This is a genomic window from Bacillus altitudinis (assembly GCF_001191605.1).
Taxonomy (GTDB): domain Bacteria; phylum Bacillota; class Bacilli; order Bacillales; family Bacillaceae; genus Bacillus; species Bacillus altitudinis.
Genome location: NZ_CP009108.1, coordinates 2,824,480 through 3,285,852 on the forward strand (window position 1 = coordinate 2,824,480; position 461,373 = coordinate 3,285,852).

A 461,373-nucleotide genomic window follows, 5' to 3' on the forward strand; every position below is an offset into this window, starting at 1 on the left:
TCTCTTCAAAAGGAAATGAATCCATTGTGGCTGTTTGGATTCCGTAGCGTTTCGTTAGTTCGTTTAATCGCTGCTTATTTTGCTTGTTTGTTGCGTAAATTTGGCTGAGCGGCATCTGACCTGATCGCACAATACCTGCAATCATTCCTTCCGCCATAGAACCTGCTCCAATGAAAGCAACTTTCTTTTGATCAATGATATTGATCCTCTCCCTTGTTCGCTTTTTGTTCGTGTTTTTCGCACGTTAGTTATCGTAACATGATGAGAAATCGTGTCAAGAAAGAGCCAGCGCTTTTCAAAAGTCCCGAATGCGCGCTGAACAGCTTGCGGTATGTATGTTAGCCGTGTTTTTTTAAATCATCAATTTAGATCAAAAGAACTATACAGATTTGAATCATAGTACCCTTTCGTTCGACTGAATTCACCATTTTATTTTTGGTTTCGGTGACTTCAATTCTAGTTTTTAGAAAGCGCTATCATTTTTGATGACTTTCTATTTTCCTATAGGATGAATGTGTTTGAATCTTTCGATTAGACTATTGACATATTTTAGAAAACATGTCCGTTGAAATGCGTTTTTCGTGGTGATACCGTGAAAGGGAAATCAAGTGAAAAAGGAGCGTTCATAATGAAAGTAAAAGAAAATTACGTCAATGTCATCCCAATGAAAGAAATCCGATCTACTGATGACCTTCTTTTCCCATTCCCTATCTACAATGAATTACGATCGCAGGGTGATATTCGATACGATGAAACGAGAAAGTGCTGGGATCTCTTTCGATATGCTGATATTCAGTCTGTTCTGAAGCAGCCAAAAGTGTTTTCATCACAGCGAGGAAGAAGCACATCTAAAACGAGTATTTTAACAATGGACCCTCCAAAACATACCAAAATGAGAGCACTCGTCAATAAAGCCTTCACGCCAAAAGCGATCAAACAAATAGAAGAAAAGATCAAAGACTTGACCCATGATCTATTACATCAAGTAAAGGATCAACGGACCTTCGATATTGTGCAAGATCTGGCCGCTCCCCTACCTGTCATGATCATCGCCGAGCTTCTTGGTGCAGAAATGAAAGACAGAGAGCTGATCAAAAAACATTCAGATGCTCTAGTTGCAGGAGCCAAAGATGATTCAAAAGAAGCTGTTCAAGCCGTTGTCGACATGCAAAAACAAGCAGAAAAAGAGCTGTCAGCGTACTTTGCTCATTTGATCCAAAAACGAAAAGAAACGCCAGCCGATGATTTAATCTCCCTACTCATCCAAGCGGAAATTGACGGTGAGCGTTTATCAGAAAATGAACTACTTGGCTTTTGTATACTCTTACTCGTTGCTGGTAATGAAACAACAACGAATTTAATCACAAATGCCGTACGTCTTTTAACAGAGCAGCAGCATATCGCCGAATCAGTGCGGCAAGACCTGTCTCTCATTCCTCAATTGACGGAGGAAACGCTGCGCTATTATCCGCCTGTTCAAGCGATTGGGCGAGTTGCAGCAGAGGATGTTCAGATTGCCGGTTCTCACATTGAAAAAGGAGACTATATCATCAGCTGGGTGGCATCTGCGAATCGTGATGAACGAAAATTTGAAGATCCAGATACGTTTCGTCTTGACAGAAAATCAAATCCACATTTGAGCTTTGGCTTCGGCATCCATTTTTGTCTTGGTGCCCCTCTCGCCCGGCTTGAGGCTCATCTAGCACTTGAGATTTTACTTCGTACGTTTCGAGAAATCACCTGTGCGGCAGATCAGCTGAAACCAATTCAAAGCACGTTTGTGTTTGGGGTCAAAGAATTCCCTGTGCAGGTCACCCGTTTTTAAAGTCCCTTTCATTAGGGGCTTTTTTTCATATGCTTATCCTTACCTTCCTCGTCTGAACATGCTAAAATAAAGTCCATATGTACAGTGATCACGGAATTCGGAAAGGAAGCTAAACGTATGACCGATTACACAGCAATGAAAGACGGAATATTCAAATCAGTTTGTTCGTTAGATTGCCCTGACCAGTGCGGTCTTTTAATCCATAAAGAGAACGGAAAGATCGTTAAAGTTCAAGGAGACCCAGATCATCCAGTCACTCAAGGAAACATTTGCAATAAAGTGCGGAATGTCACAGCTCGTTTATATGATGAAAAACGTCTGACAACGCCATTAAAACGTGTAGGTCAAAAAGGTGACCGGCAGTTTGCACCAATTACGTGGGAAGAAGCGATTGAAACCATTCGTCAAAAATGGACAAAGCTGATCGAAGAAAAAGGACCAGAAAGCATTTTGCCTTACAGCTTCTATGGGAATATGGGGAATCTTAATGCAGAAGGAATGGACCGCCGCTTTTTCTATCGACTTGGCTCAAGTCAGCTAGACCGAACCATTTGTCAGTCAGCCGGAACAACAGGCTATAAATATACAATGGGCGCAAGCATCGGGACAGACCCAGAAGAGACCATTCACACGAAACTATTTATCTTTTGGGGCATCAATGCGGTTTCAACCAATATGCATCAAATCACGTTGGCACAAAAAGCTCGAAAGCAAGGGGCTAAAATTGTCGTCATTGATGTGCACAAAAACCAAACGGGCCGGATGGCAGATTGGTTCATTCCGCTTCGCCCTGGCACTGACAGTGCGCTAGCTCTTGGGATCATGCATGTCCTTTTTAAAGAAGACCGCACAGATGCGTCATTTTTAGAGACTTACACGGTCGGTCACAATGAACTTCGCGAGCATGTGAAGCAGTATGATCCAGAAACGGTTGAACAAATCACGGGTGTCCCGAAAGAAGACATCATCACACTTGCGAGAATGTACGCAGAGACAACGCCGTCTCTCATTCGTATTGGCAACGGGCTACAGCATCACGATAATGGCGGCATGAGTATTCGAACCATCTCCTGTCTCCCTGCCCTCACCGGTCAATGGCTGCACAAAGGCGGCGGTGCGATGAAATCGAACTCTTCTTTTCTTAGTTATAATGAAATCGCTCTTCAGCGACCGGAATTATTAAAGGAACGCGAACCTAGAACATTTAATATGAATCAGCTGGGCAGCGTGCTAACGAACGCAGAACCTTCTATTGATTCTCTTTTTGTCTACTCTTGCAACCCGGCTGTTGTGACACCTGAAGCAAATAAAGTAAGAGACGGTTTGATGCGGGAAGACTTATTTACGGTTGTCCATGACTTGTTCATGACAGAGACAGCCTCTTATGCGGATATTGTTCTGCCAGCGACCTCTGCCTTTGAAAACGAGGATTTTTATACTTCTTACTGGCATCATTACATTCAAATTCAAGAACCTGTTATAGAACGTTATGGAGAAAGCAAATCAAACACAGAAGTGTTTCGTCTTTTGGCTCATGCGATGGGCTTTGAAGATGAAACCTTTAAAGACACAGATGCGGAACTAATGGAACAAGCTCTTCATCATCCTGAAAATCCGCATTATGAAAACATTTCATATCAAGCGTTAAAAGAGAAAAAGTGGATCAAAGCAAAACGAGGGCCTTTCGAAGATTTAAAGCTCCCTACCCCAAGCGGGAAAATTGAGCTTTACTCTGAACAAATGAAAAAAGATGGATATCCAGCCCTTCCAACCTATGTACCTTTATTCAAGGAAAGTGATTATCCACTAACGTTTATACCGGGACCAAACCATAATTTTCTTAATTCCACCTTCTCTCTTCATGAGAAGCATCAAAAGCTAGAGAAATTTCCGAAGCTTCATATGAATGAACAAGATGCAAAAGAAAGACAGATTGAAGATGGGGACATGGTTCGTGTGCTGAATCATCGAGGAGAATGCGAGCTGATCGTGTCAGTCGGACAAAATGTGTTATCTGGTGTTGTTGTCAGCCAGGGATTATGGGCAGACCAAAAAGGCAAAAAACATTTGGTGAATGGCCTCACACCTGATCGCTTGGCAGATATGGGCGGCGGTGCGACGTTCTTTTCCGGCAGAGTCGAAGTTGAAAAATTATGATAGAAAAAGCCAGGAGTTTTGCTCCCGGCTCTTTTCTTTGACTTTTTTAGTTGCCAATAAACAGCTGATTGGTCATCACATTTGCACTTCCGCTGCTTTGGTAGCCTTCTACAGTAAATGCCGTTTCATACATTTTCCCCATTGGCATCCCTAAGCTTTCCCATTTTCTAAAATGCGCACTGACGGAGACCGTTCCGCTTGTACGTTTCGTTTGACGTACACTCCAATATTGCTTGAAGGTTGCGATCCCGATAATGGAAGGCTGATTGACACGGGTTGTTTCATAAATGTCATATGTGCCTCCATCAGCATAAAATGATCCTTTATACGCTCCTGTTGGACGATATGTGCCCCATGAATCAACAATGTAGTATTCTGCTAATGGAGATTGTGTCCAGCCATAGACACATAGATAGGAATTCCCGCCTGGGTTAAAACTTGCGTTGTAATTGATGGAGATGTTGCCAAGCTGATGGTGAGTTCTAGTGGAATCAAACTTTTTCCCTTTTCTAAATAAAGCATTTCCGATATTGTTCCAGCCTGCACTAAATGCCCCGCCGTTATTGAGTGTCATCGAGGTGTTTCCATAATCCTTCCATAATTCATAATCGTACCCGCTATGGTTACCCATTTCATTATTCGTAATGGTTCTCGCATGGGCTGGTACAGCCGTCAGTATAAGCGTCAGTCCAATACACATCACAAACAACAGTCTTAATTTTCTCAAATTCATCGTCCATTCCTCTCCTTTTTCATCCTTTTAATTCTGTCATCTCTAAGATGAAATGAATTCATCACCTCCTTTCATGCCCCTACTCACTACTAGATTATCGATACTGTGCTAGACCCGCATGAATGTCTCTTGTGTTTGTATAAATGCTTTGATACAAACGAAAGAGATGATCATATACATCGACATGCTGTTGATTTGGTGTCAATACGGCCGCTTGATGGATAAACTGATCCGCGCACGCCTCAAGTGACTCGTACCAGCCGCATCCAACTGCTGCAAGCATCGCTGCACCTAATGCGGGCCCTTGCTCATTTTCAAGCTGTATCACCTCAGCTTGAAAAATGTCTGCCTGCATTTGAAGCCATGTATGACTTCTCGCACCTCCACCAATAGACACGATGGAATCAATGCTTTTTCCCGCGTGCCTGAATAAAGCGATCGATTCATTTAATGAAAAAGTGATTCCTTCAAGCACAGCTCTAACCATATGCGCTTTTTCATGCCGGCTGTCTAATCCAATGAAGCTTCCACGAATGACTGAATCTGCATGAGGCGTTCTTTCCCCAACTAAATATGGCGTAAATAGCAATCCATTTGCGCCAGGCGCTATATCCTTTGCTCCGGCTAAAAGGTCTTTAAACGAATCATTTGGAGCAAGTAAAGATTTAATCCAATCGAGGCTATAACCTGCTGACAAAGTGACTCCCATTGTATAAAAAGCGTCTTTTTTTGCATGATGGAACAAATGCAAGTTTCCATTCAGCTCTCTGTTATGATTTTCTTCATAGGAAAGAATGACACCTGATGTGCCAATGCTGCATAGTGTGTGACCTGATGATAAAATGCCGGCACCAATGGCACCGCAAGCATTATCCGCTCCACCCGCAAAAACCTTCACATCTTCTGTCATCCCGGTTGCCTTTGCGATCTGTGGCAAGAGTGTTCCAACCTCCGCCTCCGACGAAACGAGCGGCGGGCAAATACGAAGCGGAATATCAAAGGTTTTGCAAATCTCCTCACTCCATGTTTGTTCTCCAATATCCAACAGTAACGTACCAGCCGCATCAGAATAGTCCATATGAATAGCGCCGGTTAATCGATATCTGACATAATCTTTTGGAAGTAAAAACAAATGGATTCGTTGATCAATTTCTGGTTCGTGTTCCTTTACCCATAACAACTTTGGCAGTGTAAATCCTTCTAACGCCTGGTTTTTTGTGATCGCTTGCAGCCTGCCTCCTAGCTTTTCTGTCATGCGCACGCATTGCGGTGTTGTTCTTGTGTCATTCCACAAGATGGCAGGCCTGAGCACTTGAAGGAATTCATCTAATAAAACAAGTCCGTGCATTTGTCCAGAAAAACTGATGCCTTCTACTTGCCTTGACTGAACAGGCTTTCTCTCCATAAGTTCTGTCATCGCGGCAATCGTCTGCTCTACCCAGTCTTCAGGATTTTGCTCACAATAACCTGGTTTGCTTTGAATGAGGCGGTAAGATTTAGTCGTCTCGCAGCATACCTTCCCGCTCTCATCTACTAATATCGCTTTAACTCCGCTCGTTCCAAGATCAATTCCCATCACATACTTCATGTGTTCACTCCTTCAAAACATCAGCCCGCTCCATTAATCTTCTAACAAATATTGATTCAATCTGGCTTTCAGCTGTTCCTCTCTGCCAGATTCGTTTCTGATGAGCGGATGTTTCAGTGCATATTCTTCTAATGTATGAAAGTTTGCCTTTCCTTCTGAAATCTCCCGTCCAATTCCTTCAGAAAAACTGCGGTACCGGTGCTTGATCACATCTTCAAACACACGGTCTTCTATGAGTCTATGAGCCACCCGCAGCCCTTTTGCGAATGCATCCATCCCCGCAATATGGGCATACAGAAGATCTTCCAGTTCAAAGGAGGCTCTTCTGACTTTTGCATCAAAATTGAGACCGCCTGTTCCAAGTCCGCCATTTTGCAAAATTTCATACATGGCGAGTGTTGTGGCATATAAATCCGTTGGGAATTCATCTGTGTCCCATCCTAGAAGGGAGTTTCCTTGGTTGGCATCAACGGAACCGAGCAGTCCATGAATTCTTGCTACACGCAGCTCATGCTCAAACGTATGACCCGCTAATGTCGCATGATTGGCCTCGATATTTAATTTAAAGTGTATATCCAATCCATATTGTTTTAAAAAGGCGATCGATGTCGCTGCATCCGTATCATATTGATGAGTTGTCGGTTCCTTCGGCTTTGGCTCAATTAAAAATTGACCTGTAAATCCAATTTCTTTTGCATAATCGACCGCCATATGCAAAAAGGTCGCCAAATGGTCAAGCTCTCTTTTCATATCTGTATTCAGCAGTGTGTCGTAACCTTCTCGTCCTCCCCAGAAAACATAATTTTCTGCGCCGAGTTCCTTTGCTGTTTCGATGCCCTTTTTCACTTGTGCTGCTGCATAGGCAAATACATCTGCATGACAGGATGTCGCTGCACCGTGAACAAATCTTGGATGCTTAAACATATTAGCCGTGTTCCATAGAAGACGAACCCCGCTTTGCTGCATGTAATCTTTCATTCTTTCTATGATGATGTCTAACTGTTGATTGGTCTCTTGAAGCGTGTCGCCCTCTGGTGCAATATCACGGTCATGGAATGAAAAATACGGGACATCCAATAGATCAAAGAGCTGAAAAGCCACTTCCAATCTAGCCTTCGCCAAATCCATTCCACTATAAGAATCCCATGCCCTTTTCATCGTGCCAGTTCCAAACATGTCTGTTCCATCGGCAGTCAATGTATGCCAATAAGCGACGGAGAATCGCAGGTGATCTTTCATTGATTTTCCGCCAATCATTTCGCTCGGATTATAATATTTAAATGCGAATGGGTTCTTTGAATGTTTTCCTTCATATTGAATGTTGCCAATCCCTTGTAAACTACTTAACGAAGTCATATTTGATTTGACCATAAGTGATTCCCCCTATATATTCACTTAGTAAGTTGATTCAACAAACAAATGAACGAGTTGACCAACTAATCTCTTTGAATTTTCCATATTTTTTAGTTTTTTAGAAATATTTTCGTTATAATAAAGTGAAAAGCATGTTTTATAGAGAATGAACTCGACAAAAAATGGCTTTTCTTCACTTAATCTAAAGACGAAACAAATGGAGTGGATACAATGGATATTGCGGATCAAAACTTTGTGAAAAAAATAAATCAAAAGCTATTGCTAAACGAAATTCTGCACCATGCACCAATTTCCAGAGCAAAATTATCTGAACGCACTGGGTTAAATAAATCGACCGTTTCTTCTCAAGTGAGTACATTAATGAAAGAACATCTTGTTTATGAAATCGGTCAAGGCGAATCTAGCGGCGGAAGAAGACCCGTGCTTCTCATGTTTAATAAACGTGCAGGTTACTCTATCGGCATTGATGTCGGTGTTGATTATGTCAACGGCATTTTAACAGACCTTGAAGGGTCGATGATTCATAATGAGCAGCTCAAGCTCCCATCCAGCACACCTGATGTGACCGTCCGTATTTTAATTGAATTGATTCAGCAGTTACGTTCACACATTCCTTCTTCTCCATACGGGCTGATTGGTATAGGGATTTGTATACCTGGTCTGGTCGATGCAGATGAACAAATTGTGTTTACGCCTCATTCAAAATGGAAAAATGTCGATCTAAAAACAAGTCTCCAAGACACATTCCAAGTACCGGTTTTTATCGAGAATGAAGCAAATGCCGGTGCATACGGTGAAAAAATCTTTGGTGCTGCTAAACATTATGACCATCTGATCTATGCAAGTATCGGCACTGGTATTGGAATAGGCATCATTATCAATCATCATTTATATAGAGGTACAAACGGTTTTTCTGGTGAAATGGGACATATGACGATCGACTTTAATGGACCGACATGTAGCTGCGGAAATCGTGGTTGCTGGGAACTGTATGCATCTGAGAAAGCACTGTTCCAATCGCTCCAAACAGATGATCAGCCATTCACCTATCAAGATATTGAGCGGCTGGCGAAGTTAAATGATATGAAAACACTCAATGCCTTGCGTAACTTTGGCTTTTACATTGGGGTAGGTCTCACAAACGTTCTGCATACCTTCAACCCACAAGCCGTTATTTTACGAAACAAGGTCATTGAATCTGAGCAGGCCGTTCTAAGTGTCATTCAAGATGAAGTATCCTCTAGAATGGATGCACAATTCAGCTCACGGGTGGAGCTGCTTCCTTCATCATTAGGACAAAACGCACCAGCCTTAGGGATGACATCTCTTGTCACTGAAGCTTTTTTGCGTGATGTCACGCCTTCACCATAATGGAATACATGTTAAAGAGAGACAGCCTTTAGAGTGTTGTCTTTTTTTATTCAGTTGTTTCTTCGTATCGAAAATACTTAAAATCGGCAGGCAGACGTTCGCCGCTTGTGTCTTGGCACTGCATTCCGACAAAAGCCCCTGTAAAGAACCCCCCTCCTCGAATAAAATCATCTGATAAATGAGTCGATTCAAGCGGTACATCTATTTTTTCCCACTCTTGTTGATCAAAAGAATAAGAATACGTGTACGTCTCTTTCTGAACGGTCACTTTTAAATACACATACGGAATCTCGTCTGGGATGATGATTTTTTTAATTAGCGGCTGAGAAAAGGCCAGATTTTCACACACAGATAATTCAAGGATACGGCCAAGCGCCTCGTCATAAGTCACCTGAAGTGCAGTCCAATTTTCCGTATTATAATAATTCACAAGTCCTGCCGCTTGCTGAAAGTTTTTCGGAAAGAAGGAAACCGCTGTCTCTGCTTCAAAATAAAAGCTTTGCCAGCGCCTCGCAACAAATGCTTGGGTAAATTTAGACGTTAAAGATTCCTGCCCATACAGCCTTAAATGATGAGGATTTTCCGTCACTGAACCAATCTGATCCGTAAATGGGATTCTTAATGTTTGAAAATGTCTATTTAACGATGAATCTTTAAATTCATCGACTATGTGATAGGTTGGAGAGAACTCTTTTACGCTCATCGCAGGCGCTTCAACCTCTAGGAGCCCCTCTTTTCCGCCTACCACATACGGCCAGCCATCTTTCCATTCAAGCTTTTGTATGGCTGTCTCTCTTCCTAAAGGACACCAGCCTCTTTGCTGAAAAATGGATTCCTTACTTGAATGAATTGGGCGGCCAGTCAGATGAGCCAAATACCATTCATTTGTATGCGTTTGTACAATGGAAGCATGCCCGCATTTTTGTAGTGGATGGCTAGGCGCATGAAAAGCCGTTAAAATTGGGTTGTCAGGATGAACCTCGTACGGCCCATCAATACGCGAGGAACGGGCGATTGTGGCTGCATGTTCGTAACGTGTTCCCCCTTCAGCTGTTAATAAATAATAGACATCATTGATGTAATAAAGATGCGGGGCTTCTGTCAGTTTGATTGGCGTGCCTTTAAAAATGACCTTCCGCTCACCGACCAGTTTTTTTTCAGATACACTATATTCCTGCAAGGCTATACCTGCAAAGGAGTGATGTTTTTCTCGATGGTCCCACAGCATATTCAACACGTATTTCTTTCCGCTTGGATCATGGAACAAGGAAGGATCAAACCCAGAACTATTGAGTCGAATCGGATCGCTCCACTCGCCATCTACTGCATCAGCTGTGACCAAATAATTATGACCATCCTTAAACGGACCATCTACTACTTTAATATCTGAATAGATGAGCCAAAACTGACCATCCGCATAACTTAAACACGGCGCCCAAACCCCGCCGGAATCAGGATTTCCTTTCATATCAAGTTGAGAAATTTTTTGCAAGGGACGCGCGGCGAGCCGCCAGTGGACGAGATCCTTTGAGTGATAAATTTGCACCCCCGGGAACCATTCAAATGTAGAAACCGCCATGTAATAGTCCTCTCCCGCACGGCAAATACTTGGGTCAGGGTTAAACCCTTTGAGCACTGGATTGGTAATGTTCATTGAATTTCCTCCTCTTTCAGAGAGCTACATTTTAAAGTCGTCCATATGATCGATATACACCTTGTCTCTATTCTCAAGCTCTCGTATGACTTTTTTATGTTTTTCTTCATCTAGGTTATAAAAATTAATATCAACCATCGCTAAAATGAGTAAGCATACAGGAATCACCGTTGTCGTGATTAAAATGCCCAGTAAAGCTTCTGGTGTTTGCACTTGATTTGCAATATAACCAAATCGGTCAAGGACAAGCCCTGGAACGATGCCGCCTAAGGCCATCCCAAATTTAAAGAAGAAGCCAATCACTGCGTAGATCAGTCCACCCATTCTTTTCCCTGTTTTATATTCGCCATATTCAACGGTTTCAGGAATGAGTGCCCACATGTAAGCACCTGCTGTAATACTCCCTGCAGCCGCAACGAGCCTGAAAATAAGTATTAAAGTGATTTGACTCGGCGGGATCACAAGTAAGGCAAGAAGGCCTACAATATTCAGCAATAATGAATAATTCAGCAGCTTTTTCTTTCCTAACAACTTGTGTAGCTTAGGGATAAACGGCAACACCATTAAAGCTGGCAGACTGCCAATCAGGCCGTACCACTTCACTAAATCCTCTCTGCCGAGGTTATACGTCACATAATAGATCCCGACTGAGTTGCTGATCGAGTTCACACCAAAGATAATGATAAAGAAAATGCTTAACACAACAAGCGGACGATTCACTCGTAACTGGACAAAGAGATCACTGAACTTGATCTTTTCCTCTGGCTTTTGAAGCGTGACGCGCTCATTCGTACTTTTAAAACAGAAAATCAGTAATCCGCCCCCAAGTACGCCGAGAAATGCCATCGTGATCTGCCAGCCAAGTGCTGTATTTCCTGTTGTATCACTCAAAAACGTCGCAAGAAACGGAACAAAAAAAGCAACAACTAAACCACCGAGATTTGCAAAAAGCATACGAACAGACGTAATACTGACGACCTCTTGGTTATTTCTTGTCATTGCGGAAGTTAAAGCACCATAAGGAACATTGATGAACGTGTATGTAAGCGATAAACCAACATACGTGATGTACGCATAAATGAGTTTTCCCATTTCGGAAAAATCCGGTGTCGTAAAACAAAGAATGGCAAGAACGGCAAAAGGTAACGCACCAAATAACAAATAAGGTCTAAACCGGCCAAAACGGCTGTTCGTTCGGTCAACCATCGCCCCAATAAACGGATCTGCAAGCGCATCGATGGCCCGAACCACCAAAAACATCGTCCCTGCTGCTGCTGCTGATAATCCATACACATCCGTATAAAAAAATAATAGATACGTAGAGACAGTTGCATAAATTAAATTACATGCGAAATCTCCTGAAGCATACCCCACTTTTTCAGACATACGAATCTTCTTTAAATTCTCACTCACCATGAGTTTTCTCCCTTCTTCACTTAGCCTCTTCTAACGGACAGATGGTGCAGGGCAGCAGCAATCAATAGGTCGAAAATAAAGCGCTTTCAATTCGTTGTAAAAATGAAGCTGAACAGCTCTTTCTTTCAGCTTAGCCCACATAGCAGCAAATCATGTGCTTTAAACAATAGATCAATAGATGATCGCCATCTTAGTTTATCGATTAAACAAACTAAGATGAATTCATTTTATAAAATATGATCTGACTTTTCAATATTTTTCGAAAAAATAATCCAAATAATTGATTTCTTGTCATTTTTTCTATGATATGAGGAGATGAACCTTCTTTTTATCTTCCAAAAACAAAGAGAACTCAAATAATGGTTGCATTCATACCAATCCCATGCTATATTAATCAAGCGATGAGCTGAATTGTGTAAGTCGGGTAACACGTCTCTTTGAGACACACACGAATGTGGCGTGTGGTTATTCCGCCTCAATACGCAAAAGACATCTTCTGATGAAGATGTCTTTTTTCTTACCCTATTTTGGTGCCATTTTCAACCGGCTCATCTGTGGCAAGCAAAACAACGTCTTCTTTTGACGGCATGCCTCCTAAGACAAGCACCTCTGATTTAAACCCGGCAATTCTTCTTGGCGGGAAATTGACCACTGCAATAATTTGTTTCCCAGTGAGATTCTCAGCCTGATATCGTTTTGTCAGCTGTGCACTAGATTGTTTTATGCCAATCTCATCCCCAAAGTCAATCTTCAGCTTGAAAGCAGGCACTCTCGCTTCTGCAAAGAACTCTGCTTCTACTATCGTCCCAACACGAATGTCTAACGCTAAAAACTGTTCAATATCTGCCATTAGAATCTCTCTCCCTTTCAATCTTTCATAAAAAAGGTCACATTTTTCTTCTGCTAGATGACCACTTGTTTTCCACTAATTTCTTAATTGTAGCACACCCTACTCTTCTAAAAGAAAGGGTTAAAAAGCCTATTGATTGAAAATCCTTTTTAGTTTACATAATCATTTTATAGTAGTCTATTAAATGTTTGCATCATGAAAATGAATTCGGTAAAATGGCAAATAATCCTACTGCTTCCTCTCGAATATTTCAGGGAGGGTTAACACTTGTTTACATTATCAGATATGTGGACGTTTTGCTGGTCGTTTTTCGTCATTCTTCCTATCGTTGCCATCTTGCATCAGCTGGGCCATATTGTAGTCGCCTGGCTGTTTGGAGCAAAGGTTTCGTTTGCGCTTGGCCGAGGCAAAAAAGTATTGAAAATAGGCGTCGTTGAAATTAGAAGAATCTATTTTCTTGATGCATTTTGCCACTATGAAGAAATGAGGAGAAATAACCGTTTCTCACACATTCTTGTCTACTTAGGCGGATCATTATGCAACCTGCTCAGTGTTCTTATATTGAACACAATGATCGCCAACGATTTCCTGCCAGAACATCAATTTTTCTATCAATTTGCTTACTTCTCAGTCTACTATGTATTTTTTGCTTTACTGCCAGTACAGTATGCAGATCATCATCCGAGTGATGGGCAAGCGATTGTGAACATCATTCGTCACGGTGAACCATGCGACATCATTGATTAAGATGAGTGGCTTTCACTGTCGATTTGATACTGAATCGTTAAAAAAGGAATACCGAATAGCTTCATTTGATGAATTGCTGTGAGACTTTTTTCCGTCTCCGGTTTCATATGAAAGCTTTCTTCCATTGGCAGTTTCATGGTGATGAAAGACGTATGCAAATACAATCCTTCATCACCCGTACTGCCATTTGGACTTTTACTTTTTAATAGAAAATCTTCCTTTTCATTCAAAGGTTTTAAAATAGCCGTAAGCTGTGAAAAAGGAAGCGGCAAAGCAATATTCATATAGACTGTCTCTTCATCATGGTGCTGGGCATAGAGCGCATAAAAGACTTGCTCGCCTTTCTCATTGCGCCTGATCCACACACGTACATTCTTCCTTTCTTCAAGAGGATGTTGAAATCTTGAAAGACTCCCCGGCATTTCATATGGCATTCGTGATGACCCTAAATAGAGCTGTCCTATTTGTCTAAAAACAGGTTGAAGCAAAAAGACAAACGGCCTTACCCACCAATGAAAACAGACGGCTGCTTTTAACGTAAAGGACATCGGGTCCTCATAAAATCTGCGAATAACAGGTGACACACTCTCTGCTGAAAATGCCTTTCCATTTAATTGGTCAAGAGAATCGACTAAACCAATCTTCTCATCATGCTGCATGTGGTCATGTTGAAAAGACATGACCTGAAAACGACCGTGAACTCTCGATACCGGAAAATCCTTCTGTTTCAATCGATCAGCTGGTCTTTCAATCAACCACCCAATGAGACCTGGTAAAATAACCAAACTTGCATTGATACTGCCATGAAACCAAATCATTTGATCCATGCTGATGTAGGTAACATGTAAAAGCATTCCGGCAGAATAAAGGAATGATAGGACGATGGTTCCCATTAACATGATGCTAGAAAACACAACGAACCCTTTTGCGACAGTTGAACGAAAAGAAGTTTTCATACACAAAATTCCATACAAATAAAGTGCGATCACATAAAGAACGACGCTGAACGTATCAAACAGGCGAGAATAGCTGATTCCCACAGCAATCATCACTGGCGACAGTAAAATAACCCAGCCACCCACTTTGTATAGCGTCGTCTCTTTTTTCCGCTGCCTCCCCAATAATCCATAAAAGATAGGGATAAAAAAAGCCGAATAATGAAAATGAATAGCGGTCAAAAGTACAATCATCGGTGAAAATGTCATCACTTGTATATCTGCTATGTACAGCCAGAACCAAAGTCCACCTAGAGCGATATACATACATGCGCCATCGATCATCAGCTCATGAAGCGGATGGGCCCCTCTTTTCAGCAAACGGGTGAAACCAAATAAAGCCAGAATCATTGTAAAGAAAAGCCATCCCAATGCAAGCCAAAGAGAGTGAAAGATGAATGCGCCTGTTGCACATAGAGCTGCTACTGGAAAGGCTTTCATTATGAAGCCGATCAGCCCCTTCTGCTGCCGTTTCTTCTCTTCCTGATAAAAAAAGTGTAAGAAAGCGGGAAGAAAAAATAACATCGCAATCAAAACAAAAAATTCTGGTATGGGAGCTGTCGTCAAACGTGTAAGGAGAAAGCAAGCCATCAACACGATGCTACACATCAAATGCCATTTATTCATGAGATGACACCCTTTCCGTAAACCGGCCCTTATACGTAAAAAGAGTGCCAAAAAGGCGATTTTTCACTTGAACATCAATCGTATACTCACCTGCACGCTCATCGTACCCTTCTGTTACATCAGATTCACCATAAAGCCAAGAAGGGAGCGGCCACTCCCGCCCAAACAGCAAAAACTTTTGCTTACCTGATTGAATGTGCAAGAACCCTTTTTCCGTGACTGTAAAATGAAGCTCTGACACAAGAAGCCTAGGTTTTCCAAAGTAGTCTAGTACTTGATGGCTCTTCTGATCAATGATCATATCTGCATCAAAATGTCTTTCCTTGTCAGGAAAATAGAACGTTCGAAACCAGTGCATCCCTTCTTCTCCCTTACTTGTCGTAAAAGGCTTGTTCACAATTTGGAAGGGAATATTTCGCCCTCTTTCAGGAAAAAAACAGCGAAACAATGGACCGATTTTGAATAACAATCGGATGAGCTTTGTCCCGCCTCCTATTTCCTCCATGATGCCTTCGGCCGTAAACGCGCGGTTATAACGTTCTTTTAATGTTGGATGCAGCTTATCGTAGTCCTTTACTTGATGATGATGAACGACCATGTCTACCTCCCCTTTTTCGTTTGATCGAAAACACATCTACACAATCTTTTAAATTAATCATTCCTGCAACGGATAAAATGAAAAATGCACTCAGCACCAGCGGCTCGTGCAGAGTCGTTTCTGGCGATAAAATCCCTATACCAAGCATCAGTAGCAGAAAAATGCTTTGAAGGATAAATATATATTTTTTTGGCAGTTTAGGCATGAGCCATGATACACCTAATAGCGCATAAAACAATCGAAATCCGGTGCTATGATCAAAAGCAGAAGGTGAAAAAGGAATGATCGCTTGACATAACCAGACGATGGCAAACAACAAACAAATGCCATAATGGGCAAGTGTTCTCTCTAGCAGCAAACGGGGATGCGTTCCCTTTTCAAGCCACGTCTTTAATGCGCCAAAGCTAAAGGCAGTCATAAACCCCATCATTGGCCGAAAAAAGAACCGGTCTGCCCATTTCCACCCTTTTCCTTCCTTTGTTTCATAATCAAATTGCGTTTGAAACACAATGTGATCATTCGTTTTCATGTATTTCCAATACCCTCCGCCTTCTTTGATGAAAGACAAAGGGTGTGATGATTTAAATTGAAGTGAGGATGCTCTTTCATGACGCTCATCCTTCACGCTCGTTCGATACGCTCCTGTCCCAGTTACACTAATGCCAAATCCAAGGTGTTTCTCATACAAAAAGGATTGGGGCTGTTCATCACTAGGTCCATTTAATGAAATGGTCGAAAATCGCAAATCCCATTGTTCATGAAGCTTTGGATTTTGCGTATACTCCCATACTTTTTCAATAGGTGCTTGAATGGTTGTTTCCACATAAACAGGCTTTCTTTTCATCTGCCTCTACTCCTCTATGTGAATTATTTCACATAATAAGCATACCATGTTTCACAAAACTGTCAAATCTTTATTGGTTTTTTGCCCAAAAAATGTTTTGATTCGTTTACATCTCCTTCATCATATCAGTTCGATACATAAAAAAGACCTGTCAATGAGACAGATCTTCTTGCTCTTTGATGCCTGCAATATAAAGACGGACCGCATAGCTCACACTATCTTCAAGCTGTTCTTTCCGTTGAAATCCTTTTTTGTTTGAAATATCTCCAAAGCCGTGCAGTAAGCTTCTGAGACCTCTGACGACATGCGTCATGTCCTCTTCTTTTACACCAAAACGAGACATGATGGATTGGACAAAATCAGCAAGATTCTCTGCAGCCACACTGACTTCTTTTTCATTCATATGTGAAAAAGCAGCCTCATAAAGACCGGGATGCTGACGAACAAATTGAACATATTGTCTTGCAAATGCTAAAACAGCGTCTTCTTTTTCCAGCCCCACTGTTACTTGTTTGCCGGCCTCACAAAGCATTGTCAGCCCCTTGACAGCAAGAGCTGCCTGTATTTCATGAAGACCAGATATATGGTTGTAAAGAGATGGTGGTCTGATGTTAAGCCGTTTGGACAATGTAGCAATGGTCAAAGCGGAAAAGCCCTCCTCATCGACAAATTCGATGGCAGATTCAACAATTTTTTCTTGTGTGATACCCATTCTTGGAGACATGGCTTACTGTCCTCCCTTTTGTAGCTGATGCTTCCTTTTTTCGATAGCGGCTCTGAGCTTTGCCTCAGGCTCTATGATGAGATCACCATGTCCTGCTGCGAGACAAGACAAGCGAAGTGCCAGTAATTTTTCAGCGCTTTTTAGTGCTGTTTCTGCATCCCAAGTGGCAAAAGCCGGGAATGGGAAGGTCAAGCGAAACTCACCCGTTACAAATAAACCGCCTTTTGTCACAACTGCATCACCCGCAATGACAACCCCTGACTTTTCATCGTATAAAGAGATGCTTCCTGGTGTATGTCCTGGTGTGGCAATGACTTTAAGTGACCCAATCTCGTCCCCTTCTTCAACAAGCACGTCTGGTTTTGTGAGAATGTCTTTTGAAAAACTGCCTTTGACTTTTTTCTCTGGTTCACCAGGAAGTAAAGAGAAATCGCCAGCAAACAGGCGAGCATCTCGTTTCGATAAATAAACAACTGCCTCTGGAAAAGCCTTTTTCACTTCATCTAGTGCGCCAATATGATCCATATGACTATGAGTCAGAATAATTTTGTTAATGGGTTTGTTTAATTGATGTGCAAATTCAATTATCGAGCTTGCTGCCATTTTCAAAGCTGCATCAATTAAGATGAGTTCATTCTCTTCCTCAAATACATAACAATTTACCGGAAAGATACGCGGCATGAGTGTGAGCTGGTGCAAACGGTCAAATGTTGTCAATCTCATCTTGTTTTCCCCCTAAAACTAATGTCTTTAGTTTTATATTAACTAATAACATTAGTTTTAGCAACTTTTTTTTCATCGACTGCTATATAAATATCAATTTGTGCTTCTTTTGGATCAATCGATCGTTCGTCGTACCATTCAAAATCGCCAGTATATGTTCGCAAGTGACGCTGATCCCAGCTCCAAATCTGCTGCCATGTTTCAAACACAACCTCTTCAATCGGGCCCTTTCTCGTTTGAAATCTTGCGTAGGTGGAGCCTGGAATCTCTTTTGCATCTTGTGCTAGCTGCTGGTCAACCAATTGCCCCGCTGTGAACAAATAAGCGCCATTTTCATCCTTTTCATAATCTGAATACAGCCCTATGACTGGCGCATGTCCTCCGCGAAGCTGCTGCGTGAAAAATTGCTGCCAAAGCGGAGCAATCTTCCGCTCGTTTGTTTGCTCCATTTCATTTGTTGTTCGAACAGATAATCCCTTGATCCATTGTTTCTGTAAAATCACGATATCGTACATACATTCTCATCTCCTTTTTTTCCATCATATAAAAAGAAACCTGACAACATTGTGTCAAGTTCCTTTTGGTTTTTGAAATTGTTTCAACTTGAGATCAAATGCTTCCCGAACGGATAGCGGAGAGACAATGTCGACATCTGGCCCTAAATAAAAAAGAAAGCTATATAACCAATCATCCTGAGGCAACGTGATTGTGGCAAGATACGTACCATCTGCACATACGGTGAATTCATTTTCATCTATCCATTCCTTCACTTTACCAACAGAATCTTCAGTCAACCTGAGCGTTAGTGTACTGACGGAAGGTTCTTCGTGCCAAGAATCATTCCAAGGCTTGTCTTCATTTTTTATTCGTTTAGGAAGAAAAGATACTGAATGCGTGATAAGGTCTGACATTCTTTTGAGTTTAAACAGACGAAACGCTTTTTTCACGCAGCAATACGCATACAAATACCAGTGTCTTCCTTTTAAGACAAGTGTATAAGGCTCTACTTTTCTAGGAAGTGTTTCGCCTTTTGCATTGCGATAGGTGAACTGGATATATTGATGCGCTGAGGCAGCGGTATGAATGAGCTGGAGCTTCTTTTCTAAATAGCTGTCTTTCCCCCAAGAGCTTAAATCAATAAAGACATGTTGCTGTTTCTCATTTTGAGGCGGAATCAGGGATTTCATTTTCTTTAGAACATGTTCACTTTCTTTAAAGGTGTATGCACTCGTAATGCTTTCAAGAGCTGTTAAAATCAGTTCAATATCATCATCGGTGAATAATTTTTTCTCTAGACGATAGTCGTCAACGAGTGAAATTCCACCCCCTGCACCTTGTTTTGTGACAACTGGAATCCCCGCTTGATTAATCGTATCAATGTCACGGTATATGGTTCTTACGCTCACTTCATGTAGTTCAGCGAGGTCTTTCGCCTGTACTTGCCGTTTGCTAATTAGTATCATCACAATGGACAAAATGCGATCGATTTTCATGACTTTTCCTCTTTTTCATAAATATAGGTTTTGATTTGATAAAAAAAGAAAGAATGGTAATGATAAGTAACAGCCAGCATTCGTTTACATCCCTGCCTGTGCAGGAGGAGGTTGCATCATGACACATCACGTATGGCAGTTGTTCATGATCGGGATCGTCATGCTCGTCTGGATCATCATTCGAATGAATCGAATGAGACGCTATCAGCTTGTGCGCCCGGTAAATCTTTTCATGAGAATGTATGTATTTAGTCTCACTGCCCTTATTCTCTTATCAGAAGGATGGCAAAATCACAGTATTTTTATCTATGCCGTCATTGGCATGATCTTCGGGAGCAGTCTCGCCGTTCACGCCTATCAGACGATTCAGATGAAATTAGAAAATGGCCGGCTGTATATGAAAACAAGTAAATGGATTGAAAGCTTTATTTTATGTTTGTTTTTATCTAGGCTTGCATTTAAATCGGTCAATCTGACAACACATGCGATCACCAAAATGGATATCGTTGAATTGTATCAGCATATTGTCAGCGATGATGCGTTGACAATACTCAGCTTTTTCCTTCTAGCGGCTTACTATATTGTGTTTTCTTATCAAATGATGAAAGCAAATAAACGATCAACCCAAGTACATCATGCATAAAAAACCTTCCTATATAAAAGTAGGAAGGTTTTTTCTCAATCATGCTGTGCATGGTGTATCATTTGTTCAAGCACTTCCATCACATGCTGATCTTCAGGACTGTAAAAAATCGAGGTCCCTGCTCGTCTAGATTTCACGAGACGAAGATTTTTTAAAAAGCGCAGCTGATGAGATACGGTTGATTGCATAAGGTTTAGTGTTTCTGCTATATCATTTACTGAATGTTCACCTTGAGACAGCAAATGCAGAATACGAATACGCGTCGGATCAGATAAGGCTTTAAATGTTTGGGAGACAAGAAATAGACTTTCTTCGTCCAGCTCCATCCGTTCCTGTTCTTGATTTGTATTCAGTTCTTCCTTCATTTCGCTTCACCTTTCTTGTCAGTCAACTCACGACTTATTCTATGTATCATCATATACCAAAACGTGTAGCATGCAAAGCTTCCACACCTTTTGAAAAAAGATTTATTCAAATAGCATTGACACGTGGTAGCATTCTTTTTAAAATGAGCATTATTTATACATTTTTTTAGAGGAGCTGATAGGCAAATTGACTGAAGAGCCAAGACTAAAACGCAGCCTGACTGTTTTTCCGCTTGTTGTGATCGGGCTTGCTTATATGGACCCACTTGTCGTATTTGATTCATACGGCATTGTTGCTCAGCTGACGAAAGGACACGTTGCTGCAGCTTATATCTTTACTTTACTGGCATTACTATTGACAGCGCTTAGCTATGGGAATATGGTGAAGGCTTTTCCAAAAGCAGGATCTGCATATACATACGCGCAAAAAAGTATTCATCCTCACGTCGGCTTCCTTGTAGGCTGGACACTATTGCTGGACTATTTATTTTTGCCTATGGTGAATTTTGCAATCGGAAGTGCATATTTAACCGCAGCCTTTCCTGATGTACCTCATTACATTTGGATCATCATACTTGCTATCGCCATAACGACTGTCAATGTAATCGGTATACGTCTTACAGCCAACATTACAGCGCTATTTGTGACCTTTCAGGTGATTGTCGCTGTGACATTTGTTGGGTTTATTATTTATGGGCTCACGCAGCATGCAGGCACGGGAGAGATACTGTCAACCCGCCCGTTTTATTCAGCAAGCTTAGATCCCGCCCTTATTTTTTCCGGCGCGACGATTTTATGTTTTTCTTTTCTAGGATTTGATGCGATTTCGACTATGTCTGAGGAAACAATTAAGCCAAAAAGAACGATTCCTCTCGCCATATTTTTAACGGTCGCCATTGGAGGTGTGCTGTTTACCCTCACCTCTTATTTTTTACAGCAGGTGTTTCCAAATTTTCAACAGTTCAAGCATCCAGATGCGGCATCACTTGAAATTGCGGAATTTGTGGGCGGCGCGTTTCTCCACTCATTCTTTTTAGCCGGCACCATGGTCGCTGTCATCTCTTCCTCCCTATCATCACATGCGAGTGCCGCAAGACTCTTGTATGCGATGGGAAGAGATCAATCATTACCAAAGCGTTTCTTCGGTTATATTCACCCAACATTGAAAACGCCTGTATTTAATATTTTATTAATTGGTGTTTTCTCGTTAACCGCAGTTGTTGGTGAGCTTGAGGTCATTTACTCGTTTATCAGCTTCGGGGCATTAATTGGATTTACGTTTGTTAACTTGTCTGTTTTCGCTTACTATTTCATCAAACAAAAACAAAGAGGTGTATTAAACACACTGAGGTATGCCATCATCCCTCTTTGCGGAACGGCTTTTTGTATTTGGCTCTTAACAAGCATCAGTACAAATGCATTAATCATCGGCATGGTGTGGCTCATGATCGGTTTTGTTTATTTCTGCTATAGACTGAAAACAAGAACAGAATTTACGTTTGGCTATGATTGAATATAAGGTTTTCACTTGGTATCCTGTGCAGGATATGGCATAATATAAAGGCTGTACTTCCCTTTTAAAAGCGGGGCAAAACAGGGGTGAACTGACCTTGAAAAAGAAAAAAACAGGATGTTTTGCCATTTCAGGCTGTTTCACGATTTTTCTGTTTGTTTGCGTATTAGCGGCCATTGTCATTTCCTTTAATCAAAAGGAGTTAAAAAAGCTGCCGATTGATACGGAATCAATTGTTTTGTCGAGATTGGATGATTACAAACCGCTTGTAGAAACAGAGTTAAGAGATCAAGATTTAGATCAATATACCGCGTTAATTCTCGGTATGATGTATCAAGAATCAAAAGGCAGAGGCGGAGATCCAATGCAGTCCTCTGAATCTCTTGGTTTGAAACGAAATGAAATCAATGACCCTCAGAAAAGCATTAAACAAGGAGTCCATCATTTTTCAACCATGTACAAGCATGGGAAGAAAAAAGGCGTTGATTTGGAAACCATTATTCAAAGCTATAACATGGGAATCGGCTATATTGATTTTGTTGCAAAAAACGGGGGAAAACATTCCGAAAAATTGGCAAAGCAATACTCCAAAAAGCAAGTGAAGCGAAACCCTGAAGTCTATACATGCGGGGGCGACAAAGATAACTTCCGCTATCCGTATTGCTACGGTGATTTCACTTATGCTGAAAAAGTAAAAGAAAAAACGAAAACAGTTGAAGAAAAGATGAAATTGGCTTCATCATCCACACCATCATCGTAAAAAAAAAGCACTTCCTAAACGGAAGTGCTTTTCATTTTATGAATGCTCTTTCCCGATTTCCGGCAGGATCGTTTTGGCTAAATGCTGATCCATTTCTTCATATTCATCATAATGAATCGTTTCATATAGTTCTTTTCTCGTTTGCATGTCCTCCAGCATTCCCTGCTGCGTCCCTTTTTCCTTAATCTCTGTAAATAAACGCTCATATGCTTTTGCAGCAACTCTCAAGGATGACACTGGATAAATCACCATTTGAAAGCCAAACATAGAAAATTCGTCTGCATGATAATAAGGTGTTTTTCCAAACTCCGTCATGTTTGCAAGAAGCGGCCCTTTTATATTGTTTGAAGCATACGTGAAATCTTCTGCTGTAATCAGCGCCTCGGGGAAAATGGCATCTGCTCCTGCTTCTAGATAGAGATTAGCCCGGTGAATCACATCCTCCACCCCGTTTACTGACTTCGCATCCGTTCTTGCGATGACAAGAAGTGTAGGTGCCGCTTGTTTGATCGCTTTGATTTTCGCCATCATTTCTTCTACAGAAACAAGTAATTTTCCGTTTAAATGTCCGCATTTCTTCGGCATTTGCTGATCTTCAATTTGAACAGCCGCTACCTTGCTCTCAACCATCTCTTTTGCTGCTCTGGCTGCATTTAATACACCGCCATAGCCAGTATCCATATCAACCAAAAGAGGCAGCTGAGAAGCTCGAATGATTTCCTTTGCCTTTTCCGCCATTTCAGTGGAATGAATCATACCAAGGTCAGGAAGCCCTTTGCTTGCGCAAAAAGCGGCACCCGATAAATAAAGCCCTTGAAATCCCATTTTCCTCGCATAGAGCGCAGACATTCCATCGTGAACGCCTGGAATTTGAAATAAAGCGGATTTGTGCATTTGCTCTTTAAAAGCTGCGGCTAAGTCAGCTTGACTTACTTCATCATTCACGATCCACACACTAGCTCCCCCTTATATGACAAATAAGTCCATAAATGCTGGTACTGTCGTTGTTTTTAATTGATTGGGATTTTGACAAAGTGAAACAATTTGATCGACTTGTTTTTGTGGAAATCTCGTTTTCAAATGATATACCCATTTCTTTTCAAGCAGCGGGATCCCTTCCTGCCTTCTTCTGCGATGACCAAGCGGATATTCAATTTCGATTCGATCTGTCATCGTTCCGTCTTTAAAGAAGATTTGAACACAGTTTGCAATTGATCTCTTTTTCGGATCTAAATAGTCTTCTGTATACCTTTTATCTTCTTTCACGATCATTTGATCACGCAAACGGTCAATGAGCGGATTCTGCGCCGTTTCTTCTTCATAATGATCAGCGGTCAGCTCACCATAGATTAACCCAATGGCTGTAATATACTGCAAGCAATGGTCACGGTCTGCCGGGTTGTAAAGCGGTCCTTTTTTATCAATAATTCGAATGGCTGATTCATGTGTCGTAATCTCTATCCTGTCAATCTCATCTAAACGGTCTTTTACCGCGTCATGTAGAATGACAGCGGCCTCAGCGGCAGTTTGCGCATGAAATTCTGCTGGATAAGCAATTTTAAAGAGTACATTTTCGATCACATATGACCCAAGCGGCTGGGCAAGTGTGAGTGGTTTTCCTTTCATTAACACATCTTCAAACCCCCACTTTTCTGCACTGAGGGGCGTTTGATAGCCCATTTCTCCTTTCAATGTCATCATCGCTAGTCTCACTGCACGGCTTGTTGCATCCCCTGCTGCCCATGATTTCCTCGATCCTGTGTTTGGGGCGTGGCGGTACGTTCTAAGCGGTGAATTGTCCACAAATGCTTGTGATAATACATGCTGCACATCTTCTTTCGTTCCGCCAAGCATTGCACAAACGACTGCACTTGATGCCACCTTGACAAAAAGAACATGATCCAAGCCATTTCGATTCAAACAATTTTCTAAAGCAAGCACACCTTGTATTTCATGTGCCTTTACAATCGCATGCAGTACGTCATTCATCGAAAGCGGTTCTTCTCCGTTTGCAAGCCTCGTTCTGCTGATATAATCGCTTACAGCCAATATCCCGCCCAGGTTATCTGAGGGATGCCCCCACTCCTGTGCAAGCCACGTGTCATTATAATCTAACCAGCGAATCATACAGCCAATATCAAAAGCCGCTTGAACAGGATCTAATACAAATGAAGTGCCGGGCACTCTTGCTCCGTTAGGGACAACAGTTCCAGGTACGATGGGTCCAAGATGCTTCGTGCATTCTGGAAAGTTGAGCGCCAGCATTCCGCAGCCGAGTGTATCCATGAGTACATACCGAGCTGTTTCAATGGCCTCTTTGCTCGTAATTTCTCCATCCACGGCATAAGCTGCGATATCTTCTAATAGTTGATCTGTTTGATTGGCTACTGCTGTTTTATTCATATTCATTCCCCCGTTTTTCCATCATCATTTGAGACTTTTAATCCTCTTGGTCCTAAATACCTTACTCTCGGTCTAAAAATCCGATTGTGTGAATGCTGCTCGATGACATGCGCTGCTAATCCGCTTGCTCTCGCAGCAAAAAAAATCGGTGTATAAAGTGAAATAGGAATACCGAGCACGTAATAAATAGGTGCTGCGTAATAATCAAGGTTTGGATAGAGGTTTTTCTTTTCTTTCATGTATGCCTCGCCTGCGACGCACATGTCATAAAGCGTCGTGTCTCCTTTTGATTCGGTAAGCGTTTTCAACGATCGTTTTAAAAGTGCCGCTCTTGGGTCCATTTTTCTCATGTATACCCGGTGTCCAAAGCCCATCATTTTTTCTTTTGCGGCTAATTTACGTTCGATGAGCGAAAGGAAACCTTCTGTTGTTTTGCCTTCGAGCAGCATGTGCATGACTGCTTCGTTTGCGCCTCCGTGTAAGTCACCTTTTAATGAAGAAATCGCTCCAGTAAAAGCACCATACATGTCAGAATGAGTAGATGCAATGACTCTTGCTGCAAATGTTGAATTCGGCAGCTCATGCTCACTATAAAGCGTGAGTGTTTGGTCAAATGCTTTGATTTCGTCTTGTGCCGGAGTGCGGCCTGTTAACATCGCTAGAAAGTTTTCAGTGTAGGATTTGGTCTGGTCTGGAGTAGGTGTGGTGTCTTGTGTGAGAATATGATAGCTTCCCGCAACAATCGCTGGTAGCTGGCCAAGTAATCGAACAGCACGCGCTTGTTGGCATGCTTCTGATCGATCATTCAGTTGTTCATCGTACCCTGCAAGAGCAGATAAACACGTTCTCATGGCATCCATTGGGTGAGTGGTTTTTGGCAGTTTTGTCAAAATGGTTTGAATGGTTGGATGTAAGCTTGTTTGTGAGGAAATATCTTGCTGAAATTGGTGATATTCCATTGCATCTGGTAATCTTCCATAAATGAGCAAATAGGCTGTTTCTAAGTACGTCTTGTTTTGTGCCAGCTCGATGAGGTCATAACCGCGAATCACAATTTCTTCTTGCTGGACATCTAGGAACGAAATTGACGTTTCGCTTGCCACAATGTCTTCAAGCCCCGGTTTGTACTGCAATTGTTCAGTCATCATATAACCCCCGTTTCGTTCAATTGTGTTCTCCAAACGAGCAAACGGCCAGACATGATGTGATTCTATAGGTGGGAAGATACCGTGCAAGTCGGATACCCAATTCCCATTTTATCCAAAGCACTTCATCTTGTAAATAAAAGAACGTATGTCCAGATGGACATACGTTAGCTGTAGTATGGAGAAATCATAATATATACGATGACACCTGTTAGACTGACATAGAGCCAAAGAGGCATGGTCCATCTGGCAATTTTACGATGACGTTCGACTTGCATTTGTGCGCCTCTAAAGAGAGTGATCAGTGCAAGCGGTACAATGACGGCAGATAAGACGATATGTGTGATGAGAATAAAGAAGTAAATCGGACGAATGATTCCTTCTCCCCCGAAGTGTGTATCAGCTGCCATTGAATGATACGTCACATACGAAATTAAAAAGACAAGTGTTGTTGAAAAAGCCGCAAAGATAAATCGTCTATGGGCTTTAATGTTCTTTTGTTTAATCATAATGAGCGCTGAAAGTAAAAAGATAAACGTAAAACTGTTCATCACGGCATTCAGTAACGGCAGAAATGTAATATCCAGATGACTAAATTTATCTGTTTTTGGCATGAAAAATAATAAAGCAATTAAGCCGTTTATGGCAATTGTTAAAAAGACAACAATGCCGGTGAAATTTTTCGGTTTTTGATTCTGTTCGTTCATGTTTGAAAACCTCTCTTTATTAGTTCCGACTAAGAGTATGTTATTTAACTTTCTCTCTAAAGTCAATGAATTCGCTGTCTTCGTCGAATTTTAGACAAACTTGCCGATTGCCTGCCTTCTAGCGGCTTGAAAGATCCACTCACTTCCTTTAGAATGGGAATTTGTGTGGTTTTTATCAACTCTTCTATGAAAGGAGCAATAGACTTGTCAATCTTACAGGAAACAACAAAAGATGTGAAGACATTAGAGCAAGAATTACAGCAGTTGCAGTTCCAAATGTATCGAATGCAAGAAAATATAAAAGATATTTCAAAAAAAGCAAAGATTATTGGCATTGATCAAGCGAAGGAAGATGAATGGATGATCGTCTCTGCAATTGAGAATGCAGATACGTGCAAAATCATGTTAAGCGATTGTGAAAAAGCTTTTCGCGGACAATCTGATTTTTCCTTGATCGCGGAATATCCTGAAGAAGGAAAGATTCACATTGCCGATATTAAAGGCCCGCCTGATAATGGCTATGGATCCATCTGTATGAAGCATTTAAAAGAAATCGCAAGAGAGCAAAACATTCCAGTCATTACTGGGGATCTCGTCAAAAGAGATTGGAACCATGTGGACCGCCTGATTCATTTTTATGAAAAACACCATTTTGATGTCCAAATTAATTGGAAAGAGCAAAGCGGAGAAATTTATTGGGTGGACAGCTAACGACACAAAAACCAGCGTTGAGATGGGCTTATACGCTGGTTTTTGTCGAAAATGCGAATTTTTCAGAAAAATATGTGTATTTCCGGCCAAAAAAAGGTATAATAAAAGCATCAGGCCGCCACCTGATGCTTTCTTCCAAAAACAATAGACTACTAGTTAAGTACTTTCACTTTGACTGATTTTACGCCCCAATTTTTAGCTTGGGATTTGCTTGGTACGTGTACATCAATTTTGTTACCTTTAATTGCGCCGCCAGTATCTGCTGCGATGGCTTCACCGTAGCCTTCAACATAAACCTTACTTCCTAATGGAATGACATTAGGATCTACTGCGATTACTTTTGCATTTGGGTTTTTGTTTAAGTTTACCCCTGTTGCAGTGATACCTGAGATGCCACCATCATTTGCTGTATAAGCCGTAGCCGTTACAGTCATTTCTTTTTGAACACTTTGACTAGCAGAAGATGATTCTGCTTTAGCTGTTTCCTTTTTAGGAGCAGCTTTTTTCGTTGTTTGCTCTTTTTGGACAGGTGCCTGTTTTTGAACAGGTTCTGAGCTTACCGGAGCTGAGCTTTGACCAGCAACACTTAATGTTGAACCAATCATAATTATATCTGAGTTTAAGTTATTCCAAGACTTAATATCGCTAATTGACACATTGAATTTTTGAGCGATTTTCCAGAGGCTGTCCCCCTTCTGGACTTTGTACTGCTCCTGAGTTTTCTCTTTTGAAGAGATTGTCAATTTATCTCCTACATAGATCATGTCTGTAGATAAATTGTTCCAACCCTTTAGGTCCTTTAGAGACACATCATTTTTTTGAGAGATTCCCCAAAGTGTATCACCTTTCTGTACAGTGATTTCCTTTGCAGAAGCTTGCTGTGCTCCTAATGCTGTTGTTGAGATTGCTGCAACAGCAACCAAGGACATAATAGTCTTCTTCATAAAGTAAATCCTCCCTTGTTAGCTTTTTATGGCGGCTAACGAGTGCTATCGTAACATATGTAAATGTCATTTCAATAACAAAACGATATGTTTTAGATTACAGTTCCTTTACATGAAACATCTCTCTCCATTGGTAAATCAGCCCACTAAATGGCTCAATTCCGCACCATATCAAGGTTTTGTAGGGATGGAAATCATCATGATGAAAACGCGTCCAAGTGAAACGAAAAAAATTTATTTTCCTTCTTCAAACTCTTTATTTTTTCTCTTTTTCTATAAATAAACGAATTTCTTCTAAAAAAACATCTCCATATTTCTCTCTTTTTTGTGCACCGACACCCTTAATATTTAAAAGTTCTTCTTCTGTTTTAGGCTCTACTGCTGACATTTCTTTCAATGTTTGATCAGAAAAGACAACAAATGGCGGAACGCCCTGCTCTCTTGCCAACTTCATTCTGACCATTCTTAACTGCTCAAATAATGCATCATTTTCTTGAATAGCCTCTGCCTTTATCGCCTGCTTTTTATAGACGGTCTCCTGCCCCACTAGCACTTTCTTTCCTTTTTGTGTCACTTTTAGTGTTGGAAAAGCTCCTTCAGACATGTGTAAATACTCTTCTGTAATTAAAAATTCAATGAAATCACTGATATGTTGGGCTGAATGCTGTTTCATTAAAGCATAAGTAGGTAGCCGGTCGAAACCAAAATCAAGCACTTTTTTGTTTTTAGAGCCGGCTAATACTTGAGCTATCATCATTTTTCCAAATCGTTCGTTCATTCTAACGGTACACGACAAAACCATTTGTGCTTCTCTCGTGACGTCTTCACGCTCTCTCTCGTCTAGACAGTTGCTACATTTTTGACAAGGGGCACTTGATGATTGGTCAAAGTAATCCATCACAAATTGCTGAAGGCACTGTTCCGTATGACAGTAGTCTACCATTTGTCTCAGCTTGAGCAATTCATGCTGATACCGCAATTCATCTTCTGTTGATTGTTCAATGAGAAAGCGCTGCACGCGTACGCCTTGCGGTGAAAACAGCAAAATGCATTCACTTTCAAGCCCGTCTCTCCCGGCACGTCCTGCTTCTTGGTAGTAACTTTCAATATCTCTTGGAATTTGATGATGAATGACAAAACGTACATTAGACTTATTAATCCCCATACCAAATGCAGATGTAGCTACCATTACTTGAATATCATCATTTAAAAAAAGATTTTGCTGTTCTTCTCTGACTTCATCATCTAATCCTCCGTGATAAACACCCGCTTTGATTTTTTGCTTTTTTAGACGATGATAAATTTGATCTGCTTCTTTTCGTGTGGCTGTATAAATAATGCCTGACTCAAGACTGTTTTTCTTCATATATTGTGTGATGAATTGGTCGCTGTTTTGCCCTTTCACCACTTGAAAAGACAAATTTTCTCTAGCAAAACCAGTAAAGATTGTTTCTTCTTCGTCCATGCCAAGTTGCTCACATATATCCTGTTGGACCTTCTTTGTAGCAGTGGCTGTTAATGCTACAATAACAGGCCTTTTTGAAAGCTTGTTTACACATTCTTGTATAAAGCGATAGCTCGGTCTAAAATCATGTCCCCACTCAGATATACAGTGCGCTTCATCAATAGCCATTAAAGAAATCGTCAATCGATCAAGCAGCTGAAAAAAACGTTCATTTTGTAAGCGTTCAGGGGTGATATAAAGCAAATCATACTCCCCCTGTTCACATTTTTTCAGCCTTGTATTCATTTCACCTGCTGAAAGTGTACTATTTAAAAAGGACGATCGTATTCCCATCTCATTTAACGCATCAACCTGATCTTTCATTAAAGAAATAAGCGGAGATACAACGATTGTCGTTCCTTCCATCATAAGAGCAGGAATCTGGTAGCAAACCGATTTCCCTCCGCCTGTCGGCATAATGCAGACCGTATCCTTCCGTTTATTCACAATCGATTCAATGGCTTGTTTTTGTCCTTGTCTAAAAGCATCAAAGCCATAATATTGTTTAAGAAGTGCTTCTGCTTGTTGTAACATCCAATTCCCTCTCCGTCGTTTGTTTTGTCTATTTTAACATACATTTGTACATGCACATTCGGTCTGTTCAAAATCGTATTTTGTCCAAAATAAAAAGCCATTTTCCAAAAATGGAAAATGGCTTGAATCATCCTAGGAAAAGCTGCGGATGCCGTAATCTAAGTAAGAAAGTTTTAAACCACCACTCCTCAAAGTGGGTGTTTGCAGAAACGTTCCTGTCTTCCTCTCGAAGGAGGCGTGACATTCCGGCTTCAATATAAAACTCCCTATTACAGCTTAAAGGTTAAAACTTAATTAACATTACGCGCATCGCAGCCTTTAAACTATACTACACGAAAGTTTATTAAATTTCAAGATATGTTTTTTCTAAAAAAATACTCATGTATACAAGATATTTGTCCATGTAGACGGGGAAAAACATTATGTTGAGAAAACATAAATTCCTCTCATCATGTTATTTTTCCTCATCTACATCAACATCTTGCTCTTCTTCTAGCCTTTCATACGTATCTGAATGTAATTGATCCATTGTTTCTCTATTTGTTAAATCACGCATTTGCTCAGAGAACGAACGGTCAAATTCATTTGGATCTTGATTGGTTTCTTCATTTTTCTTTGCATCAATTGAATAACGAGTATAGGGTACTGCTTTCAAACGTTCATATGGAATGTCTTTTCCTGTTTTTTCACAAATTCCATATGTTCCGTCTTCCATCCGCTTAAACGCCGCATCAATTTCACCTTCGAGCTGATCGTCGACTTGATCCAGCGTCTGTTCGGTCATGCGATCTAAATAGATGCTTCCGTGATCTGCGATATGGTTTCCAACACCATTTGAAATCTCATTCGATTCGACCAGCATGGATTCTTCTTTCTTTTTTGATCCTTTCACATCTTCTTTTAATTGAATAAGTCTTTCATATAAATCAGTTTTTTGCTCTTTCGTTAAGCTCACGGTCAATCACTCCTTTCTCTTTACCTTCCCGCTCCATGCGAAATGAAAACATCAAAAAAGCCGCCGCCTTTGGCAGCAGCTTTCTTCATTTAAAGATTGCGAAGTGCTTCTTCTACTGGTGTATCACCTTTGATTAAGTCAAAGGCTTTATTTTTCACATTGGATTCCGTTAAGCTTTCCACTAAGACAGTGGCTACATCTTCTCTTGAAATCTCAATGTCACGATCGTCTGGAACATGAGCCGCCGCTTCTATTTTCCCTGTCTTTTCCTCATGCAGCAGTGCTCCTGGCCGCACAATGGTGTAAGAAAGACCAGACTGTTTTAAATGTTCATCGGCTTTTCTTTTCGCTTCATAATAAATTTCCATACTGCCTTGTCCTTTTCCTTGATGAGGATCGTCGGCATTATAAGAACTCAGCATCACAAAATGCTGAATATTTTCTTTTTTGGCTGTATCAACGAGGCGTTTTGCCCCCTCTTGATCAACAGCGATGGTTTTATCTGCACCTGTTTTTGAGCCTGAACCAGCTGCAAAGATGACAGCTTCTGCTTGCTTCACAGCATCTGTCACATCCTTTTCAAGATCACCGATGACAGGCGCTGCACCAAGTTCTTTTAGCGCATCTGCTTGTTTTTCATCTCGAATGAGAGCAAGTGGCTCATGTCCTTTTTCTTTTAAATATCGAATGACAAGTCTCCCTGTATGTCCGTTTGCTCCAGCAACCAATACTTTCATTGTTCATTCTCCTTTCTGTATCTGTTTCATCTTTATCCTTTTTTGATGTGATTCAAACACACGAATAGAAAAAAGCCTTTCCCACTGTAATGGGAAAAGCTTAAGGGATATGCGATAGATAAAAATAAGAACAAAGAATGAGAAAAGTGCATGTGATCTATGTAATCGCATCGTTGATCAGCAAAGATGTTTTGTTAAAATGGCCTGCACGTCACTCAAATCTGTATCTTTAGAAAAATCGAGTTCAAATACTTTTGAGCTTGTAACAAGCAGCATACCAGTGTCCTGATCAAACACGCCAGCTTCTTGAATGGCAAAACTTTCAATTGATCGATACGGCAAGGAGACCCTGACTTTCTTTTTAGAAAATACGCGGTTATCGCCAAAGATCAGTCGTTTATTAGTGAAACAAATTTGGTCGTGACGCAGTCTGTAAACAGCCTCAATTCTTTCTCCTTCAATTAATAAGGATTCGAATTTTTTATGATCATTTTGTTTACTGACAGAAAAAATACCCACGTAAACCCCCTCTTCCTGCATCAAATTCCTTTATGACAAAACGGCCACACGGCTCTGTGGGTACGTTTTATTCTCACTTATAGAATACGCTATAAATCGTCGTTATTCCATTACGAATAGATTAAATTTCATTTAACTTTTTCTTTTTGATCCGATGCTCTTTCCTCTACTTATTTAGACTGTTAAAGCAGGAAAAAAGTTTCATTTTTTTTCAAGAAATCATTCGTTATGAGACCATAAAAAAACAGTGATTATGTAAAATCACTGTTCAGCGTGTAGACAAACCCTCGCATTCTTTGTCAGTCCTGCGCTCTGGTGCTCACGAATGGCAAATTCGCTCCGCAAAAGTAGCTGTCCTTCCTAGACTGCAAAGGTTTTCTATCACGCTGAAAAGAAGACAAAGGGCTAAAATAAAGTTCATTTTAGCCCTTTGTCAACAATCTGAACAGTGATTATGTAAAACCACTGTTTTAAATGACTATTCATCTTTCGGGGTATCAATCGTTCCTTCGGCATACACATCAGAAATTTGCTCAAGTGTAATCGCCATATCAGCATCTTCATTGTCATGCCAAGCATTTTGATGTTTCTGCTCTTCTTGCTGCTGCTTTTTCATCATCATCACCCTTTACTGTTTTTCTTAGTATGAGTGATGACCATCAAAATCATTCAGCAGAATTGTCTTCGAAATACTCTTTGTAGTACCCGCCTACTTTACCCGTATTATCAACGACAAAGAGAAATTCCTCAGTTTCATTTTTCACATCATATGTGTGCCCAACCGTTAATGCCCGGTCAACCATATATTTTTTCGCATTTGTATGTACACATTTTACTTGTTTTATCGTTTCAGCCGTTTGCCAGTTTTGATGGATCATGATTTAAAAACTCCTTTTTTCATCTATACATTTATTGTAGCCAATTTTTCGTGAAATGCAATGAGTGTTATCGATTGCTTTCAAAGATGTCGTGTAATATGATAAATGTATACGTTTACATATGTGTGCGTATACAAAATGCTTCATGTCCACTTTTTCCACCTAGAACTCGCAGAACAACCCATATCTTTAAGGAGGTTTGTTTATTTATGAGCTCTACAACACTTCAAATCAGTTCAAAACTCGAATCTTTTCTCCAAGGGACGAAAAAACTCTACATTAACGGTCAGTTTGTCACAAGTCATGATAACAAAACATTCTCTACACCTAACCCTGCCACAGGAGAAACCCTTATTGATGTATATGAAGCAGGTGCAGCCGACATTGATGAGGCAGTAAAAGCTGCTAAAAAGGCGTTCCATGGACCTTGGCGTTCTATGTCTGCAGCCGAACGTGCCCGCTTGATGTTTAAGCTGGCAGATTTAATGGAAGAACACCAAGAAGAACTGGCCCAGCTGGAAACACTTGACAATGGAAAACCAATTAATGAAACAACCAATGCGGATATCCCTCTTGCCATTGAGCACATGCGCTATTATGCAGGGTGGACCACGAAAATGACTGGACAAACCCTTCCTGTCAGCCAGGGATATTTTAATTATACTCGCCATGAGCCTGTTGGCGTTGTGGGACAAATCATTCCTTGGAACTTCCCGCTCCTCATGGCCATGTGGAAAATGGGTGCTGCACTGGCAACAGGCTGCACCATCGTTTTAAAGCCAGCTGAACAAACACCGCTATCTGCTTTATATTTAGCTGAATTAGTGGATAAAGCCGGATTCCCAGAAGGCGTGATTAACATCGTTCCTGGATTTGGTGAAACAGCCGGTGAAGCATTAACCGATCACCCTGATGTCAATAAGCTGGCTTTCACTGGATCAACAAGTGTTGGGAAATTGATCATGGAGAAAGCAGCCAAATCCATCAAGCGTGTTACTTTAGAGCTTGGCGGAAAATCGCCGAATATTATTTTACCAGATGCCGATTTAAAGAAAGCCATTCCAGGTGCATTAAACGGCGTGATGTTTAACCAAGGTCAAGTGTGCTGTGCAGGATCAAGGGTCTTTGTGCACCGGAGCCAATATGATGAAGTCGTCGATCAAATGGCTAAATATGCGACATCATTAAAACAAGGAGCTGGTCTTCATCATGATACCCAGATTGGGCCTCTAGTGAGTAAAGAGCAGCATGAACGTGTGTTAGGTTATATCGAAAAAGGGAAGTCAGAAGGTGCAACAGCCGTAGTCGGTGGTGACTGCCCTTATGAAGCAGGCTATTTCGTCTCCCCTACTGTCTTTAGAGATGTAGAAGATGAAATGACAATCGCAAAAGAAGAGATCTTCGGTCCAGTTCTATCTGCAATTCCTTACGATTCCATTGATGAAGTGGTCGAACGGGCCAATCAATCTGACTATGGGTTAGCGGCAGGACTTTGGACAGAAAACTTAAAGCATGCTCACGATATCGCTGCACGCCTAGAAGCAGGGACCATTTGGGTCAACTGCTATAATGTCTTTGATGCCGCCTCCCCGTTTGGCGGATATAAACAGTCAGGCCTTGGCAGAGAAATGGGATCATATGCCCTAAACAACTATACAGAAGTCAAAAGCGTGTGGATTAATCTGCAAGATTAATCATTTAAGAAAGCCGGTGACGATGTCATCGGCTTTTTTTGAGCTGTCATGTGACAGGCCGACTCCTGAATATAGTGATAAAGGAAAGGAGCATGGCCGAATGCAAGATTTTAAAACGAGAGTCAACGAATATATCGATGAACTGCACATGCAGGTAGAACGCAGACAAAGAGAAGATGGCGCATTTATTTTCTGCTTTGAAGGACCTATGATGACAAATGCTTTTTTCATTATGCTGTTAAAAGCCGTTGGTGACCCCGATCAGCAATTGATCCATCAATTGGCCGAAGCAATACATGCCAAACAAAATGAAGATGGTTCCTTTTCTTTGTATCATGACCAGTCAGGACATCTCACAGCTACAGTACAAGGTTATTGCGGAATGCTCGCATCTGGCAGATTTCAAAAAGACGAGCCCCATATGGAAAAAGCAGCACAATATATTCGCTCAAAAGGTGGCCTAAAGAACGTTCATTTTATGACAAAGTGGATGCTTGCCGTAAATGGCATGCACCCTTGGCCCTACTTCTATGCACCTCTTTCCTTTTTACTCATCCCTACGTCTTTTCCGCTACACTTCTACCACCTTAGTGCCTATGCAAGGATTCATTTTGTACCCATGATGATCGCACTGAACAAACGGTATACCTCTCATGCTGCGTTTCCATCATTAGCCCATCTTGATGAAAACATGTCTAAAAATCCATTTGACTGGTTTATGGCAAGAGAAGAACGTTCGACTGATGACTTCCTCATGTATATGCGGTCATATACAGCCCTCGACAGCCGGCTCGACTTTTTCGGATATGAAGCGGCAAAGCGATACATGTTTGACCGTCTTGAAAAAGATGGGACGCTGTACAGTTACTTAAGTGCAACCATCTTTATGGTCTATGCCCTCATGAGCCTTGGGTACTCCCCTGGACATCATCTCATCCAAAAAGCAGTCAGGGGTATGAAAAAGCTCGTCACCTCCTGTCAAGGCAAGATATATGCTGAGAATTCCACCTCGACTGTGTGGGATACAGCGCTTGTCAGTTACGCTTCTCAAAGAGCAGGAAGAAAACGAGAAGATCCCATGATCATGAATTCCTTCACCTATTTGCTGGACCGCCAGCAAATGAAGAAAGCGGATTGGGCAGTTCATAACCGTCTTGCTACTCCCGGGGGCTTTGGTTTCTCACATATCAATACGAATAATCCTGATTGTGATGACACGCAAATTGTGTTAAAAGCGATCCCAAAAGAATACGCTCCACTTCAGTGGAAACGAGGATATGACTGGCTTCTCTCCATGCAAAACCGTGATGGCGGCTTTTCTGCTTTTGAAAAAAATCAAGATCACTTTCTACTTCGTCACCTTCCGCTTGAATCTGCGGAGGATGCGGCGATTGATCCGTCAACTCCTGATATTACTGGTCGTGTGCTCCATTTGATTGGTTTAGAAGAAAAAGAGACTGCTTCACCCACGATTCTCAGGCAAAAAGATCGATGTGTAAAATGGCTCATTGACCACCAGGAGAAAAACGGATCATGGTTTGGCAGATGGGGTGTTTGTTATATTTATGGAACTTGGGCAGCGTTAACAGGACTGAAAGCGGCCGGCATTCCCTCCTCACACCCTGCTGTGCAAAAAGCGTGCCGTTTCCTAAAGCAGATTCAGCTTGAAGATGGCAGTTTCGGAGAATCGTGTAAAAGTGCAGAACTGAAAACCTATGTCCCGCTTTCCTTTGGCACAGTGGTTCAAACCGCATGGGCGACAGAGGCGCTCCTCCAATATGAGAAAGCAAATAACGCAGCCATTTTGAAAGCTGTCTACTTTTTAGTGAACCATCACCATACTGAAGAAGCCATGTACTATCCGGTCGGCATTGGACTGCCAAAACAATTTTACATCACCTATCATAGCTACCCATTTGTGTTTCCGATGATGGCTTGTTCTACATTTTTAGAGGAAATGAGGCGTATACATGAATAAAGAAGAATATCGCTCACAGCTCAAAGAGTGGCTTAGCACGATTCAACATGTGTGGCAAGATGATAATATCCATCGAAAAGTGGAACATTTACGACTCAAAATGGAGGATGATGATTCCAGTGAACAAGAATGGTACGAACTAGCCGAAAGGATTGCAGAAGACATGCAGCATCCACACGAAGAAGTGCGCGATGTAGCAGCTGGAAATCATCAGTTACCACCACTGCCTTATCGGTATGACGCGCTCGAACCTTATATTTCAAAAGAAATTATGTACTTGCACCATCAAAAGCATCATCAAACTTATGTTGATGGTCTAAATCAAGCTGAACTTGCGCTAAAAAAAGCAAGAAGAACCAACGACTTTACCATGATCAAGCATTGGGAACGTGAGCTTGCCTTTCATGGGGCAGGACATTATTTACATTGTATCTTTTGGTTTTCCATGAGTCCTTCAGGGAAAAGAAAACCTACTGGTCAAATGCTTCGTCTCATTGATCAATCATTTGGCAGCTATGAGGCGTTCAAGTCACATTTTTCAGCTGCTGCCAAACAAGTAGAAGGTGTCGGATGGGCGATTCTTGTATGGTCCCCTCGATCTCAGCGTTTAGACATTTTACAAGCAGAACGCCATCAGTTCCTCTCACAATGGGACATCATCCCCCTTCTTGCTCTTGATGTGTGGGAGCATGCCTATTACCTCCAATATCGAAATGAAAAGGCGCAATATGTAGACCGGTGGTGGAATGTCGTTGACTGGCGTGAGCCAGAAGCAAGACTAAAACAGGCTCAACAAGTGAAATGGACACCTTTTTGATCGCATACTCCACATAGTTCATTTACTATGTGGGTTTTATTAGTTAACATAATAATATTATGAACACCCATTACAAAATCATAGGTTGTTTTTTCAGAAAATTCATTTAAAATAGAAAAGATATGAAAAGAAAGAGAGTTGAAAGATAGTATGAACACCCTTTTACACATTAGTCACTTTGCAGGAAGAACATTCGCTATATGGGTCATTGTCTTTGCTTGTCTAGGTTTTACTTTTCCTGCGGCATTTTCTTTGATTGGACCTTATATCCCTTTTTTACTGGGCATTATTATGTTTGGCATGGGGCTGACGCTGTCTTCTGAAGATTTTAAAGAGCTTTTTAGAAAGCCTCTTTATGTATTGATCGGGGTTTTAGCGCAGTATACACTGATGCCACTCATAGCATTTTTATTGGCCTATGGGTTACATTTGCCTTCTGAAATCGCTGTTGGTGTCATTCTCGTCGGCTGCTGTCCAGGCGGGACTGCATCCAATGTAATGACCTTTTTGGCGAAAGGAAATACGGCCTTATCCCTTGCCGTGACAACGATCTCGACACTACTTGCTCCCATTTTGACCCCTGTTTTTATTTATATTTTTGCAAAATCTTGGTTATCTGTATCACCGGGTGCTTTGTTTTTGTCGATTGTCCAAGTTGTCTTAATTCCGATTATTTTAGGTGTCATCGTCAAATTGTTTTTTAAAAAACAAGTGACGTATGCTGTACAAGCACTTCCACTTGTATCTGTTACTGGCATTGTCGCCATCATTGCAGCTGTTGTCAGCGCAAATAAAGAACAGATTCTGCAATCTGGACTGCTTATTTTTGCCGTTGTTGTTTTACATAATGCTCTTGGTCTATTATTGGGTTACCTCATTGCAAAATGGTGTAAAATGGACATTCCTTCTCAACGAGCAATTTCAATAGAAGTAGGGATGCAAAATTCTGGACTTGGCGCAGCCCTTGCAACCGCACATTTTTCTCCACTTGCCGCCGTTCCCAGTGCCATTTTTAGCGTATGGCATAATTTATCTGGCTCTTGGCTGGCAACATTTTGGTCAAAAAGAGGCTACTCAGAAAATAAAGACCAAAAAAGCTAGTACCCTCATCGGTACTAGCTTTTTCTTTCGATTATCCTTCAAGCAATAGCTGTTCAGGATCTTCAAGTAGATTTTTAATCGTGACAAGGAACCCAACAGCTTCTTTACCATCGACAATACGGTGGTCGTATGAAAGAGCTAAATACATCATTGGACGGTTTTCAAAGCGTTCTTCATCAATTGCAACAGGACGAAGCTGAATTTTATGCATACCTAAAATTCCAACTTGAGGACTGTTTAAAATTGGTGTTGAAAGCAGAGAACCAAATGTTCCTCCGTTTGTGATCGTGAATGATCCACCTTGTAATTCATTGAGCGATAATTTGTTATCTCTTGCTTTTTTCGCAAGATGACCGATTTCTTTTTCAATTCCTGCAAATGATAGTCTATCTGCATCACGGACAACTGGTACCACAAGCCCTTCATTGGCGGCTACAGCAATACCGATGTCATAGAATTTTTTAATGACAAGCTCATCACCTTGAATTTCTGCGTTGAGAAGTGGATATTTTTTAAGTGCTGCTACCACTGCTTTTGTGAAGAAGGACATGAAGCCCAGTTTCACATCGTTTTGTTCAAGGAAGGCATCTTTGCGACGCTTTCTTAGATCCATGACAGCTGTCATATCGACTTCATTAAATGTTGTCAGCATCGCTGCCGTTTGTTGAACTTCAACTAAACGTTTTGCAATGGTTTGTCTGCGGCGTGACATTTTTTCACGCTCAACTGGTTTCCCTGCTTGATCATTTTGCACCGCAGCATTTGCTTTTGGCGCGGCTTTCGGTGCACTTGCAGGAGCTTCATTCTTTTGGTAAGAAGCTACATCCTGCTTTCGTACCCTGCCCAGCGGATCTGCGGTTGGAATCTCAGATAAGTCTAACCCCTTCTCTCTTGCTAGTTTTCTAGCTGCTGGAGAAGCGATCGTTCTGCCATTACCAGATTTCGGCTCTTCTTTTGCTGCCTCTTCTTTTTGTTCAGCTGCTGGTTCTTCTTTCGAAGCTGGTGCAGAATCTTGCTCAGGTGCTGGAGCTGCGGACTCGCTTCCGCCAGCTTCACCTGCTGCAATCGTTCCGATGACTTCTCCAACTTGGACAGTGTCACCAGAATCTTTCAGTACTTCTTTTAGAACACCAGATTCTTCAGCTGTCAATTCGACATTGACTTTATCTGTTTCAAGTTCTAACAGGTATTCCCCCTGCTCAACATAATCGCCCGGCTGTTTTAGCCACTGAGCAATTGTTCCTTCCGAGATTGATTCCGCTAGTTCAGGTACTTTAATTTCCGCCATTTTTCATTTCCCCCTTAGTTTTTGCGAGTCAAGCTATCAGATACAATTCGTTCTTGTTCTTTTTTATGAACAGTTGGATCACCCTCAGCCGTACTTGAACGTCTTCTGCGGCCGATGTAACGTACTTTTACTTTTTCAGATGCAATTTCACGTAAATATGGCTCAATATATCCCCAAGCGCCCATATTTTGCGGTTCTTCTTGCACCCATACGATTTCTTCTAAGTTCGTCAGTTTTGATAAAATGGCTTTAATATCTTTGGCTGGGAATGGATATAATTGTTCCACTCTCGCAATATGAAGCCAATCTTTTGAGTCTTCCATTTGAGTAAAACGATCACTAATATCGATCGATACCTTCCCGCTCGATAGCACAAGGCGTGTTACTTTTTCATGATCATGCACAAGGCCCGGCTGTTCAAGAACTGGACGGAACTGTCCATCTGTTAGTTCTTGGACTTCGGATAATGTGTTCGGGTTTCGAAGCAGACTCTTCGGTGTCATGATGACAAGAGGACGAATCTCTTCACGAAGCAGCATTTTCGCCTGTCTTCTAAGAATATGGAAGTATTGAGCTGCACTTGTCAGGTTCGCAACTGTCCAGTTATTCTCAGCAGCTGATTGCAAGAAGCGTTCTGTTCTTCCACTAGAATGTTCTGGACCTTGTCCTTCATATCCATGTGGCAAGAGCATCACAAGCCCTGACTTTTGTCCCCACTTGGCGCGGCCTGCTGAAATAAATTGATCAAAATACACTTGAGCCGCATTTGCGAAGTCTCCAAATTGAGCTTCCCAAATCACTAATGTTTCAGGAGAATAGACATTATAACCATATTCAAACCCGATGACAGAGCCTTCTGACAGTGGACTATTATGGACTGTAAATGATGCATTTGCATCACTCAGTTCATGAAGAGCAATGAATTCATCACCCGTTTGACTGTCGTGAAGAACAAGGTTTCTTTGAGCAAATGTGCCTCGCTCAGAATCCTGTCCGGTCATTCGAATCGGCGTACCGTCTTTTAATATAGATGCAAATGCCAGTGCTTCACCAAGTGACCATTCCACTTTGCGATCATCTGTAAACACTTTTGCACGTTTTTCAAGGATCCGCTTTAGCTTACCGAATACTTGGAAGTCTTTCGGCCAGCTAATTAATTCTTCATTCAGCTTTCTTAATACATCAAACTCTACAGATGTATCAACTGCAGGGAAGCCGTTAGATACAGGCTCTGGCAGTTCGATTTCTTGAATCGTATGTTCTTTCTTTGAAGGTACTTTTTTATAAGCTTCTTCAATTTTTGCCGTGACAGCCTGCTCAATTTCTTCTCTTTGTTCTTTTGACAGAAGGCCCTCAGTGACAAGCTTATCTGCGAAGATATTCTTGACCGTTTTGTGCTTTCTGACCGCATCGTACAGCATTGGCTGAGTAGTAGAAGGCTCATCCATTTCGTTATGGCCATATCTGCGGTAGCCAATCAAGTCAATTAAGAAATCCTTTTTAAACCGTTTACGGTATTCTACCGCCAGCTGAACAGCTGCTAAACAAGCTTCTGGATCGTCTGCATTGACGTGAACAATTGGAATCTCGAAACCTTTTGCAAGGTCACTAGCGTATTTCGTTGAACGAGATTCATTGCTTTCTGTGGTAAATCCAATCATATTGTTGGCAATGATATGGATCGTTCCCCCCACTTGATAGCCGACTAATTGACTTAAATTTAATGTTTCTGCGACAATTCCCTCTCCAGGAAATGCAGCATCCCCATGAATTAAGATGGCTAACGCTTTTTCAACGTCTTGAACTGGATAGCCTTTTTGAGTACGCGATTCTTGAGCAGCACGAGTGCTTCCTTCAATAATCGGATCAATAAATTCCAAGTGACTTGGGTTATTGGCAAGTGTGACTCTTGCACTCTTTGTATCTTCATCTTTGATTTGGCGGTCAGCACCGAGATGATATTTTACATCCCCTGTCCATCCGTAGCTGATGCCGATAGAGCCTTCTGATGGTACAAGCTCTTTATTAGGCGCATGCTGGAATTCTGAGAAAATGATCTCATATGGCTTTCCTAACACATGTGCTAATACATTTAAACGGCCTCTATGTGCCATTCCAATGTTAATATTTGAAGTCCCTTGTGTAACAGACTCGGATATAATTTCATCAAGTACTGGAACAAGTGCGTCTAATCCTTCTATAGAAAAACGCTTTTGTCCAACAAATGTTTTATGAAGGAACTGCTCAAATTGCTCGACTTCTGTTAATCTTTTGAGTACAGAAACTAGTTTATCTGCTGGTTTTTTCTTAAATAATTCACCAGACTCAATAGATTTAGAGAGCCAGTTGCGCTCTTCGAAGTCATGTACATGATCAAACTCAAATGAAATGGTACGCTTATACGTATTTCTCAAATGGTTAATGGCTTCTATGCCGTTTGAAATGTGTTTAGGTGCATCTGGACTAATAATTGATATTGGAATATTCTTAACGTCTTCTTCAGTTAAACCGTATTCCTTTAATGGAAACAGCTCTTGTAATTCCTTTTCTTTGCGAAGAGGATTGACGGAAGCATTTAAATGGCCATACGTTCTGATGTCTTCTGCCAGTTTAACGACTGATGCTATCTTTTGGATTTGTTCAGAAGTAACTACGCTATTTTCTTTTTTCCCAATTTCCTCCTTCATTTCACTCGGTGGTGCACCAAGTTCATCAAATATGCCTCTTATGTCTTCATCAACACTAGTAGGATCCTGGACATATTGATCGTAGAGCTCGAGCACGTAGCCGAGGTTCGGACCATGAAATTCTTCCCAACTCAACGGTTGTTTCACATCATTTTGAAACATTTTGAACACTACCCCCAACTTTGATCATCAAGTGATTGAACACTATCTCGATATAACTTCCAGAACACAATGACCAAATTTATGTAATAAAACGCTTCCAATCATATTCTACCACTGTTTCGGATTACTTTCTACATTCTTTGTTCAATTAAAGATAAAAAATTCAAAGAAAAACAAAAAATTTAAATCATTCCGAAAAATATTTTAAAGAAAGGGGCAAAACCTTATGCCCCAATGCTTTTATGCAGCAATTTCTTGAGTAATGGATATAGCACATCTGGCAATGTATCGACATCCGGTACAAAAATGCTGAACTTGCCATACATATCTTGGATCGTTTTCATCTGCGCCTCTTCAATCGGAGAATTGGATAAAAACACATTGATGACTTCAATTCCCTTTTTTCTCGCTTCGAGAACCGCTTCATGTGTATCCACGATCCCATTTTGTTCGTAGCTGAATGCAGCCGGCTCTCCGTCTGAGAAAACAATGAGGAACTTTTGCTCTTCTCTTCGTTTTAAAATCATTTTTGTCATTTGGCGAATCGCATAGCCGTCCCGGTTATCCTCTTCTGGCTCAAGTGACATGATGGATGGTCCTGCGTCAAATAAGGAATCTTTGAACGATACGACGGTGTTAAAGTAGTTCGGCTGACTTGTTTCAGTTGCGTCATTTGTATCTTCCCAGAACCCTACAATTTGATGAGGTACCTGCACTGATTTTAAAGCTTCATGAAACAGAACAATCCCTTTTTTTGTCTCATCCATTTTGTCAAACATACTCGCAGAACAGTCAACTAATAAAGTGAACACAGCATCAATTTGAGAAGATGGCGCTTGTTTTTTATAAAATAGTCGAGGATTGGACTCTGTAAAATAACGAATGAGCTTTTTACTGAGACGTCCTGCATGAAGATCTGTTTTTGGCCATGATTTTTTATGCTCAAGTGTTTTTTGAATCATTTGTTTTAAGCGTTTCTGATAAGGCTCGATTGCCTTTGCGTGCTGCCTGTACACATCTACTTGCTCTGGTGAAGGAGATTCTGGTGAAATCATGACTGGAAATGCATATTTGTTTTCTTTTCCATTCTCATGCGAATCTGCCCCGCTTTCTTCTCCTTCTGCCTCTTCTAGTGCTTCAAGCTTTGAATAGTCTTTTCGATGGGTTTGTTTGGCTGAACCTTGAACCGTTCCAAGCGCCTGATCTCCATCGTCACCTTCTCTTGCCGCATCTTTACCGAGATCGCTTTTACCACCGTGTTCTAAATCAAATTGAAGGAAACTTTTAGATGGTGCTTCCGTTTCTCTATGCCATACTTCCATATATTCATTATGGATGTCTTCATCCCCCTCTTTTTCCCGATCGACTTTTATATCCTCACTTAATTTTGGCTTTCTTTTGAGGTCATGGAAAAGCGGTTCTTTTGCCGCTTTTTCATAGTCCAATTCTGGGAAGAAAAAGTATGTGTTCAGCATATCCTTTTCAAGGAGCTCATCGAAGCCTTCTGTCAATTCCTTCACAATGATGGCGATATCAGATGTCGAGCGTGCGTCATATACACGTTCAAGACTTGACTCAATAAACGGAATCATTGGATCTATCCGCTCATGAAGGGGTGGAATTTCTTCAAGCGGAGATTCGGCTGTCAGCTTCACGTATATCGCACAAAAGAGTGCATCTGTTAAAATACTGCGCTCTTGGTTAATCGTTAATTGTGTTTTAAAGTGACGTCTGTAAAGCTCTCTTCTCCGTTTAAATACCTTTTTTGTTCCTGGGCGGTCACGTTTAATCCGCTCTTCAATGCGGATATCTTCAAACAGCATAAACAATTGTTTGCACACATCAGGAATGGATAATGTGTGGGCATAGGAAATGATGTCTTCAAACACTGTAAGATCGCTATACACTGTCCCTACTGCTCGCAGAAACACATCACTTTTTAGGCCTGCCATCATATCCTCTTGATGACGATCATCCCAAAAATGGCTGATGAAAATTTTCTTTTCAAACGGTTCATAGTACGATTGAACACCGTATTCAAGCTCCACATCATCACTTTTGGCAAGTGTTTTGGCTAAATCCGTTAATTCCATAAATAGAAATGAATCGATTCTGCTGTCATTAAATTTGATGAATTTCAAAAGTCAGAACCTCACTCGAATAATGTTTGAGCGATATTTCTTACCGCTGCTTTTTCCCGGTCATCTTCTAGCTTCTCTACAATTCCTCGTTCAATTGCACGAAGCGGCGGAATATATTGCGCAAGATCACATGTATCTAACAGTGCGCGAATGGATGCGGCTTCTTCACTGACCTGTCCATTGTGTGCTTGGACGATGAGATCTGATGAGAGCTGTACGAATTGATCGATTAACCGCTCATCCTTTAATACGGACTGAGTGTGCAGTACTTCTTTTAAAATGCCACCGCCAATGTAAGGAACTTCAATGACGACAAAACGGTTTTTCAGCGCTTCATTGAGCGGCACTGTCCCCACATATCCCTCATTGATTGCTGCAATCACGCCAAAACCTTCTTCTGCTCTAACGACTTCACCTGTAAATGGGTTTGTCATCATTTTTCTGTAATCAAGCACACCGTTTAAAATAGGCAGTGTTTCTGGTTTTGCCATGTTGATTTCATCAATATATAAAAGGTGTCCTTTTTTCATTGCTTTTGTAACGGGTCCTTCAATGAATTCTATAGAAGCAACTTGTCCATCATTATGGATGGTTTTATAGCCAATAAGACTTTCTGCATCAAGGTCAACTGAGCAGTTTACACTGTGCATCGGCTGTTGAAAGAAAGCGGATAAAGTTTCTGCTAGTTTGGTTTTACCTGAGCCCGTCGGTCCTTTTAACAGAACATTTTTTCCTAGGGCAAGTGCAATCATGGCATCTTGAATAATAGACGTATCTTGTGATTCATAGCCGCCTGTTCCGATAAGCGGACGAAATTCTTCTTCGAGAACTTTTCCTTTTGCTTCGATCATTGCTTGAATTTCTTCTGGGAGTGATGGTTGGTTAAACATATATGATTAATTCCTCTCTTCGATCATTTTCCTCACCAAGTATACTAAAAAAACCTTTATGCACTCAATACATAAAGGTTCGTCTTCTGTTATTTTACCATTTCTTTTGTGATGGCTCCGCAAGCAATGCGTTTCCCTGAGTTGCCAGAAGGGTTGCTTAAGTAATCATCTGCTTCTGCATGGATGATGAAACTTCGCCCGTTTTGATCGATTAATTGATTTGGGCCTCCCTTTAACGTCACATCTGGTACATTCACGACAACATCAATTTGTCCATCTGCCCCTACCTCTAAATTAGGCATATCTCCAGCATGATGCCCTTTTGGGTTGTCGAAGCCATGCTCTCTATGGGTCGGATTAAAATGTGCACCTGCTGTTTCAAAATCTGGCGTTTCACATATTCCTGTTTCATGAATATGAAAGCCGTGAGGACCTGGTGGCAGTCCTTTCGCTTTCACATGCAGATCCAGCCCATTTTCTGAGGACTCTCTTATTTCAATGCTCCCTATTTTTTGCCCGCTTTCGTTTATGAGTGACGTTGTGACTGGTGCTTGTTTAGGTGCGGCAACTTCTCTTGTTTCTTCTGTCGTTTCTTTTTTCGGCGGTGCATGACATGCTGATGCGGTAAAGATCAAACATATCATGATCATCCACACTGACTTTTTCATTTATGACTGCCCCCTTTTGATATCAGTATGGACAATCACAGCAACGGGCAAACAAAAAAAGCCGAAAATCGGCTTTTTTAGAAGAAACGTTTTGCGCCTAGGTAGGCTTTTTTCCAATAAGGATTGCTTAAGTTTGAAATTCCTACTCCGCTGTCACTTGCATGAAGGAAATCTCCTCCACCTAGGTATAGTCCCATATGAGAAGGACCTGCTTTGTACGTTGTGAAATAAACAAAATCTCCAACTTGTGGTGTGCTGACAGGCGTCATCATATTCCAGTATCCTGCTGTACTCAATCTAGATACTGATGAAACCTTATTAATGAGATAGTAAACAAAGCCGCTACAATCAAATCCAGCTGGTGTATTGCCACCCCATCTGTAAGGAATGCCTGTGAGTTTTTTACCTTCTTGAATCATTGTCGTGATTTTTGCATTCATTGGAACGTCAGTTTTATTATTGTTGACCGGTGTTGTTGAACCGTTTGACGTAGAACCATTAGATCCAGTTGAACCGGAAGCTGTTCCGTTGATTTTTAATACTTGTCCAATTCTCAGCACATCACTTTTCAAGCTGTTTGCTGTGCGGATTGATTGAACCTGCACCTTAAACTGATTCGCAATTTTCCATAATGAATCACCTGATTTAACCGTATAAGATGTTGTTTTACTACTTGAAGACTGATTGCTGTTTGAAGGCGTGCTAGGTTGAGCAGGTTCTTTCGGCTGACTTGGTTTTGACGTCACCGTTCCTTTTACCTTCAATACTTGATTTGGATAAATCATATCAGATTTTAGCGAGTTCAATGTTTTAATTTCACCAATCGACATATTTAACGAATTGGCAATTTTCCAAAGTGAATCGCCTAATTTCACTTTATATGTACTAGATGCTGACGACGAACTATTAGAATTCGTTGATTTGTTACTTGAGCTAGAATTAGATGTTGAGTTTGAATTTGTGGACTGGCTGCCGCTCGTTTTCGTCGTTCCAGACACTTTCAGCTTTTGTCCAGGACGAATGAGGTCACTGTTTAAGCTGTTCAAACTTTTCAAACTTGCAACTGACATTTTGTGATTCTTCGCAATCAGCCATAATGAATCCCCAAGCTTGACTGTATAGCTAGATGTTGTTGAAGCACTTGATTTCGTTGCTTTTGAACTTGTTGATGAGCTGGATTTTGAACTTTTTGCACCAGGAATCTTTAAGCTTTGTCCTGCAAAAATCATCGTCGTTTTTAATTGATTAAGAGATTGAAGTTCCGAAATACTTGTGTTGTACTGTTCGGCAATCTTCCAAAGTGAGTCACCGCTTTTCACCTTGATCGTCTGTGCTTCTGCCGGTGCAGCAATAACAGCTGAGCCTGCGATCGCTGAAACTGTGAGGCCGGTTACTACTTTTTTCTTCATAGATAAATCTCCGCCTTTCATGATTTCGTTCCATAAGACTTATGTACTAGTTTTGAGTTTAGCATTTAATGGTTCTGCTTCTCTTGCACTATTTTATCTTTATTTCTATTATATTACTCGACATGAAGACGTTGGGCAATACTAAATAGGTTAGAGCAGCAAACTCAAAATGCTAAAACAAAGCCATATCGTTTCTATCGGCTGTTTGCTGTATTTATAAACAATTTTTAAGGAATTTTTAAGTTGACGTTTAGAAATTTGTCAAAACAAGCACGTTGCTAGTTTCATAGTTCTATTCTACATGACAAATTTTTCTGTATCAAATGACTTTTTACTTAATTGCCTGTTTTTTCTTCTCAATAAAAAAAGCACCCTTCCCAATGAAGAATGCTGTGTTCATGTTTACTTTCTGATTTCTTGATCTTTTACAGTTAACGGATAGAGGACGCCTTCTTTCGCAAACGACATTTTCCCTGTTTCTTCTGATACAACAAGAACAAGGGCATCAGTCATGCCAGAAAGTCCAATGGCTGCCCGGTGTCTTGTGCCTAGAGAAGGGCTGACTTTTTTTGAGGTGAGCGGTAGGACATTTGCAGCGGAAACAAGCGTGTTTTCTTTTACTAAAAGGGCGCCATCATGAAGTGGGTTTCCAGGATAGAAAATGCTTTCTATTAATGATGCGCTAATTTTCGCATGGAGGTTTGTCCCTTTTTGTATATAATCCTCCACCTCATCTCTCCTTTGAATCACAATCAGTGCGCCATGCTTTTGTTTTGATAAGTTCTCAATGGCTAAAGAAAATTGAGCAAAACCTGGTGTGAATTCTTCCATATATGCTTGTAAATAAAACGAGGAAGCCTCTGCATGCATTTCATTAAACTGATCATGCAATGATTCGAGTTCACAAAGAAGGCATTGTTCCGTCTGGTCAAGCGATTCGACGATTTTCCTTGCATCCATCATAATTTGCGTTAAATGAGATTTCATTTCTAACTTAAACATCGCTTCTTCATTTGTGCGATTGATCATCTCACCATGTCCCTCCTTCTTTCGCTTGTGTCATAAAATAACAAATTGTGCACATTCTATTTGCATGGAGGTGAATTCAATATGACCATTCAAAAAGTGATTCAATATGCTTGCAGCATTTTAGGTGTTGTCAGTCTTTCTTTTATTTATGCCCAAATGTTCAAAAAAACGAAGCCCTCAAAGAAAAATAATCCGACGGAGAATTGATTTTTTTACATAGCGTGATATAATTCCTCTCGTTATTTCTGTTCAGAGAGGAACTTATGATGAGAGAAACGAATAGTATTCGAGCAAAGTTGGCACAATTTTTAACCATATTGATTCCGATTTTAATTACACAGGCAGGTCTTTCGCTCATCACATTTTTAGACACGGTGATGTCTGGAAAAGTGAGTGCAGAAGACCTAGCAGGTGTAGCGATCGGTTCGAGCATTTGGACACCTGTTTATACTGGTCTCGCTGGCATTTTAATGGCTGTTACCCCTATTGTGGCTCAGCTGATGGGCGGCGGCCGCAGGGAAGATGTTCCTCGTGCGGTCTTCCAGGCCATTTATTTATCTTTTCTTTTAAGTATCGTGGTGATTGTCATTGGATCGATGTGTGTTCCTTTTATTTTAGGGCGACTTGGGCTTGAACCATCCGTAGAAACCATTGCCCGTCATTTTCTCAGCTTCCTTGCTATTGGAATCATCCCGCTTTTTGGTTATTCAGTCATGAGATCGTTCATTGATGCATTAGGAAAAACACGTGTAACGATGTTCATTACGTTAACCGCACTTCCTATTAATTTTGTTTTAAATTATCTCTTTATTTTTGGAAACTTTGGGTTTCCAAAGCTTGGCGGTGCAGGGGCAGGTCTTGCATCTGCGCTGACGTATTGGGCGATTTTCATCATGAGTATTTGTATTGTCATCAAAGCCGAACCGTTTGCATCCTTTCGGTTGTTTCAGACATTACCTCGCTTCAACGTCGCACGAATGGGTCAAATACTGAAAATCGGTATCCCTATTGGGTTTGCGATCTTTTTTGAAACAAGTATTTTTGCAGCTGTCACGCTCTTAATGGGTCACTTTGATACCGTGACAATCGCCAGTCACCAAGCAGCAATGAACTTTGCTTCTATTTTATATATCCTGCCGCTTAGTATCTCAATGGCTTTAACGATTGTTGTAGGTTTTGAAGCCGGTGCCATGCGGTATAAAGACGCAAAAAGCTACAGCTATATTGGCATTGCAACAGCTGTTTTGTTCTCATTATGTACCGCAGCACTCATCTTGTTATTTAGACCTGAGATCGCTGGTTTATATACAACTGAATCAGCTGTTTTACAAATGACACAGCACTTTTTGATGTATGCGATCTTTTTCCAGCTGTCAGATGCGATCGCTGCACCCATTCAGGGGGCTCTGCGCGGCTATAAAGATGTGAATTACACACTGATTGCTGCGTTTGTCTCTTACTGGGTCATCGGCCTTCCAGCTGGCTACTTGATTGGCACGTATACCTCATTTGGAGCGTTTGGTTATTGGGTTGGGCTGATTACTGGGCTTGCCGCAGGTGCCATCGTCCTATTTGTTCGTCTTAGGTTGATTGAAAGACGTATGCATTCTCATACAACAGGAAAAGGCAGCTGACTTCAGTCAGCTGCCTTTCATTTAGTCATTCCATTGATACGTCCAGAAAATTTCTTCATCAAACCATTTTTGAACGACTGGTTCTTTGTTTTTCAGCTTTTGTTCAAGCTCTCTTAGCATGCCTTCTGTTTGTGTTCTATGCGCTCTTAGTGCATTTAATTTGATATCGGCTACATCCGTAATATCAATCACAATATCGGCATTTCCTAGCACTTCTTCTCGATTTTTCGTAATGGCCATGCAGTATGTGACAGGACGGTCTTCTTTTTTCTTGCGGTATAGAGCACGAATGACCGCTTCACCTGTCGCATCATGATCAGGGTGTACGCCATGACCTGGATAAAACGTGACAATAAGAGTTGGTTTCACTTCATCAATTATGCGTTCCATCACATCCGCTAAATACTCATCATCTTCAAATTCCAACGTTTTATCTCGAAGACCAAGCATTCGCAAGTCTGTGACATCCATTTCTTTACATGCATTGATTAATTCCTGTTTTCTTAATTCAGGAAGTGTCTCACGGTTAGCATAAGTTGGACTTCCCATATTTCTTCCCATTTCTCCAAGTGTCCCGCATGCATACGTCACTGGAATTCCACGTTTTCTGCTTTGCGCGATGAGCCCTGCGACCCCGAAGGATTCATCGTCGGGGTGAGGCAGCATCACAAGTACATGTTCGTTCATCACTGTTCCCCTCTCTCCTACACCTGAAATGGTGTTTCACTAATTTGTAATGAGATCGCTAGTTTTCCGTCTGGCAGGTGTCCTGCTAACAGCAGGCGACCTTGTTCATCAAACACGTAATCGGTTAAACCTTCTGCGTAAATCCAGCCATCTTCTGTTTTCATTCCGACACGGTATGGACCTTGTCCTTTTATTTTTGCCTGTGAATAGACAACTTTTGCGTTGCGGATATACGCCACGACCGTCATATTTTGCTCATTCACATGAGCTGAATAAGAACCAGTTGTCGTTTCAAGATGAACGAAGACTGGCCGATTTAAAAACGATTCAAGATGTGCTGTGACATCTTCCGTTTGAATTGGTTTCATGAGTGGTTCCTTCCTTCATTTTGAATTAGTTCTCGCAGCTTTTTCGTATGTAAGCTGATCAGCTGTAGTTGATGACCCTGTTCAATCGTGCTTTCTAAAATTCTTTCCACAGCGAGTACATACTTTTGATGTAATGACTTTCTTGCGCGAGGATGGGTGCGTGCATCAAGCAAATCATCTCGTATCGCCTCGTGTAATGAAGTCATATCCACTACATCAAGCTGCCGATTTTTCCATAAAGATTGATAAGCGTGTGCAAGCTCATCGACTGATGACATGTGATCACCTCTACAGTTTTGGTAACAACTTATTATGACATGATCCGCCTGCAAAAAAAAGCAAACTGCTTCGTCTCTTTAATGAGAATTCGCTGTTTTTTTCATTCGGAGTTGAGAGGTTGTAAATAGTAAAATCGCCACCCAAATACAGAGGAATGTCACGATTTTTGCTGCAGATAAGTGTTCGTGATACACAAATAGCCCCAAAAAGAGTGTAATAGTTGGTGCAATATACTGCAAAATACCAACTTGGTATAAAGGAATTCTTTTGGCTCCTTCAGAAAATAAAAGAAGCGGTACAGCTGTAAAGACACCTGCAAAAAATAATAGCCCAAGAGAGCCGAAGCTGCTCGGATTCATCGTGACAACAGGTTCTTTTAAGAAGAAAAATAAGTAAACAAGCGCAGCTGGTGCAAGAAGCAGTGTTTCAATGGTTAATCCAATGGCACTCGTAAAACTCATTCTTTTTTTAATCAGTCCATAAAACCCAAAACTAAAAGCCAATACGAAAGCCACGACAGGAAATGAGCCGTACTGAACAGTTGAGATGATGACACCAGCTGCAGCAATGAGAATGGCGGTGGTTTGCATTTTATTCAGTCGTTCTTTTAAGAAAATGATGCCTAGTAAAACTGATACAAGCGGATTAATATAATACCCTAAACTCGCTTCCAGCATCAGATCGTGATTTACAGCCCAAATGTATACATACCAGTTGACCGAAATTAAAATAGCCGATAAAAGTAATGAAAAAAGTGCTTTTCCATCTATCATCAGACCTTTCACAGTCTGCATCGCTGGACGGACTTGCTTTAAATATAAAAGAATACCGCACATAAAAACAAAGGACCATACGATTCTGTGCGCTAAAATTTCGCCTGACGAAATATGCTCCATCAGCTTCCAATATAATGGGAACAACCCCCATAATGTAAAAGATGCAGCCGTATATAAGACACCTTTTGATTGTTGTTCGTTCAATCTAACCATTCCTTTCTAAACCTATCGTATATTATAGCACGCACATCACATTATGGGCATATACTAATTCAGGGCATTTAGAAAGGATGATTTGCATGTTTGACTGGAACCGATTATTCCCTTTTCAAAAGCAATTTTCAAAAGAAGCGTTAAAAAATTCAGATCCTAAAGACGTTGAGCAATATGTCAATCAAGTCATGGAAAGTGTTTTCGGCTCCAATTATTCTGCTCAATTCCCCTTTCAGGATCCGCTGTCTCAGAAGCAGAAAGAAAGAGAGACAGACGATAAAAAAAAGAAAGAGCCGAATGTTGAAGTATTTGAGACGACAGATCACGTGTTTGTCAAAATAGAGCTCGATCGTCCGAACACGGAAAAAGTAAAAATCAAACATACAGCCAATCTGCTGTTTATTGATCATTTTCCTGAAGAGAATAAACAAAAGAAGGTTGTCCTGCCTGCTGCTGTGAAAAGAAAAGGAACGAAGGCTTCGTATCAAGATGGTATTTTAGAAATTATGTTTTTAAAGCATGATGATCCAGGCATTTCTGAAATTGATATTCCATTATAAAAAGCCTGCTTTGAAATGGAAGCAGGCTTACTCTTTTTTCTTAATAATATGGTGGATATCCGCCGCCATAAGGTGGTGGAACAGGCGGTGGTGGTGGCGGGTAATATGGACGAGGATAATTAAAAATCGCACTTCCTAGAAATCCGCCAAGCAGTCCGCCGACTAAAGGAGCGCCAAAACCAAAAAACAAAGGGACTCTAGATTCATATGGCGGAATGCCAGGGGCACCGCCTCGAAAATACGGAGTATGAGGGTACATGCTTTTCTCCTCCTTTGTCATGTGCCTAACATCAGCATATTCATTAGAAGACAAAACGTTTGGGCAAACCTAAAACTAAGCTTGCTCCTTTTTTTCATGAGATCCAGCATACTCCCCTGCCCAGCGCGATACTTCTCCGAACACACCATGTAATGCACTCCCTTTTTCGGTTAGACAATAGATGACTTTGACTGGCGTTTCAGGAAGTACAGTGCGCTTTATGATTCCTTCTTGCTCAAGCTCTTTTAAGCGTTCTGCGAGCATTTTTTGACTGATGGATGGAATAATGTCCGTCAGGTCTTTAAACCGCTTCGGACCATCAAGCAATACATGAATGATGAGACCATTCCACCTTTTGCCAAGTAGCAAAAAAGCTTGCTGAATGTTTGGACATAATTGAAATTCCATATATTTCAGCCTTTCTTTTCATAATCGTTTGACAAACTAACGGTGTACAATTTAAAATATATCTCTAGTTACAATAAGTAAGTTTCTCACTTTTTTATTTATTGTACCATACTATTTGCAAAAACGGGAGGAAATATCCATATGGCGAGCGATCAAAAAACGATTGACATTTTAAAAGAAAGAGCTTCAGTAAAAGAGTATGATACAACTCATGAAATGACAAAAGAAGAGTTAACAGAGCTTCTTGATATCACAACAAAAGCACCATCTGCTTGGAACCTTCAGCATTGGCATTTCACTGTTTTCCATAGTGCTGAATCAAAAGCAAAACTTCTTCCAATTGCTTACAACCAAAAACAAGTCTCTCAAGCATCAGCTGTGATTGCAGTGCTTGGTGACCTTGAAGCCAATCTAAAGGGTGAAAAAATCTACAGTGAGCTAGCAGAACAAGGTTTCATCACAGAAGATATTAAAGAAACACTGATGACACAAATCAATGGTGCTTACCAAAGCGAGCAATATGCACGTGAAGCTGCGTATTCAAACGCTTCGTTAGCTGCTATGCAGTTAATGATTGCGGCGAAAGCAATGGGATATGATACATGCGCAATGGGCGGTTTCAGCAAAGAAGCTTACGTGAAAGAATTCAATGTGAGCGGTCGATACGAACCAGTGATGTTGATTTCTGTCGGGAAAGCAGCAAAAGAAGCTCACAAAAGCAATCGTTTTGACATCGAAGAAGTATCTGATTTCCTATAAAAAACGGCACAGTCTCAGCGTCATGCTGGGGCTTTTTTATTTGCTCTAAATGTTATTTTTCCATACTTATTTTTAAGTTTTCCTTTCTCATTCTTCACTATTTACCTCTTTTTAAAAATGAAAGCGTTATATTAGTATGATATTCATAAAAATGATTGTTTTTTCTGAAAATGGTCTTGTGATCTAATCTGACAACTGCTATTATTATGAAATTACAAAATATTAGAGGAGGAAAACATGAACAAAAAACTGATACTGGCGCTACTCATCGCGATTCCATTCATTGGACAGCTTGCACTGCTCCCCTTTGTGAATCGTATTCATCCATTTGTCATCGGGCTGCCTTTTTTCCACTTCTGGCTCTTACTATGGATTGTACTCACACCCGTTTGCACATTTATCATTTACAGGATGCAACATTCAAATGGAGGAACTGACGAATGCAAGGAAACTTAACAGCTTTATTGATTACTGCAAGTATTATTTTCATCGTCGTGGTCATCGGTTTTGCCGCTGGTCGTGATAAATCATCAAGACAGTCAGTCGAAGAATGGTCTGTTGGCGGGAGAAAATTTGGCGGGCTTCTCGTCTGGTTCCTTGTTGGCGCAGACTTATATACTGCTTATACCTTTTTAGGGCTCACAAGTACAGCTTATACAGCGGGAAGTGTTGCTTTTTTCGCTATCCCCTATTCAGTTCTTGCTTATTTTATTGCGTATTTCTTCTTACCAAAACTTTGGACGGTTGCAAAAAATCACAAGCTGACAACACTTGCTGATTATGCACGTGAGCGATTTGACAGTAAACTGTTATCTAGTTTGATTGCCATTGTTGGTGTACTCATGCTCATTCCATACATTTGTCTTCAGCTCAGCGGGATTCAAGATACGTTAACTGTCGCTGGAACGAGTTATATTAATGTGAATGCAGTTGTTATCATTTCATTTATTTTAGTTGCACTTTATACATTTTTCAGTGGTATTAAAGGTCCTACATATACAGCCATTATTAAAGATATTCTTGTTTGGGTGATCATGCTCTTTATGGTCGTTTCCCTCCCGATTATTCATTTTAACGGCTGGACCCCAATGATGAATACGTTAGCTAAGGAAGCCCCACAGCTTCTGACGATTCCTGAAGGCGGGCCTAAAGGCATTTTGTGGTTTATTACCGCATCAGGTGTTTCTGCACTCGCATTATTTATGTGGGCACATGCAGCAACTGGCGTTTTCACAGCCAAAAGCGCAGATGCCATCCGTAAAAACAGTATGTTTTTACCTCTTTACAACATTGTATTGATTTTGGTCATCTTCCTTGGCTTCATTGCCTTTTTAGTCTTACCGGAAGATACAAATCCAAGATTTGCTCTTCTTCATTTAATTCATACGTCATATGGCGGCGTGATGCAGGGGCTTGCGTATTCAACGATTGCACTTGCTTCTCTCATTCCATGTTCGATCATGGCCATTGGGGCATCGAATTTATTTGCCAATAATTTGTACCGTGATTTAATCCATCCAACTGTGTCACCTAAACGGTTAACGATCATTACACGTTCGATGGTATTTATCGTGATCGGGCTGGCTCTACTATTCGGAATGCTCTTCCCAACAGCACTTGTAACGCTTCAGCTCATTGGTGTTTCAGGAATGGTTCAAATCTTCCCTGCCATTGCGATCAGCTTGTTCTGGAAAAAACAATCAAGAGAAGCAACGATTGCGGGTTTAGTTGTTGGCATCATCGTCACCTTTACAGCCAATATCTCACAAGTCACGTTTGGTCTTTATGAAGGATTTCTTGGTTTACTAGCAAACGTTGTGGTCATCCTGATTTTGAATCCATTCTTCCAAAAGAATGTCACATCTAATGCTGTGACAAGTGATTTGTTTGAAAAGAATGGGAAAACAACGGAACCTGTGGCTAACAAAGCGTAATACAAGAAAAAAGCAGTCCCCTGATAAGGACTGCTTCAGCGTGTAGACAAACCCTCGCATTCTTTGTTAGTCCTGCGTGCTGGTGCTCACGAATGTCAAATTCGCTCCGCTCCAGTACTCGTCCTTCCTAGACTTCAAAGGTTTTCTATCACGCTGAGCTGAAAAGAAGACAAAGGGCTAAAATAAAGTTCATTTTAGCCCTTTGTCAACAATTTGAAGCAGTCCCCTGATGAGGACTGCTTTTTCTATTTCATTTCTTTTTTCAACACTTCAATGGCTTTTTTCATTTGCGTGTCATTTTTCTTGAGCTTATCTTGGATGTTTGTCATCAGTACCGTCGTTGTGTCCCCTGTCAGAATACCATCAGCCTTTAGATCGTGATCTGATTGGAAACTTTTTACGATCGACTGGAATGCTTGATCATATTCTCCATTGGCTTTTGCTTTGTAGCCAAGCGCTTGGAACATTTTTTGAGCTGCTTTGACTTCATCTCCATCATCATTCAGTTGATATGTCTTTTTCGGACTTAAGTATGGCAGCTTCGCATAACTCGGCAGAGATGCTTTCACCTGTGGCTCAATTCCTTTTTTGTGAATCCAAGACCCGTCTGGTGTCAGCCACTTGGCAATGGTTAATTTCACACTAGAGCCATCATTGTAGCTTTGCGCATTCTGAACAGTTCCTTTACCAAATGTCTTTTCTCCAACAAGTTGAATGCTAGAGGATTGGTGTAGAGCCGCCGCCATAATTTCAGCAGCACTCGCTGAACCACCGTTTACAAGGACAACTGCCGGCTGATGAACTTTACGTTCTTTTTCCGCTTTGTACACTTGTTTCTTCCCTTTTTCCTCAACTTGCATAATGACTTTTCCTTTATCGATAAAGTCATTGCTCATTTCAATCGCTTCTGTCATAATGCCGCCTGGATTATCTCTTAGATCAATGACAAAACCTTTTGCCCCTTTTTTCTCGAGGTCATCAATCGCTTTATCCAATTCTTTAGACGTGGTTTCAGCAAAAGAAGTGATTTGGATTTCGCCTATTTTATCTTTTGTTAGTTTTGCATACACCGTTTCAAGCGGAATGGTATCTCTTGTGATCGTGACATCCACATTTCCAACACCTTGTCTGTTCAAATGCAGTTTGACATCCGTTCCTTTTTTCCCTCTGATAAGAGAAACAGCTTTATTCACTGACATACCTTTTGTACTTTTACTATCCACTTTTAAAATACGATCATGAGGTTTCAAACCAGCTTTTTCAGCAGGAGAGCCTTTAATCGGTGCGACAATTAAAATTTGTCCATCCTTCTCTTCTACTTGTGCACCAATTCCTTCAAATGAAGATGAAATCGTGTTGTTAAATCCTTCGGCTTCCTCCTGATCCATATATGTAGAGTATGGATCATCAAGTGATGCAATCATTCCTTGAATCGCACCGTCTACTAGTTTTTGATCATCCGTTTTTTCGTAATACTCGTTTTTTACCTTCGTATATGCAGCCATGAGTTTACTAAACTTCTCATCTCCTGAAACGCTGACAGCACCTTGTTTTGTGATCACAAATGTAATCGCTGAGGAAAGCGCTGCTGTCACCAGAATGGCTATCACGAACTTGAATTGTTTTTTCAAAAAAACACCACCTTTATCTCCTTTCATTATTATCAAGGACGATTCTTCATCCGTCAACCAAAGGATCAAACTTCTATTTGAAAAGATAAGCCATTTAGCCTTGCAATGCATAATCTTTAGAGAGAAACATGATAAAGAAAGAAGGGATTCCATGAGTGACTATGTAGAAATGCTTGCCTATTTTGGTGTATCAGGTGCCCATCCTGGCGGAATTGAGCTAACAAAAACGATGATGGAGCATCTTCACTTGGCGTCTGACGATCGTATACTGGATGTTGGATGCGGCACAGGACAAACAGCCGCCTATCTAGGACATTTAGGTTATGAAGTAGAGGCGATTGATGCACACCCTTTGATGATTGAAAAAGCCAATCTGCGATTCGAGCGGGAACAACTACCTTTCCGTGCACAGCAAGCATCGATCGAACACCTGCCATTTTCAGATGACTCGTTCTCTCTACTGATCAGTGAATCTGTTTTAAGTTTCACCCATTTACCTGCTGCGCTTGCTGAGATCAAACGGGTACTTGCTCCTGGGAAACAATTGATCGCTAATGAGGCTGTGTTAAAAGTGCCGCTTACCTCAAAAGACCAGACAGCCATTCGGGAGTTTTACGGGTTTCACTCCCTCTTTTCATTTTCTGAATGGCAAAAGCAGTTAGCGTCCGCAGGATTTCGTGACATTCGGATTCTCTCATTCGATGAGCACATGGTGCAAGAGGAGCCGACCGAAATGGAATTATCAGATCAAATACCACCTTCTCTTTATGATACATTGCAGACACACTATGACCTGATTCAAACACACCGAGAACATCTGAGTCACCTTGTATTTGAATGTACAGTATAAAATGAGCGAATCTCCTATATGTTTTGTCCAAACTCTATGAAGTCTTTCGCATAGGATAAGAGTGAAAAGAGTTTGTCATAAGGAGGAAAAACATGGAGCGCTACTATAAACTTTGTCAGCAGCATATGGGGAAAGTAGCTAGAATTACTGATCGAAATGGCAGAGTACATGTTGGACGTATTGAGCGGGTGTCAAACCGCAAAGTTTATATCCGGCCAGTCGGCGGGTCCCGCGGGGGCTTTGGTTATGGATATTACGGAGGTTATTATGGCTGGGGTGCAGCTTATGGCATCGGTCTCGGTTTTATTACCGGCTTCGCTTTAGCAGGTTTGTTCTTTTTTTAAAACGGCGTATAAAAGAAGGCCTCCCAGCTTCGGAAGGCCTTTTATTTGTTTATATTTTCTTCACTTTGTTCATATACTCTTCGAATGTTAAATCATGATCGTGCATCGCTTTTGCAGCTTCTTTCCCTACATAGCGCAAGTGCCACGGCTCATATTCATATTTCGTGATGTCTTCTTTCCCTTTTGGATAACGGATGATAAAGCCATATTTATAAGCGTTTTTGGCTACCCATTTACCATCAGGTGTTTCACCAAATTTTTCAGAGATTTCAAAGCCGGCACTTTTTGAGGAAATATCCATAGCTAGACCTGTTTGATGTTCACTTTCGCCTGGTAAGGCTACGGCTTCTTGGGCTTTTTCTTTCCCTTTTAGTTTCACTTCACTATCAAAAATGACTTTTTGACGATCATAGGAACGATAGCCAGATACTGCAGCGAGCTCAAAGTTTTCCTTTTTAGCACCTTTGAATAACTTCGCAAGTGCCTCCGCTGCTTCTTTTCGAATATATCGTTTTTCAATATCCTCTGAAAAAGAGAATTCCACTTTTGGTACAACGAGATCAGAAGGTTTATAGGTTCCTGGCAGTGCATATTCTTTGTTCACTAAAGCAAGCACATTTTCAGGGTTTTGAATGGTCTTCAGTCCGCTCACTACCTTGATGTCATTGAAATATTCACTCTTTAACGTCAGCTCTTGATTAGATGAATCTGCCGTATCGTTTGAGTTTTGCTGGGGTGATGAACTTGCTGCGTTCTTTTGTTCGTTTGTTTTGTTAGATTCAGTGGTACCGCTTTTCTGATCCAGCAACTGGCATCCTGATAATGCGGCCGTCAAACCAAGAATCGATGCGATTGAGAGTATTTTATAGCTTTTCTTCATGACATACCTTCCTTTTGCTCTACTAAAAAAATAAAGATGCGCTACATCGTAGCACACCCTTTATACTATTATAAAACAGAATCTAGTGCAATTAAGATCATTTCGTCAAATGTCGTTTGACGCTCTTCAGCAGTTGTTTCTTCTCCTGTTAGCACATGATCACTCACTGTCAGGATCGACAACGCTTTTCTGCCAAATTTTGCAGCAAGCGTATAAAGAGCCGTTGTCTCCATTTCAATCGCTAGAATTCCATATTGGTCCATCAGCTCAAGTGGTTTTTCATTATAAAATTGGTCTGCTGTAAATACATTCCCAACACGCACAGCTACATTTTTCGCTTCTGCTGTGTCGTAGGCTTTTTTCAGTAAACCAAAATCAGCACATGGTGCGTAATCAATAGGTCCAAATGCCACACGGTTCATTTGAGAATCTGTTGATGATGTTTGAGCTAAGATGACGTCACGTACATTGACATCCTTTTTGATCGCTCCGCAAGAACCGACACGGATTAAGTTTTGAACATCATAGCTTTGGATCAGCTCATTCACATAGATCGAAATAGACGGTACGCCCATTCCAGTACCTTGTACAGAAATGCGTTTTCCTTTATATGTCCCAGTATAACCATACATGCCGCGCACTTCGTTATAGCACACTACATCTTCTAAATATGTATCTGCAATATATTTCGCACGAAGCGGATCGCCTGGAAGCAATACCGTTTCTGCAATTTGTCCTTTTTCTGCTCCAATATGTACACTCATTTTTTAGCCTCCACTTACGTTTAACATGTGTTTAGTCCCATTTATTATAAACGATTGAGATCAAAAAAGAAAATACCAGCTGAAAGTAAAGCTGGCATCGTCGTTTATATTTAACTCATCGTCATTAGGCGTTCACTGCGTTTCCATCCTGCCGGAAAGAGCTGGTAGTAGCACTTCCCTTTTTTCTGGTCATCGATCACAACGATATCCCCTGTTGTGATAAACCGTGCATTGTAATCATTAGGGACTGTATCTTGTACATTAAATGTCGAGAATGCTTTTTCCAGTACATCATGGTGTGTCCTGCCGCCAATCTTTGTCCGGTACACAGGCTGATGTCCGCTTGCAGCACCATATTCAGGTGTTTGGTAGATGGTTAAGTGATAAGCTGAAGGTTTCTTTTGAAAAAATCTCAACGTCAATTGCATTCAAATCCCTCCCCTTTTATATAAAATTGGCTGGGATCTATGAATTTCCTTCTTCTATTTTTGTCGAATGACGGACAATTTTTCGTCAATCTTTTTACATATGAGAAATAAAGCTAGTCCTATCGCAAAGCCTCCTGTTACATCAGTGACATAATGAACACCGATATACATCCTGCTGATGCCGATCATCAGCACACAACATCCTGTCACCATATAGACTGCTTTTTGTCTCTTTTTCAGCCACGGAATCATTTCAATGAATAGATAGGCGATAAATGGATAGATCGTTGCTGCATTCATAGAATGTCCGCTTGGAAAGCTGTAATAGGTCTCATTCACTAGATGATCAAAGGCCGGACGCTCTCTAGCAAACAGTCCTTTCAGTTCATGATTGACCGTTTTTTCTGCTATATATAGTAGAAAAAGCAGCATAATAGAGTGGTAGCGTTTATACATAAACAGCACCACGCTAAAGATGAGCATGATTGGGACAAGCAGCGCACTGATACCAAAGTCAGTCAAAGTCAGCATGACATCATTTAAAAAAGGAAGTCTGATGTTTTCAAACGATAAGATGATCTGGTTGTCCAACTCCTGGAACATGCCAGACACCATAAGCGCTGCGATGGCGCCAAACAAAAGGAAAAAAATGATGACATACACGCGAACCAATTCCCCTCCCTTTCTACTCAGAATCTCTTCAAAGTATAGTGCCTACCACGCCTCTTCTTCAACTATCATTGCTTTCCTCAGCATATATTCAAATGTAATATCGGCAAGCTCAAACGTTTCCAGCTCAGATGGTATGTACCCTCTTTTGACCAGCTCCGTGTAGAAGAATTCTGCAATTTCCTCTGTATCAATCACCAAATCTGCTTCTTTCATTGCTTTCCGCCTCCTTTTTTATGATGTATGAACGCTGCCTTATTTTTATTACAGTTTGTCATAATGGCTCATTCCATACATATAAATGCAGTAAACGAAAAGAAAAGGGGCATGAGGCAATGAAATGGTTAAGCATTTTAGATGGACATACTTTTGATCAGGTGATGGGCCGTATCTTGAGGGGATGGTTTTATGTGATTGCTTTTTTCTGTGTTCCTTACTTTTTATTCGTGTTAGGACAAGTCTTCTTTTAACCAAAATGCTCGTTTAAACTTTCCAAAATAAAGTCCATCATATCCTTATATTCTGGGTCTTTGAAAAATTCATAGAGAATTTTATAATCATTGTAAATATCAAGAAGCTCATCCACTATAGATACAGCGAGAAATTCTAGTGATGCTTCGCTTTCTTGTTTCTCTTCTAACTGTAATAGAGCGGTTTGCACCATATCTTCCTCTATTTCTTTTGAGGTTTCTCCAACGTAATGCACAAAAAGAAGCTGATGAACAAACTGATCCATCTCATATTTTCTTAGGACAAGCGTCAAGTCTTCTTCTTCTGTTTCCAGCCATTCTCCGTCTTTTAACCTTGTCAGTTCATAAATGACATCTTCCCAGCCATCTTCAAGGTAGCGCCATATCTCAGTCCGATGGCCAATGATTTTAAATAGCTCTTTCCCGTAATCCTTTACATATACAACATCGCCAATGAGGAACTCATATTCAATGTCCAGCTTTTCTGTATCTACAATCACCCCGTCGTACTCATCGTAAAGCTGGAGTGATGTTTCAAAATAAAGCACCTCATTATGATTGACCTCATATAGATAATGTTGGTCAATTTGATGGACTTTTGTTATCGTTCCAACTGTGCCGTACATGACAACGACGACAATATCCCCTACTTTATATTTTGGTGCTTTCGCCTTCATTCTGTCTCCCCCTTGCCCGACTTTTGGTCTTAACGTATCGTATGCCGGCGCAAGGAATTCTGCATGGGCAACCACACCATGCAAAACGCCATTTTATTTCTTCATGAAAAAACCGCTTCTTCCATACGGAACAAGCGGTTGTGTGTGTTATTTTTTTTTGACTTCTACTTCGTATTGCTCAAAAGCCTCATCAAATGTCGTCATGGAGCTTAAATAGTCCCCATTTAACTCTAAATAGGCACATAGCTCATGATAATCAGTGGATGCTTTAGGAAAGCTGTGATCTTCATAAGCAGCATTTGCAAAATGACTGATGTCATCCTTCGGTTTTGGATGTCTGTACTTCATTAAATAATGGTAAAACGACTTCACCTGTTTTTCCCTCCGCGACACTCTATTTTGTTGTTATATTATACAGGAATTTGATGACTTGTATAGGCGGAGGTACAACTTATGAAGAAAAATCAAAGTAATTACGCTTTAATAACCGCTCCATGCTCATTAATTCTTCATATGAGATTTTTTCTGGAAGCTTTGTTTGATCGACTAAAATTAATTGATCTTCTATCTCTTTTACTGTCTCATCCTTCTGATACGTCATCCCGCAATGCGTGCAAGAAATCGAAGGCGTTTCCAAAATCTCAATCGATTGTGTGCCCGTGATGAGTTCCCAATAGACTGTGGTCTGTCCTGCGTTCGCTTTCTTCTCCTCACACCAATCACATGTCAGCAACGTTATTTCTCCTCCTTTACGGTTTGTTCTTTTTTGAGCTGGGCTTGATATTTCTTCTCTTTTAATTCATCTCGTTTTTCACGTTTGTTTTTGAGCGTATCATGTTCAGGATTCGTTTCATAAGACTCTCTTCGTTTCATTCGGCTTAAATTTTCAGGCGTAAAGGATCTTGCTTCGTCCTCAAATAGAGCTGTTATGCCAATGGCGGGTTCTTTCTTTTCTTCATAGATTTCATTAAAATACGCATCTGCTTGGCCGGCGACGTAATGTTCCGGCTCTGGATAAGAGGTGATCACACCTTCAAAGTTACGCAGGACCACTTTCTCTGGGCTTTGAGATAATAAATAATTTGGCTGTAAGGTGATCTTACCTCCTCCGCCTGGTGCATCTACAACAAAGCTTGGCACAGCATAACCACTCGTATGTCCTCTTAAGCCTTCAATGATTTCAAGGCCTTTTGAAACAGGTGTTCTAAAGTGGCCGATCCCCTCAGATAAATCACATTGATAAATATAATAAGGTCTGACGCGAATCATGACGAGATCATGCATCAGCTTCTTCATAATTGGAACACTGTCGTTAATTCCTGCTAGGATCACCGCCTGATTACCAACAGGGACGCCAGCATTGACAAGTCGCTCACACGCTTCTTTCGCTTCTTTTGTGATTTCAATGCTTGTATTAAAGTGAGTGTTCAACCAAACAGGATGATATTTTTTTAAAATCTCACACAATTCATCTGTAATTCGCTGCGGAAACACGACCGGTGCACGTGTTCCAATTCGAATGATTTCAACGTGAGGAATGTCTCGTAAGTTTTTCAAAATGTATTCAAGCACTTGATCATTAATTAACAGCCCGTCACCGCCTGAAATTAACACATCCCGCACTTCAGGGGTTTCTCTAATATATCCAATGGCGGCATCTAATTGCTTTTTCGGCACACCCATCCCGATCTGACCAGAAAAACGCCTTCTCGTACAATAGCGGCAGTACATGGAGCACTGATTTGTGACAAGAAACAGCACACGATCTGGGTAGCGGTGCGTTAAACCTGGAACAGGTGAATCCTCATCTTCATGGAGCGGATCTTCGAGGTCATATTTTGTTTTATGAAGCTCTTCTGCAATCGGTACAGACTGCATACGAATTGGACATCTTGGATCGTCTGGATTCATCAGTGAGGCATAGTAGGGTGTTATGTTGAGTGGAATGGTTTTCGTGGAAATCTTCACCCCTTCTTTTTCCTCTTCTGTTAAGTTCACGACTTTTTCTAAATCTTCTAGCGTTTTGACCGTATGCGTCAGCTGCCAAATCCAGTCGTTCCACTTTTCCTCGGGTACGTCCTTCCAAAGTTCGATGTCCTTCCAATGTCGCGCAGGTTGATACAGTTTTTGATTCATATCCATTCCCCCTATCAGCATTCACTTTATACTATGCAAGTTATGTGCCAACATGGGAAAATGCCCCTATTCTTTACAAAAGGAGCTTTTCCGTCACATTCACATGTTTGAAGTGCCTACTTTTCGGCATCTGTATATTTTTTTAGTTTATACTGCAATGTTTGTCGAGGAATTTTTAAAGCGGCTGCCGTTTGCTTAATATTCCCTGCGTGCTGTCTTAAAGCTTCTTGAATCAGCGTTTGTTCAAATGACGTCACTTGACTTTTTAATGAGGACTCTGGCGGATGACTTTCTATCTGATGCGTCCGCAAATGGGCAGGGAGATATGCTGGGGTGATTTCTTCTGCTTCCTTTGGCATCATCAAGACGGCATGCTCGATCGTATGTTTTAATTCTCTGACATTCCCTGGCCACTGATGGGCCATAAATACTTGGACGGTTTCTTCAGAAAGGCGGTTGACGTTTTTAGAAAATTGCTGATGATACGTTTGAATAAAGTGGCGGGATAACAGCTGGATATCATGCTTCCTTGTGCGAAGCGGCGGGATATGAAATGATGACACATGCAGTCTATAAAATAAGTCTTCTCTTAACATTTGTTTTTTAACGGCTTCAAATGGGTCGATATTGAGGGCAGTAATCACTCTGACATTTACTTGAACCGCCTTTGCATCACCTATCCGGCGGACAACACCATCCTCTAACACACGCAGTAATTTTGTTTGAAGCGTAAGCGGCATCGCTTGCAGCTCATCAAGAAAAAGCGTACCGCCATCTGCTAACTCAAACAGCCCCTTGCGATCTATTGCGCCCGTATAACTTCCTTTGACAGACCCGAATAAAAGACTTTCAAGCAGCGATTCTGGAAGAGCAGCGCAGTTTTGCGGGATAAAGACTTGATCTTTCCGATCAGATGCATGAACAATCGCTTGTACGAGTACCTCTTTTCCTGTCCCAGTTTCCCCGAAGACCATAACCGATGAAGGATATGCAGCAGCTTTTTTCGCTTTCTCCAGCATCTCTTTTAAGTGTGGATCATTTGTTAAAAATGAAGAAAAATCGAGCATTTGAGTGGTCTCTGCGGCACCATCCGTTCGTTTTTTTTGATCTAAACGATTCGAAAGCGCCGACAGCTTCGACACATCCTTCGCTACTTCTACCGCCCCAATTAACTTGCTGCCTTCCATAATGGGCAGTGTGGTGTTGACGGTCTCAATTTTTTCTCCATTTTTATTCAAATAGGTTTGCAACGAATGATAAATGGGTTTTCCTGTTCTAAGTACATGCATGAGTGTACTTGTCTTTTCAGTTAATGAAGGATACACATCCAGTATGTACTTGCCAATCACCTCTTCTTTCGCTAAACAGTCGAACTTCGCTGCATTATGATTATAAAAGATGGTGACCCCTTGATCGTCTACAACGTGAATCGCTTCATCGATGGCTTCTAAAATTAATTCAAACCAATCCGCTCTTTCGACAACCTTCCCCACTATTTCCCCCTCACTTTCTATGCCGAAAATCCGGCACTGTATTGCCCAATTTTCAGCGGCTTGATGATGTTCAACGTGTTCCCCTATCCTTTTCACGTTTCGCTTTTTCCTGTCGATCTCCTGCTTTTTTCGTCAATTCTAAAAAAGCACCCCTCTTAGGAGGAGTGCTTTCGCCCTGACGTTTGATAAAGAGACAAGTCAAATTCCTGAAGTGACTCCATATACAGCGGCACAATTGGCTTTCCTTCTTGAAAAAATGTAAACTGAGAAGGTTGTAGTTTGATTGGCTGATGGTAAAACGCAAATATTTTCACTACCTCAGGGACAATTCGGCAAAAGGTATCATGCACAAATAAATAGACATCTTGTTTCCATTTAAACAGCCGTCTATTTGGCGGGCTGAATATAGGAGATACTTGAATGATCTTGCCATCCTTAAACGTCTCCAGCTGCTGTTTTGTGACCGTGTATATCTCCTTTTGATGAAACTGAAAATATTGCACATCACGTCTTGAAGCAAACCGTCTTTTTGTCTGATGTTCAATATAATAAAATGTTCTGCCGTTATCTGCGGTGACGACTGTATAATTCGGGACTGTCAGCGGCTCGTTCATTTCATATTTCATCGTACATAAGGAAGGAACACGAATTGCACGCCTGTTCTTTTCATTCACCCAACGCTTGTCAATGCGATGAAGATATCCGTGAGCGATTTGATAATAATCGCCTTCTCTTTCAATCACAGCTCCGTCAATTAAATCGTAGGGCATACTCGCAAACATATGATGGAATGATTGTGGCGTTTTATATGTGGTATCTAGTACTTCTTGTAATGGAAAGAACGCAGCAAAATGATTCAGTCTCATCCAAAACACAGAGTCAGCATGATGCCAATGTTTTGGTTCGTCGGCCCAGTATTGTCCGTATTTTTCATGAATAAGCGAAAGCAGCCGGCTTCTATGCATAACAGAGCAATGGTCGACTTGAAAGGATGCATGCTCCAACACTTGATCTGCTTCTCGAACGAAGCTCGCCGTTTCCACCAAATGCTGATTCACATGCACGACACGCTGCGAGGAATAGACGATATCTATGTGAGGCTTCGATTGAAAAACCTCGACCATTTTCTCTAAACGATCTTTTCTGTAGACTGTATCATCAGTTACATAACAAACCAGCTCACCTGTTATACGTGTTAATGCTTCATTAATTAGCGTTGCATAACGTACAGTCTTCAGCCGGTTTGCAGGATGAATTTGATGAGAATACAATTGAATGCGCTTATCCACTAAATAAGGCTGCATCTTTTGGATCGTTTCTTGTTCAGAGCCATCATCCATGATCAAAAGCTCCCAATGCTGATACGTTTGTTCTACCACACTCTTTAGCACACGTTCAATGAAATCAGGTTTGTTGTAGCTTGTTAATATCACTGATACTTTCATGACCATTATCCTTTTTTAAATAGATTAAAAAGCCCCCCAGCTGACAATGTTCACATAAGGAACACTTACTCTTAGCTGATTTGTCGCATTTTTAAAGACTGCTACTGAGTCAAACAATTGTACGACAACCACGTTTTGCAGCACATCTCCATTGACTAAATGAACACGCGGCAGCGGAATGCCGAGCTCAAGCCACGGGCGCAGCAATTCTTTAATCTCTGACGCATTCCCTTCCTCACTTTCCTCTAAAAGATGAAGAAGAAGTATTATCAACACAACTTCAAGTATTCCTTCTGTTTCTAGTAATTCTTCGTTCCAGCCATTTAATAGTTGTTCAAATTCCATTCAGATTCCCTCTTTCTTCTCGTTTGATCTTTACTAGAGTATGAGGATCACTTCATTTAGCATCAGCATTTGAAAACATTTTTCAAAAATGTGTGAAGTCATTAAATGAAAAAAAGAACAAGGAATGAGCATTATGCTTATACCAAAAAAAGAGAACGGCATATACATAGTGGTGTGTTTGAATGGATGAAGAAAGGATGGGGAAAACATGAGCGAAAAGCGTGCCGAATTAAAAAAAGAGCTATTAAAGCTGTTTTTCAAACCGCTTAGTCATGCGTTAACAGTTAATCTCGAAGAAGGAGGAGTTCAAGTGGAAGAAAAATTGAACGATTTATTTAGTGAGGTAGCTGCTGAAGCATCACCTTCAGATTCTGCTACAACACTCGACGTATCTCAACCAGCAAGATGGATTTTCGCAAGACTTGCACCTGGAACAGTCATTAGCATTGTCATGGACTCAGGTGACTTAATCGGACCCGTTCAATTCGTATCATTCGATGCTTCAACAGGTGTTGTTTTCGTCACACAAGAAAGCTCTGTGACACCTACAGGCTCTGCAACGACTCTATTAGATGTAGATAAAGTAGAAAGTGTTACGTTCACATCTTAATGTGAGAGGGCCATCATGAAGCTTCTTTATATCAGCTCTGGCTACGGTGGAATCTATCGGATGTTCGATCAATGGATAGAAGATAGCTTCATTGATTCCCCCTTTTTATGCGTCAAAGTGGAAAGGGAAACTCTACCCGCTTATATGCACAAAATCCGGACATTCTCTCCGGATTTTGTTTTCATGATGATCGGTGATCATATTCCAACAGAACTGCTTCATCAATTCAAACAAGAAAAGATCCCCGTTGTACTGTGGATGACAGAAGACCCTTTTTATATAGATGTGTCAGCCGCATGCGCAAATGATGCACAGTTGATCTTAACGATTGACGAAGGTGCTTTGTCATTTTACAAACAACTAGGCACTAATCACACGCACTACTTTCCCATTCCGACCAATACACACGTATTTCAGAAAAAAGAATCACCACATGAGTCGTGCATCTATGACATTGCACTCATTGGCTACCCTTATCCAAACCGCATCAAAGCCATCAATACACTCTTACATCAAAACAAATGGCGCATTCTCGTAGCAGGAAAAGAGTGGCATCGCGTGTTGAATAAATCACGCAGACGATATCGTGATCTCTCACTGATGACCCACTGGCTGAGTCCCGAGCAGATGGCAGACATCTATCAAACATCAGCCATTGTTCTGAATCCGCACAGGCCCGCGCAATTTGCCTATAATCAAAACAAAGCCAATGTTCAAAATATGAGCCTCAACAACAGAGCATTTGATATCGCTGCAAGCGGAGGCTTTCAGTTGACAGATCTACAACCGTCACAGGCATTTTCAAGCTTCGCTTTTTACACACATGAAAACGATTTGATTAAAAAGGTCGAGCACTATGTAACAAACCCTCAACAAAGACAATCGGTTGCAGAGAACAATTACGAGCAAGTCGTTCGCTGGAACACATTTGATACGCTGCCTTACAGACTTTATGAAATAGTCAAAAGCGCCCTATGACCGGGCGCTTTTTTTAATTGCCATCATCTTATGCCGTTCCTTCTGCATCTTGTCGAGCCAATAAAATCTTCTCTGCCTTTTTCCGATCTTCCTCACTTTTTACAACAAGCGATTGCGCATGATCCATCATATATGCACCAACAGATCCTTCTAAAAAGGAATGAATGCATTCTTTTGCATATGGAACATGAAACGCATAGACAGCTCCATTTAAACGTCCATACGTATAAGGGTGCTCCTGAGTTGGTACAAAAAAATAATGATTGTCCTTATACAGGCTGGCTTCATTGGTGTCATGAAGTGTCCAAGTTTCATTTGGATTTTCTAATGCCTCTGTAAAAGAAGCCGCACAATCATATCCCCCCTCTACTAGAAGCTGCAAGCAGTTCTCAATATCTGCCGTCTGCCTTAGTGGTGATGCTGGATGCAAATACAAAACAATATCAAACGTCTTTCCCTCTCGTTCTAAATAAGCAAGCGCATGCTTCACAGCTACTAAAGAAGGTGTTTGTTCTGTCACATGTGTGCTTGGCAGTTCAATCACATTTGCTCCATAGTGGGCCGAAATGATTTGAGTATTCACATCCTCTGAAGATACGATGACTTCATCTAATTCAATCATTTGTAATAATGGCTGAATGGTCCAATAGATTAGCGGCCGCTCCGCCAATACGCGAATGTGTTCAGCATGATGTCCCTGCTTGCTGCTAAAAGCTGGTATCATGGCTAAAATACGATTTCCCCTATACATGTATGATCTTCTCCCCTCGCGCAGCTCAGTATCAGTGAATAAATTCTGAGAGCTGAACTGATCGCCGTACTGAAGTCTTCAGGTGCCTCGCTATTCTACTTAATCTTCTATCTCTACATATTCTATTAAGTCGTCAAGCAGATGGTTATAATTGGTTCACCTAATTTATGCATGAAGTGGTTCTTTTCCTCAAACGTCTTCCTCTCTTTCACATATGATGCAAAGTAGAGAAATGAGAGTTGGGGGATTAGATATGTCCAAACAAATAGAAACGAGTTTGAAGACCTTTTTTCGTGACAAAATCATCTTGGTCACAGGCGGTACGGGTTCGATTGGCCGGCAGATTGTGAAAAAATTAACAGCATGCTCTCCTAAAAAGGTCATTGTCTTCAGTAAAGATGACAGTAAACAATACATGATGAAAAATGAATATGCGGCAAATCCAGAGGTTGTATTTGCACTTGGAGATGTGAGGGATGCCAGCCGCGTCAGGCAGCTTGTCAAAGGGGTAGATATCATCTTCCATGCAGCTGCACTCAAACAAGTACCCACCTGCGAAGATAATCCGTTTGAAGCTGTCCAAACCAACATCATCGGCGGACAACATGTCATTGAAGCAGCACTTGAACATGAAGTCAGTCATGTTGTCAACATTTCAACTGACAAAGCGGTTTCTCCGACAAATGCCATGGGAGCTACAAAATTAATTTCAGAAAAATTGTTTTTTCAAGCGAATGAAAGTATTTCAAATCAGAAAACGAGGTTTTGCTCTGTCCGGTTTGGCAATGTGCTTGGATCAAGGGGTTCCGTCATCCCCATCATGCTTCAACAGTTGTTAAATGAACAACCTCTAACTGTAACTGATCCTAAGATGACACGCTTTTTTATGTCTATCGAAGAAGCTGTATCTCTCACGCTTGAAGCAGCTATCATGATGAAAGGCGGCGAAACATTCATCCTCAAGATGGAGTCATTACAGCTGGCTGATCTATTGAAAGCATTTCATGAATATGCCGGTCTAATCAATGTTCCTTCTCCTGATATTCTCGTTGTCGGAAAAAGACCTGGAGAAAAACTTCACGAGGAACTCACATTCCCTCACGAGGCAGATGCACTGTTTGAACATGAACAATTTTATGCCATTTTACCAAGACCACATCTTCACCCTCATTTTCAAAAAGTTCATTTGACCCATTACACATCAAACGAAGCACCGCTCATTACAAAAGAGAAGCTGTTTCACATCATTGAACAATTACATCATACCCATCATAAAAAATAAAAAAATCGTCACACGGAAGCAGCTGACTTCCATGTGACGATTTTTAAATCAATTATTGAAAGATGTGTTTCAAATGACCATAGCCTTCTTTTTCAAGATCATCCTTCGGGATAAACTTTAAAGCGGCAGAATTAATACAATACCTTAGACCGTTTGGCCCTGGGCCGTCAGGGAATACATGACCAAGGTGAGAGTCGGCCGTCTTGCTGCGAACTTCAGTCCGCACCATGCCATGGCTCGTATCTACTTTCTCTTCTACCTCTTGATCTTCAATCGGTTTTGTAAAACTTGGCCAGCCGCAATGGGCATCAAATTTATCTAAAGAAGAAAACAATGGTTTGCCTGAAATGATATCTACATATATGCCCTCTTCCTTATGATCCCAAAATTCATTTTGAAATGGCGGCTCAGTGCCATTATTTTGCGTCACTTCGTACTGCATTCGGTTTAATTCTTTGATGCGCTGCTCTTTTTCGTTAACCATTATTTATCACTCCAATGAGATTGAATAAAACCTGCTCTGCCCGAACCGACATGGTATCGTTCGTAGTGCATTTTGTTCTTTTTATAATAATGCTGATGATATTCCTCAGCAGGATAAAAAGGACTAGCCTCTAAAATTTCTGTCACGATTGGCTTTTGGAAAATTCCGCTTTGGCTCAGCTGCTCTTTTGATGTTTCTGCAAGTTGCCTTTGTTTTTCATTGTGGACATAAATCCCTGTACGGTAGGACTCTCCTCTATCACCAAATTGTCCTCCATCATCTGTTGGGTCTATTTGCTGCCAATATAGTTCTAATAGCTTCTCATACGGAAAAACGTCTGGATCAAAGGTAATTTGAACGGCTTCTCTATGGCCTGTCGTATTTGTACATACTTCCTCATAGGTTGGATTCACTGTATGTCCGCCAGTATACCCTGATTCAACTTTGATAATGCCTGGCTGTTCATCAAAAGGTTTAACCATACACCAGAAACAGCCTCCAGCAAATGTGGCTAATTCTTGTTTTTCAGACATATTAGTGCCCCCTTCATTTAAAAAATGGTATCATCATATTATAACATGATAAAAAATAATGAAAATGATACGACTTGTATACCTAAAAACAAAAGAAAGCATTCTGTCGTATCTTAAAATATAATGGGGGTTTAATGATTGGAACAAAGAAAACAAATGATGTATGAAATGGATACTTTACTGAGAACCGTATTTAAGCAAATACGTTATGAAATTAACAGCTTGCTTGAAAACGAATTATCTCGGAATGAATTTCTCATTTTAAATCTGCTGCGTGAACAAGGCGCAAAAAAAGTAACGGAATTCGCCTCAATTCTCGGTGTATCAGCAAGCCATATTACAGCTGTAACCGACACACTTGTAGAAAAAGGCTGGATCACTCGTATCCGTTCAAAAGAGGATCGACGCATCATCAAAATTCACTTAACCGATAAGGGTAAGGAAATTACTGAGCATTTTGAGAAAAAGAAAACAGAATACTTCATGGAACGATTTGAATCATTTGATGATGAAGAACTGAAAACGATGATCAAATTATTTAAAAAGCTGGATAAAAGTCAAAAGGATTAAGCATAGATTTTAGCGTGGAGGACATGCTACGGATAAAAAGGTGGAATGAACCATGACAAGTCCATATCTTTGTCCGAACTGCAAGACCAACAGAACGCGTTTTAATCTCATCGAGCAGCATTCAGAACCCGTGAAACTTGATCCAGCAACTGGAGCCATTGTCGAAACATATGAAGGAGATCAGCTTTCTCCTTTTCACATGAACTATCAAGGACCGAAAATCAAAGTCCAGTGCGGCGTTTGCGGATTAATTGAGGATGAAAAAACGTTCATTAAGCTGGCTGAATATCATCAATATTCATCTCCTTCTTAATACGAGAGCCTGACACTTTTTGTCAGGCTTTTTTCTATGTTTCTTTTGCCTATACAGATCGTCCCTTTCTTGCATACGCTACAAAAAACACATTGCAGAGAAAGAAGGGATAAAGACGTGCAGCAGCTCTACGAGATGAATCAATTTCAATATCGTCCATTAGCTACCTTCCCCCCATACCATCCGAGAAACACCATTTCCAAAGCTGTTATTCGATTATTTCACGCTGCACCGGATTTAAGTGAGCTTGCTGTATTTGTAAATCAGCAGCCAATCCAAAAAAAGCTGCCATACGGTCAGCTGTCTGCTTATATGGAATGGGATGAGGGTGTTTATGAGATAGAAGTATTCAAGCTGGCTACAAAAGAAAGAATTCTTTCTTCTCGTATGATGATTAATGGAAACGAGACTTACACGCTATGTATCACGGGAGCTCGTACCGGCTTTGCGCTGCTCACAGAAAAGCAAGACTCGCTGATTAAGCAAGAAGAGCTATCAGCACTCACGTTTATCCAGCTGTCACCAGACCTCCCTTTCATTGATATATATGAACGAGATCAAGGCATGTTATCAAAGGAACTCGGATATGTGAACGGCACCCAAACCCACCACTTCTCTCCGAATAAGTATCACTTTGAATTAAAAGCTGCCGGTACTCAAAGTGTACTGCTAGATATTCCGAAAGTTCACCTGCAAACAAAGCGGGCCTATCTTATTTTACTTCATGGATTTGCAAACGGAGAGCCAGAGCTAATGGCAAAAGTCGTCTTGTCTCACCAAATGTAAAAAGAGCCTTTCCAAATGGAAAAGGCTCTCAGCGTGTAGACAAAGCCTCGCATTCGGTGTCAGTCCTGCGTGCCGGTGCTCACGAATGTCACATTCACTCTGCGCCAGTACTCGTGCTTCCTAGAATGCAAAGGTTTTCAATCACGCTGAAAAGAAGACAAATAGCCTTTCCAAATGGAAAAGGCTATTTACGAGACATCTTCAGCTTTTTCTTGTTTTTGAAAATCAAAAGCAAGAATCATGGTACCTAAAAATAATGCACAATAGGCGATATTTAAGTAAAACTGGTCGATATTTTCTGCTTTTAAATGAGAGGCAGCTGTCATGCCAAAGTATGCAGCAAATAAGAGCGACAGTAAACTAAAATATTGATAGACTCGCTTCATCGTTTCACTCCTGACTTACACGTTCTATTGCTTTGTGTGATAATATGAGAATTCAATTTCATCATTCTCAAGATCAATTTTGTTCGCTTTGACATACATATCATTCGTCAGCGGCATTTCTGAAAGGCGCACTTCCACCGTTTTTTGGTCTGGTTTCACATGAACGAAATCAGGCAGTTCATAGAATTGACCCATGTAGCTTAAAACAAAACTGATTGGGATGCTTAATTGTCCAATTGAAAAGTCATCTACTTTCAGCAGAACATCCCCATTATCTTCAACAGATGGTGTAAATGATACATTTGCATTAATCGTTGAAGAAAAAGCTTTGATTGCACCTGTTACTTTCACATCTTGGTCAATCGCAACATGAAAGTCGGGCATATCGCTTGATCCTTGGTTTTTCAAATAATCATTGACAAAGCTGGTAAGCGACTCTTTTGAACTAGAAATGTTAAAAGCATACTCGCTGTTCACTTCTTTTTTCGAAGCGGATTGATCGCTCGGCAGCAGCATAAAAATACCGCATACAAGAACAATCAATAGATTAATTGACAGTAAAATAAAAAATAAACTCTTCCATTTTTTCATCTTTTCACCCTATTCCTTCGGCAGTCCTTCTTTTTTCACTTCTGAGAATAAACGATTTGCCATAAGAGAGTACCCCTTTTGGTTTGGGTGGAAATCATCATCTGCCAGTAATTTTTCATCTTTATCATCTTCAAATAAATCTGCTACATCGATCATATCAGCATTGCCGTCTTTTTTTAGTTCTTTTTCGGCAGCAGCATTCCAGTCTTTGACGACCTCATCAATATCTCTCAGCTCAGACAAGCTGAATTTAAAAGGATTGTACATACTGACATACATGATCTTTGCATGGTCATTATGCTCTCTTAATTGAGCAAGAATGGTCTTAAAACGCTCTTCAAAAGGACCTTGCTCTTTTTGAAAAGGAGCAAATGTCAAGTTGAGCACATTTTGACGGACGACATGCATTAAGTCATTTCCGCCGATCGTAAAGAAAATATAATCAGCGTCTTTCAGTCCATCCTGCACTTTTTTTTCTTTTAATCTTTTTAATAAATCTACCGTTCTACTGCCTTTAATGGCATAGTTTTTTAATGTAACAGACTGTACACCGTCCACCGCTTCTATCTTGTCACGGGTGATGCCGGCATACCCTTTTTTATTTTGATCTCCGATTCCTTCTGTTAAGGAATCTCCAACCGCTGCAATTGTAATATGTTCTTTTACGTTTTGTGTGTCTTCTAGTTTATCCTTTATGCCAGCCTCTTGCGCGGAACATGCAGAAAGAACAAAAGCTAGAGACATCACAATCAAAATCAAACGAGCCTTCAAACGATGATATCCCTCCTTTTTCTGATTAAAAAAGTGTATCATGTTTTCGCTCATTTGAACATCCTTATGCTAGCTTCGATTCAGTGTTTTGATGTCCTTGATGATTTCATCATATGGCGTATTTTGAACACCATCATAGTTTTTCATCACTTTTCCTTCTTGATCAACGAGGAAAAACAGAGATTGATGTATCACTTGGTCTTCGTCTTCAGGTTTTTTCACAATCGTCTTAAAGCTTTTCATTGCAAATTTTTCAATCGCTGACTGCGAGTAACCAGTGAGAAAATCCCAATTTTTAAAGGATAATGGATATGCTTTTGCAAATTCCTTTAGCTTTTTCGGTGAATCCACCTCTGGATCGACGCTAAATGAAATGATGTGCGCATCCAATTTTTCTTCTTTTAACCGTTTTTGTAGCTCTGTCATATGTGCGGTCATCGGCGGGCAAATCGTTTCACAGCTTGTGAAAATAAAATCTGCCACCCAGACTTTCCCCTTTAAATCGTCAAGAGTCACCTTTTGACCATCCTGGTTTTGATACTCAAACGGCTGGATTTGATAATTTAATGCATCCTTGATTTGTCCATTTGAACATGAGACTAAAAGAAGCACGCTTATAATCGTAAGCGCACCAAATAAGGCTCCCCTTTTTGTATACATGACCATTACATCCCCTTTTCAATCAATCGGTATAAAAAGTAAAGCCTATAGCGCCCTTACCAGTATGACAGGAAATAATCGGTGTTGTATAAGCGATGTCAACTAGTGCATCAGGTGTGTGATCAAGCAGTGCTGCTTTAAGCTTTTCTGCAAGTTCTAATGCGTCTGCATGTGCAATCCCAATGGCCTGAACGGTTTTCCCTTTCACCGCCTGTACATACTGTTTTGTCAAATAGCGGACAAGAGCGGAGTAACTTCTCACATTCGCTTCTGGTGTGTATATGCCGTCTGTTAAGCTGGCAATTGGTTTAATATGAAGAAGTGAACCGATCAGCGCCTTTCCTCTTCCAATTCGTCCACCTTTCACGAGATTTTCTAATGTATCGATTGTGACAAATAGCTTTGTTTTAAGACGAATTTTGTCCATTTCTTTGAGGATGTCATCACGGCTTGCCCCTTTTTTTGCAAGCTCTGCTGCTTTGGTGACTTGAAACCCTAAACCATAGGAAATAAAATTCGAATCAATGACAGTGATATTCCCGTCTACCATTTTAGAAGCGCTTTCAGCAGTTTGAACCGTACCACTCATCCCACCAGTTAAATGGATACTAATGACTTCGCTTCCATCTGCCGTCAGTTTTTCATATAATTCGACGAATTGACCGATCGCAGGTTGAGACGTTTTCGGCAGTTCCTCAGCGGCCTCCATTTTTTCAATAAATTCATCTGGCTGTATGTTCACTCGGTCAATATAATCAACCCCAGAAATGGAGATATTGAGCGGAATGACATGAATGGAAAGATCACTGATTTTTTCTTGCGGAAGGTCCACAGTTGAATCTGTTACAATTTTAATTTGTTTCACTATCGTCTCATCCTTGCTGTCTTAGTCTTTACATATGATATTACCTTATTTCGTGCATACTTGAAAACAACTGTCAGAACGTTTTTGAAATTGTCACATTTTCTTCTTTTCATGTAAAAAATCCTTGCCAAGATGAGTAGCCCCCATTTGAAAATGGCCGCTCACTCTCTTTGGCAAAGATTCCAATTTACGCATTGTGTTTTAGTGTAGGCTCTTGGTAGATCTGTTCATATGTGCTCCACTTGACGTTACGTTTCACATCCTCCCTGAAAGAGTACACATGCCTCTTTCCCTTAGATACATAGACTTTTTTCAAGAAAGCTTCAAGTCTAAAGGTGAGCATGAAACCATAGGATTCATCTCCCTTTAAAACAGGGACTTCTGTTACCTTGATCTGAGCTCCATCCATCCGTCTAAAACATATTGTTTTGAGCAGCACAAACGATCAATCCTCTTTTCCAATTATCTGTTAAGCCTAAATAAATAGGTGGAATAAATCTTGATCTTTATTCACTTCAACATAGTGGAAGCCTTTTTTATTCATTCGGTCAATCAGCGCTGCATAGTCATCTCTTTCTTTCAATTCGATCCCAACAAGCGCAGGTCCTTTGCTTCGGTTATTCTTTTTCGTATATTCAAAGCGTGAGATATCATCATTTGGCCCTAACACTTCATCCAAAAATTCCCTGAGAGCACCTGCTCTTTGCGGAAAATTAACGATGAAATAATGCTGGAGTCCTTCATAAATCATGGAGCGTTCCTTGATTTCTTGCATTCGGCCAATGTCATTATTGCCTCCGCTGACAATACAAACGACATTTTTCCCTTTAATCTCCTCACGATGTGCATCTAAAGCCGCGATCGGTAACGCACCCGCTGGCTCAGCTACAATGGCACATTGATTATACAGCTCTAAAATGGTTGTACATACTTTTCCTTCTGGTACAAGACTAATCTTATCGACAACAGACTGAAGCGATGTAAACGTCTTTTCGCCAATCCGCTGAACCGCTGCTCCATCTACAAACTTATCTATTGAATCAAGTGTGACAACCTCCCCTTTCTCGTGGGAAGCATGAAGTGAGGCGGCACCAAGCGGCTCGACTGCAATAATTTCTGTTTCTGGTGCGATATTTTTCATATACGTGCCAACGCCAGATAACAAACCTCCGCCCCCAACACTTGCAAATAAAAAGTGAGGCTCCACTTCGATATCATTTAATATTTCTACAGCAGTTGTTCCTTGTCCTGCCATGACATCTAAATCATCAAATGGATGAATAAATTCCCGCTTTTCCTTATCTCCGCATTTGACTGCTTCATGATACGAATCATCAAAGGTATCTCCGGTTAAGATAATGTCAACATATTCTTTTCCGAAAAGCTCCACTTGAGATACTTTTTGCCTTGGTGTGGTAGCAGGCATAAAAATTTTTCCGTGGATACCTAAATATTTGCAAGAATAGGCAACGCCTTGTGCGTGATTTCCTGCACTGGCACAAACAATGCCGTTTTCTAGTTTTTCTTTTGGCAACTGGCTCATTTTATTAAAAGCGCCTCTTAATTTAAAAGAACGAACAACCTGCAGGTCCTCTCTTTTTAAGTAGACATTACATTCATATCGTTCAGAAAGTCGCTCATTTTTTTGAAGTGGAGTATGAATCACTACATCCTTCAAATTTTGATGGGCTTTTAAGATGTCTTTCACTTGAATTAGCGTGTTTTCTTTGAGCAACGGTTTCATGTACAAGATCCTTTCTCTTTAACCTTATTTAATTTGTCATTATAACATGAATATTCAAAAAATAAACCAATAGATCATGGATCGGAGATAAATTTCATGAACTTTTTCGTTTTTCTATACATTTGTTCTAATTGGGTGTTATAATAAAACCAATTAGAACCAAAAGAAAGGAATCGCTCGATGACCACACATCCGTTTGCTAATATATATGGAGAACACCAAGATATAAAACACGCCATTCATTTGGCAAAACAATTCACGAAAAACGATCAGCCTGTGTTGATCACAGGTGAAATTGGAACAGGCAAATCACGCTTTGCACAAGAAATGGCCCATTCATTTGCTGCGCAGGCTTCGATGAAACATATCTACTGCCCCATTGTAGATGAAGCGACTTTGCAGGAAGCATTTACTCATGCGGCAAATCATGTGCTTTATTTAGACGAAGTCAGCGCATTCAGTATTCCTATGCAGCATCAGGTCATTCGTTTTCTCGAAGATTCTCCTGCAACAAAAATCATTGCTTCTTCGTCTTTATCATTAGAGGCGATGAGCGTTTCATCCAGTTTTTTACCTGAGCTGTTTTATCGGCTCAATGTGCTTCATATCCCTCTCCCGCCCTTAGAAGATCGAAAAACAGATATTCCTATTTTAACCGCTGCTTTCTTTCAAGAACTGAACATGACGCCTGACATCGACTCAAGTGTGTGGGAAGTCTTACAGCAATATTCGTTTGAAGGGAATGTCCAGGAGCTCAAAAATATCGTTCATTATGCAGCAGCGATTCTCGAAGGGCAAACAGTTTTCTTGCATCACTTGCCACCTTTTGTATTATTACCTCAACAAACAGCTGGTAAAGGAAAAAAAGAAGAACACCAGCTCACGCTTATGGAGAAACAAGAATTTGTTTTCTTACTCGAAGCCATTAAGTCTCTAAATGAAAAAGGAGAAGCAGCCAGCAGACGTATCTTGTCTGAGTTAAGCAAACAAGGCGACATCCCGCTGACCCCTCAGCAAGTCAGGAGTCGATTAGATGATCTTGAGAAAAAAGCCTATGTGACAAAAGGGAAAGGCAGAGCTGGAACGAAGATTACACTTGAAGGTCTCTCATTTCTGAAGTCGCTTGATGGTTATATACCGGTTCAATAAAGGAGGACATCCATTGTTTACTGTAAAAGAAGAAATTGCCAACGCGATTACACATGGCATTGGCGTCATTTTATCCATTCCCGCCATTGTTTTTCTTGTTTTATTCGCTGTTCAATACGGCACTGTCACTGACATTATTAGCTTTTCGATATTTGGCGCGTCGATGCTACTGCTTTATTTAAGCTCTACTTTGCTTCATAGCATTCGGCACAAAAAAACAAAAGATGTATTTGAAATCCTTGACCACTCTGCGATTTATGTATTGATTGCTGGTACATATACGCCATTTTTGCTTGGCCCATTAAAAGGCGCACTTGGCTATACTCTTCTTGCAATCGTATGGGCACTTGCTGCAGGCGGTATCGTTTTTAAAATCTTTTTCGTCAAACGGTTTATCATTGTATCCACCCTTGTTTATTTATTAATGGGCTGGATGATTATCATCGCAATTAAACCTCTGTACATTCAATTAACAGGAGCTGGATTCAGCCTCTTACTATTAGGCGGTATTTTGTATTCAGTCGGAACGATCTTTTATATTTGGCGGAAAATTCCCTATCATCATGCGATTTGGCACAGCTTTGTTCTCGGTGGAAGTGCATCCATGTTCTTCTGCATTCTATTTTATTGCGTCAACATCCCAGCATGATTAAAAAACCAGCATCCACATTCGGATGCTGGTTTTTTCTATGCGCGCTTTTGTGCGTAATCACTCATCTTGACCGGTGCTTTTATATGGATATCGACATTAACTGGACGAAGTCTTTTGACGATCTTCCCTGTTAAAAGACGGTCTGTGCCGCTTGTTTCAACCGGAACAAGTGAGCAGTTACATTCTTCAGCAAGCGTTTCTGCCATGACACGATACTGTTCAGAAAGCAACAGACTCTGGCCAGATAGAACTCTTTCTCTTGCTTCTTCTAATAACGCCTCATCAGATTGATTCTGCTTGATCACCGCCATCTTCTTCAACCATTGTTTTAAGATGGGATAGCGAAACAGATGCGGTTTTGCCATAAAAGCAAATGGCTTCTCTAAGTGACCAATCAGCAATGTCGTCGTCACTGGATGATGTGCTTCTGTGACATAAATAACAGGGCCATCTGGCAGCCTTTTTTGCTGATGAATGGTCATGACCGATCCTGATTGATCAATACACCCTCTGGCAAACCTTTTTGCATGCTCATGGATGAGATGCATTCGTTTCGTATAGGAAATGCGTGGATCCGTTAATTCATGATCATACAAATGCCTTATACTTTTAAAAAAGGATACAACAACATAAATCGTTAAAAACCAATAACGAAACAACCGTACTCCTCCTACTCACTTATCCTTCTTTTCTGTCATAGACGACAAATTCATAATTGTAGGGGTTCTTTTCGTCACGATGGCCTTTTTCACGTGATACAACCGTCCAATGATCTTCATCGTAATAAGGGAAGAAACGGTCGCCTTCAAATGAATGATGAATGTGCGTCATATATAGACGATCTGCGTATGGCATCATTTCCTCATACAGCTTAGACCCGCCAATGATCAATAATTCTTCCGCGTTCTTCGCAATGGTTAAAATATCATCGATTGAATGGACTACCTCGCATCCTTCAGCTTGAAAAGAAGAACTTGTGGTCAACACGATATTCCGGCGGTTAGGCAGTGCTCGTCCAATTGATTCAAACGTTTTTCTACCCATGACAATGGCATGACCACTTGTGACTTTTTTAAAATACGCTAAATCAGCGGGTAAATGCCAAGGCATTTGATTATCTTTGCCAATGACTCTGTCTTTTCCTGTCGCCACTATCATGGAAATCATACACTGACTTCTCCTTTAATATGCGGATGTGGATCATAGTTCTCGAGCACAAAATCATCAAACGTAAAATCAAAAATACTTTTGACATCTCTAGTGATGCGAAGCTGCGGAAGTGTGCGCTCCTCACGCTCTAACTGCATTTTGACCTGCGGAAGATGATTTTGATAAATATGAGCATCTCCTAGCGTATGAATAAACTCTCCTGGCTCAAGGTTTGTCACTTTGGCAATCATCATCGTTAGAAGTGCATACGAAGCAATATTAAAAGGCACACCTAAAAAGATATCTGCCGAACGTTGATAGAGCTGGCACGATAATTTACCGTTTGATACGTAAAATTGAAACAAGCAATGACAAGGAGGCAGCGCCATCTGATCAATCTCTCCTGGATTCCACGCACTGACAATCAATCTTCTCGAATTAGGATGATTCTCAATATCATGGATCAGTCTGCTGATCTGATCTACTGTCTCTCCGTCTCCGCTCGCCCATGATCTCCACTGCGCACCATACACACGCCCTAGCTCTCCATTTTCATCTGCCCATTCATTCCAAATACGGACACCATTTTCTTGAAGATATTTGACATTTGTATCACCTTTTAAAAACCACAGTAACTCATGAATGATTGATTTCAGGTGTAATTTCTTTGTTGTTAATAAAGGAAACCCTTCCTGTAAATCAAATCTCATTTGGTAACCGAACGTGCTGATAGTGCCTGTTCCTGTTCTGTCACCTTTTTCATCCCCGTGCTGTAATACATGACGGCATAACTCTTTGTATTGTTTCATTTTTTTCATCCTTTATTTATGTTCTTGTTGTAGTTTACCTTATTTCTGCTTTTGTTGAAACCAATTGAAACCAAAAAAACATGTCTGCAAGATGAGCAGACATGTTTTTCTTTTTTATGCTTGATTCACTCGATCCTGCTCTTCGTCCTTAATATCTTGGTGAGAGTGAGCTATGCGACTTGCGGCGGCGGCGGCAAGCGCAGCGACAAGGTCATCAAGGAAGGTGTGTACTTCACCAGGACGACCTTCATCTAATTCTCTAATAATACCAAATTTCTCTTTGTCTAGATAACCGAAGTTGGTCAAACCGATTGATCCATATACATTGACAATGGAAAGCGGAATAATCTCATCAATTCCATATAGCGGTTCATCTGTTTCAACTAAATGCTGCAAAGGTTCTGGCAAAAGCTTTTTTTCTGCCAGCTGATCAAGCGCAAGTCCTGTCAAAACTGCGTGGACAATTTCCCTTTTATTCAGCACTTTTTCAACATTTTCAATGCAGACACTAAGTGGAAGATTTGGGTTGTATTTCTCTTGGAGTTTCAGCACAATGTGTGCAATATCTTCTATTTTCACTCCACGCTCGTTTAACATCTGTTTTGTAATGCGAACCATTTCGTTCATTGTATACTTTTTCAATTGGCATGACATCTCCTTCTAGTGGCTCATCCAGCTCGGCGGGGTGTTTTTATCCCAGTAAATATTACCGAGTTCATGATGCGTCTGGAATCCATCTTCTGCTGTATGGTAGTGAAAATTAAACCAATATCCGCTGTGAGGCGGCTGATCTCTCCTGACATGAAAACGAAGCAAATCTTCTCCAGTCTTTCTATTATAAATGTGGAAGATTTTTTCCCCATTTCCGCTTGAAGGTTGATCAGTTAAAACAACATCTTGAAATTTTTCGTCATCTTTGAAATTTGTTAAAAAGTCGGTTAACACTTGTTCAATTTTTGGTTGAATCTCTTCTCTATACTCGTCCTCAATGACAGGTGTGATTTTACGACCAAATTTGAGAAAGGATTGGTTTTCTGCACTTGATAGAACCTCTTGCTTATATTGCTCAAAGGGGTCTACCCGCTCTTTGTTGTCTTCTTGCGATAATTCCCAGCTGCGCGTATCATCTGATGTATCATAAACTGCTGTATAAGGTGCTTTATCAGATGAAGAAAGTTCAGATGGCTTGTCTGTCATCAAAGCCGATGGAGGAGAGATTAAACCAAAAGTCGCAATCGTAAAGAGTGCAACAAGCGTTTTTCTCATCCACATTTTCATGATATCTAATTCCTTCCATAAGTTATCATACTGCTATTCTAGCATATAATGAATTTTCAGTCATTCAATTTGGTCATTGAGTTGAGACTTTCTTTTTCATGATAAAACGTTTACAATGACAGTAACGACGACTAAAATTTGGGAGGAATGGATATGCTTGAAGGGTTTTTCATCACAGCTTCCTTGCTGACGTTATTTTATTTTGTCTATATGGAGATCACCGATTAAAAGCCCTGAAATAGGGCTTTTTTAATTGTTAAGAGTGATTAAAGTTTTGTTGATTTGTCTTCTTCTATTGAGATATATCCGTAATGGAATTGGGCGGTTTTGCGTTTCATCACCTGAAATTGATAGGAATCAGTGGTAAATCGTGTGCTTTTCCAATGATCTTTTAAAACCACTCTTTTTCTAGCCACTCTCATTGCTTCTTTCACAGCGGTTTCATGGCTAAAATGATGCTCAGCTGCATGACGAAGCGGCATCATACTAGCAGACTCTTGTATGGTTTCTTCGAACATTGGGTCAAAATAGACGATATCATAGGATCGATCAGGGAGCTTCTTTAACTGCTCAATACTATCCCCGCTGATAACAGATATCCGTTTCATCGCTTCGTCTGCCTCTCTCACACCCGTTTCCCATGTGCTGAGTCCTTCTCGAACAAGCAATGCCGTCACCGGATTTTTTTCAATACCGGTCACTTTTCCATTGGCTCCTGTAGCGCAGCTTGCGGTAATCGCATCAGATCCTAAGCCAAGCGTACAATCTAAAAAGGAATCGCCCGGCTTTAATTGTGCTGCTTCTATTAATGGATCTTTTTCCCCTCGCAGAACCCGCTTCACCCTAAACATCGCTGAGCTTGGATGGAAAAAGAACTTTTCACCATTTGACTGATACCATTCAAATCGTTCTTTCCCAACAACCAGTACATCCCCCCGCTTGATCGCAAGCTGTTTGACAGATTGTTTGCGCCGCTCGATATACTCACCATGCAAGTCCTTTGCGAGGGCCTTTGCCGTTTCAATTGTTTGTTCATTTGCTCTAAAGCTTGTTGTAATGAGCATGACGTTCCTCCATCATAATCAAGAAAAAATGCCCTGATGGATCACAGGACATTTCAACATTTGTATTAGCAATGTTTTTCAAATGCAGATAAGACGTTCTTCATAATATCTTCCATTTCATGACCTTCAATTTCGTCACGCGGGATAAAGTGAACGAGTTCATTTCCTTTTAAAAGTGCCATAGATGGAGAAGATGGCTCCTCACCTGTGAAGTATTCTCTCATTTTAGCCGTTGCTTCCCGGTCCTGACCAGCAAAAACCGTCACCATTCGATCTGGTGCTTTTTCTGCTTTCATGACAGCTTGAGTAGCAGCAGGGCGTGCTAAACCGGCAGCACATCCGCATACGGAATTGACGACAACAAATGTTGTTCCTTCTGCTTCCTGCATCGTTTTTTCTACTTCTTCTTCAGTCGCCAATTCTTGAAACCCTGCACTAGTTAGTTCTTGGCGCATTGGTACGACGAGCTGACGCATATATTCTTCATATGCCATTGACATAAAAAAGCCCCCTCTATAATCCTTATGTTGTGAATAAAGGATACTATAGAGAGAGCCAATTTTCAAATGATCAATTTCACATTAAATTTTCATGATTCCGCCTGTATTGGCTGATGTCACAAGTTTTGAGTATCTGGCAAGGTAACCTGTTTTTACTTTTGGCTCAAAGCCTTTCCAGTTTGCTTTTCTTTTTTCCCATTCTTCTTCCGGGACATCTACGCTTAAAATGCGTTTTTCGATATCAACAACGACATGATCACCATTTTCAACAAAGGCAAGCGGGCCGCCTTCTGCTGCCTCTGGAGAGACGTGTCCAATAGACAATCCACGAGAAGCACCGGAGAATCGTCCGTCTGTAATTAAAGCAACCTTTGGACCAAGTCCCATTCCAACAATTTGTGAAGTTGGTGCTAGCATTTCAGGCATACCTGGACCGCCTTTAGGTCCCTCATAACGAATAATGACAACATGTCCTGCTTCTACTTTTCGATTAATAATTCCTTCAAGTGCTTCCTCTTGGGATTCAAATACGATCGCAGGTCCTTCATGACGTGTGATGCCGTCTTGTACACCGCCTGTTTTAATGATTGCTCCATCTGGCGCAAGGTTTCCAAATAAAACGGCTAAGCCGCCCTTTTCAGTAAATGGCTTGTCAATTGGATAAATGACGTTATAATCTTTTACTTCATGACCTGCAATGTTCTCGCCTAACGTTTTCGCTGTGACGGTCATGGTATCTAAATGAAGAGCCCCCTCTTTTTTGGACAATTCATTTAGTGCAGCGGTCACTCCGCCAGCTTCATGTAAATCTTCAATATATACATCTGAAGCTGGAGCAAGTTTCGATAAATGCGGCACACGTTCTGCGACTTCATTGATACGCTCAAGTGAATATTCAACGCCTGCTTCGTTTGCAATCGCCAATGTATGAAGAACTGTATTTGTTGAACCACCAAGTGCCATATCTAAAGCAAATGCGTTATCAATCGCTTTTTCGGTGACAATATCACGTGGTTTAATGTCTTTTTTGATTAGCTCCATCAATTGTTTTGCTGACTTCTTCGCAAATTCTCTTCGTTCTGGTGAAGTCGCCAGAATGGTTCCATTTCCAGGAAGAGCAATCCCTAGCGCCTCTGCTAAACAGTTCATTGAGTTTGCTGTAAACATACCAGAGCAAGATCCGCATGTTGGACAGCCAAACTGCTCTAATTCGTTTAATTCCTCTTCATTGATTTTCCCTGATTGGTATGCGCCTACGCCTTCAAAGACAGAAGAAAGCGAAATTTTTCTGCCATCACTTGTTCTCCCAGCTTCCATCGGTCCACCACTGACAAATACAGTTGGGATATTCACACGCATGGCAGCCATCATCATACCTGGCGTGATTTTATCACAGTTCGGAATACAAACCATGCCATCAAACCAGTGTGCAGACACCACGGTCTCTACTGAATCAGCTATGATTTCACGGCTTGGCAATGAATATCTCATCCCAATATGCCCCATCGCAATACCATCATCTACCCCAATTGTATTGAATTCAAATGGAACACCGCCAGCTTCACGAATGGCTTCTTTCACAATTTTTCCGAATTCCTGAAGATGGACATGCCCTGGGACAATATCAATATAGGAATTACATACGGCAATAAACGGCTTGCCAAAATCCTCATCTTTTACCCCAGCTGCTCTTAGTAAGCTTCGGTGAGGTGCTCTGTCAATTCCTTGTTTAATCATATTACTGCGAAGTTCTGCCATCTGTTTAAAAAGCCTCCTATACTACTAGTCTTGTTGACTGTATGATTTTGAGTTCATTTTATTTTACAAATTTTCTGTTTATTTAGCCACCTATAATAGATAGTGACTGATTTCTCTGCTGAAGCAAGTGCTCAGCAAGGATTGTGTCATAAAATCTGACCTCCAATATTCTATATTGGTACTACTATATAGAGTTTTTTCTCATATTTCAACAATATTCAAAATAATTTTTCTAAAAAAATTTTTCTGCCAATAAAAAAGCCATTTTCAGAAAAAAAGCTGCCTTTTATTGGCAGCCTGCTCGTCTTTCTTATGATTCTGATGCATTTTTTCTACTTTCTGTCATTTGCTTCCACACAGAGCCTTTTGCTTCTTCTCCGTGCTCAATTCGTTCGATGGCCATTTTCACTTGAAGACTGACTTCAAATTCAGGGTCCTGCTCCGCTTCTTTTAAAGCTTCAAGTGCTGTTTCGTCACCTTCTTCATAAAGGAACATGGCCGCACGCCAGCGGACAAGCTTACTTGGGTCCTTTAAGGCTTGGATCATCGCTTCAATCGCACTAGGATCACCAAGATCCGAAATACAATCTCCTGCAGTTCTTCTAACTGTCACTGTTTTATCTTCAAGCCCTTTATACAAAATAGGCAAAATGGCTGGATCTTCAATCATGCCAGCATTCACTACAGCTTGTCTGCGAATCGATGTTTTTGGATCCTCCATCGCTTTCATTAAAACAGGTATATCCTTTTTCTCTGGCTGCATTTGCTCTAAATGAGCAAAACGTTTCTTCCAATCTACATCGCGCAGCATCTCTTCTGTCACATCATATGCTTTTCGGTTCACTTGTTTATCTACAGCCTCTTGACCTTCCTTCACTGCCTCTGTTAAACGGGATAAACGCTCGTCGTCATATGCAGCTTGCAGCTCTTCTGTGACTTCTTGACCGATATCAGCAAATTCTCCAAAACGTACGCCATGTTCTTTCCACACACGTTCAAATACAACATTATCTGAACTGCTTCTTAGCTTTAAAATCGCTGCCTGGAAACGTTCAGGCATTCCAAATCGTTCTTCTCTTTCACCGTCTGTCAGCTTCACCTGCATCGGAATCCCATTAAACATTTGAACAAACACTTTGACTTCTCCAAATGTGTCATCACCTGACTGCGATTCTCCCTGAAGACCTTCTGTTTCTTGTCCAAAGGCTTCTCTGACTTGCTGTAAAATACCTTGCCAGTCAAATTTCGCATTGCGCTCAACCGCTAAGAAATCGGCTACATGGTAAACACCTTTTACACCTTCAATGGTTAAAATGCGCTTGATCATCTCTGGCGCTTCGTCTTTTTGATCTTTTTTGTAGTTATTGCTTTTACCGCCTGCAAGCGCTTCTGTCAAAATGACTTTCATTGTATTCGGGCTTGGCGTTGGTTCTATGGCAGTTATTTTCATCTATACATCCTCCTTACACACATAAAGACCCTACTCATCTGTAAGGCCGCATTCTTCTTTCCATGTCTTGATAAATAGACACATAAACTCATGCCGCTCATGAGCCAGCTGCTTTCCAGCACGTGTGTTCATCAAGTCTTTTAATTGAAGCAGCTTTTCTTGCATATGCAAAAGTACTGTGCCTTGGTGAGCACCCTCTGTATAGTGAGGCTCCCCTTTTGCACCTGCATATGTAAACACCCTTGCAATCCCAGTTGCACCTATCGCATCTAGCCGATCTGCATCTTGAACAATGGCCCCTTCTAATGTCACTGGCTTATGCTTCATATGCCGGTGACGAAAAGACATCGTTGTAATGATATCCATGATATAGCGAATATCTCGCGTGTCCACTTCCCACAAATGGAGCTGCTGCTTGAGATCATGCGGTGAAAGCTTCCATTCACTAGACAGCTTGTCATCAATGACATCATGGATAATCGCTGCCATTTCAATGACAAAAAGCGACCCGCCCTCCTGTTGTGCAATATGGACGGCAAGCTGGCGCACACGATTGATATGAGCTTCATCGTGTCCAGTCGGTTCATTCTTTAGCTGTTTTGAAACAAAGGAGGCAGCTGCCTCCAATTGTTCTTGCTGCTTACTCAAATTCATGCTTATTTCTCCAAAAGAGCGATAATGGAGCTTTCTAATTCTTTCGGTGGTGTTTTAGGAGAAAATCGTTCAGTCACTTCTCCGTTTTGGTCAACGATAAATTTTGTAAAATTCCATTTCACCGTTTTTGTACCAAGCACACCTTTCGCATGACTCGTTAAGTATTTGAAAAGCGGATGCGCATTGTCACCATTGACATCTACTTTTGCAAACATCGGGAAGGTCACACCATAGTTTAACGAACAGAATTCTTGAATTGCTTCTTCCCCTTCTGGCTCTTGATTCATAAATTGATTGCACGGAAATCCTAAAATTTCAAGGCCCTTTTCATGATATTGATCGTATAACTCTTGTAATTGTTTAAATTGAGGGGTCAGTCCACATTTGCTCGCTGTGTTCACGATGATCAGTACTTTCCCTTTGTAATCTGCCATTGATTTTTCCTGACCGTTAATGGTCTTGACCTGAATATCATAAATTGACATCTCATAGCCTCCTAGGATTCACTTTTTCCTATCGTAACATGCTTCTTTTAGAAAATCGCTTTTTATGCTTTCTGCTAAAAGAGTCCAGTCACACTGCCGTCTTCTAATAAATCCATCTCAAGTGCCGCAGGTTTTTTAGGGAGACCTGGCATGGTCAGAATGCTTCCTGTTAGTGCAACGATAAAACCTGCTCCTACAGATGGTTTTAACTCTCGAATCGTAACGGTGAAGCCTTTTGGTCTGCCGATTAAAGCCGGATCATCCGATAGTGAATATTGCGTTTTTGCCATACAAACCGGCAAATGGGCCCAGCCATTTTTCTCAATTGCAGCTAGCTGCTTTCTTGCTTTTGATGTAAGGTTGACGCCGTCTGCACCATAAACCACTTTGGCGACTTTTGACAACTTTTCTTCAATGGAATCTTGCTCCTCATATAAATAAGAAAAGCTGTTTTCATTCTTTTCAATGAGTGTCGTGAGCTCTTCGGCAAGTGCTGCGCCGCCAGCTCCCCCTTCTTCCCATACATTGACGGCTTTGACTGGATGTCCATTCGTTTCGCACCAGTTTTCTATTGCTTGAATTTCTTCTTTTGTATCGGTAATAAAACGGTTCACTGCAACGATGTATGGTAGACCGAAGGCTTGCACTGTTTCAATATGCTTCTCTAAATTATGTATACCTTCTAATACAGCCTGTGCATTTGCTTCCTTGAGCTCTGTTTTCTGCATTCCGCCATGCATTTTTAGCGCCCTGACAGTTGCTACAATGACAACAGCGCCTGGTTTAAAATCACCGGCTCTTGTTTTGATGTGAAGAAATTTTTCCGCGCCGAGGTCTGCACCAAATCCCGCTTCTGTTACGACGTAATCTGCTAGTTTTGCCGCCATTTTTGTGGCAATTAAACTATTGCATCCATGTGCAATATTGGCAAAAGGACCACCATGAACAAGGGCTGGAGTTCCTTCAATCGTTTGAACAAGGTTTGGTTTCAGCGCATCTTTTAATAGCAAGGTTAATACGCCTTCATATCCTAGATTTCCAACTGTGACCGGTTCACCTTCTTGATTGTAGGCAACAACAATAGAAGAAAGACGTTTTTTTAGATCGTTTAAGTCGTCTGCTAAACAGAGGATGGCCATCATTTCGGATGCAACCGTAATATCAAATCCATCTTCTCTAGGGTACCCATTTAATTGACCGCCAAGTCCTACGACCACTTGTCTTAGAGCACGATCGTTTAAATCTAACACTCGTTTCCATACAATTCTGCGTGCGTCGATCCCAAGCTCATTTCCGTGATGGATATGATTATCAATAAAAGCAGATAAAGCGTTATGTGCAGATGTAATCGCATGAAAATCCCCTGTGAAATGAAGATTGATTTCTTCCATAGGTAACACCTGTGAATATCCGCCGCCAGCTGCACCGCCTTTAATACCCATTGTGGGACCTAGTGAAGGTTCACGCATGGCAATAATCGCTTTTTTCCCAATTTTCTCGAAGGCTTGACCGAGGCCAACTGTTACAGTGGACTTCCCCTCACCTGCTGGCGTTGGGTTGATCGAAGTCACAAGAATCACATTTCCTTCTTTTTGTTCCTTTAAACGGTCAAAAATAGTCAAAGATATTTTCGCTTTTGTGAAACCATAGCATTCTAATTCTTCGTCATGTATTTGTAATTTTGCTGCGATGTCTTGAATCGGTCTCAGCTTTGCCTTTTGGGCAATGTCAATATCTGATAAATGCTTTGTGATCATGAATAATGGCCTCCTTTTTTGACAGAAACAGCTTTCTTTTTTGCTCTATTTTTCATTGTAACATAATTGAAACATTGAAATATCGCCAGAAAGTTCCTATAATGAAGTGAAATTAGCTTTGGTTCAGGGGGTGGCGAGTTGCCTATTAACATACCAGTTCATCTGCCGGCAAAACAAATACTAGAGAGCGAAAACATTTTCGTCATGGATGAGACAAGGGCATTCAAACAAGATATCCGTCCTTTGAATATCGTGATCTTAAACTTAATGCCAAAAAAAATACAAACTGAAACGCAGCTGCTGAGAATGCTCGGAAATTCTCCTTTGCAAGTGTATTTTACATTTTTGATTCCAAGTACACATACACCGAAGAATACATCGAGAGAGCATCTAGATGAATTTTATACGACCTTTGACTCGATTCGCCATAAAAAATTTGATGGCATGATCATTACAGGTGCACCAATTGAGCATTTAGCTTTCGAAGAAGTTTCCTATTGGAAAGAACTGCAGGACATTTTGGACTGGAGTAAAACGAATGTGACGTCTACTCTCCATATATGCTGGGGGGCACAGGCTGGTCTTTATCATCATTATGGCATTGAAAAAATCAAGCTTCCAGAGAAAAAATTCGGTGTCTTTGAACATCTTGTCAAAGAGAAAAAAGAAAGATTAGTAAGAGGTTTCGATGAAGTATACTATGTCCCACATTCTAGGCATACAGATATTAATACAGAACAATTAAAAAACACGCCGAATCTAAAAGTATTGAGCACGTCTGAGGAAGCTGGTGTTTGTTTAATTGTTTCAGATGATGATAAACAAGTATTTTTAACTGGACATCCTGAATACGATACAGATACATTGAAGCAGGAATATGAAAGAGATTTGTTGAAACATGATACAGTCAAAAAACCCGTCCACTATTTCATCGAAGATGGAGACACATTAGTTCCAGTGAACCGCTGGAAAGCCCATGCTACTTTGCTGTTTATGAATTGGCTTAATTACTATGTTTATCAAGAAACACCATATGTGTGGGAATAAAATAGACTGTAGTCTGATGATAAATGCTTAAAATGTGTTAAAATACAAATGGCTCTGTCTTCCATTATCAATTTAGTTTGTTTGTTTTTTAAAATTAGTTTAATTCTTTCGTAACGAATGATATGCTCTCGCTGTTTATATGTTATCTTTATGTATATGTAGACCTATGAGATTTATAGTTTTCGTACGAAGTTTTGTTGTTGTTGATTACATTTGAGGTGAATATTCTTGAATACCAATAAAAAAATATTAATCTTGACCGCAAATTATGGAAATGGACATATGCAGGTTGCAAAAACACTGTATGATGAATGCAAATCCCAAGGGTTTGAACATGTGATAGTTTCTAATTTGTATCAAGAATCAAATCCCATTGTGTCCGAAGTGACTCAATATTTATATTTAAAGAGCTTCTCCATTGGGAAACAATTTTATCGCTTGTTTTATTACGGTGTAGATAAAATTTACAACAAACGCAAATTTAACATTTATTTAAAGATGGGAAATAAGCGTCTTGATGAATTAATTCAATTACACAATCCGGATATCATCATCATTACATTCCCGATGATTGTTGTACCTGAATACCGAAACAAAACAGGTAAAGTCATTCCAACATTTAATGTGATGACAGACTTTTGTCTTCATAAAATTTGGGTACATGAAAACATTGACCGATACTATGTTGCAACCGATTATGTGAAACAAAAGCTAGTAGAAATCGGCACACATCCAAGCGATGTCAAGGTAACAGGCATTCCGATTAGACCACAATTTGAAGTAGACGTGCCTAAATCGATCATCTATAAAAAATATGGATTATCATCAGACAAAAAAGTCCTTCTCATTATGGCGGGTGCCCATGGTGTACTAAAAAATGTGAAGGAACTGTGTGAAGCACTACTTCTTGACAGTGAAGTACAAATTGTTGTTGTGTGCGGTAAGAATGCAGCGCTGAAGCAATCGCTTAGCGAACTTGAACAAGCACACCCAAATCAATTGAAGGCGCTTGGATATGTGGAACAAATTGATGAATTGTTCAGAGTAACGGACTGTATGATTACAAAACCGGGTGGAATTACATTAACAGAAGCAACAGCAATTGGTGTCCCAGTTATTCTTTACAAACCTGTTCCAGGACAAGAAAAAGAAAATGCTCTTTTCTTTGAAGATTACGGCGCTGCCATTGTCATCAACAGACACGAAGACATTTTAGAATCTGTCACCAACTTGTTGCAAGACGAAGAAAAATTAGAATCCATGAAACAAAACATCAAAAAATTACACTTAAAACAGTCTTCTCAAACCATTTTAGAAGATATCGTCGAACAATCAGATCTGATCATGAGCAACAAATCGTATGCTCAAGCATTATCATAAAAAGGTGTCCGTCAATGACGGACACCTTTTTTCTTTTAACCTTGATTCCCATTCGTTGTATACACTTCTTCAAACGGCTGCACGACAACAAAGCCACTTCCGCTAAACTTCATTTGAATGGACTCTCCGCTTCCCCTGCCAATAAACGTTTTGAACGATACATCTGTCACAAATTCAGTCTGCAAATCTCCTGACCATGCGACCGTCGCATTCGGATCTGTATAAACAGAATCACCTGGCTGAACAATCAGCGTCAGCGGTTCGTAATGACTTGTGATTGCCACAAGACCTGGTCCTTCAAGTTTGACATTAAATAATCCGCCTGCAAGCATGCCAGATACCTTTTTCATTAATTTAATATCCCACCGAACTGACGGTTCAAATGCGAGCAGGTCGTTTCCATTAACGAAAATAGACTCCCCTTGAGCCAATCGAAGAATCGAGATTTTTTTCCCTTGGTCTGCTACATATAATTTCCCATCACCTGTGGCCTTCATCAAAGAGGTTCCTTCTCCTGATAACATTTTTTTGAACATCTTTGAGACACCGTGTTCAAACACACCTTCACGTTCAAACTTTATTTTCCCGCGATATGAAACCATGGAGCCTGTTTTTGCCCAAATGGTATCTGTTAAATTAATTTCTAACAATCTTGGTGTTTCAAGTTCAAAGACCCCTTCACCTTTGTCTTCTTGCTGCGTATTCTGAACAAACTCCTCAATTGTGTAACGATTCATGACGCACCTCTTTCTGTATTTTTACTATATACGGACAAGTTATACGTTAGGTTTCATGAGATTAGGACGTTTTATAGATAAATGTCATTCACTAAAAAAACAAAAAAATCAAACATTCTGCTCAAAATTTGGCTTGCCTGCTTGACGCTTTACTTTTGATGGTGTATAGTGGAACCATCATTTAACAACTGCTTAAGTCGTTAGGTGATGAAAAATTTTTTTTAGTATGCCAAAAGGTGTGCTACAGTACTAGGAGGAAAAAGCAATATGCAAAACGGTAAAGTAAAATGGTTCAATAATGAAAAAGGTTTCGGCTTCATTGAAGTTGAAGGCGGAGACGACGTATTCGTTCACTTCACAGCTATCGAAGGTGACGGTTACAAATCTCTAGAAGAAGGACAAGAAGTTTCTTTTGAAATCGTTGAAGGTAATCGTGGACCTCAAGCTGCAAACGTAACAAAAATCTAATCAACTCAATCAATGATGAAACGACAAAATAAAGAGAGGCGTATGCCTCTCTTATTTGATTTTCAGCTGAATTTCAATCGCTAAAATATTTTGCTTTAATCTTTGTTCAATTTCAGAGATATCTTTTTCGAGAAAAGGTCTTCCCTTCTTTGCTACATCTACCAGTTGCTCTAGATCACTGTACACCTCTTGAAATGTTCGATGTAATACCGTTTCAAAATCCTTATTATCCATGCCGGCCTTCCCCTTTTCCTCTATTATCCGTCACTTAGTCAAAAAGTAACTCAACCAAAACTTTCTATAGTTATATCGGCTCATTTTTCAGAATATGTTCTTTTTTTACACATTCTATTCGTTTTTTTTCGTGAACGCGTGATACATCTAGGGGAAAACCGGAGTGTATGCTTATTTTTTGAGTAATTCATTCCCGTATTGTTTGATCTTCTCTCCTACCGTGCATTGCTGTATACAAAAGGAGTGCGCATATTTTTTGCCAAATTCTTTACGAAAGTGCTTCTTAATCAAACAATCTGAACAATACGTGTCTTGAAGATCTGTTAATTCTTTTACTGCTGTTTTTTTATCCACTTTATTCAGCTCCGTCTGCTTCTAATTTCAACTTACTTTCGATAGGGACGTCTGCAAGTATCTGTCTGGCAAGCTGATCTGCTTCTGCATTTTGTTTACGATCGATGACTTCATATGTTGGCGTGAGCTTCAGCTCTTTGATCGCAGCCTCAATTCGGTCGAGCCATTTGTTATGTATATCATCATAACAAGGCCATTCCCCTTTGAGCTGATTCATCACCACAAGAGAATCTCCTCTAATCGTAACAGAGTTTCTGCTGGCTCCCAGTTCTTTTAAAGCTTTTACCGCTTCAAATAAAGCCGCATACTCTGCCTCATTGTTCGTGGTGCTCTGAAAAGGCTGATTCTTCCTTAATCGGTATGCATCCTGTCCGAGCTGATAATACACGACAATTCCAAGCCCAGCATCACCTGTTTCTTTGCGAAAACTCGCATCAAAATAGACCTGAAGCTGATCGGGTTCAAGCCTAAGTTCTTCGTTTAGCTTTTCAAGTTCTTTCGTCGACCACATCGCACCCTTTTCATCTTCAAATGATAGAAGTGACTGCGGTTCTTTTTTGTCTATATGTTTTGCTAAAAGCAAGGCCTCTTTGAGCTCCATCCAATCTTCTTGGAAAAAAGCAATGGACCCAATCGTTTTCACTTTCATTGTATAGTGCGCTCTTAGTTTCATTGATCACATCGCCTTCCCATACTTTTAAGGTAAACGTTCGTTATGCTATAATCAAAAAGTTACATTTTACATTTAGAAAGGAAGTTCATGTCACTTGTTTAATGAAGGTATTTGGATCTTATTTGCGATCATTAATTTTATCATTGTTCTTCTATTTTATAAAGGATTTGGCAAGATGGGGCTTTTCGTCTGGATTGGTTTTGCAACAGTTGCTGCCAATTTACAAGTGGTCAAAACCGTTGAATTATTTGGCTTAACAGCAACACTTGGCAACATTTTATATGGCAGTGTGTTCTTTGCAACGGACGTCCTCAATGAAAAATATGGACAAACCGAAGCGAAAAAAGCTGTCTGGATTGGCTTTGCCACCCTTTTAACATTAACTGTTGTCATGCAGGAGGCTTTGCTTTTCCATCCCGCTCCATCTGACATTTCCCAATCATCATTAGAAACGATATTTGGCTTTATGCCAAGGGTCGCTCTTGGTAGTCTTGCTGCTTATATCATCAGTCAAATGTTAGATGTTTATGTATATTCGTTTATTCGCCGGATATTTCCTTCAGATGGTGCGCTCTGGCTGCGAAATGCGGGGAGTACAATGATTAGCCAGCTACTTGATACACTCGTTTTCACAACCATTGCCTTTCTTGGGACCTACCCATTCCATATATGGATCGAAATTTTCATCACGACTTATGTGATTAAATTTATCGTCGCTGCCATTGGCACACCTTATGCCTATGCGGCGAAAAAAATGGTTCCGATTGATGAAAGGGGGAAATAAATTGCCAGCTGAAATATATATTGACGGTGCTAGTGCCGGAAACCCAGGTCCATCTGGCATCGGCATATTCTTGAAATATGACGGAAAAGCTGAGTCTTTCTCCATTCCTCTTGGCATCATGAGCAATCATGAAGCAGAGTTTTCCGCGCTCATTGAAGGCATGAAAATTTGCGTAGAAAAAGGATTACGGACCGTTTCATTCCGCACTGATTCACAAGTAGTGGATCGTGCAGCCAATGCAGGATTTGCTAAAAATCCATCTTTTCGTCATTTTATCGAAGAAATGCTGCAGCTTCAAAGCGAATTTGATTTATTTTTCATTAAGTGGATTCCGAGCAAGGAAAATCAAGTGGCTGATCAGCTCGCTAGAAAAGCGATTCACCTTTCAAAAGGATGAATCGCTTTTCTTTTGGTTATGCTAATGTGTGAGGTGATACGAATTGGATAAAGAGAACAGAGGCCGTGTCACAAACGGAACGACTCCTCAAGGTGATGCGCAAACAAAGGATAAACAGCCAATATCGCAATTAGAAAATAAGGCGAAAAAAAGCAACACAAAGGGCTAATACATGTAGCCCTTTGTTTCTTTTCTGCGTAAGAACAACCTTAACTGATTCCTAATTGACTTAAGCGGTTAACCATTGGTTCGATCCCTTTAATTTGATGCAAGCAAAGCATTGCCGCTGCCCGCTCTGGATTGATGTTCATTTTTGTTTGATCAATCGGACAGCTGAGTGGTACATCACATTTAATTTCTGCCAGTATACGAGAAAGCTTCAGATCTTCTAAACCTGCTTGCATTTTCTTTTGCTGAGCTGCCGTTAATGCATGAACATTTTCTAACAGTCGATCAATCGTTTCATACGTTTGAATAAATTTCAATGCTGTTTTTTCGCCGATTCCTTTTACACCAGGGTAATTATCGCTAGTATCACCCATCAGCGCTTTCATATCAATCAGCGCCTTTGGAGAAATGCCCATTTCCTCTTCAAAAAGGGCTTTTGTATAATGCTTATAATTCCCGATGCCTTTTTGCATTAAAGCCACGGTCACTTGTTCATTCAAGATCTGCAGCAAATCTTTATCTCCTGTTAAGACAGTCACATGTGCTTCGTTTTGATAGATTGATGCAAGCGTTCCAATACAATCATCTGCTTCAAAACCTTTCACACCAATGTTCATGATCCCCAGTTCTTCTGTCGCCTCTTTTGCTAAATCAAACTGCGGGATAAGCTCAACAGGCGCCTCGCCTCGATTGGCTTTATAATCTTGAAACAATTCGTTCCGGTATGTCTGGCTCCCCATATCCCAGCAGCATACGATATGAGTCGGCTCAAATGTTTGGACAGCTGTTAACAAATGCTTCAAATAACCATTCACTCCATTTGTCGGCACACCACGATCATTTATCATAAAATTGCGATGGACAGCCGTCGCATAAAACGACCTAAAAAGAAGTGCCATTCCATCTACAAGTAATACGTGTTTATTCATTCATCTAAACTCCCTTTTTATAAACAATACTCCTATTCTATCATAGAACATCGAAACGAACATAAAAAAGGCGCCTTCTTCTTTTTGATAAAGAAGAGGCAGCCCGATTACTTTTTACCATATTGCATTTTTTTCGTTTCCGCTTCTGCGTAGGATCGCATGTCTTTTTCCTTCGGCATGCGCTCCTCCTGCTGCTTTACGTTTTGCTTTTTTGCCATGATCATTCCCCTTTCTGGTTCATTTGTTAAGATGACCAAAAATGAGAAAGTTACTCTTTACTTCTGTTTACGCTGGGTGTATTCCTCCACCATCTCAATCGTGACATGTTTACGAAGCGGAACAATTCCGCCTCGGGCAAGCTCATTCATTTTAGACGTAATGGCATTGATCTCATCTGTTGAAAATGGTTCATTGTGTTCACATTTTTTCACAGCCGATTCAATCGCCTGCTCTCTTTTTTGTTCAAGTGCAAGAAAAGATTGGATATGGGCATGTTGTTTCTGTGAATGTGCAGAAATTTCTTCGTGTACGCTCGTCATCGTCTATCAGCTGCTTTCTTTTTTATATAGTCTATCATGAATCATATCGTTTTCAACTGGTTCTTCCATTCATTTGTTTGTTCATAAACTTGTTCAATGATCGCCTGTTTTTCAGCATCTGTTGTAAGGCTCGTCATAAATGTCTGTTTTTGCTCATTGAGCTGTTGTAGAGCATCTTGTTCGTACCTTTCCGTATAGGTCTTCACTAGCTTTTCATATCTGCTCAGCAACTCTTCTTTTTCGTTATCTGCCCAACGTGTTGTCATTTGATGTAGAACATCTCGAATGGCTTCAATAAACGTAGCCTTTTCATTTTGCTCAAAAAAGGCTTTCGCTGATTTTTGTTTCTTTAAAAGCGGCTCAAATGGTGCAATCTCTGCTTCGACTTCAATTTGTTTTAGCTCACCGTTTTTCTCCTCAGGGGCTGACAGGCTGAGAGAAAAGTAAGGATCTTCCGCACATGCAGCCTGCATCCCTTTTTCCCACTCCTCTTGGAAATAATGGTGGATAAACGATTCCATTCGGATATCAAGCGCCTTGAGCTCCTGCACAAATTCAAATTCATACTCCTTTAACGCTTTCTCAAGTGCCTTTTTTAACTGCTGACCAAAATTCCCTTGAGATATGCCAGGATAAAAGGCCGACTTTAACAGATCATTCGCAAATAATGAAAGCCGCTGTACAATATGATAGAGCTGTTCATGCACGTCTTTTTTTACGCTTTCGGTCACTAGCTTAGACCGTTTCACATCTTGCATTTTTTCGAGAATGGCTTCATAGGATGTCTTGATGTTTTTCTTTTCAGCTTCTTTCTCATCTTTTGATTGATGCAAGGTCGCACGTAGTCTATCGACCGTTGTACATAATGTACTAGCTTCAAAATGCAAAAGTTCAATGGCATCTTTCGTTAATTCTTCCTCAATAAAATAGTCGAGCTGTTTTCTCAGTGTTGCATATTGATTATAAGATGTCGGCTCTTTCCCTTCGATCTCTTCCTTACTAGACACATGATGCAGGTTTGGATTGCGGATGCCTTCTTTTGTGAGCTCGCTTCGTACATAGTCAAATACGGTTTCAAGCTCTGCTTGATCCTTAGCCAAATCAGCTGCATTGATGATAAAGAACATTTTATCCATGCTAAAGGAATCTTTTACGAGTCCAAGCTTCCGTAAAAATGAGCGATCAGCTTTTGAGAAAGAATGCTGATAATACGTTAAATAAAGAAGGGCGTCTGCATCCTTCATATACTGGAAGGCGATTTCTGTATGACGCTTATTCATACTGCTTGCACCTGGTGTATCGACAATCGTCAGCCCTTTATCTGTCAGAGGTGTACTTAAATACACCGTCACTTCCTTCACCACACAAGAAACAGATTCTTCCGCTACATAAGGCTTTAATTCTTGAAGTGTGACATGTAAATTGGTTTGGTTGTCAATGTCATCATGAAACTTGGCATAGGCTTGTAGAAAATGTTCTACAATGATTCGGTGATCCTGTTCGAGCTGCCGTTTTTTCAGCACTCTTTCCAGCTTTGCCTTAAACGAATCTCCTTTTTCTGTTGAGATCGAAAATCCAAGAATCTGATCGAGTTCCTCTAGAATGTCCTGCTTGGTTTTAAACACCACTTTGACACTTTCATGAGGATGATCTTCCGTAGGTCGTGTCAGTTTGTTAATTGTTGCAGTTGTTGGCGTAGGAGATGATGGTAACACCTTCCGTCCAACAAGCGCATTGGCAAAAGAAGATTTTCCAGAACTAAAAGCGCCAAATAATGCGAGTGTAAATTCTTTTGCCTGTAGCCGTTCTGTTCGTTTTTCAAAGGAATCTCTTTGAGACTTTAGAATATCTAAAGGCGATAAAATGCGGGAAAGCTCTTTAAATTGTGCAATCGATTGTGCTGTCGTTAAATGCTGCGATTGACGGTAATGATTGCGCTCTGTCCGGTCAGCAGCTAGATCGCTCTCTTCAGCATGAATTGATGCGTGATTCTTCTCCAGCTGGTCGTGCTGCATCCATTGCTTTTTCGCATAAAACCAGTCACCCGGGATATGTTCATCCGTTCCGTTTTGCCAAATATCCCATATATGCTGAATATCTAGTCTTATTTTTTCATTTTTTTCGTTGTACCCCTCAAGGCTCTGAAGCTCTTGTTTCGCTTGTTTCCATTTTTCCTCTTGCTTCTCTTGTTCATTCCGGAGCTGGTCTTTCAAGGTCTCAATCATCTGTTCAATCAATTGAAGCGCTTGCTGTTTTGCCTGTCTTTTCAATGCTTCACCAGCATCTTTCGCATATTGAAGAACGTATTCGTTAGAAAAAGTTGCCCCTTGGTGAATGACCTTTTCAAGCACGGATTCTTCAATAGGTGTCTCAAATGCCATGGCTTTGTCTAATAACGCTTCGCCAAGCTGATGCTGTTTTATTTCTTTTTTAAGGAGCTCGGCAATGTGCCAGTCAACTTCCGCTTTCATTCTCTTTTTTACATCTGCTAAGAAATCATTTGCCCGCTTTTCCTTTTCCTGCTCGGTTTTATTTTTTGCAAAAAGTAAACCCACTTTAAAGCCAGGTGCTTTCGATTCGATATAGTCACTTGCAAGCTCTCGCATCTTAAATGGCGTGAGGTTTGCATTTTTTAAGATGTTCTCTACTTCAGAAGACACTTCATCTTCTACCTGCTTTGCACCATTTTCAATAAATCGGCGTTTCTCTTCTAGTTCTTTCACTTCATTCCTTTTTTCTTGAAGGTGCTTATCAAGGTCCTCTTCATGCAGTTCTTCTTTTAACGAGTCCATATGTTCTTTTAAAACATGTTCAATTTTCTGCTCTGTATAGGCTCGAAGCGATGCTTTAGGCATGGTTTGTAATTCTTGTAGTTTCTTCACTAAACGGATCATTTCGTTTTTTGGGTGTGCCTCATCCGTCACAGAAGTAAAATATAGATGTTCTTCTTCAATGCCTTCTTTTAAAAGCATCTCAACGATTTGTTTTTTGTAGTCTTCAAAAGTTGTCTCTTGTTCATCATGCCGATCCACTTGATTGACGATGAAATAAAGATTAGGCACTTTCTCTTTAATCGAGCGAATGAAGCGAATGTTTTCTTCAGAATGGACATGGTTATAATGAACGACATAAAAAAGAGCATCCGCTTGATGAAGAATAGAAGCGGCGGATAAAAAGTGCGCATGATCCGTTGAATCAATTCCCGGTGTATCGATGAGTGCCACTTTTTCTTCAAGTCCACTATAATCACCGCTAATTTCCACCATCTCAATTTGTTCCCCATCTTTACAAAAACGCTGCACCGCTTCTTTATCATAAGAACCGCTCATTTTTGCAAAACGTCCATCAGACGTATGGAGCTGAACTTCACTGACCCCTTTCCTGACAACAACCAAGTTTGCACTCGTTGGAATTGGGCTTGTGGGTAGGATGTGATCATGAAGAAGATGATTCACTAGTGATGACTTACCAGCAGAATAGTGGCCGGTAAATGCGATATACACTTCTTCTTCAGCTTCCTTTTTCATAATAGATGCAAGTTTGGCTGCACGCTCGTGATCATCCCTTTTCAGAAGGCTTTGATATAAAGCACCTGTAGTTTGAACGAGCGAATCTCGAATAGACAAGTCTTTCATGACGATAAACCCCTTTGTTTTTAGAAAAGTCAGTTATGTATGTGTACCATTTTACACAAAATAAAGAGATTTTTCTTCTGATCTGAGGAAATAAAAAAAATCTGCTGCCCGATCAGTCACAATGGACTGCAATCAGGAAGCAGATTTTTTTGAAACACCTTTTAATACGAAGCCAATCAATAAGCTGTATACACAGACCGTACCGAGTAAGAAAATCATTGTCATGTGATCACCGTCCATCCTTCATGATTGAGAATGTTTATCATTAATGAAAGTGTAGCACAATTGATAATGATTTTCAATATTAATTTAGTAAATATTGATTCAGTGCTTTTTCTTCTGTTTGTATTCTGACCATCATCATCCATCCATTTAAACAAGTAAACAAAATGGCAGTAATAAATGCGTTAAATAGCAGCGGAATGAACATCAGTTCAATCGCCACCACCACATAGTTAGGATGTTTTAACCAGCGATACGGCCCCTTTTTCACAATCATCGCATTGGGAACGACTAGGATTTTTGTATTCCAATACGTCCCAAGTGAACATAGTGCCCAGTACCGAATCACCTGGGTAGCAAGCAGGAACACAAGCAGCAATAGGAAAAAACGAGACGGTTGACGATGCAGCAGCCATGTCTCTCCAATAAGCGAGAGGAAAAATGCTGCATGCATAGCGACCATATAAGGATAATGGCTTGCACCAAATTCGATCGCTCCGATCGCCTTCACCTTCTTTTCATTTCTTTTCGCCACAAGCATTTCAATGAGGCGCTGACAAATGAAAATGCCAATCACTATCCAGAAAATCATCACGAGAGCCCCTCCCATTTCATGAGCAATAATTCTGACGAAAAGCCTGGACCAAGTGCTCCGCAAAGCCCCACCTGTCCTGCATCTAGTGACTGATGTTCAAGAAAATGCTTTATCACATATAAAACGGTGGCAGAGGACATGTTTCCATGCTGTTTCAGAACCTCTTTTGAAGAAAATAGCTGATGATCTTGTAAAGATAGGCTTTCAAGATAGGCATCAATCACTTTTTTTCCTCCAGGGTGAGCAAGAAAAACGGATACATCCTCTGTTGAAAACCCTAGCTGATGTAAAAATTGATCCACTTGCTCTTTTAACCACCCAGAAATGAGGGACGGAATATCACGTGAGAAGATGACCCGAAATCCGTCGGCGGTAAAATCCCATCCCATCACATCCTCAGAATCTTTCATGGTCACTGACTGCGTACCAAGCACTTTAGGTACTGTTTTTAACCGCGTATACTTAGAGGCAGCCTTTTTTCCAGTTAAAAGAACGGCCGCAGTCCCGTCACCGAACAGTGAGGTTCCAATTAAATTGCTTTTTGATTGATCTTGCGGCTGAAAAGTGAGGCTGCAAAGCTCGCAGGCAACAACTAGCACTTTCGCTTCTGGATACGCCCTGATGTATTCATAAGCTCGGGATAAGCCTGCCGCCCCGCCCCCGCAGCCTAACCCCCAAATCGGCACTCGTTTCGTATAAGGAGAAAATGGAAGAACATTCATCAGCTTTGCATCAAGACTTGGCGTTGATAACCCTGTACTGGAGATGAAAAACAAAGCATCAATCTCATCAAAAGGAACTGGCTTTGTAAGGAACGCTGTTTCATGCAGACAGTGAAAAACGGCTTCTTTCGCATGTGCCAATGCTTTTTCGATATAGAGGTTGTTTTTCTCTTCAAAAGAATGATGTTCTTGATACCAATCAATAGACTGTACAAACTGCCTGCTCTCTATTTCGCCATTATTAAAAGCTTTTAATAGCCGATCAATATCTTTAAACGATCGTTTAAATTGAGACCTTGCAAATTGAGCAGCTGCTTGCTGATCCACATGATGTTTTGGCAGACTTGTTCCAACTGAAAGAATGTATGCCATCGGCTTCACCTCTTTTTTCGGTTAATATCCCCAATCAAAAAAAGGATATACATGCCAAAACGACACAATTCAGTCAAAATATTTTCCTCCGTCTAACTTTTTGTCTTGACGACAATTGATAAATATTGGATAATATAGGTGAAAACATGATGTAGTTTTCCTCCTTCACAGGTTCGTTCCAAGCCAAGCGAACCTGCTTTTTTTATGCAATTTAAGTTCAAAAATAATGTTGATTTAATGAAAAATAAAAGAACTCCGTTAATTGGGAGTTCCTCTGTGAATGACCTCTCTTAAGAACATCTAAAGAGCAAACCCTCACCTAAATCTTTTCAAGGATTGACTTAATAAAATCAGTTTTTTCATGTGCGTATTTGTGTTTGTCATTTCCATGTAAACTTGATAATTTAAGTTTAAGCTGTTGGTACTCACTTCTAGCTTGCTCATTATTTCTCAAGTAATCTCTGAAATTTAACTGTTCAAGTAAATACTTATTATGTCTTTGGTACATATGGATTTGATGTGTTCGTGGTTCTCCTTTATTAAAGTAGTGTCTTTCGGGTAATACGTTTGTTCCTTTATATGAGTAACCGAGTCCTTCCAACGCTATTACACATTTTTCTCCATCAAAAAAATGTTCTATTTCAATTGCAATATCAATAATTGGCTTAGCGCTTAAACCTTTTACTGCCGTACTTCCAATATGATGTACATTGATTGTGTATTGACCAATATCAGCTATTATCTGGCGCTTTTCTTTTTCATATTCGTTTTTCCACTCCATAGACCAAGGTACTAAAAAAACTTCCCCTCTTGGTAATCCTAACATTTACTTATCCCACCTTTTAACACCCATTTGGAGAATGTTAATAAACCAACTTTATCATAAGTCCCATATGGAGAGAGCAGACAGATTTCAATAATCATCCTATTCGTTTAGATCTATTTCTTGGTTGATGTCATTCAATACGATTCTTAACAATTCACTCTCATCTTAGTTTTATATCTAAAGAACAAACATCCCTTCAACATTTTGTACGGTAAGAGCTTTTCTCTATGTATTTCGCGATTGATAGCCTCTATCTCCAATATCCACATGAGCATCCTTTTTTTCAATGAAATCGTCATTTTACAACACTTTCATACGGAATCTACTTTCACTTCGCATTAATGGTTAAATCTGTTGCTATCTTAGCGTATAAATATCAACGTTTCGATCATATTCAGAATTATTTCATTTAAACATGGATGGATCACCTTTTTTCTGATCAACACAAATAAATAACCATAAAATGCTAATTTATTTGATGATTATATATAAAAAGGTGTTTTTTTCCTGTATACTTAATCAATATGAACACCATGAAAAACAGTGAAAAAAGACAGAATCTACTACATGATTCGGCACAAAATTTAATTGACTGGAGTGATTGTCATGAAAAAGGTGTCCAAAAAACAAACACCCTACAACACGATATTTCTCTCGAAGATAATTGGTTTAGTGCTTCTTACACTGTTTCTCTTTTTTATCTGGGATATGTCTAAACCCCATTTGCAGGCGACAAATGGGCAAGCAAAAATTGTTACTAGCAGTGACTTCCGAGACACAAGTATCAGTCTGAAAGCAAAAGATCAGTCTACAAGAACATTGGATCAACAATTTAAGACCAATCCAAACCAACAGACAACGAATAAAACGGTCTTTTTAACATTTGATGATGGCCCTTCTGCTACATCAAATCAGCTGTTAAATGTCTTAAAAGCACATCAAGTGAAGGCGACATTCTTCATGCTTGGACCGCAAATCCAAGCTCACCAAGCAGCTGTGAAAAGACTTTATCAAGAAGGACATCAATTAGGGCTTCATGGCATGACGCATGATATAAACCGCTTTTATCAAAACAGTGAGTCTCCCGCAAATGAAATGAGAGAAGCTCAGCTCATTCTTGCTTCTGTTACAGGCGTTTACACCCGTCTTGTGAGAACACCTTATGGCAGTGTTCCAAATTTAACATATGATCAAAAAGTACGCTTAAACCAATATGGCTTTATTTACTGGGATTGGACGATTGATAGCCTTGACTGGAGATATAAAAACTCACAATATGTTCAAGAGGTATTGGATCAACTGCAAATGTTCGAGAAAAATAAACCATTTGAACCAAAAGTGATTTTAATGCATGATCAACCCTCTACCACGAACTATTTAGATAGCCTGATTACACAACTAAAAGCAAGGGGCTATACATTTGCAGTCATTAACGAAACAATGCCACCGGTACAACATTAATAACACTAATCACAACAAGCCCGTATCCAAAGGATGCGGGCTTTCAGCTCTCCAAGAGAAGTGATCACATAACAGATTGCTTAGGTTCTTCCATTAGCTCCTGCTCTGTTTCTTTTTTAAAAGGAATCATGTGATAAATAATATGAAGCAAAATAGCGGTAAAGCTTCCGGCGACAATTCCGTTACTTGTTAACAATTTAATCGATTCTGGCAAATGCTCAAACATTTGCGGCACAACCGTTACTCCGAGCCCGATGCCAACTGAGCATGCGACAATGAGTAAGTTTTCCTGTTTGGCAAAATCGACGCGTGAGAGCATTTTAATCCCATACGCAATGACCATGCCAAACATGGCGACCATTGCACCGCCTAGAACGGATTTTGGAATAATCGTTGTAAATGCCGCGATTTTAGGAAAAAGGCCAAATACCATTAATAATACACCTGTCACCACAATGACCTGATTTTTCTTCACACCTGTTAATTGGATCAATCCAACGTTTTGGGAGTAGGCTGTGTATGGAAAAGCGTTGAAGATACCGCCTAATAAAACGGCAATTCCCTCTGCACGATATCCCTTTGCTAAATCCTTCTCTTTTAATGAACGATTCGTTAAATCTCCGAGCGCAAAGTATACACCCGTTGATTCGACTAATGACACAATGGCAACTAATGTCATTGTCATGATTGGTGCAAATTCAAAAGTAGGCAGCCCAAAGTAAAAAGGCTCAATGATGCGGAAAACTTGTGCATTCGCCACTTCTGCCGTCTCCACCTTCCCTAAGAAAGCAGCAACTGCTGTCCCAAGTAGAATGCCGATTAAGATGGCAATGGCTTTCATGAATCCCTTTGTAAATCGATAGAGAAGGACAATGATAAACAATACAAGAAAAGCAAGTCCAAGATTCTCAAAAGAACCATAGTCTGCACTTCCTTCACCACCTGCCATATTGTTCATGGCGACCGGAATTAAGGTAATTCCAATGATCGTGACGACGGAACCTGTGACAACGGGCGGGAAAAATTTCACAAGCTTCCCAAAGAAAAATGAAAGAGCAATGACAATACACCCTGCGGCGATAATACTTCCATATATAGACGAAATTCCATATTTAGATCCAATCGCAATCATAGGAGATACCGCAGTAAATGTACAGCCTAGTACAACAGGCAAACCGATGCCAAAAAAGCGGTTTTTCCATACTTGAAGCAGTGTGGCGGCACCGCACATGAAAATATCTGCCGAAATTAAGTACGTCAGCTGGGCTGGCGTGAGCCCAAGCGCATCTCCAACAATGAGCGGGACAAGAACCGCACCTGCATACATCGCCAGTACATGCTGTATCCCTAGCGAAAGGGTTTTGGCTTTTTTAGCGGCACTCATGATTGTACCTCGCGTACAAACGTGACTTTTCCTTCCTCGAGCGATTCGATACGTGCGAGTGACTCGACTCTATAGCCCATTTGCACAAGTTCTTTTCTTCCAGGCTGGAATGATTTCTCGATAACAATTCCAAAACCAGCTACTTTTGCTTTCGCTTGCTTTGCGATTGCAGCTAGTCCCTTAGCGGCTTCTCCATTTGCTAAAAAGTCGTCGATAATTAACACACAATCATCCTCACTAAGGTGCGTGTTAGAGACAGCAATCGTACTTTCTACTTTTTTGGTAAAAGAATACACACTTGCTGTCAAAAGGTTATCCGTTAAAGTCAGTGATTGCCGCTTTCGGGCAAAAACAACTGGCACATGAAGGGCAAGTCCAGCCATGACAGCAGGTGCAATACCAGAAGATTCGATTGTGATAATTTTAGTAATTCCATCATGCTTAAATAATCTAGCAAACTCTTGACCGATCTCATGCATTAACACAGGGTCAATTTGATGATTTAAAAAAGCATCTACCTTTAGCACTTGATTTGACAGAACGATTCCTTCGTTCTCGATCTTTTGACGTAACAATTCCATCATTCTTCCTCCCAGCATATTAGCAACTTTCATTTTTTTGCATAAAAAAAGCATTGCTGTCCATTAAGGAGCAAGCAATGCGAAAACGATCCACGGGATCTTCAGCTCATACAAAAGCTGTTTCATTTTGCTCACTCATAGTCGGACGGTATCGGTGTCCGGTAGAAACTTGCGTGCCATTATCACGCGATTATATGAGTGTTATAGTGTTCAAATTATAACAAGATTTCAGACGCTTGGAAAGCACTTTTCTAGAAAAATACCGAACTTAAATAATCATTAAGCTTTAAACGTTCGTTTTTAGAATATTCAACCAGCAAAAAAGCACCCTTCTGATTAAAGGGTGCCTCAGATTGTTGACAAAGGGCTAAAATGAACTTGATTTTAGCCCTTTGTCTTCTTTTCAGCGTGATAGAAAACCTTTGCAGTCTAGGAAGGGCGAGCACCGGAGCAGAGCGAATTTAACATTCGTGAGCACCCACAGACCCTGACAACGAATGCGAGGGTTTGTCTACACGCTGAAGCACCCTTCTGATCAAAGGGTGCCTTTCATTTATGATAAATATAGTTTCGTGTACTTATCTGTTAAATAATCAATTAAGTATTGAACATTTAATTCTTCACCAGTTGCGTCTTGAATGATTTCAGATGGCTTTTTCCGTTTTCCATGCTGATGGACATGTTCAGTTAGCCATTCTTTTATCGGTGCAAAAGACCCATTTTGAATCAGTTCATCAAAATTCGGTAAATCTTTGATCATTTGCTGCTTTAATTGCGCCGCATACATATAACCAAGTGCATATGAAGGGAAATAACCAAAACTACCATCTGACCAGTGAACATCCTGCAAAATACCAAGCGCATCGTTAGGCGGCGTAATGCCAAGATATGCTTTATATTTTTCATTCCATAACGCTGGCAAGTCTTCAACGGCTACTTCTTCATTGAAAATGGCCTTTTCAATTTCATAGCGAATAATAATGTGAAGCGGATACGTGAGTTCATCTGCTTCAATTCGAATGTAAGTCGGCTTCGATTCATTCACCGCATGCACAAATTCTTCTAAAGTGACATCTTTAAATTGTTCAGGAGATGCCTCTTGCAGCTTTTGATAATACGTTTTCCAGAAATCTTCATGTCTGCCGATAAAGTTCTCAAAGAAAAGAGACTGTGATTCATGAATACCCATTGATGTGCCGTCACATAAGAGCGTTCCGCTCAGTGCCTCATCAATATTTTGTTCATAAATGGCGTGGCCGCATTCGTGAATGGTGCCAAAGATCGCCATGCGAAAATCGTGCTCATCATAACGCGTCGTCACACGTACATCCCCTCTGCTTAATGTCACAGCAAATGGATGAACCGTTGTATCAAGTCGTCCTGCGTCAAAGTCATACCCTAACTCTTTTAAGAAAAAGAGACTCAGCTCTTTTTGTTTGTCGATCGGGAAGCTTTTCGATAAAAATGATGTATCTGGTTTATTTGGCGAAGCTTCAATTTTTTTCACGAGAGGAACGATGGCGTCTCGAAGTGCGCCAAATTTTTGATCGAGTTGTTCAACCGTCATATCCGGCTCATAATTATTGAGCAGCACATCATATGGCGTTTTTTTCACGCCCCAGTATTGAATGAAACGCTTGTTAAAATCAATCAGCTGTTTTAAATAGGGCGCAAAGAGTGAAAAATCTGATTTCTCCCTTGCTTCTACCCAAACATGTTCTGCTTTTGATTGTAGAATGGAGTATTCTTTAAATTCTTCTTTTGGAATTTTACTGTTTTCATCATATTCTTTTTGCGATAATTCGAGTGCCTTCTGTGTGTCTTTTGACAGCTCTTTTTTTTCTTTATTTAAAGCAACAAGAAGATCTTTCATTTCATCAGAAGTCTTCATATTAAAGATATCGCTGGATAATTGACCGATGGTTTCTGCTCTGAAATCAGCGCTTTTTTTAGGCGCTTGTGTTCGAGAGTCCCAATAAAGTAAATGAAGCGCCTCTGTATAATGGGCGATTTTTCCTAGTAATTGATAAAACGCTTTCTCTTTTGATTCAAGACTCATGCGTTCGTTCCCCCAATCAATAAAATATGTATGTACGTTTCAAGGCTACTTCAATAAATGTTCTTTTGTCAATGAAAAAGGAGGATACGCTGCTCGTATCCTCCTTTTGTTGAATCATTTTCTATTATTAAGAGATAACTGGCCTCACCGGAAGAACGGATTCAATTTTACTTTGTAGCTCAATATCTTTCTGACTGCCAAAGTAAATATGAATGCTGCCAGCATCTTGGCTTGTCCGAATCAGTCTCCCAATGCCCTGCCTTAGACGAAGCAGCATGTACGGAAGGTCCACTTCAGTAAATGGATCTTTCGCTTCATTCCGTTTTGCTTCAAATACTGGGTCATGCGGTGGATATGGAAGTCCCCAAATGACCACATTTGTTAGAGAATGTCCTGGAATATCCAGCCCTTCCCACAGGTGAACGGAACATAACACAGATGTTTCATCCGCTTGGAACTTTTGAACAATGGTACTGATCTCCTCGTCTCCTTCAAAATACACATGGAAAGGCAGTGGTTCATTTGATGCATCGAGCTGCTTTCTAAATACATGCAGTTCATCAAATGAAGGGAATAAAATAAGAGATCGACCGCCATTTTCTTTTACCTGAGCCAGCACGTGCTGACCTTTTACATCTGACTCTGTCATTGGCTGCTGAATTCCGTGGAAATACATTTGCATTTGCTCCTCATAATCATACGGCGAAGCCACACTCATAGATAAGTAATCTTTGATCCCAAGGCTTTCAGCTAAATAATCAAATGATTGGTTTTCAGACAATGTTGCAGACGAGAAAATATAAGGGATTTTTTGCGAAAATACCTTTTCACCGAGCACTTCTGCTACCGTTTTTGGCATGACGACAAAGGTTGTATCTAATTCCTGCTTCTCCAGCCAGCTAATGGCATTTTTCTGATAAAGCGACAGAGAATACGCCATCTGTTCAATGTACTCTTCCACAACAGACAATTCATATTGATCAATTGTGTACATCTCTGATTCAAATACGAGCGCTTCTCCAATCTTCTCAAGCAAATCACATAATTCACTTGCTGAACGCTTCACCTCATCTACACGACCAATTTCAAGACGGTGTGATCCTTTGATTTCTTTGGCATTCGTTTTTAAGAGGTAAAAGAACTGATCGTTTGTTGCAAGTGCATCTTCAACAAGTTCTGCAAACTCTTCACGAATATCATTTTGCAAAAGACGTTCCAAAAACGTCTCTAGTGTTGATTGCTTCACTCGGTATGTTAGCGCTTTTTGTGCTGCAAATTCAAGAAGATGTCCTTCATCAAATACAACAGAGCTATGCTCAGGAAGGAGCGGCAGCTGTCCTTCACGTTTACGTGACTCCTTTGTCCATACATGCTCCATGTAAAAGTCATGAGAACAAATGATGAGGTCTGTGGCTTTTCGGTAATGGTCTCTTGATAAATTCAAGCCACAGCGGTGCCGCATGTCGCACGTTAAGCAGTCCTGAAAAGAGTCATAACCAATTCTTGACCACTCATCATTTGTTAATTCTGGATACTCTTTTCGATCACCGTACGGATAAAATGTCTGCATCCCATGAGATTCATGAACAAATGAAGGAAGCGATTCATAAATGTCGAGCCACTTCTCATCATCTTCACGTTGCATCGTTTTCTCTAGTTTCTTTAAGCACAAATATTGATCATGCGATTTACTTAATCTCGCATCTATTTGAATATCAAGGTGATTGGCAATTTTATAGATATCACCTTCTTGTTTGACGAGCTGTTCAATTAACGTTTCGTCTGCACATGCAATGATCGCAGGTTTCCCTGTATATCTTGCATATGTGACCGCAAATAAAAGGTAAACGATTGTTTTGCCTGTGCCTACCCCAGCTTCGGCAAACATCACACTTTTTTCTTTAAAGGCTCTTTCTAACTGAAAAGCCATGAATATTTGTTCATCTCGAAGATCAAAGCCCTTTTCTGGCAAGATGTCATAAAACACATCACCAATCCAGTTGCCCAGTTCTTCGTAAAAATTATGTTCTTTTGTTAATGAAAAAGGCAAACGAGATGCTGTCACCTGCTTCAACCCCCAACTTTTGAATCATTCAGACATTCAATAGTAACATTTATGCTGGGGTATGACAATCTTTTTTTAAGAGCGCAGGCGATGCTGGTAGCTTTCCTTCATTAAAAATGCGTGCTCTGAATGGTCTATGTAGTTTTGAGCCATTGCTAAGTTCTCGATGGCTGCCGTAAGTTTAGCAGATTGTCCTGTTTCAACCCCTTCTATTTCTCGGGCTGTTGAAGCGAGTGCTTTTTGAATTAACTGAAATTGATCATAATGAATCATGAAGACACCTCTTTTTTTAAAATCAAGTTCAGTTTATTCCGTCCCATCAAGACTTATACCTGTTTAGCATAAAAAATCCACACCTTCTCGTGGTGTGGACATTTGTTACGATTCAGTTGTTTGCTTTCTAGGCCGGCGTTTTCCCCAGTATTGATAATAGTCTGTTTTAATAAATCCATTAAACAGTTTTCTCTTTTTCGTCGCTTTTCTTCCGAAGCACTCTTCGAATTTTTCATGTGACGTTAAGATGTAAATGGACCACGTATCTAGGTTCTTCAATGCTTCGCCCATTCCTTGATACATTTTTTCCACAGCTGGCTTATCGCTGAGACGTTCACCGTAAGGCGGATTTCCGACAATCACACCATACTCATCTTTTGTTTGGAAGTCTTTCACTTGCATTTGCTTAAATTGAATCAGTTCACTAAGTCCAGCTTCTTCTGCGTTCAGTTTCGCAATTTCTATCATGCGATGATCAATATCGCTCGCGATAATGCGAAGCGGCTGATCATAGTTCGCCTTTTCTTCTACTTCAAGGCGTGCTTTGTTCCAAACGTCCTCACCGATCCATTCCCATGATTCAGATGCAAACTCCCGGTTAAATCCAGGGGCAATGTTTTGTCCAATCATCGCTGCTTCGATGGCAATTGTTCCTGATCCGCAAAAAGGATCGACAAACGGACGGTCAGGTGTCCAGTTCGTTAATAAGACAAGCGCCGCTGCAAGGGTTTCTTTAATAGGCGCCCCGCCTTGATCTGCACGGTATCCACGTTTATGAAGACCCACACCAGACGTATCGAGCGTCAGCAATACTTTATCTTTTAAAAGCGCTACCTCGATTTTGTATTCAGGACCCGTCTCTTCTAGCCATTCAGACTGTATGTTGTAAGATGATCTAAGTTTTTGCGCGATAGCCTTTTTGACGATACGCTGACAATCCGGCACACTGGCAAGCTGAGATTTAACAGATTTACCAATGACAGGGAATGTACTATTTTTCGGTAAAAAAGCGGCCCAGTCAATGGCTTTTGTCTGCTCAAAAAGCTCGTCAAATGTCCTGGCCGAAAATTCAGCAACTTGGACTTTGATTCGGTCTGCTGTACGCAGCCATAGATTCGCACGGCAAATGGCAAGTGCATCTCCTTGAAAAATGACTTTTCCATTATCTACAGTGCACTCATACCCGAGGTCTCTTACTTCTTTTGCAACAATCGCTTCAATTCCCATTGGCGCTGTTGCGATGAGTGTATAGGTTTTCATTTGTTTATCACCTGTTTTCTCGTTCTATTCTGTAATCAAGATAAAAGCTCTCCATATGTAGAAATAGGAGAGCTTTGATTTCATCATGTTTATGATAACGGATATAACGTTCTGTAAGCCATGTTTTGTTCCATCGTACTGCAAACGGCAAAAGCCTCGTACTCAGGTGGTAATCATCTATCTACAGAATTCTCTGTCCTTCTCTCCGTTTGGTTCCTTTGAGAAAGTTCCCCTACCAAGTTTGGGTTTCTCGCTCGAGGGGTTTACCGCGTTCCACTCTCACCATTTCTAGTAAGACTTCGTCACTGTGGCACTTTCAAGGATACTTTGCCATATCCTAAAAGGACGTAGGCATTTTTCCTGCCGTCAGCCTTTCCCAGGCTGCCCTGGCTTATTTTTTCGCCAGGCACGAACACTACGGGCATCTCAGCACCGTGCGAGCATGGACTTTCCTCTGCAATGTCAAAGCATTACAGCGATTACCCGAACGTTAATCAACATGCGTTATTATAAACGACAATGTCATCTGACACAAGCTTTTTTGGTATTACTCAATCATAAAGTTTGCTGCCGAAAACGTGTTTCTCAAGATTAGATAGTCTTTTTAAAATATCAAAGTTTGTTGTATTGGACTGTGCAGGCTGTCTTTTCCCTTGCTCAACCGCTTCTTCAAGCTGTTTTGACAAGTGAAGGTTTTCTTGTTGGAGTTTTTCAATTTCTTGATGGAATGTCTCATAGTCTTTAATGACCATATCTAGAAATTTATCGACTTCTTCTTGTTTATACCCTCGGACACCTGTTTTAAATTCTTTTTCTAAAATTTCTTTCGCAGAAAGCTTTACTTTATCAGCAAGCATCTTTTTCACCTCATATCGTGAATTCATAGTATATTTTTTCAGAAATACGTGACGTTGTCAAATTTTCTCTTGCTTTTAGTCAAAAAACGGATCTTCCGCCTCAACCTGTGCTCTTAAATCATCCATTGTAATATACATAATTGGGTAGTCGGTATAGGTTTCAGCTTCTTTGATCATATATTTTGGCGAGCCTTTATGCTCGGGATCATATAAGACGAGAAGGCCGTCCGTTTTTTCAATAAAAAAGCGGTTCTTTTGTTTAAATTGTGCCGGACTTTCATACGGTCTATGCGTGACACTTTCTACAAAATCAGCTTGTGCAAGAACGCCTTCATACAGCTCTTTATTTTGTTCATTCCAGCGCTCTTCCTGTTCATAAAATGGTGTAATGACAGCAAGTTTTAAATCTGGGTACTCCTCTTGAAGCTCAAAGACCACTTCAGCTGTCCATATTTCTGCCCCTAACTGACCTGAAATGAGCACCCATTCTAGCCCGTCTTCAATGAGTGCCGCCAGCCTTTTCCGAAGTTCCGCTTTTATGTATTGAAGTGCAGGCTCGTCTTGTTTGAAGATCCCAAGCTCAAATGGCTTGTACCCTGTGACAGCGATAATTTTCATTTTTTCACCTGCTTTTAAAAAAAGGGACTTATAAAAGTCCCATTTCACTTTATCTGTTACAGCAAGGTCCACCGCAGTTAAAGTGTTGATGTGTTGCCGGGTCCACCTGAGAAAACGTATGCGGGAAGTAGTGAACATGTTGGAAATTTTGGTGATGAACATTTGTTACATGCTGCGGGTGGATGTGCGGCACAATTGTAGTTGACTCACTATGCGTACAGCAGTGATTCGTTGGATGTACAATTGGCTGTGTAACATTTGGATTGCAATGATGATGATGGTACATGTAGCATTCCCCTCTCCTTGATTTTCTTACATTAACAATGTATGAATCAAGAGGTGTACATGTACTAATGCATTAACCTATTTTAAAAGTTTGCAAGAAAAACATCTTTATAGTTTGAAAACACAAACGCGACCAATATGACAACAAGAAAAAACAAGTAGAAAAGACCCTTATACATGCTCTACGCTCCTCATTCAATATCTAACGTTATTTTACAGGATTCGTGACTTTTCTACAATAAAAGTGCTAAACAATTTTTATTTTCGGCCGAGAGCCGAACGTTGTCATTTTTTGCGCTTTCCCAGGCAATAATTTCATTGCCCAGCTTTTCTTAAGAGCCGCTTTTCTCGCTTGTCAAGTTCCACAATGTCTCGTTCACTTAAAGACGGTTGTGATAACAATGTTTGGGTAATGGAAAGGGCTGCTTTTGGATCTTTTTGGCGGTGTTCTTCATACTTTGCTAGCTCTACACCCGCTTTTAATCTTAAATGAACATCACTTGATTCAAATAGACGCCTCCATATGCATGCCGCTTTATCCCATTGTTTTAACCGCTTGTACTGTAATGATAGATCATAAGCTGCTTGATCCGCATGCTCAAACGCTGCTCCCGTTAATTCTTGCAGGTGCTTTGTTGCTTCCTGCACATCACGGTGAGCAAGATGCCACTTAGCTAATGCATATTTCTCATCGTCTTCCTTCACCGCATCTTTGGATAAGATTTTTTTAGACAAATGAATGTAGAGACTGATTAACGATAAGACATCAAGTTCATTGTGAGTCAAAATTCCTTCAATCAGCTTCGGGTTTTGTTCCTTTAAAAAGTGAAAATAGATCATTGGTGCGAGGAACCCCGGTGTATCTCCCTCTCGATTGACGTGCAGTTCCTCTTTTTCTACAACCGAAAGAGCCATACGCTCATATTTATGTTTCCACAATCTCCTTGACCCATGGAGAAGGTCAAAATGACCAAATTCAGGTAGAGCAGGTATTTGATCACGTAATAATGTATGCCTCGTTTTGACTTGAGGCCAGTCGAATGATTTCCCATTATATGTCACAAGTGATTCGACATCCACCTCACTAAGAAAGCTTTTGTAAAGTGCCGCTTCATTTCCTGGATTCGTGAGCAGATGTTGTTTTACCACCACTTTATCTGAATAAACTCTCGCATGCCCAAGCAGAAAAATCATATTTCCCGTTCCGCCAGATAGTCCTGTTGTTTCTGTATCGAAGAAAAATAGCTCGTGAGGCTTGTAGCCTTTTGCAGAAAGAGAATGCTGAATCTCACTTTTGTTCCATGCACTCACCATCTCCGGCAGTTCTGCAAATGAATATCGCCCATGCTGATGGTCAAGTGGATAGGTCACTTCCCGAATGAGGCAGAAAGAGTCTTCAAAGTAGTAAGGAGCTGCACTTAATTCCCCCCACTCTTTTAGAAATGGAATGGTTTCAGCCGTCACAGTGTGCGTTTGTCCCTCTTTTACTGCCACACGCTTTTCATCTGACTGATTGTGCGACAGGTGTTTTTTCATTCTGTTTAATTTTCCTTTTAATGACATGAGTACGTCTATTCCCCCTTCCCTTAAAATCCTGCCATCAATTGAATGATCCTGCTTTTTCCATCAATCTCTTTCATTTCCATGCCAATACAAGATGGACAGCCGTTCTCGCAGCTGCATCGCTCAATCAGCTGAGTGGCTGCACGGGCAATTTCATCAAAGCGAGCCTGCACCTCTTTACTTAAACCGATTCCACCTGGGTAATGATCATATAAAAATACGGTCGGTTTCCCCGTATGGGCTGCCTTTATTTGAGAAATAACATGAATGTCTGAACGGTCACACATGACAAACGCCGGAACAATATGCTGAAGAACATTGGCAATACCGAGCAAGAGCTGTTCAAGTGTTTTTTCTTCAAATGTCCGCTCTGCTTCATGTAATTCAAACCAAGCAGCACTCGTATGAATCTCTTCTTCAGGTAAGTGAATCGGGCCGGAACCAATATTTTCCCCAGTTGATAATCGAATTTTTTTGAAAATGGTCGGCATTGCATTGACGGTCACATCACCGTAGTGAACAGATACCGCCGCTTTCTCTGTTGTTTGATCAATTTCAAGCACCTTGAGCTGAACTGCTAAATTCGCATCTGTATAATATTCTACATCGACTTGTTTCACATAAGCCTTAAGATGCTCATAATCTAGCTTTTCCACTTGATACTGAACCCCTTCATGTAAATAAATCGCTTCATCATGAAGTAAGGTCATCGCACTGAATCGATCCATCTCCCCAATAATTCGAACGTTCGCTACATCGGATTGATCGACAATGACGACATTTTCCTGACTTGCAGATCTCAGACTGATGCCATGAGCCGGGAACGATTGATCTGACCAATAATAACGGTTCCCGCTGAAATGAAGAACCCCTTCTTCATGTAAGTATTGCAAGATTTCTTCTACTTCCATACTGCCAAACTGTTCATCTTCTCGAAACGGTAGCTCGTAGGACGCACATTTTAGATGATCGACTAGGATGATAAGGTTCTCAGGATTGATTCTTGCCGATTCAGGTGGTCTGTTAAAGAAGTATTCAGGGTGCCTGACAATATATTGGTCAAGTGGCGATGAACTTGCGACCATGATAATGAGTGCTTCCTCATGACGCCTTCCAGCTCGTCCAGCCTGCTGCCACGTACTCGCTACACTGCCAGGATATCCGGTCATGATACAGACTTTTAGCTGTCCAATATCTACTCCTAATTCTAGTGCGTTTGTGCTGACAACACCGAGAATGTCTCCTTCCCTTAAGCCTTTTTCAATCATGCGCCGCTCTTTCGGCAAATAGCCCCCGCGATAACCACGGATCGATTTAGGACCAATTTCTTTTTTCACTAGTTCTTGAATATGACTTAGGATGACTTCAACTCTTACCCTACTTCTAGCAAAAACAATCGTTTGAATTTTTTCTTTTAAAAATGTTTTAGCGAGCTGATTCACAACAGTGGCCGCACTTTGTCTAATATTTAATGGCTTATTGACGACTGGCGGGTTGTAAAAGACAAAATTCTTTTTACCGCTAGGTGCTCCGTTTCGTTCAATGAGATGCACCTTGCTTCCGGTCAGCTGCTCTGCAAGCTCTTTCGGATTCGCTATGGTCGCTGAAGTACAAATAAAGGTCGGGTCACTTCCATAAAATGCACAAATTCGCTTTAGTCTGCGAATGACATTGGCGACATGACTGCCAAACACGCCTCGATATGTATGAAGCTCATCAATGACAATATACTTTAAGTTCTCAAATAAACTGACCCATTTCGTATGGTGAGGCAAAATCGCTGAATGCAGCATATCTGGATTTGTGATGACAATATGTCCTGCCTGTCTGACGCGCTGGCGAATCGCTGGGGAGGTGTCCCCGTCATAGGTTTCACTGTGAATTGGAACATCCATCTCATGAATGATTTCGTTTAATTCACTTTTTTGATCTTGCGCAAGTGCTTTTGTTGGAAATAAATAGAGGGAGCGGCTTGTCTGATCTTCTGCGATCGACTGAAGAACTGGCAGATTGTAGCAAAGCGTTTTACCTGAAGCTGTAGGTGTCACAGTCACCACATTTTCACCATCCATCACACGTTCAAAGGCTTCCTTTTGATGAATGTACAGTTCGCTCACACCTCTTTTTTCAAGCGCCACTTTGAGCCTGTCATTTACTCTTTCAGGAATTGGAGAAGTCAGTGCAGGCTTCGCTTCAATTTCATGCCAATGCTCGACCTGTTCGTCTTTTTTTAAATCTTCTATGAGTTCGTTCATTGTTTTCTTCTTCATCTGGTATCCACCTCTCATTCTAGTGTACCGAATATTTGTTTGCATGACTAGGCGGCAATTTTTTGATGCACCGCTTGTGAGCAAATATTTTGATGTGTTGTAACAATATCTATTACACTTCTATAGTGAAATGATTTTATCAAGGAAGAAGATGATCAGATTGAAAAACGAATTTAAGCCTTTATTTGAACCTTTTACATTCCCAGGGGGTGCCTCTATTGATGGCCGTTTAGTCGTTGCACCAATGACACACTTCGGTTCTCATGAGGATGGCACGATCTCAAAGGAAGAAATTGATTTTATTACCGCTAGATCAAGCGAAATGGGCATGGTCATCACCGCATGTGCAAACGTGACGCCAGATGGTAAGGCGTTTGAAGGACAGCCTTCTATTGCAAGAGATGAAGATATACCTGGCCTTCAAAAGCTTGCTTCTGCGATTCAAGCGAAAGGAACAAAAGCCATTATGCAAATTCATCATGGCGGCTCTCAGGCTCTCCCTCATTTAGTCCCAAACGGTGATGTCGTTGCGCCAAGTGATGTATTTAAAGATGGAAAACAAATTGCGAGAGCTTTGACAGAAGAAGAAATTCCTCACATCATCGACTCATTTAAAGAAGCAGCAAGACGCGCGATCCAAGCAGGATTTGATGGGATCGAAATCCATGGAGCGAATGGATATTTATTACAGCAATTCTACTCCCCGCATAGTAATCAGCGTACAGATCAATGGGGCGGAAGCGAAGAAAAGCGTCTCGCATTTCCAATTGCAGTAGTAGATGCAGTGAAAGAAGCAATCAAAGAGCATGTAACAAAACCATTTATCTTTGGATACCGATTATCACCTGAAGAACCAGAAACACCTGGTTTAACCATGACAGAAACATTTACTTTAGTAGACGTACTTAAGACGAAAAACCTTGATTACTTGCATATTTCTTTAATGGAGATTGACGCTAAAGCAAGACGTGGTGCTGATACAAGTAAGACGCGGATGGAGCTATTAAAAGAGCGCTGTGGTGACACGCTTCCACTCATCGGTGTCGGCAGCGTCATTACAGCTGAGGATGCACTGAATGCATACAATCAAGGGATTCCACTCATCGCTGTTGCAAGAGAAGTCATTGTTGATCCCGATTGGGCAGTAAAGATTAAAGAAGGCAGAGAAAACGAGATTGAAACCGTCATTAAACGCAGTCAAAAAGACAAGTACATGATTCCAGAGGGTTTATGGACTGTCATGGAAGCAAGTAAAGGCTGGGTTCCAATGGAGGATTAATCCCCTCAATAAAAAAACTACCCTATCAACTCAGGGTAGTTTTTTTGGATTATTTCATTTTCACTGTCAAAAGCTTGGACGTCTGCTTTTCTACAGAGCCCTTAGGTTCTTTGTCAAGATGTTCTACTAAATCACCATTCATGATGACAATTGGTGTCACTGTGCTTGCCGCTTTTTCTTCAATCAGCGCTAAATCACATGTAATGAGAGGATCACCTGCTTTCACTTTATCCCCTTCTTTTATGTGTGCTTCAAAGCCTTCACCATTTAATCCAACCGTTTCAAGTCCGATATGAATCAGAAGCTCAAGCCCCGAGAGTGTTCGAATCCCAATTGCATGTTTTGTATGGAAGAGTTGAATAATTTCACCATCTACTGGCGACACAATGGTTCCGTTTTTTGGTTTTACAGCTACGCCGTCTCCCATCATCTTTTGAGAAAAAACGGGATCTGGTACATCGGTCATATCCATTAACTCTCCATCAACTGGAGAATAAATGACTTCTTCCTTTACATCATCTTGGTTTTTTCCGAAACCGAATAATTTTTTCAGCAATGTTCATTTGCTCCCTTCAAGCTTTGCTTCTAGATCTATTCAGCGTATAAATCTTCACGCCCATACACCTTGCTTCATTCAACACTATTTAATCATAATTTTTTCCTCTCATCAATTGATAACCGCCTGAGCCCCTTTTGCATAGGCTGTAGATGAGAGGTGATTCAAATGAAACATGAAAGTGAAAAGAAACACGAGTTGCTATCAAATGAAGACATTTTATATGAAGCGATTGAACAATTTTTTGCATCATCGCCGTTTCACGACATTTTAAATAGTGCAGAGGCGCTGATGACCACGAGCCATTCACTTGCATCCATTACAACCGATGTGACAGAAGATGATCAATATGTATATATTGAGATTCGATTTCCAGACCATTTTGTCGAAGGTGATATCGCACTAGAAGTGAAAGCGCAATATTTACACTTATCGGTACAGGAAAAAATCAAAACAGACACGACTTCCTCCTATTCAAGCTTTACCAAAACCATTTTAATGCCTGCAAAAATAGATGAAACCAATATGAAGAGCGTTTGGAAAGATCAATCACTTCGTGTGACTGCGCCAAAACAAACAACCCAATAGATGTATATCTATTGGGTTTTGCTATGCTTTAAAAATACTAGTAAATCCTTTCGCCAATGAGCCCACTTGATTCATTGTACTCATCATTTGTCCAGCAGTATCAAACATTTTATTAAAATCGTATTGCCCATTCGTTTTTTTAAATTGTGACAGCACACTTTTAAATTGAGATGATTGCTGTTTTTGCGGCCTTGGCAAAGGATAAGGATTCATAGGCTGCTGCATAGGCATCATGCCCGGCGGCTGCATTTGCGGCTGATTCATTGCTTCAGGCTGCGGCTGATAAGGCTGGAAGTTTTCCTGATATCCAAAAGGCGGCTGATAGCCTGCAGACGGCGGCTGGTTCATTTCACCTTGATATGGAGGCATGAAATATTCTGGAGGCTGCGGAGGCTGCTGCATATCTGGATACGGAAAAGGCCGTTGCTGAAATTGATTCATTTCATAAGATGGCTGGTTTGAATAAGGGAACACGTATCTCGCTCCTCTCGCTCTGAAAACATATTGAAGTCAATGATATATTATGTTCAGGAAGCAGAAGGTGTGCCTACAGCAGCCATAAGAAAAACGCAGACTGTTTCATCAGCTGCGTTTGTTGATTTCTTCTATTAAAAGGTTCAGTGTATAAATCACTGACTCAACTAAATTTTTCACACGAGGTGCATGCTGTTTGCCAAAATAAGATTGCAGCACAACCTCTTTTCCATTTTCTTGGACGGCTTCAAGCTGTTCTTGATGTAAGTATCTAGGTTTGGCCTGATGAATAAATGAGGTAGCAGCAGTAAGCCACTCTTCCATTTGCTGATCAAATTTGACAACGGCCGGTTGAATATCGTTGTAAAAATCATAAACTGGGTATTCCTCTTCTGCCTTTCCCTTTAGGTACTGCTCGTATGCTTCTTCGATCCACGTGATCAACTCTTGTGTATGTTTCAGTAATGTTTGATTATCCAAAGTGTTCACCTCTATGAACCATCCTATCAAACGTTTACTTATTGCTCAAATAGAAAAGCTATCCGGCGTGATATGCGGGTCTTGCCGCCAGCTTATACTCTGCTGCATGAATTTTCAATTCACATTCCTTCACTTCAGATTCAAGACGGTCAATGATTTGTTCTTGCTCCTCTACGGCAGCGTTTTTTGTTTTTTTGACAGCTAAAGACAGTTCTTCTTCCACCTCATCAATCTTTCGCTCAATTTCCTCTAACAACTGCATAATGGATTCTTTTGATACAAATTCGCTCATCATCAGATTCCTCCTTTATCATCTCTCGTTACATTCTCTTTTCTTTTACTCCCTCCTTCATACATGACAAAACTAGAACTAAATCGCCAATCTAAGTGAAGATAAGCGCAATTTCTTCCATTTCGACACGTGCTTGTCCTTCTTTGTATGATCGCGTCCGATTGTGTAAATTCTAAGGACAAAGGAGGTAGATGTCATGAAAAAGCAGCAAGCACCAAAAGAGCAAAAAACAAAAGGGAAAGAAAACAGTACAGATCAGCTTGATAAAAAGCTCGGCGGCCCTAACCGTCCATCCACGTAAAAAAAGCAGGTACCCCCTGCTTTTTATTTATGCAAAAAATAGTGTTCTAATGAGAAAAGAAAACGAAGCTGCCTTTTTTTATGAAAATACCAGTCGGTCAGCTCAATTTGTTTTGGTAAACGCTCTGCTTCAAACAAGGATGGACTCAATTTCTTTTGAAACCAATCTTCCCTTTGATCGTCTAATGAATGTGTCATGACTGGATACACCGTTCTGAGGAAAGGGCTTGACCTTCGCGCAATCCCTAAAAACGGTTCAAAATCAAATCGAGATCCCGTATGCGGCACGGTATGCAAAAAATGATAAAAATCCGAAAACAAATCGGCTCGAAACAATAGTTTTGCTAGTTTTTTCCCTAACGTAATGCGCTCTTTTACTTGGGAAAACTTTCGTATGGTTAAGCCGTACAAATGCCCGTCTACTGTCGGAAAAACGACGGTTTGAAAATGTGCCCACTCGCTGAAAAGATATTGAATCGAGTGAAAAACATTCTTTTTCAGGAGAGGATTTTGTATAATAGGAGATTGTATAGTATATTGTTCATTTATGATGAGTGCATGCAGCAATCGCTCTCTGTCACGCTTTTGCCAAAATCGTTCCCATTCAGCGCTCATAAAACGAGACACACCGAAATGAGGGAGCAGATGAAATAAAGGTTTGCGGCACCTTTTTGACCATTCATACAAGAGAAGCTGCGGGTAAGCATCTGAAAAGATCAGCCAATTCGCTCTTTCATACGCTGTAAAGAACAGATGCCCTTGCTGATCCGTTAAACCCGGATGGAAGAGCTCGCCTTTTAAATCTGTCATCGACCATCCAGCATTTCTCGAGACAAAAGAAGCAAGCAGAGACCATTTCATCTCTGGATGACGGTCATAAAAGCGCTTGTACGCATTTGTCCTTGTCAGGTTGTCCTTATTTTTCGCTTTCGTTTCATGTAAAATATGCTGGGTAATCATGTGCTCTTGTTGTGACAACATGGTGATCTCTCCAATACAAAATGCATTAAAAGGAGGCTGAAACTTGATGATTCGGTATCCTAATGGAAAATCGTATCAGCCCATTCAACAAATTGGGACAAAAAAAAGAATCAGCGGCGAATCATCTTATAGTAACCGCGGGATGACGCTTGAAGCTGACTTAAATGAAACGAACCAGTACTATTTGGTCAACGGGATTGCAGTCATTCATAAAAAGCCTACCCCTGTTCAAATTGTCAATGTGGATTATCCAAAAAGAAGCGCTGCTGTCATTAAAGAAGCCTATTTTAAACAATCCTCCACAACAGACTACAACGGGGTATACAAAGGGCGCTATATCGATTTTGAAGCAAAGGAAACCAAAAGCACCACCTCGTTTCCGCTCAAAAATTTCCACGACCATCAAATTGAGCATATGAAACAGGTTGAAAAGCAAGGCGGTATTTGTTTTGTTATTATATCCGCATTTGGTTCCGTTTATTATTTGTCCGCTACTGACCTCTTCTTCTTTTGGGAGCGGCAGCAGCAAAACGGCCGTAAATCCATTAGCAAAGATGAATTAATGGAAGCAGGCCACCTCATGACACTTGGATATTCGCCAAGAATTGATTATATTAAAGTAGTGGAGACACTTCATTTTTCGGATGAAAGCAAGCATCATTTACGTTCGAAAAAGGTTTAACACGAAAGGTTGAGATGTGATGTCTGATCAATTTACAAGTCGTGAACAGCGACGTAAAGCAAGTCAAGAAAACAATAAGAAGCAAAAGAACAAAAAAGGCAAAAAGAAAGCAGGTCTATTTAAAAAAATATTTTTATCTTTACTCGTGATCGGTCTTCTTTGTTTAGTAGCCGGAATCACAACTTTTGCCGTTTTTGCATCAAGCGCTCCTTCTATTGATGATAGCAAGCTAAAAACGCCGTATTCTTCAAAACTTTACGATAAAGACAAAAAAGTCTTTGCAGAAGTCGGGGCGGAGAAAAGAACGTATGTCTCGATTAAAGATATACCCGACGTGGTAAAAGATGCGTTTATTGCAACTGAAGATGCACGTTTTTATAAACACCACGGGATTGATCCTATCCGTATTGGCGGTGCTCTTGTCGCAAACGTCGAGGACGGTTTTGGAGCAGAAGGTGGAAGTACGATTACACAGCAGGTTGTGAAGAACTCCCTGCTTAACAATCAAAAGACGTTAAAACGTAAAGTACAGGAAGTGTGGCTCTCGATTCAGCTTGAGCAAAAATACTCTAAAGATGAAATTTTAGAAATGTATTTAAACCGTATTTTCTTCTCTCCTTATGCTTATGGTGTTGGGAAAGCGGCTGAACAATTTTTCGGAGTGACAGATTTAAATAAACTAACTGTTGCACAGGCTGCCACACTTGCAGGTATGCCGCAAAGTCCTTCTGCCTATAACCCAGTGAAACATCCAGAGGCAGCGGAAAAACGTCGTAATATCGTTTTAGGCCTAATGAAAAAACAAGGCTATATTTCAGAAAAAGATTATGAGGAAGCAAAAGCAACACCTGTCAGCAAAACAGTTGTTTCAGCTGATAAATATAAGAGTCAAAACTCAAGTAAGTACTCTGCTTATATTGAAGAAGTCATGGAAGAAGTACAGAAAAAAGCCAAAGTAGATGTATCAACAGATGGATTAAAAATCTATACTTCTCTTGATCGAAAAGCACAGGATCATCTGGATGACATCATCAATGGGGATTCAGCCGGATTTACGAAAGGTATGCAAGCTGGAGTCACCCTGCTAGATACAAAAAATGGTGAAATTCGTGCCATTGGCGGTGGTCGTGATGTACCAGCCGGCGGCTTTAACTATGCCACTGATGCAAAACGCCAGCCGGGATCTACAATCAAACCAATTTTAGATTACGGTCCTGTAATTGAAAACAAAAAATGGTCAACATATCAGCAAATTGATGATGCGCCTTATACGTACTCTAACGGTACACCAATTAACAACTTTGACAGAAGACACTTAGGGAAAATGTCGATGAGAAGTGCTTTGGCACAATCACGAAACATCCCTGCTTTAAAAGCTTTCCAAGAAGCTGGTACAGATAATGCTGTTCAATTCGCCAATAACTTAGGTCTGGACTTACCTTCTGACATTCCTGAGTCTTACTCAATCGGCGGATTTGACGAAGGTGTCTCTTCACTTAAAATGGCTGGTGCATTTAGTGCATTCGGTAACAACGGATACTATAATGAACCGCATGCCGTAACGTCTGTTGAATTTAATGACGGAACGAAGCTTGACTTAACGCCAGACTCTAAAGCAGCCATGAGTGATTACACTGCATTTATGATCACAGATATGCTGAAAACTGCTGTACAATCTGGAACAGGTACACTCGCACAAGTACCGAATGTTCAAGTAGCTGGTAAAACAGGTACAACCAACTTTACACAAGATGATATTAATAAATACAACATCCCTTCTGGCGGTGCGAAAGATTCATGGTTTGTCGGTTACACACCGCAATACACAGCAGCTGTGTGGACCGGAATCGGCAACTCAAAAGATGCAGACGGCAAAATGTGGCTCACGGATTATGAGCAGCGTGTTGCCAAAGTGGTCTTCCAGAAATTAATTTCTCAAATTGATGATGGAAGCGGCTCATTTGAAAAGCCAGACAGTGTCGTTGAAGCAACGGTTGAAAAAGGATCAGATCCAGCGAAGTTAGCTGGACCAAACACACCAAGTGATAAGAAGACAACGGAATACTTCGTCAAAGGAACTGTCCCAACAAAAGTTTCTGACACATATGAAAAGAAAGAAGCTGACAAACCATCTGACTTAAAAGCGGTGTATGATGAAGAGAAAAAATCGATTACACTCACTTGGGGTTATGATGACGATGCAGATGCAACATTTAATGTAAAGCAAGCGGTCGATGATGGCGGCTATAAAGACATTCAAAACAGCTCTTCTAAAGAAGCCGTCATCTCTGATGTGAAGCCAGGATCCACCTATAAATTCCAAGTGACAGCGACTGTAGACGATGTCACAAGTAAAGCGGCTTCTACCTTCCTCACCATTAAAGATGACGAAGAAGAGGAAGAAAAAGCAGATGATGAGAACAAAGAAGAAGAAGAGCCACAGCAACCTGATGATGAGCAGACAGATCAAACTGATGATAATCAAAACCAAGGTGGCACTGATGAACAGAAGCCTGATGATAAAAAAGATCAAGGCGGAAATACCGAAAACGGCAATGGTAGTTCAAGTGATGGCTCAGACAGTACAAATGGAAACAGCAACTCACAGAGCGATGCCAATAAAGATAAAAAGAAAGACGACGAGAAAGCCAATTCTCAAAGCTCAAATACTCAGTCAAATTCTACTTCTCGCAAAGAAGACGAATAACAAAAAAGCACTTGCCCTATGTGGCAAGTGCTTTTTTAACGATTTTGTTTTAACTTTCTGAGTGCTTCGTATTTTCCATACTGCTTTTTGAGCTCTGTGTATAACTCGTCCAATTGAATAAAGCAATGATATTGGGTAGGTTTAAGCAAAATAAACTCTAATCGTTCTTTCCAGTTAATGGGGGATACTGGAAACGTCTGTTGTTTAATTTGCTCCCAATCAAAGGTTTGAAGCTTCTCTCCTTTGATCCAGTAAAACATTGCAATCATACTGACAATGCCTTGCAGCATATCATCCTCTTCACACCGAGATTTTCTCGTTTGAAAGCGAGGAAGCATGTGGTCTTTTAATTCATTCCACAGATCAAACATCAAAGGAACAAATTCTTCCGTTTTCTGCCACGGTTGCTCATCTAGTAAAGGTTCTGAAGATAGATCAAATGCGAGTGGATTGATTCTTAATATATCTTTTTTTTCGCCGCTTATTTCTACCTTTTTCTCTTTTAGCTTTTCGACATATGAGGTGAAAACAGCTGCTCCGCTCATGCCAGCTTCACCAGCCCTTTTTTCAGCCTCTTCTGCCCTTCTCTGCACATATCAAGAAGTGGACAAGATTCACACTGTGGCCGCTGCGCCTTACAGTGATATCTGCCGAAAAAGATGAGACGATGATGGGTCACGGACCAATCCTCTTTTGGCACCTTCTTCATTATGGTTTGCTCTACCTCAAGAACAGAATCCTTCCAGCGGCAAATCCCAAGTCGTTTGCTGACACGCTCGACATGTGTATCTACTGCAATGGCGGGAATTCCAAAAGCGACAGACACAACGACATTTGCTGTTTTCCGTCCAACCCCTGGGAGCTTGATTAGCTCATCTCGATCTCTTGGCACTTCACCGCCATAATCTTCAATCAGCATTTGGCTTAATTTTTGAATGTTTTTTGCCTTATTACGATAAAGACCGATCGAACGAATATCCTGCTGCAACTCTTCAAGCGGCACACTTAAATAGTCTTCTGGTGTTTTATATTTTTGAAATAGATGTTTGGTCACTTTGTTCACTAAAACATCTGTACATTGCGCTGAAAGTGCGACAGCAATCACTAGTTCAAATGGATTGGAATGAACAAGCTCACACTCAGCCTCTGGAAACATATCTCCTATAATATCTAAACATTCATTGATTTGTTTTTTTGATAACATGCCTTCTCCTTTATTGGTTATTGTTCCAGCCAATTATAAAAAGGAACTTGTCGTTTATATGAAGATGTTTCTTCTTTTGAAGGTGGGGCTTTTTGCTGCGAACGGAAATGCTGGCTATGCTCTTTCGCTTCTTCCGCTGTTTTCAGCCCTTTCTTTTTCCACTCAAATAAAATTCGATCGATATAGCGGAAATTTAATTTTCCTGATAAAACGGCTTCTCTTAGAGCAAGACGAATCATCTCAGCATCATGATGGTCTTGATCCATCCAGATCGAGAGTGTTTCCCCTTCAAGAGGGGAAAGTGGTCTGCCAAACTCATCTTCAAATAGCGCATATAAAGATTTTTCAGCCTGCACATGATTCTTTTGCAGGTCTTTCGCCTGTTTTGCTTCTAAAAAGTCATACAGCACACCCCATAAGGGCTCTACCGAGTACCGGTCATGCTGAATACCAGACCTGTCTTCAAACGGCTGGATCGAAATAAACCCTTTTTGAATCAAATACTGCACCATATAAGCACATTCTTCAGCCGAAATGGTCATACCATGTGAAAGCTCTTCAAATGTCTGAAAAAAGACGCCTTGTTCTTCATTCATTTTAATCTTTAACATGACCATCATTTGTGATTCATTCAGTCCTAACTGCTCATAATGAGCAATCAGCAAATTAGGCAAACTGGTCGAACCCATTTTCTGCATATCTATAAATTGCTGCCTTTTCATCGGATACACCTCTTCACTTTCAGTATATCACGTTTTTTCATACGTGCTGTCCTTAAGACGTTTGAAAAAGCCTCCATATGTTGGAGGCTTTCACGTCTTAAGGATATAAACGGTTTAATAATCTTGGGAATGGAATTGTTTCACGCACATGCGGCGCTCCGCTAATCCAAGCAACTGTTCGTTCAAGTCCAAGACCAAAACCTGAATGTGGTACAGAACCATACTGTCTTAATTCTGTGTACCATTTGTACGTTTCTTGATCTAACCCATGTTCTTTTAGTCTTGCTTCAAGCAGATCTAAATCGTGAACACGTTCAGAACCGCCGATAATCTCTCCATAGCCTTCTGGTGCAATTAAATCTGCACAAAGGACGACATCATCACGGTCTGGTGCAGGCTGCATATAAAATGGTTTTAATGAGGTTGGGTAATGAGTGATAAAGACTGGTTTATCATAGCTTTCGGCGATCGCTGTTTCGTGCGGCGCACCGAAGTCATCTCCCCATTCAATGTCATCAAATCCTTTATCCTGCAAGAATTTAATCGCTTCATCATATGTGATGCGCGGGAATGGTGCTTTGATGTTTTCTAATTTTGCTGTATCACGGCCAAGTGTGTGCAGTTCTACTTTACAGTTTTCAAGTACACTTTGAACAACGTGAGACACATAATTTTCTTGGTACTCAAGGTTCTCATTAAATTCAACAAATGCCATCTCAGGCTCGATCATCCAGAACTCGATTAAATGACGTTTTGTTTTCGATTTTTCTGCTCTAAATGTTGGACCAAATGAGAATACTTTTCCGAGTGCCATTGCAGCAGCTTCCATGTAAAGCTGTCCACTTTGAGAAAGGTATGCATCTTCATCAAAATATTTAGTAGCAAACAGCTCTGTTGTTCCTTCTGGAGCACTTCCTGTTAAGATTGGCGGATCCACTTTCACGAAACCTTCTTGATGGAAAAACTCATATGTAGCACGAATAATTTCATTACGGATTTTCATAATGGCATGCTGTTTTTTAGAACGCAGCCATAAATGACGGTGATCCATTAAGAATTCTGTTCCATGTTCTTTTGGTGTAATTGGGTAATCTGTTGCTTCGTGAATCACTTCAATGGATTTCACTTGTAATTCAAAACCAAGTGGTGAACGCTCATCTTTTGTTACTTGTCCTGTGACATAGACCGATGTCTCTTGTGTCACTGATTTCGCAAGCTTAAAGACTTCCTCTTCCACCTCTGCTTTTACAACGACTCCTTGAATAAAGCCTGTCCCGTCGCGAAGCTGCAAGAATGCAATTTTCCCGCTTGAACGTTTATTGGCAATCCATGCGCCGATTGTTACTTCTTCATCGACGTGTTTGAACACTTGATTAATAGTTGTTTTCAACATATTTCCCTCCAAAGCCAGAAAGAAACTCACCTTGTTAAATAGGTGTGATTCTTTTTTCATACATTTTATTATAACCGTTCTAAATCAGCATGGTCAACGCAAGACAGAAGAAACTACGGTGTTAAATTTTTTTCCACTCGTCCTGTCGTAAAATCAACATAGCTGAAACTATATTGGCTGTTCTCATTTAAGTACGTTACTTCCCAAAGGAGGACGTCACCTTCTCTTGCTAATTGAACATTTTTCAGCTTAGAAATGGTGTTCTCCTTTTGAACGGCTTGTACTGCTTGGTTTGAAGTAATGCCTTCTTTTGCTTTTTTAGCAATGACTTTTTCTTTTTTGCTGGCAGGTACCCACACATAGATCGCTTCGTTTTGTTTGTTTTTACCTTCCACAATAAATTGCTTTTCTTTCCCAACAAAGGTATCCACTTGCTCTACTTGTGCCAATGATGCTTGCTTTTTTGCTCGTTCAATCGCTGCCTCATGACCTTCTTCTTTTTGACCCATGGCCATTTGATAAATCCACGAAAAGCTAATGATGCCAATGAGTAAAACGAGCGCAGCAACGGATGAAATAATCCAAACTATTTTTTTCATGTCAAGCTTCCCCTATGTGCGATATATGGTAAATATCGCTTGATTTTGATCTTCTTGATCTAATGCTAATCCAAACATAAGATCTTCCCTTTTAAGCGTTCTGTTCAGCAAATCGACGATTTTGTATAGGTCTTCTGAATGCTTAATTTGAACAGTTGAAAGTACCTCTATTTTACTTTCCACTTCTAATTCCTCCTCGGTACGTAAATATTGTTAGTCATACTTTTCAATGTGAGAACCGATACTATTTTTACAACGGAACATAAAAAGCCGTTACGATAAATTAACTCCAAACCCACACCAGTGAAAGGCCGCTTATGACAGCGGCTTTTCGTTGTTAAGCTTTTCTATATACGCCTCAAGCGACTCTTTGGACATCTCGTGAACTGGCGCATGATGAAGTGATTCTAAAAATAGTTTTCCATACGAAGCGGTTTTCACTCGGCGGTCTAAAATCAGCAATGTTCCGATGTCTTTTTCCGAGCGCAGCAAGCGGCCGGCTCCTTGCTTAAAAGTTAACACAGCTTCCGGGAGAGCGACGGCTTTAAAGGGATTCTTCCCCTGTTTTTTTGCGGCTTCACATTTTGCTTCTATCAGCGGTGAATCAGGCGGTCGGAAAGGAAGCCTTGCCATAATAACGGTCGTTAGCTCTGAGCCAGGAAAATCCACACCTTCCCAGAAACTCCCTGTTCCTAGCAAGATGGCTTGCTTCGCCAATTTGAACATTTTTGTCAATTTTACAGGGCTCCCGCCTGTCAAACCTTGAGCAAACAAGGCCGATTGCATACCTTCTGATTTCAACTCTTCATACACTGCTTTTAACATCTCATGTGAATTAAATAACACCAATATTTTCGCTTGATCCTGCTTTTCCATGATCTTAATATATGTTGCAGCTCGCTTCACATATTCGCGTTCATCACGGTTTGTGATCGGCGGCATGTCAGCCGGTACAACGACCTTAAGCTGTTTTTCAAGTTCAAAAGGTGAATCAATTTGGACAAGGTGTGGGTAAAAATCTTGCAGGCCAAATCGTTCTAAGCAATAATCAAAGCGTCGATTAATGGTAAGCGTCCCTGATGTGAGGACAACGCTTTTTTTGTTCATGAAGAACCGATCAGCTAGCAGCTCCCCTGTATCTAGCGGCTGCGCGTGCATAAAGACAGCATTCTTGGCACCCTTTGCATCAATCTCAATCCAAACGGTTTCATCATTGTTTGGTTCAAAGATAAACCGGTACAGCGTACTGCAGAATGTCTGCATAAACGACATCACTTGATCGTATTCTTCTGCTTCAAATGCAAAGTGTTCTATGAACTGATCACTTTTGTGAAGCAGCTCATTTTTTTGCTGCTCATACAGTTTCTCACAAGCAATCAATAACGAACAAAGCTTACTCGCTGATTCTTTAATTCGGACCCACTGAGCATGTTTTGAATGATGACGGACTCTATGAATGAGACGATTGATGTCCGCTTTTGGTTTTGTCCTTTTGACAAAAGAATGAACGGTACTAAAAAATGCGTCACTTTCCATCTGAAGCTGCTGAAGATACTCGTCCATTTCAATAAAGGTGTCAGTTGATAAACCTGCCCCATGAAATCTCTTTTTCAATTTCTTAAGCAGCCCGCCATGCAAAGAGCCAAGCTGCGTTAATTTCGCATGAAGCTGGATATAAGACGCACTGTCACCTAGCGTTTCATTGGCTGTTTTTTCAAATTGGTGGGCCTCATCAATCACATAGACGTCTGCATCCTGAAAGATAGAAGCTCCTTCCGTTTGGGATAAAAGCAGACGGTGATTCGTCAAAATTAAATCAGCGGTTTGAGCCTTTCGTTTAGCCCGTTCATAAAAACAATGTTCTTTAAAACGGCGTTTTTTCGATGTAAATGGCATGTGCACACAAGAGATACGGTCTTTTATATTTGCAGCTCCTGACGGTAAATTCAGTTCAGACAAATCACCTGTTTCAGTGACCAGAAGCCACATTAAAATTTGCGCTTTTGTTAAGACAACATCATAGTTATCATCTTCCTCATGCAGGACATGCTCAAACTTATCTAAACAAATATAATGTGCCCGCCCTTTAAACACACAGGCGGCTGGCTCAAATGGGAGCAATTGCTTGAGTAGCGGAACATCGCGCTGAAGCAGTTGCTGCTGCAGTAAAATAGAATATGTACTGATAATGACAGGTTTTCCTGATTTCTTTGCTTCTAAAGCAGCTGGTATAAGATAAGCGAGTGTTTTCCCGATTCCTGGCGCCGCTTCAATTAACGCATAAGCTCTTTCATGGAACGCATCTCTTACTTTGTTCATCATCGTGAGCTGGCCTTCTCTTACTTCATAGCCTTCTAATGTTTGAGGGAGTTTCTCTTTTATCTCCTCAAACAGCTGCTCGTCGTCAGCGCCTACTGCATATGTCGATTCAGTGATAGGATTGGTCACATCTTTCACAGCAAAAGATCCTACTTCTACAAGCGAATCATCCTGACTCGTGTGATTGGTTTCAAGCTGCTTAATTAAAAGTCCTATATCACTTAGAAGATAAGAGGATAATCTGCGCAGCTGTTTTAACACATTTGGCGGTGTATTCCTTAATTGATGTAATAAGGTTAAAAATAACATGGCAGTAACTTCCGCATCACTATCCGCTCTGTGCGGGTGGTCATGTGGAAGCATGAGCTCTTCGCTTAATTCAGTTAACTTATAACCTTCAAGCTCAGGATAAAGAATTCTAGAAATTTCAACCGTATCAATCGCTAGCACATCCAGCTCATTTTTCCCGCATGCTTTTAGTTCATCGTTTAAAAAGTTCAAATCAAAATGAACATTGTGCGCAACAAAATAAGCGCCCTGTATGAGATCATACACCTCTTGGGCAATGTCCTCAAAAAACACCGCGTCATCAACCATGTGCTGCTTAATACCTGTCAGCTGTTCAATAAATCCAGGAATCGTTTTCCCTGGGTTCACATATTTTGAATACCGTTCGACAATTTGTCCATTTTCAATGACCACCGCAGCAATTTGAATGATTTTATCACCTTTTTTTGGTGAATTCCCGGTGGTTTCAATATCAACGACAACAAACCTTTGATCGGTCATAAAATGGACACCTCAATTCCTCGTTCCACTCATAGTGAAACACACTCTGGGCAATATAGCTGAAACAGAACAGCTTCCTTTTGATGAAACTGTTCTGTTTCCATGTGAGCGTGCGTTATAAAATCGTTCTCGCAGGCTCTTGCCCAATCATTTGTTCAATTTGATTTTGTTTATTTAACACGACCACTTTAGGTGTGTGCGATTTCGCTTCTTCCTCTGACAACATCCCATAAGCGATAATAATGACTTCATCTCCTGGCTGAACCAATCTTGCTGCCGCACCATTTAAACAAATGACACCGCTCTTTCTTTCTCCAGGGATGATATATGTTTCAAGTCTAGCACCATTGTGATTATTGACAATTTGCACTTTCTCATTTGCCATCATGCCTGCCGCATCAAGCAAATCTTCGTCGATAGTAATACTACCTACATAGTGTAAGTTTGCTTCAGTCACTGTCGCTTTATGAAGTTTCGAGGTCATAAAAGTTCTATACATGTTTTTCACCGCTTTCAGGAACATGGAAAATCACATTATCAATCAGTCTTGCCCGGGAGAACTTCACAGCAATGGCAATGATCACTTGCCCCGTTAAGTGCTGAAGGGGTTCAAGCTCTGGATAGGAGTAAATGTCAATATAATCGATTTCTCCACTTGTTTGAAGAATCTCCTCTTCCACTAATTGATAAATACGATTTACATCATGTTCACCCTTTTCTACAGCTGTCTGTCCTTTTTTTAATGCCCGGTATAAAGCAGGTGCTTCTTGCCTTTCTGTTTCAGACAAATACACGTTTCTTGAACTTTTCGCTAAACCGTCTTCTTCTCGAACAGTAGGAACAGACACAAGGTGAAGATCAAAAAAGAAATCCTTGATCATCGCATCGATAACAGCGACTTGCTGTGCATCCTTTAGACCAAAGTATACATTGGTTGGTGCGACAAGGTGAAACAGCTTTGTGAGCACCGTGACAACGCCGTCGAAGTGTCCTGGGCGTTTCTTCCCGCATAAGACGTCTGTACGCTTTTGAACAGTCATCGTAATCGATGGCTCATCTTTGTACATTTCCTTCACATCAGGTGTAAATAATATATCTACTCCAGCTTCTTCAGCAAGACGCTGGTCTCTTTTCATATCTCTTGGATAGGATTCAAAGTCTTCATTCGGTCCAAATTGCAATGGATTGACAAAGATGCTCATCACCACAATGTCATTTTGATCTCTTGCTTCTTTTGCAAGCGTAAGATGTCCTTCATGAAGGAAACCCATTGTAGGGACAAATCCAATGGAATGCTGCTTCTTTTGATGCTGCTTGATCATTTCTTTTAATTCATGAATATGGGAAACAACCTTCATTCCTTGATCCCCCCATATAAACCATCAAGGACTTCTTCTTTCATATGAAAGGTATGAGCATCCTCTGGGAATGTGCGTGCTTTTACTTCTTTTGTATATTGTATGAGCGCTTCTTCTAATACAGCATCGATTTGCGCGTATTGTTTCACAAATTTAGGTGTTCTAGACACGCCGTACCCTACCACATCATGGTAAACGAGAACTTGTCCATCTGCTTCAGCCCCTGCCCCAATTCCGATCACAGGAATCTTTAGCATGTCAGTAATCCGTTTTGTCAGTTCACCAGGTACACACTCTAACACAAGGGCGATGGCACCTGCTTCCTCACATTTCAGACTATCTTCAATCAATTTCTGTGCACTCTCTTTGTCTTTTCCTTGCACTTTATAGCCGCCAAGGACACCGACTGATTGAGGGGTGAGCCCTAAATGGCTTACAACAGGAATACCGCCTCTTGTAAGTGCTTGAATGGATTCAAATACTCCATCTCCACCTTCAAGCTTTAAGGCATCAGCACCGCTTTCTTGCATAATGCGTGCTGCATTTTTCATCGTTTCTTCTAATGAATAATGATAAGACATAAATGGCATATCCGTCACAACAAATGTGTCTTTTGCGCCTCTTTTGACTGCTTTTGTGTGATGAATCATATCATCCATCGTCACTTGCACTGTGGAATCAAGTCCAAGGACAACCATCCCAAGTGAGTCACCAACTAAGATCATGTCGACTTCCGCTTTTTCCGCTTGCTTTGCAGCTGGATAGTCGTATGCTGTCAGCATCACAATAGGTTCGTTTTGTTCTTTCATTTTGAAAAAATCTAACTTTGTCTTCATTTGTTCCTCCTCATTCTGGAGAGGAGATGGCTTGTCTGATCTCACACGCTTTTATCTCTCATGTGCAGACGAATCATCCCTCTGTCCAAGTCCCTTAGGATCAAGGCAGAAATTTATCGAATTTTTCTTCCTAACAGGTACAGTTCTTTTTCAGATACTGCCCACACGAAGTATATCAAAAATGTGCCGGGTGTTCCACTTAAGTTGACTTGATCTCAATGTCAGCGGAGTAGATGTTTTGGATTCCGCCCTCCGTTTCGAGTAAGAGAACGCCTTCATCGTTAATCCCAAGCGCCGTTCCAGCATATTGTCCATTGACGGTGCGTGCGATGATACGTTTTCCAATGGTCATCGCATACGATTCCCATAATTGTTTGATCGGAGCAAAACCATATGTCATATATTCATCATACCTTTTTTCAAAGGTGGACATGATGGTTTGAATCAGTGCCGCTCTGTCTACCTTTTGACCAAGCTCCATTCGCAAACTCGTCGCAACATCCTTTAATTCTTCAGGAAAATCATTTGCCGTCTGATTCACGTTAATGCCTGGGCCAATAATGACTGCGTGAACTTGGTCAGCTTCTGCTTTTAATTCAGTCAAAATACCAACGACCTTTTTTCCGTTTAGCAAAATATCGTTTGGCCATTTGATCGATGGACTGAGACCCGTTTGCTGCGCTATGGCTTCAGCGATCGCGACAGATGCTAAAAGCGTCATTTGCGGCGCTTTGTGCAACGGTATTTCTGGCCGGAGAATCAAACTCATCCATATGCCTGTCCCATTTGGTGAGTGCCACGTTCTTTGAAGGCGTCCTTTTCCGTTTGTCTGATGATCACTGACAACAAGCGAGCCGTGCGAGGCTCCTTTATTGACGAGGTCATGGGCAATGAGCTGAGTTGAGGCGACTTCTTCTTGAAAATAAATATGCCTGCCAAACAGCTCTGTTTCCAAACCAAACAGAATTTCGTCTTCACTAATTTTGTCCGGTTTACGAAGCAGCCGGTATCCTTTTCTTCTGACCGCTTCGACCTCATATCCCTCTTTTCGCAAATCCTCTATATGCTTCCATACTGCCGTTCGGGAGCAGCCAAGCTCATCACATATTTGCTGGCTTGAGACAAAATCTTGCTCAGATGCTGTAAATAGTTCAATTAATCGTTTTCTAATCGCTGATCGCACGCTATGAGCCACTCCTCTATGGCTTCTTTTCGGTTTTCAAGCTGGTTTTGCAAAACGGCTTTTTTCACAAAAGCAAGCTCTTCTGCAATCCATTTACCAGCTGGCTTTTGCCGAAAGGCCATCAAATCTTTTCCTGACACTGCAAGGTCTTGAAGCTGTTTAATCGGCAGCGCATCATATGAACGTTTCGCCGCCTCCAGCTCATCAAAGAAAATGCGACGCTCATGTTTGAGCTGCGTGATTTTCATACTAGAAAGCAGGACATGTTCACCAGCTTCAAACATTTTTTCCGCATCCCAGTCACAATCAACATATTTGCTAATAGCAACGGCTTCTTTTAAAAGTTTCGTTGATAACTTCCATTCTTTTAAAAAGGACACCGCCTCCGCCTCATCTAGACCAAGTAAATGGATAAAGGCTCCCCACACCTCATCTAACCCATCCAATAAATAATACGGGAAAGCTTGGAACGTTTCATTCAGCTGATCCTTTTTGAGGCCGGGCAATTCTTCATACAATTTGGTGGAGATGAGCACCTTGATGGCTTGCTCACAGTAGCGGCCTTTTAAAAGTTTTTCCATTTCGATTTTTTTGCGTTCAACAGAGATGTTGGCAAGCAGATGTTTATCTTTTTTCATTGCTTCTTCCGTCTCTTTAGAAAGCTCAAACCCGAGCTGGCTTAAAAACCGCACCGCTCTCATCATCCGAAGCGCGTCTTCTTGAAAGCGGCACGCAGGATCTCCAACCGTTTGAATTCGTCTCCGCTTAATATCCCGCTTGCCGCCTACATGGTCAATGATGTCACCATGAATATCCATGGCTACTGCATTGATCGTTAAATCTCTTCTTAAAAGATCTTCTTTTAGTGATGAAATAAACGCCACTTCTTTAGGCCGGCGAAAGTCTTCATATTCTGATTCAGTCCGAAACGTAGTGACCTCATAGCTGACCCCGTCAAGTAAAACAATAACAGTGCCATGCTCTTTGCCGACATCTACTGTTTTATCAAATAAAGACTCCACCACATCAGGTGTGGCATCTGTCGCAATATCGATATCCCCAACTTCCCTGCCTAAAAGGACATCTCTCACCGCACCGCCGACAAAATAAGCTTGATACCCATGTTCGTGCAGTGTATGTAAAATAGGGATCGCATGTGTGAATGGTTCATTCATCTTCAACATCACCTTCGATCAATTCTAAGTAAAGCTCTTCATACTCTCTCACAATTTTGTCAGAAGAGAAATTGGCTTCCACACTAGACTTGGCTGCCATCGATATTTGCTGATGGAGCGCATTGTCTTTCAGAATAGTGATGGCATGTTTTGCTGCTCCATCTACATCACCAAGCGGAACAAGGAATCCTGTCTCTCCATGTGCAATCACCTCTGGAATTCCTCCAACGTCTGTTCCTATACAAGGTACTCCGCATGCCATTGCTTCAAGTAGTACAAGACCAAAACTCTCTTTCTCAGAAAGCAGCAGCTTCAAATCACTAATCGAATAGAGCTCCTCCACTTTCTCTTGCTTTCCTAAAAATAACACGCGGTCCGTTAATCCAAGCTTTTTCACAAGCTCGCAAACAACCGATTTTTCAGGTCCGTCCCCAATCAGTAGCAGTTTTGCATTCACCTGTTCAGAAATCTGTTTAAACACATGGATCACGTCATGCACCCGCTTCACTTTACGGAAATTTGATACATGGATGACGACCTTCTCATCCTGCAGAAGACCATAATGCGTCTTCAGCACTTCGTGATCTTCACGCAAATATACACGCTCATCGACGAAATTATGGATCGTATCAATTTTTTTATTCGGTTTAATCAGATCGTATGTCTGCGCAGCTAATGAATGTGATACAGCCGTTACGCGGTCAGATGATTCGATCGCAAACCGGATGACTTCCTTTAAAGATGGGTCATAGCCTAAAACCGTAATATCCGTCCCGTGAAGCGTGGTGACGACTTTGACAGACTGTCCAGTCATTTGTTTAGCTAAGAACGCACAGACGGCGTGAGGGACCGCATAATGCGCATGAATAATATCAAGCTTCTCTCGTTTTGCCACTTCTGCGAGTTTACTTGCCAGTGCAAGGTCATAAGGCGGATATTGAAACACAGCATATTGATTGACATCCACCTCATGAAAATAAATATTCGGATACACTTTATTGAGTCTAAACGGAATACTCGAGGTAATGAAATGAACATCGTGCCCTTTTTCAGCTAAACGTTTTCCAAGCTCTGTGGCAATAATGCCCGATCCGCCAACACTTGGATAACAAGTGATTCCGATCTTCAATTTTTTCATAATTACCCCCCAAGTAAGTCATCGTCCATCAAAAGTGGCTTCTTTGTCAAAAACCCTTCTGCAAAAGGTTTATTGACTTCCCTTCCATACATCGACTCTCTCATTTTGACAAAATCGATATAACCATTTACAAGCGGTGTCTCCACTGAACTCTCTGTTTTGACAAATTGGCTTTTATACGCATGTAAGCTATCAATTTTTTGGTTCATCTCGTCTGAGATATCGATCACAAAATCTGGACGATGGTGGCCATTAATCATGTAATAATACATCTGGCTTATTTTATGCGCTGGCTGCTTGTATGAATCTTCAAATTTATGTATACCTGCAGAAAAAGCGGCCTCTTCTACAAGTGAACCCGCATGACCATGATCAGGATGTCGATCTTGGTGGTGCGGGGCAAAAATAAGTCTTGGTTTGTATGTTCGGATGACACCTGCAATTTCTTTCATCGCTTCGTCATTCAGATAAAGTCCTCTATCTGGCAGCGTGAGCTGGATTCGAGTCGTGACGCCTAAAATGGCAGCGGCTGCTCTGGCTTCTTCTTTTCGGCTTTCAACCGTTCCATTTGAAGATAATTCAGCCTGAGTCAAGTCACAAATCCCAACACGTGCCCCTTTTTTTACGTATTTTGCAATCGTTCCACCCATACCGATCTCTACATCATCGCTATGGGCACCGAATGCAAGGATATCAAGTGGTTTCATTTGTTCCTCCGTTTTTTGCTACATCTCGAAAATCAAACGTACCTTTATTTAAATTCCTGACTAAAATTTCGGCAGTCCCCATATTGGTCGCTAATGGAATGGCATACACATCGCAAAGCCGGATGAGTGCAGATACATCCGGTTCATGCGGTTGTGCAGTGAGAGGGTCTCTAAAAAAGAGCACAAGATCCATTGCATTATCAGCAATCATGGCACCAATCTGCTGATCCCCTCCAAGTGGTCCTGATTGGAAACGATGAACGGGAAGCCCAGTCGCTTCTTTCACTCTTAAACCTGTGGTTCCTGTTGCATAAAGTGTATGATCGGCCAAAAGATCTCGATACGCAATGGCGAATTGAATCATGTCACTTTTTTTCTTATCGTGAGCGATTAAAGCAATGTTCATCAGGGATCCACTCCTTATTAGTCGATAATATTTTCTAAGCCATAGACGAGTTGATCAATATGCATCACCTGTTCAACAGAAAGCTTCACACCTGACATAAATGATGCACGGTTATAAGAATCATGACGGATCGTGAGCGTCTGTCCGTCCATTCCAAACAGCACTTCTTGATGTGCAATCATGCCTGGAAGCCTTACGCTGTGAAGGCGGATGCCATCATAATCTGCTCCTCGTGCACCTTCGATTAGTTCTTTTTCTTCAGGGTGCCCCTGCTTTTTGCTTTCTCTTACTTCAGCAATCATTTCAGCCGTTTTTAATCCTGTACCGCTCGGAGCATCCAATTTTTTATCATGATGAAGCTCAATGATTTCAACATCAGGAAAATAATTCGCTGCCATTTTGGCAAACTTCATCATTAAAACAGCACCAACAGCAAAGTTAGGCGCAATAATACAGCCTATCCCTTTTTCTTCTGTTAATTGCTGAAGTTCTTTTAGGTCGTCTTCTGAAAAACCTGTTGTGCCTACGACTGGACGTACGCCATGTTCAAGGGCTTTTTTTGTATGTACTTTCCCGATTTCTGGGGTCGTCAAATCAATTAATACATCCGGTGCTGTTTCTGAAAGACACACGTCAATATCCGTATAAATGGGCGAATCAGATGTTGTATGAAGCACATCTGATAGCTTTTTCCCCTCATGTGTGTGATCAAGTGCTGCTACTAGTTCAAAATGGCTTGTTTCTTCTGCCAGCTTGACAGCCTCTATCCCCATTCTTCCTCTTGCTCCAGCGATTACAACTTTGATGGTTTGATTCGTCATCTTCTCTACTTCCCTTCTTTTTTCGTCCAGCGGTCTTTGTCTCTTGTATTGAATTTATGCATCACACGATCATGGGCTTCTTCAAGTGATATATTGAGTGAATTGGCAAGGCATGTTAACACAAACAGCACATCGCCAATTTCTTCTTTCATGCTTTTTTCTGTTTCTGTTGTTTTTTTCGGCTTTTCTCCATAGTAATGGTTGACCTCTCTTGCCAGCTCACCTAATTCTTCTGTCAGACGGGCCATCATGGCAAGCGGGCTGAAATAGCCTTCTTTAAATTGTCCTATGTAATCATCGACTTCTTGCTGCACGTGACGCAGCGTTTTTTCATTCGTCATGAAGCTCATCCTCCTATCCATCTCTTACATGTTAGCGAAATCATAAATATTTGACAAATGTTTAAAACTCAGTTTGCTTGTTTCTCTTCCATACCATATAATATTATCGCTGTCTAAGCAAAAAAAGGAGTGATCTTTTGCTAAAAGAAATTCGTCTTAAAAATATCGTATTTATTTTAATAGGATCTGCGATTTTTTCTTTCGGCCTTGTTCATTTTAATATGCAGAACAACTTGGCGGAAGGCGGATTTACAGGTATCACACTGCTTTTATATTTTCTATTTCACATTGACCCATCTATTTCAAACCTTGTGTTAAACATTCCGATCTTTTTTATCGGCTGGAAAATGCTTGGCAGAACCATGTTTACATATACAATTGTCGGAACCGTCAGTCTTTCTGTCTTTCTAGCCATCTTCCAGCGCTTTCAAATACATATGCCTCTTCAGCACGATTTAGCCTTAGCCGCACTCTTTGCAGGTGTATTTATCGGAACAGGCCTCGGAATCATCTTTAAATTCGGCGGGACAACAGGCGGCGTGGACATTATTGCAAGACTGATCAACAAACATTATCAAGTCGCAATTGGAAGAACGATGTTTATCTTCGACGCATGCGTCATTACCATCTCTCTCACCTATTTAAATTACAAAGAAGCCATGTATACACTTGTTGCCGTATTTGTTGCTGCAAAAGTCATCGACTTCATGCAAGAAGGCGCTTACGCTGCCAAAGGAGCGATGATTATTTCTGAAAAGGATGACATCATTCAAAAGAAAATCACAGAGGAAATGGAGCGCGGAGTGACCATTTTAAAGGGTGTCGGCTCCTATACGAAACAGGAACGCAACGTCCTTTACTGCGTCGTTCCAAAAAATGAGCTTGTCCACCTCAAGAGCGTCGTAACTTCCGTCGATCCTCATGCCTTTGTATCAGTGAGTGACGTGCATGACGTACTTGGTGAAGGCTTCACATTAGATGAACATAAAAAGCCGCTCAATCCCCACTAAAAAAAAGAAGCCCGATAACGGTGCTTCTTTTTTTATGATTTTGGATAATCGGCTTGTCGCTTTTGCTTTTTTTCTTTTTCAGCACGGTATTTCCTAAACCCAACATACGTTAAAGTGAGTAAAATCATACTTCCTGTTGTTAAGATGACCCATAAAAGCGATGGATCCGCTTCATCTTGATCAACGTTCGCAAACACACTTGATAAATCTTCTTCAAGTTTCGTGAGACGCTCAAGCTTTGTCCCACTCGATGCTTTTAAAAATTCACCTTGTTCAATTACTTCCATGTGCTGCTTAATCGTCTGCAGCTTTTCAGGCGAGATATCAATGGTTAAACTCGGATAAATCATATCATACAATGAAACCAGCTCATTCCAAGTTTCATAGAACGTCGTCGATTCTGGATCTTTTACTTCTTTCTTTAATGTCGGAAAAGACCCCATAATCGGCTTCTCGAGCGAACCCCAAAGAGGTTCTGAATTTGATTGTATCGCATCGAGAAGCATTCTAAACTGAGAGGCATACCGAAGTTTTTCGCGCTCATTTAAGTCTTCCTGCGGGAGTCCTTTAATGATATCTTGATAGCCAAGTGTAATTTGCCGAACCTGCGTATTCGTCAGAGTTCCACGCCAATTCTCAGCTTTAAATGTCTTTTCAGCATACAATGCAACTTGTAATGCCTCATCATATTTAGCTTGTCTCGTTAATTGAAAGATTGAATCTGATAGTTCCGTTAATTCTTGCAGCGCTTTAGCAGCTGTTGTTTCCTCACCTTTTGCAGCAGCTGGATGCAAGACGAGAAATAATAATAGAATCATCGCGATTGACTTTCGTTTCATGCAAGTCCCTCCTAGCCTTTCTCCATACAGCGTATGAAGAAAAGGACAAGGTTAGACCAACATTGTTAAGGGAGTTCAAGCTTGACCGATTTTTTCGAGATGACAAGATAATACGAAATAAGAAGAACGGCAATACTTAACCAAAACGTCACGTAGCCGATCTCATTTGAATAGGCAGAAAGCATAGAATAACGCGGCATCATTCCAAATACATAATCAATCACATCATTATGTAAAATCCATATCCCTGCTACAACCAAATGACGCATGTGAAAACGATAATACGGCGCAAATAACACAGCCTGTACCGCCATCGCAAAGTGCGAACCAATTAGCATATATCCTTCCCACGGAAAATCATCAACAGAAACGAGCACGAAAAGATTCATCCCTACAGCCCATAATCCATATTTGATCAAGGTGACAAGGGCCAGTGCTTCAAAATAAGGAGCATGGCGTTTCATTAGAAAGGCTAGTAATACAAATAAAAAGAAAAAGCTTGCCGTCGGACTGTCCGGTACAAAAGGTAAAAAGATAGCCGGCGTCTCTACGAGCTGCGGAATATACCAGTAGTAGCCGTACACAGTGCCCAGAAAGTTGACAATGAGCACGAGCACAAGCATGTAGCGTGTGGCTAGCAGATATTGAAACCATCTCATATTTCTCTTCACTCACGATCTGTTAAAATCAGAAAAAAGCTGACAGCGCCAGCTTTTTTCTCCTTTTGAGTATATCCTTGTACTTACATTTAAACAACTGAATTATTTAGATTTGACCTCAGATAAATATTTCGAGAGCTTTTCAAGTTCTTCATCGCTGCCTTTAAAAATGCCCTTAGGCATGTTGCCTTTTCCTTCTACAGCGATTTTCGCAATTTCCTCTGGTGCTAAACCATTGTCAACAAGTGACGGTCCAGCTGCCCCGCCTTGCATATTATCTCCGTGACAGGAGATACATGTCTGCTCTTGATAGATTTTATACTCTTCAGCTGAGGTATCAATCTCTGCTTCTTTCTTGATTTCACCTTGCTTCGCAGCTGCTTCCCAGTCATGAGTAGCAACAGACTCCCATGTTAAATAGGTTGCTGCACCAACTGCAAGAATCATCATCCCAACTGCAATTGGTCTTCGATATGGCCTGCGTTCAGGACCAGAATCAAGAAATGGTGCGAGTAAAAGAGCACCAAACGCAATTCCAGGCATAATCATTGCGCCAACTACCGTATAGCTCCCTGCAGCAAACTCATATTTTAACAACTGGTACAAAAATAGGAAATACCAGTCTGGCAGCGGAATATAGCCCGTATCTGTCGGATCAGCCATCCGCTCAAGCGGAGGTGCATGAACAACAGTTAGGACAAGAAATCCAATTAAAAAAACAGCACCTACAAGCCATTCCTTTAAAAGAAAGTTCGGCCAAAAGGCTTCGGTTTTTCCCGGATATTCGGAATAGTCTTTAGGTATGTTAGGTTTTCTTTCTGCCGGTATTCTGGAATCTCCGACAAACTTCATCCCTTTTCCCCTATGCAAAGTCATCCCCTCCTCATTGAACATTCATCAAACGCAAAATTTTACAGCGGTCCAGAAATTCCTTGCTTACGAATCATAATAAAGTGGGCAGCCATCAGCCCAAATAATGCCGCTGGCAAGAAAAAGACATGGATAGCGAAAAATCTCGTCAGCGTTTGTGCACCTACAATGTCAGGATGACCTGCAAGCAGCGTTTTAATCTCTTTCCCAATGAAAGGTGTCGCCTCTGCAATTTGAAGACCAACCTTCGTCGCAAATAGCGCCTTCATATCCCACGGTAAAAGATATCCTGTAAAACCAAGTCCAAGCATCACAAAGAAAATGAGCACACCGACAATCCAGTTTAGCTCTCTAGGCTTTTTATACGCCCCTTGGAAAAAGACCCTCAGCGTATGTAAAAACATCATAACAATGACTAGACTCGCACCCCAGTGGTGCATCCCTCTTACAATCTGTCCGAATGCCACTTCATTTTGCAAATAATAGACAGATTCCCATGCGTTTTTAATATCCGGTACATAATACATCGTTAAAAACATGCCCGAAAGGACTTGAATGACCGTCACAAAAAACGTTAAACCGCCAAAACAATACACAAAAGCAGAGAAATGATGTGCTGGATTGACGTGCTCAGGCACTTCATGATCCGCAATGTCTCTCCATATCGGTGTAATGTCCAGCCGCTCATCTACCCAATCGTAAATCTTGTTAAGCATCGTTACCCTTCCCCTTTCGGCACAGCTTTTCCAAGATAGAGGTATCCGTCCTTCACTTGCTGCTTATAATGATCAAGCGGTGCAAGCGGTGGAGTTCCGGGTACGTTTGTACCATCCTTGTCGTACAGCCCATAATGGCATGGGCAGAAAAATTTGTTTGGATTTTTCGGATCACTGTTCCAGTTCACTGTACATCCCAAATGTTTACAGATTGGCGATAAAGCGACAATTTCATCCCCTTCTTTGTACACCCATGCAGACCTAGATTCCTTTGACTCATACCATGCATCTACTTGATCAATTTTAAAGTCAAAGCGCTTCGGTTCTTTTGTCAGTTCATCTACACTGACAACTTGAACCATATCCTGATCCTCTGTTCCTTTTAGCACAGGGTCAAGCGCAAAGCGAACCATAGGCATGAGCATTCCAGCGGCCATAAATCCCCCCACGCCGGTCAACGTGTAATTCAAAAATTGACGCCTGGACACTCCATGTCTCTTCTCGCTCATTTTTTTCTCCCCCCCTCAGGTCGTCAGCTACTTTATAACTGAATTAGAAAAAATTTCATAAAACTAGGACACCCTCATAATATATCAATCTATTCACAAGGTCAACAGCCTAAAAAGCTATGTACAATGCAAATGTAAGGGTTTTTATGAAGGGTTCCATTTTTGTAACAAAAAGTTCAAAATTTGTTCTACACTGTCTTGAATGACTTTTTGCTTTAAATTGACCTTTAAATGCTCAAGCGGAACAGACTGCAATATAAATGCCGATTCGCTCACTTCTAGCTGTTCTTTCCATTTGTTATCAGATGTGATAAACACAACATGCTGAAAATGTTCTTGCAATGATTGTTTTACTGCAAGTATGTCTTCTTGCTTACGATGATTTACTTCTAAATATGTATGTGGAGGAAAAAGAAACACTCTGCCTTTCAGTTGCCTTTCAAGATCCTCTGCCACAAGCATTGTAAACTCACCTAAAGACACGGTTTGTTTGATATGGCTTGCATCTATCCCAACTAATGGAATGATAGCGGTATCAATGTAATCTTTAGATTGTAAAAAGAGATCCGCGTCCTCCGCCTGAAACTTCATCTAGTTCCCCTCTTTCATCACATAAGCCCTGCCTGTATAGGGCAAGGCTTATTGGCTTGGTTTATGATAATAGGCTTAATTCTTTTGCTAACTTATTAAATGTTTCTTGATCATGACGGTCAAGCGCTTCATCGATTTCTTTCATCAGCCGTTCTTTTTGGAAAGTAGCAATAGAATGCTCTAGCACTTTCTCAGCAAGATCTTTATCTTTTTCATTTTCATAAAGATCTTTAGGAATATGAGGATTTGTTTCAAGTACAGCGGCATATTCCGGCGAACGATATGCAGATCGGAAATTCAATTGAATAAACAAATCTTGCTGTTTATTCAAACGAATATCATGAAATGATTTTTCTGCATCTGTCGTCATGATATTTTCTTTATAAAATCTAAAGGGAACTTCATCCACACAGTGTGTTGACATAATAATTCCCCTTGGGCAAAATTCTGCTTGCTCTACAAAATGAACCTTTTCCATCAAAGAGTCGTGACTCATTAAATAATTTAATATCCAAACACACTCTCTTCGCTTTAACTGATAATGGTTTAAGAACCACCGGATAAATTCCTTCTTTTCATTGACAGAAACAGGGGTCTGCATGTTATTCCCTCCTCTATCGTAAATTAAATTGCTATACATGAATTATTCAACAAACCAGTTCTTCATTCCTGCAAACTATAAGGAAATTTCGTCTTCAATTCTTAAAATCGTTTCTTCAATTTCTTCATTCGTGCCATCTTTCTGAAGAACTTTTCGTAATAACGGCAAGGCTTCTTTTTGTCTGCCTTCTTCTAAAAGGAACGAAGCATATTCATATAAAAAGTCACGTTCCTCATCAAAATCAGGCAGAGCAAGTTTGAAATACTCAGCGGCTTCATCATATTCTTCTCGTCCGACAGAAGCAGAAGCAGCATACCAATTCCATTTTGGATCTTCTTCCCCAAAACTTTTAACCTCTTTAATCACATCCAGAATTTCATCAAACAGCTCTTCATTTAAATAGATCGCAAGCAGCGTTTGAACTGCTTCAATATATCCTGGATCAAGAGCAAGTGCTTCTTGAAGCAATTTTTTCGCATCTTCCGAATGGCCATTTTTCAAATCAATCTTTGCCCCATATAAATATAACTCTTTGTTATACTCATCCACTTTAATTCCTTCTTTTACTATCTCTAAAGCTTCATGATATAGTCCTTCTTCCTCATAGCTTTTGGCTAAAGGCATATAAAGTGACGAATACGAAGGATCAATATCTTTTAGTTCAGAAAGCTGCTGAATAGCCGTTTTCGTTCTGCCAGCCCTCATCGCTGTAAATCCATAGCCAAAAAGTGTATTTGGATCCACTTGATCCTTTACAGCCTTTTCATACCATTCAAGGGCATCTTCAAATTCTCCAGCTGTGCTTAATGATTCAGCGAGCCGCTGATATACATTGACACCGCCAATTTCATTTTGTTGATCGGCCACTTTGTAGAAATAGTCGGCTGCTTTCTTTGAAAGACCTTGAGAAAAATACAATTCCCCTAAAGCAAAATCAATGACGGCTTCATGAGGTAGTAACTCTTTCGCTTTTAAAAGCTTTTGTTCACTGACTTCAAATAGTCCTTGCATTTGATACAAATCTGCCATTAACAATAAACTCTCTGGATACGCATCGTCATCTTCAGGAATCGTTTCAAGAACTGCTATTGCCTTCTCTTCTTCATCAGAGTCTATTAACAACTCTGCATAAAAACAAGTTAATCCTGTTTCTTCTGGATATAAATCATGTAAATCACTAATGAGATTCCGCGCTTTATCAATATCTCCCCAGTCATAATATAACTGAGCTGCCTGCGCTTTTTCTTCATCATGAAGATGCTTCTCTGCTTGAGCAAGTGTTTGGAGTCCCTTTTCAGTCTCACCCGCCTCAACTAATTTTATGGCTTCTTGTAATGAACTATTCAAATCAAACCGTTCCTTTCTGTTTCCAAAAACCTAAACTGTTGTTACTTCATATCATAATCGACAGCTGCATATCCAGCAAATATGTTGCTCTTTTAACATGAAGCCATTTTTGTGTTTTGAAGACTCTTTTTCAATCAATACTTTACTAAACTGACGATTTGTAAACCGAATACACTAAAAAATTGTTTTTGAATCAGCAAAATGCTCTTTTTCAAGGTTTCACCTTGAGACAAGCTATGCTATAGTTCTTTCAAATATGCAAAAGGAAAGAAAAAGCCTGAGGAAATCCTCAGACTGTTTGCGTTAAGTATTCAATGTGTTCAAAGAAATTTGGGTAAGATACACGTACTGCATCTGTATCTTCAATCTCGATTGCTTGCTCTGTTATACATGCCGCAATTCCTAACATCATACCAATTCGATGATCTCCGTAGCTTGAGACGACTGCGCCGCCTTTAAGGCTCGTTTTACCATGAATCTTCATTCCATCATCTGTTGCTTCAATATGAGCACCTAGTTTTTTAAGTTCTGAAACGACTGTATCAATCCGATTGGTTTCTTTCACTTTTAATTCAGCAGCATCTTTAATGGTCGTTGTTCCTTCTGCTTGAGTAGCTAGGAGCGCAATAATAGGAATTTCGTCGATGAGTCTAGAGATCATATCACCTGAAATGTCGATCCCTTTTAATGAAGAGCTAGAGATCGTTAAATCACCGTACGGTTCTCCGCCTTTAGCATCCACTTCTTGAATGTCGAGGTCTGCACCCATTTGTTTTAGCACATCTATTATACCAGTTCTCGTTTTGTTCAAACCGACATTTCTCAATACAATACGGCTGTTTGGAACGATAGATCCAGCCACTAAGAAAAATGCAGCTGAAGAAATATCTCCAGGGACAAATACATCTGTTGCTTTTAACGTTTGTCCACCTTCAATTGAAACATTTTGTGCATCTTCATGTAGCGAGACACCAAACATTGATAACATTCTTTCGGTATGGTCTCTTGATTTATGCGGTTCAGTTAACGTCGTTGTTCCTTCTGCCTGCAGTCCAGCTAAAAGGACAGCCGATTTAATTTGCGCACTTGCAACCGGAGACTCATAAGAGATAGCTTTTAAATTACCCCCACGTATAGAAAGCGGTGTATACTCGCCATTTGCTCTGCCATCTATCTTGGCTCCTAATTGTCTTAGCGGACCTGTTACCCGTTTCATCGGTCTTTTGGCAATACTTTCGTCACCGATCAGCGTACTGTGGAACTCACAGCCAGCCAAGATTCCCATCATTAAACGAATAGTCGTGCCAGAGTTACCAACATCGAGAATATCGCTCGGCTCTTTAAGTCCTTTTAGTCCCTTACCATGAATGACAACATCTGTACCTTTTTGTTCGATGTCGACACCCATCTTTCTAAAACAATCAATCGTGCTTAAACAATCAGCGCCAGGTAGAAAGTTTTTTACTACTGTAGTCCCGTCAGCAATAGCGCCAAACATCACAGATCTATGAGAAATGGATTTATCTCCTGGAATATGAATTTCTCCATTCATAGGAGCACTTTTATGAATTTTCATGTTCCTCACCTCAATCAGCATAAAATGTATCGTAATTTGCTCTATTTTTTATACAGAGTTCTGCCCGCTTTCGATCGTCATCTGTTTGAAAACTGATGCGTAAAATCCCGTTAATGTCTTCTCGCGTTTCAATAATACGGATATTTGTAATACTAATGTTTTCATTTGCTAGATATCCTGTAATTTCCGAAATAACACCAGGATGATCCGGCACATCGACATAAAGATCATAAAAAGCAGGGATAGCTCCTTTTTTCCTCAGAGGCAGGCCGTCGCGATATTCCTTGGCCTCTTGGAAATAAGAGAATAACCCCTCAGCATCTTCTTGTTGCACAAAGGATTCAATGCGGTCAATCTCTTTTTTCCATTCGTAGAACCGGTCTAAAATCTTGTTTTTATTGTGCAAAAGGATATCGCGCCACATTGCAGGATTACTTGATGCAATACGGGTAATATCTCGAAAGCCTCCAGCAGCAAACCGTTTTACAAGAGGAAATTCTTCTTCAAAATGATGCGCTTGATGCACAAGACTGGCAGCGACGATGTGTGGAAAGTGACTAATCACACTTGTCACAGCATCATGTTCTTCGGGTGTCATTTCAATGAAATGAGCATTGGTTCCCTTCAGCAGATCCTTCAAACGGTCAACAGCCTGACGACTTGTTACCTTTGCTGGCGTTAAAATGTAGAATGCATTTTCAAATAAAAAGTCTTTCGCTGCAATGACACCTGATTTATGAGACCCTGCCATCGGATGCCCGCCAATAAATTGGTAATGATCAGGCAACGTTTTTTCAGCAAAGTGAACGACCTTTTGCTTTGTGCTCCCTACATCCGTAATCGTGAGCTCTCTTTCAATTCCAGATGCTGCAATATCACTTAACATTTTGACGGTTTGTTGTACTGGCGTTGCCAAAATAATCGTTGCTGATGCTTTTAAGCCTTCTATAAAGGACTCGGCAGTCGCGTCGATGATCCCTAGTTTTGTTGCAGCAATCATTTGTTCTTTAGAGACATCATAGCCTACAATTTTTTTATGTGGAAATTCTTTTTTAATCGACAGTGCAATAGAACCACCAATTAAACCAAGTCCAGCGATTAATATGGTTTCGTTTGCTTCATTCATGTTCATCACCTGATTTTTCGCGAAAATTAAACAAGCTGTTTCAATAGCTTATATGTATATTGGATGAGTTACAACGAAAGCCATATCCCATAAACAGGATATGACTTCATTGTTATGCTACGCACGGATGCCTTGTAATAAATCGGCAAGTGTAGTTAAGATTTCTTCATTTTGCTCCTTTGTTCCAACAGTAATACGCAAAGAAGTTGGGAATCCGAGAGCTTTACCAGATCGAACGATATAGCCCTTTTTCAAAAGTGCATTGAACAGCTCATCTGCATCTCTTTTAAAGTCAATCAGCACAAAGTTTGTTTGAGATGGATAGATAAATAGTCCAAAACGTTCCGCAAATTCTTGATATTGCTTGAGACCTGCTTCATTTTTTTGTCTGCACGATTGAATGAAGTCTTGATCTTTAATGGCTGCACGTGCAGCTGCCTGAGCGATACGACTTGTATTAAATGGCTCTCTCGCAGGTTCAATGGCGGTAATCAACTCCTCTGAGGCAACCCCATAACCTACTCGAAGTGCCGCAAGTCCATATGCTTTAGAGAACGTGCGCAGTACAATGACATTTTGATAGGCTTTTAATAGAGATAAACTGTTCGGAAAGTCTTCCGCACGAACATATTCAAAATATGCTTCGTCTAAAACGACAAGCACGTGAGCAGGCACTTGATCTAAAAACGATACGAGCTCAGACTCTGACAAATGATTTCCTGTCGGATTGTTCGGATTACACACCCAAACGACTTTTGTGTTGTCATCCATCGCATTCAGCATTCCCTTTAGATCATGAGCTCCTCCATTTAGAAGTGGTACTTCTCTAATCTCTGCATGCTCAATTACTGCATTGTGACGGTATTGCGGGAATGACGGAGATGGGATCACCGTATTTGTATGTTGATCAAGGAATGCCCTAGCAATAATTTGCACAAGTTCATCTGAGCCATTCCCGAATATTAATTGTTTTTCATTTACTTGAAGAAACTCAGCCAGTTCCGTTCTTAAACTTGCGCTGTATCCGTCTGGATAAATCGCTAAATGTTCAAGTTCAGCTTGTATGGCCTCTCTTGCATGTGTGGAACATCCAAAAGGGTTTTCATTTGAAGCCAATTTCACAATTTTGTCTAATTGATATTCTTTTTTGACCTCTTCAATTGGTTTCCCAGGTTGATACGGTTTTAGCTGTTTTAATTGATCTTTGATTTGCAAAATGTTTCACCTCATTTGAATGAATAGAGGGGACTAAATGTTTTTGCATATGTTTCAAATTCTCTTAAAGCCTCTTGGCGTGTATCACTCGCTACTAATTGTTCTTGAAGCTCTTCAATTTTTTTGACAAGTGCACTGCCGACAACGACACCATCACTAATTTTATTCATTGAGTCTACTTGTTCTCTTGTTGAAATACCAAAACCTACAGCAACTGGTATTTGACTCAGCTGTTTCACTTGTTGAATAAAATCTGTAATCGATGCGTCGAAAGATTGTCTGACACCTGTGACGCCGAGAGATGAAACACAATACACAAAACCTTCTGCCTGCTCTACAATTTTTTCTAATCGTTCCTTGCTTGTTGGTGCAACGAGTGATATATATGAAATGTCGTGTGCTTGACAGTTCTTCTGTAGCTCGCTGCTCTCTTCAAAAGGCAAGTCGGGTGTTAAGAGTCCCGAAATATGATTTTTGCGCAGTAAAGCGAAAAAGTATTCTGTGTCTAATTGTAACACAGGATTATAATACGTAAATAGAATTACAGGAATTTTTACGCCGTTTTTTTTCATCTTTCCTGCTAATTCTATCGCTTTTACGATATTCATACCATGATGAAGTGCTCTTTTAGAAGCTCTTTGAATGACAGGGCCGTCCGCTAACGGATCGGAATACGGCACACCTAGTTCAATCGCATGTGCCCCTGCTGCTTGAAGCGCGAGGGCTAAATCAATGGTGATCTCTTCTGATGGATCACCCGCTGTAATAAATGGAATAAATAATTTCTGACCTTGCTCTAATTGAAATGTGATCATTTTGTTTCACCCTCACTTTCAAGCACATTCATTAATGTATGCACGTCCTTATCTCCTCTGCCTGACAAGCAGACAAGAACAATGTCGTCTTCACTCATGTTCTGGCTCATCTCAAACGCTTTTGCTAAAGCATGTGCAGATTCGATCGCTGGCAGGATTCCTTCTTTTTCTGTGAGTAGCTTTAACGCATCTAGTGCTTCTTGATCTGTCGCACTCACATATTGAACCCGGCCGCTCGCATGCAAGTACGCATGCTCTGGCCCGATCCCCGGATAGTCTAATCCAGCTGAAATGGAATAGGGCTCAATAATTTGACCAAATTCGTCTTGGATCAAGTATGTCAAAGATCCATGTATGACACCTTTTGTCCCTTTCGTGATGGTTGCTGCATGAAGCGGAGTGTCGATTCCTTTCCCAGCAGCTTCTACACCAATGATATCGACCTCTTCATCTAAGAACGCCCGGTACATTCCTATCGCATTGCTTCCGCCGCCAACACAGGCAACGACTTTATGAGGAAGCTGCCCTTCCTTTTCAAGTATCTGTGCTTTTGCCTCATCTCCGATCATCCGCTGAAATTCACTGACGATTTGAGGATACGGATGAGGTCCAACGACTGAGCCGATCATATAAAAGTGGTCACTGCAATGCTGGACCCAATAGCGGATGGCTTCATTGGTTGCATCCTTTAATGTTCCATTCCCGCTAGTAACAGGTATGACTTCAGCGCCGAGCAGTTTCATTCGGAACACATTGAGTGATTGTCTTTCCACATCTTCTTTTCCCATAAATACAGTGCAGGATAAACCGAATTTTGCGGCCACTGTTGCAGCAGCTACACCGTGCTGACCTGCTCCTGTTTCGGCGATGATATTTGATTTCCCCATTTTTTTCGCTAGCAGTGCCTGCCCAAGCGCATTGTTAATTTTATGAGCGCCTGTATGGTTTAAATCTTCTCTTTTTAAATAGATTTTAGCACCGCCGAGATATGCCGATAATTGATCAGCGTATGTGAGTGCGGTTGGTCTGCCTGAATAGTTTTTCAAAAGCGATATATATTCCTTTTGAAAAGCAGGGTCTTCTTTTAATTCACGAAAAGCTTGTTCGATCTCTTCTAGTGGCTGCATGAGCGTTTCAGGAACGAATTTCCCTCCAAATTCTCCGTATCTGCCAATCTCATTTGGATATGCGTACATGGTTCAACATCCTTTCTTCGAGCACTTTCATCTTTGTACTGCTTTTCTTCCCGTTTTCTTCTATACCGCTTGAAAGGTCTATGGCGTCTGGACCAAAAGCAAGCAGATCTGTTATGGTGTCTGGCGTGATCCCGCCAGCAATGGCGCAAGTTTTTCCCAGTTGTTTTGCATGCTGAACATATGAAGGCACTGCCTCCCATGCAAAAGCTGTTCCAGAACCGCCTCTCATTCCTTTCACTTTCGCATCAATGAGAAAACCGTCGACACTTGGAGCGAATGCCGTCATATGTTCAAGTGTGTCGTTTACATCGGGCTCGTGATGGAACACTTTCCAAACGAGAGCCTTCGTTTGCTGTTTGATGTCATTTGCAACTTCTGGCGTCTCATCGCCATGGAGCTGCACAATATCTAAGGGGAGGTTGTTTGTGATCTCGCACACTTTTGGTGTTTTTTCATTCACAAATACGCCCACTATCTCTTTTTTGCATTTTACTTGTGACAGCCAGTGTTTCACTTGATCTGGATGAACTCGTCTTTTACTCGGGGCAAAAATAAAACCGATGGCATCCGCTTGTGATTGCGAGATGCATGCGACATCCTCTTGTGAGACAGCCCCGCAATATTTTAAATAAGGTTTCATCCTATTCATTCTCCGAACAATGCCTGAACGGCTTTCTCCTGTGATTGTTCCCTCATTAAAGATTCACCAACAAGAACGGCGTTTGCTCCGTGCTGTTTCACAAAGGTCAGATCATCAAATGTCTTTATGCCGCTTTCACTTACTAGTAATACGTCTTTTGGAACAAGTGGCGCGATCTCTTTTGTTTGTTCAACTGTTGTTGTAAACGTATTGAGATTCCGGTTGTTCACACCGATGATCTCAGGAGTGAATAGGTGTAAGATCTTTTCTAGTGTATGTGCTGCATGTACTTCAACGAGGACATCCAGTCCTTTTTCTTTCGCTTCTGTATAGAGCTCATACAGCTTTTGCGGCTCAAGCACCTCTCCAATTAATAAAATGGCATCTGCCCCTATCCGTTTCGATTCTTCTACTTGTATAGAGTCAATAATGAAATCTTTTCTTAGAATAGGACGTGTGATGTGTTCTTTAATAAGAGACAAATATTCGTTTTTCCCTTGGAAAAACGGTTCATCCGTTAAGACAGATAAACAATCTGCATTTGATGCTTCGTATGCTTTTGCTGTCTGTAAAGGATCAAAATGAGGCTGAATGATGCCTTTGGAAGGAGACGCTTTTTTCACCTCAGCAATCAGTCCGATCGAGCGGTGAGGATTCATAAGGGCTTCTTTAAATGATTGTCTTTCATAATGTCCTTCCTCAGGTAATTGCAAGGTTTGCACATGTTCTTTTTTACGGGCGATAATTTGATTAAGCATAGATCTCTTCCTCTTTCGTTTTTTGTTTTAGACGGGCTAATTGTTCTTTAGCTGATCCGTTTTTGATCGTTTCTAATGCTTTCATTGTTCCTGCCATCAGACTCTCTGCTTTTCCTGCCACATATAATGCGGCCCCAGCATTAAGCGCTGTAATATGAAGCGGTGCTCCACCCGCTTGATAATTCAATATATTCTGAATCAATTTGGCACTTTCTTCTGGTGATTGGACCTGAATGTCTGATAAATGCCCTTTTTCAAGTCCGAAGTCTTCTGGGTTTAACGTATATTCTGTCATGACACCTTTTTTGAGTTCAATGATGTATGAATTTGCTGTAATGGTTAATTCATCCAGCCCATCATCTCCGCAAACAAACAGGACATGTTCTGGCTCTAAAGGAGCAAGAGCTTTCGCCATGAGCTTTGCCTTTTCCTTTGCATACACACCAATGATTTGCTTTTTGGCCTGCATCGGGTGGCAAAGCGGTCCTAATAAGTTAAATACCGTCCGAAATCCGAGCTGCTTGCGTACGGCGGCTACTTGTTTCATAGAAGAATGATAGAGCGGTGCAAATAAAAAGCCCATGTTTTTCTGCTGTATTTGTCGTCTTGTTTCTTCAGGTGTGGATTGAATTTGAATACCAAGACATTCTAGCACGTCAGCACTCCCGCTTTTAGAGGAGACGGAACGATTTCCGTGCTTGGCGATTTTCGCCCCAGCAGCCGAAGCAACGATGGCAGCAGCTGTTGATATATTAAATGTTGATAAACCATCGCCTCCTGTCCCGCACGTATCAACGACATCAAGTGATCTTTCTAGTGGCGCTGCATGCTGCCTCATGGCTTTCACGAAGCCTGTCATTTCTTCGGCTGTTTCTCCTCGATGCGCTAAAATAGATAGACTAGCAGCGACTTCAGCATCTGTTAACGAGCCGCTCATCATATCATGCATCAGGCCATTCGCTTCTTTTTCTGATAGTTTTCCTCCATTAACAAGAGCTGATAGTCGTTGATTCATTTGGCATACTCTCCTTTTCTGAGAAAATATGTTCAGCAAGCTGAATGGCTTTTAGAAGTGCTCCTGCCTTATTGCACGTCTCTTCCCATTCGTTTTCTGGAACGGAATCAGCGACAATGCCGGCACCTGCTTGTATAGAAGCAGTCTGATGTTTGACGCTCATTGTGCGAATGGTAATACAGGAATCGATATTGCCGTCGAAACCAATATAGGCAATACAGCCGCCATACGTCTCTCTTGGCTCAGGCTCCATTTCGTTTAATAATTGCATCGCCCTAATTTTTGGGGCGCCTGTCAATGTGCCTGCTGGAAAAGCGGACATAAGCGCGTCTACTGGATGTGTATCCTGCTTCAGCTTCCCTGTCACAATAGAAATAATGTGCATGACGTGCGAAAAGTTCACGACTTTTGTAAAAGTTGGGACAGACACACTGCCATATTCTGCCACACGCCCCACATCATTTCGAGCCAGATCCACTAGCATGTAATGTTCTGCTTTTTCTTTTTCATCATCGAGCAGCTCTCTTGCTAGTGCATCATCTTCTTCTTTTGTCATTCCTCGTTTTCTTGTACCAGCAATTGGATGGATTTCTAAGTGACCGTTTTTCGCATGGATTAATCGTTCTGGCGAGCTTCCGACTAAGTCTCGATCTTTTAATTTCATAAAATACATATACGGTGATGGATTGACAATCCGAAGCACACGATACAATTCAAATGAGCTCACTGTCACTGGAATGTCAAAACGCTGAGAAAGTACACCCTGGAAGATATCACCCGCTCGAATGTACTCCTTGATTTTTTCGACATCCTTTAAAAATTTTGCTTTTTCATAGGTAGACGTCACCTGTTCAAACGAAGGGGGTTCATTCATATTCCCTGAGATAATCAGTTCTTTCATATCAATTTTTGTATGAAGCTGCTGTACCATCAGTTCAAGCTGCTTTTGATTTTCTCGATAAACCAGAATTTTTTCTTCCTCTGTTTCATGACCGTTCAGCTGCGTGTACTGAATAAAATGAACTTGGTTTGTTTCATGATCAAATGCGATCATTGTTTGGCAAACAAATAATGTGCAATTATCTGTTGTTGATGCATTCGGATGCGGCTTGACAGACGGCTCAATGTTGGGAATGAGGTCGTAACTTAAGTACCCTACGGCTCCGCCAGTAAATGGGATATCAATTTCAGGTGTCTTGATTTGATATTGCTCTTTCATCCAGTCAAGCAACTCTTTCAGCTCCGCTTTTTGCATCACTGACTTTCCCGCAGCGTCACGAGCAATATAATGGTCTTGCTCGTCATGTAATGTTAAAAAAGGATGTAATCCGATAAAGGAATATCTCGACCAGCTAGAAGATTCGTCTTTGCTTTCTAGCAAATACACAATATCCTGTTTCAGTTTCTCGACAATTTGAATGGGTGAGAGCGTATCAACTGTAATGGTTTCAACAATCGGGATGGTTTTGTAAAACTGACTGTCTCTTAAAAATTGGGTAAGGTTTGATTGGGATTTCATAAGCACACTCCTTAAATGGAATTAAGGAGAATGAGGGGACATCTTGAGGATTTGTTTGAGTATACGAAATAAGCCTAAAAGAGGCTTCGCTCTTTTAGGCAGTATGATTAAATAGAAGTATCGTATCTCTGCTCAACTCTACTCATCTCAACTACCCTAGTCTCATTCTCATCTTCTCTAAGCTTGCAATGCCGTTCACACCTGTGTGTAAACTTCGGCTGTTCATATCGTATTATAATTCCTTGTTTTTTGTCAACTGTAAATCAGGCCGAAGCGTGACAGCCTCTTCCAAGTATACGTGCTGGATGTCTTCCTGCTTGACATCTGTCTGAACGGTCATTAAAACGCGAATACACTTCTTTAGACCTCCATCAATGTCAAGCTCTTGCATACAAGTGACAGGCACATAGGTCCATCCTTCAAACTGCCTGAGTGCTTTTGCTGGAAAAACAGAGTGAATATCTTGTGTAGCTGAAATCAAGATCTGCACGACACGCTCTGGATCTACTTGATTTTTTGAAATGATTGCTTCTAGCAGCTGCTTCGTTTTGGTTAACACTTCTGTTTCAGTATCTTCTGTCACAGTTGTAGCCCCGCGTATCCCGCGAAACATCATAGACAGCCCTCCTCCCGTTTCCATTCTTCGAACCAGTGATACAGCTCATCTTTTGTGAAAGATTGCAGGGTGACGTCTCCAACTTGTTTTAGCAAAACAAATTGAACACTCCCGCCTCTTGCCTTCTTATCACCAATCATGCGATCGACAAATGTTTTGGTTGAAATCGTTTGTGTGACTTGTACTGGGAACCCTAGTTCTTTCATCCACACTTTAAGTTTCTCACGATCTAGGCTGAGTCCTTGCTCTTTTTCACTGACATATAAAGCAAACTGCATGCCAATTGCAATGGCATCTCCATGCGTAATCGCACCGTATCCATACTCCGCTTCAATGGCATGACCTAGTGTATGACCTAAATTCAAGTATGCCCGCACACCATGTTCTTTTTCATCTTCTTGAACAATGGATGCTTTCACTTGAATCCCTTGATAAAGCATATGTGCCAGTTCATCCTTTGATAATTCTGTCAACGAACGAATGGACATCAGTTCTGATAAAAAGACTTCACTTGAAATCAGTGCATGTTTTATCACCTCAGCAAAGCCTGATCTTAGTTCTATTGGTGAGAGTGTCTCTAGCATACTTGTATCATAGATGACAGCTGCCGGTTGATGAAACGCACCAATTAAATTTTTGCCGAGCGGATGATTGATTCCGGTTTTTCCGCCGACTGCACTATCATGTGCAAGCAGCGTGGTCGGTACTTGAATAAAATCAATGCCTCTCATATAAGTGGCAGCAGCAAAGCCAGCCAAGTCTCCAATCACCCCACCTCCTAATGCAATGATGCATGAGGAGCGGTCGAGTTGAAATTGGATGGCTTTCGTATGAATCTGCTCAAACTGTGCAAAAGATTTTGATTGTTCTCCGTTTGGCACCACTACTTTTTGTACAGACCATTTCTGTTTCAGTAATTGAACCATTTCATCTCCATAAAGGGCATCGACGGCTGAATCTGTCACGATGAAGAGCTTCGTGTAAGATCGCCCAGTGGAAGTAATCAAGTCTACGATATTTTGTCTAATCCCATCACCGATATATACAGGATAAGTGGCTGAAGACGTCTTCACTTCCAGTGTTTTCATTAAAACTCCCTCTGAAGCTGGCGCATTTTGTCCACATTTTCTTTAATGCGGTCAATTTGATCAAGACCAAACTGCTCAACTACAGCATTGGCGATTTCCCATGCAACGACTGCTTCTGCCACGACACTTGCGGCTGGAACAGCACAGCTGTCAGAACGCTCAATACTTGCAGAGAAAGGTTCTTTTGTTTCAATATCCACGCTTTGCAATGGTTTGTATAAGGTTGGGATTGGTTTCATAACCCCTCTTACGACAATCGGCATGCCAGTTGACATTCCGCCTTCAAGACCACCTAAGCGGTTTGTTTTTCTCGTATAGCCTTTTTCTTCATCCCAGATGATTTCATCATGAACTTCACTGCCATTTTTAGAAGCTGCCTCAAAGCCAATACCGAATTCAACACCTTTAAAAGCGTTGATACTCAGTACTGCGCCTGCAAGCTTGCTATCCAGTTTACGGTCATAGTGCACATAGCTGCCGACTCCAACTGGCATCCCTTCAACGATGACTTCGACAATACCACCAATTGAATCGCCGTTTTTCTTCGCTTCGTCAATGGCATCCATCATTTTTTGACCAGCTTCACTGTCATAGCAGCGAACAGGTGATTCTTCTGTTACTTTTTGCAAATCTTCAATAGATTCATAAGCGGTATGGGAAGCTTTTACTCCACCAATTTCAAGGACGTGACCAGCCACTTTGATTCCAAGGTGAGCCAAAATTTGTTTAGCTACTGCACCTGCTGCTACACGAACCGTTGTCTCGCGTGCTGATGAACGCTCTAATACGTTTCTCATATCACGGTGACCATATTTAATTGCACCATTTAAATCCGCATGCCCTGGTCTTGGACGAGAGATTTGACGCTTCATTTCACTCTCTTCTTCTTCAGTAATCGGCTCTGCACCCATGACCTTTGTCCAGTGCTTCCAATCATTATTTTCAACAACAAGTGCAATAGGAGAACCTAATGTTTTCCCGTGGCGAACACCACTTAACACTTTCGCTTGGTCTTTTTCAATCTGCATTCTTCTTCCGCGGCCATGACCTTTTTGTCTTCTAGCCAGTTCATAATTGATGTCATCCTGCTCTATGTAAAGTCCCGCTGGAACTCCTTCAATAATTGTGGTCAGTTGTGGACCATGTGATTCACCTGCTGTTAAGTACCTCATGACTTATTCTCCCTTCATCGCATTAACGCTTTTAAGTAAAACTATGATAACACACTTCCTACTAAAAAGTCAGCTACTACCCCTTCTTTTGATAAAAGAAAGTATCAGCAGAGGTTAATCCAAACTTTTCTGGATGAAAAATTTGTTCTGTAGAACCAACAAATAATACGCCGTTTTGCTTTAAACTGCTGCTCATTTTTAAGTAAATTTCTTCTTTCGCCTCTTCTGTAAAGTAGATGAGGACATTTCTGCACACGATGAGATCCAGCTGTTTTTCATATGGATCTGCTAAAAGGTTGTGTTTCTTAAATTGAATGTGCTTTCGAATCTCATCCTTCACCGTGTAAAATGAAGAATCTTCTTTGGTGAAATATTTTTGCTTGATTTGATCTGGCACCTCTTGCAAAGATCGTTCATGATATCTTCCTTTTTGCGCAGATTGCAGGACTTTATCATCTATATCCGTTGCGATAATTTGGAAGTCCTTCACAAGCGGATGGCTTGATAGCAGCATTGAGAGTGTATACGGCTCTTCTCCAGTTGAGCAAGCTGCACTCCATATTTTTAGGGTGCCGCTGTTTTTTGAAAGCAGCGGCAGGATTTTTTGATCAAGTACTTCCCAGCGCTGATAGTTTCGGTAAAATTCTGACACATTGATCGTCATTCGATCCATCGTTTCATCTAATAGTGCTTTGTCCTTTTCAAGAGCAGACGCAAATGCCTCAAAATCTTTATATCCTTTTTTATCATAAAGAGATGTTAATCTTCGTTTCATTTGTGCTTCTTTATATAAATTCAGATCTACCCCAGTTAGTTTTTTCCATTTTCCAACAAATACTTGATACTGATCCATCAATGTCCTCTCCTGTCTCATCTATCTTTGTCCTAGTATAGCTGTTTTTATCATAAATTTGTATCATCTCATGCGAAAATTCGTATAGAAATCTCAATATAAAAAAGCCAAAGTGATCGTTTGATGAACACTTTGGCTTGAACATTAATAAATCCAGCTTGAGATCGTTTGATCCCAGTTTGTCAGTTCTTCTTGTTTGAAGAACAGGTTGATTTCTCTTTCGGCACTTTCTGGTGAGTCTGAGCCATGGATAATGTTTTTGCCAACAGTTAATCCATAGTCGCCTCTTATTGTTCCCGGAAGCGCTTCCTTCGGATTTGTCTTTCCAATTATCTGCCTTGTTACGTCTACGACTTGTTCACCTTGCCATACCATCGCAAATACAGGTCCTGACGTAATAAAGTCAACCAATTCACCGAAAAATGGTTTTTCTTTATGCTCTCCGTAATGTGTTTCTGCTACTTCTTTTGGAATGCTCATGAGCTTTGCTCCAACAAGCTGAAGCCCCTTTTTTTCGAATCTTGACACAATTTCACCGATTAATTGTCTTTCCACACCATCAGGTTTGACCATAAGAAATGTTTTGTCCATATACGTTTTCCACCCCGTCGTTATGTATGTATAGGCTTACATTGTTACAAAGTGATCGTATCATTTTTTTTTATAATAATCAATTTTTGACAAAAAATTTCACAAAAAAACCAACCAACGAAACGTTGATCAGAATTTTCGTTTACCAATATATTTTGCAATCGACGCTAATGAAGATTTAGCCCGCCCACGCGGAAGTTGATCGAGCTGTTCAAATGCTTTTTTCAAGTACATTTCACTCACTCGAATGGAACGGTCGATCGCATCTGTTTGTTTGAGATGTTCAATCACAGGTTTCAGCTGCTTTTCCGTCGTTTCACTATTGATCAGCTTCAACTGACCTTCTAACGTCGGGTTCTGAAGCGCATATAAAACAGGAAGAGTGACATTTCCTTGTAAAAGGTCCCCGCCAACTGGCTTGCCTAATTCTTCTTCAGTTGATGTAAAATCAAGGACATCATCAATGATCTGGTACGACATACCAACATAGTACCCAAACCAGTAAAGGGCTTTATGTGTTTTTTCATCTGTTCCAGCTGCAATCGCACCTAATTGGCAGCTGCCTGCAATAAGCAGGGCTGTTTTCCGCTTAATTCTTCTTAAATATGTACGAAGGTTTTGGTCCATGTTGTATTTATCTTTGACTTGTTCTATTTCCCCAAGACAGAGCTCGACGACCATTTTTGACAAAATTTCATGTGCCATTGGGTGATTGATTTTCGTCATGTACTCGAGTGACCTTGCAAATAAGTAATCCCCCGTGTACATCGCAATTCTGTTGTCCCATTTTGCTTTAATCGTCGGTTTTCCTCTTCTCAGTTCTGCATCATCAATGACATCGTCATGGACAAGTGATGCCATATGAATTAATTCAAGCGCTACGGCTACATATTTAATTTTATTAATATCATAGTCACCAAACATGCCTGAAAGGAGAACAAAAACGGGGCGGATTCGTTTTCCGCCCGCTTGCAGCAAATGAAGACCGGCTTCACTTAATAATGCATAATCAGAGCGAACGGTTTGTTCAAGCTCTTTTTCAATTATATCGATATCATGATTTAGAAAAGAAATCATTGCTTTTAGTTTCATTATTTTCACCCAAATATCGTTTATTCAAAGCTTCTTTCCGATATGTGTTGCTGCTACACCGCCTGTAAATGGATGATACGAGACATCAGACAGACCGGCCTCTTCAAAAAGAGACGCCAGTTCTTTCATGCCAGGGAACGTTTTGGCTGATTCTTGAAGCCATGAATACTCCTGATAGCTTTTGGCAAACAGCTTGCCAAAGAGCGGCATGATGTATTTGAAATAGACATAATACCCTTGTTTAAACCCAATCATCTCAGGTTGTGATGTTTCAAGGCAGACAACCATTCCACCGGGTTTTACCACTCGTGTCATTTCCTTTAGCACTGTTAAGTAATCAGGGACATTTCGAAGGCCAAAACCGATTGTGACATAATCAAATGAGTTGTCCTCAAAAGGGAGCTCCATTGCATTGCCGTGGAGCAGCTCAATTTGATTGTAGCCGCCTGTTTTCACCTTCGTTTCGCCAACACTCAGCATATTTTTACTGAAGTCAAGGCCTTTGACCTCGCCAGTTTCTCCAACAGCGTCTGCAAGCGCAATTGTCCAATCGGCAGTTCCACAGCATACATCTAGTGCTTTGGCTCCTTTTTGAACATTCATGAGCTTCATTGTTTTATCGCGCCATTTTTTATGCTGTTTAAAGCTAATGACAGAGTTCATTTGGTCATAGTTTTTATAAATTTTTTCAAATACACCGTGTACTCGCTGTTCTTTTGATTGCTGCATGACTTACCCTTCTTCCACTTTCTGATGGTACGCAGGTTCATTTTTCATATGATCCAAGCGATTTAATAGCTCTTTTTGAACGATCGGAGATGAAACTAGATGCTCCTTGATTGATCGTTTGGCCTTTTCATAGCCTTCATTCTCAAAGTTGTCAAAACATGTATAGGCGTCCGTATAGCTATCGTTCAAAAAAAGTTTTAAATGTTTGTCGTCTTCTGCTTGTTTCATAAAACGTTTATAAACAAGGAAGCGACTTGCAATTTCATTCCAATGCGTCAATTGAAAGTGCTCAGAAATTCTTTGGAATAGCGCAGATTCCACTGTAGCAACACTTTTATAAAAGTGGGCTGCATCTTGAATGGATCGATCATATAGTCTAATTTTATGTTCATTAATCTCTTTGATCGCCGTGGCGAGAGTGCGGATCATGTAAATATCTTTCATGTCAGAGAGAAGAGAGTAATAGAGACCGCTGAAATAGTCTCCTGCTAGGATGGTCAACTGACGATTTTTGAACTCGTCTTGTTTGATGGCTGCAGCAGTTGTGACTTCGTCATGGGTATCAAGGGCAATTTGCACAAGCATCGCCGTTAAAATATAATTTTCTTTTTTCTCAGCATCGATTTGAGCTTCATCAAACATTGCATGAAAAAGAAGGAGCTTATCTTCATCGATGAGCGGCGCACGCAAATGCTTCGCCAAATAAGGATGAGAAAGCTTTTTGTTTAATTTTATATTCAGATTAGATAAAATTCCGTAGATGTCTTGCAAAGATATCACCCTTGTCCCAAAAATTACAGTTTCATATGTAGCTCTCTAGATTGTATAGAGATTTATTATACCATATCAGGCCTGACTTTCATGCTATCAAGTGCATAGTCGTGCGTTATTTCTTTGCTTCGCTTTGAATTTCACCAAAGCTTGTTTGAATGACAGCATCGCCTCGCACTTTGATGGCTGATGTGTGCTCAGTAAATTGTGCGATAATGACTTCACCTTTATCGAGCTTTTCGGAATGGTGAAATCTTGTATCGGAACCTCTAGTTAAGCCGATCACATTGACACCATTATCAATGGCTTTAATCACCACAAAATCAGATGCTTTATTTTCACTCAATCTGTTCACCTTCCATCTATGGATTAGTCGTTTTTAATAAAGGAAAGCACTTCTGCTCTTGCTGCCGCATCATTTGCAAATGTACCGCGTACGGCTGAAGTGACTGTTTTAGCGCCGGGCTTCTTCACTCCGCGCATCGTCATACACATATGCTCTGCTTCAACGACAATCATCACACCATGTGGATTTAAAGTTTCCACCATACTATCTGCAATCGTTGATGTAATGCGCTCCTGAAGCTGCGGGCGCTTTGCCACGGCTTCTACTGCTCTTGCCAGCTTGCTGAGTCCCGTTACTTTTCCGCCGCGCGGAATATAAGCGACATGGGCTTTGCCATAGAATGGCACAAGATGGTGTTCACACATTGAATGAAAAGCAATATCTTTGACAAGAACAAGTTCTTCATGATCTTCACCAAAAATGGTTTTAAAATGTTCTTTTGGATCTTCATTTAATCCCGAGAACACTTCTTCATACATTTTTGCTACTCGTTTTGGGGTATCAAGAAGTCCTTCACGATCTGGATCTTCTCCGATTGCTTTTAATATATCGCGTACCGCGTGTTCGATTAATTCTTTATTTATTTCACTCATGTATTATATCCTCCAAAGGCGATTACATTTCATTCAGATTCTAGCACACTTCAGATCCTAAAAGCAAAGGAGAGCGTTCTAAACAAACCATTTGATTCAAAAGGAAAAGCCCCTTATCAAAGGGGCTTTTCTAGACCAGTGTGAAACTGTATATGTATAACTCCTTCAATAGGATCATTACACATAACGATTATTTACCTGCCACCGCGTCTTTAAGTGCTTTACCTGGTTTGAAAGCAGGTACTTTGCTTGCAGGGATTTCGATCTCTGCACCAGTTTGTGGGTTACGTCCTTTACGAGCTGAACGCTCACGTACTTCAAAGTTACCAAAACCAATAAGTTGGATTTTGTCACCATTTTTAAGTGCATCTAAAATTGTATCAAAAACAGAATCAACTGCTTTTGTCGCGTCTTTTTTAGATAACTCGCTTGCTTCAGCAACCGCGTTAATAAGTTCTGTCTTGTTCATGCCTTTCACCTCCTCCCAAAAATATGCATTCAATAGATTGTTATCATTTCTTCACAATTCATCTTCTTTCTATACACTTTTTTTGAAAAAAAGAGCGTCTAGAAAGCGTCATACATGGCTTTTCATTAGAAAACTTCTCTTTGAAGGAATGTTTGTCCAACAAAGTGAAGATTTTCTGTAAGTAGATTAACACATATGAAATACCATATCAAGCATTTTAAAGGGAAGAATCCTTATTCGTCAAGGATTAAGGGCACTTTTGCGAACGAATATTCCTAATTTCAGCCTGAATCTGACTAATCTTTATACAATTGTCTTTTTATGACTTCACCCGCACGCAAAAAAAGACCCCCATCAATGAGAGGTCTCACATCCTATAGAATAATCGCGATCAGACCGCCTGATCCTTCGTTAATAATTCGTTCAAGCGTTTCCTTTAGTTTATACCTTGCATTTTCCGGCATTAGCGAGAGTTTTGCTTGAATGCCTTCTCTGACAAGCGAGCTGAGTGAGCGTCCAAATATATCGGAATTCCAGATAGAAAGCGGATCATCTTCAAAGTCTTGCATTAAGTATCGGACGAGCTCTTCACTTTGTTTTTCTGTTCCGATAATCGGCGCAAACTCACTTTCTACATCTACCTTAATCATATGAATAGATGGCGCGACTGCTTTTAATCTGACGCCGAATCTTGATCCTTGCCTAATGATTTCCGGCTCATCTAAACTCATATCTGACAAAGCTGGTGCCGCAATTCCGTAACCAGTCTGCTTCACCATTTTCAAAGCGTCAGACACTTGATCATACTCCGTTTTCGCATGTGCAAAATCTTGCATGAGCTCAAGAAGGTGATCTTTGCCCCTAATTTCCACACCAACCACTTCTTTTAGGATATGATCATATAGATCATCCGGCGCATACAGATCAATTTCTGCGATCCCCTGACCCATTTCAATGCCTGCTAAGCCCGCTCTTTCGATAAAATCGAATTCACTGAACTGACCTACCACTCGGTCAACATCTCTTAATCTCTTAATATCCTTGACGGTTTCTTTCACTGAATCCTGATAACTCTCTCTTAGCCAATGATCTTCTTTTAGTACCATGACCCAGCTTGGCAGGTTCACATTCACCTCAAGCACTGGAAATTCATATAATGCTTCACGAAGTACACTGAGAACGTCTTGTTCTCTCATACTTTCGACACTCATCGCGAGTACAGGAATATCATATTTTTGACTAAGTTCCTGCCGCAGTGCTTCTGTTTCAGGGTGATAAGGTCTCACAGAGTTGATTACCATAATAAACGGCTTTCCAACTTCTTTGAGTTCGTCAATGACACGTTCTTCTGATTCAATATAGTCATGTCTTGGGATTTCTCCAATTGATCCATCTGTTGTAATCACAACACCAATGGTTGAATGCTCTTGAATGACCTTGCGTGTACCAATTTCCGCTGCTTCATGAAACGGGATTGGTTCTTCATACCACGGCGTATTAATCATTCTCGGACCATTTTCATCTTCATAACCGCGTGCACCAGGCACGGTGTAGCCAACACAATCGACAAGCCTAATGTTGACATCCAGGCCGTCGCTCACGTGAATGGATGCCGCTTGATTTGGCACAAATTTTGGTTCTGTGGTCATAATGGTTTTTCCTGCTGCGCTTTGCGGCAATTCATCCTGTGCTCTTGCACGGTCTGCCTCATTATTGATATTCGGGAGCACCACGAGCTCCATAAACTTTTTAATAAACGTAGATTTCCCTGTACGAACAGCTCCAACGACTCCTAAATATATATCGCCTCCTGTTCGTTCAGCGATATCCTTGAAAATATCGACTTTTTCCAAGTGATCCCCTCCCGGACTTGCTATCCTCGTTTTCAAATAAAATACTCTATACTTCAATCAAACGGTGCTTGAAAGGTGTCAGGACAATATATGTGTATGACGTTGTCCTATTTGAATATGACACCTTTTTTGTTTTGAGAGTATGTTTAGCCATAAAAAAACCTTTCTCCTCATTTATATGCAGAGGAGAAAGGTTCATTCTTGTTTATGACGTCTTTTTTTCTAAAAAAGCCGGCTCACCTTTTTTGTTGATCGTATATGGAACAGAAAACGCTGGTACAAACGGGGTTTCCTGCCAATAGACATCTTGAATATTTTCACCTGGTTTCAGCTTTTGTTTCGTATTTTTCAAAATCTGGGCAAAATCACTGCGATAGTCAACATAGATTTGGCCATTTGAGGAAATCAGTAATGGAAGTGATTCACCCGTAACAGGGCTCGTCACTGTAGGCGGTGCTTTTAACCCTAGTTTTTTTTCATTTAACGTATATAAATCTTTGGATACTACTTTGCCATATGGCGGATATGTATGTTCATCTTGATATATTTTGATCCTTAGACGTAATTCACTGATCGTTTGTGTCATTTTGACATCAAGCAGTTTCACCGTTGGATTTTGTTCGACGTCTGTGAGGACATAGATATATTCGCCCCCGCCTTCAAAAGATGTCGACGGTACATCGTGTAAATATCTTGGTGACAGACGCTTAAAGTCAATGACATACTTCTGATAAATCGGTGTGTCGCCTTCTTTTGTTTCAATGGGCAAAAGGCCATTTGTCGCTTTTTGAAAATCTTCAATCGCTGTCTGCACACTTTGCAGCTGCTCTTTATATGGCACGCGGTTTTCAGCTTTGCGATTCTCTGGATAGAGGCACCCCGTAAGTAAAATAAGTGTTAACAGCATGACACTGATTTTTGCTTTGATCATCACATTCTTCCTTTTTCTTTATTCATTGACCGGCCCGCTAAATACAACTAAAAACACAATGACACCTGATATGAGCATTAAGCTGTACGCGACAGTTGAGGCTGTTATTTTCAGAAACCGGCTCTTCAGCTTAAATCTACTCAAATAAATGGTTACAACGGCTAAAAACATGAGCCCCATTGAACCAAGCGCAAACCACATCTTGATTAAAGCAAAACTCATCGTGCCTGTCCCCCTTTAACACAAACGAATTGTAAGCGTTTATATTTCATTCTAAACCAAAATTAACTAAAATATCAATCGTTTTTCCAATCATTCAGAAAAAAGTGCATAAAAAAACTGAAGCAAAGAGGGGGACTCTGCTTCAGTCAGTAGGTCGACTATTTTTCCTCATTCTGTAGAGGCAAAGCTCTATTCAAACTTCATTGTTATGTTATGCAAGTCTGCCCCTTCTTGCATCCTCTACACGCCTAAGTTCAGTCTTCCAATTATTTTGTTTGGTTTTCGAACATGTTCACAAGGTCTTCCATCTCATGTGTTTTCACACGTGCCATTAAGGATTCTACAGCATCGTCTACCTTTTTCCCTTCAAATAGGACGCCGTAAAGAGCCTCTGTAATCGGCATGCTGACCTTGTATTCTTTGGAGAGCTGATAAGCGCCTTTTGTTGTGCGGACGCCTTCGACAACCATCCCCATTTTTTCAAGCACTTCTTCGAGCTTATATCCTTTACCGAGTAAATTCCCGCAGCGCCAGTTACGCGAATGAACACTTGTACATGTGACAATCAAATCTCCAACACCTGTTAATCCGGCAAACGTAAGAGGGTTTCCTCCCATTTTTGTGCCGAGGCGGGCGATTTCAGCAAGACCCCTTGTGATGAGCGCTGCTTTCGCATTATCACCATATCCGAGTCCGTCTGTGATCCCTGCCGCAAGAGCGATGATGTTTTTCAGCGCCCCGCCAATTTCCACCCCAATCACATCAGGGTTGGTGTACACTCTAAAATGATTGTTCATGAACAAATCTTGAACAAATTGAGCTGCTTCAATATGTTCTGACGAGACAGTAACAGTTGTCGGATGACGCAAGCCAACTTCTTCAGCATGGCTTGGTCCTGACAGGACAACAACTGCTTCTCTTTTCGCTTCCGGGACTTCTTGTTCAATCATTTGAGAAATTCTAAGAAGTGTATCTGGTTCAATTCCTTTACTGACATGAACAAATGGCACCTTTGACGTAATGAACTCATTTGCCTGTTTCAATACTTCTCGAATGGCCTTTGTTGGCACAGCGACAATAATCGTATCTGTCCCTTCTAGTGCCTGTTTCATATCTGTTGTCGCTTGAATAGACGCTGGCAATGCAACATTAGGCAAGTAATCATGATTTTCATGTTTCTCATTGATTTGATCAATTAATTCTTGTCTATGTCCCCACATGTGTACATCATGATGATTATCAGCTAATACAAGCGCAAGAGCTGTTCCCCAGCTCCCTGCTCCAAGTACTGAAATTTTCTTCATCCCGCTCACCCTTTTTATTTTCTCGCTCTTGCAAATATTTTAATTGGTGTTCCTTCAAAACCAAATGCATCTCGAATTCGGTTTTCTAGGAAACGCTCATAAGAAAAGTGCATAAGTTCTGGATCATTTACAAACACAACAAAGGACGGCGGTTTGATCGCCACTTGTGTTGCATAGTAAATTTTCAGACGCTGTCCGTTATGGGTCGGCGTTGGGTTCATCGCTACAGCATCCATGATAATATCGTTTAGAATGTTCGTTTGAACGCGCATCGCATGATTTTCACTAGCGGTAATAATTGTTGGCATTAACGTGTGAATTCTCTTTTTCGTAAGAGCAGACATGAATAAGACAGGTGCATAATCAAGGAATTGAAAATGCTCGCGAATATTTTGCTCAAATTCCTTCATTGTACGCTCGTCTTTTTCAACAGCATCCCACTTGTTCACAATGATCACAACGGCTTTACCCGCTTCGTGTGCGTAGCCGGCAATACGTTTATCCTGTTCAATAATGCCTTCTTCACCATCAAGAACTACAGCGACAACATCCGATCGATCAATGGCTTTTAACGCACGAAGTACACTGTATTTCTCTGTTGTTTCATATACTTTCCCTTTTTTTCTCATACCTGCTGTGTCGACAATGACAAAGTCACGTTGGTTGTACGTAAACATTGTATCTACAGCATCTCTTGTTGTACCAGCGATGTTGCTGACAATGACACGTTCTTCACCGAGCATCGCATTCACCAAAGAGGATTTCCCTACATTTGGGCGGCCGATTAAGCAGAACTGTACCACTTCTTCATCATACTGTGTATCTGGTAAGTTTTTGAAATGCTCTGCGACAGCATCAAGCAGATCACCTAGACCGAGTCCGTGCGTTCCAGAAATCGGATACGGTTCGCCAAATCCAAGTGCATAAAAGTCATACACGTCGCTTCTCATTTCAGGGTTGTCCAATTTATTGACAGCAAGTACGACAGGTTTTTTCGTGCGATATAAAATTTTTGCGACTTCTTCATCCGCAGATGTGACGCCATCTCTTCCATTGACCATAAAGATAATAACATCCGCTTCATCCATTGCGATTTCAGCCTGATGGCGAATTTGCGCCAAAAACGGCTCATCTCCAATATCAATTCCACCAGTATCTATTAAATTAAAGTCATAATTTAACCATTCAGCAGAGCTATAGATTCGATCTCTTGTTACACCAGGTGTGTCTTCTACAATCGATATTCTTTCGCCTGCGATTCGATTAAAAATTGTAGATTTTCCAACGTTGGGCCTTCCAACAATGGCTACGACAGGTTTACCCATAGTACCCTTCCTTTCAATCCAGCCGCGATTCAATATGTTCATCATCATGTTTCAACCGGGATTTATAATTTTCATTCAGTTTTATGAAATAAACCCTTCAAACATGAAGGGTTCAACTTATATATTATATCAATTTTTAATCAGACCACAATGAATAACTTAAAAATGTTTGACAATCAAATAAAGATCTTCTCCAATGCCGTGTGCAATTCCATCTAAAATGGCCTCTAAATTCATGGCATACATGTCGAGCTCTTCTTTATTTTCACAGAAAAAAACGGCTGTTCCGCCAATGACCCGCTCTTTATTTGTTGTCGCCACAGCCAATATAAATTGTTCAATGGTGTTCGCCATGCCCTATTACCTCACTTTCTTTTTAATGAAATCTGTCGGCATTCTAATAGCATTTTCTAAAATAGGCACCTCTTCTAATACACGGACAGCTAAATCTTCACGCTGCCATTGCGGTAAAATGAATACGCCAAGTGTGCCATTATTCAGATCACGTTTTGCGAGCGGACAAAGCGATGGTTCACCAGAATCTCGGTATACACCAAGCACGTTGGATAAATCAAATAAGATAGCCTGCCGCTGCCCAAGGTTTGCGATGGTTGTGGCCGAGTTAAAATTCTTCGGAGTCAAGATGAACCCCATTCCATGCTCTAAAATCAATTTTTGCTTTTCAGGCAGCCCGATATTCATAATGTAAATATCATTTACGTAAAGTCCTGCGCCGTCAAAGCGAAGTTCCCCTTTTTGAATATTCACGATATCCTTTAATTGGCTCCCTGACATTAATAGTTTTGCCATGAAAAAACAAAGAATACCGACCACTGTCCCAACGACGAGCGAGAAGAAAATACAGGCGGTCGTTGTAATAAGGGCAGTAAGAATGGCAATATAATTTCGACTTTCAAAGGCGATCGCAATGCCTTCGATATATGTACTGCCTCGTGAGACAAGCTCATACGAATCCATTTGGGTCAATGTATTTCTTTCCATATTACGCACATCACGAAATTGCGTGGCTGCAAGCGTCAGGAAGGTAATTGCAGTGAATTCTTCCTGTATCAGCGCAGGCATAATAATAGCACCAAGGCCTGATGCAATAAAACCTAGCGCAATGTGAATCACTTGTCCATGAATATATGTGGGATATTGCCGATAATCAGTTCTTAGCATATAAAGCCTAGCCGCCATCCCAAAGATGACACCAATAATCACAGGAAACGTGTAATCCGTCATGTTGATTTTGCAGCCCCTTTTACTGGTTTTCTAGATGAACGGGTGTTCAAGAGTTTTTCAAGCTGACCTACACCTAATAGAAAGACAGCTCCTTGAACAGCCATGGAAAGAAACGAGAGATCTCCTATGACAATGGAAGATGTGAGGCGATGAATCGTAAGCGCATAAAGGGCTTCCCCCAGACATATAGCCATCATCCATAAAGTGATCCGTTCCGTTAACTGATGCCCATATGTTAAACACATCAAGATCAGCAAGGCAAATACAACCCAGTCCACCTTTATTATCGTGAACCAAACTGGATCATATAATGCAAAAATCATAAAAAAGGCATACGCACTGACCATTGAACCTAATTGCATGATTCGCATGATTCGATGAGCAGGCCGAAAGATCACGAATGACATGCAAGCATATAAAAAGGTCAACAAAAATCCTGCATTGATCCTAATGTCTAAAATAGAAACCATGACATGACTGCATATAATATGAATGAGAACACATACGCCTAGCACATTGCGCCACGTGCTTTTCTCCATGATAAATGTCACCATAATCCAAACGAACCATATTGACCAATAATAGTACAATGCCTCCAACCCTCATCACCTCAATTACATTATGGGAAAATCTCCAGTTTTTAAACGTATGAGAAGGTGCGGGATTTGCATGAAATAAACAAGAGGTGACACCCTAATAGTTGAGGAGGGATGTATAATGGGTAAGGATAGACAGGAAAAACGCCTAAAGGCGTCAAGAAGAGTTGAATCTGACCGCGATCAATCCATTCATCACAAAGGGGCAACAACTTTAGAAGGCCCGGAAGACGCTCGCAAAAGAAATCAATAAAAAAGACATGTGATTACCACATGTCTCAGCGTGCAAACAAACCCTCGCATTCAGTGTCAGTCCTGCGCATTGGTGTTCACGAATGTCAAATTCGCTCCGCAAAAAGTAGCTGTCTTTCATAGACAAAAAAGTTTTCTTTCACGCTGAAAAGAAGACAAAGGGCTAAATTTCATTTAGTCCTTTGTCTTCTTATTTCTTAAACTATAGTACGTAGTATCCACGTCTCTTTCTTTCAGCCAATGACTTGTTTCCCCTGTAAGCACAATTGGAGCTTGCCGTAGCTCCTCAATTGTCTTCATGCCAAGTACTGTCATCAACATCTTCACATCATCTTGTAGATCAATGATATCAGAGATGAGGCCCTTTTCTCCTCCACTCGTCAGGGATTTTAAGAAAAAGCCGGCTAATCCAGCGGCAGACGCACCAAGAGCAATTGATTTTGTCACATCAAGTGCATCTTGAATGCCTCCAGAAGCTAGGACGGTTTGATCTGGAAAGGCTGTATGTACTTCAGCCAAACTCGCTGCAGTTGGAATTCCCCACTGGTCAAAATAGCGAAGTGCTTTTTGACGGCGCAGGTTCTCGATTTTAGAAAAATTTGTTCCCCCAAATCCACCTACATCAACAGCAGCAACTCCAGCATCAAATAATTTCTTTGCTGTTTCCTTACTCATCCCAAATCCAACTTCTTTGACGACAACAGGTACCTCAATTGATTCAGTGATGGCTGCGATCCGCTCAACAGCACCTCTGAAATCACGATCTCCTTCAGGCATGACGATCTCTTGAATCACGTTTAAGTGAATTTGGAGCATGTTTGCCTCCAGCATGTCAACGGCATCCCGTGCTTGCTGAATTGTCGCCTCACTGCCCAAATTGGCAAAAACGAGTCCATCCGGATTCACCTGTCGAACCACTTCATACGTACGACGTTCGTCTGCATCTTTCAGTGCAGCCATTTGTGATCCGACTGCTACTGGAATATTGGTTTCCTTCGCTGCGATAGATAAAGAGCGATTAATCTCATAGGTCGATTCTCCGCCTCCACCAGTCATTGCATTGATAAAAATTGGCGAACCGAAAGTCAGTCCGCCAATTGTCGTATGTGTATCAATTTGTGATGTCGCAAGATCTGGTAAACTGGCGTGAACGAAGGAAACATCTTGTAAACCTGTTGCTGCATGCTGGCCAGTCGACAAAGCATGCTCAATATGCTGTTTCTTTCTTTCTGCTCGCGTCAATTTTGATCACCAAATTATTTTAGTTTATTGAGTTTATCACCAATCAGGTCACCAAGCTGGAATCCGCTTGTATTTTCTTCTTTCGCCTGATATTGACGGTAATCCTCTTCGATTTGTTTTTCAGGATTCTCTTCTAATTCACGAATGCTAAGTGAAATGCGCTCTTCATCTTCATTGACATCAAGCACTTTCACTTTCACAGTCTGCCCTTCTTCAAGGACTTCTTGAGGAGTACCGATATGTTTGTGTGAAATTTGGGAAATATGCACAAGTCCTTCTACACCTGGCAGAATTTCAACAAATGCACCAAAGCTCACAAGACGTTGAACGGTTCCTTCAAGAACATCACCTTGTTTTACCTTTTCACCAATTTGGCTCCAAGGTCCTGGTAATGTTTCTTTAATAGATAGTGAGATACGTTCGTTATCGCGGTCAACAGCAAGAACTTTGACTTTCACTTCCTGTCCTTCTTCAACAACGTCAGATGGCTTTTCGACATGCGCATGGGATAGTTGAGAAATGTGAACTAATCCATCAATGCCGCCAATGTCAACAAATGCACCAAAGTCAGTCAGGCGCTGCACTTTTCCATCAATCACACTGCCTACTGCAAGCTTTTGCAGGAAGTCTTGCTTCTTGTCTAATTGTTCTTGCTCAACGACTGCACGATGCGATAGAATCACGCGGTTTTTTTCGCGGTCAAGCTCTACCACAACAAGCGAGAGTGTTTTTCCTTTATAGTCAGTGAAGTCTTCTACATAGTGTGCCTCAACAAGAGACGCAGGAATAAATCCGCGAACACCAATGTCGACCACTAGACCACCTTTGACAACGTCTTTTACTTCTGCTTCAAATACTTCTTTTGTTTCAAACTTTTTCTCTAGGTCTTCCCAAGCGCGGTCTGCATCAACAGCACGTTTCGATAAAATCAAAGCATCGTCTTCGACCTTTGTTACTTTAAGCTCTAACTCGTCGCCATCTTTCACGACATCTGATGCTTTTTCAACGTGAAGACTTGATAATTCACTGATTGGGATGATCCCAGGTTGTTTCACATTGACGATATCTACATTGACATGCTTGTCCTCAACTTTAGAAACAATCCCTTTCACTACATCTCCAACCTCTGGTACCTGAACATCGATTTGATTCATTTCCTCTGTCATTTCGATAACCTCCTTGGTCCAAACCTACACAGCTTAGTTAAAACGACTGGGTGAATATGTGTCCTTAGCATGATGATTGCCAGCCGAATATGTATTATAGAAACATTCAAATCAACAGAATTGCTTGAATGATCAATAAAAATAGTATTAGTATAAACTTCTAATAAAAGACCTTGTTTGTCAAGAGATAAACCTCTAACTTATAAAAGTTTTCTAAAATTTCTTACTGTTTTTCTACACGCTCTGCTGCATCTAAAATTTTACCTGCAACCTCTTGAATAGAAAGAGAAGTCGTGTCAATTTCAATGGCGTCATCTGCTTTCTTCAGCGGTGATACCTCCCGCTCAGAATCAAGCTTGTCACGTCTTGCAATCTCTTCGATCAGCTGATCGTAATTGACATCGTAGCCTTTTTTCTGATTTTCTTCAAAACGGCGTTTTGCTCTTTCCTCTACTGACGCAAGTAAGAAAATTTTCACTTCTGCATCTGGAAGAACATGCGTGCCGATGTCTCTTCCATCCATGACGACACCGCCTCGGTTCCCCAGCTCTTGCTGCCTGCGGACCATTTCTTCCCGGACAGCTCGATGCTTTGCAACAACAGAGACTTGATTACTTACGCGGTCTGTTCTGATGTCTTCTGTGACATCGATCGTGTCTAAATGTACTTTTTGACCTTCGTCAGTTGACACAAGTTCAATGACTGTGTTTTTCAATAACGCATCAAGTGCCTGTTCGTCTTCAAGGTCTACGCCTTGATTGAGTGCTGCAAGTGTAATTGCGCGGTACATCGCACCTGTATCGATATAAATATATGATTTTTTCGCTGCGACAATTTTTGCCACAGTGCTTTTTCCTGCTGCAGCAGGACCGTCAATTGCGATAGATAATTTCTTTTTCATAATACCTCTCCTTGATTGAATCTCCCTTATGAATTGTAACACGATCACCGCTCAAACGGGGGAATTTTCTATCAATCCTTTTGCTTAAATGTCTCAATCCAATCTTCAATGCTCATGTTATTCACACCCTCGTATTGTACGACTTTTGACAAAAATAGTTCTCCTTTCGTCAAGTGAAGGGTGACCTGAACCGCCAAAAGCAGAATGAGCTGAATGAGCACTGCTTTGAATAGCCATCTTTCCATTGTTTTCATACAAAAAGCCTCCAACGCTAGATTCTTTCTCTCTAGTATGGAAGCTTTTGACAACCTTTATTCTTATACTTTTTTCACACGTGTTAGAAGCTGCTGCTGGAAGCAGTACTTCATGATGTGCTGCTGGTGGTCATTTGTGATTTCAGTAAATTCCATGATCGCTCTTGTTTTCCCGGTCTGTTCATCTTGATAAACACGATTCATTTCTGCAATCGCTTTAATTTTCACTGGTTCTTTAAGTGAAAGTTCAAACTCTGTGACGACCTCGCCATATTCTTTTAGTGAGACACCTTCTGGAACAGCAATTGCTACACCGCCAGCACTCATATTGACAATAAATGTGTCGAAGGTTTCTTCACCATTTTGCGTAATGGACGCTTTCACCATCGTATCCACTCGAAGATATTCTCTTCGCTGAAGCCGGATCATTTCTTCTTTTGGCGGAATCGAAACGACAATCATCGGAATATCTTCTTTTCTTTTCCCAATGACTTTGCTTGTACATTTGTATGGAATTTGATTTTCATCGAAAAAGAAGACGGTGATTTCTGTTTCTTGATTTAAATAGATCGTACGCCCCGTTTCTTTATCAGCTGGATAATTAATGCAAATATCATCGTTATTATTTTCCAAAACTTTCGATTTTGCAGTTTTCACTTCTTTGTTCTCATTGACATACTCAATTGTGATTGCATCCCCTATTTGTAACATTCCTCATCACTCTTTTCATCTGTGAAATCGTATCCTCTCTTATATTAAACCATGTATAAAACAAAAGGAAAAGGCTTATTCGCCTTTTCCTCGCTTCCTTTTCTATAGGTCTTTATATATAGGTTCTGCATTTTTTAGTTTATCTACTCTTTCTTCTTTTCCAGTATTTGCATTAATGAACATTCGGTACGTGTCGTTTTTAATGGTTCCTAAAAACTCATAGCAGAGAACTTCCTCTGACATATCATTTTGAACAAGAGCTACATGTGTATCCTCGATCTTCACATGTTTATTTAAGGTCTTTTCAGCTTCTTTTTGAGAAATTTTTGGTGCTTTCATGTCACGTTTTCTGTGATTCATTAAATAGTCTTTCGCTGAGAATCCCACAACCTCTCCATCATCTAAAGCGACTTTCATTCGAATACTATCTGGATAAAGCAATACGTTATTCTGTAAAGGGACATAGGTAAATACGCCGATATTATCAAATTGCGCACTCTCATCTAAATGAAATGATTCAGTATCGAATCCATGCTTCTTTAAGAAACTTAGTGCTTTTTCTGAGGCATCATTTAAACTGATTTTTTGTTTGTTCACTTCACGGTTCTGAAGAAGATAAACAGGATGGCCTCCTTTTTCAGTCAAGTCTAAATAAAAGTTTGCCCGGTTGTCAGGGTCAGACATTGACAGGCTGTAGACATCACGGTTCGTTTTACTCCCACTTTTTCTCACCTTAAAATCTTGGTTATGGTCAGGCGCAAATTGCTGGGCGATGCGGATCGCTTCTTTTTTTGAAATCTTTTGGCCTTTTAAGTGGTTGTAGCCTTGCGTTTCTGATTCAGTTGACACATTTGTAGGGCCGAGATCAACATCTGCAAACGCATCAGCATTTCTCTCAACGGTTTTCAATCCGTCAATGATGGTGTTGTCGTTTTTTCGATCTCCATCAGCCAGTGCCATTTCAACATCCATCCATTTTAAATTTTTGTTGAGTACGAGATGCTGCACTTGTCTAAGCTCGTTTTGAATATCTGCCGCTTGATCATATAAAGTGGTAATGGTTTTGTGTGTATCCTTGTTTAATGGTTCATCTGATAAAGATTTAAGTGACGATTTGTAGCTAAAGTCACCGACATTCGCTAGAAACTCTTCTGTTTTGTTAAAAGGCATCAATGTGAGCGGAAGCTGGCTGACATTGTTATGCGCTTCTGATGACATTCTCCATACATCTGCAAGTGCTGGAGATATAGATGTTTGGCTGTTCATCGCAAGTGTTGCGCCAAGTTTATCGTGCAGCTGATCGACTTGATACGTTAGATCATGGAAGGCTCTTTGATAGTTGTTCTCTGCATGAAGCAGCACTGCATCTTTTTCTTGATGCTCCTTATAGCCCCAGTATCCTGTTGAGATGACAGCAATTCCTAAAATAGCAATCAATATTCCTCTGATCATTTATTTACACCTCTTTTTATTCACAGAAAATATGTTTCCCGATTCGTTTAATTTGTGGCCTTCCCCAAATCCATGGGCTTGTCGCTGTATCAGGATTAAAGTAATAAACGGCGCTTTCAGATGGGTCCCAGCCATTAATGGCATCAAATACTGCCTTTTTAGCGGTTTCATTTGGCGCCATATAAAATTGTCCATCTGCTACAGCGGTAAACGCAAGCGGTTCAAAAATGACACCAGCAATCGTGTTTGGAAAGGTCGGGTTGTTTAAACGGTTTAAGATGACGGCTGCGATCGCTACCTGTCCTTCATAAGGTTCACCTCTTGCTTCACTATAAACAGCTTGTGAAAGGAGCTGAATGTCATTGCTTGAAAAACCACCTGGCATGTTGGCTGCTGTTTGTTTCGGCGTTTGATTTGCTTGACCATTTCCTGACTGGTTTCCAGACTTCCCAGACGAACTGTTTCCTCCGCTTTGACTTTTTTGATTCTCTTTTGCACCTTGTGCTGTCTTTTTTTGCGTGTTTCTTTGCGCAGGAGCCTTTGTTTGCTGATCAAGAGGTTTCCCGCCATAGTGCGTAAACTGATTCCCTTTTTGCAACTGCTGTTGCACAAACTCTTTATAGTATTTCGTCTTTTGAACTAATAGGCTTTTTGTTTTTTCCCCTACGAGTCCATCGACTTTCTTTACACCAAACTGGCTTTGAAAATTGCGCACGGCCCAGTAAGTTCCCCAGCCATACACCCCGTCTATTTTTCCATTGTAAAAACCATTGTATTGGAGCCTTGCCTGGAGCTCGACGACATCTTCTCCTGTAGCTCCCCGCTGAATCACTTGATTTGTGAAAGCTTCACTTTTTTCAGCTGTCATCAATGAAGACGCGAGCAGAACAATTGAGAAGATAAGGACGATTTGTTTCATGAAACGAGCTTTGTCCATATTTGATCCTCCTGTACTTTTGATGTTTGAATATATGTTTCTTCCGATCCCTATTTTTATACATTCATCACAGGAGGGAATTGGATGGAAAAGACAAAAAACGCCCTAAAGACGTATAGGACGTTTTCCAATTTAAATTTGTACCATCTTCACCGCACGGGCTTTTTTGGCTTTCCGCAGACCAAACCACCATAAAAAAATCATGAACGGTAACATGATATATCCCCAATTTTTCATGCCAAGAAGAATGAAATCATATAAGCCATGAAAAAGGATAGGAAGTATTAAAGAGAGAATCAGCCATTTTCGCTGCTCTTTTTTATCAGAGAAGCGAGCTTTACCTATATAAAACCCCATCACCACACCAAATAAAGCGTGGCTTGATACAGGCAGCAAGGCACGTGTAAACGCGTACTCTACCCCATGACCAACTAAGTACAGAATATTTTCAAGTGTCGCAAATCCAAGGGAGACACTTGTTCCATAGACAATCCCGTCATAGTGTTCATCAAACTGTACGTGCGCATAGACACTGACCATTAAAATAAACCACTTTAATGATTCTTCTAAAAAACCCGATGTTACAAATGAAATCACGATAGGATTCGTGGCGATATTTTCCTCTTGGAGGACATACTGAATAAACATGGTTGGAAACACAAGTATGACACCTAGCATAAAAGATCTGATGACCATATGAACCGGCTCATTGTCGTATTGATCTTTCAAATAAAAATAACTTAAAAGTGCGATGCCGGGAGCTAAACCTGCTGAAATGATTGCGATCATAATCAGACCTCTTTCCCTACATTATCCTTTATTATCGTACCACGAATCACCCCTTTTTTATATGACTCGAGCCCATTTTCCCAAAAATAATCTTCTATATAATCCCAATTTACATAAAAAAGAACTGAATCCCTTAGAAGGACCCAGTTCTTTTTTTACCCGTTGATTCTTTTGTTGATTTCTTCTGCAATCAACCCGCCATGAAATCTTCCATTTTCAATGAAAATTTCGTTGGCGTTGTTACCAGCTGCAATAACCCCTGCAATGAAAATACCTTCTACATTTGTTTCCATTGTTTGTTCATTAAATGCTGGGCGGCCTGATTCTGGATCGATTGTTACACCCATTTTTTCTAAAAATGAATGATCAGGATGATAACCTGTCATCGCAAACACATAATCACTTTTCACTCGATCCGTTTGGCCCTGCTGGTTTGTAAAGACAACATCCTGTTCTGTGATTTCCTTCACCTCTGCACCGAACTCCATTCGAATGGTGCCATTTCGAACAAGCGCTTCAAACTCTGGTAAAATCCAAGGTTTGATGCTGGATGAATATTCAGTTCCTCTATATAAAACCGTCACCCTGCTTCCGCATTTCACAAGTTCCAGGGCAGCATCAACACTAGAGTTCTTCCCGCCGATCACCGTCACATCTTTATCAAAGTAGGGATGTCCTTCTTTAAAATAATGATACACGTGAGGAAGGTCTTCCCCTTTTACATTCATATAGTTAGGATGATCATAGTAGCCAGTCGCAATCACAATATAGTCACATGTATAGTCGTCTTTTGATGTATTCACGGTAAAATGGCCATCTTTTTTCGTCACAGCGTTTACCTTTTCAAAAGCATTCACACGCAGGCTTTTTCGTCTGACCACCTCTCGGTAATAGGAAAGCGCCTGAATACGAACGGGTTTCCGGTTTTCAGTGATAAAAGCGACGTCACCGATCTCAAGCTTTTCACTTGTACTGAAGAAGGTTTGGTGTGTTGGGTAATGATAAATACTGTTGACCACATTGCCCTTTTCAATCACAAGTGCATCAATCCCAATTTGCTTGAATGCAATGGCAGCTGATAGACCGCACGGGCCGCCTCCTATTATGATCGCTTTTTCTTGTTTCATTTGTTCCACTCCTGTCGTTTCACTGCAATAACAATTGCTCGGCTGTTTGATTCTTTGCATAATTCCATAAAAAAATCTCCTATTTAAGGATAGGAGATTTTAAGGCGCGATGCAAATAAGTCGCTTAAATCCAGCCTCTGAATCGAGAAGCTTCAGCCATTTTACGTACACCGACCATATATGCTGCTAGTCGCATATCAATACGGCGGTTTTGCGCCATTTCATAAATATTATTAAATGATTTCACCATCATATCTTCTAATCGAGTTTCCACTTCTTCTTCTGTCCAGTAGAACCCTTGGTTATTCTGAACCCATTCAAAGTAAGAAACAGTCACTCCACCCGCACTTGCAAGTACGTCTGGAACAAGCAGTACACCACGATCTGAAAGAATTTTTGTCCCTTCCAATGTCGTTGGTCCATTTGCTGCTTCTACGACAATTTTGGCTTTAATGTTTGCCGCATTATCTTCTGTAATTTGGTTTTCAATGGCTGCAGGTACTAAGATATCACAATCTAGCTCAAGCAGCTCTTGGTTTGTAATTGTATCATTAAATAATTTAGTGACGGTTCCAAAGCTGTCACGTCGGTCAAGCAAGTAGTCAATATCTAGACCATCTTCATCATACAAACCGCCGTAAGCATCTGAAATTCCTACGATTTTCGCTCCGGCATCATACATAAATTTAGCCAAGTAACTTCCTGCATTTCCGAATCCCTGAACGACAACACGAGCCCCATTGATGTCAATTCCTTTTTTCTTCGCCGCTTCTTTGATACAGATCGTTACACCTTTTGCCGTTGCAGTATCACGTCCATGTGAGCCTCCAAGAACAATTGGTTTTCCTGTAATAAATCCTGGCGAGTTAAATTCATCAATTCTAGAATACTCATCCATCATCCATGCCATGATTTGAGAGTTTGTAAACACATCTGGTGCTGGAACATCTTTTGTTGGTCCAACGATTTGGCTAATTGCGCGAACATAGCCGCGGCTTAGTTTTTCAAGCTCCCTAAATGACATTTCTCTTGGATCACAGATAATACCGCCTTTTCCTCCGCCATAAGGAAGATCCACAATACCACATTTTAAACTCATCCAAATTGAAAGCGCTTTTACTTCTTTTTCAGTAACGTTCGGGTGGAATCGTATTCCGCCTTTTGTTGGACCGACAGCATCATTATGCTGCGCACGATAACCAGTGAAAATTTTCACCGATCCATCATCCATACGTACTGGAATTTTGACCGTTAATAGGCGAATTGGCTCCTTCAGCAATTCATACACTTCTTGCGGATAGCCCAATTTATCAAGCGCTTTATGTATGACGGTTTGAGTTGACTTTAAAACATCTAGCTTATCTTCTGCGTTATGAGCGGCGTTTTGATCGGCTGCCATTAAAATAAACCCCCTAGAAATCTTTCATGATCTACTGCTCCCTTTCAAGCAATAGTATACACCTTCGTACTGGTAAAGCAAAGGTAAAAAGCGTTTTTTATCAAAATAAAATATCAGAGTTTATAAATATAAAAATGGATATAAAAAAATACTGTTGTTTCATCACAACAGTATTAAATATAATAGAAAAAAGTGATTAAAAATACAGTTGAATCGTTTTCACTGCATCTTCCTGCATGATCACTTTTCCGTATTCTTTTAACCGGTGAATGGTTAATGTCGTCGGTGAACCGAACTCCGCTAAAATAGAAATGACCGTATCTGCAGACAGTTCTTCGAAATCATCTAGGCTGAGAAAATATTGACCTTCATAATGGTAAACTGTACCCCCTAAAAGTCCAATACGACTTAAACTATGGGACAGTTGAATCACATCTTCAAACGAGGCAAATTGATAGAGCACATGCTTGCTCTCGTCGAGCTTGACTTGCATCTCAATGTAATCTTCATCAAACTCATCATCAGCATCTTCCTGCTGACTCTTTGTCACAATGACGACCATCCCCTGCGCCTGAAGAGAAAATACTTCAACAGCAATCGGTCCATTCGCTTCAAAACCGAGCTCCTGATTCGCTTCGTTCATCATGTCTTTAAACAGCTGATGAACTTTGAACGAATCTTTCCAAAGGTCTTCTTTCGTAAGACCTCGGTCTGTCAGATCATCTAGTGTGAGAAAAATTTTGATTTTATTATAATTCAGACGCTCTAGCCGCATAACGTTCCCTCCTGCCTCTTCTAACACACATCATACTGTAGTATATGAGATGATGAGTCATAGGTTCTTAATTTTGTATTCAGTTTACACTGTGTCAAGACGGAAGACAAGCATGAAGCTATGCTTACGGTGACTTTTATGGAAAATATTGATGGGGCATCAACTTAGCGCGTTTTTAGCGGCATTAAATAGATCAGATGGGTTTCTGGTTCTGCTCCAAGACGCATCGGAATCTTTGTTGTTCCGTAACCATTACTAATCAGAAAGAAAGCACCTTTGACTTGGCCTGTTCTTCCTTTTTCATACGGACCAAATTTCCCAATGCGAATTTGACCCCCATGGGTATGACCGCTCAAAACGAGATCAATTCCCTCTTCTTCACTCATCAAGTGATGCACATCTGGGTTGTGTGATAAAAGGATATTCACATCTTCTTTGACAAACTCCGGCCGTATCGCTTCATAATCTGCTTTTTCAAGCCGGATATCATCGATTCCGCCTATTTTAATGGGCTGTCCTTCAAAATCCCACACAGCCGTCTCATTTTGCAATGTCGTCACCTGATAGGTATGGAGGATGTCTTTAAGTTTTTGCTGATGCAGCTCATGGTCATTATTCCCCCATACAAAATACACCGGGGCAATCCTTGCTAAACGTTTCACATTTTCTTCGACTCTTGCATAAGGGACTCCCTTTTCAGCTAAGTCCCCGCCGATCATAATGACATCAGGCTGCTGCTCTTCTACTTCTGTTAATAAAGTATCACTAATTAGACGGCGATGTGTATCAGAAATAAAGAAAATGACAGCAGGTCGATCTGACTGCAGTCCTTCTATTGTAAAGTAATGCTTTTTGATGTTGTTTTGTTTTGCCGTTTTCACCATTTTCGCTGTTACACACACACCTGTTGTCACAGCTGCTATGGCAGCAGTAAATCCGATGGCATATTTCATTATGAATGACTCCCTTGTATCAGCTTTCTTTTATAGGACGCTTGAATGAAAAAAGACGTTTCAACTGTTTAAACGTCTTTTGCTCATTTATTTACTTTCATAATAGAGGTTGATGTCATATTGCGTCTGCATGAAGTGAAAAACGGCCTCGCGCTCTTCCCACTGATTTGATTGAGGCCATAAATCTGTGCTTTTCTGTATAATTTCACATCTGAGCTTATGATATTCATCCTCAGCCTTTTCTTCTTTTTTCTTATAATAATACGATGCGTAAAAAGCAAACACTTCAGCCATGATCCAAAACAGAAACACTTCATGGCCAAGCAATGTGGCAATCATCGCTTCCGGCTGCAGGGAGCCCCCGCTATTAGCTGTTATCACAAAATAAAACAGAAGAATCGCAAGTGATAAAAGGGCTGTCCATTGCCACCTTTTGCATTGTTTTGCAAATCCCTCGTATTTGCGTTTCCTTTTGATCAATGTTTCAATCATTTTCTGTGTAGGCTGATCCATATAGCGGCTGATTGCGTGCAATGTCATCACATACACCCTTGTCCCTTTTTTCTACATATGTATGTGCTTTTCGATTCATTCATGTCAAATATTAATTTTCTAATGGGATATTCAATACTTGTCCGCTGTACACGCTATTTCCTTTTAAATGATTGTAAGCTCGAATTTTCTCTTCCCCTGATCGGTTTTGATAATACTTCATGGAAATTCGATACAAGTTTTCCTCTGGTCCAACAGTATGCTGCACGACACGAACAGGCTTTTCTTCCTGCTTCTTCTTCTCTTCTGCTTCTTTTCGCTTTTTCTCTTCTTGCTGTTTTTGAAGAGCGAGCTGCTGCTGCTCACGCTTTTTTGCAGCTTCGGCCTTTTCACGCTCAGCCTTCTCTTTAGCGGCTTGTTCTTTTTTCTTTTGCTCTGCTTTTTCTTTTGAACGCTGCTTTTCTTTATCAGCATCTTTCTTTTTCTTCTCGTCATCAGATGCATCCGCTTTGTCAGCGCTTGAATCATTTTTTGTTTCAACAAGTGCTGACGGGACTGGATCTGTGTCAGCACTCGATGTTTTATCAATATATACACCTTGATTGTTATTATCGTTAATTTCCTTTGATGTGTAATAAATCAACAGGAAGAAAACCGTGACGACAATAATAGGAAAGATAATAGCCAGTGTCGTAAACAATGGATTACGCACCTTTTTGGTTCGCTGCTTTTTATATTCATGAAAATCTTCTCGTGTAGGAAAGTGAGAGTCATCTGAAGGATGCACTTTTTCTTCTTCAAGATTTTCCTCTACATCATCATCATGGATGTTTGTCAGCTGCTGCTTTTTTCTCTTCATTCTCGACATTTCTTCCATGTTCATCCCTCCCCCAATATTTAAAACGAATTTGACATGCAAAGACTAAGTCAATGACAAAGTGTGTCATGACAGGAACGAATAAATTCCCTGTCCACTCGTATAAAAGTCCTAAAAAAATACTAATAGAAACCACAAGGATAAACAAGAGTATTTTTGACAAGTAGCGAAAGTGAAGAAGTGCAAACACAATGCTTGCAATCTCCAGTCCAAATTGCTGCTGAACGATCCCGCGAAATAAAATTTCTTCTGAAAAGGCAATGAGCAGCGTTAACCAAACAATATGCGGGATGCTGCGGTTTTTGAACATTTTTTCATTTAATCCGCCATCATCATACATATGAGCCGGAAACACCTTCATGACAATAGCGTCGACAATAATCACAAGCAAAGCGCCGCCAATTCCATAAGTCAGGATACGCATATCTCGGATCTGCCATAGGGCTGTAAAATCAGTCCAATGATCAAACATAAACATCCCTAGTAAAAAAGAGACAATCAGCATGAGCAGCTGTGTGAAATACAACTGTTCTACTACTTGTCGATCGGTTAATTTTTCAATAATACGGCGATGTTGTTCAATCAATGCTGCGCCTCTTTTGTCAGGTGAAACAGACGATCCAGCTCGGTCTTCCAGTGTTTCATTTCATTCAGCTCCAATGGTTGATCTTTTTTTTCGTAATCTGATAGGTCAAGTCCGCATGAAGAGCAGCAGTTCCCAAATGAAGCGTCCTCCGTTAGATCAAGCTGCTCATCAAAGTATGATAACAGAGATTGCCTAAAGCAGGGATGACCAGTGATATGCTCTTTAAACTGCCACACTTTTTTTAGCTTCTCTGTTTGTCTATCCTGCAGCTTTTCTTTCAGCTTCTTCATGAGCAAACGGGGCTGTTCAGTTTGGTACATCATGTAATAATGCGAGAGCATTCGCGCACGCGTCTCCTGAAGCCCTGCTTCCATCAATTGTTCACGTAATTTCTTTTCATCATTTATCGGCATTTGTGATACTCTGGCTAAGAAAAAATCAATTTCTGGATCATCAAAACCTTCTGCTTGAATCAAATGACTTTGAATATCCGCATCCTCTTCTGTATATAAAAGAACGCTCACACTATTTTTCCCGTCCCGTCCAGCTCTTCCAATTTCCTGCATAAATGCTTCAATTGACTGAGGCGGACTCATATGAATCACAAAGCGTATATTTGCTTTATCAATTCCCATTCCAAAAGCACTTGTACAGCAAATGAGATCAATTTGACCACTGATAAATTGCTGCTGGATCAGCATGCGGTCCCCTGACTCCATTCCGCCATGATAAAACTCTACACGTTGATGCGTTTTTTGTTTCACCAAACGTGAAATATCTTCTGTCATTTGCCGGGTCGGACAATAAATCAGCCCAGGCCCTTGAAGGGTTTCCACAAGCTCAAGTGCTCGTTTCTCTTTTGCTTCTTTCGTTTCATGCGCCTCTTTTAATAGTGCAATATTCGGCCGGTTGACTGAATGAATATGAACATCTGGATGCTCTAGCCGCAACGTTTGCACAGTATCTTTTAAGGTTTGTTTCGTCGCAGTTGCCGTTAGTGCTAAGGCGACAGGATTGCCGAGCGCTTCTCTCCATTCTCCAAGCTTGGAGTATTCCGGGCGGAAATCATGTCCCCATTCCGATATACAGTGAGCTTCATCTACAACGAATAGACCCACATGCATCGCTTTGAGCTGCTCTAACAATACCTCTGACATAAGCGCTTCAGGTGCGACAAATAAAAATTTATATGATGGCAAATGCCGAATAATATGTCTTCTTTCCTGAAAGGACAGTGTACTGTTAAGCGCAGCCACTCGCTTTTCACCGCGCATTTTCATGCGTTCTACTTGATCTTCCATGAGTGATAAAAGAGGTGAAATGATCAGCACTAACCCGTCTGTCAAATAGCCCGGAATTTGATAACAAAGGGACTTCCCGCCACCAGTAGGAAGCATGGCAACCGTATCTTTTTGTTGAAGTACACTTCGAATAATGTCCTCCTGACCTGTTTTGAAGGCATCATAACCATAATATCGCATCAGCGTCTGATGAAGCTTATCCATTTGCTTTCACCATCCTTGTCAATGCCAATCGTATTTGAAAATAAGTAAATGAATGCTCGAGACTTTCTTTGATCAGCTTCATCTTGTTGGTTTGGAGCTGACCGGCTACCTCATGTATCGCCTTTTGAGCTTCACTGCTGACATATGGTTCAATCGAGAAGCTCGGCTCATGTATCGAGAGCTCCACAATATGATCTTCGATTGTCGCTTTTTTTAATGAACGAATATGAGCAATTTGATCAATACTGAACCCTTTTTGTACAAGCTCAAGCGTTTTATGGGTAGAGGTGGTCAGCACACGTTTGAATTGAAGATCATTTATCATTCGCTGGATGATCGGTGCCTCACCTTTTTGCGCACATTGAATAAAATAATGGAGCACATTCCAAAAACGCAAGTAAACATACCATACATCTTCTTTCATCCATTCCGCCATTTGCTGGTACGTCCGTCCGATTCTTTCATTGGAAGTCAATGAATAAACAAAAAGCAGTGCCTCTTGATCAGTTAAATGAGTAAGAAGTGTTTCAAGCTCATGATGGATATCTTCAGAAAGCTTTTTCTTCTGGTGATATTGCGAGAAAAAGGATTTCGTCCAGCTTTGAACCGATATATCTCTTTGAATCGGTGCATATTGTTGTGACCCCGCTGCATGATGTGAAAGGACCTGCACAAGTAAAGACAGCCTCATCCATAACACCTTTGCTTTATCATGATACTTGGCACCATCAAAATAAATTGGCATCGGTTTTTCAGTGAAACACTGCCTGAGCATACTTATTCCTGCATCTGTGGCGATGAATGTATCCCCTGTCTTTCTGATGAAGTGCTGCTCTTTTAGCCTTTGCACAGAACGGTTCAGCTGATCCCTCGTAAAAGCTGGATAGCAGCCGAAGTAGCTAGAAAGCTGAAACAAACTTGCATCCTGTATCGTTTGTGATGATTTTTTTCCTTTAAAAAGATGGTAGACAGCACTAATGGAGCGTTCGCCGTTCAATTTATGTACGCTGTCCATCAACATGACATCCAAGTAATGAATCGTCATTGACCAAAGCACCTGTCTTCCTGACAAAATTCGAATATTTTCTCCCTTTATTTTAACAGATTTCATTGAAGAAGAAATGTTTAAACTCAATTAATGGGGGAAAGTTATGAACAAACCCTTATGTGATAAGCATTCTCAATCACTTTACAGTTGAAATGTGAATTTAAAATCATTACAATAAGGTTTGAGGAAATTGGTTTTTTATCGGTGTAACTAAAAAGGTTAAACCATTTGTTCCATCGAACAATCTGGGAGGTATTTTTTTAACATGGCAAAATATACAATTGTAGACAAAGACACATGTATTGCTTGCGGCGCATGCGGTGCAGCTGCTCCAGACATTTATGATTATGATGATGAAGGCATTGCATTTGTCACGCTTGATGACAATCAGGGGACTGTAGAAGTTCCAGAAGTACTTGAAGAAGATATGCTTGATGCATTTGAAGGTTGCCCAACTGACTCAATCAAAGTTGCGGACGAAACTTTCGATGGTGATCCACTTAAGCATGAATAGGATAAAAGCCCCTTTTAAAGGGGCTTTTTTTATATTAACTATTTTGAAGTCGGCGTTTATTTTCAAACCATGGACGCATTTTGACAAAAATGAAACTAAAGACAATGGTGATGATGATTCCTTTAATAAAGTTAAAAGGTAAGATTCCTGCTGTAATGGTTGTTTTAAGCGCATGATCTGATAGTTCAGGTGCGTTTAAAAACCATGTGTACGCTGGAAGGAACAAGAAGTAATTTAAAATGCTCATCATGACGGTCATAAGCACTGTACCGATGACCATTGACCACGCCATTCCTCTTGCTGATTTGATTTTTTTAAACATAAAAGCGACTGGCAAAATGAATAATGTGCCTGCAATGAAATTGGCTACTTGCCCAACAGGAACACCGGACATACTGCCCTGAATGAGGTAATGTAGTACATTTTTTAAAGCCTCAACGGCAATCCCTGCACCTGGCCCATAAATCAAAATCGCAATAATCGCAGGAATATCGCTAAAATCAATTTTTAAATACGCTGGAAGTCCCGGAAAAGGGAAATCTAATAAAATTAATACAAACGAAATACTGCTAAGCATACTGGTAACAACTAAACGTTTTACTCTACTTTGATTCAATATTCTCTCTCCTTTTCGATCAAATCTTTCGAAAAGAGGATTGTTCAATTTTAGCCACAAAAAAACCGCTCTGAATACATACACAGGAGCGGGAAATTTAGGCTACACAAATAAACGTATAAACAGACATGTTTTCAACGTTTACGAACCTCCATCTTCTCCCATCCAGACTATACTGTCGGCTTCGGAATCACACCGAATCCTGCCAAAAAAGGCTCGCGGGCTTAGAGACTATGTCTCATCACCGCCGGTAGGGAATTACACCCTGCCCCGAAGATTGATCATTATTCAATTCGACATCATTATATATGATATATGAGCATTTGTACAGATAAAAATCCTGAGCAAATTCATCAGTTTTAAGAAATCGTAAAAAACCTAAAATTTATAATGACAAATGCGTAAAAATTGGTTATCTTTTGTTTAAAGGTGTCCATTCTTGATCAAGACACTAAAAAATGTTCGTGTTTTCTTTTTCGCTTTACTGCTTTAATTTGATTGACACAGTGAAAAGGAATATGGTAAATTATCAGATATTTATGACGTTTATTTTAGGAGGAAATCTTACGATGTTTCGAGTATTAGTCTCAGATAAGATGAGCAATGATGGTCTTTTACCACTATTAGAATCAGATTTTGTTGAAATTGTTCAAAAAAATGTAACAGAAGCAGAAGATGAATTACACACGTTTGATGCCTTACTTGTCAGAAGTGCCACAAAAGTAACAAAAGAACTTTATGAAAAAATGACTTCATTAAAAATTGTTGGCCGTGCCGGTGTGGGAGTCGACAACATTGACATTGATGAAGCAACAAAACACGGTGTGATTGTCATCAATGCACCAAATGGGAATACGATTTCAACGGCAGAGCATACGTTTGCGATGATCTCATCTCTCATGCGTCATATTCCTCAAGCGAATATTTCTGTGAAATCAAAAGAATGGAACAGAGGCGCATATGTCGGTGCTGAGCTTTACGGAAAATCTCTTGGGATTGTTGGATTAGGCAGAATTGGAAGTGAAATCGCCCAGCGTGCAAGAGCATTTGGCATGACGGTCAACGTATTTGACCCTTTCCTCACAAAAGAACGTGCCGAAAAAATTGGTGTTAATGCAAAATCACTTGATGAAGTGCTTGAAGTATCAGATATTATTACGGTACATACACCTTTAACAAAAGAAACTAGAGGACTTCTCAATAAAGAAACAATCGCAAAAACGAAAAAAGGTGTTCGTCTAGTGAACTGTGCACGCGGCGGCATCATTGACGAACGCGACCTTCTTGAAGCACTTGAAAATGGTCATGTCGCAGGGGCTGCTCTCGATGTATTTGAAGTAGAACCACCTACTGAGAATCCACTTGTGGATCATCCAAACGTCATTGCCACTCCGCATCTTGGTGCATCTACAAAAGAAGCACAATTAAATGTGGCGGCACAAGTCTCTGAAGAAGTTCTTCAATTTGCAAAAGGACTCCCGGTCATGTCATCTATTAATCTACCAGCGATGACAAAAGACGAGTTCAAAAAAATCCAGCCTTATCATCAATTTGCAGGAAAACTTGGACGTCTTGTTTCTCAATCGATGAGAGAACCTGTAAAAGAAGTCAGCATTTCATATGAAGGATCTATCGCAAAACTCGAAACATCGTTTATTACAAAAAGTCTGCTTTCTGGCTTTTTGAAAGAGCGTGTCGATTCAACTGTAAATGAAGTCAATGCTGGTATGGTGGCAAAAGAACGCGGCATTAGCTTTAGCGAGAAAATTTCTTCAAGCGAATCTGGCTATGAGAACAGCATTTCCATTGAAGTCAAAGGTGATCTTTCTATCTTTACATTAAAAGCAACGTATATCCCGCATCTAGGTGAACGTGTCGTTTCTATTAATGGTTTCAATATTGACTTTTACCCAGATGGGCACCTTGTCTATATTCAGCATACTGACGCACCTGGTGTGATCGGTCAAGTTGGAAAGATTTTAGGCGACCACGATGTGAACATTGCGACAATGCAAGTAGGCCGTAAAGAAAAAGGCGGCGAAGCCATCATGATGCTTTCTTTTGACAAGCACCTTGAAGATGAAATTGTCCAAACGTTAACTAAAGTGAGCGATATTCTTTCTGTACGTCTGATTGACCTATAAAAAAATGGTAAACCTCATGCTTTTGCATGAGGTTTATTTTGTTGAAACGATTAAACGTTCACCTGTACGTATGAGATTCTTTGTCAGTGCATTGATTTTCTTCAATTGATCAACGGTCATTTTATGTGCTTTAGCAATGGACCAGAGCGTGTCCCCTCGTTGTATGACATATGTATGTTTCTCATATCCATCTACATGAAGGGCTGGCTCTTGGAAACGATCTCTTGCAATGATTGTGAGCGGATCTACTGCATCTTCTTTATTAACTGACCAATTACCCCTGTGCACCTCAAAATGCAAATGAGTGCCCCTAGAAGCGCCTGTGTTGCCTATGATGCCGATCGGCTGCCCTGTTTGTACATGATCACCATTCTTCACAAAACGCGCATTTAAATGCGCATAGACGGTTTCATATCCATTGGGATGCCGAATAAATACAACTTCTCCATATGTAGCAGATACATAGGAACGAGTAACCACACCTTCGCTTGCAGCAAAAATGGATTCTCCTTCTGGTGCAGCAATGTCTAACCCCTTATGCGAACCACCTCTTGTCCCAAACAAATCAGTGACTTCACCTTTGATTGGTTCCACCCACTCGGTTGTTTTCTCTGCATGGGCAAACGGTGATAAGGTCAAGAACAAGAAACAGCTAGCACATATGTAGCAATACCTTTTCATCAGTGACTTCCCTTCTTTGAAGTTCTTTTCATGACAGCTTAGTATACCTCAAGGAAGCCCTTTTCTATACATGAAAAAAGAACGCAATAAGTTGCGTCCTCAGATTGTTGACAAAGGGCTAAAATGAACTTGATTTTAGCCCTTTGTCTTCGTTTCAGCGTGATAGAAAACCTTTGCAGTCTAGGAAGGACGAGCACCGGAGCAGAGTGAATTTGACATTCGTGAGCACCGGAGCGCAGGACTGACAAAGAATGCGAGGGTTTGTCTACACGCTGAGAACGCAATAAGTTGCGTCCTTTAGCGTTCTTTGATAACAACTGGGTTTGGCAGTGCCGGTACCTCTAGCGGTTCTTTTAATTCATATGGGCCTACTTGATCTGTTCCTGCATTTTGTATCGTGACATCTGTAAAACCGAAATCTTTCGCTGTGAGCAGCAGTCCTTCAATAAGTAAAATATGATCAATTGAGTCCGTTAATTGTGCTGATGCTCCAAACGTGATGGTTGCATGTTTTCCTTTTGATGTCACCTTTTGAATAGGCTCTTCTTTAATGAGTGGATCGAGTCCTGCATCATTCGCCCGCTTCATCGCCTCTACCGCATCTTTATAAGAAGGATAATCATCTTTTGAGGGCACCAAAAATGTCCCGCTCTTATTTTCTAAAACGTAGTAAGCGTGCTTTGTTTGTTTATTAATTGAAATGGTACCTAGACGGCCATTCGTCCCTAATTGAAGGTGCGAGCCATTGACAGACTTGACCTGTACTTGTTTATATTGGCTCCATTTTAACGTTTCTTTTACCATGTCTTTAAAACGGTTGGCTTCTTTTAATGTATCAAGAGACAAATCATTTTTCAGCTGAAAAATCAGTGTATCCCCTTTTTCACTCACATCCACCATATCCATATAGGCTTGAAGAGGTTTTGTCATTTCAGGCAGCTCCAGTTTTTCATATGTATCAAGAAGCGCCTGCACATCGTCATGCTTATTTTCTTTTTGAATACTGATTGGGACAACTTGAGAAGTCGATTCATCTATGTATGAAATCGTCATATACTTTTCTTTGTCAGATGCATAAGCAACATATGAAGGATCATTTGTGTTTTTTACCGCCTCTAATGTAGCATTCACCTGTCCTTTTTCAGCACTCGAGTCCATTTTCACTTTCTTTATATCTTGAGCAGCCGGCTGAAATAAATGAGGAGAAATCAAAAACGCCATAAATAAGACCACAACGGTTGCGACCGCTGGACCGATCCATCTGGCACTTTTCTTTTTCTTCCCGCTTGCCATCAGCATTTGCTGGTAAATCTGCTTAGATGAACGGTTGTCCTCCACCTTTGGAAGCTGACTGAGTAATACTTTAATTCGTTCTTCGCTCCAATTGGACCTGTTCGTTTTCATTCACTAGCTCCTCCTTCAAAAGCTCCATATGTTTTCGGAGCACTTTCAGGCCTCGGTGCTGCGTTGTTTTGACTTTGCTTTCCGAGAACTTTAGCGCCTTGGCCGTCTCCATGATTGAGTAGCCTTGGATAAACCTTAAAATGATGACGGCTCGTTGATCAATGGTGCAATGATCAAGTGCGGCATAAATTTCTTTGATATTTTCATCCTGTACAGCCAATTCATCTGGGAGCAGGTCTGGATCTTTTACATCCTGTTTATCCCAATCAAACGTGCCGAGCACCCGTTGTCTGATGGTTTGCTGTTTGCGAAACCAGTCAATTGCCACATGCCTTGCAATTGAAAACAGCCATGTTTTCTCGCTGCTTCTTCCTTCAAAAGTTTTATATGAGTGAAGTACCCGAATGTAAACCTCCTGCACGAGATCCTCTGCCTGATTTTTATCTTTTACCATATAAAATAAAAATTGGTACAAATCTTGATGGTACGAATCATATATTTTTTGAAAGGTTTCATGCATAGGAAACCCCTCCGTTCACTTATTTTTGTCGAGTGACTCTCACAAAACGTTACATTACAACTTTATGACAAATATATTACAAGATCGACAATTTGGAAAGGGCTTTTTGTTTAACTTCTCCTTAAAAATATGAAAATAGAAAAAACACTTCATTTTCTTTCGAAAAGAAGTGTTTCTCATGTAACAAGATTCTTCGTCAAGATTAGACGAGTTCCTGCTTTTTTTTCGGAATATAGAAAGTGAAGTGAGTACCTGTTCCAGCTTTACTATGTGCATGAATGGAGCCTTGATGCGCTTCTACGATGTTCTTCACAATCGCAAGGCCCAGCCCCGTACCGGAACGTCCTCTTGTTCTTGCTTTATCTGCTTTATAGAACCGTTCAAAAATAAATGGGAGATCCTCTTCAGGAATGCCGCTTCCCGAATCTTTCACATCCATCTTGAGCCCATTTTCCACCGATTGAACTGAGAAGTGAACTTCTCCGCCTTCTGGTGTATGACGAATGGCATTGTCGATGAGATTTGTAAAAACCTGTTCTATTTTATCTGGATCAAATACAAAATACGGTTCTTCTACTTGAATTTCATATGTCAGGTTGATTTGTTTTTCTTTCGCAATTCCAAGGAATTTACGGTAGATTTTTTCAGTCAGCTCTTCTGTATCAGTTGATTCAAGATTCAGTGTAATATGACCAGCTTCCATACGTGCGAGATCGAGAAGATCATTCACAAGACGCCCCATTCGAAGTGATTCATCATAGATAATTTGGGCAATCTCTTTCTTTTCCTCTTCTGATCCGGCAATGTCATCGACAATCGCTTCACTATAGCCCTGCAGCATAGCAATAGGTGTGCGGAGTTCATGGCTGACATTTGCAATGAAGTCTTTTCTTAGCTTATCCAGTCTTCTCTCTTCTGTCATATCGCGAAGTACCGCTACCGCCCCTCTGACATCTTGCTGGTTATAAAGCGGAGACATGAGAAGAACCCAAGTACGCCCTTGCAGCGTGACTTCGATCATTTGCTCTTTTTCCGTACTGACGGCAGTATGAAACAATTCACGCGCTTCTGGCGGCAGTTCATCCCCATCTTTGATCTTCATATTTTGCTCGTAATACCAAGCCTGCAAGAATCTTTCTGCAGGAGGGTTTGTCATGAGGATCGTTCCATCAATATTGATCGTGATGACACCGTCTGCCATACTGCTGAGAATGTTGGACAAATGTTCTTTTTCTTGATTTAAAGCGGTTATATGAAATTTAAGCTGCTTGCCCATTTGATTAAAGGCGATCGCCAGTTCCCCAATTTCGTCTTGCGTTAAAATAGGAATCTTTGTATCAAATTTCCCTTTCGCCAAATCTTGTGCTCCCTCTCTCATCTTTCTGAGAGGATAGGTGACACGAGTGGATAAGAAGAAAGCGAAAATTGTCGTCAGCACAATCGCAATTCCGGCTGCGAGGAAGATATAACGCGTCGTATGTTTTGTTGTCTGCTCTACAGCAAGGAGGGATTGAGAAAGAAAGACCATCCCTTTCTTTCCGTTCGCCTCGTAAGGAACACCTACTACAATGCGTTCATCTTTCTGATTGCCTGTATGAGATTCAGCTCGTTTACTGATTTTTTTTCGTTCTGTCAGTGCTCTGTTCAAATCTTTGTCTGCTTCAATTTGTTCTTTTGTGATCGCAGGAAGCTTCCCGCCTTTTTCAGACGAATACCATTCTAGTCCATCCTCTTGAACAATCGCGATACTTGTCAATTTATCAGCTAGTTCTGATGTAATCGACCTTGCAAGCGATTGATCCTCATGGCTTTCTAAAATGACTGCTACTTTGTTGGCCATTTGTGTTAAATCAGACTTTGCTTCTTCGACATGGTAGTTCTCAATGAATTCTAAAAGAAGCACAGTTAAAATCGATAAAACAATGAGCACGAGGAAAAGAATGGTTAACCATAGCTTTCCTACGACACTTTTCCACAGCTTCATTCAGTGCCGACCTCAAATTTGTACCCGACACCCCATACTGTCACGATTTTTTTCGCTGCTTCTGGTGACACTTTATTCAGTTTTTCGCGAAGCCTTTTGACGTGGGTATCCACTGTTCTCAGATCCCCAAAGAATTCATACTGCCACACTTCTTTGAGAAGCTTTTCCCTGTCATAGACCTTATCCGGCGTTTTTGCCAAGAAGTACAAAAGTTCGTATTCCTTCGGCGTGAGGCTGACTTCTTTTCCATCTGCTGTGACCCGGTGTGCATCATGATCAATGGATAGATGAGAAAACACAAGAACATCTTTTGTGGTTGTTCCAGTATTGAGATATGACGTTTGAGACGATCTTCTTAACAGTGCTTTCACACGAAGAACCACTTCACGCGGACTGAAAGGTTTGACGATATAATCATCCGTTCCTGCCTCAAAACCTTGCACACGGTTGGCTTCCTCACCTTTTGCTGTCAGCATAATAATTGGTGTGGCTTTTTTATCTCGAATTTGATTACACACTTCGATCCCATCTGTCCCAGGCATCATTAAATCAAGCAAAATGAGGTCATAATCGGTTTGAAGTCCTTTTTGAATGGCCTCATCCCCATTTTCCGCTTCATCAATTTCATAATTTTCCCGTTCTAAATACATTTTTAAAAGGCGGCGAATTCTTGCCTCATCATCGACGACTAATATTTTCGTTTGAGTTGTGTGTTCCATTAGACAATCCTCCTGCTTTCTCCGTTGTTACATACATTTTAACAAAAAGCCGAATCGAATCATAAAAGTTGGCCTTTTTCATGCGATTACGCGTAAGAATGAAGCCCCGCAATCACTAGGTTGACAAAGATGAGGTTAAACATAATGATCGCAAATCCGATCACAGCAAGCCAAGCGGACTTTTCACCATGCCAGCCTCGTGATAACCGAAGGTGGAGATAGGCGGCGTAAAATAAAAATGTAATTAAAGCCCATACTTCCTTCGGGTCCCATCCCCAGAATCTCGTCCATGCAATTTGTGCCCAGATCATCGCAAAAATAAGACCACCTAACGCAAATACAGGGAATCCTATGGAAACAGCCCTGTATCCAATTTCATCGACTAAATCAAGATTCACCTGTCTTACGAGCGGCTGAAGCAGCGCACTTAGTCGTTTGCGAATGATCAATCTTAGCAGTCCATAAATGATCAGCCCAACGCCAAATGACCACAGCACTGTATTCACCTTTCTACCTGAAAAAACAGGCGGCAGATCAACCACAGGCTCTAAACGATCTTTTGTGATAAGTTCTCCTTTATGAGGTCCTACTAAGGCAGGCAACTCATAGACCATGACGCTCTCTTTTTTATTTTTATCTACCCAATTAAATTCCGCTTCATACCCTGTCATTCTAAAGATGGACGTGACAGCGATAAATGCAAGGGTAACCACAATCATAAACATGACCAGCTCTAAGCCAAAGGTTTTCTTCCCCGGTTTTGTTTGATCGACATGCTTCAAAAGAAAAATCACACCTGCCACAAAACTGATCGCCAAAATGGCTTGACCAAGCGCTGCTGTCGTGACGTGAATATATAGCCAATTACTTTGAAGCGAAGGAATCAGCGGTGAAATATCCGATGGAAACATGCTTGCATAAGCAATGATTAATAAAGCGATTGGAAGTGTGAATAAACCTAGCACAGACACTTGATAGACAAAATATAAAATAATAAATGCGAGCACCAGCATCATGCCAAAGGCTGTGGTGAATTCAAACAGATTACTGACTGGTGCGTGACCAGACGCGATCCACCTTGAAATAAAATAGCCAAATTGACTCAAAAAACCAATGATGGTGAGCGTTATGCCGATAAGTGCCGCCTTATTTTTGCGCGGACCCTCTTCTTTCTTTTTTCCTTTAATGGCCCCTCCAAAAAAAGGAACTGCCGCTAAATAAAATAGAAAAGCTGCAAATAACAGGTTTTCACTGACTGCCGCCATCTAACCCTTCCCCCTTGCTTTTGCTGATACTTGTTGTATCAGGCAGTTCTTTTTGATCCACTGGCTGTTTGATGCCACTGCCGTGCAGTAACACCTTGAGATCAGACTTTAAGCCGAACCAGTTTTTGTTTGTATGTCCTGCCACAAATACTTTTCCATCCTTTGCCGACAGCCAGATTCTTCTATGCTGCCAGTACATCCCTTGTACGACACCAATCATAAAGATGATTCCGCCAACAATAAGTACCCCGAGTGTTAAGTCTTTTCGAACCGTTAAACCTGTCACGTTTTTTGTTTCAACCCGGTCAAATTTCATTTTATAAAGATTGTTATCAGAACCCTCTACTGTCTCTTGAATTGCGACAAAGCTTTTTTCACCTTTTGGTTTTTCAGGAGAGATCATTTCAAATACGAACGCAGGATTATTTGGATTCCTCGTTTTCGTACTAGGTGTGCCATCTTCGTCAAAATAAAAGTCAGGCAAATAACTCATCACCTTGACTTTGTAACCGCTACCAAGATCATATTCTGACTTAGGCTCCAGCAGATTAATCTTCACTGTTCCGAAAGATTTCTCAGTATCTTTTCGAATCAGCTGAAAGACCATTTGATCGAGTTCATTTTGTTTAAAATCCACTTGATATAATGAGAAATTGTCAAACTTAAGCGGTTCATTCACTTTAATATCGTGTTCTGTTACCTGCTTTAGCTTTGGCTTTTCACCAAAAACAACTTCCCCTTCACGTTTGTATAAAACGGCATCGGTTTTATAACTTTTGACGACTTGACCATCGCCAGCCTTTTCAATCGCATTTTCAAAGACTTCTTTTTCTTTTTCAGATTCATAGCGGTCAATTGAAAACGCGTTATTCTTTAAGAAGTATTGGCCTCCCGTCCCTGGGATTGGTGCCGTTTCGCCTTCTCTTACCCATAATGTTTCATCCACGTACATTCCCGGAACAAACCGGAGCATGGATCCAATGAGAAATATAATTAATCCAATATGATTGACGTAAGGTCCCCAGCGGGAAAAGCGGCCTTTTTCAGCTAAAATATGTCCATCTTCTTCTCGTACGCGGTAACGCTTTTGTTTCATCTTACTAACGATGCCTTCATATGTATGTTGATCTAATGTTTTGTTTGTTTCGCTGAAAAGACGCTGCCTTCTCATAAAACCTTCTTTTTTGACAACCCCTTGATTTTTGAGTGCACGATAAAGTGGAATCACTCGATCAAGGCTGCAAATCACAAGGGAAATTCCGATAGATGCGACAAGGGCTAAAAACCACCAAGAATTATAAAGATCATGGAATCCAAGGATGTAATATAACTTGCCAAACGACCCATATTGCTCCTCATAATAAGTGGAAGCTGATGCACCTGGCGGAATAAACCGCTCCTGCGGAAAAATAGTTCCTAGCGAAGAAGCTAACAGTGTGATGACAATGAGCCACACACCCACTTTTACGGAAGAAAAAAAGTTCCATACTTTATCAACAATCGTTTTGTTGTATGTTTGCGAGCGTCTTGCACTGCCGTCATATCTCATATCAAGCAGCTTTGATGAATTTTTCTCTTTTGCTGCAATGGGATTCCCGCATGATTCACATAGAACAGTACCGATTGGATTAATATGTCCACACTCGCACTTTACCTCTTTCATTCTATGACCCCTTTGGTTTAATCAAATTCATATATTCATAGACATTACGTTCTGTCATCGTCCCCTTTATGACTTTGATTACTTTGCCTTCAGGATTAATTAAAAATGTGGTTGGCAGCGGCGTAATATCATATGCCTCTGTCACTTGACGATCTTTGTCCATGGCAACAGGAAAATTCACGCCATAAGCATCCATAAAGTTCTTCACAGCAATATTGGATTCCCCCACATTCACGGCAACAATTTCGACACCGCGATCCTTGAACACTTCATACTGATTTGCCATATAAGGGAATTCCTGCTTACATGGACCGCACCATGTACCCCAAAAATTGAGAAAGACGCCTTTGCCTTTTAAGTCCTTTAATTCAATCCGTTCCCCATCTACCGATTGAAGGACAAAGTTAGGCGCAATAGATCCTTCTTTGACTTGATCCTGTTTGGCAAATACTGAGTTATACATCGTATAACATAGTGCAGCAAGCATCACGAGGAGAATGCCCGTCCGTATGAAAAATCGTCTTTTCTTCATCTGAAGTACCCCTTCCCCATAGACATTCAGGTAAATTATAGCATTCTCCTTCTTTTGATGCTTCTTCATTTTTTGAAGTTTATGTGAAAATTAAAAAGCGCTTTTCCCATGATCCGCAATCGCTCTTAGGCGTTTTACTTCATGCGGCGTCAATTCTCTGCGATCTCCTGGTCTCATGCCTTCAATATGAAGGAAAGCATATTGCTCTCTTTTGAGTTTTAAAACGTCGTGGCCGATTGCTTCAAACATGCGGCGAACCTGTCTGTTTCTGCCTTCATGAATGGTTAATTGCACAATACATGTTTGCTTTCGTTTATCAATCGAAAGCATTTTGGCACGGGCAGGTGCTGTTTTTTTATGGTCTAACATGATTCCTTTTTCTAACTTTCTAAGCAATTCTTTTGAAGGGATGCCTTTTAGTTTCGCTGCATACGTTTTATCAATTTGATATTTCGGATGCATGAGCTTATGGGCAAATTCGCCATCATTTGTAATCAAAATTAAACCGCTCGTATCATAATCCAACCGGCCGATTGGATACAGACGCTGCGGAACATCATCAAAGAAGTCTGTCACGACTTTGCGTCCTTTATCATCCTCGGCAGCTGAAATGACGCCGCGCGGTTTATAAAGCATAAAGTAAACCGGTTCTTCTCTTTCAAGCTTTAAGCCATTGACTTCAATTTTATCTGAAGAGCCCACCTTTACTCCGAGCTCTGTCACTGTTTCACCATTAACGGTAACTCGTCCTTCTTTAATTAATTCTTCAGCCTTTCGTCTAGAAGCGACGCCGGCATGGGCAATTACTTTCTGTAAACGTTCCATTTGTCTTTCACCTCATGTACTATCTTACTTGCTTGGCTTGAAACAAACAAGCATTCGTGGAAAAATAAGCGTTTCATCTGTCTAATTTCAACAAAAAAGCTGTTTTCCATCCACGAAATAAAAAAAGCAATTGTTTAGGCGCCGCTAAATAACAAACTGACGATAATAATCGATGCAATGATCCCAATCAGGTCTGCAAGCAGCCCCACTTTCAGTGCATCTCCCATTTTTTTAATACCAACTGCTCCAAAATAGACGGTTAAAATATAAAGGGTCGTATCAGTTGACCCTTGCATAACGGCGGCAAGCTTGCCGATAAAAGAATCTGGACCATAAGTCGCGATTAAGTCTGATGTCATACCAAGCGCCGCTGTTCCTGATATAGGGCGTATCAAAGCAAGCGGAACCACTTCTGTAGGAACACCAATCGCTGTAAACACAGGTTTCAATAATTCCATGACAAAATCAAGGGCACCTGATGCTCGGAAAATCGTAATGGCGACAAGCATACCGACTAAATACGGAATGATTGAAAAGGCAATTTGAATGCCTTCTTTCCCGCCTTCTACAAATGTTTCGTACGTCGGTACTTTTTTAATCGTCCCTGCAATCAATATTCCTGCGATGATCAGTGGAATCAAAGCAAGTGACAGCCAGTTAATAAATGCCACAAGATCACCCCCGCCTGCTTCTGCGATAGTGGAAATAGCGATCAATCATAATCGCACCGATACCTGAAATAAGTGTCGCCAAAATGGTTGGACCTACAATATCTGTTGGCTGATCTGCGCCATAGGTCATACGAATGGCAATGACAGTCGTTGGCACAAGTGTGATAGAAGATGTATTGACTGCTAAAAAAGTGATCATAGACCGGCTCGCCTCATTTTTTCCGCCATTTAATGCTTTCATCTGCTCCATCGCCTTAATCCCAAGTGGAGTGGCGGCATTGCCAAGGCCAAAGAAATTTGCCATGAGATTGGACAGAATATACCCCATCGCTGGATGATTCGCAGGAATCTCAGGAAATAGTTTTGAGATAAAGGGCCGGCATAATTTACTAAAGAAATGTAACAACCCCGCTTCTTCTGCGATCTTCATCAATCCCAACCAGAATACAAGAACACTAATCAACCCAATTGAAATGGTGACCGCTTCTTTTGATCCTTTAAAAACAGCTTCGTTCACTTCATGCATCGTTCCGTTAAACATTGCATAGACAAGACCGATGACCGTGAGGAATACCCAGATCAGATTGACCATGAAGATCCGCCTATCGATGTCTGAAAGACAGACTTAAACATTTCTTGAAAGCTTTTTTGAGGCATTCGGTTGCGTTTGTTTTCATAAAAAATGGGGACTTGCTCAATCACCTGACCATCGAGTAAGAACGTCATTTTCCCTACTACATCTGGGATCGCTTCTTTGTTTTTCTCCCATTTCTTTTCAGGCGTCAGCATTTCCGTTTCGATTTCCACTAGTTTTTTCTCATGTTCATTTAAAAAATAGTCCACATCCCGCTGAATAAACGCTTTTTTTTCGTAAAAAGTCCCTTTTAACGAAGCGAGCCTGCCTTTTTCAGCAAGCACATACGTTTTATAGTGATCAAATGCATACTCAAACATTGAGATATGATCCTTCCAATCATCCGGTGCATTAATCGTCACAGCAATGAGCGCAGCATCTCCTTTTGCAGCTGTGGAGACAAGCGTGCGTTTTGCAAGTTTTGTATATCCTGTCTTCCCTCCAGTCGAATATTGATATAAACCAGTAAGCAGCTTGTTTTTGTTTTTCCAATAACCTTCGATTGTTTTTGCTTTATAAAAGGTGGTACCGGCAATTTTTTGATATTGCTGATGCTTCATGGCGTATTTCGTTAAGATTGCCATATCATAAGCTGATGAATAATGGTTTTTATGATCATCGAGTCCATGCGGATTTTGAAAATTCGTATTCTCCATGCCTAGTTCAGAGGCCTTTTGGTTCATCATAAAAATAAAGCCTTCTAAGCTGCCACCAACATGTTCTGCAATGGCAACAGCTGCATCATTTCCAGAGCGCAGCATGAGCCCGTATGTCAAGTCTTCTAAGCTCACCTTCTGTCCTTCCTTTAAATAAATCGAAGAACCTTCCGCTTGAATCGCACGTTTTGACACTTTGACCATGTCGTTCATTTTTCCTGATTCAATGGCTAATACAGCCGTCATAATTTTTGTGATACTGGCGATTCTTCTTTTTTCGTGCTCGTCCTTTCCAAATAGGACTCTGCCTGACTGTCCATCTATTAAAATGGCGCTTCTCGCACTCACCGATAATGAAATGTCTGCTTGAGCGTGTGAGGAAAAAGGCAGTAAGAGTGTCAATAGAAGAAGGACTGCTGTTCCAATTTTTAAATAGGGCATGTTCATTCACGTCCTTGTCCGTTTTGTACAAGTGTATGCGCGGCTGAAAAAGTTATGATTCCTCGTCCATAAAAAAAAGCAACTCTCATGTGAGAGTTGCCTTGTCTTCTTTATACCATTTTCATTTGCTGATGAGATGTTGTATATTCCAGCTCTTCTCTCATCGTTAAAAACTCTTTTTCTAATGAAGAAAACAAACGTTTGACTTCAGCCGATACTTCATGATGGAAAACAATGCAGCTTTTTCCTGTATAGGCTGAACGGCTATCTTCATACCATGTATCCTTTTTTGGTGTAAAAAATTCTTCAATACATTGATGATAAATACGATGAAGCGTCTGCTGTGCGGCTTGCTGCGGGAATGTCTGCTGCTGCCCGATTTTCCTGCAAACCGCCGCGGCATCCTCGCTATAAACTGCAAGCTTCCGCAATGTACTTAATATGTCACAATAATAGGCTTCCGCTTCCGGGTTTAATCGTTTCAAGCTTGATAAGGTAGCTTCGTTCAGAAAATCATTCATTTCAACTGCAACCTTTGATAAAAAAACGCCTGCTTGATCAACTTGAGCCTTTACATTCATATGTGCCATTTGTTTCGTGTTTACCTTCCCCTCATGGCTTTGTCACCATTTTATCTTTCAAACAAAGGTTTTAGACCTAAAATCTTTGTTATATTTTATCATACATTTTTCCTTATTTTGAACTATTTTATCTCTTCAAATGTTTGATTGAAGTTTTCAAAAAAGAGATCAGCCTCTTCTTGCACCCCATCTGCTTCCACATTCTCTGGAAGTGGCGGTAATTCATCTAAGGCTTTTAAACCAAATTGCTCTAAAAAGGTAGGTGTTGTCCCATAAAGGATCGCTCGTCCCGGTCCATCGGCACGTCCTACTTCACAGAGCAGTGCTTTGGCAACTAAACTATGCAGCACTCGTTCTGATTTAACGCCTCTGATCTCCTCGACTTCGCTGCGTGTAATCGGTTGTTTATACGAGACAATGGCGAGCACTTCTAGCGCTGCCTGTGACAAACCTTTCGATGGTGTCTCTACTAATTTTTTTAAATATACGCTGTATTCTTTTTTCGTCAGCAGCATATATGAATCTGCATATTCAATGAGCTCAATTCCTCGTTCTTGTTTTTGATATTCTTCTTTTACGGCAGACATAATATCAAGCAATGCTGCCTCATCAACTTCAAGAACAGACATGAGCTGTTTTCTTGTTAAGCCTTCGTCACCTGCTGCATATAGCAGCGCTTCTAAGATGGCTTTCCAATTCACGATATCAAGCGTCATGAATCGTTTCACTCCCTATGATATAAATATCTTCAAAGTTTCCTTCCTGCTCCAGCATGATTTGATGGCTCTTCATCAATTCGAGAACAGCAAGAAATGTCACGACAAGGTGTTCCTTTTGATCATGTTGAAATAAAGTCATGAAATTGGTCCGCTTTTTTGTTTTTCTTAAATGGTTCATAATCTCATTCATTTTGTCTTCAATCGGGATTTCTTGTCTTGTAATCTTTGATGGTGCTGGTTTTGTTATTTTTTTGCGGTTCAATACCTTTTGGAACGCACCTAACATATCATACACCGTGACATGTAAGTTTGTGTCCTTCGCTTCTGCTTCTTTTGCAAATTCACTTAAATCACTTGGTGGTTTTGTAAAGGCGTTTTGCCGCTCTTCTTCACGTTCCTTCAGTTCTTGCGCTGCATTTTTATACTTGCGGTATTCAATTAATTTGCCAATCAGCTCATCACGAGGGTCCTCTTCTTCTTCCATCAGGTCTTCATCAAACAGCTCTTCCTCTTGTTTTGGGAGAAGCATTCTGCTTTTAATGCTCAGGAGGGTTGCAGCCATCACCAAATACTCACTTGCAACATCAAGTTCAAGCTCCCTCATCGTGTGGACATATAATAAATACTGCTCCGTAATTTTAGCGACGGGAATATCATAAATATCAATTTCCAAACGGTTAATTAAATGTAAAAGCAAGTCCAAAGGACCCTCAAACGAATCTATTTTCACCTGATATTCCAGCATTCTTTTCTCACCATTTCTACTGTCTTCTAAGTACCGTTTTCATCGGCTAACCTTTAGTATAAGACACGATAAAGCTCTCGTCCAATATAATTTCGACCATGAGGCAGCAGGCAAAAAAAGAAAAACAGTGGATTCGCCCATACCAATGAGGGCATTTATACATAGAATACCATTGTAATCAGAACTGATGAAAAAGGAGGCCGTAACATTATGGGAGATGGTTATTACTTCGGCGGAGGATTTGCGCTTATTGTTGTGCTGTTCATCTTGCTGATCATCGTTGGCGCGGCTTGGGTTTATTAAAGAAACAGAGCGTCCTTTCATAAAGGGGCGCTCTTTCTTCTTTTCTTTTCGGTATGTTAGACTGATAGTGGAAAAGGAGTTGACCGCTGTGTATCCTAAAGCGTACGTGGCTTTTTTACATGAATTTCATACGACAAGAGATTATTTTGAGTGTCATGAAATTCTTGAAGAATTTTGGAAAGAAGATCCTCCTCATCAGCGCAAAAAGTACTGGGTGGGTCTCATTCAGCTTGCTGTTGCTTTGTATCATCAAAGACGAGGGAATGGAAAAGGAGCAAAACGGCTGATTTCAAACAGCCTTCATATATTAGATTCGGACCGGAACATACTAACAGAATTAGGTCTTGATGAAGAGGCATTTCTTTTGCTGCTGAGAACACTGAAAAAGAAAATCGATGAAGACATGCCCTACGAAAGTGTGATGCTGCCAATCCGAGATGAAACGCTTCTTTCTTTATGCCAAGAGATGGCCCAAAAAGAAGGCTTAACCTTCGGACAGGAGAGCAACTTATCCCATACATTCTTAATTGAAAAGCATAGACTGCGTGATCGAACGGACGTATTGCTTGAACGTGAAAAGCAGATGGAACGTAAAAAAAGCAGAGGCATATAACCTCTGCTTCAGCGTGTAGACAAACCCTCGCATTCGGTGTCAGTCCTGCGTGCCGGTGCTCACGAATATCGAATTCGCTCCGCTCCAGTACTCGTCCTTCCTAGGGCTGCAAAGGTTTTCTATCACGCTGAAAAGAAGACAAAGGGCTAAAATAAAGTTCATTTTAGCCCTTTGTCAACAATCTAAAGCAGAGACATATAACCTCTGCTTTTACATGTGTGATATTTAGTTTGTTTCACTGTGACACTTATGAAAAAAGCCTTGCGTTAATTCATTTGGAATGAGCGTTTTCGTTTTGAATACTTCTTCCACGGCTAATACCATTTCCTTGCCGATGCCTTGGTCACGATGGGACGGATTGACACTAATATGTTCGATTTGTACTTGGTCGTCTGTTTTCAGCACACCAATCGCACCGACGATATCCTCACCATCTTTCCAAAGGAACAGCTGCCGATCTTCATCCATTTCATACGACTTTATCGTCTGCTGAAGCTGTTTGACGTCTTTCTCACCCGGCATAAAGGACAGGAGTCCCATGGCAATTTTTTCAAAAGACCTCTTGTAACGAATTAACATATATACCCCTCAATATTAAAATTATCCTATTTTCCAGCAAATGTCTTATGAATCACTTGCTCATCACACATTATAAACACTTTTAGGTTGTTTTTAAACTCTTTTTCATCAAATTAACGAAACGTTCGATTTAGGTTGGCCATTTCAATAGCAGCTGCAGCCGATTCACTGCCTTTATTTCCAGCCTTTGTACCGGCTCTTTCAATGGCTTGTTCAATAGATTCTGTTGTCAGTACACCAAAGATAATCGGCACCCCTGTTGAGATGGCACTTTGTGCGATTCCTTTAGCCGCTTCATTACAAACATAATCGTAATGGGATGTTGCCCCGCGAATCACGGTTCCAAGTGTAATGACTGCATCATATTTTTTTGTTTCTGCTAGTTTTTTTGCCATATACGGAATTTCAAAAGCCCCTGGCACCCACACGACATCAATATCGTCACCGTTTGCTCCGTGTCTGAGCAATGTATCTTCTGCTCCATCTAGCAATTTACTTGTAATAAAATCATTAAATCTAGCGACGACGATTCCAAACTTTAATCCTTCTGCTACTACATTCCCTTGTATTGTATTCATATGTTCATCATCCTTTTTTGTGATTTTTATTTTGTTTTCATTGTCGTTGTTTGCTTGTTTATATATGCCTGCAATGCTTCAATCGTCAGCATCTTTAAATCGTGTTCTTTTTGAATTTTTTGCAGTTCGGGTACGCGGGCCATGGTTCCATCTGCATTCATAATTTCACATATGACACCCGCTGGCACTGAACCCGCAAGTTTAGCAAGATCAACGGCCGCTTCTGTATGACCTGGTCTTTCTACTACGCCTCCCTCTTTCGCAATAAGAGGGAAAACATGACCTGGGCGGGCAAAATCTTCTGGTTTTGACTCTTTATTTAACATGGCCAAAATGGTCGTTGAGCGCTCAAAAGCACTTATACCAGTTGTCGTTGACGTATGGTCGATGCTCACTGTAAATGCTGTATGATGTGCATCCGTATTTCGCTCGACCATGGGATGCAGATCCAAGTGTTTCGCAATCGAGGCATGAACTGGTGTGCAAATAAGACCTCTTCCATGTAAAGCCATGAAGTTAATGACTTCCGGCGTTGCATGCTCAGCAAGTGCCACAAAGTCTCCTTCATTTTCTCTGTCTTCATCATCTACTACGATAATGATTTCTCCTCGTTTCAGGGCATTTACTGCCTCATCAACTGAATGATACATACAATCGCCTCCTAGAATCCGTGCTCTTTTAAAAATGATGGGGTTAATCGTGATGGCTGCTTTTCGTTTTGCTCTTTTGTTAAAAAGCGATAAATGTATTTACCGATCATGTCACATTCAATATTTACTACATCCCCCATAGATTTAGTCGGGAAAATAGTTCCTTCAAGCGTATGTGGAATGATAGAAACTGTCACATGAGCATCTCGCAAATCGAAAATAGTCAAGCTGACGCCGTCTATTGCGATCGATCCCTTTTTTGTGAGCATATCTGTGAGGGTCTTGTCCATTTTCAAATCATAGTAAATGGCATTACTCTTCTTTTCTACACGGGTAATCACAGCCGTTCCATCAACATGGCCTGAAACAAAATGACCGCCGAATCGTCCATTTGATGACATCGCTCGCTCTAAATTCACTTGGCTACCTGGCGCAAGCTGATCAAGTGATGTCGCTTTGACCGTCTCAGGCATCACATCTGCCGCAAACTGTTCTTTTGTGAAGCTTGTGACAGTGAGACAAACGCCATTGATGGCGATACTATCGCCTAGGTGAACATCTTCTAGTACACGACTGCACTTGATGATGATTTCCATGGCATCTGCGGATCTTTTGCTCAATGACTGAACTGTACCCACTTCTTCAATAATCCCCGTAAACATGTGATCCTCCCTTTCTCTTTCTTTTGTATTTCTCACTTTATGAAAAAGCGATGTTTGGGACATGTGATCGATTGAACACCTTCGTCGCTTTTTATGGTCCATACAAGATGAGGGATCACCTAATAAACACTGCATGCGATGACTATATTGACATACAGAAAGCCCCGGAAAAATTCCGGGGCTGTGGTTTTTTTGCATTAGAAATAAAACTATGATCAACACTTATTTTTGTTCATACATAGCTTTCGTTATCCTTCTCCCATCCAGACTTTCACTGTCGGCTTCAGCTTCTCACTGAATCAACCGTTAATAAATTAACGGGTCACGGGCTGTAAAGCATTTGCTTTATTACCGTCGGTCGGGATTTTCACCCTGCCCCGAAGGATACAATCGATATTTAGCTGTCCTTAGGGGCTATTATAGCGATCCTTGTTGTCAAATGCAACAATCAAGATTTATTCACCTGTTCATAAAAAAAGCCTCCTTATAGGAAAGGAGACTTGTTAATTGACGACTTTTACTACTTTTATAAGACCGTCTATTCTTTTTTCATTACTAAAGTATGCTTTAATACGATCGCCTTTTTTCAGATCGGCCACATCATCTTCAAATTTCTTTCCATTAAAAATGATTTTCGTGCCATTTTTGGCTTGACCGTAATACTCATCACCATCAATTTTTGTAATGGTATATTCATAGATTGTGTAATCTTTGTCATTATTTGTTAAGCTTTCGCCGATGGCTGTTGGCACATCTTCAATTTTCATACCATTCATGTATAAATAACCTGCGCCTAAACAAAGCAGTAAAACAAATAAGATTGCGATTTTTAATTTGATTTTCCCCATATTTAGAACCTCCATCATCTGCACTTCGCCTATTTGTATGTTCTATTCCTTCTTTTGATGAAATAAAACCAAAAAAGCTGATTTTCATTAATGGTTACTTATATAACGATTCAAATGGACTTTTGGTTCCACCTTTTCATCATTACATATGATACGAATATGCGTTCTTTATTAAGGGGGTCTTTTTTCCTCTTTATCTGTTAGCAGGGTGAATAAGATAGACGAGCTTTTTGATTATATTCTTTTCTCTAGTGCGAATAGATCTTCCTCTAACAATTGAGATCTTTGAACAGCGATATTTCGGCTGTCACGAACCCCTTGATTATAATAGTAGCTTCCAAGATGTTTTGTGATAAATTCTAATATATTGATGGCTGCTAATTCACCAATCTCCTCTTCTCGTTCTTCGGCAAAGTAACGCTGAATAGCAATCATCATCTGGTTTTTTTCTTCTTTTGTTAATGGTTTCAAAGTATCTCCTGCTTTCTTTCAGCATGATCACACGCTTTTTAGATTTGCACTTTCACTTATTTTTAGAGCTGCATATGGTGACACTCACGAATACGAATGTTTGTTCTCTTATCATATCACAAAAACGTGTCCATCACACCCTAAAAGAAAAAGCGTGTTTTAATCCATTGATCAAAATACGCTTTTTTTATATAGACTATTTATTTCAATATGGATAGTATCGTCGCTATAGAATGATCTACAAATGAACGCTCTGGGCGAGATTTCATGAGGACTGTAAGTCCAATAAAAGAAACGACCAGCGCCTGTGCTAAGGCTTTGGCATTCAGACTGCTTTCGAGCTCACCCGAGCGAATACCTTGTACAATTTTTTCTTCAAAAATGACCGAAAGATACATTTGATGCTCTCTTGTGAGAATTTCAAATTTCTCTTCGTGGGGGGCAAGTTCGACTATTGTATTGATGCAGAAGCACCCTTTACTCGGCCCATCTCCATATTCCTCTTCTACTAATTCAGTAAATAATGTACGAAATGCTTCCTTTGCAGACAGATTGTTTTGCAGTTTTGATCGAATATGTGCTGCATGCTGAGTTGTATATTTGCGTAATGCTGCTTCAAACAATTCCTCTTTATCACCGAACGCTGAGTATAAGCTCGGCCGCTGTATTCCCATTTTTGCAGTTAAGTCGCTTAATGTAGTGGCTCTGTACCCTTTCTCCCAAAAAAGCAACAAAGCCTCATCTAACGCTTTTTCCTCATCAAATTCCCGTTGTCGAACCATCATCAACCCTCATTTCTATCATAAAAATCTCTCACTAGATCAATCATCTATTTCTTATAAGGATATTTTTTACTTATCGGTATATTATCATTTTATTTTATTGACATATCATTGTCAAATTGACTGCCTCTCTCAAGATCTTCACTACATCATCTTGACTTTAAAACGTTTCTATGGTTATCTTTAACAGGAATTATTTTATACCTAACAGTATATTATACTCTTTAGTACAAAAGGAGATGATGACATGCATGAAAAAAGAAAAATGAATGCCGTTGAACAATCTGATCTGGAAACGACTCATTTACAAATAACCACCCGATCAACGATGACTCGCAATATGGCTCTACTGTTTGCGACAGCCTCCGGGATGGCAGTTTCAAACATATACTTTGCACAGCCATTATTAGACTCCCTCGCATCCGAGTTTGGTATCAGCTATTCATCCGTTGGTATGGTCATTACGATTACTCAGCTTTGTTATGCGCTAGGACTGCTACTGATCGTACCACTTGGTGATCTGTTCAACCAACGGCGGCTCATCGTAGCTCAAATGCTAGTATCCGTGTTATCTCTCATTCTAGTCAGTATCGCCCCTACCGCCACCGTCCTGTTCATAGGACTAGCTGCGGTGGGACTGCTCGCTGTAGTCACTCAGGTACTCGTAGCATTCGCAGCGACATGGGCCGCTCCTGAAGAACGTGGCCGCATAGTGGGCTTGGTTCAAAGTGGAATTGTGATTGGTATTCTTCTCGCACGAACGTTTGCTGGTGTACTAACCGATCTCGCCGGCTGGAGATCAGTCTATCTCGTTTCCGGCGTGATGATGCTGATCATCACTGGCGTGTTGTACCGGTATCTTCCTCGTGCTGACAACAAGAGAGTCTCCATATCCTATGTGAACTTGCTCGCTTCAATGTTTATATTGTTCAGACAAGAACGAATTCTACGTATTCGTGGCGTACTGGGTTTTCTGATCTTTGTTGTGTTTGGCACGCTGTGGACTTCACTTGTGCTGCCTCTCAGCACTACGCCATACAATCTGTCACATACGGCGATTGGTGCATTTGGCCTTGCTGGAGTTGCCGGAGCATTAGGTGCCGCTCGAGCTGGAAGCCTTGCTGATCGAGGCTTAGGACAGTTAACAACGTGCATCGCCCTTGTCCTATTACTCTTTTCATGGTGTTTTATTTTTTTCACTGAATATTCCCTCATTTTATTAATCGTTGGTATCGTCATTCTTGACCTATCTGTGCAGGCCGTTCATGTGACCAATCAAAGTATGATTTTCATGGTCCGGCCTGAGGCGAGAAGCCGGCTGACTGCTGCTTATATGATTTTTTATTCCCTCGGCAGTGCGCTCGGTTCTATTGTATCAACTAACATATACGCAAACGCTGGCTGGAATGGGGTATGTCTATTTGGAGCCTCTATCAGCGCCTTAGCCCTTTTATATTGGATGATCACCTACCGCTTCACGGCACAGATCACAGGAACATCAGATTTAAAATAAAAAACACCGCAATTAAGCGGTGTTAATGGATTAAGCATCGACAACTTCGACTTTTTCCATCCCTTGACCTTGTTCCATGTCAAGAACAGCCTCGATACCAGATGTTACTTTACCAAAAACAGTGTGAACACCGTTTAAGTGCGGCTGTGGGTCATGTACGATAAAGAATTGGCTGCCGCCAGTGTCTTTACCAGCGTGTGCCATTGATAATGAACCTCTCTCGTGCTGATGAGGGTTTCCTTCTGTTTCACATTTAATTGTGTAACCAGGTCCTCCAGTTCCATTACCGTTTGGATCGCCGCCTTGGCTTACGAACCCAGGGATCACGCGGTGGAATTTCAATCCATCGTAGAAGCCTTCATTCGCTAATTTTTCAAAGTTTGCTACTGTACCTGGAGCAGCCTCTGGGTAAAGTTCAAACTCAATTTTCTTTCCATTCGTTAATTGTATGTATCCTTTTTTCGCCATTTTTCACATTCTCCTTTCAGGTTAAACAACGCTCATTATAGCACATTTTTGGTCATGTTAAACATCCCCTGCTTACCTAATGTGATTTACCTCTTTTGCCAACATTGATAAAATAAAAGAGCTTGATCCTTTTCTCCTAAGGAAATGATCACAGACTGAGCAAAACACTTCATCATATTGGAGGTTTCAAACATCTTTAAAAGATAATTGAAACGTCAGACTGATTTGTTACGTCTATATGATGGAGTACGATTCAAATCATGTACTCAAAAGATGAGTTTCTCACCATCGAGAAACGCTTTCGACTTGAAGGAGGTCAACATGTTTAAAAAAACAATGCTTGGTATGATGGCAGCGCTCCTTTTACTGATTGGTGCGCCAAAAGTCAGCTTAGCGGATGCAGCTGTCGGCGATGTCATCGTCACACTCGGGCAAGACTTAACACCGGCTGATCGCCAGAAGGTGCTTGACGAGTTGAATCCACCTGAAAATGCGACAAAAATTGAAGTAACCAATAAAGAAGAGCACGAATATTTAGGAAAGTATATCCCTCGCTCTCAAATCGGGACTCGAGCATTATCATCTTCATCTATTACTATTGAAAAATCAGGTACGGGTCTGACTGTGGATACACATAACATTAAGACCATTACAGATGAGATGTATTTAAATGCTTTAATGACCGCAGGCGTGAAAGATGCAAAGGTTGTCGTGACGGCGCCGTTTGAAGTATCTGGTACAGCAGCACTGACAGGTCTATTAAAAGCCTATGAAGTGTCAAGCGACAAAGCCATTCCTGAAGATGTGAAACAGGTGGCAAACGAAGAGCTTGTAACAACATCTAAACTGGGAGACTCTATTGGAAAAGACAATGCTTCTGCCCTGATTGCAAAAATCAAAGATGACATTGCCAAAAATGGAGTTCCTAAAACAACAAAAGAAGTGGAAGAAAAAGTAGATCAAGCCGCTTCTGATTTGAACTTAAATCTAACGCAAGACCAAAAAGATCAACTTGTCTCTCTCTTCGATAAAATGAAAAATATCAATATCGATTGGAAACAAGTCGGATCTCAAATTGATAAAGCAAAAGACAAGATTACAAAATTCATAGAATCAGATGAAGGGAAAAACCTTCTACAGAAGATTTGGGATTTCTTTGTCTCCATTTGGAATGCGATCGTCTCTGTATTTACTGGTGGAAAATAAATGTCATAGAAAAAGCTGCCTGATGATCAGGCAGCTTTTTTTAAGTCGATGATTTCACTTTTGATTGATAAGGTAAATCCAATTTGACAATGTCCTCATATGTCTCACGCTCAACGACAAGCTGCGCTTCCCCATCTTCTACAAATACTACAGCCGGGCGCGGGATGCGGTTATAGTTGTTTGACATGCTGTAGCCATAAGCTCCTGTGCAAAAGACAGCTAACAAGTCTCCCTGTGATAACTCTGGCAGATCAATATCCCAAATGAGCATATCTCCACTCTCGCAGCATTTCCCTGCAATGGACACAGTTTGATCATGCGTTTGGCTCATTTTATTGGCGCTCGCTGCTTCATATTTTGCTTGATATAAAGCAGGTCGAATGTTATCACTCATTCCGCCGTCAATGGCTACATAATCGCGAATGCCAGGTACATGTTTGGATGAGCCGATCGTATAAAGAGTGGTTCCCGCATCTCCAACAAGGGAGCGGCCTGGCTCAATCCAAATTTCAGGCATCTCAAATTCATAGCGGGCTACATTTTCTTTCACCGCTTGAATAATTTTCTCCACATATTCAGTCGCAGGCAGTGGCTCATCCTCTTCTGTATAACGGATGCCAAAGCCTCCGCCTAAGTTCAGCACTGTGGAAATAAATCCAAATGATCCTCTCCATTCATCTAGCTTCAAGAAAATTTTATCTGCTGCAAGGACAAAACCAGCCGTATCAAAAATTTGTGAGCCGATATGACAATGAACACCTAAGAGCTCGATCACTTCTGATTCAAGTACTTGTTTGACTGCTTCGTCTGCTTGTCCATTATGAAGATCAAAACCGAATTTTGAATCTTCTTGACCTGTTGTAATATAGTCATGCGTATGTGCTTCAACACCCGGCGTGATGCGGAGGAGTACTTTCACCTGTTTTGACAGCTCTTGACCAAGCTGTTCAATGAGGTTGATTTCATAAAAATTATCAACAACAATACAGCCGATTCCATGCGCTAATGCCATCTTTAATTCTTCTCTGCTTTTGTTGTTACCATGGAAATGAATTTTTTCTACTGGAAACCCGGCACAAATGGCTGTGTGCAGCTCCCCGCCTGAAACGACATCAAGTGATAAGCCTTCTTCTTTTGCCAGCTGGAACATGGCAATAGAAGAAAACGCCTTACTCGCATATGCCACCTGAGCTTTTAGTTCTTCTTCAATAAATGCTTTCTGAAAGCTTTTTGCACGCTCCCGTATTAAAGCCACATCATATACATAAAGTGGTGTCCCATACGTTTCAGCTAAAGAAACGGCATCAACACCACCAATTTCTAAATGTCCGAGTTCATTTTGTCTGCAAGTGCCGTGTAAATACAATGTCATTCCCTCTTTCTCCGCCTCGGCTGAAAAAAGACAGCTGCACAAGCTGCCTTTTGCCGTTTCTCAAAGTTAAAAATACAATATCACAATCTTCAGCCACTTTCAACGAGCGTTAAGAATTTGGCGGAATTTTTGATCTGTTCTGAGGGTGAACGATGCTCGGCCTTACTTTTGAGCCAGGAACAGACGTCCGAATGAGCACTTGCCATAAAGCTTTACCATTAAAAGGAATAAACGGCCACATATAAGGCGTCTGTAAGGAACGAATGGATGTTAAATAAATAAGTAACAGCGTAAAACCGATGATCAGTCCATTCAGCTTAAAGATCGCTACTAGTGCTAATATGATCAGTCGGATGATTTTATTAGCGACACTCAGTTCATAACTTGGAGTGGTGAATGTGCCGATGGCTGCTAGCGAGACGTATAATATGACCTCTGGTGTAAATAAACCGACATCAATTGCAATTTGTCCAATTAAAACGGCCGCAATCAAGCCCATGGCAGTCGACAAGGCGGTCGGCGTATGAATCGCCGCCATTCGTAAAAACTCCACCCCAAAATCAGCAAGGAATACTTGGAGAATGACAGGGATATGAGAAGGTTTGTTAAATCCAATATAGCTTAGATTGTCTGGCAGAAGATTCGGTTCTAGAATAAAAAGAAACCAGATCGGCAAAAGAAAAGTAGAACATAAGATGCCTAAAAAACGCACCCATCTTAAAAAAGTCCCAACTGCTGGCGCCTGGCGGTATTCTTCAGCATGTTGAACGTGATGAAAAATAGTGGTTGGTGTAATGATGACACTAGGGGATGTATCCGTAATGATGATGACATGCCCTTCTAATATATGGTTAGCGGCTACATCTGGGCGCTCGGTGTATCGCACAAGCGGGAAGGGATTATATCCTTGCTTAATGATAAATTCTTCTATTGTTTTATCAGACATCGTCAGTCCGTCAACTTTGATCCCAGACACTTCTTTTTCGATAATATCAACAAGATCAGGATCAGCAATGTCTTCAATATAACAAACACAGACGTCTGCTTTAGAGCGCTCGCCTACTTTAAGCATTTTGTATCGCAGTTTTTCATCCCGCACTCTTCTGCGAATGAGTGCTGTGTTCACAATAATATTTTCAACAAAGCCGTCTCTTGCACCTCTGACAACCTTTTCTGTATCCGGTTCCTCCGGCATTCTGCCAGGGTAGCTCCTGACATCAATAATAAATGCGTAATTTTCACCTTCGACAACGACTGCCACAAGTCCAGACAGCACTTGATCCACTGCTTCATCAAGCGTTTCAACTTTTGAGACTTGCTGATTGACAAGACGGTTTTCTACCACACGTGCAAGATCATCTGATTCAGGTTCGTTGTCATTGATTTCAATCAGTTCTTTTAATAAATAGATCACATATTGTGTATCACATAATCCATTTACATAGTAAAGCTGGATTTCCTGATCATGGACATAAATTTTCCGAACGCCAAGGTCAAAGCTGAGACCCATCCCGACATTGTCTTTGAAAAAATCTTCATTTTTCTTTGGATCTCGGTACACATGCACCTTGTCTTTCTTCATGGAAACCGCTCCTTTCTAAAATTAATTCGACTGCCTTCATTGTAATGGGGGACCCTTTGCTTAGATCATCTTTCCGTCCCATCTTGCCAATATCTCCAATGCCGACAACAATCGGAAGCTGTAGTGAATCGAGACAATACACTGTATCTCCACTCATTTTGTGTGGTTCCATTTCTGGAAGTCCATGTTTGTCAACGCCGTATTCTGTCAGTTCACCTTCCCGGTCAATGGAGACATGTACCTTTGTCCATTCCGCTTGATGGGTTTTAGATGCGACTGCAATGGCGCCAATCACTTCAATTTCAGGGTGACGTGCTACGTGCTTCATGGCCGTTTCCCCTGTTCCTTCACCTGTTAGACCAGAATCATCAAACATGACAAACACTGGGTCATACGGCGTTTTCAAAATCATCTGGACCAGTTCTGGTCCTGTTCGTTTGCTCGGATTCCCTTTTGAGCTGGAAATACATCTTCCGCCGACTTTCTTTGCGACAAGCTCAATCGTTTTGGCAGCATATATATCTCCGTCTGTCACTAAAATGACTTTGCGTCTTTGCCCCATATTAGGTTATCCTTTCGGTTTAAAGATAAGTGCAATGATAAATGAAAATAAAATCGCAGCTGATATTCCAGCAGAGGTTAACTCAAAAATCCCAATTCCGATTCCAATAAATCCGTGGACATCGGCCTGATGCATCGCCCCATGAAGCAAGCTATGACCAAAGCTTACGATAGGCACGGTAGCACCCGCTCCTGCAAATTCAATAAATTTATCATAAATACCAAACCCGTCTAAAATCGTCCCCGCCACAACAAAGGTGGTCATGACATGTGCCGGTGTGAGTTTCAGTACATCAAGTAAAAGCTGGCCGATCACGCAAATCAGTCCGCCTGCAACAAAAGCAATCAAATAATCCATTAGCTTTCTCCTCCTGCACGCTCAAATACAACTCCATGCGCAATGGTTGGAATGGTCTCTTTTTGCTGAACCATCATTGGGCTGAGAAGCGCCCCGGTTGCCACAACCAATACTCTTTGCAAATTCCCTGCTTTCATTTCTTGAAAGATGTGACTGAATGTCACGACAGCTGAGCAGGCACAGCCGCTGCCTCCAGCGAATACATTTTGATCAGGTGTGTATATGATTAATCCGCAATCATCATGCTTCCGTCCAAGCTGAATGCCATCTTCTTTGAGAAGATCCTTTAAAATAGGCGATCCAATTCCAGATAGATCTCCTGTTAAGATGAGATCATAATCATCTACTGTTCTTCCTAAGTCTTCTAAATGTTGTTTGATTGTGTCTGCCGCTGCAGGCGCCATAGCCGAACCCATATCGAATGGATCTGTAATCCCAAGATCCATCACCCGTCCGACGGTGGCACTTGTAATTTGAATTTGGGAAGGTTCTTGGCTGATGACGACAGCACCGCTCCCTGTCACTGTACTTGTTGCTGTATCGGGTTTTTGCCCGCCATATTCTGTTGGATTACGAAATTGCCGCTCTGCTGTCGCGTTGTGACTGCTTGTGGCAGCAAGCGCTCTATTGGCAAAGCCACCATCTACTAGCGCTGAGGCAATGGCGACTGATTCCATAGATGTGGAGCAGGCACCAAATAAACAAAGAAACGGGATTTTGAGTTCTCTTGCCACATAGTTGGCTGTCACGTTTTGGTTCAGTAAATCTCCTGCCAGCAAAAGGTCAATATCACTTTTTTGCAAATTCGCTTTTGATAAGGCCATTGATATGGCATCATCCATGAGCTGCCTTTCAGCCATTTCCCAGTTCTTTTGATAACAGTGCATTTCATCATAAGTTTTATCAATGAGATGACCGATTGGGCCTTCTTTTTCTTTCGGTCCTGCAGCTGTTCCTTCCGCATTCACATAAAGCTTGTGTTCAAATACCCAAGATTGCTTACCTGTTAGTTTCACGTTTTATTCCTCCTACGAAAACATCTTTTCCAAGACGTATCGAATAATCCCTACGACATATGCCGAGACGACACCAAACACAATGACGTTCCCAGCCAGTTTAAACATGTTGGTCGCTACACCTAACACAAGCCCTTCACTTTTATGCTCAAGAGCCGCACTTGTCATACTGTTTGCAAATCCTGTCACCGGTACAGCTGATCCCGCTCCAGCAAACTGGCCGATTCTATCGTAAATACCAATACCAGTTAAAATAGAAGAAATTAAAATAAGGGTTGCCACCGTTGGATTCCCTGCTGTCTTTTCATTAAAATCAAAAAAGGTAATATAGAAATTTTGCAATCCCTCGCCTATTGCACAAATCAAACCGCCGACAAGAAAAGCCTTGATGCAGTTTAGTACATAAGGAGGTTTCGGCTGATACGTTTTCACTTTAGATGGATAGTTCTCTTTTAAACTTGACACTTGTTGTTCCCTCCACATTTTTAAATATAAATAAGCCAATGAAATAACGAGCCAAACACCTTCCCTAAGACGATGGCCATGAGCAGCAGCACAATTTTCCCGTCCATTCCAATTCTTTTCGTTAAGATAGGAAGTACATTTAACACTTCAGTGAGTGCGGCTGCAAGCATGCCGACAAAAATGCCAGATAAAAGACCGATCGGAAGCGCTAGCCATTTGGATAAATGCAAATGGACTTGACTTAAAGTAGCCCAGCCGCCAACGACCGCTCCACTTATCACGGCAGCCTCATATCCTTGAATGAAACGCTGCGTTTTCGTTAATTGCATTAATCTAGGGATAATACCAAGCACTGTGAGAAACGCCACAAATCCTGCCCCTACCGTTAAACCGCCGCCGAGCCCAACAAGCACCACAAAAAGCCATTTACCGATCATGAATATCTTTCAATGTTTCTTTGTTTTCATTGAGTGCGACATAATGATCAAGATCGAGCTGATATTTAAACATTTCCACTTCAAGCGGACTTGGCTCTTCGTTTAAACGCTTTTTAAACACATGATTGAAAAATAAAATCATGCCAAAACCGAGTCCAAAGCTATATGGAATTTGTAATAAATAAGGATGCTCAACCGTGTTTCCAGTAATCATCTCGTAAAGGCGGATATGAACAAGCCGCATACTAACATCCTCATGGAAATTCATGATGGCAAGGGCCGCTCCGACAAATAAGAGGAGCCATACAAACACGAATAATACGGGGGACAGCTGGCGTTTGCCTGTGTCTATTTCAACAATGGCTTCTGAGCCTCCGACTGTTTGAATGTCAATGTCAGGCCATGTTTTTTTGATCGTTTTGACCACATGCATGATATCTAACACAACGATGTGACGATCCTTTTTGCTGACATGGTATATCGGCATTTTGCTCAGCTTTTGCACAGCACTGTCATCTCCAGTGATTTGGGCGATATCCTCTAAATAAATAAGCTGATCATTACCAGTCTTAATCCGATGGCGCAGCCGAATAAAGATTTGTCCGTCCATCCAAGTCACTTCCTATACGATGGGTTAAAAATAGTATGTGGTGAAAAATGGTTCTCATACTGTAAGAACTTGATTTACCGGTAATTACCACACAAAAAAAGCCAGCCGAATTGGCTAGCTGTCTTTTTGATCCATTTGCATTTGGATTTGTTTTAAAATCTTCTTTTCAAGCCGTGAGACTTGCACTTGGGAAATTCCGAGTCTTTCTGCTACTTCTGATTGTGTTTGGTCTTTATAATACCTTAAATAGACAATCAGTTTCTCGCGCTCTTCTAATTCTTTAATCGCCTCTTTCAGCGCAATTTTATCAAACCATCTTTCTTCTGAATGATCGGCAATTTGATCGAGCAACGTAATCGGATCGCCGTCATTTTCATACACGGTTTCATGAATTGATGATGGTGAGCGGACCGCTTCTTGAGCGAGGACAACATCCTCAGGTGTGATGTCCAGATATTCAGCGATTTCCTGAACAGTCGGCATTCGTCCATGAGATTTAGACAATTCGTCCCTTGCCCGCCTAATTTTATTTCCAAGTTCCTTTAAGGACCTGCTGACTTTGACGGTTCCATCATCACGAATGAAACGCTGAATTTCACCAATGATCATTGGAACGGCATAGGTCGAAAACTTCACATCATAAGACAAATCAAATTTATCAACAGATTTCAGCAGGCCAATACAGCCTATTTGGAACAGATCATCTGGTTCATATCCTCTATTTAAAAAGCGCTGAACAACGGACCAAACAAGACGCATGTTTTTTTCTACGAGGAGGTCTCTTGCTTGTTGATCTCCGTCTTGGCTTTTTTTGATGAGCTGTTTCACTTCATCATTAGACAGCTGTGCTTTTTTTGCTTGCTTTTTTACCTCCACATCCATATGAGCAGCTCCTTAATTACAAAGCGCTTTGCTTTTTGATAGATGCTTTGTTAAGCGGATCGTTGTGCCCATTTCTGGAGATGAGTCCACCATGACATCATCCATAAAGTTCTCCATGATCGTAAAACCCATCCCGGAACGCTCTAAATCTGGTTTCGTCGTAAAAAGCGGCTGCCTTGCTTCCTCAAGATCTGAAATGCCCATGCCTTCGTCTCGAATCGTCAGATACACAATATGGTCATCCAGTGTGACGCTAATGTGCACCTTGCCGTCTGGATTCCCGTCATACCCGTGAATGATCGAGTTCGTGACCGCCTCTGATACGACTGTTTTGATTTCTGTTAGCTCATCTAATGTTGGATCGAGCTGAGCGATGAATGCTGCCACCGTTACTCTTGCAAAAGATTCGTTTTGACTTAAAGCAGAAAAAGTCAAATTCATTTCATTTGTCATGATGCCACCCCCAATGTTTGTAGCGCAGTTTGCTCTGAAGGCTCCATACGAATAATTTTAAACAAGCCGGACATATCAAATAAACGGTTCACCGCCGGCGAGATCGCACAGACGACCATTTCACCGCCAAGCTGTTTAATTTCTTTGTATCTTCCTAAAATCACTCCGAGGCCAGAGCTGTCCATAAACGATAAATCAGCTAAATTCAGCACGATGTGGCGAATGTCCTCTGTTTCCAAATAATTCGTCACCTTTTGTCTCAATGTCTCTGCGGAGTGATGATCAAGCTCCCCTGTCAACCGAATGCAAAGTACGCTCTCTTTTATTTGAAAATCAATACCAAGGCTCATCTTTTCTTCCTCCTTGCTCTATTTTCGGATAAAGAATGTTTCTCTTTCTTCACATGCAAATCCTTCACCATGACAAAACTAGTGATCATTCGTCACATTTAGATGTTCTTTTCGTTCATAGCAAAAAAGACTGCCAGTTGCAGCAGTCTTTCACCTTTTACTTCCATTTAACAAATTCGGCCATAGCCCGTTTGAAGAACGTCCAAACACCGGCTTTTTCCATATCTTCTTTCGCTTCAACAGGACTTTCATGAAGCACTTTTCCATCTTTTTTCAAGATGATGGTGCCAAGTTTCGTTCCTTTTGAAAATGGGGCTGTGACATCTTGAGTTAATTTAATTTCTTTTTTGATCTGATCGACATTTTCGCCTTTTTTCGTTAGAAGAGAAATCGGTTCAGACGTGACAAGCTGAATTTTTTTCTTTTTCCCTTTGCTCACTTTGATCTCTGCTACGTCTTGACCACGCTTGTACAGAGGATGCGTTGTATATTGACTAAAAGCGTAATCCAGCATTTTGACGACTTGGGCGTTTCTGTCTTTTGGTGTACTTGCGCCGAATACAACAGCAATGACGCGCATATTCCCTTTTTTAGCGGATGCAGTTAGACAGTATTTCGCCTCGCCTGTAAACCCTGTTTTCACCCCATCCACACCTGGATAAAATTTAATGAGACGGTTTGTATTCACAAGCCAGAATTTTTTATCCGTGTTCTGACGAAGATAGTCTTCGTATACACCTGTGAACTTGGTGATCTCTTCATATTTCAACAGCTCTTTTGCCATTTTTGCCATATCATGAGCCGTGCTGTAATGATCTTTTTCAGGAAGTCCTGTTGGATTTTGAAAGACCGTTGAGGTGAGTCCAAGCTCTTTTGCCTTTTTGTTCATTTGCTCAACAAACTGTTCTTCAGATCCAGCAATATGTTCTGCCATGGCAACTGAAGCATCGTTTCCTGACGCAATCGCAATGCCTTTTAGCATGTCTTTAACCGTCATTTCTTCTCCCGGTTCAAGGAAAATTTGTGAGCCTCCCATAGATGCTGCATGATCGCTCGTTCTTACTTTATCAGTCATTTTTAATTTTCCTTGATCCATCGCTTCCATGATGAGAAGCATCGTCATGATTTTGGTCATACTTGCAGGGGCAAGCTTTTCATCACTGTTTTTGTTGTAAAGCACTTTTCCCGTGTCACGTTCCATTAAAATCGCTGATTTGGCTTCATGCGCCAATTCTGATGTTTGTTTTTCTCCTGGCTTTTCAATCTTTTCTTTTGCCATCGCTGATGGTGGAACCATTGAGATAAGGATCATTAAAGTAAACAATGCACATATATGACGTTTCAAGTGGCAGACCTCCATTATCGTAATCCTTTCTATTTTTTCCTCATAAAGGCTGTTTTATTCAGAGATCGTTTGATTGCCATAAAAAAAAGCCCTCTGTTTCATGAACAGAAGGCTTTTTCACACGATCTATGAGAGTTGTTTGACAACATCTTTCACTAAATCAAGGAAACTTGCTTTCACTTTTTCCGTCACTTCGATCACTTCATCATGAGAAAGCGGCTGATCTAAAATACCTGAAGCCGCATTAGAGATGCATGAAATACCAAGTACTTTTATGCCTGCATGACGTGCCACAATCACTTCTGGCACAGTCGACATACCGACTGCATCAGCGCCAAGCGTTCTGAGGAAACGAACCTCTGCCGGTGTTTCATATGAAGGCCCTGTCATTCCTGCATAAACCCCTTGCTGCACAGATATGCCTAAATGTTTAGCCGTTTTCTCTGCAAGTGCCAGCAAATCTTTATCATACGGTGCAGACATATCAGGGAAACGAACCCCTTGACTGTCGTTTGGTCCAATTAACGGATTGGTTCCCATCATATTGATATGATCTGTAATCAGCATGAGATCGCCAGGATGGAAGGATGTATTCACACCACCCGCTGCATTTGTCACAATACATGTCTCAATGCCGATTTCTTTCATCACACGGACAGGAAATGTCACCTGCTTCATATCATACCCTTCATAGTAATGGAAACGTCCTTGCATGGCACAAACGACCGTGCCTTTCAGCGTTCCAATGACGAGCTGGCCTGCATGCCCTTCTACTGTTGAAACAGGGAATCCAGGAATATCTTCATATTTCAATTTGATTGGATTTTCAATCTCATCGGCTAAAATGCCAAGACCTGAACCTAAAATCAATCCAACTGTTGGTACATATGTCGATGCTTGTTTAATATATGCCGCCGCTTCTGAAAACTGTGCTCCCACGTGATTTCCCCCTATTTGAGTTTAGATAAAAAGCTTGTGCCGTATTTTGGCATCGTTGTCTTGAAATTGTCTGCGACCGTTGCCCCAAGATCAGCAAATGTTTTCGCTGTTGGCAGCTCATTCGCTTCTTGATGCTTTTTGCTGTAAGCAATAAGCGGAACGTATTCTCTTGTATGATCTGTTCCGTGATGAACCGGGTCATTTCCGTGATCTGCTGTGATCACAAGCAGATCATCCTCTTTTAATAGATCAAACACTTCAGGTAGACGTGCGTCAAATTCCTCTAGTGCCTTACCGTAGCCTTCTGGATCTCTTCTATGTCCGAAAAGCGCATCAAAGTCGACAAGATTTAAGAAGCTCAGCCCAGTAAAGTCTGTCTTCAGCGTCTCCACTAGCTTGTCCATTCCATCCATGTTGGATTTCGTTCTGAGTGAAGAGGTGATTCCTTCACCATCATAAATATCAGAGATTTTTCCGATCGCAATGACATCAAGTCCATCATCTTTCAATTCATTCATGACGGTACGGTCGAATGGTTTTAATGCATAGTCATGACGATTTGGTGTTCTAACAAATGCCCCCGGCTCCCCGACAAATGGACGAGCGATGATGCGCCCTACCATATATTTTTCATCTAAAGTCAGTTCACGTGCGATTTCGCAAATGCGGTAAAGTTCGTCTAATGGCACAACTTCTTCGTGTGCAGCAATTTGCAGCACAGAATCTGCTGAAGTATAAACGATTAAATCGCCTGTTTTCATGTGCTCTTCGCCAAGCTCATCCAGAATTTCTGTACCAGACGCTGGTTTATTTCCAATGATGCCGCGCCCTGTTTTTTCTTTTAATTCATTTAACAGTTCATCTGGAAAGCCGTCTGGAAAGACTTTAAATGGTGTGTCGATGTAAAGACCCATGATTTCCCAATGCCCTGTCATTGTGTCTTTCCCGTTGGATGCTTCTTGCATTTTTCCATAATACGCAAGCGGTTTTTCGTCCGCTGGAATTCCTTTAATTTCTTTAATATGACTTAGCCCAAGCTTCGCCATATTCGGCATATGAAGCCCGTTCATTTTTTCAGCAATATGTCCAAGTGTATCTGCACCTACATCATTAAAATCAGCAGCATCAGGTGCTTCCCCGATTCCTACTGAATCCATCACAATGAGGAAAATACGTTTATACTGATAATCAGGCATAAAAAAGCGCCTCCTTCAATATTCTTGTCCTTTCACCTTTCACAACTGGAGAGGTCAGACATCTCAAGTATAAACCGTTTTCAAGTCAATTGACAACCATAAACGGTCCAAACATAAAAAAGCATGATACACGTTCACCGTGCCATGCTTTACTTATGCCCTTGGATGGAATTTGTGATACACGTCTTTTAATCTTGTTTTTGTGACATGTGTGTAAATTTGTGTAGTAGAAATATCGGCATGTCCGAGCATTTCCTGTACGGCTCTAAGATCCGCACCGTTTTCAAGCAAATGTGTCGCAAATGAATGTCTGAGCGTATGAGGCGTCAATTCTTTTTGAATACCTGCTTCTATGGCTCGTTTCTTTAAGTTCTTCCAAAAGCCCTGCCGCGACATTTTTTTTCCGTGATGATTCAGAAATAAGGCATCGGCCGGCTGTTTTTTGAGCAGCTTGTTTCTGCCTTTTTCTATATACACTTCAATCGCACTTGTAGCAGCTTCACCAATAGGCACGATCCGCTCTTTTCTTCCTTTTCCAAAACAGCGTATAAACCCCATGGTCAGATGCACATCCGCAAGAGTCAGATCAAGCATTTCACTTACGCGAATACCTGTTGCATATAAAAGTTCGAGCATGGCTTTGTCACGGTAGTCAAATGGTGTTTGCTGCTTAGGTGTATCGAGCAGCTTTTCTACCTCATCTAATGATAGAACTTTCGGTAATTTCCGCTCTGTTTTTTGTGATTCAATGTTCCATGACGGGTCATCTGTTGTCACTTTTTCACGGAGCAAAAATTGATGAAAGGAGCGTATCGATGATAGATGACGGACGGACGTTTTACTCGATTTCCCCTCGTCTTTTAACTGTTTTAAATAATGAATAATATGAAGGCGTGTGACGTCTTTTACATCTGTCAATTGTTCATGCGTCATTAAAAAAGACAAATAGCTCTGTAAATCTCTTTTATAAGAGACAATGGTATTTTCAGAGAGTCCTCTCTCTACTGTCATAAAATGAATAAAGTCGGATAATTGATCCTTCAATGGTTTCTACTCCCCGTTTTGATAAAAATAAATCAATCGATCCTGCCAGCTGTCTTGTTTCGGCTGATCCATTTCCATCACTTTTATCGCTGCACCTTCTGGTTTATCATAACGATGATAGCTTTCATATTCTGAATTTATCCATATCATAGCATAATAGAACAGGACGGTAAAACCAGTGAACAAGATAAATACTTTCATTACTTCACCTGTTGTTTTGAGCCATTTTCGCATGTTCTTCATGTCCTTTCTCGTGTTCTCATTACTTCAGCATATGCCAGGTGGGACAAGGAATATACAGCGAACATGCAAAAAACCTTTTCATTTTGAATGAAAAGGTTCCAATTCGGATTATTTGCCGGATTCATCATCATGACACCGGTGGCAAATACCATGGAATGTCAATCTATGATCCTTAATTTTAAATTTCCAGTCGCGTTCAATAATCTCTTCAACATCTTCTAATAAATCATCTTCTATCTCATCGACTGTACCGCATTCCATGCAGACAAGATGGTGATGGAAGTGAGCGGCTCCTTCTTTGCGAAGATCATATCGCGAAACGCCGTCTCCAAAGTTAATTTTATCAACAACTTTCAGTTCAGTAAGCAATTCTAACGTCCGATAAACAGTAGCAAGACCAATTTCAGGAGACTTCTCTTTTACGAGGAGGTATACATCTTCTGCACTTAAATGGTCTTCTTCATTCTCAAGCAGTACTCTTACTGTTGCTTCACGCTGTGGCGTGAGCTTATAGCTGGAAGAATGAAGCTGTTTCTTAATTCGATCAATCCGATTTTCCATTGACTTTCCCTCCTACGCCACATTACTTGATCATTATATCAAATGATGTGCAGAGAGCCAACTATAATCATTTTAAATTGATAAATAAATTGATTATTATTTAATAACGATTATAAAATCATCAAAACAGAACACCTGCCAGCTTTTTCATCAGCATGAATGATAAGTATGATTCAAAAAAGGACGAAAGAGCAGCGAGGGTTAAAATCATCAGTAGAACAGAAGCATACCGGCCAAACCAATGGATTGGCGCTTGACTGATGGTTTTTTTCATAAAAAGCTGACCAATTAAACGAATGGAGAACGCAATCGCACAAGTTCCGATCACTAAATACGCTGGAATGAGCAAGATATTTTGAGGAAGCACCGAGACAAAAGATAGAAAAAAACCGCTAAGCCCCATTTGATTGACCAAAAAACCGACAGTAAACCCAACTACAATCCCTTTTAAAAAAATCATAAGAAAAATAAGCGGCAGGCCAATGATGGAAATTCCGAGTATCCACATGAGGCCCAAATATTTCATATGATGTAAAAAGCTTTGCAAAAACATTTCTTTTGATTCTGCTGCTTTCTCATTCGTCAGTTGACCAAAAAATTGATTTAAATAGTAGAATAAATCCTCTTTCTGACTCATTGTCATACTATTGACGATAATGGCTCCAAAAATGACGCCCATTAAAAATAGTACAGAAACAAACAAATAAATCGATACATGATCTTTCACGTGCTGAAGAAGATGTTCTTTCCAAGACTTTTTCCGCATGCGCCTTCCTCCCAAATAGTAAAGGTTACTAGATTCTATGAGAGAGCAGACGAAACATGACAGTTTTATAAAAAGAAAAACGAGAAAGCAGCTGTACACCGCTCTCTCGTTTCCTTTATCGTGCAGCTTTTTGTACGTTCACAAGCCCAGCGCCATAATAAAAAGGTTCGCCAAGTTTTGTTGCCGTTTTTGTCAGCCTTTCACGCAATTCATCATTTGTCAGATTCGGATGTTTTGATAGAATGACTGCCGCAGCACCAGCTACATGAGGTGATGCCATAGACGTTCCACTCTTATATCCATATTCGTTATGAGGAATGGTACTTAATGTTGAAACACCTGGTGCTGATACTTCCACTTCTTCCCCAACAGAGGAATCAAAGGCTCTTTGCTTTCGTTGATCCACAGATGCGACTGCCATGACAGAGCTGTATTTGGCCGGGTAATCTATCGTATTAAGTGACCCGTAGCTCCCAGCATTTCCTGCAGATGCGACAATGAGAATCCCGTTGTCATAAGCTCGATCTACCGCTTCTTTCAGCGCCTCCGATTCACTTGCTCCCCCCATACTAATATTGATAACATCCATCTCATTCTCAATCGCCCATTCAATGCCTTTAATGATCCAGCTATAGTAGCCGTCACCATTTTCATCTGCCACTTTCACCGCATAGATCGAAGCTTTTGGTGCCACACCAACGACGCCTACTTTATTATCTAATGCTGCGATCGTGCCTGCAACGTGAGTTCCGTGTTCATGCGGGTCAACGAGCGGATCGGACTCTGTTGGAACAAAGCTGACACCACCAGTTACATGTAAATCTTCATGCTTGCCGTCGATTCCACTGTCAAGAACAGCTACTTTGACATTCTGTCCGGCATATCCTCGTTTATGTACCTTTTGTGCTTTGATGCTTTTGATGCCATAAGGAACGCTTTGACCGCTTGTTTTTGCTTTTTGGTCTTCCTCAATAAAAGTAACTTCTTTTGCTTGATGTAGTTTTTCTTTTGATGCTTCGTTCAACGAAACTTTCATCATATCTATTTTCTCTATTGATTCTTTCACATGACCGCCGGCTTTTTCAACAAGCTGTTTTTGTGTTTTGTCTTGAACGGAAGAAGAAAAACCGATCATATACTCTTTTTTTGCTTGATCCTTTGCAGATACATCTGATGCGCCGAATGTCATCGATGCCAGTAGCATACTTGCCATACAAAGCCCTGCTCCAAATGATTTGACCTTCACGATACCCACTCTCCCTTTCATTTCTTTTTGTCATTTAACTACATTTTTAGACAAAAAGAAACGACCGTTTGTCCTATTTTTTAAAATTTTTCCAATTATTTGATCTACTTGTCACAAAAAAGCAAAATAAAAATGCTTATGATCCTGTTCATAGCGATCATAAGCATTCCTACCTTTATGTTTTTTCATCATATGCTGCAAGGCTTCTTGTTTTGTTTTTGTCTTTCTTTCGTGTGTACTAAAATGCGGCATATTTCCTCTCGATTGTTCTGGATTTCGGCTGTGCTGCCTTTGAAGGTGTTCTCTCTTTTTCTTTGCTTTGCTTTTTCCCATTTCGCAAAACCCCTTTCGTTGTCGTTATGATACATGAACGCATCTAAAAAAGATAGACGTATACACGCCTATCTTTCTTTTCTCACCATATCAAGATGCGGAATTCCATCCTCATCATAACAATCTGAGACAGCTTCGAAGCCAAACGATTCGTAGAACGATTTCAAATAAGCCTGTGCTTGGATTTTAATCTTTGTTTCGCCTAATACACTGAGCTTTTTTATCGCCTGATCGAGCAGGATCTTCCCGTAACCTTTTTTCCGGCCGGCCTTCGTCACAAGGACACGACCAATGGACGCCTCTTTGTACATGAGCCCGCTTTGGAAAATGCGGCAATAAGCGACAATCGTGCCGTTCTCTTTGGCGATTACATGCAGCGCCTCTTGATCACGATGATCAATTTCAGGATAAGGACATGTTTGTTCTACAACAAACACATTCACTCTTTCCATTAAAATCAGGTAAAGGTCCTCTTTAGACAGTTGTTCAAATGTGTGACATGTCCATTTAAGTTGATTCATGATTGATATCCACCTTACCGTAGACTCCGCCTCCGCCAGCGATCAGTCCAACTTCACCTCTTCTTGCTTTGATGATGTAATCGGCTGTTTTCTCAGGCAGGACCGCTTTTAATTCTTGTTCTGTTGCTTGATGAAGAATATTCATCTCTGTATGAAAGACAGCTTTTAACTTTTCTAACGTTTTGGCTCCAACACCCGGAATAAAATGAAGGGGAAGCTGGTGAACATAAGGAGGCCTTATTCCTTTGTCACTTTCTTGGTCAGCAAGCTCCTTTAACCGCTCACTCACCCCTTTTGTCATTCGGGTATGGCCGCATGCTTGGCACTTTTCTTGATCCTGACTGTCAGGTCTTACCCCGCATTTCTCACAGGTCGTATGATAATACTTTCCGAGCCGCGGAGCGAGCCCATAATTTCCAGTGATATTTCTGCCATCTTTACCTTGAAGCGCTAGCTCAAATTCAGCAAAGGAGGCATGATCCATTCGGATCTTAGTATATTCCCGCGCAATTTTCCCTAAAGAATGGGCATCTGAATTTGTTAAAAAAGGATAACGGTTTAGCTCACTTAGCTGGGAGGCCATAGACGTATCACAGCTAAGGCCAAGCTCAACAGCATCAATGAGTTCTGGATCGAATACTTCGGTTAAAGAAGTATTAACCCCTTTGCCGTATAAACTTTTATGCGGCGTAAAAATATGGGCAGGAATAAATAATCCCCCTAGTTCCTTCACCTTATGCTGAAGCGTTCTTCCATCCACATATAAACGCTGTGAACTCAAATGCACATTTTTCATATGAAGAGAAAGCCATGCGGAAAACTCAGACATTTTACGAAGCGTGGGCATAAAGGCAAGCACATGAATCGGACCTTTTGATTGGTCATCATTGATTTCTAGCTCACTGCCTAAAAGCAAAACGGTCTTTCCAAATGATAAACCGCCATCGCTTAGTTCAGTGTATATGCCTTCCTCTACACCTTCTATCAATTCTTCTAGGACTTCAGGAGATTGCGCATCAATCACACCAATCATCCCCATCCCTTTACTTTGAGACGCTTCAATGAGAATCTGGTCAATGGTCAGTGACCTTGCACCTGTAATTTTGACAGCCCTGCCTGTTCTTGTTCGACCAATATGAATATGGATATCTGCAAAGAATTCCCTCATTTTGTAGACTTAAGTACCTCTTGCAATTGTAAGTATTGAATGGCATAGGCTGTTTTCGCATCATAAATATGTTGTTTTTCGATGAGGTGCAGTGCTTCTTCTAGTGAAACTTCCATCACTTCGACAAATTCATCCTCATCCAGCTCTCGTTTCTCTTCAAGTGGGACGAGCTGATCGGCAAGGTAGATATGAACAATTTCATCCGCAAACCCTGGTGATGTATAAAAGGCGGTCAGCTTTTGGAGCGCCTGAGTTGTATAACCTGTTTCTTCTTCTAATTCTCTCAGTGCTGTATGTGCCGGCTCTTCTCCTTTTTCTAATTTTCCAGCCGGAATCTCAACGATGGCTCTCTCCAGTGCTTTACGGTATTGCTTGACCAAAATGATTTTATTTTCGTCTGTACGTGCAATGACTGCTACTGCACCTGGATGTTTAATGATTTCGCGTTTGCCTGGTTTTCCGTTCGGCAATTCTACATCTTCAAGAACCAAGTCAATGATTTTTCCGTTATATAATGTTTTTGACGATAATGTTTTTTCTTCAAAGTCCTTCAATTTTGTCAGCTCCTCGTTCTACTTTCACTTTTTACTTCATTCATTTTAACATAGATGTTTTAGGAGAAGCCAAAATGCGGATGCCTGCTTCAATGCGCCTTTTGAAATCACCTAGCTTGAATTCCAGAATTGTTTCACTTAATGTGAAAGGATAGGAGTGTGATTGAATTGAAAAAAAGACGAATTGGCACCTCTGATCTCTTGGTTAGTGAGGCGGCACTAGGATGTATGTCCCTTGGGACTGAAAAAGAAAAAGCGCTCTCTTTATTAGATGAAGCCATTGATCTTGGGATTAACTATTTGGATACAGCTGATTTATATGATTTTGGAACAAATGAGGAAATCGTCGGGGAAGCCATTAAGAACAGACGCCAAGATCTGATTTTGGCCACAAAAGGTGGCAACCGCTTTGAAAATGGCAAACCTGGCTGGGAATGGGATCCTTCAAAAGCATATATAAAAGAGGCAGTGAAACAAAGCCTGAAACGACTTCAAACAGATTATATTGATTTATATCAATTGCATGGCGGCACAATTGACGATCCAATTGACGAAACAATCGAGGCATTTGAAGAATTGGTTGAAGAAGGTGTCATTCGCTATTACGGCATATCGTCGATCCGTCCAAATGTCATTAAAGAATACGCCAAAAAATCAAACATCGTGAGTGTGATGATGCAATATAGTTTACTCGACCGCCGCCCAGAAGAATGGTTTTCTCTTCTTGAAGAACAAAGCATTAGTGTCGTGGCAAGAGGTCCTTTAGCAAAAGGATTATTAACAGAAAAACCCCTTTCGCAAGCAAGTGCGGCGATTCAAAAGAACGGGTATCTTGACTATTCATTTGAAGAGCTCCAGCAAATCATCCCTTCGTTAAAGAAAGTCGCTTATGACCTATCACTGACAGAGCTGTCCATTCAATACTTGCTCAAGCATTCTGCAGTCAGCTCTGTTGTTTTTGGCGCAAGCTCGGTGAAACAGTTAAAAGAAAATGTGGCAGCGGCAAATGCACGTTCATTAAGCGACCAAGAAGTAAAAGCTTTGTCATATTTCACAAAACAGTCTGTGTATGAGACGCATCGTTTGAATCAATAGAAGACAAATGGAAGAACAGCTTGCCACTTATGTTTTGTTTTAATGTACAACCCTATTGATGGTGCGATTCTGAAATGAAGTGATACGAGGGAGTTAGACGTGTTTTCTCTCAGGCTCATGTAGTATGTATTCATCTCAATAATATAACATAAAAAAGGGAGCATCGTAGCTCCCTTTTTTAACTTTTATACTTTCTCCAGTCTAAATGACTTTCATCTAGCAGCTCTGAGAAGCTTTTATTTTTTTCTTTTTCTTTCTGTTGCCGAAGGAGGTCTTGTCGTTTTTGTTCTTCTCTTTTTTCTGTCTCAGCGGCCAGGTTCTGCTTCATTTGAAGGAGCTGCTGTTTCACATCATCCTTTATGCCGTCCTTTAGCTTTGCTTGATCTTGATTGGTCTTTTTCACTTTGCCTCTCTCCTTTTGCTTTAGTGTATCATCCGTTTTATTTGCTCAGCAAGAGTCACGCCAAACTCCCAACATGTGGTATGATCTTCATAGAAACCCTTCGGAAAGGAAGAATCAGCTTGAAGAAGAAATGGCTCGCTATACTCGCCTTGATATTATTTCCACTCGCTGCAATCGGCATTTTTTTTACCAATAAAATGATGTATATACGAAAATTAACGGATGAAGAGCTCATCAAACGAGAATCAGATGAAGGGCACTATCATCACGAGGAGTTTCAACAGCTGCAAAAAGAGAAAGTTTGTATTCCTTCAGCATTTGGTTACGATCTTCATGGCTATTTTGTACCGCTCCCTCATACAACACGCACCATCGTTCTTTGTCACGGGGTTACCGTCAGTTTGATCAATTCCGTGAAGTATATGAAATTATTCCAAAAGCTTGGATGGAATGTGCTGCTTTATGATCATAGAAGACATGGGATGAGCGGCGGAAAAACAACGAGCTATGGATATTATGAAAAAGAAGATTTGGCTCAAGTCGTCAAGTGGCTGAGAAAAAAGCTTGGGGAAAAAGCAATCATTGGGATACACGGAGAATCGATGGGCGCAGTCACAACTTTATTATATGCTGCAAAACCGGATGCAAACGCCAATTTTTACATCGCTGATTGTCCTTTTGCTTCTTTTGAGGATCAGCTTCTGTATCGATTAAAAACAGATTTTCGTCTTTCAGGACAGTGGATTCTTCCACTAAGTGATCAAGTGTTGAAATGGCGGGACGGATACAGCATTCGACAAGTTTCTCCACTTGATGTAATCGACCAGGTGAAAGAACCTATCCTTTTTATTCATAGCCTCCATGATGACTATATCCCTTGTGAGCAAAGCGAGCAGTTATACGCACGCAAAAAGGGTGATAAACGGCTATTTATTGCGCCACATGGTGCGCATGCGATGTCTTATAGTGACAATAAGGAAGTCTATGAACAAGAGATCGAAGCATTTCTGGAAGCATTTCAATTCAATCAAAATGAAAGAGGAGAATGAACAGCCGTTCGTCTCCTCTTTTTGCTAACTTATACGATAGTCACCACTGTTGTATGGTGTCTGCCCGCCAGCTCCATATGGCTCTCTTCCGATTGCTGCTGACTCATGACCGATAACCCTGCAGTTGCTGCCAATAAAAGAACTATCAAACTCATTTTCATATAAATGACCTCCATTTTGAATTTTTGATATGGCTTGAATTTTCCTTTCGTAATACCGGGTAGAAACTTCAAATAATCCAAGCTCATTATAATAATGAGCCGCATCAAGTGCCAGTTCCTCAATATCTGGGTATAAGCGCTTGTCCTCCAACAAATCTAATGTATCGTCTATGATTTTTATTTCTGCATCAACGTATAATGCTTTTAAAAACTGAAACTTGCAGATGTAAATTTCATCTTCTAATTCACAGGCTTTCATAATACCTTGTTGATAGAGGGTTAACGACTCTTCTATTTGTTTTTGTTTAAACAGGATTTGGGTCAGCATAAATAGTGGGTCTAGAGAGCGATTTAGATGGGTTAAATTCTCCTTTTCAAACACTTCAAGAGAGTCTTTGAGATAGCGACTTGCTGTAGCAAGATCGTTCATTTGGTAATAGCAGTTACCTAAGTTGAAAAGGGCCGAACCTATGACTCGAGGGTTTCCAATTGAGCGTGCTCGCTTTAGAGCATTTTTAAAGTAGGGCAATGCATGTTCATAGCATTTCAAATCATCATAGTTTGCACCGATGACAAATTCACAGTGGATGATTCTCAGCGTGTACGTTCTGTAGGCAGAGTACGTATCTAACGCTTGCAAAGCATAGTGCATCGAAAAGTGGGTTTGTTTCATGTGGTAGTATATTTCTGCTAATTTAAAATAAAATTCTGCTCTTTCTATATCATCTGATATGAGATTGAGCTTTTTTTCTGCGGAACGGTAATAAGCAATGGCACTCAAATAGTTTCTCTGTTCAAATTCAAACATTCCTGTAAAAAAATGAACATAGTATTCAAGCATATCTGTTAATTTGGTCTGCGAATGTTCAATTGTTTCTAGAAGCTTCTTAATCTCCTCATCATTTGAGGCTTTTTTTGCCGGTTCAAAATATTCAAGCATGACCTTATGTCGAAAATCCATTAGCTGGTAAAAAAGCAGCAAGTTCTGATCTTGCTCCATCTCAAGGATTTCCTGCTCGATCTCGGCCTTTAGCTTCTCTGCTTTCATGACATGAAATCCGCAAATCTGCCTATACCATTCGTTTATTTTGATTCCAACCTGAGGCGATGACAGCTTGAGCTTCAATTCACCTTAGCACCTCCCTCCTCATGTACGATACATGTTGTATTCTATCATATTTCCTCGAATGGAAGAAATATGAAATGTCGTTTTTCGTAAAGTTTTCGGTATCCCGCAATAACCGCTTCCATTGCCGATTTTTCGGCATTAACAGTCTCTATTTTTCTCTTTCTACTTTTCTCATTTTGTCGAAATGTTTGTTAAAAATGACTTTTTATCGTTGAAAAATCTCATTTTTCAAATTAGACAGTTCTTCTGTTTGATGAGATGATGATGGCACAAAAAAAGCCCTCTTCAGCAAAGGGCTTATAACACATCTGTTACGTGTTCCATATTCTCTTTTATCCAACTGACTGCTAATTCAAGCGTTGGAAATTCTTCCGTTTCAAATGTGACTTCATCTTGGAGAAGCCAGACGTCCTTTTTTACTGAATCCATTCCACCGATTGACCAGTGCAAAAGGCTATATGGATGATTATTATTTAAAAACGACACCCACGTTTTATTTTGTGCCGTATTTTGTATCACTTTCAGCTTTTGATCCACTACGTTTCCACCTTACTTTACAAGTATACCCATTCTCGGGCTGAGTATTTGTTGAGGACTTTTCAACATAAGTGTATTGGCTTTTTCATTAAAATCAATCGTCATTTCCTCGTCAAAAAACACCTTTTGTGCTGTGTGTATATATAGTTTTAAATGTTGGCTATTTTTAAGTGGTTCCCATTCACCTGTTCTTTCACTTGTTAACCAAAGCATTGGTACGCCACTCACTGCACAGCCACAACCTTCTGAATCGTAGCGAAGCAGTAACTCCTTCGTCTCGTTTCCTGTTTGCTGTTTTTCTATATATGTTTTAGCCAGTTCTGTGATGTGAATATACATGGCGAACATCCTTTTTAAATTGATGCTTACATTGTAACACATAAAACACCATAAAACATGACACACGACTAAATCCGAAAGTCATACTCTTTGAAATACACGCTCTTCTCACTAGGATTATATCTATCTATTGGCTCTTTCTGCATCCTGTTTTTTAGAATTATACTGATGACGCTATCAATTTTAAAAAGAAGAAACAGGAGGTTTTAGATCGTGAAAAAAAGATTATCTCTCTGCTTTATCGGGGCGCTGATATTGATGTTGAGTTTCACTATGCCAAACATGAAAGCGGCATCTATCCTTGATGAAGTACGAGAAAGCTATGCGACTTATACGGGATCTGGTTACTCAGGGGGCGCCGCTTTATTAGATCCTATTCCCTCTGACATGAAAATTACAGCTTTAAATCCCCATGACTATAACTATAAAGGGGTAAATGCGGCACTTGCAGGGGCTTACCTTGAAGTAACGGGGCCAAAAGGAAAAACCGTTGTGTATGTAACCGATAAATATCCAGAAGGAGCAAAAGGAGCTCTTGATCTTTCTCCTAATGCCTTTACCAAAATTGGCAATATGGAAGATGGGAAAATCCCGATTAGTTGGAAAATTATAAAAGCACCGATTAGCGGAAATGTAGCTTACAGAATAAAAGAAGGTAGCAGTGAGTGGTGGGCTGCGATTCAAGTGCGCAATCATAAATATCCGGTTATGAAAATGGAATATTACAAAGATGGAAAATGGGTGAACATGGAAAAGACAGACTACAACCATTTCCTTGGCTTTCATATGGGGTCTACATCTCTTCCTGTTCGAATCACAGATATCCGCGGGGTCATAGTAAAGGATCAATTACCCGCTCTTCCGTCTACTGCTGCTTCACAGGCCTATATTGTAAAAGGCAATGTTCAGTTTCCTAATTAACGAGATGAAGAGGCAGCTTATTTAAGAGCTTCCTCTCTTCCTTCTCTATCCCAGCGATATGCCTCATTTTCTATTTCTTTTATGATTTCATTCTTTCCTGCCATATAGCTTTGTATATCTTCCGGATACTGATTTGCTAATTGTTCCTTGACAGACGCATACGCTACAGCTCGTTCTGGGTGGACTCTTAAGTAATCTCGAAACAATAAATGTCTTTTCACATCAGGATGATTTCTTTCATACACATGGACATGATGCGTACGATTCAAGCCACCCTTTTGAAAAAAACGTCTCCCTTTTATACCATTTTCACCGAGCACTTCGTATCCAAGGTGTTCAAATCTCTCTTTTTTCCTATCAATCTCTTCTATATCGCTTACTTCTATTAATATATCTATAATTGGTTTGGCAACAAGTCCTGTAACTGACGTGCTGCCAATATGGTATCCTTCTATCCAGCTCTTTTGAATGATTTGCTTGAGTCGCTGCTTTTCTTGACGGAATTCTTCATGCCATTCTTTTTTGAATTCGACAACCTCAACCTTGCGTCGCGGTGTCCATTTCATTTTTGATAGGGTGAGCTCTTTTGCCACATGAATCACATTTGTTTCAAAAAACCCCAATTTTTCATATAGCCTTTTTGCAGGGGTGTTTTCTTGCCCTGTGGTCAGTTCTATCGGGACATTCTTCTCCATAATTGTCGACATAAGTCTTGTTCCAATACCCTGCTTTAGCGCTTTTGGATGCACAGCCAATCGACTAATGATCAAACAATCTTTCAGCTCTTCATAGGAGACTACACCTAATAAGAGATCATGTTGCTCAAAACCAATAAATTGCTCTTTTGCTTTCATGACATCTTGAATGGTCTCTTTTAATGGCGGAAGATCAGCATAGCCAATTTGTTCAGCTTCTTGTTGGTATGCAGCTAGTTGAATATGTAAGATCTGCTTTGCTACATCACTTATTGTGTGATCTAAATGTACAATCATTTCATTGCCTCCAGCTTCTTCACAAATAACACACGGTCTTCATGAATGCCATCGTAATCTGAAAAGACTGAGATGCCATCTACTGTTTTATCTCCCTTTTCTATCTGAAACCCGAGTTTTGTATGGTAAGCAATGGAGACTTTATTGATAGGAGCTGTGACAGCTTTAATGGTTGTTCTTCCTTCCTTTTCAGCCGCTTCATAAAAAGCTTGATAGAGGATTTTGCCTATCTTTAATTTACGGTGATCTGGGTGGACGCCAACAAAGTGAATATAGGCTTCATCCGAATGAGATTGCGATAAAAAGCCAACCAAAAAGCCGATCAGCTCTCCCTTTTCAACGACAACAAAACTTGTTTGCTGGAAATGTTCAAAAAAGAGCTTTGGCAATTTTGCACGCAAATCTCTGCCTCCCCACCAGCTTTGAATGACGGATGTGACTGCGTAAAAATCTGACGGTTTCACTTGACGTATCATGATGGCCTCGCCCCTTTTTCCATTTTGGCTTTCCTTTGATTCGTTTTTTCTCAAAAATGCGATTGTTTCAATAGTCTACTGTCTGATCAAATGGTTGTAAAGACAGTATGCCCGTCTTTTTCATGTTCACTTGTTGGTTCTTCGTCTTTCAGCCGTCATCTCCTTTTAAATCTTCACACTTATTTCAAAAAGTTCACTTTTTGTGCGAAAGTTTCATTCATTTGTTATGTTAAGATGGTTCATATAGGAAATGGTACAAATGTTTATTGGAGATGATGAGATTGGTTTGGGTTGTTATTTCGCTTGTTGTGTTTAGTCTTTTAAAGCTGCTTGTCACCTCTTTGCCTTCTGGTGTTGTTGAGCGCCTTTTTAGCCGCTACGCCGTACATGCTAAAGTAACAAGTGAGCAAACAAATATTACTTTTCAAGGTCGTTCGCTTGATGAGCAGCGAGCATCTGAAATCATTCAACATTTTAATGATGCGATCTTTATTGAACGCTATTATATTTACCCTGGTGATGAAGAGCGCTTTCTTCATCCGAATGAAGGGCCAGCGCCGCTTACTATGCAAACAAAGCATGGGAAACATGATGTCACCCTTTATCTATTCCATTATGATGACCATGTGGATGTGGTTCGGCAGTTTACACATAAGCCAAAGAAAAAGCTGATGGCTTATCGTCTGCGTTCTGAACCGCTCCAAACATTCCACAACATGGCACATGCCTAACAATCGTTGCAGCAGACGAGACGAAGTGTTCATCACTTCGTCTTTTTTGTATGGACAGCTTTTGAATGATTTACCAGTATGAATTTCACCTCATGTTGTTTACAATAGATACAGAACATACGTTCTAAGAGGTGAAGTACAATGAATGAACGAGCCATTCTGCTTGTGGATATGCAGTCATTTTATGCATCAGTTGAGAAGGTGGAGGCGCCTCATTTGGAGAATGTGCCGCTCATTGTCTCTGGAGATCCAGAACGAAGAAGCGGAGTCGTCCTGGCAGCCTGCCCTCTCGCGAAGAAACGTGGCGTACAAAATGCATCAAGGTTATGGGAAGCACAGGAGAAATGTCCTGAAGCAGTGGTCGTACGTCCACGTATGCAGCGCTATCTCGATGTCTCTGTCATGATTACAGAACTGCTTGAACAATACACAGACCTTGTCGAGCCATATTCCATTGATGAACAGTTTCTTGATATTACAGGCAGTCTTACACTATTCGGCTCTCCACATGAGATCGCTCAACATATACAAACAACGATTATGAACCAGACTGGCATTTACGCACGTGTGGGCATAGGCCCTAATAAAGTGCTCGCTAAAATGGCCTGTGACCATTTTGCCAAAAAAAACAGATCCGGCATCTATGAACTGAGTGCCGACCGGGTTGCCACTGATTTATGGCCGCTTCCCATTGGGAAATTATTTGGCGTCGGCAAACGAATGGAGCATCATTTGAAACGAATGGGCATCAGTACTATTGGCACACTTGCTACTTATCCGTTAGACCGATTAAAAAAACGCTGGGGAATCAATGGGGAGCTTCTGCAGCGAACAGCTTTAGGACACGATCCCTCTCCAGTCACTATTCACACACATGATCAACAAAAAGCCGTTGGGCATCATATGACCCTTCCCCGTGATTACGCATCTCTTGAGGAGATCAAAGTCGCTCTTCTTGAATTGAGTGAGGAAGTCGCTCGGCGGGCACGTTTTAAGCATTATCTCGGTCAAACAGTGTCTGTTGGTGTAAGAGGGGCTGATTTTTCACATCCAACAGGCTTTCATCGACAAATGAAGCTTCATTCACCGACACAGTATGGCTCAGATATTGCAGAGGCAGCGATTCAGCTATGCCAGCAGCACTGGGATGGTCAGCCCATTCGCAGTGTAGGCATTACCCTCTCACAGCTGCAGCCTGACAGCCACTATCAGCTGACTTTATTTGATCATCATTTGAAGAAAGATCAACTCAGCAAAGTATTTGATGAAATCCATCTGAAATATGGACCTGCGGCATTATTGCATGCTTCGTCACTGACAAGCGCAGGGCAGGCATATCACCGCGCCGAGAAAATTGGCGGGCATTACAAATAACGGAGGCGAACAAGCATGAATCCCAATAAATTAACACCTGGATACAACATCATGTGGGAATCAAGCCGAATGATGCTACCAGAGCACCGAGAGCAACTACTTGCTCAAAAACGAAAGAAAAAAGAATATACACCTCTACCGCTCAGCTCCGATCAGCTAGAGGAAATGAATGTTTTGATCACACAGTCGATTACCGAGGATCAAGCGATTTGCGTGACATATGTCTCATCAGGCATGAAAGCACAGTTTTGGGGCTGGGTGAAAGCCATTCATTATGAAACACGCCGAATGAAAATCGTGAATGACGAAGATGTGCTAGACCTTTCCTTACATCAAATTATCGCCATCGACCTCAATTGATTTTCGCAAAACGAAAACATGATCATTGAAAAACACGCTTCGTTTTTCTGAAAAAATTATGATCCATCAAGGCTTAAAACCTTGAAAACGAGGCATATGCTCTTCGAATGAACGGAACGGTTCAAGCTTCTCTGTCATTTGACGGATGACTCCTCCATCAAATTGTGTATTTAATTTGCACAATTTTTCATGTATGATTGGAACATCTTACAAACTCAGGGGAGACACAGCATGAAAAATAACTTACGCACTTTACATCCACTTAGTTGGACGATCATCATCGGCACGATATTTGGCCGAATGGCGACATCCATGAGCATTCCCTTTTTAGCCGTTTATTTGACACAAGTCAAAGGCGCCTCAGCCTCTTCAGCTGGATTGATCATTGCCGTCAGCTCTCTTATTGGGATTGTTGCGAGTTTTTACGGCGGCTATGTTTCCGACCGAATCGGCAGAAAAAAGGTCATGCTTTTATCCATCTTTGGCTGGACACTTGTCTTTGTTGGCTTCGCGTTTGCAGATGCCATTTGGGTCTTCTTTTTTATGAATGCTTTAAATGGACTGTGCCGGGCGCTGTTTGAACCAACGTCTAAAGCACTCTTATCCGATGTCACCCCATCGAGCATTCGGTTGTTTGTCTTTAACTTACGGTATACGGCCATTAACATTGGTGTCATTTTCGGCCCGCTGCTTGGCTTATATCTCGGGTCATCAAAAACGACTTTTCCATTTCTCGTCGCTGCCCTCATTTACTTGTTGTACGGGTTAACGCTGGCATGGCAATTTCAAAAGCATCCAGTGGCTGCTCCAGAAAGTACCAAACAAATCGGCGTCAAAAAAGCTCTTTCCATTATTCAGAAAGATACGGTCTTTAGCATCATCCTCATTGGCGTTACTTTATGTTCATTTGGCTATTCACACCTAAGCTCAACACTGCCTCAATATTTATCGGCATCCCCTATGATTGAGGATGGCCCTAAACTGTTTGGGTATCTTTTATCCTTAAACGCAGTGGTTGTCATTGTCGTTCAGTACCCGCTGATTATGATCGCTAAGCGCTATTCAACGATTTTGTCGTTAACGACTGGGAACGTGCTTCTAGCAGGCAGTTTGTTTGCCATTGCTTTTTCACAAAGTCTCGGTACGCTTGCTTTCATCATTGTCGTGTTTACGATTGGTGAAGTGCTGCTCTTTGCGATGATGGATCTGTTTGTAGACAATATTGCAAAACCTGAAGTGAAAGGGTCATACTTCGGCGCAATGGGGTTTTCTCAGCTCGGCAGCGTCGTCGGACCGTTTGTCGGAGGATTGTGTATTGACTTATTTGGCGCAGCCCATCCCCTTTCTATTTTTTCAGTCTTGGCGATTGTCACCGCTGCAGGCGTTCCATTTTTACTCATCGGATACTACCGCCTAAAAAAACGAACGGCGGCTGCCGTGGCTGTGAAAGTAAGAGGAGGTCATTAAAAAACCGCTCTCAATTGAGCGGTTTTCTTTATACCCTGCGGATGGCGATCTCTTCCACCTTATGCTGATCGCCTTTTTTTAAAATCAAATCGGCTCTATATTTTGTCGGCAAAATATTTTCATATAAATTTGGCCGGTTCACTGTATTCCAAATCGTGCTTGCCATCTGATCTGCTTCTTCATCCGTCAAATCTTTGTATTGATGAAAGAAGGATTCAGGGTCTTGGAAGGCTGTTTCCCGCAGCAAACGGAACCGTTCTTTATACCAGCATTGAATTTGCGTCTCAGCGGCATCTACATAAATCGAAAAATCGAAGTAATCTGATACAAACACGCGCGGCTCATCCTTCAGATCATCCAGTGCCGGTGATTGCAACACATTGATCCCTTCAATGATGACAATATCTGCATCTTCTACTGTTTCATACACCCCTTCAAGACGGTCATAGGTCAGATGTGAATATACAGGTGCATGCACAGTTTGTTTCCCTGATTTTAATTCATTTAAAAACGAAAGTAGCGCTTTAACATCATAGCTTTCCGGGAAGCCTTTCTTTTCCATCAGCCCCCGATCTTTTAACTCTTTTTGAGGATACAAAAAGCCGTCCGTTGTTACGAGACTCACCTTCAGCCCATCTCCAAGCCTAGATAAAAGCGTTTCAATAATACGTGCTGTCGTGCTTTTTCCGACGGCCACACTTCCTGCAATCCCGATTAAAAAGGGGATTTTCGCATGATGCGGGTAGTTTAAAAAAGCATTGACATGCTGATTTTTTTGTTTTTCTGCAAAGACATGTAATGTCAGAAACCGAATAAGCGGTATGTAAATATCTCGAACTTCTTCTAGCGATAAGTAGTCGTTTAATCCTTGAAGTGCTCTCACTTCTTCTTCTGAAACAGATACCGGCATATATTCTCCAAGAGCGGCCCATGCCTCTCTCGTATGGCGTGTATATAATGTATTAAAATCTAGTCGTTCGTCACCCAAAGTCTTTCCCACCAATCTAAACTAAACTCATAACCAAAAAGACGATAATCCGATTGTAGCTTAAAATGAAGGCGCTGTCTTTATTTTTCAACGAAAGTTTGCTTCTTTTGCGAAAAAAAAGCATTAAATAAAGGAAAATGAGGGTAAATAAGAGTATTCAGTTTGATAGATAGAAGGGAGCACACCAAATGAAATATGTGATGATTGGCGGAGATGCAGCAGGAATGAGCTGCGCTATGCAAATATATAGAGAGGATCCAGACGCGCAAATTGTAGCTTTTGAAAAAGGAGAGATTTTCTCATATGGACAGTGCGGACTCCCCTACTTGATCGGCGGTCTCATTGATCATCACAGAAAACTCATCGCACGCAGCGCTGAAACTTTTCGTGACAAATACGGAATTGATGCCAGATGCTTACACGAAGTGATCTCAATTGACCCGGAGCAAAAAACAGTATCGGGTATTCATTCTAAAACAAAAGAACCCTTTACAGAAACGTATGACCGCCTGTTAATTGCGACAGGAGCAAGCCCCGTCACACTTGATCTAGACAGCCATTCATTAGAAGGTGTCCACGTATTAAAAACAATCCCGCATGCGCTGTCTATTTTAGACAATCTAAAAAAAGACGTCACACATATCACGATTATCGGCGGAGGATATATCGGTTTAGAAATGGCAGAAAATTTAAAAGGGCTAGGCAAAGACGTTCATATCATTCAGCGGGGTGCAACACTTGGCCCAGGCTTTGATCCCGATATGGCAAAATATCTGAAAGAAGAAGCGGACAATCAAGGCATTCAAGTAGTACTTGGTGAAACAGTGCAAAAGTTAAAGGGCAAGAGACATGTAACAGCTGTTCAAACAGACAAACAGACCATTGAAACAGATATGGTCATCATTGCCGTTGGCGTCACTCCGCAAACATCCTTTTTAGACAGCACAGGAATTCAGCGACTTCAAAATGGTGCAATTGTTGTGAATGAATACATGCAGACCAATGTACAAGATATCTATGCGGCGGGTGACTGCGCAGCAACCTACCACCGTATCAAAAAGGAACTGGACTATATTCCGCTCGGTACGACAGCAAATAAACAAGGAAGAATCGCAGGCTTTCATATGACAGGAACAAACCGTGCGTTTCAAGGTGTAACCGGCACAGCGGTGATGAAATTTATGGACGTGACAGCAGGGCGAACAGGTTTATCAGAGAAAGAAGCAAAAGACGCGGGCCTTCCTTTCTCCACCATCACCATCGACAGCACTGACCACGCTGGATATTACCCAAATGCAGAGAAGATGAAAGTGAAACTGATTTACAGAAGCGATGATCACACCTTGCTTGGCGCACAAATCATCGGTAAAGAAGGTGTTGATAAACGAATTGATGTCATGGCAACTGCTCTTTATCAAGGGCTGACTGTGACAGACCTTGAAGATTTAGATATTAGCTATGCCCCTCCTTTTAACAGTGTATGGGACCCACTTCAGCAAGCGGCAAGACGAATATAGAAAAAGGAGTGAAGCCATTGACCATTCAACAAATTGCTACTATTGAAATTCCTGTGACTAATATCCCCCGGGCTGTCTCTTGGTATGAACAGATTTTAGAGATGATCGTTCTACATCAATCAGAAGAAGCCGCCATGCTCACTTTTACTCATGGCGAGGGACCTTCTTTTTATCTCGTCAAAACAAAACACGAGAAACGAATCTACTTTATGAACTCTTTTACAGGAGTTCGGCATAGTATGATCGATTTATTTGTGAAGGATTTAAAAAACTTTCACCAGTATTTAAGCGAGCATGAAGTGACTGTATCGGATATTCAAATATTAGCTGACCCAGACTTAGGCGGTTTTAGCTTTGAAGATGTTGATGGCAATGTCTTTGGCGTCACCAATATCAAGCCCCATCAAACAAAAAAAGAAACCAGCCTGTGACCGGTTTCTTTTTTTGTTATTTTTTCATCATCGCTTTACGTGCTGCTTTTTCAAATAAAAACGGGAATAATTGATACAACTTACTGCCAGCATTCATCCATCCTGGTAAATTAATCTCTCTTTTTTTCGTCATCATGGCGGATACGACCTTCCCTGCTACCTTGTCAGCACTGAGCATCATAAAATCAACATTTTTCACATATTCACCACTGCGGTCTGCAATGGTAAAGAAGTCTGTGGCAATCGGTCCTGGATTGACGGTTGTGACATGAATTCCGCTGTCTGCCAGCTCCATTCTGAGGCTGTTTGAAAATCCGAGAACCGCATGCTTTGATGCGGAATAGATGGCGGATTTAGGGGTGGCAATTTTGCCTGCCTGTGACGCAATATTGATAATATGTCCCTTCCCTCTTTGTTTCATCTCAGGAAGGACCTTTTTTGTGCAGGCAATTAAACCAAAGACATTGACCTCAAACATCGACACCATTTCCTCAATGGATGCGTCCTCGACGAGATCGAACACACCAAAGCCGGCATTGTTCACCAAAATATCAACAGCACCCACTTGTTGATAGGCTTGATCAATGTCCTCAAGCTGACTGACATCAAGCTGAACGATGTGACATACGCCGCCAGCACTTATAATCTTTTCTTTTACACCTGTGAGCTTTTCAATTCGTCTTGCCGACACAATGATTTCTGCTCCTTCGGCTGCTGCCAAGTACGCCATCTTTTCACCAATACCGCCTGAAGCACCTGTAATCCATATTCTCTTTCCTGTTAGTCGCCCCATTTATTTCACTCCTTCAATTGCTCGATAGTAGAGGGTTCCGTCTTTTTGCACTTCTTCAATATGTCCAGCCGCTAAAAGCACATCAAGCTGCCCGACTGTCTCAGACATTGTCAGAAATAATGCTTCTTCATACAGGCCTGGAAATAAGGTGCGACAAAGATGAAAGGCGGTCATTTCCTTTCGTTGAAGCAGCTGATACATCGTATTTGCCCGTTTTTCCTGTTTTTTAAATCTTTCTTCGATCAATTCGTGATGAGAGGTAATGAGCTGGCCATGCCCTGGATAAATCGTCTGAATGGGCAAATGCAATAAACGCTTGAGTGATGCTTTATATTGAAGCAGCGATTTTTGACGTTCTGTTCCTTTCACCGGTGCTTCCATTAACGGATTGGAAGAAATGGTCGTAAGCAGCAGATCACCGCCGATGAAATTCCCTGTTGTTTCATCTAAAAAAGAAAGATGAGATTGTGCATGTCCTGGGGTCTCCAGCACTTGGAAATGCTCATGTCCCTTCAAACGATCACCTTCTTTTATGACGTCATCGACATGTGCCGTACATGAATATGTATAGGACTGCCTCACCATTCTTTCACACTCACCTTGACGAAGCGGGACACCTAACTGCTGAAAAAAATCATTCATAAAATGGATTTGACGCTGTTTAAACGCTGCATCCTGACTAATATAGGGCTCATTCAACTCGTGTCCGATGACACGGACATGAGGTTTCATCAGATCTAAAAGACCGACATGATCTGCATGATGATGTGTCAAAACCACTTGATCAATATCATCTATTGATAAATGATGTTCCTTTAATTGCGTGACAAAGGCATGCTGCGCCTCTTGTGTCATCGGTCCGCAATCGACTAAGGTCACGGCATCGCCTTTTAATACATATGCATGGACATCCCCAACCGCAAACGGTGTGGGGATGGATAATTGAATCATTTCTTCTTTCACTTTTAAACGTCATCTCCTGATTTTTGTCTCATAGATCATCTGAACTCACTCTTCTTTATTCATTGTATCTTGCAAAGGGCAGACTGTCATGCGGTTTAGATGGTCAATTTTTTTATCTCTCCCTATTGACACAAACTTGTCCATCGTTGCATAATGAACAACAAATATAAGATGCGCGATGACAAGGATTAGTAAGCAAAATAATGATGCAAGAGAGTGAGGTCCGCCGGCTGTAAGACTTCACCATCCTCTTATTTGCTGAACCTGCCCTTTGAGCTGTTAGGCAAACCTAAACGTTTCCCGCGTTAAGGGACTAGAGCTGAGTATGTATGATTGCATGCTAATTGAGGGTGGTACCGCGAAAAACCTTTCGTCCTTTGCAGACGAGAGGTTTTTTTATTTTCTACAAGGAGGAGCAGCTTATGAGTAAAATTGGATTTATTGGTGCAGGCTCGATGGCCGAGTCTATGATTAAAGGTCTTTTAAAGAGCGGCATTATGTCAAATGAAGATATCATTGTCACAAATAAAACAAATGAAAAACGATTAGAAGAATTACATGCACGTTATGGAGTCAAAACAGATTTCGCTCGTTCCTTTATTTATGAAGAAGCCGATATGCTGGTGTTTGCTTTAAAACCAAAAGATGCGGAAAGTGGCATTTCTGAAGTAAGGCCCCATTTAAATGGACAGCTGATTATTTCTATTTTAGCGGGCATTTCTATTGAAACCATTCAGCATTATGCTGGCGCAAAAACGGCGGTGGTTCGTGCCATGCCAAATACATCAGCGGCCATACAACAATCAGCTACTGGCATTGCTGTCAGTGATGAAGTCACAGAGGCGCAAAAGGAAAAAGCAGTTCAGCTGTTTGAAACGATCGGTCATGTGACGGTTTTAGATGAATCACAGCTGAATGCGGTCACAGCCATTGCCGGCAGCGGTCCTGCCTTTATTTATCATTTGATTGAAGGAATGGAGCGAGGTGCATCGGAACTTGGGATGGACCAAGAGACAGCGAAATTGCTCATTTGTCAAATGATTGCAGGCGCTGCAAATATGCTTCAGGATAGCGGTAAGGAACCTGCTGAATTGCGCAAAGAAATTACGAGCGAAGGTGGAACGACAGAAGCAGGACTTAATACCCTTGCTTCCTATCAATTTGAAGAAGCGATTGTCGATTGTGTGAAAACAGCGACAAAACGCGCAGCAGAATTAAACGACATGTTTTCAGCGAGTACGTATAAGTAAGTGAGTGAGAAAAGCACCTGCCTTGATGACAGGTGCTTTTCATCTATCACTCGATGCTCTCATGGACATGATGGCTTTGATTTGATCGAGGTGATGAATTTCATGTAAAGCAATGGTTTCAGCTAAAATTTGGACTGTCATCATCCCTTCTTCAGGATGGAGACCTGAAAAATCCCATGTATCCTTTTCTAATCGCTGTAGTGTTTTGTTTCTGCTCACTTTTAAGCGCTCGATCAATGCACTGACCTCTTGTGCGGTATACGTTTCATAAGCTCTTCCCTTCACATATATCTCTGGATCATATGATGCGAAAAGCGTGTGCTCATTTGATATTGCCTGCTCTATCCGCTCTGACCAGACTTCTTCTGTATCATACAAATGTCCAACAATTTGTTTAATCGACCACTTGCCTTCCCCAAAAGATTCATCTAATGTAGCCTCATCACATGTCCATACTAACTCCTCAAGCTTACGCAAACTCTCATGAAGTGATCTCATGATCTCTGTTTTTGTTAGTACTCCTGTTTTCACTCTCACAATCCCCCTTCAAATATATGTAAGTATTATTCTATATCATACTCTATTTCTTTAGACAGAAGGTGATTGATATCAAGAAAAGCCCTATCATGACGATAGAGCTTTCACTTAATTCTTTTCTAATAAAGCATGAATTGTTGATTGTAAGAGCGACGGCAAAACGCCAAAAGAGAATGGGACATGCAGCCGTTCTGTCCATTTGTGCGCATCCTTTCCTAATGGACCAACGTTGATGACAGGAACGTTAAGAGCTTCTTTTTCTCCTTGTGGTAACGAGTAGCCTTTTTGGTATAGCGGCATGTTGGCTGTATAATCGTCTATATCTTGATTTTCAAGCTGTAAGTAGCTTAAATCAGATAAACCAGGAAAATATTTGACTTCTTCTACTTCGATTCCATAGATCTCTTTTGCTTCTCTTTGAATCTTCTTTAAGGTCTTTTGAATATGCAGATCGTTTGTTGAAGAAACAGATGGGTAAAATGGCGGACTATAAAACAACACAATCAGTGCTCCATCTTCCTTACAAAGGGTCGTCAGTTCTGATACAATTTTGGTTGAAAAATCACGATCCCCTAGCTCACCCCGGTTGGCAAAGGCGTAGTTGACAATTCGCTCGACCTCCTGCTTGCCGGATCGTTCAGCAGCTTTTTCGTACAGCTCATGATACGTTAACACCGTGATGTTTGTATCGATGGGTGTAAAATGTTTAAAGCGTTGAAATGCAGCGGTTTTCTGTTTGAGATTGGCTTCGATTTGGGCTGCTGCTTGTTTCGCAGTTTCATAGAGGAGCCCGTGAAGCTCTTCACTAGAGCGGTTCATCATCAGCACATTAAATAAAGAAACAGCCGTGTGAGGCGTTTGAACAGAGTAAGCTTCTTTCAAATCCTTTTGCATCAAATTGGTCGGAGGCGGTGTCACTTCACCATCTACTTCCTCACAATAATCACTATTCAGTTCTAACAGCCTGTTTAATTCAGATACCATAAAATTTGCATTTAATCCTGAGAAGGGCTCACCTACATGTGTTTCAATTCCTTTGCAGAAAAATCCCGCAAGTACCTTCCCTATACTACCTGTATAGATGTATTGGTGCGCATCCCCGGGATACTTTTCAAACATCGGCTCACTGTTTAAACACGCGGTATACTCAAGGTCATACTTCTGCTTGAGCTCCTTTAGTTTCGGAACAGCCTCCAGCATTCCCTGTGAATTCACTTCTTCATCTGGCACTGTGACGAGCAGAATATTTCCTTCAAACCTCCCCGCCATCGCTCTTTCTAGCATGGAAAGCTGGACAGTCAGGCCTGCTTTCATATCCATGGACCCTCGTCCAAACAGCCAGTCACCTGAAGCTAAATCCTCTCTTGCCCTTTTTGGAAGAAGTGCACTTTTTTGAGAAAAGGACGCCATTAACTCTTCGGGCTTACACGCCATATTTTGAAATTCTCCGTAATCCTCTGTATCGACGACATCAAAATGACTGAGGAGTAAAACAGTACGTGGCAGCGTACTTCGTTTGACAAGTGCCGTTAAAAAATACCGGCCATCTTTCATTGGATGCAAAGCCAAGTGATCAGGATGCTGCTCAAAATATGGACGCTCCCTCAGCAAGTAATATAAATATTCCGCTAATGCGACTTCTCCCGTTGTACCAGATATGCTTTCATACTGCATAAGAGCTGTGAGTAGCTCCTTTAGTTCACTTTCCGTTTGCCATTTCATCCGTTTATCCCCCTTTGATGTCCATATCTTTCATTATACAAAATCATGTTCAAAAGCTATATGGTTTGAGCACCTTTTATGACGAATGTTTGAATGGCTGTTATAATCGGCTATACCATTCTATGAGGAGGCGAAGGTAATTGGAAACAAAGCTTTTTTCACCTTGGACATTAAAAGGTGTCACACTCAAAAACCGCATCGTCATGTCCCCGATGTGTATGTATTCATCCTATGACCGTGATGGAAAATTACAGCCTTTCCACTTTGCACATTATATTTCCCGTGCGCAAGGTCAGGCCGGATTAATTATGGTCGAGGCAAGTGCTGTTTCACCTGAGGGAAGAATTAGTGATCAGGACCTCGGAATTTGGAGTGATGAGCACATTGAAGGGTTTGCCTCATTAAACGAACAAATCAAAGCGTACGGAACAAAAACGGCCATCCAGCTAGCCCATGCAGGACGCAAGGCTGAGCTAGATGGTGACATTCTTGCTCCATCCAGCATTCCATTTGACGAGCAATCTAAAACACCTCTTGAGATGTCTATCGATCAAATAAAAGACACAGTTCAGGCGTTTCAAGATGCCGCTGTCCGCGCCAAGAAAGCTGGATTTGACATCATTGAGATTCATGGTGCGCATGGCTATTTGATTAACGAATTTCTCTCACCGCTTGCCAATCACCGGACAGATGAATATGGCGGTTCACCAGAAAATCGTTATCGCTTCTTGAGAGAAGTGGTTGATGCAGTCAATGAAGTGTGGGATGGACCATTATTTGTCCGTGTATCCGCTTCTGATTACACAACAAAAGGACTAGATATTGCAGATTATATTGGCATTGCCGCATGGCTGAAAGAGCAAGGAGTCGATCTAATTGATGTGAGCTCAGGTGCTGTGGTGCAAGCCAGTATTAACACATTCCCCGGCTACCAAGTCACCTTTGCTGAGAAAATAAGAGAAGGTGCCGGCATCCAAACAGCCGCTGTCGGTATGATCACATCTGGTATACAGGCCGAAGAAATTTTACAAAATCAGCGTGCTGACTTGATCTTTATCGGCAGAGAATTTTTACGGGATCCGTATTTCCCAAAAACAGCCGCTAAAGAGCTTCGTACATCCATCGAAAGCCCGCGCCAATACGATCGTGCTTGGTAACATCTTTAAGCAAAAAGGTGTCTATTTTTTGAAATAGGCATCTTTTTTGTTTTTAAGAGAAACATCTTTGCCTTTTGTGCCGTCTTTTAGCTAAAGAACCACTTAGAGGAGATGGAAGAATGAACTCGGCATTGATTGAAAGAACGTATCATATAGATGGACATCACTTTTATACAAGGCATCGTCAAGGGAAAAAGGAAGCCACCATTATTTTTGAAGCAGGATATGGAATTTCAGGCGATACGTGGGCGAATATCGCTCGTGATATTGACCCAGAGCTTGGTGTTTTCTTATATGACCGTTTAGGTAATGGAAAAAGCAGTGAAAGCAAGGAAGGAAGAACTTTGCATGATCTTGCGGATGATTTAGATACACTTTTACATCAAGCCAATATTCAGCCGCCATTTCTCATTGTGGCGCACTCATTTGGCTCTCTTGTCAGCCGCTTATGGGCAAGCCGCAGAAAAGAAGATGTTATCGGTATGGTCCTTCTAGACCCAGCAAGTGAGCAGCAAGAGCAGGTCATTCTGCCGCTCTTATCAAAGGAAGAACGCACTTCATATATGGCGCAATTCACAGCAGAATGTACACATGAGGACTTTGAGCAAATGCTGCGTACGATCAAAGAGGAGCAAACGCATTATGGGATGATGCCCCTTCTTGTCATTTCATCAGGCAAAAGCCGCTTGTTTCATCCAGCACATGAAGCTTGGCTCAGGCTCCATAAACGAATGCTCACATTGTCATCCCAAAGCGGATGGATTCAGGCGCAGAACAGCTCGCACTATATTCATCACGATGAACCACATATTGTGCAGCTTGCGATTTATGATGTATGGTGTGCAGCAAAACAGCCTGCCACTTATTATCAAACAGCCAACTAAAAACAAAAACTCCTTGACCGGACATCAGTCAAGGAGTTTTTTCATTATACCGTTGGTGCTGATTGACTTTTCTCAGACAGCAGCTTTTCAATGCTGACAAGCTGAACGCATAACGTAAAGATGTCAATCGCCTGCTCTAGTTCTTCAAGCGTTGGGAACGTTGGCGCAATACGGATGTTACGATCAAGCGGGTCGTTTCCATAAGGATATGTCGCCCCTGCACCTGTTAGTGTCACACCGGCTTCTTTCGCTTTTTGCACAACAGCTTTTGCACAATGATCGAGTGTATTTAAGCTAATAAAATATCCGCCATTTGGTTTGTGCCACTCAGCGATGCCTGTTCCACCAAGCTTTTCATCAAGGATCGAAAGAACGAGGTCAAATTTCGGCTTAATAATCGCTGCATGCTTTTTCATATGTTCCTTCAATCCTTCTGGATTCTTGAAGAAACGAAGGTGTCTTAATTGATTGATTTTATCTGGCCCAATGGTTTGAACTGATAACTGTTTTTGAATAAAGCTGACGTTGTCCTGACTAGATGCCATCAGTGCAACACCCGAGCCTGGGAACGTAATTTTAGAAGTAGAGGCGAACATAAACACACGGTTTGCATGTCCTGCTTTGTCTACTGCTTGAAAAATATCTTTTAACGTATCAGGCGTATCTGTTAGATGGTGGACTGCATAGGCATCATCCCAAAAAATACGGAAGTCGTCTGCTTTTGTCTGCATGGAAGCAAGACGGTCGACAACCTCATCTGAATACGTAATGCCGTCAGGGTTGCTATATTTCGGTACACACCAAATCCCTTTGATGGCTTCATCTTCTGCAACCAATTTTTCTACCTGATCCATGTCAGGTCCATCCGACTTCATATCTACCGTAATCATCTCTATGTTAAAATGCTCACAAATGGCAAAATGACGATCATACCCTGGGCTTGGTGCTAGGAATTTTACCTTTGGAAGCTTGCCCCAAGGTGTTTTGCTGCCATATACGCCGTGAGTCATGGCACGGGCAATTGTGTCATGCATCATATTCAGGCTAGAATTACCGCCAATGATGATTTGTTCTGGCTTCAGATTGAGCACACTTGCAAAAAATTTCTTTGTTTCAGGAAGGCCTGTCAAGCCGCCATAGTTTCGCACATCTGTACCATCCTCAGCTGTCATTGCATCCTTTGATGTCACGACATCGAGCATGCCCATAGATAAATCGAGCTGTTTTGGTGAAGGTTTCCCTCTAGACATGTCTAAGTGTAAGTTTTTACTTTTGTACGTTTCATACTCTTTTTGTCGTGCTGCATATAGGTCATTTAATTCTGCTTCACTTAACGCTGTAAAACCGCTCATCTTTGATTGTGCCTCCCGTATTCTTCATAGTGTAATTCGTCATTTGTTTTTTCTTCACCATTTTACCACTACCTGAAAAAGAGCGTCATCATAAATATCAAAAAAATCACACAACTATTTTTGACGATTCATCCAATTTTTACAGGGTACGGTCAATAGGAAAAGAAAAGAAATCATGTGCAGCTTCAGTCAGCGGGAATATATCGCGGGCTTCTTTGAGTAATTGTTTCATTGACTCTTCCCCTTGGTACCGTGCACTAATATGGGTCAAAATCAGTCTTTTTGCGCCTGCTTCCTGCGCTGTTTTTGCTGCCTGTTCTGTCGTACTGTGATAATAATTATAGGCTAGTTCTGCATCTTCTTTCCCAAATGTTGCTTCATGGACTAACACATCCGCATTCTTGGCAAGCCTTGTTATATTCTCGCACAAACGGGTATCTCCTGAAAATGCAACGATTCTCCCTTTTTTAGGGGGTTCCAAATAATCGGTTCCATCAATCATTCTTCCATCTTCGAGTGTAACGGTTTCCCCATTTTTCAACTTCTGATACAAAGGTCCAGGTTTTACACCGATTTTTTTTAGGTCTTCGGCTTTTAGTGCACCGGGTACATCTTTTTCCACGACCCGATAACCGTAAGCTGGGATCCCATGAGACACTCGTTTTGCTTCTACTTGAAAGGTATCATCTTCAAAAACGATCCCTTCCTCTATTTCTATGATATGCAGCGGATAAGTCAAATGCGTTTGCGTCGCTGAAAGTGCCGCGTTTACAAAAGCTTTAATGCCGCTTGGACCATATATCGTCAATTTATCCTCTCCGCCTTGAAAGGACCTGCTGCCAAGCAGACCCGGGAGACCATATACATGATCACCGTGCATATGCGTGATAAAGATCTTCTCAATTTTTCTTGGTTTAATCGTTGTATGTAATATTTGATGCTGCGTCGCTTCTCCGCAATCAAAAAGCCACACGGCTTTTCTCTCTTCTAAAAGCTTCAGCGCAGTGCAAGTGACGTTTCTTGTTTTTGCAGGAATGCCTGCACCTGTTCCTAAAAAGAGCAGTTCCATTACGATTTCCTCCTACAGCCGGTATACAATCTCTTCATTCATATAGAATACATGAAGACAGGATAAATGTGAATTCAGCGGAATTTTTGAAAAAAGTCAAACTTGGGCAGAAAAAGTCGAATCAAATGTTTGCTTTACGAACAATGAACCTTTAAAATAAAGAAAATGTACATACATTCTCGGTTTTTACAACAATGCTACGAATAAAGTGAGGTACTTTTCGTGAATACAGAAACTAACTATCCAAAAGCAGTCATTGTCATCTTTGGCGCAACAGGAGACCTTGCAAAACGCAAGCTCTACCCTTCTATACATAGACTTTATCATAGCGGAAAGCTTGGAGATCAATTCGCTGTTGTAGGTGTTGGACGTCGTCCTTGGTCTCATGAAGACCTAAGAGCTGTGGTAAAAGAATCGGTCTCTTCTGATGATGCAGAAGCAAAAGCAGAGGAATTTATTTCTCATTTCTATTACCATGACTTTGATGTCTCAAGCCCTGCTTCCTATCAAGCACTGAACACACTTCTTTCTGGTCTTGAAGATACATACAGTATCCCAAATAACCGGATGTTCTATTTAGCGATGGCACCGGAATTCTTCGGAACCATTGCGAAGTTTTTAAAAAGTGAAGGCGTATCAGAAACGACTGGATGGTCTCGACTTGTCATTGAAAAACCGTTTGGTCATGACCTCCCTAGTGCCAAAACATTAAATGAAGAGATCCGAGATGCATTTACAGAGGATCAAATTTATCGTATTGACCACTACCTCGGTAAACAGATGGTGCAAAACATTGAGGTGATTCGTTTTGCGAATGCGATCTTTGAACCGCTTTGGACAAACCGCTATATTTCAAACATTCAAATCACATCGAGTGAATCATTAGGCGTCGAAGACCGTGCGAGATATTACGAGAGTTCTGGTGCACTGAGAGATATGGTACAAAACCATATGCTTCAAATGGTTGCACTACTAGCCATGGAGCCGCCGATTAAGCTCAATACAGAGGAAATCCGTAGCGAAAAACGGAAAGCATTGCGTGCGCTTCGTCCTTTCTCGAAAGATGAAGTGGATCAATTCTTTGTCCGCGGACAGTATGATGCAGGAACGATTGATGGCAATATGGTTCCTTCCTATCTTGAAGAGCAAAATGTGGACCCAAACTCCAACACAGAAACATTCGTTGCAGGGAAACTTCTCATCGATAACTTTAGATGGGCCGGGGTACCATTTTACATTCGTACAGGAAAACGTCTAGAAAAGAAATCCACTCAAATCGTGGTGCAATTTAAAGACATTCCGATGAACCTGTACTATGGAAACGGGAATTCCATGCATCCAAACTTACTTGTGATTCACATTCAGCCAGACGAAGGCATTACCCTTCACCTGAATGCTCGCAAGCTTGATGGCGGAACGTATGCTAAACCAATTAAGCTGGACTATCAAACAAATTACAACGACATCATGAATACACCAGAAGCGTATGAAAAGCTGATTCATGACTGTTTGCTAGGTGACGCAACAAACTTTGCCCACTGGGATGAAGTGGCACTGTCTTGGAACTTTGTTGATCCAATTTCAAAAAAATGGGCTGAAACCAAAACGTTAAAACCAAATTACCCTGCTGGTTCTATGGGACCAAAAGAAGCAGATCAGCTTCTTGAAAAAGATGGATATCACTGGTGGAATATATAAAATCAACGAAAAAAGAGCAGTCTCCCGATTGAGGGGGTTCTGCTCTTTTTTTAAAGTCGTGTTTTCGTAATTTCAACCGTTGAAAAATCAAATTTATCATAGCGATGATGGCTAAAGGAATATTCAAACGGCCGGCCTGTGTTTAAATAAGCCACCTGCTCCACTTCTAGCACCGGATCCGTAGGGTCACAACCTAAATATTGCTGATCAAGCTGATCTGATTTAGCCGCTCTAATTTTTTTGTGCGCTCCTGCCACTTTTAAATGAAGTGTGTTTGTAATGTAGCTATAGATAGACCCCAATAAAACCTCTTCATCTATTCCCTTAATGACATTGACAGGCATAAAGGTTTTTTCTAATACATATGGCTCTTCTTCTACCAAACGGAGCCGAATAATGTCATAGACAGGTGTGCTTGAGTCAATGGATAAATGAGCTGCCACCTCTTCACTTGGAAAATGCACATCAAAGCGAATGATTTGGCTCGTCACGTTTTTATCTGCCATCACTTTCGTGAACCCTTTATTTTCATGACCTGATACGTTGATCGCACCTTGATTTAGTGCTGCCTTCACAATAAATGTGCCATGACCTCTTTTTCTAAAGAGCAGACCTTCCGCCACTAAAAGATCGAGCGCACGCTTCATCGTCATTCTGCTGCATTTAAATTCAGCGGCAAGCGAGTTTTCATCTGGAATGGGTTGATCTTCTGGATAATATGCTGTTCCTATTCTTTTTCTAATTTCTTCTGAAATGAGTTCGTATTTTGTCATCTCACACCACCAACTGACTTGTTTTTTCATATCCTATTATAGCGCTTTCTAGCCTTCCTCTCATTCTACACTAAGCCTAGTGCGCTTAAAAGGTTCGAGCCACTTTCATTTCACCCCTTTCATCTTTACATAAGAAAAATACTTGCCCTTTTCAAGGAAAGAGCAAGTATCTTGATTAGAAACCATTATTCTCTGAAACCGATTGAAACCAATAGCCACTTTTTTTGATGGTACGTTTCCCGTCTTCCTCAAGGTCCACTGAGACAAATCCATAGCGATTTTTATAGGCATTCGACCATGACCAATTATCCATAAACGTCCACAGATGATAGCCTTTTACATGACTTCCTTCTTGAATGGCTTGATGCACCCATTTAAGATGCTCAGAAATAAAATCAATGCGGTAATCGTCATGAATCATTCCTTCTTCATCCTGAAACCGCTCTTCTCCTTCGACACCCATTCCATTTTCAGAAATAAAGCATTCAATATTCCCATAGTCTGTCTGGACTTTTTTCAATATATCGTAAATACCCTTTTCATAGATTTCCCAGCCGCGGTACACATTCATTTTTCTGCCCGGCATTTCAAAAGAATCAAAATAATGATCTGGCATAAATGGTGCATCAGGGTGAGGCATATGTTCCTTTGCTTTCACTCTTCTTGGCTGATAATAGTTGATGCCGAGAAGGTCGATCGTGTTCTCTTGAATGAGTTCAAGGTCTCCTTCCTCCATAGCCGGCATCAATCCTTCTTTCTTTAACACGTCCACTAGCTTTTCAGGGAAATGTCCTTTCACTGCTGGATCTAGGAAGGACCGGTTAAAGAAGGCGTCAGCCATCTCAGCTGCTTCGACATCCCGCGGATTCTGGCTTCGTGGATACGAAGGAGTAAGGTTCAGGATAATGCCTATTTTCCCATCCTGCTTCATCTCTTTATAAGCCGCAATGGCCTTAGCATTTGATAAAATCTCATGAAATCCAACTTGCACTGCCTTTTGGAAATCAACTTCGTTTGGATAATGGAAGCTATACATATATCCACCCTCTACAGGGACAATCGGCTCATTATGGGTAAACCATTTTTTCACCCGGTCGCCAAATAGCTGAAAACACAATGTCGCATAGCTGACATAATCGTCTACGACCTGCCTGTTTACCCATCCTCCCGTCTCCTGAAGCGCCATTGGCATATCAAAATGATACAAGTTCACAAACGGTTCAATGTCACTCGCTATCAGTTCATTGATCACATCATTGTAAAAAGCCACAGCTTCTTCATTAACAGCCCCTTTTCCCTCAGGTAAAAGGCGTGACCATGAAATAGATAGACGAAACGAGTTGTGCCCAATCTCCTTCATGAGGCGGATATCCTCTTTGTATTTACGATAAAATTGCGAGGTCACACCTGGACCGACGCCCTGAAAAAAACGATTCGGCTCTTTTTCAAACCAGTGATCCCAAATGTTCGGTCCCTTTCCATCTCCTGGATAACTGCCTTCTGTTTGCGTAGCAGAGGCAGAAGATCCCCACCAGAAACCTTCTGGAAATGTATATGATTGACTGTTAGTTTCCATCGACATGTATTGAGTCTCCTTCACCTTTGATGTTTGTTTGTTTCGTTTTTTCTGTCGTGACTATTTTTTCATTTTTCACATTCATACGATCAATAAATTTTAGGAACGGGAACCAAATAACAAACACAATCATTAAATTAAACAGCTGAAGCAGACCGCCCGCTAATGAATTTGTTGCCATGACTCCGCTAATAAAGATCGGTACTGTCCATGGAATATTCACGCCTGTCGGAGGCGGCACAATACCTGCGGCCATCGCAAAATAAGAAATACAAGTAATCACCATTGGCGCCAAAATCCATGGAATGAGAATAAGCGGGTTCATCACAATCGGTAAACCGAAGATAATGGGTTCATTGACGTTAAATAAACCTGGTCCTAAGCCGAGCTTTGCTACTTGTTTCAATTGCTTACTTTTAAGAAAAATTAAAATCGTAAACACAACAGCTAGCGTCATACCGGTTCCACCCATACCCACTGTATAGATTTCGATAAACTGCTTGCTAATGATGTTCGGAACCTCACCTGTTTTTGTGTAGCTTTCTAGATTTTGAATGGACAATGTATTCCAAATCGGGTCCATGACAGAGTTGATAATAATTTGGCCGTGGAGCCCAAAGAACCAAAGAATTTGTATAAAGAAAATAGCGATCAAGGTCGGAATGATACCGCTTCCAAGTCCGACAAGCGGCGCCTGAATCGCATTGTAAATCAAGTCATGCATGTTGGTTTTGAACCCTTGTGTAATGATGATATTGATCAGTAGAAAGGTTGTGAGTGTCAAAGTAGCCGGGATGAGTGCAGCAAAAGACTTAGAAACAGCTGGCGGAACCCCTTGCGGCATATTGATGACAAATTTCTTTTGGACAAAATAGCGATAAATTTCAGCAGACAAAAAGCCTGTGATCATTCCAAGGAACATTCCCTTTGCGCCCAAACGATCGACTGGGATGACGCCTGCAATGGATGCACCGCCCTCTTGTTCTAGTAAAAATGGCGTAAGGAGCAGAAAAGAGGCTAAAGCGATCACACCGCCAAAGACAGCTTCCACATCATAGCTTTTCGATAAATAGTAGCCAATCCCAAATACAACAAACACACTCATAATGCTGATGGTCGCACTAGGTGCAATATTCAGTGCAGACTGAACACCTTCCAGTGCTGTTTGACTCATGATCTTATCTAAAAATGGCAAATTCATTAATACGACCATGATGGAACCAAAAATCGTTAATGGGAACGCAAGCATAAAGGCATCCCTTAATACACCTAGATAGCGATTGTTGTTCAATCTCCCAGCAATCGGAACCAAAATCGCACTTATTTTATCAAACATTGGTTTCCCCCCTTGTTTACACCCTTTATTGTTTCAATGATTGCAATATCGGTAAGAGCTCTCCCACAAGCTCTTTTATTGTCATCGTTGACATGAAATGATCTTCGGCATGCATGAGCAGCAAGGAGAATGAAATCGTTTCTCCGCTTGCCTCTTGCTGTACCATTTGAAAATGAATATCATGTGCATTCCGCAAGTCATCTTCCGCTTCTTTGAGAAGGTCAGATGCTACTGTTTCATGACCTTCTCTGAATTGTTTAAGAGATTGAAGCAATTTGCTTCGTGCATTTCCGCTGTGTAAGATCAATTGAAAACTGATTTGTTCTTCCGTGAGTCCTTCGAGCGTTTTCTTTTCCATCCTTTAAGATTCCCCCATCAATGAAACCGCTTGTTCATACGCTTTTTGTCCATCTGCTAGCCCATACGCCTGCATATCGATGACCTCTACTTCAATCCCATATTTTTGAGCTTCTTTTTGAAGATCCCCTTTTAAAAAGCTCATTTGCGGTCCAATTAATACAACATCGGCATGTGCCATTTCTTTTTTCGCTTGGTCTTGTCCGACTGCCCAAATCTCTGCTTCTTCCCCTATAGACTCAGCATGTGCCTTCATCTTTGTGACTAGTAAACTCGTAGACATACCAGAACTGCATGCTAATAAAATACGTTTCATTTCTCTCACCCCATTGTTGTAATAAAAGCGCTTCCAGTTAATATTATATATTTTTATTTTTAAATGTCTAGACATTTAATTATATATGTCTGTATTTTATTTTAAAAATGACCGTATCAATACTCACAACAAGCTTTCAGAACAAAAAAGATCTCATCCAGATATGAACGAGAGCCCTTTTCTTTTAAAAAATACTCTCCGAATGAACCATAAAGTAGCTTCTTCTTCAGAAAACAGTCTTTGAGAATTTTGTTAAAATAAGTGCGAATGACTTAGCTCATTCAAAAACCCATAAATCATGAGAAGTAACTGCCCAGAGATGGAAACAGATTCTATTCCCACTCAATTTGACGGATAGGTAAACGTCTTTTGCTGCTACTTTTCGAATCTATTCATATCTTTGCAATCAAAGGGAGTCGATATCATGGCAGTCACTCATTTGTGTGAAGCCTGTAAAAGAAACGAGATTGATGTTGTAAAAATTTCTGATGAACCAGCTCAGCCTTATCGTTTATGCAATGATTGTCACAGGCGGCTGTTAACCTATTCTTTACGGCCAATTGAATGGTATCACTTAGCGATCATCCACTCTCCAAAGAAATTTTTATTGCACGATGATTTTTATGAAGAAGACGGAGAGACTTGTCAGCCAGAAGAAGATGTATTGGTCACAGCAGAAGAGAAAATACCCACATTACAAGCGGTTCAACATGATTTGGAGTCTTTATTAGATTTCTCAATCACAAGATGGTTTCTTCAATACGATGTCATCAATGCCCTGAAAAAACACGATACACAAAAAATTTTGATGTCTGTAAAAGCTAGATTTTATGGAACGGAAAATCATGAAGTCAAATCAAGAATGCTGGAGATCGCAGCTGATGTTTTAGGTACTGCAGCTTCGGATTGGGTAAGAGAGCTTTGGGAGAATGATGCCGATAAATTTTTTCATCCGCTTTCTTGGGCAGCAGCCAGTAGTTTACCAGCCGAGGAAGGAATGAGACGTATTTTTGATCAATTGAAATGTGTAAGTGAAAAGGAATTGCCAATGATGGCTCTCTCCAGCCTATATCGTTTCCGTTCACATCACATACTTGATTGGATGGAGTCTCATTGCTCCTCTTTTAACGACAGTTGGGGCAGGTTGGCATCAGCATGCTTTCCAACATGGCTCAGAATGAAATCTTGGCTAAACAAAGGAAGACCTTTCAGTTTAATTGCACTCGATACAATGGCGAACTGTCTAGCAGTTCAAAACGATCCATTTATCGAGGAGTTATCACCTAAAATACTTCGTACAGATATCAATGAAATAGAACCCATTTTATATGATTATCTTCAAAAAGATGGCGTTCCTCGTGTCAAAACGAAAGTAGGCATCATCGTGAAGAACAAAGAAGCCATATTTGAATAAGCCGATTAAACGGATAAAAGCGTGTGAATGTTTATACACACGCTTTTCACTCGTCTTCACATGCACATACTAAATCATAATTTGATGTTGTGTTACCCTCTGGGCCCAGCCCGTGTTCATCACGATTATCCTTTTCCTGCTTGGAATCCCGGGTACTTGGTCATACCGCCGTCTACATATAACGTCAACCCTGTCACATAGCTCGCCTCTTTTGATGCAAGCCAGACAGCACATGCTGCCACTTCTTCAGGCTTTCCGATATAGCCAATTGGTATCAGCTCAATGACGCCCTTTTTCAATGCTGGATCATCAAATTTTTCGGCATTGATGGGGGTATCAATTGCACCTGGTGCAATACTGTTTACGCGAATTTTTTTAGGGGCATATTCTAGTGCCAGCGTTTCTGTCAAAAGTTTGGCGCCTCCTTTACTTGCTGCATAATGGACAAAATGAGGCCACGGAATTTGCTGATGGACCGATGACATATTAATAATCGACCCCTCAATCCCATGTTCTGTCATATACTTTAATGCATCACGGCAGCCTAAAAACATACCTGTTAAATTGGTGGACATCACTTTGTTCCAGTTATCTAGCGTCATTTCAGTTGAAGGAACTTCATTTTCAATTCCTGCATTATTGATCATGACATCAAGACTGCCATATGTATCAACAGCTTGATTAATCATTGCCTGCATATCCTCTTCTTTTGATACATCCCCTTGAATTTTGACAGCCTGTCCGCCACTTTTTTGAATCTCAGCAATCGTGTCGTCTGGGTTTTCTTTATCTGAGAAATAATTGATCACTACATTGGCTTTTTCTTGTCCAAACCGGCGCGCCATCGCCTGACCTATCCCTGTACCTGCTCCTGTGATGAGAACTGTTTTTCCTTCCAAATCTGGATACATTCGTTTAACCTCCTATTTTGTAAAACCTAGCAGCACACCACCTGCGATAATCATCAAGCAGCCTGCAATGACAAAGCTTGTTTTAGATGCTTTCTCTTTTAATAAATAAATACCGCCTAAAGTCGAGATGACAATTCCTGTTTGAGACATGGAAAAACTTACTGCTACACCAATGAGTGGAATCGCCAAAAGAAGCCCTAGATTTCCTGTCGACCACACAAGACCAGCAATGATATTTCTGAACGTATATTTGCTAAACGGGTCTTGCTTTAGACTAATCGCTAACGATGAAAGCAGCATGCCGACAGATTGTGGAACGAGCGCAGACCAGCCATCTATATGAAACCATCTTAAAATGACGACGTATCCGACGTAGCCTACGGTTGAGATGAGCAAAATGATGATTCCCTTTTTAAAATTGCCGCCTTCGTTACCGCCACTCTTTTTTTGACCAAGTGATGTCATGACAACGCCAGCAATAATAAATAAAATGGCACAAGAACCAATAAGTATGACCGTCATAGTTTGCCATTCTTTGAAGACGATGACACCAAATAATGTCGTGCCCACAAGCTGCATACCCGTTGATAAAGGCACAGCCTTTGACACCCCTAGAAAAGCGACACTTGAAAGCTGATTCATTTGCCCTATACTCCAAAAGATCCCAGAGATAACGGAAACCGCAAAAATAAGCGGTGTCAGTTCCGGCATTTTGATCAAATAGGCGCCGATTGAAAACAAAAAAGCGCCGAAGGTAATGCCGAGTGTTTGCTGATAGGCATTCCCGCCAAGTTTGACACTGATGAGAACAATACTTCCCCAAAATATCGCTGGGAGAAGTGCATATAAAATGCCCACTTCTATCCCTACTTTCTGTTCTTTTTTACTTAGCATCCCTCTTTTTCGGATTTTTAGCCGAATAGATGTAAACACAAAAAAGACCTTACCAAGGTAAGGTCTTTTGAGGTTGTATACTTATTTCATCCATTCAGTATGGAAGACGCCTTCTTTATCTGTGCGCTCATATGTATGTGCGCCGAAGTAGTCACGCTGTGCTTGAATTAAGTTAGCTGGAAGGACAGCTGTACGATAGCTATCAAAGTAAGCTAGTGCACTTGAGAATGAAGGAACAGGAACACCTTGTTCTACTGCAAGTGAAATCACTTTACGAAGTGATGATTGATAGCTTTCTACGATATCCTTGAAGTAAGGATCAAGCAATAGGTTTTTCAATTCAGGGTTACGGTCATATGCTTCTTTGATTTGCTGCAGGAAGGCTGCACGAATGATACATCCACCACGGAAGATCATGGCAATTTCACCGTATTTCAAATCCCAGTTATACTCATCAGACGCTGCTTTCATTTGCGCAAAACCTTGTGCATATGAGCAGATTTTACTCATGAATAGGGCTTTTCTAACCGCTTCGATCAGCTCTTGTTTATTCTCTGCTGATTGCGCTGGCTTAGGACCTTCAATTAATTGACTTGCTTCAACACGCTCATCTTTCATTGCTGAAATGTAACGCGCGAAAACAGATTCAGTAATGATTGGAAGCGGAACACCTAGATCAAGAGAGCTTTGGCTCGTCCATTTCCCAGTTCCTTTTTGTCCAGCTTTATCTAAGATCACATCCACAAGCGGCTGATTTGTTTCTTCATCCACTTTTGTGAAAATGTCAGCTGTAATTTCAATTAAATAGCTGTCAAGCTCGCCTTTATTCCACTCTGAGAATACTTCATGAAGCTCCTCTGCTGACAATCCTGCCACATGCTTCAAGATAAAGTATGATTCAGAGATCAATTGCATGTCTCCGTACTCGATACCGTTATGAACCATTTTGACATAATGTCCTGCTCCATCTGGACCGATATACGTTGTACAAGGCTCACCATCTACTTTCGCAGAGATGGCTTCTAAAATTGGTTTCACTAGCTCGTGCGCTTCTTTTTGACCGCCAGGCATGATAGAAGGACCTTTAAGTGCGCCTTCTTCACCGCCAGAAACACCTGTACCAATGAAGTGAATACCACTTTCCGCAAGCTCTTGGTTACGTCTTTGTGTATCCTTGTAATATGTATTTCCACCATCAATTAAAATGTCACCTTTCTCTAGGTGAGGAAGTAATGATTGAATGGTTGCATCTGTTGCTGCGCCTGCTTTTACCATTAAAAGAATTTTACGCGGCGTTTCAAGCGATTGAACAAATTCTTCAATGCTGTATGTGCCTACAACGTTTTTCCCTTGTGATTCTTGAAGAAACTCTTCTGTTTTGCTGCTAGATCTGTTATAAACGGACACGGAGAAACCGCGGCTTTCAATATTTAGGGCAAGGTTTTTTCCCATAACGGCTAGTCCAACGACACCGATTTGTTGTTTTGACATAATTCTGACGTCCCTTCTAACACACTATATTGATTACTGCTGAAATGATGTACCCTTTGAAATTACCACAACATCACCTCTTTTATCAAGTTTTCAGGCTAGTCATTTCCTCTTTCGTCCTGAAAAAAGTCTTTATTAAAACTTGTACCACTTGTTTTGCTCTCTTTTTCCTTAATGGTCACTCCTCTTTGGATGAGTGGTTTACCGTATTTTTCTTTCAGTCCGTCTAAAAGAGATTGGAGCGGTTCGTCTTTTGCATCTTCTGTATAAGAGAATAAATCAAGTTGCTTGACGGCTGATTTTCGTTCCACAAGATCGGTCCCCGTCACACCTAAAAGTCTTACAGGCTGGTCATTCCAATGCTTTAGGAATAGCTGCTTTGCCGCCTCAAATAGATCTTCCTTTCGATCAGTTGGATTCGTGAGTGTGACGCTCCGTGTGATATTTTTCCAGCTTGCATACCGAATCATAATGAGCAGCCGGTTCGCCATCACTTCTTTTCTTCGTAATCTGGCACTCACCGATTGCGACAGTTTCTCTATTAATGAGACGAGTTCATCTGTATCATCAGAATCGTGAGGAAGAGTGGAAGAATTGCCGACAGATTTAAATTCGTATATTCTTTCTGGATCGACAATGCCGTCATGCTCTCCGTTTGCTTTTTGCTTTAACCTCGGTCCATTGATGCCTAATAACTCTTTCAGCGCATATTCATTCGCTTTTGCTAAATCTTCAATAGTATGAATTCCGATGGTTTTCAGCTTATCTGCCGTTTTCTGTCCAACCCCATGCATGTCACCTGCAGGGAGCGGCCAGAGCATTGTCGGGACATCTCGTTTACGCAAAATGGTAATGCCCATTGGCTTTTTCCAATTAGACGCCATCTTCGCTAGAAATTTATTTGGTGCAATGCCAATACTCGATGGAAGCATGAGCTCTTCTACGAGCCTCGTTTGAATATCATGAGCGGTTTTCACGGCATGCTCAGCATAAGGGGTATCGGTTAAATCAATATAGCCTTCATCAATTGAAACGGGTTCAACTAAGTCACTATATTCTCTTAGTATGGTAAACATCTCTTGTGAGGAGCTGCGGTACCGGTCGAAGTTGGGTGTACGCACAATCAGTCCCGGACATAGCCGCTTCGCTTCCCAGAGTGGCATCGGCGGCTTCACCCCGAGTGCTCTTGCCTCGTAGCTGCAAGTCACAACTATCCCTTTGCGCTCTTTTGCATTTCCGCTAATGGCTAAAGGTTTCCCTCTCAAAGAAGGATCATACGCCATTTCTACCGATGCATAAAAACTATTCATATCAATATGAAAAATGATTCGCCCCTTCTTTTGAGAATCAGCCATTTGCTTGCCTCCTTAGGTGATCTACTTTCCTTCACTTCACCGTGATTTCACCTGTTTGTTCCATTAGACATTTCATATGGTGTATAGTACACTGTGAGTAATGAAATGGATGTGATAATCATGATTATTGATACATTCAATGAAGTCTTTTTCCTTGTTGAATTCTTTACGATTATTCTTCCAGCGCTGACCGCCATCGGTATTGCTTTCTTATTAAAAGACTGCCGAATGAACGAGCACCTCGGAGGACATCGTTTAGAAGAGTTGGATGCATCTTGTTTGAATCGAACAGACTTTCTGTTTATCATATATGATCGCATTACAACTTGGATTAGTAAAGTCATTCGAATGAAAAGATCATCAAATGATGATGAAGACCATTCGCTTCCTCTCTCTTATTAGATTTTATTATTGAGGAGGAAATGAATTGAAACGTTTATTGACAATTTGTACGACTTTATTTTTTATGATGGTAGCGTCACCGGCATTTGCTGCGAGTGCGCAAACAAATACAAGCTCTGATGGGTTTTTCCATCATTATTTTGTTCAGCCTTTTTCTGAGTTGATTATCTGGCTTGCGAACTTTTTCCATGATGACTACGGTTTATCTATTATGTTCGTGACATTGATTGTCCGGCTGCTTATTTTCCCGCTTTTTGCAAACCAATTTAAAAAGCAGAGAGTGATGCAAGAGAAAATGGCACTCGTTAAACCTCAGATTGACCAAATACAAAGCAAATTAAAGAAAACGAAAGAACCTGAAAAACAAAAAGAACTGCAAATGGAAATGATGAAAGTATATAAAGACAACAATGTGAACCCGCTGGCAATGGGCTGTCTGCCGATGCTGATTCAAATTCCAATTGTTCTTGGCTTTTACTCGGCAATCCGCTCAACACCTGAGATCGCAACACATTCGTTCTTATGGTTTAACTTAGGACAAACTGATCTTTTGGTGGCGATCTTTGCAGGAGCCATGTATTTCTTGCAATTTTATGTCACACAAAAATTCGCAAAGCAATCAGGCACCCAAACAGAAGCTGCACTGAAACAAGCAAAAATCATGGGCATGATTTTCCCAGTCATGATGCTGTTTCTATCAATTAATGCTCCCGCTGCTCTTCCTTTATATTGGATGACAAGTGGACTTTTACTCACCATTCAAACGATTATTTTAAATGTGATGTACCAAAAATCAAAAACAAAAGCTGCGGCAAACGATTCAATTAACCCAGCAGCTGAATAAATGATAGCCCCCTTACCGGAACATGATAAGGGGGCTTTATTTGTCTTCTGTAGAGCGCAACAAATAAAAGATGCGTGAGCTCCGGCACGCAAAATGACCCCTTATCCATGGATAAGGGGCCTTTGTTTATGCCAATTCCTCTTTCAATCGCTCAGGCAATTGATCAAGATCCTCAATTTTCCCTAGAAACTTATTAGGGTCCACTTGTAAAATCATCTTGTTCTCTCTCTCAACGACGCCGAAGAAATATTCAGATGCTTTTGTGTTCATATGAAATGGCTTGATCTCACTTAACTCGATATCAATGATATCTTTTGCATCAGAAACAAGGCAGCCAATCATTTGATCGTTTAATTCAAATAGTAGAACCTTAGACTGTTCGGTTACATCCAGAGGTTTTCCGTGCAGCATGACACCTGTGTCACTGACTGGAATGACCTCTCCTCTTAACGACATGAGTCCTTTAATCTCTTTTGGAAGGTTCGATACTTCTTGTAAATAAGGGACCTTCTCAATTGAGCGTATATGTTCTACGCTGATACCAAAATCCTCTTGTCCCACTTGGAAAATAATGATCTTTTGCGTGCTCACAGAGTCTCCTGCCTTTACGATGGATTTGTCGTTTCTTCGATAATGGCGAGAACCATTTCAGCTGTCTTGACTAATTCTTCAATCGGCATTTTCTCATTTTTCGTATGAATATCTTCATATCCAACAGCTAGGTTGACGGTCGGGATGCCGTTTCCAGCAATGACGTTTGCATCACTGCCTCCCCCGCTTGTCTGTAGTTCTGAAGGACGGCCAATTTTCGCAGCCGCTTTTTTCGCCACTTCAACGACTTGATCGCCGTGTGAGAATTTAAAGCCTGGATACATGATGTCAATTTGTACATCGGCACTTCCGCCCATTTCTTTAGCGGTTTTTTCAAAGGCTTCTTTCATTTTCGCTACTTGCGCTTCCATTTTTGCCGGTTCTAAAGAACGTGCCTCTGCCAGAATATCCACTTGATCACAGACAATATTCGTTTGTGTTCCGCCTTCAAAGCGGCCGATATTCGCCGTTGTTTCTTCATCAATACGGCCAAGCGGCATGCTGGCGATCGCTTTTGATGCAATCGTAATCGCAGAGACGCCTTTTTCAGGTGCCACACCTGCGTGAGCTGTTTTTCCGTAAATGGTTGCACGTACTTTCGCCTGTGTTGGCGCAGCCACGATGATGGTACCGACCTTGCCATCTGAATCAAGCGCATAACCATATTTTGCTGTCATCAGTTTTGGATCTAACGCTTTTGCTCCTACAAGTCCTGATTCTTCACCAGCTGTAATGACAAATTCAATCTTGCCATGCGGTACATTTTTCTCTTTTAGGACACGGATCGCTTCAAACATTGCAGCAAGCCCTGTTTTATCGTCAGCACCAAGAATGGTTGTGCCATCTGTCTTGACATAGCCGTCTTCAATGACTGGCTTAACACCATTACCTGGTACAACTGTATCCATATGAGAAGTAAAATAAATCGTATCTGCCTCTTGATTCCCTTCAAGTGTGCAAATAAGATTGCCTGCTCCGTGGCCGGTTGCCTCTTTTGAATCATCTTCAACTACATTAAGCCCTAAACCAGTAAATTTCTCTTTTAGGACTTCAACAATTTTTTCTTCATGTTTCGTTTCTGAATCGATCTGAACAAGTTCTAAAAATTCGTCTAATAAGCGTTTCTCATTGATCATGATGATGTTCCTCCTCTTATAGCGGCATGTTTCCATGCTTTTTTAACGGTCTATCTTCTTCCTTACTGCGAAGCAGGTCAAATGAGCGAATGAGTCGCTCTCTCGTTTCATCTGGCATTAAAATATCGTCGATTAATCCTAATTGTGCTGCCTTCATGACACTAGGTTCATTGTCCACCTCACGCAAAGCAGGATGAACAATTTCGTCTGCAAACGATTTTCCCATGACATCAATTTCTGCCTCTGGCCATGCATATACAAAGTCAGCACCTAATCCCTTACTATTCATCGCAACGTATGCACCGCCGAATGCCTTTCTCAAAATCACAGTGATCTTTGGAACGGTCGCCTCAGCGTACGCATACAAAAGCTTTGCGCCGTGGCGGATAATGCCTGCATGCTCGGCTTTCTCCCCTGGCAAAAATCCAGGAACGTCCACAAGGGTTAAAATGGGAATATGAAATGCATCGCAAAATCGAATAAACCGAGCCGCTTTATCAGCAGCATCGAGGTCAAGGCTTCCTGCCAGCACCTTAGGCTGATTGGCTACAAGACCAATGGAAGACCCTTGTAATCTGGCAAAACCTGTGACGATATTTTTGGAGAAACAACGCTGCGTTTCAAAAAATGAGCCGTGGTCGGTGATCGCTGTCACCACTTGTTTGACATCATAAGTACGTGATGGCTCCTTTGGCAAGATGTTCCCAAGATCGCTCGCATCATGCTTTTGCACCTTACGATGAATGACAGGCCGTCGTTTCGTTGGTATGTACGTTAAAAGCGTTCGAACTGCTTTTAACACGTCTCTCTCATCTTTCCCTGTATAGTGCACATTCCCGCTTGTTTGATGCTGAACTGCTGCACCTCCAAGCCGGTCAGGACAGACCGTCTCTCCTGTTGCTTTTTCTATCACTTTCGGTCCAGTTAAAAACATATGAGCTGTTTGCTCCGTCATGAATACAAAATCCGTCAGTGCAGGTGAATAAACTGCACCTCCCGCACAGGAGCCTAAAATAACGGATATTTGCGGAATTTGACCAGAGTACAGCACATTCCGTTTAAAAATCTGACCGTATCCCTCTAATGATACCACACCCTCTTGAATTCTCGCACCACCTGAGTCTTTTAGACCGATAACAGGCATTTGATTTTTAGCCGCCAAATCCATTAAAGCCGCTATTTTTTTCGCATGCATGTCCCCTAGCGAACCCCCGTACACGGTCGCATCTTGTGCATAAACGCCTACTTGTCTCCCATGAATCAGTCCCGTCCCAGTGACAACGCCATCCCCTAAATGTTCTGAGCGGCAGCCTTTAGCAAATGACTGAATTTCCATAAAGCTGCCTTCATCAAGAAGTTCATGAAGCCGCTGCCGAACAGTCAGCTTTCCTTTGTTTCGGTGAGCTGCTGCTCGTTTTTCACCGCCGCCCCTTAAAGCTTTCTCGCGCCATTCAGACAAGTCATTGAACGATTCATGCATCTTCCTGTTTCTCTCCTTTCAAAGGTTCACACAATTCAATTAGCACACCTGACGTTTCTTTTGGTGAAATAAACGCAATGCGATTTCCGTTCGCACCATTTTGTGCGCCCTTTTGAATGAGCTGCATGCCGAGCTCCTCAAGTTGACTGAGATCAGCCTGAATGTCACCTGACTTTAATGCAATATGATGAAGCCCCTCTCCTCTTTTTATTAAAAAGGTATGTAATGTGCTGTGATCCTCCATCGGTTCAATCAACTCAATGTGCAGATCACCTAGGGAAGCAAAAGATACTTTGACCCCTTGATTCGGAAGTACTTCTATGTCTGAAAATTCCCAGTTAAACAGATTGGAGAACGTACGTGCTGTTTTTTGAATAGAAAAAACGGCAATGGCTATATGATCGATTTGATTCATCCGTTCACTTCCTTTGTACATCACTTGTCGCCTGCGTAAAAACGAGCTAGAATAAAGAAAGGTGCGCTCGTCGCAAAAACATTTGATTATAGGGGTGCGATATGTCTCAGAAATTCATGAAATTTATGGTATTGCTCATGATTAGCTTACTGTTAATTTCTTCACTTTTAGCAGGAGCGGCAGCCTTTTTATAAAGTGTTGATAAAAAAGCAGACAAGCAGGTGATTCGTTTTTTAACGAATGGCCTGTTTGTCTTTGGCCAGTTTCTCAAATGCATCGCTTGATGTCGTGATCCATACCTTTGTACCAACTGGAAGCTGATCAAATAGCCGTTCTACATCTTGATTATGAAGACGTACACAGCCTGCCGTAATAAATTTCCCTATCGATGTCTCATCACTTGTTCCATGAATGCCATAGGTTCTCCCGTCGGTTCCTAGCGCATCAAATCCAATCCACCTTCGGCCGAGTGGGTTATTCTTTGCGCCGCCTTCAATATTTTTTCTTCTGTAATAAGGATCTTTCGCTTTGATCATAATTGTAAATTCACCTTCTGGCGTTAAATCAGCTGTTTTGCCAGTAGAAGCCGGGTAGACTTTTTGAATTTTCCCATGATCAATATACGCAAGCTCGTTCGTTTGTTTATTAATAATGACATACGGGTCTCCTGGAAGCGGGTTTTGCCCGAGCGGCCAGATGGGTGAAAGGGACATGGTCAGCACAGTATAAAATAAAAGACGCATAGGCTCCTCCTTTTTCATTAGATTGACCAATGAAGGAGGAACTCATGCGTCTTTATTCTTTCATCCCTTTAAAATAACTTTTCAGCACCAAATATTGTTCCATTTCTCCGAGAAAATGAAAGAGTGCGGCTCTAGCTTCAAATTCTTCACGTGTTTGTGGAAGTGGCAGTGCATCAAACTCTTCTTTCATATCAATCAGGCGTCTTAAGAACTTATGCGCCGTGTTCCCTGGGTGAATATGTTCTCGTAAATCTCTAATATATTCTGCAATGATTTGCCCATGCTCCGTTGTAACAGAAATGGACGTAATTTTCGGAAGCACCCGCTCAATGATTTCAAATTGCTTTTGTCTCATGTTGAAATAATGATAATACAGATTTTCATGTCTTAAGACATGATTTTCAACATCACGGTATGCAAGAGCCTTCGCTTCTTTAATCAATTGATGCGTCTCTGGAATTTCTTTTCCTGTCCAGTCTTGTTTTCCGGTCATTAAATATTGCTCGATTTCTTCAAAGATTTTCGCAAAATTCGCTTCAATTTGTTCACTGTATTGTTTCAGCTTTTTATCAACGCTAGGCATATACAGGTTCATAATGAGTGCGACCCCTACACCAATGGTGATGAGTAAAAGCTCATTCCAGATGAGATGAAGCGTAATGCCTCCAGACATATACAAATGAAGGATAATCACTGAACTTGTGACAATCCCTTCTTTAATCCGAAACAAGACCGTTGTTGGTATAAAGACGAGCAACATCAGTCCAATGACGAAAGGATGATACCCAATCAGATCAAAAAATAAATAAGAAAATAAGATGGCAAGACTGCATGCGGCAAAGCGGGCCCCAGATGCGAGGAGTGACCTTTTTTTCGTCACCTGAATACATAGGATCGTAATAATGCCGGCAGCTGAATAGTTTTGCAGACCGAGCATTTGTGCAATGTAAATGGCTAGAGCTGTTCCTAATGCTGTTTTCAGCGTTCGGTAGCCGATTTTAAACATGATGTGATTCACTCTTTTCTGTCTACTTTTGTGAAATGATGAACTTTTTTTACTTTCCCCATTATAATCAAAAAAAGAAGGAGATGTTAAGTCTCCTCCTCGTTTTTTTCATTATAATATTTTTTGTAAGAAATCTTGAGCACGCTGTGAAGACGGAGATTCAAAGAATTCTACAGGATTGGCATCCTCTACAATTTTCCCATCATCCATAAAGATCACACGGTCTGCCACTTCTTTTGCAAAGCCCATTTCATGTGTGACGATCATCAGCGTCATCCCAGATTGAGCGAGCTCTTTCATGACCTCTAATACTTCCTTTACCATTTCTGGATCAAGAGCAGACGTCGGCTCGTCAAAAAGCATGATATCTGGTGTCATTGCAAGAGCACGTGCAATGGCGACACGCTGCTTTTGACCACCTGACAGCCGGTTCGGATAATCATCTTTTTTCTCTAGAAGTCCGACCTTTTTTAAAAGCTCTTCTGCCTGCTTGATGCTGTCTTCCTTCGATTGGTTCTTTACATTCATTGGCGCATACGTAATATTTTCTAGCACTGTTTTGTGCGGGAATAAGTGAAAATGTTGAAATACCATACCAATATTTTCGCGCACTTTTAATGCATTTGTTTTTGGATTGGTAATTTCCGTCCCCTGAATCGTAATCACTCCAGAAGTCGGTTTTTCAAGTAAGTTAATACAGCGAAGAAATGTTGATTTTCCTGAACCAGATGGCCCGATGACAGCTACCACTTCGCCTTCTTTAATCGTGGTATCAATCCCTTTCAACACTTCATTTTTACCGAAAGATTTTGTGAGTTTCTCTATTTTAATCATTTGATTTTAACTTCCTTTCCACCGATTTGCCGACGAAGGTAAGAATAAGCACGATGACATAATAGATGAGACCCGCAAAAATAAGCGGTTCAAGATAGTTATAGGTGACGGCACCTGCTTGATAGGCTCGTCTCATGACATCGCCCAGTCCAATGACTGTGACAATCGCTGATTCTTTTGTCAGTGTAATCGTTTCGTTCACAAGTGCTGGTGAAATATTTTTGAATGCTTGCGGAAGCAATAAGTCCTTCATCATTTTAGCATACGGGATACCTAAAGCAACGGCCGCTTCTTTTTGCCCTTTATCAATGGCATTGATTCCTGCACGAATGATTTCAGATACGTACGCCGCCGAGTTTAGTGAAAAGGCGGCTACAGCTGCCCAGTATTGATCAATTTGAAAGCCGAGCAGCTGAGGAAGACCAAAATAAATAATCAAAAGCTGAAGCACAAGCGGTGTGCCTCGGAAGATTGACGTATAAAAATCTGCTAGCCAGATAAGCGGCTTAAATACACTAATTTTACAGAGCGTTAATAAGATTCCTAAAATAAAACCAAGGAACAGTGATACCACAACAATAGAAAGCGTTACTTTAAGACCTTCTAAAATAAAGGGCATCTGAGGTATGACATCTTTAAAATCCATCATGATATTCTCCTTTTTTTCCTTCAGATAAAATCAAAGAATAAAACAGGAAAAAAGTTCAACACATGTTGAACTTTTCAGCGCTTTCTACTTGATTTTCATGAATGACGCTGATCCTGTTCCTGACTTACTTTTCATCAGCAAACCATTTTTTAATGAGTTTATCAAGTTCGCCATTATCCTTCATTTCTTTTAATGATTTATTGAATTTCGCTGTTAAGTCGCTATTTTTTTTGAATGCAATGGCTGAACCTTCGTTTGAGCTATTCAATCCAAATGCTTGGAAATCTTTTTCCTTTTTCAAGTAGCCAGCCGCTACTTTATCTTCAATAATAGCTGCATCAAAACGGCCTGCTTTAATTTCTTGAATGATATCAGAGATTTTATTACGATCTTCAACCGTTAAGTTATATTTCTTTTGCAATCCGTTTGCTTCATCTTGCTGGATAGAACCTAATTGAACGCCAACCGTTTTGTCTTTTAAATCTTTCTCTGTTTTCATACCGCTAGATTTTTTTGATACAACCAAGTTTTCAGCATTGTAGTAAACATCTGAGAAATCAACTTGTTTTTTACGCTTTTCAGTAGGTGTCATGCCTGCAAGCACAATATCAGCTTTATTTGTTTTAAGAGCTGACACGAGGCTTGCAAAGTCCATATCTTGAATTTCTAGCTTGTAGCCGTTCTTTTTCGCTAGAGCTGTAGCAAGGTCGACATCAAAACCGATAATTTTATCACCGTCTTTTGATTCAAATGGCGGATAATCTGCTGAAGTCGCCATAATGAGTGTTTTGTCGTCTCCTGATGCGTTTGAATTATTAGAAGAAGTTCCGCATGCTGCTAATGCAGCTGCAAGACCAGCTGTCATAAGTAATAATAACCACTTTTTCATATGATAATGCCTCCTAGTATTTAAAATCATGAGTAGATTTGAATATTTATTCACTATAATGTATTTTAAACACTTTCTTTTTGATATGCAATAGTATTTTGCTAAAATTATTTTGATTCGTATGTCATGTAAAACAAAAAAACAGACCGATCAAAAGACCGGACTGCATTTGAATAATTCATTCAAAAGTAACATGTTACACTTCTTCGCAATACTCATCGAAAGCGGCTTGAAGTTTTGACACCACTTCCATCGGTTCATGTCCTTCGATTTCGTGACGTTCGACCATTTTAATGATTTTCCCGTCTTTTAATAGAGCAAATGATGGTGAAGATGGCGGGAAGCCTTCAAAGTATTCACGTGCTCTTGCGGTTGCTTCTTTGTCCTGTCCAGCAAACACTGTGAGCAATTGATCTGGACGCTTATCGTAATGAACAGAATAACCAGCCGCTGGTCTTGCAATACCGCCTGCACAGCCGCACACTGAATTCACCATAACAAGTGTCGTTCCTTTTTTCGTTAGCGCTTCATCAACTTCTTCAGCTGTTGTCAGCTCCGTATAGCCTGCCTGTTTAATTTCTTCTCGTGCTTGTTTCACGATATCATTCATAAATAAATTAAAATCAATATTCATAACCGTCCACTCCTTCTACGTACAAAACCATTTTAACTACATCATATCAAGGAAAACGCCGGCGGGCAAATGTCTTGTTTCGCCCCCTTCACTTTTTTCAAACGTCGTTTATGACCTGTGGAATTGGGGAAAAGTGATAATAAAGTGATGAAAGGGAGAACTGCGTGATGGCACAATTCAAAAAAGCGATACTCATTTATAACGGAAATGCTGGACAAAAAAACATGGAAAAAACACTAGGTCAAACAGTGCCTCTTCTTTCTTTACATATTGATGAACTCATCCTTAAGCCTACAAAACAGCCAAATGATGCCTATCATTTCTGCCGCGAGATGGATGAGTCGATTGAATTGTTGATTATACTAGGCGGAGACGGAACCGTCCATGAATGTATGAATGGAATTGGCGGTTTAGAAAAAAGGCCAGCTGTAGCGATTTTACCTGGCGGGACGTGCAATGACTTTTCTAGAACGCTAGGCATCCCGCAGCAGATGCCAAAGGCCGCTCAAATGGTGATAGATGGCACTGAAAAAAAGGTCGATTTAATCAAAGCAGATGATCGATACCTTTTAAATTTTTGGGGGATTGGTCTCATCGCAGATACCTCAAACAATATTAATGATAAAGAAAAAGCTGTCCTCGGAAAAATCAGTTACTTCACGAGCGCTCTTCGAACCCTTCAGCAGACAGAACCTTTCTACGTACGCATTGAAACCGAAGAGGAAAACTGGGAAGAAGAAGCTGTGATTGTCCTTGTCATGAATGGGCACTTTATCGGTACAAATAAAATAGATCTGCCAAATGCTTCAATTGATGATGGAAAAGCCGAAATTTTAATTTGCAGAAATACGAGTTTCTCTGCTTTAAAAGAGATTTTTTCAATGAACCGCGAAGAGCTAGAAGATTTTAAAGGTGACCTGTCTCTTATTCAAGCATCCCGCATTCATATTCATACAAAAGAGGAAATGGATGCAGATACAGATGGTGAGGTATATATGACTGCTCCTTCTTCCCTTGAAGTATTAAAACAGCATTTGACCTTTATTGTTCCAGCAGAATAAAAAGCGCCTGCATCATTTCGATGCGGGCGTTTTTTTGATATAACGTCTGTATAAATATTCAAGTGCATACCCTAGCAGTGTACCTATCAGAAGGGAAATGCCTAATAAACTATTGGCGACTCCTTTAAATCCACCTATCATCAACAAGCAATAGGCGATTTGAATGATTGAAACGATTGATATGATTAGCAGTAAGCGTTCAGGATGATTGCGTGATTTGGAAATATACCGAAGAAAAGCGAACGCAATGGCTGTTATAAACATCAGACCAATCGTAAGAAAAGCAAAGAAATCTAATCCAGACATCTCATCGCTCCTTTCTGATTGATATGGAAATCCCCCTCTCATTGTGAGAAGGGGACATATAAATGAGCTTAATAGACGGACGTCTCTTCGTCAATGCCTTCAAGAATTTGTTTAATTCTTTGCAGGAATCTACCGCATACAAGACCATCGAGTACTCTATGATCTAATGAAAGACAAAGATTCACCATATCTCTTGCGGCAATCATACCATTTACAATCATCGGGCGCTTTACAATAGATTCTACTTGTAAAATGGCTGCTTGCGGATAGTTAATGATCCCCATTGATTGAACTGAACCAAATGATCCTGTGTTGTTCACAGTGAAAGTGCCGCCTTCCATGTCACTTTGCTTCAGTTTGCCTTGTCTGACCTTGGAAGCAAGTTCATGAATTTCTTTGGCGATTCCCTTAATCGTTTTCTCATCCGCATCTTTAATCACTGGGACAAAAAGAGCGTCATCTGTTGCAACAGCAATGGAGACGTTGATCGCTTTCTTTTGAACAATTTTATCTCCAGCCCACATGCTGTTCATTTCAGGAAATTCCTTTAAGGCCTGAGCCACTGCTTTGACAAAGAATGCAAAGAACGTCAAATTAAAGCCTTCTTTTGCTTTGAATTGATCTTTTAGCTGATTTCTTCTTGTCACAAGGTTTGTCACATCCACTTCCATCATCGTCCAGGCATGTGGAATTTCATGCTTGCTTCTTAGCATATTTGCGGCAATCGCCTGTCTAATCGGTGTGACCGGCAGTTCAACATCTCCAGGCATTGAAGAGATGGAAGGAGCCGCTTTTGCTTGTGACGGCTTCGCAGGCTCTGGTTGACCCGTACCACCACTCACAGGTGCTGCCGTTTCTTGTGCGCCTCCACTTTCGATAAGCTTCAGCAAATCTTTTCTTGTGATTCTGCCGCCAGCTCCCGTTCCATGAACAGCCGCTAAATCAATTCCGTGCTCATCTGCTAAACGCAGGACTGCCGGAGAGTATCGTTTCTTTTGACTCTGATCCACATTTGTTTGGTCAGGTTCTGGTGCTTCATCTTGCGCAGGCGCCTCTTCTGTTTTCGCACTCTGCTGCGCACTGCCTTCTACTTCAATTTCACAAAACACTTCTCCTACTTGAAGTGTATCACCCTCTGCAGCCGCTAGTTTAGTGATTGTTCCTGTAAAGGATGATGGAACCTCTGCATTTACTTTATCTGTCATGACTTCCGCAATCGGATCGTATTTATTCACATGATCGCCAGGTGAAACGAGCCATTTGCTAATGGTTCCTTCTGTTACACTTTCACCAAGCTGAGGCATTTTCATTTGTTCAGTTGCCACTTTGAAACCCTCCTCTTTCTTAAAACGCCGCTAGTTCTCTCATTTCAGCTTCTACCTTATCCGGATTAACCATGAAGAATTTCTCCATTGTCGGTGCATAAGGCATTGCAGGGATATCAGGTCCTGCTAGACGTTTAATTGGCGCATCTAAATCAAACAAGCAGTGCTCTGAAATGATGGCAGCTACTTCACTCATGATGCTTCCTTCTTTTGTATCTTCTGTTAACAAGAGTACTTTCCCTGTTTTTGATGCCGCTTCAATAATCGCTTCTTGATCAAGCGGGTACACTGTACGTAAATCGAGAATATGAGCAGAAATTCCGTCCTTCGCAAGGCGCTCTGCTGCTTGGAGGGCAAAATGAACACAAAGGCCATATGTAATGACCGTAATGTCATCGCCTTCTCGTTTCACATCCGCTTTTCCAATAGGGAGCGTATAATCCTCTTCAGGCACTTCTCCTTTAATGAGACGGTATGCACGTTTGTGTTCAAAGAACAATACAGGATCTGGATCACGCACTGCGGCTTTTAACAACCCTTTGACATCATAAGGTGTAGAAGGCATCACAATCTTTAAGCCTGGCTGATTGGCAAAAATGGCTTCGACCGATTGTGAATGATAAAGCGCCCCGTGTACGCCGCCCCCGTAAGGAGCACGAATGACCATTGGGCAGCTCCAATCATTATTGGAACGATATCTAATTTTTGCAGCCTCTGAAATGATTTGGTTGATGGCTGGCATAATAAAATCCGCAAATTGCATCTCCGCGATCGGACGCATTCCATACATAGCAGCCCCAATACCTACACCTGCAATCGCTGATTCGGCAAGAGGTGTATCCATGACGCGCGCTTCTCCAAATTGCTCGTAAAGACCCGCTGTTGCTTTAAATACGCCGCCTTTTTTCCCGACATCCTCTCCGAGCACAAACACTTTCGGATCTCGCTCCATTTCTTCTTTCATCGCTAGTGTAATAGCGTCTATATATGACATAACAGGCATTTTTCTTCCCCCTTACTCCGCATACACGTAACGAAGTGCGCTTTCTGCATCGGCATAAGCTGCGTTTTCCGCTTCATCAGTGGCTTCGTTTACGATTTGCATGATTTCTTTTGTCATCTCTTCTTTCATTTCAGAAGTCATGACATTTCCTTCGATTAAGTACGTTTCATATTGAATGAGCGGATCTTTCTTTCTTGCTTCGAGCACTTCTTCCTTTTCTCGATAACTAGAATCATCGTCATCACTTGAATGCGCAGTTAACCGGTAAGAAATGGTTTCAATCAATGTTGGGCCTTCGCCTCTTGCCGCACGGTCTCTCGCTTCTTTGACCGCTGCATACACTTCAAGCGGATCATTTCCATCAACCGTCACACCCGGCATTCCGTACCCTATTGCACGATCTGAAATACGCTCACATGCCACTTGTTTGTCATACGGGACAGAAATCGCATACTTATTGTTTTCACACATGAAAATAACAGGCAGCTTATGCACCGCAGCAAAGTTGGCGCCTTCGTGAAAGTCTCCTTGGTTTGAAGAGCCTTCACCGAACGTGACAAAGCTAACAAAATTCTTTTGCTCTAGACGCCCGGCAAGTGCGATGCCAACCGCATGAGGAACCTGTGTTGTCACAGGCGATGATCCAGTCACAATTCGGTTTGATCTTTGCCCAAAATGACCTGGCATCTGTCTCCCGCCTGAGTTTGGATCGTCTTTTTTCGCAAAACCAGACATCATTAAATCTTTCGCCGTCATCCCGAATGCAAGGACAACCCCCATATCACGGTAATAAGGTAAAACGTAATCCTCTTCCCTATTGAGGGCAAAAGCGGCACCGACTTGCTGCGCTTCCTGTCCTTGACAAGAGATGACGAATGGAATTTTTCCAGAACGGTTTAAAAGCCACATCCGTTCATCAATTTTTCTTGCTAAAAGCATGGTTCTATATATGTCAATCGCTTGTTCATCTGATAATCCTAATTCCTGATGACGCATGTTACTCATCATGTTTCCCTCCTTGATTAAAAATGGATCGCCTTTCCGTCAACAGCCAGTGCTGCCTCGCCAATTGCCTCTGACAAGGTTGGATGCGGGTGGATCGTCTGTCCCACTTCCCACGGAGTTGCATCTAATACTTTGGCTAATCCAGCTTCAGATATCATATCTGTTACATGAGGACCAATCATATGAATCCCTAAGATATCATCTGTCTTTTGGTCAGCAATGATTTTGACAAATCCATCAGACTCTCCAAATACAAGCGCTTTTCCGATGGCCATAAAGGGAAACTTCCCAATCTTGACTTCGTAGCCTTGCTCTTTTGCCGCCTGTTCAGTCAGTCCAACGCTAGCGGTTTCTGGGTGAGAGTACACACATTTAGACACGAGCGTTTCATCAAGCGGCTTTGGATCTTGACCAGCCATATGTTCTACTGCAATCATGCCTTCATGTGATGCGACATGCGCCAGCTGAAGACCGCCAATGACATCACCTATTGCGTAAATATGCGACTCTTTCGTTTGGTAATGCTCATTCACGACAATGCCATGATTTTCTGTCTGGATGTCCGTGTTTTCAAGACCTATGCCTTCCACGTTTGGCACTCGGCCAACTGAAAGAAGCAGTTTCTCTGCTTCAAACGACTGAGTGTCTCCACCTTGTTCCACTTGGATCTTGACCAGATTCTCATGCTTTTCTGCAGTATCTGGCAGAACCTTCGCATTTGTCACTAAGGTGATGCCCTTTTTCGTTAAAAGCTTTTCCATTTCTTTAGAAATATCTTGATCCTCTGTTGGCAAAATGCGATCTGCAAATTCGATCACTGTGACTTTTACGCCAAAATCGTTAAGCATGGAAGCCCATTCGATCCCAATCACGCCTCCGCCGACAATCAGCATGGACTGAGGGAGTTCTTGCAGTTCAAGTGCTTCGTCTGATGTAAGGATGTGTGTTCCATCCGCTTCAAGTCCGGGCAGGACGCGCGGTCTTGATCCAGTCGCAATGATGACCTGCTTAGGAATCAGCATTTCATTTTCATCGCCATTCGCCATTTCTACCGAGATGGTGCCCGGCATTGGCGAAAAAATCGAAGGGCCTAGGATACGGCCTATTCCTTCGTATACATCAATTTTTCCTTGTTTCATTAAGTGTTTGACGCCGCCTGCTAATTTGTCGACAATCTCTGTTTTTCTTTTTTGTACGCTTGCAAATTGTAAGGCAATTCCGCTTGCTTCAACGCCAAAATCAGCGGCACGTTTGACCGTTTGATAGACTTCTGCACTTCTAAGCAGCGCTTTAGATGGGATACAGCCTTTATGAAGACATGTTCCACCGAGCTTTGATTTTTCTACGACTGCTGTTTTCAATCCAAGTTGAGAGGCACGAATGGCCGCTACATAGCCGCCTGTGCCTCCACCAAGAATGACGAGGTCATATTCAGTTGCCATGACTTGTCACTCCTTTCTCCGCCTTTTGATCATTTGGGTATTCTTTTGGTGATTCTTCTTCTTTTAAAATGCGAAGCGCTCCTTCTGCTAAGGATTGCAATTCATTTTCGCCTGGGTACACAACAACATCTGAAATCCAGTCAATGTATCCTCTAATGCTTGATGTAATTTGTTTGCTGTATGCAAGGCCACCTGTTAACACTATGACGTCAACAGCTCCTTTTAAAACCGCACTAGCCGCACCAATTTCTTTGGCAATTTGATAGCACATCGCTTCATAAATAAGCGCCGCACGCTCATCGCCTGCTTCAATCATTCGCTCTACTTTTACTGCATCTGTCGTGCCAAGATAGCCCGCAAGACCGCCTTCGCCAATAATGCGTTTGAGCATTTCCTCTTGCGAATATTCACCAGAAAAGCATAAATTGACAAGGTCACCTGTTGGGAGAGTACCTGCCCGCTCTGGGCTGAAAGGACCCTCACCATGAAGACCGTTATTCACATCAATGACTTTTCCTTTTTGATGTACACCAATCGTAATTCCGCCGCCCATATGGGTAATGATCATGTTCAAATCTTCATAACGTTTTCCAAACGAAGCAGCCGTTTTTCTTGCGACTGCTTTTTGATTTAACGCATGAAAAATGCTTTTCCGCTCAATTGTTGGCAGTCCTGAAATACGAGCAATTGGCTGTAGTTCATCTACGACTACGGGATCAACAATAAAAGCTGGGATGTTAAGGCCAAGTGCAATTTCTCGGGCAATAATTCCGCCTAGATTAGAGGCGTGCTGGCCAGCATACCCTTCTTTTAGATCTTCAACCATTTGCTCATTTACTTCATATGTGCCACCTTCAATCGGACGAAGAAGACCACCGCGTGCGCAAACTGCATCAAACTTTGAGATGTTCATCCCCTGTTCATGCAGTGTTTTCAAAATGGTTTCTTTACGGAATGAAAATTGATCAATGATATGAGGAAACTGCTTGATTTCCTCATCTGTATGTCTTAATGTCGTTTCAAAAATAGATCGTTCATTATGAAACACACCGATTTTTGTTGAGGTAGAGCCAGGATTAATCGTGAGAATACGCCATTCTTTTGTCAGCAAAAACAAAACCTCCGTTTCAACTCATTCATCCATTTAGCGACGACTTAAAATATGTTGACCATTTTGCAGGAATTGGCTTCTTGATTTGCGCATTCTTTCAATTCGCTCTTCAGCCAATCGGTCTGCCGCTTTATAAGTTGGAATGGCATCACGGTTAGAGATTTCAATCACTCGCTCAATGTTTTGGTAAATGCCTTCTACTTTTTTCATTGCACGATCTGCATTATAGCCATAAAGCTCATCTGCAACGTTAATCACACCGCCTGCATTGATCACATAATCCGGTGCGTACACAATGCCCATTTCATGAATAAGATCTCCATGATGAGTTTCTCTCAGCTGGTTATTCGCTGCACCTGCGATGACCTTTGCCTTTAATTTAGGAATCGTCACATCGTTAATGGTTGCACCGAGTGCACATGGTGCGTAAATATCACATTCTTGATCATAAATATCATCAGGGTCTACCGCTTTTGCACCGAAGTCTTCTACAGCTCGCTGAACTGAGTCTTTGTTGATATCAGTGACGATGAGCTGTGCGCCTTCTTCATGCAGGTGTTTACATAGGTTGTAAGCCACGTTTCCAACACCTTGAACGGCAATTGTTTTTCCTTCTAATGAATCTGTACCGAATGCTGCTTTTGCAGCTGCTTTCATCCCTTTATATACACCGTAAGCAGTCACTGGAGATGGATTTCCTGAAGAACCAAATGCAGGAGAGATGCCTGTGACAAAGTCTGTTTCTTCATGGATAAGATCCATATCTTCTACCGTTGTACCGACATCTTCAGCGGTGATATAACGGCCATTTAATCCTTGAATGTAACGGCCAAAAGCACGGAACATTTCTTCATTCTTGTCTTTTCTCGGATCACCAATGATGACCGTTTTACCGCCACCAAGGTTAAGCCCTGCCGCCGCATTTTTATAAGTCATACCTCTTGCAAGACGCAAGGCATCTTCGATAGCTGCTTCTTCATTTTCATATGTCCACATTCTTGTTCCGCCGAGTGCTGGCCCAAGTGTTGTATCATGAATGGCAATGATGGCTTTTAAACCAGACTGTTCATCCTGACAAAATACAAGCTGTTCATAATCGTATCGTTCCATATATTTAAAAAGTTCCATTTTCTATTCCTCCTAATACTTTCACTTAATTTGATGTACAGATGGCAAGTGCAATTGAATAGAGCTTGCTTTCAGCTGAATCAGACCGGCTTGTTAAAGCAATCGGTGCTTTCGCTCCTGCCACCACAGCCCCCACTTTTGCATGAGCAAAGTAGATGAGAGATTTATAAAGAATGTTGCCTGCTTCAATGGTTGGCACAAGCAAAATATCAGCATGACCAGCCACATCACTCGTAATATTTTTATGAGAAGCTGCCGTTTGAGAAATGGCATTATCTAAAGCAAGCGGCCCATCAATCAGGCAGCCAGAAATTTGACCTCTTCGATTCATTTGCGCAAGGCTTGCAGCTGTGAGTGTCGAATCCATCGCTGGGTTTACGACTTCTACCGCTGATAATACCGCCACTTTGGGCATATCATTTCCGACAGCTTGTGCGACTTGAACGGAATTCACCGTAATTTCTTTCAGCATATTTAAATCAGGCGCAATGTTCATCGCAGAGTCCGTCACATAGATAAAACGGTCAAAGCCCGGTACTTCGAAGGCTGCAACATGTGAAAGGACACTCGCTGTCCGAAGCCCATATTCTTTATTTAGGACAGCTTTTAACAGTACGGCTGTCGGGACATGCCCCTTCATGAGAATATCTGCATGATTTTCACTTACTGCCTGAACGGCAATTTTGGCAGATTCTTCGGGTGAATCTGAATGAATAATATCTATCCAGTCTTCATTGATCTCATGCTGTTTGACTAGCTCCTTTAGGTTGCGTTTGTTTCCAACCAGCAGGAAGCGAGCGACTTTTCGTTCGATTGCCATTTTGATGGCATGAAGCACTTCTTCGTCTTCTGCATGAGCCACAGCCGCTGTTTTATTCTGCAGCTGCGAGGCTTTGATAATCAGATCGTCAAGCTTCATACTTGCCCACCTTTCCTTGTGCTCGGTTCCTCTTTTTATATGCAAGTTCCGTGCCAGCTTGAAATGTGTGAAAAATAAGCCTTTTCGCAAAGAAATCATGCAATTTCTTGCAGGTTACATGCATGTTACTGCATGCTATCTTTTGCAAGCTGATACTTATCCATTTTATAGTAAAGATTTCGAATGCTGATCCCTAACGTTTTCGCTGTTTTTGTACGATTGAATTGATGTTTTTCAAGGGTTTGTTTGATCAGCTGCGCTTCAAATGCTTCTACAGCATCCGAGAGCGTCTCACCCTCAAATTGACTAACAGCCAGTTCCTGCTGCTCTTTTTCCTCATGCTCTTCTGACTCCATGAAGGCGATATGTGCTTCATCGATCCATTCTTCTTGCGGATTCAAAAAGATCATAGCTCGTCCAAGCACATTTTCAAGCTCTCTCACGTTGCCTGGCCAGCTATATGATCGAAGTCTATTAAGCGCACGATCTGTTAAGCCGCTGACGTTTCGCCCATAGTCTAAATTGATCTTCTGAATGAGGCGTTTACTTAATGATTCAATATCTTCGAGACGCTGTCTGAGTGGTGGAATCGATATCGGGTATCTGTTCATTCGATAATATAAATCCTCTCTGAACTTACCTTCTGCCATCGCCTTTTCAATATTGACATTTGTCGCTGTGATCACACGCACATCGACCGGTATCGCTTTCGTTCCGCCTACCCGAACAATTTCTTTTTCTTGCATGACACGCAGCAATTTCGCTTGTGTATTTGGCGTCATTTCACCGATTTCATCTAAAAAGATGCTGCCTTGATTGGCTTCTTCAAACAGCCCTTTTTTCCCGCCACGCCTTGCACCAGAAAACGCTCCTTCCTCGTAGCCAAACAGTTCTGACTCTAAAAGAGTTTCTGATAAGGCAGCACAGTTGACACGGACAAAGCGGTTGTACTTGCGATCACTTTCATTGTGAATGGCATGCGCAAACAGCTCTTTCCCAGTACCTGATTCTCCGCGGAGTAAAATGGTTGCCGGCGTTTTTGCGCCCAGCTTTGCCTGCTCAAGTGCGACAAGCATTTGTTCACTTTCTCCAATAATGTCTTCAAATGTGTACTTTGCTTCAAGTGTTCGGATGAGCTGTCTTGCTTTATTTAATTCATTCGTCAATGATTGGATTTCGGATACATCGTGAATGACCCCGACACTGCCTTTTAGAATGCCGTCAACAATAACAGGTGCTACATTGACGATGACATCTTTTTTGTTTGGACCAACCTTCATTCTGACGCCTCGAACAGGTCTTCTTGTTTCAAGCACCTTTAAGTGCATGCTTTCCCCTTCGGAAATATCAGCTCCTGCTGGTTTACCCACGACCTCTTTATCCGTTAAACCGGTCATTTTCGTATAAGCACGGTTGATCAAAATACCTTTCCCCTGCTCATCGACAACCGATATGGCTTCATCTGATGATTGAATAATCGCCTCAAGCATCGTTCTTACTTCTTTGAGGTTTGTCACTTCTTCCGCAAGCTCCACCGCATCTGTAATGTCTTTAAAGATGGATAAAGCACCTAACATTCTCCCCGCGTCATCAATAATCGGCAGACGGGTGGTCACAATTTGAATTTGCTGATTCAAAAATTGCTTTTGATTAAATTCCGGCTCCCTTGACCTTAATATATCGGGAAGTTTCGTGTTCGGAATCACTTCTCGAATGTGACGACCAATCGCATCCTTTTGCGAGCATCCCACCATTTTGGCAGCCGATCGATTAAACAGGACCACTTCTTCATCCATATTAATAAAAATCATGCCATCATTCGTTGCATTAAAGATGCGGTCATGTTTATAGGTTTGTTCCTTCAATATTTGAATAAGCTGTTGTTTCTCTGCCATTAATTCTGACATGACGTATGCCATCGAGCTTGGCACAATCACAGCATGCTCTGGTTTTTGTTCAATTAATTCTTTCAGTACAGCAGAACTGCCTGTGGTTTCAATGATGATATCAATGTCATCTTTTATGTATTCTTTCCAATCCGTCGTCGTCTCAATTCCATTCTTTTTCGCTTCATCCATCCCCGGTGCCTCGAGATCAAGGTCGGCGATCGCAATGATTTGAACCGTATTTGTTTTCAGCAATGTTTCAAGCAGTGCTGATCCACCTTGCCCTGCACCGACAATCAAGACTCTCTGCATCCCGTTACCCCTTTATATGAAAAATTTTGCACACCATATTTTTCCGTTGCAAAAAATTGCACAACACCTATATTACCACGTTTTCCTTTCTTGACAAAATATTTTTTGAATTAGACAATGGAAGTAAATGACGTTTAAGGGGACATTTGATGGGGAGAATACTGGCATTAGTGATTATTTTAATACCTGGAGCCTTTGCAGCACTTGGCATTAAGCTGCTGCGTGACACTGTTTTCGGCATCATCATTGCACCATTTCCATATTTATGGCTGCAAGGAATTGCAGGGTTGTTATTTTTAGGGGGAGGTCTTTATGTTGTTGCAGGATTTATTTTATATAGGGACCGTAAACGAAATAAAGTAACAACTCGTTTTAAGCAAAGGTAATCATGAAAAAGACCCGCTGTTGATAGCGGGTCTTTATTTCATTTCTTCTCTTATTTTGACGGCTCGATCAGGAAAATCTGTAAAGATTCCATCAACACCCAAGGTCAACATATTTTTTATTTGCTTCTCACTGTTTACAGTAAACGGTCTAATCACTTGTTGGTCCGCATGGAGAGCGGATACTACTTCTTTTGTCACCCCAGCGCCCTTTATATTCGGATGGTAGCCCTTTGCCGGGATTGTTTTTAAATACATCTCCGGTTGATGAATCACATCCATCGTGAGGACCGCCAGTTCAATGTGCGGCATCAGTTTGTGAAAAAGAGCTAAGCTGCCGTGATGAAATGATGAGACAAGCACTCGATCCTCTATTTGAAAGTGCTCAATTTGCTCTTTTACTTTCTCTTCAATCCCTGGATATCGATAAATAGAGTTTTTTAATTCAATGTTGATCATAAAGGATGATCTCTGCGTCACTAGCTCTAATACTTCTTCTAAAAGAGGAATGGAGACCGCACCCGTTTCTTCATAGAAAGAATGACTGGCATCTCCTCTTTTTAACTCTTCATATGTATAGTCTTTCACTAACCCTTTCATATTGGTCGTTCGGTTCAGCTTTTCATCGTGAATGACAGCCAGCCTGCCGTCTTTGGTGAGCTGAACATCAAGCTCAATTCCATCCGCTCCAGAATGGAGTGCGTGCTCAAAGGCAATCATGGTGTTCTCTGGATAGTTTCCTTTAAAGCCTCTATGTGCAAAAATTTTCGTCATATGCCACCTCTAAATATGATGATTACCTATATTATGACGTGTCTTTTTTCGTTTTGCCAGTTTGAGCACATAAAAAAACCTCTTCTAATAAGAGAGAAGAGGTTGACAGGTAAATTCGATCACGTAATCGCTCTGATGGCTTGCTCTGTCGTCTCTGCGTCAAGAGCAAAAAGGGAAGAAACAACTGCGACTGCTGTAACGATTGTTACACCTAACAACAACTTTTTCATAAGATAACCTCCACTTTCTTTTGAAGTATTTGCGCATCGAATTTCTTTTCAAGAAAACGAATGGCATTTTGATAATCATTTCGTTCCTTGAAGTATTTCGATATTTGTTCAGACAAATCCTCAAGCTCCACATATAATCTATTTTTTTCTATGTAGTCTAATTTTTCAGAGAATACGTCTGCTGCTCCACTATTTTCGCACATCAAATCCAAAATTTCAAATTTTACTATATATTCATTATTTTGGATATCACAGCTATATTGAATCCCCTCTTTAATATATTCTTTCGCCTCATGATCTCCTAAATGAACTAAGGCATTTGCGAGAACATATAAAGATTGGATGAAATAATGGCTATTGTCGCGATGAATTTGAATGCTCATCCCTTTTTTGGCGTATTGCGCACTTTTTTCATAATCATGTTTTGCGTAATAAAGAACCGCTAAATTGTGATAGCACTTCCCAATCAGCACTTCATTGTTGATGCGCTTACTTTTCTCAAGTGCCTCTTGGTACTTTTCCTCAGCTTCATCAAACTGTAGTAAATCAATACAGTTGCTCGCATGTAAGATCAAGCTGTCAATCGCCTGTGCGGTATATTCCTCATGCGCTTTAAACGTATCAATGGCTTTTTTAATATGATTAATGGAAATGAAATTTTGCTTCAGTTCGTAATAAATGGAAGCGACTTTATGATGAAAAGTTCCGACTTCAAGATCTTCATTCACACGTTTTAGCCGCTGCTCAGCAATCTTATAAAAACTAATCGCCTCATCATATTTTTTGACATAGGCAGCATATTGGCCTTTATAAAAGTAAAAATAAAAATTAATAATGTCATCTGCTTTTTCATCCAGCGTTCCGACACTTTTCATAATCTGATTGGCTTTTTCAATATTTCCAAGTAACATTTCATGTCTGCCGTCGACTAGCTGATAATAAAGAAGAACTTCTCGATCCTCATCTGTATTTTTTAGCAAATTCTGAATTTTCTCTTTATAGATAGCAGATTTTTCTAGGTCATTCTGAGAAATGACCCTCGTCCACTTGCTAATTTCGTTCGCAACCTCAGCAGAGTGGATTTTCAGCTTTCCCATAACCTCACCCTCTTCTTTTCATTATTATAGCATAGTAAAAGAATGTGAAAATTATTAAATTCGACAATGGGAATATTCAGTTCAAATGGCACAATCTCTAAGAAGCCAGTGACTTTAAAACGCCAACCAATCAGGTCAATAGAAATAGAACTTTCGATCTCATTTACTTTATTTACTAATTACATAAGACCTTTTCCTCTCATCCTTTTTCTTACGAATGAGCGTTTTCTTCTTCTATAAGCCAATTGATTAGCGTAGCTGATTACCACTATTTTATGTCCTATTCATTTCTTTCATGCTTTATTTTTCATTTTATTCTGAAAATAAAGCGGCCCGTTTGTCCAATTTAAACATTAAAGATGATTTTATCAACATAACCATTTTTTAGCAATATTTTACGAAAATAAAAAAACGCCTCATTGAAGAAACGTTTTTTTATGGAAGGTGACTTAGCTTGCTCTATGCTCTAAACGCAGACGATCAGCCACCATGGCAATAAATTCGGAATTGGTCGGTTTGGCTTTTGACATGCTGACTGTGTAGCCAAAGAGTGACGAAATGGAGTCAATATTCCCTCTGCTCCAAGCCACTTCAATGGCATGACGAATCGCTCGTTCTACCCTGCTGGCTGTCGTGTTAAATTTCTTTGCAATGTCTGGGTACAATACTTTTGTAATACTGCCGAGTAGTTCAATATCATTGTACACCATCGAAATGGCTTCTCTTAAGTATAAATAGCCTTTAATATGAGCTGGCACGCCAATCTCATGAATAATCGTCGTAATGCTCGCATCTAAGTTCTTACGTTTCGGTTCAGGTTTGCTGCGAAGAACACTGTTTTGGATAGATGAAGATCGATGGCTGACTTGTGTGCCGTTTCCACTGACTTGACGAATATGACCTACGAGGTTTTCCATATCGAATGGTTTCAAAATGAAATAGGATGCGCCCAAATCGACTGCTTTTTTCGTTACGTCTTCTTGTCCGAAAGCCGTCAGCATAATGACACTTGGCTGTTTGGTCATTTCATTGTTTTCACGGAGGCGTTCCAGTACAGCAAGACCGTCTAAATGAGGCATGATAATATCTAAGAGGAGAACGTCGGGCTCTTTATCTTTAAATAATGTCAGACATTCCTGACCATTATACGCCACGCCAAGTACTTCCATATCTTCCTGTCCCTCAATATACTCTGTCAAAAGGCCAACAAGTTCTCGATTGTCATCAGCTACACACACTTTAATTTTCTCCACGTTCTTTCCTCCCCAATGTCGATTCCTTAGTCTTTTGCATTTCTCTTCTGAGTGTTCAATTCGACAAAACCATGCTATCCCCTTTAAAAAAGTTTAATTTTCCGAATAATAGAGCATTATCTAGCTTTTTCTACGTTTTTCTTAATGAATCGACGATTATTGCAATTTGACAATACACTGTTTTCCATTTTGTCGAAAAATCTCTTTTTCCTTATTTTATAACATGATGGAAGAGAAAGAAAGGGTAGAAAAAAACTGCCGGAAGATTCGCGGCAGTTTTTCGTCAGCTTACTTTTTTGTTTTTTTGATAAAGATCAATTCCTGCTTCTGACAGCATCCATTCAATGTGTACGCCGTATCCGCTTGTCGGGTCATTGACGAACACGTGAGTGACCGCTCCAATGACTTTGCCATTTTGGATGATCGGACTTCCGCTCATTCCTTGAACGATCCCGCCCGTTTTGCTTAATAAGCGCTCATCCGTTACTTTAAGCACCATTCCTTTTGTTGCCGGGAATTTTTGCGGTGTTGTGCTGACGATTTTAATATCAAATTTCTCTACTTTATCATGGTCCACAACCGTTAATATTTCGGCTGGACCTTCTTTTACTTCATTTGATAATGCAACTGGAAGTGGTTTGTCTGCTACATGATTTTCAAGTTTTTCGGTTAATGTACCAAATATACCGAATGGACTGTTACGTGAAATATCACCTATCGTTTTTCTTTCGGAAGAAAACCTGGCCAATTTTTCTCCAGGGTTGCCTCCTGTCCCTTTTTCAATGGATGTGACGGTTGATCTGACAATTTCACCATTGTCGACCACGATTGGTTTTTTTGTATCCATGTCAGAAATCACATGCCCAAGGGCGCCATATTTTTTAGAAGATGGTTCAAAGAAGGTCATCGTCCCGATTCCTGCTGCGGAATCACGAATATAAAGACCGATTCGATAAGTACCTTCACTTGCATCTTTCGCGGGTGTTAATGTCGTTTGAAAGGTTTTATGGTCTCTTTTTATGAGTAAATGAAGGGTTTCCCCCGTTTTTCCGGCTTTCTGAATAAATGGGGTGAGGTCATTCATCTTCTCCATTTTGTGACCATTGATCTCAATGATCATATCCCCTGATTGAATGCCTGCGGCTTCACCTGGTGATTTTTTGCCGTCTGCTGTTGTGATTTGATGAAAACCGACAACGAGAACTCCGACAGAGTGGAGTTTGACGCCAATGGATTGTCCTCCAGGAATGACTTTTAATTCGGGAAGAACATCGACTTTTGTTTTCTTAATAGGAAATCCTTTAAAATCATAAACAATTTCGGCTTTTCCCGCCTTTTGTCCCGTTACTTCAAGTTGATTCTTTTTCTCTGAAAGACTAAAGGCTGGTGAAGAAGCATTGGCTGACGCTTCAATGGATGTATCAATCGAATGCTTCTCGTGTTCAAATACTGCGACAGTTGTTGGAATGCTGATATATTCCTTCACTATGCTCATAAACCCTGTACTTATTAAAGAAACAAGGAGAATCACACCAATGGCTTTTCTCATCTTTTCGGGCATTCATTTTTCACTCTCCTCGCTCCTTACCCACACCAGAACATTAATGTTTTGGCTACATCTTTACTTTTGCCTTCTTAGCGAGGATTTATAAGCGACACCTTTAGAAAATGATTGGATAAATTGATAAAAGAAAAAGACAATTTCATGCGTATATACGGCGAATATGAGACAATATAAAAAAGGCAGCTGTTGTTTCAGCTACCCTGTCGTTTTGACATCATTTGCTTGGTGCAGTAATTCTTTTGCATGCTGTTTTGTGAGCTCAGTGACTTCTACACCAGCAATCATTCGGCCAATTTCACTCACTTTTTCATCATCACTGAGTGGTTTGACGTTCGTCATTGTTCTGCCAGCTTTAGCGCGTTTAGAAATAAAAAGATGTGTATCAGCCATTGCTGCGACTTGCGGCAGATGGGTAATACAGAGTACTTGTGAGCCTGCTGCTACTTTATAAATTTTTTCAGCAATGGCTTGTGCGACTCTGCCGCTAACGCCCGTATCCACTTCATCAAATATAATGGACGTCACTTCTTGTTTCGCTGAGAAAATACTTTTCACTGCCAGCATGACACGTGAAATTTCTCCTCCAGATGCTACTTTTGACAAAGATTTCATCGGTTCACCCGGATTTGTTGAAATGACAAATTGCGCTTGATCTATGCCGTTTTTCCCGAGCTGTACGGGTTTTCCATCTAAAAGCGGGCAGTCCGTACTGCCAAAAGGTGCATATCGAATCGAAAAAGCGGTATCAAAAGAAGACTTCTCCATATATAAATCCTTCAATTCAGCTTGAATGTGCTTCGCCAGTTTTTTCGCCCATTTTTTACGGAGCTCTGACACGTTAAGCGCTTCAAGCAATGCATCCCGGCTTATCGCATCAAGTTTGTTTTTAAGTGTCTGCAAATGGCTGTCTCGATTTTGGATTTGGTCTATCTCCTCTTCAATCTTAGCCGCATATTCTAAAATTTCCTCAACGGTTGTGCCGTATTTTCGCTTCAGCTGCTTCATCTCATTTAGTCTAGACTCAATAAAATCAAGACGGGCTGGGTCAAATTCTAATTGATCAAGCATGCTGCGCATTTGAAAAGTAGAATCTTCTAATAAATAATAGGAGTTTGAGACTTGCTCAGAGAGCTTTTTCAGATCGTCGTTGATCTCAGAAACTTGCTCAAGCTCGCTTGAAGCCATCCCAACCCAATCAAGTCCTCCCTGCTCATTACGCAGAGCATTATATGCGTTTTGAAGTGAGGAAAAGATTTTTTCAAAATTGCTGATTTGATGACGTTCCTCTTGAAGCTTCTCATCTTCCCCAGGCTCTAATTGTGCCGCTTCAATCTCTTCCAGCTGAAATTGCAATAAGTCTAACCGGTGAACCATTTCCTGTTCATTTTCAGACAGCTGTTTGAGTTTTTGCGCCGTCTTCATATATTGATCATACGCTTCTTGATACTGCGAGAGAGCAGGTGCAATTTCTTCTGCTCCAAATTGATCAAGCAAATGTAAATGATTTTCATCTTCCATTAACAGCTGATTATCGTGCTGTCCATGTATATCAAGCAAAAGCCGGCCAACTTCTCTTAAAAGCGAGATGGTGACAAGCTTACCATTAATGCGGCAAATGCTTTTCCCGCTTTGATTGATATCACGGCGAAGAATCATCATTTCATCAGATGCATCAATTCCTTGCTCCTCGCAAAGAGCAAATACAGGATGATCTGCTGGTACAAGAAAAAGACCTTCCAGCTCTGCTTTTTTTTCACCATAACGGACAAATTCGGATGATCCTCTTCCCCCTACGAGAAGTGAGACAGCGTCAATCATGATTGATTTTCCGGCACCTGTTTCCCCTGTTAGAACTGTGAGTCCTTTTTCAAACGAAACCGTTAACTCCTCAATGATTGCAAAGTTTTTAATGGTTAGTTCTGCTAACACTCATTTGACACCTCTTTTTGTAAACCTGATCTCTTTATAGAAGTTCTAAAATTTTAGACGAAACGGTATCCGTATCATCTGGCGTGCGGCAAATGATTAAGATGGTATCATCCCCACAAATGGTTCCCATAATTTCTTCCCAATCTAAATTATCCATTAAAGCACCGATGGCTTGAGCGTTCCCAGGCATTGTTTTTAGAACGATTAAATGACTGGCAGCATCCATTTTAATAAATGCGTCCATTAAGGAACGCTTTAATTTTGATAGCGGGTTAAACCGCTGATCTGCAGGAAGGCTGTATTTATATGTTCCGTTATTTGTTGGCACTTTGACTAAATGCAGTTCTTTGATATCTCTTGATACGGTCGCCTGTGTGATGTTATATCCATCCGCTTTCAAAATATCGACTAATTCGTCTTGTGTTTCGATTTCTTGGCTTGCGATAATTTCTCTAATCTTAATATGTCTTTGACCTTTGTTCATTTTGACCCCCCTAGACGTTAGAATCTCAGTTTGTCTTTACGTTCTATGTTATATGATGCACACTTCAAAAAACAAGCATTACGTGAGAAACGGTCAATTCTGATCTTTTGACCATGTAAAAAGGAATAATAGCGAGCTATTATTCCTTTTGTTTCAATAATTCATGTGTCAGCCGGCTCAGGACTGTTTTTCTTTTCTTTCAATACGGCATGGGCTTCTTTGACGACTTTTTCAAGTTCAGATACTGGAAGTGCCGTATTCTCTTCTTGATCGGGATGCAGGACCAAGTGGAGGAGAAATTCGATATTTCCATCTCCGCCTGTAATGGGTGAAAACGAAACATCCTTTACATCATAGCCTTCTTTTGCAGCAAATTGATTCATTTCTTCTAGCACACCAAGATGTACAGAAGGTTCTCGCACAATGCCTTTTTTTCCAACAAGCTCTCTGCCCGCTTCAAACTGCGGCTTCACTAGCGCAATACAGTCGCCGCCTGGGATAAGAATATGCTTTAATGCGGGCAGAATGAGTTTGAGCGAGATAAATGATACATCAATAGATGCAACCTCTGGTAATCCTTCGGTGAAATCTGCCGGAACAGAATGGCGGAAGTTGGTGCGTTCCATGACGATCACCCGATCATCCTGTCGTAATTTCCACGCAAGCTGATTGTAGCCAACATCCACAGCATAGGATTTGACTGCTCCATTTTGGAGTGCGCAATCTGTAAATCCCCCTGTTGATGAGCCGATATCAATTAAAAGCTTTCCTTCAACGGTTAAATCAAATTCTTGAAGTGCCTTTTCGAGCTTTAGCCCACCTCGGCTGACATATTTCAGCGGATTCCCCTTCACAGTCAGCGGGGTATCACGAGCGATTTTTTCTCCTGGCTTATCCAAACGGTTTTCATTTGAGTAAACGATCCCTGCCATAATGGCGCGTTTTGCTTTCTCTCTCGTTTCCATTAGTCCTTGTTCGACTAATAAAACGTCAAGTCGTTCTTTCTTTGATGTCATGATCCAATTCCTTTTCTTGGTGCTGCGGGAAGCAGGTCACGTAACGTTTCAGCAACCTGTGTTTTCGTCAGTCCAATTTCCTCAAGTAGCGCATCGACACTTCCATGCTCAATAAATTCATCTGGAATGCCCATACGTTCTACTTTTATATGAGACGCTTTTTTATCGTGAATATATTCTAATACGCTGCTGCCAAATCCACCCTGAAGCACCGCTTCTTCTATTGTTAAAATTGGCAAACCTTCAGACAGTATCTCATTTAACATGCCTTCATCAAGAGGCTTAATGAAACGTGCATTGACAACACGAATTGATTTTCCTTCTTTTTGCAGTTCTTCTGCTGCCTGCAGCGCCATTTTAATGGTTGTACCGAATGTTAAAATGACAGCATCTTTCCCGGGACGAAGAACTTCCCAAGAACCAATTGGGATGGTTTTCAGCTGTTCATCCATTTTGACGCCTAGTCCATTTCCACGCGGGAAGCGCATGGCGATTGGACCATCATCATATTGAATGGCTGTGTTGACCATATGCTGTCCTTCATTTTCATCCTTTGGCATCATGAGAACCATATTCGGCATATGACGCATGAAAGCAATGTCAAACACACCTTGATGCGTTTCTCCATCTGCACCGACAAGACCTGCACGGTCAATTCCAATGAACACATTGAGATTTTGACGGCAAATATCATGCAGCACTTGGTCATAAGCTCTTTGGAGGAACGTTGAATAAATCGCTAAAAATGGCTTCATGTCCTGTGTAGCAAGTCCAGCTGCCATTGTTGCAGCGTGCTGCTCTGCAATTCCAACATCAAACATTCGCTCTGGGAATTCTTTTGCAAACCCTTCAAGCTTTGAGCCAACGGGCATTGCAGGTGTAATTGCGACAATTCGCCCATCTTCCCGTGCCAGCTTTCTGACGGTTTCACTGACGAGACCACTCCATGACGGTGCGGCTGCTGTCGGTTTCACAAAGTCACCTGTGTCGATTTTGTATGGTCCTGTTCCGTGCCATGTGCCGATCTTATCAGATTCGGCCGGCTTATAGCCTTTTCCTTTTTTCGTGATGACATGAAGGAGAACCGGGCCTTTTGTTTTCTTTGCGTACTCAAGATTCTCAAACAAATCTTCATAGGAATGTCCATCTACTGGTCCTAAGTAAGTAAAGCCCATTTCCTCAAAGAACATACCAGAGACAAGCAAATACTTCAGACTGTCCTTGATACGTTCTGCTGTTGCAGCAAGCTTCCCGCCTACTGCTGGGATACGCTTGAATAAGTATTCAAGCTCGTCCTTTACCCATTGGTATTTACCAGCTGTACGTAGTCTGCCAAGCATTGTATGGATCGCACCAACGTTTGGTGCAATACTCATTTCATTGTCGTTTAAGATCACAATCATGTCTTTTTTTTCATCCCCGATATGGTTCAGTGCTTCTAACGCCATACCGCCGGTTAGTGCACCATCACCGATAATCGGGAGAATGTATTCATCTGTTCCTTTAATGTCACGCGCTGCCGCCATTCCCATTGCACCAGATAATGAGGTTGAACTGTGTCCAGTCTCCCAAACATCATGTTCACTTTCATTTCGTTTAGGGAAACCGCAGAGCCCTTTATATTGACGAAGTGTATCAAACTCGGCGCCTCTTCCAGTTAACAGCTTGTGAACGTAAGACTGATGTCCAACATCCCAAAGAAATTTGTCTTTCGGGCTGTCAAATACTTTGTGAAGTGCAACAGTAAGTTCAACGACACCAAGGTTTGGACCAATGTGCCCACCAGAGTTCGCTAACGACTCAATTAAAAACGTGCGAATGTCCGCACTAAGCTCCTCTAATTCTGCATTTGACATTCCTTTTAGAAACGTTGGATTTTTTATTGATAAAAGATCCAATCAGGATCAACTCGCTTTCAACAAAATTTCTATCTACATATATAATGCCTTATTCCTATGAAAACCAATTCAGGAATAAGAGTTGTCTCATCATGATAAACTGTTTACAGTTTACCACAATTGCTCGAGGACCCTCAAATCTAGGCTGTTTTTAGTGATCTCGTGAGGCAATCAGATCGCATAAATCATGCAGCAAGTTTTGCTCCAACTCAAGATTTGAGACAATTTCTTTCGCACGAGTGATATGTTCATCCAGCTTTTCTTTTGCTCCTGAAAGCGTTAATAAAGAAGGATATGTCGACTTTTCATTTGCTGTATCGGAGCCGATCCGCTTTCCTATTTTCTCTTCGCTGCCTTCAAGATCTAAAATATCATCACGGATTTGAAAAGCAATGCCAATATGATAGCTGAATTCTCTCAGCTTTTCGATCTCATCATCAGGTGCACCTGCCAGTATCGCACCAGCAACCACACTAAAGGTGAGTAGCTTTCCTGTTTTGCGGGCATGAATCGATTCTAATTCAGAAAGAGGGATTTGTTTCTGTTCTGCTTCCATATCATCAAATTGCCCGCCAACCATTCCGAGTGCACCTGCTGATGTAACAAGTTCATCGATGATTCGAAGCTTTTGATCAGCAGGTACATCGTCAGATAATTGCGATGTGATCAGACGGAAGCTTTCAGTGAGCAGCGCATCACCTGCAAGAACAGCTGTTGCCTCGCCGTATACTTTATGGTTGGTCGGCTTTCCTCTGCGCAGATCATCATCGTCCATACAAGGAAGATCATCATGTATCAAGGAATACGTATGAATCATTTCCACTGCGCAGCCTACTGGTATACCGTCTTCTTCCCTTTTTCCATACGCATTTAAAAGAGCAAGAACAAGCACAGGACGCAGTCTTTTTCCGCCAGCTTTCAGAGAATAAAGCATAGAAGATTTCAGCTCTTCTGGAATAGACAATTCCTGCACATATGTAAATAAATAATCTTCAATTGCTTGTTTTCGTGTTGTTAAAAATTCGTTTAAGTTACTTGTCACCAGCATCTGCCTCCTTCACTGAAAAAGGAGCCAGTTCACCGTCCTCTTTTAAAATGAAATCCATTTGCTTTTCAACATGCTGTAATTTTTCATGGCAAAGTTTTGAGAGTGTCATACCCTCTTGGAAATAGTGGATGGCTTGTTCAAGCGGTACATCGCCTTCTTCGAGCTTTCCCACAATCTCTTCAAGTCCTTTCATGGCCTCTTCAAATGTCATTTGTTCTTCTTTTTGTTTATTTGATTCTGTCATGATGATTGCCCTCCTTCTCAATAACCTCACAAATCAGACGTCCATCCTTCATTGTAATCGTCAGTTGATCCTTCGTTTCTACTTGATTCACACTTTTAATGAGCTCATCTTCTTTATAGGCTAAACTATAGCCTCTTTCCATGACTTGAAGCGGATTTAATGCATTTAGTTTACCAAGAACCGATTGGAACTGCGAATGAATTGTTTTCATTTGCACATTCATGCTCCGAACGAGCTGTTCTGTTTCATTGGCGTGACGTTTTTTCGCCTGAAGCAGCTGCTCTTTTGGATGAAGCGGCTTCAGTCTATATGTTTGGCGGTCAAGTTGACTGCGTTTTTGTTCCATTTGTCTTGTCAGCTGTTTTTGAAAACGATCAAATACCATATCAAATTGCTGCTCTTTTTGCTCTTGTAATCGCTTTGGAAAACGGAAAGCATAAGAGGATTGAAGTGCCACAAGACGGTCTTTTGCTTGTGACGTTCGATTTTTTACCGCTCTTGTTAACCGAATGTCGATTGATTTGATTCGTTCAATTAAATCAGCGGTGCTTGGAACAGCTAGTTCTGCTGCTCCTGTTGGTGTGGGTGCTCTCATGTCTGCAGTGAAATCACTAATGGTAAAGTCTGTTTCGTGCCCAACTGCAGAAATGATTGGAATGTCTGATGCGAAGATCGCTCTTGCGACTGCTTCTTCATTAAAGGCCCAAAGTTCTTCAATCGATCCTCCGCCTCTCCCGACAATCAAGACATCACAAAGCTGTTTTTCATTGGCTTCTTTAATCCGTTCCACAATCGAACGCGGAGCATTTTCTCCTTGGACTAATGCCGGAAGCACAATGATCTTGGCCTGCTGATAGCGCCGATTGATCGTGGTAATGACATCTCGAACAGCTGCTCCTGTTGGGGATGTAATGACACCAACAACCTCTGGAAATTCAGGAATTGTTTTTTTATAGCGCTCATCAAATAAGCCTTCACTTGCTAGTTTCTTCTTCAGCTCTTCATAGGCAAGATGAAGAGCACCAACACCATCAGGCTGCATTTCTTTTGCATATAATTGATAGCTTCCGCTCGGTTCGTAGACTTGAATTCCGCCACGTACGAACACTTTCATTCCGCTCTTTGGTGAAAAAGGCAGCTTGGACGCGGAGCGCTGGAACATAACAGCTTGCATACGTGCATTTTCGTCCTTTAAGGTGAAATAAACATGACCTCTTGAATGAATCTTCACATTTGATAACTCACCTTTGATCCAAATATCTTCTAAATGAGGGTCAACATCAAATTTTCTTTTTATGTATTTTGTAAGGGCTGTGACCGTCACAAAGGCTTTTTCACTCATGACGTATTCCTCCTCTTCAAAAACGCACATTCATCCACCGGCAGCACGCAGGTGGATGAATGGATCAAGCTTATGATAATGTACGTTTTGCTGATTTAACCGTATTGTGTGCAAGCATCGTAATTGTCATTGGACCCACTCCGCCAGGGACTGGTGTGATGTAAGAAGCTTTTTCTTTTGCTGCTTCAAAGTCAACGTCCCCTACAAGTTTCCCCGTTTCTAGACGATTGACTCCTACATCAATGACAATCGCGCCTTCTTTAATTTGGTCAGCTTTAATAAAGTTTGCTCGACCGACGGCAACAACTAAAATGTCCGCTTTTAACGTATGTTCTGAAATGTTCGCCGTTCTTGAATGACAGTAGGTGACGGTTGCATTTTCGTTTAATAGCAATTGTCCAACTGGTTTGCCGACGATATTGCTTCGTCCTACAACGACCACTTCTTTTCCAGAGAGATCCACACCTGTTTTGTTCAATAATTCAACAATACCAGCTGGTGTGCAAGGGAGGAATGTGTCTTCTCCAAGTAGCATTTTCCCGATATTCAGCGGATGAAAACCATCTACGTCTTTCTCTGGTGAAATTCGTTCAATGACGGCTTTTTCAGAAATATGTTTTGGCAGTGGAAGCTGAACAAGAATTCCGTGGAATTGATCATTTGCATTGTGCTGATCAATCATCTTTAGCAATTCCTCTTCTGTTAAAGAAGCATCTAAATGATCAAGCTGGAAATGCATGCCCATGGCTTCTGCTGCTTTTTTCTTCCCGCGTACGTAAGAAAGTGAAGCCGGATCATCACCGATTAGAATAACGGCAAGACCAGGTGTGACTCCTTTTTGTTTTAGCTCTTCTACTTCTTTTGCTAATTGTTCACGCTTTTCTTTTGCTGTTTCTTTCCCATCGATGATTGTTGCTGTCATGTCGAATCCTCCTATTACTGCTTTAGGTCGTTTTTAATGTTTGAAAGTACACCATTTACAAATTTCGGCGCCTTATCGTCACCGAACAATTTAGCAAGTTCAATGGCTTCATTCATTGAAACACTCACCGGGATATCTTCTTGATATACCATTTCGTACACAGACAGCCTTAAAATGGCTCTGTCTACGTTCGCAATACGATCAAGTTTCCAATTCACAAGATGCTGTGAAATCATGTCATCGAGCTTGTCCTTTTGTTCGAGCACACCGAAAACCAGTTCCTCGAAAAAAGGATCTGATTCTTGTTCATCCAGCGCATGTGTAATGGCGTCTTTCGGATCAATATTGCTGACATCAATTTGAAATAATGTTTGTAGCGCCTTTTCTCTTGCAGTTCTTCTTTTCATTATTTACTCCTTTAACCACTTTATCCGCTTGTCGTTAAGCCATACAGAGATCATAACATATTTTGACCGCAGTCGCACCAAGATCCATGCGAGCTGTGACGAAAAACGAATCACTCCATGCGTGACGTAATCATCATGTGGAATTTTCCCAAAAATGGGCTTTAAAAAACCAAAGAGGCAATGCCTCCTTGGTTTCACTTCAACCATTTTTACATTTCTTGATCAACTTCAGCTTCAGCTGTTTTTGTATCAAATTGAATGCCGACGACATGAATGTTGATTTCATTAATCGTTAAGGCCGTCATGTTTAAAAGGGTTTGACGGATATTTTCTTGAACAGCAGTGGATACCTTTGGAATGGATAGGCCAAATTCAACCACACAATACACATCAATTGTGATGCCTTCATCAGAGACATCTACTTTCACACCTTTACGGTGATTTTTCTTCCCAAAGCGTTCTGCCACATCAGCAGCGAAGTTGCCGCGCATTTCCGCAATTCCTTCGACCTCTGATGCAGCGATCCCAGCAATGACTTCAATCACTTCTGGCGCAATTTGCACTTTTCCCAATTGATCTTCATCAAGGTTCATTTCAAGCAAATTGTTTTCTGACACGATCATTCACCTCCGAAAGCTGTTATTATTTCATAATTTGATACGTTTCTAAAAACTTCGTATTAAAATTACCGCTCACAAATGTTTCGTGCTCTAGTAATCTGAGGTGGAATGGAATCGTTGTGTAGACTCCTTCAATGACGAATTCTTGAAGCGCACGTTTCATTCTTGCTATTGCTTCTTCTCTCGTTTTACCATATGTGATCACTTTCGCAATCATACTATCGTAATATGGCGGAATCACATAACCAGGATAAGCGGCAGAATCAATACGTACTCCTAAACCGCCTGGCGGAAGGTACATTTTAATTTCACCAGCAGAAGGCATGAAGTTTTTCTCAGGGTTCTCTGCGTTAATACGACATTCAATCGCCCAGCCTTCGTATACGACATCCTCTTGCGTAAGGGAAAGCTTTTCACCTGAAGCTACTTTGATCTGTTCTTTGATCAAATCAACACCAGTGACCATTTCCGTTACAGGATGCTCTACTTGGATACGTGTATTCATTTCCATGAAGTAAAACTTCTCTTCATTATAATCGTAAATGAATTCAACCGTTCCGGCACCTGTGTATTCAACAGCTTCGGCTGCTTTTACGGCAGCTTCACCCATTTGCTCACGAATATCTGCATTTAGTGCAGGTGATGGCGTTTCTTCCAGAAGCTTTTGCATTCTTCTTTGGATAGAACAATCACGTTCACCTAAGTGAATGGTATTCCCATGCTGATCAGCAAGGACTTGAATTTCAACGTGTCTAAAGTCTTCAATGAATTTCTCCAAATAGACACCTGGGTTCCCGAAGTTTTGTGCTGCTTCCTGCTGCGTGATGGTGACACCGTTAATGAGCTCTTCTTCTGTGCGAGCCACACGGATACCTTTACCACCGCCCCCTGCAGTTGCTTTAATAATGACAGGATACCCAATACCAGCTGCTGTTGAAACAGCATCATCAAGATCTTTTACAATTCCTTGAGAACCAGGGACAATTGGAACACCAGCTTGCTTCATTGTTTCTCTTGCCACATCTTTCGTTCCCATTTTGGAAATTGCTGACGCAGTTGGTCCAACAAAGATGACATTACATTCCTCGCAAAGCTCTGCAAAGTCTGCATTTTCAGCAAGGAAACCATATCCTGGATGGATGGCATCTGTACCTGTTAGTTTTGCCACACTGACAATATTTGTTACATTTAAATAACTATCTTTTGAAGCAGTCGGTCCGATGCAATATGCTTCATCAGCCATTTGAACATGCAGCGCATCACGATCCGCTTCAGAAAATACCGCAACTGTTTCAATTCCAAGCTCTTTACAAGCACGGATGATTCTAACTGCGATTTCTCCTCTGTTTGCAATTAATAGCTTTTTAATCATGATCGTACTCCTTACTCTGCTTTCACTAGAAAGAGGGGTTGTCCGAATTCTACAAGCTGACCGTTTTCAGCTAATACTTCGACGATTTCGCCTTTTACTTCTGCTTCGATTTCATTAAACAGTTTCATCGCTTCAACGATACATACAACTGAGTTTTCCTTCACTTTAGAACCTGTTGTCACATATGGATCTGCTTCTGGTGAAGAAGAAGCGTAAAATGTGCCAACCATTGGGGATGTGATTTTATGCAGGTTTTCAGACGCGGCTTTCTCTTGTGCAGGGGCTTCGGTCTGAGCTGGAGCTTGTGCTTTAGGAGCTTGTTGAGCTGGAGCTGCTTGGACAGGAGCCACTGGTGCTTGTGCCGCAACTTGCTGAACGACTTCTTTATTTTTCTTTAACTTGATTTTTGCACCTTCGTTTTCGTACGTAAATTCATCAATTGTTGATTCGTCAATTAATTTAATTAGTTCATGAATCTCTTCAATTTTTAACATGGATTTGCACCCCTATGTATGGATTTATCTTTTTTTATAGGCTAGTACTAAAAGTACATACTATAACCATCTTACAGGAGGATTTCGTTGAATTCAACTATTAATGTGATGAGACACCTCGCACAAGCACCTGAAAAAGGGCGTCAACCCGCATGAAAAAACGCCCTTTTCAGAAAAGGGCGCTTGTGCATTTTTTATTGATTCGATGGCTCAAAAGTGACGGCTACGTTATCAAGCCCTCTCATTTCTTTTGTGACCAAATCAATAATATCTGCTGCTTGGGACTTTGATTTTTTATCAGAACGAACCGTGATGTTCACTTTATCTCCTTCTGCACTGACGAGCGCATCTTTATATCCTTTTGTTTTGATTAATGTCTCCAGCTGACGCTCTGTTCCTTCTGCCTCACTAAGTGCTGTCATTTGATCATAAGCTTCACTTTTCTCTTGCGCTGTTGCATCATCGCTAGACACGATTTCGTTATACTCTTCACGCTGCTTGCTGCGCTTATCTTCCAGTTCAAGTCTGTAGGTTGTGAAAAGTTCATCGTCGGTCTGCTCTGAAACAGCCTTTCCTTCTTCTCCACTTGTTTCAACATCTTCTTGTTTCGCATTGCTTTCTTTGTCAGTTGATTTCTCTTCTGCGTTCTTTTCGGTTCCTTTGTCAGTCCCTTTTTCTGGCTCAGCCTTTTTCTCTTCCATTCCTTTTGATTTTGTATCTTCTACTGTCACAGCATTCTCACCTTGTGGAGACATGATATAGTACACACTTAATACGACAACTAAACTTAGCATCGTTAATAGCCAAACCGTTTGTTTTTTTAACATCATTCCGAATCCTCCTTGATTTTTTTAGGGGCAACAGCCACTCTATGGCTCGGTACATCAAGCACTCGTGTAACCGCTTCAATGATGGTTTTCTTTATTTGAACGTTGTCTACTCCTTGAGCAACAACGAGGACACCTCGAATGTCTGGCTTTTTCGTTTGGACAACAACAGGTGTTTCTTCATTGCCATTTTTAATAATGACAATCTCTTCTTCTTTTGTTTGATCCGTGACACTTCGCACGCCGCCTTCTTTGTCTGTTTCCTCGGTCGTAGTGCTTTTATTGGATTTGTTTTTTTCAAACACTTTTAAAGAAGTTGCGTCTACATTTACCACAATGGATACATCCTCAACACCAATGATCGTTTCTAAAATCTCTTTTAGCTGATTTTCGTATTCTTGTTCAACATCCTCTATCGAGTTGTTTGACTTACCTGAAGAGGATGGTTTGAACACCGCCTGCTCTTCTGAGGATGTTTTTTTAGACGCAGGAACAGCAGCCTCTTGTTTGCTTGATGGCGGTGACAGAATCTGACTGACTAACATGAATGACACGCCGATGATGAAGACAAGCAGTAAGTAATGGTGCTTCGTTAATTTTGGTTTCCCTTCACCTTTTTCAGGTGCTTGGAACATTGATTTCAGTTTTTGTCTCCAGTCTTTGTTATTCATGATCTGCTGCGTCACCTCCCTCAATGTTCAGCGCAATGTGTTCAGGCCGTGTATTCCATACATCTGCAAGCGTCTCTTTCACCCTCGCCATCTCTTTTGCTGACGCCCCGGCGCTTTCCTCCTTTTGCCTGGAGAGATCAATGTCGACCTTTGCCACCGTTTCTACAGCATCACCTGTGAGCGGGACAAGGACTGCTTTGATGCGAAATTGATCTGCCTCCATATTCTGATCAAGGTGCTCCTCATCTGCCAACACTTCTACGTGTTTCATTTCATAGCTCTCCTTCTCCAGTGGCTCCTTTGCGCTTTTTTCTAGTTGGACAGCCATTTGCTTTAAAATATATGCACGCTGTGAAGCTTGTATTTCTTTTTTTTCTAAATTCATCTGATTTTTTATTTCTTCTGATTGCGCTTGGTCCTTCCCTTTCATGATTTCTGAGAAAATTTGGTCAGGATCTGCCCGGAATAACGCAAAGATCGGATTGAGCATCACCACAATTAACAGTAAGCTGACGACCATTTTTGCATACTTCTGCATGCTTGAATTGGGAAGCAAAAGATCAATCACAATCGCAAATAAAATAAATAGAATAATACTTGTGATCCATTCTGTGAGAAAACTCAAATGGTGTCCCCTCCTTACTTCATCATCATGGTGAGGTTGCCAGCTGTGATGATAACGGTAATGCTTAAAAAGAACATAAGCGATACAACAGCTAATGCAGCAAATATATAAAGAACACTTTTTGAAATGACATCAAGGCAGCTAATAATCGGCCCGCCCCCTAAAGGCTGAAGAATCGCAGCGGCCAATTTATAAATCAGAGCGAGCGACAGCACTTTAATCGCTGGGAAAGCCGCAATTGAAATCAAAATGGCGACGCCTACAAGGCCAACCGTATTTTTCAGCAGCACAGAGGCGCTGATAACGGTATCTGTCGCATCAGTAAACATTCTGCCAAGGACAGGGATGAAATTTCCGGTAATAAACTTGGCTGTGCGAAGAGCGATGCCATCCGTGATAGCAGCAGATGCCCCCTGTACAGAAATGACGCCGAGGAATACAGTTAAAAAAACAGCGAGCCCGCCAATGGCGACATTTCTTAACAGCTGGGCAAGCTGGGTCACTTTGTATTGTTCGGTCAGCGTACTGACAATGCTCAATATCGCTGATAAAAAAATAAGCGGAAGAACGACATATTGAATAAAAACACCGCTCGTGTTCATTAAAAACAAAATCACAGGATGAAAGAATCCGGCTGAGACAAGCCCGCCTGATGAGGCAATAAGTGCTAATAAAAGAGGAATAAGAGCAAGAATAAAACTAGTCATCGTTTGAATGGCTTCTGTTGCATAAGAGATCGCAACATGAAAACTGTTTAATGCAATAATGATAAGCACCATATAAACAAGAGCGTATGCAACTTTACTAACAGTGCTTTGCTCAAACGCATTTTGCAAAAGCTGCAAAAGCGAACAAAAGATGGTGAGTAATATAAGTGTACCTAAGAGCTTTCCATTGGCAATCAGCTCATGAAACAGATAATGAACAAAAGCCTTCAGCCACGTTTGGGGAGACAGCTCTTTATCGCCATCGATCATTTCCTTCACTGTACCTTTTTGGCTTTCAGGCAGAAAGCCGCCATACTCGTCCAATATCGTTTCCCAAAAGTCACTGATAGAATGAAGCTCTAAGGCATCAGCCTGTCCACCCGCAACTTCTTCTGCGACCGGTTCTTCACTTGATAAAGGCACACTTTCTTCTGCACCTGCATACGGAACAATCATCCAAAAGAACATCATAAACCCTAGCACAGCTGTCACCCGTTTCATCATCATCACCTCTTTTCCATCAAGTCATGGACGGGATCATACCTAGGATCGTCTCAATGATGACCGTTAAAATCGGTACCGCCATGACCAAAATAAGAATTTTGCCGCCAAGCTCTATTTTTGAAGCGATGGCGCCTTGTCCCGCATCCTTTGTGAGCTGGGCACCAAATTCTGCAATATAGGCAATGCCAATGATTTTCAAAATGGTTTCAACGTATTTCATATTGACGCCTGCACTTGCTGCAATTTTTTCAATCATGGAGATAATGGCATAGATTTGATCGATTAAATAAAGGAAAATGACACACCCAGTAAACACAACAAGCATAAAGGCGAAGGTTGGCTTTTGTTCTTTGACGATTAATGCTAGAAAAGTAGCGATTAAACCAAGTCCAACAATTTGAATAATTTCGATTTGTAAGCCCTCCCCTATCCTTGAAATAGAAATACGGCTTTAATCTTCTTAAACAAATCATCCACAATGGTAGCAACCATAAATAAAATGTAGATAAATCCAAGCAGTGTCACCCACTGTGCGTACTCTTTTTTCCCCATTTGATCTAAAATCGTATGGAGAAAAGCCACGACGATACCCACTCCCGCAATTTGGAAAATGACGTTTACATCAACGCCCATGCTCTCGACTCCCTTCCTCTCACATCAATAACAGAATCAGTAGTAAACCACTTAGAAAACCAAGACTTCTCACCATTTTTTCATTTTTTGCTTGGGCAACTTCAGCTTCTTTTTCCTCTGATTCCAAATGGCCTAAAGCTAGCTTGATATATTTTTGCTGAGCCGTCACATCATGCTGACCAAGGGTTTCTCCAAAGTGCTTCAGCGCCTCATATTCGCCTTTTTTTAATACGGTTTTTTTCCATACATCCTCTAGACTTTCATTCCATGCATGCCTCGCAGAAAAGGTTCCAACGTTGAGTTTTTCTGCAAATTGTTCAAATAGCCGATTCACAGGCGGTCCTACTTGGGACGCAATTTGGTCAGCGGCTCTAGCTAAAGGTGTTTGACCATACATAATTTCAGCTTCAAGAGATTGGAGTGCAAACCGGAGCTGGCGGATTTGCTTTGGCCGATCACTGTACCGCTTCGCAAACTCGAATCCTCCCCATGTCGTAGCCGCAACAATGAAAATAGCACCAATAAGCTTTAACATACGTCCACTCCCCGCCTCCTCTTCAGCTCTTGTCCCTCTTGGTCAAATATCCGTCCGATTGTGCCAGGCCCTTTTTCTCTATTTAATTCCACATATCGATCAAACACACGAAGCTGCCATAACGGTTCAAATGATGGCCGTTTAGATAAGTCTTCAAGAGAATACCCATGAGCTGAGACGATAATGGTGACTCCAGCATGGATTGCTTCTAGCAGTGCCTGTACATCTTCACTTTTTCCGATTTCATCGACAATGATGACTTCTGGGCTCATGGACCTGATCATCATCATTAACCCTTCAGCCTTTGGGCACGCATCAAGTACATCAATCCGGTGTCCAAAAGAATGCTGCGGCACTCCTCTTATACAACCTGCGATTTCAGATCGTTCATCTACAATCCCTGTTTTTCTAGGAGAAATGGTTGTTGTTCCTGTACTGACAAGACGTGCTAGATCACGCAGCAATGTCGTTTTCCCGGTTTGCGGCGGACCTATAATCAGTGTGTTACACCAATGTTTTTCATATAAATAAGGGAGAAACGGCAGAGCAATTCCGATCTTCTCTTTTGCGATGCGAATATTAAATGAAGAAATATCTCTTAAGCCTTTGACGAATCCATTTTCGACGATGACCTTTCCAGCAAGCCCAACCCGATGTCCGCCAGATATGGTGATATAGCCCTGTTTTAACTCTTCCTCAAGTGTGTACATGCTGTAATTACTGAGCCTGCCTAATAGCTGAGCCGCCTCTTCACCTGTTGTATGATAGGAAAGAAAGCGTGGTTTTCCACCTTGCATCAGCTCAATCGGGCGATCGGTGCGAATGCGGATTTCTTCTATTTGCGCCCACTCTGCTTCTTTTAACATGCTGAGTTCTTGTCCAATTGAGTGCGGGAGAATATCCAACAAACTCCGCAACGAATTCCCCTCCTTTTTTTCTTCTCTAAAATGTATGATGTATGCCGTTAATTATGCCAAGCCATTTCACTTATAAATTCCAACAAGAATAAATACGACACCAATGAAAATAAACACAAGCTTCGCATAGGATAACTGCCCTGCAATTTGATAGATTCCAATCGTCATCGTGATAATAAAAATGAGCGGCCCGATGATCGCTAATATACTATTGATGACAACCGCTTTACGCACATCATTAGTCACTAAAATGAGGATGGCGGCCGTCAGTTCAATCGCGGCAGATAAAAACCTCATCCCTGCCATGGCAGCAACTGATGGGTGTATACCCGGGAGAAATTGTTTCATATAGAACCTCCAGCTTTTTTTACACTATATGCTTCACTAGCTAGAAGTAGTCTTGTTTTTCAAAAGGAAGAGAGATGGATGAGAGAATAGAGTAAGGGGTGTCATAACGAGGCGTCCTATTTTTCAAATAAAAAAAGACTGTAAACACGAGGTTTACAGTCTCAGATAGTTGACAAAGGGCTAAAATGAACTTGATTTTAGCCCTTTGTCTTCTTTTCAGCGTGATAGAAAACCTTTGCAGTCTAGGAAGGACGAGTACTGGCGCGGAGCGAATTTGACATTCGTGAGCACCAGCGCGCAGGACTGACAAAGAATGCGAGGGTTTGCCTACACGCTGAGACTGTAAACACGAGGTTTACAGTCTCTCTGTTCATTACGCTCTTGAAACGTATGAACCGTCAGATGTATTGATCACTAGTTTATCACCTTGGTTCACAAAGAAAGGAACGTTCACGATTAAACCAGTTTCTGTTTTTGCAGGTTTTGATCCACCTGATGTCGTATCACCTTTAATACCAGGCTCTGTTTCTACTACTTCTAGTTCTACAGTGTTTGGAAGTTCTACTCCAAGTGTTTCATCACCGTACATGACGATTTGAACCGACATATTTTCAAGCAAATATTTCAGCTCATCTTTGATTTGCGCTTCGCTTAGTTCAAGTTGTTCGTATGAACTTGTATCCATGAATACATGCTGATCGCCATTTGCATATAAATATTGCATTGTTTTTGTTTCAATTTGCGCTTTCGCTACTTTTTCACCTGCACGGAATGTTTTTTCTTGAATCGCACCTGTACGCAGGTTACGCAGTTTCGAACGGACAAACGCTGCGCCTTTTCCTGGTTTTACGTGTTGGAAATCCACTACACGCCAAATACCGCCGTCCACTTCAATTGTCAGGCCTGTACGAAAATCGTTTACTGAAATCATTTTGTCATCCTCCTACATTTCACCATCATAATATGATAAGTTCTTTCGGTGAGTGGGTCAATCGTTTATTGCCGTCAGCTGTCAGGACAATATCATCCTCAATTCTCACGCCGCCGACATCCGGCAAGTAAATGCCTGGTTCAACTGTCACAACCATTCCCTCTTCTAACACGACATCTGAGCGTGAGGAAAGGCCAGGTGCTTCATGTACTTCCATACCAAGCCCATGTCCAGTCGAATGCCCGAAGTATTGACCGTAGCCATACTTTTCAATGATGTCTCGTGTGATGCGATCAGCTTCTTTTCCTGTTAAGCCTGGCTTGATTTTATCCACACCAGCGTTTTCTGCTTCTAATACGATATGATAAATTTCCTTTAATTTGTCGCTTGGTGTTCCTACAGCAATGGTTCTTGTCATGTCTGAACAATAGCCTTTATAATAGGCACCGAAATCCAGTGTCACCAAGTCACCAGATTCAATCACCTTTTCGCTCGCTCTCCCGTGTGGCAGGCTTGAACGAACGCCAGAGGCAACAATCATATCGAATGAAGATCCTTCTGCCCCTTCTTTTCTCATGAAAAATTCAAGCTCGTTCATGACCGCAATTTCTGTCAGGCCCGGCTTGATGTACGTGAGAATATGATCAAAGGCATGATCTGCAATCTTCGCAGCTTCCTCTAATATCTTAATCTCTTCATTAGACTTAATCAAGCGCAACTTTTCAACTGATTCTGAGACTGGAACAAGCTCGATACCGCTTGCTTTCCCCGAGTACTGCTGGTAGGTGGCAAATGTCATATGGTTTTGTTCAAAACCAAGACGTTTTACCCCAAATTCGTTTGCCGTTTGGACAGCAGTTTCCACAATGTTTCCTTTATGTTCAATGATGTCATAGCCCTTTACTTGATCCTTGGCTTGCTCTGTGTAACGAAAATCCGTAATAAAGGCGGCTCGATCCTTTGAAACGATGGCAAGACCCGCTGATCCAGTAAAACTCGTCATATAATGTAAATTAAAGCTGCTCGTAATCACTAAACCATCTATGTCTAATTCGGCTAAAAGTTTTCTTAGTTTTTCAAGTTTCATGATACTGCTCCCCCTTCACTGACTAAATAACGAATCGCCAATTTATATCCTTCTAAACCAAGTCCAACGATTTGACCTTGGCATACTGGAGCAAGAACCGAATGATGGCGGAATTCCTCTCTCTTATGAACATTTGTGATATGTACTTCGATGACAGGTAACGTAATACTTGCAATGGCATCTCTCAGTGCATAGCTATAGTGGGTAAAAGCACCCGGGTTAAACACGACGCCATCGTACTGATCTTCTGCTTCATGGAGCGCATCGACCAAATCTCCCTCGTGATTCGATTGAAAGAACGTCAATTGAATATTTGCTCTTTCTGCAAACTGAAACAAATCCGTTTCTAAATCTGTTAATGTTTTACTTCCATAAACTCCTGGCTCTCTCTTGCCGAGCCTATTTAAGTTGGGCCCATTCAGCACTAGAAAATGAGGCATATGACCACTCCTTCACCCTAATTCACTCTATATCGATGTCTGTTTCTTTTTCCTTAGAAACCTTTCGTTTCCAAAAATAATTTTATCATATGAATGGTGGATTTACACTTTATTCTGTCTTTTTCCCGAGTGCCCTTGCAAGCTTCTGACTCGTTAATTCATTGTATTCAAATGAAATACTGTATCCGACAAACATGCCATATAAAATATATAGGCAAAATGTCGTCACAATGGTGCTTTGCTGCAAATCTTGCACTTGCTTCACATCGGGGAATATAGGATTAAATACATAAAAAACAAGCAGCCACAAAATCCCTCCATAAATCAGTCCCATCCAAAAACCTTTGATCCGTTTGAGCAGTCCATAATAAATAAAGGCTGCCCCAATAGATAAAATCCCTAAAAGTACAATACTCATAAATGTACCAAGTCCGCCTTTTTTCCATTCACCAAGCACAAATGGCTGCAACAGCATATTTGGACTCACCTCTGAAAAATGAAACACATGGGTCAGAAATCCGATAAAGCCCCAAAAAACTCCGCCGACAAAACCTGTGGCTGCTGCCCTTGCCACCATTGAAGACGTTTGTACTGATTGATTTTTTTCTTCTTGGTTTTTCTTTTCATCACGTTTCATATGAACACCTCCAGCAAGTAGTATGTCCAAAATGTCATGAAAAAAAAGGATTTCCGTGCGAGAGTGTAAAATTTTTATAACAGGGTATACTGGCTAAAAAGAGGTAGATAGAATTCTAGTAGATAATCGACCTGTGAGCTAGTGATTTCCCCTCTTTTCCTGTACAATAAAGGTATAAGGAAATGCATGTAAATTACAGGAAACAGGCAGGTTGATGAAATATGTCCAATCAAACAAAACCTCCAGCATATGGAGGGCAGGCAGTTGTGGAAGGTGTCATGTTCGGAGGTAAAATGAACTATGTGACAGCGATTCGGCGTAAGGATGAGTCGATTGAGTTTTTAAAGCTTCCCCGGACCTCCAATAAACGAACCGCCTTTCTTAAGAAAATCCCTTTTGTCAGGGGTGTTGCTGCACTTGTTGAAGCAAGCGCAAACGGCAGTAAGCACTTAAACTTCTCCAGCGAGCGCTATGACTTAGATCCTTCTGAAGATCATTCTCTTGAAAAAGAACAAAAAAGCTCGAAATTATCAATGATCTTTGGCATTGCTGTGATCGGAGTTCTCTCTCTTCTTTTTAGTAAATTTGTCTTTACTTTAGTGCCTGTCTTTTTAGCTGAACTTGTGCGTCCGGTGTTTTCTGGAAACTTCGCACAAATTGCAGTGGAAACATTCTTTAAATTGATCCTGTTATTAGGCTATATTTACTTTATTTCCATGACCCCTTTAATTAAAAGGGTATTTCAATATCATGGGGCAGAACATAAAGTCATAAACTGCTATGAACAGAATCTTGACATCACAGTGGAAAATGTCCAAAGCCAATCTCGCCTGCATTATCGATGCGGCAGCAGCTTTATTTTATTCACTGTCATTGTCGGCATGTTCGTCTATTTACTCGTACCGACAGATCCTTTATGGGTGAGAGTTCTGAATCGCTTGGCGCTTATTCCGGTTGTTCTGGGCATTTCATTTGAAGTGCTTCAGCTCACAAACAAACTCCGTGACGTGCCAGTGCTTAAAGTGCTTGGCTATCCTGGCCTTTGGCTGCAATTGCTCACAACAAAAGAACCCTCTGATGATCAAGTCGAGGTAGCCATTGCAAGTTTTAATGAACTTCTTCGTTTAGAGGAAGCATCTGCGAAACAAGCATCAGATTCTGCTCATCAAGTGATCTAGTTTATAAATCCGGTAAATTCTTTCGGAGGTGGACAGTTATGAATCGCCGAGTACATCCTGCTTTTACCATTATTTTCGCTTTAGGTGTTTTGGGATTTGTGTATTTACTCACAACGAATCCAAGCAGACTTTTTACAATGCTGCTATCAGTTGTGATCGTTGGAGCGGTTCTATTTTTCTTATTTAGATGGCTGATGAATCGAAGAACTGGAACAGAAGGAAATCTTTATCGTAAAGCAGTCAAACAATCAAAACGTCGCTACCAGCAGCCTAAACCAAAAACGAAAAGCCAGATGAAAAACCGGGTCACTCATTTGCGAAGCGTGCCGACTGACCACAAGTCTAAGCCCGTCCTTCTCAAAAAGAAAAGCCAAACACATTTGACAGTCATTGAAGGCAAGAAAAACAAAAAGAAAAATCGCGCCTTATTTTAAAATGTCCAGCTCTTTAAAAATTGCTCGGCCTTCTGTCTGCCTAGATCGACGAGCGCCTTTTTCTTTTCTGTCATCAGCTGAAAATCAGTGGCAATGACGTGTTCTACAGGAATAAAAATAATATGACGTTCGTGTTTTGTGGCAATATGTCTTTCGTCATGAGCACCACGCATCGTTTCAAATAGAGCGCCAAACAGTTCAAACGCATTGCGGATGGAATGTTGAGGGCGTTCTTTTTCGTTTGGGGTTAATGTGACACCGACAAACGGTCTTTTTTTCTCTTCAGCAAAAAGCCAAATCGGAAAGTTGCTGAGCACGCCGCCATCTACTATGGTACAAATTCCTTTTGAAGACCTCAGTTTGACAGGTTCGAAAAAATACGGCAGACTGCAGCTCATCCGAATGGCTCTGGCAACAGAAAACCGTTCTGGATTTAACCCATAGGAAGGAAGGTCATCTGGAAGGACGAGGATTTTGCCATTTGTTAAATCAGAAGCGACGATTTTGAGCGTATCTTTTTTCAGATCACCGAATACGGTGACGCCTTTTCGTTTTAACACGTCTGTCAGCCATTTTTCTAGACGGTCACCTTTGTAAAGGCCAAGACGCCAATAAATAGACACCCATCTGAGCATTTTAAACGGGATGAATTGACACCTTCGATCAAGCAATTGATGCTCATCCATTTCGTCTAACAGCTCCCGAATCTCCTGACTCGTAAAACCCGCTGCGATGAGTGAAGCAATGATCGCTCCCGCACTTGTTCCAGCGAGACGGACAAATTGAAACCCTCTTGCTTCAAGCGCTTCATAGGCGCCTGCAAGTGCTGCACCCTTAATGCCTCCACCTGAGAACACACCATCTATCTTCATCAAGGAGCCCCCTTTTCTGTCACACTATTAATAGTGTAGGAGCAATTGCCTTTCATTAGAACTATATTCAAAAAGGACACCCATGCTAAGGGTGTCCTTTCAGCGTGTAGACAAACCCTCGCATTCGGTGTCAGTCCTGCGCTCCGGTGCTTACGAATGTCAAATTCGCTCCGCTCCGATGCTCGTCCTTCCTAGACTGCAAAGGTTTTCTTTCACGCTGAAAAGAAGACAAAGAGCTAAAATAAAGTACATTTTACCCCTTTGTCAACAATTTAAAAGGACACCCTTCGACAGGTGTCCTTTTTCTTAAGATTCTTGATTTGTTTGTTCGTTTTTCTTTTGAATCGCTTTCAGCTGAACAGATCGCTCATCGTTTTCTTCAAAGAATTGGACGAGGTCGCCAATACGGTCAATGCTGTTCCAGCTGAGATGATGCTCAATACCTTCTACATCATCATAAATTTTCTCTTCATCTACACCAATGATTCTTAAAAATTGCTCTAGCAGTTCATGTCTGTATACGAGACGTTTTCCAATTTTTTTGCCTTTCGGGGTTAAAATTAGACCACGATATTTCTCATAAATGAGGTATTCATCTTTATCTAGCTTCTGAACCATTTTTGTTACAGAGGAGGGATGGACAGCGAGGGCTTCTGCAATATCAGATACTCTTGCATATCCTTTTTCTTCTATCAGCATATAAATTTGTTCAATATAATCTTCCATACTAGGTGTAGTCATAAAACCCCTCCAAAATGCACCTTTACTTAATAATCATAACAATTCTACACCATCGCCCATTAAAAAACAAGAAGAGTCCTTCGTCTTAACGCTTGTAATTCCAATCATCTGTGGCGTATTTCGTTTTGGCGAGGTGATGAACAAATGCCAACTCTTCATCTGTCAGCTCATAAGGCACAAGCTCGATATTTAATCCTTTTTCAAATCCTCGTTTAAATGCAACACGCGCATCGTCTATCGTACATGTTCGATCTGAAATTTCATTGATCGCCACCGCTTTGTTTTTAAAGCTGCGCTGCATCCGCTCTCTCACCCGATCGTTTGGATAAAGAAATAAATCAAACAATTTATCCTCATCAAGATCAATTAAAATCGAGCCATGCTGGAGGATCACACCTTTTTGTCTTGTTTGCGCACTGCCTGCTACTTTTCTGCCTTCTACAACAAGCTCGTACCATGAAGGCGCATCAAAACATACAGACGATCTTGGATTTTTTAAGCTTTCTTTTTCTTTTTCTGTACGAGGAATAGCAAAATACGCATCGAGTCCCAGTTCTTTAAAGCCCTCTAAAATCCCTTCTGAAATGACGCGGTATGCCTCTGTCACCGTCGCCGGCATCTCTGGATGCTCTTCTGATACGATCACACTGTAGGTCAATTCCTGATCATGAAGAACGCCGCGGCCTCCTGTAGGCCTGCGGACAAATCCAAGACCATAGCGCTCAACCGCTTCCATGTTGATTTCTTTTTCAACATGTTGAAAATATCCAACAGATAATGTCGCTGGATTCCAACCATAAAAACGGATCACAGGCGGGATCAGCTTCTCACTATGCCAATAAAGCAAGGCTTCGTCCATGGCCATGTTAAAGGCAGGGTCTTGGTTTCCTGTATCAATGAAACACCATTTCTCTTTTTGCATATAAAATCCCTTCTCTTTTACGTAGTCAATGTTAGATGATGGTGGTGACCACCGATTTTCTCTCTTCATCAGTCTATCAAATAGGGAAGGAATTGAAAATAATTCTTACCATTTATGATGACAAGTTTCTTTTGCTTTACTATAATAGTATTTGTCTAAAACGTACCATCAGACAGGTGACTGTGCTGATGCTCAAGAAGGAGTCGAGTCGTATTGCCAATATTCAACTATATCGTCCTCTCACTTTGTGGACTTTTCGTTCTTTATTCCATCGGCAGTTACATTTATCAGCAGCGCATTATGAAAACGCTGACGGAAGCAGAATTTATCAAAGGTTACCGCAAAGCCCAACTCATTGATGTGAGAGAACCAAATGAGTTTGAAGGTGGACATATTTTAGGCGCAAGAAACATTCCCCTTTCACAATTAAAGCAGCGCAAAAATGAAATACGCCCTGACAAGCCTGTTTATCTCTATTGCCAAAATAATTTGAGAAGCGGAAAGGCTGCTCAAACGTTACGTAAAAATGGCTGTCGTGAGATTTATAATTTAAAGGGCGGCTTTAAAAAATGGGGCGGCCGCATTAAAACAAAGAACTAACAAAAAAGACTCTGGGAGCTATTGCCCCCATGAGTCTTTTTATTTTCTTTCAAAAACTAGCACTGGATTCCGTGCTGCCTTTGTTTCATCCATTCGTTTCACAACGGTTGTATGTGGTGCTTCCTGTACGATTTCTGGGTTCTCTTCCGCTTCTTTTGCGATTTGAATCATCGCTTCAATAAATGCATCAAGGGTTTCTTTTGATTCTGTTTCAGTTGGTTCAATCATGATACATTCCTCTACATTTAGCGGGAAGTAAATTGTTGGCGGATGATAGCCAAAATCAAGTAATCGTTTGGCAATATCAAGTGTCCGCACACCTAGTTTCTTTTGACGTTTACCTGAAAGGACAAATTCATGCTTACAGTGGCGGTCAAATGGCAAATCATAATGAGCACATAAGCGGCGCATCATATAGTTTGCATTCAACACCGCATGATCAGTTACAGCCTTTAAGCCGTCTGGTCCCATAGAGCGGATATACGCATACGCTCTGACATTGATGCCAAAGTTGCCATAGAACGGTTTCACACGGCCGATGGATTCTGGACGATCGTAATCAAAGAAATAACGATCATCTTTCTTCACAAGCACTGGCTTTGGCAAATATGGAATCAAATCCTTTTTCACGCCAACTGGACCTGAACCAGGGCCTCCTCCTCCGTGTGGACCTGTAAAGGTTTTATGAAGATTTAAGTGAACCACATCAAATCCCATATCCCCCGGTCTTGCTCTGCTTAATACGGCATTTAAGTTCGCTCCATCATAATAAAGCTTCCCGCCTGCTCCGTGGACGATTTCAGCCATTTCTAAAATATTTTCTTCAAAAAGGCCAAGTGTATTTGGATTTGTGAGCATGAGAGCCGCCGTTTCTTCATTGACAACACGGCGCAGGTCGTCTAAATCGACAAGCCCATGTTCATTAGATGCCACCGTAATCGTTTCAAATCCAGCTACTGTTGCAGATGCGGGATTTGTTCCATGAGCAGAATCAGGCACGATGACTTTTGTTCGTTTATGATCTCCTCTTGCTTCATGGTATGCACGAATCATCATGAGCCCCGTCCATTCGCCATGTGCTCCTGCCGCAGGCTGTAATGTCACGGCGTCCATTCCTGTAATTTCTTCTAAATGGTCACCTAAATCATAAAGTAACTCTAATGCACCTTGCACAGTGTCTGCCTCTTGAAGTGGATGCACATGCGAGAAACCTGCAAGACGTGCCACCTTTTCGTTAATCTTTGGATTATATTTCATAGTACAAGAGCCTAGAGGATAAAAGCCAGAATCGACCCCGTGATTACGCCTAGATAATGCTGTGTAGTGACGCATAATGTCCAGTTCAGAAACCTCTGGCAGCTCCGCATCTTCATGGCGGATATACGTTTCATCAAATAAATCTGGGAGCTTCTCCTCAGGTACGTCTAAATCAGGCAGGCTGTAACCAATTCTTCCTTCTTTGGATAATTCAAAAATAAGCGGCTGATCTTGTTTATTCATGACGATCCCCCAATTCCTTGATGAACGTATCAATTTCTTCTTTTGTTCTTAGTTCTGTCACAGCGACGAGCATATGCTGCTGAAGCTCTGGATAATCCCGTCCCAAGTCATATCCACCGATGATTCCTTTTTCAAGCAATCGCTCATTCGCTTCTTTCACAGGTTCATTCAGTTTCAACACAAATTCATTAAAATGAGCGCCCTCTATTTCAGCCTGTAACCCATGTTTTTCTGCCTGCGTCTTGGCATAATGGGCCTTTTGTACGTTTTGATAGGCAATGTCTTTGATACCTGTTTTCCCAAGCGCCGTCATCGCAACAGAAGCGGCTAACGCATTTAATGCTTGGTTTGAACAAATATTTGAAGTCGCTTTGTCTCTTCGGATATGCTGCTCGCGCGCTTGAAGGGTCAGCACAAATCCTCGCACACCGTTCTCGTCTTCTGTTTGCCCGACTAAACGCCCCGGCACTTTCCGCATTAATTTTTTCGTCACAGCGAAATATCCACAATGAGGTCCGCCAAATGCAGCTGGAATGCCAAACGGCTGCGCATCACCAACGACAATATCTGCCCCAAGCTTTCCTGGTGGTGTCAGTAAACCAAGTGCAAGTGGGTTACTTGAGACGATGAACAGACTTTTCCCTTTATGTGCAATCGGTTCAATGTCTTTTAACGGTTCGACAACACCGAAGAAGTTTGGGTATTGTACAAGGACCGCTGCTGTTTCGTCGCAGACGGCTTCTTCTAATGCAGCTAGATCGGTCTGACCTTTTCGCGCAGGTACCTCGACGACTTCAATATGCTGTCCTTTCGCATATGTTTTCAGCACCGCTCTTGATTCAGGATGAACCGTCTCAGATACCACAATCTTTTTCTTTTTTGTATGTCCTGCAGCCAGCATCGCCGCTTCAGCTAATGCCGTTCCGCCATCATACATCGAGGAGTTGGCAAGATCCATACCGGTCAGCTCAGCAATCATTGTTTGAAATTCAAAGATTGCTTGCAATTCACCTTGAGAAATTTCAGGCTGATAAGGTGTGTACGCTGTATAAAATTCAGAACGTGAAATCACATGATCGACAATCACAGGCTGGTAATGATCATACACACCAGCACCTAAAAACGAGGCATAAGCCACTGTATCTTTATTTTTTGCAGCAAGACGAGACAATTCCCGCACTAGCTCTGTTTCTGATGCGGCTTCTTTAATGTTGTACGCACCTTTGAATCTGACTTTCTCTGGGATATCTGAGAAAAGCTCATCAATTGACTGAACACCGATGACATCCAGCATTTCTTTTTGATCTTGCTCTGTTTGCGGCAAATACCTGTGCTTCATCCTCTATTCCTCCTCGTTATTTGGCTCTTTTATAAAATGGTGTGGCGACGATTTTGGCTTTTAGACGTTTTTTACGAACTTGCACTTCCACTTCTGTCCCAAGCTGCGCCTCTGATGTTTCAATCAAGGCAAGCCCAATATTTTTCTTTAATGTTGGAGATTGTGTACCGGTTGTGACTACACCAATCTGCTTATCTCCTGAGAAGACTGGATAGTCTGTCCGCGGAATCCCCTTATCTATCATTTCAATCCCGACAAGCTTTCGCTTCGGTCCTTCTTCTTTTTGTTTTTTAAGTGCATCTTTTCCGATAAAATCTGCTTCTTTATCCGTTTTAACAGCAAAACCAATGCCGCCTTCTAAAGGAGAAATATCCTTCGTGAGCTCTTGGCCATAAAGCGGAAGTCTTGCTTCAAATCTTAAGGTGTCACGTGCACCGAGTCCACATGGAATCAGTCCTTTCGGCTGTCCGGCTTCTAATAAAGCGGTCCAAAGGTGAACAGCATCTTCTGACTGGCAGTAGATTTCAAAGCCATCTTCTCCTGTGTAGCCGGTTCTTGATACAAGCACCTCTTTTTGCGCAATGATTGCTTTTGATAAAAACGTAAATGGCTTCAATGACGTTACCTCTTCATCCGCAACATCTTTGATGATGTCAGCAGCAAGAGGTCCTTGAAGGGCTAACAAGGCGGTTTGATCAGAGACATTTTTAATCGAAACGTCTTCCTCACCTTGATGTTTCAGCAGCCAATCCACATCTTTTTCAATATTTGAAGCATTGATCACAAGCAAATAGTTGTTCTTTTCTTTTTGGTAGACGAGCAGATCATCCACCGTTCCGCCATCTTCATAACACATGGCTGTATATAGTGCCTTACCGTCTGTCAGCTTTGACAGATCATTGGTTAATAACCTTTGTAAAAAAGGAAGAGCTCCCTGACCTGTGACTTCCACCTCACCCATGTGAGACACGTCAAACAGCCCTGCTTTTGTTCGAACAGCTTCATGTTCTTCTTTAATGGAAGAAAATTGGACAGGTAATTCCCAGCCCCCGAAGTCAATGGTTTTTGCGCCAAACGTTTCATACGCATGAAAAAGCGGTGTTCGTTTCAACATCAATCGTTTCCCCCTTTTTTCTTACAGTGCACATTACAAGCTGAATTTTCAGAAAAAAATCACAGCAAAAAAGGACAGAGCGCTCCCTTTTATCAAAAAGAAGTCTCTGTCCTTGCACCTGAAAGTTTACAGCACAACATCATTGTGCGTTTTCCCCTTTGGTGGTTTGCTAAAAATCGCTGCGCAAACACTCTCCAGAGTTGCGTCCGGTAAGAGTACTTTTGCCTGAGAGATTCACTGAACCAATTCAGCTTGCTCCTTCGGCGCCTGTCAGTGCAAAATAACCGCTAGGTCTCTCCCCATACCATCATCCGCTCATATTCTTCACCTTTATTGGACATACTATCAAAATGGGTGACTTATTCTCTAGATCACTTACCAACATCCTACCATTAGAAATGGATGAAGAGCAACAGAAAAATCATTAACATTTTCAAAATAATCATTCATTATCGTTCGCTTTTATTGATATATAACATCTTTTAAATCGCTATCAAAAAATGAAGCGTTTAAAAACAGAACGATTTTATCATCACTCTACCAGAAAGGCAGGCGGTCACATTGAATATTCAAACGATCTTTGATCAAAAATGGGCAAGTGAATTTCAAAAGCGGCTTACAGCAGACGGTCCCTGGGCGAATTGGGATATGTACCGTTTAGCAGCACAGGTACAAAAAGTGACAGCCATTGATTCATTTGAAGGACTGCAAGCACCTGCGCACCTGCCTGCATTTACTCCTTTAAAACACCAGCTCGAAGTCGCTAGAAGAGTCGTAGAAGAGATGAATGGGAAAGCCATTTTAGCAGATGAAGTGGGTCTTGGAAAAACCGTTGAAGCAGGACTGATTATCAAAGAATACATGATTCGCGGACTTGCCAAAAAGATTCTCATTCTCGTACCCGCCTCCCTTGTGTCTCAATGGGTACAAGAACTGCGGACGAAATTTTACATAGATGCTGTCGAGCAAAAGAAGAGCTATGTGTGGGAGCAGTGCGATGTTGTGGTTTCCTCAATTGATACAGCCAAAAGACAGCCGCATCGAGACACGATCTTATCCATCTCCTACGATATGGTCATTATTGATGAAGCACACAAACTGAAAAACAATAAAACGAAAAACTATGAGTTTGTGAGAAATTTGAATAAAAAGTTCTGCCTACTGCTCACAGCCACACCTATCCAAAATCGGATAGGAGAAATTTTTAATCTCGTCTCTCTGTTGAAGCCAGGCCATTTAGGTAATGAAACACAATTTAAAGACCTCTTTGCCAAAAAAGACCTTCAACTTGAAGACCATGACCGGCTAAAACAGTTAGTCAATAAAGTCATGATTCGGAACCGGAGACAAGACACTGGCATCGAGTGGTCAAAGCGTCATGTGAAGACAATTTCTATTGATTTCTCCCCAACAGAACAAGCACTATATGATGAAATTTGCAAGTTAAAAGAAAACCCTTCCTATACGAAGCACATGTTTTCAATTATGACCTTAGAACGAGAATGCTGTTCGAGCCGTGAGGCCGTCTATATGACCATTAAAAAAATGCAAGAAGAGGAAAAACACATTCTAGGCGCTTCTGCGATGATGCACATCATGGAGAAAATCAACCAGGTAGAACAAAATTCTAAAGCACTTGAAGTCGTTAAACTCATTCAGCAATTAAATGAAAAAGTCATTATCTTCACTGAATACCGTGCGACACAAATTTATTTACAATGGTTTCTCCAGCAAAACGGCATCAGTTCGGTTCCTTTTCGAGGCGGGTTTAAACGGAGTAAAAAAGACTGGATGAAAGATTTATTTAGAGAGCGGGCGAAAGTGCTCATCGCGACAGAAGCAGGCGGCGAGGGGATCAACCTTCAGTTTTGCAACCAAATCATCAACTACGACCTTCCGTGGAACCCAATGCGCTTGGAACAAAGAATTGGACGTATTCACCGGCTCGGTCAAGAGCGGGATGTCCACATTTACAATATGGCAACTAGCGGGACAGTCGAAGAACATATTTTAAAACTTTTATATGAAAAAATTCAGCTGTTTGAAAACGTCATTGGCGATCTAGATGATATTTTAACCCGAATTGATATCCAAGATGCTGAAACAGAATTGCATCAAATTCTCTTCCAGCACGAGTCTGACGTAGACATGAAAAAGAAATTAACCCAATTTGCTTCCTATTTAACAGAAGCACAAACACCGCTTTTAGAAGAAAGACAGCAAGGTTCATAAAGGAGAGTTGACCAATGGAGCAGCGCGAGATTCACACATTTCTTCTCCGTTTCTTTCAGGCAAATCAATGCGACATACTTGAAGAAAGTGCAGGGCACCTGACCGTACAACTGACAATCGAAATGGATAAATTGATCATGAACCGCCCTTTTTATTGGCATTGGCTCGAAAAAACGGGAGGCGTACCTGAGCCGCGGCAATTGACTTTGATCACCGATCAAAAAAAAGCTGATGACTCGGTCGAAGGAGAATTTGTCCACTTCGGCTCCCCTCGTTTATTCCAAATATTCGAGGCTGTGAAACAGCAAGGCCGTTTTATTCGGCTGTACGAAAAAGTCAGACCGCTCACAAACAGCCAGATCGCACTGGAGCCGTGGCTTGGTCTCAATGTCAAAATATCCTATCTGGCAGACCGTAAAAAAGATAAACTGCTGTCTCTTGGACTTCATCTAATACGCGGAGAAGTCATCGAACAATTTCAAGAGAAGCTAGAAGCACGTGAGCTATCGTCTCAAATTCCTGATTATTGCTTCACAATGAGTACGATGATTAAGCCAGAGAGCGGCGTCAAACGGCTTTACAGCCTGATGGAACGTTATGCCAATGAAGAGCCGGATGATTGGGCGGTAAGAGCTGTTCAAAAGTGGAAAGAAGACTCGAAACTTTTAAACCAATTTTATGAAGGGACTTCAGACACATCTGTAGAATATGAAATAGAAAGACAAGCACTTAAAACTTTATACGAACCAAAAATCAGTCTTACGATTGAAAATGGCGGACTTTTTTACTTACAGCAAAAAAGAGGAGGCTGACTTAGCGAGTCTCCCTCCCTTTCATGTGATATCAAATTTTCGATCAATCAAAAGCAACGTTTGTCTGTTTGTATTGGGCGGAAACATGACGCAAGCAATCTATGAGGTCTTATCACCTGTGTTTTTCCATTTCATGCGTTAAGTGCCTGAAATACACGATTCAGTATTTTAGGAGGGTATTTGTATGGAAAAGAAAACGAAGTTATTAGACAGTGAATGGGTTCAATTATTACGCGAAGCGCGCAAAGCAGGACTAACAGTTGAAGAAGTCCGTCATTTTCTCAAATCACGCAAAAAGTCCTCTGAGTCTCCCCCTATGGCAAGAAGTCATTCTATCAAACCTTTCTGAATGTGCTATAATATCGAAAGGAAGGTGATGACATTGATTGGCCAGCGTATTAAACAATACCGCAATGAAAAAGGCTACTCACTATCAGAACTGGCCGAAAAGGCTGGGGTAGCGAAGTCTTATTTAAGTTCAATAGAAAGAAACTTGCAAACAAACCCCTCCATTCAATTTCTTGAAAAAGTCTCCGCTGTTCTGGACGTCTCGGTTCATACACTGTTAAACGAAAATGATGAAACCGAATACGATGGTCAATTAGATAGTGAATGGGAAAAACTAGTTCGAGATGCAATGACATCAGGGGTTTCGAAAAAGCAATTTCGTGAATTTTTAGATTATCAAATCTGGAAAAAAAAGCAAGAAGAGGAGTAATGCGCATGTTTTAGCGCATACTCCTCCAATTGCTATGCAGATCTTGTTATCAGTCTAAAGACTGACTTTATTTTTTATCTTCGCTGTGTGCTTTTTCGTTTTCTTTCACGTAGCCTTTTTCATCCGTATGCTTTTTTGGATTGATCGTTAAACCATTCCACTGAGTCGCTTCGAAGGAAAGATCAATTTGAATCGCATCGCCTTGGTATTTATTTTGGATATAGTGACCCGCTTTATCCTTCGTCTGGTCATTGACAAATTCAATGATCATTTCCATTTTATCGTAATCAAACGGATTCTTTGGAATGCCGTCATACTCTGGAGCTGTTGACCCATCAACGGTGGCAACATTAATTTTACCACTTTCATGTAAAAACTTCTCATCGACGGCATGACGAAGCTTTTCAAATGCGGTCTGATCCTGCTTTGACGTTAATAGATGCAGGTCAAGCAGGTTTGCATGGTCTAAAATAATATTTTTCGGGTATCCATTCCCACCTTCGGCTCCAACCGTTAGAACACTCACCTGAAATTGGCTGAGGAATTCTTCAGCTGTATTCTTCCCGCCATTTTTCGCTGATGTTCCATCTTGAAATTGGCTGTAATCAAGACTCATCAGGACTTGATTAATTGCAAGAGACCCTTTATTTTCAAAATTAAATTCCTTCTTTATACGGTCACCGGGTTTTATGTTCGCAAGGTTGATGGCGCCGGAATTCTCTTTTGCAGATAGATTCAGCTCTCCTGTAGAGTAGACCGCGTTTGCCGTCTCAACATCATTAAATGCAGCCCACGTTCCCCCTCCAATTAAAGCAAGACCTAATGCTCCCGATAAAACACCTAAACGAATTGATTTTTTCATTGCCATGATTGAACCCCCTAATAAATTGTTTTATTGAAACCTGATTTAGGTTACAAACGAAAATTTATGCTTGTTCCTCTGACATATGTAACTCAGCCGTATGTCTTCGATGTTTGGCAGCACCAACAAAATGAATGGTTGAATAAACAAGCAGCATCACCCCTGGAATAATGAGCAAAAGAGCGGTCCCAGCAGAAGTTCCTGCATACGAAAGAAGCTTTCCTGCATAAGGAATGTTCACTCCCGTATACTGCGCAGTCACTTGATTCGCTTTGACGAGCGTGCCGTCTTGATACATATTGTGGTCTCCTTTTGTCTCAAAGGCTTTATTTACTCCTTTTCCTTTCACCCCAACAATGCGGTGAGTCACAAAGGATTGGTCTTGCTTCGTTTGAAACGTAATAATATCCCCTTTTTTGAGTGTTTCAGGTGAGGTGACATGTTTCACGACAATCAATGAACCAGTCGAAAATTCCGGTTCCATTGATCCAGATAATACTTGCTTGAACTCATAACCAAAGATCTGAGGATCTCCACCTGTCGTCCTTGATGACAACACGACAATAATACACACAATCATCATCGTGAAGACCAGCGCGTAAAGAATACTCCCAGACATTTTCATCCATTTTTTCATACCTTTCTCCCCTTTACATATCATGTTTCATTCAGCAGGCAAACCCTATTTAGGACGCCTTTTCTTGACAGTTCGAAAGCTGCATATGTTGAGACGTAAAGAATGGCTTTTCAGAACCACCAAACCCTTTAGGATAATAGATTTTAAACAAATAAATTCCATTTGTTTTTGCTTTAACTGCCGTGACAGTCGTCGTTTCTTCTGATGAGAGGGACTGTATAGCACCTTTTTCAATAACATGGCCATCTTGTAATGGCATCTGAGCACTCTCTACTTTATACAGTTCCCACTTCCATTCAGAGTGCGCGATGGGTTGTCCAATATTTTTTAGTGACATGCTCAACTTTTGAGGCGCACAGACTGTCCCCTCAATAATCGTTTGATCGATCAGTTTCAAATGGCTTCTATCCCATTTCTTCAGCTGGCAATGCTGATCTGTCTCTTCGAAATTTTCACATGTTTTCATGACAAAATTCGAATGCTCGACATCGTTAAAAGAAGCATTAGTAGACGTAATAAAAAAAGAAGTGAAAATCAAACAAATAGCACAAAATAGTACAAAGAGCGGCTGTTTCATTGATTCTTTCAACTCCTTGAACAATTGTTCTTTAAAAAGAACGATTACACTCAGTATAAGGAATTACCTATAAAATCCAAAACGTCAAATTAGTCCATTTTGTTCTTAAACAAGAACATTACCGAGAAAATTCTTCCATTTTCTCATTCTTTCGCCATATTCAATATTTTTTTCTGTGACATTTGTACTTCTTAAAAATTTACATAAAAGTGCAGGATTTGGTCAGGATAATAATTGGTGAGGTGATGTTAGTTGAAATATGGAAGAATCATGATCATGCTCAGTTTACTGTTAAGCCCTTCGATCCAAAGCGCCCATCTAACGGAGGCAAAAGGAATCACTGCTGCCGCAGATCAATGGGAAACAAGGGCAGTCAAAGAAGCAAAAAAACGGTATCCGTTAGCACATGTTTTATTCAAACAAAAAGTGTGGGATCGGCACCGGGAGAAAGAATCCGTGAAGCAATATCATATTACGTTGAAAGATCAGGCCAAAGAATTTGGGGTATATGTCACCATTTCCTATAACCCATACTCGAACAAGGTCAATAAAGTCATTGTTGTCGAAGAATACAGCTAAAATGGCATTAAAAAACCGCCTGCTGGCGGCTTTTTACTTTTGTCGATGACGATGACGTTGACTTTTTTTTAGCATCATTGAGAAGCCAAAAGGCAGAACACCAAATAAACGCTGAGAAAATGGTGGTTTTGTCTCCATTTTTTCCTGTTTATGTTCTTTCCGCTCATCACGTGGTGTATTCATGTATTTAATAATTTCCTGCGTCATATATTTTACATAATCATTTGTCTTCATCGAACACTCACCTCTTCTTCCTTAAAGTGTTACCAAGAAGAGTATCGTTTTATACACTCGCTAATGAGTGCTGATCCATTGATTGATTTCTCCTGTCTCCTTATTCATCTCTAGTTCCCGCTCGTCAGTTACACCACCCTTTGTTTCGATGTTAACCAAGAGGCGGACTATCTTTTTTCTGTGATCGCACCCAATTCGCTTCAATGTCACTCGGCCTTCTTCTGTGACAATTGGACTTAATTGCTGATCACAAATACGATTTAATTTGTTTGCAGCTTCATTTAGTCCCATCCTAAATAACTGCTGTTTTTGATAAAAAGAAATCGTGAGCTCTGCACTTTTCAACTCTATTTGAAACCCAATGGTCATCGAGCCTAGAATCAATAAAAATAAAAGAATGACAGCAAATACGTGAGGATAAATAAACCCGTCTTCTCTTTTCACGTTTTAGGAATCACTCCTTTGTAAGTGAAAAAAACAGCCTCATGTACTTGACCAAATACATCTGTGACTTGGAGAGTGGTGGTTTGCTCTTTTGTTCCTACATAGAATTGTTTCACCTTTTGTAATAAAGGGAGATGACCTGCCTGATCCGTTCGTTTACGAAGCATCTCTTGATACGGCTCAATCGTCACCACTCGCCCTTGACTTGAAGTATACTCCAGAGCTGTTCCATTTTTCACCGCTCTTACAGCGACAGCACAATTTAGATCCTCCTCTAATTGCAGGACCGTTTGTTTCCACTCCATTTCCGAAAATTTGTTGATTTCTGCAAACGGATGAGCTTTTTCAACAATTGATAAAAGCAGCATGCAGCCAAAAGAAAGCAGCAAAAATAGCTGCAATTGCCATATTGCTTGAGCGAGTGTAAAGCCTTGTTCATCGCTCCAAATGTCGAAAGCAAATCGTCTTCTTTTTTTGTACTTTGTATGAAACACATCCCTTCTCCTGACCCCAAATGAATTCATATGTGATCTCGCCTCGTTTCTTTGTACTTGATTCATTTTGACCTTCTATAAAAGCTTTATTCATATACTCATGTAAGATTTGATAAGCTTCAAGTTTAGCCCTTAATTCTTCTTTCCCAATTGTCAGTTTTTCAAAGGATGGCACGAGCACAAGAGCAGCAAATAGAAAGAGGTGGCAAGAAAAGAGCATCTCAAACGTACTAAATCCTTTATTGTTGCTGAACATGAATCCGCCCGCTCCCTAAGTAAATCGTGAGTTTATATATTTGACTGCCAAATTGAACAATGAGAGAACCGCCGCTATTTGGATGTCCGTTTTTATTAAAGTGAAGGCCTTTTTGAAATGTGGATTGCTTGATGGTGCCTTTTTTATGTGGATTAGAAGCAATGATCTGCTCACTATTCTGCTCGATGACTTGATAAGATACATTGGGCGGGTGAAACTCAACAGTTACTCGTGTTTTTTTAATAAATGCAGTATAAGATGCCAATTGAAGATCTTGTTTTAGCAAGTTCACTTGCTTTTTTGCTTCAGCACTTTCTAATACATTGGGCACTTTTCCACCTATTATCGATAATAAGATAGAGAAAATCATGACGATCAAGAGCTGCTCAATGAGTGTAAATCCTTTCTCCTGGAAAAGCGATTTATTCATTTTTCACATCGCCGTTTTGAATGAAAATTGCTTTTCCATTTGGACAAGTTAATCCTTTTTTGACATAGCCTTCTTTTTCTAATTCAGCTAAAGATGGCGTCTTGCCGTCATGCTCTAATTCATATGCCATTACCTGTGTACTCACCATTGATTTCAGCCCTTCACAGCCCTTTGCTTGAATGCTTTGATGATGCCGAGTGATATTTGGAATGGTGATCAATAAAAGAATGGAGATCACAAGCATAACAATTAACATTTCTAACAGTGTAAATCCTTTATCATTCATGCTTTAGTCCTCCTTTTCACACTTGTTCCATTAGTTGATACATTGGTAAAAGAATAGATAAATACACAATGAGTATAAGAAATGCTGTTAAGCCATAGATGACAGGCTGCAGCCATGAAACCCATTTTTCAATTTTCAATTCTGCATTCTCTAAAAGAAATTGACTATATGTGTACATTTCTCTTGCTAGCATCCCACTTGCTTCCCCATGCTTAATGACAGCCGCAAAATGCCTTTCGAAAAAAGGAGACCGGCTTATTTGATGTTCCATACTCTCACCTTTTCTTAACTCTCCTATCATTTGTTCAGACATTTCTTGAAGGAAGGGTAAATAGGTCTGCTGTTTAAAAGCTTGCAAACTTTCGTAAATCGATAACCCAGCTTGAAGAAGTCCGCTTAGTTGAAGGGAAAAAAGATACGTATGCGTCAGCTGCACCCCTTTAAATAACACCGGCAGCCTGCTGATGACTTTTAGTTTCTCAAGGGTCGATTTTTTCTTAAAAAAGAGCTCATAATATCCAAAAAGACAGATACATATACAACCGATCATGAGCAGCAAAGCGTGTAGGAATTGGAAGAGGCCAAACATTCCTTGAATGAGCCATGACATACTTGTATTCATAGATGAATATAATAAAGAAAATTGAGGGACGATCATTTGCTGAACAATGATGAGCACAACAAAAACCGTAAACATAAGAAAAATCGGATATCGTAACATACGCTTGAATGTGTCTACCTGCATGATTTTTTTCTCTAAAAAACGGGCGCTTTGTTCAAGAGCTCGCGCTAGGCTGCCATGTTTCTCTGAAAAACAAAGAATAGCGACGGCTTCCCGCTGAAAATGAAGTCGCTCAAGTACAACGTAAAAAGGCTCCCCTTCAAGCAGCCACTGAATACCTGGCGTTAATCGCTGTTGCTGTTTTTTTGATAATTGAATATTCACCATCGTTAATGCCTCAACCAATGTATATCCAGCTTGAATCAATTGAGCCAGTTTCGATAAGAATTCAGCTTGTTCTTTTTTAGACCAGGCTTTAGAGGTTCGCTTCTTCATAAACCCAGCGATGATATGTGCTTTTTGATAAATAGCCGAGTGCCACTCCTTTCCGAATTAATCTTTGCAGTGTTTCGTATGACGAATGAGCGTATTCTCCTTTTGCCTCTTTGATACACTCACCAAGCTCCTTTCCGTAAAGCAATTCAAATACATTTGTTCGTCTGACTGGCCGATTTAGTTTGCAATAAAGCTCACACGTTTCGCCGCAAAATGGACATGCGAGTTCGATTAACCGCTGAGCAGCAATGGCAACCATTGTTTGTTCGAGTTCATTCATCGTCACACCAAATTCCAGCATTCGATAAAGAGCTCCTTTTGCATTTTTTGCATGCAGTGTGCTCATGACTAAATGGCCTGTCAAAGCTGCTCTAATAGCTGTTCTGGCTGTTTCCGCATCTCTTATTTCTCCAAGCACAATCATATCTGGATCATGTCTTAAAATAGCGCGTAAACCTGCCGCATACGTGATACCAGCTTTTTCATTTACTTGAACCTGCAACACTTCTTCATTTCTTGTTTCCACAGGATCTTCAAGGGTAATAATATTCCGATTAAAATGTTTTTTGGCAAACTGAATCAATGAATAAAGTGTTGTCGTTTTCCCTGAATTTGTTGGTCCTGTAAATAAAATGAGCCCATGCGAATGATTCAGAAACGATAATAATCTCGTTGAAGCTTTCGGGAACAGTGACAAATACTTTGTTTTAGGCACATGATCCTGCGGTAAAATCCGAATCACTAGACTTTCATCATTTACAGTTGGTAGTGTAGAGAGCCGAACAAACACTTGACCACGTCTTAGCATCACAGCCAATGATCCATTTTGTGGTCTCCTTCTTTCACCAATATCCATAGAAGATAAAAATTTGAAATGAGCAATGAGCCGCTCTCCGCTCTTTTTGTCAATGATCCGCTGCTGAATGAGGTCAGCGTCTACACGAAAAGAGACTGAAGCTTCCTTTTCTCTCGGAACAATATGCACATCAGATGCTCTCATTCGGCACGCCTCTTCTAACAGCTCTTGCCCCAAATATTCAATACCATACAAGTGGTTCACTCCTTTCAGTGACCATATTGTATGATGGCGTAACGTGCCTGACAAAAGCGTATTTCATGATTTTCATGACTGAAAAAGGTTAAAAATGTTCAATTTGAGGTGTATTTCATCTATAAATAACAGAAGGACATATCAAAAAATCTGACTTTTACAACAACGGGTTCCGTTCAGAGGAGAAAATAAAAAAGAAGTGCTATTGGCACCTCTTTTTGATGATTATTTCATTTGGTTCTTTCATTATGGATAATCTGTTACAAGGAGGTGTCTCCAAATTTAATCCTCCTTAATAGATTACTGATTTGAAGATAAAGAATATCCTTTCGTGTCTGATTTATGGGTAAAAAAAGAGACCAAATCTGTATGCGAATTGGTCATCTCATTCATATGCTCATTATATTGTTTCTCCTTGTCAATGGACCCGTTACTTTTACTAGTAACATTTTTTGGTTCACGTTGCTTCTTGCTGCTGCTCTTCAAAGATACGAAATCCTCTTTTTTCTAAAGCTTTTGCAAGGCTGTGTTCAGTATTTACTTTTGAGAAATCAATGCCCAGTTTCACTACAGTTTGAGCGATTTCTGGGCGAATGCCTGATATAATCGTCTCAATTCCTAGCAACTTCGCACTATCAACCACTTTAAACAGCTGATAAGCAACCATCGTATCAACAACGGGAACGCCAGATATATCAATAAATAAATGGGTTAGACGCAGTCTAGATGCCTGTTCTAGTACTGATTCCAAAATGATTTTTGCCCGGTACGTATCAATTTCACCAATCAGCGGCAAAATACCGATCTCTTTTGAAACTGGAATAACAGGCGCACTAAGCTCTTGAATCATTTCTCTTTGTGCATTAAGCTGATTGATTGTCACGCGGTCATACTCTTCTGATAAACGTGCAATCATGTCATCAAATGTTGCGTGAAAATGCTGATTCCAATCGCACACATCTTTGAGTGTCACTTCAAGCTCCGTTTGTTGTGTAAAGGTCTCAATTCTGGAACAAAAAATGTGACGGAACACCTTAAATTGTCCGATGATTTCATATAAAGGTACTTCATGAACAGCTCGATCGCGGGCAATATCAACCGACCACTTTTTTAGGTGGTCTTCTACTTTATCTGATAGCGTGACTAACGTTGCTGCAATGGTTTGGATAAATGCTGTGTTTTGTTCTTTCAGCTTCTTTTCTGTCTCCTCTGAAGCATGTTTGGAGTATAATGAGCCTTCTTCTGTTCTTGTTTTCAGCCATTCTTCGGTCATGACAGGGGCTTCTTTAAGAATAAATTCATATAATTGCTCAGATTTTTCATTTTTCATTTCTGTCGTTCGCTCCTTTTTCACTTACAACTAGTGACAACCAACTTTTTATGTATAAATGACCGCAGATGGTGAACAATAGCATTACACGTTTCATATTGGGCTATAGCCAAGTGGTAAGGCAATGGACTTTGACTCCGTGATCGTTGGTTCGAACCCAGCTAGCCCAGTTCAGCACAAAAACGAAGACGGCTGAAACATCATTCAGCTGATCTTCGTTTTTGATTAGGAAACCGATTGATGAATCGCTTTCTTTTTTGAAATTTTCATGAGTTCTCCTGGATTATAGCCGACCACTAATTTATTTCCATCAATGATAATAGGTCTCCGGAGCAGCTTTGGCTTTTCAATGAGAAGCTGAAGTACCTCATTTACTTTTAGATCATTAATATTTAAATTTAAGCTTTTAAAAGCTTGGCTTCGAGTAGCTAAAATTTCATCCATTCCTTCTGTTGTTAAGGAAAGGATTTTTTTCAATTCGTCTAGAGTTGGCGTTTCTCTGAAAAGGTGACGCTCTTTAAAATCAATTTGATTCGCCTTTAACCAATGTTTTGTTTTGCGGCAAGACGTGCAGCTTGGGTATGAATAAAAAGTAATGTCACTCATTAGTCTTCCTCCTTAGGTCGTTAACCTTTTCTCTTATGGACTAAGTACCCTCATAAATTTAGGCATAAACACTTTTTCATCACTTTTTCAAAAAAATTTTTTCTAACGAAAGAATGAATGTTCACACGTTGTCAAAAATGTAAATGTTTACATAACAAGTGATCATCAGCTATAATATGAATCAAAGGGGTTTTTTAAGGGGAGGGAAAGAAATGAATCGCATGTTCCGCGTTCTTGGGTTTTGGACGGGTATTTTTGCTGTCATGTTCTATTTAGGACATATGAAAGATGCATCCTTGCTGTTCTTCGGTCAAACCGTTCTTTTTGTATTTTTATCCTACTTGAATTTATCCGAAAGAATGTATATTTACATTTTCGGAGCGTACTTGACGATTTTCTTTGCCGGATTTACATATTATTCGATTTTCATCATGGTTCCCGGTACCGGACATTAATAGAAAAAAGCATCTCTTTTGAAAGAGATGCTTTTTTCGTGCGTGCGATTATAAAGAAAACCCATTGATAAACGGATTTTGCTCCTGTTCTGTAAGCACAGTTGTTTCCTCGCCATGTCCACTTAACACAAGAGTTGATTCTGGCAATGACAACAATTTGTCATGTATCGATTGAAGTAGCACGTCTTGATTACCGCCCGTTAAATCAGTTCTCCCGATACCGCCTTGGAATAAAGTATCACCAGAAATCACAAATCCCTCTTCCGCTGAATAGTAAGACACACTGCCAGGTGAATGACCTGGTGTGTGGAACATTTCTAATGTAAACGATCCAATTTGAAGAGGTCCTTCTGACGTAATCAATTGTTCCGCTTCTTTGACCGTAATTCCGTTACCAATTAGTCGAGCTGAACCGTTTAGCTGAGCATTTGTCAGCCATTCTTTTTCCTTTTCATGGACATAAAGCGGAATTCCCCATTCTTGACGCACCTCATCTGCTGCACCAATATGATCAAAATGGGCATGTGTCAGTAAGACTGCAAGTGGTTTCAGCTGTTTTTCTTTCACATAAGAAATTAGCTTTTGCGCTTCGCCGCCTGGATCAAAAATTAAACATTCTCCTTGTTCATTTTTCCAAATATATGCGTTCGCTTGCACATAGCCTAGTGGCATTCTTCTCCAATTCATTTTCATCACCTACTACTTTTTTCATTCTTTTTTATTATGAAGGCTATTCAATAAAAATTCAAACAATCGTCAACTTGAATGTACTCGACAAGCTTTATGAAAACGGTTAAAATGAAAAGAAAGGAAATCAAGGGGATTGATGACAAAGGGGGACTTTCATATGATGCTCGTCATTATTTTTGGTCTAGTCACGATTTTAGCCGCTCTCGGCATCTATCGCTCACTCAAAAAAGTGAACGTACTGGCCATTGCTTTCGCTGGCGCCACATTTTTGGTTTTTGGATGGTTTACCGTCATGACCATCATCTATAGCGGTTATCCAACTGCACATTAAAAGCCTGCAATCAGCAGGCTTTTTCTATTGATTCAAATGTTTATTCACGCTTTCTAATTTGCTTGAAAGGGTGGTCGTTTGATCTCTTCTGTCATCTATGCGGATATTGGTTGCTACTCGGTGTAAACCCTTTTCAAATGGAGCTTCATGAATACGCTGAATGACCTCAAATAAAACGGATAGCTCCCCTTCAATTAATGTATTCATTGGTGTGAGCTGATATTTGATTTTCCCTTCTTGTTGAAAGCCCTCTAACAGTCTTTGTACGTCTGCTACATATGCACTCACGCTTGGTGTATCAGTGCCTATTGGAATGATGGTGACATCTGCTATCGCCATGGTTCTTGCTCCTTTCAATGACATCCTATTTCTTTCTCGTTCTCATTGTAACCCATCGTGATTCAAAAATGCCATGATCATGTGGCGTTTAAGCTTGGTTTGTCCCGTTCTATCGTCAAATCTGCTCTCTCTACCTTCCCAATATTTGTGAAAAGGAGCAAGCATATACCTGAAATAGCCTCTATCAGTCCTCCTGCTGCAATGACATAACCTGAACCGAATAACGTCGCCATATAACCACCAATGAGAGCGCCTAACGGTATCATTAAATACGAGATCATGTTAATAATCGCATACACTTGCGGCTGATCCTCCGCTTTTACTGACAATTGAATCATCGTATGTTCAGGTACATTGACTGCACTGATGGCTGCACCTAAGGCAAATGCAGATATAAACACAAGTGGTAATAAAGCATTCATCCCTGTAATGAAAAATGCAATTCCATCAACGATCCCTGCCCCGATAAACAACAGACCGTATCGATTCACTTTCACCTTTGTTAAAACGAATCCCATCAAAAATGCACCTAATGCCGTGGTCACTTTGATGAATGAATATACTACTGGTCCACTATGTAAATCTTCTGTTAAATAAATAACCGACAATGCCTCCCACGGTGCCGCAGCAAAATTGGAGCAGACACAAAAAATGGCTAATGGAAACAAAATATGATGACTTTTCACAAGTGAAAATCCTCTTATTAATCGTTTTCCGTATGATAATCCTTTTTTTCCTTTATCCATGATCGCTTCCGTTTTATATGTAATCAGCAAAACCAGCAAAGCAGACATGAGGTAAAGAGGAATAATGACAAGCATTGTATATCCTACCCCTACAAATGCAATCATGACACCACAAATCGTCACAGTCACAAGCCTGACCACATGACTGGCTGATTGAATGGTTGCATTCGCCTTTTGTATCACATCTTCATGCACAAGCTTTGGAATAATGGACACGGAAGCTGGTTCATAGGAACCACCAGTCGCTGAATGCAGCAACATACCGGCAATGATGAGTGCCAAAGGAGAAAAATCATAAAAGTAACTCACCACAATCACAAGTATAATCGCCGCCCGAGTTAAATCAGCAAAGCACATCCAAAATTTCAATTGATGCGGCTTCATCATTGGGGTAATAAACGGCCCAATAATGGCTTGAGGGACAAAACTAACGGCAATAAAAAATGCTGTTCCAATTGCTCCTTTTCCCCCTAGCACTAAAAGCCACAAAATGGTGTTAAAAGATAAACTATCAGCAGTAATTTTACACATTTTAGAAACAAATAGATAAGTAAAATTCCGTTTCCACAGGCTTTGAGCATTCAATCATCGACATCTCCCTAATTCATATCCTTTTTTTTACAACCACTCTTTCACAATAGCTTACAGGGATGCTCTCGTCAATCACATCAGCACGGTTTTTATTGACCATAAGAAATTGATTGGTTTGAACGTATTAAAAGATTGTTGACAAAGGGCGAAAATGAACTTAATTTTAGCCCTTTGTCTTCTTTTCAGCGTGATAGAAAACCTTTGCAGCCCTAGGAAGGACGAGTACTGGTGCGGAGAGACTTTTACCTTCGTGAGCACCGGCACGCAGGACTGACAAAGAATGCGAGGGTTTGTCTACACGCTGAAAGCACCAATTAGGTGCTTTTAATACTTACATGCTTCCCACAATAACCGCTTTGTTTTTTCATAGATCGAATCAAATTGACTCATAGAAAGCGGGTTCTTTCCTCGCCCAAGTTCCACCGTATAGCCCTCACTTTTACATTGATAAATAAACCAATCTCGATAACCTGCATAGCTATCAAGATATTGAATCGCTTTGTAACCGCTCACCCGTTCTAACCGTTCGACCGTCTCTTTTGAAATGGCCGGTTCGTGGCCAAGAAACCCCCAGTATATCTCTTCTCCTTGTGTATGAAGGGCAATTAGCCGGTCAAAGCGTTTTCGTAAGGCGAGATGTGCCATTGCTTTCGCTTCTGGTTCTGTTAACGGCTGATGCCCTGGGAAATCCCTATAAGACGGTGCCTTCGGCTTATTACGATAATATTCGATTTCCCAATAGGCAGGAAATTGATTGTTTAAATCAATTCCTCGAATATTCGCCTTCCATTCTCGATAATCGGAAAATCCACCATTTAGCGGCGCGAACTCCTCACGGCACAGACCTAAAGATTCTGGGCCATTGCGAACCAAATCAACACCGTCTGGATTTACCATGGGTACAATAGACAAAGCAGTGGTCTGCAATATACGAACCGCTTCATGATGTCTTGCTTGCACTGGGTCCGAGGCCGCTAAACAAAGTGATTTAAGCCATTTTAATAAAACAGAGGTCGTGATCCATTCATTTGCATGAAAAGAGGCATTAACATGTATGGAATGTAAATGTTGTACAGGCTCCGTACGGATTTCATAAATGGGCGTATTAAGCACTGATTGACCAATCACACTCATCTGAAGAAAAGGAAAAACAGCTTTCAAATATTGAAGCTCTCCTTCTAAGTGAGCGCTATCATATTCAAATGTTCCGCTGATCCATTCATCTGATTGCTGGAGCCGGTAAGGCGCAATGAAGCTTTGCACATCACCTACCGATTGAAATGAATGGGTCCCTTCTGGAAGTCTATACCCCGGTAAAAGGAGGTGATCCGTATTTGACTGATTGGATAAACGGAAAGCTTCTTTCCCTATACCAAGCTGCTTTGCCACATCCTCCTTCCTTGCCTCATCCAGATGCCATTCAATTGTGCCAAACGACTTTTTCATTTACATCCCTCCCCTCTCACACTATATGAACCAGTAAGTAAAAAAAGAAAACCTCTGCATGTAAATAGCAGAGGTTTCTGTTAAATTAAGACGCCTTTTTTAGCTCAGTGTCATCTTCTTTTTTAGATGGTGAATGGTCCGAGTTGTTTCGGTCATAAAATCTAAGGAGATCTCCATAGATAATTTGATCAGAGAATTGAAGCTCTTGTTTTGCCTTTTCTTCATAAGACTGACAACCAGACTCATCTTCTCTCGGCTCACCCGTTTCTTTGTTGTAGCACACACCAGCTGTGAAAACACTGTCCTTCGTAATAAAACTTCCATCTCGAAGCACTGTGAAGTCATTTGTATCTTTTGATAATAGGTCATGACCAAATTGAATTTGCTTACTTGTATCGATTCCTAGAAGGTTCATGACTGTTGGACGGATATCCACTTGGCCGCCAACTGTATCAATCTCTTTTGGATGTTTATCCGTGATACCAGGAATGTGTACAACAAATGGTACTTTTTGAAGCTGAACTTCTTCAAAAGGTGTAATGTCTTTGTTTAAGAATTGTCCCATTGCTTCGTTATGGTTTTCAGAAATCCCGTAGTGATCCCCATATAACACAAAAATGGAGTTATCGTATAACCCTGCTTCCTTCATTTTTTTAAAGAAAAGCTTGAGTGCCTCATCTTGATAACGCACTGTAGGGAAGTATTTGTTCAACGTTTTGCTCTTTGAGTCATATTCATCAATGAGCTTATCTTCTTCATCTAAGTCGAATGGAAAATGGTTCGTTAATGTAATCAATCTCGTATAGAACGGCTGCGGGATCGTTTTCATTAAATCCACTGACTGCTCAAAAAACGGACCATCTTTTAGTCCCCAGCCAACTGAATTTTCTTCATTTACATCGAATGATTTAATATCAAAAAATTTGTCGTAGCCAAAGCTGTCATAGATCAGGTCACGGTTCCAGAAACTTTTGTTATTCGCATGAATAACAGAAGAATGATAGCCTTCCTCTTTTAACAACTCAGGTGCGGCTTTGAACTCGTTGCTTGGATTTGTGAAAAATACAGCTCCTCTTCCAAGCGGATAGAGTGAATTATCAACAATAAACTCGGAGTCGGATGTTTTCCCTTGACCCGTTTGATGATAGAAATTACTGAAATTGTAGCTTTTCTTGATCAATTTGTTTAAGAACGGCGTGATCTCTTTCCCATTCAATTTTTCATTGATCACAAAGCTCTGAGTAGACTCAAGCGATACTAGAATGACATTTCGTCCTTTTGCTTGACCAAACGTCTTTTCATTACGGTCTGTTTGATTTGCGCTTACATAGTTTTCAATTTCAGTTAAGCTATTGCTGTCGGCAAGTGCTCGCTGAGCGGATTGCTTCGATTGCAGAACCCCATCATAAATATGGAAGTTATATAAGCTGATGTTTTTCACTAGCATCTCACGGTCAAATGAACGAGTTAACAGCTCTGGTCTTTCTGTTTCAGCCAAACCAAGGTTAAAAAAGAAAGTGGCTGCCACAAATAAATAATAAGCTGCACGTCCCTTACGTGAAATCGTTACATCTGTTCTAAAGGAAGGCTGTTTTTTATAGAGCCAAATTAAAATGATGATATCAACAAACATCAGAAAATCAACTGGTTCAATTAAAGAGGTAATACTTGACCCGAGGTCACCCATATTGTTTGTTTGAAATAGGACGGGGATGGTTAGAAAATCACTGTAGAATCGATAAAATACAATGTTAGCTAATAAAATAAATGTCAGAACAAAACTCGTCACGATGATATATCGATTGCGATTTTTTTCTTTAAAGAATAAACCGATACCGAAGATAAACAAGAGAAAGCTAAGTGGATTAATAAACAGGATAAATTCCTGCATGAAATTTTCAATTTTGATATTAAAGCTAGATTTATAGATAACATAGGTTTTCACCCACATTAACAAAGTCGCAATCAGTAAAAATGAAATCGCCTTTAATCTTTTCTTTCGCATTGTAACCTCCTTATGCTAAAAACGCACTCAGGTTAGGGACATCCCCAATTATTGGTGCTTCTTCAAAAATAACTAAAGTATATCTTATCCTGTCTATGCTGGAAAATCAATGTCTTTTTCCCCATGACAAACTTATGAATATGCTAAACATTCAATTTCATGCCTATCTATCGCTGATTTTAATAAAAATGACATCATTATGACATTTTTGTTCAAGACAGCCACTTGTTTTTTGCCATCCATGCACCGCCGATCACGCCTGCATCGTTTCCTAGTGAGGCAATCACCACTTCAACATCCTCAGCACATGGCGGGAAGGCATGATGCTTGACGACACGCTCTACTTTACTGCGAAGAAGCTCGCCCGCTTTAGATACACCGCCGCCAATGACGATTTTTGTTGGGTTTAAGGCACTGGCTAGATTCGCAAGGACAAGACCAAGATGGGTTGTTACTTCATCTACGACATGCATCCCCAGTTCGTCTCCGTTTTCTGCTGCCTCAAATACATCCTTTGCAGACAGCGAAGTAAGTGAGCCAAGTGATGATGTATGGCTCTTTGTTTGTAATGAATCCTTTGCGATTCGGACGATACCTGTGGCAGACGCAATGGTTTCAATACAGCCTGTTCTCCCGCAGTTACATGGTGCTCCTTGAAATGGAACGGCACAAATATGACCAATTTCTCCACCAGCACCTGTTTCGCCTTGAACCACTTCTCCATTGACAATAATACCGCCGCCAACCCCTGTGCCCAGTGTAACCATCAGGATGTTTTTGGCGCCATCACCTGCACCCTTCCACATTTCACCGAGTGCAGCAATATTCGCATCATTTTCGATGACAGATGGAAGTCCTGTCTCTGCCTCTAAATGGTCTTTCAAGGGATAGTTTGTCCAGCCCAGATTCGTTGTTTTATAGACAATTCCGGATACTTTATCCACTGGTCCCGGTGCCCCCATACCGATCCCAATTAGGACTGATTTCGGCATGCTGATCTCAACTAGTTTATGGTCAATTGACTTGGCAATGTCGACTGTAATTGTCTGCCCAGATTTATCCGTAGGAATCTCCCACTTATGCTGAATTTCACCATAAAGATTAATAAACGCAAGCTTAATTGTCGTACCGCCAAGATCAACTCCTACAAACCAATCCCCTGTCATATGTCCTCCACCTTCACATTGTTTTTCGGTTTAATTTGGCTAGTTCCATTTGAAGGATGGTCATTGCGTTTGACCATTCAGTTCGATCGATGATGCCCGATGTGTACATTTCCTTCAATTCATCTGCCATAAATTCTAATTCCACTTCACGATCTCCGAAATACACGTAATTTCCAAATCTCATGAGCAGCTGCTGTACATCATATAACGTTTTCATTACTTTCACCATTTCTCTAAATCAACAGATAGGATAAGCGTATTCATAAATACGCTTTCAGTCAAGTCATTCAACGTGTTTGAGTGTTTTCAATATATTGTTTCAACTTTAAAAATTGGTCATTTTGCGGATCTTGTTTTAATGCTTTTTCGATGAAGTCGTCTGCCTCCGCTGTCTCGCCTTTTTCTACATATAACAACGATAAGTGATACAATTTATTCGGCTCATTAGGATCTTTTTCAAGCGACTTTTGCAAATACTCAATGGCCTTGTCAAGATGTCCAAGCTGCGCTTCGGAAAGCGCATATATATGAAGTGCTTCAGCTGAGGCATCCTTTTGCTTTACATATTCCTCTAGACGCTGACTTGCTTCGCTATAGTTCTTTTCATCAAATAAACTCGCTGCCTCGCTAGTTGCCGCCGCTTCTTTTTGATCGTCTGAATGAAACCCTGTATACAATCCAAAGCCGCCAATAAGGAGGAGAAGAAGACTAGCAAGAAGCATTTTGACAGGCTGAAACTGTTTAGGAAGACGGACCGCTAAAGCGGCTAAAAATCCGCCAGCAAGCCCCCCAAGATGCCCTGCATTATCAATCCCTGATACAGTGAAACCTATCCCTAAATTGATGAGGATAATCACGATAATATTTGTCCCCATCGTACGAAAGAAGAGCTTCCGGTTAGAAATCGCTAAATATAACAATGCGCCTAAACAGCCAAAGATCGCACCTGATGCTCCTGCTGCGATGGCTGTATTAAACACAAAGCTCGCTATGGAGCCAAAGATGCCGGAAATTAAATAAATGAGCAAAAATCTTCCTGAACCATAAATTCTCTCAACAGCCGCTCCAACGGACCAAAGAGCAAATGTATTAAAGAGTAAATGCGTCAAACCAATGTGTAAAAACATAGGTGTCACAAAACGCCACCATTCACCCTCTAAAATCAGCATATTATTTTTCGCACCAAATGCTGTTAAAGTGGCTGTATTGGTACTTCCACCAGATAATTCAAGTAAAAGAAACATCACCACTTGGACTGCGATTAACATATAGGTAAAAATCGGTCTGCCATTTTGAAAAACGGCCCGTTCTCGTTCACGCTGCTTTTCCTGATCTTGAAATGCCTGAAGCACGTTCATTTTAAGCTGCATCACATCTTCGGCTGTATCTGCTTTCGCCTCTTCTACATCAATCGAAAGTGATGTATTCAGCCATTTTTGCAGCTCGTGTCCATCGTTTTGAAGGGTTTCTTCATTCAGTAAAACAGGTGTCACCGTCACCTTTTGCTGTTTTTGCGGTTGACCGTTTATGTCTTCCCAATCATCTACTGGATGATCAGCTGTAAATTGTAGCTGCAGGAGATGGAGAGAACGTTTACGCATGGCTTCTCTCAACTGATTCATCCGAAAAGCCTGCTCTTCCATATCTCGAACGATCTCCTGTCTAAAATTCACATCTCTTCTATATAGACGGATGAGATCATATCCTGAGTTTCGTGGTGCTTCAAAAAAGATTTCATCTTCTGGGTACGGGCTTTGAATCATCTCGTATCCTTTTTGTCTGAGTTCATCAATCACTCGCCAAAATAGACTATCTATGACATTCATTCATTCGCGCTCCATTTTTTACATTATTATAGCAAGAATTACTCTTATACGCATTTCTCAACAAAAAAATCCCGGCTTTTGCGGGATTAGAATGCTTGGCGAATAAATTTCGTCCGAAAATATGGGATTTTCATCAGCCATTTAATAAAAAAGTGACGCACTTGGTTTTGACCTAAGATCAAATTCATGAGCCGATAACGATTTTGCACAAGAACGAATGCAAACAGTGTGAACACAATGCTCCAAATCATTTTATTCATCATATTCCCTCCTATGTTCGTATCGTGGCTTAAATAGGATTTGTTTATGCATGAACCATCATTTTTATCTCTTACCATGCGATCTACTTTCACACTCTAATCCCTTGTTCTTTTGATTGGATATAATAGACCTCTTCACACTCTGATTGATCATAAGAACCGCCAAATTGATGAAGGTCGATTAAATCTTTGAACGCTTTGATATACTCTCTTCTTATTTTTCCGACTCCAAAAAAATCAAGGTGTGTATGCCAAAAATAAACCCATGAATCATGTTCGAGTTGTAAGTCAAAAGTATTCACTTCCTCCCACAAATTACGGAAGTATCTTTTCTTTCCTCGAAATTTTTTCAATATATGACTCCTACTAGATAAAATGCCCTGAGCTAATGAAAAGATCTCAACACAAAAAGCCCGTTTTTGGACAATGAGCGGGCTTTCACTTTTGATATAACGTACCTTTTTCACTGACAATCATAGATACCGGTATGTCGTGCGCTTCAGCCGGAATATGCCTCGTCTGCTGTAAAGACAAACAAAGGGCAATGGTTACGCCGTGGTAGTCCGCTAAGTAGCGATCATAATAGCCCCCACCAAACCCAATCCGGTAGCCGTTCTGATCGAAGCACACCCCAGGAACAATGATCAAATCAATGGCTTCTTTATGTACAGCTGTAGACTCAAGAGGGTCTGGCTCCAATAGTCCAAAGTAGCTGGATGTCATCTTTGTTTCAGGTGTATATTCATAAAACACCATCTCTTTTGTTTTCGGAAAACAGGTGGGAATACAAACTGTTTTTCCTTCTTCCCACGCTTTTTCAATCAGAGGCATTGTCGGTATTTCTTTTCCCCTAGACATAGTCAAAGCAATCGTTTTCGCCTGTTTCCATTCTGACAGCTGCAGCACGTGTTCATGAAGTAGAGAAGCATAGCGATTGAACTCTTCAGTGCTTAACTGCTCAAGCATGGCCAATGTTTGAAGGCGGAGCTCCTTTTTCATACAGGTTCATCTCCCATCATAAAAAAACAGCAGGAAAATTCCCTGCTGCTTACTTTGTTTCACGATGTAAAGTTTGTTTTTTATCACGTGAGCAATACTTTTTGAATTCAACGCGATCTGGATTGTTTCGCTTATTCTTTTTAGTAATATAGTTACGCTCACCGCATTCAGTGCAAGCTAGAGTAATATTTACGCGCATGTTTTTCCCTCCAAACTAAAATCAATTCACATTCAGACCTAACTATAATACCACTTCTAGCTAAGGAATGCTAGAATGTTTTTTCACCAATTTCATTTTTCAATGCATTCCCCCCGCATCCTGATCCATATTGTCTGGTCATGTGATGAAAAATCGCCTTCTCCCCTATAAAAACACGTTCTTTGTCGTACTGTATACATGAGAACCCCCTCTTTGTTCCACAGCTTTTTTTCATCTGATCCGTCTTCTTTTATTTTAACAGCGGGCAAGGTTTTCATACTTGGTTTCCCTATAAAAAGAAAAATGATGAAAAAAAGGTGATTTTTTCAGCAATTCCTTTTGAAACTAGCTTTTTTATGGTATAAAAAAGAAGGGTCGAAAACTGTCTGAAACAATCATGAGAGCCTTTTTTGGCTTTCAGCATTAAAATATGAATAAAAGGTGATGAAACATGGAAATTGCAATTATCGGATTGCTTGTTGTCAGTATTGTACTGATTGCATTCTCATATTTTCAAAGAGAGCCGATTAAAGAAGTCGAACAGGAACTTGAAACACTTCAACTATCTGCAATGCAAGAAATCTATAAACTGAAAAAGAAAATGAAGGTTCTTGAAGAAGAATTGCTTGAAACAAACATCGTTGTCCGCAAGCATTCAGAAATTGATCCATCTATTGCAAGACAAATCATTTCAAAGCATCAAAATGGCATGTCTCCTGAGGCGATTGCGCGCGCTGAGCATGTATCTGTAGAAGATGTGAACATGATCATTAAAGACAACGAGAGGGTGCTTGTATGACGAAAAAAAGCATCCAAACGTTTGCAGCAGGTATGATTCTTGCAACTGGTGTTCTGGCGATCGTCTTTTTCCTTACTGGAAAAGATGAAGCGGCAGCTGATTCTACAACAAAAGAAACCCTCGCAGCGAAAGTGACAGACACTGACGTGAAAAATTACTTAGACTCTAAAAAAGAAGTCTCCGTCAGCCGTGAAACATATCAACAACTTCTTGATTATAAAGAAAAAGCGCTGAAAGCAAATGAAGACGGCGATTCTCAGAACGATAAACAAACAACGGACAAGCCAAAAGGCAAAACGGTTAAATTCGTGATTAAAAACGGTATGAGCACAAGTGATGTTTCAGACATGCTTGAAAAGGACGGAATCATCAACTCGTCTAAAGATTTTAATGATTACGTGATAGACGCAGGCTACCATAAAGAAATTCGTGCCGGCAAATTCAATTTAAAAACAGGTATGACATTCAAACAAATCGTCAAAGCCTTAACAAAATAACATCAAAAACCCCCTGGCGGCATTGACCTCCAGGGGGTTTTTGATTATCCAAATCGTCCTGATATATAATCATTTGTTCTTTGATCATTTGGCTCTGAGAACATCACATTCGTATCATTGACCTCAACAAGCTCGCCCATCAAGAAGAACGCTGTTCGGTCTGATACCCTTGCCGCTTGCTGCATATTATGCGTCACAATGGCAATCGTATATTTCTCTTTCAGTTTCATGATCAATTCTTCAATCTTTAATGTTGAAACAGGGTCAAGCGCAGATGTTGGTTCATCCATTAATAGAATATCCGGGCTTGTGGCAATGGCTCTTGCGATACAAAGACGCTGCTGCTGACCGCCGGAAAGACCTAATGCAGGCGCACTTAATCGATCTTTCACTTCATCCCAAAGGGCAACATCACGAAGCGCTTTTTCAGCGATTTCTTTCAATTGCTGCTTGCTCTTCACCCCGTGAATTCTTGGCCCGTAGACGACATTATCAAAGATAGATTGAGGGAATGGGTTTCCTTTTTGAAAGACCATCCCGACGTTTTTACGCAGTTCCACTAGATCGACACGGCCTTTTAAAATATTGTCACCGTTATACATCATATCCCCGGTGATTTTCACACCTGGCACTGTTTTGACCATGAGATTTAAGGTCTTTATAAAAGTTGACTTTCCGCAGCCGGACGGACCGATAATCGCTGTGACCTCATGCTCTTTAATGTCTAAATCAATATGCTTCAGTGCGTGATGCTGTCCGTACCAAAGGTTCATATCATTCACACGAAACACTTCTTTTTTGGCTGTTTCAGTTGCTACTGCATTCATCAAAATCCACCCGCCTTATCCGAATCGACCATTAATATAGTCTTCTGTTTTTTGCTGCGCAGGACGTGTAAAGATACGTTCAGTCGCATCGTATTCCACTAGATCACCGTTCAGGAAAAAGGCTGTATGATCAGATACACGTAACGCTTGCTGCATATTGTGTGTGACAATGACAATCGAATAATCATGTTTTAATTCCGATAATAGTTCTTCAATTTTTGCATTTGAGATCGGGTCTAAGGCAGAAGCCGGTTCATCTAATAAAAGCACGCTAGGTTTCATCGCAAGGGTACGTGCAATACAGAGGCGCTGCTGCTGGCCGCCTGATAATGATAAGGCAGAGCGGTGCAAGCGATCTTTGACCTCATCCCATAGCGCTGCCTTTGTTAAACTTTCTTCTACCGCATCATCAAGCACTGATTTCCTTTTTTCACCCGCATATTTTAGCGCATGCGTAATGTTGTTGTAGATGGATTTAGGAAATGGATTTGGCTTTTGGAAGACCATCCCGATTTCTCTTCTTAAATTCACCACATTAATACGGTCATCCAAAATATTTAACCCTTCGTACATGATCGCCCCTTCACTTCGTGCACCTGGAATTAGGTCGTTCATGCGGTTAATGCTGCGTAAAAAAGTCGATTTTCCGCACCCTGATGGGCCGATTAATGCCGTAATTGCATTTTTTTCAATTTCAAATGAAATTTGATTGACTGCTCTTTTTTCACCATAATAAATACTTAAATCCTGCACCTGTAGAATCTGTTCCGCTTGAAGTGGAGCCTTTTTTGCTGCAATCTCTTTTTTTTCTGCTAGCATTTGAACCATATCCCCTTCACACCTCTCACTATTTATTTTGACGTAAGCTTCTTATGAATAAATGAACCAAGCCATCTAGCTGCTAAGTTGAATACTAATACAGAGAGCACAAGTACGGCTGATGCACCATTTGCAATGGCCTCTGCATCTGGAATAATCCCCTGTGTATTGACGTTCCATATATGAACGGCTAATGTTTCTGCCGGTCTAAAAATATTGAGTGGTGACGTATCGGAGAAAGGACTCCAGTTTGTAAAATCAAGACGCGGTGTTGAAAGACCTGCTGTGAAAAGAAGAGCAGCCGCCTCACCGAAAACTCTTCCCGATGCTAAAATTGCTCCAGTTATAATGGATGGAATCGCACCTGGGATCAGAACCGTCTTCACTGTATGCCACTTTGTCACACCGAGCGCAAGCGATGCTTCCTTTTGATCCTTCGGTACAGATCGAAGTGCATCTTCTGTCACCCTGACCATCACTGGCAGATTAAAGACAGTCAGCGCAAGGGCTCCTCCGATGATCGTATAGCCCCATCCTGTTAAATTAACAAACATCAGCAAACCAAACATACCGATGACGATCGATGGCAGAGAAGATAACACTTCAATACATGTACGAATAAAATCAGTCACTTTGTTTTGAGGTGCATATTCTGCCATGTACACCCCGCCGCCCACGCCAAGAGGCACGGTAAACAGCATCGTAATAAATAGAATGTAAAACGAGTTAAACAGCTGATCCCTAATACCGCCACCAGAGCCAATCGCACTTGAGCGGGTAGTCAAAAAGTCAAAATTTAATTCTTTGGCACCGTTGAAGATGATATAAGAAAACAAGCCAACAAGTATCGCCGTGATAATGGCGGCACATAATCCAAAAACGATTGTGGCAAAACGATCGGTCATTTTGCTATTCATTAAATCTTCCTCCTAGATGACAAGTATCTGATAATGAGTATGAACATAAATGATACAACTAGAAGGACAAGTCCCATTGACCAAAGTGTATTGTTTTCAACACTTCCATACGTTGTATGTCCCATGTTTAACGTAATAATGGTTGTTAATGTACCAGCTGTGTCCATAATACTTTCTGGTAGATTACGCGTGTTTCCAATGACCATCTGAACGGCAAGGGCTTCTCCAAATGCTCTTGCCATTCCAAGCACGACTGCTGTCATTAATGTCGGAAGCGCTGCCGGTACAAGAACACGTCTGATCGTTTGCCATCTTGTTGCGCCTAATGCATACGATCCCTCACGTAAACTTTTTGGAAGTGAAGCCATTGCGTCAGTTGCAATGGATGTAACAGTTGGCAGAATCATAATAGAAAGGACAATCGTTCCTGCTAAAACACTGTGCCCTGAACCGCTTGACTTAAAGTGTCCAATAAACGGCACCAATACTGTAAGACCTATGAATCCGTAAACAACGGATGGAATCCCTACAAGCAGTTCAATCACTGGCTGGAGAATTTTCCGTCCCCATGCAGGTGCAATTTCTGTCATAAAGATCGCTCCTGCGATGCCTAGCGGTGCTGCTATGAGTGCTGATAGAAGCGTGACAGCGATTGATCCAAAGATAAATGGAAATGCGCCGTATTGCGGATTTTCTGCTGTAGGGTTCCAATTGATACTGGTTAAGAACTCAATTGGGCTTACACCATTTACGATGAAAGATTGTAAACCCTTAATGCCAAGGAAGATTGTGATGGCAATTGATACAGCAATCATTAAGAATGCGCAAAATTTCACCAAAATACTTCCTCTTACTTCATCCATTTGCCTATTTTTTTTCGAGCTGATCAGTCGATCGCTCGCTTCTGTATGTTCTATCTGTTTCATCTTTTTCTACACTCCTATGAATGTCATAAAAGGAAAAGTGAAAAGCTCCACTTTTCCTTCATCATCAATTCAAGACCTTTTACTTATCTGTTTGTTTGCCTGTTGCGTCTCTTTCTACTTTCATATTAGAGACTGAGATGTAGCCTTGGTCTTTAACGATTTCTTTTTGTACTTCGTCACTCATCAAGTAATCTAAAAATTGTTTTGCTAAACCTTCTGGCTCACCTTTTGTATAAGAGTGCTCATATGCCCAAATTGTATATTTACCGCTTTCTACATTGCTTTCTTCTGGTTTCACACCATCAATGCTAAGCGGTGTAATTTTGTCATCTGTTAAATAAGAGAATGCTAGGTACCCAATCGCACCTGGTGTTTCTGCAATCAACTTTTTCACTGTGTTTGAAGAATCCTCTGTGATTCCTTCTGCAGGTGTCGCGCCGTCAAGTGCATATTTCACAAATGTTGCACGAGTTCCTGATGAGTCTGGTCTGTTCACAAGTGTGATTTTTTGGTCTTTCCCGCCAAGCTCTTTCCAGTTTTTGATTTTACCAGTGAAGATTTTTTTCAATTCGTCCTTTGTGATGTCTTTGACACCAACTTCAGGGTTAACAGCTGCCGCCATTCCAACAACTGCTACTTTGTGGTCTTTTAAAGCTTTTGCGTCGATTCCGTCTTTCTCTTCTGCGAATACATCTGAGTTCCCAATTTGTACAGATCCTTCTGATACTTGAGAAAGTCCTGTTCCTGAACCGCCGGCTTGTACTTGAATATCGGCTTTTGGATGTTTATCCATGAATTTTTCTGCTGCCGCAAGAACTAAAGGCTGCATCGCAGATGATCCTGAGATGGTAATGGAACCTGATGCCTCATCTTTGTTTGAAGCATTTCCTTTACTGTCTTTTGAATCTCCGCTTGAGCTGCTGTTTCCGCATGCTGTGACGAATGCTAACAATGCGATAGTAAGGAAAGTAAGCAGCCATAATTTGTTCTTTTTCATTTCAAGAATACCCCCTGAATAATTTGTCCTACGAGTAATACATTAAAGGTTCTTTATTAATTTCGTTTAAATGGAATGTTAAGGTTTTGTAAATGTCGGAGATTTGTAGAGAAATTGCGGGGTTTTTTATGATTTTTGTCAATTTATATCGAAAAGTTTGAAGAAAATATAAAAAAACGCCCACAAAAAGTGAGCGTTTTTACCTATAATAGGTCTAGTTATTTGTTTCTGCTTCATTTTCAATTTTGTTTTTGTTCTTCGCTTGTGTGTCGTTGCTTTCCTGTTTCGATTTCAGTTCAAAGTACTTGTCTAATACTTGTTCACCAATATCATTTGTAATCGGATAGCGCTGGTTGTAATCTTGATACACCCAAGGCACGACAACTGAAATCGCTACTTCTGGATTATCAGCAGGCGCATACGCAACAAGTGTTGTGTTATATGTTGGTGTGCCGCGTTTGCTTTTAATCGGGCCGTCATAGAATGATTGAGCGGTCCCTGTTTTGCCAGCTGGATTGTATTTTTTGTTGCCAAAGTTCGAATATGCTGTCCCTCTTGGGTTCTGCATCACAAGCTTGAATCCTTGCTGTACGCGTTTGATCTCATCACTTGTCATATCGAGCTTATTCAGTACATCCGGCTTGACGGACTCCGTTACAGCCCCAATGCCTCTTTGCGGATCTGGCTCTCTCACTTCTTTTACGAGCTGAGGACGTAAACGATAGCCGCCATTGGCAATCGTTGAAACGTATTGCGCCATTTGCAGCGGTGTAAACGTGTCATATTGTCCAATCGCATAGTCAAGTAAAAGACCAGATTGTGTAGATGTTCCACGATAGCCAGTTGCTTCGTTTGGCAGGTCAATACCTGTCTCCACTCCAAGACCAAATTTACTAAAATTGTAACGGAACGTATCAAACGCCTTTGTATCAATTGGGAGCGGCTGATTCTTACGATATTCCCCTTTCCCAATTGCAATCGCTGTTTTAAACATATACACGTTTGATGAACGTTCTAGTGCGGTTAAATCATTAATGAGACCCATATTTTGATAGGATTTTTTCGGCGGTGACTGAGCGATATAGAGCGGTTCATCGTATTGGGTGCTTCCAATATGAAGGACGCCTGTTTTATAACCTGTCAGCACAGTTGCCCCTTTTACTGCTGATCCCATCGCATATGATGATGTCATCGTTCCTAGTGCATAGTCATCAAATTTGTATGACCCATTCTTATTGGTAATCTGTTTACCCGCAATCGAGAGTACTTCCCCATTTCTCGGGTCCATCATGACAACAAACGCACGATCAAGAAGTTCTGTGCCGCCTCTTTGCTTCGCACTTTTCAAGTTCTTTTCGATGATTTTTTCCACCGCTTTTTGCAGCTGAATATCAATCGTCAGCACAAGGTCTTTCCCGCTCTTTCCTTCTGTTAACACTTTAGAGCTTGTGACATTGCCTTCTTTATCTGTTGTACTTTGTTCTTTTTCTTTTTGACCTTGCAGCACATCTTCATATTGATATTCAAGATAGCTTTTTCCTACACGATCATTTCGGCTGTAGCCGAGTGATAGATAATGTTCAAGCAGTGACGACGGAAGACCTTCATCACTTGAAGACACACTGCCGAGCATACTGCGGAGCAGTCCTTTATAAGGATAGCTGCGTGACCAGTCTGTTGTGACATCTACACCTGGCAGCTCGTCCAAATGCTCAGAGACGTAAGCAATTTCACTTGGCTTTACATCTTCATTTTTAATGAATTGAGGCGTAAGTGCATAGCCTGCGTCCATCTGTCTTTTAATCGCAAGCACTTGCAAATCTTTTTTCGTCAGTTGATTTAATTCTTTGTCTGTGATGCGTTTCAGCTGGAGCTCGTATAGTTTATCATCAGAGACCTTATCGTCACCCTTTAAATCGGCTTCTTTTTGAACAAGCTTTTTCGCTTCATTCGGATGGGTTAAGATCCAGAAATCTTTTTTATCACGATCTGTGATTTTCTTCGTACTTACGTGAATCATATCCGCTAATTTTGTTGCCACTTTGAGCCGCTCTTCTTGTGAAGTCGTCGAGGTTCTCGTATATGTAATGGCATTTAGCGCTTTATTGCTGACAATCGTGTTATAATTTCGATCATAAATTTTTCCGCGCGGAGCAGATGAGCTGACATTCACGTCTTCTTGTTTTTCTGCCTGCTTTTTATAATCTTCTCCATTCACAATCTGCACAAAACCGAGTCTGACCACAACACCGGTAAAAATAATGAACGCAGCTAAAAATAATAAATTCAGCCGGATCGGAAGTGTTTTGCGCCCTTCCTTCGCGTCTTTTTTGTTTTTCTTGTTTCTCATCACATCACCTTTTCTATCAAGAAAGAAATGGCACCCCTTTTTGTGTATAAAAGGTGCCATCATCATTTTAGCGGTTTTTCTATCATTTATCTAGAAATTTGATGTTCCATTGGTAAGAAATTTTACCTTTCTCCCTTCATAAGGTTCGTTTGAGAAACAGGCTTTTGACCGTCAGCCTCTTCTATATCAGCTGTTTTCTCTTTTAAATGAATGTCCTTTACAAAATAATAAATAAGGGTGTGCCCCGCTCCGAGTACGACTAGTGAAGCAGGAATCCCAAGCCGATCGCCCAGTAAGGTGACAGATAAAAGAAAAAAGACAATCGAACAAATACGCCCGGCATTTAAAAATAGTTCTCTGACGACAATATATTCAATTCGGGCTTTTCTTGCATATCTAGCATGACCGATGACATCGTAAGTTAAAGAGACATACGGAACTAGCAGAAGCGGGTAGCCGATCGCAATGGCTACAGCGTACATAAGCAGTGATACATAGGACAAGTGAAAGACGATTAAAAATAAAGCGCCGTATAAAATAAGCCCGCCAAACATAATCGCTTTTTTGCGCCATTTTTTCTTAATCAAACGAGTAGCAAAAAAATAGGCAAAAAAGGCAACACCTGAATTGACTAGACCAAATGTGCCTAAAGCAAGCTCACTGTTTGTTGCAATAAACACAAAGACACTGATTAAAAAGACAAACACGCCTTCACGGAGCCCCTGAAAAAAGTGAGCAGTTGTGATCTTACGCCAATTCTCGTCCGCATGGCGCTCTTTCCAAATTTGCTTAATGATAAATTTTCCTTTTGATTGTCTCCTCTTGAGGAAAAAACTCATCACAACCGCTAGTGAAAACAAAAAAAGCGATAAAGTGAAAATCACTGTATAGCCTGTATCATCCGTTAATTGAGAAATCACAATTCCTGCAATGAGCGGCCCGATCATACCAGCTGTAGAGGTAAGCACTCCTAAAAATCCATTAAAGAAATCCCTTGTTTCAGGTTCAGTGATCTCAAAAGTGAGCACGTTAAAGGCAAGCCAGTAAAAACCATAGCCGATTCCAAGCACACTGCCTAATAACACGAGCCGAGCTGCCACTTGCTCTCCTGCCATGAGAACAATTAAGTAAAAAGCGGCTAAGAAGATGACACCGAAACGAAGGACAAATGCACGATCTATTTTTTTAGCGAGCCGTCCAGCAAATAAAAAGGTAATGGGCTGAAGGACAACAATTGCCAAGTTATAAATCGCAAGGTCTGTAAATCGCCCAGACTGTTTCCATAAATACACGTTCACAAACGTATTCGAAAGCGCAATCGCAAGTGCGTATAATCCGCCAATCGTGAGGAGGAGCAATAAATCTCTTGTGACATCCATGTCCCCGAACATTTTCTTTAATCTGCTCATATCATTCATTCTCCTTTTCTACACAATAGTCTGTCTCATCAAAAGGCAGATATGTAAAAAAAGGAGGGAAAATATAAAAAGACCCGCTCTCAGAGAGAAGCAGGTCTTTTCAAATCAAATCATTTATTTAGCTTCGCTGTAAAGGCGAGCCACTTCATCCCAGTTCACAACATTCCAGAATGCTGAAATGTAATCAGGACGACGGTTTTGGTAGTTTAGGTAGTAAGCATGCTCCCAAACGTCTAGTCCTAGAATTGGTGTTTTTCCTTCAGTTAAAGGAGAATCTTGGTTTGGTGTGCTTGTAATTTCAAGTTTGCCATTGTTCACAACAAGCCATGCCCAACCAGAACCAAAGCGTCCTGCAGCTGCTGCAGCGAAATCAGATTTGAATTTTTCAAATCCGCCTAATTCTTTTTCGATCGCATCTGCAAGTTCACCAGTTGGTGCGCCGCCACCGTTTGGTGAAAGAAGCGTCCAGAATAATGAGTGGTTCGCATGTCCTCCGCCATTGTTACGTACAGCTGTACGAATGTTTTCAGGCACAGAGTTCAAGTTAGCCACTAGCTCTTCAATTGATTGATCTTCAAGAGCTGATACACCTTCGATTGCTTTGTTTAAGTTTGTTACATAAGTGTTGTGGTGTTTTGTGTGGTGAATCGTCATTGTTTCCTTGTCGATATGTGGTTCTAATGCATCGTAAGCATATGGTAATTCTGGAAGTTTAAAAGCCATGGTTAAATTCCTCCTTAGAAATGTATGTACTGAAATGCTTCCTTAGTAAGCAAGCATTTCACCCTAATCAAAGAGTATCAAAAGAAACGGCTTGTTTCAACGTTATTGCTCATGATCTGAAACATTTCAGTGTTTATTTTGTATTTAACCCTTCAGAAAGAGTGTTAAACACCGATTTTCCATTTAGCGAAGCACATAAAACAAAAAGATTCCCAGCATCAGTGCTTGAATCAACCCTTTTACAAATACGCCTGACACAAAACCAATTAATGAGCCAAGCCCCACTTTCACACTTGTCTTCAGATCTTTTTGATGAACGAGCAGCTCTGCGATGACACTGCCGATAAATGGACCAATGATAATTCCAGCAATCGGAATCACAAAAGGACCGGCTAAAAGCCCAATGGTACTTCCCCAAATGGCCGCCCGGCTGCCGCCAAAGCGTTTCACCCCAATCAGATTGGAGACATAATCCGCGGCAAATAACACAGCTGTAAACATGGCTTGAATGAGCCAAAAGGTGAGCGTCAATTTCTCAAAGCTAAAAAAGAGCCCATATAAAATAAACCCAAGAACCATGAAAACCACACTAGGAATGATTGGATAGACAAGTCCCACAAACGCAATGATAAATGCACAGCCGATCAAAACCCAATATAGCACGTCCAATCCGCAGCCGCCTCCTTTTTATATGCTGTATACATTATGCCTCATTCCTTCTATCTTAACCAGCAATGAAGGCCGTACTTGTACTGGATGGATAGACATTGATACAATGTGAGAAATAGAAAAGAATGTAGGAAGTGAATCGGTTGAACGTATTTAGTTTATTGTTAAAAGGAATTTATTCACCAAAAGATATTGCCAGAGCACGTTTTACTGGGATTGGAAAGGCTATTTTATTCATCTTTATCCTTTCGATCATCGCAGCTGTCCCCCAGGGCTATCATATGAGCAAAGAGATTTCAAATGCGATGTCAGGATTTCAGCATGTGATAAAAAAAGATTTACCCGACTTTTCCATTGAAAAAGGAACGCTTCAAGCGGATCAAAGCACGCCGATCGAAAAAGAAGAAAACGGCATCACGATTATTTTTGATCCCGCTGAAAAAATAAAATCAAGTGAGCTTGAATCAAAACAAACAGCCATTGCGTTATTGAAAGAAAAAGCAGTGATTGCCATTGACGGACAAATGACAGATATTCCATACCAGCTGCTTGGCGGAACACTCACAAAAGATGAACTTGCCAGCGTCACAAACCAGAATCAAGCGATCATTATCCCTGTCATTTGTGTCCTGCTGTACCTATCTACTGCTGCTCTCATGTTCATCAGCGCAACATTCCTAGCCATGCTTGGTACATTTATTAAACGAATGCAGCAAAAAGAGCTGTCCTTTCAAATGCTTTGGAAGCTCTCTGCCTATTCACTCACATTAACAACCGTCTTTTTCGCCATCATGAGTGCATTAAACACGCCGGTTGCGAACTCATTTTTATTAAATTGGGTGATTAACTTTATTTTCTTATATCTTGTCGTTAAAGAAATACCTGCAAAAAAATAAGCTCCCTCATTTCGGGGAGCTTTTTTATTTGTTTTGACCCTATGACTCATCTGGATGGATGATCGCAAACAAATAGTGATCCTCCCACTTATCATTGATCTTTACTTTTTTACGATGAAGTCCCTCATTTTCAAACCCTGTCTTCTCAAGCACACGAATGGAACCAATGTTAGATGGTTTTACGCCAGCCTCAATGCGGTGAAGGTACAATTCATAAAAGGCATAATCGATAATCAAACGAATCGCCTCTGTCATATACCCCTTCCCGCCTTGCCTTTCATCAAGCACATATCCAAGCAAAGCCCCTTGAATCGGTCCTCTTTCAACAGAATGGAGTGAGATCGTTCCAATTAATGCATCTGTTTCATTTAAGAAAATACCGTGCATATAGGCTTCATCTTTTGCACGCCTTTGCATACTGCGGTTAATCCGTTCCTTTTGACGAGGTACAGTAAAAAAATCATCCTGAACCAAAGGTGTAAATTGCTGAAAATAAGTGCGATTCTCTCGTTCAAGTGTTAATAGAGCTTCTGCATCACTTTCTGTTAGTGTTCTTACATATATATTCTGACTGATTTTCTTCATATACTCTCCCCCTTTTTTTATTTTATCATAATAAAGAAAGGGCTTAGGCTTATCAAAGATTTTTCCGATTACAAGTCATAATAGAACTCACTAGAACAGCCCTTCCCTAGCTTTTTCACTCTTTTTGGTTCTATCAACTCAGGACATGCATACACTGAAGTAAACTCTTAAAAGCGGTGAGTAAAATGCGGCGAATGATTTTTTTACTAGTCAGTTTGTTTGTCCTCTTTATTATCTTTTTTGATTTGAAAAATGGAACGATCCCCGTTCAGGAAGGACCTGCTGTTCCCGCCAGCGCCTTTCAAACAGCTGAAAAACAGGCATATAAAACTGTCACTGTTAAACAAGGTCAAACCGTCGTCTCTATCGTACATACAAGTAAGCCATTAGATGAAGTGATCGAAGACTTTGAAGCACTGAATCAAGGCGTCAAAGCGAACGAAATTCGGGCAGGCAGCACATACAAGTTTCCGGTCTATAAGAGATAAAACGTTAATTCCTTGTCATTCATACGAAGAGACTGTTACAATATGAGATGTAAAACACGTCGTACACTGCAAACGAATTGCATGTACACTAAGGAGCGATTGACAAGTGAGTGAAGTCACACATCGTACAAAAACGCGTCCCGTCAAAGTGGGACCTTTAACTATAGGTGGAAACAATGAAGTCGTCATTCAAAGTATGGCGACAACCAAAACACATGATGTCGAAGCGACAGTAGCTGAAATTAAACGTTTAGAAGAAGCTGGCTGTCAAATCGTGCGTGTCGCATGCCCAGATGAGCGTGCAGCAAATGCGATTGCGGACATTAAAAAACAAATCAACATTCCCCTTGTTGTCGACATTCATTTTGACTACAAGCTTGCACTGAAAGCGATTGAAGCAGGTGCAGACAAAATTCGTATCAACCCAGGAAACATCGGAAGACGAGAAAAAGTCGAAGCTGTTGTGAAAGCTGCAAAAGAAAAAGGCATTCCAATTCGTATTGGGGTAAACGCCGGTTCGCTCGAGAAAAAGATTCTTGATAAATACGGTTATCCAACAGCAGATGGTATGGTTGAAAGTGCACTGCATCACATTAAAATTTTAGAAGACCTAGACTTTCATGACATCATTGTCAGTATGAAAGCATCTGATGTAAACCTTGCGATTGAGGCATACGAAAAAGCAGCAAAAGCCTTTGATTATCCTCTTCATCTTGGGATTACAGAATCAGGTACGTTATTTGCAGGTACGGTCAAAAGTGCAGCTGGTCTTGGCGCAATCTTGAATATGGGGATTGGTAACACACTCCGTATTTCATTAAGTGCTGACCCGGTCGAAGAGGTCAAAGTGGCACGTGAATTATTAAAATCATTTGGTCTTGCATCAAATGCAGCAACACTCATCTCTTGTCCAACTTGTGGACGAATTGAAATTGACCTCATTAGCATTGCAAATGAAGTCGAAGAATATATTTCTAAAATTAAAGCACCAATTAAAGTAGCTGTTCTCGGATGTGCTGTAAACGGTCCGGGTGAAGCGCGTGAAGCTGATATCGGCATCGCTGGTGCTAGAGGTGAAGGCCTCTTATTCCGCAAAGGTGAAATTGTTCGGAAAGTACCAGAAGAAACAATGGTCGAAGAACTGAAAAAAGAAATCGATAAAATCGCTGAAGAACATTATGCGAAAATGGAAGCTGAAAAAGCAAAACAAGCGAACGCATAACAAAGAACGCCTGACATCACTGTCAGGCGTTTTTCTGTTCCTGTCCTGTTAAAAGAACGGGGTGATAAAGATGCCGAGGATGACGGAAACGATTCCGATCCCGATTGACCATGCGCCAAGCGCATGTGCTCCTTTTCTTCTTGCAATATAACCAACGACGATTGCCGCTACGCCTAATAGCACCGGCAAGACAAATAGTGAGATAATCGCAATCGCGAGTGCTGTATAGCCTATCCCCTTACTGCCTGAATCGTCACCTACATGGTCACGTTCTCTTCTGTCTTCACGATCTCTTGATGCTTGATATGGCTCTGCAATTTCAGCAGCTGTTTCCTCTAAATAGCCATCATCATTACTAAAGTGTGTGTCGATTTCACGATCATTTCTTCTGAAATCTTCGTCTCTTTCCATGATCAATTCCCCCTTTTGGTTAATAGAAAGGAGCTTTTTTAGTATGAGCAAAAATGTCTGTTTCATGTTTGCTAAAACTTGCTGGAATTGTGAATTGATTATGTTACACTTTAAGAGGATAAATATGAGGAGTGTGGGCATGTTACGTTTAGGAATTGATATCGATGGCACAGTCACGGCGCAGGACACCTTTGTCCCCTACTTAAATGAGTCGTTTCAATGTGACATCACACTAGATGATATGACGGAATATGATTTGACGAAGCTTTTAAAGATTTCAAATGAAGAATTTTGGGGCTGGATGAATGAGTATGAGCCTCTTATTTATAAACAGGCAAAGCCTGCCGAGGGTGCAAAAGAAATCCTCAATCAAATGAAACATCATCATCAATTGATTTATATCACAGCCAGAAGGCAGCATCACTCAGACATCACTTACAAATGGTTTGAGGAGAATCATGTCCATTATGACGATATCGAGCTTGTTGGCGGACATCATAAGGTGGCAGCTGTTCAAAAACATAAGATCGATGTGTTTTTTGAAGATCACCATGGCAATGCCACAATGATTGCAAAAGAAGCTGACATTCCAGTGATTCTGTTTAACTCACCGTATAATCAAATGCCAATTGATGAACGGATCATTCGCGTTAATAACTGGCAAGAAGCATCCCAATGGATCAAACAATATGAAAAGCGTCTGCAAACTGCTTACTAAAACAGATCAAAAGCCGATACGTTTTTAATGTATCGGCTTCAGATTGTTGACAAAGGGCTAAAATGAACTTTATTTTAGCCCTTTGTCTTCTTTTCAGCGTGATAGAAAACCTTTGCAGCCCTAGGAAGGACGAGTACTGGAGCGGAGCGAATTTGACATTCGTGAGCACCGGAACGCAGGACTGACAAAGAATGCGAGGGTTTGTCTACACGCTGAAGCCGATACGTTTAATGTATCGGCTTTTGGATTGTACGATGATGTCCTTCTTTTATTAAAAAATGATAAAGTGCACCCATCATACCTGCCTGATTGAAGTAATAGCACGTTTCCAGTGTCACCTGTATGTTTTTCCATGCATGCAAAGTATGTAAATGTTTCTCAATGTTTGGAATCAAATCGGGCCTTGCACTCACGCCCCCGCCAATGAGGATTTTCTCTGGATTGAGAACTGTTGCCACATTGTAAATGCCAATTGCGATTCGTTTGTACCACTGATCGATCATCTTCTCAATGGCCGGATCATGCTTGGCTTTTTCAAAGATCTCTTGACCGTCTATTTGCTGACTTTGTGGAATTCCCTGCTGCTCTTTGTAGCTTCGTATCAATCCAGCTGTCGAAGCACTGCTGTTGAGTGTCGTAAACTGACCGTTTTCTGTTTCTGTCAGCATCATGCCAAATTCACCGCCGCGAAAAGAGGCACCGCGAACAAGCTCTCCGCCAGCAAAAATACCGCCGCCGACACCAGTCCCAAGCGTCATACATATAAAGCTGTCACACTCTTTCGCATGACCACTAAATTTTTCAGCCAGAGCTGCACAGTTCGCATCATTTTCTACTTCTACACGAAGTGATGTTTTTTCTTCCAAAAGCGTTTTGACATTTTGGCCATTTAAAGCAATAATCGCTCCTGCAAATTCCGTATAACCCGTTTGACTGTCAACAAACCCCGGAAGACTCATCGCAATCCCTTTGATATCCCAAGTCCTTTGATACTCTTTCACCACGTTCTCCATGTCCTCTAAAAACGGCTCAAGCTGCCGGCAGTTTGTTTCGTAGTCGCCGCTCGTGATCAGCTCACCATTTCGATCCATGACCCCATACTTTGTTTTTGTCCCGCCTACATCGAATACGATATAATACGCCACTTTTGACCCCTCCCCCTATTTCTAAAGACTCAAATCTGCTTCTATAGATGATCTGTTGTTCTCATTTTAATGAAACAGCTATCCTTTGTAAAACGTTTTCAACATGACAAAACAAAAAGCCAGCCCATCGGCTGGCTTCTTTCATGAATGAACTTCTTTTGGTTCGCAAGAAGGACACGTTCCGTAAATTTCAAATTTATGTCCGCTAATGTGATAATCCTCTAGATCAGCATCAAGCTTGTCCATAGGGCAAGCGTCGATTTCCTTTGTTTTACCACACGTCAAACAAATAAAGTGATGATGATGGTGGGAAAACGAACATTTAAAACGGAACAGTTTCTCCCCTGATAATTCCGTTGTCTCTAATATCCCAAGATCTTCATATAAAGACAGGTTTCGATAAATCGTATCAAAACTAAGCCCTGGGTAATCTTCACTTAATGCTGTTAATACATTTTTAGCGGTCAAGTATTTATCAGAATCAGAAAACAATTGAAGCATATCTTCACGTTTGCTTGTATATTTATAGCCTTTTTCCTTTAATAAATCAAGCGCTTCTTGTACGTTCATGATGATTCCCCCTTCTGAATTTCCCAATACTAATACACCCGATTAAAATCAAAATAGACAGCATCACAATGGTTCCACCCGGCGCTAAATCAAGATAATAACTTAAAATCAAGCCGACCATGACAGACAATTCCCCAAATAAGATGGAAAGGAAAATCGCCTGTTTAAACCCTTTGGCAATCCGAATACTTGCCGCAACAGGCAGTGTCATGAGTGCCGACACTAGGAGTGTACCGACAATACGCATCGATGCTGCGATGACAAGTGCAACAACTAAAATAAAAATAAAATGAATCCACTTCGCTGAAATACCAGAAGCCTTCGCATGTTCTTCATCAAAAGAAAGCAAAAACAATTCTTTATACAAGAGCACAACCACTAATACAACAACAAGTGAGATCCCAACAATAATCCAAAGATCGAGCCTTGAAACCGCACTGACACTTCCAAACAAATAGCTGAACAAATCTGTATTAAAACCATTTGCAAGTGAAATGAAAATAACAGAGATCCCAATACCACCCGATAAAATAATGGGAATCGCCAGCTCCTGATAATGTTTATACACAGAGCGCAGACGTTCAATAAACAATGAGCCAGCCACAGAAAAAGCCATTCCTAAGTAAAGCGGGCTAACCCCTGTCAAAAGTCCAAACTTTTTATCAAGGAATAAACTTGCCGCTATCCCAGCAAGTGATACGTGACTAAGCGCATCTGCGATGAGAGAGAGCCTTCTCACGACAATAAATACACCAAGTAAGGGCGCAATAAAGCCGATCAGCATACCTGCGATAAACGCATTTTGTAAAAATTCATAATGAAAAAATGGAAATAGCATTATTCATGTCCCCCATGATGGTGATGATCGTGATGAATCACTTGAATGTCATGCCCGTAAAACTGAGAAAGCGCCTGATCATCCATCGAATCAAACGTTTCCGCATCTCCATGAAAATGAAGTGTCTGATTTAAACAAGCCACATGCGTGACTTTGTCAGAAACGGTTCCTACATCATGTGTAACGAGAATTAAAGACATTCCTTTTTCTTTGTTCAATGTTTCTAGCAGCTGATAAAAGCCCTCTACTGTTCTTTGGTCTACACCCACAGTCGGCTCATCTAAAATAAGCAGCTTCGGCTGACTGACGAGTGCACGGGCAATAAATGTACGCTGCTGCTGACCGCCTGAAAGCTCACCAATGTTTTGGTGTTTTAAGTCTTGTATGCCAACTGAACGTATGGCCTCATCTACTTGAAGCTTATCCTGCTTACTCATGCGTTTGAATAAACCAATCTTCGCCGTTAAACCACTTGCCACGACCTCGTATACAGAAGCAGGAAAACCTGTATTAAAGCTATTCGCCTTTTGAGAAACAAATCCAATTTGATCCCAGTCTTTAAATTTTTGAGCAGGTGTGCCAAAGAGCTTCAATTCTCCCTGCTGTGGTTTAATCAAGCCAAGCAGGCATTTTAATAAGGTTGTTTTACCAGATCCATTCGGTCCAACAAGTGCTAGAAAGTTTCCTTCCTCTACTGTTAAATGAATGTGATCGATGACATTTCGCTGTCCATATGAATACGAAATGTCCTTCATTTCAATAATTGGCTTTGCCATAAATCTTTCCACCTTTAATCCAATATAAAAAGAATGATTACGATTTATACAACAAAAAGAAAATGGCAAAAGCCATTTTCTTTGTCCATACATACATTTCATTATATAAAAGAAAGATAAAAAAGTAAAATAAAAGCTAATGAATGGCTGTTTTGAATTTACCGCCTTTTGTTTCATGCGTATCCATAATCGTAATAAAAGCTTGACCATCAATTTCAAACACAATAGATTTCAGCTTCGTAATTTCAAGTCTTGTCACGACGGCGTAAATGACATCTTTTTCTTCATCGGTATAACCGCCTTTTCCTCTAAGCTTGGTCGTTCCCCTGCCGAGACGATGAAGGATCGCATCTGAAATTTCATCATAATAATCCGAAACGATAATGACAGCTTTTGTTTCATCTAGTCCTTGAATGACAGCATCAATTGTTTTCATTGCCAAATAATATGTCATGACAGAATACATAGCTTGCTCCGGTCCGAAGACAAAGCCCGCCCAAATAAAAATGAACACATTGACGATCATGACAAACTCACCGACGGAGAAAGGAATTTTTTTCGTCAGAAGAATTCCTAAGATTTCCGTTCCGTCCATTGAGCCTCCATTCCGTATCACAAGCCCAACGCCAAACCCGAGTAATAGCCCTCCAAATACAGTAGCTAAAATCGGCTGCGTCGTAAATGCTTCTACATGATGGAGTGAAGATTCAATCACGGCCAAGCTGACAATCCCAATCACAGTGGAAATCAAGAAGGTTTTCCCAATATGTTTGTATCCTGATATCATAAATGGAATATTTAAAATGACAACAATCGTCGCGAAATTAATGAATGGGTTATCCGTAAAAAGATAATCCAAAATAAGCGAAATGCCGATGATGCCTCCATCAATAATATTGTTTGGCACTAAAAATAATTCAATGCTGACTGCTGCACATGCAGCTCCTACTAGAATCAGAAAAATTCTCAAAATAAAATGAGGCACTGATTCCTTTCTATGCTGTTTACTATTTGCCATACGTTCTCCCTTCTACACATGTTTAGTTTTCAATGAACATTTTATTCACTTTACTATTTTATCATTTCACAGAGTAAAATAAAATTTTTTGCACATTTTCCGTTTTCGCCCATACATTGATACAGAGGGGAGGAATGGAATTGATTTTAATCCAAAAAATTGTGTTGCAGCGTCTGAATCAGATCACAGCAAATGACTTGTTAAGGTATGCGAAACAGTATGGGGTCAGTTTAACATCCAATCAGGCTGCTGAAGTCGCCAAACTCATGAATGGGAAAAACGTCAATATTTTTAACGATGCAGAGCGCAACCGGTTGCTTAAGCAAGTGGAAGCGATTACGTCTAAACAAACTGCACAGACCGTCAACGATCTGTTTAATCAGTTCACAAATTAGGCAAAAAAGGGCCGCATTTAGCGGCACCTCATCACATTGCATGCACTTTTTATTGACCCGTAATCTTATCTAGTAAACCTTCATCAAATTGCTTTTCTTTCAACATCGCAATTTCGAATTTATAAGGTGGTTTCTTGTTCTTTTTATCTTCACCTACATAAGGCGTTTCTAGAATCTTCGGCACATCTTGAAGCTGTGGATGATGAACGATATAGCTCAGGGCATCAAAACCAATTTCTCCAAAACCGATATTTTCATGTCGGTCTTTTCTTGCGCCTTGTACATTTTTACTATCATTAATATGAAGAACTTTGATTCGGTCGATCCCGACAATTCGATCAAATTCTTCTAAAACTCCATCAAAATCACTCACAATGGGATAACCTGCATCGTGCGTGTGACACGTATCAAAGCAAACAGAAAGTGCTTCGTTATGTGTCACACCGTCAATAATTTGGGCAAGCTCTTCAAAGCTTCTTCCGCACTCTGATCCTTTTCCCGCCATTGTTTCCAGCGCAATTTGAACCTCCTGCCCCTTCACAATGACTTCATTGAGACCTTCAATGATTTTTTGAATTCCAGCATCTGCACCTGCTCCGACATGCGCACCTGGATGAAGAACAATTTGTCTTGCACCTAGCGCTTCTGTACGCTCTATCTCAGAGCGAAGGAAGTCCACTCCAAGCTCAAATGTCGCTGGATTCACTGTGTTCCCAATATTGATAATATACGGTGCATGAACGACGATATCTGTCATACCATGCTCTTTCATATGCGTTTGTCCAGCTTCAATATTGAGATCTTCAATTTTTTTACGGCGCGTATTTTGCGGTGCACCTGTATAAATCATAAAAGTATTTGAACCATAAGAGGCAGCTTCCTCACTCGCTGCAAGAAGCATATGTTTTCCGCTCATGGATACATGTGATCCAATCTTCAACAATGTGTCCCCCTACTTTCCGTTACGCTTTGACTTTCTACGTTCTTGTCTTTTGATCTTATCCATCTCACGTGTCATTTTCTTTTTATATCCAGGTTTGACGGCTTTCGGTTTTCTGACAAGGCGTTTTGCTTTTTCTTCAATTTCATTTGGTGCTTTTTTACGTCTTTGACGCTTCAAACGATCATCTGCATCTCGCCATTCGCCATGAACAATTGTTTTGTTTTCAAACACAACACCCATTTTTTCAATTTGAACGAGTGCATCCTCATCAGCGAGATCATAAATGGTCATTGCAATGCCAGATGAACCAGCGCGAGCCGTTCTTCCCACACGGTGAACATAAAAATCAAGATCGGATGGGAGCTCATAGTTAATCACGTGGCTGACGCCCTTAATATCAATCCCGCGGGCAGCAAGATCAGATGCCACAATATAGGTGAACTCCAAATCTTCAATTTGTTTCATCACTTTTTTACGTTCACGAGGCGTTAAACCGCCATGAAGCACCCCAATTTTCATTCCTTTTTCCTGTAGGAATGAGGCAATTTCATCAACAGTTGATTTTGTATTGGCAAAGATGATCCCTAAATAAGGCTGTACATTCGTCACCATTTCATGAAGTAATTTTAATTTATCACGTTGTTTAGATGGAACTAAAATATGCTGAATGTTTTCAGCCGTAATGCGTTTCGGTTCAACATGTGCATATTTCGGATTATCCATATATTTTTTGAGGAAAGGTTTTAATTTTTCTGGAATAGTTGCTGAGAACACGAGCATTTGCAACTGTTCTGGCATTTGTGAACCAATACGATCCACATCTTCTAAAAAGCCCATATCTAGCATAAGGTCTGCTTCATCAATGACAAGAGATGTTGCTTTGTACACATTCAGCGCTTGCTCATGAATAAGATCAGCAATACGTCCAGGAGTGCCGACCACTAAGTGCGGCTGATTCTTTAGCTTTTGAATGGATTTCTGCTTGTCCGTTCCGCCAATGTAAAGCTTTGCCTTGATTTCTTCTTCTGGAGACGTATTTTTTAAGATCGTTTGTGCTTCTTTAAAAATTTGATTCGCTAATTCTCGTGTTGGTGCAGTAATGACCACTTGTACTTGCTCTTTGCTTGGATCAATTGAATGAATAAGCGGCAATAAATACGCATGGGTTTTCCCTGTCCCTGTTTGTGACTGTCCAATCACGCTTTCACCTTTTAAAACAGCAGGGATGATTCTTTTTTGAATATCAGTCGGCTCATAAAAGCCCAGTTCATGAATAGCATCTATAATAAAAGACTTTAATTCATATGTCGTAAATTTCGTTTCTTTCATGTTTTCACTCCTTAAGGCAATGCCTTTTTGCTCATCTCCTCATTATAGCTGATTTTCAGCAAAAAAACCATGTCCGCTTTTCTCACAGGAAACCAAATGATACTTCCCTGCATAACCTATGAAGAGAAAGAGAATGCAGTAAGGGAGGTACAAGTATGTTAGGGCAAAGGCCTATGGGCGATTTTCAGCCGCATCGTCCCTCACGCCGGCACCTTGGAAATGGCGGTCAGCCCGGGATTTTTCAACGGAGACAGCAGGCTCCGATCGAACAGCCTTTTCAAGGGCAAGGCAACCAATTTCAACAAATGATGCCTCGCGGCGGTCTACGCGGGATGGGTGGCATTCCTGGAGGCGAAAGCCGAGCACTAGGCGGCGGCGCCGGAATTAAGGGCATGCTGGCAAAATTTCTTCCTGGAGCTGGAGGAGCAGGGATCTCTGGAGCTGGAGGTGGTGCGGGATTACAAGGAATCCAGAGCTTCGCAAACCCTGCGAACCTTTCAAGCATGTTAGGAAATGTTCAAAAAGTACTCGGAATGGCGCAGCAATTCACGCCTATGATTCAGCAATACGGTCCTTTAGTCAGAAATTTGCCTGCCATGATTAAACTCTATAGCCAGCTTGGCAGTGCGGATGATGATGAAACAAATACGAATGATGCAGACGAAGAACCAAAAGAAATCACTGCAGAAACAGACGTTCCGCACGAACCGGTTGATGATGAAATAGAAGAAGGAAAAGAAGAAGAACCAGAGGACATCCTTGTCAAAAAAGGGACTGTACACACATCATCTGCTCCTGAAGCAAAACCGAAAAAAAGATCGGGCAGTTCCATTCCGAAACTATATGTCTAGTGATCTTTTAAAGGCGAAGTGTTTCCCATGTATAACAATCTTTGATATATGCGCTTACTTTGGCTATAATGAAGGAAGAGAATGATCAAAAGCCGTTTTTCACGGCTTTTTATATTGTTCTTCTCTAGCAGCACTTCCCTACAGGAGGACGAATAAATGAATGTAATTAAAATTTCGCCGCGTGGCTATTGCTATGGCGTTGTAGATGCAATGGTCATTGCTAAAAATGCCGCACTTGATAAAAACTTGCCACGCCCAATTTATATATTAGGTATGATTGTGCACAACAAACATGTCACAGATGCCTTCGAAGAAGATGGAATTTACACACTGGACGGACCAAACCGTCTAGATATTTTAAAACAGGTTGAAAGTGGCACAGTGATTTTCACCGCTCACGGCGTATCTCCTGAAGTCCGTCAAATTGCAGAAGAAAAAGGCCTTGTCGCCATTGATGCGACGTGTCCAGATGTCACGAAAACACATGAACTCATTTCAGAAAAAACAGCTGATGGATATGACATTATTTATATCGGGAAAAAGGGGCACCCTGAGCCAGAAGGAGCCGTCGGTGTTGCACCTGACAAAGTGCACCTTGTCGAAACAGAAGCTGATATTAAAGCGCTCGATTTAACGTCAGATAAACTACTCATCACCAATCAGACGACAATGTCTCAGTGGGATGTTCATGATCTGATGGAGCTCATTAAAGAAAAATACCCTCACGTCGAGTACCATCAAGAAATCTGCCTTGCGACACAGGTACGTCAGGAAGCTGTGTCACAGCAAGCAGGCCAAGCCGATCTGACCATTGTGGTCGGCGATCCAAAAAGCAATAACTCAAATCGTCTGGCGCAAGTGTCAATGGAGATTGCAGGAACGCAGGCTTACCGAATTGGTGATCTCAGTGAGTTAAAGCTTGAATGGCTCCAAGGTGTAAAAACAGTTGCCGTTACTGCAGGTGCTTCCACACCAACACCTATTACAAAAGAAGTCATTCGTTTCTTAGAAAACTATGAACCTGATGATGAATCGACATGGAAAATTGAACGGACGGTTCCTCTTTCTAAGATATTACCTCGCGTGAAAACAAAGAAATAAAAAAACGTCAGAGCTGCTATGCTCTGACGTTTTTATTTACACAAATTGAAACGGATTTGTGTTTGATTCTGATACAAAGAATTGCACATCATATTTTTTATCTGTACATAGCGATTCTAGCTTTGTCTTCACGCCCTCTTTCATGATCTTTTCTGCGTAATGACCTGGGTCCACTACATTCAGTCCGAGCATCATGGCATCGTGAGCGACATGGAAATAAAGGTCGCCAGTCACGTACACATCTGCACCCATTCTTTTCGCTTGATGGATATATTTATTTCCGTCTCCTCCAAGCACAGCTACTTTTTTCACGACCGCTTCCTGATCTCCTACAAAACGCGCTCCATTCACATCTAACTTCGTTTTCACAAATTGAGTGAAGTCTTTAAGTGTCATAGGTTCTTTTAATTCTCCAATACGGCCAAGGCCTTTTTGAATAGGAGGAAGATCTGTCGTGTGTACACTGTAAGCCACTTCTTCATAAGGGTGTGCTTTGATCATTTCACGAATCACTTGTTTTTCAATACTCGCTGGGAAAATGGTTTCAATTCGTACTTCTTTCACAAATTCCAATTTACCCGTCTCACCAATAAATGGCACAGCTTCTTCTGATGGCAGAAAACTGCCTGTCCCTTCATTTGAAAAAGCGCAATGACTGTAGTTGCCAATATGGCCAGCTCCCGCATTTCCTAAAGCCGTCCTGATGGCCTCTTCAAATTCCACTGGGACATACAAAGCTAGCTGCTTAATTGGATCTTCGTATGTTGGAACTAGCACTTTTGTTTCCCCGAGCTCTAAAGCCTCTGCAAGCAAGTCATTGACTCCTCCATCAGCCACATCCAGGTTTGTATGTGCTACATACACCGCAATATCATGTTTGATGCATTTCTCAATGATCCGTCCTGCCGGCTGATCTGTCGCCACATGTTTTAATGGACGGAAAATTGGCGGATGGTGGGCAATAATGAGATCCACCTTCCGCTCAATTGCCTCATCTACCACATTTTCTAATACATCTAAGGTGATCATGACATTGGTCACTTTTTTATTCAGCGTTCCAATCTGGAGCCCAATTTTATCACCTTCCACCGCATATGCCTTTGGTGAGAATTGCTCAAATAATTGGATGATTTCATGCCCGTTCACTGTTTTAGCCAACAGTCAAAACCTCCTTTAGCATTTTTATTTTCGCATTCAGCTCTTTCAGACGTTCTTTGTTCTCTTCCGTCGGCGCTGCTTTTTGAATCTGGCCTTCTATATGCTCCATGTGCTGAAGCTCATTCATCCATTTGCGCCGGAAGACATCATTTTGCTCTTTGGCAAGAAACGGACCAACGAGCATGCCTTTTTCAATCGACATGCCTTCATAGGCTTTATCTTTGTCGCCAGTTTCGGCAATGATGATTTCGTATATTTTGCCATCCTCTTCTAAAATCACTTCATCCATCAATTCATACCCCTCTTGATAGAGCCATAAACGAATATGGTGGGCATGAATATTAGGCTGAAGAATAAGCCTCTCCTGCCCTGTGAGCTTGTGTTTACCTTCATTTAGAATGCTTGCAATAAGTGCTCCGCCCATCCCTGCAATCGTGACAGCATTTACCTCGCCTTTTTCAATCACTTCAAGGCCATTTCCTTTTCTGACTGAAATCTGCTCATCTAATTCAAGCCTATGTACTTGCTGCTTCGCAGATTGAAGTGGTCCATCAGTAATTTCACCAGCAATGGCTTTCAATGCTTTATGATGTAATATCGCATAACATGGCAAATAGGCATGATCTGAGCCAATATCAGCAAAGACCGCCTCTTTTGGTAAAAAGTCTGCGACTCTTTTTAATCGTTTTGACAAATTCATTTCATTCATCCATATCACTACTTTTCTTTAATGTTCATACTTGTCTATCTTATATAAATTATGGACTTTTTAAAAGTCGTTTTCAAATGAAAAAAGCTCTTCTGATGAAAAAGAGCTTTTTGCGCTTTATTATTTAATTTTGGATACCCATTCTGACATTTCATCGAGCTTTTCATTCGGAATTAGCCCGCCTGGCATCCCATTTCCGCCTTCTTGAATTTTCTTCTTGATGTCTGCTACTTCAAGCTTGTCGCCAACACCTTTTAATGCAGGACCAGCGCCACCTTCGTAGTTTTCCCCATGACAGCTAATACAGTTCTGCTTATACAATTCTTCCGGCGTTGCATTTGCGGTCTCTTCTTGCTTTTGCTCTTTGCCCCCAGAGGCAATTTTGTCTTCATCTTTCAGCCCCTTCATTGATAAGAAAAAAGTGAGTCCAATACCTAAAATGGCAATCAATAAGAATGGTATAAGTGGATTCCGTTTCATTTCTTTCATCCTCCCCTTTGTGAAAAACCCCTTTGAGACTATGCAAACAATTCTAATTCTACTTTAATTTTACAAAAAGTAAACGAATTATGATACAAAACTTTGGTCAAGTTCACAGATTAGACAAAAATGATTCAAAATGAGAAAAGAAGCCTTCAGCACATTTAGATGTATTTTTTATACATCTTTTCTCTAAGAACGTTGCAAATTCATTTGTTATTCAGTAAAATATAATCAGATCAAAAAAGCGTTTTCATTTTGATGAAGAAAGAACGGATCTCTCTCAAGATCCGTCCGGTTTCTATTCTAAGAAGTCTTTTAATCGTTTACTTCTGCTTGGGTGTCTTAATTTACGAAGAGCTTTCGCTTCAATTTGGCGAATACGCTCTCTTGTTACGCCAAAAACCTTTCCTACCTCTTCTAATGTGCGTGTTCTTCCGTCATCTAGTCCGAAACGCAGTCTCAGCACATTTTCTTCACGGTCCGTTAGCGTATCTAATACATCTTCAAGCTGCTCTTTTAAGAGCTCATAGGCAGCATGGTCTGATGGAGAAGTCGCCTCTTGGTCTTCGATAAAATCACCAAGATGCGAGTCATCTTCCTCACCAATAGGTGTTTCTAAAGATACTGGCTCTTGCGCAATTTTAAGAATTTCTCTTACTTTCTCTGGTGTTAAATCCATGTCTTCCGCAATTTCTTCTGGCGTTGGTTCTCTACCTAGATCTTGTAGAAGCTGTCTTTGGACACGGATTAATTTATTAATGGTTTCCACCATATGAACCGGGATCCGGATTGTTCTCGCCTGATCGGCAATCGCACGTGTGATCGCCTGTCTAATCCACCAAGTCGCATATGTTGAGAATTTGTATCCTTTGCGGTAATCAAACTTCTCAACCGCCTTCATGAGCCCCATGTTTCCTTCTTGAATTAAGTCAAGGAACAGCATACCACGACCAACATAACGTTTCGCAATGCTGACAACAAGACGAAGGTTCGCTTCCGCTAATCTTCTTTTTGATTCCTCATCGCCTTCTTCAATCTTTTGAGCATACGTAATCTCTTCTTTCGCAGATAGCAAATTGACGCGCCCGATCTCTTTTAAGTACATACGAACAGGATCATTAATTTTGACACCTGGTGGTACGCTTAAATCATTCAGGTCAAATTCCTCTTCTGCCTTAGCCAGCTGCTGAACATTTGGGTCTTCAGTCTCTTCATTTTCACTGATGAGTTCTACACCCTGTTCGCCTAAGTATTCATAGTATTCATCCATCTGGTCTGATTCAATTTCAAAGCTAGACATACGCTCTGCAATTTCTTCGTATGTTAAAACGCCCCGTTTTTTACCCGTTTCAGTGAGCTTATCTCTCACCTGTTCAAAGGTTAATTCAGTTTCAGTTTCGTGGGCTTGTTTATCAGCCATTATGGATCCCTCCTTCCAAAGCTTGCAACGAATTCTAAAGTAACTTGCGATTTGCTTCTGCTCTGCCTTTCTCTCTCTATCAAACAGAATGAGCAAATAGGAATAAAATAAATAATGATGAAGGCAAGATGCTTGCGGTCTTATGCTCCTCCCATTAAAGGATTCATTGCCAGCCGTAAGTCTTGTCATAAATAGTAGACGTATTACTTCAGCGAACGGTTCAACTGAATAATTTCTTTTGCAAGTGTTGCCGCTTTGAAGAAATCTTTTTGCCTCTCCGCCTCTGCACGTTCTAGTTCTTTTTCCTTTATCATTGACAAATTCCGATGATTCAACACTTTTTTTACATAATCACTTAATTCAGCTTCACTTAGTTCGTCTCCAACTTGAATCATGAATATATCCGTCAGGAGCTGATTGATCACATCATCTTCTATACGGTTCATCAGATGCTGCGGGGTCGGCTCCTTGCCTTCTTCATACAATGCATAAATGTATGTTGCCAGCGCTCTGTGCGAATCTATATTAAATTCAAACCCTATCCTATCAAGCACTTTTCGGATCACGTCATCATTTTTCAACATATGTGCAAGGAGCATTCGCTCTGCGTTTTCATATGCCGGCCTTAGACGTTTTCGTCTTACCTGTGTTGACAGATGTGCACGCCGCTTTTCAAGCCCATTTTCTTCTTGCGAGCTCTTGGCCTCTTGTCGCTGCTGCTTTTCAAAAAGCTCCAATTGCTCCTTTAATGAGTCAAGTGAAATGGAGAACTCCCCGGCCAGCTGCTTCATGTAAATCTCTTGTTCCAAGGAACCGTTTAATCGGCTGATGTCTCGGAGAACCTGCTTCATGTAAGTCAGGCGGTCTCCTTCGTCAGACAAATTCTTTCCTCTTCGGAAAAAATTCATCTTAAATGTCATTAATGTCACACTTGCATCTATGATGTCATTCCTAAATTTCTCGCCGCCATATTTACGAATGTAATCATCTGGATCAAGTCCATCTGGTATCATGGCAACGCGAACTTTACATCCTCTTTTTCCAAGCAAATCTGATGCTTTCATGGTCGCTTCATACCCGGCCGTGTCAGAGTCATAACATAAAATGATTTCTTCTACGTTCCGCCTAAGAAGCTTTACGTGCTCTTCTGTTAAAGACGTACCCATTGTTGCAACACTTTCGCCAACACCACTTGTGACAGCCGAGATGACGTCAGCAAATCCTTCGAAAAGGACTGCACGTTCGCGTTTTCTAATATGCATACGCGCGTCATGAAAGTGATAAAGCAGCTTACTTTTATGAAAAAGTGGCGTTTCAGGACTATTCATATACTTTGGCTGCTGATCACCAAGTGATCTTCCAGAAAAAGCGACAACCGTCCCGTGATGATCATGAATTGGAAACATGACACGATCTCTAAAGCGGTCAAAAAAACCTGTGCCGTTTTCTCGTTGAATCAAAAGACCAGCCTTCTCCATCATCGCAGGATCAAACCCTCGTTTTTCTAAAAACTTGGTCACGAAATCCCACGAGTCGAGAGCATACCCGATCTCAAACTTGGCAATTGTTTCATCCGTAAAGCCCCTGGACCTTAAATAATCGAGTGCGTTTTGACCTTCCTTTGTATTTACCAGCAAATGGTGGTAAAATTTCTTAAGAAGCTCATGCGCCTCAATCATTTTATGGTCTGCTGTATCCTCTTGCTGTGAGGAACTGATCTGCGCATTCGCTACATGATCCGGCAAATCAATATGGTACTTATCAGCAACATGTGAAACGGCTTCAATAAATGAGTAGCCTTCCATTTGTCTGAGGAACGAAAATACATTGCCTCCTGCACCACAGCCAAAACAATGGAAGATTTGCTTATCTGCTGAAACAGAGAATGAAGGAGTATTTTCACCATGGAATGGACAAAGACCGAAGTAATTCCGACCTTGTTTTCTAAGCTGTACGTATTCTCCAATCACTTCGACAATGTCTGCGTTTTTTTGGATTTGCTCCAAAAGTTCATCTGGTATACGTTTGCTCATCCTAATAACACTCCGTCGTACATTATTCGCCTTTTAATTCAAAAATCCTTCATGATTCGACAGGATTTTTTGTAGTTGGGCAATAAATCGCTTTTTATCCTCTTCTAAAAGCTTTTTGGGACCTTTTCCGTATACACCTTTTCTTCGCTGTTTACTGGAAACATGCCTGCGTTCCAAATCAAAATCAATTGTTTCGTTTGTGTACATTCGTCCTCTTTCAGACAGAACAATGACTTGTCTTGGAAGCAGTAAGGAGGCCAGACCAATATCCTGGGTGACAACAATATCGTGCTTGACAGCTAAGTTCGCAATGACTAAATCTGCTGCTTCCTTATGTGTATCAACAAACCGCCAATCTTCAAGTGGTGATCGTTTGGTTTGAAAATGCTCATATGAAGCAATGAAAGTCACAGGTACTTGAAATTGAGATGCGACAGAAAGGATTTCGTCTTTTACAGGACAAGCATCTGCATCGACATAAATCGTCCTTTCTTTTTTACGTTCATTCAGGTGACTAATTCTCCATCCCTCCACCTTATTCCTGCTTTAGAGAAGCAAAAAGACCATACTTTTCCCCCATAAAGCAATCAACAGTAAAACTCATTTTGTCGAAAAGTTATGTTCAGAATCACTTGACTTCTGCCAATATTAGTTTATTCGTTCTTGACTTAACTTAAACCTAAAATCAATCATTTTATCACAATTTTTTATTATAATACAAATGCAGCAAATATGCTATTGTTTTTGTTTACCCGTTTCCCACCATAGGAAAAACCCAGGAGGAGCATCCTGAGTTTATTCGGAACCTCTTTTGGTCAGCATTTGATGAATGACATTTGCTGTCTCCTCAACTGCTTTATTCGATACATCAACAACTTGACAGTTAATGCGGTCAACCACTTTTTCAAAATATTCTAGTTCCTCTTTAATCCGCTCGATATTCGCATAAATGGCACGGTCATTTAAACCGAGTGATTTTAAACGTTCTTTACGGATATGATTTAGTTTGTCTGGACTAATTTTTAGGCCGATGCATTTTTTTGGATCAACTGAGAATAACTCCTCTGGCGGATCAACTTCAGGAACAATCGGAACGTTTGCTACCTTCAAGCGTTTATGTGCTAAGTATTGAGAAAGTGGTGTCTTAGACGTACGCGATACACCAATCAGCACAATATCAGCCTTTAGAATACCTCTTGGGTCCCGGCCATCATCATATTTCACAGCGAACTCAATGGCTTCTACCTTTTTAAAATAGTCCTCATCTAATTGACGTACACGACCTGGCTCATGTTTCGCTTCATTTCCATATGCCGTCTCCATTTTATCAATAAGTGGACCGATAATGTCATAGTACACGACGCCATTCGCTTCTGCTTCTTCAATTAAGAATTGGCGCATTTCTGGCACAACAAGAGTAAAGCAAACGATTCCATTATCTGCTTTCGCCAATGAAATCACTTCTTTAATCGTACCGACATCCTCTACATATGGGATTCTTCTAATATTTGAATGGTCGGATGAGCCGCCATCAAATTGGCTAAGTGCCGCTTTGACCACGAGCTCTGCCGTTTCTCCGACTGAATCTGATACAACAAAAATTACACGATTACTCATAACATCCCCTCGCAGTCTTCTGTAATTAGATAATTTCGTTCTCTGATAAGCTAACAAGTATTTTCGTCATGTTTGTTTTCGTAATTCTGCCGACCACTTCAAAGCCTTTATCCGTATCTTTTATAACAGGAAGTGCATCTATTTGTTTTTCAATCAAGTGCTTGGCCACATCCATAATAAAATCTTCTTTGCGGCAAACGGTAATGTTCGGCATTCTTGTCATAATAATATGGACAGGTATAGACGGAAGCTCTTGTTTCCCAATACTTGCTCGAAGGAGGTCTTTTCTTGATAACACGCCTGTTAAAATAGAGTGATCGTCCACAACGAATAATGTGCCCACATCCTCTAAAAACATCGTACAAATCGCATCATAAACCGAAACATTCTCGTGTATCACGACCGGAATGGACTGAAAATCTTTCACTTGAAGTTTTTTCAGCTTATCTGCCAGAAGCTGCGTGCCTGTTTTGCCTGTAAAAAAGTAGCCGACCCTTGGTCTTGCTTCTAAAAAGCCAGACATCGTTAAAATGGCTAAATCCGGTCTGAGGGTAGCCCTTGTTAAGTTCAGCCGATCGGCGATATGCTCTCCAGTGATCGGACCATTCTCTTTGACAATCTGTAAAATCTGCTCTTGCCGTTTATTTAACTCGATTGTACTCACCACCTTTAAATAGAGAGAGCGAATCCTTACTTTATGTATATCAATTTCATAACTCATCATATTATAGCGCATCTTCGTCCGAATGAAACAAAAATCCACTCAAAAACCGTGAATTAAATGAGTAAAAAACGATTGCCCTTCGAAAAAGGCAACCGTTCTTAGGTATTTATTTTACAATTAAATTGTTCATATTCGCAAATGATTGAATGACTTTTGCAAGTTTGACCATTTGTGCCAAACGATTTTGTTTCAGTTTTTCATCATCGGCATGAACCATGGTATGGTCAAAATAATGAACAATTGGTGCTTTTAACGTATCTAACGCTTCAAGTGCTGAATGGTACTGTCCTCTTGCCATATACTCGTTGACGGCTTTTTCCGCTTGCTGATACGCTTCAAATAGCTTTTGTTCGTGTTCATTTTCAAACAGTTCAGGCTGAATCTGTGCGTCTTCCCCTTTTTTACTGATTGAAATGACGCGGCCTAGTGCCTCAGCCGTTTCTTTGAAACTCTCCTGTTTCACGCTCTCTTCAAGAACAGCCGCTTTTTTCACAACCGCATATGGTTCAATATTTTCAACATCAAGGACTGCTTCCACCACGTCATGACGGATATGTTCTGCTTGGAGGACATATTTCAAACGGTGTGTTAAAAATTCAATGAGAGCCGCTTCATGTTTTGCATCTACTTGAGCTAGTGCTAAAAGCTCTTTAAATGAAAGATTCCATTGGCGGTCGAGCAGGATTTGAACGATACCGCTCGCTTGTCTTCTTAATCCATAAGGATCTTGAGAGCCAGTTGGAATGACATCAATTGAGAAGAATGAACAAATAGAATCTAGCTTATCCGCCACTGCAACAATCGCCCCAATAAGTGTTGACGGCGCATCGTCACCGGCAAAACGCGGCATATAGTGCTCGTTGATACTCTTTGCCACTTCTTCATGCTCGCCAAGTGCTCTAGCATATTTTTCACCCATGATTCCTTGCAATTCTGGGAATTCATAGACCATCTGAGTCACAAGGTCAAATTTAGAAATACTGGCTGCTCTTGCAGCGCGTTTAGACGTTTCTTCATCTGCACCCACATGATCTGCTAGGCGGACGGCAATGTCTGTTACTCTTTTCAGCTTGTCACCAATCGTGCCAAGTTTCTCATGGAATACGACTTTATCAAGCTTTTGAATGTTGTCTTCAATGACGAGTTTTTCGTCTTCTTTATAGAAAAATGCCGCATCTGATAAACGTGCACGAAGGACCTTCTCGTTCCCTCTTGCCACATTTTCAAGTGCCTCACTGTTTCCATTTCTGACCGTAATAAAGTGCGGCAGTAATTCCCCTTGTTCATTTTTCACTGGGAAATAACGCTGATGCTCTTTCATTGTCGTGACAAGCACTTCTTCCGGCAGCGCAAGAAATTCTTCTTCAAAAGAACCAAATAGAACGGTTGGATATTCAACGAGATCGTTCACTTCTTCTAGAAGCTCAGGATCAACTGGAATGACCCAGCCTTTTTCGGAAGAAAGCGCATGTAATTGCTCAGTAATTAATTGTTTTCTTTTATCTGAATCTACAATGACAAATTGATCTCTTAATGTTTGCTCATAAGAAGCTGGTGTGTCAATGCTGGCTGTCGTCCCTAGGAAACGATGTCCTCTAGTCTCCCGTCCGCTTTTCACTCCTGCAATTTCGACAGGAATGATCTCTTGACCAAATAAACAAACAATCCATTTAATTGGACGGATATAGCGTAAATCCTCGCTTCCCCATCTCATGTTCTTTGGAAAACTCAATGAAGCTGCAATGTCACCCAATGCTGGAAGAAGGTCTTTGACTTGTTTTCCTTCTTGAAACTTTTGGACATGGACATAATCCACACCTTTGATGTCTTTGAAATAAAGATCATCTGTTGAAGCACCTTGTCCGCGGGCAAAACCTTCGGCAGCTTTTGTCCAATTGCCTTCAGCATCTTGAGCAATCTTTTTAGCCGGTCCTTTTGCTTCTTCTTTGATGTCCTCTTGTTTTTCTGCAACACCTTTGACGAGTACAGCTAGACGTCTTGGTGAATTAAATAAAGCAACGTCTTCGAATGAAATATTTTGCGCTACGAACCAAGCTTTTACTTTGTCACCTAGTTGCTTTGTGCTTTCTGGCATGAAACGAGCCGGCATCTCTTCTAAGCCGATTTCAAGTAATACATCTTGTTTATTCATGAGAAGCCGCCTCCTCTTTTAGCATAGGGAATCCTAGTTTTTCTCGTTCTTCGTAATATGTTTTGGCTACTTTTCTCGCTAACTGACGTACTCTTCCGATATAACCTGTTCGCTCAGTCACAGAAATCGCGCCTTTGGCATCAAGCAGGTTAAATGTGTGAGAACATTTGAGTACATAATCATATGCCGGGTGAACAAGCCCTTTGTCCATTTGGCTATGTGCTTCTTTTTCATATGTTGTAAATAAATCGAACAGCATATCCGTATTAGATGTTTCAAACGTATACACAGAATGCTCGTATTCAGCCATTAAGAATAAATCTCTTACAGTAAAGCCATCTGTCCATTCAAGATCAAATACATTTTCTTTGTCCTGAATGTAAGAAGCAAGACGCTCAATTCCGTATGTGATTTCAACAGAAACTGGCTTACATTCTAAACCGCCGACTTGCTGGAAATACGTAAATTGCGTAATTTCCATTCCATCAAGCCAAACTTCCCAGCCAAGTCCTGCGCAGCCAAGAGATGGGTTTTCCCAGTTGTCTTCAACAAAACGAATATCATGTTTCAGCGGGTCAATGCCAAGCGCCTTCAATGATTTTAGATACAGTTCTTGAATATTGTCAGGTGATGGCTTAATGATCACTTGAAATTGATGATGTTGATACAATCTGTTTGGGTTTTCTCCATATCTGCCGTCAGCCGGGCGTCTTGACGGTTCTACATAGGCTACCTTCCATGGCTCTGGTCCAATGCTTCTGAGGAACGTGTATGGACTCATCGTTCCAGCACCTTTTTCTGTGTCATATGCCTGCATTAATACGCAGCCTTCATTTGACCAATGCTTTTGCAGTGTCAAAATCATGTCTTGAATATTCAATGATCGCACCTCCATCTTTTTTACACCATCCGCTATGTATGGCGGTGGGGCCTAGAACCTTTTTGCAAAACACAAAAACTCCCGTCTCTATGCTCACAAGGTTCCTTGCAAACATAGGGACGAGAGTTTTTCCCGCGGTTCCACCCTATTTGCTGGTGTCGTAGCACCCAGCCGCTTTGTTTTACGTTGCTCAAGAATGCCTTTCGTTACGTGTCCATCCTTAGCTCACACCGTCCTAAGGTCGCTTTTATGGCTGATACGTAAGTACTTCTTTCTGTCAATGCAACATATTTGATCTTAGATGATCTTACAAAAAGTCACGAGAGATGTCAACTTTTGTTTTCGCCGTCCATTAGCTTTTTCATGGATTCCATTTGATTCATGAATTTTTTTGATTTTAAATAAAGACCTGAATACTCTTCATAATAATGATCGAGCACTTGACGAATTTCTTGTTTCGTCTGTGGTTTCACGTCAACCTGACCAAGCCTTGATAAATCAAAATAATGAAACAAACGGAGCAGTCTTGCTGCTGCTGGGGATAAGGGCAGTTTATATGGATCTTTAGAAAAGCATTGCCTACAGATGAATCCGTTATCTCTAATTGAGAAATGGAACTGCCCTTCTTTTTGACCGCAGTGTACACATTGGTCCAGTTCAGGCTTCAACCCCATCACTGACAGCATTTTAACCTCTACGATAAATAAAATAATATCAGCATCTGTGCCTTCATTGAGATGGCGTAAAGATTGAAGAAGAAGTTCAAACAAGTAAGGGTTTGGCTTCTTTTCTTCTGTTCCTTTATCAAGTAATTCTGTCATATATGCGGCATATGCAGTCAGAAATAAATCTTCCCGAATGGTTCGCATGCTTTCCATCATTTCACCTTGCTGGAGCGTTCCAAGTCCTGTTGATGATTGGATCAGGAAGGTTCCGTATAAAAACGGCTGGCTTATGGCTGACAGGCGGCTGTTCGATTTCTTAGCGCCTCTTGCCATCACACCAATTTTCCCATGTTCTCTAGTGAGCAGCGTGACAATTTTGTTTGTTTCGCCATAATCTGTTGTTCTAAGGACGATTCCTTCACTTTTAATGAGCATTTGTCTACACTCCGAGCATTGGAGGGGGTCAAGAATTATAAGATTGGAAAATCAAGTCGTGCTATTTCTTCTTCAAGTACATCGGGTCTTTCCAGGTTCTCCTTTTCTAACTCTTTGAAAAGCAGATACGTGTCAACGCTTCCTGTTTGTGAAAATACGTTCCATGTAAAATTCAACATAAAAACCCCACCTTTCTTTATTAGAAGCAGCAACGCTACATCCAACATATTAATTTTATCTTGACCAGGCTACCTCCATTTCATGATAAACAATTTTTACTAATCGAACCGCACCATTGTCAGATCTACTAACAACTGTATCGGTTTTTAATATTCGTCTTCTCTAAATCCGAAATCACGAAGATGTGTGGATTTATTACGCCAGTCCTTCTGCACTTTTACCCAAAGCTCTAAATACACCTTTGAGCCTAAAAGTGCTTCAATGTCTCTGCGCGCTTTTTGTCCCACTTCTTTTAATAAGCTGCCGCGCTTACCAATCACAATCCCTTTTTGTGAATCACGTTCTACGACGATGGTCGCTGCAACATGAATCTTGCCGTTTTCATCTGGCTTGATCGATTCAATTGCAACCGCAATACTGTGAGGGATCTCTTCTCTCGTTAAATGCAGCACTTTTTCACGAATTAATTCAGAAATAATAAATCGCTCTGGGTGATCTGTTACTTGATCTGCCGGATAAAATTGAGGGCCTTCTGGAAGATAACCTTCAATTTGCTGAAGAAGCGTATCAATGTTGTTGCCTTCAAGTGCTGAAATTGGCACAATTTCCTTAAATGGGTAACGTGTACGGTATTCATCAATTAAAAGGAACAGTTCATCCGGATGAATTTGGTCAATTTTATTGACGACAAGGAACACCGGTGTCGATGTTTGCTTTAGTCGTTCAATGATGAATTCATCACCTTTTCCATAGCCTTCCTGTGCGTTGATCATAAACAAGATCAGGTCGACTTCCTTGAGTGTATTTTGAGCCACCCTCATCATAAAATCGCCAAGTTTGTGCTTCGGTTTATGAATTCCTGGTGTATCGATAAAAATCGTTTGTGACGTGTTCGTTGTCAGAACACCTTGCACTTTGTTTCGAGTCGTTTGAGGCTTATCACTCATAATCGCAATCTTTTGTCCAATTACACGATTAAGAAAGGTCGATTTCCCTACATTTGGTCTTCCAATAATTGATACAAATCCTGATTTGAAGCTTTCGTTAGTCATTTAAATCCTCCGGTGAAAATGCGCCTGGCAATAGTTCGTTTACTGTCGTTTCGTATATATGACCTTTTAAGTTCGTTAGAATCACTGGCATATCAGGTGCACATAGCTCTGAAATGACCTGTCTGCATGCGCCGCATGGTGAAACAGGCCGATCTGTATCAGCCACTACTGCAAGCATTTGAAAAGATGTGATGCCCTCTGAGTACGCTTTAAAAAGTGCTGTTCTTTCCGCACAATTACACATACCATATGCTGCATTTTCAATATTGCAGCCGCCATACACTTTTCCGTCATGCGATAATAATGCTGCACCGACTTTGAATTTAGAATAGGGTACATATGCAAAATCTCTTGCTTTGACTGCTTCTGAAATCAACTCTTGTTTGTTCATTCTAGTTCCCACTTTCAGAAGAAATGGTACCACTGTCACATTTATATTTTACATAATTCACGTGACATTTTCACGCCCATTTCTAAAAATGTTAATAAATAGTAATATTGTTCTATTGCATGATCTTCGGTAAGAAGATGATCAACCCAATCATAACCGAAATGGCGGCGTAAACGCAAACAGCGCCTGCTGCCGCGTCCTTCGCTCTCTCAGCAAGAGGATGCTTCTCTTCTGTGAAAAGATCTACTGTATGTTCAATCGCTGTATTCACAAGTTCTAACGCAAACATCCCGCCACATAAAAGCAGAATGATCATCCATTCAACCGGATGAATGTGAAACCAAAAGCCGCAAATCACCACGATGATGGCTGCGACTGTGTGAAACCGAAAATTCCGTTCATTCAAGAAAGTTCGCCATATTCCTCTAAATGCATAATAAAAACTCCGAAAAAAACGGACAAGCGGCGTTCGCTTCTTACGATGATCTCGAAAGGCCATAATCATCCAAGATTTTTGTCTGTTTGGCGAACATTTCTTTTTCATCTTCTTCTGTCATATGATCATAGCCAAGCAAATGAAGAAAACCATGAATCGTTAAAAATCCTAGCTCTCTCATGAAGGAATGTCCATATTCCTCTGCTTGCTCTTTCGTACGATCAACACTAATGATAATGTCACCAAGTACAGGCGGGATGTCATCAGCTCCAATGATTTCAATTTCCCCTTCGCCTTCTTCCTCAAGGGCAAATGAAATTACATCTGTTGGTGCATCTTTTCCTCGGTATTCTTTATTAATTTGATGAATTTCTTCATTTGAAACGATCGATACTGATACTTCCGCTTGATCTTTTACCTCAAGGGCATCCGCAGCAAATTGAAGAAGCTTTTCCACTTCTTCAAGCTGCTCTTTCGATACTTGTCCTGTTTCATCTATTAAATCGATTAACAATGTCATTTACTTCACCTTCTGCTTCGGGGCATCTGGATATTCAATCCGAGAATGGAAAATCCCCTTTAATGTTGTACAAATTGTTTGGCTAATAATATTTAATTCTTTAAATGTCAGATCACATTCACTAAATTGCCCATCCTGCATCTTATCTGAAATAATGCCTTTGACAAGCTTTTCAATCCGCTCAGGGTTTGGATTATGCATCGAACGAACCGCCGCTTCCACGCTGTCAGCTACAGAAATAATGGCCGCTTCTTTCGATTGCGGTTTTGGACCAGGATAACGAAATTCTTCTTCTGTCACCTGATCATCCCGTTCTTTTGCCTTATAGTAAAAGAACTTCAGCAGGGACTTTCCGTGATGCTGTTCTGCAATGTCCACAAGTTCCTCTGGAAACTTCTTTTCTCTCAGCATTTCAGCACCATCTGTCGTATGGGCAATAATAATATTCTTGCTCAGCTGAGGAGAAAGCTTGTCGTGCGGATTATCAATGTTCATTTGGTTTTCAATAAAGTATTGGGGTCTTTTCGTTTTTCCAATGTCATGATAATAAGCCCCAACCCTTGCTAACAATCCATTTGCACCGACTGCTTCACATGCAGCATCCGCTAAATTCGCCACCATGACACTATGATGATATGTACCTGGCGTCTCTGTTAAGATCTTTTTCAGCAGCGGATGATTCGGGTTCGATAATTCAATAAGCTTCATGGTCGAAAGAATACCAAACATGCTCTCAAAGACTGGCATTAACCCAATAACCAAAATAGCCGATGCAAACCCTGACACAATCGCCATGATGAGGTTCACACCTATTTCAAGCCCTGATGGAGAAGAATTTTGAATCAGCGTAATGGACAGCACAACAAGTACATTCACCAAAGCTACCCAAAGCCCCGCCTGCAAAATTTTTGATCTCGCATTATGTTTTCTCAAAAATAAAATCCCCGCCATCCCGCTTATTAGATAATAAGCACAGATGACATAGTTAAAGACGCCTGTTACTCCTTGATTAAACATCATACTGCCGCAAAGGGCAAATACAAGGCCGGAGAAGATCGCCAGCCGCTCATTGATCAGCAGCTTAATCAGCATCGTGCCAAGTGCCACAGGCACGACGTAGCCGATGGTTGTATATTTGGTTTCCTGGAAGAGACTGAATACTTCCATGATGATTAAAATAATAGTGAAAATGAGCGAGTACAGCAGTAACGATTTATTCTTATGGACGAGCGACTTTTTCCTCGATTCAAGTGAGTGGACAATCGCCGCTAAGAAAAGACCGATTAAGATGATAAGACCGCTTACAGGCTTAAACAAATTGGAACTGTTTAAAAGACCGGTCAGTTCTAATTTACGATACACTTCACGGTCAATGAGCTCGCCTTCTTCCACTAAAATTTGCCCTTGCTTGATTTGAACTGGCTGAATATTATCAGCTGCTTCTTGTCTTTTCTTCTCTGTTGCCACCGGGTCAAATACATAGTTTGGAATAATCGCAAATTCACCAATTTCTTTCGCTGCATTTAAATATTTTGACGGAATCGAATTGTTTTCAAGCTCTGCTTTCACTTGTTTCTTTTCATCTTGCAGCTTAGAAGCTGTGATTTCTTTCCCCATGAGCGAATTGACTACTGTGATGATGGAGTCCTTTGTAAAAGAAAGGTTTTCGTCGCTTGCTTGGAGCAGCGCTTTAATCGATTGATCCGAAACAGCTTCCTGCATATCGGTTGTGAGTTTCTCTTTTACACGCTTCACCATCTCTTGATCTGTTGGCGGGCTCTCTTTGTCATCAGCTGCTGCTTTCTTCTCTTCTTTAATGGCTTCAAAGAGGGATGAAATAAGGTCAACACGATTATCAGAATACGCTTTTTTGAGTGTATATTGGTCTTCCACTTGATCCGTTGCTTCTTGTTTCTTTTCTTCTGTTGCTTCTTGGTCATCAACGGTAGACGGAGAATAGATGGTCTGTTCGCTCACTGAAAACAAATCTAGGTCGAGCGATTCAGGCTTTACATGGAAGAAGAGCACCACAAACAGGATGGCCGCTAAACCAGCGTATAGCAGTACGTTTAAATAGCGTGAGCGCTCCATTTTCTGAGGTTCTTTTTTAGACAGCAGCCTTTTGCGCTTACTGCCTTTCTGATTCTTTCTCAAGGAAAGTACCTCCTTTTTTACTTTAAACCACGATCGAAACAAAATGACCCGATTAAGGCGATCGGGTCACTCAGTTCATTTTTGCTTTTCGTATGCTCCAATGATCTTCGCCACAAGCGGGTGTCTGACCACATCTGTCTGATCTAATTCAATGAATGAGATACCCTTGATCTCAGCAAGCATGTCCTTTGCAGCCGCAAGACCTGACTGCATACCTTTAGGCAGATCAATTTGTGTAATATCTCCTGTAATGACCATTTTAGAACCAAAGCCTAGTCTCGTCAAAAACATTTTCATTTGAGCTGGCGTTGTATTCTGCGCTTCATCTAAAATCACAAATGCATCATCAAGCGTCCGCCCTCTCATATAGGCAAGAGGGGCAATTTCAATCACTCCGCGCTCAATTAAACGTTCCGTATGATCACTACCAAGCACATCGTGCAAAGCATCATATAGCGGTCTTAAATAAGGATCGACTTTTTCTTTTAAATCTCCTGGCAAAAAGCCAAGACTTTCTCCTGCTTCAACAGCTGGCCTTGTCAGGATAATCCGTTTGACATGTCCATTTTTCAGGGCATGTACGGCGTTGACCACTGCCAAATACGTTTTACCTGTACCAGCAGGTCCAATCCCAAAGACCAGATCATCTTTTTTCATTGCCGCAGCATATTCACGCTGGCCGATCGTTTTGACTCTGATCGATTTTCCTTTGGCATTTTTCGTAATTTCATCTTCATACATATTTTCAAAATAATTGAGCTTGTCTTTTTGCGCCATTTTAATGGCATAGACGACATCCCGCTCAGAAATCTCAATTCCTTTACGAATGAGATGTAAGAGAGATGTAATCAAACGGCTCACAGTATCTCTTGATGCTTCCTGACCAGAAACATACACTTTCTCTCCACGTGTGATAATGGAGACATTCAGCTCGTTTTCCATCAGTTTCAGATAAGCATCTTGATTGCCAAATAAAGCAATGGCTTCATTTGGGCTATCCAATTTTTGTTGAATCTCAAGTAAATGTTCTGTCATTCTCTAGTCTCCCTGAACAATAGGTGTTGGTTGAACAATATCTTCTATTACTTGGTAAAGGATGATTAACTTAACTTTACCATTCCCTGTTGTCTCGTGCAAAACTTTTTCACTTTTCACCTCACCTGTTTGACCTAGCTTTTCTTCTAATTCTTTTTTACCCATTTTAATCCCTGCTTGAACCGCTTCTTTATTTGTGTATTCTCGATTTATTTTTTCACTTTCTCGTGTGATTTCCTTTTCATAGGAGAACGGTAGCTGCATATTCAAAAAATGAAGCGGGTGAACTTCTGTTTCTGTTTTCGGCTGCTGAAAATCATCTTTTTTAAAGGAAAATCCCCAAAATGGGATGGAGCCTCCAAATAAGGAGAGCTTGTGCTTTGTCTTCATTTTACCCGTAAAGACATCAAAAGATGTTCGGAGAGGGACAGAAACTTCAGATCGGTACCATGTTTCACCATAGATTTTCGCTTTGGCTCCGACCGTTTTTTTCTGATCTTCACTCCCGATTAAACCTGAGACGAGCATCTGCCCTTTTTTCACATGCTCATCGACCTGGGCAAGCGGTTCCCCCTTTTCTACATACATTCTCGTGATGACCGCCTTTTTCTTGGCAACGATGTGCTGAGGACTTGTATATTTCTCCTTTTCAGGTTCATTTTTTTCGACCACTTTCATTTGAAACGTCGTTCCGTTCAGTTCAACTCCGACCCATGTAATGCTCTGAATATTGGTCGTCAATGATTTTTGTATTTTTTCAGGGGTCCCCATGAGAAACTGAAAACGCCCTTTTTGCACCCCTATTTCGTCCAGATGCTTTCTCATTTGGTGTTCTGTTTCTGGATTCGCACCTTTAATCTCAATTTTCCACACCATATTTGAAAGAGCCAATATCGTCACTAGGAAAAAAGCCATCCCGAGGGTGAAGCCAATATTTCTTCTCGACCATAGAAGAAGAAACGGGAACCCTTTCTTTTGATGAAACGAACATTTCACCTCATGATGTCTGCGCACTTTTCTAAAGGCATGTACATCTGAGAGGCGAATAAATAAGCGCACGCTGTCTTGACGGCGGCTCACTTGAAAAATTGTGATCCCCTGTCTCGTGCACTCATTGATTAGCCGCTCAATACCGCTTCCTCTTATCTCCACTTCCACTCTGCCAATAAAATAGGCAAACCATTTGTTCTTCACGTTTCTCCCCTCCGTCAGTTAAGAATCAATATAACGGACCTCATCGATTTTCCCCTCTAATAAGATCTCTTCTGGCAAAATCGTTTTAATCACAAAGTCTTTTCCTGAAATAATGCACTGTCCTTGCTTGAGCATCAGCCTTACCTCTTGATCACTGAAAAGTAAAAGCCCTTTATGGTTCTCTATGTAAATATGGAGTCTGCCAACCATCGTAATACGGGGAAGATCCATCATCACGTCCGGAGGGATTTCAAGTGTTCTTGTCAGCCATGCTTTAAGTTGATTTTTTCTTTTTCCCATTCAATAAGAACCCCTTCCCACCTCATGTGTATGAGATCAAACTGAAAGATGGTGAGACTGATGAGAAAGCCTCTATATCATCCTATTCCTCAGCGGTTCATATCATGCTAATGAATCCCGTAAAACAGCCGTTTCATCATTTTGACTAAAAAAAGTCTCCATTACACAACAAAAAAGCCCCCTTAAGGATGAGGGGGCTTACTTCTTTATCTTTTATATGGCCGTTTCATCGTTCGATGTGGCTTTTTCGCACGAGGCTCTCCAAATACTTCACCAAGGATCATCCCTTGAACGACCGTATCTTGGTTGAGTTTCTCAATGATTTTCGGCTTCATTCCAGCAGATGCTGCCTTTGGCCTTGTAAGTTCTCTTTCAAGCGATTGAAACTCTTTATTCAGCTCGCTTTTTCTTTCTTCCATTTCGGCAAGTGTAGCTGTATAACGATCCTGTAAGGACTGTGAACCTTGTTTCTTCATCCCGCCATGATCATGTACATCGCCAAAATCGTCCAACTGGTCTGTTTTGACCGGGGCTGGTCGTGTTTGTTCTGCCTTCTTTTGAGGAGCCGGCTTTTGCTGCCGGTTATTTTGTTCCTTCTCCTCTTGTTTGCCGATTTTCCCAAAGACCGCAGAGATAATACCGATGATAATCGCTATTAGTAACGGATTTTCAAATAGAATGTCCAATGGGCTCCCTCCTTAAAGCGTGAGAGGATGCTTATTTGTTTTCATTATCAGATGGACCTTTTGTCATTTTGCCAAATGAATCTCTCATATCCGTATCAGCATCGATATTCTTAATGTTCATGTAGTCCATAACTCCAATATTACCTTCACGTAGTGCTTCGGCCATTGCAAGTGGTACTTCAGCCTCTGCTTCTACTACTTTCGCGCGCATTTCTTCAACTCTCGCACGCATTTCTTGTTCTTGTGCAACAGCCATCGCGCGGCGTTCTTCTGCTTTCGCCTGTGCAATGTTTTTGTCGGCTTCTGCTTGGTCTGTCTGCAGGATCGCCCCGATATTCTTACCGATATCAACATCTGCGATATCAATCGAGAGAATTTCAAATGCTGTACCTGAATCTAATCCTTTACCAAGAACCGTTTGAGAAATCATATCAGGATTTTCAAGAACCTTTTTATGATTATCTGATGAACCGATTGTTGAAACAATCCCTTCACCTACACGAGCAATGATCGTTTCTTCCCCTGCACCACCGACAAGTCTGTCAATGTTTGCACGAACTGTAATACGTGCTTTTGCTTTTACTTCAATCCCGTCCATCGCAACACCTGAGATAAATGGTGTTTCAATGACTTTAGGGTTTACACTCATTTGGACAGCTTCAAGTACGTCACGGCCTGCTAGGTCGATTGCCGCACAGCGAGCAAAGTTCAATTCGATATTCGCACGCTGAGCTGCGATCAGTGCGTTGACAACTCGGTCTACGTTACCACCTGCAAGATAATGGCTTTCTAATTGGTTAATCGTCGCATCAAGACCTGCTTTATGCGCTTTGATGAGCGGGTTGACCACTCGGTTTGGAATCACTCGGCGAAGCCTCATTCCTACAAGTGTAAAAATGCTCACTCTTACGCCAGCCGCTAGGGCAGAAATCCACAGCATCACCGGTACAAAGGTGAAGAAGATCGATAGAACGATCAAACCTGCTGCGATAATCACAAATAATAGTAAAGTAGATGGATCCATTTTATTCCTCCTATAAAATCAGTATATCTATACTTTCCTCACGACAATGCGTGAGCCTTCCGCTTTCACAATTTTTACTTGTTCATCCTTATCGATAAAAGCACCTTCTGACACAACATCAATGCGCTCGTCTCCGAATACAATCGTACCAGATGGACGAAGTGCTGTTGCTGTCACTGCGATTTGTCCTACAAGATCATCTCTTGTTTCATTTGAGACATAACCACTTTCTTTATTGGTTGAATCGGTTAAAATGAACTTTTTAAAAAATTTCATACGTTTCCCCAACACCTTTGTCAATAAAATAACTGCTATGATTGAAACAGCAGTGGCAATCAAGATGGAAATCGCCATTTCTGTAAAGCTTCCAGCTGCTAAAAATAAGCTGACAACGACACAGATTAGTCCAATGACACCCACGATTCCCCCTGGCAAAAATAATTCCAGAATGATCAACACAATCCCTGCCAAAAACAGGAACAATGTCTCATATCCTGCAAAACCTGCCACGAGATGACCATAAAAGAATAGAAGAAGCGCTGTGACTCCCATGGTGCCTGGGACCCCAAAGCCGGGAGAATATAATTCAACAATTAACCCTAAGCTCGCGATGGATAAAAGGATAGGAATGACGATCGGATGCGTGAGAAAACGCGCAACCTTTTCAGCAAAGCTCACTTCATCGTATTGAACAGAAGCATCTGCTAAGTTCAGCTTCTGAAGCAAGTCATCCATATTTTTCGCTTCTCCTTCTGCATAACCGAACTGAAGTGCCCGATCTGTGTTAAAGGTCAGCAATTCTCCTTTTGGTGCACCAGCTTCTTTTGCGTCTATATCTACATCTGCCATCGCAAGAGCATATTTTGGATCACGCCCCTGCTTTTCAGCAGCGTCACTCATTTCAGCAAGCCATAGAGATTCAGATTTTTGATCGGCAGCGTTGCCTTCACCATCAATAATCGCAGCAGCCCCCATCTTTCCGTTTGGGGTCATATAAATTTGATCGGCATTTAAGGCAATGAATGCCCCGGCTGAAAGCGCTCTATGATTCACAAACGCTGTCACTGGGATATCGGATGCACGAATGGTATCGGCTATTTCAAGCGCCGCATCGACTGCACCACCTGGTGTATTGATGTCGAGAATGATGTGCTTCGCCCGTTCCGACTTTGCCTGCTCAAATGATCGTTCAATGAATTTAGAAAGTCCTTTTTCTACTGTATCTTCAATTGGGATAACATGAACTTTCTGATCTGCTGATTTCGCGGTCAATTGAACCCCTAATAACAAGCATATTATAAAACAACTGAAGAGAGCAATAGAAATTTTCATTTTTTTCATCTATTTGGTGATCCCCCCTCTCTTTCTTTCATTTTACCGTTCCTTTACATACGTTACAAATGTATCATAGGTTTCATTTTTATATGACAGGTTTATGGAGGCATAAAAAAAGTACCCTTCTAACATGAGAAGGATACTTTTTTATTGAGACAGTTGCTCGCTGACAAGTCTGTTAATCACAGCACCATCAGCTTTACCTTTTACCTTTGGCATTATAGCGCTCATGACTTTACCCATATCAGCTTTCGATGAAGCACCGGTTTCAGCGATTGTTTCTTTCACAACCGCCTGCAGTTCTTCTTCAGAAAGCTGTTCAGGTAAATAAACGTCTAAAATGTCAATCTCTTTTTGAACTTTATCTACTAAATCTAAGCGATTAGCTTTCGAAAATTCATGGAGGGAGTCTTTACGTTGCTTAATCTCGCGGGAAAGGACGGTTAGTTCCTCATCTCCGGTCAAACTGTCTTTCTTAAGCTTTATTGCTTCATTTTGCAGTGAAGCCTTTACCATACGAATGACAATAAGCTTGTCTTTCTCTCGGTTTTTCATAAAAAGCTTCATATCAGAATTTAATTGCTCAAGAAGACTCATAAAATCCACCCTCTTTAGAATTTACGTTTTCTAGCAGCTTCAGACTTTTTCTTACGCTTTACGCTAGGCTTTTCATAAAATTCACGCTTTCTTGCTTCTTGCAATGTTCCAGTTTTGGATACACTGCGTTTAAAGCGACGAAGAGCATCTTCAAGCGATTCGTTTTTTCTAACGACCGTTTTTGACATTCTCTTTCCCTCCCTCCGAATACACCAATCGACTGCATTAAAAAAAGATATACATGCAAAACATGTACCTAGACATTATAATATAAGCCTAGGTTGAGGTCAACTAAGTGATTTGGAAATATATTTTCGTCATGAGCAGGTAGACAAGTCCATATATTCATTGGTAAGAGGAGGACTTTTCTATGATGGCGATCATTTATTTTTGTGCACTTATTTTCATTTTTTTATGGGCAATGGGTTTGCTTAGGAAAGGATTAATGGCGCTCACGTCGTCTCGTATTGAGAAATCTCTTCTTCTCTTTACAGATCATCCAGTCAAAGCATTCTTGGTCAGTATTGTGTTTACAGGGATTCTTCAAAGCAGTTCGGCGTTTATGGTCATCGTTATCGGCTTTGTGAGTACAGGCATTCTCACGTTTAAAAAATCCATACCCATGATTCTTGGAACGAATATCGGCTCAACATTTACGACAGAATTTATTGCCATTAAGATGGACGTGTTTATGTGGGTTCTGATTGCAGCTGGTCTTTTATGTATCATTTTGGGCAGGAAATCTTTTCGATATGCAGGAAAAAGTTTATTTGGGCTTGGCATGATCTTTTTTTGCATTCAAGGTTTTTCAAAAATTGCAGGGATGATGACCAGTCAGCCAGAGACGCTGCGTTTCCTTGAAATGATGCAGCATTCCGATTGGACAGCTCTTCTCTCTGGTACAGTGGTCACGGCGATTGTTCATTCAAGCTCTGTATGTATCGGTATTTTGATGGGATTTATGAATGAAGGGACTGTCGCTCTAAAAGAAGGCATTAGCTTTGTTTTAGGGTCCAATATCGGAACATGTATCACTGCCGTGATGGCTGCTATCTCTGGCGGTTATGCAGCCCGCCAAACCGCGTATGCACACGTCGTGTTTAATGTTCTAGGTGTTCTTTTATGTCTTCCTTTTCTCGCCTTTATCACAGAGTTTGTTGCGCTTTTAGCAAGCTCTCCTGCCCAGCAGATTGCGCACTTTAGTCTGCTGTTTAATGTTGCAAGTTCTCTCCTCTTTTTCCCGTTCATCCGCCCTTTTCACGCCTTGATTTTGTTCCTTCTTCCGAATCGGTCAACATAAAAGAAACCGGCTTGCCTAATGGCTGCCGGTTTTTCATTCATTATGAGGTCATTCTCACTTGATCCGTCTGCACGTCATCACTTATACGGACGAATTGTCCTTCGTTATAAGGATAACCTGCTTTCGTAATCTTCACTTTCACCAAACGGCCGATCATGTCTTCTGTTCCTTCAAATACGACCTTCATGTAGTTATCAGTATATCCTACATACAGATTGTGCGTTCCGTCTTGTTCTTTGAAGGATTCTTCTGGAATAATCTCTAAGACATCGCCTTCATATGCCGATGCATATTCTTTCGCAAGCTGATCAGAAAGAGCAATGAGGCGATGAACGCGTTCGTTTTTCACATTCTCATCTACTTGATCTTCCATCCTTGCAGCAGGCGTACCTGTCCGTTTGCTGTAAGGGAACACATGGAGCTCAGAGAATTGATGGTCTTTGACAAAATTGTATGTTTCCATAAATTCTTCTTCTGTTTCTCCTGGGAATCCAACGATCACATCTGAAGTGACAGCAAGACCTGGCAATGCTTTTTTGAGCTTCGTTAAACGCTCTGCAAAGAATTCCATTGTGTATTTACGGCGCATTCTTTTCAGTACAGTATTAGAGCCAGATTGAAGCGGAATGTGCAAGTGTCTCACAATTTTATCTGACTGATCGAGCACTTCAATCACTTCGTCTGTAATTTGACTTGCTTCAATGGATGAAATGCGGATTCGTTTTAATCCCGCCACACGTTCATCTAATTCTTTCAGAAGCTTAGCAAAGTTATAATCCTTTAAATCTTCACCATATCCACCTGTATGAATACCTGTTAATACAATTTCTTTGTAGCCAGCATCGACAAGCTGCTGCGCTTGATTGATGACTTCTTCTGGATCGCGAGAACGCAGTAATCCGCGAGCCCAAGGGATAATGCAGAATGTACAGAAATTGTTACAGCCTTCTTGGATTTTTAACGAAGCACGTGTTCTGTCAGTAAACGCAGGAACATCTAGTTCTTCAAAGACCCGTGCTTTCATGATATTGCCAACTCCATTGATCGGCTGTCTTTCTCTTCTGTATTCTTCAATATAACCAAGCAGTTTATGTCTGTCTTGTGTGCCAACCACAATATCAACGCCAGGAATCGCCATGATTTCTGCCGGAGACGTTTGTGCGTAACAGCCTGTTACACAAATGACACCATCCGGATTATGACGAATGGCTCTTCTAATGACTTGGCGGCTTTTTTTATCGCCTGTATTGGTGACGGTACATGTATTAATGACATATACGTCTGCTTTTGATTCATAATCTTTTCTTTCATAGCCAGCTTCTTTAAACAGTTGCCAGATGGCTTCTGTTTCGTAGTGATTGACCTTACAGCCAAGTGTATGGAACGCTACTGTTCCCATCATGATTCACCTCTTAATAACTCTGTTTGATAAGATATAGCAGAAAGCGCGTAAAGAGGAGCTGTTTCTGTTCTTAAAATGCGTGGTCCAAGCCCGCAAATGACTCCACCATGCGCTTCAAGTTCTTCAATCTCCTTTTCTGCTAAACCGCCTTCTGGACCAAAAACCACTAATAAGGTTTGTCCGCCCTTCATCTGTTGGAGCACCGTTTGAAACCGGCTTTGCTCGCCTTCTTTCGATGATTCTTCGTATGCAACGACACATTTATCGAATTCACCGGCCAGTTGAATCAGCTCTTTAAATGTTGATACTGGATGAACGCGCGGAATGATATTCCGGTAAGACTGCTCAGCAGCTTCTTTCGCAATTTTTTCCCAGCGATCTCGTTTTTTTAATGACTTTTTTTGGTCAAGTTTTGTAATCGAACGAGTCGCTTGAAACGGAATAAAAGCACTTGCGCCAAGCTCGGTGCCTTTTTGGATAATCCATTCAAGCTTATCCCCTTTTGGCAGACCGCTTGCAATCGTCACCTTGATCGGAAGCTCTCGATTCTGATTCGTCCAGCCTTCCAAGTGACAAATCACTTCTTCCTTTGTTATTGTATCAATTTTACTGAGCGCTTCAAAGCCGTCTGTCGTTAAGCAAAGGATGTCTTCTCCTGCTTTCATCCGCATGACGTTTGCAAGGTGATGAACATCTTCACCCTTTATGACGATGTTTCCCTTTTCCGTCACTTCTTCTTTTGTGAGGTCGATAAAATATCGTTGCATACGTGTCCTGACACCTACTCGCTTTATTTTTTCGCTATAATGCTGACCCAATCTTCCATTGACAGCACTTCAACAATCTCAAAACCGGCTTCTTCTAAAGCCGTTTTGACTTGTAATTTCTTTTGTCCGATAATGCCTGATGTAATAAAGTAACCGTCTTTCTTCAATAGATCATACGCTTGATCTGTAAAGCGCAAGATGACCTCTGCAAGGATGTTGGCCACAATCACATCGCGTTCACCTGAAATCCCATCAAGTAAATTGTTTTGTTTTACCGTTACTTGCTCGCTCACACCATTTAATTCGATGTTCTGCTTTGCACTTTCCACTGCAACGGTGTCGAGATCAAATGCATGAATGTCTTTTGCACCGAGCATTGCAGCGGCAACACTTAAAATGCCAGATCCTGTTCCAACGTCAATCACCGTGTCGTTTTCCTTCACATAGCGCTCAAGCGCCTGAATGCAAAGAACCGTTGTTGGATGTGTACCGGTTCCAAATGCCATTCCAGGGTCCATTTCGATGATCAATTCATCAGAATGAACGGGTGTGTACTCTTCCCATGTTGGGACGATGGTAAATTTCTCAGAGATTTTCACAGGATGATAGTATTTCTTCCATGCAGTCGCCCATTCTTCTTCGTTTACTTCACAAATTGACAGTGTATTTCGTCCAAGGTCAATATCATATAGAAGAAGATTGTTGATGGCTTCTTTGATCTCATCTACCGTTTCCATCAAAAAGCTATTCATCGGAAGGTAGGCTTTGACGATAACCCCTTCCTCAGGATAATCATTCGGATCGAGCTGGTAGATCTCACCGTATACATTTTCACGTTCCTTGACTAAATCAAGCGGGTCCTCAATCACGACACCACTTGCACCTGCTTCATGCAAAATATTGGTGATCGGTTCCACCGCTTCATTTGTTGTATGGACGCTAATTTCTGACCACTTCAATACTACCAACTCCTTATCCGTCTTACTCGCCTTTAAATGCGCGTTTCACCTTATCGAAAAAGCTCATTTCTTGTTCGTCCGGTTTATTTCCGCTCACTTCAGCAAATTTTCTAATGATATCTTTTTGATTTTCAGTTAAATTCGTCGGTGTTACGACGCGTACAACGATATGCTGATCGCCTTGACCATAACCGCGTACATTTTTTACACCTTTTCCTTTGAGTCTAAACTTCGTACCCGTTTGTGTGCCCGCAGGAACTTTTAATTTGACTTTCCCATGTAATGTCGGCACTTCAATTTCATCACCTAGTGCAGCCTGCGCAAAGGTAAGCGGCATTTCGCAGTAGATGTCATCTCCATCTCGTTCGAAGAATTCATGCGCCCTCACATGGAAAACAACAAATAGATCGCCTGGAGGTCCTCCATTTACACCTGGTTCACCTTGACCAGATACTCTAAGCTGCTGACCATCGTCCACACCTGCTGGGATCGTCACATTGATTTTCTTACGCTTACGCACTTTACCAGATCCACCACATGTTGAACACTTATGTTCAATTTGTTTACCAGTTCCGCTACAGTAGTTACATACTCTGCGGTTGACTACTTTACCAAATGGCGTGGATTGCTCGACATTTAGTTGACCTGATCCGCCGCAATGTGAGCATGTCTTCGCCTGTGTTCCAGGTTTTGCACCTGATCCATGACACGTTTCACATGATTCCTCGCGGGGAATCTCGATCGTTGCTTCTTTCCCAAATGCCGCTTCTTCAAATGAAAGGGTCATTGTATATTGAAGGTCCGCTCCTTGACGCGGTGCATTTGGATCTCTTCTTCTGGCTCCGCCGCCAAAAATACTAGAGAAGATGTCATCAAAGCCGCCGAAGCCGCCAAAGTCTCCTCCACCGCCAAATCCGCCGCCACCAAATCCTTGGTTTGGATCGGTGTGACCGAACTGGTCATAATGTGAACGCTTTTGATCGTCAGAAAGGGTTTCATAGGCTTCTTTTACTTCTTTGAATTTATCATCTGAGCCAGCTTCTTTATTAATATCAGGGTGATACTTTTTTGAAAGCTTGCGGTATGCCTTTTTGATTTCGTCCTTTGAGGCGCTCTTACTCACGCCAAGCACTTCATAGTAATCACGCTTACTCATCTCTTCACACTCCCGATTTTCTCACATAAATACGATTGTATCATTTTAAATTGATCTTTTTCAATTCCTTTTCATCGTTGAAAAGAAAAAAGTCAAAGCCAAGAGATCCTGACTTTGACTTTCTGACGAGTACGTTTCAGCAGTCTTTTTCAAAAGTAAAGGTGATTATTTTTTCTCTTGATCGTCGTTTACTTCTTCGTATTCTGCATCCACTACATTGTCATCTGCTTTTTGAGCACCTTCAGCGCCTTCTTGCTGAGCTTGTGCTTGTTTTGCAGCTTCTTCATAGAGCTTTGTCGTTAATTCTTGAACGATTGTTTGTAGCTCATCTTTTTTCGCTTTGATGTCTTCAAGCTCGCCTTTTTCGATCGCAGCTTTTAGCGCATCTTTTGCATCATTCGCTTTTTTCACTTGCTCTTCATCGATTTTGCCTTCAAGATCTTTTAATGTTTTTTCTGTTGTAAACACTAATTGATCTGCTTCATTGCGCACTTCGATTTCTTCTTTTTTCTTTGCATCTGCTTCAGCATTTTCTTCTGCTTCTTTGACCATTTTTTCGATCTCATCATCAGAAAGACCTGAAGAAGATTTGATTGTGATGTTTTGCTCTTTGCCTGTACCCATATCTTTCGCACGTACGTTGACAATACCGTTTTTATCGATATCAAAAGATACTTCGATTTGTGGTACGCCGCGTGGTGCTGGCGGGATATCAGTCAATTGGAAACGACCTAATGTTTTGTTGTCTGCTGCCATTGGACGCTCACCTTGTAAGACGTGAATGTCTACAGCAGTTTGGTTGTCAGCAGCCGTTGAGAATACTTGAGATTTACTTGTTGGAATGGTTGTATTACGTTCAATCAGCTTTGTGAATACGCCGCCCATTGTTTCAATTCCTAAAGAAAGTGGTGTGACGTCAAGAAGAACAACGTCTTTGACATCTCCTGTGATAACTCCACCTTGAATTGCCGCACCAAGTGCAACCACTTCATCAGGGTTTACGCCTTTATGAGGCTCTTTACCTGTTTCTTTTTTGATTGCTTCTTGTACTGCAGGAATACGAGTTGATCCACCAACAAGGATAACTTTATCAATCTCGCTAGCAGATAGACCAGCATCTTTCAGTGATTGACGTACAGGTGTCATTGTACGCTCTACAAGGTCTGCAGAAAGCTCTTCGAATTTAGCACGCGTTAGCGTTAATTCTAGGTGAAGAGGACCTGCATCTCCAGCTGTGATAAATGGCAGTGAGATTTGTGTAGAAGATACACCAGAAAGATCTTTTTTCGCTTTTTCAGCAGCATCTTTTAAACGCTGAAGCGCCATTTTATCTTTTGAAAGATCAATGCCGTTTTCTTTTTTGAATTCAGCCACTAGATGATCGATGATGACTTGGTCAAAATCGTCTCCACCTAGACGGTTGTCCCCAGCAGTTGAGCGTACTTCAAAGACGCCGTCTCCAAGCTCAAGGACTGATACGTCAAATGTACCGCCGCCAAGGTCATATACAAGGATCGTTTGATCTTCATCTGTTTTATCTAAACCATAAGCAAGTGCAGCTGCTGTTGGTTCGTTGATGATACGTTCTACTTCAAGACCAGCAATTTTACCAGCATCTTTTGTTGCTTGGCGCTCTGCATCGTTGAAGTAAGCAGGAACTGTAATAACCGCTTTTGTTACTTCTTCGCCAAGATAAGCTTCAGCATAAGATTTAAGGTGTTGAAGAATAATTGCAGAGATTTCCTGCGGCGTGTAGTTCTTGCCTTCAACTTCTACTTTATAATCTGTACCCATATGTCTTTTAACAGACATGATGGTGTTCGGGTTTGTAATTGATTGACGCTTCGCTACTTCACCTACTTGGCGCTCTCCATTTTTAAAAGCGACAACAGATGGTGTTGTACGTGCTCCTTCAGCGTTTGCAATAACTTTTGGCTCGCCGCCTTCGAGTACTGCAACGCATGAGTTTGTTGTTCCTAAGTCAATACCAATGATTTTACTCATATTCGATGACCTCCCATTATGTAGTTATTGATTTACTTTTACCATTGATGGACGAATAACTCGGTCTTTGAGTTTATAGCCCTTTTGCAATTCTTCTACAACGATGTTTGAATCGTAGTTTTCATCTTCAACTTGCATGACGGCTTGATGAAGGTTTGGATCGAACTCTTTGCCGACAGCTTCAATTGGTTCAACGCCTTCATTTTTCAACGCTTCTACCAGCTGGCGGTAAACCATTTGCATACCTTCTAACAAACTTTTCGTCTGCTCATTGTCTGGATCGATTCCAAGCGCTCTTTCAAAGTTGTCGAGAGCTGGGAGAAGGTCGCTGACAACATGTTGAGAACGATATTTTTGCACGGTCTCCACTTCAGTTCGAGCACGGCGTTTATAGTTTTCAAAATCTGCTTGAACACGCAGAATTTTGTTTTCTTTTTCATCTAGAAGCTGCTGCAATTCATAAATCTTCTCTTGGAAGGCAGACTGTTCATCGTGCTTTACTTCCTCAGTTTCTGCTTGAACTGCTTCTTCTTGTGCTTCAACCTCTGCTGCTTGCTCAGGTGTCTGTTTTTCTTCTGACATTGTGTTCACCTCCCTCAAAAGATTCAATTATACGAAGGGGCTGTGCCCCCATCTTTTATCACCCTACTCATCATACAAATTGGAAAGTGCGTTTGACAAGTCTTTTGATACATGATGCAAAAGACTAACGACTCGCCCGTAATCCATACGGGTTGGACCAATGACAGCGATGGAGCCGAGTGATTTTTGATCAATCGCATAAGTTGCTGTGATTAAACTGCAGTTCTCCATTGCTTCCAAATTGTTTTCTGAACCGATTTTAATGGTGATTCCTTGCTGATTTGGATGAAACAGCTGCATGACATCGTTCTTTTGTTCAATCAGCATCATGAGTGAACGAATGCGGTCAATGTCATGAAACTCTGGCTGGTTCAACATATTAATCTTCCCGCCAAAGAAAAGTTTTGATTCATTTTGTGTTGAAGTGAATGTGTTACCAAGTGCATCTAAAATATGATCATAGTCTTTTAAATGCGTGCGAAGGAGCATCACTACTTCTTTATACATCCTGTCCTTCAGCTGATCCATCGGGACTCCGGCTAAGCGGCTGTTTAAAATATTCATCAGCTTCTCAATATCGGAGACATCAAGATGCTCAGAGAAGGTAATGGTTTTGTTTTCAACATGCCCGCTGTCTGTAATCATAATCGCTACTGCTTTATTAGGCTGGACGGGGACAAGCTGAATTTGCTTCAATCGATTTTCACTTAGCTTTGGACCAAGGACAATCGATGTGTAGTTTGTGAGATCTGATAAAATTTCCGCCGATTTTTGAACTGTTTTTTCCAGCTCAAAAATTTTCTCCTGAAATACTGACTGGATGAGCACAAGCTCTTTAGATGACAGTTTTCGCGGAGAGAGCAAATGATCTACATAATAACGATATCCTTTTTCGGAAGGAATTCTTCCTGATGAAGAATGGGTCTTTTCAATAAAACCGAGTTCCTCCAAATCAGCCATTTCGTTTCTAATCGTCGCAGAGCTGAATGTAATGTCTTCTTTTTTGGAAAGAGTCCTTGATCCAACTGGCTGCGCCGAACGAATAAAGTCATTAATAATGACTTGTAGAATCAAAAGCTGACGATTTGTTAACATCATCATCACCCCTGTTAGCACTCTCTTTCAACGAGTGCTAATTGTATAAACAAAATTACCAAACTCAAATTAAAATGTCAATTATAACTCACCGAGAAACGCTTGAAATACTTCATTTCCTAACAATTTTCCTTTTCTTGTTAAATGAATGCCAATCTCATCCTGTTCAATGAGACCTTTTTCTGCTAATTCTTCAAGAATGGCGGGAAAGAGTGCTTCTGGTGATGCTCCAAATTTCGCTTGAAAGTGAGCACTTTTCACGCCTTCAATTTTCCGCAAACCTAAGAACATTTCTTCTTCGATCTGTTCTGCTTTTGTCACCTGATGCGTTTCCTTATATGGAAACCCTGTTTGTTCAATGAGCTCTAAGTAATGCTTCACTGGTCCAGCGTTCACATTACGGACGCCATCTACATACCCGTGCGCTCCAGCGCCAAAACCAAAGTAATCTTCGTTGCTCCAATAGGTGAGGTTATGCTGGCTTTCAAAACCTGGTTTGGCGTAATTGCTAATCTCATATTGTTTGAGTCCGTGCCGCTCCATTTCATCCATGACGAGCTCATACATTTCAGCCTCACGTTCTTGCGGTGGTAAATGCAGTTTCCCTTTTTGCATCAAATTGTAAAAGACCGTCTTTGGCTCGACAATCAGCGAATAAACCGAATAATGTTCTGCACCTAATGAAAAAGCGGTCTCTAGTGAATGCATGACATGATGCTTCTCTTGATGAGGCAAACCAAACATCAGATCAAGACTAATGTTGTCAAACCCAACTGCTCTTGCTCGCTCGAAAGATGTGAGAACATCTTTCTTTTGATGAACCCGTCCGATTTTTTTGAGCAGGTCATCTTCAAATGTTTGAACACCAAAGCTCAGCCGATTAACACCTGCTGATTTTAAGACATTCAATTTCTCAAGCGATAGTTCGTCTGGGTTTGCTTCTACTGCAAACTCGATTAAGTTCTTGGTTGGTTTTAATACGCGGTGAATGCTGTCCATAAGCTGATCTAACTGGCTGGTTGTCAGTGATGTCGGGGTTCCCCCGCCAATAAAGATCGTCTTTAGTTCTTGCTCCCCTTTTTGATCGATCGTGTGCTGCATTTCTTTTTCAAGAGCGGCTAAGTATTCATCGACCGGCTGGGTTTTTATGAAAAATTTATTGAAGTCACAGTAGTGACAAATGTGCTCACAAAATGGGATGTGAATGTATGCTGCTTTCATTTGTTGACACCTTCTTTACAGGTAAAGAGCCGCAGTTTATCGCTGCGGCCTCTTCGTTTGTTTTCGACTATAAACGTCAAGGCGAGCATTGTAAAGCAGGTTGCCTTGAGGATGTTATTTTTTCGGTGTGCTGTCGTCCATTTTCAGCACGGCCATAAATGCTTCTTGTGGGACTTCTACAGAACCCACTTGCTTCATGCGCTTTTTCCCTTCTTTTTGCTTCTCAAGAAGCTTTCTTTTCCGGGAAATATCTCCACCATAACACTTCGCTAGTACGTTCTTGCGCATTGCTTTAATGGTAGACCGAGCAACAATCTTTTGACCGATCGCTGCCTGAACTGGCACTTCAAAGTGCTGGCGCGGAATCAGTTCTTTCAGCTTTTCTACAATGATCTTTCCGCGTTCATATGCATAATCGCGGTGAACAATAAAGGAAAGAGCATCGATTTTTTCGCCATTAAGCATGATATCCATTTTCACTAGAGTGGATGGGCGATAGCCGATCAGCTCGTAATCAAAGGATGCATACCCTTTTGTATTGGACTTTAATTGATCAAAGAATTCGTATACGATCTCTGCCAGAGGAATTTCGTACACAATGCTCACGCGGTTTGCATCAAGATATTGCATATCAATGAAATTGCCGCGCTTTCCTTGGCAAAGCTCCATCACAGAACCAACATAATCATTTGGCACCATCATTGTTGCCTTCACGTATGGCTCTTCAATTCGCTCAATCTTTTGCGGATCAGGCAAATTGGATGGATTATCTACAACGATTTTTTCTCCGTCTGTCATATACACATCGTAAATAACACTTGGCGCTGTCGTAATGAGGTCGATTTTAAATTCACGTTCAATCCGTTCTTGGATGATTTCCATATGAAGCATGCCAAGGAAGCCACAGCGGAAGCCGAAGCCAAGTGCTTGGGATGTCTCTGCCTCATATTGAAGTGAAGAATCATTTAATTCAAGCTTTTCTAACGCTTCACGCAAGTCGTTATATTTCGCTGTGTCAATTGGATAAAGGCCGCAGTACACCATTGGGTTCAGCTTTCTATATCCAGGCAGAGCTTCTTTCGCAGGGTTTACCGCACTTGTGATCGTATCCCCTACTCGTGTATCACCAACGTTTTTAATGGCAGCTGTTAAATAGCCAACATCTCCAACAGTGAGTTCGTCTGTTGGCATTGCTTTCGGTGTAAATACGCCAACTTCAAGCACTTCAAATTCTTTGCCTGTCGCCATCATCTTAATTTTTTGACCCGGTTTTACGGTTCCTTCGACAATTCGTATGTAAGCAATGACGCCACGATACGCATCGTAGAGAGAATCAAAAATGAGGGCTTGAAGTGGTGCTTCTGGATCTCCAGCTGGTGCCGGCACCTTTTCGACGATTTGTTCTAAAATATCCTCGATCCCGATGCCCGCCTTAGCAGAGGTGAGAACAGCTTCAGATGCATCCAACCCGATGACATCTTCAATTTCTTGTCTTACACGTTCAGGTTCTGCACTCGGCAGATCAATTTTGTTAATGATCGGCAGGATTTCTAAGTTGTTATCAAGAGCTAAATAAACGTTCGCTAGTGTCTGTGCTTCAATGCCTTGTGCTGCATCCACCACAAGAATTGCACCTTCACAGGCAGCTAGGCTTCGAGATACCTCATAGGTGAAGTCGACATGCCCTGGTGTATCAATCAGGTGCATAATATATTCTTCTCCATCCTTCGCCTGATATTTCAGCTGAACAGAGTTTAATTTGATCGTAATGCCGCGTTCACGCTCTAAGTCCATGGAATCAAGTAATTGTTCTTTCATTTCTCGTTGCGTAATCGCCGCTGTTTTTTCCAAAATACGGTCAGCCAATGTGGATTTCCCATGGTCAATATGGGCGATAATGGAGAAATTTCGAATTCTTGATTGCCGTTCTAATCGTTTTTCTTTATCTGTCACAATCTATCACTCCTACTATAAAACGCGGGTTGCGCTAGGTTAGATTATATCAATAGGGCTGTAAAGATTCAATCGAAATCAAGAAAAGCCGCTCATCGGTTAGCGGCTTTCACGAAAAGGTGTGATATCTTATGAAATAACATCCAACATGATGCTTACAACAGTTTATTTACCATTCACCCAATCATAAAGTGTACGGGCTGCATGCGTCATACCTTCTGATAATGCTTTTCCGGCCTTAGAGAAGGCATTAAAGCTCTCCATTTCTTCTAGCTGCTTTTGTTTTTCTGCTAAGTCTTTTTGTGTGACAGCTGTTCCGAGGATAGAAGCTTCTTTTTCTTGATCATCATTCGTTTGGACAGTGAAGGCCCCTTTTAATTGCGGATCATGATACCCTTTCATTTGAAGCATGCCATTATTAGCTTGCTGCATTCCTAAAAAGACACCGAATAGCAATACGAGCGATAAAATAATGGTTTTTCCGATAAATGAGCCCATGTCCTCCACCACCTTAAGACCGTTTTTTCTCATCCTTTGCTTTGCCGTCTACCTTTTCTGCGTCCCAGAAAATTTCACTGAACACATCAGCTGCTGCATTGGATGCGTTTTTCAGTTCTTCCATATTATTATCCACACCGCCAAATTCTAATAGGAGGGCTTTGTCAGATAAATCTTGATTATAGATTCCATTATCACCAATTTCTCCTTTGGCAAACACACCGACACTAAGTCCTTTATATTTTTTCTCCATCAAATGGTGGAACTCTGTCGCCAGCTTTAAGTTTTTCTCATAGCTTTGATTCTTCTTCCCTACAACAAACGCGATTCTCGCATATTTCTTGCCTTTGATTTCTACTGTCGTATCTTTCTTTCTTCTTGAATCCCGGTGAATATCGATTAAGTAATCTAGGTCATCATTTTTAGCGAGAGCCTCTTTTACAACCAATCTGGATTCATTATATGATTGAGGATACTTCAACCCTTTTTTCAGCAGTCTTTTTTCAATTTCTGTTTTATCCACTGTGTTGCCGATTCCTTGCTGATCGAGCGCTTTACCAAACATCTCCCCGACAAGGGTGACGTTCACTTTTGAGTGGCGCGCATTGTTTGGGTTTGTTTCTCCTTTTAAAAATGGTAAATATGATTCCGTATTATGTGTGTGATAAATGTATACAGCTTTTCGTTTTCCTGTCGACTGGTCCGGCTCTTTTGCAGGCGTTTTCGGTTCATCTTCATCAAGCTTGTCCAGCTCAGCTAGATTTGCTTCTTTTTCATCTTTGATGACTTCACTTGGAGGCGGCGATTCCATTGGCATATTCGTATAGTCTGTACCTTCACCTGCTAGGATGATTTTTGTATCAAAATGTTCAAAGCCTGGCAGCTCTCTTCCTAGAAAACTGCGGGGGTCTTCTAAATTGATACTTGTGGCAAGTTTGAGTGACAGCCCGGAGAAATGAAATCCTTTTTGATCTTCTGGGACTGCTGAGGAAAAATATTGATTTTCCATCCCCATTAGAGTTGCAAAGAATGCCCCTGACAGCTCATCTGCCACACCATATAATGATGCTTGAGGCCTAAGCTCAGGTTTTAAAGACGTCAAAGCCCCTGACATGACAAACACAACCACCAGAGAGACAATAAACAAAAAAATACTCTTCACTACTTTTGTTCCATTAATCGCAACGACCAACTGTCGAGGACGGCGAGGTCTTTTTTTCATGATTTACTCCCTCCAGCACGCTTTCTAGTAATTACACTATGAGCGAGCTAGAGAAAGTAGAACTGTTTAATGATTATAGGAACCCATGTTGTCTTGAGAGATTTTTTGATGAAGTGCTGTATTTAACCCATTGGCGAGTACGTTCGCCATGTCATCAATGAATGTATCCACTTCTTTCGGTGTGACCATTAGATTTTGTCCAAGCGGTGCAAGCACTTCATGGATCAACTGTCTTTTTTCTTCTTCAGGAAGCGTTCCGACGATTCCTAAAAAGGATTGACGCGTTTCATCATCTGGCAAATCCTCTTCATTCAGCACTTTTTTCTTCCCAAATGTCAGACCCGCTGGTACTAAAGATCGGGAAGGTCTATCATCTTTCAGTTCTCTACCAAAATGCTTTAACACGTAATCAATCGTGTCACTTGCGATCGTGACTGCATCGACCACTGTCGGTACACCAATGGCAATGACTGGAATCCCCAAGGTCTCTTTGCTTAATTCTTTTCGTTTATTTCCGACACCCGATCCTGGATGTATACCTGTATCAGAAATTTGAATCGTCGTATTCACCCGTTCTACTGCACGTGCAGCCAGTGCATCGATGGCGATCACAAAATCTGGTTTAGATCGTTCAATGACACCTTGTATAATGTCACTTGTTTCTATACCAGTCAGCCCCATGACCCCAGGCGATAATGAAGACACTGGGCGATAGCCTTCCTGCACATTCTCAGGCTGTAATTCAAATAAATGGCGTGTCACCAGTAAATTTTCAACTGTAAGCGGCCCTAAAGCATCAGGCGTGACATTCCAGTTTCCGAGTCCTACGACAAGACAGCTCGCATCTGCCTGAATGCCGTGATCTTTTAAAAACTGAGCAAAATGATGGGCAAAAACTTCAACCACTTTTTCTTGCATCTCAGAGTCTTTCTCCCGAATTCCTTGCGCCTCAAGCGTCAAGTATGTCCCCGCCTTTTTTCCGGTCAGTTCTTCTCCTTCTGTCGTAATCTCCACAGTGCGGATGCGGATGCCATGCTCTTCCTTCTCCTTCTCAACAATTCCTTGAATACCGTCCTTTTTGACCACATTCGGATCGTTCTCTTGTTCTAGTATCTCTTTTGTTTCAACGGCCAAATCGGTCCGGATTTGATAAGCGCTTAAATCGAGTTTCTGTTTCTTCATGAAAAGGCTCCTTCCATCAAGTAATTAACAGTAGTCTTTCCATCTCGTTCAAGAAACATTCGAGCGCTTCATCAATGAAAAATACTTTACATTTATATTGCATTCTAAAGGTGTGTTTGATAGAATACAATTTGTTCTATTGTGAAGATTTAACCTTAAGACAATTGTGTTTAGGTTGTATCTTAGGAGGTGAAACACATGCCAAATATTAAATCAGCGATCAAACGTACAAAAACGAATAACGAACGCCGTGCACACAACGCAACAATCAAGTCTGCGATGCGTACTGCGATTAAACAAGTTGAAGTTTCTGTAGCTAACAACGATGCTGAGCAAGCAAAAGCTGCTCTTTCTTCTGCTGCAAAACGCATTGACAAAGCCGTTAAAACTGGTCTTGTACACAAAAACGCAGCTGCGCGTTACAAATCAAGACTTGCGAAACAAGTAAACGGACTTTCTGCATAATGTTTGCAACGCCTCAGTGATGAGGCACCTGTTTAACTGTACGTCCGTCCTGAACGGCTCAGCCATAAGGACAGACTGGCAATTATACATCTAAACAAAAACGACCCTCTTTTGAGAAGGTCGTTTTTTTATGTTCAAGCCCCTAATAGCCGAAGCAGGAACAATTCTAATAATAGCTGCTTGTCCTTTTTACCCGTTTTCATTTCATAATCAATCGTGGAGAGCTCTTTGACGATGTACTTTAGCTCTTCTTCTGAAAACAGTCTTGCCTGATCCATCGCGAGTTTGACCCGGAATGGGTGGACTTTCAGGTTTGACGCAATTTGTTTTTGCCCGTATCCCTGCTGAGCAAAGTACTTTGTCTGCAATATCAACCGAAATTGATTTGAAATGAGTGCCAATATTTTAATGGGTTCCTCATTTTGCTTTAGGAGGTCATAAAACATTTGCATCGCTTCAGACCGGCGCCTGTTCACGATTTGGTTAATCAATTCGAAAATATTCTGCTCCAAACTTCGTGCAACGAGCTGATTGACATCCGCCAGCTCAATTTCCTCTCGCTGCCCAATATATGTACTTAGCTTTCGAACCTCTTGAAAAAGTGAGGACAGGCTCCCGCCACATAACATGACAAGCTGTTCTGCCGCTTCAGCAGAGATTGTTTTTCCTTCTGTTTTCACTAATGTGATGGTGAAATCCGTTGTTTCTTTCGGATTTAACTCTTTCGCCTCAACCACAGCCGCTTTCTTTTTTAACAATTTGGTGATTTTCTTACGTTCGTCCAGTTTCTCATATGGCGCTAATAACACGAGAATCGTATAGGGTGCTGGCTTTTCTAAATAAGCTTCTAACACAGAAAGCTGATGCTCGATCTTTTCTTTTTTCTTTTCTGCAGTGAGGAAATAAGGGTTCTTGATCACAACGAGACGCCGCTCTCCCATAAACGGAAATGTTTCTGCGTCCGTCACAGCCTGCTCAAGCGGCACCTCTTCCATATCGAAGACAGAGTAATTAAAATCCTTTGTTTCTTCGTCGACGACAGCTTGTCTCAATTTTGCAGCTGTCTCTTGAAGTAAATACGTTTCTTTTCCATATAAGCAATAAACGGGATTGATATCCCCTTTTTTTAAATTGTTCCATACTTCAAAGACCATTCGCTTAAATCCCTCTCTTTCACTTCCTCCTCTATCCTAAAGTGTGTAGAGACATTAGTAAAGAGGAAGCTGAAAGTGCCGCCTCCTCATTTATAGTAAACGTCTCACGTAAGCTCCCGGGTCAGCTTACAGTCAGACGATATTCACAAAATGATCATGAAAATGGAAAACGGTTACTTTACCTTCTAGCAATTCCAAATGAGTTCAAGTATACTAAAAATAGCCAGGAGGGATGAAAATGAATGAATTTGAAAAGAATGTTCAAAGCAAGCGGAATGATGTGACCGACTCAGCTGTTGGTTTTATCGTCACATTCGGATTTTTCGCCTCAATGTTTATTTTGGCAACAGTGATACACCTCGTTGGATCTTAACTACATGAATGCAAGATGACTGCCGTTTTGGCAGTTTTTTTATTGATTTTGTAAGATATCATATGGAGGATGAGCGTAAAATGTTCCATCCTCTTCAAGAAATTCATAGGTCACACTTCCATCAATATCTGTACGATACACCTTTGTTTGATGATCATTTAATTTTTTCAAAACTTCTTGATGAGGATGGTGATACCGATTTCGTTCACCTACTGAAATCAGTGCATATGACGGGTTCAAATGCTGAAGCCATTCTTCACTTGTTGATCCTTTACTCCCGTGATGCCCAACCTTCAAGACATCCGCTCGTAGCTCAGGGTAAGCTTGAATGATGTCTCGTTCCCCTTCTTGTTCAAGATCCCCAGTCAGCATAAAACGCTTTCCGCCAAGCGTAAAGGTGAGGACCAGTGAATCATTATTTTTACTCGTCACCTGGTCACTTGCGGGATGCAGAACGTCAAATTTTTGTCCTCCAATTCTCAGCTGATCCCCTCTTTCTAACTCATCTATAGGAATCCTTTGATCAGCCGCTTCCTTTAAAAGCTGCGCATCCTCTGGATTTCGAGCAAAGCCTTTTGGGATTGCAAGGCGTTTGACTTTATTTCGCTTTATTAACCGCATCGCTTCTCCCATATGATCTTGATCTGCATGGGTAAGGATGAGGACATCAAGTTTTGCTATGCCTTTAGAATGCAGAAATGGAATAAGCGTTTGATCCCCAATTGTAGATACTTTACGTCTTTTTTTCCATGGCTCTTCTTCAAAAGAAAGTCTGCCTCCTGTATCGACTAATATATGCCCGGTTCGATAAGGTAGCTGAATAAACAAACTATCCCTTTGTCCTACATCTAACATCGTGACCTCTCCTTTTTGAAGAAAATTCGGCGTGAAATAGTGTACAGACAGCACACAAACGAGAATCAAAATCGGCACAAGATAAGATTTGATAGAAGTTTTACATTCCATCACAATGAATAGAAAAACAATGGAGGAAACCTCTAGGAGCACATGCCACCATGTCGATTTCATAAAAATGAGAGTAAGACTATCGTAAGCAGCCATGTGTGCAGACAATTGATGACTAAACTGGATCACCCAATCAAGCAGCTGAAACAGTGTTTGTCCAAGCGGAAGATAAATGATAGATAAAAGAAAAAAGAATAAGGACAGAGGCATGACAACCATTGTATAAAAAGGAACAAACATCATATTTAAAGGAACACTCAGCAAGGAAAATTGCTGAAAATAATATAAAAGAACAGGAAGCGAAGCAAGCTGTGCAATCAAGGAAATGAGGAATAACTGCATTACCGAACTTTTTGCTTTTGATAAAATACTAGTGGATAGCAAAATAAATAATGTCACTACAAATGACAGCTGAAAACCGACATCAAATATATAAAGTGGTTGAATAGCTAATAAAACCAAGAACGCTGCACTTAACACGACCGCAGAAGGCTGTTTCATTTCTTTTGGCAGGCTTGTGATGACTAAATAAATTCCAGCCATGAGACAGGCTCTTAACACAGATGGTGCAGCACCTGTTAAACAAGCATAAACCGGCAAAAAGGATAATAAAAGAATACGCGCTGTCTCTCTTGTCACGCCAGCGCGGAGTAGACACCAAAATAGACAAGCGAGCAATGTTTGAACATGAAGTCCTGAAATGGCTAATAAATGAATGATGCCAAGCATTTGATAATCTCTTAATGTATCAGGGTCTATTAAATCACGATCGCCAAAAATAAGTGCCTGCACAATCCCAACAGAACTCTTCGGAACGTGATCTTCTAGAAATTTCAACCCCTTCTGCCTAATAGATGAAAGGTAATGTGAAGGGCTGTCATGTTTCGTGCAGCTTTTCATAGACTGCGTTAGGAAAATAGCATCAATGCCTTTTGTTTTTAGAAATTGATCATATTGAAAGCCATTCGGTATGGTTGCATGTTTGGGCAACCGCATCTCACCTGTCATATGACAGCTCATACCTGGCCCAACATCTTTTAGCGCTTCTTTTTCACGCTCCGTTTGAATCGTATAAAATGCCGCTAGTCGACGATTCTCTGATGAAACAGTCGCTGAAAAGCGATTGCCATCTATTTTCGGAATCGTTTCAATCACAACCGAATGAGAAAATGATTTTTCTTGTACGGGATGATCCGTTTCAAAAGACTGATGCACCATAAAAATGAGCATATAGATCGTTCCACACAAACTGACCATTAGAAAGAGCTGGGGTGTTTTTTTCAGCAAACTGAAAAGAAGACATACAAGAAGAAAAAGGAGAAAATACAAATGAAGATGATATGCGGCCAGAGCAATTCCAACAGCTGCTGAAATCGCCCCGAACGGCAAATACTTAAACATAGGAAGTAAATAATTGATTCGCCTTTTCATGCATTTGACGAATTTCTGTTTCGCTATGTCCTGATTCACTTAGTTTGCCTATTAAATCCGCAACAAAGGCTAATTTTTCTTGGTTTTTTAAGTCAATAATCATCTCATCTAGTTCAACCTGTTCTGTTTGAACTCCGGCCTGTTCAAATAAATCAACAGCATATGGATGATTTTTATAATCCTTCGCATAATACACTGTTCGAATACCTGCTTGAATAATCGCTTTACAGCACTGCAAGCAAGGAAAATGCGTCACATATATTTCAGCATCAGCCGTTGGTGCACCAAATTTGGCACATTGTAAAATAGCGTTCATCTCCGCATGGATTGTACGAACGCAGTGATGATCTATGACATAGCACCCTACATCTGCACAATGCACGTCGCCGGCAATGGATCCATTATATCCACCTGCGATGATGCGCTTGTCTCTTACGATCGTTGCCCCAACAGCTAGCCGCTCACAGGTGCTTCGCAAAGCAAGCAGATGGCTTTGAGCCATAAAATATTGATTCCATGAAATTCTCTCCACGAGCTGATCCCTCCAGAATGATGTATGGTATTAAGTGTACATGCCTTTCTTCTATACCGTCAATTCTACTTAACCGTCAGTTGATTTTTCAGCCGTTCAATGGTCTTCTCTCCAAAACCCGAAATATTCCGCAAATCTTCAATTTGCTGAAATACTCCATGTTCTTCTCTATACGCAATGATGGCTTCCGCTTTGGCTGGGCCTATTCCGTTAATGGTCTGCAATTCCGCTGCATCAGCTTGATTGACATTCACCCCTTGACTCTGTTCATTTCCCGGCGGCGTATTAGCCGCTGCTGTTTGTCCCTGCTTGTCACCTTCCCCCTTCTTTCGTACATAAATCATCATACTGTCCTCTAATTTTGCTGCTTGATTGATGTCAACTGTATCTGCCTTACTCGTAAAACCACCTGCTCTTTTAATCGCTTCTTCAACTCTGTCCTCAGCCATAAATGCATAAACGCCCGGCTTCCGTACAGCTCCTTTGACCTCTACTACGATGGATGTTGGCTCTTTTTCTGCACTCTCTTGTTTTTCTTCTAATGTGACCCGCGTTTCATGTTGTTCTTTCAATACACTTGGCCCTGTGCCACCTTTCTCTTTTCCTGCTAAAAAGAAGAAACAGATGATGACGAGGATGATGATACCAGCTATCAGATAAAGACTGTATTTTTTCAATGACATGAGCTGCTTCACTTGTTCACGCTTCTTTCAATCATATTTTCACGCTGCTTCACATACTGTTTAGAAGATAACAGATCCTATGCGTCTAAGGAGGGAGAACGTTTGAATATAGGGTTAATCGGTACAGGAAACATGGGTACCATACTTACTGAGGCATTTATTGAATCAAAAGCAGTCAATCCCTCATCCATCACCATTACAAATCGGACCATCGAAAAAGCGTTCAATATAAAAAAGAATCACCCAGAGGTCGAAGTGACGAAACAGCTTTCAGGAGCTGTAACAGATAAAGATTTCATCTTTGTTTGTGTCAAACCACTTGATATTTATCCGCTTTTAAAAGAGCTGAGCCCACTTTTAAAAGAACAGCAAACCATTGTCATCATTACAAGTCCAGTTCATCCTGAACAGCTTCAAGACATTGTTCCTTGTCAAACAGCCAGACTGATCCCAAGCATCACCAACCGCGCATTATCAGGCGCATCACTTTTAACATTTGGTTCATCATGCAATGTCACGACAAAAGCAGCGCTCAGACAACTCGCTTCCCGCATTTCAACACCAATCGAAATTCATCATTCAATCACACGGGCAGCCTCAGATATTGTCAGCTGCGGTCCTGCCTTTATTAGCTTTCTTGTTCAGAAAATGATTGAAGCCGCTGTTCAAGAAACGGATATTTCAAAAGAAGAAGCCACCACCTTATCAGAAGATATGCTTGTAGGACTTGGCCGTTTGATTGAAAAAAGGGTGTATACCCTGCCTACACTGCAAGAGAAGGTGTGTGTAAAAGGCGGCGTCACCGGCGAGGGCATTAAAGCACTTGAAGCAGGTGTTCAAGATATGTTCCATCAGCTTTTCCAGAACACTCATGACAAGTTCGATGAGGATGTAGAAGCGGTTGCGCATCAATACCCACCGAGTGTGTTTACTGATGATCTCAGAAATTAAACATGTTCGCAACAAGCGAAAAAAGGGTTTTAAAAAAACCATCGTCCATTAAACGATGGTTTTTGGTTTCTTCGCTGAAATAAAATATCTTTCTGCACATTCTTGAGGTGCTTCATTTGTAAAATCAGCGGTCACTTCAATCTGTTCAAAGCCAGCGGACTCAAGGAACGCTGCATATGTCTCAAAAGGAAATGTACGCTGTTCGTGCGTTTCATCATAACGCTCATACACGTCTCCGTCCTTTACAAAAAAGCTTAAATCATGAATGACCGAAAAAGGATGATCTCCTTGATCACTCTGCCAAATATAGCTGATCTCTTCATCTTGATCGGCATAAGTAGAGCCAGGAAATACCTCTTCCATTTTATAAGGGGTATGAACATCAAACAATAAAACCCCACCTGCCTCTAAAAGCTGAAACATGTTTTTAAAGGTTTTTTTGACGTCATTTTCGTTTTTTAGATAATTCAAAGAATCACAGCAAATAACCGCTGCTTGAAAAGTTTGTTCAAACCCCTCAAGCTCTCTCATATCTTGATGTAAAAATTGAATAGACTGCTTATGAGCCTGTGCTTTTTGCTGCGCAAATGCCAGCATCTCTTCACTTAGGTCAATTCCTGTGACCATGTGGCCTTTTGCAGCTAACCGAAGAGAGATCTCTCCAGTTCCACAACCTACATCGATAATCGCACTATTTGGCTTGATATACCGCTGTATCCACTGAACCCATTCATCATAAGGGGCATGTGTCATGAGCTCATCATACACACCTGCAAATCCTTGATAAATCATGAGTTAATGCCAAGCGAAAGCGTTTCTCTCGGCGCATCTCCCCAAAGCTTCTCTAAGTTATAGTATCCTCTTTCCTCTTTGTGGAACACATGAGCAATGACATCTCCTAAATCAATCAATACCCATCTTGCTTCGTCAAAGCCTTCCATCTTTTTAACTTCGATGCCGCCTTCTTCTGCAAGGTGTTTCACTTCTCTTGCAATGGCCTGTACTTGTTTGTCAGAATTCCCGTGACAAATGAGAAAATAATCTGCAACAAGTGAGATCCCTTGCATATTCAGGGCAATAATGTCCTCTGCCCGTTTATCATCGCACGCTCCTGCTGCGATGTTTAAAATTGATGATGCATCCATCAAAATTCCTCCTTAGTTGTTCTTTTGCACAAGTGAGTTATAAGTAGCAAGTGTATCAGGGAAAACTGGATGATTCTTTTTCATTAAAAAGCTGACGGTGTTTTTTAAAGATTGAATCAAGGCAAGGTCCAAATCCTGCTCTGCTAACTCTCTTACTTCCTCTACACCAGGAAAATGGCGTCCTGGCTCTATATAGTCGGCGACATAAATAACTTTTTCAAGCAATGTCATGTTCGGTCTGCCGGACGTATGGAATTCAATGGCTGTTAAAATATCTTGGTCGTCAATTCCAACTTCTTTTTTGACCAAATAGGCACCAACTGGGGCATGCCAAAGCTCAGGTGAATATTTAAGCAATAGAGGGTTCATCTGTTCTTGCTGGATGATGCCCTTCATTTCTTCTTTCGGTCTAAATTTAGCATAATCGTGGAAAATAGCCGCGACCTCTGCTTTTTTCACATCTGCACCAAAACGTTCAGCTAATGAAATGGCCGTCTCCATTACCCCAATTGTATGTGTATATCTATGCTCTGTTAACTGCTGTTTGACACAGTTTAAAGCTTCTTCACGATTCATATAAATGATGCTCCTTTATATAACACTCAACCGCTTTCGGAATCAAATAATCAACAGGTTTCCCCTGCTTCATTCGCTGCCTAATCAATGTCGATGATACATCAAAAGCCGGAACATCTGCAAACAAAAGAGGATACGCCGTATTTCCTTCATAACCTGGTCTTTTCATCCCAATAAAGGTGATCATCTGAAGCAAATCATCGATTCTGTGCCATTTTGGCAAATACTCGACCATGTCCGCTCCAATCATAAAAAAGAACTCATCTTCAGGATGGCGCTTCTTTAACAGCTCAACCGTATCTACTGTATAAGATGGGCCCTCCCGCTCCATTTCAATAAGCTCAACTCGAAAATGAGGATTTGTCTGAATCGCTTTTTCCACCATTTTTACGCGGTGATGACTCTCTGCTCGTTTTCGGCCCGTTTTATGAGGGGGCTTGTGATTTGGGATAAACCAAATTTCATCAAGCCCTACTTGGAAACGCACCTCACTTGCCATCAGCAAATGCCCATTATGCGGGGGATCAAACGTACCGCCGAACAATCCTATTTTTTTCATATCATATCCACCTTTACGGCAGCTTAATTTGTTTATTTTCCTTTGATTCCTTATAAAGGACAATCACATTTCCGATCGTTTGAACGAGTTCAGCTTTTGCACCTTTTACAAGTGCTTTTGCAACCTCTGTTTTGTCCTCGTCGCAGTTTTGCAATACGCTGACTTTCAAAAGTTCTCTTGCTTCAAGCGCCTCGGAAATTTGCTTGACCATATTGTCATTTACCCCGCCTTTTCCAACTTGAAAAATAGGTGATAAATGATGTGCTTGCGCACGTAAAAAACGTTTTTGCTTACCTTTTAACATGGTGTTCCTCCTAATTTCTCTATGACAATTGACTTCATTTTTCGGGCGTCAGGTGTAATGCCCGTCCATAGTTCAAAGGCTCTTACCGCCTGACCAACAAACATGCCGACGCCATCGACTGTTTTCAAACCTAACCCGGCTGCTTCACTTAGCAGCTTTGTTTCTATTGGATTATACACAATATCACAAACGACCGCTGTTTTTTTTGCGTTCGCTAAAGAAATTGGGGTTTCTTCAACATTCGGATACATACCAATCGAGGTCGTATGGATGATGACATCATATTCCCCAAGCCGCTCTTCTGCTGTATTTAATGCAATGGCATGAGATGTGATTTTCCCATCGGCACTTTCAATTAAAGCCTCAGCTTTTTCAATGGTGCGGTTGGCGATATCAAATTGTTTCGGTGCATACTCAGCAATTGTCGTGTAAATCGCTCTTGCTGCTCCACCAGCACCAAGCAGGAGAAATGACAGCTCTGATAACGGCTGATCCAACGCTTCAAGCAATGAATGAAGAAAGCCTTCTCCATCTGTATTGTACCCAACGAGCTGATCTCCTTCGAGCCGCACCGTATTGACGGCACCAAGGCGTTCAGCTGTCACATCAATTTTGTCGAGGTACTTCATGATTTCTACCTTGTGCGGAACAGTGACGTTAATGCCGCTGATTCCTAACGCTTTCATGCCGCTAATCGCATCTTTCAGGTCATCATTTTCTACTTGAAAGCCATGATAATGTCCATCAATTCCAGCATCCTTTAATGCTGCATTATGAATATCTGGAGACATTGAATGGCCAACAGGGTTACCGATTACTCCGTATAAAGGTTTCAAGGTCTCTCCCCCTCTGAACATTTAAATTAACGAACGTCTCATAAACACGTGCACGCCTTTTGGCGCATACACTTTGATTTGTTTCCCAGCATCATTTGCAGTCACCCAGCCTAATCCTGAAAAGACAATGTCCATTTTTGGCTGATCGATGGTGAAAGTGTGCGGAACGAGCGGCGGGAAATCTTCCATTCCCTCTTTTGATGGCGGTGAAAGCAGTTCACCTGCATGCTTTTCATATAAGTCATCTGCATTCTCCATCTTCGTCCTATGAATGTTGAGTTCATTTGGCATGTAGCAAACAAAGGATGTTCTGCCGCCTTTTACATAATCAAATCGAGCCAGTCCGCCAAAGTAAAGCGTTTGAGCTTCATTTAACTGGAACGTTCTCGGTTTCAATTCTTTTTTCGGCGTTAAAATCTTTAAGTCATTTTTGCCGACATAGTGCGCCATTTGATGGCGGTTGATGATCCCCGGTGTATCGAATAAAGCAGACCCGTCATCAAGCGGGATTTCAATCGCATCAAGTGTTGTCCCTGGGTATTGGGATGTGGTGATCACATTCTCTTCTCCAGACACCTCTTTGATAATGCGGTTAATAAATGTTGATTTCCCAACATTTGTACAGCCGACAACATAGACATTTCTACCCTCACGGTAATGATCAATTGCCTCCATGACCTCAGGCACACCTTGTCCTCTGCTCGCACTGATTAAAAACACATCGATCGGATTGAGCCCATTTTCTTTTGCTTCCCGCTTCATCCATTGAACAAGACGGTCTTTTTTCACGGATTTCGGTAAAATATCTACCTTGTTGCCGACAAGTAAAATGGGATTACCACCAACAATACGGCTCAGTCCATTAATCCAGCTTCCGTTAAAGTCAAAAATATCAACGACCTTGACGATCAGAGAATCAGTCTCGCCAATGCTGTGTAAAATATTTAAAAAGTCGTCTTCTGTTAAAGATACATCCTGAATTTCATTGTAGTTCTTTAACCTAAAACAGCGCTGACAGATCACATCTTCTTTCAATAGAGATGCTGCCGGCGCATATCCTAATTGATCTTTATCTTCCGTCTGAATGGCTACACCGCAGCCAATACAAACAACCTTTTCCATTATTACTCTTCCTCCCACTGAATGTGGCCCTTACGCTTTAAGGCTCCTAAAATTCTGCGTTCAATCTGCCTGTTAAACTTCGTGAAAAATCCGTCCGATGCCGCAACAGGTACAACCAAAATGGTATGGAAGCCATGCCTGTTTCCGCCAAGCACATCTGTCATAAGCTGATCGCCAATGACAACCACATCTTCTTTCTTCAATTGCATATCAGCGACGGCCTTATTAAAGGCTCTTCCCATCGGTTTTCTCGCTTTATAAATAAACGGGATATGAACCGGCTCAGAAAAAAGCTTGACCCTTTTTTCATTATTGTTCGATACAATCGTCACCTGTATCCCGTGATCTTTCATCTCTTGAAACCATTCAATTAAACGCGGGGTCGCACTTGGACGATCCCATTCTACTAGTGTGTTATCTAAATCTGTAATAATTCCTTTTACATTTCGTTCTTTTAGTTTTTGCGGTGAAATGTGGAAAATACTTTTCACAAATTCATCCGGTAAGAAATACTTCTTTAGCACAATTTGCACCCTTTCTTCCATTGGTTTTTCAGCGATTGTGTCGAATCAAATCACAATTTGTCTGTCTATCGAATACAACGAAAAAGTTTTCGACATATGATGAGGACCTTCAACAGGTGTGGATAATTTTACACACATTATCCACCTATATTTCATCACGCTTTCATTCAATTATAAACACTCTACCCACAAGTTATCCACTTAACCATGTGGATAACAGAACGATTGTTCTTGTTTCCCATTCATGGTAGATTAAAGGTACTTCAAAGACATTCGATCAACCTATGATGATATGTCTTTTCCTCAAGTTTTATGCCAACTTTTTCAGGGGAGGTGTTTTTCCCATCATATGGGTTTCTAGTATGAAAAAGCTGTCAGATGATTTACTTATAGAATCGTATTATAAAGCAAATGAAATGAACTTAAATCGCGACTTCATTGAATTAATTGAGACAGAAATGAAAAGACGTTCGCTCGGGCATATGCTCTCTGTTTCCTCTTAATTCCATATATCCAGGAACCATGCCTCCCGAGCACTCTCCTTTTTAAACTCAGGTGACTGATATTATATCACTTGCGCTATAGGCTTACTACTATTTTCCGTAAAAAACACCCCTTCTGATCAAAGAAGAGGTGTCTTATTTGCAAGGCTGTTCATTCCAAAACCATAACCCTCCACCTACGACCAAAATGACGACAAGGAACACAACAAGAAAAGCGTAACCGATTCCTGCTCCTTGAGCTGGATAAGGCGAACACGCAGGGTAAGGATAAGGACATCCCCACATATCAGTTACCTCCTTCTAGGAAGATATACTGTTAGACTATGCGAGATGGATCGTCTTGTTTAGGCAGATGGCCTGCTTTTAAAAATGTTTAATGACATCACGCTCTTTGATTTCGTTATAAATGATTCTTGCCCCTTTTGGTGTCATATGATTGCCAGAAGGGTCAATGAGGCCAGACTGAATCAAGGCGTTGTCACTATCTTCACCCGCTTCTCGGATGAACGCTTTCCAATTGTCGACAAGCGGCACCTGCTGTTTTTCAGCTACTTGTCTTGTGATGTCATTGTATGAGTTTTGCCAAGCTCTCGCCCCGCCTCTCTCAGCAAAATAAGATGACTTATATCTAGAATAATAATACAAGCCCTTTTTGCCTCCTTCCACCACAGGCACGCACGTCATGAGGATCGGGGTAATTCCCTCTTTTCTACTTTCAGAAATGAAGTAGGATAAGTTTTCTTTAAATCGTTTTTTGGTCACACGGGGATGTTTCCCGTCTAGAATCGCCGCATCATTTGTACCGAACATGATGAGGACGTAAGTTGGTTTTTGTTTTAAAATATCCTGCTCAAAGCGCAGCTTCGCATCTTCTGTTGTCTGCCCGCCAATTCCGGCATTCTGTACCTTGATTTGGCCGCGCTCGACGTTTTTCATGAGATTCACCCATTTTTCAGATGTTGGATAATCTCGAAAATCCCAGTTCGATCCTCTTGTGTTACTGTCACCAAATGCAATCACACTTTCCTGAACTGGTTTTGAGCACCCAGCAGCAACACATAACAGGATGAAAAGGAAAACAAATTTCTTCACAACATTCACCTCCAAAAGCCCTCTTCATATAGTAAACGACAAGACTTTTGGTTTCAATGAATGACTGTTTCTTATTGTAATTGAACCGGTAGATAATCTCTGTTATGGTGCACCAGTTCGCTCACTTTCACAAACTCATAGCCTCTTTTCTTTAGTTCAGGTACGACTTGTTTCAGCGCTTCTACTGTCTGTTTACGATTTCCTCCGCCATCATGTAAAAGGATGATATCACCGCCCTGAATATTCTCAATAATACGGCTGGCAATTTTGTGTGCACCTGGCCTAGACCAGTCCTTCGGATCTTGCGTAAAGGACCACATCACGACATCGTATCCTTGCTTTGAAAGAATGCGGAATGACTTCATCGTCAAGCGCCCGCCCGGGGGACGAAATAATAAGGGTCCGCCAGGCTGGAGAGAAGCGATATGAGCCGCTGATTCTTTTAATTCTTGCTTGATTTCTTTCGATGACAAAAGGTCAAAATACGTATGGTTCATCGTGTGATTGCCAAGCTCATTTCCTTCGCTCACAATCCGCTCTGCGAGCAGGGGATATGCATGAATACGGCTTCCGATGACAAAAAAGCTGGCATTCACTTCATGCTCTCTCAGTACATCTAGTATTTGATTTGTGTATACCGGATGAGGCCCATCATCAAAGGTTAACGCAATCTTTTTCCGTTCCTCTCTCATGTCCCAAAAGGCTCGTCCCGTTTTTTCTAGGTCGATTCTTTTTAATGTACGCGCCTCTATGTTACCAGGAACAAAAGCGCATATTACCAATATACATAACAAGATATGCAACCCTTTCATCAGACCGCCTCCACAGAACATCATTACACATTAAATTGCCCGCTTTCTGATGAATTCATTCAAGTTTCGTGATCGTCTACGCTTCTTTTTCACATAAAAAAAGCCGGCCCATCAGGCCCGCTTTTTGTCTCACGTTTGGTTTCTCTCTTCAACTGTCGAACGTTGCTTAGAATTCATACAGACACTCTCCTTCTTGGATTTGATTTTGAGCCCATAGCAATTTTTGATAATACTGGTTGGACTTCTGGTATTGTTGAGAGGTTTCTAAGGCTGTCGCAATTTCTAGTGAGATATCCTCTATATAAGAGTATAGGCTAAGTTTTTCCAAATAATCAATGGTTTTTTGCAGTTGTTCTTCATTGATTTCCTGAACATATAAAGCATCCAGATACTCAAACATATGACAGAACAGCTGGTCTTCATGCTTCTTTGCGGCCAATTTCCCATCCTCTAATATGCGCCTTGCTTCAGTCTGCTCATTTTGTCTAAAAAGCAGCTTGGCCAGTGTATAAAGTGTATGAGGCAGCGTGGGAAGCAGCTCTTTTTTGGCGAGGTCAGCCGATTCGGTTAAATATCGTTCTGCTTCTTCTCGATAACCTAACTCCCCGTAACATTTCCCTAAATTATAGAGTGCTGAGCTATAAATGCGCGGGTGGTCAATTTCAGATGCGAGTTGTTTCGCCTTTTTCAAGTGAGGCAGTGCTCGATCTTTACGTTTTAAATCTTGATAATTTCCCGAGATGACAAAGAGGCACTGAATAATGCGAATGGAATATGCATCATGCTGATCGTATATTTCAAGCGCTTTTAAAATATGGTGCATGGAGACATGCGTTTGTTTCATTATATAGTAGGCTTCTGCTACTTTAAAATGAAACTCAGCCTGCTCAATATCATCAAATACCATAGACAGCTGTTTTTCTGCCATGCGATAATATTTGACGGCCTCCAAATATTCTTTTTGACTAAACTCATGCATGCCACGAAAAAATGCATGGTAATAATGCAGCATATCAGATAACTCATGATTGGAATTTTCGATTTTATCGACAAGGTTAGATACTGAGAAAGGTTGATATTTTGAAGGGTGTATATAGTCGAGCATAATTTGGTGCCGAAAACACATGAGCTGATAATAAATCAGTAAATGCTGGTCCTCTTCCATACGTTCAATTTCCGCTTCTACTTCCGCTTTCAAGATTTCCGCATCTGGAACACTGAACTGCCGTATCATTCGATACCATTCATTAATTTTCATACCGACATGTGAAGAAAGAACCTTCCCCATGTTCCGAAAAAACCCCTTCCTTTTCGGTCTAATATTACATATTTTAGCACGCTTCTAGACCGCCAAGCACCGCAAAGAAACCGCAAACATATGAGAGGTGCAGCAAAAACATACGCACACAAGCACGCTTCTTTCAAATAAGATGATTTTTTCATCGTACAGACACAGACAATCCTTCCTTCACATACATTTGAGGATATAGGCAGCGGCCTAAACATGGTGGAGGTGAAAATCGTGGCAGGAGTATTTACAGCGATGGGATTGATGGTCAAAGAATTGGTGTTTTTAGTGTCCTATGTCAAAAACAATGCCTTTCCACAACCCCTTTCGGGAGATGATGAGAAAAAATACTTAGCCCTCATGGCAGAGGGCGATGAACACGCAAGAAACATGCTGATTGAACATAACCTTCGGCTCGTCGCCCATATTGTCAAGAAATTTGAAAATACCGGGGAAGACGCTGAAGACCTCATCTCCATCGGGACGATCGGACTCATTAAAGCCATCGAAAGCTATTCCTCTGGAAAAGGAACAAAGCTGGCGACATATGCGGCGCGTTGTATTGAGAACGAAATCCTCATGCATTTACGCGCACTCAAAAAAACAAAAAAGGACGTCTCTCTGCATGACCCAATCGGTCAAGATAAAGAAGGAAATGAAATTTCATTAATTGACGTCTTAAAATCAGAAAATGAAGACGTGATTGATACCATTCAGCTCAACATGGAGCTTGAAAAAGTAAAAGAATATATCGACATTCTCGACGGCCGGGAAAAAGAAGTCATCGTCGGCCGGTTCGGTTTGGACTTAAAAAAAGAGAAAACGCAGCGGGAAATAGCCAAGGAGCTCGGGATATCAAGGAGTTATGTATCTCGGATAGAGAAACGCGCGCTGATGAAGATGTTTCATGAGTTTTACCGAGCGGAGAAGGAGAAACGGAAGCGGGAGAAGGGGAAGTGATTTGAAAGATATAAAAAAATCCATTCATTTTGGGTTGATAAAAAAACAGACCACATTAGGTCTGTTTTTTATTTTGACCATTCTTTGTTTCTTATATAAGACTGACCCTTATTAGATTTAAAAATACTCTAAAGGCTAAGAAATATCTGTTCACTCCATTGACTTCAATATCCCGTTTTCTTTTAAAAAACGCTCAAACAACTGATTTCCTTCATCTTCAATTTTGTCATCTTCAATGGAATACTCCCCAATCAACAGCCCTAAATCTTCATATTTTTCATAATGCTTTAAAAGCGTGATCCCATACCATGTATGATCAAAAAATAATAGCCATTTTCCTGTGTCTAAACTCTTAAAAAACATCCCTTCAATATCAACACCCTGTTCATAATAGCCAACATGTAGGTGCATCGTATCGTCTAAACTATGCATTTCATCCCCCTTAACACGTGTCTATCTGGTTCCCTCGTAAAAAATTTATAGATTTTGCTGAAAATTAATCGTCCTCAACTCCACCCATTCAACACTATCAGGTATCGATTTTGTTTTTAGAAAATGTTGAACGATTTCATAAGCTTGATGTCGATCGACGTAGCTGCATGAAGGTACATACAATGGTGCGCCTGCAACGACATGCTTGATCGTTTCTATCTTCTCTACTTTTTTAAAAGGAACCAAAAAATCTGGATATCTCATGAGAAAAAAGCCATAAGGTTTATGATAAAAGAAAACAAGACTTTCCGTTTCCCAATCTTCATCCACTTCAATAGAAGATTCTCCATTCCCTTGTTTCCAATAGTCTTCATCCTTATGGAAGAAGATTTCTTTCATCCATTCTTCTCCCGGATTTTCCACTGGAGCACCGGTTGGTCCATAATACAAAAACATTCCATTCTCTCCTTGTTCATTTATTGATCCCTTGTTCTCTTTCCTTCAAATGTGTAAAATGCACGCGTCTGTTTATTTAATTTTAACATGCTGAATAACTGTGGATTTAATTTTTCAGCATCTTGGTTGCTTACCCATTTTACTTCTTCAATATCATGATCAGGATCTAGAATATTCATCTCTCCCCCGATGATTTCCGCAAAAAACGTAAAAATAAGTGCATGATGCATGTTATCTTGAAAAAGTATTTCTCTAACAGAATGAAGTTCATTTACTTTAATCACATATCCTGTTTCTTCTCTCACCTCACGGATCACAGCTGGCTGCAGATGTTCTCCTTTTTCCACTGCACCACCGGGAAACTCCCAATAACCTTTCACATTTTTCACCATGAGAATATGTTCATCCATGTCATAAATCAAAGCTGACACCACGTCTACTCTCTTCAACTGAATCCTCCTCACCCATTGTCGAAAATATAAAACGAGCTGTTCATATCAATCTTTTCTCATTATACTGTATCCTTGTTACGAAAGATTGGAGGGCTTAGCTCGTGGATCATTATGCTCTTACTGATTGTCCAAATCAGATTTACGAGGAACATCGTCTCTCTTTTGAGACAATTCAAGGAGTCAAACGAGAAAATCATTGAAAAACAGACAAGTAAAAAACCTCCTTCATTTAGCGGGAGGTTTGTTTATTTGATTCTCTTTCAATTGTTTCTCATCGTATAACAAATATCTGATACGCTGTAGATAATGGAGCGCAATGTGACCGAGACAGAACATAAGCCCGATCATTGAAAGTATATAGATGGGCAACATCAAACCAGGTACATTGTTTATGACAAAAGCCAAACCAACCACTGTCAGCATAACGAGACTTATAAATCTTATCAATACCACTTGAAGTCCCCCTTCATATTCACCATAACAGATTTTCCCTTTATTTTCATGACCTGCCTAAAAAAGATGCGAATCCACTAAGATTCACACCAAAAGGGGTATTACCTATTCGACTCACCTTTCTTCTCACGCGCTTCCTTCCACTGCTCAAGCTCAGATACCGTCAATAATTGATATCCCTGTTTTGTAAGTTCTTTGATAATCGTGACGGCTGCGTTGGCTGAGGTGTCATAGATGTCGTGCATTAAGACCGTTTCACCGCTAGATGCATGAGTTAGAATGTAGTTCGCGACGTATTGGCTGTTTCGATATTTCCAGTCTTCAGGATCCACATCCCAAAGGGTCACTTTCATGTGAAGAGCTTCGTTGATTTGCCCGTTTGTCCCGCCATATGGTGGTCTAAAATGAGTCGGTGTGAACCCGCTCGCTTTTTCAATGATTTGCTGCGTGTCTTCTACTTGTTTGACCGCTTGTTTTAAAGGAAGTCTTGTAAGCAAAGGGTGGTTATAGGAATGGTTTCCAATTTCATTTCCACCCTTTCTGATTTCACTTAACATATCGGGATAATACTGAACCCTGCTGCCTAATACAAAAAATGTCGCATGTCCTTTGTTTTCTTTTAAAGCTGTTAAGATTTTTGAAGTCGTTGATGGATTTGGTCCATCATCAAATGTAAGGGCAATGGCTTTTTGATGTGGGTTAATTACTCGCTGTTTTGGCAGTTTTACGATCTTTCTTTTTGCGATCGGTTCTTTTTTCTCGTTTTTGTTCTTTTCTTTATTGATGTATTCTGGCTTTAACATTCCTTTCAGCAGTGTTTTCTTAATCGCTAACACTTGAGGGCCTTGATGATTTGGAGCGATTTGTCCTCTTGGAAAGTAGAATTCAATAAAACGATCTTTGATGGCAAAATACTGATAGTTCTTCGCCTCAGGAGACGTTCCCCGTTTGAGCAGCGGCTGATTTTCAGCTAGCGTTCGATCTTTTTTTAATTCCTCAAAAGTCATATGAGATAATTTTTGAAAATTATCCTTCTTTGATAGAAAGATATCGTTGATTGATAAAAATGTCTGTTTCTTGAAATCAAAGTTCATCACCTTCGTTTGATTGACGCCTTGCTTTCCGCCCTTCACTTCATATGTATTGAATCTGATTGCGACGGTTTGCTTGGCATAATGAATGATCTCATAATCGATGTTTAACTCGTATCGTTTCTCTTCATTGACATCACTCGCTTGACTAAACGATGTTTTAAACTTTTCTAACGCGGTCTCTGCAAATCTTTTGATCTCCTGATCTAGTTTTTCTTGATGAAACAGCGGATAGTTGACAGCATATCTCATGAATTTCCCGTCATTCACAAGTGTGACAATTTCAACTTGTTTGTAGCTCGCATCTTGTTCTACTTTTTTTCTCTCTGTCCCGCTTGCTTGCTGATTATGATAAAATCCAGCGATTCCGATGACAATCGCAAGTCCGCATAGAACAAGAATGACTTTCCCTTTGATTGACACAATGATTCTCCTCTCGTGATGCCGTCCTGTCTAAATGGCGTGTGTTTGTAGGATAGACTTTTCGAAGCCCCTTTTTAGTTTGCAAAAAACACACTTGTCACATTTTCGACATATTTTACGAGAGACATATAAAAAGGGCTTGATTGCTCAGCCCTTATTTTTGCATATACAGTTGGAATAACTTTGTTTCTTCATCAATAGAGCGTGCCTGGTCAAAAGCTGCTCTGACTGTCTTTGAGTTGTTCACCAGCTCATACAGCATGGTGAGAACAAAAATAAATGACGCATTTCCATCAATGTAGTCATCGGGCGCTGTATAGGATATCGCCCCTGTTTCTAAAAAAGCTTCTGCCACCTTTTTTTCGCCTAGTGTACAGCCTGTACATATAATGTGGACTCCATTTAACGAAGCATACCACTTTATGTCATCCGCACCAAAAGCAGCACCTCTCGGCTCACCCTCTTCGTATACATCTTCTCCTAACTCCGGCATGAGAAACGCTCCTTCTTCTCCGTGAAAGGATAAAAGAATGAAATCCGTCTCGCCTCTATTCCTCCCGGATAAAACATTAATCAGGTCATTCGGTCTGCCTATCCAATGCATATCGACTTTTGCGCCAAAGTTTTCAAGTGCTGCACGAAGCGCAAAGGATTCCAGCTCACTATTTGGTCCGGCTGCCAATGTGATGCGCATGACTGGCTGGCTCATTTATATCCCCTCCAAACGATGATAAACATAGCATCATTTTTTCCTCATCTACATATGCACCATTTATTTTTAGTGCTTTTTCCTCTACCGCATACGACTTAAATCCAACAGACATGTAAAGATATTTGGCTGGGTCATTTGTTGTGACCACTGTTAAATATATTTGTTCGATGTCTTTTTTTTCGCGTGCAAAAGAAAGTAATTTTGTCAGGAGCGCCTTCCCTATTCCTTTTCCGCGTCCATTAGCCGTTACATACATCGCTGCCACATTGGCACGGTGCTTTAATTTCTGCAAGGTTTCTTGTATGAGTGTAACCGAGCCGACCAGCTGACCTTGATGAAAGGCACCGAATGTCCACATAGATTGTGTAGAGGCAAAACGAGCCTTATATTTATTCTTCGTATCTAGCTTCTCTTCCTCGTAACTCATAGCAAAACTCTCTGGATTTAATCGGAGTGCTTCTAATCTCAAGTTCGCATATTCTTGAGCATCTTCTGGTGTTAACAATCGAATATTCAGAAAATCGCCTCCATCAGAATGAATTGATACTTCCAATTTTATCTTGAAAGAAGCTTTTGATCAAAGAATATTGGTTCATTTACATATAGCACATTTCTTATAGACTTTTAGGCTCTCTTTCGTTTTTGTGAAAACAAGGTCATTTTGATCATGTTCACTCGATATTCCCTATCCAAAACGATTCTTTTCTCACTTATCTTTTCACTTATTTTATATTAACCTATAACTAATTCATGAAAAAAAAGAAAAAAAAGGATTGATATGAACAAAAACATATCATAAGATAGAATAGTAATAAAAATACAAAAAAGGGAGGAATTTGATATGACAGAAACAAGAAATGAAATCAAACTACATGTTCTTTTTGGTGCTTTAGCAGTAGGATTCCTTATGCTAGCTCTTTTTTCCTTCTCGCTACAAGTACTGCCAGTTGCTGATCTAGCAAAAGAATTTGGTATTCCAGGCAGTGTTGCCGCTGTGGTTCTTAATGTGGTTGAAGCGGGTGGAGCTGTCACTACAATTGTCTCCATTTTAACTGCTGTAGGTTCAGGCGGTCTTTCTCTTATTGCTGCGGCTGGTAAAGAGACAATTCGTCAATACCTTAAAAACGAAATTAAGAAAAAAGGCCGTAAAGCCGTTATCGCTTGGTAATTTATTTAACGACTCAATAGAAGGAGACTCTGTTCTCCTTCTATTTAAATTTTTGTGCAGGTGAGAAGATGTTATATCCTTTATTATCACTACTTCTATCCATTAGACTGGAGCAGCAGTATTCTAATATCGCTCAGTACGTTATACGAAAAATTCCATTTCTCAAGTCGTTTTCTTCAAAACAGTACATATTTTTTTCTTGTATTCTTGATATCATATTCGGATGCATGATTGTATTCGTTATATCTTCATTTCTTTACTCCCCCGTCTATCAAATAGAATGGGAAAGTGCTTTTGTGATGTTTTTATTTCTATTTTCTATCGTCAAAGGAATTGAATCTTATAGAAGAACTCATCTTCTTCCTTTTAAAGAATTGATACAGCTAGCACCTGTTTCCTCTAGACAACTTTTTCAAACACTTCTGTTTTCAGAATTGATTTGGCTTGTGTTTACGAGTTTGAGCACTTATTTGATCTATTTTTTGTTTCAATATGATATTGTTCAAACACACGATCTGGCATTCTGGTTAAAACATGTCAATGTGTTGCTGACAAGTATCTTCCTATTTATCATCAGCAATAAGATATTCGGTGCTTATATTTATAACATCGTCGTAAAAAAAATCGGGGCCATTCGTGTCCTCTTTTTTGCAAGCATCGCTTTGCTTTTTTTCTTTTTCGGAAGGGTTCTCATATTAAACATCATTTTCCCTTTTTATCACACCTTCCAGCAACTATTTCAATCGATCTCATCGCTTGCAGAGGATTCGTTTTGGATCACTCTTTCAAACAAGCTGATCTCTTTATATCAACATGATCTTCAGCAAATGCATCATGCTTTATTTTCAGATGGCTCTGTTTTTCTACAATTTCAAGCCCTTTTTAATTCACCTATTACATTGATTGTTGTGATACTAGGTAGTGCGCTTGTCATGAGAAGTCCTGTTCGATGGATTCCAACGGAAAAAGATCAAGACCAAAGCTCAAAGCATTTTCGGGATTTATTTTATTGGTACTTTCAAGTACTGCATAAAATTCAGGGTTTGTTGTTTAGACAAAATGTGTTGATTCAAAAAGACATCAAGCTGCTGAAAGAAAAAAGGTGGCTCTTATCTAAAGAATTTTTTAATTATATGTTCATGTCATATGAAGCCTTCTTTTATATTGGTGTTTTTACCGGATTGATCTCGATCATCGATCATCAAGCCTTGCAAATTCAGCTGCTATTCACACTCAATATTATGATACTAGCAAATCAATCTTATGAGATGAGAATGCTGACACCTTCTATTTTTGCTTTAAGTGCTGAAAAAAAGAACATTTGGCTTTACGAGCTTTCTCAAATATCTCTTTTGCAATTTTTCTTATCAAAAATCCAGTTATTTTATTGTTTATTTTCCATACCAGCACTCTGTTTACTATTCATTAATCTATCTATTATGACTGTGTATCAACTGTTTCATGTTCAGATGCTCATTCAACTGGTGGCATTAGGGATTGGCTTTTTCATTTTTCCTTTAATCCAACTGTACTTGTTTCCAATCACAACGAAATTCAATTTTATTCATGAGCATGAAATAGGCACAACAAATGAGGAACTAGAGATCATCGATAAAGGTCAGGCATTTGCCAGAAACTTTCTTGTACTGCCTTTTATGTACTATTTGATTTTGACCTCTTTTCTCCCTATATTGCAGCAATCCTCAGGGCTCGTAAACGTGCTGTTCGCTATATATTTTGCGATCGTTTCAGTGATTTGCTGGATATTATGCCGCAAGACCATTTATAAAGGAATTGAGTATGTTGAAAAAAATAAGATATTTTCTATCGGAGAATAGATTGATTCTACGTCTCGGCTATCTTTACGCCGGTGTATTTATTGCAGCTTTGCTCATTGGATGCCTCCTTCCTTATGATCAGATTCCTTATTTAAAAAAGGATGAAGACATGTTTTTTCTCTCTATTTTTTCAAACAATTTACAGGTTGGGCTTGCCATTCTAGGTATCGGGGCTTTTACTGGCGGCATTATGTCTGCTGGCATTCTTTTTTATAATGGCTATATCATCGGAAAACTCATTCAGTTTTTGATAGCTCAGCATGAAGTACAGCAGTTATTCACTGGCCTCATGCCACATGCTTTTGTTGAGGTTCTTGGTTTGATCCTATTTTCAATCGTCAGTGCTTTTCCATTTATTTATCTTTACCGGTTTATGAAAGGTAAGGCCATTGATGTAAGAAAGCTGACTCGGACTGTGATTCAGTTAATCTTTGCCGCTGTAGTGCTCTTGTTGATTGCCTCTCTTTTAGAGGAATATGTCAGCCATGTACATCTATCTTAGAAGAAAGGAGAATGTGGTTCTATGGAGCTACTTCTACGCCCTAAACAATTTTTCAATCAACATCAATCGATCAAAACCATTGTAGGTCTTGTCTTACTATCTTTATTTGTTTCGACTGTTTTTTTAACATTTTTTATCATTGATTTGTTAGTAGAGGAGCCTTTATCTGCTGGAAAACAATTAGCCAGCATTGTGTTTATCTTTTTACTGACAATCCCGCTTTATTTCATATTGAATTTTCTTGGTACTGTCGTTACTTCGATTTATATGTACTTTTTTCATAAAACGTTTATTTTGCGCAAAATGTATTTTGTCATCTTGCTTTATAATGCGTTTCTTCTATTAGTGAATAGCGCAGCGATCTATTGTGTGATGGTACTCGATTTAGATCATTATTTTATCATCATCCAAGCGATTTCTTTTTTGATCAACTTGTACCTTTTACGCATCCTATATGATGGGATCATTTATTATGCTGAAGGATCAAAAAAAGCCGCCCTCGCGACCGTCATCTTGTATATGCTGGTGACCACTGTTTTTGTTATTGGAGGATTTATCAATGGCTAGTTTGCAAGTGTCTCAGCTATCTTTTCGTTATGAAACAACTGAAGAAAGCTCTCCCCTCCTTGATCAAGTATCCTTTCATCTGAAAGAAGGTGATCGTGCTTGTATTATCGGGAAAAACGGCAGCGGTAAATCGACACTTTTAAAGATCATCGCAGGTCTGCTTCCTTCAGTATCCGAAACGATTTTACTCAACGAACAGCATCATCCTAGGTCAGCTCTTTTTAAAGGGTTGGTCGCGTACATTCCAGATAAGCCTTTGGTTTATGATGCGCTGACTGGTATTGAGCATATGACTCTTATACAGTCACTATGGAAAATGAATCAGTCAGAAAAAGAGGTATACAAAAAGACCTTTCTCTCGCTTTGTGATGCATTTGATTTAACTCATGCACTTAAGATGCCTGTCAAACAATATTCACTAGGTATGAGATATAAGCTTTTCTTTAATTGTATGGCAGCCAGATCACCAGAACTAATCATTCTTGATGAACCTTTTACATCTCTTGATGAGGCATCTCAAATGCAGTCTATTTCTTTATTAAAAGAAGAATTCTCTGATCAATGTGTTTTATTTACAAGCCATCAGCGCTACCTTTATTCAGAATTAGGAAATCGTTTTTTCGAGCTTGATCACGGACAACTAAATGAAATAGAGCGTTAAACATACAAAAGGCATCCCATCACAGGATGCCTCACTTCTATATACCATTATCTTACCATTTACAGCGTTTGACCGGGCGGCAGCAAGGATTCTTGATATCACTGCCACAGTCATATTCTTCCACAATATACTCATTTCGAGTAGATTGCGTCACAGGGTAGTAGTTTTCAATTCTTTTGATGTTTTTATTGACGTTTGTGATATGAGTTGGATGAATTTTTCTGATCGTTTGTACATTTGTTGTCGTGTTGACAATTTGACGTGTAGGGGATACAACCGTTTCAACTTCTCCATGATTCCCCCTGCGAGGTCCAAAGAAAAAATTGTCTAATCGATTCCGGCTCATCTCAACACCCCTTCAAGTTGTCTTTCACTTACACTCTATCGTATGTAAGAGGCGCGATTAGTGATTAGATGCTTGTCTATTTTTGATAAAATCCGCTTGTGATCTAGTAGTCTCTTTCTTTACAACAGGACAATTTTAACATATTATACAAATGATCTCTTGTGAAGGAAAGGACATTCATTGATGAAAACAAGACATAAGCTTTTTTCATTTTTCATCCTGCTCGTCGTGATCATCACCCTTCCCTTGCTGTCGCCCATGGTTTTTACAAATGCGACTGAAAGAGGAGCGATACGGCATGCCATTTATCAAGAAGGCTACCCTTACCAAAGCTATTTTGCTATTTTGCAAAAAAAGGACGATGTAGACCCTCAATATGGTCAGCTTTATGATGTGTATTGGCAGGCTTGGAAAAGTGAGACGGGAATGACGCCTTCCGTCTGTTATTCAAAAAAGGTAGAAGACCATGAATATAAGGTCAGCTGCGGAACTGCACCGTAACATTTTTCAATAACTTTAAAATAAGAGGTGAACGATTTGATCAACACAACACAAACCATCGAACGAAATAAACTGGACATTGCACTTGAACTGACGCAATTGCATTTGAATCGATATGAAGCAAATCATCCTGATCAGCTGAGTGAAATTTATGCCAAATATTATGCACTTCTTGAAGTGCTGGACGTATCCTCATCTGATCAATTAATGGATTTACTGCCAGATGAACTGAAACAAATACTTGATTAAAAAAGCCATCTATCCACACAGGATAGATGGTTCAGATTGTTGAAAAAGGGCTAAAATGAACTTGATTTTAGCCCTTTGTCTTCTTTTCAGCGTGATAGAAAACCTTTGAATTCTAGGAAGGACGAGTACCGGCGCGGAGCGAATTTGACATTCGTGAGCACTGGCACGCAGGACTGACAAAGAATGCGAGGGTTTGTCTACACGCTGAAACCATCTATCCACACAGGATAGATGGTTTTCTTTAGACACGTGCAGCCATATCGGTTTCGATTTGTTCTAAGCTTCTTCCTTTTGTTTCGACTAATACAAAGCGCGTGAACAACAGGCCAATTAAGCAGATGACCCCAAATGAGGAGAAAATCACGCCAAAGCTGAATTGGTCAGCCAAGATAGGGAACACAAGGCCAACTGCTAATGATCCCGTCCAGTTAAAGGCAGAGGAAATGCCCGCTCCAATGCCTCTTACAGAAAGTGGGAAAATTTCACCAATGATAATCCATGTGATTGGTGCCCATGAGAAGGCATAGCACAAAATAAAGCAGCAAAGTGAAATCAATGTGACCCAGTTTAATATGCCTTCACTCACTCCAAGCGCACCTAATGCCGCTGGTGCAAAGAAAGAGAGGGCCATCCCCGTTCCCCCAACTGTGAGAATCGTTCGGCGGTCGAACCGGTCGACGAATTGTAAAAAGATTACGGTCGTCACAACAAATATGACTCCAACAATGACGGTAAAACCTGCGGCAACTTGCGGAGCAAGACCTACATTTCTTGCGATACTCGTTGCATAATACACAATGGAGTTCGCTCCCTGTATTTGCTGGAGTGTCGCCATTCCGACCCCAATAAAGAGAGCCATACGGAATTTCTTTTGAAATAATTCACGAATGCCTGAGCGTTCTTCTTTTGCCACTTCTAAAATTTCTTGCATTTCTGCTTCAATCTCTTCACGTGAGGAACGAAGTGATCCTAATACTTCACGTGCCTTATGAGCCATTCCGTGTTTAATTAAATATCTTGGAGATTCAGGAAGTTTCAGCATGCCAATATAAAGCACGATCGCAAATAAAGCAGCACTTCCCAGCATCCAGCGCCAGCTGTCTGGAATGGGTTCAAACACAAATGCGACGATATAGCTAAGCAATAATCCACTCACAATCATCAGCTGATTCAAGCCAGACAATTTCCCGCGAATTTTAGCTGGCGCGATTTCAGACATGTAAGCAGGCACGAGCGATGAGGCTGTCCCTACAGCTGTTCCTAAGAAAATCCGGGCAATGGTTAATGAGATTTCTTCTGGTGCAATGGCTGAGCCAAGCGCACCGACAAAAAAGATAATCGATGATACTAAAATGAGCTTTCTGCGGCCAAACTTATCCCCCATCAGACCGCTTAAAATGGAACCAATGATCGCCCCGCCCATTAATGAAGAAACGACGATGCCAAGCCATAACGGGCTGAGCTGAAATTCTTCCTGAATGTGCCCTTCCGCCCCTGCGATAATGCCAATATCATATCCAAATAAGATACCTGCAAAGGACCCGAAAAAGAAGATAAATTTACTTGATACTTTTTTCTCCAAGTGGATGACCCCCCTCACTTAATAAACCGCTTTCATTTCTGCCTGCCATTCTACCGTTCACAGTAGAATGCATTTCACCCTTCTTTATAAAACCACATATTCTGCATTCACAAGCTTTGCAAAATGAACAATTTGATCAACCGTTAAATTGAGAGATACGACTGTATGATGACCTCCGCCGTGCTTAATCCATGCTTTGACGCCATCTTGAAAGTTCGGTTTGATTTTCCAGAGGACTCGTGCCACCGGTAAATGTGGTGCTGCTTCCTGCGGCTCAAAGGCTTCCACTTCTTGAATCAGCCATTTGAAATGTGTTCCAAAATCAGCAATGGAGACAACAACGCCCTCGCCTGCTTTTCCATCAAACACAAGACGTGCTGGGTCTTCCCGGTTTCCAATGCCTAGCGGAGACACGACAATGACAGGTTTTGTATGTGCGAGCGCTGGATCTACTTCTAACATATGAGATTGCAGCACTGCTTCCTGACCAGAGGTCATTTCATATGTGTAATCTTCCATAAAACCTGTGGATTGATGATGGCTCATCACCTTTAATAAACGAGCCAGTGCGGCGGTTTTCCAATCCCCTTCACCCGCAAAGCCATATCCCTTTGCCATCAGCCGCTGAACGGCTAAACCCGGAAGCTGCTTCATGCCATGTAGATCTTCAAAGTTTGTCGTAAAGGCATTGTAGCCGCCTTCATCTAAGAAACGTTTGATGGCAATTTCATATCGTGCTTGCACTTTTACACTTTGTTCCCATTCTTCCGCCGAATAACTCCCATAATCCACGTCATATAACGTTAAGTACTCAGCAAACAGAGCATCAACTTCTGCTTCTTCCACAGCATTTACATAGTTCACAAGATCGCCAATTCCAAAGTAATCAACGGTCCAGCCCAGCTGGATCTGCGCTTCAATTTTATCTCCTTCTGTCACCGCAACGTGGCGCATATTGTCACCAAACCGTGCCACTTTGATGTGGAAGCTCTCATGATAGGCAGCCGCAACGTCCATCCAATCAGCGATTTGTTGCTTCACCTCCTGCTTCGACCAATGACCTGCAACGATTTGATTTTGCTTATTTAAACGTGCATTGATATAGCCGTACTCTCTGTCTCCATGTGCCGATTGATGGAGATTCATATAGTCCATATCAATCGTGTCCCACGGAATGTTTTCATAGTATTGCGTGACGAGATGCAAAAGAGGCTTTTGCAAAAGAGACGTACCACGTATCCACATTTTTGCTGGAGAAAACGTATGCATCCAAGTCATCACACCGATGACCTCATCACGATAGTTGACCTCTTTCATCAGCTGTGTGATTTGATCCGCACTAACCGCCAGTTCCTGCAGAATAATTGGATAAGGCAGCAAACCGCTCTCATTTAAGGCATCTGTTATCTTTTGCGCATCTGCCTTCACTTGCTTCAGTGCTTCATCCCCATATAAGTGCTGTGAACCGACGACAAACCAACATTCTTTCTTCTGACTTGTTAACATAGAAATCCCTCTTTTCTTTATCTTGAAGGTTTTTGTCCGTAATACGCATGTGTTCCATGTTTTCTTAAATAATGTTTATCCAAAATCACCTGCGGAAGAGGCTCCGCATATTCGTTCAATTGCTTTGCAAACAGGTTCATTTTCGCTACTTCATCTAAAATGACACTGTTCGTTACCGCACTTTTTGCATCTTTTCCCCACGTAAAGGGACCATGACCTTGCAGCAAAATACCAGGAACCGCCATGACATCTATCTGTCTTTTCTCAAACGTTTCAATGATCAGGTGTCCTGTTTCCACCTCATACCCGCGATTCACCTCTTCTTCTGTGAGAAATCGAGCGCACGGAACAGGTCCGTAAAATGTATCGGCATGTGTGGTGCCCATTGCTGGTAAATCAAGTCCAGCTTGCGCCCATACCGTTGCCCACATCGAATGGCTATGTGAAATGCCGCCAATTTCCTCAAAGTGTTTGTAAAGAACAGCATGTGTGGCAGTATCGGAAGAAGGATTGAATTCTCCCTCGACCACTTGACCGTCAAAATCGACCACGACCATGTCTTTTGCTGATAATTTGTCATACGCTATGCCGCTTGGCTTAATGACAAACAGTCCACTGTCACGATCGCACGCACTGACATTGCCCCATGTAAATTTCACAAGTCCGTACTTTGGTAGATCTAGATTCGCTTGAAACACTTCTTCTTTTAACCGCTCTAACATACAGGTGCCGCTCCTTTCTGTGGCGTCAAATGTTCTACTGCCGCTTTTTCTATCGGGAGTCCTTCTTGATAGCGCTTTATAAATGCCTCAAAACCTTTAACATCCAGTGGATCAGGATCAATAAGCTCTTCTAATGTATGGGCAAATACTTGATGCTTGAGAAAATGGCTCAGTGTTTGCTGCTGGTGATTGAGCATATATGAAGCAAGGACCGCCATCCCAAACGCACCGCCTTCTCCAGCCGTTGATACGACGGATACAGGTGTCCCAAGTGCAGCAGCGACCATTTTTTGTCCAACTACTGGTGTTTTAAATAAACCGCCATGTCCTAGTAAGCGATCAATCTTGACTTGTTCATGTGCTTTTAACCGATCCATCCCGATTTTCATTGCGCCAAATGCAGAGAAGAGATGCGTCCGAATGAAATTAGCAAGGGTAAACCGGCTTTGAGGAGATCTAACAAAAAGAGGTCTTCCTTCTTTTAGTCTCGTAATATTTTCACCAGAATAATAGCCATAGCTTAAAAGCCCGCCCCCATCATGATCTGCTTCTAAAGCTTGATTTAATAGGGTTTCGTATAATCTTTCTGTTTCAACTGGCTGACCCATTGCTTCAAACGCTTCTCTGAATAGATTCATCCAAGCGTTGAGGTCACTTGTACAATTGTTGGCATGAACCATCGCGACTGGCAGGCCATCTGGTGTCGTGACAAGGTCCACCTCTGGGTACACACCTTTTAGATGATGCTCTAACACAATCATGGCAAACACAGATGTCCCAACTGAAATATTCCCTGTCCTCTTTTCCACACTGTTTGTTGCGACCATTCCTGTTCCTGCATCACCCTCTGGCGGGCAAAAAGGGATACCTGGCTGCAACTGTTTGCCTTGGTCTAAAATCGCTGCTCCAGCTGCTGTTAACACACCAGCTTCTTCGCCTGCTAAATAGATGCGCGGCAAAAGATGACGAAGCTTCCACGGGTAGCCTTTTTCTGCAATCAATGCTTCAAATTGATGAAGCATCACTTCGTTGTAATCCTTCGTTTTTTCATCAATGGGGAACATTCCCGACGCATCGCCAATTCCGATGGCCTGCTTCCCTGTTAACAACCAGTGAATGTAGCCGGACAAAGTGGTCACATACTCTAACCGGGACAGATGTTTTTCCTCTCCTAATATCGCTTGATATAAGTGAGCGATGCTCCATCTTTCTGGAATATGAAATTGGAATACATCTGTTAGCTTTTGACTCGCCTCGGTCGTTGTTCCATTCCGCCACGTTCGAAACGGGACGAGGACTTCTCCTGTATGATGACAGGCGACATAGCCATGCATCATCGCAGATATCCCGATGGAGCCAATGGTTTGAATCGTCACCCCATACAATTGTGCAGCCTGTTCCTTCATCTGACGGTACGCCACTTGAAGACCTGTAATGATTTCAATTAAATTGTACGTCCATATTCCTTCTTGAAGAGAACTTTCCCATTCAAATGCACCTTGCGCAATTGGCTGAAACTCTTCATCTATTAAAATCGCTTTAATTCGTGTGGAACCAAATTCAATGCCCAAAGATGTCCTGCCTTCTCTAATGGCTTTAGCCGTCTTTTCACGATTCATTTTGTTCACCTCCAAGATGATAGCGGTTTCAAATATCTTTTTCATTTGATTCATCTTTACCTGTGCACAAAAACAATATAATATTTGTACGTACATATGTCAATAATAAATATAGTTGTGCATACACAATTAGACAAAAACTTTCATATTCTCCAAGGAACAGACGATAGACACTGTAAGCGCCTGTTCTTGATTAAGCAACCATGTTAGAATATGTCCATACAAGTTCTTCTCAACCCGAGTAGAGGATCAACTGTGAAAGAAGTGAAACGATGAAAAAGAAGTACCAGATCATTATAGATGATATAAAAAGCAAAATACTGACAGGGGATTACCGGATCGGGGAGCGTATTCCAACCGAATCAAGCTTACAAGAGATGTATCAAGTAAGCAGACATACGGTGCGAAAAGCCATCTTGGAATTATCGAGTGAAGGTTTTTTAAGAAGTGAAAAAGGCTCAGGCACATTTGTCACCAATCAATATCAAACAAAACCTGCTGGACATGCTCATATGAAAACGATTGGCGTCATCACCACATACATATCCGATTACATTTTCCCGTCGATCATTCGGGGCATCGAAAGCCGATTAAATGAAGAGAACTATTCTTTGTTACTGGCGAGTACAAATAACGATGTGGAGCAAGAGAAAAAAGCACTTGAAATGATGCTGTCCTTTGGTGTGGACGGATTAATTGTCGAACCGACAAAAAGCAACTTATATAATCCAAACATTTCGTACTACCTATCCTTTAAAGAGCAGGATGTCCCGCTTATAATGATCAATGCCTACTATGAGCAGTTAGAAGTTCCCTTCCTTTGTTTGGATGATGTAAAGTCCAGCTATTTAGCGACAAAGGAGCTGATCACCTCTGGGCATCAGCATATTGGACTGATTTCAAAAACAGATGATTTACAAGGAAAATATCGAATGAAAGGCTATATTCAGGCACTCGGTGAAGCGAAGCTCAATTTCCTACCAGAGCATGTTCTTTTTTTCGATACAGAATCGAAGCAGTATTTGGGGGATCATATCAAAACCTTTTTACAAGCACACCAGCATGAGCTGACCGCCCTTGTTTGCTATAACGATGAAGTCGGGTTAGAAGTAGCAAATGTATGTAGTGAAATAGGTTTATCTATTCCAGATGATCTTTCCATTATTGGACAGGATAACTCGTATATTGCCCAAAAAAATGCCCATGTGAAACTGACAACGCTGACACACCCTCAAGAGCAAATGGGACGAGATGCGGCAGACTGGATGATTAAAAAAGTACAAGGGAAAAAGAATCTCCCTGATCAAACATTTTATGAGCCTGAACTCGTTCCTGGTGAAACGATTAAAGAGCTAAACGTAAGAAAAAATGAGCCCTCTTCATAGAAGGCTCATTTGACTTTAGGCTCCTGTTCAAGCATATTCATCACATCATAGGCAATTCGGTCGGGAGAGTCTTGCGTGATACGATTGCGATAGTTAGACAAGACGACCACTCCTGTTTTTGAATGCGGGCGGAAGCCCATGAAGCTGGAGAAACCAGAAGTTGCACCATTATGGCAAATCAATCCCGTATCATCTATGACCCACCCGAGTCCCATTGACATGTTTTTCCCTATCTTCACCTTTGGCTCGTGGGTCATTTTCCATGGAGAAGCGGCGTCTGCACTCATGTGTGCAGAGAGAAATGAAAGCAAATCAGTGATCGTCGACCGAATCGCACCAGCCCCTTGGTAGTCTTGCATCTGAAGCGGAGGAACCTCTTTTCCATTCTCTTGATGACCGAGGATCATCTTCTCTTTGACGTCCTCCTTGATCGTAATAAAGGTGTTCGATAGTTTCAGCTCATCCACGATATATTCAGTCAGCAGCTCTTCATATGTTTTGTGAAGAGACCATCCCATGATCAACCCGAGGAGTCCCATCCCTACATTGGAGTAACGAGATGGGTATTCTTTTCGCTCATTCCATTTTTTCGAGTGTAACAATTTCATTAATTCATCAAGGGAGTATTGACAGTACATATCTCTTCTCACTTTTGGAAGGAACCTTAGTTGTAAATCTCTGAGAAAACGATATGAAGGAAGTCCAGACGTATGGATTGCCAGCTGTTCTATTTGAATGGGGTGATTCTTTCTTATTTCAGGACAATACAGTGAAATGGAATCGTCTAGCTTCATCTGCCCTTTTTGAATCATGCTTGCCAATATACTTGTCGTAAAGACTTTTGAAATAGAGCCGATTTCAAAAATGACCTCCTCAGGCTGGACGCGCTGCCGTATGGGGTGATCTCCGAAATGAAAAACGTGTCTTTCTCCTTGATGAATCAGTCCGATCACAAGCAGTGCCTGTTTCTTTTTCTCCGTATAAGAAGAGGCAATTCGCTGTACTTCTTGTTTGAGCATCATCAATGGATCATCATCCTTCCCCTTCATTTTGATCTACAATCAATTGATCAAGCTTTGTATAAATGGATGTCAATGTGTTGATCTCTTCGAGGCTTAATTTTGAATAGTATTTTTCAATGATCGCAAGTTCTATCTTTCTCATATTCTCCAAGTACGTCTTTGCCTTTTCAGAAAGTTCAACGTGCAATTCCCGACGATTTTGCGGGTTGATGCTGCGGCGAACCCATTCTTTTTTTTCAAGCGTGTTTAACAACTGGCTCACAGCACTTTGGGTGATGCCTAGTTGCTGAGCAATTTGAATAGGTGAGCTTCCCCCTTTTCGCTCTACGAAATCAAGGACAATGTGCTGCTTATCAGTTAACTCATCTACAAATAACTCTTCAAACTCTAATCGGAGCTTTTGATGGATGCGCGCTTCGATTTGGTTTAATTCTTGAATCATCGTTGTTTTGGATGTCACTGTCATCACCTTCATAATTAAGATAACTTAAGTATAAAGGTGTATTAATTATTAATCAACAAAAATCCCTATCTTTTATCAAAGATAGGGAAAATGCCGATTATAATTCTTCTTTTGGCGAGGGCACTGCACATACGCCATCTGCACATGCTTCTTCAAATGAAGCATCAGCCGCTTTCTCCGTTTGCGCTGCCTCTTCTGTCCAAGCCGTTTCAAGTGCACGAAGGAACGTATCTGCTGGCTGTGCACCAGCAACCGAATATTGATCATTGATCAAGAAAAAAGGCACAGCAGAAATCCCGAGCTGTCTTGCTTCTTTTTCGTCTTCTCGCACATCGTCTGCAAATTCTTGCCCGTCTAGAACCTTCTGTACTTCGTTCTGATCAAGGCCTGCTTTTTCTGCGATATCTAAAAGGGTTTGACGATCACCAACATGCTTTCCATCTGTAAAATACGCTTGAAACAGCTCTCCCATGACGAGATCGCCTTTTCCCATTTTTCCAGCATATTGAGCGAGCTGGTGGGCATCAAAGGTGTTTGTCAAAACGAGTGGATCGAATTGAAAATCGATTCCTTTCTCCTTGCCCGCCTGTTTCACCTGTTCATTCATCGCGATGGCCCGGCTACGGCTCATGCCATATTTTTTGACAAGCATATCATGCACATCATAATCCACTGCAACAGGTGCATTCGGATCAAGCTCAAAGCTTTTAAACTCTACTTCTACCTGTTCTTTATGAGGGAATTGCTCAAGCGCTGTTTCCAACTGTTTTTTTCCTATATAACAAAAAGGACAGGCGATATCTGACCAAATTTGCACTTTCATCTTCATCTTCCTTCCGTTGCTTACGTTTTTTCTTTTGAGATGTAACTATTATAGTTACATCTTATCCTATATGTCAAGTGATCCTTCTTTTTAAGTACCATGTATTAAAAAAACCTTTCCTTCAAAAAAGGAAAGGTTTTCATCACGGCTATTCTAAGTTCGCATGGTGACCGTACATTTTATGGGTGTCGAGCTTTTTCATTTCCATCAATCTCAAGATGACCGCATCGTACATAAGAAGCAAAGTTTGCTCAAATAATGAGCCCATCGGCTGAATCGTATGATGATTTCCTTCATGTTGATCCTTTGGCGCACCTGAAAGTAAGATGACTTCATCCGATAGATCAGCTATAGGTGACTCAGCTGAAAGCGTGAACGACGCCACGCTTCCGCCAATCCCCCTTGCCTTTTTCGCGAGCACAAGCAGCGTCTCTGTTCGGCCAGAACCGCTCCCTACAATCAATAAATCCTCAGATGTAAAAGCAGGCGTATTCGTTTCACCGATCACATAAGCTTCGACACCAATATGCGTGAGTCTCATCGCAAACGATTTCCCCATCAAACCAGACCTGCCAGCCCCTGCGACGAAGACCTTTCGAGCCGCTAAAATGCTTTTGACAAGCTGCTCTCCTTGTTCGTCTTGAATAGCGGGCGAGTGCTCAGAAAGCTCGCTTAGAATGGCTCTCACATAGTCACTTATTTTCATGATTGTGCAATCAACTGCTTCATTTGCGCAGCCACTTCTGCTTTATTGTCTTGAGCCGCAATGCCGCCGCCGACAATAATCAAATCTGGATTTAATTTGACGACTTCAGGCAATGTATCAAGCTTAATACCACCTGCAATCGCTGTTTTCGCCTGTTTGACCACTTGTTTAATGGTCATAAGGTCCGCAAATGAGTTTTGACCAACCGCTTGCAGGTCATAGCCTGTGTGCACGCAAATATAATCTACCCCAAGCTCATCCAGCTCTTTCGCACGGCCGGCGATATCTTTGATCCCAATCATATCAACTAAAATTTGTTTCCCTCTTGCTTTTGCTTCCTTCACCGCTCCTTGGATAGACATATCTTCCGCTGCCGCAAGAATCGTGACGATATCCGCTCCAGCTTCAGATGCCTGCTGCACTTCATAACCGGCAGCATCCATAATTTTAAGATCCGCCAGCACACGTAAATTCGGAAACGCCTGTTTGACTTCTTTTACAGCACGAAGCCCTTCGTTGATCACAACAGGTGTCCCAATTTCCACCACATCAATAGACGCTTCTACTTCTTTGATCAGCTCGATCGCTTCTGGTATATTCACTAAATCTAACGCTAATTGTAATTTCATGAACGTTCACTCCCGTTTTTTCATCTCATCTTCAAGAGCTCCGTGAATAGGGCTTCTTGAACGATGAAATGAGTATAACAACAGGATGGAAGCAATCCAAGTACGCACTTTTTTTTTACATACTATACTTTTTCGCATATGGTTACAAAAAAGACACTGTCTTTTCGACCAGTATCTAAACGTACTGACAAATCCTCGCATTCGGTGTCAAGTCTGTGTTGTGATGCCGCTCCAGTACTCGTCCTTCCTAAACTGCAAAGGTTTTCAAGTCACGCTGAAAAGAAAACAAAGAGCTAAAATAAAATGATTTTAGCTCTTTGTCTACATCTATCGTCTTTCTATTTATCATCCTTTAAAAAATTGCTATCGAGATATTGTTTTCCCCAATCATACATCGCCTCTAAAATCGGCATTAAGCTTTCTCCGAGTTCCGTGAGAGAATACTCAACCTTTGGCGGAACGACGGGATAAACCTCCCGGTGCACAATGTGATCTTCCTCTAATTCTCTTAGCTGATTGACAAGCATTCTTTGCGTAATCCCAGGCATTAACGACTTTAACTCACCAAACCGTTTTGTCCCTTCTCTGCCAAGGTGCCATAAGATCAGCATTTTCCACTTCCCGCCGATAATATTCAGCGTCAGCTCTTTTTCGCAATTGAACACTTTATTTTCCATTCTTGATGACAACAATATACACTCCTTTTAATACAAACCGTTTATCCTATATCATATACTGCGGCAAAATCGATTGCCTAGCATACAGTCTTTGTTATTGATTTTGTTTTTTGACGAAAGCCATCACAGCCTTTGTCATCTCTTGCGCTTCTTTTGGCGCTCTGTCAGATCCAAACCATTTATTTAAATCACTGTGGCTCAGCGAATGAACCCGAAAGACAAACTTAGAACCTTTATCATGATTCAGTTTTTCTGCAAATCGGTACACCTCAGGATTTTCCCATCCTGTGACCAAATAAACAGGCGGTACATTCGTTTGATTCATATAAGTGACCGGTGATGCCTTTGTCCAATTCTCCTCTTGTTTGCCAAAGACTTTTTTGTACGATGGGATAGCTTGTATAAATTGATTGAGGTTTAACGGTCCGTCTAGAACAACAATGGAATTGATCGTTTTTGGCGACAGCCCCACACGTTTCAAGTAGGTCGAATCTGTGGCAACCAGCGCCGTCAAATGACCGCCCGCTGAGTGACCCATGACATTGATTTTTGACGAATCGATTTGATATTCATCTGCATGATCCTTCACCCATTTAATAGCGTTTGCCGTATCATCTGCCATCTGCTCGTAGTTGGCATCAGGGTGAAGCCTATAATTCATCGAAACAAACACATACCCTTGATCGGTAAAATAATCCGCCTTTGAAGCGACTCTATTCTTATCGCCGCCTGTCCAGCCTCCGCCATGGAGATAGATCATGACTGGATGCTTCTTCTTTTTGTCTTCATCTTTGTCCTTTGGCATGTACATATCGAGTGTTTGCTGTTTGTTTTGTGTGTCTGCATAATGGATGTTTGTCGTCGGCTTAGGCTGGTTGAAACGGAACACAAAGAATGCGCATACCAATAAGCCAGCGATGACTGCCGCAAATAAAAGCCACTTCATCATTCGATTCAATGTCATTGCACCTTTCTGTGTTAGGATGGGGAAGCATGATTCGCACATATGTAGAGCGACTAGCCCGATTCATTTGATACGACTTGTATGACTTGAATCGTTTCACAATAAAAAGAAAAATACTGTTCTTCATAATCTTCGACAAAGTAATTCAAATATTCCCAGCCTCTATCCAAAAGTTGAATGTTAAAAAAAAGAGAGGAATCGTTTGTTAACTCCAAATCTTTGATTTGAACAGAAGAGACGTTGGTAAATTTCAGATGAATGTCTGCTTTATGGGTTGCAGATTCGTATGGGATGTGTAGATGAATACAGTTGATCAAGTCGTAATGTTCATTATACTCTTTAAAGTAGTGAAATTCATTGATTTGCTTTAGATGGTTGATATTGAAATCAGGGATTTGTTTCTGGACTTTTTCATCTAAATACCATGTCATCGTTTGTCCTCCAAGAGGTTATTGTAGAAGTGCAATGATTTGTTTTCTTGTTTCTTCATGGTATTGAACATAGGAGTGCAGTAAAGGATATGATTCAAGGATCTGTTGACATGATTTGATTTGGGGATATTGCTCTTCAAATGACTGACGTAGCACGTTTAACTGTTTTTTCGGTATTCGTTTATGATCGATCACATAACTTAGGCTACCTGCAACAAGTGAAAAAAATAAATAAAAGTCATCTGAAAATATACCAGTTTCTGCTTCAAAAGAGACGATTTCATCTGGATAAGATGAATCTAATAAGTATTGATAACGTTGTTTTACATCATCGAATAAACCTTGTTTATCTCGGCTGATTTTCATGGATTTTCCCCAATCTCTCATTGTTTTTAATTCTTATTTAGACGCTAATGAGATCTTCCTATACACTGCAAATAAATTCTTGTGAATCGAAACATACGTTTTTCGATTCTATTGCGAGTAACATCCCATTGATGTTAAATAGAAAATTTGCATTTGAATCAAATTCTTCAAGAAGTACATTTTTAAGGTCCCCTATCCCATTAGGATGGTAACTACATTCAAAAATTTGCCAATTCATCTCTTCTTGTATCAATTCTTCAAATCTATCATTACCTTCACCCCCATTATAATAAAGACTCGCCATATTCATAAATCGTATTTCATGTTGAGTAACTTTATTTAATTCTGATACTTTTACGCTCAGTATTAATTCTTTATGAAACAAATCAAATGTGACTCCGAGTACATTACAACCCCCATCTAGATAATCGATCCATTTTTGTACACTATTAAACATCTCATTCACTCTCCTATTTTTTCAGGATGAACTCTATTCTTATCGTGTCACGGAGTTTGTAAATATTCTTCAAATGAAATAAAGTCCGCTTTTTTTCGAAATTCGCTTAAGATTTTCTGATCTCCTGTAAAAATAACATCTGTCGAATCAAAAAATCCGATTTCAAACACGGCTTGAGGGATAACGGGTGTATAATTTACGTTCCAATATCGTTCATTATCTTCAATTTGAGGTATTGAAATAATATTCAAATGATCTATATGACGAGGCAATGCGGTCAAAACAGCGAAAATAAAAGAATAAGAATAGTCATGTAAGAATTTTTTGAAATGTTCACCCTTCAGAAATAAAAAATCCGTATAATCCGGCATGACTTCTGAATGAGATTGATTATTCCGATCATGAAGCATTGGGAGTGTCACATCACTTATGACCCAATGATACTCTTCTACGTTTAAATTGATTTTCTTTATTAATTCATTTACTTCGAATAGATTTTCCTCTTTTGCTAATACGATTCTCATTACTTGCTCCACCTCACCGATTTAAAACATCAGACGAAACTAAAAATATTCCACAGTATCAAAATCTGACCATAATCTCCAGTCAGTGTTCGTGTTTATATTTACAATGCATGTTGGATCTTGATAGATCAAACTCTTCGCAACCGATTGAAAAAAAGGAGATTGACTAGGGAGTTGGCTATGCGTTTCTGGATGAAACCATGATTCAGTTGTGTAGAGCGGTTTATCATATACATGCTGAACGATGTCAAATTGTTCTTGATCTGTCATCCATAAACTATCCAGCAAATCTTGATGTTTGGCCATTTCTCTTAACAAAGTAATCCATTCATTTTCCTCTGTTACATCAGCTTGGCATGACTCTGGTATTTGAACATGAAAATAGTCTCCATTTAATCTAATTCGTAAAGGATGCTTTGTGAACCCATGTTCTATCTCATCATCATCTATTATTTCATGATGATGATCCACGAAATCAAAAAGCTCATCCAGTAGAAAATTGATTGATCCATTCTTCAAATCATGACCAATCGCAAAAAAATCAATAGACGGTCCTACCTTCGATAAACCGAATAATTGAATCGTGATCAGCCATTTTTCCTCTCTAGTAAATAGAGAAAGCTTCCCTTTGGCAAAATCAAAGTTCCCATTATCTAATAATGGAAACTCTTTATTTAGAAAAGACTCATCTAGTATAGATAACACATTGTCTATTTGATTCATGTCTTCCTCCTTATGAAGTTATTTCATTCTACGTTTGTATAATTTCGAATCAGTTCTTTTTTAAAATCATCAGGAAGTTTTTGATTCGGAAATACAACTGAAATCCAATCTAATACAATCTCATCTAAAGTTCTCCACGTTTTTAACAATTGTTTATTCATTTGTTCTAATTGATGAATCGCTAGTACTCCTATCTCATAACCTCTTTCGCCATAAATGATCCATTTCGCAGAAGGGGAAACCCATATCACACGTGAAGCAATATCCATTATGCTATCATTTACACTCTCTATCGGATAACCCGTTAAGAGATCAAGGTAATCACTTGGTGTGAGGTTTAACGGGATTTTCACCCAAGGATAATAACCAAAATCATGATAATAATGATCCATGCTCTGCTGCTCATCTAATACAGCCATGAGTATATAGTCATCATGATGATTCAAAGCTAAACCTTTTAACATTTCCCAGCTATCATCTGATAACAGCCAATGGAATTCTTCGAATAAATAATGAGGGGTTTTCGTTTTCAACACTTGATCAGGGAATGTCTTCGTACTGTGAATGAGCGAATGAACAAACGATAGAACATGTTCAAATTCTTTTGGATCGGATATAAACAAATGTTTCACTTTATGCTCCTTTCATATCTTCGGGTAAGTCTATCATCAGTCATTAATAATCCATTTCACCGCTTGTAACATGACGCATAATGAGAGAGCATTTGAGTGTCATAATCATTGAATGTTTTTTGATCCTTCAATAATCCTTCAAACCAATTTGCTAAAACAGGGTGATCCATTGGTTTCCACCCTTCTTTTAATAACCTATTTTTCACAGAATCTTTTGTTGATACCATTCCTATGATACAAATTTCCATATCTCTATCTGCCCAAATCGCCCACTGCAAAGAATGAGCTAACCAGACAACTATATTCGAATTCGTGATTATATTATCCGCTATGGAACCTTTTGGGTGCATCCATAGTGCATTTACATAATCCTCACCTGAAATGTTCACACTCGCTTTCAGCCAATGATAATAACCAAATTCCTTCAAATAATAATCAATTGGATCTGGTTGAAGGACTGCAGTCAAAAATTCTCTATCTTGTGTAACAGTTGATAACTCTTTTATGGTTGGTAAAATATCATCACTCAATGCCCAATCAAACTCTTGAAACAAAAAACAATCAAATGTCTTACGAAAAACTTGTTGTGGCAGCTCTTTATTTGTTTCAAACACATGGTCTACTAAATTCTGATAGAATTTGAACTCTTTTTCTGAACGAATAAATAAGTCTTCAAGCCGTTTCAAACAACTACCTCCACTCTTGTCGAACTAGTAGTTTTTTAATTCTTCCTCTATATCTTCTTTTAATGTTTGAATTTCAATTGACACCGAATTATTTCGATTATAGAAAATGGACGGATTGATTCCATCTGCTAACATTCCCGGCAGCCACTCTTCTATAAAATCGTCTAAATCAATCATTTCTGGCACTGTTTTTTCCCATTGGTCGATCGCACAATAAGCGGCATGTTCCTCTGTCGGCCAAAAATGAAGCTGCGGTACACGATGTTCATCCTCTGACATCACCCACCCCTTCTCGTTTCTTAATGACCAAACCTCTTCAAAATCAACAATCTTTTTGATGAAATAGTCATAACGCTTTTTCGCAGGTAATTGGACGGTGGTTTCTAATTCTTTCGGATGCATGGACATTGCGTCACTCCTTTTATTTATAAATGGGCTTAATCATAAGAATTTAGCAAGCTCATATATAGGAACTATTTGTATTCTTCTAACCAGTCATTCAAATCCTCTACAGGATGTAAGTAAGAATTAGGTGAATCTTTCAAATCAATTCCACTTAAAAGAATCAGCATATCCCAAACTTGATCATCGTCTATTTCTGGATCGTCTGCAGAAACGTAAATTTCAGCCCAATCAGACACTTGTTCTCTTGTGATCGTCCCCTTTAAGACATTTCGTATTTTATTTAAACAGTCTAGCATTTTTGGTTCAGCCATTTATTACACCATTCCTTTCTCAAAACTCATTTTACGCTGTAAACTGCCTATATTTCATATTTAATAATATCCTCCATTGACATACCTTTAAAATATAATGAAAGAATGCTTATAATAGTGTATTCGCCAAGCATACCAATCGGGTTAAATATCATTTTAGCCGTTTTTGGGTCAGCAACCTCTAAGTCCATAACAGGTGCATTGTGACCTTCTTTCCCCTTGCTTACGTAATAATTTCCATCTCGGTATTCCACGAATTTCAGATTTTGAAGATCCTCTTCTTTTATAAAATCTTGATTTATTTTTGTGATGACTTTCCATGAACCATTTAAAAAGCCTGTCAGACCTGTATTTGCAACGAATAGTCCTTTCTCTTTTTTTATCAATTGTTTTAACTCATTTTTTTCTATTCTTTCATCAACAAACAAATCATAGTATTGGATTAAAATATCATCATATTGATTTTTCCCCTCACCCGAAATGATCAAAGCATAGCTCAATTTCCCAACTTCTTTTAATGGGAGTTCAAATATAGCTCCTGGTTCTACTTTACTTAAAGTTTTTACTTTTTTAGTTGTTATTTTAATATCCGTTACTTCTTTGTCGTTTAAATCATCAAAATAGTGACTACCTCCATTGTTTAAAGCCATCATAATTGTCAAAAGCATCTCATCAATCGTTGGCTTTCTCTTCAAATGTTCCTCAGTCATTTCATAGAATTGTTCAATCGCTTCTTCAAAAATATCTAATCCATCATCACCAATTATGATGTTCTTTTTCTTATGTACTTCTTCCCAAAAGCCCATTTAGAATACCCCCTTTATATATTGTGTTCTTTATGTTATTCTCATTTTGCTTTATCACGATAAACGTATACTTGTATAAACTGTTTTATGTGCACGTTTGAAAAGTGCCACTTCATGATCCGTTAACCACTTAAGCTCTCTCATATGATAGGAAATTTCTTCTAAATAAGTATCGGTTTTTGCAATTAATTTTTTATCTAAGATATTTCTTTTATTGTCTTCAACTACAAGATAAAGAGTAAACTGTTTTAAATCTAATTCGATAAGTGGGTAAGCTTTTCTTTTTTTATCGGGACTTAGTTTTGTTCTCCCTTTAATCTCCGCTTTATATTCCTTCTCTTTCATTTTCTTAAATGTCGCTTTGACTAGCTGACTGTCCCAATTTTTCAGTTCACACAGATAGAGTATCGCTTTTTCCAAAGTATCTGCTAAGATCTTTTTCTTATTTGTTGCATTTTCAAATTCACTGTAACGGAAGGGTACTTCCAGCTCGTACGTATTTTTTAAAAATAAGATGTCTGGTTCATCTTTTAAAGTACTAA

At 41.0% G+C, this 461,373-nt stretch carries 520 protein-coding genes, 1 tRNA gene, 2 other RNA genes, 5 riboswitches and 1 other annotated feature (2 of these 529 cut by a window edge); of the genes, 102 read left to right on the plus strand and 421 right to left on the minus strand.

Annotation, left to right across the window (positions count from 1 at the left end; genetic code table 11):
• A protein-coding gene (gene proC, locus ID12_RS14105) for a pyrroline-5-carboxylate reductase (RefSeq protein WP_008346567.1) crosses the window boundary here: on the minus strand, positions 1–157 show its 5' portion. Its footprint begins 641 nt before the window's first position; only the first 157 of its 798 coding nucleotides appear in the window; its start codon is at positions 155–157; its stop codon lies off the left edge, out of view.
• A 471-nt stretch (positions 158–628) separates the two neighbouring features.
• Here proC (ID12_RS14105) and ID12_RS14110 point away from each other — a divergent pair, with 471 nt between their 5' ends.
• Together ID12_RS14110 and ID12_RS14115 are read left to right on the plus strand one after the other, a co-directional pair.
• Complete coding sequence (locus ID12_RS14110; protein ID WP_017367421.1) at positions 629–1,825, plus strand: cytochrome P450; 1,197 nt, start codon at positions 629–631, stop codon at positions 1,823–1,825.
• Between the two features lie 117 nt (positions 1,826–1,942).
• A complete protein-coding gene (locus tag ID12_RS14115; protein ID WP_025207482.1) occupies positions 1,943–3,982 on the plus strand; it encodes a molybdopterin oxidoreductase family protein in 2,040 nt (679 codons plus the stop codon).
• Positions 3,983–4,028: 46 nt separating this feature from the next.
• Here ID12_RS14115 and ID12_RS14120 read toward each other — a convergent pair whose 3' ends face one another.
• The 3 genes from ID12_RS14120 to xylA form a co-directional block, all read right to left on the minus strand.
• Positions 4,029–4,715, minus strand: a complete 687-nt coding sequence (locus tag ID12_RS14120) for a glycoside hydrolase family 11 protein (RefSeq protein ID WP_007500674.1) — start codon at positions 4,713–4,715, stop codon at positions 4,029–4,031.
• A 94-nt stretch (positions 4,716–4,809) separates the two neighbouring features.
• Positions 4,810–6,303, minus strand: a complete 1,494-nt coding sequence (gene xylB, locus ID12_RS14125; protein ID WP_025207483.1) for a xylulokinase — start codon at positions 6,301–6,303, stop codon at positions 4,810–4,812.
• A gap of 33 nt (positions 6,304–6,336) precedes the next feature.
• Positions 6,337–7,674, minus strand: coding sequence for a xylose isomerase (gene xylA, locus ID12_RS14130; RefSeq protein ID WP_017367424.1), 1,338 nt, complete (start codon positions 7,672–7,674; stop codon positions 6,337–6,339).
• A gap of 213 nt (positions 7,675–7,887) precedes the next feature.
• Between xylA and xylR the strand changes: the two genes are divergently transcribed.
• On the plus strand, positions 7,888–9,048 hold the full coding sequence (xylR, locus tag ID12_RS14135) for a transcriptional repressor XylR (RefSeq protein WP_025207484.1): 1,161 nt from the start codon (positions 7,888–7,890) through the stop codon (positions 9,046–9,048).
• Between the two features lie 46 nt (positions 9,049–9,094).
• Here xylR and ID12_RS14140 read toward each other — a convergent pair whose 3' ends face one another.
• The 3 genes from ID12_RS14140 to csaA all read right to left on the minus strand — a co-directional run bounded on the left by ID12_RS14140 (position 9,095) and on the right by csaA (position 12,968).
• Positions 9,095–10,702, minus strand: a complete 1,608-nt coding sequence (locus tag ID12_RS14140) for a glycoside hydrolase family 43 protein (RefSeq protein WP_050827297.1) — start codon at positions 10,700–10,702, stop codon at positions 9,095–9,097.
• A 24-nt stretch (positions 10,703–10,726) separates the two neighbouring features.
• Positions 10,727–12,118, minus strand: coding sequence for a glycoside-pentoside-hexuronide (GPH):cation symporter (locus tag ID12_RS14145; RefSeq protein ID WP_007500679.1), 1,392 nt, complete (start codon positions 12,116–12,118; stop codon positions 10,727–10,729).
• Between the two features lie 517 nt (positions 12,119–12,635).
• Positions 12,636–12,968 carry a chaperone CsaA gene (csaA, locus tag ID12_RS14150; protein WP_017367427.1) on the minus strand — a complete coding sequence of 111 codons (333 nt, stop codon included), beginning with the start codon at positions 12,966–12,968 and terminating at the stop codon, positions 12,636–12,638.
• Between the two features lie 267 nt (positions 12,969–13,235).
• On the opposite strand from csaA, the gene ID12_RS14155 reads away from it, so the two are divergent.
• Positions 13,236–13,715 carry a hypothetical protein gene (locus ID12_RS14155; protein ID WP_007500681.1) on the plus strand — a complete coding sequence of 160 codons (480 nt, stop codon included), beginning with the start codon at positions 13,236–13,238 and terminating at the stop codon, positions 13,713–13,715.
• On the opposite strand, the gene ID12_RS14160 is transcribed toward ID12_RS14155, so the two are convergent.
• From ID12_RS14160 to ID12_RS14190, 7 genes are all read right to left on the minus strand, one after another.
• Complete coding sequence (locus ID12_RS14160) at positions 13,712–15,337, minus strand: YndJ family protein (protein ID WP_050827298.1); 1,626 nt, start codon at positions 15,335–15,337, stop codon at positions 13,712–13,714. The genes ID12_RS14155 and ID12_RS14160 overlap by 4 nt on opposite strands.
• Positions 15,330–15,935, minus strand: coding sequence for a DUF4166 domain-containing protein (locus tag ID12_RS14165; protein ID WP_048002178.1), 606 nt, complete (start codon positions 15,933–15,935; stop codon positions 15,330–15,332). Before ID12_RS14165 ends, ID12_RS14160 begins: the two co-directional genes overlap by 8 nt.
• On the minus strand, positions 15,898–16,779 hold the full coding sequence (locus ID12_RS14170; RefSeq protein WP_007500684.1) for a hypothetical protein: 882 nt from the start codon (positions 16,777–16,779) through the stop codon (positions 15,898–15,900). Before ID12_RS14170 ends, ID12_RS14165 begins: the two co-directional genes overlap by 38 nt.
• A 151-nt stretch (positions 16,780–16,930) precedes the next feature.
• Complete coding sequence (locus ID12_RS14175; protein WP_050827299.1) at positions 16,931–17,503, minus strand: TetR/AcrR family transcriptional regulator; 573 nt, start codon at positions 17,501–17,503, stop codon at positions 16,931–16,933.
• A 3-nt stretch (positions 17,504–17,506) separates the two neighbouring features.
• A complete protein-coding gene (locus tag ID12_RS14180; protein ID WP_041092863.1) occupies positions 17,507–18,226 on the minus strand; it encodes an MBL fold metallo-hydrolase in 720 nt (239 codons plus the stop codon).
• Between the two features lie 38 nt (positions 18,227–18,264).
• Positions 18,265–18,741 carry a GyrI-like domain-containing protein gene (locus ID12_RS14185; RefSeq protein WP_050827300.1) on the minus strand — a complete coding sequence of 159 codons (477 nt, stop codon included), beginning with the start codon at positions 18,739–18,741 and terminating at the stop codon, positions 18,265–18,267.
• A 54-nt stretch (positions 18,742–18,795) separates the two neighbouring features.
• Positions 18,796–19,719: a helix-turn-helix transcriptional regulator gene (locus ID12_RS14190; protein ID WP_017359481.1), complete on the minus strand. Its 924-nt coding sequence runs from the start codon at positions 19,717–19,719 to the stop codon at positions 18,796–18,798.
• 118 nt (positions 19,720–19,837) lie between these two features.
• Between ID12_RS14190 and ID12_RS14195 the strand changes: the two genes are divergently transcribed.
• A complete protein-coding gene (locus ID12_RS14195; RefSeq protein ID WP_035391760.1) occupies positions 19,838–20,362 on the plus strand; it encodes a CcdC protein domain-containing protein in 525 nt (174 codons plus the stop codon).
• A gap of 35 nt (positions 20,363–20,397) precedes the next feature.
• On the opposite strand, the gene czrA is transcribed toward ID12_RS14195, so the two are convergent.
• On the minus strand, positions 20,398–20,727 hold the full coding sequence (gene czrA, locus ID12_RS14200; RefSeq protein ID WP_007500691.1) for a Zn(II)-responsive metalloregulatory transcriptional repressor CzrA: 330 nt from the start codon (positions 20,725–20,727) through the stop codon (positions 20,398–20,400).
• 187 nt (positions 20,728–20,914) lie between these two features.
• Here czrA and ID12_RS14205 point away from each other — a divergent pair, with 187 nt between their 5' ends.
• Positions 20,915–22,240, plus strand: a complete 1,326-nt coding sequence (locus ID12_RS14205) for an APC family permease (protein ID WP_017359483.1) — start codon at positions 20,915–20,917, stop codon at positions 22,238–22,240.
• A 97-nt stretch (positions 22,241–22,337) separates the two neighbouring features.
• Positions 22,338–23,000, plus strand: a complete 663-nt coding sequence (locus ID12_RS14210; protein WP_017359484.1) for a lysozyme family protein — start codon at positions 22,338–22,340, stop codon at positions 22,998–23,000.
• 36 nt (positions 23,001–23,036) lie between these two features.
• Here the strand turns inward: ID12_RS14210 and prpB are convergent, their stop codons facing one another.
• The 4 genes from prpB to ID12_RS14230 form a co-directional block, all read right to left on the minus strand.
• Entirely contained in the window at positions 23,037–23,954 is a 918-nt protein-coding gene (gene prpB, locus ID12_RS14215; protein ID WP_035391757.1) for a methylisocitrate lyase, read from the minus strand.
• Between the two features lie 12 nt (positions 23,955–23,966).
• Complete coding sequence (locus ID12_RS14220) at positions 23,967–25,403, minus strand: bifunctional 2-methylcitrate dehydratase/aconitate hydratase (RefSeq protein ID WP_025207494.1); 1,437 nt, start codon at positions 25,401–25,403, stop codon at positions 23,967–23,969.
• A gap of 2 nt (positions 25,404–25,405) precedes the next feature.
• Positions 25,406–26,548 carry a citrate synthase gene (gene mmgD / locus ID12_RS14225; RefSeq protein ID WP_035391756.1) on the minus strand — a complete coding sequence of 381 codons (1,143 nt, stop codon included), beginning with the start codon at positions 26,546–26,548 and terminating at the stop codon, positions 25,406–25,408.
• A gap of 167 nt (positions 26,549–26,715) precedes the next feature.
• The gene (locus ID12_RS14230) at positions 26,716–27,255 is read right to left on the minus strand and encodes a DUF420 domain-containing protein (RefSeq protein ID WP_008346516.1); all 540 of its coding nucleotides are present in this window, start codon (positions 27,253–27,255) and stop codon (positions 26,716–26,718) included.
• A 204-nt stretch (positions 27,256–27,459) separates the two neighbouring features.
• On the opposite strand from ID12_RS14230, the gene ID12_RS14235 reads away from it, so the two are divergent.
• Entirely contained in the window at positions 27,460–27,966 is a 507-nt protein-coding gene (locus ID12_RS14235) for a GNAT family protein (RefSeq protein WP_008346514.1), read from the plus strand.
• Between the two features lie 152 nt (positions 27,967–28,118).
• Here the strand turns inward: ID12_RS14235 and ID12_RS14240 are convergent, their stop codons facing one another.
• The 8 genes from ID12_RS14240 to ID12_RS14265 form a co-directional block, all read right to left on the minus strand.
• Complete coding sequence (locus tag ID12_RS14240) at positions 28,119–28,910, minus strand: LysM peptidoglycan-binding and 3D domain-containing protein (RefSeq protein ID WP_007500712.1); 792 nt, start codon at positions 28,908–28,910, stop codon at positions 28,119–28,121.
• A 256-nt stretch (positions 28,911–29,166) separates the two neighbouring features.
• Positions 29,167–30,948 carry a DNA helicase RecQ gene (recQ, locus tag ID12_RS14245; RefSeq protein ID WP_035391753.1) on the minus strand — a complete coding sequence of 594 codons (1,782 nt, stop codon included), beginning with the start codon at positions 30,946–30,948 and terminating at the stop codon, positions 29,167–29,169.
• A gap of 135 nt (positions 30,949–31,083) precedes the next feature.
• Positions 31,084–31,269: non-coding RNA, 6S RNA (gene ssrS / locus ID12_RS19055), on the minus strand.
• Positions 31,270–31,402: 133 nt separating this feature from the next.
• Positions 31,403–31,903, minus strand: a complete 501-nt coding sequence (locus ID12_RS14250; protein WP_017359489.1) for a TraR/DksA family transcriptional regulator — start codon at positions 31,901–31,903, stop codon at positions 31,403–31,405.
• A gap of 89 nt (positions 31,904–31,992) precedes the next feature.
• Positions 31,993–32,640, minus strand: coding sequence for an SDR family oxidoreductase (locus ID12_RS14255; RefSeq protein ID WP_017359490.1), 648 nt, complete (start codon positions 32,638–32,640; stop codon positions 31,993–31,995).
• Positions 32,641–32,817: 177 nt separating this feature from the next.
• Positions 32,818–33,159 (minus strand): PH domain-containing protein, encoded by a 342-nt coding sequence (locus tag ID12_RS14260; protein ID WP_008346505.1) that lies wholly within the window; start codon positions 33,157–33,159, stop codon positions 32,818–32,820.
• A 478-nt stretch (positions 33,160–33,637) separates the two neighbouring features.
• Positions 33,638–33,775, minus strand: a complete 138-nt coding sequence (locus tag ID12_RS19060) for a YozQ family protein (protein ID WP_017359491.1) — start codon at positions 33,773–33,775, stop codon at positions 33,638–33,640.
• A gap of 49 nt (positions 33,776–33,824) precedes the next feature.
• A complete protein-coding gene (locus ID12_RS14265) occupies positions 33,825–34,037 on the minus strand; it encodes a DUF6501 family protein (protein WP_008346502.1) in 213 nt (70 codons plus the stop codon).
• Between the two features lie 209 nt (positions 34,038–34,246).
• Between ID12_RS14265 and ID12_RS14270 the strand changes: the two genes are divergently transcribed.
• The 4 genes from ID12_RS14270 to ID12_RS14285 all read left to right on the plus strand — a co-directional run bounded on the left by ID12_RS14270 (position 34,247) and on the right by ID12_RS14285 (position 39,627).
• Positions 34,247–35,731 carry an aldehyde dehydrogenase family protein gene (locus ID12_RS14270; RefSeq protein WP_017359492.1) on the plus strand — a complete coding sequence of 495 codons (1,485 nt, stop codon included), beginning with the start codon at positions 34,247–34,249 and terminating at the stop codon, positions 35,729–35,731.
• Positions 35,732–35,831: 100 nt separating this feature from the next.
• Complete coding sequence (locus ID12_RS14275) at positions 35,832–37,709, plus strand: terpene cyclase/mutase family protein (protein WP_050827301.1); 1,878 nt, start codon at positions 35,832–35,834, stop codon at positions 37,707–37,709.
• A complete protein-coding gene (locus tag ID12_RS14280; RefSeq protein ID WP_007500719.1) occupies positions 37,702–38,526 on the plus strand; it encodes a superoxide dismutase in 825 nt (274 codons plus the stop codon). The genes ID12_RS14275 and ID12_RS14280 overlap by 8 nt, the downstream gene beginning before the upstream one ends.
• Before the next feature lie 150 nt (positions 38,527–38,676).
• Complete coding sequence (locus ID12_RS14285) at positions 38,677–39,627, plus strand: bile acid:sodium symporter family protein (protein WP_035391745.1); 951 nt, start codon at positions 38,677–38,679, stop codon at positions 39,625–39,627.
• Positions 39,628–39,658: 31 nt separating this feature from the next.
• Here ID12_RS14285 and odhB read toward each other — a convergent pair whose 3' ends face one another.
• The 7 genes from odhB to cdaS all read right to left on the minus strand — a co-directional run bounded on the left by odhB (position 39,659) and on the right by cdaS (position 49,901).
• Positions 39,659–40,915: a 2-oxoglutarate dehydrogenase complex dihydrolipoyllysine-residue succinyltransferase gene (gene odhB, locus ID12_RS14290; protein ID WP_007500721.1), complete on the minus strand. Its 1,257-nt coding sequence runs from the start codon at positions 40,913–40,915 to the stop codon at positions 39,659–39,661.
• 14 nt (positions 40,916–40,929) lie between these two features.
• Entirely contained in the window at positions 40,930–43,764 is a 2,835-nt protein-coding gene (sucA, locus tag ID12_RS14295) for a 2-oxoglutarate dehydrogenase E1 component (RefSeq protein ID WP_035391743.1), read from the minus strand.
• 224 nt (positions 43,765–43,988) lie between these two features.
• Positions 43,989–45,905 carry a vWA domain-containing protein gene (locus ID12_RS14300; RefSeq protein ID WP_017367448.1) on the minus strand — a complete coding sequence of 639 codons (1,917 nt, stop codon included), beginning with the start codon at positions 45,903–45,905 and terminating at the stop codon, positions 43,989–43,991.
• A gap of 11 nt (positions 45,906–45,916) precedes the next feature.
• The gene (locus ID12_RS14305) at positions 45,917–46,795 is read right to left on the minus strand and encodes an ATP-binding protein (RefSeq protein WP_017367449.1); all 879 of its coding nucleotides are present in this window, start codon (positions 46,793–46,795) and stop codon (positions 45,917–45,919) included.
• A gap of 89 nt (positions 46,796–46,884) precedes the next feature.
• Positions 46,885–47,463, minus strand: coding sequence for a superoxide dismutase family protein (locus ID12_RS14310; protein WP_007500730.1), 579 nt, complete (start codon positions 47,461–47,463; stop codon positions 46,885–46,887).
• A 77-nt stretch (positions 47,464–47,540) separates the two neighbouring features.
• Positions 47,541–48,872: a C40 family peptidase gene (locus tag ID12_RS14315; RefSeq protein WP_050827693.1), complete on the minus strand. Its 1,332-nt coding sequence runs from the start codon at positions 48,870–48,872 to the stop codon at positions 47,541–47,543.
• A 402-nt stretch (positions 48,873–49,274) separates the two neighbouring features.
• Entirely contained in the window at positions 49,275–49,901 is a 627-nt protein-coding gene (cdaS, locus tag ID12_RS14320; protein ID WP_007500734.1) for a sporulation-specific diadenylate cyclase CdaS, read from the minus strand.
• A gap of 81 nt (positions 49,902–49,982) precedes the next feature.
• Here cdaS and ID12_RS19615 point away from each other — a divergent pair, with 81 nt between their 5' ends.
• A complete protein-coding gene (locus ID12_RS19615) occupies positions 49,983–50,108 on the plus strand; it encodes a hypothetical protein (protein WP_003215647.1) in 126 nt (41 codons plus the stop codon).
• 59 nt (positions 50,109–50,167) lie between these two features.
• The gene (locus tag ID12_RS14325; protein ID WP_048003184.1) at positions 50,168–51,535 is read left to right on the plus strand and encodes an MATE family efflux transporter; all 1,368 of its coding nucleotides are present in this window, start codon (positions 50,168–50,170) and stop codon (positions 51,533–51,535) included.
• A 21-nt stretch (positions 51,536–51,556) separates the two neighbouring features.
• Here the strand turns inward: ID12_RS14325 and bshB2 are convergent, their stop codons facing one another.
• The 4 genes from bshB2 to rarD all read right to left on the minus strand — a co-directional run bounded on the left by bshB2 (position 51,557) and on the right by rarD (position 53,858).
• A complete protein-coding gene (gene bshB2, locus ID12_RS14330; protein ID WP_007500738.1) occupies positions 51,557–52,222 on the minus strand; it encodes a bacillithiol biosynthesis deacetylase BshB2 in 666 nt (221 codons plus the stop codon).
• Between the two features lie 17 nt (positions 52,223–52,239).
• The gene (locus ID12_RS14335; protein WP_008346474.1) at positions 52,240–52,590 is read right to left on the minus strand and encodes a YojF family protein; all 351 of its coding nucleotides are present in this window, start codon (positions 52,588–52,590) and stop codon (positions 52,240–52,242) included.
• Entirely contained in the window at positions 52,587–52,868 is a 282-nt protein-coding gene (locus tag ID12_RS14340; RefSeq protein ID WP_008346472.1) for a hypothetical protein, read from the minus strand. The genes ID12_RS14335 and ID12_RS14340 overlap by 4 nt, the downstream gene beginning before the upstream one ends.
• A 78-nt stretch (positions 52,869–52,946) precedes the next feature.
• Positions 52,947–53,858: an EamA family transporter RarD gene (rarD, locus tag ID12_RS14345; protein ID WP_007500743.1), complete on the minus strand. Its 912-nt coding sequence runs from the start codon at positions 53,856–53,858 to the stop codon at positions 52,947–52,949.
• 86 nt (positions 53,859–53,944) lie between these two features.
• On the opposite strand from rarD, the gene ID12_RS14350 reads away from it, so the two are divergent.
• Complete coding sequence (locus ID12_RS14350; RefSeq protein WP_008346468.1) at positions 53,945–54,418, plus strand: Hsp20/alpha crystallin family protein; 474 nt, start codon at positions 53,945–53,947, stop codon at positions 54,416–54,418.
• A gap of 40 nt (positions 54,419–54,458) precedes the next feature.
• Here ID12_RS14350 and ID12_RS14355 read toward each other — a convergent pair whose 3' ends face one another.
• Entirely contained in the window at positions 54,459–54,677 is a 219-nt protein-coding gene (locus ID12_RS14355) for a hypothetical protein (protein WP_003215921.1), read from the minus strand.
• A gap of 75 nt (positions 54,678–54,752) precedes the next feature.
• On the minus strand, positions 54,753–55,085 hold the full coding sequence (locus tag ID12_RS14360; RefSeq protein ID WP_017359678.1) for a winged helix-turn-helix transcriptional regulator: 333 nt from the start codon (positions 55,083–55,085) through the stop codon (positions 54,753–54,755).
• 141 nt (positions 55,086–55,226) lie between these two features.
• Between ID12_RS14360 and ID12_RS14365 the strand changes: the two genes are divergently transcribed.
• The 3 genes from ID12_RS14365 (at position 55,227) to ID12_RS14375 (ending at position 57,778) form a co-directional block, all read left to right on the plus strand.
• Positions 55,227–55,844, plus strand: coding sequence for a nitroreductase family protein (locus ID12_RS14365; protein ID WP_017359679.1), 618 nt, complete (start codon positions 55,227–55,229; stop codon positions 55,842–55,844).
• A gap of 237 nt (positions 55,845–56,081) precedes the next feature.
• Positions 56,082–56,300: a DUF3311 domain-containing protein gene (locus ID12_RS14370; protein ID WP_017359680.1), complete on the plus strand. Its 219-nt coding sequence runs from the start codon at positions 56,082–56,084 to the stop codon at positions 56,298–56,300.
• A complete protein-coding gene (locus ID12_RS14375; RefSeq protein ID WP_050827302.1) occupies positions 56,285–57,778 on the plus strand; it encodes a sodium:solute symporter family protein in 1,494 nt (497 codons plus the stop codon). Before ID12_RS14370 ends, ID12_RS14375 begins: the two co-directional genes overlap by 16 nt.
• Positions 57,779–58,023: 245 nt before the next feature.
• Here the strand turns inward: ID12_RS14375 and ID12_RS14380 are convergent, their stop codons facing one another.
• Complete coding sequence (locus ID12_RS14380; protein ID WP_050827303.1) at positions 58,024–59,409, minus strand: S41 family peptidase; 1,386 nt, start codon at positions 59,407–59,409, stop codon at positions 58,024–58,026.
• 151 nt (positions 59,410–59,560) lie between these two features.
• On the opposite strand from ID12_RS14380, the gene ID12_RS14385 reads away from it, so the two are divergent.
• Entirely contained in the window at positions 59,561–60,259 is a 699-nt protein-coding gene (locus ID12_RS14385) for a class I SAM-dependent methyltransferase (protein WP_050827304.1), read from the plus strand.
• 92 nt (positions 60,260–60,351) lie between these two features.
• Positions 60,352–60,603, plus strand: coding sequence for a hypothetical protein (locus ID12_RS14390; protein ID WP_008346452.1), 252 nt, complete (start codon positions 60,352–60,354; stop codon positions 60,601–60,603).
• A gap of 49 nt (positions 60,604–60,652) precedes the next feature.
• On the opposite strand, the gene ID12_RS14395 is transcribed toward ID12_RS14390, so the two are convergent.
• The 5 genes from ID12_RS14395 to ID12_RS19065 form a co-directional block, all read right to left on the minus strand.
• Positions 60,653–61,483: a M15 family metallopeptidase gene (locus ID12_RS14395; RefSeq protein ID WP_017367458.1), complete on the minus strand. Its 831-nt coding sequence runs from the start codon at positions 61,481–61,483 to the stop codon at positions 60,653–60,655.
• A gap of 68 nt (positions 61,484–61,551) precedes the next feature.
• Positions 61,552–62,247, minus strand: a complete 696-nt coding sequence (gene deoD / locus ID12_RS14400; RefSeq protein WP_007500754.1) for a purine-nucleoside phosphorylase — start codon at positions 62,245–62,247, stop codon at positions 61,552–61,554.
• Between the two features lie 110 nt (positions 62,248–62,357).
• A complete protein-coding gene (locus ID12_RS14405; protein WP_050827305.1) occupies positions 62,358–62,675 on the minus strand; it encodes a YodL domain-containing protein in 318 nt (105 codons plus the stop codon).
• A 54-nt stretch (positions 62,676–62,729) separates the two neighbouring features.
• Positions 62,730–63,338 (minus strand): phosphatase PAP2 family protein, encoded by a 609-nt coding sequence (locus ID12_RS14410; RefSeq protein ID WP_050827694.1) that lies wholly within the window; start codon positions 63,336–63,338, stop codon positions 62,730–62,732.
• A gap of 51 nt (positions 63,339–63,389) precedes the next feature.
• Positions 63,390–63,560 (minus strand): YozD family protein, encoded by a 171-nt coding sequence (locus ID12_RS19065; protein ID WP_017359685.1) that lies wholly within the window; start codon positions 63,558–63,560, stop codon positions 63,390–63,392.
• A 119-nt stretch (positions 63,561–63,679) separates the two neighbouring features.
• Between ID12_RS19065 and ID12_RS19620 the strand changes: the two genes are divergently transcribed.
• Positions 63,680–63,814 (plus strand): hypothetical protein, encoded by a 135-nt coding sequence (locus tag ID12_RS19620; RefSeq protein ID WP_017359686.1) that lies wholly within the window; start codon positions 63,680–63,682, stop codon positions 63,812–63,814.
• Here the strand turns inward: ID12_RS19620 and ID12_RS14415 are convergent.
• From ID12_RS14415 to cgeC, 7 genes are all read right to left on the minus strand, one after another.
• Positions 63,811–64,491, minus strand: a complete 681-nt coding sequence (locus ID12_RS14415) for a hypothetical protein (RefSeq protein ID WP_008346441.1) — start codon at positions 64,489–64,491, stop codon at positions 63,811–63,813. The two genes, ID12_RS19620 and ID12_RS14415, sit on opposite strands and share 4 nt — an antisense overlap.
• 147 nt (positions 64,492–64,638) lie before the next feature.
• Positions 64,639–64,863: a YozE family protein gene (locus ID12_RS14420; RefSeq protein WP_008346438.1), complete on the minus strand. Its 225-nt coding sequence runs from the start codon at positions 64,861–64,863 to the stop codon at positions 64,639–64,641.
• Positions 64,864–64,942: 79 nt separating this feature from the next.
• Positions 64,943–65,224, minus strand: coding sequence for a YokU family protein (locus ID12_RS14425; RefSeq protein ID WP_024718564.1), 282 nt, complete (start codon positions 65,222–65,224; stop codon positions 64,943–64,945).
• A 2-nt stretch (positions 65,225–65,226) separates the two neighbouring features.
• On the minus strand, positions 65,227–66,627 hold the full coding sequence (kamA, locus tag ID12_RS14430; RefSeq protein WP_008346434.1) for a lysine 2,3-aminomutase: 1,401 nt from the start codon (positions 66,625–66,627) through the stop codon (positions 65,227–65,229).
• Positions 66,628–66,743: 116 nt separating this feature from the next.
• Entirely contained in the window at positions 66,744–68,120 is a 1,377-nt protein-coding gene (locus ID12_RS14435) for a sigma-54 interaction domain-containing protein (protein WP_024718563.1), read from the minus strand.
• Positions 68,121–68,275: 155 nt separating this feature from the next.
• Positions 68,276–69,571: a glycosyltransferase family 2 protein gene (locus tag ID12_RS14440; protein ID WP_050827306.1), complete on the minus strand. Its 1,296-nt coding sequence runs from the start codon at positions 69,569–69,571 to the stop codon at positions 68,276–68,278.
• A gap of 18 nt (positions 69,572–69,589) precedes the next feature.
• Entirely contained in the window at positions 69,590–69,910 is a 321-nt protein-coding gene (cgeC, locus tag ID12_RS14445) for a spore maturation protein CgeC (protein ID WP_050827307.1), read from the minus strand.
• 208 nt (positions 69,911–70,118) lie between these two features.
• Here cgeC and ID12_RS14450 point away from each other — a divergent pair, with 208 nt between their 5' ends.
• Positions 70,119–70,520 (plus strand): hypothetical protein, encoded by a 402-nt coding sequence (locus tag ID12_RS14450; RefSeq protein WP_007500770.1) that lies wholly within the window; start codon positions 70,119–70,121, stop codon positions 70,518–70,520.
• Between the two features lie 15 nt (positions 70,521–70,535).
• Positions 70,536–71,498 (plus strand): CgeB family protein, encoded by a 963-nt coding sequence (locus ID12_RS14455; RefSeq protein ID WP_050827308.1) that lies wholly within the window; start codon positions 70,536–70,538, stop codon positions 71,496–71,498.
• A gap of 28 nt (positions 71,499–71,526) precedes the next feature.
• On the opposite strand, the gene ID12_RS14460 is transcribed toward ID12_RS14455, so the two are convergent.
• Entirely contained in the window at positions 71,527–72,249 is a 723-nt protein-coding gene (locus ID12_RS14460; RefSeq protein WP_008346422.1) for an acylneuraminate cytidylyltransferase family protein, read from the minus strand.
• 253 nt (positions 72,250–72,502) lie between these two features.
• Here ID12_RS14460 and ID12_RS14465 point away from each other — a divergent pair, with 253 nt between their 5' ends.
• Positions 72,503–73,531, plus strand: coding sequence for an SDR family NAD(P)-dependent oxidoreductase (locus ID12_RS14465; RefSeq protein ID WP_050827309.1), 1,029 nt, complete (start codon positions 72,503–72,505; stop codon positions 73,529–73,531).
• A gap of 52 nt (positions 73,532–73,583) precedes the next feature.
• Here ID12_RS14465 and msrB read toward each other — a convergent pair whose 3' ends face one another.
• Positions 73,584–74,015, minus strand: a complete 432-nt coding sequence (gene msrB, locus ID12_RS14470) for a peptide-methionine (R)-S-oxide reductase MsrB (protein WP_050827310.1) — start codon at positions 74,013–74,015, stop codon at positions 73,584–73,586.
• Positions 74,015–74,548 (minus strand): peptide-methionine (S)-S-oxide reductase MsrA, encoded by a 534-nt coding sequence (gene msrA, locus ID12_RS14475; RefSeq protein ID WP_035391726.1) that lies wholly within the window; start codon positions 74,546–74,548, stop codon positions 74,015–74,017. The genes msrB and msrA overlap by 1 nt, the downstream gene beginning before the upstream one ends.
• Positions 74,549–74,686: 138 nt before the next feature.
• Here msrA and ID12_RS14480 point away from each other — a divergent pair, with 138 nt between their 5' ends.
• The 3 genes from ID12_RS14480 (at position 74,687) to ID12_RS14490 (ending at position 76,217) form a co-directional block, all read left to right on the plus strand.
• On the plus strand, positions 74,687–75,118 hold the full coding sequence (locus ID12_RS14480; RefSeq protein ID WP_007500780.1) for a MarR family transcriptional regulator: 432 nt from the start codon (positions 74,687–74,689) through the stop codon (positions 75,116–75,118).
• A gap of 52 nt (positions 75,119–75,170) precedes the next feature.
• On the plus strand, positions 75,171–75,431 hold the full coding sequence (locus ID12_RS14485) for a hypothetical protein (RefSeq protein ID WP_008346413.1): 261 nt from the start codon (positions 75,171–75,173) through the stop codon (positions 75,429–75,431).
• Between the two features lie 117 nt (positions 75,432–75,548).
• On the plus strand, positions 75,549–76,217 hold the full coding sequence (locus tag ID12_RS14490) for a DUF4397 domain-containing protein (protein WP_050827311.1): 669 nt from the start codon (positions 75,549–75,551) through the stop codon (positions 76,215–76,217).
• 188 nt (positions 76,218–76,405) lie between these two features.
• On the opposite strand, the gene ypmT is transcribed toward ID12_RS14490, so the two are convergent.
• The 7 genes from ypmT to ilvA all read right to left on the minus strand — a co-directional run bounded on the left by ypmT (position 76,406) and on the right by ilvA (position 81,234).
• Positions 76,406–76,603 carry a protein YpmT gene (ypmT, locus tag ID12_RS14495; RefSeq protein WP_008346409.1) on the minus strand — a complete coding sequence of 66 codons (198 nt, stop codon included), beginning with the start codon at positions 76,601–76,603 and terminating at the stop codon, positions 76,406–76,408.
• A gap of 24 nt (positions 76,604–76,627) precedes the next feature.
• Complete coding sequence (locus ID12_RS14500; RefSeq protein ID WP_050827312.1) at positions 76,628–77,194, minus strand: YpmS family protein; 567 nt, start codon at positions 77,192–77,194, stop codon at positions 76,628–76,630.
• Between the two features lie 9 nt (positions 77,195–77,203).
• Positions 77,204–77,965: an SGNH/GDSL hydrolase family protein gene (locus ID12_RS14505; protein WP_017359696.1), complete on the minus strand. Its 762-nt coding sequence runs from the start codon at positions 77,963–77,965 to the stop codon at positions 77,204–77,206.
• A 69-nt stretch (positions 77,966–78,034) separates the two neighbouring features.
• A complete protein-coding gene (locus ID12_RS14510) occupies positions 78,035–78,625 on the minus strand; it encodes an SCO family protein (protein ID WP_186365185.1) in 591 nt (196 codons plus the stop codon).
• A gap of 22 nt (positions 78,626–78,647) precedes the next feature.
• A complete protein-coding gene (locus tag ID12_RS14515; protein WP_008346402.1) occupies positions 78,648–79,490 on the minus strand; it encodes a DegV family protein in 843 nt (280 codons plus the stop codon).
• Between the two features lie 187 nt (positions 79,491–79,677).
• Positions 79,678–79,929, minus strand: coding sequence for a YpmP family protein (locus ID12_RS14520; protein ID WP_008346400.1), 252 nt, complete (start codon positions 79,927–79,929; stop codon positions 79,678–79,680).
• A 36-nt stretch (positions 79,930–79,965) separates the two neighbouring features.
• Positions 79,966–81,234, minus strand: a complete 1,269-nt coding sequence (ilvA, locus tag ID12_RS14525; protein ID WP_008346398.1) for a threonine ammonia-lyase IlvA — start codon at positions 81,232–81,234, stop codon at positions 79,966–79,968.
• 180 nt (positions 81,235–81,414) lie between these two features.
• On the opposite strand from ilvA, the gene ID12_RS14530 reads away from it, so the two are divergent.
• Positions 81,415–82,383, plus strand: coding sequence for a sigma 54-interacting transcriptional regulator (locus ID12_RS14530; protein ID WP_008346396.1), 969 nt, complete (start codon positions 81,415–81,417; stop codon positions 82,381–82,383).
• Positions 82,384–82,396: 13 nt separating this feature from the next.
• Entirely contained in the window at positions 82,397–83,032 is a 636-nt protein-coding gene (gene trhA, locus ID12_RS14535; RefSeq protein ID WP_008346394.1) for a PAQR family membrane homeostasis protein TrhA, read from the plus strand.
• 38 nt (positions 83,033–83,070) lie between these two features.
• Here the strand turns inward: trhA and ID12_RS14540 are convergent, their stop codons facing one another.
• The 12 genes from ID12_RS14540 to ID12_RS14595 all read right to left on the minus strand — a co-directional run bounded on the left by ID12_RS14540 (position 83,071) and on the right by ID12_RS14595 (position 93,939).
• Positions 83,071–83,694: a lysophospholipid acyltransferase family protein gene (locus ID12_RS14540; protein WP_017359699.1), complete on the minus strand. Its 624-nt coding sequence runs from the start codon at positions 83,692–83,694 to the stop codon at positions 83,071–83,073.
• Between the two features lie 19 nt (positions 83,695–83,713).
• On the minus strand, positions 83,714–84,202 hold the full coding sequence (folA, locus tag ID12_RS14545) for a type 3 dihydrofolate reductase (protein WP_050827313.1): 489 nt from the start codon (positions 84,200–84,202) through the stop codon (positions 83,714–83,716).
• On the minus strand, positions 84,199–84,993 hold the full coding sequence (locus ID12_RS14550; RefSeq protein ID WP_008346390.1) for a thymidylate synthase: 795 nt from the start codon (positions 84,991–84,993) through the stop codon (positions 84,199–84,201). Before ID12_RS14550 ends, folA begins: the two co-directional genes overlap by 4 nt.
• Before the next feature lie 114 nt (positions 84,994–85,107).
• Entirely contained in the window at positions 85,108–85,635 is a 528-nt protein-coding gene (locus ID12_RS14555) for a phosphatidylglycerophosphatase A family protein (RefSeq protein ID WP_008346387.1), read from the minus strand.
• Between the two features lie 18 nt (positions 85,636–85,653).
• Entirely contained in the window at positions 85,654–86,271 is a 618-nt protein-coding gene (locus ID12_RS14560) for a YpjP family protein (protein WP_007500816.1), read from the minus strand.
• A 266-nt stretch (positions 86,272–86,537) separates the two neighbouring features.
• On the minus strand, positions 86,538–87,335 hold the full coding sequence (locus tag ID12_RS14565) for a class I SAM-dependent methyltransferase (RefSeq protein WP_050827314.1): 798 nt from the start codon (positions 87,333–87,335) through the stop codon (positions 86,538–86,540).
• A 65-nt stretch (positions 87,336–87,400) separates the two neighbouring features.
• Entirely contained in the window at positions 87,401–87,835 is a 435-nt protein-coding gene (locus ID12_RS14570) for a BrxA/BrxB family bacilliredoxin (protein ID WP_035391715.1), read from the minus strand.
• A gap of 81 nt (positions 87,836–87,916) precedes the next feature.
• The gene (gene ilvD / locus ID12_RS14575) at positions 87,917–89,593 is read right to left on the minus strand and encodes a dihydroxy-acid dehydratase (RefSeq protein WP_007500822.1); all 1,677 of its coding nucleotides are present in this window, start codon (positions 89,591–89,593) and stop codon (positions 87,917–87,919) included.
• A gap of 310 nt (positions 89,594–89,903) precedes the next feature.
• On the minus strand, positions 89,904–91,043 hold the full coding sequence (locus ID12_RS14580; protein ID WP_035391713.1) for a conserved virulence factor C family protein: 1,140 nt from the start codon (positions 91,041–91,043) through the stop codon (positions 89,904–89,906).
• Between the two features lie 30 nt (positions 91,044–91,073).
• Positions 91,074–91,697: an HD domain-containing protein gene (locus tag ID12_RS14585; RefSeq protein ID WP_035391711.1), complete on the minus strand. Its 624-nt coding sequence runs from the start codon at positions 91,695–91,697 to the stop codon at positions 91,074–91,076.
• A gap of 2 nt (positions 91,698–91,699) precedes the next feature.
• Complete coding sequence (locus tag ID12_RS14590) at positions 91,700–92,182, minus strand: glutathione peroxidase (protein WP_007500827.1); 483 nt, start codon at positions 92,180–92,182, stop codon at positions 91,700–91,702.
• Positions 92,183–92,256: 74 nt separating this feature from the next.
• Positions 92,257–93,939, minus strand: coding sequence for a formate--tetrahydrofolate ligase (locus tag ID12_RS14595; protein WP_035391708.1), 1,683 nt, complete (start codon positions 93,937–93,939; stop codon positions 92,257–92,259).
• Between the two features lie 138 nt (positions 93,940–94,077).
• Between ID12_RS14595 and metA the strand changes: the two genes are divergently transcribed.
• Both metA and ID12_RS14605 read left to right on the plus strand, forming a co-directional pair.
• Positions 94,078–94,986: a homoserine O-acetyltransferase MetA gene (gene metA, locus ID12_RS14600; protein WP_008346374.1), complete on the plus strand. Its 909-nt coding sequence runs from the start codon at positions 94,078–94,080 to the stop codon at positions 94,984–94,986.
• Positions 94,987–95,214: 228 nt separating this feature from the next.
• A complete protein-coding gene (locus ID12_RS14605) occupies positions 95,215–96,366 on the plus strand; it encodes a diglucosyl diacylglycerol synthase (protein ID WP_007500831.1) in 1,152 nt (383 codons plus the stop codon).
• A 35-nt stretch (positions 96,367–96,401) separates the two neighbouring features.
• On the opposite strand, the gene ID12_RS14610 is transcribed toward ID12_RS14605, so the two are convergent.
• Complete coding sequence (locus tag ID12_RS14610; protein ID WP_007500832.1) at positions 96,402–97,103, minus strand: AIM24 family protein; 702 nt, start codon at positions 97,101–97,103, stop codon at positions 96,402–96,404.
• A 267-nt stretch (positions 97,104–97,370) separates the two neighbouring features.
• On the opposite strand from ID12_RS14610, the gene cspD reads away from it, so the two are divergent.
• Positions 97,371–97,571 carry a cold-shock protein CspD gene (gene cspD, locus ID12_RS14615; protein ID WP_003215784.1) on the plus strand — a complete coding sequence of 67 codons (201 nt, stop codon included), beginning with the start codon at positions 97,371–97,373 and terminating at the stop codon, positions 97,569–97,571.
• A 51-nt stretch (positions 97,572–97,622) separates the two neighbouring features.
• Here the strand turns inward: cspD and ID12_RS14620 are convergent, their stop codons facing one another.
• From ID12_RS14620 to ID12_RS14630, 3 genes are all read right to left on the minus strand, one after another.
• Positions 97,623–97,805, minus strand: coding sequence for a hypothetical protein (locus tag ID12_RS14620; protein WP_008346368.1), 183 nt, complete (start codon positions 97,803–97,805; stop codon positions 97,623–97,625).
• Between the two features lie 171 nt (positions 97,806–97,976).
• Positions 97,977–98,159 carry a zinc-finger domain-containing protein gene (locus ID12_RS14625; RefSeq protein ID WP_008346366.1) on the minus strand — a complete coding sequence of 61 codons (183 nt, stop codon included), beginning with the start codon at positions 98,157–98,159 and terminating at the stop codon, positions 97,977–97,979.
• A gap of 1 nt (position 98,160) precedes the next feature.
• Positions 98,161–98,832, minus strand: a complete 672-nt coding sequence (locus tag ID12_RS14630) for a ribonuclease H family protein (RefSeq protein ID WP_050827315.1) — start codon at positions 98,830–98,832, stop codon at positions 98,161–98,163.
• Positions 98,833–98,926: 94 nt separating this feature from the next.
• Here ID12_RS14630 and ID12_RS14635 point away from each other — a divergent pair, with 94 nt between their 5' ends.
• Genes ID12_RS14635 through ID12_RS14645 form a run of 3 tightly spaced genes read left to right on the plus strand, consistent with a single transcriptional unit; the run spans position 98,927 to position 100,182 of the window.
• Positions 98,927–99,616 (plus strand): queuosine precursor transporter, encoded by a 690-nt coding sequence (locus ID12_RS14635; protein ID WP_007500834.1) that lies wholly within the window; start codon positions 98,927–98,929, stop codon positions 99,614–99,616.
• Between the two features lies 1 nt (position 99,617).
• Positions 99,618–100,013: a reverse transcriptase-like protein gene (locus ID12_RS14640; RefSeq protein ID WP_017359712.1), complete on the plus strand. Its 396-nt coding sequence runs from the start codon at positions 99,618–99,620 to the stop codon at positions 100,011–100,013.
• A 43-nt stretch (positions 100,014–100,056) separates the two neighbouring features.
• Positions 100,057–100,182, plus strand: coding sequence for a hypothetical protein (locus ID12_RS14645; protein WP_008346357.1), 126 nt, complete (start codon positions 100,057–100,059; stop codon positions 100,180–100,182).
• Positions 100,183–100,222: 40 nt separating this feature from the next.
• Here the strand turns inward: ID12_RS14645 and ID12_RS14650 are convergent, their stop codons facing one another.
• From ID12_RS14650 to ID12_RS14675, 7 genes are all read right to left on the minus strand, one after another.
• Positions 100,223–101,110: a 5'-3' exonuclease gene (locus ID12_RS14650; protein WP_046343814.1), complete on the minus strand. Its 888-nt coding sequence runs from the start codon at positions 101,108–101,110 to the stop codon at positions 100,223–100,225.
• Between the two features lie 275 nt (positions 101,111–101,385).
• A complete protein-coding gene (locus tag ID12_RS14655; RefSeq protein ID WP_008346351.1) occupies positions 101,386–101,649 on the minus strand; it encodes a YpbS family protein in 264 nt (87 codons plus the stop codon).
• 41 nt (positions 101,650–101,690) lie between these two features.
• Positions 101,691–105,284, minus strand: a complete 3,594-nt coding sequence (dynA, locus tag ID12_RS14660) for a dynamin GTPase (RefSeq protein WP_050827316.1) — start codon at positions 105,282–105,284, stop codon at positions 101,691–101,693.
• Between the two features lie 132 nt (positions 105,285–105,416).
• Positions 105,417–105,524, minus strand: coding sequence for a Fur-regulated basic protein FbpC (fbpC, locus tag ID12_RS19625; protein ID WP_306172627.1), 108 nt, complete (start codon positions 105,522–105,524; stop codon positions 105,417–105,419).
• A gap of 64 nt (positions 105,525–105,588) precedes the next feature.
• Positions 105,589–106,098, minus strand: a complete 510-nt coding sequence (locus tag ID12_RS14665) for an isoprenylcysteine carboxyl methyltransferase family protein (RefSeq protein ID WP_017367476.1) — start codon at positions 106,096–106,098, stop codon at positions 105,589–105,591.
• Positions 106,098–107,195: a type III polyketide synthase gene (locus ID12_RS14670; RefSeq protein WP_050827317.1), complete on the minus strand. Its 1,098-nt coding sequence runs from the start codon at positions 107,193–107,195 to the stop codon at positions 106,098–106,100. Before ID12_RS14670 ends, ID12_RS14665 begins: the two co-directional genes overlap by 1 nt.
• Before the next feature lie 319 nt (positions 107,196–107,514).
• On the minus strand, positions 107,515–108,021 hold the full coding sequence (locus ID12_RS14675) for a GrpB family protein (protein ID WP_046343818.1): 507 nt from the start codon (positions 108,019–108,021) through the stop codon (positions 107,515–107,517).
• A 606-nt stretch (positions 108,022–108,627) separates the two neighbouring features.
• On the opposite strand from ID12_RS14675, the gene ID12_RS14680 reads away from it, so the two are divergent.
• A complete protein-coding gene (locus ID12_RS14680; RefSeq protein WP_017359718.1) occupies positions 108,628–109,482 on the plus strand; it encodes a polysaccharide deacetylase family protein in 855 nt (284 codons plus the stop codon).
• 64 nt (positions 109,483–109,546) lie between these two features.
• Here the strand turns inward: ID12_RS14680 and pbuX are convergent, their stop codons facing one another.
• From pbuX to ID12_RS14730, 12 genes are all read right to left on the minus strand, one after another.
• Complete coding sequence (pbuX, locus tag ID12_RS14685; protein ID WP_007500846.1) at positions 109,547–110,866, minus strand: xanthine permease PbuX; 1,320 nt, start codon at positions 110,864–110,866, stop codon at positions 109,547–109,549.
• On the minus strand, positions 110,863–111,447 hold the full coding sequence (xpt, locus tag ID12_RS14690) for a xanthine phosphoribosyltransferase (protein WP_008346333.1): 585 nt from the start codon (positions 111,445–111,447) through the stop codon (positions 110,863–110,865). The genes pbuX and xpt overlap by 4 nt, the downstream gene beginning before the upstream one ends.
• A gap of 118 nt (positions 111,448–111,565) precedes the next feature.
• Positions 111,566–111,665: riboswitch (purine riboswitch) on the minus strand.
• A gap of 335 nt (positions 111,666–112,000) precedes the next feature.
• On the minus strand, positions 112,001–113,506 hold the full coding sequence (locus ID12_RS14695) for a carboxypeptidase M32 (RefSeq protein WP_048001898.1): 1,506 nt from the start codon (positions 113,504–113,506) through the stop codon (positions 112,001–112,003).
• Between the two features lie 127 nt (positions 113,507–113,633).
• Positions 113,634–115,571, minus strand: a complete 1,938-nt coding sequence (locus ID12_RS14700) for an ATP-dependent DNA helicase (RefSeq protein ID WP_050827318.1) — start codon at positions 115,569–115,571, stop codon at positions 113,634–113,636.
• Between the two features lie 75 nt (positions 115,572–115,646).
• Positions 115,647–115,844, minus strand: a complete 198-nt coding sequence (locus ID12_RS14705; protein WP_008344634.1) for a hypothetical protein — start codon at positions 115,842–115,844, stop codon at positions 115,647–115,649.
• Between the two features lie 105 nt (positions 115,845–115,949).
• Entirely contained in the window at positions 115,950–117,104 is a 1,155-nt protein-coding gene (locus ID12_RS14710) for a THUMP domain-containing class I SAM-dependent RNA methyltransferase (RefSeq protein ID WP_050827319.1), read from the minus strand.
• A 109-nt stretch (positions 117,105–117,213) separates the two neighbouring features.
• Positions 117,214–117,595: RNase P RNA component class B (gene rnpB, locus ID12_RS19080), an RNA gene on the minus strand.
• A 60-nt stretch (positions 117,596–117,655) separates the two neighbouring features.
• Positions 117,656–117,961 (minus strand): cell division regulator GpsB, encoded by a 306-nt coding sequence (gene gpsB / locus ID12_RS14715; protein ID WP_008344631.1) that lies wholly within the window; start codon positions 117,959–117,961, stop codon positions 117,656–117,658.
• Positions 117,962–118,036: 75 nt separating this feature from the next.
• On the minus strand, positions 118,037–118,579 hold the full coding sequence (locus tag ID12_RS14720; protein WP_336737221.1) for an SLOG family protein: 543 nt from the start codon (positions 118,577–118,579) through the stop codon (positions 118,037–118,039).
• A 49-nt stretch (positions 118,580–118,628) separates the two neighbouring features.
• Positions 118,629–118,865: a spore coat protein CotD gene (cotD, locus tag ID12_RS19085; RefSeq protein ID WP_072368252.1), complete on the minus strand. Its 237-nt coding sequence runs from the start codon at positions 118,863–118,865 to the stop codon at positions 118,629–118,631.
• A 314-nt stretch (positions 118,866–119,179) separates the two neighbouring features.
• On the minus strand, positions 119,180–120,427 hold the full coding sequence (locus tag ID12_RS14725) for a ribonuclease H-like domain-containing protein (protein WP_046343825.1): 1,248 nt from the start codon (positions 120,425–120,427) through the stop codon (positions 119,180–119,182).
• A 23-nt stretch (positions 120,428–120,450) separates the two neighbouring features.
• Positions 120,451–122,697 carry a DEAD/DEAH box helicase gene (locus ID12_RS14730; RefSeq protein WP_046343826.1) on the minus strand — a complete coding sequence of 749 codons (2,247 nt, stop codon included), beginning with the start codon at positions 122,695–122,697 and terminating at the stop codon, positions 120,451–120,453.
• Between the two features lie 160 nt (positions 122,698–122,857).
• Between ID12_RS14730 and ID12_RS14735 the strand changes: the two genes are divergently transcribed.
• Entirely contained in the window at positions 122,858–123,976 is a 1,119-nt protein-coding gene (locus tag ID12_RS14735; protein WP_024718533.1) for an NADH-dependent flavin oxidoreductase, read from the plus strand.
• A gap of 49 nt (positions 123,977–124,025) precedes the next feature.
• Here the strand turns inward: ID12_RS14735 and ID12_RS14740 are convergent, their stop codons facing one another.
• On the minus strand, positions 124,026–124,532 hold the full coding sequence (locus tag ID12_RS14740) for a PTS sugar transporter subunit IIA (RefSeq protein WP_047945923.1): 507 nt from the start codon (positions 124,530–124,532) through the stop codon (positions 124,026–124,028).
• A 168-nt stretch (positions 124,533–124,700) separates the two neighbouring features.
• Between ID12_RS14740 and ID12_RS14745 the strand changes: the two genes are divergently transcribed.
• Positions 124,701–125,120, plus strand: coding sequence for an Hsp20/alpha crystallin family protein (locus tag ID12_RS14745; protein WP_017359728.1), 420 nt, complete (start codon positions 124,701–124,703; stop codon positions 125,118–125,120).
• 21 nt (positions 125,121–125,141) lie between these two features.
• On the opposite strand, the gene ID12_RS14750 is transcribed toward ID12_RS14745, so the two are convergent.
• From ID12_RS14750 to ID12_RS14760, 3 genes are all read right to left on the minus strand, one after another.
• Entirely contained in the window at positions 125,142–125,594 is a 453-nt protein-coding gene (locus ID12_RS14750) for a YppG family protein (RefSeq protein ID WP_017359729.1), read from the minus strand.
• Positions 125,595–125,702: 108 nt separating this feature from the next.
• Positions 125,703–126,083, minus strand: coding sequence for a YppE family protein (locus ID12_RS14755; RefSeq protein WP_225310452.1), 381 nt, complete (start codon positions 126,081–126,083; stop codon positions 125,703–125,705).
• A 49-nt stretch (positions 126,084–126,132) separates the two neighbouring features.
• A complete protein-coding gene (locus ID12_RS14760) occupies positions 126,133–126,366 on the minus strand; it encodes a DUF5446 family protein (RefSeq protein WP_234717153.1) in 234 nt (77 codons plus the stop codon).
• Positions 126,367–126,562: 196 nt separating this feature from the next.
• Here ID12_RS14760 and sspM point away from each other — a divergent pair, with 196 nt between their 5' ends.
• On the plus strand, positions 126,563–126,667 hold the full coding sequence (gene sspM, locus ID12_RS14765) for an acid-soluble spore protein SspM (protein ID WP_017359731.1): 105 nt from the start codon (positions 126,563–126,565) through the stop codon (positions 126,665–126,667).
• A 23-nt stretch (positions 126,668–126,690) separates the two neighbouring features.
• On the opposite strand, the gene ID12_RS14770 is transcribed toward sspM, so the two are convergent.
• The gene (locus ID12_RS14770; RefSeq protein WP_050827322.1) at positions 126,691–127,647 is read right to left on the minus strand and encodes a DUF2515 domain-containing protein; all 957 of its coding nucleotides are present in this window, start codon (positions 127,645–127,647) and stop codon (positions 126,691–126,693) included.
• Between the two features lie 46 nt (positions 127,648–127,693).
• Here ID12_RS14770 and recU point away from each other — a divergent pair, with 46 nt between their 5' ends.
• Positions 127,694–128,329 (plus strand): Holliday junction resolvase RecU, encoded by a 636-nt coding sequence (recU, locus tag ID12_RS14775; protein ID WP_050827323.1) that lies wholly within the window; start codon positions 127,694–127,696, stop codon positions 128,327–128,329.
• 19 nt (positions 128,330–128,348) lie between these two features.
• Complete coding sequence (locus ID12_RS14780) at positions 128,349–131,036, plus strand: PBP1A family penicillin-binding protein (protein WP_050827324.1); 2,688 nt, start codon at positions 128,349–128,351, stop codon at positions 131,034–131,036.
• A gap of 35 nt (positions 131,037–131,071) precedes the next feature.
• On the opposite strand, the gene ID12_RS14785 is transcribed toward ID12_RS14780, so the two are convergent.
• From ID12_RS14785 to ID12_RS14860, 17 genes are all read right to left on the minus strand, one after another.
• On the minus strand, positions 131,072–131,581 hold the full coding sequence (locus ID12_RS14785) for a YpoC family protein (protein WP_050827325.1): 510 nt from the start codon (positions 131,579–131,581) through the stop codon (positions 131,072–131,074).
• Entirely contained in the window at positions 131,578–132,240 is a 663-nt protein-coding gene (gene nth, locus ID12_RS14790; RefSeq protein ID WP_050827327.1) for an endonuclease III, read from the minus strand. Before nth ends, ID12_RS14785 begins: the two co-directional genes overlap by 4 nt.
• Positions 132,241–132,257: 17 nt before the next feature.
• The gene (locus ID12_RS14795) at positions 132,258–132,962 is read right to left on the minus strand and encodes a DnaD domain-containing protein (protein ID WP_007500879.1); all 705 of its coding nucleotides are present in this window, start codon (positions 132,960–132,962) and stop codon (positions 132,258–132,260) included.
• A gap of 97 nt (positions 132,963–133,059) precedes the next feature.
• Complete coding sequence (asnS, locus tag ID12_RS14800; RefSeq protein WP_024718525.1) at positions 133,060–134,352, minus strand: asparagine--tRNA ligase; 1,293 nt, start codon at positions 134,350–134,352, stop codon at positions 133,060–133,062.
• A gap of 116 nt (positions 134,353–134,468) precedes the next feature.
• Positions 134,469–134,954 (minus strand): cell wall elongation/penicillin-binding protein regulator TseB, encoded by a 486-nt coding sequence (gene tseB / locus ID12_RS14805; protein WP_017359736.1) that lies wholly within the window; start codon positions 134,952–134,954, stop codon positions 134,469–134,471.
• 12 nt (positions 134,955–134,966) lie between these two features.
• Positions 134,967–135,137, minus strand: coding sequence for a YpmA family protein (locus tag ID12_RS19090; RefSeq protein ID WP_008344594.1), 171 nt, complete (start codon positions 135,135–135,137; stop codon positions 134,967–134,969).
• A 132-nt stretch (positions 135,138–135,269) separates the two neighbouring features.
• Positions 135,270–138,062, minus strand: coding sequence for an ATP-dependent DNA helicase DinG (gene dinG, locus ID12_RS14810; RefSeq protein ID WP_050827328.1), 2,793 nt, complete (start codon positions 138,060–138,062; stop codon positions 135,270–135,272).
• A gap of 115 nt (positions 138,063–138,177) precedes the next feature.
• Positions 138,178–138,561 (minus strand): aspartate 1-decarboxylase, encoded by a 384-nt coding sequence (gene panD / locus ID12_RS14815; RefSeq protein WP_017359738.1) that lies wholly within the window; start codon positions 138,559–138,561, stop codon positions 138,178–138,180.
• Positions 138,554–139,420 carry a pantoate--beta-alanine ligase gene (gene panC / locus ID12_RS14820; protein ID WP_017359739.1) on the minus strand — a complete coding sequence of 289 codons (867 nt, stop codon included), beginning with the start codon at positions 139,418–139,420 and terminating at the stop codon, positions 138,554–138,556. Before panC ends, panD begins: the two co-directional genes overlap by 8 nt.
• Complete coding sequence (gene panB / locus ID12_RS14825) at positions 139,417–140,256, minus strand: 3-methyl-2-oxobutanoate hydroxymethyltransferase (RefSeq protein WP_008344587.1); 840 nt, start codon at positions 140,254–140,256, stop codon at positions 139,417–139,419. Before panB ends, panC begins: the two co-directional genes overlap by 4 nt.
• Before the next feature lie 199 nt (positions 140,257–140,455).
• Positions 140,456–141,439 carry a biotin--[acetyl-CoA-carboxylase] ligase gene (locus ID12_RS14830; protein WP_050827330.1) on the minus strand — a complete coding sequence of 328 codons (984 nt, stop codon included), beginning with the start codon at positions 141,437–141,439 and terminating at the stop codon, positions 140,456–140,458.
• Positions 141,412–142,614, minus strand: coding sequence for a CCA tRNA nucleotidyltransferase (locus ID12_RS14835; protein ID WP_035391671.1), 1,203 nt, complete (start codon positions 142,612–142,614; stop codon positions 141,412–141,414). The genes ID12_RS14830 and ID12_RS14835 overlap by 28 nt, the downstream gene beginning before the upstream one ends.
• Positions 142,607–143,752, minus strand: a complete 1,146-nt coding sequence (gene bshA / locus ID12_RS14840; RefSeq protein ID WP_008344584.1) for an N-acetyl-alpha-D-glucosaminyl L-malate synthase BshA — start codon at positions 143,750–143,752, stop codon at positions 142,607–142,609. The genes ID12_RS14835 and bshA overlap by 8 nt, the downstream gene beginning before the upstream one ends.
• 2 nt (positions 143,753–143,754) lie before the next feature.
• Entirely contained in the window at positions 143,755–144,459 is a 705-nt protein-coding gene (gene bshB1, locus ID12_RS14845; protein WP_025207539.1) for a bacillithiol biosynthesis deacetylase BshB1, read from the minus strand.
• Complete coding sequence (gene mgsA, locus ID12_RS14850) at positions 144,446–144,865, minus strand: methylglyoxal synthase (RefSeq protein WP_017359744.1); 420 nt, start codon at positions 144,863–144,865, stop codon at positions 144,446–144,448. The genes bshB1 and mgsA overlap by 14 nt, the downstream gene beginning before the upstream one ends.
• Before the next feature lie 17 nt (positions 144,866–144,882).
• Complete coding sequence (gene dapB / locus ID12_RS14855) at positions 144,883–145,686, minus strand: 4-hydroxy-tetrahydrodipicolinate reductase (protein WP_050827332.1); 804 nt, start codon at positions 145,684–145,686, stop codon at positions 144,883–144,885.
• 5 nt (positions 145,687–145,691) lie between these two features.
• Positions 145,692–146,027: a nucleotide pyrophosphohydrolase gene (locus ID12_RS14860; protein ID WP_050827334.1), complete on the minus strand. Its 336-nt coding sequence runs from the start codon at positions 146,025–146,027 to the stop codon at positions 145,692–145,694.
• Between the two features lie 137 nt (positions 146,028–146,164).
• Between ID12_RS14860 and ID12_RS14865 the strand changes: the two genes are divergently transcribed.
• Positions 146,165–147,037, plus strand: a complete 873-nt coding sequence (locus ID12_RS14865; RefSeq protein ID WP_050827335.1) for a YitT family protein — start codon at positions 146,165–146,167, stop codon at positions 147,035–147,037.
• Positions 147,038–147,069: 32 nt separating this feature from the next.
• On the opposite strand, the gene ypjB is transcribed toward ID12_RS14865, so the two are convergent.
• The 36 genes from ypjB to ID12_RS15045 form a co-directional block, all read right to left on the minus strand.
• Positions 147,070–147,876, minus strand: a complete 807-nt coding sequence (ypjB, locus tag ID12_RS14870; RefSeq protein ID WP_008344572.1) for a sporulation protein YpjB — start codon at positions 147,874–147,876, stop codon at positions 147,070–147,072.
• A gap of 65 nt (positions 147,877–147,941) precedes the next feature.
• Positions 147,942–148,535 carry a lipoprotein heptaprenylglyceryl N-acetyltransferase LhaT gene (gene lhaT / locus ID12_RS14875; protein ID WP_050827337.1) on the minus strand — a complete coding sequence of 198 codons (594 nt, stop codon included), beginning with the start codon at positions 148,533–148,535 and terminating at the stop codon, positions 147,942–147,944.
• A gap of 102 nt (positions 148,536–148,637) precedes the next feature.
• Positions 148,638–149,405 carry a menaquinol-cytochrome c reductase cytochrome b/c subunit gene (locus tag ID12_RS14880; RefSeq protein WP_008344567.1) on the minus strand — a complete coding sequence of 256 codons (768 nt, stop codon included), beginning with the start codon at positions 149,403–149,405 and terminating at the stop codon, positions 148,638–148,640.
• A gap of 41 nt (positions 149,406–149,446) precedes the next feature.
• Positions 149,447–150,121, minus strand: coding sequence for a menaquinol-cytochrome c reductase cytochrome b subunit (qcrB, locus tag ID12_RS14885; protein ID WP_003215804.1), 675 nt, complete (start codon positions 150,119–150,121; stop codon positions 149,447–149,449).
• Positions 150,122–150,123: 2 nt separating this feature from the next.
• Positions 150,124–150,630 (minus strand): ubiquinol-cytochrome c reductase iron-sulfur subunit, encoded by a 507-nt coding sequence (locus ID12_RS14890; protein ID WP_007500911.1) that lies wholly within the window; start codon positions 150,628–150,630, stop codon positions 150,124–150,126.
• 144 nt (positions 150,631–150,774) lie between these two features.
• Positions 150,775–151,221 (minus strand): YpiF family protein, encoded by a 447-nt coding sequence (locus ID12_RS14895; protein ID WP_007500913.1) that lies wholly within the window; start codon positions 151,219–151,221, stop codon positions 150,775–150,777.
• A 61-nt stretch (positions 151,222–151,282) separates the two neighbouring features.
• Positions 151,283–151,822: a ReoY family proteolytic degradation factor gene (locus ID12_RS14900; protein ID WP_008344562.1), complete on the minus strand. Its 540-nt coding sequence runs from the start codon at positions 151,820–151,822 to the stop codon at positions 151,283–151,285.
• A gap of 75 nt (positions 151,823–151,897) precedes the next feature.
• Positions 151,898–153,169 (minus strand): tetratricopeptide repeat protein, encoded by a 1,272-nt coding sequence (locus ID12_RS14905; protein ID WP_035702924.1) that lies wholly within the window; start codon positions 153,167–153,169, stop codon positions 151,898–151,900.
• Positions 153,170–153,458: 289 nt separating this feature from the next.
• Positions 153,459–154,745, minus strand: a complete 1,287-nt coding sequence (aroA, locus tag ID12_RS14910; protein ID WP_050827338.1) for a 3-phosphoshikimate 1-carboxyvinyltransferase — start codon at positions 154,743–154,745, stop codon at positions 153,459–153,461.
• Positions 154,746–154,755: 10 nt separating this feature from the next.
• On the minus strand, positions 154,756–155,871 hold the full coding sequence (locus ID12_RS14915; RefSeq protein WP_035702923.1) for a prephenate dehydrogenase: 1,116 nt from the start codon (positions 155,869–155,871) through the stop codon (positions 154,756–154,758).
• Positions 155,872–155,988: 117 nt separating this feature from the next.
• On the minus strand, positions 155,989–157,086 hold the full coding sequence (hisC, locus tag ID12_RS14920; protein ID WP_035702922.1) for a histidinol-phosphate transaminase: 1,098 nt from the start codon (positions 157,084–157,086) through the stop codon (positions 155,989–155,991).
• A gap of 11 nt (positions 157,087–157,097) precedes the next feature.
• Complete coding sequence (gene trpA, locus ID12_RS14925; RefSeq protein WP_050827340.1) at positions 157,098–157,901, minus strand: tryptophan synthase subunit alpha; 804 nt, start codon at positions 157,899–157,901, stop codon at positions 157,098–157,100.
• Positions 157,898–159,097 (minus strand): tryptophan synthase subunit beta, encoded by a 1,200-nt coding sequence (gene trpB, locus ID12_RS14930; protein ID WP_007500937.1) that lies wholly within the window; start codon positions 159,095–159,097, stop codon positions 157,898–157,900. The genes trpA and trpB overlap by 4 nt, the downstream gene beginning before the upstream one ends.
• Positions 159,078–159,746 (minus strand): phosphoribosylanthranilate isomerase, encoded by a 669-nt coding sequence (locus tag ID12_RS14935; RefSeq protein ID WP_050827342.1) that lies wholly within the window; start codon positions 159,744–159,746, stop codon positions 159,078–159,080. The genes trpB and ID12_RS14935 overlap by 20 nt, the downstream gene beginning before the upstream one ends.
• Entirely contained in the window at positions 159,743–160,495 is a 753-nt protein-coding gene (trpC, locus tag ID12_RS14940) for an indole-3-glycerol phosphate synthase TrpC (RefSeq protein ID WP_024718509.1), read from the minus strand. Before trpC ends, ID12_RS14935 begins: the two co-directional genes overlap by 4 nt.
• The gene (trpD, locus tag ID12_RS14945) at positions 160,488–161,510 is read right to left on the minus strand and encodes an anthranilate phosphoribosyltransferase (RefSeq protein ID WP_035702918.1); all 1,023 of its coding nucleotides are present in this window, start codon (positions 161,508–161,510) and stop codon (positions 160,488–160,490) included. Before trpD ends, trpC begins: the two co-directional genes overlap by 8 nt.
• Positions 161,482–163,029 (minus strand): anthranilate synthase component I, encoded by a 1,548-nt coding sequence (gene trpE / locus ID12_RS14950; RefSeq protein WP_050827344.1) that lies wholly within the window; start codon positions 163,027–163,029, stop codon positions 161,482–161,484. The genes trpD and trpE overlap by 29 nt, the downstream gene beginning before the upstream one ends.
• A 232-nt stretch (positions 163,030–163,261) precedes the next feature.
• On the minus strand, positions 163,262–163,645 hold the full coding sequence (aroH, locus tag ID12_RS14955) for a chorismate mutase (protein WP_008344549.1): 384 nt from the start codon (positions 163,643–163,645) through the stop codon (positions 163,262–163,264).
• Entirely contained in the window at positions 163,642–164,733 is a 1,092-nt protein-coding gene (gene aroB / locus ID12_RS14960; RefSeq protein ID WP_050827346.1) for a 3-dehydroquinate synthase, read from the minus strand. Before aroB ends, aroH begins: the two co-directional genes overlap by 4 nt.
• On the minus strand, positions 164,733–165,905 hold the full coding sequence (gene aroC / locus ID12_RS14965; protein WP_007500947.1) for a chorismate synthase: 1,173 nt from the start codon (positions 165,903–165,905) through the stop codon (positions 164,733–164,735). Before aroC ends, aroB begins: the two co-directional genes overlap by 1 nt.
• A gap of 76 nt (positions 165,906–165,981) precedes the next feature.
• On the minus strand, positions 165,982–166,758 hold the full coding sequence (locus ID12_RS14970; RefSeq protein ID WP_008344547.1) for a CheR family methyltransferase: 777 nt from the start codon (positions 166,756–166,758) through the stop codon (positions 165,982–165,984).
• A 144-nt stretch (positions 166,759–166,902) separates the two neighbouring features.
• Positions 166,903–167,349 carry a nucleoside-diphosphate kinase gene (gene ndk, locus ID12_RS14975; RefSeq protein ID WP_003216015.1) on the minus strand — a complete coding sequence of 149 codons (447 nt, stop codon included), beginning with the start codon at positions 167,347–167,349 and terminating at the stop codon, positions 166,903–166,905.
• 129 nt (positions 167,350–167,478) lie between these two features.
• A complete protein-coding gene (gene hepT, locus ID12_RS14980) occupies positions 167,479–168,441 on the minus strand; it encodes a heptaprenyl diphosphate synthase component II (RefSeq protein WP_007500951.1) in 963 nt (320 codons plus the stop codon).
• A gap of 24 nt (positions 168,442–168,465) precedes the next feature.
• Complete coding sequence (locus ID12_RS14985) at positions 168,466–169,170, minus strand: demethylmenaquinone methyltransferase (protein ID WP_007500957.1); 705 nt, start codon at positions 169,168–169,170, stop codon at positions 168,466–168,468.
• A 3-nt stretch (positions 169,171–169,173) separates the two neighbouring features.
• Positions 169,174–169,941, minus strand: a complete 768-nt coding sequence (locus ID12_RS14990) for a heptaprenyl diphosphate synthase component 1 (protein ID WP_007500958.1) — start codon at positions 169,939–169,941, stop codon at positions 169,174–169,176.
• A 115-nt stretch (positions 169,942–170,056) separates the two neighbouring features.
• A complete protein-coding gene (gene mtrB / locus ID12_RS14995; RefSeq protein WP_008344541.1) occupies positions 170,057–170,287 on the minus strand; it encodes a trp RNA-binding attenuation protein MtrB in 231 nt (76 codons plus the stop codon).
• Positions 170,288–170,310: 23 nt separating this feature from the next.
• The gene (folE, locus tag ID12_RS15000) at positions 170,311–170,880 is read right to left on the minus strand and encodes a GTP cyclohydrolase I FolE (RefSeq protein WP_003215789.1); all 570 of its coding nucleotides are present in this window, start codon (positions 170,878–170,880) and stop codon (positions 170,311–170,313) included.
• A 190-nt stretch (positions 170,881–171,070) separates the two neighbouring features.
• A complete protein-coding gene (gene hbs, locus ID12_RS15005; protein WP_003215863.1) occupies positions 171,071–171,349 on the minus strand; it encodes a non-specific DNA-binding protein Hbs in 279 nt (92 codons plus the stop codon).
• Between the two features lie 374 nt (positions 171,350–171,723).
• Entirely contained in the window at positions 171,724–173,202 is a 1,479-nt protein-coding gene (gene spoIVA, locus ID12_RS15010) for a stage IV sporulation protein A (RefSeq protein ID WP_008344534.1), read from the minus strand.
• Between the two features lie 205 nt (positions 173,203–173,407).
• Entirely contained in the window at positions 173,408–174,133 is a 726-nt protein-coding gene (locus ID12_RS15015) for a hypothetical protein (RefSeq protein ID WP_050827349.1), read from the minus strand.
• An 18-nt stretch (positions 174,134–174,151) separates the two neighbouring features.
• The gene (locus tag ID12_RS15020; RefSeq protein WP_017367508.1) at positions 174,152–174,355 is read right to left on the minus strand and encodes a DUF2768 domain-containing protein; all 204 of its coding nucleotides are present in this window, start codon (positions 174,353–174,355) and stop codon (positions 174,152–174,154) included.
• 266 nt (positions 174,356–174,621) lie between these two features.
• Positions 174,622–175,659 (minus strand): NAD(P)H-dependent glycerol-3-phosphate dehydrogenase, encoded by a 1,038-nt coding sequence (locus ID12_RS15025; RefSeq protein WP_050827350.1) that lies wholly within the window; start codon positions 175,657–175,659, stop codon positions 174,622–174,624.
• A gap of 14 nt (positions 175,660–175,673) precedes the next feature.
• Positions 175,674–176,984, minus strand: coding sequence for a ribosome biogenesis GTPase Der (gene der / locus ID12_RS15030; RefSeq protein WP_008344528.1), 1,311 nt, complete (start codon positions 176,982–176,984; stop codon positions 175,674–175,676).
• A gap of 159 nt (positions 176,985–177,143) precedes the next feature.
• Positions 177,144–177,338, minus strand: a complete 195-nt coding sequence (locus ID12_RS15035; RefSeq protein ID WP_008344527.1) for a capping complex subunit for YIEGIA — start codon at positions 177,336–177,338, stop codon at positions 177,144–177,146.
• Between the two features lie 6 nt (positions 177,339–177,344).
• On the minus strand, positions 177,345–178,229 hold the full coding sequence (locus tag ID12_RS15040; RefSeq protein WP_007500964.1) for a YIEGIA family protein: 885 nt from the start codon (positions 178,227–178,229) through the stop codon (positions 177,345–177,347).
• Positions 178,226–178,828 carry a YphA family membrane protein gene (locus tag ID12_RS15045; protein ID WP_419761242.1) on the minus strand — a complete coding sequence of 201 codons (603 nt, stop codon included), beginning with the start codon at positions 178,826–178,828 and terminating at the stop codon, positions 178,226–178,228. Before ID12_RS15045 ends, ID12_RS15040 begins: the two co-directional genes overlap by 4 nt.
• A gap of 118 nt (positions 178,829–178,946) precedes the next feature.
• On the opposite strand from ID12_RS15045, the gene ID12_RS19100 reads away from it, so the two are divergent.
• Complete coding sequence (locus tag ID12_RS19100) at positions 178,947–179,078, plus strand: YpzI family protein (RefSeq protein ID WP_008344525.1); 132 nt, start codon at positions 178,947–178,949, stop codon at positions 179,076–179,078.
• A 173-nt stretch (positions 179,079–179,251) separates the two neighbouring features.
• Here the strand turns inward: ID12_RS19100 and fni are convergent, their stop codons facing one another.
• From fni to ID12_RS15130, 17 genes are all read right to left on the minus strand, one after another.
• Complete coding sequence (fni, locus tag ID12_RS15050; RefSeq protein ID WP_050827353.1) at positions 179,252–180,319, minus strand: type 2 isopentenyl-diphosphate Delta-isomerase; 1,068 nt, start codon at positions 180,317–180,319, stop codon at positions 179,252–179,254.
• Between the two features lie 14 nt (positions 180,320–180,333).
• Positions 180,334–181,485 (minus strand): 30S ribosomal protein S1, encoded by a 1,152-nt coding sequence (gene rpsA, locus ID12_RS15055; RefSeq protein ID WP_008344519.1) that lies wholly within the window; start codon positions 181,483–181,485, stop codon positions 180,334–180,336.
• A gap of 223 nt (positions 181,486–181,708) precedes the next feature.
• Positions 181,709–182,386 carry a (d)CMP kinase gene (gene cmk / locus ID12_RS15060; RefSeq protein ID WP_017359766.1) on the minus strand — a complete coding sequence of 226 codons (678 nt, stop codon included), beginning with the start codon at positions 182,384–182,386 and terminating at the stop codon, positions 181,709–181,711.
• A gap of 71 nt (positions 182,387–182,457) precedes the next feature.
• Positions 182,458–182,640: a YpfB family protein gene (locus tag ID12_RS15065; RefSeq protein WP_008344514.1), complete on the minus strand. Its 183-nt coding sequence runs from the start codon at positions 182,638–182,640 to the stop codon at positions 182,458–182,460.
• Positions 182,641–182,703: 63 nt separating this feature from the next.
• A complete protein-coding gene (locus ID12_RS15070; protein ID WP_007500975.1) occupies positions 182,704–183,351 on the minus strand; it encodes a flagellar brake protein in 648 nt (215 codons plus the stop codon).
• A 102-nt stretch (positions 183,352–183,453) separates the two neighbouring features.
• On the minus strand, positions 183,454–184,803 hold the full coding sequence (ypeB, locus tag ID12_RS15075) for a germination protein YpeB (protein ID WP_041091661.1): 1,350 nt from the start codon (positions 184,801–184,803) through the stop codon (positions 183,454–183,456).
• A 16-nt stretch (positions 184,804–184,819) separates the two neighbouring features.
• Positions 184,820–185,740 carry a spore cortex-lytic enzyme gene (gene sleB / locus ID12_RS15080; protein WP_045034327.1) on the minus strand — a complete coding sequence of 307 codons (921 nt, stop codon included), beginning with the start codon at positions 185,738–185,740 and terminating at the stop codon, positions 184,820–184,822.
• 132 nt (positions 185,741–185,872) lie between these two features.
• Positions 185,873–186,529 carry a glutamic-type intramembrane protease PrsW gene (prsW, locus tag ID12_RS15085; RefSeq protein ID WP_008344507.1) on the minus strand — a complete coding sequence of 219 codons (657 nt, stop codon included), beginning with the start codon at positions 186,527–186,529 and terminating at the stop codon, positions 185,873–185,875.
• A 155-nt stretch (positions 186,530–186,684) separates the two neighbouring features.
• The gene (locus tag ID12_RS15090; RefSeq protein ID WP_050827355.1) at positions 186,685–187,656 is read right to left on the minus strand and encodes a YpdA family putative bacillithiol disulfide reductase; all 972 of its coding nucleotides are present in this window, start codon (positions 187,654–187,656) and stop codon (positions 186,685–186,687) included.
• 124 nt (positions 187,657–187,780) lie between these two features.
• Positions 187,781–189,055: a Glu/Leu/Phe/Val family dehydrogenase gene (locus tag ID12_RS15095; RefSeq protein WP_007500982.1), complete on the minus strand. Its 1,275-nt coding sequence runs from the start codon at positions 189,053–189,055 to the stop codon at positions 187,781–187,783.
• Positions 189,056–189,251: 196 nt separating this feature from the next.
• Positions 189,252–189,830 (minus strand): genetic competence negative regulator, encoded by a 579-nt coding sequence (locus ID12_RS15100; RefSeq protein WP_007500984.1) that lies wholly within the window; start codon positions 189,828–189,830, stop codon positions 189,252–189,254.
• Between the two features lie 164 nt (positions 189,831–189,994).
• On the minus strand, positions 189,995–190,783 hold the full coding sequence (locus tag ID12_RS15105) for a metallophosphoesterase (protein WP_019744025.1): 789 nt from the start codon (positions 190,781–190,783) through the stop codon (positions 189,995–189,997).
• A gap of 87 nt (positions 190,784–190,870) precedes the next feature.
• Positions 190,871–191,323: a DUF2663 family protein gene (locus tag ID12_RS15110; RefSeq protein WP_050827356.1), complete on the minus strand. Its 453-nt coding sequence runs from the start codon at positions 191,321–191,323 to the stop codon at positions 190,871–190,873.
• A gap of 64 nt (positions 191,324–191,387) precedes the next feature.
• Complete coding sequence (locus ID12_RS15115; RefSeq protein ID WP_019744027.1) at positions 191,388–192,152, minus strand: LysM peptidoglycan-binding domain-containing protein; 765 nt, start codon at positions 192,150–192,152, stop codon at positions 191,388–191,390.
• Positions 192,097–192,738 carry a CPBP family intramembrane glutamic endopeptidase gene (locus tag ID12_RS15120; RefSeq protein WP_008344498.1) on the minus strand — a complete coding sequence of 214 codons (642 nt, stop codon included), beginning with the start codon at positions 192,736–192,738 and terminating at the stop codon, positions 192,097–192,099. Before ID12_RS15120 ends, ID12_RS15115 begins: the two co-directional genes overlap by 56 nt.
• Positions 192,735–194,243, minus strand: a complete 1,509-nt coding sequence (locus ID12_RS15125) for a RecQ family ATP-dependent DNA helicase (RefSeq protein ID WP_050827358.1) — start codon at positions 194,241–194,243, stop codon at positions 192,735–192,737. Before ID12_RS15125 ends, ID12_RS15120 begins: the two co-directional genes overlap by 4 nt.
• On the minus strand, positions 194,236–195,288 hold the full coding sequence (locus tag ID12_RS15130) for a YpbB family protein (RefSeq protein WP_050827360.1): 1,053 nt from the start codon (positions 195,286–195,288) through the stop codon (positions 194,236–194,238). Before ID12_RS15130 ends, ID12_RS15125 begins: the two co-directional genes overlap by 8 nt.
• 268 nt (positions 195,289–195,556) lie before the next feature.
• Between ID12_RS15130 and ID12_RS15135 the strand changes: the two genes are divergently transcribed.
• On the plus strand, positions 195,557–195,805 hold the full coding sequence (locus tag ID12_RS15135; RefSeq protein WP_008344492.1) for a ferredoxin: 249 nt from the start codon (positions 195,557–195,559) through the stop codon (positions 195,803–195,805).
• 34 nt (positions 195,806–195,839) lie between these two features.
• Here ID12_RS15135 and ID12_RS15140 read toward each other — a convergent pair whose 3' ends face one another.
• Positions 195,840–196,421, minus strand: coding sequence for a riboflavin transporter FmnP (locus ID12_RS15140; protein ID WP_019744031.1), 582 nt, complete (start codon positions 196,419–196,421; stop codon positions 195,840–195,842).
• Between the two features lie 149 nt (positions 196,422–196,570).
• A riboswitch (FMN riboswitch) is annotated at positions 196,571–196,703 on the minus strand.
• Between the two features lie 287 nt (positions 196,704–196,990).
• Here ID12_RS15140 and serA point away from each other — a divergent pair.
• On the plus strand, positions 196,991–198,565 hold the full coding sequence (gene serA / locus ID12_RS15145) for a phosphoglycerate dehydrogenase (RefSeq protein ID WP_046343875.1): 1,575 nt from the start codon (positions 196,991–196,993) through the stop codon (positions 198,563–198,565).
• Positions 198,566–198,598: 33 nt separating this feature from the next.
• Here serA and ID12_RS15150 read toward each other — a convergent pair whose 3' ends face one another.
• The 15 genes from ID12_RS15150 to ID12_RS15220 all read right to left on the minus strand — a co-directional run bounded on the left by ID12_RS15150 (position 198,599) and on the right by ID12_RS15220 (position 212,605).
• Positions 198,599–199,246 carry a M23 family metallopeptidase gene (locus tag ID12_RS15150; RefSeq protein WP_046343877.1) on the minus strand — a complete coding sequence of 216 codons (648 nt, stop codon included), beginning with the start codon at positions 199,244–199,246 and terminating at the stop codon, positions 198,599–198,601.
• Between the two features lie 297 nt (positions 199,247–199,543).
• The gene (locus ID12_RS15155; RefSeq protein WP_050827362.1) at positions 199,544–200,650 is read right to left on the minus strand and encodes a hypothetical protein; all 1,107 of its coding nucleotides are present in this window, start codon (positions 200,648–200,650) and stop codon (positions 199,544–199,546) included.
• Positions 200,610–201,170 carry an RNA polymerase sigma factor SigX gene (gene sigX, locus ID12_RS15160; RefSeq protein WP_007501006.1) on the minus strand — a complete coding sequence of 187 codons (561 nt, stop codon included), beginning with the start codon at positions 201,168–201,170 and terminating at the stop codon, positions 200,610–200,612. The genes ID12_RS15155 and sigX overlap by 41 nt, the downstream gene beginning before the upstream one ends.
• Before the next feature lie 202 nt (positions 201,171–201,372).
• A complete protein-coding gene (locus ID12_RS15165; protein ID WP_050827364.1) occupies positions 201,373–203,154 on the minus strand; it encodes an ATP-binding protein in 1,782 nt (593 codons plus the stop codon).
• The gene (locus ID12_RS15170; RefSeq protein WP_017359777.1) at positions 203,151–203,873 is read right to left on the minus strand and encodes a response regulator transcription factor; all 723 of its coding nucleotides are present in this window, start codon (positions 203,871–203,873) and stop codon (positions 203,151–203,153) included. Before ID12_RS15170 ends, ID12_RS15165 begins: the two co-directional genes overlap by 4 nt.
• A gap of 86 nt (positions 203,874–203,959) precedes the next feature.
• The gene (gene ccsB / locus ID12_RS15175; RefSeq protein ID WP_050827366.1) at positions 203,960–205,138 is read right to left on the minus strand and encodes a c-type cytochrome biogenesis protein CcsB; all 1,179 of its coding nucleotides are present in this window, start codon (positions 205,136–205,138) and stop codon (positions 203,960–203,962) included.
• Positions 205,122–206,801: a cytochrome c biogenesis protein ResB gene (resB, locus tag ID12_RS15180; RefSeq protein WP_019743083.1), complete on the minus strand. Its 1,680-nt coding sequence runs from the start codon at positions 206,799–206,801 to the stop codon at positions 205,122–205,124. Before resB ends, ccsB begins: the two co-directional genes overlap by 17 nt.
• Before the next feature lies 1 nt (position 206,802).
• Positions 206,803–207,333: a thiol-disulfide oxidoreductase ResA gene (resA, locus tag ID12_RS15185; RefSeq protein WP_008344474.1), complete on the minus strand. Its 531-nt coding sequence runs from the start codon at positions 207,331–207,333 to the stop codon at positions 206,803–206,805.
• Positions 207,334–207,423: 90 nt separating this feature from the next.
• Positions 207,424–208,158: a 23S rRNA pseudouridine(2605) synthase RluB gene (rluB, locus tag ID12_RS15190; RefSeq protein WP_008344472.1), complete on the minus strand. Its 735-nt coding sequence runs from the start codon at positions 208,156–208,158 to the stop codon at positions 207,424–207,426.
• 134 nt (positions 208,159–208,292) lie between these two features.
• The gene (locus ID12_RS15195; RefSeq protein ID WP_017359781.1) at positions 208,293–208,829 is read right to left on the minus strand and encodes a spore maturation protein; all 537 of its coding nucleotides are present in this window, start codon (positions 208,827–208,829) and stop codon (positions 208,293–208,295) included.
• A 4-nt stretch (positions 208,830–208,833) separates the two neighbouring features.
• Positions 208,834–209,421 (minus strand): nucleoside recognition domain-containing protein, encoded by a 588-nt coding sequence (locus ID12_RS15200; RefSeq protein ID WP_007501015.1) that lies wholly within the window; start codon positions 209,419–209,421, stop codon positions 208,834–208,836.
• On the minus strand, positions 209,409–210,560 hold the full coding sequence (locus tag ID12_RS15205) for a D-alanyl-D-alanine carboxypeptidase family protein (protein WP_050827367.1): 1,152 nt from the start codon (positions 210,558–210,560) through the stop codon (positions 209,409–209,411). Before ID12_RS15205 ends, ID12_RS15200 begins: the two co-directional genes overlap by 13 nt.
• Positions 210,561–210,670: 110 nt before the next feature.
• Positions 210,671–211,150, minus strand: a complete 480-nt coding sequence (locus ID12_RS15210; RefSeq protein WP_007501019.1) for a YpuI family protein — start codon at positions 211,148–211,150, stop codon at positions 210,671–210,673.
• A gap of 113 nt (positions 211,151–211,263) precedes the next feature.
• Positions 211,264–211,857 carry an SMC-Scp complex subunit ScpB gene (gene scpB, locus ID12_RS15215; RefSeq protein ID WP_008344462.1) on the minus strand — a complete coding sequence of 198 codons (594 nt, stop codon included), beginning with the start codon at positions 211,855–211,857 and terminating at the stop codon, positions 211,264–211,266.
• Positions 211,847–212,605 (minus strand): segregation/condensation protein A, encoded by a 759-nt coding sequence (locus ID12_RS15220; RefSeq protein WP_007501021.1) that lies wholly within the window; start codon positions 212,603–212,605, stop codon positions 211,847–211,849. Before ID12_RS15220 ends, scpB begins: the two co-directional genes overlap by 11 nt.
• 210 nt (positions 212,606–212,815) lie before the next feature.
• Between ID12_RS15220 and ID12_RS19115 the strand changes: the two genes are divergently transcribed.
• Together ID12_RS19115 and ID12_RS15225 are read left to right on the plus strand one after the other, a co-directional pair.
• A complete protein-coding gene (locus ID12_RS19115) occupies positions 212,816–212,908 on the plus strand; it encodes a YjcZ family sporulation protein (RefSeq protein ID WP_008359694.1) in 93 nt (30 codons plus the stop codon).
• An 88-nt stretch (positions 212,909–212,996) separates the two neighbouring features.
• Positions 212,997–213,521, plus strand: a complete 525-nt coding sequence (locus tag ID12_RS15225) for a DUF309 domain-containing protein (RefSeq protein ID WP_017359784.1) — start codon at positions 212,997–212,999, stop codon at positions 213,519–213,521.
• A 225-nt stretch (positions 213,522–213,746) separates the two neighbouring features.
• Here ID12_RS15225 and ID12_RS15230 read toward each other — a convergent pair whose 3' ends face one another.
• From ID12_RS15230 to ID12_RS15260, 7 genes are all read right to left on the minus strand, one after another.
• Complete coding sequence (locus ID12_RS15230) at positions 213,747–214,100, minus strand: GNAT family N-acetyltransferase (protein WP_008344455.1); 354 nt, start codon at positions 214,098–214,100, stop codon at positions 213,747–213,749.
• A gap of 113 nt (positions 214,101–214,213) precedes the next feature.
• The gene (ribH, locus tag ID12_RS15235) at positions 214,214–214,678 is read right to left on the minus strand and encodes a 6,7-dimethyl-8-ribityllumazine synthase (RefSeq protein ID WP_007501031.1); all 465 of its coding nucleotides are present in this window, start codon (positions 214,676–214,678) and stop codon (positions 214,214–214,216) included.
• Positions 214,679–214,704: 26 nt separating this feature from the next.
• Positions 214,705–215,328, minus strand: coding sequence for a 3,4-dihydroxy-2-butanone-4-phosphate synthase (gene ribB / locus ID12_RS15240; protein ID WP_017359786.1), 624 nt, complete (start codon positions 215,326–215,328; stop codon positions 214,705–214,707).
• 11 nt (positions 215,329–215,339) lie between these two features.
• Positions 215,340–215,990, minus strand: a complete 651-nt coding sequence (gene ribE / locus ID12_RS15245) for a riboflavin synthase (protein WP_026050106.1) — start codon at positions 215,988–215,990, stop codon at positions 215,340–215,342.
• A gap of 247 nt (positions 215,991–216,237) precedes the next feature.
• Positions 216,238–216,379, minus strand: a riboswitch (FMN riboswitch).
• Between the two features lie 114 nt (positions 216,380–216,493).
• Entirely contained in the window at positions 216,494–216,838 is a 345-nt protein-coding gene (locus ID12_RS15250) for a hypothetical protein (protein WP_008344451.1), read from the minus strand.
• A gap of 234 nt (positions 216,839–217,072) precedes the next feature.
• On the minus strand, positions 217,073–217,309 hold the full coding sequence (locus tag ID12_RS15255) for a DUF2164 domain-containing protein (RefSeq protein ID WP_017359788.1): 237 nt from the start codon (positions 217,307–217,309) through the stop codon (positions 217,073–217,075).
• 200 nt (positions 217,310–217,509) lie between these two features.
• Positions 217,510–218,091, minus strand: a complete 582-nt coding sequence (locus ID12_RS15260) for a TetR/AcrR family transcriptional regulator (RefSeq protein ID WP_050827369.1) — start codon at positions 218,089–218,091, stop codon at positions 217,510–217,512.
• Positions 218,092–218,338: 247 nt separating this feature from the next.
• Between ID12_RS15260 and ID12_RS15265 the strand changes: the two genes are divergently transcribed.
• Positions 218,339–219,604 carry an MFS transporter gene (locus ID12_RS15265; protein WP_080987800.1) on the plus strand — a complete coding sequence of 422 codons (1,266 nt, stop codon included), beginning with the start codon at positions 218,339–218,341 and terminating at the stop codon, positions 219,602–219,604.
• A gap of 30 nt (positions 219,605–219,634) precedes the next feature.
• On the opposite strand, the gene ID12_RS15270 is transcribed toward ID12_RS15265, so the two are convergent.
• Positions 219,635–220,072, minus strand: a complete 438-nt coding sequence (locus tag ID12_RS15270) for a peptidylprolyl isomerase (protein WP_008359679.1) — start codon at positions 220,070–220,072, stop codon at positions 219,635–219,637.
• Between the two features lie 321 nt (positions 220,073–220,393).
• On the opposite strand from ID12_RS15270, the gene ID12_RS15275 reads away from it, so the two are divergent.
• On the plus strand, positions 220,394–221,278 hold the full coding sequence (locus tag ID12_RS15275) for a DUF1002 domain-containing protein (protein WP_017359791.1): 885 nt from the start codon (positions 220,394–220,396) through the stop codon (positions 221,276–221,278).
• A 40-nt stretch (positions 221,279–221,318) separates the two neighbouring features.
• Here ID12_RS15275 and lysA read toward each other — a convergent pair whose 3' ends face one another.
• The 23 genes from lysA to ID12_RS15390 all read right to left on the minus strand — a co-directional run bounded on the left by lysA (position 221,319) and on the right by ID12_RS15390 (position 239,280).
• Positions 221,319–222,644 (minus strand): diaminopimelate decarboxylase, encoded by a 1,326-nt coding sequence (gene lysA, locus ID12_RS15280; protein WP_050827371.1) that lies wholly within the window; start codon positions 222,642–222,644, stop codon positions 221,319–221,321.
• A gap of 115 nt (positions 222,645–222,759) precedes the next feature.
• On the minus strand, positions 222,760–224,232 hold the full coding sequence (locus ID12_RS15285; protein WP_007501043.1) for a spore germination protein: 1,473 nt from the start codon (positions 224,230–224,232) through the stop codon (positions 222,760–222,762).
• Positions 224,186–224,794 (minus strand): stage V sporulation protein SpoVABEA, encoded by a 609-nt coding sequence (gene spoVAEA / locus ID12_RS15290; protein ID WP_017367529.1) that lies wholly within the window; start codon positions 224,792–224,794, stop codon positions 224,186–224,188. Before spoVAEA ends, ID12_RS15285 begins: the two co-directional genes overlap by 47 nt.
• A gap of 6 nt (positions 224,795–224,800) precedes the next feature.
• Positions 224,801–225,151, minus strand: a complete 351-nt coding sequence (gene spoVAE / locus ID12_RS15295) for a stage V sporulation protein AE (RefSeq protein ID WP_007501045.1) — start codon at positions 225,149–225,151, stop codon at positions 224,801–224,803.
• Positions 225,151–226,167 (minus strand): stage V sporulation protein AD, encoded by a 1,017-nt coding sequence (spoVAD, locus tag ID12_RS15300; protein WP_008344437.1) that lies wholly within the window; start codon positions 226,165–226,167, stop codon positions 225,151–225,153. The genes spoVAE and spoVAD overlap by 1 nt, the downstream gene beginning before the upstream one ends.
• Before the next feature lie 12 nt (positions 226,168–226,179).
• Positions 226,180–226,632: a stage V sporulation protein AC gene (gene spoVAC, locus ID12_RS15305; RefSeq protein WP_008344436.1), complete on the minus strand. Its 453-nt coding sequence runs from the start codon at positions 226,630–226,632 to the stop codon at positions 226,180–226,182.
• Between the two features lie 20 nt (positions 226,633–226,652).
• A complete protein-coding gene (locus tag ID12_RS15310) occupies positions 226,653–227,069 on the minus strand; it encodes a stage V sporulation protein AB (RefSeq protein WP_007501049.1) in 417 nt (138 codons plus the stop codon).
• Positions 227,059–227,679, minus strand: coding sequence for a stage V sporulation protein AA (locus tag ID12_RS15315; RefSeq protein WP_024718931.1), 621 nt, complete (start codon positions 227,677–227,679; stop codon positions 227,059–227,061). The genes ID12_RS15310 and ID12_RS15315 overlap by 11 nt, the downstream gene beginning before the upstream one ends.
• A gap of 114 nt (positions 227,680–227,793) precedes the next feature.
• On the minus strand, positions 227,794–228,561 hold the full coding sequence (gene sigF, locus ID12_RS15320) for an RNA polymerase sporulation sigma factor SigF (protein ID WP_007501051.1): 768 nt from the start codon (positions 228,559–228,561) through the stop codon (positions 227,794–227,796).
• 12 nt (positions 228,562–228,573) lie between these two features.
• Complete coding sequence (gene spoIIAB, locus ID12_RS15325) at positions 228,574–229,014, minus strand: anti-sigma F factor (RefSeq protein ID WP_007501052.1); 441 nt, start codon at positions 229,012–229,014, stop codon at positions 228,574–228,576.
• Positions 229,011–229,364: an anti-sigma F factor antagonist gene (spoIIAA, locus tag ID12_RS15330; RefSeq protein ID WP_008344431.1), complete on the minus strand. Its 354-nt coding sequence runs from the start codon at positions 229,362–229,364 to the stop codon at positions 229,011–229,013. Before spoIIAA ends, spoIIAB begins: the two co-directional genes overlap by 4 nt.
• A gap of 157 nt (positions 229,365–229,521) precedes the next feature.
• Positions 229,522–230,676, minus strand: coding sequence for a D-alanyl-D-alanine carboxypeptidase family protein (locus ID12_RS15335; RefSeq protein WP_202986226.1), 1,155 nt, complete (start codon positions 230,674–230,676; stop codon positions 229,522–229,524).
• A 159-nt stretch (positions 230,677–230,835) separates the two neighbouring features.
• Entirely contained in the window at positions 230,836–231,648 is an 813-nt protein-coding gene (locus ID12_RS15340) for a purine-nucleoside phosphorylase (protein WP_008344425.1), read from the minus strand.
• 11 nt (positions 231,649–231,659) lie between these two features.
• Complete coding sequence (gene deoB, locus ID12_RS15345) at positions 231,660–232,844, minus strand: phosphopentomutase (protein WP_007501056.1); 1,185 nt, start codon at positions 232,842–232,844, stop codon at positions 231,660–231,662.
• Between the two features lie 153 nt (positions 232,845–232,997).
• Entirely contained in the window at positions 232,998–233,888 is an 891-nt protein-coding gene (xerD, locus tag ID12_RS15350; protein ID WP_017357921.1) for a site-specific tyrosine recombinase XerD, read from the minus strand.
• Between the two features lie 6 nt (positions 233,889–233,894).
• Positions 233,895–234,122, minus strand: coding sequence for a YqzK family protein (locus tag ID12_RS15355; RefSeq protein ID WP_008344420.1), 228 nt, complete (start codon positions 234,120–234,122; stop codon positions 233,895–233,897).
• Between the two features lie 117 nt (positions 234,123–234,239).
• Positions 234,240–234,692: a ferric iron uptake transcriptional regulator gene (gene fur, locus ID12_RS15360; protein WP_003215577.1), complete on the minus strand. Its 453-nt coding sequence runs from the start codon at positions 234,690–234,692 to the stop codon at positions 234,240–234,242.
• 121 nt (positions 234,693–234,813) lie between these two features.
• Positions 234,814–235,458: a stage II sporulation protein M gene (spoIIM, locus tag ID12_RS15365; protein WP_008344417.1), complete on the minus strand. Its 645-nt coding sequence runs from the start codon at positions 235,456–235,458 to the stop codon at positions 234,814–234,816.
• Positions 235,459–235,573: 115 nt separating this feature from the next.
• Positions 235,574–236,704: a S8 family peptidase gene (locus ID12_RS15370; RefSeq protein ID WP_008344415.1), complete on the minus strand. Its 1,131-nt coding sequence runs from the start codon at positions 236,702–236,704 to the stop codon at positions 235,574–235,576.
• Between the two features lie 111 nt (positions 236,705–236,815).
• Positions 236,816–237,037, minus strand: coding sequence for a hypothetical protein (locus ID12_RS15375; RefSeq protein WP_008344413.1), 222 nt, complete (start codon positions 237,035–237,037; stop codon positions 236,816–236,818).
• A 68-nt stretch (positions 237,038–237,105) separates the two neighbouring features.
• Positions 237,106–237,558 (minus strand): GNAT family N-acetyltransferase, encoded by a 453-nt coding sequence (locus tag ID12_RS15380; RefSeq protein ID WP_050827373.1) that lies wholly within the window; start codon positions 237,556–237,558, stop codon positions 237,106–237,108.
• A complete protein-coding gene (locus ID12_RS15385) occupies positions 237,545–238,726 on the minus strand; it encodes a TIGR00375 family protein (protein WP_050827375.1) in 1,182 nt (393 codons plus the stop codon). The genes ID12_RS15380 and ID12_RS15385 overlap by 14 nt, the downstream gene beginning before the upstream one ends.
• Positions 238,723–239,280, minus strand: a complete 558-nt coding sequence (locus ID12_RS15390) for an NUDIX hydrolase (protein WP_024718940.1) — start codon at positions 239,278–239,280, stop codon at positions 238,723–238,725. Before ID12_RS15390 ends, ID12_RS15385 begins: the two co-directional genes overlap by 4 nt.
• A 168-nt stretch (positions 239,281–239,448) precedes the next feature.
• Between ID12_RS15390 and ID12_RS15395 the strand changes: the two genes are divergently transcribed.
• Positions 239,449–240,375: an aldo/keto reductase gene (locus ID12_RS15395; protein ID WP_035702855.1), complete on the plus strand. Its 927-nt coding sequence runs from the start codon at positions 239,449–239,451 to the stop codon at positions 240,373–240,375.
• A 178-nt stretch (positions 240,376–240,553) separates the two neighbouring features.
• Here the strand turns inward: ID12_RS15395 and ID12_RS15400 are convergent, their stop codons facing one another.
• Complete coding sequence (locus ID12_RS15400) at positions 240,554–240,778, minus strand: YqkE family protein (protein ID WP_008343840.1); 225 nt, start codon at positions 240,776–240,778, stop codon at positions 240,554–240,556.
• 119 nt (positions 240,779–240,897) lie between these two features.
• On the opposite strand from ID12_RS15400, the gene ID12_RS15405 reads away from it, so the two are divergent.
• Positions 240,898–241,827, plus strand: coding sequence for an alpha/beta hydrolase (locus ID12_RS15405; RefSeq protein WP_080987801.1), 930 nt, complete (start codon positions 240,898–240,900; stop codon positions 241,825–241,827).
• Between the two features lie 24 nt (positions 241,828–241,851).
• Here the strand turns inward: ID12_RS15405 and ID12_RS15410 are convergent, their stop codons facing one another.
• The 3 genes from ID12_RS15410 to ID12_RS15420 form a co-directional block, all read right to left on the minus strand.
• On the minus strand, positions 241,852–243,114 hold the full coding sequence (locus ID12_RS15410) for a response regulator aspartate phosphatase (RefSeq protein ID WP_024718943.1): 1,263 nt from the start codon (positions 243,112–243,114) through the stop codon (positions 241,852–241,854).
• A 300-nt stretch (positions 243,115–243,414) separates the two neighbouring features.
• Positions 243,415–243,654 carry a YqkC family protein gene (locus ID12_RS15415; RefSeq protein WP_008343836.1) on the minus strand — a complete coding sequence of 80 codons (240 nt, stop codon included), beginning with the start codon at positions 243,652–243,654 and terminating at the stop codon, positions 243,415–243,417.
• A gap of 12 nt (positions 243,655–243,666) precedes the next feature.
• Entirely contained in the window at positions 243,667–243,993 is a 327-nt protein-coding gene (locus ID12_RS15420) for an iron-sulfur cluster biosynthesis family protein (protein ID WP_024718944.1), read from the minus strand.
• A 258-nt stretch (positions 243,994–244,251) separates the two neighbouring features.
• Between ID12_RS15420 and exlX the strand changes: the two genes are divergently transcribed.
• Complete coding sequence (gene exlX / locus ID12_RS15425) at positions 244,252–244,914, plus strand: expansin ExlX (protein ID WP_175580636.1); 663 nt, start codon at positions 244,252–244,254, stop codon at positions 244,912–244,914.
• Between the two features lie 17 nt (positions 244,915–244,931).
• Here the strand turns inward: exlX and ID12_RS15430 are convergent, their stop codons facing one another.
• Together ID12_RS15430 and ID12_RS15435 are read right to left on the minus strand one after the other, a co-directional pair.
• A complete protein-coding gene (locus ID12_RS15430; RefSeq protein ID WP_035390739.1) occupies positions 244,932–245,906 on the minus strand; it encodes a GNAT family N-acetyltransferase in 975 nt (324 codons plus the stop codon).
• On the minus strand, positions 245,903–246,382 hold the full coding sequence (locus ID12_RS15435) for a GNAT family N-acetyltransferase (protein WP_007501073.1): 480 nt from the start codon (positions 246,380–246,382) through the stop codon (positions 245,903–245,905). Before ID12_RS15435 ends, ID12_RS15430 begins: the two co-directional genes overlap by 4 nt.
• A 281-nt stretch (positions 246,383–246,663) precedes the next feature.
• Here ID12_RS15435 and ID12_RS15440 point away from each other — a divergent pair, with 281 nt between their 5' ends.
• The 4 genes from ID12_RS15440 (at position 246,664) to ID12_RS15455 (ending at position 250,314) form a co-directional block, all read left to right on the plus strand.
• The gene (locus tag ID12_RS15440; RefSeq protein WP_024718948.1) at positions 246,664–247,113 is read left to right on the plus strand and encodes a YfmQ family protein; all 450 of its coding nucleotides are present in this window, start codon (positions 246,664–246,666) and stop codon (positions 247,111–247,113) included.
• 141 nt (positions 247,114–247,254) lie between these two features.
• A complete protein-coding gene (locus tag ID12_RS15445; RefSeq protein WP_035390741.1) occupies positions 247,255–248,487 on the plus strand; it encodes a DNA polymerase IV in 1,233 nt (410 codons plus the stop codon).
• Between the two features lie 15 nt (positions 248,488–248,502).
• Complete coding sequence (locus ID12_RS15450; protein WP_035390743.1) at positions 248,503–248,847, plus strand: YolD-like family protein; 345 nt, start codon at positions 248,503–248,505, stop codon at positions 248,845–248,847.
• Positions 248,848–249,078: 231 nt separating this feature from the next.
• Positions 249,079–250,314, plus strand: a complete 1,236-nt coding sequence (locus ID12_RS15455; RefSeq protein ID WP_035390745.1) for an MDR family MFS transporter — start codon at positions 249,079–249,081, stop codon at positions 250,312–250,314.
• 28 nt (positions 250,315–250,342) lie between these two features.
• Here the strand turns inward: ID12_RS15455 and coaA are convergent, their stop codons facing one another.
• The gene (gene coaA / locus ID12_RS15460; protein WP_008342294.1) at positions 250,343–251,302 is read right to left on the minus strand and encodes a type I pantothenate kinase; all 960 of its coding nucleotides are present in this window, start codon (positions 251,300–251,302) and stop codon (positions 250,343–250,345) included.
• 188 nt (positions 251,303–251,490) lie between these two features.
• Between coaA and ID12_RS15465 the strand changes: the two genes are divergently transcribed.
• On the plus strand, positions 251,491–252,819 hold the full coding sequence (locus ID12_RS15465) for a CoA-disulfide reductase (RefSeq protein ID WP_041091957.1): 1,329 nt from the start codon (positions 251,491–251,493) through the stop codon (positions 252,817–252,819).
• 8 nt (positions 252,820–252,827) lie between these two features.
• On the plus strand, positions 252,828–253,250 hold the full coding sequence (locus ID12_RS15470; protein WP_230680581.1) for a VOC family protein: 423 nt from the start codon (positions 252,828–252,830) through the stop codon (positions 253,248–253,250).
• A 16-nt stretch (positions 253,251–253,266) separates the two neighbouring features.
• Here the strand turns inward: ID12_RS15470 and ID12_RS15475 are convergent, their stop codons facing one another.
• Positions 253,267–254,043, minus strand: a complete 777-nt coding sequence (locus ID12_RS15475) for an SDR family NAD(P)-dependent oxidoreductase (protein WP_007501086.1) — start codon at positions 254,041–254,043, stop codon at positions 253,267–253,269.
• Positions 254,044–255,006: an MBL fold metallo-hydrolase gene (locus ID12_RS15480; RefSeq protein ID WP_041091953.1), complete on the minus strand. Its 963-nt coding sequence runs from the start codon at positions 255,004–255,006 to the stop codon at positions 254,044–254,046. It abuts the gene before it with no gap.
• Between the two features lie 169 nt (positions 255,007–255,175).
• Positions 255,176–255,387: a binding site (T-box leader), on the plus strand.
• 41 nt (positions 255,388–255,428) lie between these two features.
• On the opposite strand from ID12_RS15480, the gene proC (ID12_RS15485) reads away from it, so the two are divergent.
• Positions 255,429–256,256, plus strand: coding sequence for a pyrroline-5-carboxylate reductase (proC, locus tag ID12_RS15485; RefSeq protein ID WP_008342285.1), 828 nt, complete (start codon positions 255,429–255,431; stop codon positions 256,254–256,256).
• Positions 256,257–256,295: 39 nt separating this feature from the next.
• On the opposite strand, the gene ID12_RS15490 is transcribed toward proC (ID12_RS15485), so the two are convergent.
• Together ID12_RS15490 and ID12_RS15495 are read right to left on the minus strand one after the other, a co-directional pair.
• Positions 256,296–256,787 (minus strand): DinB family protein, encoded by a 492-nt coding sequence (locus ID12_RS15490; protein ID WP_050827378.1) that lies wholly within the window; start codon positions 256,785–256,787, stop codon positions 256,296–256,298.
• A 114-nt stretch (positions 256,788–256,901) separates the two neighbouring features.
• Complete coding sequence (locus tag ID12_RS15495; RefSeq protein WP_050827380.1) at positions 256,902–258,515, minus strand: M20/M25/M40 family metallo-hydrolase; 1,614 nt, start codon at positions 258,513–258,515, stop codon at positions 256,902–256,904.
• A 140-nt stretch (positions 258,516–258,655) separates the two neighbouring features.
• Between ID12_RS15495 and namA the strand changes: the two genes are divergently transcribed.
• On the plus strand, positions 258,656–259,672 hold the full coding sequence (namA, locus tag ID12_RS15500) for an NADPH dehydrogenase NamA (protein ID WP_017367553.1): 1,017 nt from the start codon (positions 258,656–258,658) through the stop codon (positions 259,670–259,672).
• 119 nt (positions 259,673–259,791) lie between these two features.
• A complete protein-coding gene (locus ID12_RS15505; protein ID WP_050827381.1) occupies positions 259,792–260,556 on the plus strand; it encodes an alpha/beta fold hydrolase in 765 nt (254 codons plus the stop codon).
• A 44-nt stretch (positions 260,557–260,600) separates the two neighbouring features.
• Here the strand turns inward: ID12_RS15505 and ID12_RS15510 are convergent, their stop codons facing one another.
• Entirely contained in the window at positions 260,601–261,908 is a 1,308-nt protein-coding gene (locus tag ID12_RS15510) for an aspartate aminotransferase type Ic (protein WP_017367555.1), read from the minus strand.
• Positions 261,909–262,047: 139 nt separating this feature from the next.
• Positions 262,048–262,977, minus strand: a complete 930-nt coding sequence (gene rnz, locus ID12_RS15515; RefSeq protein WP_035702824.1) for a ribonuclease Z — start codon at positions 262,975–262,977, stop codon at positions 262,048–262,050.
• Positions 262,978–263,199: 222 nt separating this feature from the next.
• Here rnz and zwf point away from each other — a divergent pair, with 222 nt between their 5' ends.
• On the plus strand, positions 263,200–264,675 hold the full coding sequence (zwf, locus tag ID12_RS15520) for a glucose-6-phosphate dehydrogenase (RefSeq protein ID WP_035390764.1): 1,476 nt from the start codon (positions 263,200–263,202) through the stop codon (positions 264,673–264,675).
• 50 nt (positions 264,676–264,725) lie between these two features.
• Here the strand turns inward: zwf and ID12_RS15525 are convergent, their stop codons facing one another.
• From ID12_RS15525 to ID12_RS15545, 5 genes are all read right to left on the minus strand, one after another.
• Positions 264,726–265,448, minus strand: coding sequence for a GntR family transcriptional regulator (locus ID12_RS15525; protein WP_017357941.1), 723 nt, complete (start codon positions 265,446–265,448; stop codon positions 264,726–264,728).
• A 175-nt stretch (positions 265,449–265,623) separates the two neighbouring features.
• Complete coding sequence (locus ID12_RS15530) at positions 265,624–267,030, minus strand: glycoside hydrolase family 1 protein (RefSeq protein WP_039165890.1); 1,407 nt, start codon at positions 267,028–267,030, stop codon at positions 265,624–265,626.
• Positions 267,014–268,360, minus strand: a complete 1,347-nt coding sequence (gene celB, locus ID12_RS15535; RefSeq protein ID WP_007501108.1) for a PTS cellobiose transporter subunit IIC — start codon at positions 268,358–268,360, stop codon at positions 267,014–267,016. Before celB ends, ID12_RS15530 begins: the two co-directional genes overlap by 17 nt.
• A gap of 25 nt (positions 268,361–268,385) precedes the next feature.
• Complete coding sequence (locus ID12_RS15540; protein WP_017357943.1) at positions 268,386–268,718, minus strand: PTS sugar transporter subunit IIA; 333 nt, start codon at positions 268,716–268,718, stop codon at positions 268,386–268,388.
• Positions 268,719–268,721: 3 nt separating this feature from the next.
• The gene (locus ID12_RS15545; protein ID WP_017367558.1) at positions 268,722–269,033 is read right to left on the minus strand and encodes a PTS sugar transporter subunit IIB; all 312 of its coding nucleotides are present in this window, start codon (positions 269,031–269,033) and stop codon (positions 268,722–268,724) included.
• A 424-nt stretch (positions 269,034–269,457) separates the two neighbouring features.
• Between ID12_RS15545 and ID12_RS15550 the strand changes: the two genes are divergently transcribed.
• Complete coding sequence (locus tag ID12_RS15550) at positions 269,458–270,447, plus strand: hypothetical protein (protein WP_048003056.1); 990 nt, start codon at positions 269,458–269,460, stop codon at positions 270,445–270,447.
• A 125-nt stretch (positions 270,448–270,572) separates the two neighbouring features.
• Here ID12_RS15550 and ID12_RS15555 read toward each other — a convergent pair whose 3' ends face one another.
• The 4 genes from ID12_RS15555 to ID12_RS15570 all read right to left on the minus strand — a co-directional run bounded on the left by ID12_RS15555 (position 270,573) and on the right by ID12_RS15570 (position 275,098).
• Entirely contained in the window at positions 270,573–271,358 is a 786-nt protein-coding gene (locus ID12_RS15555; protein ID WP_046343929.1) for a glucose 1-dehydrogenase, read from the minus strand.
• 12 nt (positions 271,359–271,370) lie between these two features.
• Complete coding sequence (locus ID12_RS15560) at positions 271,371–272,216, minus strand: GRP family sugar transporter (RefSeq protein ID WP_186306184.1); 846 nt, start codon at positions 272,214–272,216, stop codon at positions 271,371–271,373.
• Positions 272,217–272,333: 117 nt separating this feature from the next.
• The gene (gene gndA, locus ID12_RS15565; RefSeq protein WP_017357947.1) at positions 272,334–273,743 is read right to left on the minus strand and encodes an NADP-dependent phosphogluconate dehydrogenase; all 1,410 of its coding nucleotides are present in this window, start codon (positions 273,741–273,743) and stop codon (positions 272,334–272,336) included.
• Between the two features lie 98 nt (positions 273,744–273,841).
• Positions 273,842–275,098 (minus strand): DNA polymerase IV, encoded by a 1,257-nt coding sequence (locus ID12_RS15570; protein ID WP_007501120.1) that lies wholly within the window; start codon positions 275,096–275,098, stop codon positions 273,842–273,844.
• A gap of 120 nt (positions 275,099–275,218) precedes the next feature.
• On the opposite strand from ID12_RS15570, the gene ID12_RS15575 reads away from it, so the two are divergent.
• Together ID12_RS15575 and ID12_RS15580 are read left to right on the plus strand one after the other, a co-directional pair.
• Positions 275,219–275,500: a hypothetical protein gene (locus ID12_RS15575; RefSeq protein ID WP_008342247.1), complete on the plus strand. Its 282-nt coding sequence runs from the start codon at positions 275,219–275,221 to the stop codon at positions 275,498–275,500.
• A 25-nt stretch (positions 275,501–275,525) separates the two neighbouring features.
• Entirely contained in the window at positions 275,526–276,344 is an 819-nt protein-coding gene (locus ID12_RS15580; protein WP_024718902.1) for a membrane protein insertase YidC, read from the plus strand.
• 126 nt (positions 276,345–276,470) lie between these two features.
• Here the strand turns inward: ID12_RS15580 and ID12_RS15585 are convergent, their stop codons facing one another.
• Genes ID12_RS15585 through mce form a run of 4 tightly spaced genes read right to left on the minus strand, consistent with a single transcriptional unit; the run spans position 276,471 to position 279,966 of the window.
• Positions 276,471–276,935 carry a chemotaxis protein CheW gene (locus ID12_RS15585; RefSeq protein ID WP_008342245.1) on the minus strand — a complete coding sequence of 155 codons (465 nt, stop codon included), beginning with the start codon at positions 276,933–276,935 and terminating at the stop codon, positions 276,471–276,473.
• Positions 276,936–276,949: 14 nt separating this feature from the next.
• Positions 276,950–278,071, minus strand: a complete 1,122-nt coding sequence (locus ID12_RS15590; RefSeq protein ID WP_025207594.1) for a tripeptidase T — start codon at positions 278,069–278,071, stop codon at positions 276,950–276,952.
• 16 nt (positions 278,072–278,087) lie between these two features.
• A complete protein-coding gene (locus ID12_RS15595; protein ID WP_046343931.1) occupies positions 278,088–279,551 on the minus strand; it encodes an acyl-CoA carboxylase subunit beta in 1,464 nt (487 codons plus the stop codon).
• Positions 279,544–279,966: a methylmalonyl-CoA epimerase gene (mce, locus tag ID12_RS15600; protein WP_050827384.1), complete on the minus strand. Its 423-nt coding sequence runs from the start codon at positions 279,964–279,966 to the stop codon at positions 279,544–279,546. The genes ID12_RS15595 and mce overlap by 8 nt, the downstream gene beginning before the upstream one ends.
• A gap of 101 nt (positions 279,967–280,067) precedes the next feature.
• Between mce and prli42 the strand changes: the two genes are divergently transcribed.
• A complete protein-coding gene (gene prli42 / locus ID12_RS19390; protein WP_017357951.1) occupies positions 280,068–280,160 on the plus strand; it encodes a stressosome-associated protein Prli42 in 93 nt (30 codons plus the stop codon).
• 39 nt (positions 280,161–280,199) lie between these two features.
• Here prli42 and ID12_RS15605 read toward each other — a convergent pair whose 3' ends face one another.
• The 6 genes from ID12_RS15605 to ID12_RS15630 form a co-directional block, all read right to left on the minus strand.
• Positions 280,200–280,709 (minus strand): L,D-transpeptidase, encoded by a 510-nt coding sequence (locus tag ID12_RS15605; RefSeq protein ID WP_050827386.1) that lies wholly within the window; start codon positions 280,707–280,709, stop codon positions 280,200–280,202.
• A 52-nt stretch (positions 280,710–280,761) separates the two neighbouring features.
• Positions 280,762–281,715 (minus strand): aromatic acid exporter family protein, encoded by a 954-nt coding sequence (locus tag ID12_RS15610; RefSeq protein ID WP_050827387.1) that lies wholly within the window; start codon positions 281,713–281,715, stop codon positions 280,762–280,764.
• A 111-nt stretch (positions 281,716–281,826) separates the two neighbouring features.
• Positions 281,827–282,549 carry an arginine ABC transporter ATP-binding protein ArtM gene (locus ID12_RS15615; RefSeq protein ID WP_017357952.1) on the minus strand — a complete coding sequence of 241 codons (723 nt, stop codon included), beginning with the start codon at positions 282,547–282,549 and terminating at the stop codon, positions 281,827–281,829.
• Positions 282,542–283,195, minus strand: coding sequence for an arginine ABC transporter permease ArtQ (locus ID12_RS15620; protein ID WP_008342239.1), 654 nt, complete (start codon positions 283,193–283,195; stop codon positions 282,542–282,544). Before ID12_RS15620 ends, ID12_RS15615 begins: the two co-directional genes overlap by 8 nt.
• A gap of 127 nt (positions 283,196–283,322) precedes the next feature.
• Entirely contained in the window at positions 283,323–284,087 is a 765-nt protein-coding gene (locus ID12_RS15625; RefSeq protein WP_017357953.1) for a transporter substrate-binding domain-containing protein, read from the minus strand.
• 196 nt (positions 284,088–284,283) lie between these two features.
• Positions 284,284–284,721 carry a BrxA/BrxB family bacilliredoxin gene (locus ID12_RS15630; RefSeq protein ID WP_007501138.1) on the minus strand — a complete coding sequence of 146 codons (438 nt, stop codon included), beginning with the start codon at positions 284,719–284,721 and terminating at the stop codon, positions 284,284–284,286.
• Between the two features lie 167 nt (positions 284,722–284,888).
• Here ID12_RS15630 and ID12_RS15635 point away from each other — a divergent pair, with 167 nt between their 5' ends.
• Positions 284,889–285,782, plus strand: coding sequence for a YegS/Rv2252/BmrU family lipid kinase (locus ID12_RS15635; protein ID WP_008342237.1), 894 nt, complete (start codon positions 284,889–284,891; stop codon positions 285,780–285,782).
• Positions 285,783–285,794: 12 nt separating this feature from the next.
• On the opposite strand, the gene ID12_RS15640 is transcribed toward ID12_RS15635, so the two are convergent.
• The 9 genes from ID12_RS15640 to ID12_RS15680 all read right to left on the minus strand — a co-directional run bounded on the left by ID12_RS15640 (position 285,795) and on the right by ID12_RS15680 (position 296,219).
• Entirely contained in the window at positions 285,795–286,088 is a 294-nt protein-coding gene (locus ID12_RS15640) for a YesK family protein (protein ID WP_008342236.1), read from the minus strand.
• Between the two features lie 68 nt (positions 286,089–286,156).
• A complete protein-coding gene (locus ID12_RS15645) occupies positions 286,157–287,413 on the minus strand; it encodes a dihydrolipoamide acetyltransferase family protein (RefSeq protein ID WP_050827389.1) in 1,257 nt (418 codons plus the stop codon).
• A 19-nt stretch (positions 287,414–287,432) separates the two neighbouring features.
• Entirely contained in the window at positions 287,433–288,416 is a 984-nt protein-coding gene (locus tag ID12_RS15650) for an alpha-ketoacid dehydrogenase subunit beta (protein WP_007501148.1), read from the minus strand.
• Positions 288,417–288,428: 12 nt separating this feature from the next.
• Positions 288,429–289,421 (minus strand): thiamine pyrophosphate-dependent dehydrogenase E1 component subunit alpha, encoded by a 993-nt coding sequence (locus tag ID12_RS15655; protein WP_017367570.1) that lies wholly within the window; start codon positions 289,419–289,421, stop codon positions 288,429–288,431.
• 17 nt (positions 289,422–289,438) lie between these two features.
• A complete protein-coding gene (gene lpdA / locus ID12_RS15660; protein ID WP_017367571.1) occupies positions 289,439–290,863 on the minus strand; it encodes a dihydrolipoyl dehydrogenase in 1,425 nt (474 codons plus the stop codon).
• Positions 290,853–291,974 carry a butyrate kinase gene (gene buk / locus ID12_RS15665; RefSeq protein WP_017357958.1) on the minus strand — a complete coding sequence of 374 codons (1,122 nt, stop codon included), beginning with the start codon at positions 291,972–291,974 and terminating at the stop codon, positions 290,853–290,855. The genes lpdA and buk overlap by 11 nt, the downstream gene beginning before the upstream one ends.
• A 33-nt stretch (positions 291,975–292,007) precedes the next feature.
• Positions 292,008–293,102: a branched-chain amino acid dehydrogenase gene (bcd, locus tag ID12_RS15670; RefSeq protein WP_007501155.1), complete on the minus strand. Its 1,095-nt coding sequence runs from the start codon at positions 293,100–293,102 to the stop codon at positions 292,008–292,010.
• A gap of 25 nt (positions 293,103–293,127) precedes the next feature.
• Complete coding sequence (gene yqiS, locus ID12_RS15675) at positions 293,128–294,021, minus strand: phosphate butyryltransferase (protein ID WP_008342231.1); 894 nt, start codon at positions 294,019–294,021, stop codon at positions 293,128–293,130.
• A 125-nt stretch (positions 294,022–294,146) separates the two neighbouring features.
• On the minus strand, positions 294,147–296,219 hold the full coding sequence (locus ID12_RS15680) for a sigma-54 interaction domain-containing protein (protein ID WP_050827390.1): 2,073 nt from the start codon (positions 296,217–296,219) through the stop codon (positions 294,147–294,149).
• Between the two features lie 149 nt (positions 296,220–296,368).
• Here ID12_RS15680 and ID12_RS15685 point away from each other — a divergent pair, with 149 nt between their 5' ends.
• The gene (locus ID12_RS15685; RefSeq protein WP_017357960.1) at positions 296,369–296,605 is read left to right on the plus strand and encodes a DUF2627 domain-containing protein; all 237 of its coding nucleotides are present in this window, start codon (positions 296,369–296,371) and stop codon (positions 296,603–296,605) included.
• A 33-nt stretch (positions 296,606–296,638) separates the two neighbouring features.
• On the opposite strand, the gene ID12_RS15690 is transcribed toward ID12_RS15685, so the two are convergent.
• From ID12_RS15690 to ID12_RS15830, 29 genes are all read right to left on the minus strand, one after another.
• Entirely contained in the window at positions 296,639–297,376 is a 738-nt protein-coding gene (locus ID12_RS15690) for a glycerophosphodiester phosphodiesterase (RefSeq protein WP_048003065.1), read from the minus strand.
• Between the two features lie 226 nt (positions 297,377–297,602).
• Complete coding sequence (locus ID12_RS15695) at positions 297,603–298,703, minus strand: Rap family tetratricopeptide repeat protein (protein WP_017367574.1); 1,101 nt, start codon at positions 298,701–298,703, stop codon at positions 297,603–297,605.
• A 449-nt stretch (positions 298,704–299,152) separates the two neighbouring features.
• The gene (gene spo0A / locus ID12_RS15700; RefSeq protein WP_008342226.1) at positions 299,153–299,956 is read right to left on the minus strand and encodes a sporulation transcription factor Spo0A; all 804 of its coding nucleotides are present in this window, start codon (positions 299,954–299,956) and stop codon (positions 299,153–299,155) included.
• Positions 299,957–300,239: 283 nt separating this feature from the next.
• Entirely contained in the window at positions 300,240–301,517 is a 1,278-nt protein-coding gene (gene spoIVB, locus ID12_RS15705; protein WP_050827393.1) for a SpoIVB peptidase, read from the minus strand.
• Positions 301,518–301,715: 198 nt separating this feature from the next.
• The gene (recN, locus tag ID12_RS15710; RefSeq protein ID WP_035390783.1) at positions 301,716–303,449 is read right to left on the minus strand and encodes a DNA repair protein RecN; all 1,734 of its coding nucleotides are present in this window, start codon (positions 303,447–303,449) and stop codon (positions 301,716–301,718) included.
• 34 nt (positions 303,450–303,483) lie between these two features.
• Positions 303,484–303,933, minus strand: coding sequence for a transcriptional regulator AhrC/ArgR (gene ahrC / locus ID12_RS15715; RefSeq protein WP_007501163.1), 450 nt, complete (start codon positions 303,931–303,933; stop codon positions 303,484–303,486).
• Positions 303,934–304,094: 161 nt separating this feature from the next.
• Positions 304,095–304,949 carry a TlyA family RNA methyltransferase gene (locus ID12_RS15720; protein WP_007501164.1) on the minus strand — a complete coding sequence of 285 codons (855 nt, stop codon included), beginning with the start codon at positions 304,947–304,949 and terminating at the stop codon, positions 304,095–304,097.
• A complete protein-coding gene (dxs, locus tag ID12_RS15725; protein WP_048003502.1) occupies positions 304,946–306,847 on the minus strand; it encodes a 1-deoxy-D-xylulose-5-phosphate synthase in 1,902 nt (633 codons plus the stop codon). The genes ID12_RS15720 and dxs overlap by 4 nt, the downstream gene beginning before the upstream one ends.
• A 151-nt stretch (positions 306,848–306,998) precedes the next feature.
• Complete coding sequence (locus ID12_RS15730) at positions 306,999–307,895, minus strand: polyprenyl synthetase family protein (RefSeq protein ID WP_206761467.1); 897 nt, start codon at positions 307,893–307,895, stop codon at positions 306,999–307,001.
• Positions 307,879–308,139 carry an exodeoxyribonuclease VII small subunit gene (locus tag ID12_RS15735; RefSeq protein ID WP_003215880.1) on the minus strand — a complete coding sequence of 87 codons (261 nt, stop codon included), beginning with the start codon at positions 308,137–308,139 and terminating at the stop codon, positions 307,879–307,881. The genes ID12_RS15730 and ID12_RS15735 overlap by 17 nt, the downstream gene beginning before the upstream one ends.
• Positions 308,123–309,481: an exodeoxyribonuclease VII large subunit gene (gene xseA / locus ID12_RS15740; RefSeq protein ID WP_017357964.1), complete on the minus strand. Its 1,359-nt coding sequence runs from the start codon at positions 309,479–309,481 to the stop codon at positions 308,123–308,125. Before xseA ends, ID12_RS15735 begins: the two co-directional genes overlap by 17 nt.
• A gap of 70 nt (positions 309,482–309,551) precedes the next feature.
• The gene (gene folD, locus ID12_RS15745; protein WP_050827395.1) at positions 309,552–310,403 is read right to left on the minus strand and encodes a bifunctional methylenetetrahydrofolate dehydrogenase/methenyltetrahydrofolate cyclohydrolase FolD; all 852 of its coding nucleotides are present in this window, start codon (positions 310,401–310,403) and stop codon (positions 309,552–309,554) included.
• A gap of 14 nt (positions 310,404–310,417) precedes the next feature.
• Positions 310,418–310,810 carry a transcription antitermination factor NusB gene (gene nusB, locus ID12_RS15750; protein WP_050827397.1) on the minus strand — a complete coding sequence of 131 codons (393 nt, stop codon included), beginning with the start codon at positions 310,808–310,810 and terminating at the stop codon, positions 310,418–310,420.
• Positions 310,811–311,019: 209 nt separating this feature from the next.
• Entirely contained in the window at positions 311,020–311,427 is a 408-nt protein-coding gene (locus ID12_RS15755; protein ID WP_017357965.1) for an Asp23/Gls24 family envelope stress response protein, read from the minus strand.
• 25 nt (positions 311,428–311,452) lie between these two features.
• Positions 311,453–312,802, minus strand: a complete 1,350-nt coding sequence (gene accC / locus ID12_RS15760; RefSeq protein WP_008342217.1) for an acetyl-CoA carboxylase biotin carboxylase subunit — start codon at positions 312,800–312,802, stop codon at positions 311,453–311,455.
• Positions 312,803–312,813: 11 nt separating this feature from the next.
• The gene (gene accB, locus ID12_RS15765; RefSeq protein WP_008342216.1) at positions 312,814–313,296 is read right to left on the minus strand and encodes an acetyl-CoA carboxylase biotin carboxyl carrier protein; all 483 of its coding nucleotides are present in this window, start codon (positions 313,294–313,296) and stop codon (positions 312,814–312,816) included.
• 194 nt (positions 313,297–313,490) lie between these two features.
• Entirely contained in the window at positions 313,491–314,123 is a 633-nt protein-coding gene (locus tag ID12_RS15770) for a SpoIIIAH-like family protein (RefSeq protein ID WP_164704285.1), read from the minus strand.
• On the minus strand, positions 314,123–314,758 hold the full coding sequence (gene spoIIIAG, locus ID12_RS15775; RefSeq protein ID WP_370539206.1) for a stage III sporulation protein AG: 636 nt from the start codon (positions 314,756–314,758) through the stop codon (positions 314,123–314,125). Before spoIIIAG ends, ID12_RS15770 begins: the two co-directional genes overlap by 1 nt.
• A gap of 28 nt (positions 314,759–314,786) precedes the next feature.
• Complete coding sequence (spoIIIAF, locus tag ID12_RS15780) at positions 314,787–315,419, minus strand: stage III sporulation protein AF (RefSeq protein ID WP_007501185.1); 633 nt, start codon at positions 315,417–315,419, stop codon at positions 314,787–314,789.
• Between the two features lie 14 nt (positions 315,420–315,433).
• The gene (spoIIIAE, locus tag ID12_RS15785; RefSeq protein ID WP_017357967.1) at positions 315,434–316,627 is read right to left on the minus strand and encodes a stage III sporulation protein AE; all 1,194 of its coding nucleotides are present in this window, start codon (positions 316,625–316,627) and stop codon (positions 315,434–315,436) included.
• 19 nt (positions 316,628–316,646) lie between these two features.
• Complete coding sequence (gene spoIIIAD / locus ID12_RS15790; protein WP_087978339.1) at positions 316,647–317,060, minus strand: stage III sporulation protein AD; 414 nt, start codon at positions 317,058–317,060, stop codon at positions 316,647–316,649.
• Complete coding sequence (gene spoIIIAC, locus ID12_RS15795; protein ID WP_003153142.1) at positions 317,057–317,263, minus strand: stage III sporulation protein AC; 207 nt, start codon at positions 317,261–317,263, stop codon at positions 317,057–317,059. The genes spoIIIAD and spoIIIAC overlap by 4 nt, the downstream gene beginning before the upstream one ends.
• A gap of 19 nt (positions 317,264–317,282) precedes the next feature.
• Positions 317,283–317,798, minus strand: coding sequence for a stage III sporulation protein SpoIIIAB (spoIIIAB, locus tag ID12_RS15800; protein ID WP_007501189.1), 516 nt, complete (start codon positions 317,796–317,798; stop codon positions 317,283–317,285).
• On the minus strand, positions 317,792–318,715 hold the full coding sequence (gene spoIIIAA, locus ID12_RS15805; protein WP_035390790.1) for a stage III sporulation protein AA: 924 nt from the start codon (positions 318,713–318,715) through the stop codon (positions 317,792–317,794). Before spoIIIAA ends, spoIIIAB begins: the two co-directional genes overlap by 7 nt.
• A 66-nt stretch (positions 318,716–318,781) precedes the next feature.
• On the minus strand, positions 318,782–319,063 hold the full coding sequence (locus tag ID12_RS15810) for a YqhV family protein (RefSeq protein WP_017367580.1): 282 nt from the start codon (positions 319,061–319,063) through the stop codon (positions 318,782–318,784).
• A 373-nt stretch (positions 319,064–319,436) separates the two neighbouring features.
• Positions 319,437–319,994, minus strand: coding sequence for an elongation factor P (gene efp / locus ID12_RS15815; RefSeq protein WP_007501192.1), 558 nt, complete (start codon positions 319,992–319,994; stop codon positions 319,437–319,439).
• Between the two features lie 25 nt (positions 319,995–320,019).
• Positions 320,020–321,081, minus strand: coding sequence for a M24 family metallopeptidase (locus ID12_RS15820; RefSeq protein WP_007501193.1), 1,062 nt, complete (start codon positions 321,079–321,081; stop codon positions 320,020–320,022).
• Positions 321,078–321,521, minus strand: coding sequence for a type II 3-dehydroquinate dehydratase (gene aroQ / locus ID12_RS15825; protein ID WP_007501195.1), 444 nt, complete (start codon positions 321,519–321,521; stop codon positions 321,078–321,080). Before aroQ ends, ID12_RS15820 begins: the two co-directional genes overlap by 4 nt.
• Before the next feature lie 109 nt (positions 321,522–321,630).
• Positions 321,631–322,158, minus strand: a complete 528-nt coding sequence (locus ID12_RS15830; RefSeq protein WP_008342207.1) for a YqhR family membrane protein — start codon at positions 322,156–322,158, stop codon at positions 321,631–321,633.
• Positions 322,159–322,379: 221 nt separating this feature from the next.
• On the opposite strand from ID12_RS15830, the gene ID12_RS15835 reads away from it, so the two are divergent.
• Positions 322,380–323,336: a DUF1385 domain-containing protein gene (locus tag ID12_RS15835; protein ID WP_017357970.1), complete on the plus strand. Its 957-nt coding sequence runs from the start codon at positions 322,380–322,382 to the stop codon at positions 323,334–323,336.
• Positions 323,337–323,374: 38 nt separating this feature from the next.
• On the plus strand, positions 323,375–323,770 hold the full coding sequence (locus ID12_RS15840; RefSeq protein ID WP_007501201.1) for an SA1362 family protein: 396 nt from the start codon (positions 323,375–323,377) through the stop codon (positions 323,768–323,770).
• On the opposite strand, the gene ID12_RS15845 is transcribed toward ID12_RS15840, so the two are convergent.
• The 3 genes from ID12_RS15845 to ID12_RS15855 all read right to left on the minus strand — a co-directional run bounded on the left by ID12_RS15845 (position 323,767) and on the right by ID12_RS15855 (position 326,305).
• Positions 323,767–324,642 carry a patatin-like phospholipase family protein gene (locus ID12_RS15845; protein ID WP_008342205.1) on the minus strand — a complete coding sequence of 292 codons (876 nt, stop codon included), beginning with the start codon at positions 324,640–324,642 and terminating at the stop codon, positions 323,767–323,769. The genes ID12_RS15840 and ID12_RS15845 overlap by 4 nt on opposite strands.
• Before the next feature lie 306 nt (positions 324,643–324,948).
• A complete protein-coding gene (gene mntR / locus ID12_RS15850) occupies positions 324,949–325,383 on the minus strand; it encodes a transcriptional regulator MntR (RefSeq protein WP_003215946.1) in 435 nt (144 codons plus the stop codon).
• An 85-nt stretch (positions 325,384–325,468) separates the two neighbouring features.
• Positions 325,469–326,305: a lipoate--protein ligase family protein gene (locus ID12_RS15855; protein WP_017357972.1), complete on the minus strand. Its 837-nt coding sequence runs from the start codon at positions 326,303–326,305 to the stop codon at positions 325,469–325,471.
• A gap of 219 nt (positions 326,306–326,524) precedes the next feature.
• Here ID12_RS15855 and ID12_RS15860 point away from each other — a divergent pair, with 219 nt between their 5' ends.
• Entirely contained in the window at positions 326,525–326,905 is a 381-nt protein-coding gene (locus ID12_RS15860) for a rhodanese-like domain-containing protein (protein ID WP_024718853.1), read from the plus strand.
• A gap of 39 nt (positions 326,906–326,944) precedes the next feature.
• Here ID12_RS15860 and gcvPB read toward each other — a convergent pair whose 3' ends face one another.
• Genes gcvPB through gcvT form a run of 3 tightly spaced genes read right to left on the minus strand, consistent with a single transcriptional unit; the run spans position 326,945 to position 330,858 of the window.
• Positions 326,945–328,405 carry an aminomethyl-transferring glycine dehydrogenase subunit GcvPB gene (gcvPB, locus tag ID12_RS15865; RefSeq protein WP_017357973.1) on the minus strand — a complete coding sequence of 487 codons (1,461 nt, stop codon included), beginning with the start codon at positions 328,403–328,405 and terminating at the stop codon, positions 326,945–326,947.
• Complete coding sequence (gene gcvPA, locus ID12_RS15870) at positions 328,398–329,744, minus strand: aminomethyl-transferring glycine dehydrogenase subunit GcvPA (RefSeq protein ID WP_035702787.1); 1,347 nt, start codon at positions 329,742–329,744, stop codon at positions 328,398–328,400. Before gcvPA ends, gcvPB begins: the two co-directional genes overlap by 8 nt.
• 16 nt (positions 329,745–329,760) lie before the next feature.
• Positions 329,761–330,858: a glycine cleavage system aminomethyltransferase GcvT gene (gene gcvT / locus ID12_RS15875; RefSeq protein WP_019743009.1), complete on the minus strand. Its 1,098-nt coding sequence runs from the start codon at positions 330,856–330,858 to the stop codon at positions 329,761–329,763.
• Positions 330,859–330,962: 104 nt separating this feature from the next.
• Positions 330,963–331,058, minus strand: a riboswitch (glycine riboswitch).
• 3 nt (positions 331,059–331,061) lie between these two features.
• Positions 331,062–331,169, minus strand: a riboswitch (glycine riboswitch).
• Between the two features lie 250 nt (positions 331,170–331,419).
• Between gcvT and ID12_RS15880 the strand changes: the two genes are divergently transcribed.
• The 4 genes from ID12_RS15880 to sinR all read left to right on the plus strand — a co-directional run bounded on the left by ID12_RS15880 (position 331,420) and on the right by sinR (position 334,620).
• Positions 331,420–333,090 carry a DEAD/DEAH box helicase gene (locus ID12_RS15880; RefSeq protein WP_050827401.1) on the plus strand — a complete coding sequence of 557 codons (1,671 nt, stop codon included), beginning with the start codon at positions 331,420–331,422 and terminating at the stop codon, positions 333,088–333,090.
• Between the two features lie 14 nt (positions 333,091–333,104).
• A complete protein-coding gene (locus ID12_RS15885; protein WP_035390802.1) occupies positions 333,105–333,902 on the plus strand; it encodes a YqhG family protein in 798 nt (265 codons plus the stop codon).
• A 184-nt stretch (positions 333,903–334,086) separates the two neighbouring features.
• On the plus strand, positions 334,087–334,251 hold the full coding sequence (locus tag ID12_RS19140; protein WP_080934047.1) for an anti-repressor SinI family protein: 165 nt from the start codon (positions 334,087–334,089) through the stop codon (positions 334,249–334,251).
• A 33-nt stretch (positions 334,252–334,284) separates the two neighbouring features.
• Complete coding sequence (gene sinR, locus ID12_RS15890; RefSeq protein ID WP_017357978.1) at positions 334,285–334,620, plus strand: transcriptional regulator SinR; 336 nt, start codon at positions 334,285–334,287, stop codon at positions 334,618–334,620.
• A gap of 67 nt (positions 334,621–334,687) precedes the next feature.
• Here sinR and tasA read toward each other — a convergent pair whose 3' ends face one another.
• From tasA to tapA, 3 genes are read right to left on the minus strand one after another with little or no spacing between them, the layout of a single operon-like run.
• On the minus strand, positions 334,688–335,488 hold the full coding sequence (gene tasA, locus ID12_RS15895; protein WP_035390805.1) for a biofilm matrix protein TasA: 801 nt from the start codon (positions 335,486–335,488) through the stop codon (positions 334,688–334,690).
• Between the two features lie 58 nt (positions 335,489–335,546).
• Positions 335,547–336,119 (minus strand): signal peptidase I SipW, encoded by a 573-nt coding sequence (gene sipW, locus ID12_RS15900; RefSeq protein ID WP_017357979.1) that lies wholly within the window; start codon positions 336,117–336,119, stop codon positions 335,547–335,549.
• 49 nt (positions 336,120–336,168) lie between these two features.
• Positions 336,169–336,696, minus strand: a complete 528-nt coding sequence (tapA, locus tag ID12_RS15905; protein ID WP_050827403.1) for an amyloid fiber anchoring/assembly protein TapA — start codon at positions 336,694–336,696, stop codon at positions 336,169–336,171.
• A 252-nt stretch (positions 336,697–336,948) separates the two neighbouring features.
• Between tapA and ID12_RS15910 the strand changes: the two genes are divergently transcribed.
• Positions 336,949–337,275 (plus strand): DUF3889 domain-containing protein, encoded by a 327-nt coding sequence (locus ID12_RS15910; RefSeq protein WP_048001387.1) that lies wholly within the window; start codon positions 336,949–336,951, stop codon positions 337,273–337,275.
• Positions 337,276–337,308: 33 nt separating this feature from the next.
• On the opposite strand, the gene ID12_RS15915 is transcribed toward ID12_RS15910, so the two are convergent.
• From ID12_RS15915 to ID12_RS15955, 9 genes are all read right to left on the minus strand, one after another.
• Complete coding sequence (locus ID12_RS15915) at positions 337,309–337,509, minus strand: YqzE family protein (RefSeq protein ID WP_046343970.1); 201 nt, start codon at positions 337,507–337,509, stop codon at positions 337,309–337,311.
• 60 nt (positions 337,510–337,569) lie between these two features.
• The gene (locus ID12_RS15920) at positions 337,570–337,953 is read right to left on the minus strand and encodes a competence type IV pilus minor pilin ComGG (protein WP_050827405.1); all 384 of its coding nucleotides are present in this window, start codon (positions 337,951–337,953) and stop codon (positions 337,570–337,572) included.
• Positions 337,950–338,447, minus strand: a complete 498-nt coding sequence (gene comGF / locus ID12_RS15925) for a competence type IV pilus minor pilin ComGF (protein WP_046343974.1) — start codon at positions 338,445–338,447, stop codon at positions 337,950–337,952. Before comGF ends, ID12_RS15920 begins: the two co-directional genes overlap by 4 nt.
• Complete coding sequence (comGE, locus tag ID12_RS15930) at positions 338,389–338,703, minus strand: competence type IV pilus minor pilin ComGE (RefSeq protein WP_007501227.1); 315 nt, start codon at positions 338,701–338,703, stop codon at positions 338,389–338,391. Before comGE ends, comGF begins: the two co-directional genes overlap by 59 nt.
• Positions 338,687–339,133 carry a competence type IV pilus minor pilin ComGD gene (gene comGD / locus ID12_RS15935; protein ID WP_017357985.1) on the minus strand — a complete coding sequence of 149 codons (447 nt, stop codon included), beginning with the start codon at positions 339,131–339,133 and terminating at the stop codon, positions 338,687–338,689. The genes comGE and comGD overlap by 17 nt, the downstream gene beginning before the upstream one ends.
• On the minus strand, positions 339,126–339,419 hold the full coding sequence (comGC, locus tag ID12_RS15940) for a competence type IV pilus major pilin ComGC (RefSeq protein ID WP_008342186.1): 294 nt from the start codon (positions 339,417–339,419) through the stop codon (positions 339,126–339,128). Before comGC ends, comGD begins: the two co-directional genes overlap by 8 nt.
• Before the next feature lie 16 nt (positions 339,420–339,435).
• Positions 339,436–340,476, minus strand: a complete 1,041-nt coding sequence (gene comGB / locus ID12_RS15945) for a competence type IV pilus assembly protein ComGB (RefSeq protein ID WP_035390815.1) — start codon at positions 340,474–340,476, stop codon at positions 339,436–339,438.
• Entirely contained in the window at positions 340,457–341,527 is a 1,071-nt protein-coding gene (gene comGA, locus ID12_RS15950; RefSeq protein WP_035390817.1) for a competence type IV pilus ATPase ComGA, read from the minus strand. Before comGA ends, comGB begins: the two co-directional genes overlap by 20 nt.
• A 457-nt stretch (positions 341,528–341,984) precedes the next feature.
• On the minus strand, positions 341,985–342,857 hold the full coding sequence (locus ID12_RS15955) for an STAS domain-containing protein (protein WP_035390819.1): 873 nt from the start codon (positions 342,855–342,857) through the stop codon (positions 341,985–341,987).
• A 99-nt stretch (positions 342,858–342,956) separates the two neighbouring features.
• On the opposite strand from ID12_RS15955, the gene ID12_RS15960 reads away from it, so the two are divergent.
• Positions 342,957–343,027 (plus strand) — tRNA-Gln (locus ID12_RS15960).
• Between the two features lie 55 nt (positions 343,028–343,082).
• On the opposite strand, the gene ID12_RS15965 is transcribed toward ID12_RS15960, so the two are convergent.
• Positions 343,083–343,463, minus strand: coding sequence for a Spx/MgsR family RNA polymerase-binding regulatory protein (locus ID12_RS15965; protein WP_007501232.1), 381 nt, complete (start codon positions 343,461–343,463; stop codon positions 343,083–343,085).
• 212 nt (positions 343,464–343,675) lie between these two features.
• Between ID12_RS15965 and ID12_RS15970 the strand changes: the two genes are divergently transcribed.
• On the plus strand, positions 343,676–343,918 hold the full coding sequence (locus tag ID12_RS15970) for a DUF2626 domain-containing protein (RefSeq protein WP_003217440.1): 243 nt from the start codon (positions 343,676–343,678) through the stop codon (positions 343,916–343,918).
• A gap of 48 nt (positions 343,919–343,966) precedes the next feature.
• On the opposite strand, the gene ID12_RS15975 is transcribed toward ID12_RS15970, so the two are convergent.
• The gene (locus ID12_RS15975; protein ID WP_017357989.1) at positions 343,967–344,605 is read right to left on the minus strand and encodes an MBL fold metallo-hydrolase; all 639 of its coding nucleotides are present in this window, start codon (positions 344,603–344,605) and stop codon (positions 343,967–343,969) included.
• A gap of 160 nt (positions 344,606–344,765) precedes the next feature.
• Between ID12_RS15975 and ID12_RS19145 the strand changes: the two genes are divergently transcribed.
• Positions 344,766–344,939: a DUF2759 domain-containing protein gene (locus ID12_RS19145; RefSeq protein WP_003217333.1), complete on the plus strand. Its 174-nt coding sequence runs from the start codon at positions 344,766–344,768 to the stop codon at positions 344,937–344,939.
• 24 nt (positions 344,940–344,963) lie between these two features.
• Here ID12_RS19145 and ID12_RS15980 read toward each other — a convergent pair whose 3' ends face one another.
• From ID12_RS15980 to rpmG, 11 genes are all read right to left on the minus strand, one after another.
• Positions 344,964–345,278, minus strand: coding sequence for an MTH1187 family thiamine-binding protein (locus ID12_RS15980; RefSeq protein ID WP_008342314.1), 315 nt, complete (start codon positions 345,276–345,278; stop codon positions 344,964–344,966).
• 77 nt (positions 345,279–345,355) lie between these two features.
• A complete protein-coding gene (locus ID12_RS15985) occupies positions 345,356–346,609 on the minus strand; it encodes an MFS transporter (protein WP_035702765.1) in 1,254 nt (417 codons plus the stop codon).
• 330 nt (positions 346,610–346,939) lie between these two features.
• Entirely contained in the window at positions 346,940–348,061 is a 1,122-nt protein-coding gene (locus tag ID12_RS15990; RefSeq protein ID WP_035390821.1) for a M14 family metallopeptidase, read from the minus strand.
• An 85-nt stretch (positions 348,062–348,146) separates the two neighbouring features.
• Positions 348,147–350,066 (minus strand): LTA synthase family protein, encoded by a 1,920-nt coding sequence (locus ID12_RS15995; RefSeq protein WP_025207626.1) that lies wholly within the window; start codon positions 350,064–350,066, stop codon positions 348,147–348,149.
• Between the two features lie 212 nt (positions 350,067–350,278).
• Positions 350,279–351,232, minus strand: a complete 954-nt coding sequence (locus tag ID12_RS16000; RefSeq protein ID WP_050827407.1) for an ROK family glucokinase — start codon at positions 351,230–351,232, stop codon at positions 350,279–350,281.
• A gap of 13 nt (positions 351,233–351,245) precedes the next feature.
• Positions 351,246–351,449, minus strand: coding sequence for a YqgQ family protein (locus tag ID12_RS16005; RefSeq protein WP_008342322.1), 204 nt, complete (start codon positions 351,447–351,449; stop codon positions 351,246–351,248).
• 70 nt (positions 351,450–351,519) lie between these two features.
• Positions 351,520–353,058, minus strand: a complete 1,539-nt coding sequence (locus ID12_RS16010) for a rhomboid family protein (protein ID WP_035390823.1) — start codon at positions 353,056–353,058, stop codon at positions 351,520–351,522.
• Between the two features lie 86 nt (positions 353,059–353,144).
• Positions 353,145–353,318: a hypothetical protein gene (locus tag ID12_RS19395; RefSeq protein ID WP_017367602.1), complete on the minus strand. Its 174-nt coding sequence runs from the start codon at positions 353,316–353,318 to the stop codon at positions 353,145–353,147.
• A gap of 89 nt (positions 353,319–353,407) precedes the next feature.
• On the minus strand, positions 353,408–353,671 hold the full coding sequence (locus tag ID12_RS16015; protein ID WP_008342327.1) for a hypothetical protein: 264 nt from the start codon (positions 353,669–353,671) through the stop codon (positions 353,408–353,410).
• A gap of 85 nt (positions 353,672–353,756) precedes the next feature.
• Positions 353,757–354,317 carry a 5-formyltetrahydrofolate cyclo-ligase gene (locus ID12_RS16020; protein ID WP_035390824.1) on the minus strand — a complete coding sequence of 187 codons (561 nt, stop codon included), beginning with the start codon at positions 354,315–354,317 and terminating at the stop codon, positions 353,757–353,759.
• A 49-nt stretch (positions 354,318–354,366) separates the two neighbouring features.
• Positions 354,367–354,516 carry a 50S ribosomal protein L33 gene (gene rpmG / locus ID12_RS16025; protein WP_008360061.1) on the minus strand — a complete coding sequence of 50 codons (150 nt, stop codon included), beginning with the start codon at positions 354,514–354,516 and terminating at the stop codon, positions 354,367–354,369.
• 451 nt (positions 354,517–354,967) lie between these two features.
• Here rpmG and ID12_RS16035 point away from each other — a divergent pair, with 451 nt between their 5' ends.
• Positions 354,968–355,315: a hypothetical protein gene (locus ID12_RS16035; RefSeq protein WP_003217285.1), complete on the plus strand. Its 348-nt coding sequence runs from the start codon at positions 354,968–354,970 to the stop codon at positions 355,313–355,315.
• Positions 355,312–355,812, plus strand: a complete 501-nt coding sequence (locus tag ID12_RS16040; RefSeq protein ID WP_008342335.1) for an endolytic transglycosylase MltG — start codon at positions 355,312–355,314, stop codon at positions 355,810–355,812. Before ID12_RS16035 ends, ID12_RS16040 begins: the two co-directional genes overlap by 4 nt.
• 44 nt (positions 355,813–355,856) lie before the next feature.
• Here ID12_RS16040 and pstB (ID12_RS16045) read toward each other — a convergent pair whose 3' ends face one another.
• The 9 genes from pstB (ID12_RS16045) to ID12_RS16085 all read right to left on the minus strand — a co-directional run bounded on the left by pstB (ID12_RS16045) (position 355,857) and on the right by ID12_RS16085 (position 365,458).
• Positions 355,857–356,639 carry a phosphate ABC transporter ATP-binding protein PstB gene (gene pstB / locus ID12_RS16045; RefSeq protein ID WP_017367606.1) on the minus strand — a complete coding sequence of 261 codons (783 nt, stop codon included), beginning with the start codon at positions 356,637–356,639 and terminating at the stop codon, positions 355,857–355,859.
• Positions 356,640–356,654: 15 nt separating this feature from the next.
• A complete protein-coding gene (pstB, locus tag ID12_RS16050; RefSeq protein ID WP_007501258.1) occupies positions 356,655–357,467 on the minus strand; it encodes a phosphate ABC transporter ATP-binding protein PstB in 813 nt (270 codons plus the stop codon).
• Positions 357,468–357,490: 23 nt separating this feature from the next.
• Entirely contained in the window at positions 357,491–358,375 is an 885-nt protein-coding gene (pstA, locus tag ID12_RS16055) for a phosphate ABC transporter permease PstA (protein ID WP_007501259.1), read from the minus strand.
• Positions 358,375–359,301: a phosphate ABC transporter permease subunit PstC gene (gene pstC / locus ID12_RS16060; protein ID WP_017357999.1), complete on the minus strand. Its 927-nt coding sequence runs from the start codon at positions 359,299–359,301 to the stop codon at positions 358,375–358,377. The genes pstA and pstC overlap by 1 nt, the downstream gene beginning before the upstream one ends.
• 79 nt (positions 359,302–359,380) lie before the next feature.
• Positions 359,381–360,298, minus strand: coding sequence for a phosphate ABC transporter substrate-binding protein (locus ID12_RS16065; RefSeq protein WP_017367609.1), 918 nt, complete (start codon positions 360,296–360,298; stop codon positions 359,381–359,383).
• 214 nt (positions 360,299–360,512) lie between these two features.
• A complete protein-coding gene (locus tag ID12_RS16070; protein WP_039964027.1) occupies positions 360,513–362,648 on the minus strand; it encodes a peptidoglycan D,D-transpeptidase FtsI family protein in 2,136 nt (711 codons plus the stop codon).
• A gap of 122 nt (positions 362,649–362,770) precedes the next feature.
• Positions 362,771–364,057, minus strand: a complete 1,287-nt coding sequence (locus ID12_RS16075) for an MFS transporter (protein WP_050827409.1) — start codon at positions 364,055–364,057, stop codon at positions 362,771–362,773.
• 123 nt (positions 364,058–364,180) lie between these two features.
• Positions 364,181–364,789 (minus strand): superoxide dismutase SodA, encoded by a 609-nt coding sequence (gene sodA / locus ID12_RS16080; protein ID WP_007501264.1) that lies wholly within the window; start codon positions 364,787–364,789, stop codon positions 364,181–364,183.
• A 183-nt stretch (positions 364,790–364,972) separates the two neighbouring features.
• Positions 364,973–365,458 (minus strand): DUF456 domain-containing protein, encoded by a 486-nt coding sequence (locus ID12_RS16085; protein ID WP_048001748.1) that lies wholly within the window; start codon positions 365,456–365,458, stop codon positions 364,973–364,975.
• A gap of 143 nt (positions 365,459–365,601) precedes the next feature.
• Here ID12_RS16085 and ID12_RS16090 point away from each other — a divergent pair, with 143 nt between their 5' ends.
• Entirely contained in the window at positions 365,602–366,354 is a 753-nt protein-coding gene (locus tag ID12_RS16090; protein WP_035390831.1) for a DUF1189 domain-containing protein, read from the plus strand.
• A 39-nt stretch (positions 366,355–366,393) separates the two neighbouring features.
• On the opposite strand, the gene ID12_RS16095 is transcribed toward ID12_RS16090, so the two are convergent.
• A complete protein-coding gene (locus ID12_RS16095; protein WP_050827411.1) occupies positions 366,394–366,939 on the minus strand; it encodes a GNAT family N-acetyltransferase in 546 nt (181 codons plus the stop codon).
• Between the two features lie 185 nt (positions 366,940–367,124).
• Here ID12_RS16095 and ID12_RS16100 point away from each other — a divergent pair, with 185 nt between their 5' ends.
• Both ID12_RS16100 and ispG read left to right on the plus strand, forming a co-directional pair.
• Positions 367,125–367,427, plus strand: coding sequence for a hypothetical protein (locus tag ID12_RS16100; RefSeq protein ID WP_046343997.1), 303 nt, complete (start codon positions 367,125–367,127; stop codon positions 367,425–367,427).
• Positions 367,428–367,533: 106 nt separating this feature from the next.
• Complete coding sequence (gene ispG / locus ID12_RS16105) at positions 367,534–368,649, plus strand: flavodoxin-dependent (E)-4-hydroxy-3-methylbut-2-enyl-diphosphate synthase (RefSeq protein WP_008342357.1); 1,116 nt, start codon at positions 367,534–367,536, stop codon at positions 368,647–368,649.
• Between the two features lie 48 nt (positions 368,650–368,697).
• Here the strand turns inward: ispG and ID12_RS16110 are convergent, their stop codons facing one another.
• Positions 368,698–369,060 carry a DUF308 domain-containing protein gene (locus ID12_RS16110; protein ID WP_008342359.1) on the minus strand — a complete coding sequence of 121 codons (363 nt, stop codon included), beginning with the start codon at positions 369,058–369,060 and terminating at the stop codon, positions 368,698–368,700.
• Between the two features lie 139 nt (positions 369,061–369,199).
• On the opposite strand from ID12_RS16110, the gene ID12_RS16115 reads away from it, so the two are divergent.
• On the plus strand, positions 369,200–369,778 hold the full coding sequence (locus ID12_RS16115; protein ID WP_025207634.1) for a 5' nucleotidase, NT5C type: 579 nt from the start codon (positions 369,200–369,202) through the stop codon (positions 369,776–369,778).
• A gap of 227 nt (positions 369,779–370,005) precedes the next feature.
• Here ID12_RS16115 and ID12_RS16120 read toward each other — a convergent pair whose 3' ends face one another.
• The 5 genes from ID12_RS16120 to ID12_RS16140 form a co-directional block, all read right to left on the minus strand.
• On the minus strand, positions 370,006–370,923 hold the full coding sequence (locus tag ID12_RS16120) for an ROK family protein (protein WP_050827413.1): 918 nt from the start codon (positions 370,921–370,923) through the stop codon (positions 370,006–370,008).
• A gap of 141 nt (positions 370,924–371,064) precedes the next feature.
• Complete coding sequence (locus ID12_RS16125) at positions 371,065–371,493, minus strand: zinc uptake transcriptional repressor Zur (RefSeq protein WP_003217433.1); 429 nt, start codon at positions 371,491–371,493, stop codon at positions 371,065–371,067.
• Positions 371,471–372,331: a metal ABC transporter permease gene (locus ID12_RS16130; RefSeq protein WP_007501274.1), complete on the minus strand. Its 861-nt coding sequence runs from the start codon at positions 372,329–372,331 to the stop codon at positions 371,471–371,473. The genes ID12_RS16125 and ID12_RS16130 overlap by 23 nt, the downstream gene beginning before the upstream one ends.
• Positions 372,331–373,107: a metal ABC transporter ATP-binding protein gene (locus ID12_RS16135; RefSeq protein ID WP_008342368.1), complete on the minus strand. Its 777-nt coding sequence runs from the start codon at positions 373,105–373,107 to the stop codon at positions 372,331–372,333. Before ID12_RS16135 ends, ID12_RS16130 begins: the two co-directional genes overlap by 1 nt.
• Positions 373,108–373,243: 136 nt before the next feature.
• Positions 373,244–374,125 carry a YitT family protein gene (locus ID12_RS16140; protein ID WP_008342375.1) on the minus strand — a complete coding sequence of 294 codons (882 nt, stop codon included), beginning with the start codon at positions 374,123–374,125 and terminating at the stop codon, positions 373,244–373,246.
• Between the two features lie 140 nt (positions 374,126–374,265).
• Here ID12_RS16140 and ID12_RS16145 point away from each other — a divergent pair, with 140 nt between their 5' ends.
• Positions 374,266–374,520, plus strand: coding sequence for a DUF2624 domain-containing protein (locus ID12_RS16145; protein WP_008342377.1), 255 nt, complete (start codon positions 374,266–374,268; stop codon positions 374,518–374,520).
• A gap of 49 nt (positions 374,521–374,569) precedes the next feature.
• On the opposite strand, the gene ID12_RS16150 is transcribed toward ID12_RS16145, so the two are convergent.
• Positions 374,570–375,463, minus strand: a complete 894-nt coding sequence (locus ID12_RS16150) for a deoxyribonuclease IV (RefSeq protein WP_048001534.1) — start codon at positions 375,461–375,463, stop codon at positions 374,570–374,572.
• Positions 375,464–375,472: 9 nt separating this feature from the next.
• Entirely contained in the window at positions 375,473–376,792 is a 1,320-nt protein-coding gene (locus tag ID12_RS16155) for a DEAD/DEAH box helicase (RefSeq protein ID WP_048001533.1), read from the minus strand.
• 155 nt (positions 376,793–376,947) lie between these two features.
• On the opposite strand from ID12_RS16155, the gene vrrA reads away from it, so the two are divergent.
• Together vrrA and ID12_RS16165 are read left to right on the plus strand one after the other, a co-directional pair.
• Complete coding sequence (gene vrrA, locus ID12_RS16160; protein WP_050827415.1) at positions 376,948–377,643, plus strand: VrrA/YqfQ family protein; 696 nt, start codon at positions 376,948–376,950, stop codon at positions 377,641–377,643.
• A gap of 156 nt (positions 377,644–377,799) precedes the next feature.
• Entirely contained in the window at positions 377,800–378,744 is a 945-nt protein-coding gene (locus ID12_RS16165) for a 4-hydroxy-3-methylbut-2-enyl diphosphate reductase (protein ID WP_007501283.1), read from the plus strand.
• A gap of 36 nt (positions 378,745–378,780) precedes the next feature.
• On the opposite strand, the gene ID12_RS16170 is transcribed toward ID12_RS16165, so the two are convergent.
• From ID12_RS16170 to rpsU, 25 genes are all read right to left on the minus strand, one after another.
• On the minus strand, positions 378,781–379,902 hold the full coding sequence (locus ID12_RS16170) for a Nif3-like dinuclear metal center hexameric protein (protein ID WP_048001530.1): 1,122 nt from the start codon (positions 379,900–379,902) through the stop codon (positions 378,781–378,783).
• Positions 379,895–380,611 (minus strand): tRNA (adenine(22)-N(1))-methyltransferase, encoded by a 717-nt coding sequence (locus ID12_RS16175; RefSeq protein WP_017367620.1) that lies wholly within the window; start codon positions 380,609–380,611, stop codon positions 379,895–379,897. Before ID12_RS16175 ends, ID12_RS16170 begins: the two co-directional genes overlap by 8 nt.
• A gap of 120 nt (positions 380,612–380,731) precedes the next feature.
• The gene (gene cccA, locus ID12_RS16180; RefSeq protein ID WP_008342390.1) at positions 380,732–381,091 is read right to left on the minus strand and encodes a cytochrome c550; all 360 of its coding nucleotides are present in this window, start codon (positions 381,089–381,091) and stop codon (positions 380,732–380,734) included.
• A 301-nt stretch (positions 381,092–381,392) separates the two neighbouring features.
• A complete protein-coding gene (gene rpoD / locus ID12_RS16185; RefSeq protein ID WP_008342392.1) occupies positions 381,393–382,514 on the minus strand; it encodes an RNA polymerase sigma factor RpoD in 1,122 nt (373 codons plus the stop codon).
• Between the two features lie 203 nt (positions 382,515–382,717).
• The gene (dnaG, locus tag ID12_RS16190) at positions 382,718–384,547 is read right to left on the minus strand and encodes a DNA primase (protein WP_050827417.1); all 1,830 of its coding nucleotides are present in this window, start codon (positions 384,545–384,547) and stop codon (positions 382,718–382,720) included.
• Between the two features lie 33 nt (positions 384,548–384,580).
• Complete coding sequence (locus ID12_RS16195) at positions 384,581–385,081, minus strand: YaiI/YqxD family protein (RefSeq protein WP_008342395.1); 501 nt, start codon at positions 385,079–385,081, stop codon at positions 384,581–384,583.
• 261 nt (positions 385,082–385,342) lie between these two features.
• The gene (locus ID12_RS16200; RefSeq protein WP_008342399.1) at positions 385,343–386,164 is read right to left on the minus strand and encodes a pyruvate, water dikinase regulatory protein; all 822 of its coding nucleotides are present in this window, start codon (positions 386,162–386,164) and stop codon (positions 385,343–385,345) included.
• A 25-nt stretch (positions 386,165–386,189) separates the two neighbouring features.
• Positions 386,190–386,828, minus strand: coding sequence for a transcriptional regulator CcpN (locus tag ID12_RS16205; protein WP_024423017.1), 639 nt, complete (start codon positions 386,826–386,828; stop codon positions 386,190–386,192).
• A gap of 166 nt (positions 386,829–386,994) precedes the next feature.
• Positions 386,995–389,040 (minus strand): glycine--tRNA ligase subunit beta, encoded by a 2,046-nt coding sequence (gene glyS, locus ID12_RS16210; RefSeq protein WP_050827418.1) that lies wholly within the window; start codon positions 389,038–389,040, stop codon positions 386,995–386,997.
• Positions 389,033–389,920 (minus strand): glycine--tRNA ligase subunit alpha, encoded by an 888-nt coding sequence (gene glyQ / locus ID12_RS16215; RefSeq protein WP_050827420.1) that lies wholly within the window; start codon positions 389,918–389,920, stop codon positions 389,033–389,035. Before glyQ ends, glyS begins: the two co-directional genes overlap by 8 nt.
• 329 nt (positions 389,921–390,249) lie before the next feature.
• Positions 390,250–391,020, minus strand: a complete 771-nt coding sequence (recO, locus tag ID12_RS16220) for a DNA repair protein RecO (RefSeq protein WP_007501304.1) — start codon at positions 391,018–391,020, stop codon at positions 390,250–390,252.
• Positions 391,021–391,055: 35 nt separating this feature from the next.
• The gene (locus tag ID12_RS19155; RefSeq protein WP_008342408.1) at positions 391,056–391,199 is read right to left on the minus strand and encodes a YqzL family protein; all 144 of its coding nucleotides are present in this window, start codon (positions 391,197–391,199) and stop codon (positions 391,056–391,058) included.
• 147 nt (positions 391,200–391,346) lie between these two features.
• The gene (gene era / locus ID12_RS16225; protein ID WP_007501305.1) at positions 391,347–392,252 is read right to left on the minus strand and encodes a GTPase Era; all 906 of its coding nucleotides are present in this window, start codon (positions 392,250–392,252) and stop codon (positions 391,347–391,349) included.
• Positions 392,245–392,643 (minus strand): cytidine deaminase, encoded by a 399-nt coding sequence (locus ID12_RS16230; RefSeq protein WP_008342410.1) that lies wholly within the window; start codon positions 392,641–392,643, stop codon positions 392,245–392,247. The genes era and ID12_RS16230 overlap by 8 nt, the downstream gene beginning before the upstream one ends.
• 112 nt (positions 392,644–392,755) lie before the next feature.
• On the minus strand, positions 392,756–393,142 hold the full coding sequence (locus ID12_RS16235; RefSeq protein ID WP_008342413.1) for a diacylglycerol kinase family protein: 387 nt from the start codon (positions 393,140–393,142) through the stop codon (positions 392,756–392,758).
• Positions 393,120–393,599: an rRNA maturation RNase YbeY gene (gene ybeY / locus ID12_RS16240; protein ID WP_007501310.1), complete on the minus strand. Its 480-nt coding sequence runs from the start codon at positions 393,597–393,599 to the stop codon at positions 393,120–393,122. The genes ID12_RS16235 and ybeY overlap by 23 nt, the downstream gene beginning before the upstream one ends.
• On the minus strand, positions 393,600–395,714 hold the full coding sequence (locus ID12_RS16245) for an HD family phosphohydrolase (RefSeq protein WP_419761248.1): 2,115 nt from the start codon (positions 395,712–395,714) through the stop codon (positions 393,600–393,602).
• 114 nt (positions 395,715–395,828) lie between these two features.
• Positions 395,829–396,788 carry a PhoH family protein gene (locus tag ID12_RS16250; protein ID WP_008342419.1) on the minus strand — a complete coding sequence of 320 codons (960 nt, stop codon included), beginning with the start codon at positions 396,786–396,788 and terminating at the stop codon, positions 395,829–395,831.
• A 3-nt stretch (positions 396,789–396,791) separates the two neighbouring features.
• Positions 396,792–397,982, minus strand: a complete 1,191-nt coding sequence (gene yqfD, locus ID12_RS16255; RefSeq protein WP_041090989.1) for a sporulation protein YqfD — start codon at positions 397,980–397,982, stop codon at positions 396,792–396,794.
• An 18-nt stretch (positions 397,983–398,000) separates the two neighbouring features.
• Positions 398,001–398,282, minus strand: a complete 282-nt coding sequence (yqfC, locus tag ID12_RS16260) for a sporulation protein YqfC (protein WP_003217398.1) — start codon at positions 398,280–398,282, stop codon at positions 398,001–398,003.
• A 206-nt stretch (positions 398,283–398,488) separates the two neighbouring features.
• Positions 398,489–398,968 carry a hypothetical protein gene (locus tag ID12_RS16265; RefSeq protein ID WP_050827423.1) on the minus strand — a complete coding sequence of 160 codons (480 nt, stop codon included), beginning with the start codon at positions 398,966–398,968 and terminating at the stop codon, positions 398,489–398,491.
• A gap of 31 nt (positions 398,969–398,999) precedes the next feature.
• Positions 399,000–399,992 (minus strand): flotillin-like protein FloA, encoded by a 993-nt coding sequence (gene floA / locus ID12_RS16270; RefSeq protein WP_007501317.1) that lies wholly within the window; start codon positions 399,990–399,992, stop codon positions 399,000–399,002.
• A 27-nt stretch (positions 399,993–400,019) separates the two neighbouring features.
• Entirely contained in the window at positions 400,020–401,333 is a 1,314-nt protein-coding gene (locus ID12_RS16275; protein WP_007501318.1) for an NfeD family protein, read from the minus strand.
• A 141-nt stretch (positions 401,334–401,474) separates the two neighbouring features.
• Positions 401,475–401,924, minus strand: coding sequence for a GatB/YqeY domain-containing protein (locus tag ID12_RS16280; protein WP_007501319.1), 450 nt, complete (start codon positions 401,922–401,924; stop codon positions 401,475–401,477).
• Positions 401,925–401,938: 14 nt separating this feature from the next.
• Positions 401,939–402,112, minus strand: a complete 174-nt coding sequence (rpsU, locus tag ID12_RS16285) for a 30S ribosomal protein S21 (RefSeq protein WP_003152957.1) — start codon at positions 402,110–402,112, stop codon at positions 401,939–401,941.
• A 182-nt stretch (positions 402,113–402,294) separates the two neighbouring features.
• Between rpsU and ID12_RS16290 the strand changes: the two genes are divergently transcribed.
• The gene (locus ID12_RS16290; RefSeq protein WP_050827425.1) at positions 402,295–403,224 is read left to right on the plus strand and encodes a Na/Pi symporter; all 930 of its coding nucleotides are present in this window, start codon (positions 402,295–402,297) and stop codon (positions 403,222–403,224) included.
• 40 nt (positions 403,225–403,264) lie between these two features.
• Here the strand turns inward: ID12_RS16290 and mtaB are convergent, their stop codons facing one another.
• From mtaB to gpr, 12 genes are all read right to left on the minus strand, one after another.
• A complete protein-coding gene (gene mtaB, locus ID12_RS16295) occupies positions 403,265–404,623 on the minus strand; it encodes a tRNA (N(6)-L-threonylcarbamoyladenosine(37)-C(2))-methylthiotransferase MtaB (protein WP_017367626.1) in 1,359 nt (452 codons plus the stop codon).
• Complete coding sequence (locus ID12_RS16300) at positions 404,623–405,393, minus strand: 16S rRNA (uracil(1498)-N(3))-methyltransferase (RefSeq protein ID WP_050827427.1); 771 nt, start codon at positions 405,391–405,393, stop codon at positions 404,623–404,625. Before ID12_RS16300 ends, mtaB begins: the two co-directional genes overlap by 1 nt.
• A gap of 23 nt (positions 405,394–405,416) precedes the next feature.
• Positions 405,417–406,352, minus strand: a complete 936-nt coding sequence (gene prmA / locus ID12_RS16305; protein ID WP_035390850.1) for a 50S ribosomal protein L11 methyltransferase — start codon at positions 406,350–406,352, stop codon at positions 405,417–405,419.
• 22 nt (positions 406,353–406,374) lie between these two features.
• Positions 406,375–407,508, minus strand: a complete 1,134-nt coding sequence (gene dnaJ / locus ID12_RS16310; protein WP_008342467.1) for a molecular chaperone DnaJ — start codon at positions 407,506–407,508, stop codon at positions 406,375–406,377.
• Between the two features lie 165 nt (positions 407,509–407,673).
• A complete protein-coding gene (gene dnaK / locus ID12_RS16315) occupies positions 407,674–409,512 on the minus strand; it encodes a molecular chaperone DnaK (protein ID WP_008342469.1) in 1,839 nt (612 codons plus the stop codon).
• A 24-nt stretch (positions 409,513–409,536) separates the two neighbouring features.
• Complete coding sequence (gene grpE, locus ID12_RS16320; RefSeq protein ID WP_050827429.1) at positions 409,537–410,094, minus strand: nucleotide exchange factor GrpE; 558 nt, start codon at positions 410,092–410,094, stop codon at positions 409,537–409,539.
• Positions 410,095–410,157: 63 nt separating this feature from the next.
• Positions 410,158–411,189 (minus strand): heat-inducible transcriptional repressor HrcA, encoded by a 1,032-nt coding sequence (hrcA, locus tag ID12_RS16325; RefSeq protein WP_008342473.1) that lies wholly within the window; start codon positions 411,187–411,189, stop codon positions 410,158–410,160.
• Between the two features lie 81 nt (positions 411,190–411,270).
• Positions 411,271–412,410 (minus strand): radical SAM family heme chaperone HemW, encoded by a 1,140-nt coding sequence (gene hemW / locus ID12_RS16330; RefSeq protein ID WP_050827431.1) that lies wholly within the window; start codon positions 412,408–412,410, stop codon positions 411,271–411,273.
• Positions 412,411–412,524: 114 nt separating this feature from the next.
• Positions 412,525–414,363, minus strand: a complete 1,839-nt coding sequence (gene lepA / locus ID12_RS16335) for a translation elongation factor 4 (protein ID WP_008342476.1) — start codon at positions 414,361–414,363, stop codon at positions 412,525–412,527.
• A 165-nt stretch (positions 414,364–414,528) separates the two neighbouring features.
• Positions 414,529–414,861, minus strand: a complete 333-nt coding sequence (locus ID12_RS16340) for a YqxA family protein (protein WP_017367631.1) — start codon at positions 414,859–414,861, stop codon at positions 414,529–414,531.
• A gap of 13 nt (positions 414,862–414,874) precedes the next feature.
• The gene (locus ID12_RS16345) at positions 414,875–416,083 is read right to left on the minus strand and encodes a stage II sporulation protein P (RefSeq protein ID WP_050827433.1); all 1,209 of its coding nucleotides are present in this window, start codon (positions 416,081–416,083) and stop codon (positions 414,875–414,877) included.
• Positions 416,084–416,149: 66 nt separating this feature from the next.
• A complete protein-coding gene (gpr, locus tag ID12_RS16350; protein ID WP_008342483.1) occupies positions 416,150–417,265 on the minus strand; it encodes a GPR endopeptidase in 1,116 nt (371 codons plus the stop codon).
• A gap of 198 nt (positions 417,266–417,463) precedes the next feature.
• On the opposite strand from gpr, the gene rpsT reads away from it, so the two are divergent.
• Positions 417,464–417,730 (plus strand): 30S ribosomal protein S20, encoded by a 267-nt coding sequence (gene rpsT / locus ID12_RS16355; protein WP_008342485.1) that lies wholly within the window; start codon positions 417,464–417,466, stop codon positions 417,728–417,730.
• Positions 417,731–417,864: 134 nt separating this feature from the next.
• Here rpsT and holA read toward each other — a convergent pair whose 3' ends face one another.
• Positions 417,865–418,884, minus strand: coding sequence for a DNA polymerase III subunit delta (holA, locus tag ID12_RS16360; protein WP_048001522.1), 1,020 nt, complete (start codon positions 418,882–418,884; stop codon positions 417,865–417,867).
• Positions 418,885–419,122: 238 nt separating this feature from the next.
• Between holA and ID12_RS19160 the strand changes: the two genes are divergently transcribed.
• Positions 419,123–419,257 (plus strand): YqzM family protein, encoded by a 135-nt coding sequence (locus tag ID12_RS19160; protein WP_008342491.1) that lies wholly within the window; start codon positions 419,123–419,125, stop codon positions 419,255–419,257.
• Between the two features lie 39 nt (positions 419,258–419,296).
• Here ID12_RS19160 and ID12_RS16365 read toward each other — a convergent pair whose 3' ends face one another.
• The 3 genes from ID12_RS16365 to ID12_RS16375 form a co-directional block, all read right to left on the minus strand.
• The gene (locus ID12_RS16365; RefSeq protein ID WP_050827434.1) at positions 419,297–421,624 is read right to left on the minus strand and encodes a DNA internalization-related competence protein ComEC/Rec2; all 2,328 of its coding nucleotides are present in this window, start codon (positions 421,622–421,624) and stop codon (positions 419,297–419,299) included.
• Complete coding sequence (locus ID12_RS16370; RefSeq protein WP_050827436.1) at positions 421,617–422,186, minus strand: ComE operon protein 2; 570 nt, start codon at positions 422,184–422,186, stop codon at positions 421,617–421,619. Before ID12_RS16370 ends, ID12_RS16365 begins: the two co-directional genes overlap by 8 nt.
• 65 nt (positions 422,187–422,251) lie before the next feature.
• A complete protein-coding gene (locus tag ID12_RS16375) occupies positions 422,252–422,881 on the minus strand; it encodes a ComEA family DNA-binding protein (protein ID WP_050827438.1) in 630 nt (209 codons plus the stop codon).
• A 90-nt stretch (positions 422,882–422,971) separates the two neighbouring features.
• Here ID12_RS16375 and comER point away from each other — a divergent pair, with 90 nt between their 5' ends.
• A complete protein-coding gene (comER, locus tag ID12_RS16380) occupies positions 422,972–423,820 on the plus strand; it encodes a late competence protein ComER (protein WP_050827440.1) in 849 nt (282 codons plus the stop codon).
• Between the two features lie 48 nt (positions 423,821–423,868).
• On the opposite strand, the gene ID12_RS16385 is transcribed toward comER, so the two are convergent.
• The 8 genes from ID12_RS16385 to ID12_RS16420 are packed head-to-tail and all read right to left on the minus strand — an operon-like array spanning position 423,869 to position 428,886.
• Positions 423,869–424,612, minus strand: coding sequence for a class I SAM-dependent DNA methyltransferase (locus tag ID12_RS16385; RefSeq protein ID WP_050827442.1), 744 nt, complete (start codon positions 424,610–424,612; stop codon positions 423,869–423,871).
• On the minus strand, positions 424,609–424,965 hold the full coding sequence (rsfS, locus tag ID12_RS16390; protein ID WP_008342502.1) for a ribosome silencing factor: 357 nt from the start codon (positions 424,963–424,965) through the stop codon (positions 424,609–424,611). Before rsfS ends, ID12_RS16385 begins: the two co-directional genes overlap by 4 nt.
• A gap of 12 nt (positions 424,966–424,977) precedes the next feature.
• Positions 424,978–425,541, minus strand: a complete 564-nt coding sequence (yqeK, locus tag ID12_RS16395) for a bis(5'-nucleosyl)-tetraphosphatase (symmetrical) YqeK (protein WP_050827444.1) — start codon at positions 425,539–425,541, stop codon at positions 424,978–424,980.
• Positions 425,531–426,100 carry a nicotinate-nucleotide adenylyltransferase gene (locus ID12_RS16400; RefSeq protein WP_050827446.1) on the minus strand — a complete coding sequence of 190 codons (570 nt, stop codon included), beginning with the start codon at positions 426,098–426,100 and terminating at the stop codon, positions 425,531–425,533. Before ID12_RS16400 ends, yqeK begins: the two co-directional genes overlap by 11 nt.
• A gap of 13 nt (positions 426,101–426,113) precedes the next feature.
• On the minus strand, positions 426,114–426,404 hold the full coding sequence (gene yhbY, locus ID12_RS16405; protein ID WP_008342507.1) for a ribosome assembly RNA-binding protein YhbY: 291 nt from the start codon (positions 426,402–426,404) through the stop codon (positions 426,114–426,116).
• A complete protein-coding gene (gene aroE, locus ID12_RS16410) occupies positions 426,398–427,240 on the minus strand; it encodes a shikimate dehydrogenase (RefSeq protein ID WP_050827448.1) in 843 nt (280 codons plus the stop codon). Before aroE ends, yhbY begins: the two co-directional genes overlap by 7 nt.
• A gap of 21 nt (positions 427,241–427,261) precedes the next feature.
• Positions 427,262–428,362: a ribosome biogenesis GTPase YqeH gene (yqeH, locus tag ID12_RS16415; RefSeq protein WP_007501357.1), complete on the minus strand. Its 1,101-nt coding sequence runs from the start codon at positions 428,360–428,362 to the stop codon at positions 427,262–427,264.
• Positions 428,363–428,364: 2 nt separating this feature from the next.
• Positions 428,365–428,886 carry a YqeG family HAD IIIA-type phosphatase gene (locus tag ID12_RS16420; RefSeq protein WP_008356191.1) on the minus strand — a complete coding sequence of 174 codons (522 nt, stop codon included), beginning with the start codon at positions 428,884–428,886 and terminating at the stop codon, positions 428,365–428,367.
• Positions 428,887–429,248: 362 nt separating this feature from the next.
• Here ID12_RS16420 and ID12_RS16425 point away from each other — a divergent pair, with 362 nt between their 5' ends.
• Entirely contained in the window at positions 429,249–429,389 is a 141-nt protein-coding gene (locus ID12_RS16425) for a sporulation histidine kinase inhibitor Sda (protein ID WP_003217327.1), read from the plus strand.
• Between the two features lie 135 nt (positions 429,390–429,524).
• On the opposite strand, the gene ID12_RS19400 is transcribed toward ID12_RS16425, so the two are convergent.
• From ID12_RS19400 to ID12_RS16440, 4 genes are all read right to left on the minus strand, one after another.
• Complete coding sequence (locus ID12_RS19400) at positions 429,525–429,674, minus strand: hypothetical protein (RefSeq protein ID WP_003217499.1); 150 nt, start codon at positions 429,672–429,674, stop codon at positions 429,525–429,527.
• Between the two features lie 78 nt (positions 429,675–429,752).
• Positions 429,753–430,481 carry an SGNH/GDSL hydrolase family protein gene (locus ID12_RS16430; protein WP_169476094.1) on the minus strand — a complete coding sequence of 243 codons (729 nt, stop codon included), beginning with the start codon at positions 430,479–430,481 and terminating at the stop codon, positions 429,753–429,755.
• A 71-nt stretch (positions 430,482–430,552) separates the two neighbouring features.
• A complete protein-coding gene (locus ID12_RS16435) occupies positions 430,553–431,293 on the minus strand; it encodes a polysaccharide deacetylase family protein (RefSeq protein ID WP_024718802.1) in 741 nt (246 codons plus the stop codon).
• A 166-nt stretch (positions 431,294–431,459) separates the two neighbouring features.
• Positions 431,460–432,581 carry a response regulator aspartate phosphatase gene (locus ID12_RS16440; RefSeq protein ID WP_007501361.1) on the minus strand — a complete coding sequence of 374 codons (1,122 nt, stop codon included), beginning with the start codon at positions 432,579–432,581 and terminating at the stop codon, positions 431,460–431,462.
• A gap of 231 nt (positions 432,582–432,812) precedes the next feature.
• On the opposite strand from ID12_RS16440, the gene sigK reads away from it, so the two are divergent.
• Positions 432,813–433,541: an RNA polymerase sporulation sigma factor SigK gene (gene sigK, locus ID12_RS16445; protein WP_058014952.1), complete on the plus strand. Its 729-nt coding sequence runs from the start codon at positions 432,813–432,815 to the stop codon at positions 433,539–433,541.
• A gap of 150 nt (positions 433,542–433,691) precedes the next feature.
• On the opposite strand, the gene ID12_RS16450 is transcribed toward sigK, so the two are convergent.
• The 6 genes from ID12_RS16450 to ID12_RS16480 all read right to left on the minus strand — a co-directional run bounded on the left by ID12_RS16450 (position 433,692) and on the right by ID12_RS16480 (position 438,113).
• Complete coding sequence (locus tag ID12_RS16450) at positions 433,692–433,973, minus strand: DUF3986 family protein (RefSeq protein WP_048003093.1); 282 nt, start codon at positions 433,971–433,973, stop codon at positions 433,692–433,694.
• 45 nt (positions 433,974–434,018) lie between these two features.
• Complete coding sequence (locus tag ID12_RS16455) at positions 434,019–434,429, minus strand: Imm1 family immunity protein (protein WP_050827450.1); 411 nt, start codon at positions 434,427–434,429, stop codon at positions 434,019–434,021.
• A 20-nt stretch (positions 434,430–434,449) separates the two neighbouring features.
• Entirely contained in the window at positions 434,450–434,878 is a 429-nt protein-coding gene (locus ID12_RS16460) for an NUDIX hydrolase (RefSeq protein ID WP_050827452.1), read from the minus strand.
• 557 nt (positions 434,879–435,435) lie between these two features.
• The gene (locus ID12_RS16470) at positions 435,436–436,848 is read right to left on the minus strand and encodes a polysaccharide deacetylase family protein (protein ID WP_050827453.1); all 1,413 of its coding nucleotides are present in this window, start codon (positions 436,846–436,848) and stop codon (positions 435,436–435,438) included.
• A gap of 154 nt (positions 436,849–437,002) precedes the next feature.
• Entirely contained in the window at positions 437,003–437,557 is a 555-nt protein-coding gene (locus ID12_RS16475) for a hypothetical protein (protein ID WP_050827455.1), read from the minus strand.
• Entirely contained in the window at positions 437,511–438,113 is a 603-nt protein-coding gene (locus tag ID12_RS16480; protein WP_017358049.1) for a GNAT family N-acetyltransferase, read from the minus strand. Before ID12_RS16480 ends, ID12_RS16475 begins: the two co-directional genes overlap by 47 nt.
• A 288-nt stretch (positions 438,114–438,401) precedes the next feature.
• Between ID12_RS16480 and ID12_RS16485 the strand changes: the two genes are divergently transcribed.
• The 5 genes from ID12_RS16485 (at position 438,402) to ID12_RS16505 (ending at position 442,296) form a co-directional block, all read left to right on the plus strand.
• Positions 438,402–438,728 (plus strand): uberolysin/carnocyclin family circular bacteriocin, encoded by a 327-nt coding sequence (locus ID12_RS16485; RefSeq protein WP_017358050.1) that lies wholly within the window; start codon positions 438,402–438,404, stop codon positions 438,726–438,728.
• Between the two features lie 299 nt (positions 438,729–439,027).
• On the plus strand, positions 439,028–440,566 hold the full coding sequence (locus ID12_RS16490) for a hypothetical protein (protein WP_234717155.1): 1,539 nt from the start codon (positions 439,028–439,030) through the stop codon (positions 440,564–440,566).
• 1 nt (position 440,567) lies between these two features.
• The gene (locus ID12_RS16495; RefSeq protein WP_050827460.1) at positions 440,568–441,068 is read left to right on the plus strand and encodes a stage II sporulation protein M; all 501 of its coding nucleotides are present in this window, start codon (positions 440,568–440,570) and stop codon (positions 441,066–441,068) included.
• A 21-nt stretch (positions 441,069–441,089) separates the two neighbouring features.
• Positions 441,090–441,635 (plus strand): hypothetical protein, encoded by a 546-nt coding sequence (locus ID12_RS16500; RefSeq protein WP_050827462.1) that lies wholly within the window; start codon positions 441,090–441,092, stop codon positions 441,633–441,635.
• Positions 441,628–442,296 carry an ABC transporter ATP-binding protein gene (locus ID12_RS16505; protein ID WP_017358054.1) on the plus strand — a complete coding sequence of 223 codons (669 nt, stop codon included), beginning with the start codon at positions 441,628–441,630 and terminating at the stop codon, positions 442,294–442,296. The genes ID12_RS16500 and ID12_RS16505 overlap by 8 nt, the downstream gene beginning before the upstream one ends.
• Positions 442,297–442,348: 52 nt before the next feature.
• On the opposite strand, the gene ID12_RS16510 is transcribed toward ID12_RS16505, so the two are convergent.
• Positions 442,349–442,642, minus strand: coding sequence for a CotD family spore coat protein (locus tag ID12_RS16510; RefSeq protein ID WP_017358055.1), 294 nt, complete (start codon positions 442,640–442,642; stop codon positions 442,349–442,351).
• 183 nt (positions 442,643–442,825) lie between these two features.
• On the opposite strand from ID12_RS16510, the gene ID12_RS16515 reads away from it, so the two are divergent.
• Together ID12_RS16515 and ID12_RS16520 are read left to right on the plus strand one after the other, a co-directional pair.
• Positions 442,826–443,143 (plus strand): hypothetical protein, encoded by a 318-nt coding sequence (locus tag ID12_RS16515; RefSeq protein ID WP_008342561.1) that lies wholly within the window; start codon positions 442,826–442,828, stop codon positions 443,141–443,143.
• Positions 443,144–443,170: 27 nt separating this feature from the next.
• A complete protein-coding gene (locus ID12_RS16520; RefSeq protein ID WP_224558471.1) occupies positions 443,171–443,392 on the plus strand; it encodes a hypothetical protein in 222 nt (73 codons plus the stop codon).
• Positions 443,393–443,633: 241 nt separating this feature from the next.
• Here ID12_RS16520 and ID12_RS16525 read toward each other — a convergent pair whose 3' ends face one another.
• The 4 genes from ID12_RS16525 to ID12_RS16540 form a co-directional block, all read right to left on the minus strand.
• Positions 443,634–444,974 (minus strand): sugar porter family MFS transporter, encoded by a 1,341-nt coding sequence (locus ID12_RS16525; protein ID WP_007501378.1) that lies wholly within the window; start codon positions 444,972–444,974, stop codon positions 443,634–443,636.
• An 84-nt stretch (positions 444,975–445,058) separates the two neighbouring features.
• Entirely contained in the window at positions 445,059–446,480 is a 1,422-nt protein-coding gene (gene araA / locus ID12_RS16530) for an L-arabinose isomerase (protein WP_050827463.1), read from the minus strand.
• A gap of 17 nt (positions 446,481–446,497) precedes the next feature.
• Positions 446,498–447,202, minus strand: a complete 705-nt coding sequence (locus ID12_RS16535; protein ID WP_007501382.1) for an L-ribulose-5-phosphate 4-epimerase — start codon at positions 447,200–447,202, stop codon at positions 446,498–446,500.
• Positions 447,196–448,821, minus strand: coding sequence for a xylulokinase (locus tag ID12_RS16540; protein ID WP_050827466.1), 1,626 nt, complete (start codon positions 448,819–448,821; stop codon positions 447,196–447,198). Before ID12_RS16540 ends, ID12_RS16535 begins: the two co-directional genes overlap by 7 nt.
• Before the next feature lie 272 nt (positions 448,822–449,093).
• On the opposite strand from ID12_RS16540, the gene ID12_RS16545 reads away from it, so the two are divergent.
• Positions 449,094–450,206, plus strand: a complete 1,113-nt coding sequence (locus ID12_RS16545) for a GntR family transcriptional regulator (protein ID WP_048003282.1) — start codon at positions 449,094–449,096, stop codon at positions 450,204–450,206.
• A gap of 5 nt (positions 450,207–450,211) precedes the next feature.
• Here the strand turns inward: ID12_RS16545 and ID12_RS16550 are convergent, their stop codons facing one another.
• The 18 genes from ID12_RS16550 to ID12_RS16635 form a co-directional block, all read right to left on the minus strand.
• On the minus strand, positions 450,212–451,228 hold the full coding sequence (locus ID12_RS16550; protein ID WP_206196196.1) for a serine hydrolase domain-containing protein: 1,017 nt from the start codon (positions 451,226–451,228) through the stop codon (positions 450,212–450,214).
• Between the two features lie 10 nt (positions 451,229–451,238).
• Positions 451,239–451,694 (minus strand): MarR family winged helix-turn-helix transcriptional regulator, encoded by a 456-nt coding sequence (locus ID12_RS16555; protein WP_202394234.1) that lies wholly within the window; start codon positions 451,692–451,694, stop codon positions 451,239–451,241.
• A 94-nt stretch (positions 451,695–451,788) separates the two neighbouring features.
• Complete coding sequence (locus tag ID12_RS16560; protein ID WP_017358064.1) at positions 451,789–452,514, minus strand: DsbA family oxidoreductase; 726 nt, start codon at positions 452,512–452,514, stop codon at positions 451,789–451,791.
• A gap of 148 nt (positions 452,515–452,662) precedes the next feature.
• A complete protein-coding gene (hxlB, locus tag ID12_RS16565) occupies positions 452,663–453,220 on the minus strand; it encodes a 6-phospho-3-hexuloisomerase (RefSeq protein WP_017358065.1) in 558 nt (185 codons plus the stop codon).
• Positions 453,217–453,849: a 3-hexulose-6-phosphate synthase gene (hxlA, locus tag ID12_RS16570; protein ID WP_007501390.1), complete on the minus strand. Its 633-nt coding sequence runs from the start codon at positions 453,847–453,849 to the stop codon at positions 453,217–453,219. The genes hxlB and hxlA overlap by 4 nt, the downstream gene beginning before the upstream one ends.
• 338 nt (positions 453,850–454,187) lie before the next feature.
• Positions 454,188–454,526: a transcriptional activator HxlR gene (locus ID12_RS16575; protein ID WP_034646559.1), complete on the minus strand. Its 339-nt coding sequence runs from the start codon at positions 454,524–454,526 to the stop codon at positions 454,188–454,190.
• A gap of 94 nt (positions 454,527–454,620) precedes the next feature.
• Positions 454,621–455,490 carry an alpha/beta hydrolase gene (locus ID12_RS16580; protein WP_050827471.1) on the minus strand — a complete coding sequence of 290 codons (870 nt, stop codon included), beginning with the start codon at positions 455,488–455,490 and terminating at the stop codon, positions 454,621–454,623.
• Between the two features lie 53 nt (positions 455,491–455,543).
• Complete coding sequence (locus ID12_RS16585) at positions 455,544–455,921, minus strand: hypothetical protein (protein WP_050827473.1); 378 nt, start codon at positions 455,919–455,921, stop codon at positions 455,544–455,546.
• Positions 455,922–455,939: 18 nt separating this feature from the next.
• Positions 455,940–456,287: a YxiJ family protein gene (locus ID12_RS16590; protein WP_050827699.1), complete on the minus strand. Its 348-nt coding sequence runs from the start codon at positions 456,285–456,287 to the stop codon at positions 455,940–455,942.
• A 58-nt stretch (positions 456,288–456,345) separates the two neighbouring features.
• Positions 456,346–456,744 (minus strand): YxiG family protein, encoded by a 399-nt coding sequence (locus ID12_RS16595; protein ID WP_017358068.1) that lies wholly within the window; start codon positions 456,742–456,744, stop codon positions 456,346–456,348.
• A gap of 47 nt (positions 456,745–456,791) precedes the next feature.
• The gene (locus tag ID12_RS16600) at positions 456,792–457,268 is read right to left on the minus strand and encodes a hypothetical protein (RefSeq protein ID WP_017358069.1); all 477 of its coding nucleotides are present in this window, start codon (positions 457,266–457,268) and stop codon (positions 456,792–456,794) included.
• Positions 457,269–457,307: 39 nt separating this feature from the next.
• Positions 457,308–457,991 carry a DUF7003 family protein gene (locus tag ID12_RS16605; RefSeq protein WP_048003291.1) on the minus strand — a complete coding sequence of 228 codons (684 nt, stop codon included), beginning with the start codon at positions 457,989–457,991 and terminating at the stop codon, positions 457,308–457,310.
• Positions 457,992–458,014: 23 nt separating this feature from the next.
• Positions 458,015–458,623 carry a hypothetical protein gene (locus ID12_RS16610; RefSeq protein WP_050827475.1) on the minus strand — a complete coding sequence of 203 codons (609 nt, stop codon included), beginning with the start codon at positions 458,621–458,623 and terminating at the stop codon, positions 458,015–458,017.
• Between the two features lie 56 nt (positions 458,624–458,679).
• Positions 458,680–459,309, minus strand: coding sequence for a hypothetical protein (locus ID12_RS16615; RefSeq protein WP_017358072.1), 630 nt, complete (start codon positions 459,307–459,309; stop codon positions 458,680–458,682).
• A gap of 24 nt (positions 459,310–459,333) precedes the next feature.
• Positions 459,334–459,717 (minus strand): DUF2750 domain-containing protein, encoded by a 384-nt coding sequence (locus ID12_RS16620; protein WP_080987804.1) that lies wholly within the window; start codon positions 459,715–459,717, stop codon positions 459,334–459,336.
• A 65-nt stretch (positions 459,718–459,782) separates the two neighbouring features.
• Complete coding sequence (locus ID12_RS16625) at positions 459,783–460,025, minus strand: DNA-binding protein (protein WP_035390920.1); 243 nt, start codon at positions 460,023–460,025, stop codon at positions 459,783–459,785.
• 47 nt (positions 460,026–460,072) lie between these two features.
• Positions 460,073–460,831: an Imm26 family immunity protein gene (locus tag ID12_RS16630; protein ID WP_017367669.1), complete on the minus strand. Its 759-nt coding sequence runs from the start codon at positions 460,829–460,831 to the stop codon at positions 460,073–460,075.
• Between the two features lie 54 nt (positions 460,832–460,885).
• Positions 460,886–461,373: the 3' portion of a hypothetical protein gene (locus tag ID12_RS16635; RefSeq protein WP_050827476.1), read on the minus strand. Its footprint extends 169 nt past the window's final position; only the last 488 of its 657 coding nucleotides appear in the window; the start codon falls outside the window, past its right edge — the gene reads right to left on this strand; its stop codon occupies positions 460,886–460,888.

Excerpts from the sequence above, each read along its gene's own strand:
- ID12_RS14110 (WP_017367421.1), top strand. The coding sequence starts at position 629 with ATGAAAGTAAAAGAAAATTACGTCAATGTCATCCCAATGAAAGAAATC.
- ID12_RS14115 (WP_025207482.1), top strand. The coding sequence starts at position 1,943 with ATGACCGATTACACAGCAATGAAAGACGGAATATTCAAATCAGTTTGT.
- ID12_RS14120 (WP_007500674.1), bottom strand. The coding sequence starts at position 4,715 with ATGAATTTGAGAAAATTAAGACTGTTGTTTGTGATGTGTATTGGACTG.
- xylB (WP_025207483.1), bottom strand. The coding sequence starts at position 6,303 with ATGAAGTATGTGATGGGAATTGATCTTGGAACGAGCGGAGTTAAAGCG.
- xylA (WP_017367424.1), bottom strand. The coding sequence starts at position 7,674 with ATGGTCAAATCAAATATGACTTCGTTAAGTAGTTTACAAGGGATTGGC.
- xylR (WP_025207484.1), top strand. The coding sequence starts at position 7,888 with ATGGATATTGCGGATCAAAACTTTGTGAAAAAAATAAATCAAAAGCTA.
- ID12_RS14140 (WP_050827297.1), bottom strand. The coding sequence starts at position 10,702 with ATGAACATTACCAATCCAGTGCTCAAAGGGTTTAACCCTGACCCAAGT.
- ID12_RS14145 (WP_007500679.1), bottom strand. The coding sequence starts at position 12,118 with ATGGTGAGTGAGAATTTAAAGAAGATTCGTATGTCTGAAAAAGTGGGG.
- csaA (WP_017367427.1), bottom strand. The coding sequence starts at position 12,968 with ATGGCAGATATTGAACAGTTTTTAGCGTTAGACATTCGTGTTGGGACG.
- ID12_RS14160 (WP_050827298.1), bottom strand. The coding sequence starts at position 15,337 with ATGAATAAATGGCATTTGATGTGTAGCATCGTGTTGATGGCTTGCTTT.
- ID12_RS14165 (WP_048002178.1), bottom strand. The coding sequence starts at position 15,935 with ATGGTCGTTCATCATCATCAAGTAAAGGACTACGATAAGCTGCATCCA.
- ID12_RS14170 (WP_007500684.1), bottom strand. The coding sequence starts at position 16,779 with ATGAAAAGAAAGCCTGTTTATGTGGAAACAACCATTCAAGCACCTATT.
- ID12_RS14175 (WP_050827299.1), bottom strand. The coding sequence starts at position 17,503 with ATGTCTCCAAGAATGGGTATCACACAAGAAAAAATTGTTGAATCTGCC.
- ID12_RS14180 (WP_041092863.1), bottom strand. The coding sequence starts at position 18,226 with ATGAGATTGACAACATTTGACCGTTTGCACCAGCTCACACTCATGCCG.
- ID12_RS14185 (WP_050827300.1), bottom strand. The coding sequence starts at position 18,741 with ATGTACGATATCGTGATTTTACAGAAACAATGGATCAAGGGATTATCT.
- ID12_RS14190 (WP_017359481.1), bottom strand. The coding sequence starts at position 19,719 with ATGAAAATCGATCGCATTTTGTCCATTGTGATGATACTAATTAGCAAA.
- ID12_RS14195 (WP_035391760.1), top strand. The coding sequence starts at position 19,838 with ATGACACATCACGTATGGCAGTTGTTCATGATCGGGATCGTCATGCTC.
- czrA (WP_007500691.1), bottom strand. The coding sequence starts at position 20,727 with ATGAAGGAAGAACTGAATACAAATCAAGAACAGGAACGGATGGAGCTG.
- ID12_RS14220 (WP_025207494.1), bottom strand. The coding sequence starts at position 25,403 with ATGAATAAAACAGCAGTAGCCAATCAAACAGATCAACTATTAGAAGAT.
- mmgD (WP_035391756.1), bottom strand. The coding sequence starts at position 26,548 with ATGACTGAACAATTGCAGTACAAACCGGGGCTTGAAGACATTGTGGCA.
- ID12_RS14230 (WP_008346516.1), bottom strand. The coding sequence starts at position 27,255 with ATGAACGAACAGAATCAAAAACCGAAAAATTTCACCGGCATTGTTGTC.
- ID12_RS14240 (WP_007500712.1), bottom strand. The coding sequence starts at position 28,910 with ATGAAGAAGACTATTATGTCCTTGGTTGCTGTTGCAGCAATCTCAACA.
- recQ (WP_035391753.1), bottom strand. The coding sequence starts at position 30,948 with ATGTTACAACAAGCAGAAGCACTTCTTAAACAATATTATGGCTTTGAT.
- ID12_RS14255 (WP_017359490.1), bottom strand. The coding sequence starts at position 32,640 with ATGAAAGTATTGGTTGCTGGAGCAAACGGACATACAGGGAGACTTGTC.
- ID12_RS19060 (WP_017359491.1), bottom strand. The coding sequence starts at position 33,775 with ATGAAAAAGCAGCAGCAAGAAGAGCAGAAACATCAAAATGCTTGGCAT.
- ID12_RS14265 (WP_008346502.1), bottom strand. The coding sequence starts at position 34,037 with ATGATCCATCAAAACTGGCAAACGGCTGAAACGATAAAACAAGTAAAA.
- ID12_RS14270 (WP_017359492.1), top strand. The coding sequence starts at position 34,247 with ATGAGCTCTACAACACTTCAAATCAGTTCAAAACTCGAATCTTTTCTC.
- ID12_RS14275 (WP_050827301.1), top strand. The coding sequence starts at position 35,832 with ATGCAAGATTTTAAAACGAGAGTCAACGAATATATCGATGAACTGCAC.
- ID12_RS14280 (WP_007500719.1), top strand. The coding sequence starts at position 37,702 with ATGAATAAAGAAGAATATCGCTCACAGCTCAAAGAGTGGCTTAGCACG.
- ID12_RS14285 (WP_035391745.1), top strand. The coding sequence starts at position 38,677 with ATGAACACCCTTTTACACATTAGTCACTTTGCAGGAAGAACATTCGCT.
- odhB (WP_007500721.1), bottom strand. The coding sequence starts at position 40,915 with ATGGCGGAAATTAAAGTACCTGAACTAGCGGAATCAATCTCGGAAGGA.
- sucA (WP_035391743.1), bottom strand. The coding sequence starts at position 43,764 with ATGTTTCAAAATGATGTGAAACAACCGTTGAGTTGGGAAGAATTTCAT.
- ID12_RS14305 (WP_017367449.1), bottom strand. The coding sequence starts at position 46,795 with ATGTTTAACCAACCATCACTCCCAGAAGAAATTCAAGCAATGATCGAA.
- ID12_RS14310 (WP_007500730.1), bottom strand. The coding sequence starts at position 47,463 with ATGAAAAAGTCAGTGTGGATGATCATGATATGTTTGATCTTTACCGCA.
- ID12_RS14315 (WP_050827693.1), bottom strand. The coding sequence starts at position 48,872 with ATGAAGAAAAAAGTAGTAACCGGCCTCACAGTTTCAGCGATCGCAGGC.
- cdaS (WP_007500734.1), bottom strand. The coding sequence starts at position 49,901 with ATGATCAATCGCACAAATGAAGAAGCGATGTTTAAGTTAGAAATGAAA.
- ID12_RS19615 (WP_003215647.1), top strand. The coding sequence starts at position 49,983 with ATGACCATTCAAAAAGTGATTCAATATGCTTGCAGCATTTTAGGTGTT.
- ID12_RS14325 (WP_048003184.1), top strand. The coding sequence starts at position 50,168 with ATGAGAGAAACGAATAGTATTCGAGCAAAGTTGGCACAATTTTTAACC.
- bshB2 (WP_007500738.1), bottom strand. The coding sequence starts at position 52,222 with ATGAACGAACATGTACTTGTGATGCTGCCTCACCCCGACGATGAATCC.
- ID12_RS14335 (WP_008346474.1), bottom strand. The coding sequence starts at position 52,590 with ATGAAACCAATTCAAACGGAAGATGTCACAGCACATCTTGAATCGTTT.
- ID12_RS14340 (WP_008346472.1), bottom strand. The coding sequence starts at position 52,868 with ATGTCATCAGTCGATGAGCTTGCACACGCTTATCAATCTTTATGGAAA.
- rarD (WP_007500743.1), bottom strand. The coding sequence starts at position 53,858 with ATGGTTAGATTGAACGAACAACAATCAAAAGGTGTCTTATATACGGCT.
- ID12_RS14350 (WP_008346468.1), top strand. The coding sequence starts at position 53,945 with ATGTTTGACTGGAACCGATTATTCCCTTTTCAAAAGCAATTTTCAAAA.
- ID12_RS14355 (WP_003215921.1), bottom strand. The coding sequence starts at position 54,677 with ATGTACCCTCATACTCCGTATTTTCGAGGCGGTGCCCCTGGCATTCCG.
- ID12_RS14360 (WP_017359678.1), bottom strand. The coding sequence starts at position 55,085 with ATGGAATTTCAATTATGTCCAAACATTCAGCAAGCTTTTTTGCTACTT.
- ID12_RS14365 (WP_017359679.1), top strand. The coding sequence starts at position 55,227 with ATGGCGAGCGATCAAAAAACGATTGACATTTTAAAAGAAAGAGCTTCA.
- ID12_RS14370 (WP_017359680.1), top strand. The coding sequence starts at position 56,082 with ATGAACAAAAAACTGATACTGGCGCTACTCATCGCGATTCCATTCATT.
- ID12_RS14375 (WP_050827302.1), top strand. The coding sequence starts at position 56,285 with ATGCAAGGAAACTTAACAGCTTTATTGATTACTGCAAGTATTATTTTC.
- ID12_RS14385 (WP_050827304.1), top strand. The coding sequence starts at position 59,561 with ATGAGTGACTATGTAGAAATGCTTGCCTATTTTGGTGTATCAGGTGCC.
- ID12_RS14390 (WP_008346452.1), top strand. The coding sequence starts at position 60,352 with ATGGAGCGCTACTATAAACTTTGTCAGCAGCATATGGGGAAAGTAGCT.
- ID12_RS14395 (WP_017367458.1), bottom strand. The coding sequence starts at position 61,483 with ATGAAGAAAAGCTATAAAATACTCTCAATCGCATCGATTCTTGGTTTG.
- deoD (WP_007500754.1), bottom strand. The coding sequence starts at position 62,247 with ATGAGTGTACATATTGGAGCAGAAAAAGGACAAATTGCAGAAACGGTA.
- ID12_RS14405 (WP_050827305.1), bottom strand. The coding sequence starts at position 62,675 with ATGCAATTGACGTTGAGATTTTTTCAAAAGAAACCTTCAGCTTATCAC.
- ID12_RS19065 (WP_017359685.1), bottom strand. The coding sequence starts at position 63,560 with ATGAAAGAAGCAGATTTGGTGATTGATACAGAGGAAATTGCAGAATTC.
- ID12_RS19620 (WP_017359686.1), top strand. The coding sequence starts at position 63,680 with ATGAAATGGTTAAGCATTTTAGATGGACATACTTTTGATCAGGTGATG.
- ID12_RS14415 (WP_008346441.1), bottom strand. The coding sequence starts at position 64,491 with ATGAAGGCGAAAGCACCAAAATATAAAGTAGGGGATATTGTCGTCGTT.
- kamA (WP_008346434.1), bottom strand. The coding sequence starts at position 66,627 with ATGAATCAAAAACTGTATCAACCTGCGCGACATTGGAAGGACATCGAA.
- ID12_RS14440 (WP_050827306.1), bottom strand. The coding sequence starts at position 69,571 with ATGGTCATGAAAGTATCAGTGATATTAACAAGCTACAACAAACCTGAT.
- cgeC (WP_050827307.1), bottom strand. The coding sequence starts at position 69,910 with ATGGAATTTGAACAACTATTAAATGGCTGGAACGAAGAATTACTAGAA.
- ID12_RS14450 (WP_007500770.1), top strand. The coding sequence starts at position 70,119 with ATGAGCGAAAAGCGTGCCGAATTAAAAAAAGAGCTATTAAAGCTGTTT.
- ID12_RS14455 (WP_050827308.1), top strand. The coding sequence starts at position 70,536 with ATGAAGCTTCTTTATATCAGCTCTGGCTACGGTGGAATCTATCGGATG.
- ID12_RS14460 (WP_008346422.1), bottom strand. The coding sequence starts at position 72,249 with ATGTATAGGGGAAATCGTATTTTAGCCATGATACCAGCTTTTAGCAGC.
- ID12_RS14465 (WP_050827309.1), top strand. The coding sequence starts at position 72,503 with ATGTCCAAACAAATAGAAACGAGTTTGAAGACCTTTTTTCGTGACAAA.
- msrB (WP_050827310.1), bottom strand. The coding sequence starts at position 74,015 with ATGGTTAACGAAAAAGAGCAGCGCATCAAAGAATTAAACCGAATGCAG.
- msrA (WP_035391726.1), bottom strand. The coding sequence starts at position 74,548 with ATGTCTGAAAAACAAGAATTAGCCACATTTGCTGGAGGCTGTTTCTGG.
- ID12_RS14485 (WP_008346413.1), top strand. The coding sequence starts at position 75,171 with ATGACAAGTCCATATCTTTGTCCGAACTGCAAGACCAACAGAACGCGT.
- ypmT (WP_008346409.1), bottom strand. The coding sequence starts at position 76,603 with ATGAAGCGAGTCTATCAATATTTTAGTTTACTGTCGCTCTTATTTGCT.
- ID12_RS14500 (WP_050827312.1), bottom strand. The coding sequence starts at position 77,194 with ATGAAAAAATGGAAGAGTTTATTTTTTATTTTACTGTCAATTAATCTA.
- ID12_RS14510 (WP_186365185.1), bottom strand. The coding sequence starts at position 78,625 with ATGTATACAAAAAGGGGAGCCTTATTTGGTGCGCTTACGATTATAAGC.
- ilvA (WP_008346398.1), bottom strand. The coding sequence starts at position 81,234 with ATGAAACCGTTGCTCAAAGAAAACACGCTAATTCAAGTGAAAGACATC.
- ID12_RS14530 (WP_008346396.1), top strand. The coding sequence starts at position 81,415 with ATGACCACACATCCGTTTGCTAATATATATGGAGAACACCAAGATATA.
- folA (WP_050827313.1), bottom strand. The coding sequence starts at position 84,202 with ATGATTTCCATGATAGTGGCGACAGGAAAAGACAGAGTCATTGGCAAA.
- ID12_RS14550 (WP_008346390.1), bottom strand. The coding sequence starts at position 84,993 with ATGAAACAATACAAAGAGTTATGCCGTCATGTATTACAGCACGGGGAT.
- ID12_RS14560 (WP_007500816.1), bottom strand. The coding sequence starts at position 86,271 with ATGAAAATGTGGATGAGAAAAACGCTTGTTGCACTCTTTACGATTGCG.
- ID12_RS14565 (WP_050827314.1), bottom strand. The coding sequence starts at position 87,335 with ATGCTCATTACAACAAGCTTTAGAGCAAATGAACAAACAATTGAAACG.
- ID12_RS14570 (WP_035391715.1), bottom strand. The coding sequence starts at position 87,835 with ATGTCAATGGCATATGAAGAATATATGCGTCAGCTCGTCGTACCAATG.
- ilvD (WP_007500822.1), bottom strand. The coding sequence starts at position 89,593 with ATGGCAGAACTTCGCAGTAATATGATTAAACAAGGAATTGACAGAGCA.
- ID12_RS14580 (WP_035391713.1), bottom strand. The coding sequence starts at position 91,043 with ATGAAAATAACTGCCATAGAACCAACGCCAAGCCCGAATACAATGAAA.
- ID12_RS14585 (WP_035391711.1), bottom strand. The coding sequence starts at position 91,697 with ATGAATTTGAGTAAGCAGCAAGAACAATTGGAGGCAGCTGCCTCCTTT.
- ID12_RS14590 (WP_007500827.1), bottom strand. The coding sequence starts at position 92,182 with ATGTCAATTTATGATATTCAGGTCAAGACCATTAACGGTCAGGAAAAA.
- ID12_RS14595 (WP_035391708.1), bottom strand. The coding sequence starts at position 93,939 with ATGATCACAAAGCATTTATCAGATATTGACATTGCCCAAAAGGCAAAG.
- ID12_RS14610 (WP_007500832.1), bottom strand. The coding sequence starts at position 97,103 with ATGAATCGTTACACAATTGAGGAGTTTGTTCAGAATACGCAGCAAGAA.
- cspD (WP_003215784.1), top strand. The coding sequence starts at position 97,371 with ATGCAAAACGGTAAAGTAAAATGGTTCAATAATGAAAAAGGTTTCGGC.
- ID12_RS14620 (WP_008346368.1), bottom strand. The coding sequence starts at position 97,805 with ATGGATAATAAGGATTTTGAAACGGTATTACATCGAACATTTCAAGAG.
- ID12_RS14630 (WP_050827315.1), bottom strand. The coding sequence starts at position 98,832 with ATGAAACTAAGAGCGCACTATACAATGAAAGTGAAAACGATTGGGTCC.
- ID12_RS14650 (WP_046343814.1), bottom strand. The coding sequence starts at position 101,110 with ATGAATAAACACGTATTACTTGTAGATGGAATGGCACTTCTTTTTAGG.
- ID12_RS14655 (WP_008346351.1), bottom strand. The coding sequence starts at position 101,649 with ATGACGAGCGTACACGAAGAAATTTCTGCACATTCACAGAAACAACAT.
- dynA (WP_050827316.1), bottom strand. The coding sequence starts at position 105,284 with ATGAAAGACTTGTCTATTCGAGATTCGCTCGTTCAAACTACAGGTGCT.
- fbpC (WP_306172627.1), bottom strand. The coding sequence starts at position 105,524 with ATGGACGGTGATCACATGACAATGATTTTCTTACTCGGTACGGTCTGT.
- ID12_RS14665 (WP_017367476.1), bottom strand. The coding sequence starts at position 106,098 with ATGATTTTCTGGATAGTGATTGGCATTTTCATTTGTCAGCGCCTCATT.
- ID12_RS14670 (WP_050827317.1), bottom strand. The coding sequence starts at position 107,195 with ATGGCATACATTCTTTCAGTTGGAACAAGTCTGCCAAAACATCATGTG.
- ID12_RS14675 (WP_046343818.1), bottom strand. The coding sequence starts at position 108,021 with ATGTTAGGATTACCAAGAGGGGAAGTTTTTTTAGTACCTTGGTCTATG.
- ID12_RS14680 (WP_017359718.1), top strand. The coding sequence starts at position 108,628 with ATGAAAAAGGTGTCCAAAAAACAAACACCCTACAACACGATATTTCTC.
- pbuX (WP_007500846.1), bottom strand. The coding sequence starts at position 110,866 with ATGAGTGCCGCTAAAAAAGCCAAAACCCTTTCGCTAGGGATACAGCAT.
- xpt (WP_008346333.1), bottom strand. The coding sequence starts at position 111,447 with ATGGAATTGTTACGTCAAAAGATCGAGAACGAAGGAATCGTTCTGTCA.
- ID12_RS14695 (WP_048001898.1), bottom strand. The coding sequence starts at position 113,506 with ATGAGTCTTGAATCAAAAGAGAAAGCGTTTTATCAATTACTAGGAAAA.
- ID12_RS14705 (WP_008344634.1), bottom strand. The coding sequence starts at position 115,844 with ATGATTCATTATGATCAATTTCAGTTAATTCAAAAAGCACTCGCTTCA.
- ID12_RS14710 (WP_050827319.1), bottom strand. The coding sequence starts at position 117,104 with ATGAAAACCTATACACTCATCGCAACAGCGCCAATGGGAATTGAAGCG.
- gpsB (WP_008344631.1), bottom strand. The coding sequence starts at position 117,961 with ATGCTTGCTGATAAAGTAAAGCTTTCTGCGAAAGAAATTTTAGAAAAA.
- ID12_RS14720 (WP_336737221.1), bottom strand. The coding sequence starts at position 118,579 with ATGAAAATTATCGCTGTCACAGGGTACAAGCCATTTGAGCTTGGGATC.
- cotD (WP_072368252.1), bottom strand. The coding sequence starts at position 118,865 with ATGTACCATCATCATCATTGCAATCCAAATGTTACACAGCCAATTGTA.
- ID12_RS14725 (WP_046343825.1), bottom strand. The coding sequence starts at position 120,427 with ATGTCATTAAAAGGAAAATTAAACAGAATGAAAAAACACCTGTCGCAC.
- ID12_RS14730 (WP_046343826.1), bottom strand. The coding sequence starts at position 122,697 with ATGAAGAAGAAAACAATGAACGAACTCATAGAAGATTTAAAAAAAGAC.
- ID12_RS14745 (WP_017359728.1), top strand. The coding sequence starts at position 124,701 with ATGAAACATGAAAGTGAAAAGAAACACGAGTTGCTATCAAATGAAGAC.
- ID12_RS14760 (WP_234717153.1), bottom strand. The coding sequence starts at position 126,366 with ATGAGCGAATTTGTATCAAAAGAATCCATTATGCAGTTGTTAGAGGAA.
- sspM (WP_017359731.1), top strand. The coding sequence starts at position 126,563 with ATGAAAAAGCAGCAAGCACCAAAAGAGCAAAAAACAAAAGGGAAAGAA.
- ID12_RS14770 (WP_050827322.1), bottom strand. The coding sequence starts at position 127,647 with ATGTTGTCACAACAAGAGCACATGATTACCCAGCATATTTTACATGAA.
- recU (WP_050827323.1), top strand. The coding sequence starts at position 127,694 with ATGATTCGGTATCCTAATGGAAAATCGTATCAGCCCATTCAACAAATT.
- ID12_RS14780 (WP_050827324.1), top strand. The coding sequence starts at position 128,349 with ATGTCTGATCAATTTACAAGTCGTGAACAGCGACGTAAAGCAAGTCAA.
- ID12_RS14785 (WP_050827325.1), bottom strand. The coding sequence starts at position 131,581 with ATGAGCGGAGCAGCTGTTTTCACCTCATATGTCGAAAAGCTAAAAGAG.
- nth (WP_050827327.1), bottom strand. The coding sequence starts at position 132,240 with ATGTTATCAAAAAAACAAATCAATGAATGTTTAGATATTATAGGAGAT.
- ID12_RS14795 (WP_007500879.1), bottom strand. The coding sequence starts at position 132,962 with ATGAAAAGGCAGCAATTTATAGATATGCAGAAAATGGGTTCGACCAGT.
- tseB (WP_017359736.1), bottom strand. The coding sequence starts at position 134,954 with ATGAAAAAAATAGTTTGGATTATTTCATCCGTTGCTGCGCTCGTTTTA.
- dinG (WP_050827328.1), bottom strand. The coding sequence starts at position 138,062 with ATGACCGATCAAAGGTTTGTTGTCGTTGATATTGAAACCACCGGGAAT.
- panD (WP_017359738.1), bottom strand. The coding sequence starts at position 138,561 with ATGTATAGAACTTTTATGACCTCGAAACTTCATAAAGCGACAGTGACT.
- panC (WP_017359739.1), bottom strand. The coding sequence starts at position 139,420 with ATGAAGGTTGTTTCCCATATTCATGAATTAAAAGAAATGATCAAGCAG.
- panB (WP_008344587.1), bottom strand. The coding sequence starts at position 140,256 with ATGAAGACAAAGTTAGATTTTTTCAAAATGAAAGAACAAAACGAACCT.
- ID12_RS14835 (WP_035391671.1), bottom strand. The coding sequence starts at position 142,614 with ATGAATGAACCATTCACACATGCGATCCCTATTTTACATACACTGCAC.
- bshA (WP_008344584.1), bottom strand. The coding sequence starts at position 143,752 with ATGAAAAAATTGAAGATCGGAATCACTTGTTATCCAAGTGTTGGCGGA.
- bshB1 (WP_025207539.1), bottom strand. The coding sequence starts at position 144,459 with ATGAAACCACTTGATATCCTTGCATTCGGTGCCCATAGCGATGATGTA.
- mgsA (WP_017359744.1), bottom strand. The coding sequence starts at position 144,865 with ATGAACATTGCTTTAATCGCTCACGATAAGAAAAAAAGTGACATGATT.
- dapB (WP_050827332.1), bottom strand. The coding sequence starts at position 145,686 with ATGACGAATCAAACCATCAAAGTTGTAATCGCTGGAGCAAGAGGAAGA.
- ID12_RS14860 (WP_050827334.1), bottom strand. The coding sequence starts at position 146,027 with ATGACGAATGAAAAAACGCTGCGTCACGTGCAGCAAGAAGTCGATGAT.
- ypjB (WP_008344572.1), bottom strand. The coding sequence starts at position 147,876 with ATGAAACGAAAGTCAATCGCGATGATTCTATTATTATTTCTCGTCTTG.
- lhaT (WP_050827337.1), bottom strand. The coding sequence starts at position 148,535 with ATGAGATGGTTTCAATATCTGCTAGCCACACGCTACATGCTTGTGCTC.
- qcrB (WP_003215804.1), bottom strand. The coding sequence starts at position 150,121 with ATGCTTAACAAGATTTACGATTGGGTAGATGAGCGGCTGGACATTACA.
- ID12_RS14890 (WP_007500911.1), bottom strand. The coding sequence starts at position 150,630 with ATGAGCGAGAAGAGACATGGAGTGTCCAGGCGTCAATTTTTGAATTAC.
- ID12_RS14895 (WP_007500913.1), bottom strand. The coding sequence starts at position 151,221 with ATGAAGTTTCAGGCGGAGGACGCGGATCTCTTTTTACAATCTAAAGAT.
- ID12_RS14900 (WP_008344562.1), bottom strand. The coding sequence starts at position 151,822 with ATGCAGACCCCTGTTTCTGTCAATGAAAAGAAGGAATTTATCCGGTGG.
- aroA (WP_050827338.1), bottom strand. The coding sequence starts at position 154,745 with ATGAAAATTCATAAAAGTGCTCCTATGAATGGAGAAATTCATATTCCA.
- ID12_RS14915 (WP_035702923.1), bottom strand. The coding sequence starts at position 155,871 with ATGAATGAAGCAAACGAAACCATATTAATCGCTGGACTTGGTTTAATT.
- trpA (WP_050827340.1), bottom strand. The coding sequence starts at position 157,901 with ATGATCACATTTCAATTAGAGCAAGGTCAGAAATTATTTATTCCATTT.
- trpB (WP_007500937.1), bottom strand. The coding sequence starts at position 159,097 with ATGTACGCATATCCAAATGAGATTGGCAGATACGGAGAATTTGGAGGG.
- ID12_RS14935 (WP_050827342.1), bottom strand. The coding sequence starts at position 159,746 with ATGAATAGGATGAAACCTTATTTAAAATATTGCGGGGCTGTCTCACAA.
- trpC (WP_024718509.1), bottom strand. The coding sequence starts at position 160,495 with ATGCTTAATCAAATTATCGCCCGTAAAAAAGAACATGTGCAAACCTTG.
- trpD (WP_035702918.1), bottom strand. The coding sequence starts at position 161,510 with ATGAATCAACGACTATCAGCTCTTGTTAATGGAGGAAAACTATCAGAA.
- trpE (WP_050827344.1), bottom strand. The coding sequence starts at position 163,029 with ATGAAATCCCAATCAAACCTTACCCAATTTTTAAGAGACAGTCAGTTT.
- aroH (WP_008344549.1), bottom strand. The coding sequence starts at position 163,645 with ATGATGTTTCGCGGGATACGCGGGGCTACAACTGTGACAGAAGATACT.
- aroB (WP_050827346.1), bottom strand. The coding sequence starts at position 164,733 with ATGAAAACACTGGAAGTGAAGACGTCTTCAGCCACTTATCCTGTATAT.
- aroC (WP_007500947.1), bottom strand. The coding sequence starts at position 165,905 with ATGAGGTACTTAACAGCAGGTGAATCACATGGTCCACAACTGACCACA.
- ID12_RS14970 (WP_008344547.1), bottom strand. The coding sequence starts at position 166,758 with ATGGATCAGTATCAAGTATTTGTTGGAAAATGGAAAAAACTAACTGGG.
- ndk (WP_003216015.1), bottom strand. The coding sequence starts at position 167,349 with ATGGACAAAACATTTCTTATGGTCAAACCTGATGGTGTGGAAAGACAA.
- hepT (WP_007500951.1), bottom strand. The coding sequence starts at position 168,441 with ATGAAACTAAAAGCAATGATTTCTTTTCTAAATCATGATATCGATATA.
- ID12_RS14985 (WP_007500957.1), bottom strand. The coding sequence starts at position 169,170 with ATGCAGCAATCAAAAGAACAGCGAGTACACGGTGTATTTGAAAAAATT.
- folE (WP_003215789.1), bottom strand. The coding sequence starts at position 170,880 with ATGAGTGAAATAAATAAAGAATTAATCGAACACGCGGTACGCGATATA.
- hbs (WP_003215863.1), bottom strand. The coding sequence starts at position 171,349 with ATGAACAAGACAGAACTTATTAACGCGGTTGCTGAAGCAAGCGAGTTA.
- ID12_RS15015 (WP_050827349.1), bottom strand. The coding sequence starts at position 174,133 with ATGATCAAAGCAAAAATCAGTGTCATGCTGTTAACACTTATTTTACTT.
- ID12_RS15020 (WP_017367508.1), bottom strand. The coding sequence starts at position 174,355 with ATGAGTTTTGCTTTAATCAAGATGTGGTTTGCGCTTGGTTCAATGGGG.
- ID12_RS15025 (WP_050827350.1), bottom strand. The coding sequence starts at position 175,659 with ATGAAGAAAATTTCAGTACTTGGAGCAGGGAGCTGGGGAACAGCTCTT.
- der (WP_008344528.1), bottom strand. The coding sequence starts at position 176,984 with ATGGGTAAACCTGTCGTAGCCATTGTTGGAAGGCCCAACGTTGGAAAA.
- ID12_RS15035 (WP_008344527.1), bottom strand. The coding sequence starts at position 177,338 with ATGGCGAACACCATTGAACAATTTATATTGGCTGTGGCGACAACAAAT.
- ID12_RS15040 (WP_007500964.1), bottom strand. The coding sequence starts at position 178,229 with ATGACGGATTACACGTTTCCTGTGATTATTGGTGTCATCTTTGGGATG.
- ID12_RS19100 (WP_008344525.1), top strand. The coding sequence starts at position 178,947 with ATGGGTAAGGATAGACAGGAAAAACGCCTAAAGGCGTCAAGAAGAGTT.
- rpsA (WP_008344519.1), bottom strand. The coding sequence starts at position 181,485 with ATGACAGAGGAAATGAATCAAATCGATGTTCAGGTACCAGAGGTTGGA.
- cmk (WP_017359766.1), bottom strand. The coding sequence starts at position 182,386 with ATGAAAAAGAAATTATCTATCGCAATTGACGGTCCTGCTGCAGCAGGA.
- ID12_RS15065 (WP_008344514.1), bottom strand. The coding sequence starts at position 182,640 with ATGAAAACAATGGAAAGATGGCTATTCAAAGCAGTGCTCATTCAGCTC.
- ID12_RS15070 (WP_007500975.1), bottom strand. The coding sequence starts at position 183,351 with ATGTTACAAATAGGGGATGCAATCACAATTGAGTATGTCAATGAGAAC.
- ypeB (WP_041091661.1), bottom strand. The coding sequence starts at position 184,803 with ATGATCAGAGGAATATTGATTGCTATTTTAGGAATTGCTGTCATCTCA.
- sleB (WP_045034327.1), bottom strand. The coding sequence starts at position 185,740 with ATGGACAAAGCTCGTTTCATGAAACAAATCGTCCTTATCTTCTCAATT.
- prsW (WP_008344507.1), bottom strand. The coding sequence starts at position 186,529 with ATGATCGCAATCATTTCAGCAGGTTTAGCTCCCGGCATCGCACTTTTA.
- ID12_RS15090 (WP_050827355.1), bottom strand. The coding sequence starts at position 187,656 with ATGAAACAAGAAAAAGCGATCATAATAGGAGGCGGCCCGTGCGGTCTA.
- ID12_RS15095 (WP_007500982.1), bottom strand. The coding sequence starts at position 189,055 with ATGGCAGCCGATCAAAACGCCGCTCATAACGCAGAAGATAAGCTAGAT.
- ID12_RS15100 (WP_007500984.1), bottom strand. The coding sequence starts at position 189,830 with ATGCGGCTAGAGCGTCTGAATTATAATAAAATCAAAATTTTTCTCACA.
- ID12_RS15105 (WP_019744025.1), bottom strand. The coding sequence starts at position 190,783 with ATGAAATATGCCATCGGATTTACTGCTGCCATAGCAGCTGTGACAACA.
- ID12_RS15110 (WP_050827356.1), bottom strand. The coding sequence starts at position 191,323 with ATGACATTGCACGCAATCAGCCGCTATATGGATCAGCCTACACAGAAA.
- ID12_RS15115 (WP_019744027.1), bottom strand. The coding sequence starts at position 192,152 with ATGGAAGAAATGTCGAGAATGAAGAGAAAAAAGCAGCAGCTGACAAAC.
- ID12_RS15125 (WP_050827358.1), bottom strand. The coding sequence starts at position 194,243 with ATGGATAAGCTTCATCAGACGCTGATGCGATATTATGGTTATGATGCC.
- ID12_RS15130 (WP_050827360.1), bottom strand. The coding sequence starts at position 195,288 with ATGACGATTCATTACTTGGATGTCATGTTGATGGACAGCGTACATAAA.
- ID12_RS15135 (WP_008344492.1), top strand. The coding sequence starts at position 195,557 with ATGGCAAAATATACAATTGTAGACAAAGACACATGTATTGCTTGCGGC.
- serA (WP_046343875.1), top strand. The coding sequence starts at position 196,991 with ATGTTTCGAGTATTAGTCTCAGATAAGATGAGCAATGATGGTCTTTTA.
- ID12_RS15150 (WP_046343877.1), bottom strand. The coding sequence starts at position 199,246 with ATGAAAAGGTATTGCTACATATGTGCTAGCTGTTTCTTGTTCTTGACC.
- ID12_RS15155 (WP_050827362.1), bottom strand. The coding sequence starts at position 200,650 with ATGAAAACGAACAGGTCCAATTGGAGCGAAGAACGAATTAAAGTATTA.
- sigX (WP_007501006.1), bottom strand. The coding sequence starts at position 201,170 with ATGCATGAAACCTTTCAAAAAATATATGATTCGTACCATCAAGATTTG.
- ID12_RS15165 (WP_050827364.1), bottom strand. The coding sequence starts at position 203,154 with ATGAAGCTGTGGAAAAGTGTCGTAGGAAAGCTATGGTTAACCATTCTT.
- ID12_RS15170 (WP_017359777.1), bottom strand. The coding sequence starts at position 203,873 with ATGGAACACACAACTCAAACGAAAATATTAGTCGTCGATGATGAGGCA.
- ccsB (WP_050827366.1), bottom strand. The coding sequence starts at position 205,138 with ATGGCGGCAGTCAGTGAAAACCTGTTATTTGCAGCTTTTCTATTTTAT.
- resB (WP_019743083.1), bottom strand. The coding sequence starts at position 206,801 with ATGAAAGAGGTAAAGTGCGAGTGTGGACATATTAATCCAATCGGTACT.
- resA (WP_008344474.1), bottom strand. The coding sequence starts at position 207,333 with ATGAAGAAAAGACGATTTTTCATACGGACGGGCATTCTCCTCGTGATG.
- rluB (WP_008344472.1), bottom strand. The coding sequence starts at position 208,158 with ATGGAACGTTTACAGAAAGTAATTGCCCATGCCGGCGTCGCTTCTAGA.
- ID12_RS15200 (WP_007501015.1), bottom strand. The coding sequence starts at position 209,421 with ATGGTCAATCTGATCTGGGTATTCCTCACGGTCATCGGTCTTGTCTAT.
- ID12_RS15205 (WP_050827367.1), bottom strand. The coding sequence starts at position 210,560 with ATGCCCTATTTAAAAATTGGAACAGCAGTCCTTCTTCTATTGACACTC.
- ID12_RS15210 (WP_007501019.1), bottom strand. The coding sequence starts at position 211,150 with ATGGCACATATGAATGTAAAGGCTCAAGTTGATCAAGCAGGCGTTTTT.
- scpB (WP_008344462.1), bottom strand. The coding sequence starts at position 211,857 with ATGACGCTTGATATCGTGAATTGGAAAGCCATCTTAGAAGCGCTGCTA.
- ID12_RS15220 (WP_007501021.1), bottom strand. The coding sequence starts at position 212,605 with ATGCTGGAATATCAGGTGAAAATAGATTCGTTTGAGGGTCCTTTGGAC.
- ID12_RS19115 (WP_008359694.1), top strand. The coding sequence starts at position 212,816 with ATGGGAGATGGTTATTACTTCGGCGGAGGATTTGCGCTTATTGTTGTG.
- ID12_RS15230 (WP_008344455.1), bottom strand. The coding sequence starts at position 214,100 with ATGTTAATTCGTTACAAGAGGTCTTTTGAAAAAATTGCCATGGGACTC.
- ribH (WP_007501031.1), bottom strand. The coding sequence starts at position 214,678 with ATGAATACAATACAAGGGAATGTAGTAGCAGAAGGATTAAAGTTTGGA.
- ribB (WP_017359786.1), bottom strand. The coding sequence starts at position 215,328 with ATGTATCATTCAGTTGATGAGGCAGTAAATGCCCTGAAACGAGGAGAA.
- ribE (WP_026050106.1), bottom strand. The coding sequence starts at position 215,990 with ATGTTTACGGGGATTATTGAAGAAGTGGGTACAGTTCAGTCATTGAGC.
- ID12_RS15250 (WP_008344451.1), bottom strand. The coding sequence starts at position 216,838 with ATGGGGAAAATCAAATTAAAAATCGCAATCTTATTTGTTTTACTGCTT.
- ID12_RS15260 (WP_050827369.1), bottom strand. The coding sequence starts at position 218,091 with ATGGTTCGACAACGGGAATTTGATGAGGAAAAAGCGTTAGATGAGGCT.
- ID12_RS15265 (WP_080987800.1), top strand. The coding sequence starts at position 218,339 with ATGCATGAAAAAAGAAAAATGAATGCCGTTGAACAATCTGATCTGGAA.
- ID12_RS15270 (WP_008359679.1), bottom strand. The coding sequence starts at position 220,072 with ATGGCGAAAAAAGGATACATACAATTAACGAATGGAAAGAAAATTGAG.
- ID12_RS15275 (WP_017359791.1), top strand. The coding sequence starts at position 220,394 with ATGTTTAAAAAAACAATGCTTGGTATGATGGCAGCGCTCCTTTTACTG.
- ID12_RS15285 (WP_007501043.1), bottom strand. The coding sequence starts at position 224,232 with ATGAAGAAAGACAAGGTGCATGTGTACCGAGATCCAAAGAAAAATGAA.
- spoVAEA (WP_017367529.1), bottom strand. The coding sequence starts at position 224,794 with ATGGGGCAAAGACGCAAAGTCATTTTAGTGACAGACGGAGATATATAT.
- spoVAE (WP_007501045.1), bottom strand. The coding sequence starts at position 225,151 with ATGGATTATTTGATTGCTTTTGTTGCAGGCGGACTGATTTGCGTGATC.
- ID12_RS15310 (WP_007501049.1), bottom strand. The coding sequence starts at position 227,069 with ATGATCGGTAAATGGCTTTTTGTGGTGCTTGTTGGGCTCGGCGGCGGT.
- ID12_RS15315 (WP_024718931.1), bottom strand. The coding sequence starts at position 227,679 with ATGGACGGACAAATCTTTATTCGGCTGCGCCATCGGATTAAGACTGGT.
- sigF (WP_007501051.1), bottom strand. The coding sequence starts at position 228,561 with ATGGATGTGGAGGTAAAAAAGCAAGCAAAAAAAGCACAGCTGTCTAAT.
- spoIIAB (WP_007501052.1), bottom strand. The coding sequence starts at position 229,014 with ATGACAAATGAAATGAATTTGACTTTTTCTGCTTTAAGTCAAAACGAA.
- spoIIAA (WP_008344431.1), bottom strand. The coding sequence starts at position 229,364 with ATGAGCCTTGGTATTGATTTTCAAATAAAAGAGAGCGTACTTTGCATT.
- ID12_RS15335 (WP_202986226.1), bottom strand. The coding sequence starts at position 230,676 with ATGATCCTTATCTCAATGGTTCCACCATCAGCGATGGCAAAAGAAAAG.
- deoB (WP_007501056.1), bottom strand. The coding sequence starts at position 232,844 with ATGCCTGATTATCAGTATAAACGTATTTTCCTCATTGTGATGGATTCA.
- ID12_RS15355 (WP_008344420.1), bottom strand. The coding sequence starts at position 234,122 with ATGCGAAAATGGCTCAAAACAACAGGTGAAGTAATGAAAGTATTTATC.
- fur (WP_003215577.1), bottom strand. The coding sequence starts at position 234,692 with ATGGAAAATCGGATTGATCGAATTAAGAAACAGCTTCATTCTTCCAGC.
- spoIIM (WP_008344417.1), bottom strand. The coding sequence starts at position 235,458 with ATGCGGAAAAAGTCTTGGAAAGAACATCTTCTTCAGCACGTGAAAGAT.
- ID12_RS15375 (WP_008344413.1), bottom strand. The coding sequence starts at position 237,037 with ATGGGAAAAAGCAAAGCAAAGAAAAAGAGAGAACACCTTCAAAGGCAG.
- ID12_RS15380 (WP_050827373.1), bottom strand. The coding sequence starts at position 237,558 with ATGAATCAACTTAAATGGACATGTCACACATTTGAACAACTGTCTAAA.
- ID12_RS15385 (WP_050827375.1), bottom strand. The coding sequence starts at position 238,726 with ATGAGGGAATTCTTTGCAGATATCCATATTCATATTGGTCGAACAAGA.
- ID12_RS15420 (WP_024718944.1), bottom strand. The coding sequence starts at position 243,993 with ATGTATATTCACATCACAGAACTGGCTAAAACATATATAGAAAAACAG.
- exlX (WP_175580636.1), top strand. The coding sequence starts at position 244,252 with ATGTTGAGTTTCACTATGCCAAACATGAAAGCGGCATCTATCCTTGAT.
- ID12_RS15430 (WP_035390739.1), bottom strand. The coding sequence starts at position 245,906 with ATGATTGTACATTTAGATCACACAATAAGTGATGTAGCAAAGCAGATC.
- ID12_RS15435 (WP_007501073.1), bottom strand. The coding sequence starts at position 246,382 with ATGATACGTCAAGTGAAACCGTCAGATTTTTACGCAGTCACATCCGTC.
- ID12_RS15445 (WP_035390741.1), top strand. The coding sequence starts at position 247,255 with ATGAATGAACGAGCCATTCTGCTTGTGGATATGCAGTCATTTTATGCA.
- ID12_RS15450 (WP_035390743.1), top strand. The coding sequence starts at position 248,503 with ATGAATCCCAATAAATTAACACCTGGATACAACATCATGTGGGAATCA.
- ID12_RS15455 (WP_035390745.1), top strand. The coding sequence starts at position 249,079 with ATGAAAAATAACTTACGCACTTTACATCCACTTAGTTGGACGATCATC.
- ID12_RS15465 (WP_041091957.1), top strand. The coding sequence starts at position 251,491 with ATGAAATATGTGATGATTGGCGGAGATGCAGCAGGAATGAGCTGCGCT.
- ID12_RS15475 (WP_007501086.1), bottom strand. The coding sequence starts at position 254,043 with ATGGGGCGACTAACAGGAAAGAGAATATGGATTACAGGTGCTTCAGGC.
- proC (WP_008342285.1), top strand. The coding sequence starts at position 255,429 with ATGAGTAAAATTGGATTTATTGGTGCAGGCTCGATGGCCGAGTCTATG.
- ID12_RS15495 (WP_050827380.1), bottom strand. The coding sequence starts at position 258,515 with ATGAAATGGCAAACGGAAAGTGAACTAAAGGAGCTACTCACAGCTCTT.
- ID12_RS15505 (WP_050827381.1), top strand. The coding sequence starts at position 259,792 with ATGAACTCGGCATTGATTGAAAGAACGTATCATATAGATGGACATCAC.
- ID12_RS15510 (WP_017367555.1), bottom strand. The coding sequence starts at position 261,908 with ATGAGCGGTTTTACAGCGTTAAGTGAAGCAGAATTAAATGACCTATAT.
- rnz (WP_035702824.1), bottom strand. The coding sequence starts at position 262,977 with ATGGAACTGCTCTTTTTAGGAACAGGTGCAGGCATTCCTGCAAAAACA.
- ID12_RS15525 (WP_017357941.1), bottom strand. The coding sequence starts at position 265,448 with ATGACAAAATACGAACTCATTTCAGAAGAAATTAGAAAAAGAATAGGA.
- ID12_RS15530 (WP_039165890.1), bottom strand. The coding sequence starts at position 267,030 with ATGTCGATGGAAACTAACAGTCAATCATATACATTTCCAGAAGGTTTC.
- celB (WP_007501108.1), bottom strand. The coding sequence starts at position 268,360 with ATGTTTGATAAAATAAGTGCGATTTTGGTTCCGATTGCTGGGAGATTG.
- ID12_RS15540 (WP_017357943.1), bottom strand. The coding sequence starts at position 268,718 with ATGGAAAAGAAAACGCTCGAAGGACTCACGGAAGAACAAATCAGTTTT.
- ID12_RS15545 (WP_017367558.1), bottom strand. The coding sequence starts at position 269,033 with ATGAAACGTATTTTATTAGCATGCAGTTCTGGTATGTCTACGAGTTTA.
- ID12_RS15550 (WP_048003056.1), top strand. The coding sequence starts at position 269,458 with ATGGCAGTCACTCATTTGTGTGAAGCCTGTAAAAGAAACGAGATTGAT.
- ID12_RS15555 (WP_046343929.1), bottom strand. The coding sequence starts at position 271,358 with ATGTATCCAGATTTGGAAGGAAAAACAGTTCTCATCACAGGAGCAGGT.
- gndA (WP_017357947.1), bottom strand. The coding sequence starts at position 273,743 with ATGTCAAAACAACAAATCGGTGTCGTTGGACTAGCCGTTATGGGAAAA.
- ID12_RS15570 (WP_007501120.1), bottom strand. The coding sequence starts at position 275,098 with ATGGCTGATTCTCAAAAGAAGGGGCGAATCATTTTTCATATTGATATG.
- ID12_RS15575 (WP_008342247.1), top strand. The coding sequence starts at position 275,219 with ATGATTATTGATACATTCAATGAAGTCTTTTTCCTTGTTGAATTCTTT.
- ID12_RS15590 (WP_025207594.1), bottom strand. The coding sequence starts at position 278,071 with ATGATCAATGAGAAACGCTTATTAGACGAATTTTTAGAACTTGTTCAG.
- ID12_RS15595 (WP_046343931.1), bottom strand. The coding sequence starts at position 279,551 with ATGCATGAATCGTTCAATGACTTGTCTGAATGGCGCGAGAAAGCTTTA.
- mce (WP_050827384.1), bottom strand. The coding sequence starts at position 279,966 with ATGAATCAAATCGATCATATAGCCATTGCCGTTTTTTCTATTCAAAAA.
- prli42 (WP_017357951.1), top strand. The coding sequence starts at position 280,068 with ATGTCTCAGAAATTCATGAAATTTATGGTATTGCTCATGATTAGCTTA.
- ID12_RS15605 (WP_050827386.1), bottom strand. The coding sequence starts at position 280,709 with ATGCGTCTTTTATTTTATACTGTGCTGACCATGTCCCTTTCACCCATC.
- ID12_RS15610 (WP_050827387.1), bottom strand. The coding sequence starts at position 281,715 with ATGTTTAAAATCGGCTACCGAACGCTGAAAACAGCATTAGGAACAGCT.
- ID12_RS15615 (WP_017357952.1), bottom strand. The coding sequence starts at position 282,549 with ATGATTAAAATAGAGAAACTCACAAAATCTTTCGGTAAAAATGAAGTG.
- ID12_RS15620 (WP_008342239.1), bottom strand. The coding sequence starts at position 283,195 with ATGGATTTTAAAGATGTCATACCTCAGATGCCCTTTATTTTAGAAGGT.
- ID12_RS15625 (WP_017357953.1), bottom strand. The coding sequence starts at position 284,087 with ATGAAAAAGTGGTTATTATTACTTATGACAGCTGGTCTTGCAGCTGCA.
- ID12_RS15630 (WP_007501138.1), bottom strand. The coding sequence starts at position 284,721 with ATGAATATTGATTTTAATTTATTTATGAATGATATCGTGAAACAAGCA.
- ID12_RS15635 (WP_008342237.1), top strand. The coding sequence starts at position 284,889 with ATGGCACAATTCAAAAAAGCGATACTCATTTATAACGGAAATGCTGGA.
- ID12_RS15640 (WP_008342236.1), bottom strand. The coding sequence starts at position 286,088 with ATGTCTGGATTAGATTTCTTTGCTTTTCTTACGATTGGTCTGATGTTT.
- ID12_RS15650 (WP_007501148.1), bottom strand. The coding sequence starts at position 288,416 with ATGCCTGTTATGTCATATATAGACGCTATTACACTAGCGATGAAAGAA.
- ID12_RS15655 (WP_017367570.1), bottom strand. The coding sequence starts at position 289,421 with ATGAGTAACATGCGTCATCAGGAATTAGGATTATCAGATGAACAAGCG.
- lpdA (WP_017367571.1), bottom strand. The coding sequence starts at position 290,863 with ATGGCAACTGAATATGACCTCGTCATTCTTGGTGGAGGCACAGGCGGC.
- bcd (WP_007501155.1), bottom strand. The coding sequence starts at position 293,102 with ATGGAACTTTTTAAATATATGGAACGATACGATTATGAACAGCTTGTA.
- yqiS (WP_008342231.1), bottom strand. The coding sequence starts at position 294,021 with ATGAAGCTTGACGATCTGATTATCAAAGCCTCGCAGCTGCAGAATAAA.
- ID12_RS15680 (WP_050827390.1), bottom strand. The coding sequence starts at position 296,219 with ATGCAGAGAGTCTTGATTGTCGGTGCAGGGCAAGGTGGATCAGCACTG.
- ID12_RS15685 (WP_017357960.1), top strand. The coding sequence starts at position 296,369 with ATGGGGAGAATACTGGCATTAGTGATTATTTTAATACCTGGAGCCTTT.
- ID12_RS15690 (WP_048003065.1), bottom strand. The coding sequence starts at position 297,376 with ATGACGAAAATTTTTGCACATAGAGGCTTTAAAGGAAACTATCCAGAG.
- ID12_RS15695 (WP_017367574.1), bottom strand. The coding sequence starts at position 298,703 with ATGGGAAAGCTGAAAATCCACTCTGCTGAGGTTGCGAACGAAATTAGC.
- spoIVB (WP_050827393.1), bottom strand. The coding sequence starts at position 301,517 with ATGCCCGAAAAGATGAGAAAAGCCATTGGTGTGATTCTCCTTGTTTCT.
- ahrC (WP_007501163.1), bottom strand. The coding sequence starts at position 303,933 with ATGAACAAAGGTCAAAGACATATTAAGATTAGAGAAATTATCGCAAGC.
- ID12_RS15720 (WP_007501164.1), bottom strand. The coding sequence starts at position 304,949 with ATGACATCAAAGAAAGAACGACTTGACGTTTTATTAGTCGAACAAGGA.
- ID12_RS15730 (WP_206761467.1), bottom strand. The coding sequence starts at position 307,895 with ATGCTGGTGACAAGTAACTTAAACGAATTTTTAACAACACGAAAACAA.
- ID12_RS15735 (WP_003215880.1), bottom strand. The coding sequence starts at position 308,139 with ATGACAGAATCAAATAAACAAAAAGAAGAACAAATGACATTTGAAGAG.
- xseA (WP_017357964.1), bottom strand. The coding sequence starts at position 309,481 with ATGAGTGAAAAAGCCTTTGTGACGGTCACAGCCCTTACAAAATACATA.
- folD (WP_050827395.1), bottom strand. The coding sequence starts at position 310,403 with ATGACAGCAACAATCATCGATGGGAAAGAAACAGCAAAAGAAAAGCGT.
- nusB (WP_050827397.1), bottom strand. The coding sequence starts at position 310,810 with ATGAAAAGAAGAACTGCAAGAGAAAAGGCGCTACAAACATTATTTCAA.
- accC (WP_008342217.1), bottom strand. The coding sequence starts at position 312,802 with ATGATTAAAAAGCTATTAATTGCAAACAGAGGAGAAATCGCAGTTAGA.
- accB (WP_008342216.1), bottom strand. The coding sequence starts at position 313,296 with ATGTTAAAAATTGAAGAGATTCATGAACTAATTAAATTAATTGACGAA.
- ID12_RS15770 (WP_164704285.1), bottom strand. The coding sequence starts at position 314,123 with ATGTTAAAAAAACAAACGGTTTGGCTATTAACGATGCTAAGTTTAGTT.
- spoIIIAG (WP_370539206.1), bottom strand. The coding sequence starts at position 314,758 with ATGTTCCAAGCACCTGAAAAAGGTGAAGGGAAACCAAAATTAACGAAG.
- spoIIIAE (WP_017357967.1), bottom strand. The coding sequence starts at position 316,627 with ATGAAACGGGTGACAGCTGTGCTAGGGTTTATGATGTTCTTTTGGATG.
- spoIIIAC (WP_003153142.1), bottom strand. The coding sequence starts at position 317,263 with ATGGGCGTTGATGTAAACGTCATTTTCCAAATTGCGGGAGTGGGTATC.
- spoIIIAB (WP_007501189.1), bottom strand. The coding sequence starts at position 317,798 with ATGTTAAAGCTTATTGGTGCTATTTTCATTGTTGCGGCTACGACATGG.
- ID12_RS15810 (WP_017367580.1), bottom strand. The coding sequence starts at position 319,063 with ATGAAACAATTTCTCCCGGGTATACACCCATCAGTTGCTGCCATGGCA.
- efp (WP_007501192.1), bottom strand. The coding sequence starts at position 319,994 with ATGATTTCAGTAAACGATTTTCGTACAGGCCTGACAATTGAAGTGGAC.
- ID12_RS15820 (WP_007501193.1), bottom strand. The coding sequence starts at position 321,081 with ATGAAACTTGAAAAACTAAGAAAACTTTTAGCCGAATTAGACATAGAT.
- aroQ (WP_007501195.1), bottom strand. The coding sequence starts at position 321,521 with ATGCCTCATTTTCTAGTGCTGAATGGGCCCAACTTAAATAGGCTCGGC.
- ID12_RS15830 (WP_008342207.1), bottom strand. The coding sequence starts at position 322,158 with ATGAAACGTGATGAAAAGAAAAACCAAGAAGAAAAAAATCAATCAGTA.
- ID12_RS15835 (WP_017357970.1), top strand. The coding sequence starts at position 322,380 with ATGTCCAATCAAACAAAACCTCCAGCATATGGAGGGCAGGCAGTTGTG.
- ID12_RS15840 (WP_007501201.1), top strand. The coding sequence starts at position 323,375 with ATGAATCGCCGAGTACATCCTGCTTTTACCATTATTTTCGCTTTAGGT.
- ID12_RS15845 (WP_008342205.1), bottom strand. The coding sequence starts at position 324,642 with ATGAAGATAGATGGTGTGTTCTCAGGTGGAGGCATTAAGGGTGCAGCA.
- mntR (WP_003215946.1), bottom strand. The coding sequence starts at position 325,383 with ATGACTACACCTAGTATGGAAGATTATATTGAACAAATTTATATGCTG.
- ID12_RS15855 (WP_017357972.1), bottom strand. The coding sequence starts at position 326,305 with ATGCAAAAAGAGAAATGGTGTTTCATTGATACAGGAAACCAAGACCCT.
- gcvPB (WP_017357973.1), bottom strand. The coding sequence starts at position 328,405 with ATGAATAAACAAGATCAGCCGCTTATTTTTGAATTATCCAAAGAAGGA.
- gcvPA (WP_035702787.1), bottom strand. The coding sequence starts at position 329,744 with ATGAAGCACAGGTATTTGCCGCAAACAGAGCAAGATCAAAAAGAAATG.
- gcvT (WP_019743009.1), bottom strand. The coding sequence starts at position 330,858 with ATGTTGAAACGAACACCGCTTTTTCATGCGTATGAAACGTTTGGCGCA.
- ID12_RS15885 (WP_035390802.1), top strand. The coding sequence starts at position 333,105 with ATGGAGCAGCGCGAGATTCACACATTTCTTCTCCGTTTCTTTCAGGCA.
- ID12_RS19140 (WP_080934047.1), top strand. The coding sequence starts at position 334,087 with ATGGAAAAGAAAACGAAGTTATTAGACAGTGAATGGGTTCAATTATTA.
- tasA (WP_035390805.1), bottom strand. The coding sequence starts at position 335,488 with ATGGCAATGAAAAAATCAATTCGTTTAGGTGTTTTATCGGGAGCATTA.
- sipW (WP_017357979.1), bottom strand. The coding sequence starts at position 336,119 with ATGAAAAAATGGATGAAAATGTCTGGGAGTATTCTTTACGCGCTGGTC.
- tapA (WP_050827403.1), bottom strand. The coding sequence starts at position 336,696 with ATGAAACAGCCGCTCTTTGTACTATTTTGTGCTATTTGTTTGATTTTC.
- ID12_RS15915 (WP_046343970.1), bottom strand. The coding sequence starts at position 337,509 with ATGAAGACAAATGATTATGTAAAATATATGACGCAGGAAATTATTAAA.
- comGE (WP_007501227.1), bottom strand. The coding sequence starts at position 338,703 with ATGTTCAGCAACAATAAAGGATTTAGTACGTTTGAGATGCTCTTTTCT.
- comGD (WP_017357985.1), bottom strand. The coding sequence starts at position 339,133 with ATGAATAAATCGCTTTTCCAGGAGAAAGGATTTACACTCATTGAGCAG.
- comGC (WP_008342186.1), bottom strand. The coding sequence starts at position 339,419 with ATGAATGATAAAGGATTTACACTGTTAGAAATGTTAATTGTTATGCTT.
- comGB (WP_035390815.1), bottom strand. The coding sequence starts at position 340,476 with ATGAAGAAGCGAACCTCTAAAGCCTGGTCTAAAAAAGAACAAGCTGAA.
- ID12_RS15955 (WP_035390819.1), bottom strand. The coding sequence starts at position 342,857 with ATGAAAAATGAAAAATCTGAGCAATTATATGAATTTATTCTTAAAGAA.
- ID12_RS15965 (WP_007501232.1), bottom strand. The coding sequence starts at position 343,463 with ATGAGTGACATTACTTTTTATTCATACCCAAGCTGCACGTCTTGCCGC.
- ID12_RS15970 (WP_003217440.1), top strand. The coding sequence starts at position 343,676 with ATGAATCGCATGTTCCGCGTTCTTGGGTTTTGGACGGGTATTTTTGCT.
- ID12_RS15975 (WP_017357989.1), bottom strand. The coding sequence starts at position 344,605 with ATGAATTGGAGAAGAATGCCACTAGGCTATGTGCAAGCGAACGCATAT.
- ID12_RS19145 (WP_003217333.1), top strand. The coding sequence starts at position 344,766 with ATGATGCTCGTCATTATTTTTGGTCTAGTCACGATTTTAGCCGCTCTC.
- ID12_RS15980 (WP_008342314.1), bottom strand. The coding sequence starts at position 345,278 with ATGGCGATAGCAGATGTCACCATCATTCCAATAGGCACTGATACACCA.
- ID12_RS15990 (WP_035390821.1), bottom strand. The coding sequence starts at position 348,061 with ATGAAAAAGTCGTTTGGCACAATTGAATGGCATCTGGATGAGGCAAGG.
- ID12_RS15995 (WP_025207626.1), bottom strand. The coding sequence starts at position 350,066 with ATGCGAAAGAAAAGATTAAAGGCGATTTCATTTTTACTGATTGCGACT.
- ID12_RS16000 (WP_050827407.1), bottom strand. The coding sequence starts at position 351,232 with ATGACAGGGGATTGGTTTGTAGGAGTTGATCTTGGCGGTACGACAATT.
- ID12_RS16005 (WP_008342322.1), bottom strand. The coding sequence starts at position 351,449 with ATGAAAACGTTATATGATGTACAGCAGCTGCTCATGAGATTTGGAAAT.
- ID12_RS16010 (WP_035390823.1), bottom strand. The coding sequence starts at position 353,058 with ATGAATGTCATAGATAGTCTATTTTGGCGAGTGATTGATGAACTCAGA.
- ID12_RS19395 (WP_017367602.1), bottom strand. The coding sequence starts at position 353,318 with ATGAATAAAATGATTTGGAGCATTGTGTTCACACTGTTTGCATTCGTT.
- ID12_RS16020 (WP_035390824.1), bottom strand. The coding sequence starts at position 354,317 with ATGAAAAAGGAGCTCCGCCTTCAAACATTGGCCATGCTTGAGCAGTTA.
- rpmG (WP_008360061.1), bottom strand. The coding sequence starts at position 354,516 with ATGCGCGTAAATATTACTCTAGCTTGCACTGAATGCGGTGAGCGTAAC.
- ID12_RS16035 (WP_003217285.1), top strand. The coding sequence starts at position 354,968 with ATGGAAATTGCAATTATCGGATTGCTTGTTGTCAGTATTGTACTGATT.
- ID12_RS16040 (WP_008342335.1), top strand. The coding sequence starts at position 355,312 with ATGACGAAAAAAAGCATCCAAACGTTTGCAGCAGGTATGATTCTTGCA.
- pstB (WP_017367606.1), bottom strand. The coding sequence starts at position 356,639 with ATGAATGCAGTAGCAACTGAAACAGCCAAAAAAGAAGTGTTTCGTGTG.
- pstB (WP_007501258.1), bottom strand. The coding sequence starts at position 357,467 with ATGGTTCAAATGCTAGCAGAAAAAAAAGAGATTGCAGCAAAAAAGGCT.
- pstA (WP_007501259.1), bottom strand. The coding sequence starts at position 358,375 with ATGAATAGCAAAATGACCGATCGTTTTGCCACAATCGTTTTTGGATTA.
- pstC (WP_017357999.1), bottom strand. The coding sequence starts at position 359,301 with ATGAAACAGATAGAACATACAGAAGCGAGCGATCGACTGATCAGCTCG.
- ID12_RS16065 (WP_017367609.1), bottom strand. The coding sequence starts at position 360,298 with ATGAAAAAGAACAAATTATGGCTGCTTACTTTCCTTACTATCGCATTG.
- ID12_RS16070 (WP_039964027.1), bottom strand. The coding sequence starts at position 362,648 with ATGAGAAACAAGAAAAACAAAAAAGACGCGAAGGAAGGGCGCAAAACA.
- ID12_RS16075 (WP_050827409.1), bottom strand. The coding sequence starts at position 364,057 with ATGAGCAGATTAAAGAAAATGTTCGGGGACATGGATGTCACAAGAGAT.
- sodA (WP_007501264.1), bottom strand. The coding sequence starts at position 364,789 with ATGGCTTTTAAACTTCCAGAATTACCATATGCTTACGATGCATTAGAA.
- ID12_RS16095 (WP_050827411.1), bottom strand. The coding sequence starts at position 366,939 with ATGAAGAAAATCAGTCAGAATATATATGTAAGAACACTAACAGAAAGT.
- ID12_RS16100 (WP_046343997.1), top strand. The coding sequence starts at position 367,125 with ATGCGGCGAATGATTTTTTTACTAGTCAGTTTGTTTGTCCTCTTTATT.
- ID12_RS16110 (WP_008342359.1), bottom strand. The coding sequence starts at position 369,060 with ATGGAAAGAGACGAAGATTTCAGAAGAAATGATCGTGAAATCGACACA.
- ID12_RS16115 (WP_025207634.1), top strand. The coding sequence starts at position 369,200 with ATGTTACGTTTAGGAATTGATATCGATGGCACAGTCACGGCGCAGGAC.
- ID12_RS16125 (WP_003217433.1), bottom strand. The coding sequence starts at position 371,493 with ATGAACGTACAAGAAGCGCTTGATTTATTAAAGGAAAAAGGCTATAAA.
- ID12_RS16130 (WP_007501274.1), bottom strand. The coding sequence starts at position 372,331 with ATGCTATTTCCATTTTTTCATTATGAATTTTTACAAAATGCGTTTATC.
- ID12_RS16135 (WP_008342368.1), bottom strand. The coding sequence starts at position 373,107 with ATGGCAAAGCCAATTATTGAAATGAAGGACATTTCGTATTCATATGGA.
- ID12_RS16140 (WP_008342375.1), bottom strand. The coding sequence starts at position 374,125 with ATGGCAAATAGTAAACAGCATAGAAAGGAATCAGTGCCTCATTTTATT.
- ID12_RS16155 (WP_048001533.1), bottom strand. The coding sequence starts at position 376,792 with ATGAAAGAAACGAAATTTACGACATATGAATTAAAGTCTTTTATTATA.
- vrrA (WP_050827415.1), top strand. The coding sequence starts at position 376,948 with ATGTTAGGGCAAAGGCCTATGGGCGATTTTCAGCCGCATCGTCCCTCA.
- ID12_RS16165 (WP_007501283.1), top strand. The coding sequence starts at position 377,800 with ATGAATGTAATTAAAATTTCGCCGCGTGGCTATTGCTATGGCGTTGTA.
- ID12_RS16175 (WP_017367620.1), bottom strand. The coding sequence starts at position 380,611 with ATGAATGAAATGAATTTGTCAAAACGATTAAAAAGAGTCGCAGACTTT.
- cccA (WP_008342390.1), bottom strand. The coding sequence starts at position 381,091 with ATGAAACGGAATCCACTTATACCATTCTTATTGATTGCCATTTTAGGT.
- rpoD (WP_008342392.1), bottom strand. The coding sequence starts at position 382,514 with ATGGCTGATAAACAAGCCCACGAAACTGAAACTGAATTAACCTTTGAA.
- dnaG (WP_050827417.1), bottom strand. The coding sequence starts at position 384,547 with ATGAGCAAACGTATACCAGATGAACTTTTGGAGCAAATCCAAAAAAAC.
- ID12_RS16200 (WP_008342399.1), bottom strand. The coding sequence starts at position 386,164 with ATGAGTAATCGTGTAATTTTTGTTGTATCAGATTCAGTCGGAGAAACG.
- glyS (WP_050827418.1), bottom strand. The coding sequence starts at position 389,040 with ATGAATAAACAAGATGTATTACTTGAAATCGGCTTAGAAGAGATGCCG.
- recO (WP_007501304.1), bottom strand. The coding sequence starts at position 391,020 with ATGCTCATTAAAAGTGAAGGAATCGTCCTTAGAACAACAGATTATGGC.
- ID12_RS19155 (WP_008342408.1), bottom strand. The coding sequence starts at position 391,199 with ATGTTGAATTTTACATGGAACGTATTTTCACAAACAGGAAGCGTTGAC.
- era (WP_007501305.1), bottom strand. The coding sequence starts at position 392,252 with ATGACTAACGAAAGCTTCAAATCAGGATTTGTATCAATTATTGGAAGA.
- ID12_RS16230 (WP_008342410.1), bottom strand. The coding sequence starts at position 392,643 with ATGAACAAACAAGAGTTGATTTCAGAAGCAGTCAAAGCAAGAGATTTT.
- ID12_RS16235 (WP_008342413.1), bottom strand. The coding sequence starts at position 393,142 with ATGGCCTTTCGAGATCATCGTAAGAAGCGAACGCCGCTTGTCCGTTTT.
- ybeY (WP_007501310.1), bottom strand. The coding sequence starts at position 393,599 with ATGACATTGTTAATCGATTTAATAGATGAAACAGGACAAGTATCGAAA.
- ID12_RS16250 (WP_008342419.1), bottom strand. The coding sequence starts at position 396,788 with ATGACAGAACATTTACTTGAGATTCAACAAAAATTGGATAGCCCAAAT.
- yqfC (WP_003217398.1), bottom strand. The coding sequence starts at position 398,282 with ATGGGAAAAAGAAAAAATCAACTTAAAGCATGGCTGACAAGAACACTT.
- floA (WP_007501317.1), bottom strand. The coding sequence starts at position 399,992 with ATGGATCCATCTACTTTACTATTATTTGTGATTATCGCAGCAGGTTTG.
- ID12_RS16275 (WP_007501318.1), bottom strand. The coding sequence starts at position 401,333 with ATGAAAAAAATGAAAATTTCTATTGCTCTCTTCAGTTGTTTTATAATA.
- ID12_RS16280 (WP_007501319.1), bottom strand. The coding sequence starts at position 401,924 with ATGAGTCTTCTTGAGCAATTAAATTCTGATATGAAGCTTTTTATGAAA.
- rpsU (WP_003152957.1), bottom strand. The coding sequence starts at position 402,112 with ATGTCAAAAACGGTCGTTAGAAAAAACGAATCGCTTGAAGATGCTCTT.
- ID12_RS16290 (WP_050827425.1), top strand. The coding sequence starts at position 402,295 with ATGATGGCGATCATTTATTTTTGTGCACTTATTTTCATTTTTTTATGG.
- mtaB (WP_017367626.1), bottom strand. The coding sequence starts at position 404,623 with ATGGGAACAGTAGCGTTCCATACACTTGGCTGTAAGGTCAATCACTAC.
- ID12_RS16300 (WP_050827427.1), bottom strand. The coding sequence starts at position 405,393 with ATGCAACGATATTTTATCGACCTCACAAAAGAAGAAGTGACGGAAAAG.
- dnaJ (WP_008342467.1), bottom strand. The coding sequence starts at position 407,508 with ATGAGTAAGCGTGATTACTATGAAGTGCTTGGCGTGAGTAAGAGCGCC.
- dnaK (WP_008342469.1), bottom strand. The coding sequence starts at position 409,512 with ATGAGTAAAATCATTGGTATTGACTTAGGAACAACAAACTCATGCGTT.
- grpE (WP_050827429.1), bottom strand. The coding sequence starts at position 410,094 with ATGTCAGAAGAAAAACAGACACCTGAGCAAGCAGCAGAGGTTGAAGCA.
- hrcA (WP_008342473.1), bottom strand. The coding sequence starts at position 411,189 with ATGTTAACAAATCGTCAGCTTTTGATTCTACAAGTCATTATTAATGAC.
- hemW (WP_050827431.1), bottom strand. The coding sequence starts at position 412,410 with ATGAAAGCAGCATACATTCACATCCCATTTTGTGAGCACATTTGTCAC.
- ID12_RS16340 (WP_017367631.1), bottom strand. The coding sequence starts at position 414,861 with ATGGGCTCATTTATCGGAAAAACCATTATTTTATCGCTCGTATTGCTA.
- ID12_RS16345 (WP_050827433.1), bottom strand. The coding sequence starts at position 416,083 with ATGAAAAAAAGACCTCGCCGTCCTCGACAGTTGGTCGTTGCGATTAAT.
- gpr (WP_008342483.1), bottom strand. The coding sequence starts at position 417,265 with ATGAAGAAACAGAAACTCGATTTAAGCGCTTATCAAATCCGGACCGAT.
- rpsT (WP_008342485.1), top strand. The coding sequence starts at position 417,464 with ATGCCAAATATTAAATCAGCGATCAAACGTACAAAAACGAATAACGAA.
- holA (WP_048001522.1), bottom strand. The coding sequence starts at position 418,884 with ATGGTCTTTGAAGTATGGAACAATTTAAAAAAAGGGGATATCAATCCC.
- ID12_RS19160 (WP_008342491.1), top strand. The coding sequence starts at position 419,123 with ATGAATGAATTTGAAAAGAATGTTCAAAGCAAGCGGAATGATGTGACC.
- ID12_RS16365 (WP_050827434.1), bottom strand. The coding sequence starts at position 421,624 with ATGTTTAAGTATTTGCCGTTCGGGGCGATTTCAGCAGCTGTTGGAATT.
- ID12_RS16385 (WP_050827442.1), bottom strand. The coding sequence starts at position 424,612 with ATGATTTATCAAGGATTTGCAGGTGTGTATGATGAGCTCATGACACAT.
- rsfS (WP_008342502.1), bottom strand. The coding sequence starts at position 424,965 with ATGGATGCATCATCAATTTTAAACATCGCAGCAGGAGCGTGCGATGAT.
- yqeK (WP_050827444.1), bottom strand. The coding sequence starts at position 425,541 with ATGAATCGTGAAGAAGCTTTAAACTGTGTCAAACAGCAGTTAACAGAG.
- ID12_RS16400 (WP_050827446.1), bottom strand. The coding sequence starts at position 426,100 with ATGAAAAAAATAGGATTGTTCGGCGGTACGTTTGATCCCCCGCATAAT.
- yhbY (WP_008342507.1), bottom strand. The coding sequence starts at position 426,404 with ATGTTAAAAGGTAAGCAAAAACGTTTTTTACGTGCGCAAGCACATCAT.
- yqeH (WP_007501357.1), bottom strand. The coding sequence starts at position 428,362 with ATGGAAAAGGTTGTTTGTATTGGCTGCGGTGTAGCCATTCAGACGGAA.
- ID12_RS16425 (WP_003217327.1), top strand. The coding sequence starts at position 429,249 with ATGAAAAAGCTGTCAGATGATTTACTTATAGAATCGTATTATAAAGCA.
- ID12_RS19400 (WP_003217499.1), bottom strand. The coding sequence starts at position 429,674 with ATGTGGGGATGTCCTTATCCTTACCCTGCGTGTTCGCCTTATCCAGCT.
- ID12_RS16435 (WP_024718802.1), bottom strand. The coding sequence starts at position 431,293 with ATGAAAGGGTTGCATATCTTGTTATGTATATTGGTAATATGCGCTTTT.
- ID12_RS16440 (WP_007501361.1), bottom strand. The coding sequence starts at position 432,581 with ATGGGGAAGGTTCTTTCTTCACATGTCGGTATGAAAATTAATGAATGG.
- ID12_RS16450 (WP_048003093.1), bottom strand. The coding sequence starts at position 433,973 with ATGCATAGTTTAGACGATACGATGCACCTACATGTTGGCTATTATGAA.
- ID12_RS16455 (WP_050827450.1), bottom strand. The coding sequence starts at position 434,429 with ATGTTTTTGTATTATGGACCAACCGGTGCTCCAGTGGAAAATCCGGGA.
- ID12_RS16475 (WP_050827455.1), bottom strand. The coding sequence starts at position 437,557 with ATGAGCCAGCCAGTCATGCGCATCACATTGGCAGCCGGACCAAATAGT.
- ID12_RS16485 (WP_017358050.1), top strand. The coding sequence starts at position 438,402 with ATGACAGAAACAAGAAATGAAATCAAACTACATGTTCTTTTTGGTGCT.
- ID12_RS16490 (WP_234717155.1), top strand. The coding sequence starts at position 439,028 with ATGTTTTTATTTCTATTTTCTATCGTCAAAGGAATTGAATCTTATAGA.
- ID12_RS16500 (WP_050827462.1), top strand. The coding sequence starts at position 441,090 with ATGGAGCTACTTCTACGCCCTAAACAATTTTTCAATCAACATCAATCG.
- ID12_RS16505 (WP_017358054.1), top strand. The coding sequence starts at position 441,628 with ATGGCTAGTTTGCAAGTGTCTCAGCTATCTTTTCGTTATGAAACAACT.
- ID12_RS16510 (WP_017358055.1), bottom strand. The coding sequence starts at position 442,642 with ATGAGCCGGAATCGATTAGACAATTTTTTCTTTGGACCTCGCAGGGGG.
- ID12_RS16515 (WP_008342561.1), top strand. The coding sequence starts at position 442,826 with ATGAAAACAAGACATAAGCTTTTTTCATTTTTCATCCTGCTCGTCGTG.
- araA (WP_050827463.1), bottom strand. The coding sequence starts at position 446,480 with ATGTTAACAAGTCAGAAGAAAGAATGTTGGTTTGTCGTCGGTTCACAG.
- ID12_RS16535 (WP_007501382.1), bottom strand. The coding sequence starts at position 447,202 with ATGTTAGAGCGGTTAAAAGAAGAAGTGTTTCAAGCGAATCTAGATCTA.
- ID12_RS16540 (WP_050827466.1), bottom strand. The coding sequence starts at position 448,821 with ATGAATCGTGAAAAGACGGCTAAAGCCATTAGAGAAGGCAGGACATCT.
- ID12_RS16545 (WP_048003282.1), top strand. The coding sequence starts at position 449,094 with ATGAAAAAGAAGTACCAGATCATTATAGATGATATAAAAAGCAAAATA.
- ID12_RS16550 (WP_206196196.1), bottom strand. The coding sequence starts at position 451,228 with ATGATGCTCAAACAAGAAGTACAGCGAATTGCCTCTTCTTATACGGAG.
- ID12_RS16555 (WP_202394234.1), bottom strand. The coding sequence starts at position 451,694 with ATGACAGTGACATCCAAAACAACGATGATTCAAGAATTAAACCAAATC.
- ID12_RS16560 (WP_017358064.1), bottom strand. The coding sequence starts at position 452,514 with ATGAAAGTGCAAATTTGGTCAGATATCGCCTGTCCTTTTTGTTATATA.
- hxlB (WP_017358065.1), bottom strand. The coding sequence starts at position 453,220 with ATGAAAATAAGTGACTATGTGAGAGCCATTCTAAGCGAGCTTTCTGAG.
- hxlA (WP_007501390.1), bottom strand. The coding sequence starts at position 453,849 with ATGAAATTACAATTAGCGTTAGATTTAGTGAATATACCAGAAGCGATC.
- ID12_RS16575 (WP_034646559.1), bottom strand. The coding sequence starts at position 454,526 with ATGGAAAATAAAGTGTTCAATTGCGAAAAAGAGCTGACGCTGAATATT.
- ID12_RS16580 (WP_050827471.1), bottom strand. The coding sequence starts at position 455,490 with ATGACATTGAATCGAATGATGAAGTGGCTTTTATTTGCGGCAGTCATC.
- ID12_RS16585 (WP_050827473.1), bottom strand. The coding sequence starts at position 455,921 with ATGACATGGTATTTAGATGAAAAAGTCCAGAAACAAATCCCTGATTTC.
- ID12_RS16590 (WP_050827699.1), bottom strand. The coding sequence starts at position 456,287 with ATGAAAATCAGCCGAGATAAACAAGGTTTATTCGATGATGTAAAACAA.
- ID12_RS16595 (WP_017358068.1), bottom strand. The coding sequence starts at position 456,744 with ATGTTTAATAGTGTACAAAAATGGATCGATTATCTAGATGGGGGTTGT.
- ID12_RS16600 (WP_017358069.1), bottom strand. The coding sequence starts at position 457,268 with ATGAGAATCGTATTAGCAAAAGAGGAAAATCTATTCGAAGTAAATGAA.
- ID12_RS16605 (WP_048003291.1), bottom strand. The coding sequence starts at position 457,991 with ATGAATCAAATAGACAATGTGTTATCTATACTAGATGAGTCTTTTCTA.
- ID12_RS16620 (WP_080987804.1), bottom strand. The coding sequence starts at position 459,717 with ATGTCCATGCATCCGAAAGAATTAGAAACCACCGTCCAATTACCTGCG.
- ID12_RS16625 (WP_035390920.1), bottom strand. The coding sequence starts at position 460,025 with ATGGCTGAACCAAAAATGCTAGACTGTTTAAATAAAATACGAAATGTC.
- ID12_RS16630 (WP_017367669.1), bottom strand. The coding sequence starts at position 460,831 with ATGGGCTTTTGGGAAGAAGTACATAAGAAAAAGAACATCATAATTGGT.